This is a genomic window from Mycobacterium sp. SMC-8, from assembly GCF_025263565.1.
GTDB lineage: Bacteria > Actinomycetota > Actinomycetes > Mycobacteriales > Mycobacteriaceae > Mycobacterium.
Genome location: NZ_CP079865.1, coordinates 3,092,969 through 3,554,341, shown reverse-complemented (window position 1 = coordinate 3,554,341; position 461,373 = coordinate 3,092,969). Strand labels below are relative to the sequence as shown.

Genomic DNA, 461,373 nt, shown 5'->3' with positions numbered 1-461,373 from the left:
TCCTGGTCCCAGCCGACGCCCCCGGGGTTGAGGTCGGCGCCAAGGACAAGAAGATGGGCCAAGAGGGTGCATGGACCGCAGACGTCAGCTTCACCGACGTGCGAGTCCCCGACACCGCGCTGGTGGGCGGTAGTGAGGACATCGGCTACCGGGCAGCGATGACGTCGCTGGCTCGCGGCCGCGTGCACATCGCCGCACTGGCGGTCGGGACGGCGCAGCGCGCACTCGACGAATCCGTGGCCTACGCGGCCACGGCAACCCAGGGCGGGACCGCGATCGGCGAATTCCAGCTGGTCCAGGCGATGCTCGCCGACCAGCAGACCGGGGTGATGGCAGGCCGCGCCCTGGTGCGGGACACGGCGCGGCAATGGGTCACCGGGGCCGACCGACGGATCGCGCCGTCGGCGGCGAAGCTGTTCTGCACCGAGATGGCAGGCAAGGTCGCCGACCTCGCGGTGCAGATCCATGGCGGCAGCGGGTATATGCGGGAGGTGCCGGTCGAACGGATCTACCGCGACGTCCGACTGCTCCGACTCTATGAGGGCACGAGCGAGATCCAGCGGCTCATCATCGGCGGCGGACTGGTGAAGGGAGCCAGGGCGAGATGACCGGAAGCCGCGTGCAGGAGGTGCACATGGGGGGACGACTTGAGGGACGCGTCGCATTCGTCACCGGTGCGGCGCGCGGTCAGGGCCGTGCGCACGCTGTCCGCATGGCCAGGGAAGGCGCCGACATCATCGCCGTGGACATCGCCGGGCCGCTGCCGCCCTGTGTCCCTTACGATCACGCCACCCCCGAGGACCTCGCCGAGACGGTGACGCTTGTTGAGGCGACGGGTCGGCGCATCCTGGCCGCTGCGGTGGACACCCGTGACGGCGACGAACTCAGGGCGACCGTCGAGAAGGGTGTCGCCGAACTCGGCAGGCTGGACGTCATCGTCGCCAACGCCGGAGTCACCGCACCTCAGGCGTGGGACGAGATCAGCGCCGAGGATTTCCGCGACGTGATGGACATCAACGTGACCGGCACGTGGAACACGGTGATGGCCGGCGCGCAGAAGATCATCGACGGGGGTCGCGGCGGTTCGATCATCCTGATCAGCTCGGCGGCAGGAATCAAGTTGCAGCCGTTCATGATCCATTACACGGCGAGCAAGCATGCGGTGACCGGGATGGCCCGTGCGTTCGCCGCTGAACTGGGCAGACACTCGATCCGGGTCAACAGCGTGCACCCGGGTCCGGTCCTGACCGACATGGGGACCGGTGACATGGTCTCCGCACTCGGCAAGGCGATGGAGACCAACCCGCAACTGTCGAACATGATGACGCCGTTCCTGCCGACGTGGGCGGTCGAGCCCGAGGACATCGCCGACGCGGTGTGCTGGCTGGCCAGCGACGAGGCCAAATTCGTGACGGCGAGCGCGATCTCAGTCGACCAGGGATCCACGCACTACTGAGAGCGACCTGGTCAAGAACGTCACCTGATCGGTGACGGTCTTGTCGAACCAGTCGTTGCCGGGCCAGACGTCGAAGTGATCACACGGATAGTGGTGCACCCGGGCTCTGCCGTGTGTGGCCGTGGTGGCGACCGCCGCCGCGGGCACGTACTGGTCGAAGTCGGCGATCTGCACGAGCAGCGGGCAGCGCAACTTTTTGGCCGCCGCGTTGGTGCGCACGCCGATCACCTCCAGGCCGACCGAGCTGTCGATCTCGTTGCGCCACGTCGGACCCGCCAGCGCTGTGTAGCTCTCATAGGCACCGTTCAGCGCCAGGGCGCCGGGCTCGCCCACCGGCGAGACCAGCGGCATCATCGTCGGCGCGCCACCGCGGCGCACGGTGACCCTGCTCTTGACTCCGGTGAGGGTCCATCGCAGCGACGTCAGCAGGTCGCGCGATGCGGCGGCGGCGCGGCTGACCGCCAGCCCGCTGGTCAGCGGTGTCAGCGAGACGACGGCGCCGATGTCGTCGCGCTCGGCGGCCACCCGCAGCACGTGTCCGCCGGAGAACGACGCGCCCCACAGCCCGACCCGGGTGGGGTCCACTCCGTCGAGCTTCTTGGCGGCCTCGACTGCGGCATGGTAGTCGTCGATCTGCCTGCGCACCGAGAGCGATTGGCGCGGAACACCGCCCGAGGCGCCGAAGCCGCGGTAGTCGAACGCGAGAACATCGATGCCTGCCGCGGCGAACCGCTGCGCGAACGGCGCCAGCCCGGAATCCTTGGTCCCGCCGAACCCGTGCGCCATCACGACCACCCGCCGCAGCGCACCGCCGGACGGGAAATGCCATGCACTGCAGGCGTCGGCACCGCTGCGGAAGCTGACCTCGGATCTGGTCACCGGGCCACCGCCGCCACACGCTGGGCGCGCTTGATACCCGCCGGGATCTCTCGTTTGAGCAGATCGTGTTCGTAGACGAAGTAGTCGACCTGCTGCGTGTGGCGCGGCCGGTCGGTGCAGTGGCCCGCGTGCAGCTGTTGATCGGCGTCGATGGTCCGCTCCATCTCGTCCGTCGTCGGCAGCGCGTAGCGGCCGACGGCGTACGCGGCCAGCAGCCGGGATTGGCATTCGACGAACGGAAACAGGGTGGGCACCGCCTGGGCGAAGCCGATGAAGACCACGTCGTCGATACCCGGCTTGAACATCCGCTTGTAGAGCCGGATGTAGTTGCCGGGAGCGCTGATGAAACCGGGGTCGAAGAACGGGAAGGTGATGTTGTACCCGGTGGCGTAGATGATGACGTCGAAGTCGGCACTGGTGCCGTCCACGAAGTGGACCGTGTGTCCGTCGAGCCGTGCGACGTTCGGCTTCGGTGTCACGTCGCCCGACCCCAGCCGCAGCGGCAGTTCCACCGACTGGGTGGGATGGGCCTCGAACAGCTTGTGGTCGGCAGGCGGGAGCCCGTACATCGTCGGGTCGGTGCCCAGCATCGGCGCCACCAGTTGGACCGCCTTGCGCTGCCACGACAGCGGCAGATGCGGTGAGGTGCGCCAGAAGGTGTCGCCGGGGCGCCCGGCGATGTACTTCGGCACGATCCACGCAGAGGACCGCGTCGAGAGCGTCACCTCGTTGCGCAGTGCCTTCGAGGACAGCTCGACGGTGATGTCGGCGGCACTGTTGCCGATGCCGACCACGAGGATGCGCTGTCCCGTCAGCTGCAGCGGCGTCGACGGATCGATGTAGGAGTGAGAGTGGATCGACTCACCGGCGAAGGAGCCGGGGAACTCCGGCAGCCGGGGATCCCAGTGATGACCGTTGGCCACCACCAGCAGGTCGAAGGTCCGTTCGGCGCCGGCCTGGTCGAGGATCCGCCATCCGCCGGCGTCCTCCCTGGCCGCGTGCACCACACCATTCCCGAACTCGATGTGCTCGAGCAGCCCGAACGCGGCGGCGTACGCGTCGAGGTATTCCTTGACCTGGGAATGGTGGGGGAACGACGGGTAGTTCTCGGGCATCGGGAAGTCGCGGAAGGACAACCGGTGCTTGGAGGTGTCGATGTGCAGCGACCGGTAGGCGCTGCTGTGTCCGTTCGGATTGCCGAAGGCCCAGTTACCCCCGATGCGGTCGCTCGTCTCGAACGTCGTGTAGCCGACGCCGTAGTCCTTGAGCATCTTGCCCGCGGTCAACCCGCTGATGCCCGCACCTATCACCGCGACTCTGGGGGCTTCTCGCTGCACGTCACTCCTCACAGCACACGGCGGACCGCACGTTTTTGACGTACGTCAGATTATTCTGACGCTTGTCTATCACGGAGTCCGCCGTGGCGTGGCGGAGTCAGCCGATGAAACGCACGATGGATTCGGCGACCGCGGCCGGCTTGTCCGAGCCCTCGATCTCCACTGTCGTGCTCAGGGTGGCCTGCACCGCGTTGTCGAGTTGCTTGACCGCGGTGATTTCAGCCCGCGCACGCAGCTTCGCGCCGACCCGCACCGGGGTGATGAAACGGACCTTGTTGTATCCGTAGTTGATGGCCATCGCGACGTTGTCCACGGAGTAGAGCTGATGGGTGAAATGAGGCAACAGTGACAGCGTCAGCAGACCGTGGGCGATGGCTCCACCGAAGGGCCCGCTCGCCGCGCGTTCCGGATCGACGTGGATCCACTGGTGGTCCTCGGTGGCGTCAGCGAACAAGTTGACCCGGTCCTGGGTGATCTCAAGCCATTCGGTCGGGCCGAGCTGACTGCCTTCGGCGGCGACGAACTCGGCGAGATCCTTGAACTTCTTCACAGTTGTCTCCTTTGACCCGGGTGCCGACGGGAAACGACATCCGGTTGTGCCGCATGCGGGTTTACAGCACTCACAGTGCCATAGCACGACCACCCCGACCACAGCGCGGTCGGCGCCGGACGCCCGCGTTGTGGTTGGCAGCGATCATTCGCCGATGTTGCACAACCGCCGCTCAGCTAACAGATTGCATTCGCAACTTCGCTGCGGCGGCGACCCCCTTTTCACCGAGCGGTAACTTCCCGGTGAAACTGTGCCGGGCCGATTACGCGGACGGGCCCGCCAGTTAGCGGGCAGCGCCACGCATAACTGACCTGAGCGCTAAAAAGAGAGTTTGCGCAACTCCGCATGTCGGCAGCGTCTCGAATTGTCACGGTGACACCCCCTCGGCCTGTCAAATTCGTCTTGCCAGTGGGGGGTCTGGGGTATGTCTTGTGAGTGCGTTTTTATGTCCAGAATTCGAAAAGGAGAAAATATTTGCCCGCTAGCTAGAAATGGAGAGACCGGCGGCGACATACTTGGTGTCGCCGCATTAGCACCGACACCGGATCTGATAGTTGGCAGCCGGCGTCAGCGTTTTTCTGTATCGCCAACCCGCACCGATAGGAATAGCCATGTCAATTGCTTCTCTCGAATCCGTCCGCGCCGACGATTTCGAACTCGCGAGTAACCACAGCTGGTGGGACGCCGACGCGGAATGCACATTGGTGATGTCGCAGCCCCATCTCGACCCCGACCTGTGGATGGAGTACCTCCGCGGTGCGGAGCGCAGTTACCGCATGCACGGGGTCGAGCGCGCACTGGATGTGGACGAGATCAGCGACGGACACGACACCGCGGTCTTCTGGGCAGCGTTGGACGTGACCGGACGCGTGATCGGCGGCGTGCGCGCCAAAGGCCCGCTGACCGGGGCCGACGACTCACACGCGGTCGTGGAGTGGGACGGGCAGCCGGGTCTGGCCGCGGTGCGCAAGATGATCGACGACCGCGCCCCGTTCGGCATCCTCGAGATGAAGTCGGCATTCGTGACCGACGATCCGGCCCGCAACAAGGGCGTGACGCGTGCGCTGGCACGCAGTGGTTTCCACGCACTGGCGGCGATGGACCTCCAGTTCTGCATGGCCACCTCGGCGCCGCATGTGCTCGACAAGTGGCGCTCCTCGGGAGGAATAGTTGCGTCGATCCCCGCGACGCCCTACCCGGACCCCCGCTACCGCACCAAGATGATGTGGTGGGACCGCAGGACGTTCATCCGGCACGCGGAGCCCGCGCAGGTGTCGAAGATCCTCAACGAGATCAGGGCGATGGAGCGGTCGCGCGTCGTAACCGGCGGAATCGGATGGCCACGCGATAATGCGCTGTGAGCTTTGAGAGCTTCCGTGCGCAAACGGATGACGCCGAACCCGCCGGACAGCGCGATGCCGCAACCGCGGTGGTCCTCGATCCCGACGACACCGCCGACCAGGAGACCTTGCGGTCTCTGCGTCAGGACCCGGCGATCATCTTCCTCGATCGCAGCGCACAGCAGGCCGACACGCTGGCCCGGCTGCTGCCGGCGCCGGAACCGGAGCTGACCGCCGAACCCCGGCGGTGGGTGCACTATCCGTGGCGGCGCACCGTGATCGGGATGCTGGGTCCGCGTTCCTACGCCCGCGTGCGCTCCGACCGCAACCGCAACCTGATCACCGCACAGGAGCAGGAGGCGCTCGCCGCGTTGCGCATCGGTGTGGTGGGCCTGAGCGTGGGCCACGCGGTCGCTCACACGCTGGCGATGCAGGGGCTGTGCGGCGAGCTTCGTCTGGCTGACTTCGATGAACTCGAGCTGTCCAATCTGAACCGGGTTCCGGCCACGGTGTTCGACATCGGCGTGAACAAGGCCATCATCGCCGCCCGCAGGATCGCCGAGGTGGATCCGTATATCACTGTGCGGGTGATGGATTCGGGGCTGACGGCGGACACCGTCGCCGAATTCCTCGACGGCATCGACATCGTGGTCGAGGAGTGTGACTCGCTCGACGTGAAAGCGCTTGTCCGCGAAGCGGCACGCATCCGTCGGCAGCCGGTGTTGATGGCCACCAGCGACCGCGGCCTGATCGACGTCGAGAGATTCGATCTCGAACCGGAGCGACCGATCTTCCATGGGCTGCTCGGCGATGTCGACGCGTCGGCACTGGCCGGCCTCGACAGCCGGGACAAGATTCCGCACGTGCTGCGGATCATCGACGGCGCCAACCTGTCCTCGCGGGGTGCGGCCTCGCTGGTGGAGGTCGGCCAGAGCCTGTCGACCTGGCCTCAGCTCGTCGGCGATGTGCTCGTGGGTGCCGCGGCGGTCGCCGAGGCCGTGCGCAGAATCGGCCTCGGCGAGCCGCTCTCGTCGGGCCGGGTGCGTGTGGACACGGCAGCGGCCCTCGACGCTCTGACCGACCCGATGGACGCCGGGCCGCAACCCGAGTGGGAACCTCCGGCGCAGGACGACGAACAGATCCGGGACCCGGTGCAGGCGGTGGCCGTCGCGGCGAATCGTGCGCCGTCGGGAGGCAATGTGCAGCCCTGGCACATCGAGTCCGGTCACAACGTCGTCACGATCCGACTGGCCCCGGAATATCAGTCGACGATCGACGTCGGATTGCGCGGCAGCGCGGTGGCCGTCGGCGCCGCCGCGTTCAACGCCCGCGTCGCTGCCGCGGCGCACAAGATGATCGGTTCGGTGACCTACGTCGAGGGCGACGAACGTGCCCCACTGGCCGCCGTGATCGAACTCGTCGACGGCACCGACGACGATCTCGCGCCACTGTATCCGGCGCTCTCGGCGCGGGAGACCAACCGCAGACACGGAACGGGCGCGCCGGTGCCGCAGGAGGCGATGGACGCCCTGCACGCCGCGGCACGACGCGAGGGATCACGGCTGGAGGTTCTCGTCGATCGGGACGTGATCGACCGGATCGGCGTGCTGTTGGCCGAGACCGACCGCATTCGCTATCTGACGCCGCGCCTTCACGCCGACATGGCCTCGGAGCTGCGCTGGCCCGGCGACGATTTCCCAGATTCCGGAATCGATGTGCGGAGCCTGGAACTCGGCACGGCAGAGCTGGTCACCCTCGACATCCTGCGCCGTCCTGAGGTGATGTCGCTGCTGCACTCCTGGGATGCCGGAGCGGTGCTCGGCGCCGACACCCGGGTTCGTATCGCGAAAAGCTCCGCACTCGCGCTGATCATGACCGACGACCTGTCCCTGACCGGTTATGCCCGGGGTGGCTCCGCGGCCGAGTCCGTGTGGATCGCCGCTGCGCAGCACGGCCTTTCGGTGCAACCGATATCCCCGGCATTCCTCTATGCCCACCATCGCGACGAACTTGACGAGCTCTCACCGCTATTCGCACCCGAGCTCGCCGATCTGCAATCGCAGTTCCGTGGCCTGACGGGTGAGCGTCCCGGCGAGACCACCGTTCTGATCCTCAGACTCGCCTGTGCACCACCTGCATCGGTGCGCAGTCGGAGACGGCCCGTCACAAATACTGACGCGCCCGTATCCTGACTGCACGATGTCTGACAACGACACACTCCGCAGCCTCGACCTGGTGGTCACCTCGGTGGCCACCAAGTTGATGGCCGCCAACGCGGCGACCTCGGTCGAGGTGAGTCAGCGGGTACTGGCCGAACTCGTCGCCTATCTGGGTGTCGATGTCAGCTTTCTGCGCTACAACGACCACAAGATCGGTGCGTCACGGCTGATCGCGGAATGGCCGGTGCGCCCCGGAGTTCCCGACCCGGACCCGCTCGCGCTCGTCTATTTCGCCGACGCCGACCCGGTGTTCGCCCACTCCGAACACGGCAAGAAGCCGATGGTGTTCCGGCCCGAGCCGGCCACCGACGACTACCAGAAGCGCATCGAGGAGACCCGCGCCGTGCCGGCCACCTCGATGGCGGCGGCTCCCCTGGTCTCTGGTGAACTCACCACCGGTGTGCTCGGGTTCATCAAGTTCGGTGACCGCGAGTGGACCGCTGAGGAACTCAACGGGCTCGAAGCGATCGCGTCGCTGTTCGCTCAGGTCCAGGCGCGCGTGCAGGCCGAGGAGCAGCTCCGTTACCTGGCCGAACACGACGACCTGACCGGACTGCATAACCGCCGTGCGTTGCTCGCCCATCTCGACGAGCGCCTGGCAGTCGGCGCGCCAGGCCCGGTGTCAGCGCTGTTCTTCGACCTCGACCGTCTCAAGGCGATCAACGACTATCTCGGGCACACAGCAGGCGACTGGTTCATCCGGGTGCTGGCTGAGCGGCTGCGCCGGGGCGCGGACTGCCCGAACATGATCGCGCGGCTCGGCGGTGACGAATTCGTCCTCGTCCCCGGCGTACCGATGGACGCACAGGAGGCCGAAACCCTCGCGCACCGCCTGCAGTCGACGCTGCGGGAACGGGTCTCCATCGACGGCGAGATGCTCACGCGCACGGTGAGCATCGGTGTGGCTCAAGGTGTGCCGGGTCGTGACACCACATCGGATCTGCTCCGCAGGGCGGATCAGGCCGTGCTGACCGCCAAGAACTCGGGCGGCAACAAGATCGTCACCTTCACCGACGACATGTCGATGAAGAACGAGTTCGACAACGACATCGAGCTGCACCTGCAGAGCGTCATCGAAAACGGCGCGCTGCTGCTGCACTACCTGCCCGAGGTCGACATGCGGACCGGCGAGATCCTGGCCGCCGAGGCCCTGGTCCGCTGGCAGCATCCGACGCGTGGTCTGTTGTCCCCGGAGTCGTTCATCGGTGTCGCCGAGTCGATCAACCTCGCGGGCGAGCTGGGTCGCTGGGTGATGCGGGCGGCATGCGCGGATTTCGCGGCGTGGCGGGCCCGCGGCATCGGCCGGGACGCGGTGATGCGCATCAACGTCTCGCCGGTACAGCTGGTCACCGACGGCTTCGTGGACGCGGTCGCCGCGATCGTCGACGAGTTCGGACTCGACAAGGGATCCATCTGCCTGGAGATCACCGAGAGCGTCGTCGTCCAGGACATCGAGACCACGCGCGTCACCCTCAACGGTCTGCAGGAGGCCGGCGTGCGCATCGCGATCGACGACTTCGGCACCGGGTACAGCGCGCTGTCCCATCTGAAGTCGCTGCCGGTCGACACGCTCAAGATCGACAAGAGCTTCGTGCGCGAACTCGGTTCGGATCCGGGCGATCTGGCGATCGTGCGTGCGGTCATCGCGCTCGCCGAGGCGTTCGGCCTGGAACTGGTGGCCGAGGGCGTGGAGACGGAGGCCGCGGCGTTGACGCTGCTGCGCCACGGATGTCACCGGGCCCAGGGATTCTTACTGTCACGGCCGATTCCCGGCGCGGCAATGGAGACACTGCTGGCCAAGGGACGGATCCGGGTGAGCTTCGCCAAGTCCTAGTCGCTGACGTCCGAACCTGCGGTGTGCAGCGGAACCGCTTGAGCCACCGCGGGATCGGACGTCAGCAACTCCAGCCGTCCGAACCGGCTGGCTTCCTTACCGACCAGCGCGACCCGCAGCGCGACCCGTTCGGGCAGCCGCGGCGAGGCCGCCCCGCGGCCGGCGGCGCCGTCACCGCAGACCAGCACACCGTGGCGCGCCCGGACCGACAGGGCACCGTCGGCGGTGCGGAACACCGCTCCGGCCACCCGGCCGTCCTCGAACACCAACGCCTCGAAACCCTCGACGTGCTGCGCAGACACGCCACGGTCGTCGGCTTCATCGCTCAGCCAGCGGTGGACGGAACCGGCGGGGTCGTCGGGATCGGGTGTGGCGACGCCGAGCTCGGTGACCTTGAACATCTCGCCGTGCTGACCGGGCATCGTCGCCGAGGTCCAGTCCGTGACCTGGGTGTAGAGGTAGCCCGACGGCGACGGGATGCAGACCGCCGCCCAGTCACGCAGCCGCCACCCCTGAAACGGCGGCACGGTGCGCCCCCGCGTCGGCGCGGTCTCGGGCATCAGACGCACCGGCAGATCGGCGTCGCGCTGCCTCAGTGTGGCGAGGTCGAGGTCTTCGGTCAGCGCCGAGAAGTAATCGACGGTCGCCTCGTCGCCGACACGGGAGAAACGTCCGCGCAGCCCGAGTGGCTCGTCAGGCCGGCCGGGATCGGCAATGTCGGCGAGAAATACCTCGCCGTCGTGTTCCACCGTCGAAATGGCCACCGCCAAACCGGCCGAACCGGCTCCGACACACACCACGTCGACTTCGTGGTCCCAATCGTGCTCAATGCACAAAGTTATTCGCCTCAAATTTGCCATTGTCGAGTTTTATCGACCCGTTAAAGGCTAGAACATCGCGATATGGAGACCAAACGGATTTGGTTTCCCGGGTTGCCACAGCCGTGATGGGTCTTGAGGGGATTTGCCATCACAGGCTGTGGCAACGAACAAAAGCTACCATCCGGCGGTCGGTCACCTGCCGGTTCGGCGCTGTGGCGACCCCTCTGGCGGGCGTGATCGCGAACACAGTCATGGTCGCCACGCCCCCGATGCCCCCCCGGGGTACACCTCACTTAACTAACTAGGTTTACTGTGTCTCTGACGTCCGGCGGAGAGGAGACAGTGATGGACCTACAGTGGTCGCCGGTCGACCTGGCATTCCGCGACGAGGTGCGCGCATTCCTCGACGAGAGGCTCACGCCTGTGCTCCGTCGCGCGGGGCGCCTGATGACCAGCGTGTACGCCGATCACGACGCGAGCATGCAATGGCAGCAGATTCTGCACGAGCGCGGGTGGGCAGCGCCGGCGTGGCCCGTCGCCCACGGCGGGTGCGACTGGAGCCTGACCCAGCACTACATCTTCAGCCGGGAGTCCACACTCGCCGGCGCCCCGTCGCTCTCGCCGATGGGGATCAAGATGGTCGCCCACGCGATCATCAAGTTCGGAACCGACGAGCAAAAGAACTTCTTCTTGCCGCGCATACTGACCGGCGAGGTCTTCTTCTGCCAGGGGTACTCCGAGCCGGAGGCGGGTTCGGATCTGGCCGCGTTGTCGATGGCGGCCCGCGACGACGGTGATCACCTCGTATGCACCGGCAGCAAGATTTGGACCACTCACGCGCGGGAAGCCAACTGGATGTTCGCGCTGGTACGCACCACCCGATCGGACAAGAAGCAGCGCGGCATCACATTCCTGCTCGTCGACATGTCGACTCCCGGCATCGAGATCCGGCCGCTGGTGATGACCTCCGGTGAAGAGGTGCAGAACCAGGTGTTCTTCGACGAGGTGCGAGTGCCCAAGCGCAACGTCATCGGCCAGATCGACGACGGCTGGACGGTGGCCAAGTACCTGCTCGAATTCGAACGTGGCGGTGGCGCCACCGCACCGGCCCTACAGGTGATGGTCGAGGAGATCACCGTGGCGGCCGCCGATCAGCCCGGCCCGGCCGGAGGGCGGCTGCTCGACGACCCTGCTTTCGCGCGCAAGCTCGCCGAGGCGCGTATCCGGACCGAGGTGCTGGAGATCCTGGAGTACCAGGTGCTCGCGGTGGTGGCGCAAGGCGGCAACCCCGGCGCGAAGTCGTCGATGTTGAAGGTGCTGAGCACTGAGCTGAGCCAGGCGATCACCGAACTCGCCATGGAGGCTGCCGGACCGCGCGGGCGCGTCTACCAGCCGCATGGGACCTGCCCGGGCGGACCGATCGCCGAATTCGAGCCGCCCGCGGACGACTACATCAGCGGTGAACCGTGGCAGGCCGTGGCCCCGTTGCGGTACTTCAACGACCGGGCCGGCTCGATCTACGCCGGCAGCAATGAGATTCAGCGCAACATCCTCGCCAAGGCTGCATTGGGGCTCTAAATGGACTTCACACTCAACGACGAACAGGAACTGCTGCGAGGGAGCCTGGCTCGGTTTCTCGCCACCCGCTACGACCTCGAGAAGAGCCGTACCGCGGCCAAGACCGGCCCGGGTTGGCAACCCGAGATCTGGCGCGCCCTCGCCGAGGAGCTCGGCATCCTGGGCGCGGCGCTGCCGGAAGAGGCCGGCGGGATCGGCGGCGGCCCGGTCGAGATGATGCTCATCGCCGAAGCGCTGGGACACGCCCTGGTGATCGAACCCTATGTCGACACCGCCGTCGTCGCCGCCGGACTGCTGCAGCGCGCCGGTGGGGACACCGCAGCGGCACTCGTCGACCAGATCGTCTCCGGCGCCGCCGTGGTGTCGCTGGCCGCCACCGAACCGACCTCCGGCGAACGCTGGCAGGATGTCAGCACGACCGCCCGCCGTGACGGTGACGGCTGGATCCTGTTCGGCGCCAAGATCGTCTCGACCAGCACACCGCTGGCCGGTCACGTGCTGGTCACCGCCAGGACGGCCGGCGAGCGCACCGACACTGACGGCATCTCGCTGTTCCTCGTCGAACTCGGCTCCGCCGCAACAGGTATCGATCTGCACCACTACCGCACGGTCGACGACCGCCGAGCGTCCGACATCGTGCTGGACGACCTCCGGTTGCCGGCCACCGCGCTGTTGGGCCGGGAGGGCGGCGCGTGGCCGTCGCTCGCACTGGCCCGTGACGAGGGCGCCACCGCGGTCTGTGCGGAGGCGGTCGGCTGCATGCGCAAGGTGCTGGCCGACACCGTCGAATACTGCAAACAACGCCAACAGTTCGGGCAGCCCATCGGCAGTTTCCAGGTCCTCCAGCATCGGATGGTGGACATGTACATGGAGGTCGAACAGGCCGCTGCCGCAGCGTTGTTGGCGACTCTCAACCTCGACGCCGACGACGTCGCCCGGGCCAGGGCGGTGTCGGCGGCCAAGGTCACGGTGGGCCGCGCCGCCCGGTTCGTGGGACAGCAGGCCGTGCAGCTGCACGGCGGCATGGGCATGACCGAGGAGCTGGCGATCGGTCACTACTTCAAACGGCTCACCGCTGTGCAGTTCGAGTTCGGATCGACCGACCACCACGTCGCGCGCTACGCCGAGCTGACCTCGCGGTAGGCCGCCGGCCCGACCACCGGAACCAGGTCGGGCCCGCCGGGGCCGGCGAACGCACGACTACCGGAAGCGTTCTGCGCTCAGGACTTCCGGGCCACGATCACCGGTCCACGCGCCGACTGAACGACCTGAGATGCCACCGAGCCCAACAGCATCCCGGCGAAGCCGCCGCGGCCGTGACTTCCGACGACCAGGAGCTGGCCCTTCTCGGCTTCTTCCAGCAACCGTCGGGCCGGCTGGTCCCGGCACACTACGCGCCGGACGGTGACGTCGGGGTAGCGTTCCTGCCATCCGGCCAGCCGCTCGGCCAGCAGCATGTCCTCCTCGGGTTGCACCTCCGACCACCCGGCGCCCGGCAGTTCGTAACCGGCGTCGCTCCAGGTGTGCAACGCGACGAGTTCGACCCCGCGCCGTGACGCCTCGTCGAATGCGATCGCGGTGGCCCGCTCGGACGCCGGGGAACCGTCCACCCCGACCACCACCGGCGCCTGGGCGGGATGCGGGATCAGCGGGTCCTCGTCGTGGATCACCGCGACAGGGCAGTGCGCGTGCTGCACGAGACCGGTACTGACCGAACCCAGCAGCCGGCGTTCCCACTTGCCTTTGCCCCTGCAGCCGGCGACCAGCATGTCGGCCTCTTTGGCCACATCGACCAGTGCGGCGACGGGCTGACCCGACAGCACCACCTCACCGACGTCCACGGCGTCACCGGCCATGGCGGCTTCGGCGACCGAACGCGCATCGGCGAGAATCCGGCGCGCCTCCTCCTGCTCATCCTCCAGGTAGGCCATCGGCAGTGGAGCCTGGATCCACGACTGCATGGCAGCGCCGGGAAGGACATGCGCCAACGTCAACGGCACCCGGCGCATGGCGGCGTTGCGCGCAGCCCAGTCGACCGCGACGCGCGATGGTGCCGAGCCGTCGACCGCGACGACGATGCCGTTGAGTGCTACCGGGGTGGACATCAGGTGTGCCTCCTCCACTTAGGCCGACGGCGCCGGTGCCGTCTGACACCACGACGTTATCGTCACGGCTCGAGGTACGTCAGTGGAAAGCCGTCATCATGCGATGGGACCAAAGTCCTTCGCGGGAAATGCGCTCAGCTGACCGACGTCGGGGCATCGGCGATCTTCACCAGCGACACACGCGGGCGGGCCGGAACCTCGTCGGCCAGGAACCAGCGGAAGGCGAGGTTGCCGCGCGGATAATCCAGCGTGGTCAGCGCGTTCGGATGATCCGTCATCCCCCGGGACACCACAACGGTGACGGTTCCGTCGCTGTCGGGTACCGCTGTCGCACCGTTGACCGAGCTGCGCGCGTCGGGCACGCCGGGCACCGCCATGAACTGGTTCCACACCACCAGATTCCAGAATCGGCAGTTCGGAGGCCGATGGGTGATCACCAGCGCCTCGTCCTCAGCGAGGTCGAAGCTGCCGTAGGAGTAGCACGCGTCACGCGCCGACCAGCCGAAGTTCGCGTCGGGCACCTGGTAGGGATCGGCGAAATCATTGGCGGCCATTGCGGTTTCGTGGCCCAGCTGATGCTCGCCGGCATCTCTGACCCCTACCGTCAACGGAAGGATCGCGAACATGGTCCGCAGCCAGGCCGCGCTGGCTCGCAGCGCGGCCGCGGTTTCGGCCTCGCCGTGACAGAACGGGTCTGGCGGCTCAAGAGCCTCGATGTTCCAGGTGACGGGCCGGCCCACGAGCGGATCGGCTTGGTAGTCGCGTGTCATCAACACCGCGGCGTCGGGTTGGGGGCCGAAGTCGAAGGTGAAGTTGCCGTCGCCGTCGATGTCGAGGTCGTCGTCGCGCACGATCGCGACGATCCGGTCCGACCACGCTCCCGGCGCGGGCTCGTTGTAAGCGGTGACCGAAAAGTACACGCTGTCACCGCGATTGCCGCTGACTCGGTAGCGCCGCCCGGGATCCACGGGGCACATGTAGTAGATGGCGTCGGTGTTGTCCCCACCCCAGCGCCGGTCCGGGCGCAACGGTGAGTTCACCTCCAGCCACCGGGGGCGGCTGGGATCGGCGAACAGGTACGTGTCGAACGCGACCCCCAGGGTGGTCGCGATCATCCGGTAGCCGTCGGCGATGTGGCGATCGTCGGTGACGGCTTTCGGGCCGGTCATGAATGATTCGTCCAACTGCCGCAGGGTGTCCAGCAGTTCCCGCCACGCCGCCGTGGCCTCGTGGATGTCAGAGGTCATGCACTGATTCCTTTCGTGATCAGCTGCGCGGTCTGCTCGATCCACTCCGCGTCGACGTCGGTGCCGCGAGTGAGCAACGCCAGCAACGTCATTCCCGCGACGGCTTCGGCGAGTTTCGTGGCGGTGACGTCGCGGCGCACCTCGGACCGGTCGACGGCGGACTGCAGGAAGTCGTTCAGGCCGCGGACGAGGACGTCGGAGAATCGCTCCAGCAGCGCGGTGTGCAGCGTCGGATCGGAGGCCATCTCCCCCACCAGCCCGGGCAGCGCCGCGCGCGCGGCCGGAGTGCTCAACACCGCGAGCGTCCGCCTCAGCATCTCGCGCACGTCCCCGTCCAGCGATCCGGTGGCGGGAAGCTCAGTGGACGCATCGACCGGGAAGACGGCTTCGTGCACCAGGTGAGCCTTCCCCCGCCAGCGCCGGTAAATGGCCGGCTTGCTGGTGCCCGCGCGCGTCGCGATCGCGTCGAGGGACAGATCGGCGTAGGACGACTCACTGATCAGCTCCACGGTGGCGCGAAGCACCGCGTCGTCGATGCCGCGATCCCGGGGGCGTCCCACCTCTGTCATCATTACGATACTCACAGTAACATATTGCTTTGTGACGGACGCCACAGCGGATCTGGTCTATCTCGACGACCTCGCCGAACCGCGCTACAGCCCTGCGGCACAACAGCTTCGCGATATGATGGCGACGTTGGCCGCCGACTGCCCACTCGATGTGGAGGTGCTGCACCAGCGGGCCACGGAAGCCACGGGCCTGACCGACTTCGGCCCGGACGACTATCGCGACCGCCTGCAGCGTTACGTCAGCGAGCTGCGCGAGATCGATATGCACGCCCCGGGGATCGTGAATTTCCACGCGCAGCTCGTGCAGTGGCTCAAGAATCGGTTGCTGCTGACGGAGCTGCTCGCCCGACATCCCGAGATCGAGGACATCGAGCTGGCTGCCCCGGTGGTGATCGCCGGCCTGCCACGCTCGGGCACCACCCACCTGCACAACATGCTGGCCGCGGCGCCGACCTTCCGCAGCCTGCCGTACTGGGAGAGCGTCGAACCGTTCCCGCTGCCGTCCGAGACGGGGATAGAGCCCGATCCGCGGATCGCGCGGATGGACGTCGCAGTGCACACCATGGATGTGCTGATGCCACACTTCGCCCTGATGCACGAGATGACCACGGATCACGTGCACGAGGAGATCCAGCTGCTGGCCAACGACTTCTCGACGATGTTGATGGACACTCTGGCCCATGTGCCGCGCTGGACCGAGTGGTTCTGGAGCAGCGACCAGACGTCGTCGTACCGTTATCTGGTCACGCAGCTCAAGGCGCTGCAGTTCCTGCGCGGCGGACGGCGATGGGTGCTCAAGTCGCCCCAGCACCTGGGGCAGCTGCCGGTGCTCGAGGCGGTGATGCCCGGTGTCGTGGTGGTTTTCACCCATCGTGATCCGGTCCCGGTGGCGTTGTCGATGATCGCGATGGTGACCTACTCCGAGCGGATGCACCGCGACAGGGTCGACGTCACGGCGCTCGCCCATGCGTGGATCGACCGGCTGGAACGCCTGCTCGACACCTGCATTCGGGATCGAGATCTCATCCCGGCGGAGCGCTCAGTGGACATCGTGTTCGACCAGTTCATGGCTGATGAGATGGGCACCGCCGAGCGGGTGTACTCCGTGGCGGGGGAACTGCTCACCGACGATGCCCGCTCCGCGATCGCGCAATACCTGCAAGGTCACCGCCGCGGACGACACGGCCGGGTGCACACCTCGCCCGAGATGTTCGGCCTGGACCCCGACAGCCTCAGAGATCGGTTCGCGCCCTATCTGGGGCGGTTCCTGCTGACCTCGGAATAGCCTGGCAGTCGACGTATTACGCCGATTCCCCGGGTCTGCTCAGGGGTTCTGCGTCCGAGCGTCCCCGAGGTGGACCTCGGAATCCGAGCGCTGCAGATGCACGACCAGCGGCCGGTGGTCGGAGATGGGCACTCGCGGCGTCTCACACGCCGCTGCGAACAACCCGGGATCGTCGGTCAGCACGTGATCGAGCTGCTTGGAGGGATTGTCGGCGGGGAACGTGGGGGCCGCCGCCAACTGCCTCAGCCTCGACCACCGGCGCGCAGCGGCGGCCGACATGTTCAGATCCCCGGTCAGGATCCGCGGCCACGGCAGACCGCGGACGTCGCGCATCAGCCGGCGCAATTGGACGCGGTTCCATCCCGGCACGAACGACAGATGGGTGTTGACCACGGTCAGGTTCCCCAGCGGGGTGTCGAACTGTCCGATCACCGCCGCGCGCGGCTCCTCGTGGATGACCTGCACCCGCCCGGGCGCAGCGAGATACATCGGGAACCGGAACGGGATCCGGGGCAACCGGACGACCTGCCAGTTCAATGCCGGATAGCGCGACAGCAGCGCGACGCCGTAGGCAGCGGTACCGGGCTGCTCCTCTCCCGTCGCAGCCATCCAGGTCGCCCCCGGTGTGCCCGCGATCGCCGCCACGAACTGGTGACTCCGCGCGCCCATCGCCTCGGCGGCCAACGCCGTCAGATCGGCCGATCCGGAGCGCGCCTGAATCGAGTCCACCTCCTGCAGCGCCAGGATGTCGGCGTCGAGCCCGGCCACACATTCAGCGAAGCGGTCCAGGTCCACGCCGTCACCGAGGGTGCGGCCGTGCAGGATGTTGAACGTCACCAACTTCATGGGTACCCAACTACCCACCTGCGACGGAAACCAACGGTGATGCCTCCATGTCCCACGACGATCTGCGTGAGTCGCTGCGGCGGGCCGCCTCGGCGCTCAAGGCCGACGGTCCACCGTTCGCGCTGGCCGGCAGCTATGCGCTGTGGGTCCACGGCGGCCCCGAACCGACCCATGACGTCGATTTCGTCGTCACCGAACAGGACGTCGAGGCGGCCGCGGCAACCCTGTCCAAAGCCGGCTTCGACATCCGCAGACCGCCCGAGGACTGGCTGTTCAAGGCCGCCCTCGGCGTGGACGAACCCGCCCTGATCGACGTGCTCCACCACATCAACGGGGTGCCGGTCGACATCGAGCTGATCGACCGTGCGCGGGTGCAGGACGTGCTGGCGCTGTCCATACCGGTGCTGACACCGACCGCGGTGGTGACACAGAAGCTGCGGGCGCTCAACGAGCACCACTGCGATTTCGCCCGGCTGATCCCGTCAGTGCGCGCGGTCCGTGAACAACTCGACTGGCCCGCGCTGCGGCAGAACACCGCCGACAACCCGTTCGCCGTCGCGTTCCTGTTCTTGTGCGAAAATCTACGAATCACCGTCGACTGACGAACGGTGTTGCACCCGAGAGGTTTTCACCGTCGGTAGCTCCCGGTGACCGGGCGAGACGGCTCGCGGAGATGACCGCGGACCTGCTACGTTACGCGTGCTCTCCCTCCTGTAATGCGTCCTTCGGCGACGCCCGCACACTCGGTCGAGAGCGAGAAAGGGACAGCGTGGACGAAGTTCTGGCACGGGCCGCCATCTTCCAGGGGGTGGACCAGAGCGCGGTCGCCGTGTTGTGCAACCAGCTGCAGGAGGTGTCGTTCCCCCGCGGCCACCGGGTCTTCAACGAGGGCGAGTTGGGTGACCGGCTCTACATCATCACCTCGGGCAGGGTGAAGGTCGGCTGCGCGACCCCGGACGGCCGCGAGAGTCTGCTGACGCTGATGGGCCCGGCCGACATGTTCGGCGAACTCGCCATCTTCGATCCGGGGCCGAGGACGAGCTCGGTCACGACGCTGACCGCCGTGCGGGCGGTGACCATGGACCGGGAGGCGCTGCGATTCTGGATCGCCGAGCGCCCGGAGATCGCCGACCAGCTACTGCGCGTACTGGCTCGCCGGCTGCGCCGCACCAACGACACGCTGTGCGACCTGATCTTCACCGACGTCCCCGGCCGTGTCGCCAAGCAATTGCTCGACCTGGCCCGCCGCTTCGGCACCCAGCAGGACGGCGCGCTGCGCGTCGAGCACGGCCTCACCCAGGAGGAGATCGCGCAACTGGCCGGCTCGTCGCGCGAGACCATCAACAAGGCGCTGTCGGACTTCGCGCAGCGCGGCTGGATCGAACAGCGGGGTAAGTCGACCATCATCCACGACCCCGCCCGGCTGGCCCGCCGAGCGCAGCGCTGACCCGATCAGTCGCAGAGGCGGTCGGGGGCGGCTTCGAAACGTGCTGTGCTGGCGCGTCCCTGCGCCTTGGCGCGATACATCGCGGCGTCCGCATCCCGGAGCACATCCCCCAGGCTGCGCCGGTCGTCGTCGCTGATCGTGGTGATGCCGATGCTGGCGCCGACCCGAAGCTTCAGCGATCCGATGAGCATCTCCTCGGCGAGCACCTCGTGCAGACATTCGGCGATCGCGTCCACATCGGCCTCCTCGACCGGTCCCGTCAGCAGCACGACGAACTCGTCCCCACCGATTCGTGCCACCAGATCCTGGGGTCGCGTCGCCGAGCGCATCCGCTGGGCCACCCGGCGCAACACGTCGTCACCGATGGTGTGGCCGTGGTTGTCGTTGACCGACTTCAACCGGTCGAGGTCGATGAACAGCACCGCAGACAACCGGTCCGCGCCGGTCTGAGACATCGCCGCGGCGGCGTGGTCCAACGCGTGCCCGCGGTTCGGCAATCCGGTGAGCCAGTCGTGAGTGGCCTCGTGCAGAAGTCTCTCGCGGGCGTCGTAGTGCTCGGTGATATCGGTGAACGACATCAGAATCGGTGAGTTCTGCGGATCCTCGGGGTGCATCACGCGACCGTGACCGGTCACCCAGATCCGGGTGCCGTCGAGACGGTCGACGCCGACCACCTCCCCCCGCAGGCTCAGCCCGGTCTTCAGGATCCACTGCAGCGGATGAGAATCCGGGTCGAGCAGGCGTCCCTGGTGGTCATACATCGGCAGGTCCGCTCCATGGTTGCTGTGGTGCAGGCCGACGAGATCCTCGGCGCCGCTTCCGAGGATCCGGCGTGCTGCGGCGTTGGCGAACTGGAATCTGCCATCGCTGCCGACGATCACCACACCCTCGTGAAGGAGGTCGAGCACCGCGTGCAGTCGCTGCCCGCTGCGATCGGCGGCCACGACGGTGTCGCAGACGACGACGTAGCCGCCGCTGGTCCGGACCACCAGCACGCGCACCGCCAGCGGTGCCCCTTCAGCGTCGATGTGGGTGGTGACCACGCAACCGCTGCCTGAACGAACCAGTGCATCGGGATCGAGCGGGGCGCCGACCGCCCTCTCGACGGGCATCCCCACCACCTCGTCTGCGGACCTGCCGTAGAGGTCGTGGGCATCGGCGCTCCAGTCGGTGACGATGCCGTCGAGGGTGGTGGTGATGGTCGCCGCTGTGGGCTTGCGGTCGCCGGAGTCACCGGCGAGCACCATCGGCCGTGCCGGCATCGGGTCCCGGAAGATCACCTCGTACGTGGGATCGCCACGCTGCAGCCGCAACGCCGCCACCGCTTGGGCAGCCAACACGCTGCCGTCGACGCGCATGAGGGAATAGTCGCCGGGCCCAGAGACGTCGCCGTCCGCGCGCAAGTGGGCCAGGGCGGCGGTGACCGCGCCCAGCGACGCCGGAGCAATGAAGTCAGCTATCGGGCGATCGATGATCTCGACGGACGCTGTCGCGCCGAGCGCGCGCACCGCCACGGGGTTGACGTAGCGCACGATCTTGCCGTCGTGGATACACACCGGAACCAGGCTCCGATCGAGCAGTCGGTGATATTCGAATTCGGCCGCGGTGCAGTCTTCGCCGAAATCGTCCCGCGACGTCATCGGGTCGCTTCGACGCAGGTCGTCAAATCCGCCCCCTCCGAACGTGTCCCCTCGCCGATCAGTCGGTGCTGTCCCCTCGGCCACCTCCGCAATGCCTGAAAGGCAGGCTAGCAAGCTCGTCAGACATGGACGTGCAAACCGCATAACCTGACTTTTCGCGGCATGGCTGGGCGCCTCCATCAACGCGGGCGGCCTGCCGGTGATCACTCCGGCCCAGGGGTCGCCGCGCCGCCACGACGGCGCGCGCTGCCGGTGCCGCCGGGCTCCGGGCGCCAGGCCCGATAGCGAACCCCCTGCCGCACAGTCGGTTCGGCGAGCTGCGCCCGTGTGCACCGCATGCGGGTGCCGGAAACGACCGGCCACCACGCCAGAAGTGATGTGGGACACGGGAGCCGACGTGGCACCCATAAAGCCGGGCCGGTTGGCTAGTGTTCGCTTCGATCCGCAGCCGTGAGGTTGCCCGGCAGTCGAGGCCTTACCCGCTCGCACGATGACGCGTCGCTCATCGGCGGCGCATTCGGTGTTGCCAGTTAACTTTTTCACGATAGCCACTATGGAGGTAGGCCTTGTTGCACAGGGTAGCCTCAGCTAATCTCCAGCCAGCCTCATGGCTTTCCGTTACCCGTTATCCAGGAGTTACCGTGCAATTGGTCCGTCACGCCGGCTCAACCCCAGGCTTCTGGCCTGAGCTTTCCTCTTCTTCCCCCCGTCCAAATAGGTTGCTTGGTGCCGCTGTGGCAATTGCCGGGGCCTCGGTCATCGCCGTCAACCCGGTAGCGCCCACCCTGCCGGTGATACAGGACCGCGCCGTGGAGCTGTCCGGGTGGATCGATCCCATCGGCGTCATCGGTGAATCGCTGTCCACTACGGTGCAGAACCTGGGCAGCCAAGGCACCGGGATCCTGACCGAAGGACTTCCCGCGGCCTGGGACACCATCACGACCTCTTCGCTGTACAGCGAGATCGCCTCGGCGGTGTTCAACCCCTTCCCGGGTCTGGAGCGCTTCTTCGGCAACCTCTCGACCTATGCCGCCACTATCAACACCGGCCTGAAGGAGTCGGCCGAGGGCTCTAAGGAGCACTTCGACAAGCTTCCGGAGGCGTTGCAGACCGCCTGGGACTTCGTCCTGCAGGGACAGTTCACCCAGGCGTTCGCCACCATCACGAGCTGGAACATCTTCGGACTCGGTTACTTCGGCTGGCCGCTGGAGCCCATCTTCAAGATCCCGGGCGAGATCGCGCGGGACTTCGGCCTCAGAGCGGTCGGCGCGGTCCTGGACACACTGTTGGTCGGCAACAACGCGACGACGGGCTACGCCTACTCGCTGTTGAGCCCGCCCATCACGGCGATCTACCAGCTGACCGACATCATGAACGTGATCTCCGCGTCGATCTACGACCGCGACTGGGTCACCGCGATCAGCGAGGTCGTCAACGCGCCGGCAAAGGTGTTGAACGCGTTCCTCAACGGCTACCAGCCCAGCGTGGCCGCGGAATGGGAGTTCTTCCCCGGGCTGTTCAGCAAGGACGGACCGATCGACGCGTTCTTCGTTCAGCTGCCCAAGGCCATCGCCGCGGCGCTGGCCGGCCTGTCCGAGGATGACGAGGCTCAAAATCCCACGGCCGCCGATGAACTGGCCGCGGTATCGTCGACCGGGCTGGCCGGCGAGGACAAGCTGGTGACGTTGCCGATCAGCACCGGCACCGAAGACGGCGCGGCGACCGCTGGAGATGCCGCGGAAGAGGCCACTGAACCGACCGGTCCTGCCGACGAGATCGCTGCCGTCGGCGAGGAGGGCGACGAGGACGTGACCGTCACCGAACCGGCCGATGATGTCACCGGCGAGGAAACCGAAGAGCAACCGGACGCCGACGACGTGGCCGGCGAGGACGAGGACGGCGACGACGGCGACGAGCCGGCCGGCGAATCTGAGGAGGCCGCCGGCGACGACGCGGCCGGTGACTCCGACAGCGACTCATCGGCATCGGGCAGCGATTCCGGAAGCGAGTCCGGTAACCCCAAATCCGACTCTGGCGACAACTCCGGCTCTGGCGACAAGTCCGGCTCCGGCGACAAGTCCGGCAGCGACGAGTAGGGAGTTCGGCACCAGGGCACGGCCCCCTCATCACGAGGGGGCCGTTCCCGTCGACGACCCGGCGATGTGAGATCGCCGCGCACGACTGGGTCCGGAGTTTCCGCGCTCTGTCGGAGGGTAAGCCCTCGGCCATGTCGAGAGTTCGGACGCCCGATTCGTCTGTTGCGACTAGGAAGCCCAGCATTGCTCCGGCCCTGCTACTCGGCCTCGGGCTGGGTGGCTTCGTCGACGGCATCGTGTTGCACGAGATTCTGCAGTGGCATCACATGGTCAGCCATGTGGACGACTACCCGGTGGACACCCTGGCCGGACTCAAAGTCAACGTCCTGGCCGACGGGTTCTTCCATGTCGGTACCTGGGTGCTGGTGTGGGCGGGCACGCTGCAGACGCTGATCGCGTGGCGCAAAGGTCAATTGGCACCCACGTGGGCGTTCCACTTCGGGCTTCTGCTGGCCGGCTGGGGAATCTTCAACGTGGTCGAGGGTGTGATCGACCATCAGATCCTGGGCATCCATCACGTCAGAGACGACCTCGGCGCCCCCCTCCCGTGGGACATCGGATTCCTGATCTTCGGCGCGCTGCTCATCGCGACGGGCTGGGCGCTGTACCGACGCGGCGTCCACACGCTTGAGAGCCGTTCACACCGCGTCGACCACCAATGACCGGCGCCCTGGGTGAGGCGCGTTTTCCTGGCCGACAGGCAGTTCGACCTACACTCAACCCCGCAGAAGTCAGTGAGGACAACGAATGACCGAGCTCGCAGAAGACCGGTATGACGTCGTGGTCGGTGACGTCCACAACCACGAGGACGAAGCCGCTGACACCCGCAATGTCGTGGTCTCCCAAGGTAAGTCACTTGCCGAAGCCGAAGCCGACTTCGAATATCACGCCCGGCGTGTCCCTGCCGAGCACCGCTATGTGCAACTCCGGCACAGCGGAGAGGGCGGCGCCATCGTGAAGACGTATCCGGCCACGGGGTGACCGGCCATCGAGTCCGAAGATGCGCGGCGTCGGGGCTGCGGCTGTGACCGCGGCGGTGCGGCCGCCAGCATTCGGACATATTCACACGCCGGCAGAGCCAGCTCCGTTCCCCACACGACGTGTCAGTCGTCGCCCCGCGGCGGCGGGCTGACGGCGACCCCACCGGACCGGTGCTCCGGCCCCGCGTCCGGGTGCTCGGCGGGAACCCGCTCCCGGAAGCGAGCGGCCTCACTGCTGCCCTGCGGCCGCCGCTCAACGTCATCACCGCGATAGGGGCCGGGCTTGGGCCGAGGCTTCCCACCGGGGAAGGCCAGCCTGATCACTGTGCGCTGCACCGTGAACCATTGTCTGCCGAACCTGCCCGAGTTGTAGGGCAGCTCGTATCGCTGGCAGATGTCCTTGACCTTCGGTGCGATCTCGGCGTAGCGGCTGCTGGGCATGTCGGGGTAGAGGTGGTGCTCGACCTGGTATCCCAGGTTGCCGCTGATGAGGTGGAACAGCGGGCTGCCTTCGATGTTGGCGGCGCCGATCAGCTGGCGCACGTACCAGCCGCCGCGGGATTCGTCGGCGACCTCTTCTTCGCTGAAGGTATAGGTCTGGTCCGGGAAGTGACCGCAGAAGATGATCGCGTGCGCCCACACATTGCGGACCACGTTCGCCAGCGCGTCGGCGGCCAGTGTGCGCAGGTAGGTGCTTTCCACACCGGGTAGTACGCGGTCGAGAACCGTTGCCAACCCTGCGATCCGGCCGCTGCGTCCAGGAAGTTGCCGGAGCCGGCGTCCGACGCGGGACTGCTTGGGCTGATCTATCCGATCACCCAGCGCGAGCTTGGCCAGCCCGAAGGCTGCCGCGCTGATCAGAGGCCAGCCGATGTAGTCCTTGACGATCTGCTGGCGGGCCTTACCGGCGATGCCCTTGAAATCGGCTTTCAGGTCGGCCATCGTCTTCTGTCCACGCCACAGCGCCTCGACGTCGGTGTCGTGCAGGGCGACACCCCACTCGAAGAGAACCATGAGGAGAAAGTTGTACAGCGGTTGCCCCAGGTTGGCGCGCCGCCACTTCTGGTTGGGGTCGACGCGCATGATCTCATAGCCGAGGTCTTTGTCTTTGCCGCGGATGTTGGTGAATGTGTGATGGATGTAGTTGTGTGAGTGCTTCCACGCTTCCGCGCTCGACGCGGTATCCCAGTCCCATACCGACGAATGGATATCCGGGTCGTTCATCCAATCCCATTGACCGTGAAGGATATTGTGCCCGAGTTCCATGTTCTCGAGGATCTTGGCCATGCTCAGACACGCGGTGCCGAGCACCCACGCCGTCGGTGACCGGGACGCCAGTAATAGGACCCGGCCGGCCACCACGATCTGGCGCTGCACCGAGATGACCATCTTGATGTAGTTGCGGTCGCGTTCGCCGAGTTCGGCAAACACCTCGTCGTGAATGGCGTCGAACTCCTTGGCGAGCTTCTCCAACTCTTGTTCACTCAAGGGGGCGAGCGGACTCTCGATCGATGCTGTCATGTCAATCCTCCTGCGTCACAACTCAACTGCAATATCGCCTTCCGGGGCGTGAATACAGATCCGGATGTCCTGCCCGGTGGGTTCGGTCACTTCACCCGATCGCATGTCGCGTACCCGCCCCGACTTGAGCGTTCCGACGCAGGTGTGACAGATACCGATCCGGCACCCATAGGCAAGATTGAGGCCGGCCTGCTCCCCAGCCTCCAAGATCGGTGTGCCGCCGTCGCAGTCGACGGTGGTGTCGCTGTCCAGGAACGTCACTTCACCGCCCTCTCCGTCGCCGGCGTTGCCGCTGATCTTGGGTTGAAATCGCTCGTAATGCAGCCGGTCTGGATCACCGTGTTGCTCCCAGTGGTCGATGAGCCCGTCGAGGAGCGCACCCGGGCCCGAGCAGAATGCCTCGCGGTCACGCCAGTCGGGACACAACTCGTCGAGGTCGGCAGGTGACATGCGGCCACGCTCGGAGGTGAGCCGAAGGTCGAGCCGCATCGTGTCGTGACGGCGTTGGAGGTCTTCCAGCGCGGACAGGAACATCACCTCGTCACGAGTGCGGTCCGAGTGCAAGACCACGACGTCGTCGATCTCACCACGATGGTCAAGGCTGCGAAGCATGCTGATGATCGGGGTGATACCGCTGCCGGCGCTGATGAACAGCATCTTGGCCGGCAGCGGCTCCGGCAGGGTGAAGACGCCTTCGATCTCGCCGAGCCGCACCACCTCGCCGGGTTGGATCTTGTGCACCAGGTACGGCGACACGACGCCGGTGTCCACCTTCTTCGGGGTGACGCTGATCAGCCCGTCCTCCGGCTCGGGGTCCGACGTCAGCGAGTAGGCGCGCCAGTGGTAGCGGCCGTCTATGACGAGCCCGAGCCGGACGTACTGGCCGGGTTTGTGTCCCGGCCACTCGTAGCCCGGCCGGATCAGCACGCTGGCCGCCTCGCTGCCCTGGGGCTCGACACGCTCGACCTTCCCGCGCAGCTCCTTGGTCGTCCATAGCGGGTTGACCATCTCCAGATAGTCGTCCGGGCGCAGCGGACGGAACAGATGTCCGATCGCTCGTAGCAGCATGCGGCGCCCCCGCGGTACCGGTGGCCGTGCGCCACGCTCCGCCATTCCTCACCCCTTCACCTGCGGATTCCTGTGCAGTGATCGGCATCACATCAATGGTTAACCCTGTTGCTGCCTCCCCGGCCCTACTCGAAACCTGCGAAAGCGTGGAGCCGAAGAAATGCCGCCTACCAGCACCGCCCACCCGTGGCGATAGCCAGCGACCCTGACCAAATAGTGTTGCGAAAGAACACCTTTCGCCTGGTGACATCGGTTCCCCGAGTGTATTCACAGCGGCTGTGGTGCCCGTCGGCAAGTCGGGTGAAGCTGCACACTCACTCAAGGTCTCGGGTCGGAAGACAACCGGCGCAGACTGGACTGATGAGAATCGCCATCAGCGGTGCCGGTGTGGCCGGCCCGGCGCTGGCGTACTGGCTTCACCGCAGCGGCCACACCCCAACGCTGATCGAGAAGGCGCCGGCCCTTCGTACCGGCGGCTACATGATCGATTTCTGGGGACTCGGCTACCAGGTGGTCAAACGCATGGGTCTCGCGGACTCCGTGCGCGCCGCCGGTTACGACATCCAGTCGATCCGCAACGTCGGTCCCGACGGTGAGATCAATGCCGAGCTGGGCGTGGACATGGTGCGACGCGCGATCGGCGGGGACTTCACCAGCCTGCTGCGCGGCGACCTGTCCGCTGCCCTCTACGCCGCGACGGCCGGCACTGTCGAGACGATCTTCGGCGACATCATCACCGGCATCGACGAGGACGCCGACGGCGTGCGCCTGCACTTCGATCAGAGCCGGCCTCGGGATTACGACCTTCTCGTCGGCGCCGACGGGCTGCACTCCGCGGTGCGTCACCTGGCCTTCGGGCCGGAGGAAAACTATGCGCGCTACCTCGGAGCGAAGGTGGCCGCCTGCGAAGTCACCGGCTACCGACCCCGCGACGAACTCGTCTACGTCAACTACAGCACCCCCGGCCGTCAGGTGGCGCGAATCGCACTACGCGACGACCGCACCATGTTCTTGTTCGTGTTCCGGGACGATCGTGATGATTCGAGCACGTCTGCGCTCAGTCAGCTGCGCGAGCATTTCGGCGGAGCCGGGTGGGAATGCCCGCAGATTCTGTCCGCCATCGACGGCGTGGACGATCTGTACTTCGATGCCGTCAGCCAGATCCAAATGCCTCGCTGGTCCCGCGGGCGGGTGGTTCTGATCGGTGATGCGGCCGGATGTATCTCGCTGCTCGGCGGCGAGGGCACCGGTCTGGCGATCACCGAGGCCTACGTTCTGGCCGGGGAGCTCATGCGGGCGAGCGACGACCACCGCGTCGCGTTTGAAGCATATGAGCACCGGATGCGTCCCCTCATCGAGGCCAAACAGGCAGCGGCGCGCAGATTTCTCGGCTTCTTCGCCACCCGAACCCGACTCGGTCTGCGGTTCCGTGACATGTCGATGCGCGCACTCAAATGGCGACCGTTCGCGAAACTCGTCACGCGAGGGGTACGCGACGACGTCTCGTTACCCGACTACGAGCTGCGGTAGCGCTTCTGTCGGCGTCCGCCACAGCATGGTGATCCGAGGCTCACAGATGACGGTCACTATGGGCTTCGAGGCGGCAGATCGGCTTGATCGTCGGTGTTGCTCCGGTACCGGCGGAAGAACGTCAGGAAGTACGCCTGCATCACCGCGAAGATGAACGCCGTGCTGATGCCGAACAGCAGAACGCCGTTCACCGCCTCCAGTGCGCTGATCAAACGCAACCGCTCGGGCAACACCAGACCGGGGACGTCAAGCGAAACCATGGTGCCCAAGGAATAGACCGACGCATCGGTGAACGAGTCGAATGCTCCCAGCCACCGGTAGGCAGACGCCCAGAGCACACCCTCCAGACCGTGCAGGACCGCAAGCGTCAGCGCGACGACTGCGATGCTGCCGCTGACGATCAGAATCGCCCGTTTAGGGCCGAACGCGTTCTTCTCCAACCGGTTCCGGATCCGCGCCTCCAGACGGAATGCCATCACCACCACCCCGGTCGTGTGGATCGCAATGGTGAGCACGATGAGCGACAAACCCACGATCCAGCTCGCAAGGTCCACGCTAGCTCCTCGATCAGCAGCGTCAGAATTACTGCGTTGCAAGCAATTTACCGACGGCGGCGATGACGTCTGAACCGGTACGGCCCGCCTGAAGCGAGCGCTCCCGGAACGCTTCGACTCGGTCGAATCCCTGCGCAACCTGCCTCGTCGTTCGACGTCCTATTTGCAGCGGTCCAGAAAGTCGACCGCAGGCTTTTTGATGGCCTCCAGTTCAGCCCGCACCTGCGGATTGGCATCCAGGTACTGCTGCACCTGCGGCTGCATCTCTTCCCGCGATTGGCCTTTGAGAGTCGCGAAGAAATCGTTCACGGGCGGATGCGTGAACAGATAGGCGGAGACGGCCGCCGCGACCCCCGCCCGCACCCCGGCCCAATCCGCGGGCGAACAGTTCGGCGGGGCGGGTGGAGGTGGTGGCGGCGGCTGAGCGGCTGCCGAGATCCCGCCGAAAAACGTTGCGCCGAACAACATGACTGAGCTGACGGCTCCCAGTGCTGCCCGGCGGCCACAACGTTGTAATGGCAACGTCATCACAGCTCCTCCTTCAATGAATGAGTGAAATGCTCATCGCGGGAGGGCGGTCGGCTGAACCGGCATTGACGGCCGACGTGTCTTCCGCGAGACAGGGACGCAGCGCGACCGGGACGGGCATCGAGATCGCTGGGATAGAGCCCCACTGGGCTGATCCCGGCCTTGTGTAGCACTGTCGTCATCGCACGGCTACTTCCGCGATTCAGAGGGGGTGCGGCTTCCGGCACCCTGTGGGGCTCACGATATGTCCACCGACCTCAGCGTGTGCGCATATTCGCCATTGCGGGACTATTTGAAAAGTCACGCAAAGCATTTCGCGACACCGCCACCGGTTTCCCAGCCGCGCTGTGCTTTAGAAAGCGGCTTATGTGCTTCTGCGTCGATTCGCACACCGAAGGCAGCACACGCTCCTTAGAATCTCTTCGAGGCGAACGAGAGAAGACGTCCATGAAGCCTTGGGTACAACGCATCGCCGTGTCCGCCGTCGTTCTGACCACGTTGCCGCTGATCGAACTGTCCACTTCACCCGTCGGCCACGCTCAACCGCCACCGCCACCGTGTCCCCCGGGCATGTACTGGAACTTCACCACGCTCATCTGCGAATTCCCGCCACCGCCCCCGGTGTACATCGACCCGTGGCTGCCCGTCTACGTTCCGGACCTCGTCGACGTCGACCTCGACCTCGATGTCCCTGTCCCCGGGCCTCCTAGGCCACCTGGGCCACCCGGGCCACCAGGAGTCGGCGGGCCGGGACCACCTGGAGTAGGAGCCCCGGGACGGCCGGGAGCCGGACGTCCCGGACCTGCGCCGCGACCTCCCGCCCCGAGGCGCGGCGGTGGACGCCGTCGCTGACATCACTTTCCCGGGAAGGTGCCTGCGGTAGCGAACCGGATCGACCGCTAGTCCAGCTTACCCGGGTCTCCCGTCTTGCGAATCATCCTGTCCGCCAACCATTACCACTTCTGGGCGGTTCCGTCCGACGACGTGCCGGCCATGTGGGCGCGCGGTCGCCGACCTGCCGCGGGGCCGCTGCGGCCAAAGCAAGCAGCCGGCAGGCGAGTTCGCGAGTGTCTTGGATCGGTCGCCACAGAAGGCTGGAGTGTGTTCACCAGACCACCCGAACTGTCAGTGAAGTCGTGATGCTTGCGACGTCCGTTCTTGTCGGTGGTCGAATGTATGTTCGAAGTATGTCGGGGAGCGAGGTGCGGGCCGCGGTGAGCGGGTTGCGCCGCGCCTTCGATGAGGTGGCGGCCTGTGAGGTTGATTTGTTGACCCGACCGGATTTGGTGGCGGCCCTGGATGAGCTGGAAACCCTGTGGTGTCAGCTGCCCGCGGTGCGTCATCGGCTGCTGGCCCGGTTGCAGGCTGAGGCGACCCCGCGCCAGATGGGTGCGAAATCCTGGAAAGAGGTGCTTTCGGTGCGTTGGCGGCTCTCGACCGGTGAGGCGCATCGGCGGTTGAGCGAAGCGGCGGTGTTGGCGCCGCGCCAGTCGTTGACCGGCCCGGCCCTGCCGCCGGTGCTGCCGGCCACGGCGATCGCCCAAGCGCACGGGCTGATCAACGCCGAACACGTCGACGTGATCCGCCGATCGCTCAACAAGGTGCCGGGCTGGGTCGACACCGCCACCCGGGAGCGCATTGAGGTTGATCTGGTGCGTACTGCGGTCGGTAACGGCCCCAAGGAACTCAAGGACTGCGCGGAGCGGACGTTGTTTCTGCTCGATCAGGACGGCCCCGAACCCGATGAAACCGAACGCGCCCGCAAACGCGCGGTGTCGAGGTCGCCCCAGCGTGGGGATGCCATGGTGGATCTGCGCGCCACGCTGACTCCGGAGGCGTGGGCGGTGTGGGAGCCGATTTTCGCCCGGTTGGCCGCGCCGGGGATGTGTAATCCCGACGATCCCGAGCCGTGCACGTCGGGGACGCCGTCGCAGGCCCAGATCGACAACGATCAGCGCAGCCTGGCCCAGCGCCAGCATGATGCGCTGGTCGCAGCCGGGCGGATCGCCCTGATGAGCGGCCAGCTCGGGCAGCTCAACGGGCTGCCGGTGTCGGTGATCATCCGTACCACGGTGCAGGATTTGCAGTCCCGGGCCGGGGTCGGTGTCACCGGCGGGGGCACGGTGGTGCCCATCGCCGAAGTGATCCGCATGGCCGGGCACGCCAACCACTATCTGGCGGTGTTCGACCGGGCCACCGGCTCAGCAATGGATTTGTTCCGCGCCAAGCGCATCGCCTCCCCGGCACAGCGGATCATGCTGATCGCCCGTGACGGCGGGTGCACCAAACCTGGCTGCACCGTGGGCGCCTACGGCTCTCAGGTCCATCACGTGGTCGCCGACTGGGTCGATGGCGGGAACACCAACGTCGATGAACTCGGCCTGGCGTGCGGGCCGGATAACCGCAGCGTCGACCCCGACGGCGGTGGGTGGTCGACCCGGATGAACGCCCGCTGCGAGGTGGAATGGATCCCACCCCCGCAGCTGGACACCGGTCAGGCCCGGCTCAACTACTACCACCGACCCGAACGGCTGCTGCGACTCCCCGAGGATCCGCCACCGCAGAGCCAGAACACCAGTGCGCCAACCCAACCCGCCAACAGCGCGACGGTCGACGCCGAGCCGGGTCCGCCGACACCGGCCGATGACCCCGGCGAACCCGGCGGACCCGCACCACCCGACAACCAAGCGGCCTGACCGCCGCGAGGTTCGGTGACCCGTGACACAGGATGGCTCACCCGTCAGGTCAATGAGCCACACCGCCTCGCCGAAGGGCTATCTGGGCGCCGGATTGGTGACGCTTGGCGTTCTCGGCGTGCGCGTGTCACCTTCGCTCACCCGTAGGCGGGATACCGGTTCTCCCAGATGGCGAGTTGGTCTGTGCGGTGGCCGCGGGCGATTCCGATCTCGGGGCCGAGCAGCATCGTGGCCCCGCCGCTACCGTCGTAGCGTTCCCAGGGCTCTCCCCCGCGAATGAATTCCAGCCACAGGTCCTGCATGGCATCTGACATGTGGCGCGCCGCCTCGTCAGCACCGGCCAGGGCGGGCGCGGCGTCCAGGTTGCCGAAGACCAAGGGCAGGCACGAATCGTGACATGCCCCCAGTCCGGCACGTGGCGACGGCCATTGGAGTTCGTAGCGGAACACCGCGTGGCCGCGCTCGGCGTGTGCGCGGACGAACTGCTCGGTCGGCGCGGTGAAGTGATAGTCGGTGACCATCGCACTGGCGACGTCGCGTAGCCGGTGCTGGCCGGCGCGGTACGTTGCTACCACCGCTTCGGTGTCGTGACCATTCCCGGCGAGCGCGCGCGCCCTGTCCCCCACGTACTGCTCGGTGAAGACACCCTCTTCCAGGGCCGCGTCGAATACCCGCCACTCGTCGCGCGTCGTCCCTGCGAGAATCGGGATTGGCGGCATATCACGCGTCCGCGCGGCCATCAACGGATGCTCGCTGATGACGTCCCCGTCGATGCAGGGATGGAACGGGCCCTGCGGCGGCACGAATCCGCTGTCGATGCAGCGTTGCGCGGCAAGGATCTCCTCGAGGCCCGGCTCCTCGCTGCGCGTGAGCGCACCGGTCGACACGAGCTGCGCGACGACGGCCGCGGCGGCCTCCCTGGAGCGGACGCGTTCCAACCCGCCGCTCTGCAAAATTGCACGGTCGAAAAGGTCGCACCCTCCGGCGAGCAGGGCCGAAATCGCGATCGCACCGGAAGATTGGCCGGCCACCGTGACGGCGCCGGGATCACCTCCGAAGGCGCCGATCTGCTCGCGCACCCACTGCAGGGCATGCCTCTGGTCGCGCAGTGTCAGGTTGGTGGAGCCGACCCCGTGCAGTTCAGGCGCGTAGATCGAACCGAGCACACCGAGACGGAAGTTCATCGTCACGACCACGATGTCGCCGCGCCGGGCGAGTCGCGCACCGTCGATGAGCGGAGCGGATCCATGCCCCTGCGTCTGTCCGCCGCCGTGCAGGAACACCATCACAGGTCGGCGGTTGTCGTCGGCCGCGGGCATCCAGATGTTGAGCGTCAGGCAGTCCTCGCTCATGGCGAGACCACGCTTGGCCAGCCGCTCGGGCGAGATGTCTTGCGGGGGGATTGCCCCGAACGTGACGGCCTCTCGTACGCCTTCCCAGCTTGTCACGGGTTGCGTTGGGCGCCAACGACGCTCGCCGGTCGGCGGTGCGGCGTAAGGTACACCGCGAAAGACGACAACGTCTCCCCATGCGCCCGACCCAGTGGCGTCGCCACGCAGGGAACCGTACGAAGTATGCGCGACTGTGGTCATCGGCGCTCAGCGGGGGGAGCCGAGTTTGTCAGGGGAAATTGTCTGGCCATCTCACCGCTGAGCACCCGGCTCAGGAAGTCGCGGCCCTTAAAGCTCACCACCTCCACACGGAGCCCAGTGCGCGGGTCGCGCAGGAAGGCGACGCCGGCACCCGTGCGCTCCAACACCCAGCCGTCGTCCTGCAGCCGCGCGACGTCATCACGCCAGCGCTGGGCGTAGTAGCCGACGTGGTGCAGGCCGCCGAGCTTCGGTTCGGCGAAGATCGAGTCCGCGGCGGCGACGACCTCGATCAGCTCCAAGTACGGCGGACCGGAGGTGGAGAACGCGAGGCGCACGGTCTGGTCGTCGGCGGACCCGTCCGGACGGGTGAAGCCGCTGCGCATCTCGAACGGCGGAGCCCACGTGATCTGCATGCCGCCGGCGAGCGACTCCATACCCGTCAGCAGATCAGGAACGACGTGGCCGAGGTGGTAGACGTTGTCGAAGGACGACGCGGCAAGCATCTCGAGTCTCGGGTCCATGTCAGATCCTGTACCTGCGGCGGATGGCGTCGAAGCGTGCGTGCAGTTGGGTGGCCCGCTCTTCGGGCGTGACGTGCCGGGTGTCGTCCGGCAGGACGGTCTTCAACTCGTCAACGGTGACGACCGCGGTGTTGACCTCGGGCAATTGCCGGCTTCCGATGACGCGCATCGTCAGGTAGCCCTCGCTGAAGCGTTGGGTGTCGATCCAGTTGTGCACGCCAGGGTCGTTGTGCGCCAGCACCATTCGCACGCGGCCGTCGGAGTCGATCGCCGCTCTGCTCGGCGTGTAACTCACCGGCCGGTACAGGTAATCCATGCTGTTCCAGAACGCGCCCATATTGGTCAGCATCCAGAACTCGCCACCATCAGCGAACTCGAAGATCAACGCTTCGTCCGGCCCGAGACGCCACGGCATCGTGACGATGAGCCGGCCGCGACGCGCATCGCGTTGCTCGGCCGGGCCGGCAAAACGCGCACCGGGAAACACGTTCGGCTCGGACTCCCCGAACAGCGAGCCGATCCGCAGTTCGCGGTCCGGCCAGTCCGTCATCGCCCCGGTGAGGAAATCACCGGCCCAATCCATGGAAGCGATCAGGTCCTGCGGTGTCGGCACCGGACGCGGCTCATCCATGTCGATGCGCTCGATGCTGAACTGCGCCGAGCGCTCCGTCCACGAGTCGAAGCCTTGCCGCATGAACAGCTTGCGCGAACCCGGCGTGGTCGGCAGCCAATTCTGTTCTCGTCGTGGGCCACCGGCGTGAAGTACGAAGCTGCCGTCGGGCTCGGTGACCAGGTCGTCACCGGTGATGTTCGCCTCCGGGATGTCGCCGAAGGGCTCGTGCAAGTTCGGGTGATCGGCGCCGTAGTACACGTCCTTCTCGGGTCGCGGCCCCTGGACGGTGAAGTTGATGAAACGCGCCGTGCCCCGGTCACCGGCGATCCGGTAGGTCGAGGCGCCGTCGATCCATGCCTGCAGATAGACGAAGTCGGCGTTGTCGCCGCCGAGCTTGCGGGTCGGTCCGCAGAACGGGTGGATCACCGGATAGCGGGTGTTCTTGGTCTCCAGTGCGAGATCGTAGGCCTGGCCCAGGTTCTGCGTCAGGTAGCGGAACGCGTCCGCGCGCTGCAGGGCGTTCGGGGGTGAGGTGTCCTTGAAGGCGAGATCTCCGGCGGCCTTGAGCCGCTCGCAGAAATTGTGCCACGCCGTGCGCAGCGCCTCGTCGTCCTCGGTGTCGCCGAACGCCATCAGCGCCTCGTCTCGATGTCGATGCCGAATCGTTCTCGGTAGGTGGCGAATTCGTCGTGCAGCTGCTGCACGGGAACCGGCAGGACGTCGGTGGAGTAGGTGAACTTGCCGTACCGGTCGCTGCGGTTGGTGACGAGGTACTCGCGCATCGCCTTCTCGGCGTCGGCCGCGAACGGCACGCCGGCGAAATCGTAGAAGCCACCGATGGTGGTGACCGGGTCGGCGACGAAGTCGCGGTAGCGGACATGGTAGATGCGCGGGTCGTCCACGAGTGGGTCAGTGAGGTAGGCGTGGAAGTTGGCCCGCGACCCCTCGATCGTGTCCTTGGCGTACTGAGTCCAGTCCAGCGTCCCGGCCAGGCTCTCGTTGATCTGCCCGAAGGCCACGATCTGCGAGGCGAGCACCTGTACGGGGTCGCGGTGTACCCAGACGATGCGGGCGTCGGGATAAGTGTCGAAGAGCGCCCGCAGGCGTCGTCCGTGAAAGCCCTTGAGCACCCACCGTTTCGGCGTACGAGTGTACTGGATGTGCTGCAGCATCATGCGGTGCAACCCATACTGCGCGTGGGGGTCCTGCGGAAAGCTCTGGATCGTCACGGGAACCCGCCACCACGCGCTCGGGTTCATCGCGCGGAAGTCGAAGGCCCACGTGCGTTCACACTCGGGGAGTCCGGCGCCGAGCAGGTCGTTGTAGGGGTGGCTGACGAGCCACGGCGGGATGCGGTCGAGGATCTCGCGCCAGTCGGCGTCGGCTCGCGTCCGGCGCGGGTCGTCGACAGCGGCCGGGCCGGGCGGCGGCGAGGGGTACATGACCTCCCAGAACCGCAGCGCCCGCGAGTCCCCGTCCTGGGCGAGCAGAGCGTGCAGCAGCGTCGTCCCCGACCGCGGCTCCCCGGTGGCGAAGAGCGGGGCCGTGATTCGTTCCGCCGCGAGCGGCAGGTGCGCGCGGTCAGCCATGAAGCGCAGGCGGCTCGTCAGCAATCCGCTGATCGTGTGTGCGGCTGCCCGCACGCCGGCGTCGTCGAGTTCGGCGGTGTTGAGCCGGTCGACGGCCAAGGCCACGCGGGCAGGCAGGGTGTCGTCACCGAAGTCGGTGAGCGCGGTCGATTCTCGTGCGTCGGCGATGAGCACGTCCGCGTCCAAAGTTGTCATGGCGTGCTTCCTGTGAGCTGCAGCAGTAGGTCTTCGACCTCGCGGACTTTGCGTGCCGACTCGGCGGCGTAGGCCCGCCCCGCCATTGCGCTGTAGTCGAGCACCGACACGACCCGGGCCCCCGCCTCGCCGAACTCGGCGATCTGCGCGGCGACCTGCTTCGGCGTGCCATGCGGAACGACGGACAGGATCGCGGCCGGATCGACCCGCTCGAAGAGCCGGAGCAGTCGGTCGCGGGTCAGCATGCGCGGGTCGATGTCCTGGATGCCACGCCAGTGCTCCCCCATCGGGTGGCGGTGACCGGTGGCTGCCAGTGAGTCAGCCGTCAGTTGCAGCACCAGAGACTTCACCAGCGGGCGCCGCACGATCTCGCTCAGTTCGTCGGGCTCGCCGATGAGACAGACCACCATCTTCGCCGGTGTGATCGCCTGCGGGTCGCGTCCGGCTTGTTCTGCCGCCTCCCGGACGCGCGCCAGCTGATTGGCATAGGTCTCGGGCCCGGCGCTGCCCGTCGGCCACCAGCCGTCGCCGAATTCACCGACCAGTCGCAGCATGCGGGGGCCGTTGGCGCCGATCCAGATCGCTGGCGGGCCGGTGGGGTGCAGGTCGGTGTCCAGCCGGGCGTGCTGCAGTGTGAAGTGCTCTCCGGCGAAGTCGATCGGTCCGTCGGTGTCCCAAAGCAGCCGGATGAGCCCGAGCGCTTCGGCGAACCGGCTCACCGTGCTCCGGTGGTCAAAGCCGTACGGGGCCAGGTTTTCGCGCTCGCCGGCACCGAGTCCCAGGATGAACCGGCCGTCCGAGAGATGGCTCAGGGTCAGCGCCGACTGGGCCAGCATCACGGGGTGGCGGCGGACGGTGTCGAGGACGCTCGTCGCGAGCCGGGTGCGTGTCGTGCGGGCCGCGACGGCTCCGGCAAGAGCCAGGGTGTCCAGGTAGCGGTGCGGCGACGGTGACACCTCTGCAAGGTCGGTGAACTCGGGCGTCCAGATCGAGTCCGGCCAGAAGCTCACGAGGTGATCGGGCATCCAAATGGAGTGGTAGCGGCCATCATCGAGCGTGTCCAGCCCGCTGAGGTCGAGGGGCAGGGTCGTCCGGAAGAACGAGGCCAGCTCCAAGGGCATGCAGCGCAAGCTACCCGAGGATGACGGCTATGTCCCCGGATTGCTGTGCATCTGCTCAGCGTCGACCGAGGCTACTTCGCCAGGCGGAAATAAGGTTCAACCGTGCCGCTGAGCTTCATAACCATCGGATTCCCGCGACGATCCTTGGCGGTGGGCACTTCGACACGCACCCAACCCTCGGCCACGTCGTATTCGACGACGTTGGTCTTCTCGGCGCCGTTGAAGCGGATGCCGACGTCGCGCAGGAGCGCCTCTTCGCTATAGAAAGGGCTGTTCGGATCAATGGAAAGGCGAGTTGGCGGAACGTCGGTGATGTGGTCCTCGGACATGATGGCTTTCGTTAGATGCTGCGTCGGTTTCGGGGTTGAATCGCTGTGAACTTACCCGACGCTGACCGACGCGCCGATTGCCTGATTGCTCGTTCCGTGAAGTGGAGCTAAGGGGATTCGAACCCCTGACCCCCACACTGCCAGTGTGGTGCGCTACCAACTGCGCCATAGCCCCTTGTCGTGCTCATCGAAGTTACACCACGAGGGGTGGCCGCTCAAAATCGCTGGTCAGGGCACTTCGCCGCCGGCCTCCGGGCCGAGCGGACGCGCTTCGGTGTGCTCCGTTGACCGCCGGGGACGCGTTTCGGGGGCGAAGATCCACCCCACCGCCGCGATGCCGAGGATGACGCCGCTGATCAGGAATGACCAGCCGAACGACGTGTACTGGGCGATCAGACCCACCAGCAGCGAGCCGCCGATCGAGCCGAAGTCGGCCATCATCTGGAACGTCGCGACCGCCGTCCCGCCGCGTGACTTGTTGCCCACCACGTCGGCGACGGCTGCCTGCTGCGGGGAGACGAAGATCCCGGTGGCCGCGCCGGCGACGTAGGCCGCCACCAGGAACACCGGAAACGACGTGGTGAACCCGACCAGGGCGGTCGACACCGCGGCCAACGTCAGCCCGGCGATCAACAGCTTGCGCCGCCCGAGTCGGTCGGACAGGTACCCGCTCGGGATCACCACGGAGATGTTTCCCACCGCGAACGCCGTCAGCGCCAGACCGGCCGCACCGGGGCTGCGGCCCAGAACCTCCACGACGAACAGCGGCACCAGCGCGATGCGCAACCCGAACGACGCCCAGCCGGTCGCAAAGTTGGAGAACAACGCCGCACGGTAGGCGCGGTGTCGGAACACGGTCCGGAACGGCACGGGTTTCTCGGTGTCGTCGGCCGGCTGCCCGACCACCGCGGACTTCCGAAGGCTGACGAACACGACCGTCGCGGCGACCAACAGCGCGGCGCCGTAGATCAGGAACGGCGCCGACAAGCCGAACCCCGCGGTGAGACTGCCCAGGATCGGCCCACCCACCGAACCGACCATGAAGCCCGACGAGAACAGTCCCGCCACCCGGCCGCGGGCATCCGACGGTGAGATCCGGATCATCAGACCCAGCGACGACACGGTGAACATCGCCGAGCCCACCCCGCCGAGTGAGCGGAAAAGCAGCAACTGCCAATAGGTTTCGGCAAACGCACAGGCCGCGGTCGACAACGCCACGATCAGCAGGCCGCTGATGTAGACCCGCCGCTCCCCTAACCGCTGCACGAGCATGCCCGCCGGCGGTGCGCCCACCAGGCGCATCACGGCGAACGCCGTAATGACGAACGTCGCAGCGCTGATGCTCACCCCGAAGTGGCGGGCGTACTGCGGCAGTACCGGTGCGACCACGCCGTAGCCGAGCGCGACCACGAAGTTGGCGGCGACCAGTACCCAGACCTCGCGGGGCAACCGCTGTCTGCTCACGGGTTCCGGCTTGGAAGTCGCGTCCGCTGTGCCCGACCTGCTCCTCGCGTCCGCGGTGCCCTGACAGTCGCCCTCTGCGGGCGAGGTCACGAAATGACCGCCGCCACCACTTCGCGGGCAGCGTCCTGTACCTCAGCCAGATGCTCGGGCCCGCGGAACGATTCGGCGTAGATCTTGTACACGTCCTCGGTGCCGGACGGCCGCGCGGCGAACCAGGCGTTCTCGGTCGTCACTTTCAGCCCACCCAGCGGCGCGCCGTTGCCGGGCGCGGAGGTCAGCTTCGCGGTGATCGGCTCGCCCGCCAGCTCGGTCGCGCTCACCTGCTCCGGCGACAGCTTGCCCAGCCGGGCCCTCTGCTCCCGGTCGGCCGGGGCATCGATGCGGGCGTACGTGGGGGCGCCGTAGCGCTCGGCCAGCTCCGCGTAGCGCTGCGACGGCGTCGACCCGGTCACCGCGAGCATCTCCGAGGCCAGCAGCGCCGGGATGATGCCGTCCTTGTCGGTGGTCCACACCGAGCCGTCGCGGCGCAGGAACGACGCCCCGGCGCTCTCCTCACCGCCGAAACCGACGCTGCCGCCGATCAGCCCATCGACGAACCACTTGAAACCCACCGGCACCTCGACCAGTTTGCGGTCCAACCCGGCCACCACGCGGTCGATGATCGACGAGCTCACCGCGGTCTTGCCGACAGCCGTCTCGGCGGCCCACTCGGGGCGGTGCGTGAACAGGTAGTCGATGGCCACCGCGAGGTAGTGGTTCGGGTTGAGCAGGCCGCCGTCCGGGGTGACGATGCCGTGCCGGTCGGAGTCGGCATCGTTGCCGGTGGCGATCTGGTATGTCCCAGGGCTGCCGATCACCTTTTCAAGAAGCCCAGCCATCGCGTTCGGCGAGCTGCAGTCCATCCGGATCTTGCCGTCGGTGTCGAGGGTCATGAACCGCCAGGTTGCGTCGACCAGCGGGTTGACAACGGTCAGTTCCAGGTTGTGGCGTTCGGCGATCGCGCCCCAGTAGTCGACGCTGGCCCCGCCGAGCGGGTCGGCGCCGATGCGGATGCCCTCGGCGCTGATCGCGTGCAAGTCGACGACGTTGGGCAGATCGTCGACGTAGGCGTTGAGGTAGTCGTGCCGCTCGGCGGTGTTCAGCGCCCGGGCCAGCGGGACGCGCTTCACCGCCCGCAGCCCGTCGCGCAGGATCTCGTTGGCCCGCTTGGCGATGACACTGGTGGCGTCGGTGTCGGCGGGTCCGCCGTTGGGCGGGTTGTACTTGAATCCGCCGTCGCGCGGTGGGTTGTGCGACGGGGTCACCACGATCCCGTCGGCGAGATCGCCTTGACGGCCCTGGTTGAACGACAGGATCGCGTGACTGACGGCCGGAGTCGGGGTGTACCGGTCGGCCGAATCGATCATCGCGACAACGTCGTTGGCGGCCAGCACCTCCAGCGCCGACGTCCACGCCGGCTCCGACAGTGCATGGGTGTCACGGCCGATGAACAGCGGACCCGTCGTGCCCTGCGCGGCACGGTATTCCACGATCGCCTGCGTGGTGGCCAGGATGTGCGCCTCGTTGAACGCCCCGTCCAGGCTCGAGCCACGGTGCCCCGAGGTGCCGAAGGTGACCTGCTGGTCCACGTTCTCGGGGTCTGGAGCGACGGTGTAGTACGCCGTCACCACCGAAGCGATGTCGATGAGATCCTCGGGCTGCGCCGGACGACCGGCGCGGGGGTTGGCCGCCATGGGTCGATTCTGCTCCTTGGTGGCGCTGCGCACCGCCTCCGGGGCGGTATCCGTTCGCTCATGGCGCACGACCGGCGAGAACTGCCCGCCGGATTCGTGTCCGCCTACCGAGACGGGCGGCAGTGAGGGTAGCCTATCTTTATCTGACGAGGTAACCTCTGCCGCCATGACCACGTCACCACCGTCCGGCGTCAGCACCGCCCTCGAGGAGATCCTGCGCGACGACCTGAACGTCGACATCACCCGCGTCACGCGGGATTCGCGGCTCATCGACGACGTCGGCCTGGACTCGGTGGCGTTCGCGGTCGGCATGGTCGCGATCGAGGACAAACTCGGGGTCGTGCTCTCGGAAGAGGATCTGCTGACCTGCGACACCGTCGGCGATCTCGAGCGGGCCATCCTGTCGAAGACCCCCACAGCCCAGTGAGCGCGTTCGCCGCGGCGCTGTCGCGGGCGATGACGGCATCTCCCCGGGACCTGATGGTCCTCGACCGGGCCGCCGGACAGTGGAATCGCCACCCATGGGGGGAGGTGCACCTGCGCTCGGAGAACATCGCCGAACGGATCCTCGACGGACCCGACGGTGCCGTGGGTCTGGTCGGCGAGCCCACCGTCGAGTTCATCGCCGCGATTCAGGGGTCCTGGCTGGCCGGCCGCGCCCTGTCGATCCTGCCCGGACCGGTACGCGGCGCCGACGACCGGCAATGGGCCCGCGCCACCGCCGAGCGTTTCGCCGGCATCGGCGTCACACAGATCTTCACCCACGGCGCCTACCCGGACTTGTTGCGTGACAACGATTCCGGTCTGACCGTCCACGACGTGTCCGAGGTGGGGCACTCGAGACGGTCCACCACGCTGACGCTGCAGGCCGGTGCGGTCGGCACTGCGGCGGTGCTGCAAGGCACCGCCGGCTCCACCGGCACGCCGCGCACCGCGCTGCTCTCTCCCGACGCGGTCATGAACAACGTCACCGCGCTGCTGCAGCACACCGCGGTCGATCCGACCGTCGACATCGGCTTGACCTGGTTGCCGCTCTACCACGACATGGGGCTGACCTTCCTGCTCACCGGCCTGCTCTCCGGCGCCGAGATGTGGGTGGCTCCCACCGCGGCGTTCGCCGCCTCGCCGTTCCGGTGGCTGAGCTGGCTGTCCGAGAGTGGCGCAGCCCTCACTGCCGCACCGAATTTCGCGTATTCGGTGATCGGCAAGTACGCCCGCAGGGTTCCCGACGTCGACCTGAGCCGGCTCCGGTTCGCCATCAACGGTGGCGAACCGATCGATTGCGACGGCTTCCAGGTGTTCCTCGACGAACTCGCCCGTTTCGGTCTCGATCCGCGGGTTGCGGCGCCGTCGTACGGACTGGCCGAGTCGACGTGCGCGGTCACCGCCCCCGAGCCCGGCACCGGGCTGGTCGTCGAGGAGATCGTCGACCCGGTGACCGAAGCCGTGCGGCGCCACGCGGTGCTCGGCAGACCGATTCCCGGTATGGAACTGCGCATCTCGGAATCCGAGCACACCGGCCAGGCCGGCGACCACGCGATCGGCGAAGTCGAGATCCGCGGCACGTCGCTGATGACCGGCTACTTGGGTCAGGAGCCACTGACTCCCGGCGAGTGGTTCCGTACCGGAGATCTCGGCTACGTCACCGACGACGGGCTGGTCGTGTGCGGCCGGGTCAAGGAACTCATCACCATCGCCGGGCGCAACATCTTCCCCAGCGAGGTGGAACGGGTCGCCGCACAGGTCCGTGGGGTGCGCGACGGCGCCGTCGTCGCGGTCGGCACCGACGGCGACTCGGCTCGCCAGGGTCTGATCATCGCCGCGGAGTTCCGCGGTCCCGACGAGGCCGGCGCGAGAAGTGAAGTGGTGCAACGCGTCGCATCGCAGTGTGGGGTGGTTCCCGCCGACGTCGTATTCATGACGCCGGGCGCGCTGCCGCGGACATCCTCGGGCAAGCTGCGGCGCCTGGAAGTCAAACGAGATCTGGAGGCTGCCCGCGCATGACCGCGTCCACCGACATCGACGTCGACGGCTACCGCACTCTGCTCACCGACGTGTTCGGCGAGCAGGTCACCGCTTGGACGGCGGAAGCCGAAGCCTCGGAGCGTTTTCCGCGGAAGCTGATCGAACACCTCGGTGCTGCCGGGGTCTTCCGCAGTAAATGGGGCCCGGCCGGTGGCCATCACCCCGACGTCGCCAAGCTCAACGAGCTCGCTTTCCAACTCGGGCGACTGGGGTCCGCGGGTATCGGCGTCGGTGTGAGCCTGCATGATTCGGCGATCGCGGTGCTGCGCCGGTTCGGCAGGTCGGACCACCTCAAGGCGGTGTGCGAACAGGCGATCGACGGTGAGGCGGTGCTGTGCATCGGCGCCTCCGAGGAGTCCGGCGGCTCGGATTTGCAGATTGTCGAGACCGAAGTCCGTTCCGAACGTGACGGTTTCCACATCCGTGGCGTCAAGAAGTTCGTCTCGCTGTCCCCGATCGCCGACCACATCATCGTCGTCGCGCGCGGAGTGGACCACGATCCGTCCAGCAGGCACGGCAACGTCCTGGTGATCGCCGTACCGACCACGCAGGTCGAGGTACAGACCCCGTACCGCAAGGTGGGCGCCGGCCCGCTGGACACCGCCGCCGTGCACATCGACACCTGGGTGCCCGCCGACCATCTGGTGGCGCGGCCCGGCACCGGGTTGGCCGCCATCTCGTGGGGCCTTGCGCACGAACGTATGTCGATCGCCGGTCAGGTGGCCTCGTCATGCCAGCGCGTGCTGGGCGTGACCCATGCGCGCATGGTGCAACGGAGACAGTTCGGCGCGACGCTCTTCGAGCATCAGGCATTGCGCATGCGAATGGCAGACCTGCAGGCCCGCGTCGACCTGCTCCGCCACGGCCTCAACGGCATCGCCGCGCAGGGACGGCTGGATCTGCGCGCGGCCGCCGCCGTCAAGGTCACCGCGGCGCGCCTGGGCGAGGAGGTGCTTTCTGAGTGCATGCACATCTTCGGCGGTTCGGGTTACCTCGTCGACGAGACGCCGCTGGGCAGGTGGTGGCGTGACATGAAACTGGCGCGGGTCGGCGGCGGCACCGACGAGGTGCTGTGGGAGCTGGTGGCCGCGGCGATGAAGCCGGACTTCGACAGCTACGACGAGATGATCGGTGGCACAGTGACTTCCGACTAGGACGGGCGGTTGAGCGCGTACAGCGCCATTCGCCGGTTCGACATCTGGTGTTCGCCGAGGAAGTCACATCTGGCGTACTCGCACAGCCGGCGGGCGCCGACATTGCGGTGGTCGGGGTCGAACATGATGCGCCGGCACTGCGGTTCGATCTCGAACAGGCTGGCCGCCAGCCGGGGCAGCAAAATCGGCCCGAAGCCGCGGTTGACGATGTCCAGGTCGGCAATCGCGGCGTGCAGACCGAGGTCGTGCGGGTCGGCGTCATAGCGCGGGGCGATGGAATCCTTTGCGGCGCGGTACACCTCGATGTAACCGTGCGGTTCCCCCCTGAACATGCCGATGAGCGGACGCGAGTACCGGCCGGCCAGCTGGGCGCGCAGGTACCCGTGCCACCACTGCACCGGCCGGTCGTACTCCCACGCCTCGGCCAGATGCGGACGGTTCATCCACTCGGAGATCATCGCCGCGTCGGAGTCAGGGTCGACGAGCCGGACCTCGTACGGAGCGGCGAGACGCGGGATCGGCGGCGGCGGCACGACGCGCACCTCGTCGCTGATCTCGGTGAGCTCCCTGGGCAGGATCGGTAGAACGTCAGTCATCGTGACCGCAGAGCCTACCGGAGCAAGTGAGGGCAGGTTTACCTACATTCGGCGGCTACACCAGGAGTAGAACGCCGCCGGCGATCAGCGCGATCACCTTGACCAGCTCCAGTCCGACATACCCGTAGTGCGCCCGCGACCGCGGTCCCTCGGCACCGGCCAGCACCTGGTCGGAGCGGCGGGTCAACGCCGGCCGGACGAACACCATCTGCGCAGCCAGCATCACGGCCGCCACCGCCAGCAGGACGAGAGCCGCCGTCGGTCCGCCGGCGATGACTGTCGCGACCACGGCTGCTGCCGCCAGCACTCCCTCGCACACGTTGAGGGCGCGGAACACCAACCGCCCGATGCCGAGCCCGATCTGCAGGGTTACACCGGGTGCGCGGAATTTCAGCGGAGCTTCCAGGAACGAGATCGCCAGCACCATGCCGAGCCAGATGAACGTCGCTGCGATGGCGACATCGAGAGCACCATGCACGCAGCGAAGCCTAGATGAGATCGTGAGGTCATGAACGAGGACCGCGTTGCCGAGTTACAGCGGTGGGAGGACTCCGGCGCGGTGTGGCGGGTGCTGACCCGCACCGCTTCGGAGGTGACCGTTGCGTTGCTGCGCTGCGACGGCGGCGAGGAGGCCGGCCGGTTCACCAGCTCCGATCCGCGCCTGCTGGCGTTCCTCGGTGACCGCACCGGCAGCGAGGACTGATCTACGCCGCAGAGAGCGCTCTCCGTTCCCGACTGCGTGCCGAAATCGCATTCCGCGCGGCCGTTTCGCGGGATTCCCCGCGCTGGACGCGATCTCGGCGGACGTGTCCGCTCAGCGGACGTCGACGTAGTAGACGCTGCCTGTGGTGGTGTTCTGGAAAGTGCGGTCGTAGCGGTAGTCGCGGACTGTGGAGCGGATGTCACCGCCCTTGTGGATCCCGACCACACTGGCCTCACTGAGCGGGGCGTTCGACAGCCGGTTGACCACCACGCGGTGGCCCTGGGCTTCGAGCTGGCTGATCGTGGCATCGGCGTTTCCGCCCGAGGGGGCCGCGACCGCCGGGGCGGCCAGCCCGACGACAGCAGCGGACAGGCCGGCGGCGAAAGCGGTGGCGATGGTGAGGTTCTTCATGATGGTGTCCTTCCCGGTGGTGGGTCGGAGCCGTGGAGCGAATCGCGCGGTTTCGACTTCGGTGGTGGTTGATCTTGGTGGATCTGACTGGTTAAACCCGCCGCCGCGGGTGTTCATTTCGCCTGGCAGAAATTGAACGACGGGTGGCCGGAATCGATCGCCGAGACCGCGCACAGCGTGGGAAAACCCCCGGAAAAGCCGCGTGGAATGCGAGTTCGGCGCGATGCCAGGCCCCGCGGCGTTACCGTACGGGCAGGGTCTGCACGGAAGGACGCCGATGGTGGAAACGACGCCGCTCGCTCCCGTCACCCCGCTCGCTGCGCTCGCGCCCCTCGCGCGCCATGGCCGCTTCGTCGGCCGGGTCGGCGGGCTCGCCGTTGCCCTCGGCATCGGGATCGCGATCGCGAACGGTCCCGCCATCGCGACGGCCGACGACACGACCGCTGGCGCGCAATCGTCGTCCAGTTCCACGTCGGAGAACGACACCGCACGGACCGACACGAGCCGCGACCGAGCCGCCGACCGCGACGTCGACGGTGAGGATGTCGACGACCACCCCACCGACCAACACGACGTCGACGATCACGCTGCCGACGCTGGCGAACAAGACGCAGAAGAAGGCGACGCCGATCGTCAGAACGTCGAGCAAGACGTAGACGAAGACGACGAAGTAGCCGCGGCCGATGTTCCGGACGACACCGAGTCACCTCCCACCCGAACCACAGTCGCCGTCACGGCCGCCGAACCCGACGGCGGCGATGCCGCGGACGTGACCGGGGATCGCGACAACAGCCCCGAATCCGCGGCGGTGTGGACGTTGACCGGAGTCGCGCGGCGCGAGGCCGTCCCCGAGTCGACCGTGGCCCCGCTGCCGACCCCTGCCACCAGCCCGCTTGCCACCGAGCAACAACTGGCGGCCGAGCGCATCGCGTCCGAGACCGTCAAGACCTGGCCGGTTCGGCTGATGAAGTTCGTGCTGGGCGCCGGCTGGCTGGCGACCGCCACCCGCCAGTACGACCACATCGGCGGGCCGGACTGGGACAACATCGGCCAACTCGGCCGCTCCGTCGACGAGTACGCGATGGGCGCGGCGTTCCAGCAGCAACTGCTCAATCCGATGACGCCGACGGTCGTCACCCAGGTCGCGCCGCCGCACACCTGGTACGGCCGGGATGTGCCCGGTTCCCGCATCCTCTACGACAACCCCGACACGGTGTACCGCTTCATGGGGGTGAACATGACCTCCACGTACGTGATCAGGGGCCAGTTCGTCGGCGCGCAGCCGGCGGACACCAACTTCAGCGTGCTCACCGGACTGTCCGGCGTCACCGCGGACTACCTCAGCGGCCGCGACATCGACATCGCACCGGACGGCTCGTTCACCATCACCGTCAGCGGCGCCCCGGCCGCGGCGGGCCAGCGCAACCACCTCCAGCTGACCTCCGACACCACGCTGATCGCGGTCCGGAACACGTTGTCGGACTGGACCACTCAGTCGCCGATGACGCTGAGCATTGAACGGCTGTCCGGGCCGCGCAACAGCCTGTTCAGTCAACTCGGCGGCTTCGCGATCCCGGGGCTGGGGCCCCTGGTGACCAGGAGTCCCCTGCTGACCGCGCTGGTGTCCTTGATTCCACCGATGAAGGAGCCGCCGCGGATCCTGCGCGGCGCGTTCACCGCAGTGATCATGGCGCTCGGCCTGGGCATGGAGTCGAAGTACATCAAGGTCGCCACCACCGACCCGCAGACCGGTGAACGGATGGCGCCTAATGTGCTCAAAGACCCGTCCCGCAATGCGGAGTTCCTCGCCACGCAGCTGCAGAGCGCCGGGTACTTCCACTTGGCCGACGACCAGGCCCTGGTCGTCACTGTCACCCCGGGCAACGCGCGCTACTTCACCGTCCCGGTCACCAATCTGTGGACGATCACCGGCGATTACTGGAACGAACAGACCAGCCTCAACAACGCGCAGGCGCTGCCGAATCCGGACGGCGCCTACACCTTCGTGATCTCGCCCACCGATCCCGACGTGCACAACTGGGTCTCGACCGGCGGCCTGAACAAGGGCACGCTGTCGCTGCGGTTCCAAGACCTCGACCTGAACGCGGCGCCGACTCCGACGGTCGACGCCCAGGTTGTTGCCCTGCCGGACCTGCCCGCGGTGCTACCGCCGACCACGATCTACCTCAGCGCGGCACAGCGTCAGGAGCAGCTCGACATCCGGCGCGCTGCGTTCGACCGCCGTTTCGCCGTCGCCGACTGAACCGCTCAGTGCTTGGCTTTGCGCCCGAACGGCAACACGTGCATGACCGCTACGACGAGCGCGCCGACCACGAGGCCGATCACCGCTGACGCGGCGGTGTTGACCAGCCAGGCCAGTGCCGCCCCGACCCCGCCGACGTGGTGGACGTACTCCTCGGCGTGATGCACCAGGCTGTAGGGCCCGTGCCAGCCCAGTTCGTCTGTGCCGATGAGCAGGATGTGCCCGCCGACCCAGAGCATCGCCACGGTGCCGATCACCGACAGCGCCGACAGCAGCTTCGGCATCCCTGCGACCAGACCGCGGCCGACTTTCTGGGCGAACGCCGACGAACGTTCGGTCAGGCGCAGGCCGATGTCATCCATCTTCACGATGCCCGCGACGACCCCGTACACGACGGCGGTGATGGCCACGGCGACCACGAGCAGGATGACCAGGCGGGGCACGAACGGCTGGTCGGCGACCTCGTTCAGAGCGATCACCATGATCTCGGCCGACAGGATCAGGTCGGTGCGGATCGCGCCGGTCACCATGAACTTCTCGGCGTCCGCACCCAAGATGGCCGCGGGCGCTCCGTGCGTCTCGTGACCACGGATCATGCCCCAGACCTTCTCGGCGCCTTCGAAGCACAGGTAGGTGGCGCCCAGCATCAGGATCGGCGTCAGCAACCACGGCGCGAACTGACTCAACAGCAACGCCACCGGCAGGATGAAGAGGACCTTGTTGCGCAGCGATCCGATCGCGATGCGCTTGATGATCGGCAGCTCGCGCTCGGCGGCGATGCCGTGCACGTATTGCGGCGTGACCGCGGTGTCATCCACCACCACGCCGGCGGCCTTGGCCGTCGCCTTGCCCGCGGCGGCGCCGATGTCGTCGACGGAGGCCGCCGCCATCCGGGCCAGCGCGGCGACGTCGTCGAGAAGCGCGAACAAGCCTCCGCTCACCGGGTCCTCCTGCTCGCTACGGCGGTCATGGGCGAAGGTTACCCAACGCAGGCCCACTCAGCCCTGCGCGGTGGAAACACCCGCGCCGCGCCAGTGCCGAACCGGCCGGGATGCTCCAAAGACTCATGCGGTGACCTGCGGTTGAGTTAGTTTTAGGGACCGGTCGCCAACCGCACGGGCGGGAGCCGTCGGCGGCGGTCGACAGCTGGGGGTGCGCGATGGCGTCTTCGATCCGCCCGTGGGTGACCGCCGGGGTCGCCGTGTCCAGCGTGGCTGTGCTTGCGGTGGCGCCCCTGGAACCGACATCGACGTTCACCGACGTCCGGATCACCCACTCGGCGGTCGACCTGACCGCGGCGCCGAATCCGCTCGAGTTCTACCCGCAGGTGCTGATGCGCTCGCTGGCCAACGCCGGCGACCGGCTCGACGAATTCTTGGATGCGCCGTTGCCGATCGTCAGAGCGGTCGCCGAGAACCAGTACAACTCGCTCGCCGAGGTCGTGAACGCGATCGGCACCGGCGATGTCGTCGCGGTGGTTCGGGCCGTCGTCCGCGCCATCGCCGACCCTGTGATCAACCTGGCCAGGGTGGCCGGTTCGGGTGAGCCGTTCCGCACCGCGGCCAGCATGATCATCCGGCTGGCGCTGCCGATCGCCAGCGGCGTGATCGCCGCCGGGTCAGCGGCCGGCGACGTCGCCGAGGCGCTGCTGCACCTTGACGTCGTCGGCACATTGGGTGCCGTGACCAACATCCCGGGGCGCATCGCCGACGGGTTTCTCAACGGCCGGGTGGATGAAACCGAGGACTCGTCGTACGGCCTGCTGAGCCCGGTGGTGGAAGCTCCAGTCGTCGATCAGCTCACCGGACCGGTGGCGCACCTGGTCGATTCCCTGCAGGCGGTCGGCGAAACCCTGTCCGCACCCGCCGGCACGGGTAGCGGATCTGTCGGCATGGGTACCGGATCGGCCGGTACGGCTACCGGACCGGCCGAGCCGCCGGATCCCGGCGCCATCACCGTGCCGCTGCCCCGGCCCGAGACCCCGCCCGCCACCTCCCTGGCGCCGCAGCCTCCGCGCGCGTCCGCACCGTACGATCCAGCCCCCGCCGAAGACGACACCCCCACGGAGGAGAGCGAAAACCCGTCGGAGACCGTCGAGAACCCCGACGACGAAGTGACCGACGCGGACCCGTCGACGGCGGATCCCGGAACCGGGAACGCCGGCGGGCACGCGGGCCCGGCCGAACCGGGCACCACCGCGACTCCGCCCGACGAACCGGCCGACGACGCGCACGCGGGCGGTACCGGCGAATCGGCCGACGACTCAGGACCGAGCGGGACCGCCGACGCCGGGTAACGGGCACACCGGCACGTTTGGGCCCACCACGGCGGGGTAATGCCTCGCCCCATGAACGCTGAGTGGACACGGGTGCTCGCCGCGCCCGGCCGCGCGCCGGGTACCAGATATACCGACACCTCCAGAGCCGACCGGTGAGGAGCGAAACCCCCTCCCCCGCCGTCCTTTTCGACATAGACGGGACGCTGGTGGACTCGAACTATCTGCACGTGTACGCCTGGTTGCGCGCGTTCGACGCCGAGAATGTGCCCGCTGACGGTTGGCGCATCCACCGCTGCATCGGCATGGACGGCACCACACTGGTGCGCACCCTTGCCGGCGATGCGAGCCAGGACGTGGTCGACACCCTCAAGGACCGCCACAGCGAGTTCTACAAGGAGACAGCCGGGCTGCTGACTCCGCTTCCGGGTGCGCGTGATCTGCTCCGCCGGGTGGCACAGCTGGGCCTGCAGGTGGTGCTGGCCACCTCGGCTCCCGAAGACGAATTACGCATCTTGCGTGACGTTCTCGATTGTGACGACGTGGTGTCGGCGGTGACCTCGTCGCAGGACGTCGACACCGCCAAACCGAAACCCGACATCGTCCGGGTGGCGCTCGACCGTGCCGGGGTCACCGCCTCGGACGCGGTGTTCGTCGGCGACGCGGTGTGGGACTGCGAGGCCGCCAGACGTGCGTCGGTGCCCTCGATCGGGGTGCTCAGCGGCGGGGTGTCCCGTGGCGAACTGCTCGAGGCCGGGGCGAAGGACGTCTTCGAGGACGCCGGGGAGCTGCTCGCCCAACTCGACACCAGCATCATCGGCGAGCTGGCGCGCCGCGTCAGCCCGTGATCTCGGCCAACCGTCGCTGCGAGGCCTGACTGCGCACGCGTTGCGGCCACCAGAACCATCGCCCGAGCAGTGCGGCGACCGCCGGAGTCATGAACGAGCGCACGATGAGCGTGTCGAACAACAGCCCGAGCGCGATGGTGGTGCCCACCTGTGCCATCACCGTCAGGTCGCTGAACGCGAACGACGCCATCGTGAATGCGAAGACCAGGCCAGCTGAGGTGACCACCGATCCGGTGCCGGCCATCGCGCGGATGATGCCGGTTTTCAACCCTCCGGGAAGCTCCTCTTTGAACCGCGACACCAGCAGCAGGTTGTAGTCCGATCCGACGGCGAGCAGCAGGATCACCGCCATCGGCAATACCATCCAGTGCAACTCCAGCCCGATGATGTGCTGCCACAGAAGCACGGACAGGCCGAAAGACGCACCGAGGGAGACCAATACGGTGCCGACGATCACCGCCGCGGCCACCACACTCCGGGTGATGATCAGCATGATGGTGAAAATCAGTGTGACGGCGGCGATCCCGGCGATCAACAGGTCGTAGAACGCGCCGTCGCCCATGTCCTTGTAGGTGGCCGCGGTGCCGGCGAGGTACACCGTGGACCCTTCCAGAGGCGTGCCCTTGATGGCCTCCTTGGCCGCGGTCTTGATGGGCTGCACCCGCGAGGTTCCCTCGATCGTCGCAGGATCGCCCTCGTGGGCGATGATGAACCGCACCGACTTGCCGTCCGGGGAAATGAAATTCTCCATGCCGCGTGTGAAGTCGTCGTTGTCGAAGGCCTCCGGCGGCAGATAGAACGAGTCGTCGTTCATGGAGTCGTCGAAGGCTTCCCCCATCGCGTCGGCGTCCTCGGACTGCGACGCCATCTGGTCCTGAAGGCCCTTCTGGCTCTGATACATCGTCAGCATCATCGACTGCATGTTGCGCATCGACTCGATCTGACTGGGCAACAGTGCAATCAACTGCGGCATCAGCGCATCGAGGCGTTCCAGGTCGGGAACGAGTTCCTGGATGTCGTCGGTCAGCGGGTTGATGCCGTCGAGGGTGTCGAACACCGACCGCATCGCGTGGCAGACCGGGATGTTGTAGCAGTGCGGTTCCCAGTAGAAGTAATTACGGACCGGGCGGACGAAGTCGTCCAGATTGGCGAGGTAGTCCCGCACTTCGGCGATGTCGACAGCCGTCTTCTTGGTCTTGAGGACCATGTCGTGGGTGGTGGCCGACATCTGCGTCATCAGGCTCTGCATCTTCGTCATCGTGTCGACGTTGGTCTGCATCGCATCGGCCTGCACCAGCATGTCGGCCATCCGGTCCTGCATGTACTTCTCGTTGAGACGCTGCGTGGTCCCCCGCATGCTCATCTGGAACGGAATCGTCGTGTGCTTGATCGGTTTGCCATCGGGGCGGGTGATCGTCTGCACCCGCGCCACCCCGGGCACGCGGAAGATCGACTTGGCGATCTTGTCGATGACGAGGAAGTCCGCGGGGTTACGCAGGTCGTGGTCGCTTTCGACCATCAGCAGCTCGGGGTTCATCCGGGCGCTGCCGAAATGCCGGTCGGCGACGGCATAACCGACGTTGGCGGGAACATCGGAGGGCAGGTAATCGCGGGCGTCGTAATTGGTCTTGTAGCCCGGCAGCGTGACGAGGCCGACCAGCGCCAGCGTCAGCGTCGCGGCCAGCACCGGACCCGGCCAGCGCACCACCGACACCCCAATGCGCCGCCAACCGCGGGAGCTGATCGCCCGCTTGGGGTCGAACAGCCCGAAGCGGCTGCCGATCGCGACGACGGCGGGTCCCAGCGTCAGCGCCGCGAGCACAGCGACGAACGTGCCCACCGCGCAGGGCACCCCCATGGTCTGGAAGTACGGCAACCGGGTGAAGCTCAGGCACAACATCGCCCCGGCGATGGTCAGACCGGAGCCGAGCACGACGTGTGCGGTGCCGCGAAACATGGTGTAGTACGCCGTTTCCCGGTCCTCCCCCGCGTCGCGGGCCTCCTGATACCGTCCGATCGCGAAGATGGCGTAATCGGTCCCGGCGGCGATCACCATCAAAGTCAGCAGGCTCGTCGCGAACGTCGACAGGCCGATGATCTCGGCATCGGCCAGGAAGGCGACGATGCCCCGCGCCGCACCCAGTTCCGCGAACACCATGAACAGGATCAGGACCATGGTGGCCACCGATCGGAAGACGAGCACCAGCATGACGGCGATGACGCCGATGGTGATCATCGTGACCCGGAAGACGCTCTTGTCGCCGGCGTTGTGCTGGTCGGCGACCAGCGGCGCGCCACCGGTCACGTAGGCCTTGATTCCCGGCGGCGCCGATGTCTGCTCGACGATCTCGCGGACCGCGGCCACCGCCTCGTTGGCCCGCGGCTCGCCTTGGTTGCCTTGCAGGTATACCTGCACATAGGCCGCTTTGCCGTCGGTGCTCTGCGCGCCCGACGCGGTCAGCGGATCGCCCCAGAAGTCGGCGACGTGCTGGACGTTGGCGGTGTCGGCTTCCAGTTTGTCGACGAGGTCGTCGTAGTAGCGATGCGCCGCGTCGCCGAGTGGCTGTTCGCCTTCGAGCACGATCATCGCGCTGCTGTCGGAGTTGAACTCGTCGAAGTTCGCGCCGACGCGCTTCATGGACACCAGCGACGGCGCGTCGTTGGCGCTCATCCCGACGGTGTGTTCTTCACCGACCTTTTCCAGCGACGGGACCGCGACGTTCGTCAGGACGGTCAGCAGAATCCAGCCCACGAGGATGGGCAGCGCCAGGACACGGATGAGCCTGCCGATCCCGGACCGCCCGGCACCTGCCACTTGCCCCGCCCCCGATCCGGCCCGCCGCACGCGTGACACTTCGTGTGTCGCGTGTCATACGTCTAGCCCGTCAAACCATTGGCTGTCAACTGCACGTTGACAGCCGATTCACAGGTTGATCAGCGGGTTTGTGCGCAGTGAGCCGCGCGGTGGTCGGCGCTGTCAGAGACCGAGGCGCGCCGGCGCAGCACGCGATCGGACCGGCACGACCGGCCTAGGCTGGCCGGATGGGCAGCAGCGAGGAGCGTGCCGGCATCGAGCTGACCAATCTGGATCAACCGCTGACCGACGACGCCGGGGCCACCAAGCGCGACCTCGTCGACTACCTGGACGCGGTCGCCGATCACATCGTGCCTGTGCTCGCCGGCAGGCCGTTGACGGTGCTGCGGGCGCTGCGGGGCCGCGCCCCGTTCATGCAGAAGAACGTCCCCAAGTACACCCCGGAATGGCTACGCACGACGTCGATCTGGGCAGAGGCGTCGCAACGTCAGATCCGGTACGCGGTCTGCGACGACCGGCGCACGCTGCTGTGGTTGGCCAATCAGCGCGCCGTCGAATACCACCCGGCGCTGGGGCCGGCCGGCGACATCTACCGCCCCACACATCTGATCCTCGACCTGGACCCGCCGGACGGCGCCGACTTCGCCTCCGTGGTGACCGTCGCCCACCTGGTGCGGCAAGCCCTGACCGACTGCGGACTGGCAGGGGCGGTGAAGACCAGCGGCTCGCGCGGTCTGCACATCTTCGTCCCGATCGACGACAGCGCACCCGTCGACGACGTGGCGGCCGCGACGCGCGCCCTCGCCGCCCGCGCCGAGGCGCTGGACCCGGCCCTCGCCACCACCGCGTTCATCGTCGCCGACCGCGCGGGAAAGGTGTTTGTCGACGCGACCCGCGCGGGCGGCGCCACCGTCGCCGCGGCCTACAGTCCGCGGCTGCGTCCCGGCACACCGGTGTCGTTTCCGGTGGCGTGGTCGGATCTGGATCGGGTGCACCCCCGCGACTTCACGGTGCACACCGCTACCGGGCTCCTCGGCGGCGCCGACCCGTGGACGGCCGAGATGCCCGCGCCGCAACGGCTGCCCGGCGAGCTGATCGAGCACGGCCGGACCATCCCGGTCGCGCGCGTGGCCGCGATGCACGAAGGCAAGCGCCGCGCGGCGCGCCTGCGGGCGCAGTCCGACTCCGGGTCCGAGCAGAACGGCTAACCGTCGGCGGGTTTGACGATCGTCGCCTTGGTCAGGCCGCTGACCGTCAAGACCGGCAGCAGGATGGGGTTGACCACGAGCTCGATGGAGTCCACGTGCTCGAAGAGGACGTTGATGGCGCCGCTGTCGAGGTACTCCACGGCGCTCAGATCGACGAGCAGCCTGCGCCCCTTCCCGTCGACCGCGGCGCCGACGGCCTCGGAGAACGCCGCGATGTTGCTCATGTCCAGCTCGCCGGCGGCCGTCAGCACCACCGAACCGTCCTCCTGACGGTGGGTGTGCAGGGTCAGCGGGGTGGCCATCATGTGATCCTGGCGGTCATGCGGACAGTGGTGCCCGTGGTCTGGGAGTCGATGCTGACATCCTGCATCAAGGCCTCCATCAGTGCGATGCCCCTACCCCGGTGCAGGGCGGGGATCTCGGCAGGCGTCTTCCACGTCCCGGAATCGGTGACGGTCAGGTACACGGTGTCGGGCAGCGCGATGGCGCACAGCCGGACCCGGCCCGGAAGCTCGCGGTGACCGTGCTCGATGGCGTTGGCCAGCGCTTCGCCGACCGCGATCAGCACGTCCAGCGACTGCTCGTGGGACACCCCCACCGCGGACAGCCAGTCCCGCAGCGCGGTGCGGCTGGCGGCCAGTTCCCCGACGTCGGCGGGGAAGTCGAGATCCAGCGGCGCGGGCTGGCGGTAGAGCAGCAGCGCGACGTCGTCGCGGTAGCCGTCGGCGGGTGCCAGCCGGGACATGATCACGTTGGCCAGCTCGTCGAGCGCGGTGGCCCGGTTGTCCTGGACGACGTCCGTCGCGCGGGCGATCCCGTCGTCGATCGATTCCCGTCGGCGTTCGACCAGACCGTCGGTGTAGAGCAGCAGGGTGGACCGCGGCGGCATCGTCTCCCGCTCCTCGGTGCGGTGCGGCGGACTCTTGAGACCGAGCGGGGTCGCGCGGGCTCCTTCCAGCAGCCGGGTCGACCGGTCCGCGGTGACCAGGATTGGTGGCGGGTGACCCGCGCACGAGTACACCAGCTCACCGTTCTGCGGGTCGAGCACCGCGCAGAACGCGGTGGTGCAGCGCGCCCCGGGCAGCCGGGCCGCGAACCGGTCCAACCCTGACAGCGCCGCCGCCGGGCTCGGGTGTTCGAGCAGCAGGGCGCGGCAGGCGCTGCGCAGCTGACCCATGATCGTGGCGGCGGTGAGTCCGTGGCCGACGCAGTCACCGACGATCAGTCCGATGCGGCCGTCATCGAGGTTGACGACGTCGTACCAGTCGCCGCCGACCTGCAGCGGGCTGGTGGCCGGCTGATACCGGACGGCGAAGCCGCTGGACAGCGACGGCCCCAGGATCGCGTGCTGCAGGGCCAGCGCGGTCTCGCGCTGCTGGTCGATCTGATGGACGCGCTGCAGCCCCTGCCCGAGCCGGCCGGCCAGCACCGTGAGCAGCGTGTGATCCTCGGCGGTGAAGCGCCGCCGCTCGAACAGCTCGATGTAGATCACAAGCACGCCCTGCGGATGGCGCAACGCCACGCCGGCGGCGCCGGCGGTCGAGGTGTCCGGGTCGAGCAGCTGGTCGTCACGCAACGCGGTGATCACCGTGCGGGTGTGCGGGGGCAGGTCGTCCCAGCGCGCCGGCTCGCCGACACACACCAGGTGCGGATCCGCCGACTCAAAGTCGCGGTCCCCGGCGTCGGTCCAGGTGACCGCCAGCACCCGTCGAGCGCCCCACACCGCGGCGAACTCCTCGCTGGCGGCCAGCACCGCCTCGTCGAGGGTGTCGGATTGGGCGAGTTGCTCATTGAGCGAGGCCAGCGCGGTCTCGCGCTGCACGATGTAGTGCTCGGCACTGACGTCGCGCAGGGTTCCGACCACGACGTCACGCCCGGTCTCGGGATCCTCGGTGTGGGTGAACGTCATCGCCACCCACAGCCGGTGCCCGTCGCGATGGGTGACGGGCACCGCGCCGATGCTGCCGTGCCGGTCGGTCAGCAAGCTGTTGAAGGCGTCCTGCACGCGCCGGTACGCGTCGGGATCGTGCTCGGCAGACGGCCACCACGGGTACACGGGCCGGTACGGCAGGCCGGCCGAGTCGAAGCCGAGGATGTCGGTGAAGGCCGGGTTGATCTCGATCACCGCACCGTCCTCGTCGCAGACGAAAAAGGCCTCCTGCAACGAATCGACCAGCGCCGACCGCCAACGGGCGTGATATTCACGCAGCCGGGCGAGCTCGACGTTGGTGCGCACCCGCGCGAGCAGCTCGGCGGCCGCGAACGGCTTCACCAGGTAGTCGTCGGCGCCGGCGCGCAGGCCGTCGATCGACGCCTCCTGGCCGGCGCGCGCCGAAAGCAGCAGCACCGGCAGGGCCGCGGTGCGCCGGTCGGCGCGTAGCTCGGCGACCAGTCCTAGCCCGTCGAGGCGGGGCATCATCACATCGCTGATCACGAGATCGGGCGGGCTGGCCCGGATCGCCTCCAGGGCCTTGTGCCCGTCGACGACGGCCTCGACCCGGTATCCGTCCGAGCGCAAGAGCCGGCTCAGATATTCGCGCATGTCGGCGTTGTCGTCGGCGACCAGCACCCGCGCCTGCGCGGCGGCGGTGGCGGCCCCGAACGCCAGTCCCGTTCCGGCTCCGGCCGGCTCGCCCGCGGCGGGTTCACCCATGGCGGGGATCCACCGCAACGCCTCCTCGACGTAGGCGTTGGCGGCTCCCGCACCGCCGCGGGGGTGGCTCGCCGGCGCGATGGCATCGTCGGGTAGATGGGCGGCGCCGATGGGCAAGCGGATCGTGAACGTCGTTCCCCGCCCTTCGACGCTGTCGGCGGCGATCGTGCCGCCGTGCAGCGTGATGAGCTCCTTGACCAGGGCCAGCCCGATGCCGCTGCCCTCGTTGGACCGCGCCTTCGCGTTCTCGATGCGGTGGAAACGTTCGAACAGGCGCGGCATCTCCTCGGCGGGCACACCGGAGCCGGTGTCGGCCACGACCACCACCGCATCGCGCCCGTCTCTGCGCACCAGCACCGTCACACGTCCGTCGAAGGTGAACTTCAGCGCGTTCGACAGCAGGTTGAAGATCACCTTCTCCCACATGTCGCGATCGAGGTACACCGGCTCGTCGAGCGGTTCGCAGTCGACCTCGAAGACCAGGCCGGCGCGCTCCATCGCCGAACGGAACACGCTGGCCAGCTCGGCGGTCAGGGCGCCGAGGTCGACCGGTTGATAGAGCGCCTGGGTGCGACCCGCCTCGATCCGGGAGAAGTCCAACAGCGCGTTCACCAGCTTGGCGAGCCGTAATCCGTTGCGCCACACCACATCCAACTCTTGCCGGGTCTCCTCGTCGACACCGTCGGCCCGGCGCAGTTCCGAAACGGGGTCCAGGATCAGCGTCAGTGGGGTCCGGAACTCGTGGCTGATGTTGGAGAAGAAGGCGGTCTTGGCGCGGTCCAGTTCGGCCAGCTCCTCGGCCCGCCGCTGCTGGGCCCGGTAGCTGCGTGCCAAACCGATGCCGGCGGCGATGTGCGCCGCCACCAGGGTGACGAAGCCGCGGTAGGCCTCGTCCAGGAGCCGGTATCGGTTCAGTCCGGCGACCAGGAAGCCGCTCGGCGAACCGCCCTGATGCAACAGCGGCACCAGCAGGGCCTGGACCGGGGGTTTGCGCCAGTCCCCGGTCGGCAACGACGGGTAGGCGTCCTCGTCGAGGTCGACCAGCACCGATTCCCCCCGGGCCAGGGCGGCGAGCGGCCAGGGCCGATCGGTACCGGCTGCCAGTCGCTCGGGCACCGCGGGATGTCCCGCGGCGATACCGCTGGCGCCGGCCAGCCGTGCCGACCCTTCCTCGTCGAACAGGTAGGTCAGCGTGAAGGGCAGGTCGCGAAGATTCTGATCCAGCTGTCGGTCGACGAAGCGCAGGATCTCCTCCTCGGCGCGCACCAAGCTGGGGTCGGATCCGAGGTCGCGCAGCGTCGCCATTCGGCGCTCGCCGATCACCCGCACGGTGTCCTCGCTGACGACGCACAGCATGCCGACCACCCGGCCCTCGTCGTCGCGCAGCGGGCTGTAGGAGAACGTGTGGTAGGTCTCCTCGGTGTAGCCGGACCGCTGCAGGAACAACAGCAGCGCTGTGTCCCACGTCGCTTCGCCGGTCGAGAGCACCTTTTCGATGCGCGGACCGATGTCCTCCCAGATCTCGGCCCACACCTCGCGGGCGGGCCGGCCCAGTGCCCACGGGTACTTCCGGCCGAGGGTGTCGCGCCGGTAGGCGTCGTTGCAGAAGAACGTCAGGTCAGGTCCCCACGCCATCCACATCGGGAACCGCGACGTCAGCAGGATGCTCACCGCGGTCAACAAGCTCTGCGGCCACCGGTCCGGCGGACCGAGCGGCGTCGCCGCCCAATCGACCCGGGCGTGATCGCGGCCGACTTCCCCACCGTCGGCGAAAACGCTTGCCGGAGAGGGCCCGTCGGGCTGAGCGCCGCTCATCGCAGACCAGCGCTCAAAGTCCGGGCGTCCGCCGCCACGCCGCTGCGGCCGCACACGTCCTGCACGCTCTGTTGAGGATTCACGCGTCCGGCAACCTTCACTCGGACGGCTCGGACGAGCGCACGGCACGCGGCATTGCCGCATTATTCCACTGGATCGCCGTCCGCAAACACGTTCGGGGACGCCGTCAGGTGTGGGCGGTCGCGGTCTGGGGGCCGAACTCGTTGGACACCGGCACGACCACGTCGGCCGGGAACCCACCGCGGCGGGCATGCTCGCGAACGGCGTCCTCGTCGTCGGCCTCGTGGATGCAGTACACCTTGTCCCCCGCCACGTAGCTGGTGATCCATCGGTAGGGGACGCCGAGGGACTGCATGGCGGCGTTGGACTTCCGGGCGATCTCGGCGAGCTGCTCCTCGGTGAGCTCCGAGGCGCCGGGGATGTTCCGCTCGATGAGGAACCGTGACATGGTGCCCTCCTGACACTCGATGGATTTGCCCGTATCCAGGCCTGATCCACGGTGCGCCGCCGACGCCGTCCGCGTCATCGGGGAAACCTCCCCACCTGGCGCCGGCAACCGCCCCAGACCGGTCGTTTTCCCTGGTGGGACCGGTCGATTGCGGCTAGCATCGGTCCGTGACGCTCACCGAGCGCGAGCACGAACTCGATCAGCTCGCGGCCCGGGGCGCCGCGGCACGCACCGGGCGCGGAGGCGCGGTGCTGGTGTGCGGCGAATCCGGCGCCGGCAAGACGTCGTTCGTCGAAGCGTTCGTCGCGGATCTGCCCGCCGACACCCGGGTGCTCTGGGGCGCGTGCGACCCGCTGTCCACGCCCCGCCCCCTGGGCCCGCTGCGAGATGTCGCTTCGGGTTTCACCGCCGCGACGCGCAAGCACCTCGCCAACGGCGACCAGCCCTACGACATCTTCGTCGCGGTGTTCGAGGACCTGCATGCGCACCCGTCGGTGCTGGTGCTCGACGACCTGCAATGGGCCGACCAGGGCACGGTCGATCTACTGCGGTTCCTGCTCCGCCGCGCGGCGCAGTCGCATCTGCTCATCGTCGGCATCCTGCGCGACGACGAGGTCAGCGTCACCCACCCGCTGCGCGGCCTGCTCGGCGACGTCGCGCGTTCGCCGCACGGCCTGTCGCTGACACTGCCCGCACTGAGTCCGGCGGCCATCGCGGCGATGGTCGGCGACCGTGACGTCGACCCCGACCGACTGCACCAGATCACCGGCGGGAACGCATTTTTCGTGTGCGAGATGCTCGACCACGACGGGGTCGAGCTGCCCGTCACCGTGCGCGACGCGATCCTGGCCCGCACCGCGAACCTCGACACCGCGGCATGGGATCTGCTGCACCTGCTGACGTGCGCGCCCGGCGCGATCGGAGACCACCTGCTGATCGGGCTCGGCGTGACGTTGCCGGCGCTGCGTGCCCTCGACCAGGCGAAGTTGATCAGGCGCGACGCCCGGGGGGTCGCCTTCCGCCATGACCTGTGCCGGCGGGCCATCTCCGAGGTCATGCCGCCGGGCGCCGAGCCAGGTCTGCACCGCCGTTTCCTCGACGCACTGCGTGAGGCCTGCGACGAGGATCCGGCCGTGCTGACCCACCATGCGCTCGGCGCAGGCGACCGGGCCCTGATCACCGCCGCCGCCGCGCAGGCCGGGCGGACCGCGGCCAGGTCCGGCGCCCACGCCCAGGCGTGCGAGTTCTTCCAGATCGCGTTGGAGCGCGGCGGTCTGCTCGGCGACCGGGCCGAGGCCGAACTGCTCGAACAACTCGCCGACGAGTATTACCTGACCGACCGTCTCGACGACGCGATCGGCGCGTGCCGTCGCGCGATGCGGATCCGAACAGGCATGGACTCCCCCGTCGCGGTCAGCGCCAACCACCACTCACTGGCGGTGTACGAGTGGTACAACGGCAACCGCGCGGCCGCCGACCAACACGTCACCGACGCCATCGCCGTCCTCGATCAGGCTGTTCCACAACAGAATCCGAGCCGGGCATGTCAGCTCGGACACGGCTTCGCCATGCGCGCGTTCCTGGCCGTGCAGTCCAGCCGGGTGGACGCGGCGGCCGAGGCGCTGCGCCGCGCGAGGGAGCTTGCCGCCGAGGCCGGCGACCCCGCGCTTTCTGTGCGCGTGCGCCTCATCGGGTACTACTGCGACATCCTCGCCGGCCGGGTCGCCGTCCGCGACCGGTTGCTGGCCGAACTGGCGGCCGGTCCCCGCCACATCGACGAGACGTACTCGGGCGGCTACACCAACCTGACGTACTTCGACGTCGAACAACGCCGGCTCGATGCCGCGGCTGCACTGCTGGACACCAGCATCCCGCTGATGGTGGAACACGATCTCCCAATCTGCCGGATGGTGCAACTGGGTTCGCGGAGCCGACTGCACCTGCTGGTCGGCGACTGGGACGACGCGCTGGCCGACGCCCAGACCGTGCTCGGCAGTCCGAGCGCCCCGCTGGCGCGGACGTGGCCGCTGCTGATCCGCGGCCTGATCGCTTTACGCCGTGACGGTCACGACGGCGGGGCGATCGACGACGCGTGGGACCTCGCCTGCCGCTTCGGCGAAGTGGTGCGGATGCTGCCGGTCGCGTCGGCGCTGGCCGAACGGATGTGGCTGACCGGTGTGTCCGACGCACGTATCCCGGAATGCCAGGTGTTGATGAATGATTCGAGTACCGAGGGACTGGAGTGGTCTCGCGGCGAGCTGGCGATGTGGTTGAGCCGCATCGGTACACCGGTGTCCGTGACGGGGCGGGTCGCCGAACCGTTCCGGCTCCTGTCGGCCGGCCGGCACGACGAGGCCGCCGAGGCGTTCCACCGCCTGGCGATGCCGTATGACGCGGCGCTGGCGCTCGTCGACTCCGTAGAGCCTGCGGCCGCGCGCCGCGGGCTCGATGTGCTCGACCGGCTGGGCGCGGACGCGGTGGCCGGCAAGGTTCGTGCGGGGCTGCGGGCGGCCGGGGCGGGTACGGTGCCCGGCCCGCGGCGGGCTTCGACACTGTCCAACCCGGCCGGGCTCACCGCCCGACAGGTCGAGGTGCTGCGTCTGCTCGGCGACGGTCTGACCAATGCCGAACTGGCCGAACGGTTGTACCTGTCGATCAAGACCGTCGACCATCATGTCTCGGCGATCCTGACCAAGCTCCAGGTGGCCGGGCGCCGTGACGCGGTGCGCAGGGCGCGGGAGGTCGGCATCCTCACCTGAGGAGGTGGTGTGGTGGTGCGGTGGTGCCGGACGAACAGACGAAAAATGGGTGGTCGCTCCCGATGTCGGCAGGCCGTCGGCCCGCGACCGTTTGGGTAGCCGGTCGGTCAGCGGCCGCGGTACCCACCGACAGATTCGAGGACACCATGACCTCTGCTAACGCCGGCGTGGCGAGCGATCCCGACGCCGATCGTCAACTGAAAGCCAAACATCGTGCGCTGTGGGCATCGGGTGACTATCCCGCCGTAGCCGCGGACCTGATCCCCACCCTGGGCACGCGGCTGGTCGAGGCCTGCGGCATCGGCGCAGGGCAACGAGTGCTCGATGTCGCGGCGGGGTCGGGCAATGCGGCCATCCCGGCCGCTTCGGCCGGCGCCACCGTCGTCGCCTCAGACCTCACCCCGGAACTGTTCGACGCCGGGCGCGCGATCGCCGCCGACCGCGGCGTGCAGCTCGACTGGGTGGAGGCCGACGCCGAGGCTATGCCGTTCGCCGACAACGACTTCGACGTCGTGATGTCCTGCGTGGGCGCGATGTTCGCCCCGCATCATCAGGCGACCGCCGACGAACTGATCCGGGTCACCCGGCCCGGTGGAAACATCGGTCTGATCAACTGGACGCCCGAGGGTTTCATCGGCAATCTGTTCGCCACCATGAAGCCCTATGCTCCCCCGCCGCCGCCCGGGGCGAGCCCGGCACCGTTGTGGGGTAGCGAGGACCACGTCCGGGAGCTGTTCGGCGACAAGGTTTCCGACCTGACCATGCAGCGCCGGACGGTAGTGATGGATCACTGCGCGACGCCGCTGGAGTTCCGCGAGTACTGGAAGTCGCACTACGGCCCCACCATTGCGGCGTACCGGTTCAACGCACAGGATCCCGAACGGTTGGCCGCTCTCGACCGCGATTTCCTGGCCTTCCTGGAGAAGTGGAACGGCTCCACCGACCCGGGCAGCACCGCCTACGAGGCCGAGTACCTCCTGGTGACCGCGACCAAGCGCTGACACGGCGATTGCCACTCCGGTAGCCGATCTGTTGGACTCAGCGGTGTTCCGCGCCGTCGCGTGAACGCGGTCCGGAGAACCGCTCGCTGACGAAGTGCAGCACCACACCGGCCAGCAACAGCAGACCGGCGAGCAACCACACCTTGGCGCTCTGCTGAGTCATCAGAACGATGCACGAGCCGACGCCGAGCACCGGCACGAACGTCGCGGCCCGGAAGTGTTCGTGTTCAACATGATCCCGGCGCAACACCAGCACCGAGACGTTGGCCGCGAGGAACACGAACAGCAGGAGCAGCACCACGGTCTCGGCCAGCGTGGACAGGTCGCCGACCAACGTCAGGAGCATGGACGCCACCGTCGTCGCGATGATCGCGACCCACGGTGTGCGGCGGCGGGGCAGCACCCGGGACAGCACGTGCGGGAGCAGACCTTGCTCGGCCATCCCGAACGCCAGCCGGCTGGACATGATCATGGTCAGCAGCGCCCCATTGGCGACCGCGATCAACGCGATCAGGCTGAACAGCCAGTCCGGCACCCCGACTCCCGACGCCGACACCACGTCGAGCAGCGGGCCCGAGGACTGCGAGAGCTCGTCGGCGGGCAGCGCGATCGCGCTGGCCAGCCCGACGAGTGCATACACCACGCCCGCGGTGATCAGCGCGCCGAACAGTGCGGTCGGGTACACCCTGCGCGGGTTCTTGATCTCCTCGACGACGTTGGCGGAGGTCTCGAAGCCGACGAAGGAGTAGTACGCCAGGATTGCGCCGCCGAGGACGGCCAGGCCGGGTGAAACGCCGTCGGGAAACGCGCCGGCGCGGCTGATGTCGCCGTCGCCACGGCCCAGCATCACCGCCACCACCGCGATCACGATGACCAGACCCGTCAGCTCGATGGCCGTCATCACGACGTTGGTCTTCAGCGATTCGCTGATACCGCGTGCGTTGAGGCAGGCGACCAGGGCCAGGAAGACCAATGCGGCGGGGATCACGGGAACGTCGATGAACGTGGCGAGGTAGTCGCCGGAGAAGGCCAGCGCCAGCCCGGCGGCGCTGGTCACGCCCGCAGCCAGCATGCAGAACCCCACCAGGAAGGAGACGAGCGGTCGTCCGAAGGCTCGCTCGGCGAACACCGCCGCTCCGCCGGCACGCGGATACTTCGTCACCAGCTCGGCATAGGAGCCCGCGGTGAGCAACGCCAGTAGCATCGCGACCGTCAACGGCGCCCACAACACCCCGCCGACCTCGCCGGCCAACTCCCCCATCAGCGCGTAGACGCCGGCACCGAGCACGTCGCCGAGGATGAACAGGAACAGCAGCGGACCAGTGATCTTGCGCGCCAGCTTGGTCGGCGCGACGCTCGCCGCCGCGGTGTCAGACGACATGAATCGGCTCCCCCTTGTCGGTGATGCACCCCCTGACGGGCGTAGAGCCATGTACCCCGAACCGCGACATCGACACCACGACTCGGCCGAGGCGGCTGCCCAGGCAGTACAGCGCCGCATCGGCGAACTCCCAGCGCGGACCGCCGAAAGTCACCTGGGCGACCGCCGCGACCGACAGAATGGCCCGATGCGTTTCGGAAACTTCATGGCCCCGTTCCATCCCGTCGGACAGAACCCCACCCTCGCCCTGGAACGGGACCTCGACCTCATCGTGGCCATGGACCGCCTCGGCTTCCACGAAGCCTGGGTGGGTGAGCACCACTCGGCCGGCTTCGAGATCATCGCCTCCCCCGAGGTGTTCATCGGCGTCGCGGCCGAGCGCACGAGGCACATCAAGCTCGGTACCGGTGTCAGCTCGCTGCCCTACCACCACCCGCTGTTGCTCGCCGACCGCATGGTGCTTCTCGACCATCTGACCAGGGGCCGGGTGATGCTGGGTTGCGGACCCGGTCAGCTCACCTCGGATGCGCACATGCTCGGGATTCCTGCCGACGAGCAGCGGCCCCGGATGGAGCAGTGCCTGGACGCGATCATGCGACTGCTGCGGGGCGAGACCGTCACGATGCACACCGACGGCTTCACACTGCAGGATGCGCGCCTGCAACTGACGCCGTACAGCGAACCGTGTTTCGACGTGGCCGTTGCGGCGTCCTTCTCCCCCACCGGTCCACGCGGGGCCGGCCGGCACGGCGTCGGCATGCTCTCGATCGCGGCCACCGCCAAGCAGGGCATGGATCTGCTGGCCCAGCATTGGAGCACGTGGGAAGAGGTCGCGCGGGAGCACGGGCATGTGGCGGACCGGTCGAAGTGGCGGCTGGTCGGTCCCATGCACCTCGCCGAGACGCGCGAGCAGGCCGAGCGCGACGTCGAGTACGGCATCGCCGCGTTCTCGCAGTACTTCTCGCACATTCTGCCGGCAGGCCCGGTGCAGGGTGACACGCCCGCCGAGATCATCGCGAACAATCACGCGACCGGTTTCGCGGTGATCGGCACACCGGAGGATGCGATCGCCAAGATCGAGGAACTGGTCGAGGCGAGCAACGGCGGCTTCGGTGCGTTCCTGCTTTTCGACCACGACTGGGCGCCTCCCGCGGCGAAGCTGCACAGCTATGAACTGTTCGCGCAGTACGTGATCCCGCACTTCACCGGGCAGCTCGCCGCACCCGCCGCGTCCCGCGACTGGGTCACCGGCAGCGGCCGCACGTTCGTCGACCAGGCCGCCCACGCGATCGGCAAGGCGATCGAGGATCATGCCGCCGAACAGCAGGCCAGGCATTCTGCGGTGAATTGAACTGCCACCACACAACCGATGACTTCACCGTCCCGCGATCTGACCGGCACGCTGCATGAGTGCATGGACCGGTGGAGTCTCAGGCTCGACGGGCCGGTACGCGAAGGCACGGAATCTCTGGTGGCACCGGTCCGCACCGACGGCGATCTTCCCGCCGTGCTGAAGGTCAGGGCGCCGGACGCCCCGAGCGAGCACGAGCATCTCGTGCTGCGCCGCTGGGCGGGGCACGCAGCGGTGCGGCTGCTGCGCGCCGACCCTCCTCGGCGGGCCGTGCTACTGGAGAGGCTGCAACCACAGGCATTGACAGGTCGACCGGACACCGAGGCCTGTGAGGTCGTCGCCGGCCTCTACGCTCGCCTGCACGTGCCGCCGATGCCGCAGTTGCCGTCGCTGCGCGCGCGGGTGGCGCAGTGGATCGAGGTCGCGGGCGGGTTGCCGCGCAGCGCCCCTATTCCGCACCGCCTGGTGGAGCAGGCCACCGTCCTGGGTCGCGAATTGACCGTCGAGACAGACGATTCGGTGGTCCTGCACGGAGATCTGTATTCCGGCAACATTCTCGCCTCCGATCGCGAGCCCTGGCTGGCGATCTCGCCGCAGCCGCTGAACGGGGACCCCCACTACGAGTTGGCCCCGATGCTGTGGCACCGGTGGGACGAGCTGGCTCAGGATGCCCGGGACGGCGTGCGTCGCCGCTTCTACACCCTCGTCGAGGCTGCGGGGCTCGATGAGGACCGCGCCAGGGCCTGGACGCTGATCCGCGTGGTGTGCACCGTCACCCGTGCGCTGATGGGACACCGGCATCAAGCCGCGGATTTCACGACCAGGTATGTGGCGGTCGCCAAGGCGATTCAGGATTGACACCACCGACCGGAAAGATACTCGGACGCCGACCCGTCCCACCTTCTTCACGTTGTTACAGCCGTGAACGATGCGTCACAGCGGAGCGAAGCAGGCGTTGGCGTCTTCCCGCGGAATCGACGCGTCTTGGCTGGAGAACGTCCCGACCACCCCGGCGCCGGTCACCTGCACGCTGTCGGCGTGAATGCCCAGCGGGTAGTTGTCGTTGAGTTTCCTCGTCAGGTCGTCAAGCGCGCCCTGCACCACGTCCTTGGGGAACGGTCCGTCGACCGCGACCACCTCGAGGTTCAGGTCACCTTCTGTGACAACGGGTTTGGCGGTCACCATGGTGGCGCCCGCATCCAGGACGAGGGTCCCGGCGGCCGGGTCGGTGCGGACCCCGGTGATCAACTCACCCACCGCGGGCAGGTTCGCCACCGCGGTGTCCCTGATGCCGTCGGAGCGCCACGTCAGGGTCGCCGACAGGGAGCCGATCGTGCCTTTGGAGTCTGCGGAGTCCTGCAACCGCACGTCTTCGAGGGTGACGTCGGCGGTCATGCCGTCAGCGGACTGCACGCGGTCCCCCGCGGTGTGCACGGAGATGTTGGTGTAGCGCCCGGTGAGGTGCTGCCACAGGAACGGCGGATTCACCCCGTAGGAGATCCTCGCGCCGTCCTCCACCACGCATTCGGCGATGCCGACGAGCACGTCGTCCGCGCGGTGCCGCGCATACAGTTCGGCGCCGGCGAGGCCGCCTGCGAGCGCCGCCACCACGATGACGCCGAGCAGCAGCCCGCTGCGACGGGTGACCCCGGTGCGACGCCGCGGAGCGGGCTCGCCGGCATGTGGTGGCGTCGATTGCGGCGGCACCGGCCGGTCCGGCGGGGGCGCCGCCGGTCGCCGCATCCGCTCGGTGGGCGCGGTGTCGCGCATCGGCGGTCGCAGACGTTCCGTGCGCGCGTCGGGCGCACCGGGACGAGGCAGCCGCCGGGTCACCGGATCAGTCCCCGGGTGGGCCCGACCCCGCCGGTCGGGTGGCCGGGGAGGTTGCGGCGGCGTCGTCACCGGCGCAATTCTGCCGCACGACGCTACGTTGACCGCATGGATTCCGGACCGCCCCCGTTGATCAGCTCGGCGCCGCGACCGCATCCCGCGCGGTTGGACGCCGCCACCTATCCCGTCCACGGCGAGGCGGCGGCCCGGTTCGGTGACATGGACGCCAACGGGCACCTGAACAACGTGGCGCTGGAATCGCTGCACGAGAACACCAGGGCGACGTTCAACCGATGTGTCTACCCCGGGGCCTACGACCTGGCCACCCGGGCGCACCGCCTCGTGACGTCGACGATCGTCGTGCACTACCTGCGCGAGGCGCCGTGGCCGGCGGTGCTGCAGACCGCGATCGGCGTCGGGCATATCGGCCGCACCTCGTTCGTGGCGTCGAGCGCGCTGTTCCTCGACGGCGCCTGCATCAGCCTCTGCGACACGGTGCTGGTGCTGCTCGACGACACCGGCCCGACACCGATCCCGGATGACGTGCGTGCCGGCCTGGAGGCGTCACGGCTTGCAGCCAGCAGGTAGCGAGATCGACCGCCAACCACAATGACACCGGCCTACCTGCCGGGCAGAGTGGACTGCGCCAGCTTCGCCAGCCGAGGGAGACCACCGTGCCGACGTCCATCATCCCCAGCACCCACACCGCCTCCCTGCACGACGGTGAGATCGTCGAGGAGTCCGAGCTGGGCTCCATGCGCCGTGTCACCGCCGACAATCTGCCAATTCTGAACGGGCTGTCGATCAAGCGGGTGCTGCTCAACCCCGGGGCGATGCGCACCCCGCACTGGCACGCCAACGCCGACGAACTCACCTACTGCGTCTCGGGCACGGCGCTGGTGTCGATCCTCGACGACCACAGTCGCTTCGCGACCTTCGTAGTGACCGCCGGTCAGATGTTCCATGCCACATCGGGGTCGCTGCACCACATCGAGAACATCGGCGAGGACGTCGCCGAGTTCATCATCGCCTTCCGCCACGAACGGCCCGAAGATTTCGGCTTCGGCGCCACCCTCGGAGCCTTCTCCGACGCCGTGCTCGGCAACACCTACGACCTGCCTGCCTCCGACATGGCCAGGATCCGGCGCGACACCACCGATCACAAACTCGCCGCGCGCATCGGCGCACCCGACGTGCCCGCCTGCGCGTACTTCAGCGATCCGCACAAGTTCGACATCGAAGCGCAGACCCCGGGCCTGAACTACGTGACGGGAAACGCGCGGTTCGCACGGGACCAGTTCTGGCCGGCACTGAAGAACATGTCGATGTACTCGCTGCGGGTGGCCGAGGACGGGATGCGGGAACCGCACTGGCATCCGGTCACCGCCGAGATGGGTTACGTCAGGCACGGCAACGCCCGTATGACGGTGATGAATCCCGATGGCACACTGGACACTTGGACAATGGGTGCCGGCGACATGTACTTCATCCCACGCGCCTATCCGCACCACATCGAAAACACCGGCCCCGACCAATGGCACTTCCTGATCTTCTTCGATCAGCCGTTCCCGGCCGACATCGGTTACCGCGCATCGGCAAGCGCCTATTCCCGCGAAGTGCTGGCGGCGGCGTTCAACACACACCTCGACGACCTGCCGCGGTTCCCGTTCACCCCCGCCGATCCACTGATCGTGGGCCGCAGCAACCCCGTCGACTGACCGGACACACCGCAGCGTGAGGATGTCTGGGCGTGCCGACGGCCGGCATCTGTGTCACCATACGAACCGTGGGGTTGTCAGATCGTCTCAGTGGTATCGGACGTTCCGCACTCGCCGCGGGGGTCTGCTCATTCGTCACGCTTGTCCTTGCGCCGCAAGCCTTTGCCCAGCCCGCACCGCCCGCGCCGCCTGCTCTGCCGCCGCCTGGATGCCCGGACGTCGAGGTCGTCTTCGCCCGCGGCACCACCGAGGCGCCGGGCCTCGGCGTCATGGGCCAGGCGTTCGTCGACGACCTTGCGGCCCGGGTCGGTGACAAATCGGTCGGGGTGTACGCAGTCGACTATCCGGCCAGTCCTGACTTCCCCACCGCCATCGAGGGCATCACCGACGCCAGCACCCACGTGCAACGGGTGGCGATGGACTGCCCCGACACCAAACTGGTGCTCGCCGGTTACTCGCAGGGTGCGGCGGTGATGGGTTTTGTGACAACGGAATTGATTCCCGATGGCGTCTCGGTGTCGGAGGTTCCGGAGCCGATGCCGCCTGACATCGCCGACCACGTCGCGGCGGTCGCGCTGCTGGGGGCGCCGTCGGAACGGTTCATGGACGCGATCCAGCAGCCGCCGGTGACGATCGGCACGCTGTACGAACCCAAGACCATCGAACTGTGTGTGCCGAACGATTTCGTGTGCTCGACGGGCAACGACATCGGCGCGCATGCCCGCTACATCTCGGACGGTCTGGTGGTGCAGGCCGCCGATTTCGCCGCGAGCAAGCTGGCCGTTGCACAGGCAGAGACCGCGACGTCCGGAAACTGAGACCGTTCGGCCGGCCGTCGGTAAAACTGGGGCCATGACCGAATCCGTTGCCGCCCGCGTCGCGGTGTATCTCGACTTCGACAACATCGTCATCTCGCGGTACGACCAGGTCAACGGCCGCAACTCGTTTCAGAAGGACAAGGCCAAACCGCCCGCCGACGGGCCGGACAGGCTGGCTCGCGCGACCGTCGACGTCGGCGCCCTCATCGACTTCGCCTCGTCTTTCGGGACGCTGGTGCTCACGCGCGCCTACGCCGACTGGTCGGCCGACATCAACGCCGGCTACCGCGGCCAACTGGTCGGTCGCGCGGTCGACCTCGTCCAGTTGTTCCCGGCGGCGGCCTACGGGAAGAACGGTGCCGACATCCGGCTGGCCGTCGACGCGGTCGAGGACATGTTCCGCCTGCCCGACCTGACCCATGTCGTCATCGTCGCCGGCGACTCCGATTACATCGCGCTCGCCCAGCGGTGTAAACGCCTGGGCCGCTATGTCGTCGGCATCGGGGTTGCCGGCTCGTCGAGCCGCATGCTGGCCGCGGCATGCGACGAGTTCGTCACCTACGATGCGCTGCCCGGCATACCCACGCCCGAGCCGGCGGCAGTCGAAACGACGCCGGCACGGCGGAGACGGTCCGGAACTGCCAAGACCTCCGAGGAGCCTGAGACGCCGGATCCGCAGGCGGCGGCCACCGGGCTGCTGACCCGCGCGCTGCGGATCGGGCTGGAGAAGGACGATGTCGACTGGCTGCACAACTCGGCGGTCAAGGCGCAGATGAAACGCATGGATCCCTCGTTCAGTGAGAAGTCGCTGGGCTACCGCTCGTTCAGCGACTTCCTGCGCTCCAGATCCGACGTCGTGGAGCTGGACGAGAGTTCGACGACCAGGATGGTGCGACTGGCCGAGCCCCAGGCCCAGAACCCTGGGGCCCAGAACTAAAGAAAGCCGGACCTGAGACTCGGTGTCTCAGGTCCGGCTGTTCGTCCGGTGGAGCTGCCGGGAATTGAACCCGGGTCCTACGGCATTCCCTCAAGGCTTCTCCGTGCGCAGTTCGCTATGTCTCTACTCGGATCTCCTGATCACGCGAACAAGTCAGGATGACGATCCCAGTCGCTGTTTGATGTCCCCGCGGGTTCCGCGACCGAACCCGTGGGTGGGTCCCTCTAGATGACGCCAGGATCCGGGTCGAGGGCACTCCCGGTCTGACGGATTAGCTTCGCTTAGGCAGCGAGAGCGTAATCGCGCTGATTGGAATCGGCGCTTAATTGGTTACAACGACGCTTACGGTGGTCAGTTGTCTGCACCGGCACGCTTCCCTTGATTCGATGCGCGAAGTCGAAACCGTTCAGCCCCTCGCACACCCGCCGACCTTCGGCGGACACTTCATACTACCGGTGTCTGCAACACCGGCCGCCGGATATTTAATCCGTCTCTGTGCGGTCGCGCACCACGGCGGGCGAGAACTCCCGGTCTCGGCCCTCGACGTACATGTCGACCAGGTCCGCCATCGGCACCGGACGGCCGAACAGGTGTCCTTGAGCCAGCCTGCCGCCGGCGCGGTAGACCATCTCCGACTGCTCGGACGTCTCGATGCCCTCGGCGATCACCTCGAGCCCGAGGTCGCGACACAGTCGGATAACCGAGCGGTACAACGCCAAATCGCGCGCCGGATGGCCTCCCGAGACCAAGCTGCGGTCGAGCTTGACGATCTGCACCGGCAGGCAGTGCAGGTAGGTCAGCGAGTTGAAGCCCGCACCGAAGTCGTCCAGCGCGACCTTGACACCGAGTTCGCTCAGCCGGCTGATCTGCGCAGCCGCCCGGTCGAGGTCGACGATCGGCTCGGTCTCGGTGATCTCCAGCACCAGCCTGTTGCGCGGAATCTTGTGTCGTGTCAACGCCGCACGCACCTGCTGCTCGAAGCCGGGGTTTCCGAGCCGAGCCGCCCCGATGTTGACGTGGATGTCCAGGTCGAGCCCTGTACCCCTGACCTCCTGGCAGGCCAGGTCGAGCACCAGGGCGTCGAGGTCGGAGCCCAGTCCGGCAGCTTCGGCCACTGCGACGAACGTCTCCGGAGAGATGTCGATGCCGTTCGGCGCTGTCCATCTGGCCAGCGCTTCGACCGCCATCGGGCAGCCCTCGGGTAGCCGCACCACCGGCTGATAGACCAGGCGGAACCCGGGCGGGGGTCGGCCGGCGCTGCTGCGCAGCAGCGTCGGGAAGTCGACCATCACCCCCGAGGACGGCTGGTAGACCACGGCGGTGTCCTTGCCCAGCCGCTTTCCGGCGTACATCGAGATGTCCGCCTGCCGCAGCAGATCATCCGAAGTCTGCGGCACTCCGTCGGCTTCCGGCCGCACCAGCCCCATGCTGGCCCTGACCCGCAGCGAGGAGCCGTGTACCGGGAACGGGTCACGCAGCGCGATCCGCAGCCGCTCCGCCACGACCTCTAACTGCTCCGTTTCGCCGTGGATCAGGATGGCGAATTCGTCGCCGCCGATGCGGGCCAGGGTGTCTCCGTCGGACACGCACCGCTTCAACCGTTCCCCGACCGCGCAGAGCAGTTCGTCGCCCGCCGCGTGACCGAAACGGTCGTTGACTTCCTTGAAGTCGTCGATGTCGACGAAGATCAGCACGAAATCGCCGTGTGCCATGGCTTCGTCGAGCCGCCGGGCGAAGAGGATCCGGTTCGGCAGTCCGGTCAGCGCGTCGTGGTGGACCTGATAGGCCAACCCTCGCTGCGCCCAGTACAGCCGTTGGGTCAGCAGATTCTGGGCCCGCAACACGAGGATCTGCCGGACGGTGACCAGGGCGACCATCGCTACTGTCAGCCACACCACCAAGGAGCTCAGCTGCTGCCCGATCAGGACATGGAAGCCGAACATGATCGCGATGCCGAGGAATCCCAGGTAGGGCAGGATCAGCTGGGCCCAGTCGACGCCACGGCCGGTGCCGCTGTCACCGGAATCCGAGGTCTCCAGCATCGCCTGTGCGATGAACACCGGGCCGATGATCAGCCCGATACCGGCCCACAGGTCACCGCCCTCCACACCGACAGAGCGGAGGTAGGCGACCACCCGGTCGGAGGCGGCCATGGTCACCAGGCCGCCGGCCAGCAGCAGATAGTTCTTGCGGTACGGGCGACCAGGCTGGTAGAACATCGCGATCACCACCGCCCACGCCACCAGCAGCAATTCGGCGACCGTGAAGATGACCTCGATCGCCGGCACGCCGGATCGGGGCAGCGACGCGGTTGAGCTGGTGCCGAAGTCGCCCATCACCGCCAGGATCAGGAAGGAGACCCCGGCGATGACGCCGTCGAAGGCGTTGGTGATGAACGGATATCGCAGCGGACTGTCCGGGGGCCCGGTGACCCCGCCGCTGGAGCGGACCAGCAGGATGACCGCGCCCAGTGCGAGCACCGGCAGCGACAGATAGGCCACGCGCGCGATCATCGGCGCGGTACCGGCGCCGCTGCTCCACCACGAGATCTGGCCGAGCACCCAGGCCGCCAGCGCCGCCACGTAGAGCAGCCGCCAGGCCCGTGCCAGTCCGGTCATACGTCGCGCGACGACGAGCCCGCATACCGCGGCGCCCAGCGCGGTGCCAGTCTGCAGTACGAGCTCGCCTCGGCGGGCAGCCTCCTCGCCCCACAGCGCTGCGGCGTTCACCACCGCCAGCAGGGCGACCCCGATGTAGACCGGAAGTCGGATTCGCGACGGGCTGGCTGCCACCCCATCTCCTTCCCAGGGGGCGCCCCGCGGGGGGACGGCACTGAGGTCGACCGTAGCTAATTGGCCGCGATCATCGCGACCGAACCGAGCGCTAGCACCATGCCGAACGCCTGCCATCGGCTTACCCGCTCACGCAGCACCACGATCGCCAGCAGCACCGTCGCGGCCGGGTACAGCGCGATCAACACCCCCGCCAGCGACAACATCGACGACTGGAGTGCCAGCAACGTCGCGACGTTCGCGACGGTGTCGAGCGCACCGGCGAACACCGCCAGCCGCAGCGGCACACCCCGCTCCAGCACCAGGTTCGCGGTCATCGCGGCGGCGATCAGCACCACCGCGGCCGCCGCGAGCCGGCCGAGCACCAACGGCCACAGTTTGGCCTCAGTCGGGACCTGGTCCAAAACGACGAAATTCATCCCGAACGCCACCCCGGACCCGACCGTCAACCAGGCGACCTTCGCGGTGAAGCGGTGCGGCGTGGAGTCCCGGTCCTCGGCGCCGCGGCTGACCAGCACCACTGCGACCAACGCGAGCACCACCCCGACACCGGCGAGAGCGCTGGGCCGCTCTCCGAGAGTGAGGCCCACCAGCACCGGGATCCCGGCGACCAGGACCGCGGTCAGCGGAGACACCACCGCGATCGGGCCCGAGCCCAGCGCCGCGTAGAACCACCACACGCCGAAGGCCTGCACCAGCCCCGCCAACAACCCCCACCACACGGCCGGACCGCTGAGCTGCCCACCCATCGGGATGGCGACCAGCGCCAGCAATACCAGCGCCACCGGATACGAGACGAGGACCACCCGCAGTGCGGCCACCCGCCGCGAGGCGATGCCACCGACGAAATCGCTGACGCCGTAGCCGAACGCGGCGAGCAGCGCGGTGAGGATGCCGGTCAGGACGTGATGCCCTTGACGCGGCGCCCCAGTTCGCGGGTGACCTCACGTTGGGCGTCCCGCCGCGCCATGTCCTGGCGTTTGTCGTGAGCCTGTTTGCCGCGGGCCAGCGCCAGCTCGACCTTGACCTTGCCGCCGGTGAAGTACAGCGACAGCGGCACCAGGGTGAGGTTCCCGTCGCGGATCTTGCCGACCAGGTTGTCGATCTCCCTGCGGTGCAGCAGCAGCTTGCGGTTGCGCCGCGGGGCATGGTTGGTCCAGGTGCCGTGGTGATACTCCGGAATGTGCAGGTTGCGCAGCCAGATCTCGCCGTCGTCGACGGTGGCGAACGCGTCGGCCAGCGACGCCTGACCTTCGCGCAGGCTCTTGACCTCCGTGCCCATCAACGCGATGCCCGCCTCGAAGGTCTCCAGGATCGAATAGTTGTGCCGCGCCTTGCGATTGGTCGCGACGACCTGGTTGTTGCTGTCCTTGACGGCCTTGGTCTTCTTGGCCACCGCTACCGTCGCACGTAGAGCCGCAGTGTGACGTACGCCGTGATACCCGACATGGCGAGACCGAGGAACAGCATCCACGGAGCGCTGTAGTACAGGATGTCGGCATAGTCGACCTTGGCGATCAGGTTCGCTTGGTAGAACTGGTCGAGCGCGTTCTCCAGGAACAGCGCGCGCACCAGGATCAGCCCGACGATCGCGATGACCACACCGATGAACGCGGCGAGCATCGCTTCCACCAGGAACGGCAGCTGGGTATACCAGCGGGTGGCCCCGACCAGTCGCATGATGCCGATCTCGGTGCGCCTGGTGTAGGCCGCGACCTGGACCATGTTCGCGATCAGGAGCACCGCGCCGATCGCCTGCACCAGCGCCACCGCGAATGCCGCGTTACTGATGCCGTCGAGGACCGCGAAGAGCCGGTCGATCAGGTCCTTCTGGTTGAGCACGTTCTGCACTCCGGGCTGACCGCGGATCGCGTCGTCGAAGTCCTCGTGCTGCTCGGGGTCGTCGAGCTTCACCACGAACGACGCCGGGAACGCGTCGCGACCGGCGACGTCCTTGTACTGCGGGAACTTCCGGATCGCGTCGTCGTAGGCCTCGTCGCGGTTGAGGAACCGCACCGAGCGGACGTCGTCGCGGTCCTCGATGGTCTTCCGCAGCGCCTTGCACGGGTCCGCATCACACGTCGGGTCGTTGGCCGACACGTCGTTGGTGAGGAAGACCTGGCTCTCCACCCGGTCCAGATAGATCGCGCGGGACTGATCGGCGAGCCGGACGATCAGCATGCCACCACCGAACAGCCCGATCGAGATCGCGGTGGTGAGGATCATCGCGACCGTCATGGTCACGTTGCGGCGAAGCCCGGTCAGAACTTCGTTGACGAGAAAGCCGAAACGCACTAGCGATCCATTCCGTAGACGCCGCGCTGTTCGTCACGAATCAGCCGGCCGAGTTCGAGTTCGACGACACGTTGGCGCATCGAGTCGACGATGTGGTGGTCGTGGGTGGCCATCACCACCGTCGTGCCCGTGCGGTTGATGCGCTCGAGCAGGTCCATGATGTCCTTGCTGGTTTCCGGGTCGAGGTTGCCGGTGGGCTCGTCGGCGAGCAGCACCAGCGGCCGGTTGACGAACGCCCGCGCGATCGCGACCCGCTGCTGCTCACCTCCCGACAGTTCGGCGGGGAGTCGGTTGGCCTTGCCGGACAGCCCGACCATCTCGAGCACCTCGGGGACCACGCGGTTGATGGTGTCGGCACGCTTGCCGATCACCTCGAGCGCGAAGGCGACGTTCTCGAAGACGGTCTTCTGCTGCAGCAGCCGGAAGTCCTGGAACACGCACCCGATCACCTGCCGCAGACCGGGGATGTGACGTCCGGACAGCTTGTTCACGTGGAACTTCGAGACCCGGATGTCTCCCGAGGACGGGTGGTCCTCGGCGAGCAGCAGCCGCATGAACGTGGATTTGCCCGAACCCGACGGGCCGATGAGAAAGACGAACTCACCCTTGTCGATCTTCACCGACACGTTGTCGAGCGCCGGACGCGCCGACGACTTGTACTGCTTTGACACACGATCGAGGGTGATCATCACGGCACGCCAGTGTAGCGGGGTGGCCTGTCCCCGCCCCCGACCTAGGGCAGTGGCGGCACCGGCGGCGCCTGGCCGGGCGGGGTGATGGTGGTGGGCGGCACCGCCGACGGCGCCTGCGTGAACGTCTGCGGGCTCAGCGGCCCCGGGCCGTCGGGATCGATGACCGTCGTCGTCGGGCCGAACGGCACCACCGGGCCGATCGGACCCGGGGTGGTGGTGTCCGTCGGTTCCGGTGTGGGGGTCGGTGTCGGCGTCGTGGTCGTCGTCGTCGTGGTCGTCGTGGTGCGCGTCGTGAGTTCAGGTTCGCGGGGCGCGACGTTGGTGCGCGGCACCCAGGTGTAGTTCGGGTCGGGTACGAACCCGGGCGGGACCACCTGGTTGGCCGGCGCCGCCGGCGGCGACGGAGCGGGAGGCTCGAAGTTCTCGTACACCCAGTACAGCGCGATGAACGCGACGATCAGACCGAAGGTGGACAGCCGCATCCGCCGTCCGAACAGATAGGCGCGCGAATGGCGGTCGGGTCTGCGCCAGCTCTGCAGGGACGCCGGGAGCCTCATGACTTCTGCTCCGATCGCCCGGCAGTGGCGGCTTCACTGCCCACCGTGTCGCCGCTGGCACTGATATTGCTCACCGTCGGAGTGTGATCCTGCGTGGCGATCCCCGCGCCGGCCAGCGCCGCGATGATCAGGATCCGCAACCGGCGACCGACCTCGAACTGCTTGCCGGGCAGCGTCCGGGCGACCATGCGCAGATTCACCGTGTCGACCTGGATGCTCTCCACGCCCATCAGCTGGGGCGTGTCCAGCAGCAGCGCACGCAGCTCGGGGTCCTGCATCGCCCGCTCCCCGACGCGGTGCAGCACCTCGTTGACGCTGTTGAGGTCCACCGAGGTGGGCACCGGGATGTCGACCACCGCGCGCGCCCAGTCCTTGGACATGTTCAACGATTGGACGATGTTGCCGTTGGGGACGGTGAACACCTCCCCCTCGCTGGTACGCAGTTTGGTCACCCGGAGCGTGACCTCTTCGACGGTGCCCTGGGCCGGTTCGGGCGCGCCGACCACGTTCAGCTGCACCAGGTCGCCGAAGCCGTACTGACGTTCGGTGATGATGAAGAACCCGGCCAGCAGATCCTGCACCAGCTTCTGAGCGCCGAAGCCGAGAGCGGCGCCGATCACGGCCGCCGGTGCGACCAGTGACCCGACGGGTATCGCGAGGATGTCGGTGATCTGCACGGCCACCATCACGAACAGCAGCGCCACCGACACCCAGGAGATCACCGAGGCCACCGCCTGGCGGTGCTTGGCGCTCTCGGTGCGGACCAGCTGATCGCTCTCCCGGTACTGGGCGTCGATGCGGCGGGTGATGCGTTGTGCGGACCAGTTGATGAACCTGGCGGCCAGCAGGCCGCCGATCAACAGCAGCGCGATCGGCACACCCCGGGCCAGAATCCAGACACCGGTGTCGCCTTCCCAGAACCCGTGCCAGGTGCCGGAGAGGTCGAGGGCGAGGAGTCGATCAGTCGTCATCTTTTTGGTGACGCCAGCGGATGCCGGCCTCCAGGAAGCCGTCGATGTCTCCGTCGAGCACCGCGGCCGGGTTTCCGACCTCATACTCGGTGCGCAGGTCCTTGACCATCTGGTACGGGTGCAACACGTAGGAGCGCATCTGGTTGCCCCACGAGCTGCCGCCGTCGCCCTTGAGCGCGTCGAGCTCGGCCCGCTCGTCCTGACGTTTGCGCTCCAGCAGTTTGGCCTGCAGCACCCGCATCGCGGCGACCTTGTTCTGCAGCTGCGACTTCTCGTTCTGGCAGGTGACGACGATGCCGGTCGGCAGGTGTGTCAGCCGGACCGCCGAGTCGGTGGTGTTCACCGACTGTCCGCCCGGGCCGCTGGAGCGGTACACGTCGACGCGCAGGTCGGTCTCCGGGATGTCGATGTGGTCGGTGGTCTCGACCACCGGCAGCACCTCGACGTCGGCGAACGACGTCTGCCGGCGGCTCTGGTTGTCGAACGGGCTGATCCGCACCAGCCGGTGGGTGCCCTGCTCCACCGACAGGGTGCCGTAGGCGAACGGGGCGTGCACCGCGAAGGTGGCGCTCTTGATGCCGGCCTCTTCGGCGTAGGAGGTGTCGAACACCTCGACCGGATAGTTGCGCTGCTCGGCCCAGCGGATGTACATCCGCATCAGCATCTCGGCCCAGTCGGCGGCGTCCACGCCACCGGCGCCGGACCGGATCGTCACCACGGCCTCGCGTTCGTCGTACTCCCCGGACAGCAGGGTCCGGACCTCCATGGCCTCGATGTCCTCGCGGAGCTTCTTCAGTTCGGCGTCCGCCTCGACGGTGGCGTTGTCGGCGTCGCTGCCCTCCTCTTCGGAGGCGAGCTCGTAGAGCACCGGCAGATCCTCGAGACGGCTGCGCAGTTCCTCGACCCGGCGGAGTTCGTTCTGCGCGTGGGACAGATCGCTGGTCACCTTCTGCGCGCGGGTCTGGTCGTCCCACAGCTGGGGATCGGAGGCGTCCTTCTCCAGCTGTTCGATGCGCCCGCGAAGCCCGTCGACGTCGACGACACGCTCCACCGTGGTCAGGGTGGCGTCGAGGGCGGCGATGTCGGCTTGGCGGTCGGGATCCACGGAACAACAGGTTACTCACTCCCCCGCCGGCGGCGGTCGTCGCAGCCCGGCGGGCGATCGGCGACCGATTTCACCGCCACCATCCCGGAATGCCGTCCACGGAGATGCGCGCGATCTAGCATCGGGGTCGGAACCTCCGTCCGGCCACGTCGCGACAGCCCCTTGCGCGCGGCCGGGTAGCGACAGAAGGCAGCCCATATGCCCCCTTTGCGGCCCTACTACGTGGCCGTCGTCGGCGCCGGACCCTCCGGGTACTTCGCCGCGGCGTCCCTGCTCAAGTACGGCGGGTCCGGTGAGAACCGCGACGTCCGAGTCGACATGCTGGAAATGCTGCCGACGCCGTGGGGACTGGTGCGGTCCGGGGTCGCCCCGGACCACCCCAAAATCAAGTCGATCAGCGCCCAGTTCGAGAAGACGTCGCTGGACCCGCGATTCCGGTTCTTCGGAAACATCGTCGTCGGCGATCACGTGCACCCCGCTGAGCTGGCCGAGCGCTACGACGCGGTGATCTACGCGACCGGTGCGCAATCCGACCGCGCGCTCGGGATCCCCGGTGAGGACCTGCCCGGCAGCGTCGCCGCGGTGGACTTCGTCGGCTGGTACAACGCCCACCCCCATTTCGTGGAGATGACACCGGATGTGTCGGGTGGCCGTGCGGTGGTGGTGGGCAACGGCAACGTCGCTATCGACGTGGCCCGGATCCTGGTCAGTGACCCCGACCTGCTGGCCGAGACCGACATCGCCGATCACGCGCTGGAGTCGTTGCGACCCCGCGGTGTCGAAGAGGTGCTGATCATCGGCCGGCGCGGTCCGCTGCAGGCGCCTTTCACCACGCTGGAGCTGCGCGAGCTCGGGGACCTGGAAGCGCTCGGTGACGTCGACATCGTGATCGACCCCGACGATTTCGCCGACATCACCGACGAGGATCTCGAAGCCGCCGGGAAGACGGTGCGCAACAACATCAAGGTGCTGCGCGGATATGCCGAAGCGACACCGAAGGGTGCGCGGCGCCGGATCGTGTTCCGGTTCAAGACCTCACCGATCGAGATCAAGGGCGACGGCAGGGTGGAGTCGATCGTGCTGGGCCGCAACGAACTGATCAGCGGCCCCGACGGGCGGGTGACGGCAAAGGACACCGGCGAGCGCGAGGAGGTGCCGGCGCAGCTGGTGGTGCGGGCCGTCGGATACCGCGGGTTGCCGACGCCCGGTCTCCCGTTCGACGAGCGGGCGGGCACGATTCCGCACACCGACGGCCGGATCGACGGGAGCCGCAATGAATACGTGGTGGGCTGGATCAAACGCGGGCCCACCGGCGTCATCGGCAGCAACAAGAAGGACTCCGCCGACACCGTCGAGACGCTGCTGGCCGATCTGGCGGACGCCGAACTCGCGGAGTTCCAGCCCGATCACCTCGATACCGTGCAGCGCTGGCTGCTGGAGCGTCAGCCGAAGCTGGTGACCACCGATCACTGGAAGTTGATCGACGAGCACGAACGGACCGCGGGTCAGGGCTCGGGACGGCCGCGGGTCAAGCTGACCAGCGTCGAGGAGCTGCTCCGCATCGGGCACGGCTGACGTCGACGCGCGCGAGGCACGGGGCGGTGAGGAGTCGGCCCGGCCGAATCAGTGCGGCGGCGGTGGCGGATCGGTCGGCGGCAGCGGCTCTGGACGTGTCCCGAACGCCCACTTCTCCGGGTTGCCCGGCGAGTACATGACGTCGATCAGCTGACCCATGGTGGGCCAGTTGTCGACGTCGGACGTCATCCGCGTGTACACGGTGTACTCGTTGACCGTCGGGCCGTTGATCACCCCGGTGATCGTGACGAACTGCTCGCCCGTGACCCCGTCCGGGCGTGGGCTGACCCCGGTGACCAGCAGCGTGCCGGGCACCCAGTCGTTGCCGACGCCCCGCCGTCGCGCGAGCAAGGGTCTCGCCAGAAGCACCAGCGCACCGACCAGCAGCAGGATCATCGCGAATTCGAACACACGGCCATGGTAGGACGGCACCTATGAGCACCCTGGCGGACGACCTGACCCTGGCACTGCGACTGGCCGACGAAGCGGACGCGCTGACGATGCAGCGTTTCGGCGCCGTCGACCTGAAGGTTGAGACGAAACCGGACATGACGCCGGCCACCGACGCCGACCTGGATGCCGAGAAACTGCTGCGGTCCCGACTGGCCGAGGAGCGGCCGCAGGACTCCGTGTTCGGCGAGGAGTTCGGCGGGACAAAGGAGTTGCGCGGCAGGCAGTGGGTGGTCGACCCGATCGACGGCACGAAGAACTTCGTTCGCGGCGTGCCGGTGTGGTCGACGTTGATCGCGTTGCTCGTCGACGGCGTTCCGGTCGTCGGCGTGGTCAGCGCCCCCGCTCTGGGCCGCCGGTGGTGGGCCGCGGACGGCCAGGGCGCGTACACGTCGTTCGGCGGTCAGACCCGCAGCATCTCGGTGTCCGGCGTCGGCGAGCTCGACGCGGCCAGTGTGTCGTACTCCGATCTGACGACGGGCTGGGACGACAACCGCCCCCGGTTCGTCGAGTTCCTCGACGCGGTGTGGCGGGTACGCGGCTACGGCGACTTCTGGTCGTACTGCCTGGTCGCCGAGGGAGCGGTCGACGTCGCGGTGGAACCGGAGGTCAAGCTGTGGGATCTCGCGCCGCTGGACATCCTGGTGCGGGAGGCCGGCGGGCGGTTCACCGACCTGTCCGGCGCGACCGGTCCGCACGGCGGCAGCGCGCTGGCGACGAACGGACTTCTGCACGACGCGGTGCTGGCCGCCCTCACCGACTGAGGGCGCGCGGGCGTGTGAGATGCGCTACAGATCCACCGACCTTACTCAGCAGTCAGTTCCGATACCTTACTCTGGAGTCAGTTGCGCAATCGCGTATCTCCGATGATCAGACGAGGGCAGCTGACAATGACGAACACCCTGCCGACCAAACGCAACGGCCACGAAAGTGCCGTCGGACTTCAGAAGCACAAGCGGTCCATCACCGATGTCGGGTTGGCGCTGATCACCCCGATCATGGGCCAAGAGTTCCTGGACAAGTACAACCTGCGCGATCCGCTCAACCGGGGGCTGCGCTACGGGGTCAAACAGGCCTTCTCCGCCGCAGGCGCCTCGACCCGCCAGTTCAAGCGCATCCAGGGCCTCGGTAAGCCCGCGACCCGACTGGAGGCCAATCGACCCAGAGGCTCGGACTACTTCGACCTGACCCCCGACGACGACCAGAAGATGATCGTCGCGACCGTCGAGGAGTTCGCCGAGGAGATCCTGCGGCCCGCGGCGCACGACGCCGACGCCGCCGCCGGTTATCCACCGGACCTGATCTCCAGGGCCGCCGAGTTGGGCATCACGGCCATCAATGTGCCGGAGGATTTCGACGGCATCGCCGAGCACCGCTCGACGGTGACCAACGCGCTCGTCGCCGAGGCGCTGGCGTACGGCGACATGGGGCTGGCGCTGCCGATCCTGGCACCGGGCGGGGTCGCGTCGGCATTGACCCACTGGGGCAGCGCCGATCAGCAGGCGACCTACCTCAAGGAATTCGCCGGCGACAACGTGCCGCAGGCGTGCGTGGCAATCGCCGAACCGCACCCGCTGTTCGATCCGACGGCACTGAAGACCACCGCCGTCCGCACGCCGAGCGGGTACCGCCTCGACGGCGTGAAGAGCCTGGTGCCCGCTGCCGCCGACGCCGAGGTCTTCATCGTCGCCGCGCAGCTCAACGGCAAGCCGACCCTGTTCATCGTCGAGGCGTCGACGAAGGGTTTGACGGTGACGCCAGATCCGAGCATGGGCATCCGGGCCGCCGCGCTGGGCCGCGTCGAACTCAACAACGTGACCGTGCCGCTGAGCGCTCGGTTGGGCGAGCACGACGCGGAGGAGGCCGATTACGCGCACGCCTACTCCGAGGCGATCGCACTGTCGCGGCTCGGCTGGGCCGCACTGGCGGTCGGCACCTCGCACGCGGTGCTCGACTACGTCATCCCGTATGTCAAGGAGCGCACCGCATTCGGTGAGCCGATCGCGCACCGGCAGTCGGTGGCGTTCATGTGCGCCAACATCGCGATCGAGCTCGACGGCCTGCGCCTGATCACCTGGCGCGGGGCGTCGCGGGCCGAGCAAGGGTTGTCGTTCGCCCGCGAAGCCGCCCTGGCCAAGAAACTGGGCAGCGACAAGGCCATGCAGATCGGCCTCGACGGCGTCCAGTTGCTCGGCGGCCACGGCTACACCAAAGAACATCCGGTCGAACGCTGGTACCGCGATCTCCGGGCCATCGGCGTCGCCGAAGGCGTCGTCGTTCTCTGACCGAGTGTCCTCCAGGAAGGCTTGAACATCATGGCGATCAATCTGGAAATGCCGAAGAAGCTCCAGGCGGTCATCGAGAAGGGCCACCAGGGCGCCGCCGAGATGATCCGTCCCATCTCGCGCAAATACGACCTCAAGGAGCACGCGTACCCCGTCGAGCTCGACACCCTCGCCGATCTGTTCGAGGGCATCTCGGAGGCCAACACCATCTCGTTCGCGGGCACGGACGCGTTCGTAGGTGGCAGCGGCGACGACAAGAAGTCGAATATCAACGGCGCCAACATGTCTGCGTTGCTGAACGCACTGGAGATCTCCTGGGGCGACGTGGCGCTGCTGCTGTCGGTGCCGCGGCAGGGTCTGGGCAACGCGGCGATCTCGTCGGTCGCCACGCCGGAACAGCTGGAGCGCCTGGGCAAGGGCGTGTGGGCGGCCATGGCGATCACCGAACCGAGCTTCGGTTCGGATTCGGCCGCCGTGTCGACCACCGCGGTCCTCGACGGCGACGAGTACGTGATCAACGGCGAGAAGATCTTCGTCACCGCCGGCTCGCGCGCCTCCCACATCGTGGTGTGGGCGACGCTGGACAAGTCCAAGGGCCGTGCGGCGATCAAGTCGTTCATCGTGCCGCGCGAGCATCCCGGGGTGACCGTCGAGCGCCTGGAGCACAAGCTCGGTATCAAGGCCTCCGACACCGCGGTGATCCGCTTCGACAACGCCAGGATCCCGAAGGACAACCTGCTCGGCGACCCGGAGATCCACGTGGAGAAGGGTTTTGCCGGGGTCATGGAGACCTTCGACAACACTCGCCCCATCGTGGCGGCGATGGCCGTCGGCGTGGCCCGCGCCGCACTGGAGGATCTGCGCAAGATCCTCACCGACGCAGGCATCGAGATCTCCTACGACAAGCCCGCGCACGCACAGAGCGCCGCGGCCGCGGAGTTCCTCCGGATGGAGGCTGAGTGGGAGTCCGGCTACCTGTTGACCGTGCGGTCGGCATGGCAGGCCGACAACCGGATCCCCAACTCGAAGGAAGCCTCGATGGGCAAGGCCAAGGCCGCCCGGGTGGCCAGCGACATCACCCTCAAGGCCGTCGAAATGGCCGGCACCACAGGCTATTCCGAGCAGACGCTGCTGGAGAAGTGGGCGCGTGACTCAAAGATCCTCGATATCTTCGAGGGCACCCAGCAGATCCAGCAGCTGGTCGTGGCCAGACGTCTACTCGGGCTGACTTCGGCCGAGTTGAAGTAGGTCGCGCGCGAAGACGTCAGCCGCGCGCCGAACACCGCCCGTGGCCGCGAATCCGGCGGCGACTTCGCGTGCCCCGGCGGTCAGCGTCATCGCTTCGCGGACTTTGTCTCGCAGCCGCGGCGCCGACAGGCGGCGCCTGGGCAGCCGTGTCCCGCATCCGGCGACCTCGGCACGCCGGGCGACCTCGAACTGGTCTCGACCGAACGGCACCACGCACACCGGGATGCCGCGGGCCAACGCCCGTTGGGTGGCCCCCATGCCGCCGTGGGTGATCGCACACACCGCACGGTCGAGCACCGCCTCGTGGTCGACGAATGTCAGCACCGTCGCGTTCGGGCCGCCGGGGTGATCCTCCGGTCGGCCGGCGGGCACGGTGGCCACCACGTGGACCGACTCGTGGGCAAGCGCCGTAATGGCCGTCGACACGAGACCGGCGTCCGACTGTCGTTCCGTCGATGTCGTGACGAGCACGATCGGGCGGTCGATGGCAGCCAGCCAGTCCGGAGCGGGCGGCGATGATCCGGCGGGCACGCAGGGTCCGATCATGTGCACTTCGCCGCCCCAGTCGCCCGCATATTCGAAGGGTGTACCGCTGGCGACGAAGAGCAGCGGCGCGCGGCGCAGGAAGTCGTCCAGCGATGTCACCGGGCGCACCCCGAGATCGGAGCGGATCGTGTTGATGGCCCGTAGCGCCGGCCGTTCCAGCGGCGCACTCACCGCGGTCCGGATCAGGGCGTCACGCAATCGGCCCGTCACGCCGGGCAGTGGCCGCAGACCGAGCCCGAAGGGCGGCACACCGGGCACCGGCAATGCCGGTGTGAACGGCGAGAAGCAGGCCCACGCGACACCGACGGCCTCGGATACCGACAGCGCACCCCAGCAGTTCACATCGACGAGCACCGCATCAGGCCGCACCTCCTCCACGGCCGTCGTGTAGTCGGCGACCTCACAGGCTGCGCGCCGCGCGAAGGCGCCGATGGAGAGCTTCAGCGCTCCAATAGGATTGGAGGCTTGCCAGTCGTCCATCTGGATGTCCTCGATGCGCGGATCGATCGGGCCGGCCTCGAAACCACTCCGCCGCGCCAGGTCGACGCCGGCCGACAGGGTGCGGACGTGAATCGAGTGTCCGCGATCTGCCAGTTCGGACAGCAGCGCAGACATCGGGATCAGATGCCCGAGAGCCGGAGAGGTGTACGCGAGGATCGTGGCCATCAGCCGCTCGCCATCGCCGCCATACGGCGCGCCTCGTCGAGCCGTCCGTCGGCCGCGATGGTCTCGCACGCCACCAGATAGCTGCGGCACAGCGCGCGGTGATCCTGCGAAAGGCCGTGTGCGGCGGCCAACAATGCCCGCACCCGCAGCGTCCAGAGATCCATGGCCGCGGTGCCCGGGGTGTGCTCGGCCCAGAAGTCGAGCAGATCGTCGGCCTCCTGGAGATCGCCGGGCCGGCCGCGCGCGATCAGCAGTTCGCACAGTGCCTCTGCTGGACCGGGGTAATGGAACAACGCCGCGTCGCGCCTGTGCAACGCGACCCGCCCGCGGAGTACCTCGATGGCTTCCTCACCGCGACCTTGACGCGCCCACTCCAGCGCCAGCTGCGGCTCGATGAGGGCCATGGCGAAGTTCTGGATCTTGTCGGTGAGAATGCCGTTCCTCGCGCGATCCAGCAGTCCGACCGCCTCCCCGCGGCGGGCCGGGTCTGTGCAGAGCAGCAGGGTGCCATAGGTCCACTGGGCGGCGATGATCCCGAACCGGTCACCGAACGACTCTGCGCGTTCGAGCGCGTCGGACATCTCGTCGACGAGATCGCGGGCCACGTGCAGGCCCATCGCCGCCAAGATTCCCCAGTACAGCAGCACCGCCGAGAAGAGCACCGGCGGCATCGCACGCGCCAACTCGGTTGCACTCCACAGCATTTCGACGCCTTGGTCGTGATTCCCCCGGCACACCTCGGTCAGTCCTGCGATCGCGTGGGCGACGGCGCGATCCACCGAAGGACGGTCGAGGCGCAGGGCGAGGCTTTTGGCCGTGATCTTCAGGGTGGCGTCGAACTCGCAATTGGCCCAGCGGGCGAACGCCATCGCGGTGAGCAGAATCTCCAGTTCGGAAGCAGGTTCATCGACGAGATGATCGACCACCTCGGCCAGTTCTGCGGCGATCGGCATTGCCTCGGGTACACGGCTGCTGTTGACGATGAAGGCCATCACCCGGCCGGCCATCGCCAGTGCCAGCGGCCTGAGGTCACCGGTGTGCAGCACGAGTTCGCGGAGATCTCCGAAGCGTTGGTCGTTCTCGGCATCGGTCCCGGTGAACAGCTCGGTCGAGATCAGCATGGCGCGTGGCGCGGTGCGCAGCTCGAGCACACCGTCCTGATCGTCGGGCAGCCGGTCGGCCACGCGCAGCGCGCTATTCCACTGGACCCTCGCCGCGACGAGATCCCTTGGGCGCAGCCAATCGGCAGCCCGCAGATGCCACCGGCACGCGTCGGCGAACGCGCCGGCCGACTCCAGATGCGTGGCGATCAGCGCGGCGTTCTCCTCCACGCCGGCGGGGTCACGGCTCTCGATCGCCGCCGCCAACCGTCGGTGGGCCTGAACCCGGGTGGCGTTGAGTTGCGAATCATAGGCCACCGTGCGGATCAAAGTATGGCGGAAGCAATACCGTTGCCGGGGAACGAATTCCGTCTGGTCAATCAGTTCCGTCGCCACCAGCTCGGCCAGTCGGGTGGCGACCGGGCCGGTCACCAGTGTCGCGAGAGCGTCCGCATCGAACCGGGGTCCGATAACCGCCGCGGCGTTGAGCACGGACTTGGTCTCCGATGGCAGCCGATCGATGCGCGCTGCCAGCACGGCGTGCACCGTGGCCGGCACCCCGATGTCAGCCGGATCGCCGACCAACCGGTAGTGGCCGCGGCCGCCGGCGAGCACTCCCCGCCCGGCCAGGTCGCGGATGATTTCCTCGACAAAGAACGGGTTTCCGCCGGCAACCCTGGCAACCTGTTCGGCCAAAGCAGTAATGGACATGTCGCGACCGAGCAGGTTACACGCCAGGTCGGTCGCGGTCGCTTCGTCCAACGGGTGCAGCGCCACCGCCAGATCCGCAGCGCGATGGAGGTTTCCGTCAAACTCCGGCCGGTAGGTGGTGACGAACATCGCCGCCGTTCCCGGTAGCGCGGCCGTGAACTCGGCGAGGACTGCATCGCTGGCCGGATCGGCCCAGTGCGCGTCCTCCAGAATGAAGACTGTCGGCCCTGCTCGTGTTCTGAGAGCCTGCGCCATGATCGCGAGCAGCCGGTGCCGCCATCCGTCCACGCCCACCTGCGGCGGCGGTGAGGAGACGTCGGCGACACCCATGGCCTCGAACAGGATCTGGGCGTCCGTGGACGCGACGTCCTGCAAACGGGCGCCAGCCGCGGCGCGACGACGTGCGGGTTCTGCGCTCAGCCCCTCGACGGCGAACATCGCGCGCAGGAACCGCGACAGCGTGCGAAACGCGACGGGCCTCGCGTGGGCGTCACAGCGGGCGACGACCACGTCCACTCCCCGACGTGCGGCTTCGGTACCGAATTCGTCGACCAGCCGGCTCTTCCCCACCCCCGGCGCGCCGACGACGGCGACCACCGGGCTCGACCGCGAGTCGAGCGCTCGGTGCAGCTCGGCCAATTCGGCGGTGCGACCGAACAGCAGGCCCTCGTTGCGGCCGATCACCATCCGCTCGGGTTCGACGGCCAGCACCCGGCGCCCGGGAACCGGCCGGTCGGCTCCTTTGACGTCGACGTGCACGACCCGCCCCAACCGGACGGAGCGCTCGACGAGGGCGGCCGTGGTCAGCGAGCACAACACCGTACCCGCGCGGGCTGCGGATTCCATGCGCTGCGCCATGCCCACCGCATGGCCGACTGCGGTGTAACTCCTTGGGCCCGTGCCGATCTCGCCGACAATCACATCACCGGTGTTGAGTCCGACACGCAACTGCAGCGCCACACCGTCGCGTCGGTGTAGGTCATCGGCCAGTTGCCGGGCGACAGACTGGATCTCCAGCGCGGCGATGCAGGCCCGCAAGGCGTGGTCCTCGAGAGCTATCGGAGCACCGAACAGGGCCATCAGCCCGTCCCCGGTGAACTTGTCGATGGTGCCCTGATAGCGCTGCACCACCGCCGCGCAACGGTTGAAGAGATCGTCCATGATCTCTCTGAGACGCTCGGCGTCCAGTGCCGCGGCCAGCTTCATCGAGCCGACGACGTCGGCGAACAGCACGGTGACCTGCTTGTGCTCACCATTGATCCGCCGATTCTGGACCGGTGCACCGCACAGGTCGCAGAAGCGCGACCTCGCCCGCAGGTCGTTGCCACACGACCCGCAACACGCAGTGCTCTCAGTTACCGGGCTGGCCATCCCCTGCCGTCTCCGTGAAGGTATCGCTCATGATGGCGCATATCCTCACGCGGAGCGAGCGGATTGACTCCATGGCCCGCCGCGGACGCGGAGCCGGATCAGAACCCGTCGTGGACGACCACCCGTGTCCGTCCGGTCACTCCACCTCCGATAATCGCCTTCAGCACGTCAGCGACCTGACGGATCGGCACATCGCGGGTGAGGCGAGCCAGATGACGTGGTGTCAACTCCGATTCGATCTGCGCCCAGATCTCCCGGCGCTTCTCGATCGGCAGTAGCACGGAGTCGATTCCGGCCAGCGTCACCCCGCGCAGGATGAACGGCATCACCGTGGTCGGCAGGTCCGCGGATCCGGCCAGCCCGGAGATCGCGGCGACGCCGCCGTATCGCAACGTGCTGAGCGCGTAGGCCAACGTGGGCCCCCCGACGCAGTCGACGACGGCGGCCCAGTGCGCCTTCCCGAGGGCCCGGACCTTCTCGTCCGGGCCGGGAACGCGGTCGATCACCTCGGCGGCGCCGAGGTCACGCAGCAGGTCATGGGCGTCGGACTTGCCGGTGGATGCCACCACTTCGTAGCCCAGCCGGGCCAGCAGGTCCACGCTGACACTGCCGACTCCCCCCGTCGCACCGGTTACCAGCACCGGTCCGTCGGACGGGCCGATCCCGTGCGCGCGAACGGCGTTGACACTCATCGCCGCAGTGAATCCGGCGGTGCCGACGGCCGCGGCGTCGGCGGTGCTCAAGGACGACAGCTTGACCAGGTAGTCGGCCGGATAGCGGGCGGTCTGCGCATAGCCACCGTGCCGGCCCGTGCCGATGTCCTGACCGTGGGCGATCACGCGATCGCCCACGGCGAATTCCGGGGACGTGCTCGCGGTGACGGTGCCCGCGACGTCGATGCCCGGGATCAGCGGATACGAGCGGGCGACACCGCCTTTGGGCGTGACGGCCAGGGCGTCCTTGTAGTTGACGCTGGAGTACTCGACGTGGATGTCGACCTCCCCGTCGGGCAGGAAGGACTTGTCGACGACCTCGTGCCGTAGAACGATGCCGCCCTCGGCGTCCTGGTGCGCCACCATCGCGTTGATTTCCGTCATGACGGCCACAGTAACCAGTGGCCTCAGACCAACGAAGCCCCCGACCCATCCGGGCCGGGGGCTTCGTCACTGCGTTCTACGTCAGAGGAGGTGCGCCTGCAGGTCAGGCTTCATGGCCTGCAGCTCGCGGCCCCAGTACGCCCAGTTGTGCGTGCCGTTGGGCGGGAAGTTGAACACACCGTTCTTGCCGCCCGCGGCGATGTAGTTGTCGCGGAAGGTCTCGTTGGTACGGATGGTCAGGCCTTCGAGGAAGGTGGCGGGCAGGTCGCCGCCGCCGAGCTCGTTGGGCTGGCCGTTGCCGCAGTAGACCCAGATGCGGGTGTTGTTGGCGACCAGGGTCGGGATGTTGACCATTGGGTCGTTGCGCTTCCAGCCGCTGTTCGGGTCCTGGGTCTTGCCCCACATGTCGTCGGCCTTGAAGCCGCCGGCGTCACCCATCGAGATGTTGATCAGGAAGGGCCACCAGCCCTCGGAGGGGTTCAGGAAGCCGGACATCGAGCCCGCGTAGATGAACTGCTCCGGGTGCCAGGTCGCCAGGTTCAGCGCGGCTGAGCCGGCCATCGACAGACCGACCGCGGCGCTGCCGGTGGGCTTGACCGCGCGATTGGCCTGCAGCCACTGCGGGAGCTCCTGGGTCAGGAAGGTCTCCCACTTGTAGGTCACGGTCGGGCCCTTGTTACGGGCGGGCGCGTACCAGTCGGTGTAGAAGCTGGACTGGCCGCCGACTGGCATGACCACCGAGATACCACTGTCGAGGTACCACTCGAAGGCCTGGGTGTTGATGTCCCAGCCGTTGAAGTCCTCCTGAGCGCGCAGGCCGTCGAGCAGGTAGAGCGCTGGGGAGTTCTCGCCGCCGCTCTGGAACTGGATCTTGATGTCGCGTCCCATCGACGGAGACGGCACCATCAGATACTCGACCGGCAGACCTGGCCGGGAGAATGCTCCGGCGGTCGCCGACCCTCCGGTGAGGCCGACCAAAGCGGGCATCATCGCTGTCGCGATAGCCACGACACCGAACCGGCGCGCCCAGGGCCCACGAATCCTGTCAAGAAGTCTCATACCGTCAATCCATCCATCTTCCGGTACCGCGTTGCGCGGCCTGTCTGCGTTTTCCCAGTTCGACTTAGACGCCACCGACACCACAGCGATGTCTCCACCGCGCTGTCTCACCTCTCCGGAACTGCCAACGGGCGACGGAGTGGACCGAGAAAACTTCAGTTGTAGCGGTTGCAGTAAAGCATGTGACCACGACCTGAGAAAGTCCGGCCACGCCGAATAGCGCATGTTGGTGCGTGAAGGCGAATCTTACGACGGCGAAGATCACCGTCGCGACGTGGGGGAACACACCGCGCCGTCGAGCCAGGAAACGAATCTGCGGGGCGCACCCACCAACGGAGCGACGGCGATCACATTTCGGCGATTCACTAGGCTCCCCGGGATGGCGAAGCGCCGCGAAAGTGCAGGCAGGCTGACAGCCGAGGATTGGATACACGCCGGTTACGCGGTCCTCGCCGACGACGGGCGCGCAGCGCTCAAACTCGACCGTCTTTGCGCGCGCCTTGGCGTCACCAAGGGCAGCTTCTACTGGCATTTCCCCGACATGGCCGCATTCCGTGCCGCGCTGGTGCAGTCCTGGGCACAGCTGCACGATCGCGACCGCCGCGATTTCGATCAGCTGGGACACCTCGACCCTCGACAACGCCTCAACCAGATGATGACCTCGCTTTTGGGTGAGCGGCAGTGGGCACTGGAACGCGCGATGCGGGAGTGGGCCCGCACCGACCCCGTCGTCGCCGAGAGCGTGCAGCACGCTGACCGCCTGGTGGTCGCCGCGGTCCGGCAGGCGTTCCTCGACGCCGGGTTCGACAGCGACGAGGCCGACATGCGGGCGCAGGCCACCTTCGCGGCGGGTATCGGGTTTCTTCATCTGGCCGTCACGCCTCCGGAGTCGCGCACCGCGGCTCAGCGGGAGCGCTTCCTGGACCTGATGCTGTCCCGCTGACCCTTACATACCAAAAGGTATGGTAATTTCCGCGCATGCCTGGCGCCTCGACCGTCTCCCCTGACTTCATCGACCGGCTCGCCGCACGCGCGGCCGAAGCGGAGCGCCTGCGCACGTTGCCGGCCGACACCGTTGCCGACGCGACGGATTCCGGGTTTATCGACCTACTGGCGCCCGCGCGATTCGGCGGGATGCAGGCGCGGTTCCCGGACATCCTCGACCCGGTCCGCCGGATGGCCCACGGCTGCGCGTCGAGTGCGTGGACGCTGGGCTTCTATGCCCTGCACAACTGGATGCTCGCGTTGTTCGGCGAACAGGCACAGAGCGAGGCGTTTGCGACGCGTCCGTTCCTGGCCCCGGCGCCACTGGCACCGACCGGCCGCGGAGTCGGCTGCGACGGTGGGATGCGGCTGACCGGCCGCTGGTCATGGGCGACGGGTGTGATGCACGGCAACTGGATCATGGTGGGCGCGCTGTTCGCACGGGTGGCCGGCGACCCAGCCACGATCCATCCGGTACTGGCACTGCTCCCCATCCAGGACGTCCGCATCGAGGACGTCTGGCACACCGACGGCATGCGGGCCACCGGATCCCACGACGTGGTGATCGACGACGCCTTCGTACCGGCGCACCGACTCGTCGAGGTGTCCGACATCTATACCGGTACCGCCCCGGGGGCGGCTCTGCACGACGCCGACACGTATCGCTGGCCGATGGCGCCGGCGTTGGCGCTGCTGGCGGCGATGCCCGCGCTGGGCAGCGCCGAACGCGCCACCGAAATCTACGGCGAGCGCCTCTCACAGAGGTTCCTCGCCTACGAGGGCGTCACGCAGAAGGACAAGCCGGTGGCAGCCATGCATCTGGGCGAGGCGCACGTCCGACTTCGGGCGCTGAGAAGTTTGTTGGCCGACACCGTCGGCGAGATCGAAGCGATCGTGGCGGCGGGCGACCCGGTGGACCGACCGGTGCGCGGTCAGGCCAGGCTGGCGGCGGCACATATCGTGCACGAGTCGTGCGCGATCATCGGCACTCTGCTCGCCGCGTCCGGCGCCAGCGCCCACTTCCTCGACAATCCGCTGCAACGCATCAAACGGGATGTCGACGTGATCGTCGGCCATGTCATCTTCGATTACGACACCAGCCGCGAGCTTGCCGGTGCCCTCACAATGGGAGGGAAGATTCCGCGCACCGCGATGGTGTGAGCCCGGGGAGGTTTCGATGGTCGACACGCTGCGTGACCGCGTCACCAAGTTCTTCCAGAAGAACGTCGCCAATCGGGTCATGCGGCACATGCCGTTTCAAACGCTGTTGGAGACGACCGGGCGAAAATCCGGCCAGCCCCGCTCGACCCCGCTGGGCGGGCGCCGCATCAAGGACAGCTTCTGGTTCGTCTCCGAGTTCGGCGACAAGTCCGACTACATCCGCAACATCAAGGCCGATCCCAACGTCCGGGTGCGGCTCAACGGACGCTGGCATCGCGGCACGGCGCATCTGCTGCCCGAGGACGATGCCCGGGAGCGGATGCGCACACTGCCGCAGTACAACAATGTCGGCGTGCGCACCTTCGGAACCAATCTGCTCACCGTGCGGGTCGACCTCATCGATTGATCAGCGACAGCTTTCACGTCGCCAAATTCCACGGCCGGATTCGGTCACGTTCTTTGGTCGTCTTCGTCGTCTTCGTCGTCTTCGTCGTCTTCGTCGTCTTCGTTGTCTGCGAGTAGGTGGTGTTCGGGGTGGTGGTAGCCATTGATCAGCTGCGTGCGGCGCCGGCCTGTATCCAACCCTGGTGGTGGAATCCATTCGGTCTGGTTCTTGGCGTTTTTGGTGGTGGTCCAGCCGGTGTTCTCGATCATGCGGTTGTGCGGTCCGCAGGCCAGGGTGAGGTCGTCGATGTTGGTCTGGCCGTCGTTTTTCCAGTCCGCGGCCGCGTGGTGGACCTGGCACCAGTACCCCGGGACGGTGCAGCCGGGCCGGGTGCAGCCCCGGTCGCGGGCGTGCAGGACGATCCGCTGGGCGGCGTTGGCCAGCCGTTGGGCCCGGCCGAGGTAGAGGCTTTGACCGGTGTGTTCGTCGAAGACGTACAGGTAGTGGTGGGCGCGGGCGGCCATCCGGATCAGATCGGGCATCGGCAGCAGCGAGCCGCCGCCGGTGACCGCCACCCCGGCACGTCTTTCCAGCTCCTGCAAGCTGGTCGAGACGATCACGCTGACCGGTAACCCGTTGTGGCTGCCCAGCTGTCCGGATTCCAGGGTGCGGCGCAGCAGGGCTTTGAGGCCGTCGTGATTGCGCTGCCCTTCGGTGCGGGTATCCCGACGCGCCGCGGTCTCCGGCGCCTCATCATCGCCGGGCTGTTGGTCGGGCATGTTGGCCCCGGGGGCGGCCTCCTTGGCCAGGGTGGCCTCCAGGTAGGCGCCCAGTTCGGCGTCGAGGTAGCCGCTGATCTTGCGAAACCCGTCACGCTGCTGCTTGCCGACCTTGACCCACCGTTTCCGGGCCACCTCGTCGTCGGCGGGTTCGGGGCCGTCCTGATCGATCATCATCAATAACCGCCCCGCGGCCGCATCGAGCTCGTCAGGGCCCAGACCCGAGCCCAGGGCGGCCAGCTGGGCATCGGCGGCGGCGCGGGTGTCCACATCCACCCAGGCGGGCAGCTTCTGGTGAAACCTCGCGATCACCGTGATGTGCTCCTCATCCAGCAAGCCCTGGGCCTGGGCGGCGGCGGTGGCTTCCCACACCGGCGCAAGAGGCTGGCCCGTCATCGCCCGCCGCGGCCCCAGCATTTTGGCCCGTCGCAACCGCCGCCCCGCTTCGGCGCCACTGACCCGCAGCGCGGTGGTCAGCACGCCCTTCCACGACGATTCCCCGAGCCGGTGCGGCTCGGTCTCCTCGATCAACCGGGCCAACACCTTGTGCTCGAGGGCCGGCACGCTGCGCAGCACCGTGGTCAGCTCGGCCAGCAGCCCGACCAACTCGTGGTGCGAGAGCTCGTCGGCAGCTTTGGACAGCACACCGATCTGCTCGACGATCGCCCCCACCGCCTCCGACACCAACTCCATACATCGAACACTAGTGCGAACCACCGACAAGTCCAGCCGCCGATGCGACGGCTACGACCGCTGGAATCGGCAGAAATTCCACCGGAGGGGAACATCGCCGACACCCATTGACCACGCTTGGATCTAAAAGTAATGTCACTTTTACTTCTAGGCCGGGGAGATCGCGATGGAATCATTCGTCCACCTTCGAAAGGGCAAGACCCCCAAGCGGATTCATGCTGACCTCGACGGGCTCAAGGATGACGAGCTCGGTCGTGGCGGTTTCGTCGGCCGGACCGCCAACATGTACCGGCGGCACGACCCCACCGCCTACCGGAGCGTCGGCCCCCTCCGCCCCACCGACGTCCTGAGCAGTGAGCTCAAGCCCGGCGACGCCACCGATGCGCACGGCGGGCCGCTGTTGATGTTCTCCAATGCGGACTGCCAGGTGTTGCTGTCACGGCGCACCGAAGAGATGCCGTTCTTCGTCCGCTACGTCGACGGCGATCTGCTGTCCTTCGTCCATCGCGGATCCGGCTCCCTGGAAACCGAATTCGGGCCGCTGGACTACCGTCAGGGCGACTGGATCTACATTCCGAAGGCCTGCACGTGGCGGCAGCTGCCCGCCGAAGAGAGCACACTGCTGATGATCCAGGCGACCGACGAGTTCCGGGTGCCGCCCGCTGGCACTCTCGGCCGGCACTTCCCCTTCGACCCCGCGCAGGCGGTCATCCCCGAACCCCAGCCGATCGACGACGGCGTCGGCCCGCAGGTCGACGGAGAGTACGAAGTACGGCTGATCCACGACGGCGGGCCGACAAGCCTGTTCTACCAGCACAATCCGCTCGACGTCGAAGGTTGGCGCGGAGACAACTTTCCCTTCACCTTCAACATCGACGACTACACGGTCGTCACGTCCGAGAGCGTGCACCTGCCGCCCACAGTGCACCTGTTCATGCAGGCCACCGGGGTGTATGTGATGAACTTCCTGCCTAAACCCGCTGAGACGGTGCCCGGCACCGAACGCACGCCGTGGTACCACCGCAACGTGGACTACGACGAGATCGCGTTTTTCCACGACGGGTCCCTCTACGGCATCCCGATGCCTCCTGGCCTCGTGTCGCACGCACCGCAGGGTGTGCACCACGGGGCTCCGGAGAAGGCCCGCGAACGCGCGCGCCGCAAATTCGACGATTACGACCGGGTGGACTGGTCCGTCATCGCCATCGACACCCGACGGCGGTTGATCCCGTCGCCGGAGATCCTCGCCAACGATCTAGGGCAACACTGACGATGACGAAGCACGAATACGACCGTATCCCGTACCTGGTTGCCTACCAGAACAACTCGCGTGTCCGCGACGTCTACGGTGGCGTTGCCGAGCGGGTGGTGCTGGAAAGCTACCTGCTCAAGCCGAGAACGGTGGGAAGCGACACCGTGCTCGTGTTCATGCACCCGATCGGAGGGGGCGCGTACCTGCCGATGATCAACGCGCTCGCCCGCGCCGGCCATCACGTCATCTACTGCAACAGCAGATTCCGGGGCACCGACTCGGCGTTGCTGATGGAGAAGGTCGTCGAAGACCTCGGCGAGTGCATCAAGGACGCGAAGAACCGGCTCGGCTACTCCAAGGTGGTGCTCGCCGGGTGGAGCGGTGGCGGGTCCCTGTCGGCGTTCTACCAACAGCAGGCCCAGCACCCCACCGTGACGTCGAGCCCGTCGGGCGACGGTCCGGATCTGACCAAGCTCGGCCTCGTCCCGGCCGACGGCATCATGTTGCTCGCGGCGCACATCAGCAGACACGGCACCATGACCGAATGGCTGGACGCGTCGATTCTCGATGAATCGGACCCGACCAAGCGCGACCCCGAACTCGACCTGTACAACCCCGCCAACCCCAATCAGCCGCCGTACACGCCGGAGTTCTTGGAGCGCTACCGCGACGCCCAGGTCGCCCGGAACCGGCGGATCACCACCTGGGTGAAGGACAAGCTCGCCGAACTCAAGGCCGCCGGCCGACCCGATGACGAGTTCGCGTTCGTCGTCCACGGCACCATGGCCGATCCCCGCTGGCTGGACCCGACCGTCGATCCGAACGAACGGACCCCGGGAACCTGCTATCTGGGTGATCCTCAGGTGGTGAACATGAGCCCGGTGGGCCTGGCACGATTCTGCACGCTGCGCAGCTGGCTCTCGCAGTGGAGTTACGACGACGCGCACGGCGATGCCGTCAAGTGCGGTCCTGACATCGAGGTGCCCGCGCTGGTGATCGGAAACCTCGCCGACGACGCCTGCACTCCCAGCCACACACGCCGAATCTTCGAGGCGATCGGTCACCAGGACAAGGAGATGCACGAAATCGATGGAGCGAACCACTATTACGCCGGTCCGGATCAGCGGGACAAGCTCCGCGAGGCGGTCGGTATCGTCGCCGACTGGCTGGTTCGACACGACTTCGCGAGCGCCCGATGAGCACGGGTCCGCTCGACGGTATCCGGGTGCTTGAGGTCGGCACGCTGATCTCAGGCCCGTTCGCGGGACGCCTGCTCGGCGACATGGGTGCCGAGGTGATCAAGATCGAGCCGCCGGGTGCACCCGATCCGCTACGCACCTGGGGTCAGGCAGAGCTCGACGGGCATCACTTCTTCTGGACGGTGCACGCACGCAACAAGAAGGCCGTCACCCTGAATCTTCGCGTCCCGCAGGGTCGCGACCTATTCCTCGAACTGGTCGAGCGTTCCGACGTGATCGTCGAGAACTTCCGGCCCGGCACCCTGGAGAAATGGGGACTGGGTTATGACACTCTGCGTGACCGTCACCGCGGGATCATCCTGGTGCGAGTGTCGGGGTATGGGCAGACCGGCCCGGACGCGCACAAGGCCGGATACGCCTCGGTCGCCGAGGCCGCCAGCGGATTGCGGCACATGAACGGCTTCCCGGGCGGCCCTCCCCCGCGGTTGGCGCTGTCCCTGGGCGACAGCCTGGCCGGCATGTTCGCCGCGCAGGGCGCGCTTGCCGCGCTGTACCGCCGTTCCGTCACTGGCGACGGTCAGATCGTCGACGCGGCACTCACCGAATCATGTTTGGCGGTGCAGGAATCGACGATCCCCGACTATGACATCGGTGGAGTGGTGCGTGGCCCGTCGGGCACCAGGCTGGAAGGCATCGCTCCATCGAACATCTATCCGACCGCCGACGGTAGCTGGGTGGTGATCGCCGCCAACCAGGACACCGTTTTCCGGCGGTTGTGCGCCGCGATGGGCCAACCCGAACTCGCCACCGACGAGCGCTTCTCCAATCACGTTGCGCGCGGCCGCAATCAGGATGAGCTCGACGCGATCATCGCAGCGTGGGCCGCGCAGCGGCAGCCGGACGACATCATCTCCACCTTGTCCGACGCGGGCGTGATCAGCGGCCCGATCAACACCGTCGCCGAGGTGGTCCGGGACCCGCAACTACAGGCGCGCGGGATGATCGCCGACCACTGGGATGAGCGGATCGGGCGGAACATCAAGGGGCCAGGCGTGGTTCCGGTGTTGTCCGAGACGCCCGGCACGATCCGTTCTGCCGGATCGGCGCGGCCGGGCCAGCACAACGACCAAATCTACCGGGATCTACTCGGCAAGACCGACGCCGAGCTGGACGCTCTGAGAGCGGAGGGTGTGCTATGACCACGCCTACCCATGTCGACATCCGTGATGTGTCGATGCGCGACGGCCTGCAGATCGAGGATCCGATCCCGCTGTCGGCCAAGCTCGAACTCCTGGCGGCCATCGCGGCCACCGGCGTGCGGGAGATGGAGGCGACGGCGTTCGTGTCGCCGTCGAAGGTCCCCGCGCTGGCTGACGCCGCCGACCTCGCCGCCGAGCTGCACAACTTCCCCGGGATCGAGTTCTCCGCGTTGGTCGCCAGCCCGAACGGTGCGAGGCGGGCGATCGCCGCAGGTCTGCGCTCGATCGAATACGTGGTGTCGGCCGCCGACGGTCACAGCCGCGCCAACGTGGGGCGCTCCTCGGCGGAGGCCACGGCCCAGATCCCCGAGATCGTCGCGATCGCCCACGACAGCGAGGTGTCCGTCGAGGTCATCGTCGCGACTGCCTGGGACTGTCCGTTCGACGGGCCGACGCCGCCGCAGAGGGTCGTGGACATCGTGCGTGCGGCCGTCGACGCCGGTGTCGACCGCCTGGCCATCGCCGACACGATCGGCACCACGACACCGCGGCGGGTCAGTGATCTGATCGCGGTGGTCCGGCCGCTGATCGGCGACCTCCCGCTGGGCGCGCATTTCCACAACACCCGCGGCGCCGGCCTGGCCAGTGCGTACGCTGCGGTCGGCGCAGGCGTCACCAGGCTGGACGCCTCGGTGGGCGGCCTGGGCGGATGTCCGTTCGCCCCGGGGGCCAGCGGCAACATCGCGACCGAAGACTTGGTCTATCTGTTGCGGGACAGCGGCATTCACGTCGACGTGGATCTGGATGCAAGCATCGCCGCGGCCGGCGTGGCGCAGCGCGCGGTGGGCCACGACCTACCGAGCTCGCTGCTGCGCGCCGGCGACCGGATCCTGGGATAGCCGGCCGTGCCGCCGGAACCCGGTTCGCTCAGCGCCAAGGGCCGCCAGACCCGCGGCGCGATCGAACAGGCAGCCCGCAAGCTGTTCGCCGAGCGTGGCTTTCACGGCACCACGCTCACCGACATCACGTCGGCTGCCGGCAAGTCACCCGCGGTCTTCTACCGGTACTTCGCCGACAAGGAGGATCTGCTCGCTGCGCTGGCGCAGTCGTTCCTGCGCGATGTCGTCACTCCGTCCGGTCTGAGTGTTGCACTGCCCGAGTCGCCCGACGACGACGCGTTCTTCACCACGGTGGTCAGCGGGTACTGGACGATGTTCAAGCAGAACATCGGGATCATGATCGCCGTCGCGCAACTGGCCGCCACCCAGCCGCGCTTCGCGCTGGTGCAGAACGAGTTCCGGAGATTCGGCATCGACATCGTAGCGGCATCGGTGCTTCGCGCCCAAGAACAGGGATACGGTGGGGAACTGCACCCCGAGCACACGGCGGCGGCGATCGCGTTGCTGTTCGAGAACTTCACCACCGTGTTCGTCGGTGCATCCGGCCTGGGCATCGACATCGACGACGAGGAAGCGATCGCCACCCTCTCACGGATCTGGAAGAAGACGCTGTACGGATACTGACCACGACGACGTTCAAAGGAGAACTGTGGACTTCACCCTTCCGGACCACCTCCCCGGGCTGCTCGCCGAGATGGACGCGTTCATCGAGGCCGAGATCAAACCGCTGGAGCGCGAACACATCCAGTATTTCGACCAGCGACGCGAACATGCCCGCACCGATTGGGACAACGGCGGTGTGCCGCGTCGTGAGTGGGAGGATCTACTCGACGAGATGCGCCGGCGTGCCGACGCCGCGGGCTGGCTGCGTTTTGGGCTGCCGTCGCAGTTCGGGGGCCGGGACGGCAGCAACCTCGACATGGCGGTGATCCGGGAGCATCTGGCCCACAAGGGGCTGGGGTTGCACAACGACCTCCAGGACGAGTCCTCGATCGTCGGCAACTTCCCGCAGGTGATCATGATGGACCGCTTCGGCACCGACGAGCAGAAGCGGGAATGGACCGACGCACTGATCACCGGCAAGCGGTCGATGGCGTTCGGACTCACAGAACCCAATCACGGTTCGGATGCCACATGGCTGGAGACCACCGCCGTGCAAGACGGTGACATGTGGATCATCAACGGCGCCAAGCGCTTCAACACCGGGGTGCACCGTGCCACCCACGACCTGGTGTTCGCGAGGACCTCCGGTGAGGCGGGCCAGGCACGTGGCATCACCGCGTTCCTGGTGCCGACCGATGCGCCGGGATTCTCGGTTCCGTACTACTGGTGGACGTTCAACATGCCCACCGACCACGGCGAGGTGCTCCTGGAGAACGTGCGGGTGCCGTCGGACGCGGTGCTCGGCGAGGTGGATCGCGGGCTTGAGGTCGGGCAGACGTTCCTGCACGAGAACAGGATCCGCCAGGCCGCCAGCAGCCTGGGAGCGGCCCAGTACTGCATCGACCGCGCCGTCGCTTACGCCAACGACCGTAAGGTGTTCGGCAAGCCGCTCTCGACCCACCAGGCCGTGCAGTGGCCGCTCGTGGAGTTGCAGACCGAGGCGCAGATGGTGCGCCTGCTGGTGCGTTTCGCGGCGTCCGAACTCGACCGCAACCACCACATGGAGGTGTCGGACAAGGTGTCGATGGCCAACTACCGGGCCAACCGCCTGGTCTGCGAGGCCGCCGATCGCGCCATGCAGGTGTTCGGCGGTGTCGGCTACAGCAGGCACGAGCCGTTCGAGCACATCTATCGGCATCATCGCCGGTATCGGATTACCGAGGGGGCGGAGGAGATTCAGATCCGGCGGGTGGCGCAGAGGCTGTTCGGATTCGGGCGGCGATGAGCGCTTGCGCGAAGAGCAGAAGGCAGCGATGAGCGCTTGCGCGAAGAGCAGAAGGCAGCGATGAGCGCTTGCGCGAAGAGCAGAAGGCGGCGATGAGCGCTTGCGCGAAGAGCAGAAGGCAGCGATGAGCGCTTGCGCGAAGAGCAGAAGGCAGGCATGAGCGCCGATTTGGCCGCGGCTCTCGAAGAGGTGCTGCGGCCGGTGCTCGGCGACACGACCGTCGAGAATCTGCAACGGCTGACGGGTGGGGCGAGCCGGACGACGTGGAGTTTCACCACGCACGCGAGGAGCAGATCAGACACCGCGTACGTCGACGGTAATGCCCGGCCGCTGATCCTGCGTACAGGCGCCCGCGACAACATCCACGCCAGCATGGAGCTGGAGGCCAAGGTTCAGCAGCGCGCCGCCGCTGCCGGCGCCCCGGTGCCCCACATCCTCACCGCGGACAGTTCTTCGGAGGTCGTGGGTGATCCGTTCCTGATCTGTGATGCCATTCCCGGTGAGACGATCGTTAGGCGCATCTTCCGCGGCCTCGATCAGGAAGGACGCACTCGCTTGCTCGGACAGTGTGCGACAGCGCTTGCGGCGATTCATCGCGCCGACCCGGACGGTATTGGTTTGACCGCGCCCGACGAGCTCGCCGGGTGGCCAACACGTCTGGATGAGATCGGCGACACCACAGCGGCTTTCGAGTGGACATTCCGTCGGCTGGCTGACGCGCGTCCGGCCCCCTCACCGATGCGCCTGGTGCACGGCGATTTCCGGATGGGCAACGTAATCGTCGACGAGTCAGGCCTTGCCGCGGTGCTTGACTGGGAACTGACGCATATCGGGGAGATCTACGAAGACCTGGCGTGGTTCTGTATCCGCGCATGGCGGTTCGGCGCACCCGAGGAACTCGGAGCAGGCGGCCTGGGCAGCGTGGAGGCGTTCTTGCAGGCCTATGAGGCGGCGGCGGGTACCACGCTAGACCGCAAGGCTTTCCGGTGGTGGCTGACCGTGGCGACACTGCGGTGGGGCGTCATCTGCCGGCACCAGGCCGAACGCCACCTGTCCGGCGAGTCGCCGTCGGTCGAGCTGGCGGCGATCGGTCGCCGGGTCAGCGAAACCGAATGGGACCTGCTGGATCTGCTGTCAGGAGGAGGGCCGCGATGAGCGCTCGCGCGAAGAGCCGAGGGCCACGATGAGCGCTCGCGCGAAGAGCCGAGGGCCACGATGAGCGCTCGCGCGAAGAGCCGAGGGTCACGATGAGCGCTCGCGCGAAGAGCCGAGGGCCACGATGAGCCGACGTCCCACCGCTGCTGAGCTTGTCGCCGCCGTGGCCGACTTCCTCGACAACGACGTCCGCGCCCTCGAAGGTCAGGTCGGCTTCCATTCCCGCGTAGCGGCCAACGTGTTGCGCATCGTCGAGCGGGAGCTGCTCGACGAGGAGAGGGCAGCGGTACGGACCGCGATCGACGGTCTCGGCTTCCCCGACGAGCAGTCGCTGGCCGGTGCGATTCGGGACGGCAGACTCGACGACCGGGGCGACGAGGTGATGAAGTGCCTGCGCCTGATGGTGCGGCACCGGTTGTCGATCGACCACCCGGGGTATGCGGACGGGCGATGATCCCGTCCGTCTCGTCGATGACGCAGCTCATGGTCACCGAGGCCCCGACCCGTACGGCATCGCCCCCGACGGGGTCGGCGTGGTGTGGGTGACACTGGTGCACAGCGGCGTCGTCGTCCGCCTGACCGCTGACGGCGGTCAACAGCGCTTCAGGCCGCGTCGGGTACAGCCACGGCGAGGTCGCCGAGTTTGCCTGCCGGGCCCGGCCGGCCGGCCACCCCCGATCGCCGCCGGGCAGCGCGGTGCTGGTTTACCGAGTGGGCCGCGGGTCGCGTCGGACACCTGACCGCCGACGGTGTCATCAGCGAGTACGCCCTCCCGGTGGCCGCCTCCGAACCCCACGGGATCGCCGTCGTCCCGGACGGCACGGTGTGGGTCGCCGCCGGGGGCAGGTCGGTGGTCGGGCTGCGCTGACGCGGATCAGAGCCTGCGCACCCGCGCCAGCCACGCGGGTTCGTCGACGACGGTGCCGGTGGGCAGCCCCAGCGCCTCGGCGTGGAGATCCGTCACCATTCCTCGGTATCTCGTCTCGTCGAGCGCCTCGATCTCCCACCCCGCCTCGAAAGCGGCCCGGATGGTGTTGTCACTGACCTCGGGCCCGAATCCGCGGCCGGTGTCCGAGAGTGCGAGGACATGCACCACGGAGCCGGTCCGGGTCGCCGAGCGGAGGCTCCGCACGTAGGACGCGCGGTCTTCGTCGTCGAAGATGTGGAACAGCGCGCTGTCGATGATTGTGTCGTACTTCGGCTGCTCGGGGAGGTGCAGTGCGTCGGCCACGGCGAAGCGGGCGTTCACGCCGCGCGCCTCGGCGTTGCGCCGGGCCTGTTCGATCGCGGTGGGCGCACCATCCATCCCGACCACGTCGTAGCCCGCCTCGGTCAGCAGGATGGTGTGCTCGCCGGTACCACATCCGGCGTCGAGCACCCGGCCGGTGATCAGACCGGCCCGTTCCAACTCGATGACGGCCGGCTGCGGCTCGCCGATCACCCACGGCAGAGTCTGGTTCTTGTAGAACTCGTCGAAACGGGACAGTCTTGGGGTCAGATTCATGCCCGCCAGTGTTCAACCTGAACCGAAGTTGAGGTCAACACGATGCCCGTGACAGTCACCGCCGCCGTGGCCGACCGGCTTTTCGGCGCGATCGAGCACAGCGACATCACCACGGTGGCGAAGCTGTTCAGTCCGGGCATCGCGGTCTGGAAGAGTGGCGACACCCGGGACAACGACCATGCCCGTTCGGTGAAGATCATCCAGTGGTTCGTCGACGCCACCGTTGATCGCCGCTACGAGATCCTGGACCGCCAGCTGTTCGACGGAGGTTTCGTCCAGCAACACGTCCTGCATGCGCGTACCCCCGCCGGGACGACGATCGCGATGCGGGTGTGCATCGTGATCAAAGTGGACGCAGACGGAATGATCACCCGGGTCGACGAGTACTTCGACCCCGCCGAGATCGAGCCACTGCTGTCCACACCTCGTCGTGACCGCTGAAGCGGCGGCGTAGCAGCCCTTTTCGGTGTTCGGGCCTCGGCACCGGGACTGCGCGTTACCATCGCGCCCATGGCCGTGCCATCTCCGGAGCCATCACGGGCTCAGGACCCGCTGCGGATCCTCGTCTACAGCGACAACCCCAGGACCAGGGAACAGGTCAGGCTGGCGCTGGGTAAGCGCATCCACCCGGAGTTGCCCGAACTGACCTATCTCGACGTCGCCACGGGACCGATGGTGATCAGGCGGATGGACGAGGGTGGATTCGATCTGGTGATCCTCGACGGGGAGGCCGCCCCGGTCGGCGGGATGGGGATCGCCAAGCAGCTCAAGGACGAGATCAACGACTGCCCGCCGATCCTGGTGCTGACCGGGCGTCCTGATGACGCGTGGCTGGCCCGGTGGTCGCGGGCCGAGGCCGCGGTGCCACATCCGATCGATCCCATCCGGCTGGGCGACGCGGTGGTGTCGCTGCTACGCCCCGCGCTCTGACCGGATCCGCAGGAAAGGTCCTGGCGCAGTTACCTATTCGAGGCAGAGCGAGATCGCCGGACGACGCCACTAGCGATACTAACCAAAATGTATGGCGCGGATCCCAAACAAGGCTAGGCTGTGCGGTAGCTCACATCGACTGCCCCGAGGAGCTGCAACGCAGTATGGATCTGTACACGCCCATTCTGGTGCTTGGTGCGATCGCCGCTGTGTTCGCCGTCGGGTCGGTCGGGATCGCGCTGCTGATCGGGCCGCGACGTTACAACCAGGCCAAGCTCGAAGCCTACGAGTGCGGCATCGAACCGATGGATCCGATGGACCCTGCCGCGGCCGCGACGGGGCAGCGCTTCCCCATCCGCTACTACCTGACGGCGATGTTGTTCATCGTCTTCGACATCGAGATCGTCTTCCTTTACCCGTGGGCGGTCGCGTTCGACAGCCTCGGGCTGTTCGCCCTGGTGGAGATGCTGCTGTTCATGGTGATCGTGTTCGTCGCCTACGCCTACGTGTGGCGGCGGGGAGGCTTGCAATGGGATTAGAGGAACGGTTGCCCAGCGGAATCCTGCTCTCGACCGTCGAGAAGGTCGCCGGATACGTACGCAAGGGTTCGCTGTGGCCCGCGACTTTCGGGCTCGCCTGCTGTGCGATCGAGATGATGGCGACCGCGGGACCGCGTTTCGACATCTCCCGATTCGGCATGGAGAGGTTCTCGGCGACACCGAGGCAGGCCGATCTGATGATCGTCGCGGGCCGGGTCAGCCAGAAGATGGCGCCGGTGCTGCGTCAGATCTACGACCAGATGGCCGAACCGAAATGGGTGCTGGCCATGGGGGTGTGCGCCTCTTCCGGCGGAATGTTCAACAACTACGCGGTGGTGCAGGGGGTTGACCACGTGGTGCCTGTCGACATCTACCTGCCGGGGTGTCCGCCCCGGCCCGAGATGCTGCTGCACGCAATCCTCAAACTGCACGACAAGATTCAGCAGATGCCCCTCGGGGTGAACCGCGAGGAGGCGATCCGGGAGGCCGAGCAGGCTGCGCTGGCAGCGCCGCCGACGATCGAGCTGAAAGGCCTGCTGCGGTGATGAGGATGGTGCACCGGTGAGCGCTTCGGACGGCGACGTGCGCCCCGAGGTGATTGGGGTGCGCCGGGGCATGTTCGGCGCCGAGGGCTCCGGCGACACCTCGGGTTACGGCCGCCTGATCCGTCCGGTCGCGCTTCCGGGCGGCTCCCCGCGGCCGTACGGGGGGTATTTCGACGACATCGTCGACACGCTGGAAGCCGCACTGGGCGAAGAGACCTACGCCGAATCGATCGAGCGGGTGGTGGTCTACCGCGACGAGCTCACCGTCGAAGTGCACCGCGACCGGCTCGTCGAGGTGGCCCAGACCTTGCGCGACGACCCGGCACTGCGTTTCGAATTGTGCCTGGGCGTCAGCGGTGTGCATTATCCCGACGACGCGGGCCGCGAGCTCCATGCGGTCTATCCGCTGATGTCGATCACGCACAACCGGCGGATGCGCATCGAGGTGGCCGCTCCCGATGCCGACCCGCACATCCCCTCGTTGTTTCGTGTCTATCCGACCACCGACTGGCACGAACGTGAGACCTACGACTTCTTCGGCCTGATCTTCGACGGCCATCCATCGCTGACCAGGATCGAGATGCCGGACGACTGGGTGGGCCATCCGCAGCGGAAAGACTATCCACTGGGCGGCATTCCAGTCGAATACCACGGCGCCGAGATCCCGCCTCCCGACCAGCGGAGGGCATACAACTGATGACCACTTCGAAGCAACCGCCCGAACGGGTGGTGGTCGTCGGCGGCCAGGACTGGGATCAAGTCGTCACTGCGGCCAGGCAGAACGCGGCCGAGCACGCCGGTGAGCGCATTGTCGTCAACATGGGTCCGCAGCACCCGTCCACGCACGGTGTGCTGCGGTTGATCCTGGAGATCGAAGGCGAGACGATCGTCGAAGCCCGGTGCGGCATCGGGTATCTGCACACCGGTATCGAGAAAAACCTGGAGTTCCGGAACTGGACGCAGGGTGTCACGTTCGTGACCCGGATGGACTATCTGTCACCGTTTTTCAACGAGACCGTCTACTGCCTCGGCGTGGAAAAGCTACTCGGGGTCACCGACGACATCCCGGAACGGGCCTCGGTGATCCGCGTGATGATGATGGAGCTCAACCGGATCTCCAGTCATCTTGTCGCGCTGGCGACCGGTGGCATGGAGCTGGGCGCCATGACCGCGATGTTCCTCGGCTTCCGCGAACGCGAACTCATTCTCTCGGTGTTCGAGACGATCACCGGGCTGCGGATGAACAACGCCTACATCCGGCCGGGCGGGGTGGCCGCCGACCTGCCCGATGAGGCGCTCCCCCAGCTCCACGACCTGCTCAAGGTGCTGCCGGCGCGGCTTCGCGACATGGAGGACCTGCTCAACGAGAACTACATCTGGAAGGCCCGCACGCAGGGGGTGGGCTATCTCGACCTGACCGGGTGCATGGCGCTGGGCATCACCGGTCCCGTGCTGCGGTCCACCGGCCTACCCCACGACCTACGGAAGACCCAACCCTATTGCGGCTACGAGACTTACGAGTTCGACGTCATCACTGACGACCAGTGCGACTCCTATGGCCGGTATTTGATCCGAGTCAAGGAGATGCACCAGTCGATCAGGATCGTCGAGCAGTGCGTGGACCGTCTCGAGCCATTGTCCGGTGCGCCGGTGATGATCGCCGACAAGAAGCTGGCATGGCCTGCCGACCTGAAGGTCGGACCCGACGGTCTGGGGAATTCCCCCGAGCACATCGCCAAGATCATGGGTCACTCGATGGAGGGTCTGATCCACCACTTCAAGCTGGTGACCGAGGGGATCCGGGTGCCGGCCGGGCAGGTCTACGTCGCGGTCGAATCGCCGCGCGGCGAGCTTGGGGTGCACATGGTCTCCGACGGCGGGACACGCCCTTACCGGGTGCACTACCGGGATCCGTCGTTCACCAATCTCCAAGCCGTGGCGGCGATGTGTGAGGGAGGCATGGTCGCGGACGCGATCACGGCAGTGGCATCGATCGACCCGGTGATGGGCGGGGTGGACAGATGACCAACGTCTTTCTGGAGCTGGGCCAGCGGCCTGACGAGCCCGGTCCCCCGGTTCACGGGCCCACGAGGTATCCCGCCGAGGTGACCGCGAGGCTGGAGGCAGACGCGGCGACGATCGTGGCCCGCTACCCGCAGGCGAGGTCGGCGCTGCTGCCTCTTCTGCACCTGGTGCAATCCGAGGACGGCTACCTTACCCCGGCCGGAATTGCTTTCTGTGCAGCACAGTTGGGTCTCACGGACGCGGAGGTGACCGCGGTCGCGACGTTCTACTCGATGTACCGGCGCGAACCGACCGGCGATTACCTGGTGGGGGTCTGCACCAACACCCTCTGCGCGGTGATGGGCGGCGACGCGATCCTGGAGAGCCTGGAGACGCACCTGGGTGTCGCACCGGGCCAGACCACCGCGGACGGGGCGGTCACGCTGGAGCATGTCGAGTGCAACGCCGCCTGTGACTACGCCCCGGTGGTGATGGTGAACTGGGATTTCTTCGACAACCAGACCCCGGCCTCGGCCCGAGATCTCGTGGATGCGCTGCGCTCGGGTCGCCCACCGACGCCGTCGCGCAGCGGTTCGCTGTGCACCTTCCGGGAGACGGCGAGAATCCTTGCCGGGCTTGCCGGCCCGTGTGACGAGGTGGCACCGGGAGAGGTCGGTGCGGCGACACTGGCCGGGCTGCGGTTCGCCCGCAAGCACGGCATGTCGGCACCAGATGGCGGTGCGCCGTCGGACACCTCCGATTCCGGGCATGCCGCACCGTCGGCGGACGGGCAGGCCGAAGCCGCCGAGGCCGTGAAAGACCAACCGGCACCGGCACCGTCGGCCGACGTCCCGGCGCGGCCGTCGACACCGGAAACCGACCCGAAGGCGGCGGATCACCGATGAACACGCTGACCCCGGTGCTGAGCCGGTTCTGGGACGAGCCACAACCGTGGTCATTGGACACCTATCGCCGCCACGGCGGGTACCAGGCACTGGACCGGGCGCTGGCCATGACACCCGACGACGTGATCGCCACAGTGAAGGACTCCGGACTGCGGGGACGCGGAGGCGCGGGTTTCCCGACCGGGACGAAGTGGTCGTTCATTCCCCAGGGGAAGGAGGGCGCCGCCGCCAAGCCGCACTATCTGGTGATCAACGCCGATGAGTCCGAACCCGGCACCTGCAAGGACATTCCGCTGCTGCTGACCAGCCCGCATTTCCTGGTCGAGGGCGCGATCATCGCCGCATACGCGATCCGGGCCCATTACGCGTTCATCTACCTGCGCGGTGAGGTGGTGCCGGTGCTGCGGCGATTGCAGGCCGCGGTCGCCGAGGCCTACGCCGCGGGACATCTCGGCACCGACATCCACGGGTCCGGTTTCGATCTGGAGCTCATCGTGCACGCCGGGGCCGGCGCCTACATCTGCGGTGAGGAGACCGCACTGCTGGACTCACTGGAGGGCCGGCGCGGCCAGCCCCGGTTACGGCCGCCCTTCCCGGCCGTCGCAGGACTCTACGCATGCCCGACCGTGGTCAACAATGTCGAGTCGATCGCCAGCGTGCCGCCGATCATGCTCAACGGTGTCGACTGGTTCCGGTCCATGGGTTCGGAGAAGTCACCTGGTTTCACGCTGTACTCGTTGTCCGGTCACGTCACGACACCCGGTCAGTACGAGGCTCCGCTCGGTGTCACGTTGCGGCAGTTGCTCGAGTACGCCGGCGGGGTCCGCGCCGGGCACTCACTGAAGTTCTGGACGCCGGGCGGATCGTCGACACCGCTCCTGACCGCCGAACACCTGGATGTGCCCTTGGATTACGAGGGCATGGCCGGTGTCGGGTCCATGCTCGGCACCAAGGCGCTGCAGATCTTCGACGAGACCACCTGTGTGGTGCGGGCGGTGCGCCGGTGGACGCAGTTCTACGCGCACGAGTCGTGCGGCAAGTGCACCCCGTGCCGTGAGGGCACCTACTGGCTGGCGCAGATCTACGAGCGTCTCGAGACCGGTGCGGGCACCGAGGCGGATCTGGACAAACTGCTCGACATCTCCGACAACATCTTCGGGAAGTCGTTCTGCGCGCTGGGTGACGGGGCGGTGAGTCCGATCATGTCCTCGCTCAAGTATTTCCGCGGTGAGTACGAAGCGCACCTCGCCGCCGGCGGATGCCCGTTCGACCCGTACGCGTCGATGCTGGCCGCACCGGAAGGAGTGGGCGCATGACCCTCGCAGAGCACAGCCACGACGCGCCACCGGTGGAGATGGTGACCCTGACCATCGACGGCAACGAGGTCACGGTGCCCAAGGGCACGTTGGTGATCCGCGCCGCCGAGTTGATCGGGCTGCAGATCCCGCGCTTCTGCGACCATCCCCTGCTCGACCCGGTGGGTGCCTGCCGACAGTGCCTCGTCGAGGTGGAAGGACAACGCAAACCGTTGGCGTCGTGCACCACCACCGTGGCCCCCGAGATGGTGGTGCGCACCCAGTACACCTCAGAGGCCGCCGATAAAGCCCAGCACGGCGTGATGGAACTGCTGCTGATCAACCACCCGCTGGACTGTCCCGTCTGCGACAAGGGCGGCGAATGTCCGCTGCAGAACCAGGCGATGTCCAACGGCCGTGCCGAGACCCGATTCGAGGACGTCAAACGGACGTTTCCCAAGCCCATCAACATCTCGTCGCAGGTGCTGCTCGACCGGGAACGCTGCGTGCTGTGCGCCCGCTGCACACGCTTTTCCGATCAGATCGCCGGCGACCGGTTCATCGATCTGCTGGAACGCGGTGCGCGCCAACAGGTCGGGATCGCGCCGGGTGAACCGTTCCAGTCGTACTTCTCCGGCAACACCGTGCAGATCTGCCCGGTCGGTGCGCTGACCGGCGCCGCGTACCGGTTCCGGGCGCGGCCGTTCGACCTGGTGTCGAGCCCGAGCGTATGTGAGCACTGTGCGTCGGGATGCGCGCAGCGCACCGACCACCGCCGCGGCAAGGTGATGCGCCGCCTGGCCGGCGACGATCCCGAGGTGAACGAGGAATGGAACTGCGACAAGGGTCGGTGGGCGTTCACCTACACCACGGTGGGCGACCGCCTCACCACACCGCTGGTGCGTGACGGCGGCGCCCTGCGGCCGGCCTCGTGGTCGGAGGCGCTCAGCGTCGCCGGGGCCGGGTTGGCCGCGGCCGCAGGCAGCACCGGTGTGCTGGTCGGCGGCCGGGCCACCGTCGAGGACGCATACGCCTACGCCAAGTTCGCGCGAATGGTGTTGAACACCAACGACATCGACTTCAGGACCAGACCGCACAATGCGGAAGAGGCCGGCTTCCTCGCCGCGCATATCGCGGGCCTGCCCATGACCGTGACCTACGCCGATCTGGAGAAGGCGCCAGCGGTGCTGCTGGCGGGTCTGGAACCCGAAGAGGAGTCACCGATCGTCTCTCTGCGCCTGCGCAAGGCCGTCCGCAAACACGGACTGCAGGTGCTGTCGATCGCGCCGCTGGCCACCCGTGCCCTCGGCAAGCTGTCGGGCCGGCTGATCCGGTGCGCCCCGGGTTCCGAGGCGGCCGCTCTGGACGGGCTGGCCGGCGACGAACTGCTGTCGATGGCCGGTGCGCTGCTCCTGGTCGGAGAGCGCCTCGCCGTGTCCCCCGGCGCGCTGACGGCGGCGGCACGACTCGCCGAGAACACCGGGGCGCGCCTGGCGTGGATACCGCGGCGCGCCGGAGATCGCGGGGCGGTGGAGGCGGGCGCGCTGCCGAACCTGCTGCCGGGCGGTCGACCGGTCGGCGACCCCGCTGCCCGCCGGCAGGTTGCCGACGCATGGCACGTCGACGACCTCCCGGACGTCCCGGGCCGCGACACCTCGACGATCCTTGCCGGCGCCCGTGACGGCACGTTGGGCGCGTTGCTGCTCGGCGGCGTCGAACTCGACGACCTGCCCGATCCCGACGCCGCCCGCGCCGCGGTGGAGGCGGCCCCGTTCGTCGTCAGCCTGGAGTTGCGCCATAGCGATGTCACCGAACGTGCCGACGTGGTGTTCCCGGTCGCGCCCGTCGCCGAGAAGGCGGGCTCCTTCCTCGACTGGGAGGGCCGCAGTCGCGCGTTCGGACCGGCACTGCAGAGCAACGCGATCTCCGATCTGCGGGTGCTGAGCCTCCTGGCTGACGAGATCGGGGTCGACCTCGGCCTGGCAACCGCTGCGCAGGAACGGGTCCGCCTCGGGATGTGGTCGGGAAACCGCGCCGCCGCTCCGCAGGTTGATCCGTCGCCGCCACAACCGCAGCACGGTCAGGCCGTGCTGGCGGGCTGGCGGATGCTGCTCGACGACGGACGGCTGCAGGATGGTGAACCACACCTCGCCGGTACGGCGAGAGCGCCCGTGGCCTGCCTCTCGCCGGCCACGGCGGACGAGATCGGTGTCGCGGCCGGTGAACTCGTGTCCGTCAGCACCGCCCGCGGCGCGATCACGCTGCCGTTGACGGTGGCCGACATGGACGACCGTGTGGTCTGGGTGCCGCTGAACTCACCCGGCAGCCACGTGCACCGAAGCCTGGGTGTGACGACGGGAGCGCTGGTGTCGATCGGTCGCGCCCCGTCCGGCTGCGGCCAGAACGGCCAATCTGACCGGAGCCCGGCATGACCTACCCCGACCCCACACTGTTCGGGCACGATCCGTGGTGGCTGATGGTCGGTAAGGCAGTCGGCATCTTCGGGTTCCTGGTTCTGACCGTGCTCGCCGCGATCCTGATCGAGCGAAAGATCTTGGGACGCATGCAGATGCGCCTCGGTCCGAACCGCGTCGGTCCGCGTGGCCTGTTGCAGTCGCTGGCCGACGGCGTGAAGCTCGCGCTCAAAGAGGGACTTGTCCCCGCCGGGGTCGACAAGGGCATCTATCTGGCGGCCCCGGTGATCGCGGTGATCCCGGCATTCATGGCGTTCGCGGTGATCCCGCTCGGCGGCGAGGTGTCGGTGTTCGGCCACCGCACCGCACTGCAGTTGACGGATCTGCCGGTCGCAGTGCTCTACATCCTGGCGGTGACCTCGATCGGGGTGTACGGCATCGTGCTGGCCGGCTGGGCGTCGGGGTCGGTGTATCCGCTGCTGGGCGGGCTGCGCTCGACGGCGCAGGTGATCTCCTACGAGATCGCCATGGCGCTGTCGTTCGTCGCCGTGTTCATCTATGCGGGCACGATGTCGACCTCCGGCATCGTCGCGGCGCAGAACGACACGTGGTTCGTCGTCCTGCTGTTGCCGTCATTCCTGGTCTACCTGACTGCCATGGTCGGCGAGACCAACCGCGCACCTTTCGACCTTCCCGAAGCGGAGGGTGAACTCGTCGGCGGATTCCACACCGAGTACTCCTCGCTGAAGTTCGCGATGTTCATGCTGGCCGAATACGTGAACATGACGACGGTGTCCGCGCTGGCCACCACGCTGTTCCTCGGCGGCTGGCGGGCTCCGTTCCCGATCAGCCTCTGGGAGGGAGCCAACAGCGGCTGGTGGCCGGTGCTGTGGTTCACCGCCAAGGTGTGGCTGTTCCTGTTCTTCTTCATGTGGTTGCGCGCCACCCTCCCGCGGATGCGCTACGACCAGTTCATGGCGCTGGGGTGGAAGATCCTGATCCCGGTGTCGCTGGGCTGGATCGTCATCGTGGCGACCACCCGCGCACTGCTCGACCAGGGCGTGCAGACCTGGACCACCGCCCTGATCGGTGTTGCGGTCGTCGCGGCCCTGCCGCTGGTGCTGGTGGGCGGACGGCGAAGGCGCGCCACACGGAGTCGCCGTGAACCCGTCCCACCGGCCGGGGGCGGCGCCTACCCGGTGCCCCCGCTGCCCGCCAAGGACCGTCGCAAGGAGAGTGCGGATGCCTAAGTTCCTCGACGCGGTCGCAGGTTTCGGAGTCACCTTCGGCTCGATGTTTAAGAAACCGGTGACCGAGGAGTACCCGGAAAAGCCCGGTCCTGTTGCCAAGCGCTACCACGGCCGGCATCAACTCAACCGCTACCCCGACGGCCTGGAGAAGTGCATCGGGTGTGAGCTGTGCGCATGGGCCTGCCCGGCCGACGCGATCTTCGTCGAGGGCGCCGACAACACCGAAGACGAACGGTTCTCTCCCGGCGAGCGATATGGCCGGGTTTACCAGATCAACTATCTGCGGTGCATCGGATGCGGCTTGTGCATCGAGGCGTGCCCGACCCGGGCGCTGACGATGACCAACGACTACGAGATGGCCGACGACAACCGCACTGATCTGATCTACGGCAAGGACAAGCTGCTGGCCCCGCTGGAACCCGGCATGGAGCCTCCGCCACACCCGATGGCGCCCGGCAGCACCGACGACGACTACTACCTCGGCAACGTCGGGCCCGTCGCCCGGGACAGCAGTTGAGGAGCGGACATGGGTGAGGCGGTGCTGTTCTGGGTGCTTGCGGGCGTGTCGGTGGCCGGCGCGCTCGGCGTCGTCGCCGCGCGCAAGGCCGTGTACTCGGCGATCTCGCTGGCCACCACCATGATTGCGCTCGCTGTGCTGTACATCGCCCAGGGCGCACCCTTTCTCGGCGTGGTTCAGATCGTGGTGTACACCGGCGCGGTCATGATGCTCTTCCTGTTCGTGCTGATGCTCATCGGCGTGGACTCGGCAGAATCGTTGGTGGAGACGCTGCGCGGACAACGGGTCGCGGCCATCGCGGTCGGCCTGGGCTTCGGGGTGCTGCTGGTGGCCGGCATCGGCAACGTCGCTTCCACCGGTTTCGTCGGACTCGACGAGGCGAACGGCAACGGTAACGTCGAGGGTCTGGCGGCGCTGATCTTCACCCGGTACCTGTGGGCGTTCGAATTGACCGGCGCGCTGCTGATCACCGCGGCACTCGGCGCGATGGTGCTGACCCACCGGGAACGCTTCCAGCGGCGCAAGACTCAGCGCGAGTTGGCCATCGAACGTTTCGCGCCGGGCGCGCACCCGACGACACTGCCCAACCCCGGTGTATACGCCCGGCACAACGCCGTGGATGTTCCGGCCCGTCTGCCGGACGGGTCTGGGTCGGAACTGTCGGTAAGCGCCATCCTTCAGGTACGCCCGGTCCCGACCGATGAGCGCTTGCGCGAAGAGCATGTCACCGATGAGCGCTTGCGCGAAGAGCATGTCACCGATGAGCGCTTGCGCGAAGAGCATGTCACCGATGAGCGTTTCGTAAAGGACGAGACCCGATGAGTCCCGACCATTACCTGTATCTGTCCGCGCTGTTGTTTACCATCGGCGCGGCGGGAGTGCTGTTGCGGCGCAACGCCATCGTGATGTTCATGTGCGTCGAGTTGATGCTCAATGCCGCGAACCTCGCCTTCGTCGCGTTCGCCCGCCTCCACGGCCAACTCGACGGCCAGGTGGTCGCGTTCTTCACGATGGTGGTCGCCGCCTGCGAGGTCGTGATCGGGCTGGCGATCATCATGACCATCTTCCGGACCCGGCGCTCCGCCAGCGTCGACGCGGCCAACCTGCTGAAGCACTGATGAGCGCCTGCGCGAAGAAGAGAGAGCACTGATGAGCGCCTGCGCGAAGAAGAGAGAGCACCAGTGAGCGCCTGCGCGAAGAAGAGAGAGCACTGATGAGCGCCTGCGCGAACAAGAGAGAGCACTGATGAGCGCCTGCGCGAAGAAGAGAGAGCACTGAGGCACGGATGACGACACCAGTGTGGTTGCTGATCGCCCTGCCGCTGGCCGGTGCGGTGATCCTGCTGCTGACCGGCAGACGCTCGGACCGGTGGGGTCACCTGCTGGGCACCGCGGCCTCGGTCGCGTCTTTCGTCTGCGCGGCAGTGCTGTTCGCCGACATGCTCGGCCGTGACGGCGAGCAGCGGATGTCCCGCGAGACCCTGTTCAGCTGGGTGGCGGTCGGTGAGTTGCGGGTGGACTTCGGGCTGCAACTGGACCAGCTGTCCATGTGTTTCGCGCTGTTGATCACCGGTGTCGGATCGTTGATCCACATCTACTCGATCGGCTACATGAAAGGCGATCCCGGCCGGCGACGTTTCTTCGCTTACCTCAATCTGTTCGTCGCCGCGATGCTGTTGCTGGTGCTCGCGGACAACTACCTCGGCCTGTATATGGGTTGGGAGGGAGTGGGGCTCGCGTCGTATTTGTTGATCGGGTTCTGGTCGCACAAGCCGTCGGCGGCGACGGCGGCCAAGAAGGCGTTCGTCGTCAACCGGGTCGGCGACATCGGACTCGCCGTCGCAATGATGATCATGTTCAGCGCGGTCGGCGCCCTGTCGTTCACCGCGGTATTCGACGCCGCACCGCGACTCGGCGAGGGCACGTTGACCGCGATCGGCCTGGCACTGTTGCTGGCGGCGTGCGGAAAGTCGGCGCAGGTGCCGCTGCAGTCCTGGCTCGGTGACGCGATGGAGGGTCCGACGCCGGTGTCGGCGCTGATCCACGCGGCCACGATGGTGACCGCAGGGGTGTATCTGATCGTGCGTTCGGGCCCGGTCTTCGACCTCGCCCCGCACGCGCAGACTGCCGTCGTGGTGGTCGGCGCGGTCACCTTGCTGTTCGGCGCGGTGATCGGTTGCGCCAAGGACGACATCAAGAAGGCGCTGGCCGCGTCGACGATGAGCCAGATCGGCTACATGGTGCTGGCGGCCGGGCTGGGCCCGGCCGGCTACGCGTTCGCGATCATGCACCTGCTCACGCACGGCTTCTTCAAGGCGGGGCTGTTCCTCGGTGCGGGTTCGGTGATGCACGCGATGGACGACGAGGTGAACATGCGCCGCTATGGCGGACTCCGCAAGGCGCTGCCGATCACGTTCGTCACGTTCGGTCTGGGCTATCTGGCGATCATCGGCATTCCACCGCTGGCCGGGTTCTTCTCCAAGGACGGCATCATCGAGGTCGCGCTCGGCGCCGGCGGCATCAAGGGCGTACTTCTCGGTGGCGCAACGATTCTCGGTGCCGGGATCACCGCGTTCTACATGACCCGGGTGATGCTGATGACGTTCTTCGGCGAGAGGCGCTGGGCGAACGAGGCGACCGGGGAAGGACCGGGATTGCATCCCCATGAGGCGCCCGCGGTGATGACCTTGCCGATGATCGTGCTGGCGATCGGCTCGGTGACCGCCGGCGGCGCGCTGGCGGTCGGCGGCGCCCTGGAGCACTGGCTCGAACCGGTGGTCGGCTCCGGCGAGATCCACCATGTCATGCCGGTGTGGGTGGTGACCGTGATCGTGCTGTCGGTGGTGGCCGTGGGCGTCGCAGTCGCGTACCGGATGTACGGCGCCAAGGCCGTTCCCGGGCAGGTGCCTGCGGGCACGGCGCTCACGGTGGCGGCCCGCCAGGACCTCTATGGGGACGCGTTCAACGAAAAGGTGTTGATGCGGCCCGGGTGGACCTTCACCCGTGGCCTGGTTGAGCTCGACGACGACGCCGTCGATGGTGCGGCGAGCGGGCTTGCGGCCGGGGTTTCACGGTTCTCCTCGGGGCTGCGCCTGCTGCAGACCGGGTTCGCGCGGTCCTATGCGTTGTCCATGTTGGCCGGCGCGGTCCTCGTCGCCGCGACGATCCTGGCGGTGAATCTGTGGTGACGTCGCTTCCGTTGCTGACCGTGCTGTGGGCCGTGCCGATGGTGGGCGCGGTGCTGGTACTGGTATTGCCGGCCGCGGCGCGCTCCCTGGCGAAGTGGGTTGCGCTGGCGGTGTCGCTGATCGTGCTGGCCGTCGCGGCGGTGATCGCGGTCGGCTTCGACCCGGCCGGCGAGCAGTTCCAGTTCGTCGAGAACTACCGGTGGATACCGTCGTTCGGCACCGGCTACATCCTCGGCGTCGACGGCATCGCACTGGCTCTGGTGGTGCTGACCGCGGTGTTGCTTCCGCTGCTGATCGTCGCCGGATGGCACGACGCCGGCGACGAGCTGAGCTGGGGCGGCAGGTCGGTGCACATCTACTTCGCACTGACGCTGGCCGTCGACGGCATGGTGCTGATCTCGTTGGTGTCGCTGGACATCTTGCTGTTCTACGTGTTCTTCGAGGCGATGCTGATCCCGATGTACTTCCTCATCGGCGGCTTCGGCGGCCGGCAGCGGAGCAGAGCCGCGGTGAAGTTCCTGCTGTACAACCTGTTCGGCGGCCTGATCATGCTCGCCGCGGTGGTCGGCCTCTATGTCGCGACGGCGGGCAGCGACGCGTTCGAGGCGGGCACCTTCGACTTCCGCGCGATCGTCGCGGCGGTCGCGAGCGGTGAGTTCGTCGTCAACCCGGCGGTGATGCACCTGCTGTTCGGCGGGTTCATGTTCGCGTTCGCGGTCAAGGCGCCGCTGTGGCCCTTTCACCGCTGGCTGCCCGACGCGGCGGTGGAGGCGACCCCGGCCAGTGCGGTCCTGATGATGGCGATCATGGACAAGGTCGGCACGTTCGGGATGATCCGCTACTGCCTGCCGCTTTTCCCGGACTCGGCAACGTATTTCAGCCCAGTGATCATCACGCTGGCGGTGATCGGCATCGTCTACGGTGCGGTTGTGGCGATCGGTCAGACCGACGTCATGCGGCTGATCGCCTACTCCTCGATCTCCCACTTCGGATTCATCATCCTGGGCATCTTCGTGATGACCACCCAGGGGCAGTCCGGGTCCACGCTGTACATGGTCAACCACGGCATCTCCACCGCGGCGCTGTTCCTAATCGCCGGTTTCCTGGTGTCGCGCCGGGGATCCCGGCTCATCGACGCCTACGGCGGCGTGCAGAAGCTGGCGCCGGTGCTGGCGGGCACGTTCCTGATCGCCGGGCTCGCGACGTTGTCGCTGCCCGGGTTGGCGCCGTTCATCAGCGAGTTCCTGGTGCTGATCGGCACTTTCACGCGGTACCCGGTATTTGCTGTCCTGGCCGCGAGCGCACTTGTGCTTTCGGCGATCTACGTCTTGTGGATGTACCAGCGCATGATGACCGGCCCACCCCCGGCGGTGCTCGCCGAGGGTGAGCACAGGATCCGCGATCTGGTGCCGCGTGAGATCGCCGTGGTGGCACCGCTGATCGCGCTGCTGCTGGTGCTCGGGGTGTATCCGAAACCGGCACTCGACGTGATCAACCCTGCGGTAACGCACACGCTGACCACGATCGACCGACCCGACCCGACACCCCGGATGGCGGAAGGCCCGGCGCGATGAACATCCCGACCCCGACGGTCGAATACGGCCTGGTCTCCCCGATGCTGATCGTGCTTGCCGCAGCGGTGCTCGGCGTGCTGGCTGAAGCGCTGCTTCCGCGCCGACTGCGCTATCCCGCGCAGGTGGCGCTGAGCCTCGCCGGACTGGTCGCGGCGTTCGCCGCAGTTCTGCTCGTCGCGCAGGACCTGCCCGACGGAAACGGTTCTGAGGCGGTGATGGGTGCGATCGCCGTCGACAGGCCCGCACTGTTCCTGCAGGGCACCATCCTGCTCGTCGGAGTGTTGGGCATCCTGCTGATCGGTGAACGCCAGAAGGCGTCGGCCGGCAGTGAGTCCCGGGGGTTGGAAGCGTTCACACCACAGGCCTCCGCGGTCGCGGGCAGTGTCGCCGAGAAACTGGCCACCAGAGCGGGTGTGGTCCAGACCGAGGTTTTCCCGCTGACGATGTTCGCGGTGGGCGGCATGCTGTTGTTCCCCGCTGCCAACGATCTGTTGACGATGTTCATCGCGCTGGAGGTGTTGTCTCTTCCGCTGTACCTGCTGTGCGGGCTGGCTCGCCGGCGACGCCTGCTCTCGCAGGAGTCGTCGCTGAAGTACTTTCTGCTGGGCGCCTTCTCGTCGGCGTTCTTCCTGTACGGCGCGGCCATGCTGTACGGGTACGCCGGCACTCTGAACCTGCAGGGCATCGCCGATGCGGTGGCGTCTGGGTCCGGCAAGACGTCGCTGGCACTGCTCGGGGTCGCGTTGCTGCTGGTCGGCGTGTTGTTCAAGGTCGGTGCAGTGCCGTTCCATTCGTGGATCCCCGACGTGTACCAGGGGGCGCCTACCCCGATCACCGCGTTCATGGCGGCCGCGACCAAGATCGCGGCGTTCGGTGCGATGCTGCGACTGTTCTATGTCGCGGTGCCTGAGCTACGCGACGACTGGCGCCCGGTGCTGTGGGCGATCGCGATCCTGACGATGGTGGTGGGCACTGTCACCGCGGTCACCCAGAACGATGTCAAACGGATGCTCGCGTACTCGGCGGTCGCGCACAGCGGCTTCATCCTGACCGGTGTGATCGCCGGCAACGAAGCCGGGCTGTCGTCGACGTTGTTCTATCTGTTCGCCTACGGTTTTTCCACCGTGGGCGCATTCGCGGTGGTCGGTCTGGTCCGCGACGCCGACGGCGAAGAGGACAGCGCGTTGGAGCGCTGGGCCGGGCTGGGTAAGCGCTACCCGGTGGTCGGTATCGTTTTCGCGTTGTTCCTCTTGGCGTTCGCCGGGATCCCGTTGACGAGCGGGTTCGTCAGCAAGTTCGCGGTGTTCAAGGCCGCCGGCGAAGGCGGGGCGATACCGCTGGTGGTCGTCGGGGTGATCGCCAGCGCGATCGCCGCATACTTCTACGTACGGGTGATCGTGCTGATGTTCTTCACCGACCGCCCCGACGACGCGCCGGTCGCGGTGGTGCCCAGTGCGCTGACCACAGCGGTGGTGACCGTCACCGCGGCTGTGACGTTCGCGTTGGGCGCGCTGCCTCAGCCGTTGCTGGACCTGGCGAACTCGGCGGACCGGTTCTTCTGATACGAACGTAGCCATGACGTCTGAGCTGGTGTTGACCGCCGACCACGACGGCGTGCGGGTGCTCACCCTGAACCGCCCGGCTGCCCAGAACGCACTGAGCCGCGATCTGATCCGCGCCTCCTACGCGGCCCTGACGTCAGCGGACGCCGACGATACCGTGCGCGCGGTCGTGCTGACGGGCGCCGACCCGGCATTCTGCGCCGGGGTGGACCTCAAAGAGGCTGCGCGCGACGGACTTTCATACTTCTCCGAGTTCCGTTCGCAGAGCTGCATCGCGGCGGTGGCGCAGATGCGCACCCCGGTGGTGGGCGCGATCAACGGCGCGACGTTCACCGGTGGGCTGGAGATGGCGCTCGGGTGCGACTTCCTGATCGCCTCTGAGCGTGCGGTGTTCGCCGACACCCACGCGCGGGTCGGGATCCTGCCCGGCGGCGGGATGACGGCGCGGCTGCCGCACCTGGTCGGGGCGGCGATGGCGCGGCGGCTGTCGATGACCGGAGAGGTGGTCGACGCGGCACGCGCCGAACGCATCGGGCTGGTCACCGAAGTGGTGCCGCACGAGCATCTGCTCGGCCGGGCTGTCGAGCTGGCCGCGCAGATCGCGGAGGTGCCGGCGCCGACGATGCGCAGCCTCAAGGAGATCTACACGACGGGGGCTGCCGCGGTGACCGAGCCGGCGCTGGCGGCCGAGGAGAAGATCGCGTTCGCCCAGCACCGCGATTCGCAAGATCTCGAAGGCCTGGGCGACCGGTTCAGCGCGGTCACCCGGCGCAATAAGGACCAGATCAGCTCCCCCTGACCCGCTCTGCTCGAGGACCGGCTAAGTGACGATGCCGTGAAGCAGGATGTCGGTGGTTCTGTCCACCCACGACGGGTGGTCCAGGTCGTCCGGCGTCTGCAGCAGCGCCAGCAGCGTGGCGCCGCCGATGAGGTGGACAAGCCGGTCCGGGTCGACGCCGGGCCGGACCTCGCCGCGTTCGACGGCGCCGTGCAGCCGGGTGCGCACCGCACCGAACAGGTCGGTGAAGCGCGCCGCGACCCGACCGGTGAGCTCGGCGTCGGCCGACATGTCGGCGATCAGTCCGGGCAGCGCGGCCCGCACCACGGGGCTGGTGAAGACGTCGCGCGCAGCCTGGATCATCGCGCGCAGGTCCGCGGCGATGTCTCCGGGCGGGGTGTCGATCGCCGAGGGGGTCACCGGGAACGCGGCCTCGTGGACGAGCTCGGCCTTACTCGACCATCGCCGGTACAGGGCTGTTTTCGTTGTGCCGGCCCGCTCGGCGACGGCGGCCATCGTGACGTTCGAATAGCCGATTTCGACAAGTAGATCCGCGGTCGCGCGCAGTATGGCAGCGTCGATACGCGGATCTCGCGGGCGACCGGCGCCCGCGGTCTTGTCACCCGGCGACGGGTCTGCTTTCATATCGCTACCCACGGTATCGTATTAGAGCCCTGCCGTGACCGCGCCGTGGCGGGAAGGACGATGTCTGTGACCAGCGAACCAGCCGTCGACAACGTCGACCGACTCCAGCGTTCCAGCCGGGACATGTCGGATGTGCCTGCCGCACTGTCGCAGTGGCTGTCCACGCTGCTGCCCGGCACCACGCCGGAGATCACCGTGGAAAGCGGTGTCGATGCCAACGGGATGTCCTCCGAAACGATCTTGTTGCAGGGGCGGTGGCTGCAGGACGGGAAACCTGTCGAGCAGAACTGGGTCGCCAGGGTCGCACCCGCCGAAGCGGACATCCCCGTGTTCGAACACTACCGTCTCGACCATCAGCACGAGGTGATGAGACTGGTCGCCGAGTTGACCGACGTCGCGGTGCCGCCGGTGCGCTGGCTCGAACCCTCTGGCGACGTGCTGGGCCGGCCGTTCTTCCTGATGGACCGTGTCGAGGGCATCGTGCCTCCGGACGTGATGCCCTACACCTTCGGGGACAACTGGCTCTACGACGCCACCCCCGAACAACAGCGCAGTCTTCAGGACCGCACCGTCGAGGTGCTGGCCAAGCTGCACTCGATCCCCGATGCCCAGCAGAGATTCGGTTTCCTGCAGGACGTCGACCCGCCCGGCGACACCGCGCTGCACCGTCATTTCGGCTGGCTGAAAAGCTGGTACGAGTTCAGCGTCCCCGACATCGGCCGCTCACCGCTCGTCGACCACGCGCTGACGTGGCTGGAGAACCACTTCCCCGACGACGTCGCTGCTGCCGAACCTGTTCTGTGCTGGGGCGATTCACGCATCGGCAATGTCATGTACCGCGACTTCTCACCCGTCGCCGTCCTCGACTGGGAGATGGCCACCGTCGGCCCGCGCGAGCTCGACCTGGCCTGGATCAGCTTCGCGCACATGGTGTTCCAGGAGCTGACCAAGCTCGCCGGGCTACCCGGCATGCCCGACTTCCTGCGGGAGGACGACGTGCGGTCCACCTACCGGGAGCTCACCGGTGTGGAGGTCGGGGATCTGCGCTGGTTCCACGTCTACTCGGCGGTGGTGTGGTGTTGTGTGTTCATGCGCACCGGGGCCCGTCGTGTGCACTTCGGCGAGATCGACAAACCCGCCGACATCGAAACGCTGTTCTACCACGGATCCCTGCTCAAACGACTGATCGGAGAGGCCGGCTGATGCTCGGACCCATGGACGAATACCCGGTGCACCAGGTTCCTGCGCCGATCGCCTGGCCCGGGCCCTCGGACCGCAACTTCTATGACCGGTCGTACTTCAACGCCCACGACCGCACCGGCGACATCTTCGTGATCACCGGCATCGGCTACTACCCGAACCTCGGCGTGAAGGACGCGTTCGTCCTGGTCTCCCGCCGCGACAGCGGCACATACGGCGGAGGAGGCGACACCCAGACCGCGGTGCACCTGTCGGATGCCATCGACGCCGACCGGCTCAACCAGCGTGTCGGCAACTACCGCGTCGAGGTCGTCGAGCCGCTGCGCAAACTGCGGATCATCCTCGACGAAACCGAGGGAATCGCCGCCGATCTCACCTGGGAGGGGCTGTTCGACGTCGTGCAGGAGCAGCCGCACATCATGCGGCGCGGCAACCGGGTGACGTTGGATGCGCAGCGCTTCGCCCAGGTCGGCGCGTGGAGCGGTCAGCTCGCGATCGACGGTCAGGACATCACGGTCGACCCGTCCCGATGGATCGGCACCCGCGACCGGTCCTGGGGCATCCGGCCGGTCGGCGAAGCCGAACCGCCGGGCCGGCCCGATGACCCGCCGTTCGAGGGCATGTGGTGGCTGTACGTGCCGATGGCGTTCGACGACTTCGGCATCGTGATCATCATGCAGGAGGACCCGCACGGGTTCCGCTCGCTCAACGACTGCACCCGCATCTGGAAGGACGGCCGGGTTGAGCAGCTGGGCTGGCCGCGGGTCAAGATTCACTACCGCTCCGGCACCCGGATCCCCACCGGCGCCACGATCGAGGCGACCGCCCTGGACGGCAGCCCGGTGCATTTCGACGTCGAGTCGAGGCTGGCCGTGCCCATCCATGTCGGCGGCGGCTACGGCGGCGACTCCGACTGGCTGCACGGGATGTGGAAGGGCGAGAGTTTCATCGAGCGTCTGACGTACGACATGAACGACCCGGCGATCATCGGCCGGGCCGGCTTCGGCGTGATCGACCACGTCGGTCGGGCGGTGTGCCGGGACGCCGATGGCACCGAGCGGGAGGGCTGGGGTCTGTTCGAGCACGGCGCACTGGGCCGTCACGACCCCTCGGGATTCGCCGACTGGCTCACCGTCGCGCCGTAACGCCGGCCTCAGCCGACGTTGCCCTCCAGCAACTCGTCACGCGGAAGCTCGTCGGCCACGGGCGGTTCCGGCGCGGTACGCCCGAACACCATGGACTCCTCGATGCGGTCGAGCCTGTGGTCGATTGCGTCGAGGACGTAGTTGTGCCGCACGTTCCACGGCCGGTGCGTCCCGGACTTCGGCAGCACGTGCCCGGAGCGGTGCACGTAGCCCGCGTTGATGTTCCACGCTGGCTTCTCGGTCATCGGGGTCGCGCCCAGGTGCGGGTAGGCGTGCGTGTACCCGTGAGAATCCATGTAGGCCAACAGCTTCGCCACGGCACGGGCGGTCAGGTCGGCGCGTAACGTCCAGGACGCGTTGATGTAGCCCACGCACCAGGCCATATTGGGCACGTCTTCGAGCAGGTGCTCCTTGTAGACGAACCGGTCCGCCGGCTTGACCTCCACGCCGTCGACGCTGACCGTGATCCCGCCGAGGGCCTGCAACTGAATACCGGTGGCTGTGACGATCACGTCGGCGTCGATGCGGCCGCCCGACTGCAGCACGATGCCGGTGGCGTCGATGTGGTCGACCCGGTCGGTCACCACATCGGCGCGGCCGGCGGCGATGGCGTCGTAGAAATCACCGGACAGGATCAGGCACAGCCGCTGATCCCACGGGTCGTAGCTGGGGTTGAAGTGGGTGTCGACCGGATAGCCCTCGGGCAGGTAGTGCTTGGCGACGGCCCGGATCGCGCGGCGACTGAAGCGCGGCGCTTTCCGCGACACCGCGTACACGGCGACGATGAACAGCACGTTGTACAGCCAGGCCAGGCGGTAACCGAGCTTGCGGGGCGGTACCTTGCGCAGCAGGTTCACCACGGGATTGATCCGCTGCCCGGACAACAAATAGGTCGGTGACCGCTGCAGCATGGTCACGTGCCCGGCCTTTTTGGTCAGCGACGGGATCAGGCTGATCGCGGTGGCACCGCTGCCGATCACCGCGACCTTCTTGCCGGTGTAGTCCAGGTCCTCGGGCCAGTGCTGCGGATGTACCACCGTGCCGGAGAAGTTCTCCAACCCGGGGAAGTCGGGGCGGTAGGGATGGTCGTAGTCGTAATAGCCGGTGGCGAAGAACAGGAATCGGGCCCGGTAGGTGCGTGCCGCCCCGTCCTGCTCGGTCTGCACCGTCCAGGTGTCGGTCTCGGGATCCCAGTTCGCCGAGATCACCCGGGTGTCGAACCGGATGTGCCGGTCGATGCCGTGCTTGTGGGCGGTCTCGATGAGGTAGCTGCGGATGTCCTCACCGTCGGCGACGTTCTCCGGGCGGCTCCACGGCTCCCACGGGAACGACAGCGTGAAGATGTCGCTGTCCGAGCGGATCCCGGGGTAACGGTGCAGATCCCACGTCCCGCCGATGCGGGACCGTCGCTCCAGGATGGTGTACGTGCGCTGCGGGTTGCGCTCCTGGATCCGGTAGGCGGCGCCGATCCCCGAGATGCCTGCGCCGATGATCAGAACGTCAGAGAACTCCGTCTCCGGATCGAGCTTCTCCACCCGCAACCTCCTTTGGTCCGCGTCCGTACCACCCTAGGTGTCAGCGAGCGAGCGCGTCGACGATCTGGGCCAACGAATCCACCGCGATCGGCCCGGGCTGGTAGAGGCAGATGCGCTCGGACACCCCGGCGACCCGGTCGGCGATGTGCGCGGCGATCTCGGCCGGCGTGCCACACGCGGCGACGGTGTGCAGTACGTCGTCGTCGATCAGCCGGCCCATGTCGTCCCAGCGGCCCTGCTTGGACAGCGCGTGCAGTTCGGGCTGCAGATCGCCCCAGCCGTGCACGTCGAGCACCGGCCGGTACGCGGGCGTCGACCCGTAGAACGCCAGCAGGCGGCGGGCGGCGGCGTGGTCGGGATCCTGGTCGGCGACGGACACGATGATCTCGGGAACGATCTGCAGGTCGGCGCGGGCGCGGCCCGCCGCGGCCAGTCCGGCGTCGACGTGCGGCATCGTCACCTCGTGCAGGAAGCGCTTCGAGCCGAACGGCATCACGAGCAGTCCGTCGGCGACCTCGGACGTCATCCTCGTCATCTTCGGGCCCAGCGCGCCGACGAAGATCGGGATCGGCGCGAAGCTCGCCCGCGGGGTGAACGTCGGCGTCATCAGCGTGTGCCGGTAGAACTCGCCCTGGAAGTTCAGCCGCTCCCCCGTGCTCCACGCCGCGAAGATCGCCCGCAGCGCATCGACCAGTTCGCGCATCCGGGCCACCGGACGGTCGAACTGGGCGCCGAACCGCTTCTCGATCTGAGTCCGGATCTGGGTCCCCAGGCCCAGGGTGAACCGCCCGCCGGACAGCAGCTGGTGGTCGACGGCCTGATGCGCGAGGTGAATCGGGTTGCGGGGGAAGGCGATCGCGACGTTGGTCATCACATCGAGTCCGCCGACGGTGGCGGCCAGGGTCAGCGGGGTGAACACGTCGTGCGGTCCCTCGAAGGTGAAGACCCCGCTTGCCCCGGCGTCGCGCAGCGCGCGGGTCCGGTCCAGTGCGTCCAAGGGGCCGAACAACGCGGTCATCACCTGCACAACGGGCGAGCCTAGTGCGGTTCCGACGTGAAAATTGTCGTCACACGCGCGTTTTTACGCCGAAATCCCCAGATGCGGAGAGGATGGGGGCATGGCTGATGTGGTCGTGGTGGGGGCGGGGTTCGCCGGGCTGGCCGCCGCCCGGGAACTGGCGCATCTCGGCCACGAGGTCGTCATCGTCGAAGGACGCGACCGGGTGGGCGGACGGGCGTACACCGGCAGCATCGCCGGCGTGCCGGTGGACCTCGGCGCCACGTTCGTGGGGCCCACCCAGGACGCGGTGCTGGCGCTGGCGACCGAGCTGGGATGCGACCGGGTGCCCACGTACGGGCGGGGCAAGAACCTGATCCGCTGGCGCGGCTCGGTGCGCTCCTACCGCAGCACGATCCCGCGGTTGTCGATCATCGAGCTGCTGGACGTGTCCCGTATCCAGTGGCGTTTCGAACGGGTCTGCCGGAAGGTCTCCGTCGAGGCACCCTGGACCTCCACGGTCGCCGATGCACTCGACGCCGTGTCGCTGGACGAGTGGCTGCGTTCGCAGCGCGCCGGCGCCTCGACCCGCGATCTGATGGCGATCATGGCGCGGGTGACGTGGGGCGCCGAACCCGATGCGGTGTCCATGCTGCACGCGGTCCGCTACGTCAAGGCCGCGGGTGGACTGAACAGAATGCTCGACGTCGAAGGCGGCGCCCAGCAGGAGCGGTTCCCGGCCGGCGCCCAGCAGATCGCCGAGCGGATGGCCGACGAGCTCGGCGAGCGTGTGGCGCTCGGCTCCCCGGCCCGCCGCATCGTCCGGCACGCCGACCTCACACTGACCGTCAGCACCGAACGTGCCGATCACACGTGCGCCGCGGTCGTCGTCGCGATCCCTCCCGAGCACCGCGGCGGGATCGAATTCGTCCCGCCGTTACCCCCGGGCTACGACGACCTGGCCCGGCACTGGCCGCAGGGCCACCTCAGCAAGGCCTACGCGGCCTACCCGACCCCGTTCTGGCGCAGGGACGGTTTCTCCGGTGAGGCCCTGTCCGACGAGGGGCCGGTGTTCATCACGTTCGACTGCAGCCCCGGTGACGACGGCCCCGGCATCCTGCTCGGGTTCACCGACGCGCGCACGTTCGATCCGCTGCCGCCCGAGCAGCGCCGCGACGTCGCGCTGGCCGGCTTCACCGCACTGTTCGGCGACTCCGCCGCACATCCCATCGACTATCTCGACCATCGTTGGGGCGCAGAGCCTTTCGCACCAGGCGGACCGACCGCAGCGGTGCCGCCGGGGGCGTGGACGACGCACGGCCGGTGGTTGCGCGCCCCGGTCGACGGGATCTTCTGGGCGGGAACCGAGACCGCCGACCGGTGGACGGGTTTCCTCGACGGCGCGGTGCGGTCGGGGCTGCGTGCCGCCGGCGAGGCGCATCAGCTGCTGGCGCGCCGCTCCTGAACAGCTCCGGTCACCAATCCGATCAGCCAGCGCAGATGGTCGTTGACCTCGTCGGGCCGTTCCAGGATCGCGCAGTGCCCGCCAGGCAGCTCGACGAACCTCGCCAGGTTGGGCGCGGTGGCCGCGATCCGGCGGGCCGACGCCATCGGCAGCAGCCGATCCTTGGTGCTGCCGATCACCAGGGTCGGCACCGTGAGGTTCTTCAGCGCAATGTGTCGCGGCCCCAAGTGGTCGACGAGCACCCGCGCCCAGCCGCCACGCCCGGCCGGCGAGGTCGCGTTGAACAGCTCGTAGATGAAGTCGGCGACGGCGGGGTCGGCGTCGCGGCCCACCGCCAGCGACGCAACGAACCGCCGGTTGGGACGGTGGACGGCCCGGCTCAGCGGAAGTCCGCCGAACCTGCGCAGCACCTCCCCCGCGGCGCGCACCCTGACATCGGCGAGCGCGGGCGGCACCGGCAGCAGGTTGACGTTGCGCAGCAGGTCCCCGGTCGTGGTGTTGATCAGCGCGACGGCGGCGGCGCGTTCCTCGACGCGGTGCGGCAGCCGCTCGGACCATGACGAGATCGCGATACCGCCCATCGAATGCCCGGCGATCACCGCGCGCTCGCCCGGCGCCAGCGTGGCCTCCAGCACGGCATCGAGATCGCCGGCCAGGTAATCCAGGCTGTAGCCGCCGCGCCGCGGCGGGATCGCGCTGCGGCCGTGACCGCGGTGGTCGAACGCGATCACCCGGTGATCACGGGCCAGGTCGGCGATCTGACAGGCCCACACGCGCAGCGCGCACGTGATGCCGTGCGCAAGCACGATGGGGTAGCCGTCTTCGGGCCCGAAGACCTCGGCGTGCAGCCGCACACCGTCCCGGGACCGCACGTCGACGATGCGTCCCGGCGGCAGGGCCTGGGCCGGGGCGAACCCCCGCCCCCGCGATCGGGTGCTGCTCCGTCGTGCCATGCGCTGCTCCTGTGGGTTTCGGCGACTTTGCCGGTACGTGACTGTACCCCGCGCCAGACCGCCGGTGAGGCGCCGAACCGCGGGTGGGTTAAATGGTCTGCGACGACCATCAGGAAGGCCGGTAATGCGTGCGATACAGATAGCCGAACTCTCGGGCCCGCAAGCCGCCCGGCTCGTCGAGATCGACGAGCCCGCGGCCGACGACGCCACCGTGCTGGTGGATGTGCACGCCGCCGGCGTGGCTTTCCCCGACGCGCTGCAGTCCCGCGGGCTCTACCAGTACAAGCCGGCGATGCCCTACATCCCGGGCGCCGAGGTCGCCGGTGTGGTGCGCAGCGCGCCCGCCGACGCGCACGTGCGGCCCGGGGACCGCGTGGCCGGCCTGACGATGCTCTGCGGGGCGATGGCCGAAGTCGTTGCGCTGCAGCCGGAGCGGGTGTTCAAGCTGCCCGAATCACTGTCTTTCACGGACGGCGCGGGCATCTTGTTCAACGATCTGACGGTGCATTTCGCGTTGCGCACCCGCGGCCGTCTGCAGCCCGGCGACACCGTGCTGGTGCACGGCGCCGCCGGCGGCATCGGCACCTCGACGCTGCGTCTTGCGCCCGCGTTCGGCGCTTCGCGCACCATCGCGGTGGTCAGCACCGAGGACAAGGCGGAGGTGGCCCGCGCCGCCGGCGCGTCCGACGTCGTGCTCGCCGACGGGTTCAAGGACGCGGTCAAGGAGTTGACGGGTGGGCGCGGGGTGGACATGGTGGTCGACCCGGTCGGCGGCGACCGGTTCACCGACTCCCTGCGCTCGCTGGCCCAGGGCGGTCGACTGCTGGTGGTGGGGTTCACCGGCGGGGAGATTCCGACGGTGAAGGTGAACCGGCTGCTGCTCAACAACGTCGACGCGGTCGGGGTGGGCTGGGGCGCATGGACCATGACGCATCCCGGTTACCTGCAGGAGCAGTGGGCCGACCTGGAGCCGTTGCTGGCCTCGGGGGCGGTGCCGGCTCCCGACCCGGTGGTCTACCCGCTCGACCGCGCCGCCGAGGCGATCGCGTCGCTGGAGGAGCGCACCGCCAAGGGCAAGGTTGTGGTCGCGGTTCGATAGCGGAATGCCGCCGATATGGTGCGCGAGACTTTGCCCGCTGGGATGATGGGCCACGTGTCCGGCGCTGGGGAGCGATCAGTCGATGATCCGCGCGTTGCTGGTTTCCTGGCCTCGGCGTCAACTCAGCCGACCGGGCTCGTCATCGAGGGCGAGGCCGGGATCGGTAAGACCACCCTGTGGCTGCGCCAGCTTCGGCAGGCCGGCGAACATGGCTTCCGCGTGCTGACCGCCAGGGTCGGACAGGCGGAATCGGTGATGGCGTTCGCCGCGCTGGCCGACCTGCTCGGGGACGTCGAGGAGAACTACTTCACCCCGCTGCCCGCGCTGCAGCGGCTGGCGCTGGACCGGGTGCTACTGCGTGCCGGCGCCGACGGCCCGCCGACCGATCAGCGCACGGTGGCCGCCGGATTCGTGTCGGTGTTGCACGCGCTGGCCGAGGACTCGCCGGTGTTGCTCGCGATCGACGACGCGCAATGGCTGGACACCTCGAGTCGCGCGGCCGTGGAGTTCGCGGTCCGCCGCCTGCGCGGACCGTTCGGGGTGCTGGTGACCGAGCGGTGCGCACCCGGCGAGGGCGCGACCGCGGGCTGGTTGCGGCTGGACCGGCCCGACGGGTTGGACCGGATATTCGTGCGCCCGATGACCACCGGTGCGCTGCACGCGCTGATCTCCGAACGGCTGGGCCGCCCGCTGTCCCGGCCGTCGATGCTCCGCATCGCCGAGATCTCCGGCGGCAATCCGTTTTTCGCGCTCGAGCTGGCACATGCGATGGGTGACGGGCCGGCCACGGGCGAGCCGCCGCTTCCGGCGACGCTGGCGGAGGTGGTGCGGCGCCGCATCGGTCTGCTCGACGAACCGACCCGGTCGATGCTGCTCAGCGTCGCCTGTGTGGCCGACGCGACCGTGGAACTGCTGGGGCGGGCCCACGGCATCTCGGCAGCAGAGGTGACCGAACGGCTCGGACCGGCGGAGGCCTCGGGCATCGTCACCCTCGAGGGCAACCGGGTCCGGTTCACCCATCCGCTGCTGGCCAACGGGGTGTACACCGACGCCGGGCCGACGGCACGGCGCGCGATGCACCGCACGATGGGCGCGCTGGAATCCCAGCCCGAGTTGAAGGCCCGGCACCTGGCGCTCGCCTCGGCCAGCGGAGACGACGAGATCTTCGCCGCGCTCGACCAGGCCGCAGACTCCGCTCGGGCGCGCGGCGCACCGGCGGCGGCGGCCGAATTGGTCGATCTGGCTATCGGGCTCGGCGGCGACAACCCACTGCGCCGCATCAAGTCCGCCGAGAATCACTTTTTGGCCGGGGATACGGCCAAGGCCGCCGCCGCATTGGGAAGCGTCGACGCGATCGAGCCGCCGATCCTGCGGGCGTTGGCATCGAGCCTGCTGGCGACGGTGCGCATGTACGAGAACCAACATGCGGAAGCGGTTGCGCTGCTGCGCGGCGCGCTCGACGACGGGGCGGGCAACGTCGCGATCCTGGTGCAGGTGCTGTTGCGACTGTCGTTCGCGCTCAACAGCATCGGTGAGCTCGACGACGCCCGCCGGTATGTTCGCGACGCGGTCAAACTCGCCGAGGAACTCGGGGTACCGGGCATCACCAGCGCCGCCCTGGCGTGGTCGGTGCATGTGAACTTCCAGTGCGGCCACGGGCTCGACGAGGACGCGTTGCAGCGTGCCATGGACCTCTACGACAGCAGCCTGGACGTGCCGATCATCTTCCGGGCACCGTTCGTGCATGCGCTGGGGATGTCGTGGACCGGGCGCCTCGACCAGGCCCATGACGAACTGACGGCGGTGCGCGCGGTGTGCGTCGAGCGCGGGGCCGAGAGCGACATGATGGCCATCGCAGGGTTCTTGGCGATCAACCATCTGTGGCGAGGCCGGCTCGCCGACGCCCAGACCGAGGCCGCCGAGGCGGTCGAGCGCGCCCAGCAGCTCGGCGGGGACGACGTGCTGATCATCCCGATGACCGTGCGGGGTGCGTTGGCGGCCTACGCCGGGCAGGTGGACGACGCCCGCGCCGACGCCCGGTGGGTGCTCGGGGCTATCGCGAATCGGCAGGCCTCCCACATCGCCGACTGGCCGGGGATGACGTTGTGCTTTCTTGAGGAGTCTCTCGGCAATCACCGGGAAGCGCTGCAGGCGCTGGACGTGAAGTTCCTCGACACCGGCCGGACTCCGGCCACCGAGTTGATGTATGCGTGGCACCTGCCCGACGTCATCGAGGCGATGGTGGGAACGGGACGCCTCGACGACGCCGAGTTCCTCACCGCCGCACTGGAGCAGAACGGCATCGAGCACGACCGGCACTGGATGAAGGCGGTCGGCGCAAGGTGCCGCGCGATGCTGCTCGCAGCTCGCGGCGACGTGGTGGGGGCCGAACAGGTCGCACACCGCGCGATGGTCGAGCACGACCTTCTCCCGATGCCGTTCGAGCGGGCCCGCACCCAGCTTCTGCTCGGCCAGCTGCAGCGCCGGTTACGCCAGAAGCAGTCGGCGGCAACGAATCTGAACGCGGCGATGCAGACATTCGAGGAGCTGGGCACGCCGTTGTGGGCACGGCGGACACAGGCCGAGCTGGCCCGCGCGGTCGTCGCCCCGTCCGAGGATCTGAGTCAGTTGACGCCGTCCGAGCAGCGGGTCGCCGAGATGGCCGCGACCGGTGCGACCAACAAGGACATCGCGGCGGCGATGTTCATCAGCGCGAAGACCGTGGAGCACAACCTCACGAAGATCTACCGCAAACTGGGCATCAGCTCGCGCGCCGAACTGGGCAGGCGGATCGATCAGACCGGAACCGGCCCTCCCGGCGGGCTCAGGTGACCCATTCCGGCTGCTGGTCGACATTCACCGCGGAGAAATCCTTGTGCGCGAGACCGGCGATGGTGCCGCCGTCGACGACGAATTCGGCTCCGGTCGAATAGCTGGACTCATCGCCGGCCAGATACACCACGAGATTGCTGACCTCGTGCGGCTGGGCGATCCGGCCCAGCGCGGACTGGAAGATGTCCTCGGGCACCCAGTCGGCCATCGGGGTTTTGACCAAGCCGGGGTGCACCGAGTTCACCCGGATTCCGTACGGCCCCAACTCGAGGGCGACAGACTTGGTCAGGCCGCGGACGGCGAATTTGGTGGCGGTGTAGCCGTGGCAGCCTATGGTGCCGGCCATTCCCTCGATCGAGGAGATGTTGATGATCGAGCCCCGCCCGGCGCTCTTCATGATCGGTGTGACCGCCCGGATACCGAGGAACACGCCGGTGAGGTTGATGTCGAGGATGCGGTGCCATTCGGCGAGTTCGTAGTCCTCGACGGTGCCGATGTTCAAGATGCCGGCGTTGTTGACCAGGATGTCCAGGCTCCCGAACTCGGCGACCGCGGTGGCCACGGCCGCATCCCAGTCCTGCGGGCGGGTGACGTCGAGGTGCACGTAGCGGGCGACGTCGCCCAGCTCCTCGGCCACCTGCCCACCCTCGGCATCGAGGATGTCGCCACAGACGACCTTCGCACCGTGTGCGGCCATCACCCGGGCGTGCGAGGCGCCCATGCCTCTGGCCCCGCCGCTGATGAGCGCGACCTTGCCGGCAAGCCGTCCTGTCATGACTTCTCCTGTGCTCGAACTCATTTCAGTTCATAGTCGGCCGCGTCGGGCCGACTCGTCCATTTCCAGTAGTCGGCGATGCGCCACGCGAACAGCGTCGGCAGCTCCCCGGCGCTGTTCTTGTAGTAGCTGCTGACCGAGGGATGGGCGTAGACCATCGATTTCAACCGGTTCTGGCTGCGGCGGTCGTAATCGGTGCACACCTGCGCTTTGGGGGCGGCGCAGGCCGTGGCGGCGGCCAAGGTCATGTCGATGCAGCCGAGGATGTAGCGCATCTGACACTCGGAGTTGTAGATGATGCTGGCGCCGTTGACGGCGTTGGTGCCGGGACCGAACATGCAGTAGAAGTTCGGGAAGCCCGCCACCGTGACGCCGAGGTAGGCGAAGGCGGCGTCACCCCACACCTCGTTGAGCCCGAGCCCGCCGGTGCCGCGGATGTCGATCGGCCCGAGTTGATGGTTGACGTCGAATCCGGTGGCCCACACCAGCACATCGGCGCGACGGTGCATTCCGGTGACGTCGGTGACCCCGTCTGCGGTGATCTCGGCGATCCCGGCGGTGACCAGTTCGACGTCATTACGCTGCAGGGTGGTCAGCCAGGTGCCGTCATCCTGCAGGGTGCGCTTGCCCATCGGCGGATACATCGGGGTCACCTGGGCGAGAAGTTCCTCGTCGTCGGTGAAGGCCCGCATCCATGCGATGAACATGTCCCGGATCCCCTGATTGCCTGCGCTGACCGATAATCCACCGGTGTCCCAGTCCGGGTCGATCGTGATCTGCTCGTCGAGCGCGTCGGCGATCGGCCACCATGACACGAAGCGCAACCACCGGCCGTAGTACGGCAGGTGCCGGATCGCCCATCGAGCGGCGGCGCTGACGGCCTCGTGGTAGTGCACATTGGGCGCCATCCACTGCGGTGTGCGCTGATAGACGTCGACGTGCGCGGCGGTGCCGGCGATCGCCGGAACGAGCTGGAATCCGCTGGCGCCGGCGCCGATCACCGCGACGCGTTTGCCGGCCACCTCGATGGTGTCGTCCCAGTCCGCGGTGTGGCAGGACGGCCCGGTGAAGTCGTCGGCGCCCTTGATGTCCGGGATGACCGCGGTGCTGAACTGGCCGACGGCGCAGATCAGCCCACAGGCGGTCAGTTCCTCGACGGCGCCGTCGAGGTCGTCTCGGCCGCGTACCTGGACCTGCCAGCGGGCGGCCTGTTCGTCCCACACCGCGCCGGTGACCTCGGTGTCGAAGCGGATGTGTTCGGCGATGCCGTAGCGGTCGGTGACGTCGCGCAGGTACTGCAGGATCTCGGGTTGCGTGGCGTAGTGGTGCTCCCAGTGGTCGGTCGGCTCGAACGAGTACGTGTAGTACTGGCTGGCGATGTCGACCCGGCAGCCCGGATAACGATTCGCCAGCCAGGTTCCACCGACGCCGGATTGCCGCTCGACGATGGTGAACGGCACGCCGGCCTGTTTGAGCTTGATGCCGGCCAGCAGTCCCGCCTCTCCCGCACCGATCACGACGACCGGGAACCCCGCACGCTGCTCGGGGGTCGACACCGGCACGGGGCCGTTCTGGTCGGTATCGGTGACCCGCAGATCGGCGGCGATGTAGTCGACGAGTTCGTCGGTGACCTGGCCGGCGGAGATGACGTCGAGCATCACCCGCAGCTGATGCCTGTCAGGCACGAACGGTGCCGGGCACCCCCGGTCGCGGTAGTCGCGGGCGACATGAAATGCCTTGTCGCGCACCGTCTGTTTGTCCGATTCGGTCATCCCGCCCTGCAGGTCCATCGCGATGAGCATGAAGGGGCGCGGCAGTTCGTCGAGGATCCGCAGATCGCCGGTCATGTGCACCATCGACATCAGCAGTGCCGGCACGCTGGCGTCGTCGATCGCGGCGCGCAGCACCGCGTCGTCGTCATCGAAAGGAAGTCCGGTCAAGCGGGTCAGCTCGGGGCTGCGCACGTCCTCGGCAGTGAGATGCGGCACGGACCGACCATACGCGCGGCGGTCAGTGGATGGTCACGGTTTGGCGACTTCGACACGGGCCAGGAATTCGAGCACCGCGTCAGCGAACAGATCGTTGCGGTCCCCGGCCACCATGTGTCCGGCGCCGTCGACGTCGACGAAGGCGATCTGCGGGAAGCGCTCAAGAAATGCCTCGGCGCGCTCACGGCTGACCAGGTCGCTGACCTGACCGCGCACCAGCAGCATCGGCACCCCGTCGGACAGGATCGCGTCGACGGCCGTGTGCAGGCGGTCGGTGTCGGTGACCTCGAGCGGCGGTTTGGCCGCCGATCCGTCGATGAACTGCGGGTCCCAATGCCAATACCAGCGGTCTCCCCTGCGGCGCAGATTGTTTCGCAAGCCGTCGAGGTCCGACGGACGGGGCCGGTGCGGGTTGAACTCGGCGATCATGTCGGCGACCTCGTCGAGCGAGCCGAAGCCGTCGACCATCTTCTCGGCCATGAACGCGTGGATTCTCTGCGCGCCCGAGGGGTCCATGTCGGGCACGATGTCGACGAGGACGACCGCCGCGGCGATGCCACGCTCGAGCTCACCGGCGAGCAGCATCGAGGTCAGACCCCCGAGTGAGGCGCCCACCAGCACCGGGTGCGGCGGCAACCGGTGCAGGATCGCGGCCACGTCGGCGGCGAAGCTGGCCACCCGGTAGTCACCGTCGGGCGACCAGTCGGACTCGCCGTGGCCGCGCAGGTCGACGGTGACGGCCTGCCAGCCGCGGCGGGCCACCGCGGCAGCGGCCTTGCCCCACGACCGCCGGGTCTGACCGCCACCGTGCAGGAACACCACGGCACGCGCGCCGGGTTCCCCTAGCCGGTCGGCGACGATCCGGACGCCGCCGTGCCCGTCGGTGAGGAAGTGCTCCGGCGCAGAGGTCATGCCCGGATGGTAAGCGGACGTCTCCCGCTGACGACGGACGTCACCACACCACGGCGAGCGCCGCCGCAGCGAACGACAGCGCCCCGACCCCGTAGAACAGCGGGCGCGGCACCGCGTCGCCGGTGCGCTTCTGCCGGGCGCTGCCCATGCCGAGGAGCGCGCCCAGGATCACCAGGATCACCAGCTTGATCCCGATCTTCGGGTAGTTCAGGTCGATCCCGGCGGGCCATGGGGCGGCCAGTGCGAGACCGGTCACCAGCGAGACCAACAAGCCGTAGTCCATCACCCGGGTGGTGCGGAAGCGGCCCGCTGCGGCCTCGGTCACCCATGCCCCGAACGTGATGGCAAAGCCGACGATGTGCAGCAAAACAACTACAGAGCGTAGTACTTCCATGTCGCGAGGCTACCTCAGTCGTGGTGGCCCTACCGGGAAATCACATCGGCGGCGTGCCGGGGGGCACCCGGTAGCAGTTCGTCCCACCGATCCCGAGCACGTAGACCGTGTCGCACCGGATGAAACTGCCGTCGGGATCGGGCGGATAGTCGCACCGGCCGCCGCCGTTGCCGCCATACATGCCACTGGGCCCGGTACACGGTTGCGCAGACACCGGCACCGCAGACACCAGCACGGATGTGACCAACGCCGTCGCCGCACCCGCGGCCGTCAACACTTTCCCCGTTGTCATGACATCACTCCTTCCCCACCGCCCCGGTGAGGCGGCAGACCCGGAAGCCCGGCGATGCCCGAGGAGAACACGCACCGACCTCCGGTACATGTATCCATCGCGATTGTCCTCCCGCCGCCCGGTCGCGCACAGGCGTTTCACACGGTCAGGGCAAGCATTCGGTCGACTTGGACAGTTCGGCCTTCATGTTGCGGCCCATCATCTCCAGGGCCGCCCTGCCGAGCTTCCCGTCGATGTGCGCCACCGCATCGGGTGGCACCACGACGTCGTAGTGACGGACGTATCCGTCCAGGGCGGTGTAAAGGATGCACTGCTCGGTGACCTGTCCGGTGAGGATGATCCGGCGGGCACCGAGGCGGCTGAGCAGATAGTCCAGCGGGGTGGCATAGAACGCGCTGTGACGCACTTTGGTCAGGAAACGCGCGTGGGGCGCGGGCACCAGCGGGCGGACCAGCTCCGGGCGAGCGCCTTCGAGCGCCCCCTTGATGATGTCGATGTGGTTGGCCGTGAAGTCGCCGTAGTTGTCGTTGACGTAGATGAGGTCGACGCCGTCGTGTTCGGCGGCCCGGGCGACGAGTTCGGCGATCGGTTCGACCACGTCGGCGGCGCTGTCGGCCAACTGCTCGGCGTCGGGATGGTCGTAGGTGTTGAACATGTCGATCACCAGCAGCGCGGTATCACTCATGCCGTACTGATAACCGCACCGGCGCGGGTTGAATCCGGTCGACCAGCGCCGACATGGACATGTCCGGCGGCGCCGCTGTCCATCACGGCGATACGCGACCGCGCCCGCCGGTTCCTACGCTGACCCCATGACAGCGTCTCTGATCGGCGGCCCCGCACTCGCGCAGGTCCGCCGGGTGCACACCGAGATCCCCGGCCCCCGCTCCGTCGAACTCGCGCAGCGCCGCAGCGCCGCCCTTCCGGCCGGACTGACCAGCGGCGCCGGTGTCTACGTGGCTGCGGCCGGCGGCGGGGTGATCGTCGACGTGGACGGCAATTCGTTCATCGACCTCGGCAGCGGGATCGCGGTCACCACCGTCGGCAACTCGGCGCCGGCCGTCGTCGAGCGCGCCACGGCACAGCTGGCCGAGTACACCCACACCTGCTTTCTGGCCACCCCGTACGAGCCGTACATCGAGGTCGCCGAACGACTGAACCGGCTCACGCCGGGCCACCACCCCAAACGCACCGCGCTGTTCAACACCGGCAGCGAGGCCGTCGAGAACGCGGTCAAATACGCGCGCGCGGCGACCGGCCGGCAGGCGGTGGTGGTGTTCGACCACGCCTTCCACGGCCGCTCGCTGCTCACCATGACGATGACGGCGAAGAACCAGCCGTACAAGCACGGCTTCGGACCGTTCGCACCCGAGGTCTACCGGGCGCCGATGGCCTACCCGTTCCGCTGGCCGTCGGGTCCACAGAACTGCGCCGAGGAGGCCTTCGCACAGTTCGCCCAACTCGTCGACGCGCAGATCGGCGCGGACGCGGTGGCCTGCGTGGTGGTCGAACCGATTCAGGGCGAGGGAGGTTTCATCGTGCCCGCCGAGGGCTTCCTGCAGTCGGTGGCCGAGTTCTGCCGCGAGCGCGGCATCCTGTTGGTCGCCGACGAGGTACAGACCGGGATCGCGCGCACCGGCGCCTGGTTCGCCAGCGAACACGACGGACTGGTGCCGGATCTGATCACCACCGCCAAAGGGTTGGCCGGCGGGCTGCCGCTGGCCGCGGTCACCGGACGTGCCGACGTCATGGACGTCGCCCACGCCGGCGGGATCGGCGGGACCTACAGCGGCAATCCCGTCGCATGCGCGGCCGCACTGGGTGTGTTCGAGGAGATCGAGACCCGCGGACTGGTCGAGCGCGCCCGCGCCGTCGGCGACGCGATGACCGCGGCGCTGCGAAACATCGCCGCCACCACCGACGTCATCGGCGAGATCCGCGGTCGCGGCGCCATGATCGCCGCCGAGCTCGTGGTGCCCGGCAGCGGCGAGCCCAACCGCGACGCGGTGGCCGCGATCACCACGCACTGTCAGCGCAACGGCGTACTGACGTTGACCGCAGGCACTTTCGGCAACGTGCTGCGGTTCCTGCCGCCTCTGTCCATTCCCGACGAGCTGCTCACCGAGGCGTTCGACGTCCTCGCTGACGGATTCGCCGCCCTGTAGTCCCGACCAGGAGTTGACCCGATGACCACCATGACCGCACCGCGCACGAAGTCCGTCTACTCGCCGCTGGAATTGTTCGACACCGCCCGCTTGCTCGAACACGACGAACGTGAGATCGCGGCCACTGTAAGGAAATTCGTCGACACCGAACTGCGACCCAACATCGAGGGCTGGTTCGAGTCGGCCACGCTGCCCCGTGAGCTCGGCCGCCGCTTCGGCCAGCTCGGCGTGCTGGGCATGCATCTGCAGGGTTACGGCTGCGCCGGCACCAACGCCGTCGGCTACGGACTGGCCTGCCTGGAGCTGGAGGCCGGCGACAGCGGCTTCCGCAGCTTCGTCTCGGTGCAGGGCTCGCTGTCGATGTTCTCGATCTACCGCTACGGTTCCGAGGAGCAGAAGAACGAGTGGCTGCCGCGGCTGGCCTCGGGTGAGGCCATCGGGTGCTTCGGCCTGACCGAACCTGACTTCGGCTCCAATCCCGCCGGCATGCGCACCCGCGCCCGGCGTGACGGCGCCGGAGACAACGCAGACTGGGTGCTCAACGGCACCAAGATGTGGATCACCAACGGCAACCTGGCCGACGTCGCGACCGTGTGGGCGCAGACCGACGAAGGTGTCCGGGGTTTCCTGGTGCCCACCGACACACCAGGATTCACAGCGAACGCGATCCACCGCAAGCTCTCGCTGCGGGCGTCGGTGACCTCGGAGCTGGTGCTCGACAACGTCCGGCTACCCGCGTCGGCGCAGCTGCCGGAGGCTGTCGGGTTGAGCGCTCCGTTGTCCTGCCTGAACGAGGCCCGCTTCGGCATCGTGTTCGGTGCGCTCGGCGCCGCCCGCGACAGCCTGGAGACGACGATCGCCTACGCCCAGACCCGTGACGTCTTCGACAAACCCCTCGCCGGTTACCAGCTGACTCAGGAGAAACTGGCCAACATGAGCGTCGAACTGGGCAAGGGCATGCTGCTGGCCATCCACCTGGGCCGGATCAAGGACGCCGAGGGCGTGCGTCCGGAACAGATCAGCCTCGGCAAGCTCAACAACGTACGCGAGGCGCTGGCCATCGCACGTGAGTGCCGCACAGTGCTGGGCGGCAGCGGCATCACGCTGGAGTACTCGCCACTGCGCCACGCCAACAACCTGGAGTCCGTGCTGACCTACGAGGGCACCTCGGAAATGCACTTGTTGTCCATCGGCAAGGCGCTGACCGGCCACGCGGCATTCCGCTCATGACGGCATCGGTACGGCATCTGATCGGCGGCCACTGGATCGACGGAAGGGGTCAGTCGCTGCTGAGTGTGAACCCCGCCCGCCCGGATGTCGTCGTGGCCGAGGGCAGTTGCGCCGTGGCAGGCGATGTCGACACTGCGGTCGCCGCGGCGGCCGCGGCAAACACATCCTGGGCAGCGACGCCGCTGCACCAGCGGGGCGCGGTGCTGCTGGCCGCGGCGGACCTGGTCGAGCGCAACGCCGAACCGTGGGGGCTCGAGCTCGCCGTCGAGGAGGGCAAGACGCGGGTCGAAGGCGTCGGCGAAGTGCGCCGGGCCGCCCAGATCCTGCGCTATTACGGCAACGAGGGCGACCGGCAGGCCGGCGAGATCTTCGCCTCACCCCGCGCCGGTGAACAGATTCTCATCACCCGCAAGCCACTGGGCGTCGTCGGCGTCATCACCCCGTTCAACTTCCCGATCGCGATCCCGGCATGGAAGATCGCACCGGCGCTGGTCTACGGCAACACCGTGCTGTGGAAGCCGGCGAGTACCGTTCCGCTGCTGGCGATCCGACTCGCGGAGGCGCTCACCGACGCCGGCCTGCCGCCGGGTGTGCTCAACCTCCTGATCGGCGACTCGGACATCGGCGAAGCGTTGGTCGACCATCCCGGCCTGGACGGGATCACCTTCACCGGGTCCACCGTTGTGGGACGTCGGATCGCGGCCGCGGCCGCGGCCCGAGGTGTGCCGGCACAGGCGGAGATGGGCGGCAAGAACGCCGCCGTGGTGCTCGACGACGCCGACATCGACCTCGCGGTGGAGCAGGTGATGCTGGGCGCGTTCCGGTCCACCGGCCAGAAGTGCACGGCCACTTCGCGTCTGATCGTGACGGCCGGAATCGCCGACCGCTTCCGGGACGCGTTGCTCGCGCGCGCCCGGGAGCTGCGTGTGGGCGACCCTGTCGACGACGCGACACAGATGGGACCGGTGGTGAGCGCCGCGGCCCAGCAGTCCATCTCGGCCGGCGTCGACGCGGCTGTCGACCAGGGCGCCACGGTGCTCACCGGCGGCCGGCCCTATACCGAGGGCATGCTGGCCCATGGCTACTTCGTCGCGCCGACGATCCTCGAACTCGACGGCGCCCACGCCGACGTCTGGACCGACGAGCTGTTCGGGCCGGTGCTGGCCATCCGGCGCGCCGCCGACGCCGACGAGGCGTTCGCGCTGGCCGATGACAGCGAGTTCGGGCTCTCTGCAGCGGTTTTCACCCAGGACCTGACCCGCGCCCTGCAGGCCGTCGATCAGATCGATGTCGGGGTGCTGCACGTCAACTCGGAGTCGGCGGGCGCCGACCCCCATGTCCCGTTCGGCGGGGCGAAGAAGAGTGGGCTCGGCCCCAAGGAGCAGGGCCCGGCCGCGCGCGATTTCTTCACCCACACCACCACCGTGTATCTGCGTGGCGGCAGGGCAGGTTCGTGACCGGCGCCCTCGACGGCGTCGTCGTCGTCGACTTCAGCCGCGTGCTGGCCGGCCCGTACGCGACGATGATGCTGGGTGACTTCGGCGCCGAGGTCATCAAGGTGGAGCGGCCGGGCACCGGCGACGACACCAGGCAGTGGGGACCGCCCTACGATGCCTCCGGCGTGGCCACGTATTTCAACGCCGTCAACCGCAACAAGCGCTCCGTGGTGCTCGATCTGTCCTCCCCCGACGGGCAGCAGGCGGCCCGCGACCTGGTCGCCGGGGCGGACGTCGTCGTGGAGAATTTCCGGCCCGGCACCATGGAGAGACTCGGGCTGGGCTACCAGGATCTGCGTGCGATCCGCCCCGATGTGATTTATTGCGCCATCACCGGTTTCGGCCGCGGCGGCGGGGCGTCCCTGCCCGGGTATGACCTGCTGGTGCAGGCCGTCGGCGGCTTGATGAGCGTGACAGGCACCGGTGAGGACCCCACCAAGGCGGGCGTGGCGCTGGTCGACGTGTTGGCCGGGCTGCACGCGCTGAGCGGGATTCTGGCCGCGCTGGCCCACCGCGGCCGCACCGGTGAGGGGCAACGCGTGGACACCGATCTGTTCTCCGTTCTGTTGTCGTCGATGGTCAACCAGGCATCCGGCTTCCTGGGTGCCGGCGTGGTTCCGACCATGATGGGTAACCGGCATCCCAGCATCGCGCCGTATCAGACGTTCGACACCGCGGACCGTCCGATCGCGGTGGCCGTCGGCAACGACAAGCAGTTCACCGCGTTCAGCGCTGCGATCGGCATGCCCGAACTGGCCCGGGATGCGCGCTTCGTCACCAACCCGGACCGAGTGGCCCACCGGGATGTGTTGTGCACGTTGATCGAACCGGCCTTGAAGGCGCACGGCGCCGACCACTGGTACCACACGCTGACCAAGCTGGGCGTGCCGGCCGGCCCGATCAACGATCTGGCCGAGGCGTTCGCGTTCGCCGAGAGCCTGGGCATCGACGCGACGGTGCAGGTGCCGGGCAGCCCGGCGCCTCAGGTCGCCAACCCGATCACGATGTCTGCCACCCCGGTCACCTACCGCAGTGGACCGCCGGCGCTGGGGGCGGACGGCTCTGCAACAACTGCCGGGCCTTGACCGCCAGCCACAGCCGGGTGCGCGAATCCGCCGAGCTCAGATCGTCGCCGAGCAGCACGCGGATGCGCCGCATCCGATTGCGCATCGTGTGCCGGTGAATGCGCAGTTCGGCGGCTGCGGCCTCGGTCTGACCGTTGTGCCTCAGGTAGACCGCCAAGGTCCGGATCAGGTCGCCGTCCTGGCCCTCGAGGGAATCGAGATCACCTGAGAGCATCCGTAATTCGGATGGACTGCGTCCGTCGAGAAGGAATCCGAGTGGCCCGAGGTCGCCGAATGAGGTGAAACTGCCCGTGCCGGACTGTGCGGCCATGCGGGCCTGCTGCAGGCCGGCGCCGATGTCGGTGAGCGGCACCGGCCGGCTGGCTCCCCCGCCGGGTGACGGCACGAGTCCGGCGAGCACTGTGTCGATACGGTCCCGGCTTCCGTTGACGGGTAGGACGATCGCGATGTCGGCTCCGCTCGCGGTCATCAGGTAGGGGCCGGTCCCGGCGAGCGAGCGGCCCAGGCTGTCCTCGGCGGCCAGCACAGGTCCCACACCGTCGAGCACCACCACGGTCACCTCGTCGGCGGGGTCGAAGCCGAAGTACCGCAGCACGCCGTCGTCGACGGTGCCGTGCCCGGCCAGCAGCTCCCGCGTCACCGCCGAGCGCAGACGTTGTTCGGCATCGACCACACGGGCCGGCTTCTCCAACGCGAGGGAGATCAGCGAAACCGCGTGGGCGACGAGCAGGCGTTCGGTATCCGACAGCGGGGCGACGGTGCGCACCACGAGATGCCCGCGGACGGCCTGACCGGCGCGCAGCCTCTGGATGGTCAGCAGCGCGTCACCGTCGGACACCACGGCCGCGGCCCGGCAGCCGCCGCGTGTGGCCGACTCCGCCAGCGCCGAGATGAGCCGTTGGTCGCCGGTCCCGCCGGTGGCGAGCACACGTCCGTCCGCGCCGACCGCGACGACGACAGAGGACAGGCATTCGGCCAGCGTGCCGACCACGCCGGGGATACCTCCGCGCAGCGTCGCCCGCGCCAGCACCTCCTGCCGGTCGACGACGTGCTGTACGGCGCGGAGCTGGTCGGCCTTCACGGCGTCGATGACGACGCGGGCGATCGCGATGAACGGCGTCGACGCCGGCACCCGCAAGACCGGAACACCGTGTGCGTCTCCGGCAGCGAGCACACCGGAGGGAACCTCCGAGAGCGTGGTGCCGGTGTCCACCGCCAACGCCGAGACACCGGCCGCGGCCAGCCGCGCAACGTAGGCTGCCTGCGCCCCGGTGTCGACGCCGATGTTGATGCCGGTGGTCATCACGAGTTCACCGCCGCTCAGATACGGTGTCGGATCGGCCAACTCGATTGCATGGGCCCAGGCGATGTCGCGCGTGGCGCCTTGCCGGCCCGCGACCAGCATCAGGCCGAGATGGTCGACCTGACACAGGTTCCGTGCGGTGATCACCCCTGCGACGCCGCCGCGGCGGCACCGGTCAGTCGGGAGCGCTCCGCGGCCGTGGTGTCTCGGGAGCGCTCCGCGGCCGTGGTGTCTCGGGAGCGCTCCGCGGCCGTGACGAACGCGGCGAACAGCCGCATCCGGTCTTCTTCCGGCCCGTCGTCGTCCTCGGGGTGCCACTGCACGCCCAGGTAGAACTTGTCGGGATCCTCGACCCCCTCGGTGATGCCGTCGAGCGCACGGGCTGCGACCACGAGACCGCGGCCGAGCGTGTCCACCGCCTGATGGTGTCCGGATCGTCCGGTCACCCGCTCGGTGCCCAGGATCGACGCCAGCCGGGTGCCCGGCATGATGTCGATCGGTTCGTCGACGAACTCCGGTTCGCCCGGCGCGCCGTGATGCAGCGCGTAATCGACGATGTCACCGATGACGGTGCCACCGCGGGCGACGTTGAGCAATTGGGAGCCGCGGCAGATACCGAAGATCGGTCGACCAGCCGCCTCGGCCGCGGCGATCGCGGCGAACGCATCGCGGTCGGCACGTGCGTCCACCCCGTAGGACTTCGGGTGCTGCGCCGCCCCGCCGTAGCAGGACGCGTCGATGTCGCCACCGCCGAGCAGCAGCAGACCGTCGAAATTCGCAGCGGCAGCCGGGTTTTCCAGCGGGACAGTGGTGTCCCAGAGCTCGAAACCGGCACCGAGGTCGACGAGAGTGTTCAGCGCCACGCGGGTGAAGCGCCGGATCAGCGCGACGTCCTCGGCGCTGATTTCGGGGTAGTTCAGCGACGCGAGGACGCAGACGTGGGCGCGCGGCTTCTCCGGGGCGGGACGCTCCGGGGCGACATCCTGCGGGCGCACCCGGTCGACGGCGGTCATGTGCTGGAGTCCTTTCGTTTGCGGGCGCGGTCCACCAGATCGGCGAACAGGGCCGCGTCGGTGACGGAGTCGGCGTGGCGGTCCTCAGGGTGCCACTGGACCGCCACGATATCCGCGCGGCGGTGCTCGACGGCCTCGATGACACCATCGGCGGCCAGAGCGGAGACGGTCAAACCGGGGGCAAGCCGGTCGATGGCCTGGTGATGATAGGACGAGACGTCGATGGTCTGTACGCCCACGATCGCGTGCAGCCGCGATCCCCGTTTGACATGCACATGGTGAATCGCGTTGTGATGCAGGGTTTCTGTCTCGACAACGTGCTGGGTCAGGGTGCCGCCGAGGGCGACGTTGAGGACCTGCATGCCCCGGCAGATCGCCAGGGCGGGCATGTCGAGATCGATCACCGCCCGGGTGACGCCGAGGTCGAAGTCGTCCTGGAACGCCACCGCGCCCGTGGTCTCGGGTGCCGGTTCGGCCCCGTACCGGCTCGGTTCGACGTCGGCGCCGCCGGGCAGCAGCACCCCGTCGAAGCGCCTCAGCCGCCGCGGCAGCTCGGTCAGCGGGTCGGCGGCAGGCCCGTGCAGGATCACCGGTTCGCCACCGGCGGCCCACACCGCCTCGCAGATGGCCTCCGCGGCGAGAGTCGCCGAGAAGCGCAGAATCGGCACCTGCGCAGCCCGGCGTCCCACCACCGCCACCAACGGTCGGGTCACTCAGTCCCCTGCGAACGGGTAGTCGAGCGTCGGCAACCATTCCTCCCAGACTTTGCGCAGCCGCCCGGACTCGATGAGCCGGTCCAGCGCCCCGTCGAGCTCGGCAAGGGTGTCGGGACGGTCCTTGGCCACCGCGATGCCCCACCGGTTGCCGGTCGGCACCGTGAACGCCAGCTCGTAGTCGGGGTGGGTGGCACCCAGCGGGACGAAGACGACATCGTCGTCGACCACGGCGTCCACCTCGCCGGCCGACAGCGCGGCCAGCATGTCGGCATACACATCGTCTGACCCCGCACCGAACGCGACCGGCTCAGCCCCGGAGAACGTCTGGGCCAGCGCCATGTTGGTGCTGTTCTCGATCGCAGCGACCCTGCAGCCCACCAGGTCCTCCGGCGCGTGGATGCCGGAGCCGCGCCGAACCAGCACACCCTCGTGGAAGATCGCATACGGACGGGTGAAGTCGACCTGCTCCTGCCGCGCGGCCGTGATGCCCTGCCCGCACAGCACCGCGTCGGCGTCGCCGCGCTGCACCGCCGGGATCATGTCGACCCACGGCACCCTGACCCATTCGATCGGCCGGCCGAGTTCGGCCCCGAGGATCTCGGCGACGCCCGGTTCGTAACCTTTCCGTCCGGCTTCCGGGGTCCACAGCGAGAACAGCGGCGGCGCCTCGGCGTCGAGGCAGGCCAGCCTCAGCGCGTCCGAAGCCCCGGTCACGGTGCGTCATTCCAATACATCTCGCGCTCCCATTCGGTCACGTGTCCACAGAAACGAGCCCACTCATCGGCGTGGAAGTCGACGAGCAATGCTGACAACTCCGGTCCGAACGCCTGGTTCAGCACCTCGTCGGCGCGGAAGGCCCCGATCGCCTCACCGAGCGTCAGCGGCAGCGCCGGGAACCGGCCGTCGACGGGGGCGTCGTAGGACGAACCCTGGGTGGGCTGTCCGGGGTCGGTGGCATTCTTCATGCCGTCCTCGCACGCGGCGAGGATCACCGCATGCGACAGGTACGGGTTGACGGCGGCGTCGGGCAGCTTGTACTCGAGGCGGCCGACAGCCGAGAGCCGGACCGTGCAGGTCTTGTTGTCCAGACCCCAGTTGATCCGCGAGGGAGCGAATTGTCCGGCATCCCAGTACCGTTTGTACGAGTTCACCGTGGAGCCGTTGATCAGCATGGCACCCGCGGAGTGTGCCAGCAGCCCGCCGAGCGCGTGCCGTCCGAGTTCGGACAGATGCAGTTCGGTGATGCCGGGCTCGGCGAGCACGTTGACGTCGTCGCGCCACAGGCTGAAGTTGTGGTGGCATCCGTTGCCCATCATGCCGGTGGCCGGCTTGGGCATGAAACTGGCGTGGATGCCGAGTTCGCGGGCCACCTGTTTGCAGATCTGCCGGTAGGTGGTGAGCCGGTCCGCGGTGAGATCGGCGCGGTCGTACATGAAGTTGAGTTCGACCTGGAACTCGTCCTCGTAGTCGCCTTCGATCATGTCCAGTCCGAGCGCCTGGGCGTACTCGACGACCTTCTTCACGATCGGCCGATTCCGTTCGAGATGCTCGATGTGGTAGGCCGGGCTGGAGCCGGGGCGGAACTGGGCCTCCAGTCCGTCGCTCTGCCAGGTCATCTCGGGTTCGCAGCCGGTGCGCAGTTCCAGACCGGTCCGGTCGGTGAAGCCGGTGAGCATCCGGCGCAGCAGTCCTCTGGTGTCGCAGGCGAATTCGGCGCCGGCGCGGTCGGAGAGGTGATCCGGTTCGTAGAGGCGGCAGAACACGCGGGCGAAGCTGGTGTCCCACGGAAGCACCGCGAACGTGTCCAGGTCCGGGACGGCGGTGTATTCCGGAGCGTTGACCCCGCCGGCCAGGAGTATGCCCTCGCGGGTCCCTTGCAGGTTCGCGATCGCGGTCTGGTGCTGCTGCACGCCGCGGATCGCGAGACGCTCGAAATGCCGCGCAGGAGCGACCTTGCCGACCACCCGACCGGTGATGGTGATCGCCTGGAAGTACACGTACTCGACGCCGCGGTCGGCGATGGTGGACAGCGCGGCGGTGAGTTCCGGGCTGCCGGCGTTCGCCTCGCGGTGCAGGTCAAGGGGTGTGATGGTCATGGCCGCTCATTCCTTGATGGAGATGGCTTGCGCGGGGCAGACATCGGCGGCGTCTTCGACGTAGCTGCGCTGTGAATCGTCGGGATTTCCCTCGTATTCCAGGTTTCCGTCGTCGTTGAGCCAGAAGACCGCAGGTGCGGCGATGGCGCACTGGCCGTGGTCCTGACACTTGGCGAGATCTACGGTGACGTGCATTTCGGCGTTCCTTTCAGTGGGCGGGCGTGAAGCCGATGGGCAGCGTGATCGGACCGGTGTTGCCCGAGTCGGGCAACCAGGTCGCGCCGGGCAGTTCGTGCGGGTCGAGCAACCGGCGGGCCAGCAGCGGCAACGCCTCGCTCATGTCGGACCGGGCGACGAAATGTCCGAGGCAATGGTGGGCCCCACCTCCGAACCCGAAGTGCGGCTTGCGTTCTGCGGTGATATCGAAACCCGGTTCGAACACGCGGGGGTCGGTGCCGGCAGACTCACTGTAGAGGTGCACGGTGGTGCCTGCAGTCAGCGTGACGCCTTCGTATTCTAAGTCTTCCAGCACCTCGCGGGTGACCCATCGCACCGTCGGGTTGACCCGCATGACCTCCTCGACGGCCTTGCCGCCGAGATCGGGCCGTGCGGCCAGCAGTCGCCACTGGTCGGGGTGGGCCATGAAGGTCTGCATCGCCAGGCCGAGCTGATTCCTGGTGGTGTCGAAGCCACCGAAGATCAACAGCACCATGGCATCTCGCAGCTCGGTGTCACTGAGCCGGCCGTCCTCGGGCCGCGATGCATTGACCAGCGTGGTGACGAAGTCGTCGCGCGGGTTGACCCTCCGGTCGGCGATGAGCCCGTCGCAGTACTCGTAGAGCGTGCTCAGCGCGGCCTCGATCCTGGGCAGATCCTCGCGGATCGTGACCCCGAGAGCCAGGCCGATCGTGGCCGATTCGGTGGAGATGACCTTCCACTCACCCTCGGGGATGCCCAGCATGATCGCAATGACCCGGGCCGCATAGGGCTCGGCGAACTCACTGACGAACTCACAGCGATCGGGTTCGGCGAAACCGTCGATGAGTTCGGTGGCCAGCGCCTGGAAGCGCGGCACCAGGTTACCGATCAGCTTGTTGGAGAACGCGGGATTCATCAGGCGGCGCAGCCGGTGGTGCTCGTCGCCCTCCTTGTTGAGGATCCAGCTGGCGAACCAGTCCGCGAACGGCCCTTCGGTCACACCGTTGTGGGCCGGCCACGCAGCGCTGCCCTGCCGCAGCTTGGGATGCTTGAGCAGCCGGTTGACCTGCTCGTAGCGGAGCACCGCGAGACCGTATTCGGTGGTGGCGTACCAGCTGCGCTCCCGGGCGGCATGCACCTCGTCCGAGGTGATCGAAAACGCCGGATCGGACACCTCGAAGCTGGGAACGGAATTCAGAGTGGTCGACGTCATCAGTGCTACCTCCGCGAGTGCGACCGAATGGTCACTAAATACTCTAGAAGTAGATGCTTAATGTCAACGGGTTGACGAAGGTTTCTCGTTAAAAGTCGGTAACGCGGCGTTAAGCCTGCGAATCGGGCCCCGCGGCATCCGTTTCGGGCCACCCGATGGCGACGACCCAACCCGTCCCGAGTGGCATTTCCGCGACCTGGCGGAACCCTGCAGGATCCGCCGTCGTGCCGGCCACGGGCATCGCCGGCAACCGGGATCCGACCAACCAGCGAGACGTGTTGGCGGCGATGACGCGGCGCTCGGCGTTGACGACGACCGCGTCCTCATCGGTCTGGCGCAGCACCTCCACCAGTTTGCGCTCCACCTCGCCGACCACCAGATCGGCGCCCGCGACTCCGAGGAAAGTTCCGTCGGCGACAACAGGAATCGTGGCGGTGATCGTGTACATGTCGGATCCGCTGTAGTCGACGTAAGGCCCGTACGCGACGCGCGCCTGCCCTCGCTTGGCCAGCTGATACCAATCCATCTGCAGATAGTCGTAGACGTCGATGCTCGTCGGGTCGAAGTTGAGCCGCAGCCGTGCCACCCGGTCGTTGTTGCGTTGCCACCACGCCAGATAGCGCTCCAAACCGTCGACGACGAACGGTGCGGCGATGAACCCCATGCCCCACACGGCGAACTCGTCGCGCAATCGTTCGGCGAGGCGGCGCTGCAAGCCGCTGAAATGCGCCTCGGTGAGGGCGGCGCGCGGCGGGCGGCTCCGCACCACCTCGTCGGCGATCTCCCCGAGCATCTCGTACAGCGGCTCCAACGACCGCGATGCGTCCTCGGCCAGGCGGCGGGCCAGCGATGTCGAGGTCATGACCCTTCCCCCGTGGCGGTGAGGTCGAGGTTCACCTGGGTCAGCCGGGCGAGCTGACCCATCACATGGGCCTCGGCCAACCTGCGCGCTTCCTCGGCATTCTCGGCGGCCACCGCCGCGGCGATGGCGTGCTGCTCCTCGACGTGGGCGGCGACGTCGATCTGCTGCCCGACCGGCAGCCACACCAACCCGGCCGCCTCGGCCTGCAGGTTGGCCTCCCGTCGCGCCAACCGTGAGGACTGCGAGGCGATCGCGACCTGAATATGGAAACGACTGTCGGCACGGATGCGGTCGCCCAGGGTGGCCGCGGCGCCGAGCTGGTCGGTCAGCGCGAACAGCCGGCGCACCGCATAGGGCGCCGCGCGTTCTGCCGCGAGCCGGGCCGCCTGCCCGGATATCGCGGTGTGCTCGTCGAACAGATCCCGGATGTCCGAGGCGCTCATGGCCGCCAGCCGCGCCGTCAGCTTGTCCACCGGAGGCCCCGCCGGGCGCCGCACGAAGGATCCGCCGCTGCGCCCACGGCGGGTCTCGACCAGCTCCTGTTCACGCAGTGTCGCCAGGGCCTCTCGCACGGTCATCGGCGCCACCCCGAACTGGGCGGCCAGGTCGACCTCCACCGGAAGTCGTTCACCGTCGTCGAGCAGCCCTAGGTGGATGGCTTCGGTGATCCGCTGGACGATCTCGTCGGCACGGCCCACCGGCGCCTCGGCGGCAACGAGCGGCGACAACGACGACACCGGCGCTCCTTTCCCGCACATCCGGTAGGTCCGACGACGGAAACCTACCCGATTTTCGACAAATTCTTCCGTTCCTGTTGCCGGTTAAACAATAGGACTGTAGTTTTTCGCTCACTTGGATTCCTGCATACCCAACTCCCGGCAGAAAGCAGGCTCATGTCCACCACTCATCCGACTTCCGACGCCCGCGGCAACGATGCCGAGGGCTACTACGAGTTCCACGACGGGAGCGACGCTGCACACCTGCACGCGCTCGGCTACAAATCGGAGTTCAAACGGGACATGAGCCCGTGGGCGAACTTCTCACTCGGCTTCACCTACCTGTCCCCCGTCGTCGGCATCTACACCTTGTTCGCGTTCGCACTGGCCACCGGTGGCCCGCCGATGATCTGGAGTCTGCTGATCGTCGGAGTCGGGCAGCTGCTCGTCGCCCTGGTGTTCTCCGAGATCGTGGCGCAGTACCCGGTGGCCGGCGGGGTCTATCCCTGGGCACGACGCCTGTGGGGACGACGATATGCATGGATGACCGGCTGGGTGTACCTGGCGGCCCTTCTGGTCACCATCGCGTCGGTGACCTACGGCGCCGGGCCGTTCATCGCCGCCGCGTTCGGCATCGAAGCGACGGTGAACAACGTCATCGTGTTCTCGCTGCTGCTGCTCGCGCTGGCCACCGTGATCAACTTCATGGGTACGAAAGTGCTTGCCAAAGCGGCGATCATCGGATTCAGCGCCGAGATCATCGGGGCCCTCGTGGTCGGGGGGTGGCTGCTGATCGCGCACCGTGAACACAACATCGGGATCATTTTCGACAGCTTCGGCGCCGGTGGCGACGGCAACTACATGTGGGCGTTCGCCGCTGCCGCGTTGATCGGCCTGTACCAGTACTACGGCTTCGAGGCGTGCGGTGACGTGGCCGAGGAGGTGCCCGACCCGGGCCGGTTGATCCCGAAGGCGATGCGCCGCACCATCTATATCGGCGGAGCTGCAGCAACTTTCGTGTGCTTGGCGCTGGTCCTGTCGGTGGCCGACATCCCTGCCGTGATCGCCGGCGAGGACACCGATCCTGTCAGCACGGTGCTCACCGAAGCCTTCGGCCCGGTCGGCTCCAAGATCATCCTGGTGATCGTGCTGCTGTCGTTCCTGTCGTGCGCGATGAGCCTGCAGGCCGCCGCGAGCCGGCTCGCGTACTCGTACGGGCGCGACGAGATGATCATGGGAAGTTCTCTTCTGAAGAAGTTCTCGCCCACGCGCCACGTCCCGCCGTACGCGTTGTTGCTGGCTGCTGCGGTGCCTGCGCTGATCATCCTCGGATCCAAGTTCTCCACCGATGCGATCACCAAGATCATCAGCTTTGCCGCTCTGGGCATCTACATCGGCTTCCAGATGGTCGTCCTCGCCGCGCTGCGGGCCCGCCTGAAAGGCTGGGTGCCCAGCGGGAAGTACACCCTGGGCAAGTGGGGTGTGCCGGTCAACATCGCCGCGTTGGTCTACGGAGTGATCGCGATGGTCAACATGGCCTGGCCCCGCACCCCGGACGCCCCCTGGTACGACAACTGGATCGTGCCGCTGTCGGCCGCAGTCGTCATCGGAATCGGATTGATTTACATGACGATTCACCCGTTACACGGCAAGAGCACGGCACCGTACGCCGACGCCATCCCCACCAAGAAATAGGAGAAGGACTCCCCGTGACCGTCACGCAGCCGCCGTACCGGACACTGAACCCCGCCACCGGTGAAGTGCTGGCGACGTTCGACACCACGACCGACGCCGAGGTCGCCGCGGCGCTCACCGCGGCCGACCAGGCCTACCGGATATGGGGCGAGGAGCCGTTGCAGGTCCGGCTGGAGGTGGTGCGCAACGTCGGACGGCTGCTGCGGGAGCGCGCGACAGATCTGGGCGAGCTGGCACGCCTGGAGATGGGCAAGAAACTCGACGAGGGCACCGGTGAGGTGGAGTTCTCCGCGTCCATCTTCGAGTTCTACGCCGATCAGGGTGCGGCACTGCTGGCCGACCAGCCCATCCCGACCTTCTCGGGAGGCACCGCAATGGTCCGGCGCCGTCCGGTCGGTGTGCTGTTGGGGGTGATGCCGTGGAACTTCCCCGTCTACCAGGTGGCCCGCTTCGCCGCACCGAATCTGCTGTTGGGCAACACGCTTCTGCTCAAGCACGCCGAATCGGTTCCTCAGTGCGCGTTGGCGATCGCCGAATTGCTGCGTGACGCCGGCGTACCCGCCGGGGTGTACACCAACCTGTTCGCGACGTTCGATCAGGTCGAGGCGATCATCGGAGACGATCGCGTGCAGGGCGTCTCGGTGACCGGATCCGAGCGTGCCGGCGCCGCCGTCGCCGCCACCGCCGGACGGGCACTGAAGAAATGCCTGCTGGAGCTCGGTGGTTCCGACCCGTTCATCGTCCTCGACGGCGATGCAGGCGAACTGGCGCGCACCGCTTGGGATTTCCGCACCTACAATATGGGACAGGCCTGTAACTCCAACAAGCGCATGATCGTCCTCGACGACGTCTACGACGATTTTGTCGCCGAATTGACCTCGCTGGCAGCCGGCCTCACATCGACCGAGATTGCTCCGCTGTCCTCACGGGCGGCGGCGGAAACCGTCGCCGCTCAGGTCGCCGACGCCGTCGACAAAGGCGCCACGCTGCACGCCGGTGGTGTGCTCGGCCAGGCACCCACGGCGTTCTACACCCCTGCTGTGCTGACGGGCGTCACCCCCGACATGCGGGCCTACACGGAGGAGCTGTTCGGCCCGGTGGCGGTCATCTACCGCGTTCGTGACGACGACGAGGCCGTCGCGCTCGCGAACTCCTCCGCGTTCGGTCTCGGGGCGTCGGTGTTCAGTACCGATGTCGGCCGCGCCGAGAAGGTCGCCCGACGGCTCGAAGCCGGAATGGTCAACGTCAACACCCCGGCCGGGGAAGGGCCCGACATTCCGTTCGGCGGCGTCAAGCGTTCCGGCTTCGGACGTGAGCTGGGCGCACTGGGCATCGACGAGTTCGTCAACAAGCAGGTCTACGTGATCGCCGACTGACGCCTGAGTGCCCCGGGTGTCGGCGCCGCCTTCCGCTCCGGTGCCGGCGCCCCTAGATTCCTGGGCCGCCGAGCTGGTCATGCAGGAGATCGACGGCGCGTGCCGCGCTCTGGGCCGCGCCCTCCATCGTGGTGGGCCAGTCGTTGTGCGTCCAGTCCCCCGCCAGCACGAGATTCGGCAGCGCTGTGCGGTTTGTCGGCCGGATGGTGGACATCCCCACCCGCGACGAGAAAGTGGCCTTCGGCCACGGGACGACGGTCACGTCGAGCACGTCCGCCTCGCGGGCGGCCGGATAACTGCTCCGCAGCGCCCCGACGAGACGCTCGGCGACGTCGGCCTTCTTCAACCCCATCAACTCGTACGCGGCGCACGTGGTCAGCCCGTACAGATGGTTGCCGTCGGCGCGCGGCCCGTGCATCTTGTCCCGGTCGAACACCCATCCGATATCGCTGTCCAGCAGTGACTCCCACGGAGCCACCGTGCCCAGCGGCCGGTCCAGCAGCACATAGGTGCTCATGATCGGGATCGGCTCGAGCTTCTTTGCCGCCAGCCGCGCCTCCTCCGCATCCGGCACCTCGTCGAGCAGGGACCGCAGGTTCCACGACGGGACCGCGAGGATCACCGCGTCGGCGGTCACGGTGCCGCCGCCGGACAACCGCACGCCGGTCGCCACTCCCCCGCCGGTCGTCACCGCCGCGACGCGGGCACGGAGGCGGACATCGACGCCACGCTCGGCCATCACGCGCTGCGCTCCTCGCAGATAGAGCGTGTCCAGGTCGACCGTCGGATAGCCGATCCGCACGGCACCGGTGCCCGACCGACGTACCCGGTCGGACCCGGTACGCAGCAGCGCGGCGAAGGCGTGCGCCGACGCCAGGTGCGGAAGCTCGTTGAGCAGCCCGATCACCATGGAATTCAGCAGGATCCGGCGGACTTCGCCGGGGAAGCCCAACCGGTCGAACCACGCGTCGACGGTGATGTCGTCCAGCGAATCGTCGAACCGCAGGACATCGCGGACCAGGCGGGCCCAGGCCGGGGCCGCCCGCAGCAGCATCGCCATACTCAAGCCCCGCACCCGGCCGAGCATCAGGCGCCGCAGGTGCGCCACCCGCAGTCCGAACACCTCCGCATGACCGTCCGGATACCGCACGCCGAACTCGTCCGGGAACTGCAGAAGACCCTGCGCACCAATGGATTCCAGGTAGCGAAAGATGTTCTCGTAGGAGCCGGTCAGCACGTGCTGACCGTTCTCCACCGCATCCCCGTGGCCGGAGGTCAAGCCGATGGTCCGACCGCCCAGTGAGCCGTTGCCCTCCAACAGCGTGACCCGGTAGCCCCTCTCGGTCAGCCACACCGTGGACGCCAGCCCCGCCAGGCCGCCGCCCACGACCACGACGTGCTTGCGTGCGGAGGTGGTCGTCATGACGGTGATCGCAAAGGTCTTGCCGGCGGCGCCACGGCGGGTTACGTTACCCGACGTTGCGTATTTCGACGACGAGGAGACGGATCGGCATGCGTGCGGTGGTCGTCGACAGCAAGGGCACGGTGCACGTCGCCACCCGACCCGATCCGCCGCTGCCCGGCCCCGACGGCGCACTGGTCGAGGTGACCGCGACGGCCATCTGCGGCTCGGATCTGCATTTCCTGGAAGGGCATTACCCGATCGGCGATCCGGTGTCCATCGGGCACGAGGCGGTCGGGGTGGTCGTCGACACCGGACCCGCCGTCGCGAATTTCCGCCCCGGCGACCGGGTGCTGGTGTCATCGGTCGCTGGATGCGGCCGCTGTGCGGGGTGCCGGACGCTGGACCCGGTGGCGTGCGTGCAGGGTCCGCAGATCTTCGGGTCCGGCCTTCTCGGTGGAGCGCAGGCCGACCTGATGGCGGTACCGGCGGCGGACTTTCAGCTGCTCACGATCCCGGACGGGATCGACACCGAACAGGCGCTGCTGCTGACCGACAATCTGGCCACCGGATGGGCAGCCGCCAAACGCGCCGACATCCCGGTCGGCGGCACAGTGGTGGTGATCGGCGCGGGAGCGGTCGGTCAGTGCGCGCTGCGCAGCGCCTATGCGCTGGGTGCGGCAACGGTTTTCGTCGTGGACCCGGTTGCCGCCCGCCGGGACCGCGCCGCCGCGGCCGGGGCACGTGCGCTCGCTTCGCCTGCCGCTGCGGCGGTCCTGGAAGCCACCGCCGGATTGGGCGCCGATTCGGTGATCGACGCGGTCGGCACGGACACGTCGATCGACGACGCCCTGGCGTGCGTGCGCACCGGCGGCACGGTGTCGATCGTCGGGGTGCACGATCTGCAGCCGTATCCCCTGTCCGCACTGGCATGTCTGCTGCGCAGCCTCACGATCCGGCTGACCACCGCCCCGGTCCAGCAGACCTGGCCGGAACTGATCCCGTTGCTGCAGGCCGGCAGGCTCAGCATCGACGGGATCTTCACCGGCACAATGCCGCTGGCCGACGCCGCCCGGGCATACGAAGCGGCGTTCGCCCGGTCGGCCGAACACCTCAAGATCCAGCTCATCCCATGACGGCGAACAACCCCGCCGCGGCGAGGGTCTCGACGAAGAAGTAGAACCAGTTGGGGTAGAACGGGGTTCGGCCGTCCAGGGCGGACACCAGCCGCCCCGCCGCCATCCCCGCCAGTGCGGCAGCCACGGTGACGAGCACACCCGATCGCAGATCCGGTGTGGTGATCGCGACGATGAGCACCGCCGCGATCGCCAGACCGAATCCGCCGTACACCGCCCGCACCTCAGAGCGCGCCGCGCCCGATCCCAGCGCCACGCCGAACAGCGCGACCACCCGGGCCGGAGCGACGAGAGCGAGGACACCCATCCCTGCGAAGAACACCGCGGCGCCGGCCATGACCGTGATCGTCACGCTAACCTCCCATGCACTGGCTCAGGAGGACACCATGACAGCTGTCACGGCCGCGTCGCTTCCACAAACCTGCTATCCGGCGGTGTGGTTGTGGCCCGGGCAGGTGCTCTACGCCGGCCCCGCGCTGAACCTCGAGCCGCACTCGGGATCGGTGTGGTGCCTGGCGGTCGGTGTGGACGGCGCCGTCACCGTGACCGCCGACGGGCACCGGGTGGCGGCGCGCAGCGTGCTCATCCCACCCCGGCTGGTGCACCATCTCGACACGCACGGCGGGCGACTGGTGTCCTGCTACCTCGATCCGTCCTCAGGCCGCGCATCAGCGTGTGGCGACAGATGTCGCAGCACCACTGCCGCGCTCATGTCCGACCACGCTGACGAGGACGCGTTGAGGCAGATGCCCGAGGACGACGAATCCGCGCGACGCTGGCTTGATCTCGCGGCGCCGGCCTCACCGGCTGCGCCCGATCCGCGCATCGCCGAGACGATCCGGCGCATCGCTGCCGATCCCTGCGGCGGCCTGTCCTCGGGCCGACTCGCCGCAGCCATAGGCCTGTCCGAATCGCGGTTCCTGCATCTGTTCCGCCACCAGGCCGGCACCAGCCTGCGCCGCTACCGCATGTGGATGCGACTGCTGCGGGCAGGCGAGGCGGTGAGCGCCGGCAAGAGCCTGACCGATGCGGCCGCGGACGCGGGCTTCGCAAGCCCGTCCCATCTTTCGGACCGGTTCAAGTCCACCTTCGGCCTCACCGCGACCGACCTGTTGAGCAGCGGTGCCGTGCTGCGCGTCCTCCCCGACATACCACGAAGCCCCGGCGGGTAGCCGGGGCTTCGGGTCTGCGGAGTCCGGGGAGGTTACTCCGAGTCTGAGGAGTCCGACGATCCGGAACCGGATTCATCCGACGAGGAATCCGACGAGGCCTCCGTGGAGTCCCTGTCCTGATCCGCGTCGGCCGACTGCGAGGTGTCGGCGTCTTCCTGTGCTGCCGCGTCGGTCTCGTCCTCGACCGCGGCATCCCCATCGACGGTGCCGGTGACGTCGGCGTCGGTTTCGGCGACATCGGCGTCGTCGCCGTCGCGGACCACAGCCTCGCCGACCGTGTCCTCAACCACCTCGTCACCAACCGGCGCAGCGGCGCCCGACTCGGCCTGCGCGTCGCTGTCCGCGACCGCAGTGGTGACGGCCTCGACGGCCTTCTCCTCCACCTGGGGCTCGGCGACCGGTTCGGCGATCACCGCGGGAGCGGCGACCGGTTCGGCGACCGCTGCGGGAGCGGCGACGAACGTGCGCAACGCGGTGGCGCGGACGTCATTGCGGCTGTACGCCTTGTCGATCTTGGCCTTGAGCTCGGCTTCGCGAGCTGCCAGGCTCGGGAACATCTGCACCAGAGGCAGTTTCGCGGTCGGGACCAGATAGTTGGTGGTGGTGCCGCCCTTGGAGTTGACGTCCACGGTGATGTTCTCCGCAGGAACCTTGGACAGGTCGGCGAACATCATCGGAACATGCACGTAGATTCCACCGGCGATCGCGTTCAGCACCGCGAGCCCGTTCCACCAGCGATCCGGGAAGTCCGCCATACCGTCGTACTCGCCGGTGACCACGACGATGTCGTACTCGGTCTCGGGCGCCGGGCGGTAGGTGTAGTCGAAGCTCTTGTTGTACCGCGTCTGGTTGATCAGCTTCTGGCGGCTGGAATCGGCCACCAGGACGAAGGTGATCTGGTTCTTGTCGGGCGCCTCGGCGTCAGCGGCCAGTTGGCGGAGCACCTCGTTGACCACCAGGGAGCCGGCCGACAGCCCGACGACGGTGACCTTCTCGTCGTTGATGTAGTTGCCCTGGCCGTCCTTGGCGAGACGGTCGAGCGCCGCGTCGATCTGGGCATTGAGGTTGTTGACGCCGATGTTGATCGACGCACCGAGCGTGAGATCGTTCTTACCGGTGTACGGCGCCGCCTCGGCCGGCCAGTTCACACTCACACGCTGCTGATCTTTCAGTGCCCCCCCGAGCAACTGACTCATGACCGCGTCGTGCATCGACGACGTCGCGATACCGCCGATGACAAGAGCCGAGCTGGCGCCCCAGGCAGACGTGGCGGTGATGGCCGCCAACGCCAGCGAAGCAAACGCGGTGCCGCACGCTACAGATGCTTTGCGCACACCGATTTTCATGGAAACTCCCCGTTTGATGCAGTGATTCTGACTCGCCGATCCGGCGACGAGGAAAAGCATAAGGAGAGTTATATGTCCGCAGCCAGCAAAATCTTGACATTTCTAATGGTTGCAGCTGTAGCGAACGGTGTCGGCTTCGCCATGAACCCACTTGTCGGATCAAAGCCTCCGCGAGGGTGCCTACCTCTCGCAGCGCTACAACGATCTGAACAGGATATATGTCGCGCTTTCAACGCAATCTGACCGAACGAACCGCCCACCACCGCACCGTGAAAGTTGTCTCTGACCCTAAGAAGCTAATAAAAGTTAACGTCCCAAAGAATGCTTCTCAGCACACTCCAAGGCAACATCTTTCACTCCAGTAACGCGCCGGGTCGATGGGCCTCGCACGCCCGACGTCGGGACCGGTCGAGTCGGCCGGGCTGTGAAGTCGCGGAGCTCACACAGCAAACCGCTGGCAGTGTCGCCAACGCCGCGCCAGAACCGAGTTGCAGCAGGCCGTCGGCCGGGTCGTCCGCCGGGGAGATGCGCGTCCGGCGAATGGGGTGCCGGGGGAGTTCGACCGGCGTCGGCTATGGTCAGCGTGGCCGGTCGGCCCGACCGGCCCCGACGAGCAGGCAGGAAGCCGGTGTGAATCCGGCACGGTCCCGCCACTGTGACCGGGGAGCGAACCCCAGCTCGACCACGGCCGGCAGGCTGGAAGGTCGGGGTGCGCGCTGATCCGGGAGTCAGGATACTGCTCTCGCCGGCCCTCTCACTGGGACGTGGAGATCCCGGATGGAGCCGATGCAGTGCATTACCTTGTCCCCTCGCGGCGGCGCGGGTTGATCGTCTCGTGTGCCGTCCTTGTCATCGCAGCGTCGGCGGGCGGATGCGCATCCCCGCCGTCGCAGTCACCAGAAATGCTGCGGCATAACGGTTTCCCGGTGACCATCGACAATTGCGGTCAGCAGGTCATCGTCGCGGCGCCGCCGGAGCGCGCGGTCGGGTATTTCCAGCATCCGGCTGAGCTGATGCTCGCACTCGGCCTGCGGGACTCGATCGCCGCGACGGTCTACCCGGACAATCCCCCGCTGCCCCGCCATGATGAGGCGTACCGGTCGATTCCCGAACTTTCCGGCAAGGACGCGTCATTGGAGCAGATCCTCTCGGTGGCACCCGATTTCGTCTACGGCGGGTATGCCAGCGCCTTCGACGACGCGGCCGGGCGCTCCCGGCAGGCGTTCACCGACGCGGGGGTGAGTACCTATCTGAACCCGGAATACTGTGCTACCAAACCGATCACGATGGACGATGTGTACGCCGAAGTCCACACCATCGGGCGGATCTTCGGAGTGGAGGAGCGTGCCGGCGGACTCGTCGGCGAGATGCGGTCCAGCGTCGCGGCCACTCAGGAGCGGATCACCGGCGCCGAACCACTCACGGCGTTCGTGTACGACAGCGGTGAGGACGCGGCGTTCACCGCCGGCCGCAGGGGAATCGGCGATCAGATCATCACCCTCGCGGGTGCGAGCAACATCTTCGCCGACCTGGACGACACCTTCGCCGACGTGTCGTGGGAGCAGGTGCTTCAGCGCGATCCCGACGTGATCGTCATCTACGACTATCACGGCACCCCATCGGTGGAGCAGAAGAAGCGGTTCCTCACCAGCAAGCCCGAATTGGCTGCGGTGACCGCGATCCGGGAGGACCGCTTCGCCGTGCTGACCCTGCAGGACGCTGTGCTCGGAGTGCGAGCGCCGTTCGCGGTCGAGGCGCTGGCCCGCCAGCTGCATCCGGACCGGTTCCGGTGAGCACACCCACAGCGCTCGAGGACGGGACGAACGCGCCGCCGCGCGGGAGTCCGCGCCGTCCGCCGTATCCGCTCGTGCTGGCCGGGCTGTGCCTGCTACTCGTCGGCGCGGTCACCGCCGGCTTGGCGATCGGCTCGATCGCCATCCCTCCCGCCGATGTCGTCCGCAGTGTCGCGGCGACCGTGTTCCCCTCCGCGGCGGATACCGACGTGCCCGCGCACGTTCACACGGTGGTCACCCAGGTGCGCGCTCCAAGGGTGTTGCTGGGCGCGGTGGTCGGGGCCGGCCTAGCGGTGGTCGGGATGACGCTGCAGGCGCTTGTCCGCAATCCGCTGGCCGAGCCGTTCCTGCTGGGTGTGTCCTCGGGCGCGTCGGTGGGCGCGGTGGCGGTCATCGTCTCCGGCATCGGTGTCCTCGGCTGGCTGTCTCCATCGCTCGCCGCGTTCGCCGGATCGCTGGCCGCACTCGGCCTGGTCTACGGATTGTCCGGCGGCGCAGGGCAGATCACCACCACGCGGCTGATCCTCGCCGGCGTTGCGGTGTCCTACGCGCTGTCGGCGGTCACCAGTTTGATGCTTTTGACCGCCGACAGCGGCGACCGCGCCCGGCAGGTGCTCACCTGGTTGCTCGGCGGGTTGGGCAGCGCACGATGGGACACGCTGTGGCTGCCGCTGGCCGTGGTGGCAGCCGGCGTGATCCTGCTGCTGGCCCAGGCCCGGACCCTCAACGTGCTGCTGGCCGGAGAGGCCGCCGCGGCCACCATGGGCGTCGACACGCAACGCTTCCGGGCCCGGATGTTCGTTCTGACGTCGTTGGCGACCGGGGTGCTGGTCGCCGCCAGCGGTCCGATCGGATTTGTCGGGCTCATGCTCCCGCACGCGGTGCGACTGGTGGTCGGCAGCGACCACCGCCACGCGCTGCCTGCCGCCGCGCTGGCCGGGGCCGGCTTTCTGGTGCTGGCCGACATCGCCGCTCGCACTCTGGCCGCGCCGCAGGAGATCCCGGTCGGCGTCCTGACGGCCCTGTGCGGCGGCCCGTTCTTTCTCTGGCTGCTGTGGCGGGACGCGCGCCGCCGCGTCGCGGCGGTGCCCCGGTGAACTCGGCACGGGTCGAGATCGGCGCGCTCTGCGTCGACCGCGGCGGGCGTCGCGTCCTCAATGGTGTCGATGTGACCGCCCCACCGGGCACCGTCGTCGGTGTGGTGGGCCCCAACGGCTGCGGGAAGTCGACGCTGCTGCGCGCGCTGCTGGGCATCCTGCGACCGTCGTCGGGTTCGGTCACCGTGGACGGCGCCGACGTGGCGTCGATGACTCCACGGCAGCGGGCGCGCACGACGGCCGCCGTGCTGCAGGACGAAACCGGTGACTTCGACCTGCTGGTGCGCGATGTGGTCGCTATGGGCCGGGCGCCGCACAAGCGGATGTTCCAGGGCGACAACACTTCCGACGAGGCCGTCATCGCCGAGGCACTGGCGCTCGTCGACGCCTCGGCCCTGACCGACCGGAGCTTCGCGCTGCTGTCCGGCGGTGAGCGTCAACGCGTCCTGGTGGCACGTGCGCTGGCTCAGCGACCGCGGCTGCTGGTGATGGACGAACCGACCAATCACCTCGACGTCCGGCACCAATTCGACGTGCTGGCACTACCAGCCCGCCTCGGTGTGACGGCGGTGGTCGCCCTGCACGATCTCAACCTGGCCGCCCATTACTGCGACCATGTCGTGGTGCTGCGGAACGGAGCGCCGGTGTGCACGGGTCCGCCCGAAACCGTGCTCACCGCAACGCTGATCGCCGACGTGTGGGGCATCTCGGCCAGCGTCGGCTCGCACCCGCGGACCGGCCGTCCGCACGTCGCCTTCGATCCTTCACAATCGGCGGAGCAGCTCTTCACGGCGCCGTGACGAGACGATCCCACGCCATCGGCCGATTGACTTGCGGGGGCCTCGCCTCCCTCGCTGACCGCGATCGCCTTGAGGCCGGGAGCGGGCCCGTCTGAAACCGAAAGTGGCCCCCCGGACTCGCGCCGGAGGGCCACCTGTCGTGGAACCTGTCAGTTCATGTTCCAGGGCTCGCCGTAGGTGGTGACGCTGTCACCGGTCGACGAAATCAGGCGGGCGAACGGACGCAGCAGCACACCACCGGCAGCACCGGTCACCGTGCCGTGCGCGTTGGACACCGCCACCGAACCGCCCGGCCCGGCCACGTCCACCGAGAAGGTCGCGACCTCCTGGATACCCGGGCCGTTGCCCAGATCCGCCGAGATCGACACGCCCGGGAACAGCGGCGGGGTCACGATGCTGTCGCCGAAGCCCAAGAACGGGTCGTCTACCTGCGGGCCGAAGCCGAAGCCGTCGTAGGCGATGTTCGGGGTGGTGTAGCTGAAGTTGATGCCCACACCCAGCGACCACGGGAAGCCGACCTGGTAACCCAGCTCCAGCGTGCCCTCGAAGTCATCGGCGCCCTCGCCGGCCACGATGTAGGTCGCCTTGCCCGAGTGGAACCACTCCCGGGTCAGGCGGTTGCGGTCCAACGGAAACACGCCGTTGAGGAACGTGTCCCACTGCTGGATCGTCAACGTCCGGCCCTGACCGTCGACCAGGCTCAGCTCGTTGTCCAGCCCTGCGTGCGAAGTGCCAGTGCTCACGAACAACGCCGCGATGGACGCGACCATCGCGATCAGCACCCGACTGATTACCTTCATGATCGTCCTAAGGAAGTCGACGGCCGCCCGATGGGCGACCGTTGAGAGTTCATGCCTGGCTGACGGAGCGGCTTCTTGACTCCGGACCCGGTGTACCCAGAGATGTCCCTGGCTACGCCGAGTGTCTTATGCGGCTTTAAGCCGGACCTAACGTAAATCATGGGGAAGCGTCGCGCTGGACAAAGCAACCTTCAAGTACGGCAATCTCAGGTCATTCACAGCGTGTTCAACGAACAACAACGGATTCAGCTAACTCACAGCAGATCTGGAAAAAGGCTCTGACCAGTGCGGTCGCACCGTATCGGCAGACCGGCCCGGGCCTGGACCGCCAATGATGGCGAAATAATGACGGTTATGGATCCGAGAAGTCTGACGGAGGTGTCAAAACCGCTGCGGCTCAACTGGTTGCCAACGGAAGCAATCGGCGGGAGTGTCGGGCCGCGGTCACTACACCGTCGTCAGATCTGTGCCACGGGTCTCGCTGATCCACCACACCGCCAGAACCGTCACCAGACCGCATGCCGCGGCGAGCGCGACCAGCGGCTGCCGTGAGACCTCCACGGCGTGCAACGCCGCGAGTTGGTAGCCCATCGATGCGCCGGTATAGCGGACGGTCGTCCCGAACATCTCGGAGAACAGTGCGCCCAACGGCGCGTACATCATCGACTGGATGATTTGGGCCAGCACCATCGCGACGGTGAGCCACAGCTGCGACCGCGAATCCACCAGCGCGTAGAACGGCCACGCGTACCCGATGATGCCTACGGCCCCGCACACCATCACGAGCAGTCGGCCGACCCGGTCGGAGAACGCCGAGAAGACGGGGATGGCCACCAGCCCGGTCAGGGAGGTGAAGATCAACGCCGTCATGACGTCGGTGCGGTGGTACCCGATCGCGGTGGCGTAGCTGATCATGTAGGTGCTGATGAGCGCGGTCAGCGCGAACGGGCCGATGCCGGCCGCGCACGCGAGCACCAGCGTGCGCGGTGTGCGGAGTACTTCGAGGAGCGGCACCGCCGGGCCTTCGGCGGGCGCACGTCGTGCCGCTTCGAACACCGGGCTCTCGGTGATCGACAGGCGCACGTAGAGGCCGATCACCAGCAGCAGCACGCTGACAAGGAACGGGATGCGCCAGCCCCAGGACAGCAGGTCGCCGTCGGGCAGCAGGGTGATCACCGTGACCACTGCCACCGACAGCAGCGACCCGATGGGTGAGCCCATCTGCATCACGCCGTTCCAGAAGCCGCGGCGATGGGCCTCGGCGTGTTCGGTGACCATCAGCGTGGCGCCGCCCCATTCCCCTCCGATGGCGATGCCCTGGATCACCCGCAACGCCACCAACAGGATCGGGGCGGCCACGCCAACGGCGGCGTAGGTGGGCAGCAGGCCGATCAGGAAGCTCGCGGCGCCCATCAGCACCATCGTCAGCACCAGCATCGACTTACGTCCCAGCCGATCACCGAAGTGCCCGAACAGGATTCCGCCCACTGGCCGGGCAACGTAACCGGCGGCCAACGTCCCGAACGCCGCGATGGTGGCCACAGCCGGGTTCGAGTCCGGGAAGAACACCGTTCCGAACACCAGAGCGCTCATGGTGCCGTAGACCAGGAAGTCGTAGTACTCGATGGCGGTCCCCAGCAGGCTGGACAGCGCGACCCGGCGCAACAGCGTCTGGTCGGCTGCCAGTGTCTGCATGGTGAATCTCCCTGGCGGACAACGATTGAGGCGTTTTGCATCATTGTGCGTCCGGGCGCCGGGCCGGCAAGGGGGGCGTCCACTGACTGGAACGCCGGTGGCCGCACACGCGCCGATGGGGTGGAATCAGAGGATGACCGTCGACTACCAGGACAGCCTGCGTGAGATCAGCACCCCGTCGGGCGTGCTTCGTTATCACGAGGCCGGTGACGGACCCCCTCTCTTGCTGCTGCACGGGTCCGGACCGGGAGTGACGGGCTGGCGGAACTTCCGCGGCAACCTGGACGGGTTCGCGCGCCACTTCCGCTGCCTGGTGCTGGAGTTCCCCGGCTTCGGTGTCAGTGACGACTTCGGCGGACACCCGATGGTGGACGCGCAGGGTGCGGTCGTCACGTTCGCCGACGCACTCGGGCTGGACCGCGTCGACGTGATCGGCAACTCCATGGGTGGCGGGGTCGGCATCAATTTCGCCATCCGGCACCCCGACCGGGTGGGAAAGCTGGTGACCATCGGCGGGATCGGCACGAATGTCTTCAGCCCGGGCCCGAGCGAGGGCATCAGGTTGCTACAGGAGTTCACCGAGGACCCCACGCGGCAGCGGCTGATCGACTGGTTGCGGTCGATGGTCTACGACCCCGCCCTGGTGACCGAGGAGTTGATCGAGGAACGCTGGGCGCTGGCCACCGAACCCGAGACCCTCGCCGCCGCACGGCGCATGTACGGCAAGACCGCGTTCGCCGCGATGATGGAGATGATGCGCAAGGCCGACGCACCCATGCCGTGGGCGACGATGCACAAGGTGGCGGCCCCGACACTGCTGACCTGGGGGCGCGACGATCGGGTCAGTCCGCTCGACATGGCGCTGGTGCCGATGCGCACGATCCCGAACGCCGAGTTCCACGTGTTCCCTAACTGCGGGCACTGGGTGATGATCGAAGCCAAGGCCGCGTTCGAGCGGACGGTGCTCGGGTTCCTCAGCGCGACCGCATGATCCGGCGGTAACCCAGGAACCGCGCACCGTAGCGGGCCAGCTCCCGGGCCGGGACACGGGCCGGCCAGGCATCCGCCCGGAAGTAGGCATCGGACCCGCCGTCGACGAACACCACGCTGCCACAGAGGAAGTCCGCCGCGTCCGAGAGCATGAACACCATCCAGTCCGCGAGCCGGCCGGGCTCACCGAAGCCGCCGATCGGGACCGGGAACGCGCGGATGGCCTTGGCCTCGGCCGGGTTGGCGAGTTGCTCGGCCAGCAGCGGGGTCATGATCGCGCCGGGGGCCAGCGCATTGAGGCGGATGCCGGCACCGGCCCACTGCGGGCTGACGGCCTGCCGGCGCACCCACCGCGACACCGCGATCTTGGATGCCGCGTAGATCATCGGGGCTGAACGCTTGCCGAACCACCGCACCGCGCGCAGCGCCTTCGCCGTATCGCCGGCCAGCAGCGCCGATACGGCCCGGCGTGGCGCCAGCGGCGTCGTCGTCGTCGAGTTGCTGCCCACCACCACGACTTTCGCCGCGTCGCCACGGGCCAGCGCCGGCCGCAGAGCGGTCAGCAGGTCGACGACGCCGAAGTAGTTCACCTCGGCGATCAGGCGATCGCGGCCGGGCACCGGCCCCAGGCCGGCGGCCAGCACCGCGCCGTCGAGGACACCGTCACAGGCGGCCATAACGCCCTCGGCCGCGGACCGCCGCCCCTGGGCGGTCGACAGATCGGCCACCACCTCGAGCGGTTGCGGCATGGAGGCGAGCGCTGGGCGTTGATGTTCATGCCGGAATCGCGGGGATGCGATGTCCACCCCGATGACGGCATGCCCGGTGGCACGCAACCTCTCCGCGGTCTCGTTCCCCATGCCGGAGGCCGACCCGGTCACGACGTACGTTCCCATCGGCGCTGCCCTTCACTCGACCGACCAGAGAGTCACTTCGCCTGCTGCCGTGACGCTTTCGCGAATCGAGGCAGCGGAACCGCAATCGCTCTACGGCGGCGCCTCGATGAGGGTGAACCCCTTGTATCCGGCGTCGGCCACCTCGGCGCAGATGTCGAGGTAGACGCCGAAGCCGCCGATGAAGAGCATGAACACCCGCGGCTTGCCCGGTACGTTCGCACCCATGTACCAGGAGTTGGCACGCGGGAACAGCGTGGCGTCGGCGCGTCGGTTGCATTCGGCGATCCAGTTGTCCACCGCCTCGGTGGTCGCCTCGATCCCGGCCAGGTCATGCTCGTCGAGATACGCGATGGCGTCGGCGATCCAGTTGATGTGCGCCTCGGCGTGCAGCACCATGTTCGCCAACACCGCGGGCGCCCCGGGACCCGACACCAGAAACAGGTTCGGGAATCCGTCGACGCCCAGTCCGAGATAGGTGCGTGGACCGTCCGACCAGTCGTCGACCAGCGTCTGTCCCCGGCGCCCGACGATGTCGACCTTGGCCAGGGTTCCGGTCAGGGCGTCGAAACCGGTGGCCAGCACGATCGCATCCAGCTCGAAATGCGCGTCGGTGGTGTTGATGCCGGTGGCGTCGACGGTGGTGATCGGGGTCTCGCGGACACTGACCAGCTGCACGTTCGGCCGGTTGAAGGTCTGGAAGTAGTTGGTGTCGGTACAGATTCGTTTCGTGCCGATCGGGTGATCGTTCGGGATCAGAAGCCGCGCGACCTCCGGGTCGTCGATGACCGCCCGGATCTTCTGCTCGTAGAACTTGCGGGCTTCCTCATTGGCGTCCAGATCAATCATCTGATCAGAGAAGGTCTTGGAGAACAGCACTCCGCCGAGCTGCCAGCGCTTCTCGAACGCTTCGCGACGTTCCTCGGGTGTGGCCTCCATCGTCAGCTTCGGATGTGCCACGTGCGGTGATCCCCCGCCGCTGCGCCACGACATGCGGCGCCGCTCGTCGTACGTGGCTTTCGCATGCGCGACCTCGTCGGCGGTCAACGGCCGGTTACCCGCCGGCACACTGTAGTTCGGGGTGCGCTGGAAGACGACGAGATGCTCGGCCTGTTCGGCGATGATCGGGATGGACTGGATGCCTGACGATCCGGTGCCGATCACACCGACCCGCTTCCCGGTGAAGTCGACACCGTCGTGCGGCCAGTCGGCGGTGTGATAGATCTGCCCGCCGAACGTGCCCAGCCCGGCGATGTCGGGCGTCAACGGTGACGACAGGGGTCCGGTGGCCATCACCACGAACCTGGCCTCGACGACCTCACCACGGTCGGTGGTGACCACCCAATGCAGCGTCTTCTCGTCGAGGACGGCAGATTCCACCCGGGTGTCGAAGGTGATCCCGGAACGGAGGTCGAGCTTGTCGGCGACCCATTTGATGTAGTCCAGGATCTCGGCCTGGGTGGCGTACTTCTCGGTCCAGGTCCACTCCTGCTGCAGTTCATCGGAGAACGAGTAGCAGTAGTCGAGGCTTTCGACGTCGCAGCGCGCGCCCGGGTACCGGTTGAAATACCAGGTGCCGCCGACCTCCGGGGCGGCCTCGAACACCCGCACCGACCATCCCTGGGCCCGGAACCTGTGCAGGGCGTACAACCCGGCGAAACCCGCGCCGACCACGACGACGTCGACAGGACTCTCAGTACTCACACGGTGCACGCTAGGACCCCATCGGTCACCCACTCCGTACGTCTCCCGGTCAACGGGCACCGGGATTTCTTCCCGCCCACCGGTAGCCCGGCCACACCGCAGCGGCATCCTGGGCCAGGATGGTCGGCCGTGAACGACGTGTCCCGCACCGTGGCCCTGACCGTCACCGACGTCATCGTGGAGAGCCGGGATGCGAAGTCACTGGTTTTCGCGGTGCCCGGTGAGCACCGGGAACGGTTTGCCTACCGGCCGGGCCAGTTCCTGACGCTGCGCATCCCAGCGAGCTGACCGGTTCGGTGGCGCGCTGCTATTCGCTGGCCAGCTCACCACACACCGACGACGCCCCGAAGGTGACCGTCAAACGCACCGACGGCGGCTATGGATCGAACTGGTTGTGCGACAACGTCTCTGTCGGCGATGTCGTCGAATCTCTGCTGCCCTCCGGTGTTTTCACGCCGCAGCATCTCGACGGCCACTTCCTGCTATGGGCCGCGGGCAGCGGCATCACACCGGTCATGTCGATCCTGAAGTCGGTGCTCACCGCCGGGACCGGCCGGGTGGTGCTGTGCTACGCCAACCGGGACGAGGCCTCGGTGATCTTCGCCACCGAACTGCGCGAGCTCGCCGCTCGCTACGCCGGCCGGCTGACCGTCCTGCACTGGCTGGAATCCGTACAGGGACTGCCCACCCGCGCACAGCTGAGCATCTTCGCCGGGTTGTTCTCCGGCTACCAGTCCTTCATCTGCGGACCGGCCCCGTTCATGGCGGTGGTCAAGGAGACCCTCACCGAGGCCGGTGTCCCGCGCGACCACATCCATCTGGAGGTTTTCCAGTCCCTGGAGGGAGACCCGTTCGCCGACGTACCGGCCGCCGCCGTGACCGACGATGGCCGGGCCGTCGACGCCGAGGTCGCGATCGACGGCGACGTGCACCGGCTGCGCTGGCCTGAAGAACACACTCTGCTCGACACCATGCTGGCCGCCGGCATCGATGTCCCCTACTCGTGCCGCGAGGGGAACTGCGGATCGTGCGCTGCCACCGTCTCCGGCGGTCAGGTCGACCTCGGCAACGCGACGATCCTCGAACCCGAGGACATCGCCGAGGGGCTGTTCCTGGCCTGCCAGGCCCACCCGGTTTCCGACCCGGTGAGAATCGAGTTCTGAGCCGGGGAATCACTTCCGCTCACCGGGAAAAGGGCAACAGGCCACGGTCTGAGGCGGCACCATCAAATCCATGACACAACGGGTGATCGACCGCATCGCCGACCTGGCAGACCAGCTCCGCGAGCAGGCCGTGGAGGCCGAGACGATCGGCAAGCTCACCGATGACACGGTGAAGACGATGAAGCAGGTCGGGTCCATCCGGCTGCTGCAGCCCAAGCAGCACGGCGGCCTGGAGGTCCATCCGCGGGAGTTCGCCGAGACGGTGATGGCCACCGCCGCGCTGGATCCGTCCGCCGGCTGGATCAACGGCGTCGTCGGCGTGCATCCCTACCAGCTGGCCTACGCCGATCCCCGCGTCGGCCAGGAGATCTGGGCCGAGGATGTCGACACCTGGGTGGCTTCGCCCTACGCGCCCCAGGGCGTCGCGGTACCCACCGACGGCGGCTACATCTTCACCGGGCGGTGGCAGTTCAGTTCCGGCACCGATCACTGCGACTGGATCATCCTGGGTGCGATGGTCGGCGACGCGGACGGTAAGCCGCTGATGCCACCGCAGATGCTGCACATGATCCTGCCGCGCAAGGACTACGAGATCGTCGAGGACTCCTGGGACGTGGTCGGGTTGCGCGGCACCGGGTCCAAGGACGTCATCGTCGACGGCGCGTTCGTGCCCGACTACCGGACCATGGACGGCCTGAAAGTCATGGACGGCACCGCCCAGCGCGAGGCCGGGATGACCGAGCCGCTGTACCTGATGCCGTGGTCGACGATGTTCCCGCTGGGCATCTCCTCGGCCACCATCGGCATCGCCGAGGGCGCCTTGGCCGCCGCGCTGGACTATCAGCGTCAGCGCGTGAACTCCAGCAGCGTCGCGATCAAGGACGACCCCTATGTCATGTACGCGATCGGCGAAGCCGCCGCCGACATCAACGCCGCCCGCCAGGAACTGCTGGCCAACGCCGACCGCATCTACGACATGGTGGCCGCCGGTGAGGAGGTGTCCTTCCAGGACCGCGCCGCCGGACGGCGCACCCAGGTCCGCGCGGTATGGCGCGCCGTGTCCGCCGTCGACGAGATCTTCGCCCGCTGCGGCGGTAACGCCGCCCGCATGGACAAACCGCTGCAACGCTATTGGCGCGACGTCCATGTCGGCCAGGCCCACGCCATCCACGTCCCGGGCACCGTCTACCACGCCTCGGCACTGAGTTCGCTCGGAGTGGATCCGCAGGGACCCCTGCGGGCGATGATCTAGGGGTGGTCATGAGTCTGATCAAGAGCCTCGGCTATGTCACCGTGCAGGCCACCGACATGGCGCGGTGGCGGCACTTCGCCTTCGGCGTACTGGGTTTCGCGCAGGGCAGCGGACCCGATCCGGACGTCCTGTACCTGCGGATGGACGAACGGGCCGCGCGCATCATCGTCACCCCCGGCGACGTCGACAAGATCGCGACGGTCGGCTGGGAGGTCCGCGACCACGCCGCCCTCGAGGACGTCAAACGTGCCCTCGAAGGAGCCGGCACACCGTACAAGGAACTGTCCCTGGCCGAGGCCGACACCCGCAGGGTCGAAGAGGTCATCGCGTTCCAAGACCCGGCGGGCACCTCGCTGGAGGTGTTCCACGGCGCGGTTCTCGACCACAGCCCGGTAGTCACCCCGTTCGGTGCGAAGTTCGTGACCGGCGACCAGGGACTCGGACACGTCGTGCTGCCCGCGATGGACGTCAACGGGATGTTCGAGTTCTACACCGACGTCCTCGGATTCACATCCCGCGGGGCGTTCCGCGTCCCGGCGCCAACCGAATTCGGCCCGATCCGGGTCCGCTTCCTCGGCGTCAACCAGAGACACCACAGCCTGGCGCTGTGCCCGGCCGCCACGTTGCGCGACCCGGGCCTGATCCATCTCATGGTGGAGGTCGACACCCTCGACGCGGTCGGGCAGGCGCTCGACCGGGTGACCAGGGACGGCTTCCAGTTGTCCTCGACACTGGGCCGCCACACCAACGACAAGATGGTGTCGTTCTACGTGCGTGCGCCCGGCGACTGGGACATCGAGTTCGGCACCGAGGGCATGCGGGTCGACGAAACCTATTACACCGCCGAAGAGATCACCGCCGACAGCTACTGGGGCCACCAGTGGGTCGACGACCTGCCGGCGGCGATGCGTCCGTGAGCTCCGACGTCGTCCCCGTCCCGGAGTCGGAGATCGCCGCCTGGGACCACGAAGCCGACGTCGTCGTCGCCGGATACGGGGTGGCCGGCGCGGCAGCGGCGGTGGAGGCCGCACGCGCCGGTGCCGACGTGCTCGTCCTGGAACGGACGGGTTCCTGGGGCGGGGCCGCGTCGATGGCGGGGGGCTTCATCTACCTCGGCGGCGGCACCGCTCTGCAGAAGGCTTGCGGTTTCGACGATTCGGTCGACGACATGACCGCTTACCTCAACGCGGCCATGGGCCCGGGGGCTGACGAGAACCGCATCGCCGACTACTGCGCGGGTAGCGTCGCACACTTCGACTGGCTGGTCGGATGCGGTGTGCCGTTCAAGGCGGAGTTCTTCGGCGAGCCCGGGTGGGAACCGATGGGCGACCAGGGCCTGATGTACTCCGGCGGCGAGAACTCCTTCCCGTTCAACACCATCGCCGCACCTGCCCCGCGCGGCCATGTTCCGCAGATGTGGGGCAAGTTGCAGGGCGAGGCCAGCGCCGGCTACATGCTGATGAAGCCGCTCGTCGAGACGGCCGCCGCTGCCGGCGCGCGCGCCCTGTACGACGTTCGGGCCCAACGGCTTGTCGTCAGGGGTGACGGACGGGTGGTCGGGGTGGTGGCGCGTCGCTACGGCACCGAAATCGCCGTGCGGGCGCGCCGCGGAGTCGTGCTGGCGGCCGGCAGTTTCGCCTACAACGACGCGATGGTCGCCCAGTACGCCCCACGCATCGCCGGACGCCCGGCGGCATCGATCGAACAGCACAACGGCCGCGCCATCCAGATGGCTCAGGCGCTGGGCGCCGATCTGGCCCACATGGACGCCACCGAAGTCGCGATCTTCATCGACCCGCAGCAGCTCGTGCGCGGCATTCTGGTCAACGAACGCGGACAACGCTTCGTCGCCGAGGACACCTACCCCGGCCGGGTCGGACAGCTGACGCTGTATCACCAGAACAACACCGCCTACCTGATCCTCGACGGCGACGCCCAGGACGAGGCGATGGCCTCGCCGTCCCCGCAGCTGATGATGCGCCCACCGACCTGGGTCGCTGAGACCGTCGCCGACCTGGAAACCGAGATCGGGCTGCCACCCGGGTCGCTGCAGACCACCGTCGCCGCGTACAACGACGGGGCCGGCCGCGGCATGGACCCGCTGCTGCACAAAAAGGCGCAGTGGCTCAAGCCGATCGGCTCGCCGGTCGGGGCCGTCGATCTGCGCGACAGCACCGGCGGCTTCACCCTCGGCGGCCTGGCCACCACCCTCGACGCCGAGGTGCTCCACGTCAGCGGCGAGCCCATCCCCGGCTTGTTCGCCGCCGGCCGGTGCACCGCCGGATTGGCCGCATGGGGCTATGCCAGCGGCATATCGCTCGGCGACGGCAGCTTCTACGGGCGGCGCGCCGGCCGCAGCGCCGCCCGCCCCTGACTTCACGCCAGCCCCCGCTCTTTCTGAGCGCCCCTCAGCGGCCAGATTGCGCCCAGCGCGGCCTCCCGTCCACAAAGCCCTGGTGGAATGCGATTTCGAGGGCTCTTCGCCGTGCGCCCGGTGATATCCCGGCCATTCATGTGACAGCGAGCACATCGATGTGGTAGTCCTATATGACCAATAGGCATATGCCTATTAGGAGTATTACTTTCGGAGGATCCCGATGACCGTGACCGTCGACCGACCCGCACCCGCCGCGAAGGCCGCCCCGGAGACCCCGAGCGCGGTGATCGACCGGGTCTCTCTGGTGCTCGACGCGTTCGACGGCCCGGGCCGGCTGACGCTGGCGCAGATCGTGCGACGGACCGGCCTGCCCCGCTCGTCGGCGCACCGCATGCTGGAACGCCTGGTCCAGTTGCGCTGGCTGCGGCGCAACGGCCGTGATTACGAACTGGGAATGCGGCTGGTCGAACTCGGCTCGCTGGCTGTCCACCAGGACCGGCTGCACAAGGCCGCGATCCCGATGCTGCACGAACTTCACGCTGCCACCGGGCTTGTCGTCCACCTTGCGGTGCTCGACGGATCCGATGTCGTGTACATGGAGAAAGTCGGCAACCGGATGACCGCGGCCCTGCCGACCCGTGTGGGCGGCCGTCGGCCGGCCCACTGCGCCGCGGTCGGCAAGGCGATCCTCGCCTACACCCCCGAGAATGACATCGAGGTGTTCGACACCGATTTCCTGCCGCGGCTCACCAAGTACTCCATCTCGACGCATGCCCAGTTGCGCACCGACCTGGCGAAGGTGCGCTCCCACGGCGTCGCCTTCGACCGCGAGGAGTCGGTTCCGGGCTTCGGCTGCGTGGCCGCTCCGATCGGCGATCCGGGCCACGCGGCGGCCGCGGTGTCGGTGTGCGGTCCGATGAGTCACATGAAGTTCGACCAGCGCCTCGTCGCTCCAGTACGGATGGCGGCGATGCGAATCTGGCGCGCGGTCGACGGCGGTCCTACCCGCGTGGCACCCACGCTGCAGCAGATGCGCCCGCTGCGCGGCGGCCCGGTCCCCCGCCCCGGCCAGACCACCACGCCGCCGGCATGAGGCTCGATCCGCAGATCGCCGACATCATCGAAACCCTGGACTCGGGTTTTCCGCCCGTCCACACGATGACCGGCGAGCAGGCGCGCGCCGCGATCCGGTCCCGGTTCGTCCCCGCCGCACAACCCGAGCCCGTCGCCTCCGTCGAGGACGACACGATGCCGGGGCCGGCGGGGCCGGTCCCGGTGCGCATCTACCGCCCGCACACCGAAGTCGGAACACCTTTGCCTACATTGGTTTTCGCCCACGGCGGCGGTTGGGTGTTCTGCGATCTGGATAGTCACGACGGGTTGTGCCGAGCCTTCGCCAACGGCATGTCGGCTGTGGTGGTGTCAGTGCACTACCGTCGCGCCTCCGAAGAGGGCCAGTGGCCGGCCGCCGCCGAGGACGTCTATGCCGTCACCGCGTGGGTCGCCGAGCATATCGGCGCGTTCGGCGGCGACGGGTCGGCGGTGCTGGTCGGCGGCGACAGCGCCGGAGGCAACCTGGCCGCCGTCACCGCATTGATGGCCCGCGATCGGGGCGGGCCTACCTTGGCCGGGCAGGTTCTGCTCTATCCGGTCATCGCAGCCGATTTCGACAGCGAGTCCCACCGACTGTTCGGGCAGGGTTTCTACAACCCCCGGCCCGCTTTGCAGTGGTACTGGGACCAGTATGTGCCTTCGGCAGCCGACCGGATCGACCCGTACGCCTCACCGCTGCGCGCCGAGGACTTCACCGGCCTGCCGCCGGTCATCGCGGTGGTGGCAGGCCACGACCCGCTGCGTGACGAAGGGCTGGCCTATGTCGAGGCGCTGGAGGCAGCAGGAGTACCGACCGTGTGCCGGTACTTCGAGGGCGGAATCCACGGATTCATGACGATGCCTTCGTTGGACATCTGCCTGCGCGCCCGCACTCAGGTCTGTGCGGACGTCACCGACCTGGTGGGCAGCATCGGCTCTGCCGCGCCGTAGCGCTGGTCGGGATCCAGCACACAGTGCGTGCGGCCGAACACGGTGACCATGCACTTGTTGTTGTGAGTGCACCTGCTCCGCACGGCGGAGTCGGCGATCATCGTGTTCACCAGGTCCGGTTCGCGCAGCAGCGCCCGGCCCATGGCGACGAATCCGAACCCTTCCCGCATGCCGGTCTCGACGTGATCGCGGTTGGTGATGCCGCCGAGCAGGATCAATTTCGTGTTGCGCATGACCGGCACGAATTGCCGTGCCGCGGGCAGCATGTAGAGATCCCGGTACGGATAGCTGCCCATCACGGCCTTACCCATCAGCCGGACGCCGGGACGCAGCATCGGGGGCATCACCGTGGCGAATTCACGCACTGGCACGTCACCCCGGAACAGGTACATCGGCCGGTACACCGACGACCCCTGCGTCAGCTCCAGCGCGTCCAGCGTCGCATCGGCGTCGAGCAGTTGCGCGGTGCGCAGCGCCTCGTCGATCCAGATGCTGCCGGGCAACCCGTCGTCCATGTCGAGCTTGGCGATCACCGCGATGCGGTCGTCCACCACATCGCGTACCCGCTGCGCGATTTCCCGCACCAGCCGTGACCTGTTGTCGATGCTGCCGCCGTACTCGTCCTTGCGGCGGTTGATCAGTGGGCTCAGGAACGAGCTCGGCAGGTAGAGATGCCCGAAATGAAGCTCAACAGCGTCGAATCCGGCCTCCACGGCGACCAGCGCGGCCCGGCCGAATTGGTCGATGACTGCGGCGATCTCGTCTCGACGGATCTCCCGGCAGTAGGCGAACGAGGTCGGGTTGACGAAGCGGCTCGGCGCCACCGCGGTCACTCCCGTCAGCTTCCTCGGCGCCACCACGCCGGCATGGCCGAGCTGAGCGGAGATGCCGGCACCGGCGTCGTGCACCGCGTCGGTGAGCCTGCGCAGCCCGGGAAGCGCAGCCCGGTTCATCACGATCTGTCCGGGCGCACTGGCTCCCTGCGGCGAGACACAGCAGTACGCGACGGTCGTCATCCCGACCCCGCCCTCGGCGAAGCTGCGATGGAACGCGATCAGATCGTCGGTCACCATGCCGTCCGGCGAACGGCCCTCCGACGTGGCGGCTTTGACGATCCGGTTGCGCAGCCGCACCGGTCCGAGGCTGACAGGCGCGAACGGATCGGGGCTGAGATCGGTCATCCCGTAACCGTCGACCCCGCGGACCGGAGCGTCAACGGAGGTATCCCGATGGCCGGGATCGGCGCCGTCACAGCCGGGTGCGGACCCTAGTCTCGCTCGCATGGCCCCCACGTTCGAGGTCTTCGTCGTCGACCGGGTGGTGACCCGGCCAGGGTGTGCCCGCGAGTTCGTCGACACCTACCTCGGCGGGTACGCTCCGGGAGCCCGCGCGCGCGGCATGAGTCTGCGCGAAGTTCTTGTCTCGCCGCCGATCTGGTTCGACAGCGAACCCAACACCGTCACCATCACCTGGTCGCTGCCGAGCGCGCGGGCCTGGTGGGAGATGACGTGGCAGAGCAGGCCCGACCCGTCGCTGGGCGCGTGGTGGGACGGGGTTGCCCACCTCATCGTCGAACGGGAGCGCAGCGCTGCCGCGCGCTACGAGCACGTCGATGGGCTCTGCGATGTATAGCGTGACCCGCCTGGTCGACGTGGACGAGACCGACGGCCGCCGCGTGCTGGAGGCACTCCAACGCCTGGCCGAGCAGAGCGGAGCCGTACGACACCTTGTCGCGCCCACCCTTCCGGGCAGCCGCAACGGCGGCGACCTTCTCGTGCACCTGCGTTTCGACAGCGCCGAGGACTGGGCGTCAGTCGCCGACCGGTTCGACGCGGCACTGCACGACCCGGCGGTCACCCGGGTCAACGGAGTCGGCTATCACGGTCTGGCGCAGCGCGACCCGGACCGCGATCCCGGAAGCGTCTACCGGACGCTGTTGTTGCGCACCGCACCGGGCACCGACGCCGACACGTTGGCCCGGTTCGAGGCCGACCTGCGGCTGCTGCCCGGCTACGTCTTGACGATCAGCGCCTGGCAGCTGAGCCGGCCCGACCACACTGTCGGCGTATCGCCGTGGACTCACGTGTTCGAGCAGGAGTTCAGCGATGCTGACGGCATCATGGGCCCCTACCTGATGCATCCGATCCACTGGGCGGTCGTCGACCAGTGGTTCGATCCGGAGTGCCCGAAAGCGATTGTCCGGGACAGGGTCTGCCACAGCTTCTGCCTCGACAACGCTCGGGCGCTGCGCTGACGTCGCCGGCTGCTGCGGCACGGACGCCGGCTACAGGCCGGCGGACTGGATGTTCGGGTTCGCGGTGGCCGGCGGTTCGAGCGGCGGCAACTCCGTGGCGCCGTCCAGGCTGTGCACGGTCATCCGCGGCGACCATGGATAGTGCAGACTGAATGCCACCAGGCCGGTGCGCACCGCGGCCGGCAGGTGACACATCGCCAGCACGGTCTCGGCCAGATATTCCACCGGCTCGGTCGGGAAGGTGTCGGGGATCAGGCTCGCGGCGCCTGGGGTCCGGACGGCGCTGGACGGGCCGACGACGTTGACGGCGATGTTGGAGTCCAGCAGTTCGGCGGCCACTCCCTGGGTGAACCGGTGCAGCGCGGCCTTCATGGAGGCGTAGATCACGTCGCCGGACGACTTGTTGTACTCGCGGTAGGGCCGTGCGGGCGCCAGGCCGGTGACCGACCCGATGTTGACGATCCAACCCGCTCCTTGTCGGCGCATGTGTGGAACGGCCTTCTGGGTCAGTACGAACGGTGTGCGCACGTAGTGGTCGACGGTGCGGTCGAACGTTTCCATCGGCATCTCTTCGATGACGGAGTAGTCGGCGTAGCCGGCGTTGTTGACCAGGATGTCGATCCGGCCCGTGCGCTCGACGACCCGGTCGACCAGTCCGGCACGTGCGTCGGCGTCCTCGAGATCGCAGGCGAGCCCGAACGCCTTTCCGCCGGCTGCCTCGATCAGCGCGATCGTCTCGCCGATGGTGCCGGGCAGCTCCACCTGCTGCCCGGCGCGGGTCGACGGTGACGGCTGGTAGGACCTGGCGGTGACGGCCACCGTGGCGCCCTCGGCGGCGAGCCGCTGCGCGATGGCGCGTCCGATACCCCGGCTACTTCCGGTGACCAGAGCTGTTCTGCCGGACAACAATTCACTCACCGAAGCTCCAGATCCGCTTCATCGGGGGTGCGGTGGCTCTGCCACACGTCGATCAGCCGGAACGGGAACGCGGTGACGATGCGGCCGCCGCCCGAGCGGTAGTACGTGTGCGCTGTCGGGGTGTGACACCACACGGTCTGCGCCATCGCGTCGTCGATCTTGCGGACGTAGTCGGTGAACGCCTTCGAAGTGACCTCAAGGGTGGCGGCTCCCCGTTGCGCCATCAGCTGCAGGCATTCCATGACGTAGTGGACCATCACCTCGACGCCGAAGTTGTGGCCGGCGCCGTGGCCGGGACTGTAGTTGGGCGCCGACGAGATGAACATGTTGGGAAAGCCGGGGACGAGCCCGCCGCGGTAGGCCGCGGGACTGTCGCCCCAGACCTCGGTCAACCGCACGCCGTCGCGGCCGCGGATGTCGACCGTGGACAGGAAGTCGAGGTGGTAGCCGGTGGCGTAGATGATCACGTCGAGGTCGACCTGCCTGCCGTCCGCGGTGACGATACCGCGCTCGTTCACCTGTGCCGGCTCGGCGGCCTCGACGTCGACGTGTTCACGGGTCAGTGCCGCGTAATAGCCACCGGGGTCGCGAATGATTCGCTTACCGTATGGCGCGAAATCCGGGGTGACCTTTTTCGCGAGTTCGGAATCCTTGCCGAACATGCGGTCGATGTACTCCTGGCACAGGCGCAGCAGCACGTCGTTGGCCGGCGAGATCGACAGGTGGTCGGCAGCCCATTCCGGATCACGCACGATGACCGGATAGTTGTTGTCGGCGGTGCCCCAAAACGATTTCAGGCGAACCCAGTTGGCGTAGAACGGGATGTGGGCGTTCAGCCAGCGGCGATGTTCGGGGACGTCGTCTGTCAACCGCTTCCGCGGTGCCACCCAGTGCGGTTGGCGCTGGAACACCGTCAGGTGCTCGACGTCGTCCACACACGCGTCGACGATCTGCACCGCGGTGCACCCGGCGCCGATGATCGCGACCTTCTTGCCGCGCAGCGAGAGATCGGGATCCCACTCGGCGGAGTGGATGCTCACGCCGCGGAACGACTCCCGCCCGGCCAGATCTGGCCAGCGGGGTCGGTTGAGGTATCCGGCGGCCGGGATGACCACGTTGGCGTAGCTGATTTCTCGGGCGCCGTCCGCGGCCGCGGTGCGGATCTCCCACTGCGAGCGTCGGTCGTCCCACCACAGCGCCTCCACCTCGGTGCTGAACCGGATGTGGTCGCGCAGCGCGTTCCGGTCGGCCACCGACTGCAGGTACTGCTGGTACTCCGCGCCCTGCGGGTAGTAGCTCGACCAGTTGCCGTTGATGTCGCGAGACAGCGAGTAGTACGCCGACGGGGTGTCGACCCCGATGCCGGGGTAGACGGTGGTGTACCAGGTGCCGCCGACCTCGTCGTTACGGTCGATGATCTCGTAGTCGATCCCGGCGGCCGCGCATTCCAGCCCCGCCGCCATGCCGGCGATGCCGGCCCCGACGATCACGACCTTGAAGCCGTTGGGCAGCTTCGCGGTTCGGGGCAGCACCGGCTGGGAAGGGTGGAAGCCACCTTGTTCCAGCAACAGGCCGTGGTACTCCTCACCCACCTCGGTACCCAATGCCAGCGGGGCGACTCGCGCGAACAGAGCGGGATCGTCGAACGCCAGGCGGTCGGGCCGGCGCGGCCGGGTCAGCGCCGCGACCAGCTCATCGACGAGCACGTCAAGCGTGTCCGGGTCGGTGACGCCGACGTGCTCGGGCGGGTCCGGCTCGAACGAGAGCTTAGGCGCGTACCGATCGACCACGCTCAGGTCGCCGGTCAACTGCGCCAGCACCGCCACCAGGATTCCGGCGTCGGCACGGTGCAGGTTGGTCCGCATCTCGTCCGGGTCGAGCGTCCCGTCGTCGGCAGCCACGGTCACACCGGTCGTCATCGATCCTCCTCGGGTCCGGGGATCGAGTATGTGAGCGTCGGGACGGGTCCGCGGCGCCCTTGTCTACTGAGCGGGACGCAACTCGCCCGTCGCCGTGACCGGACACCTACAGTCCGGGCATGGATGATCTGCAGGCGGTGCCGGCCGGGGTGCGCAGCCACGCTCTCGGCGACATTCCGCGGCGTCCGGCGCGCAAGCATCCGGACAAACTCGCGATTGTCGACGGCGATGTCAGGCTGACGTTCGCCGAGTTCGAGCACCTGGTCGACCGTGCCACTGCGGCGTTGTCCGACAACGGTTTCGCGCCGGGCGACCGCCTGGCGCTGCTGGCGCACAACTGCTGGCAGTACGCGGTTCTGGCCTTCGCGACCGGGCGGGCCGGGGTGGTTCTCGTTCCGGTCAACTTCATGCTGACCGCCGAGGAGATCGCGTTCATCCTGGGGCACAGCCGGGCGGGTGGCTTCGTCGCCGAAGCGGACCTGGTGCCGACCGCGGAGGCGGCCATGCGTCTCGGCGGTGCGGTCCGATCCACGGCGGCGCTGGTCCTGCCGGGACAGAGTCTGCCTACGGGCTGGGAGGATTTCGCCGCGTGGATGCAGACCACGTCGCCGGCACCCGACCCCCTCATCGACGACGATCAGCTGATCCGGTTGATGTACACCAGCGGGACCGAGTCCCACCCCAAGGGCGCGATGCACTCCAGTCGCAGCCTGATGGGCAACTACATCAGTTCGATCATCGCCGGGTCGATGGAGGGCAGCGACGTCGAGGTCCACTCGCTGCCGCTCTATCACTGTGCGCAGCTCGACAATTTCCTGATCACCGACATCTACCTCGGTGCCACCAGCATCATCGTGCCGCGCCCCGATCCCGAAACCGTGCTCCGCAGCATCGAACGGTTCTGCGTGACAAACTATTTCGCTCCGCCGACGGTGTGGATTTCCCTGCTGCGCTCCCCTGTGTTCGACGAGGTGGACCTGTCCAGCCTGCGCAAGGGCTACTACGGCGCGTCGGCCATGCCTGTCGAGATCCTGGCCGAGATGCGTGAGCGGCTGCCTCATTTGCGGCTGTGGAACTTCTACGGTCAGACCGAGATGGCCCCGCTGGCCTCGGCGCTGGGCCCGGACGAACAGGACGCGCACGCGGGCTCGGCGGGTCGGCCGGTGGTCAACGTGCAGACCGCGATCCTCGATGACGACAACCTCGAGGTGGGTCCCGGCGTGGTGGGCGAGATCGCGCACCGCAGCCCGCATCTGATGCTGGGTTACCTCGATGACGAGGCCAAGACCGCAGAGTCGTTCCGCGGCGGCTGGTTTCACTCCGGTGATCTCGGCTACTACGACCAGCACGGTCTGCTGCACGTGGTCGACCGCAAGAAGGACATGATCAAGACCGGCGGCGAGAACGTGGCGAGCCGTGAGGTCGAGGAGGTCATCTACCGCCATCCGGCCGTGGAGGAGGTCGCCGTCTTCGGCATCGCCGATGCGGTGTGGGTGGAAGCGGTGGTGGCTGCGATCGTCGTTCGTCGCGGCGCCGATCTCGGTGAACGGGAGATCCTCGAGTACTGCCGCACGCATCTGGCGGGGTTCAAGACGCCGAAGCAGGTGTTCTTCGTCGACTCGCTGCCGAAGAACCCTAGCGGCAAGCTGCTCAAGCGCGTGCTGCGGGAACGCTTCGCCAACACCGAAATCAAAGCCTGAGCGCTCCGGCTGCGGGACGTGGGGACCGCCGCAAACGTGCCATGGCCCACAGTGACCGCTGGCCGGGAAGCCCCGGACCTGGCCGATTCCGGCGCCGCTACCGTACGAGAACAGATGCGGCCGTGTGCATCCGCAGGTGAACCGAGAGGACGTCAACCCGTGACTGTTGCGCCGTTCGAAGGTCGTATCGCCCGTTTCGACGAACCCGGCAGGCCATTCGAGATCGAAACGGTCGCGCTGCCCGATATCAATCCCGGCGAGATCCTGGTCAAGGTGACTCGGGCAAATATCTGCGGTTCCGATGTGCACGCCTGGCACGGGACCTTCGCCACCCGCGGGCTGGGCGGGCAGCTGCCGACCGTGCTCGGCCACGAAATGGTCGGCGTTGTCGCGGCTCTGGGCCAAGGAGTGACCTCTGACTCCAACGGGAAGGCGCTGACCGCAGGAACACGGGTGGTCTTTCCCTACTTCTTCTGCTGCCACGCCTGCCGTAACTGCCTGGCCGGGCGACGCAACGCGTGCCTGAACCTGACGATGGCCATGCTCGGCCGTGCCGACGAATCGCCCTACTTCGTCGGCGGGTATGCCGATTACTTCGTGCTTCCGGCGGGCGCGGTGGTCTACACGGTGCCTGATTCGGTGTCCGACGAGATCGCCGCCGGCGCGAACTGCGCACTGTCGCAGGTGATGTACGGGCTGGAGCGAGTCGACCAGCAGCTCGGCGAGTATGTGGTGGTGCAGGGCGCCGGCGCGTTGGGGCTCTACGCCGTCGCGGTGGCAAAGGCCCGCGGCGCGGCCAAGGTCATCGCGATTGACGGAGTGCCCGAACGGTTGGAGTTGGCCACCGCGTTCGGCGCCGACGCCGTCATCGACATCAGCGAGACCACCGACAAGGACCGGGCCAAGATCGTCCGGAAGCACACCGACGGGCAGGGCGCCGACGTCGTGGTGGAGGTGGTCGGCCACCCATCGGCGATCGACGAGGGTCTCAGGCTGCTCGGTCAGTTCGGCCGCTACGTCGAGATCGGCAACATCAACATCGGCAAGACGTTCGGGTTCGATCCCTCGCGGTTCGTGTTCGCCAACAAGACCATGGTCGGGGTGTCGCTCTACGAGCCGTCGGTGCTGTCCCGGGCGCTGGACTTCCTCGAGCGGTACCAACACCGGTTGCCGTTCGAGCGACTCGCGGCGGCCTGCTACTCGCTGGACGACATCAACGCCGCCTTCTCCGCCGCGGCCGACAAACGCGATGTCCGCGCCAGCATCGTGCCCTGACCCACCCACGGAAAGCACCATGCACAACCACGATTACGCCCGCACCGAACTCTTCATCGACGGCGCCTGGGTCTCCCCCGCCCGCGGCACCGGCCTCATCGAGGTCGTCGACCCGGCCACCGAACAGGTGCTGGGCACGGTCCCGGCGGGATCGGAGGACGACGTGGATGCCGCCGTCGCCGCGGCCCGACGGGCGTTCGACCCGCTGATCGGCGTCGCGGAGCGTCGCGCCCGTCTCGACGCGGTGATCACCGCGATGGACAAGCGCCTGCCTGCGATCGCCGAGACCATCACCAGCGAGATGGGTGCGCCGATCCGTATCGCCCAGTCGGTGCAGACCCAGGTGCCGCTGGCGGTGGCGCGGGCGTTCGCCGATGTGCTGGCGCGGTTCGAGTTCGAGGAGCGCATCGGTAACTCGCTGGTCGTCCGCGAACCGTACGGTGTGGTCGCGGCGATCACGCCGTGGAACTATCCGCTGTATCAGGTGGTCGCCAAGGTCATCCCGGCGATCGCGGCGGGGTGCACGGTCGTGCTCAAACCCTCCAACGAGGCGCCGCTGTCGGTGTTCGAGTTCGTCGACGCGCTTGCGGACGCCGGCCTGCCGCCCGGGGTGGTGAATCTGGTGTCGGGGCCGGGGCGGGTGATCGGGGAACGGATGGCGGCCCATGCCGACGTGGATTTCGTGTCGTTCACCGGATCGACCGGTGTCGGCAGCCGGGTGGGTGAACTGGCCGGCGGGACCGTCAAGAAGGTGGCCCTCGAGTTGGGCGGCAAGTCGGCGAACGTGATTCTCGACGGCGCCGACCTCGCGGCGGCGGTGAAGGTCGGCGTCGGCAACGCGTTTCTCAATGGGGGGCAGACATGCATGGCGTGGACCCGCATGCTCGTCCCACAGGACCGCTACGGCGAAGCGCTCGACCTGGTCGAGGCCGCGGTGTCGAAGTACACCGTCGGCGACCCGTGGGATCCCGGTACCCGGATCGGGCCGTCGGCATCTGAAAGTCAGTACCGGACCGTGCTCGGCTTCATCGAGCGTGCTCAGCGCGACGGCGCGCGGCTGCTCACAGGCGGCGCGGAGAAGATCGCCGACACCGGCTATTTCGTGGCACCCACGGTCTTCGCCGACGTCGACCCCGACTCCGAGTTAGGCCAGGAGGAGGTGTTCGGTCCCGTGCTGGCCGTCATCCCCTACCGTGACACCGACGACGCGCTGGCGATTGCCAACGGCACGCCCTACGGCCTGTCCGGGGCGGTGTGGGCAGCTGACGACGACACCGCCATCGCGTTCGCGCGCCAGGTGCAGACCGGTCAGCTCGACATCAACGGCGGAAAGTACAACCCGGCAGCGCCGTTCGGCGGCTTTAAGAAGTCCGGCATCGGCCGCGAGCTCGGCCGCATCGGGTTCGAGGAGTTCCTACAGGTGAAGTCCCTGCAACTGCCCTGAACCCGTCCCACCGAGAGCCTGGAGGCCTGTCATGTCGGTAACCACCGAGCCGCTCCGCATCACCACCAACGGGTCAGTGCAGACCTGGACCATCAACCGTCCCGAGCAGGGCAACGCGATCACCGGCAAAGACGTCATCGCCGCGTTCGAGGTCGCCGCCGAACAGGCCAACTCCGACAACGGATTGCGTGCCGTCATCCTCACCGCGGAGGGCAAGATCTTCTCCGCCGGCGGCAATGTCAAGGAGATGGCCGACGGCCAGGGCATGTTCGGTCTCGCGCCGATCGAGCAGCGCTACGCCTACGTCGACGGCATCCAACGCATACCCCGCGCCCTCGGCCGACTCGAGGTCCCGCTGATCGCGGCTGTCAACGGTGCCGCCATCGGGGCTGGCTGCGATGTGGCCTTGATGTGCGATATCCGGATTGCCTCCGAACGCGCCTCGTTCGCCGAGAGTTTCGTGCAACTGGGCCTGATCCCGGGCGATGGTGGCAGCTGGTTCCTGCAGCGCGCCATCGGTTACGAGCGGGCCGCCGAGATGACCTTCACCGGCGACCGCATCGACGCCGTCACCGCGCTCGACTGGGGTCTGGTGAGCCGCGTCGTCCCCCACGACGATCTCTTGACCGCCGCGAACGAGCTCGCCGAGCGCATCGCCAAGAATCCGCCGCACTCGCTGCGGATGGCCAAGCGGCTGCTGCAGGAGTCACGCACCGGCCTGCTGGAGTCGACGTTGGCGATGGCCGCGGCCATGCAGTCGCTGGCGCACGCCGACACCGAACACCACCAGCGCATTGCACGTTGGCGGAGCCAACCATGAGACACGAGTGGCGGAGCCAACCATGAGACACGAGTGGCGGAGCCAACCATGAGACACGAGTGGCGGAGCCAACCATGAGACACGAGTGGCGGAGCCAACCATGAGACACGAGCGGCGGCCAATTTGATGGCCCGATCACGACTGGTGCCGCCGGCGAGCACCGACCTCGCCGACACCGCAGCGTTGCGTGCCGAGGTCCGCGACTTCCTGGACGGGCAATTGTCCGCCGGCACTTTCGTCCCATCGGTCGACGCCTGGCTGTGCGCATGGGATGAGGCGTTCACCGCGGCGTTGGCCGCGCACGGCTACCTGGGCATGACGGTCCCCGAAGAGTATGGCGGCCATGGCCGTTCGTCTATCGAACGGTTCATCGTCACCGAGGAACTGCTGGCCGCCGGCGCCCCGGTGGCCGCGCACTGGATCGCCGATCGCCAGATCGTGCCGGCACTGCTCAAGAACGGCACCGAGGCCCAGAAGCGGGAGTTCCTGCCGAAGATCGCCGCCGGGGAGTGCTTCTTCGGTATCGGGATGAGCGAACCGGATTCGGGATCCGACCTCGCCAGCGTGCGTACCAAGGCCACTCCCGTCGACGGCGGCTGGTCGCTGTCGGGAACCAAGGTGTGGACCTCTGGAGCACACCGCGCGCACGCGTTCATCGTCCTGGCCCGGACCGCACCCGTTGACCCCACACATCGGCACGACGGCCTGAGTCAGTTCATCGTCCGCTTCGACGGTCCCGGCGTCGAGGTTCGGCCCATCGTGTCGATGAATGGCAGCCACCATTTCAATGAGGTGATCCTCGACGACGCGTTCGTCAGCGACGACATGGTGTTCGGCGAGATCGGTCAGGGTTGGCGACAGGTCACCTCGGAGCTCGGCTTCGAACGCAGCGGACCCGAGCGGCTGCTGTCCACGTTCCCGCTTCTGGCGGCCTCCGCGGAAAGCATGGCGCAACACCAGATGTCCTGCGACGACGGACTCGGGCGACTCGTTGCCAGAGTGGCCGGCCTGCACCACATGTCGACCGCGGTGGCTGAGGCGCTGGAACGCCACGAATCCGCCGATGTGCCCGCCGCGGTGGTGAAGCTGCTCGGCACCACCACCGAAGGCGACATCGCCGACTTCGCCGACCTGCGCGTCGGCGACGACACGGCCGCCGACCCTCGGTTGCGCGAGTTGGTCGCCGTCGCGGTCGATCAGCGGCCCGGCTTCACGCTGCGCGGCGGGACGACCGAGGTACTGCGCGGAGTCATCGCGCGGGGATTGGGGCTGCGATGACCGTCGATCCCGAACTGACCGCGATGATGGACGGCGTTCTCGCCGCCCACGGGGGGAAGCACCCGTCTACGGGCATGGTGACGCGCGATGCCGAACTGTGGCACGTCCTCGATGAATTGGGCCTCGTCCGGTTGACCGGCGCGCCGGACCATGGCGGCAGTGGAGCAGGATGGCCGGAGGCCGCCGAATTGATGTCGGCCGCGGTCAGGCACGCCGTGCGGGTGCCGCTGCCCGAACACGACCTGCTGGCCTGTTGGTTGCTCGAGGCGGCCGGCCGCCCGGTCGACAGCGCCCCGCGCACGGTGTGTGTGCTCGACGACTCCGGCACAGCCACCGGGGTCCCATGGGCGTCCACCGCCGAGCGGGTGGTGGTTGTCTGGTCCGGCAACGACGGGCGACACCTCCTTACCGATGCCGACGTCGCCGGGCTCCGAATCACTCCCGGTACCAACATGATCGGTGAGCCGCGCGACACCGTCACCGTGGACATCGCCGCCCTGGCACCCCACGCGGTCACGGTGGACCCCGGCCTCGTGGCACAGCTGCACCGTAAGTCGGCGCTGGTGCGGTCGATCCAGGTCTGCGCGGCGCTCGACGTCATCGTCGACGTCGTCATCGACCACAGCACCTCGCGAAGTCAGTTCGGCCGTCCCCTGTCGAAATTCCAAGCGGTTCAACATCTGGTCGCTGACCTCGCCGCCGAGGCGGCGTTGGCGCGGGCCGCCACCGAGGCCGCGGTGTCCACCGCCTTGGCCAGCGACTGGTCGGCACCCAATCTCGACTTCCTGGTGTCCGTCGCGCGCTCCTGCACCGGGCATGCGGCATCGGTGGTGGTGCGCAGCGCCCACCAGGCGCTCGGGGCGATCGGCACCACCATCGAACACCGGCTGCACCTCTACACCCGCGCGGCTCTGGCATGGCGTTCGGAGTACGGATCGGTGCGGCACTGGGACGAACAGGTAACGCGCAGCGCGGTGGCGGCCGGCGCGGCCGGGCTGTGGGCCCTCATCACCGACTGAGGTGTTCCGCTGACCGGGCGGCGCGGTGTCGCGGCGCACACCGTGACGGTTCACTCGTCACCATGACCAACGAGATCACGCTGCCGGAAGTCCAGGAGTTCATCGCCGCTTTCTGGTACCACTACGACCAGGGACAGTTCGATGTGCTCGCCGGCTGTGTCGCCGACGAGATGCACTACCTGAGCCGGTCGGACTCCGGTAACTGCCCGTTCGAGGAGCTTCTGGCCGCCGAGCTGCAGGGTGGCTCCGACACGCTGGCGTGGCTGAGCAAGCACCGCGACGAGAACCCGTATCCGCTGCGCCATCACGCCACCAACATCTTCCGCACCGGCAGCGACACCGGCCCGCACGGCACGGTCACCACGGCCCGCTTCTACTTGTATGTCAACCAGGTCACCAACAACGTGCCGTTCGACGTGTCCTCCGGCGTGGTCGATGTCGGCATCCGGCGCGACGGCGACCGCCTGGTGCTGACCTCGATGACCGTCATCCTCGACGCCGAGGACTCGGTTCCGTTCGTGGAGCACCGGGCGAAGACAGCCACCGCGACCGGCGCATGAGTCGGGCGCGGGACACCTTCGGCGGTGGCACCGCCGTCATCACGGGAGCCGGCGCCGGTATCGGCGCCGGGCTGGCCCGGCACGCTCACCGACTCGGGATGACAGTCGTGTTGACCGACGTGGACGGGCCGGCGGTGGAGTCGTTACGCGACGAACTCCGGGCCGACGGCGGCACTGCGCACGCCGAAGTCTGCGACGTCCGGGACGCCGACGCGATGGACGCACTCGCCGAACACGTCTACCGGGACGTCGGACCGGTGCGGCTTCTGGTCAACAACGCCGGTGTCGAGCAGTTCGGCTACCTGTGGGACACCCCGCTGGCCAACTGGAACAGGGTCATGGACATCAACGTCACCGGTGTCTTCCACGGGGTGCGCGCATTCCTGCCCCGGATGATCTCGGCAGGCGTCCCGGCCTGGGTGTGGAATCTGTCCTCGATCGGCGGGGTGGCGAGCATCCCGTTGCAGACGCCGTACATTGTCAGCAAGCATGCGGTGCTCGCCCTCACCGAATGTTTGCGGCTCGAAGTGGAATTGGCCGGCCACGGTGGCCTGATCCATGTGCAGGCGGTGCTGCCCGGCGCGGTGAAGTCGAACATTTTCGAAGCCGCCGGCGGCGTCGACCCCGCCGCCACGGGAACTGATGTCACCGCCGCCGAGTCCCAACGCGAGGCGATGCTCGACATCAAGGCTGCCGCAATGGATCCCGTTGAAGCCGCCGAGGTGGTATTCGAGCAGTCCGCCGACGGCGCGTTCTATCTGCTGACCCAACCGGAGTACGTCGCGTCGGCGATGGCCGAACGGGCCGGGGTGCTCACGTCGCTGACACCTCCCCAGCTACGCACGAAACGCCGTTTCGACCCGTCCAGGCACTGAGGGCCTTCACGATGCCCCACCGCCCGACACTCGATCCCGACGCCGCGGCCCGTGTCGCCGCTTTCGGCCCGCCGGTTCCGATTCGGGAACGGGGACTGCAGGCAGTCCGTGACGCACTCGAATCAGCGCCTCCCCCATCAGATATGCCGGCGATGGCCGAGATCTGCGATGCCGAGGTGACCGGACCAGGCGGCCTGGTCCCGGTACGGATCTACCGTCCCGACGACGCAGGTGATCCCGTCCCGGTGATCGTGCATCTGCACGGCGGCGGGTTGGTGATGGGTTCGAACCGTTCATTCGAGCCGATGGCCAGGGCACTCGCCGCGGCAAGCGGTGCTGCCGTCGTGGCCGTGGATTACCGGTTGGCGCCGGAGCATCCCCCACCGGCACAGTTCGAGGACGCATGGGCGGTGACCGACTGGGTGGCTGCCGAGGCGCAGCGACTCGGGTTCGACGGGCACAGGATCGTCGTCTCGGGCGACAGTGCCGGCGGCGGCCTGGCCGCGGCTATCACGCTGGCCGCGCGGGACGGCGGCGGCCCCAGACTGTTCGCACAGGTGCTGATGTACCCGGGAGTGGACCGCGACATGGCCGCCCCGTCGGTCGTGGCAAATCCCGAGGCCCCCATGCTGATTCACGACGACATCGTGTACCTGCACGAGCTCGCCGACATCGGTGCGGGGCCTCCCCACGACACCCGGCGAGTCCCCGCCTACGCCACCGATCTGTCCGGCCTACCGCAGGCGATCGTGGTCACCGCCGAACTCGATCCGATCACCGACTGGGGCGAACGCTACGCCGGAAGGCTCCGTGACGCCGGGGTGCAGACGACCCTCACCCGCTATCCGGGCATGTACCACGGCTTCCTGATGCGGTCGGAGGCCACCGCGCGCGGCCGCCTGGCGATGGCCGAGGTCGGGGCGTTGCTGCGCGCGAAGTTCACCAACGCACTGCCATTTCCGGACTGATCTCCGAGCGCCGACCAGTCTCCCAGTGGCCGGACATGTCCGGTTCTGACCGCGGTGCGGAAAACCACAATTGACCACAGCAACGGCGCACCACGCCGGATCTGAAGAAAAGGAGTACCGATGCTCACCGACGAACGGCGCAGGGAACTGTCTGACATCCTGCGCCCCGTGGCGCCGCCGCGCGAGGTCGACAATGTCTACACCGACGATCAGCGTCAGCGCCTGCTGGATGTCGTGCGCAAAGACGCACCGTGGAGCCTGATCATCGCCCAGCACTTCTCGTCCCCTGAAGAGTTGATGGCGACGATGAGCGGCCAGTTCCCCGAGGGTTTCACTCCGACCCTGGATCTGTTCCTAACGCCCACCTTCCGCGGTCACCTCGCCAACTACGGCACCGTCCTCTACCCCGAGTTGCACGACTGCTTCTACAACGCGCAGTTCCTGGAAGAGGCGAAATCCTATTGGGGTGCGGAGTACGCCAAGCCGCAGATGATGCTGTTCAACATCAACGGCCCGTGCTGCAACCGCGACCCCGGCCACCTGGACTCCCCGAGCTTCCGCGGCGTGCGCTATGAGAACGCACCGACGTGGCTGGTTAGCGTGATGGGCAAGTCCGGGCTGTTCGCCGACTACTTGATCAAGATGGCGCAGGTCATCACCTGGTTCTCCCACGATGAAGGCAGCGGGTTCACCTACTGGCCCGACGGCCCGCTCAAGGCGCCCAAGCGCGTGCAGCCCCCGGTGTACAACCGCGGGGTCGTGGTGCAGAACGAGATGATGATGCACCGCGGCGAGGCCAACGGACCACTGGAACAACAGGTTCCGGCCGGACTCTCGTTCGACACGGTGTTCGCCGGCGACCCCGACTCCGGTGATCACTGGGTCTTGCGCAACGGTGACGACGTGATCGCTCGCCACCACACCGACGAACTGCGGTTCCTGGTGCACTGGTCGGCCGAGGTCTTCTCCGACTACGACGAGCTGAAGAAGAACATGGACCACTCCGACGACCTAACGATCGACAAGGCGATCGACATGATGGTCGACGATCTGGCCAAGAAAGGCATCAAACTCGACCTCCCGAGCGCGCCGCTGCACGATCCGGCCTTCATCGGGGCGCTGAACGCCGCCTACGACCTCGGCGGCCCGGCCGCCTACCCCGAGGAAGCGCCACTGAGCGCGTTCGTCATGTCCTGAGCGCCGCTCCCTCGTACAGGCAGTGCACGGTTCGCCGCGCACAGAGCGGCTCGCCTTCTAGGAGCATCGCTATCCCGCCTACAGGTGACGGTGCGTGATCTCCGCGGCGGTGAGGCCCGCGCGACGCGGGGCGGTCAGGCCGCTTGGTTGTCGGGTGGTGCGGGTCCGCCGGGTTCGCCGGGGTCATCGGCCGGCCGCGGCGGACCCGAGTCGTCGTCGGCCGTCGCGCTGTCGGCGGGTTCGGTTGACCCACTGGTGTTCTGGCTCTGCGGTGGCGGGTCCTCGGGGGGTCGCAGCAGCCGTTCGGGTCGGTGGTAGTAGTTCAGCCGGGCCTGACCGGTGTCCAGGCCCGGGGGTGGAATCCATTCCACCTCGCAGCGGGCGTTCATCCGGGTCGACCAACCACCGCCGTCGGTGTCGACGCTGCGGTTATCCGGCCCACACGCCAGGCCGAGTTCATCGACGTTGGTGTTCCCGCCATCGACCCAGTCGGCGACCACGTGATGGACCTGAGAGCCATACGCCCCCACGGTGCAGCCAGGTTTGGTACACCCGCCGTCACGGGCGATCAGCATGATCCGCTGCGCCGGGGAGGCGATGCGCTTGGCGCGGAACAAATCCATTGCTGAGCCGGTGGCCCGGTCGAACACCGCCAGATAGTGGTTGGCGTGCCCGGCCATCCGGATCACCTCGGCGATCGGCACCACCGTGCCCCCGCCGGTGACACCGACCCCGGCCCGGGACTCCAAATCCTGCACCGTGGTACGGATGATCACCGACACCGGCAACCCGTTGAGTTGGCCGAGCTGGCCGCTCATCAGGGCGATCCGCCCGGCCGCGACCAGCGCATCATGCTGACGCTGGGCCAGGCTGCGCTGATCGTTGTCGATCTGGGCCTGCGACGGCGTCCCCGACGTACACGGCTCGGAATCGTCGGGATTACACATCCCCGGCGCGGCCAACCGGGCGAAAATCGGCTCCCACACCGCCCACGCCTCCGGAGTCAGCGTCGCGCGCAGATCCACCATGGCATCCCCACGCTGGGGCGACCTCGACACCCCGCGTTTGCGGGCACGTTCGGCGTCATCGGGTTCGGGGCCGTCCTGATCGAGCAGAAACAACGTCCGCTCCGCGCAGTCCTTGAGCTCCTTGGGGCCGTTACCCACCGCAGTACGCACCAGATCAACCTCGATACGCTCCCGGGTGGCGGTATCCACAAAACCGGGCAGTTTGGCCATGGTCTTGCCGATCACCTCGACATGCTCGGCGGTGATCAAACCATGGGCCTGGGCGGCCGCGGTGGCGGGCAGCACCGGCGGCAGCGACGGCCCGGTCACCGATTGGCGCGGCGCCAACACCGCCGCTTCGCTCAACCGCCGGTGCGCCTCGCCGGTCGAGAGCCGCCAACGCACCCGCAGCACCTCTTTCCAGGATTTCGCCCCCATCTGGCGCGGGGTGGCCTCGGCCTGCAACCGGGCCAGCAGCCGATGACGCACCGCGGGCAGCTGACACCACAGCGTTTCCAGCTCATCCAGGGCCGCCACCAAATCCGGTCGGGTCAACAAATCAACCTCACAGGCCGCCACCTCATCAAAAGCGCCACGTAACCCGCTCACCGCGGCCCGCACCTCGCTCCCCGACATACTTCGAACATACATTCGACCACCGACAAGAATTGGCCGCAGAACGGACTGCACTCCAACAGTGGGCACATTGATGGCGCCTTCGCACGGGATCTACTGTCCCGCTACGGGTTCCGAGTCCGCACCCCACCGTCATCAGGTACCACCGCTGGGACCCGCTGGAGAGCTGGATCTGATCCTTGATCGGACCGGCCACCCACCACGCAGCGGTGGCCGGCGTCCCCACCTCAGCGGTTTCGGGGCTGACGGCGAGACGACTAGGTGTCCGACAGGACTCGCAGAGTCCCCCGCAGCACCGCGGATTCGATAGATTCACGCAGGTCGATACATCCTGACAGGAAACGTCCAGCAGTCCGCATCGCAACTCGACGCTCTTCACAGAGCGCGAGTGAAGCGGCGTCCCACTGCACGCTGGTCTGCTCCCAACTGCTCTTGCGGACCAGCACCCGCGCCCCGCACGCCTCGCAGTCGACCGGCTGCATCGGTGCGTCGGCGAGCCGGTTGTCGGGGCGGACGCTCATTTGGTCAGGCCCACCAACCTCGGCAGCCGGCCCGCCGCCAGATTCGCCTCCACCTCTTTCATCCATGCCTCGCGCGGACGGGTGGTGTCGATCTCGAATTCGAAGCGGTCGACCATGTCCGGGGTCACGTCGGCAGCGTCGACGTAGAACTGCTCGTACCATCGGCGCAGCTGATACACCGGGCCGTCCTCCTCACACAGCAGCGGGTTGTCGATGCGCGCCTTTCGCCGCCAGATCGCGACGTCCTGCTCGAAACCCATCTTGACGAAATCGCCCAGCGCGACGGCCATCTGGGTCGCCGAGTCCTCCGGCAGCGCGTCCGACTTCTCCACCGTGATGCCGTACTGCAGCACAAAGGACTCGGCGTCGATCGGGTAGTGGCAGTTCAACAACACGGTGCGCTGGTCGCCGTGCTCATAGTGATAGGTCAAATCGTCGATCATGAAAGACGGCCCGTAGTACGACGCGACGGAGGTGGTGCCGAGGATCTTGGCCCCCTCTCCGCTGCCGAGGTCGGGGCGGGCATCACTGCGGTAGTACTGCGTGGCGACATGGCCCTCGAAGACGTTCTTGAACCCGGTGGGCAGCCCCCCGTGGATGTAGAAGAAGTGCGCCATGTCGACGACGTTGTCGATGATCTCGCGACAGTTCGTGTGCACCACCGTGGAGTACCAATGCCAGTCGGTCCACCCGTCGGTGCCGACACCTTCGATACGGGGAATCGTGACGTCGGCAGGCGGAGCCTTCTTCTCCGGGTCGTTCCAGACGAACAGCATGCCGTCCTGCTCCATGGTCGGCCACGTCGCGGTGCGCGCGAGCTTGGGCACGCGGCGGCTGTACGGGATCTGCTTGCAGCGTCCGTCACCGCCCCACCGCCAGTCGTGGAACGGGCACGCGATCTCGTTGCCCTTGACCTCTCCGTCGGACAGGTCCCCGCCCATGTGCCGGCAGTACGCGTCGAGCACGTTGATCGCGCCGTCCTCGCCGCGGAACACCACCAGCTTGGTGCCAAATCCGTTGACCGGGTGTGGCTTTCCGTCACCGAGATCCCGCGTCAGTCCCAGGCAGTGCCAACCGCGCGCATACCTGGTCGGCGCTGCCTGCGCCTCGATCTGCCGGACCTCTGTGGCACTGTCGGGCTGCAACGTAGTCATCGCCGGCCATCCTCACTGTGATCGCTTGCTTCTGGCGAAACTCCGTTGTAGCACCGGTGTTCACGGGTGAGCTGTCCGGTGTTCCACTGACCGGGCAACCCCGGCGACACGTGGGCCACCGCCTTCGAGAATCACCCGGTGACATCTCGGGAGAACTTCACCGTCGATCTGCTTGTCGTCGGATCCGGCACCGGCATGGCCGCCGCCCTGGCGGCACGAGAAGCCGGGCTTTCGGCGTTGATCGTGGAGAAGACGCCGTACGTGGGTGGATCGCTGGCCCGCTCGGGAGGCGCGTTCTGGATGCCCGGCAACCCGATCCTCACCGACGCCGGCTCCGGCGACACGGTCGAGTACGGCCGCACCTATGTCGGCACACTGGTCGGCGGCGACGCTCCGCTCGACCGGGCACACGCCTTCGTGGACCACGGTCCTGCGACCATCGACATGTTGCGCCGCACCACGCCGATGAAGTTCCAGTGGGCGAATGGCTATTCGGACTACCACCCCGAAAAGCCTGGCGGCAGCGCTGTCGGACGCACCTGCGAATGCCGGCCGTTCGACACCGCGGTGCTGGGCCCCGCACTGACCCGCCTGCGGCCCGGGGTGATGGAATCCGACTTCCCGATGCCGGTCACCGGCGCGGACTACCGTTGGCTGAACCTCATGGCCCGGATGCCGCGGAAGTCGTGGCCGCGCATCCTGCTGCGCGCGTTCCAGGGCATCGGCGGCCTGGCGCTGCGACGCCGCTACGCCGCCGGGGGTCAGGGCCTGGCGGCAGGCCTGTTCGCCGGTGTGCTCGACGCGCAGATCCCGGTGTGGACCGACTCGCCCGTCTCCGAACTGCTGGTCGACGGTGACCGGGTGACCGGCGCGGTGGTTGACCGCGACGGCACCGAAGTCCAGGTCACCGCCCGTCACGGTGTCGTCCTGGCCGCCGGGGGTTTCGACCATCTGATGAGCTGGCGGCACAAGTTCCAGTCCGAACGGCTGGGCGAGCATCTGAGCCTCGGTTCGGAGGGCAACACCGGCGACGGAATCCGCTTGGCCCAGGATCTCGGTGCGGGCACCGCGCTGATGGATCAGGCGTGGTGGTTCCCGGCATTCGCGCCGCTGCCCGACCGTGACCCGACCGTCATGCTGGCCGAGCGGTCCCTGCCGGGTTGCCTTCTGGTCGACCAGAACGGCCGGCGGTTCATCAACGAGGCGACGGACTATATGACGTTCGGGCAGGAGCTGCTCCGGCGTGAACAGTCAGGCGCCCCGGTCGAGACCATGTGGATGGTGTTCGACCAGCGGTACCGCAACAGTTATCTCATGGCCGCTGAACTGTTTCCGCGCATGCCGATTCCGCGGTCGTGGTATGACGCCGGTATCGCGCACCGCAGCGACGACCTCGCCGATCTGGCTGAGCGCATCGGCGTGCCACCAACGGTGTTCGCCGAGACGATGATCCGGTTCAACGATCTGGCCCGGGCGGGTGTGGACAGCGACTTCCAGCGCGGGGCCAGCGCTTACGACCGTTACTACGGCGACCCCACCATCGATCCCAATCCCAATCTGCGGCCGCTGGATTCGGGCCCGTACTACGCGGTCAAGGTCGTGCTCAGCGACCTGGGGACCTGCGGCGGCCTTCGGGCCGATGCCCGCGCCCGGGTGCTCCGCGAGGACGGTTCGCCGATCGACGGGCTGTATGCGATCGGCAACACCGCCGCCAACGCGTTCGGCAAGACCTATCCCGGTGCGGGCGCCACCATCGGGCAGGGTTTCGTGTTCGGCTACGTCGCCGCGCAACACGCCGCCGGCCGGCTCGTCTGAGTCAGTCCCCGGATTTCTCGGCGCCGGAGTCGGGCGAGTCCTCGGCGGCGATCCTGCGTTCGACCTCGTACCAGTATTCGCGCACCGGGAACTGGACGCCTTCCGGGCCGCCCTCGCCGAACGTTTCCTCGACGGCGTCGAGTTCCTTGATCATCTGCAGGGCCAGGTCCCGTTCGGCGGCGTAGTACTGCTCCGACCAGCGCAAGGCGAGGCGGGCGTAGGCCCAGGCAGGCTGCTCACCGGTCCAGCGCACCTCGGTGGCCGCCGCCTGCTGCAGCTGCTCGGCGTACGCGGCGTGCTCGGCGAGGATCTCCCGGAGCCGGCCCGGGTTCAGCAGATGCCCGAGCATCACCCGCAGCAACGGATTGTGTTTGAGTGTGGGCGGTTCCACGGAGTCCTCGTTGGCCCAGCGGGTGACCGCGGCCAGACCGCTCTCGGTGATTTTGTACATCCGACGGCTTCGGATGCCGGAGTCGACGCGCGAACTGAGCAGGCCGAGCCGCTCCAACCGCTTGAGCTCCGAATAGATCTGGCTGTAGGCCGGGCTGGAGTAGAAGAACCGGATCGCCCAGTTGATCCACTTCTTGATGTCGTAACCCGACAGCTCCTCACCGCCGGAGAGCATCCCGAGCAACGCCCAGCCGGTAGGCGAGACGCTCAGCCCTCCAGGCGCGTTGTCGTCATCCGTCACCGCCCAAGGCTAGCAACGCGCGGGAGTCCGCGTCGTGTCACTACCGCTGACCGGGAGAGCACATTGCGTCGGCGGTCGCAGCGGATGACAGTGATCCGACACCTGGTCGACTACACGAGGAGGGGTATGACCGTCGAGTTGACCGCGTCGCACCCGGGGCGTGCGGTACCGCCGCACACGTCCGAGATGCGTCGCGTCCTGGGGCACTTCTGCACCGGCATCGCCGTCATCACCGCCCATGACGGGGAGCGTGCGATCGGCTTCACCTGCCAGTCGGTCACCTCCGTCTCGCTGGAACCGCCCTACATCTCGTTCTGCCCGTCCCTGTCGTCGACGAGCTGGCCGCTGATCCGGCAGGTGGGCGCGGTGTGCGTGAACGTCCTCGCCGCAGACCAGCAGGACGTGTGCGCGCGGTTTGCGTCGCGCAGCGACGAGAAGTTCGCCGGGGTCGGCTGGCGTCCCGGCCGCAACGGCGCCCCGGCCCTCGACAGGGCGCTGGCGCGCATCGAGGCTGATGTCCAGGCCGAGCACATCGCCGGTGACCACTCCATCGTGGTGGCCGAGGTGACCGGCCTGTGGGCCCACGCCGAGCGCGGCCCTCTGCTGTTCTTCCGCGGCGGCTACGGCAGGTTCGGGGGTGCCCATGACTGAGGCTGCCCCGGGGTTCGAGGTCGAGTTCGATGTCGTCGTCGCCGGTTCCGGCGGCGGCGTCGCGGGCGCCTACACCGCCGCGCGCCAAGGGCTGTCGGTGCTGTTGGTCGAGGCCACCGACAAGTTCGGCGGCACCACCGCCTATTCGGGAGGCGGCGGGATGTGGTTCCCGTGCAACCCTGTGCTGCTGCGCGCCGGCACCGACGACACCCTCGACGATGCACTGACCTACTTCCACGCCGTGGTCGGGGACCGTACGCCGCGCGCCCTGCAGGACACCTACGTCCGCGGCGGGGCCGGATTCATCGAATACCTGGAGCAGGACCCGGCTTTCGACTTTACCGTGCTGCCCTGGCCCGATTACTACGGTTCGGCGCCGGGCGCACGCAATGACGGCTACCGGCACACCATCCCGGTCCCGCTACCCGACAGTGCGCTCGGCGAGTACGCCGGACTGGTGCGCGGACCGCTGGATACCGAGCGACTCGGCGCCCCGGCACCCGATCTGCTCGTCGGCGGACGCGCGCTCGTCGGCAGATTCCTCGCAGCGATGGCGCAGCTGCCCAACGTCACCTGCTGGCGCAGCGCGCCGCTGACCGAATTGATCACCGACGGTGAGGGTGTCGTCGGAGCCGTTGTCGAGCGTGAGGGCGTCACCGTTCGGGTCGGCGCCCGGCGCGGGGTGCTGCTGGCCGGCGGCGGTTTCGAGCAGAACTCCGCGATGCGCGCCCAGTACGGGGTGCCGGGAAGCGCGAACGACACCATGGGCGGTCCGGGCAGCACCGGGCTGGCCCACCGCGCCGCGATCGCGGTCGGCGCCGATCTGGATCTGATGGACCAGGCGTGGTGGTCTCCCGGGATGACGCATCCGGATGGACGCTCGGCGTTCGCGCTGTGGTTCACCGGAGGGATCTTCGTCAACCAGGACGGACGCCGCTTCGTCAACGAGTCGGCCCCCTATGACCGGCTCGGCCGCGAGTTGATCCGTCAGATAAACCAGGGCACAACACGTTTGCCGTTCTGGATGATCTACGACGATCGTGTGGGATCCGTCCCACCTGTTGGCGCGACCAACGTGTCGATGGTGGACGAGGCGCAGTACCGCGCTGCCGGGTTGTGGCACACCGCTGACACGATCGCCGGGCTCGCCGGGGCCATCGGGGTTCCGGCCGGCGAGCTGGAGGCGACCATCGAGCGGTTCAACAAGCTCGCCGCGGCCGGAGTCGACGAGGACTTCGGCCGCGGCGCCGAAGCCTATGACCGGGTGTTCACCCAGGGCGAGTGCCCGCTGGTCCCGATCGACACCCCGCCGTATCACGCGGCCACGTTCGGGTTGTCCGATCTGGGCACCAAGGGCGGTCTGCGCACGGACACCCGTGCCCGGGTGCTGCGCACCGACGGCGCACCGATCCCGGGGCTGTACGCGGCGGGCAACACCATGGCAGCGGTGTCCGGCACCACCTACCCCGGGGGTGGCAATCCCATTGGGGCCTCAATGTTGTTCAGCCATCTGGCGGCGCTGGACATGGCGTCGTGGCAGTGAGCTACCCGATCAGCGGCGAGGAAGCTCGACGCCTGGAGGACCTCTACGGTCCGCTGACGCGCTCACTGCGCAGGCTCATCGACGTGACGATCCGCAGCCAGGCCGATGATGCCGATGTGCAGCAGGCGCACACGCTGATCGAGCAGGCCGCGGAAGCGCTGAGCTCACGGCTGGACCCCGAACCTTTCGGAGTGCGGTCCACCACCGAGGGTGGAATCCTGACCTGGGGCAATGTCGCGATGGGTATACGCAACGCGATCGCGTTCCCGCTGCAGATCGAACACCACGAAAATGGCACGGCCACTGCAGATCTGCTACTCGAGTCGCCTTACGAAGGACCACCCGGGCATGTCCACGGCGGCGTGTGCGCCCTGATCCTCGACCACGTGCTCGGCGCCACCGCGCACCGGCCCGGCAAACCCGCCTTCACCGGCACCCTGAACCTGCGCTACGTGGCACCCACCCGACTCGGCAGGATCCGGGCCGAAGCCTGGATCGAAAGCGAAGCCGACAGCAAAACCATTGCTGCCGGCCACATCACAAACTCCGAAGGGGTCGTGACAGTGAAGGCAGAAGGCATTTTCATCAGACCGAAAGCGAAAGCATGAAAGTCGACTCACGAACCAAGGCCGCGTTTGCTGGGTGGTTCGCCACCGATGGCGACGGCGACACCCATCTCATCGGCGGTAAGTGCACAGTGTGCGCGACCTATGTGTTCCCGCCACGGGAAACCAACTGCCCCAACCCGGCCTGTGACAGCGACACTCTGGCTCAGGTGCCGTTGTCGCGGCGGGGCCGGTTGTGGAGCTACACCGAGAACCGGTATGCCCCGCCGCCGCCGTATCCGTCCCCGGATCCGTTCGAGCCCTTCGCCGTCGCGGCGGTCGAACTGGCCGCCGAAGGGCTGATCGTGTTGGGCAAGGTCGTCGAGGGCACCCTGGCCGCCGACCTGACAGTGGGCATGGAGATGGAACTGACCACGATGCCTTTGTATGTCGACGACGACGGGGTGCAACGCATCGTGCACGCCTGGAAAATCGCCGAGACAACCACGGAAGGTCAGGCCCGATGAGCCCGGAACCGGTCTACATCCTGGGTGCGGGAATGCACCCCTGGGGCAAATGGGGACGCGACTTCACCGAATACGGGGTCGTGGCCGCGCGCGCCGCCCTGGCCGAAGCCGGCTTGGACTGGCGCCAGATCCAACTCGTCGCCGGCGCCGACACCATCCGCAACGGCTACCCCGGCTTCGTCGCCGGGGCCACCTTCGCCCAGAAACTGGGCTGGAACGGCATCCCGATCACCTCCAGCTACGCCGCCTGCGCCTCGGGCTCGCAAGCCCTGCAGTCCGCGCGCGCCCACATTCTGGCCGGACTGTGCGAGGTCGCCCTGGTCATCGGCGCCGACACCACCCCCAAAGGGTTCTTCGCCCCCGTCGGCGGGGAACGCAAAAACGACCCCGACTGGCAACGCTTCCACCTGATCGGGGCCACCAACACCGTCTACTTCGCCCTGCTGGCCCGCCGCCGCATGGACCTCTACGGCGCCACCGTCGACGACTTCGCCCAGGTGAAAGTCAAAAACGCCCGCCACGGCCTGGCCAACCCCAACGCCCGCTACCGCAAAGAAGCCACCGTCGAGGATGTGCTGGCCTCCCCGGTGGTGTCCGACCCGCTGCGCCTGCTCGACATCTGCGCCACCAGCGACGGCGCCGCCGCCCTCATCGTGGCCTCCAAAGCCTTCACCGAAAAACACCTCGGCTCGGTGGCCGGTGTGCCCTCGGTGCGGGCAGTCAGCCTGCAGAGCCCGCAATACCCCCAACATCTGCCCGAACTGCCCGACATCGCCACCGACTCCACCGCGGTGGTGCCCGGACCCGAGCGGGTCTTCAAAGACCAGATCCTCGACGCCGCCTACGCCGAAGCCGGCATCGGACCCCAAGACCTGTCCCTGGCCGAGGTCTATGACCTGTCCACCGCCCTGGAACTGGACTGGTACGAACACCTCGGCCTATGCGCCAAAGGCGACGCCGAACACCTCCTACGCACCGGCGCCACCACCATCGGCGGACACATCCCGGTCAACCCCTCCGGCGGGCTGGCCTCCTTCGGCGAAGCCATCCCCGCCCAAGCCATCGCCCAAATCTGCGAACTGACCTGGCAACTCAAAGGCCAAGCCACCGGCCGCCAAGTCGAAGGCGCCACCGTCGGCATCACCGCCAACCAAGGCCTCTTCGGCCACGGCTCCTCAGTCATCCTCGCCACCTAAAACACCCCCACCCCAACCCGCGCGAGCGTGCGCACAATCGCCCAATCACCCGGCACGTCGCCCGCAGACACGCACGCTCGCGGCAATCACACGGGGTCGAATGCCGAGATCAGCCAGTTGGTTTCGACCTTGGTCACCGTCACCACCACGCTGCTGGCGGTCACCGCGGGCTCCGGCCGTTCACGGCTCACGGTCTCCTGGTTCAGAAAGACGAGCACCTTGGCCTGGTCGGGCTTCAGCTCCATCAGCGCCGAATCGACCACCCGCGCGGTGGCTTTCACTCCGCGCTCGCGCACCGCGGGTGCGACCACGTCAGCGGTGAACTTCCCGTAGTAGGTGGCGAATTCCCCGGTCATCAAGGCCTGGGCGGTGCTCAGATCGGTGTCGATGGTTTCAGGGGTGTACGACAGCAGCGACGCGGTTGCGTCGGACGCGGCCTCCACCACCTCCGCCTCTGCGGCGGGACCGGTCTGGCGGTCAACGCGGTACTGCGTGACGTAGAGCGTCGAAAGCACCACGGCCGAGGCGATCAGCAGGGTCATGACGACGGCCCAGCGCCACCGCGATGCCGACATACCAACGGTTCGCCTGGACGTCGCTTCGACCGTCACTGGAGGAACTCCACTTTCGACATCTTGATCCTGTCCCCGCCCCGCTGCAGGTTCACGGTCAACCGCCAGCTTCGCGGAGGCTCGGCGACACCGTCGGCGTTGGTCACCGTGGAGGTGGCAGCCACCAGCACCCGAGTCCGCCGTGGCCGACTGCACCGCCGCCGCGTTCGCGGTCGCCTTCGTGGTCACCTTCGCGTCGGCGGACAGCTTGACGAAATCATCGGCGCTGCTCTCGAATTCACTGCGGAACGGCTCCGTGGAGTTGTCGATGATGCGCTGCACTCCGGACTGCGGATCATTGAAGTCGATCGACATCAGGGTGACGACGACCTGTTTGGCCGCGGCGGCGAACTCGGCGCGGTTCTGCTGATCCCGGACGTGGTTGCGGTGCTCCGACACGATGTGCCAGCTGGCCACCGCCATCGCCAGCGAGCACAGCAGCGCCACCACCCCGGCCGGCACCCGCCACCGCGGTCCGCGTCCATCACCGGCGCCGGTCGACCGTGGCCCGCAGATGCGAGCACGCGCGGCTGCGGCGTGGGTCTCCGCCTCGACCGCCTCCGCCTCGGCCTCCTCGATCAGCAGCGCCACCTGCCCAGGGGTCAGATCGCCGAGGTTTTCCGATTCCTCGACGTGATTCACCCGTTGTGGTGCGTCGGGCTTCGACATCTGCACAATCCCTCCGTCGCCGACGTGGTGGCGACCTACGACGGCACCGTAGGACGCGGTGCCGCGTCACCGGGGTCGCCTTCCCACCCAGCGGGCGGCGTCACCGCCGTCCGTCGGCTACCAGTGCCGGACCGAGCAGAGCGCCCCGCACGGCCCGTGGCCGGTGGCGACGACGACGCCGTCCACAGCCAGTTCGCATCTGAACAGCGGCTCTCCGGGAAGCGGTCCGCTGGTCGCCGACACCATCGCCCACCGGTCCGGATCGGCCAGTGCCACGGTGAGCACCCACGGCTTCTGCGGACCGATGTCGACGCGTGCTCTCGGGCTGAAACGGTACGGGTTGTGGCTGTAGTCGGCCCACGTCGGCGGATCCGCATCGCGGTAGTAGATGTCGGCGGTAACCGGTTGTTCGGTGGTCACCGTGTAGGTGACCTGCCGTGGCCCCGGCGGGTAGGCCTGCGCAGACGGCACCGCCGCCGCGGCCGCGCAGAGAACGGCCGCACCGATAGCCAGCACCCTACCCGTCATCGCCGCGGCTCCACCTCGGAGCGCCGTTTCTCGACTGGCAACTCAGGAACAGTCCGTCGGGACTCTGGGCCACCCAGTTCTCGTAACCGGCACAGCTGCTGTCGAACTCCTTCACACCGGCCATCGACGGTGACCGGAAGTAGCGCGGCTCGAACCGACGCGGTGATCCGCAGAACACCAGCCGGCCCCACGAGGTGGTGCCGAACACGTAATGCGCGGTGTCCGCGCACGACGCCCCGAGGACGACGGCAGGTCTGATTCCGGGCGTACAGGACGGGTTGTCACAGGGCACCGGTTGGGCCGCCGCCGGTGCTGCGGTCAGCAGTCCGGCGGCCAGCACTGCCACAACACCGACGATTCCCCTGCGCACGTCTCACAGGATGACAGCGGCGCGGCGATGACGGATGCGGAGAGTCCGCTCAGCGGACACCCGGCCGTGGCCGGCCGGTTTCCGGTGTTACCGTCGTGCGCCGCCGACGCGCGCCCGTCGGCCGCGGTGAGGAGCAGGCCATGATCCGAGTACCGACGATGGTGAGCACTGTTGCGGCGGTGGCGATCTGCGGCGTCACGGGGAGTACGCCGACAGCCGCGGCCGACAACCCGGACTGGGGACTCAACGGCACCTACACCGCCACCTCCAACGGTGAGTGGGCGCGCAAGAACGAGGTCTTCTACGACCAGGCGAGTCTGCGCAGCACCTGGACGGTCCGCACGCAGTGCAGCTATCCCGGCGAGTGCACCGGGACCGTTGCCAGCGAATGGGGTCGGAGCGCACCGATATACCAGAAGAGCGGTGTCTGGTATGTCAAGCACACCGTGGAGAACTGGATCCCGTGTCCCGATGGCACATCGGCTCCCGGCCTTCAGGTGTTCCGGTTCAAGGCGATGAACGCCGAAGGTGCCATCGCCGACCCGACGTCGACCACCCTTGTCGGCGAGGACATCACCACCGGTGTGAGCGGCGCGTGCGGGGTGAACAAGCCGGTCTACATCAACATGCCGTTCAAGCTGGTCAAGGTCGGCTGAGCCGCCTCCCGCAGCAGCCGGTGCGGTCCAGCCGGTCAAACCGCCCTGGACGGGCAGTCCCGACCGGCTGATGAGAGCCGGCTCCCCCGACTCACCTGGGCAGCAGGTCCTCCCAGCTGTCCGGGGCGCTCGCAGCGAGATTCGACTGCGTGAACACCTGCCCGTCCGGGGCGGCGACCTGTCCGGTCTCGGGGTTGTAGGTGGCAACCGCGACCGGCGGGCCGTCGTCGGGTGCGACGGAACCGCTCGGCGTTACGGGCAACGCACCTCCGGTGGCCGGCGCGGGTGCTGGAGCCTCCGGGGCGGGCATCGGCGTGCCCTCCAGCGGTCCGAAGATCTGGTCGTTGAAGGTGACGCGGTCATCCGGGGGGACGCCCTGCGCGATCAACGCGGGATCAATCGGGTACGGGCCGAGCACGTGCTGGCGCATCGCCAACGGCTCGAACGGTTTGTCGCTCTCGCAGATCTCGACGGTCGGCGCCCGCTTGCCCGGCTGCTCCATGCACGGGAAATTCCGCGTGCCGCGCACACCGATCGGTGAATCCTGCGGCAGCTTGCAGTAGAGACCGTCCGGGGTGTCCACATCGGACAGATCGGCGGGCGAGCGCCGCGACGACGGCGGCAGGAAGCCCACCGCGCAGGCGGGTGGATCGCCCAGAGTCAGACTGAATTCCGACAGCGCCATGCCGGTCGGGTTGTTCAGCGACGAACCGTAGGACTGGGTCGCGGCCAGATACGGGGGCAACAACACCAGCAGTTGTTCCAGCGACGGATGATAGGCGACGCCGACCTGGCCGACGCTGGTCAGATTGGCCAGCAGCACAGGCAGAGTCGGCTTCACCTCCGTGAGCAACCGAGAGGCCTCGTCGGCTGCTGCCGGCCCGGTCCGCAGCAGGGTGCGCACCTGCGGGTCGTCGTCGGCGATCTGCCTGCTGATCCCGGCCAGACTGCGAGCCCACGTAGTGATCGCGTCGGCCTTTTCGGCCTGACCGTCGAGCAGCGGTCGACTGTCGTCGATCACGGTGCGAACCTGGTCGCCGGTGGCGTTAGCGTCGGCGGCCAGTCGGGCCGAGGAGTCGAACAGCGCGCCGAGCTCGTAACCGGTTCCGTTGAGCGCCTTGAACGATTCGTCGAGTAGGCCGCTCAGCGTGCCGGTCGGGATGCTGTCGACGAGGTCGCTCATCTGGTCGAGCATCGGGCCGACGGCCTGAGGAATCGAGGAACGGTCGGCGGTGATCACCGATCCGTCCTCCAAATACGGCCCGCCGTCGGTGCGCGGCTCCAGGTCGACGTATTGCTCACCGACCGCGGATACGCTGCGCACGTTGGCTTTCAGGTCGGCGGGGATCTTCGGTGCCGACTTCAGTGACATGGTGACCGTCGCACCGTCGCCGGTCGGACGGATGGCGGTGACCTTGCCGACCTCGATTCCGCGGTAGGTCACGTTGGAGAACTCGTACAGGCCACCGGTGGCCGGAAGGTGCAGGGTCACCGCGATGCGGCCGATTCCGAGCAGCATCGGGGCCTGTAGGTAGACGAACACCATCGCCCCCAGCCCCACCAGGGAGGCGATGGAGAAGATGATCAACTGGGTGCGGACGAACCGTGTCAGCATCAGTTGCCGCCTTCGGCAGGTTGCCCGCTCGCCGGGGGCGGCGGATCGATCAGTGGTGGCATTGTCGCCACCTCCGCCGGAACCGGGGTGATCGGCGCCTGGAGCGGGTCGAGTGTGTACGACGAGTACCACGGATCGCCGGGTGCGGGTACCAGGGAGGCGCCGGGCTCGCCCCAGCGGGTACCGAGGAAGATGCCGCTCTTCAAGCGGGGGATCGTGAAATCGAACACGATGAACTGATTCATGTAGTCGCCCCGGATGCCCCGGTCGATGAACTCCTGTGTGTACGGGTAGGTCGGCAGGAACGACAGCGCCGTCGCCAGATCGGGACCGACGTCGGCGAGAGCCCGTACCGCCGGCTCGAGATTGCGCAGATTGCGCACGATGTCGTCCTGGGTTTCGTCGATCAAATGTGTTGCGGTTCTGCTGAAGTCGCCGAGTTTGCGCATCGCGGTCACGATGCGGGGCTGTTGCCGGTTGAGGACGTCGAGAGCTTCCGGGATCCGTTTCAGCGCCGCGGTCAGCACCTCCCGCTGGCCGGCGAACGTGTCGGCCAGCCGGTGCAGCGCCGCGATCGTGGCGTTGATGCTGTCGCGCTGGTTGTCCAGGATGCCGATCACGTCGTTCATCCGGGTGAGCAGGTTACGGATCTGTTCCTGGCGTCCGTCGAGCGCGGCGCTGAAGTTGCCGATGATGTCACCGATCTGGGTGAGCCCACCGCCGTTGACAACCACCGACAGCGCCGACAACGTCTGCTCGGTCGACGGATACGTGGAGGTTCTGTTCAGCGGGATGTCGGCGCCCGGCCGCAGCCGGCCGGTCGGCTCCTCCCCGACGGGAGGATCGAGAGCCACGTGCATCGATCCGAGCAGACTGGTCTGCCCGACGGTGGCGACCGCGTTGGCAGGCACCACCACGTCGGGCTTCACCGACACGTCGATCTCGGCGTGCCAGTCGGTGAACGTCATCGTGCGCACCGCGCCGACGACGACGTCGTTCAGCATGACCGGTGAATTGGACTCCAGCGTGCCGACATTTTCGAGCGTGACGCGGTAGACGACCGCGTCCGGGCCGGTGCCGACGGTGCCCGGCAACGGAAGGGAGTTCAGCCCGTCAAAGGAGCATCCTGTCGCGGCCAGGGCCACGCAGCATGCCGTCGCCGCCCATCGACGCGCCTGCCGGCCGGAACGACGTGCCATCACGGGTTCCCTTCTGTCGGTGGCGCGGCCTCCGCGGGCAGCAGCATGTCGGCGATGTTGGTCGGGCCCGACGGCGCGGACGCCGGACCGGGTACGCCGGGCGGGATGGGCGCGCCGGGGTACAGCGCCGGCGACGGGTTGGCGGGCAATCCGTGCGGAGCAAAGGCGCCCGGCGGATGCGATGGATCCGTCCACCCCGGTGGCGGGGGAACATCACCGGCGCCGGTATAGGCGGACACGGCGGGCGGCACGTCGGCCGGCGCAGGCGCGGTCCTGCCGCCACCGGGCGCCAGACCGGGTTCGGAGTAGATCACGTTCTGCGGCGCGGGACCGAGATATGCGTTGAACGGCAGCGGAAGGTAGTTGAAGTTCATCAACCGCAACGCGGGTCCGAGGTACTGCGCGCACGCCTTGCCGGACTCCTCGGCGGTGACGTTCTCCACCGCGGCGATCGCCGAGCAGATCATCGTGACCGGGTTGGCGAAGTTGTTCATCGCGAACGAGCCTCGGGGTCCTCCGGTGTCGGGGTTGTAGATGTTGTAACCGTTGACGAGCGCGTTCGGGGCCGCGTGCAGGATGTTTTTGAGCACCATGCTGTCGTCGGCCAGCACTTGAGTCACCGCGGCGAGGCGCTGCACCTGTTCTGCGGTCTGGTTCCTCGAACCCTCGACGAACCGCCGGACCTCGCCGACGGCTTCGGACAGTGTGGTGATCGCGGAGTCCAGTTCGGAACGGCTGCCGTCGACCACGCCGCTGACGTCGGCCAAGCGGTCCTGGAACTGCACGATCTGAACGTTGCTGTCGCGCAGTGCGGTGACGAACGTCTGAAGGTGCGTGATGACCTCGACGATGTCGCCGCTGCCCTCACCCAGGATGCGCCCCACCCCCGAGAGCTGGGCGATGGTCTCGCGCAATTTGTCGCCGTTGCCGGCCATGGCGTCCGCGGTGGTGTCGATGAACCGTCCCAGTGAGGTCTGCGAGACTCCGCTGCGCGGACCGAGTTCGGTCGCCAGACGGGTCAGTTGCTCCTTGATCTCGTCCCACTCCACCGGGACCGCCGTGCGGTCCTGACTGATTTCGGCGCCGTCGGGCAGCGTCGGCCCACTGGTCTCCGGTGTCGCACCCCACGCCGGGGTCAGCTGGACGTAACGGGCGGACACCAGGTTGGGGGCCACGATGATGGCCTCGGCGTCTGCGGGGATCGGCACGTCGCGGTCGATGGCCAACATCATCTTGGCGCGGGTGCCCTGCGGCTCCACGGATGCGATGGTGCCCACTCGCACCCCGGCCACCCTGACCTCGTCGCCCGCGTAAATTGCTGTGGCTGAACGGAAGTACGCGACCACCGTGTAGGGGCTGAAGAAGTGCTGGTAGATGATCACCCCGGCGCCCGCCACAGCGAGCACGGCCAGTGCTGCCAGCAGCACCGCCCGCACCCACGCGCTCTGCTTGCCTGGTGCGCTCATCGCGACCCTCCGGGGATGCCGTTGTAGGGCCAAGGGAACTCGGCTCGCGGCCCGGCGCTGTCCGGCGGCTGACCGGCGTTCACGCCCCGGCGGAAGCCCAGTGCGTAGTCCAGGAACGGCTGGATCGCCAGGCCGGGCAACAGATTCGACGCGAACCCGTTGTAGAAGAAGCCGTTGTTCACGGCCTCGCCCTGGGTGACCTGGTATTTGGCGAGACCTTTCAGGGACGCCGTGATGTTGTCCCGGTTGCGCTCGAGCATCTCCGAGACCGTGTTCAGCTTCTCCAATGTCGGCGCCAGTTCCTGCTCGTTGTCGGCGACCATCCCGGACAGCTGTTGCGCCACCGCGGTGGTGCTGGACAGGAGGTTGACGATCGCGTACCGGCGTTCCTGCAGGACGGCGAGCAGATCGTTGGCGTTGAGCAGCAGCGTGTTGACCTGCACGCTGCGTTCGGAGAGGACCTCGGTGACGTCGGCGGCGGCGTCCAGCAGCGCGGACAGCGATTCGTTGCGGCTGTTCAGCGATCGCGACAGCCGGGACACCCCGTCGAAGGTGGGCGAAAGCTGCGGGGCGATGCGTTCGATGGTGTCGGACAACGTATCCAGTGACTGGTTGATCGCGGCCGTGTCGGTGGCCTCGGTGTTCGATGTGAACTCCCCCACCGCGTCGGTCAGCGAGTAGGGCGAACCGGTTCGGGTCAGCGGGATGATCCCCATCGAGCCGAGGCTCTCGCTGCCGGCCGGTGTGAGCACCAGCACCCGTTCGCCCAGCACTGTCGAGATACCGACGGTGGCGGTGGTGTCGCCGCCCACGCGCACCGCGCTCTCGACCGAGAAGGTGACCAGGGCTGTGCCGCGGGAGAGTTCGACATCGGAGACGGAGCCCACGGTCACTCCCGACACCTTCACCTGATTGCCGGCCGTCAGCCCGCCGGCCTCGGCGAAGACCGCCTGGTAGCGCACCGAGGTGGCCATCGCCCACAGTTGCTGGGGCTGCAGGCCGACCACGATCACCAGGGCGATCAGGACGGCGCCGAGGAAACCGGCTCGGACCAAGGAGGATCCGCGGTACTTCTGCATCAGGGCTCACCGCACCTTCCGGTGTTCTGGATGACCCACGGGAAGTGCGCGGTTCGCCCCTGCAGGTCGGTGACCCGGATCGAGACGCCGCAGATGTAGAGGTTCAGCCAGCTCCCGTAGGAGCCGAGCCGCACCAGCTTGCGGTAGTTCTGCGGGGTTTTCTGCAATGCGAGATCCAGTCGGGCCATATCGGTTTCGTTCGACAGCAAGGGCGCGAGGCGGTTCAACTCGTCGACTGTTCCGGCCAGCGGTGGCCTGGCCTCGGTCAGCAGCCCCGCCAGCGACGCGGTACCGGTGTCCAGCGCGGTGATGGCGTCACCGATCGGGTCACGATCCTGGGCCAGACCTGTGGCCAGCTGCTCGAGCCGATCGACGGCCGCGGAGAAGTTCTCGCCGTCGGCGGCGACGGTGGTGATGGTGTCGTTGAGCGTGTCGATGAGCCGTTCGACGGTCTGCCCATTGTCGGCCAGCGCGTTGGTGAACGACGCCGTCCTGCTGAACAGCGATTCCAGGTTGCCGCCCTGGCCTTGCAGGATCTGGATCAGGGAGCTGGTCAGGGTGTTGACGTCGTCGGGGTTCAGCCCCTGGATGACCGGTTTGAGGCCGCCCAGCAGCAGATCGAGATTCAGTGCCGGCTCGGTGCGCTCCACGCCGATGCGGGAGCCCGGCGGCTGGATCTTCGCCGAGCCGGGTTCGTCGAGGAGTTCCAGGTAGCGATCACCGACGAGGTTCAGATACCGCACCGCGATCTTCGTGCTTTCGGTGAGCCTGACGTTGTCGTCGGCGTCGAAATCGACGACGACGGAGCCGTCGCCCTGCAACGTGACGGCGTTGACCGTGCCGACGCGGATTCCGGCTGCCCGCACCGAATCTCCGCGTTCCAGGCTGGAGGAGTCGACGAGGACCGCCGAGTACTTGTTGGCCGATCCTGACCGGTACTCACCGAATATCACGAACAGTCCGACGGTCAGGAGCACCATAGTCATTCCGAACGCCGCGAATTTCGTCGCGGCCCTGCCCACGTCCGTCATCCTGGTTGTCCGATCTGTCCGCTGTTGCGGGGCGGCCCGTCGATCGGACCGAACAGAAGCTGCTTGAGGCCGTCGGAATTCAGCACGATGCCCTGGTTTCCGTATTGCGCGGGGTTGGCGTTGACATCGGTGATCACGAACGGTGGCCGTTTCTGAAAGCCCACCTTGGGCAGATCCGTGCACTGCGGACCACCCTTGGCGGCCACCTTGGGCAGGTTCTGCGGATAGCGGTAGCGCTCCTGCCCCAACACGATGGTCTGCAGCAGCAGGCCGCCGGGTACCGGCGTGCCGGGCGCCTTGGCCAGCTGCGCCGCCCCGCCCAGACCACAGTTGAGCGCCTGGTGGTATTCGTTCAGCAGGTCGGTGGTGGGGACCAGCAGTTCCATCACGGTGCTGATCGCTTCCCGGTTGCCTCCTACCACGTCCTGGCCGATGTCGGACAGTCCGATCACACTGACCAGCAGCGTGTCCAGGTTGTCCTGTTCCTCGACGATGGTTCGACCGATGGTGGTCGCGGCAGCGACGGTGTCGAGAAGTTCCTGCGCGACGTCGGCGTAGGTGCCGATGACCACGGGCGCCACCGCGAGCTCATGTTCCATGGCGGGCAGGCTCGGTTCGATCTTGGCCAGGAACGCTTCGAAGTCGGACATCGTCTGGCCGATCTGTTCGCCGCGCCCGCTCAACGCGGTGGCCAGTGCGCCGAGCGTCTGATTCAGTTCGGCAGGCTCGATCTTGGCCAGCACCGAGGACAACTGTTCGAACACCGTGTTGATCTCCACGGTGACGTGCTCGGCGTCCAGGACCTGTCCGGCCCGCAGCGGCTGCACCGAGGGATCGGCCGGCGGCACCAGTTCGACGTATTTGGAGCCGAACACCGTCGACGAGGCGATGTCCACCCGAACATCGGACGGGATGATGTCCATGTACGACGGGTCCATCGCCAGGTGGATCGCCGCCCGGCCGTCAGGCAGCGCTTCGATGGACTGCACTGAACCCACCTGCGCCCCATGCAGTTTCACCTTGGCGTCCGTGCCCATCACCAGGCCGGCCCGCTCCGACAGCACGGTCACGGGGACCGTGCTGAGGAAGCTGCCGCGGAACAGGCCCACCGCGACCGCGATCACCGCGGCCACAGCCAGCACGGTGGCCAGGCCGAGCAGCGGCCGTCTGGGGCGTGAATTCACCGACATCGTTGACGTCCCCGCTAACCCGACAGGTTGAAGTTGCCGTTGGCGCCGTAGATCGACAGCGACACCAGCAGCGTCACCGAGATCACGACGATCAGCGAGGTGCGGACGGCGTTACCGACCGCGACCCCCACCCCGGAGGGCCCGCCGCCGGCGAAGTAGCCGAAGTAGGTGTGCACCAACAGGATCGCCATCGCCATCAGGATCGCCTGTAGGAAGGACCACAACAGATCCTTCGGGTTCAAGAAGGTGGTGAAGTAGTGGTCGTACAGGCCCGCCGACTGGCCGAACAGCACCACGGTGGTGAGCTTGCTGGCTGCGAACGACAGGATCACCGCGATCGAGTACAGCGGGGCGATCGCGATCATCCCGGCGACGATGCGGGTGCTGACGAGATACTCGACGGGACGAATTCCCATCGTTTCCAGCGCGTCGATCTCCTCGTTGATGCGCATCGCGCCCAGCTGCGCGGTGACACCCGCACCGAACGTCGCGGCCAGTCCGATGCCGGCCACCACCGGAGCGGAGATCCGCACGTTGATGAACGCGGCCAGAAAGCCGGTCAGGGCTTCGATGCCGATGTCGCCCAGAGAGCTGTAGCCCTGCACCGCCAGGGTGCCGCCGGCGGCCAGGGTCAGGAACCCGACGATGACGACAGTGCCCCCAATCATGGCCAGAGTGCCTGCGCCCATGCTGATCTCGGCGATCAGACGGACGATCTCCCTGCGGTAGTGCACCGCTGCGTGCGGCACGCCGGCCAGAGCCCGGCCGTAGAACGCCGTGTGGTCCCCGATCCTGCCCAGAGTGTCGAGGGGTCGACCGACCTGATGGGCCAGCCGCGGGTGCAGTGCGCGTATCGCCGCCATACCGGCTGCCCTAGCCCGACGTCATCTGGATGCCGATCGCCGTGACGACGACGTTGACGACGAACAGCGCCATGAAGGCGTAGACCACGGTTTCATTGACCGCGTTCCCCACGGCTTTGGCGCCGCCGCTGCTGATGCTCAAACCGCGGTAGCAGGCCACCAGCCCGGCGATCAGCCCGAACAGCGCCGCCTTGACGCACGAGATGATGACCTCGGGCACCCCGGTGAGCAGCGTGATGCCCGCCGCGAACGCACCAGGGTTCACGCCCTGGACGAAGATCGAAAAGACGTAGCCGCCGACGATTCCGATGATCACCACCAGGCTGTTGAGCAGCAACGCGACCAGGCCGGAGGCCAACATCCGCGGGGTCACCAGCCGCTGCACCGGGTTGATACCCAGCACCTCCATCGCGTCGATCTCCTCGCGGATGGTGCGCGAACCCAGATCGGCGCACATCGCGGTCGCCCCGGCTCCGGCGACGATGAGCACCGTGACCATGGGTCCGACCTGTGTGACGGCGCCGAACGCGGCACCGGCACCGGACAGGTCGGCCGCGCCGAGTTCGCGCAACAGGATGTTCAGGGTGAAGCTGACCAGGACAGTGAACGGGATGGCGACCAGCAGTGTCGGGGCCAGGGACACCCCCGCCACGAACCAGGACTGGAGCAGAAACTCACCGGTCTGAAAAGGCCTGCGGAACAGGAACTTCACGGCGTCGGCAGACATCGACAGCAGCCCTCCGATGCCTTGCATCGGACCGGAGAATCCGCCCCCGAACGCCGGTAGCCCGGTGGACCAACGGTCCGCGGCCTTGTTCGCCATGTGCCGCCGAACCCTTCTTCGATACCGACTGAAACCTGCCGCGCTGCGACGAGACACACGTTGACAGCTGGGCGTGGCACGGGACACACCGCGTCCCATCCACCGGGAAGGGCCGGACGCGGGGCTGCGATCGCACGTGAACGTGGACGGCCGGTGTCACACTCAACAGCAACCGGATCGAAAACTGACAGGAGTTGTGCTTTGTCCACTACCTCGGCAGGGTCTTCACCCCTGATGCGTTACGCCGGCCGACGCGTGCTGATCACCGGAGGCGGTTCGGGCATCGGACAAGCCTGCGTGCTGCGTGTCCTCGCCGAAGGCGCACAGGTGGTGGCCGCCGACGTCAGCGCCGACGGGCTCGCCGACACCGTGGAGAAGGCCGGTGACACCGGCGGGAGCCTGTCGACGGTGCGGATGGACATCGGTGACGAGGCCTCGGTGTCCGCCGGGGTGGCCGACGCGGTCAGCACCTTGGGCGGGCTGGACACGCTGGTCAACGCCGCAGGCATCCTGCGGTCGGCGCATCTGGCGGACACCACGCTCGCCGATTTCGAGCAGGTGCTGCGCATCAACCTGGTCGGGACGTTCCTGGTGACCCGAGAGGCGATCGCGGCGCTGCACGAGGGCAACAGTCCTGCGGTGGTGAACTTCAGTTCCACCTCGGCACAGTTCGCCCATCCCTATATGGCCGCCTACGCCGCGTCCAAGGGCGGGGTGCTGGCGATGACCCACGCGTGGGCGTCGGAATTCGCCAAAGCCGGCATCCGGTTCAATTGCGTTCAACCGGGCTCGATCTCGTCCGGGATGACCGACGGCACCGGCGCCTCCCGCCAGAGCATCGGACCCGGTCTCCCGGAGGACGCCGACTACACGCTGTTCGGCAAGGTCGCGCCGATGCTGCCCCTGGACGGCGGCGCGATCTTCGCCGCCCCGGATGCCGTCGCCGGGGTGGTGGCGATGCTGGGCAGTAAGGACGCGTACTTCATCACCGGCACCGAGGTCCGAATCGACGGCGGCTCCCACATGTAGTCGTCGCGACTCGCCCCATCCACTCTCACGGAGCTCACTCATGCAGATGCGCACAATCGCCGGGACGGTCCTGCTGGCGGCGGGAACAGTCATGTCGCCCGCACCGGCCCAGGCCGCACCGTTCTTCGCCAACTATTCACTGAACATCCAGGGACGGTATGACTTTCACACCTGGACCTGGGCGGTGACCTACTGCATCCCCGATGCCGCGGGCTGCGCTCACATCAAGGCGATACCGATGCCGACCGCGAAGGCGTTCGAGTACAGCGGTGACGCACATCTGGCAGACGGCAGGTACACCCTGAGCGTGGATGTCCCCGACGGGCTTCGGTGCGGCAACGTGTATTACGGTCCGGTCATCCCGACCCGCGATGTGTACGAATGGGACGCCGCCACGTTGCAGGGGACGATGACGTCGTCGTTCGCGACAGGCTGCGACGGCGCGCCGGGCGGGGCGTTCACCTATCCGTTCGCGCTGGTGCGGCTCTGATCACCGGCAGATCCGGTACCTGCGGCCGCTGACCGGGACGCGACCGCCGCCCGCGCTGTGGTTCCCGATCCAGCCCTGCTTCAGGCCCTGTGAAGAATTCCTTGACACGGGTTGGCCGTGGCCGCCGGATGCGGCAGTGTCGACAAACATGCTGCCCGTGCTCGATCAGACCACCGCCGATTCCGACCCGGACGCGTTCCGCGTCGCGCTTCGGGAAGCAGCGCACTCATTCGGCTTCTTCTATCTGACCGGACACGGGGTGCCGCAGCGTCAGCTCACCGAGATCCTGGGGTTGGCCAGGCAGTTCTTCGGGCTGCCGCTGGAGGAGAAGAACCGCATCAGCCAACTGAAGAGCCCCCAGTTCCGCGGCTACTCACGGCTGGGCGGCGAACTGACCAACGGCCGGGTCGACTGGCGGGAGCAGATCGACATCGGTCCCGAACGACCGATCATTCCTGGCGCACAGGGCTATTGGAGGCTGCAGGGGCCCAATCTGTGGCCGCAGCGGCCTGCCGGCTTCCGGTCCGCGTTCGAACGGTGGGACAGTGCGCTGTCGGGCGTCGGCCTGCGCCTGCTCAGGCATTGGGCGGTGTCCCTGGGCGCTGCCGAAGATTTGTTCGACGACGCCTTCGCCGACCGACCCGCGACGTTGATCAAGGTGGTGCGCTACCCCGGCACCGAGGAGACCCCGCAGGGCGTCGGGGCGCACAAGGACTCCGGGGTCCTGACCCTGCTGCTGGTCGAACCCGGGTCCGCGGGGCTGCAGGTGGAGCTCCGACGCGGCGAGTGGCTGGACGTGCCGCCGCTGCCGGGGGCGTTCATCGTCAACATCGGTGAATTGCTGGAGGTCGCCACGGGCGGCTACCTACGCGCCACCCAGCATCGGGTGCTGTCCCCGCCGCCGGGCACCGACCGCGTCTCGATCCCCTACTTCCTCAATCCGGCGCTCGACGCGCTCGTCCCGATCATTACCCTGCCGGCGGAGTTGGCCGCGCTGTCGCGTGGCGTGGAGGCCGACCCTCACAATCCGATCTTCAACACCTACGGGGAGAACGCATGGAAGTCGCGCAACCGCGCGCATCCCGACGTGGCCGAGCTTCACCACGGGATCAGCTCCGCGCGTGCTGATCCTGGAGGCTGACCCTTTGCGGTCCCGCTGATTTCAACTCTGCCGGGTCCTGCGCCCCCGCCCTAGGCTTCCCGGGGTGTTCGATGTGCGCCGCTTGATCGTCCTGCAGGAGATCGCCCGCGCCGGTTCGCTGAGTGCGGCCGCGGTGTCGTTGAACTACACCACTTCCGCGGTTTCCCAACAGGTCACCGCGCTCGAACGCGACCTCGGCTGGAGGCTGGTGCACCGTGGACCGTCGGGCGCACGGCTCACCGAGGCGGGAGCCCGCCTGCTCGAGCACGTCCCGGCCATCCTCGGCGCGATCAACGCCGCCGAACGGGACCTGGCGGATCTGGCGTCGCCGCGGCGCGGCCTCGTGCGCATCGCGTCGTTCTCGAGCGCGGCGGCCGCCATCCTGCCGCCGGCGATCGCGCGAGTCCGCGCCCTGCTTCCCGGGGTGGAGGTCGAGTTGGTCGCTGTCGACCCCGAGGACGGCGTCGAACTGCTACGGACCGGCGGCGCGGATGCCGCGATGATCACCGAGGTCCCCGGCGACCGTCCGGAGTTCCCCGGGGTCAATACCGTCGGCGTCTATGACGACGAGTTCTACGCCGTACTTCCGCGCGCCCATCCCATGGCCGGGCGCGCGGAGGTGCCGATGACCGCGCTCGCCGCCGAGAGCTGGGTCCTCAGCTCACAGACAGGTGCCTGCCCGGACACGCGGGTGTTCCGAGACGCCTGCCGCGGTGCCGGTTCGAGCCTTCGGTAGCGTTCCGCGCCGAGGACTACGCCACGGTGCAGGGTTTCGTGGCGGCGGGGCTGGGCGTATCCCTGGTGCCGTCGCTCGCTGCCGCCCGGGTCCGCGACGACGTCGCCGTGCGAAGGCTGACCGGTCATCGGCCCGTACGCCGGATCTGCGTTGCCACCGCATCGGCACCGCGGCCGGCGAGCACTCTCGCCACAGTGGTCGGCAGCATCGCCGCCGCCGGCGCACGTCTGGCCGACGAAGCGGTCTACAGCATTGCTGCACACGTCTCCAGCGTCGCTTGAACCGTATCGACACCGAACATTCACGCTCCGTACGTTTTCCGCAGACATCAGACGAGGAGTCCCATCCCATGACCGTGACCGATACCATCTCCGCCGAGACCACCGTCCCGGTTCTGCAGTCCGTCGAGGCGGCACTCGGCGTGGCGACCGAGGTCGCTGCCGAGGTCGCTGCCGGGGCGGTGCAACGTGAACTCGACGGGGCGCTGCCCACCGAGTCGTTACGCCGGGTCGGGGAATCCGGACTTCTGGGCATTCTCGTTCCCGCGGCGTTCGGCGGGCCTGACCTGCCGCGGTCGACCGCGGTCGAGGTACTGCGCATCCTGTCGCGGGCAGACTCCGCGGTCGGGCAGTTGCTGTTGGCCCACTACGTCCTCAGCGCGGCGATCCGCGGTCTCGGCGACAACGCGCCCGCTCCCCATATCTACGCAGCGGTGCTGGCCGGGGCCCAGTTGGGCAACGCCACCGTGGAACGCGGGACACGGACCAGCGTGGAACGAAAAACCATCGTGCGCCGAGACGCCGGCCGCGGCTGGGTCCTCAACGGAGTGAAGTACTACGCGACGGGCTCGCTGGGCGCCCAGTGGATCGCCGTGGCGGCGCGCATCGACGGCACCGGTCACGGCGCGACGGTCTTCGTCCGGCCCACCGACCCCGGGGTGACGCTGAACCTCGACCGGTGGTCGGCGTTCGGGCAGCGCGGTACCGCCAGCGGTGAGGTCATCCTGGACAACGTCAACGTCGCCGCCGAGTACGTCATCGACGAGGGGCCCGACCCCGACCCGGTCACCGCGCCGCCGTCGGTGCTCGGTGCCTTCGACCAGGCGCTGCACACCGCGGTCGACGTCGGAATCGCCAGGGCGGCATTGGAAGACGGTGCGGCCTTCGTCGCCACCCGCAGCCGCCCGTGGTTCGAAGCCGGCGTCGACCGGGCGGCCGACGAACCGCACGTGGTGCGCCGTTTCGGTGAACTGACCGCCAGGCTGTACGCGCTGGAGGCCCTGCTCGCCCACGGCTCCGCGCTGGTCGACGACGCGCTGGCCGAGCCGGAACTGACCCGGGCCGCCGCAGCGAAGGCCTCTCTGCAGGTCGCGGCGGCCAAGGCGCTGACACAGGAGTTCGCCGTCGAGATCGCCGGCGGCGTCCTTGAACTCGCCGGCGCCTCGGCGACGGACGCCGGCTTCGCACTGGACCGGCACTGGCGCAACGTGCGCGTGCACAGTCTGCACGACCCGGCCCGCTGGAAATACGTCCACCTCGGCCGGCACACGCTCGACGGCACGCTTCCGCCGCGCCTGGGTCTGCTGCTCTGACACCGCCACCCGCAAAGGAACCTCGATGACCAGCTTCTATCTCACCGGCAGCATCAACGTCCCCACCACCGGGGCCGCCTTCGCGCTCGTCGGCGAGCGTCTTCAGCCCGGCGTGACCCGGGTACCCGACGGCGAGCCCGGCGACCGCGCCAACTGGGTCCTGGTACATGCGGCGCACTTCCTCGCCAACGACACGCTCGCCTCCGACGGCGAGCGTGCGCGCGTGCTGCCCGCAACCACCGTGGTATTCGGCGACATCGACTATCACTCGACGGCGATCGCTTCCTACCGCGAGTTCCGGGCCGAGCGCGACGCCGGTGTCCTCGCCGCCGACTCACGCTTCCTCGTCTCGATCGCCACACCCCTGAACGCGGTGAACTCGTTCGTGGAGTTCGACTCCCGGGTCGAGGTCGCGCTCGCCTACGAGCACGCACTGCGTCGCAGCGTCGACGCGATCCAGGACGCGATCCCCCACACCGACCTCGCCATTCAGTGGGACCTGCCGACCGAGCTGGCGACCGTCGAGGGCTGGTTCCCGAATCCCTACGGCGACAACGAGGCCATCTTCGAAGCCACCGCACGACTCGCGCACTGGGTGGCCGGGGAGGTCGACCTGACATTTCACCTCTGCTACGGAGACTCCAAGTTCGGCGCGTCCCCGTTCATGGGAGAGCCGCCGAACGACGCCGCGGCGGCGCGCGGCGGACGGCACATCCTGCCCCGCGACGCGTCGGCCATCGTCGCCCTGGCCAACGGGCTCTCCCGTCACATCACCCGGCCCATCAACGCGATTCAGGCCGCCACGGTCACTTCCTGGACCAGACGGGCACACTGGCGGCCGCTGGCCGACCTCGCCGTCGAACCTGACACGGAGTTCTACCTCGGTCTGGTGCACGCCGAGGACGGCGCCGAGGGCGCACGTAGTCGCGCCGCGATCGCGGCCGACTTCCTACCGGAATTCGGCTTGTCCACCGAGTGCGGTCTCGGCCGCCACTCCGCCGAACAACTCGAAGCCGTCCTGAGCACGTGGCGGGAACTGAGCGCCAGTTTCGAGCCGGTGCCGGCTATCTGAGAACCCGGCGCTCTGGGCGACCAGGGTCATCTCGACGGGACCGGCGGTCCCGCCCCCTGCTGCTCGGCGCGGCTAGTCCGTGCGCCCGGCGACCCCGGCCGTCCAGCTGCTGCAGGCGAACTTCCAGGGCTGCAAGGTCAGCCGACATTCTTGCTTCCCTTTCGTGGCTTCAGAGTTCTTCGACGAGCTCGCGTAACGATGCCAGCTGCTCACAGTAGTGATCGACCGAGGATGCGGCCACCGTGCACGTCACGCCCGTGGCGCCGACGCCGCGCAGGGTTCTGAGCCGCTTCAGGCATGCGGCGCGTGCCCCCGGATCGAGCGGACCGACAGGCAGGATCACGTCGAACCTGTCCGGAATATCTTGCGCAGCGAGCATTTCGGCAATCTCGACTGATCTCAGCCCGAAGGGCATCCACCCGTCGGCGAGTGTCACCGCGCGACGCAGCGAACGCCGGCTGCGGCCGCCCACCCAGATAGGCACCCGGGGTTGCACGGCGCTCGGCTCGACGACTATTGCCTCGTAGCGGTAGAACTCGCCGCGATAGGAGGGTTCGCGCACCGACAGTGACGAGCGCAGTGCGCGGATGGCGTCGTCGGCCCTGGCGCCGCGGTCCCCCCATGTCGCGCCGAGCATGTCGAATTCCGCACGCAGCGATCCGACGCCGACGCCGAGGACAAGCCGTCCGTCGCTGACCCGATCAAGGGTGCCATAGCGTTTCGCGATCTCCAGCGGGTGGTGATAGCCGAGGACGAGGACCGAGGTGGCCAGCCGGATGCGAGTGGTCCGGGCCGCCAGAAAGCCGAAGGTGGCCAACGGGTCCCAGTACACCGCGCCGCGGACCGCGGCGTCGTCGACAGGAACGGCGACGTGCTCCGAACAGGTCAGGTAGTCGAACCCCAGGCGGTCGGCGGTTTCGGCGATGCGGGCGACGTCCTCGATGTCGGCGGCCCGTTCCCAGGGACTGGCCGCCGCGGGTGTCTGCACCACAACAGGCGTCGAGAGTCCGATGAGCACTGCTCCGTTATAGCCGTGGCACACCGGGGAGCTCGCGGCGGGTCTCGCCCCCTGGATCACGATTATTGAGCGGAACAGCCACACCGGTCTTCATTGCGGGCGGTAACGCCGAACAAGCAGCGCGCGGCAGTGCGCCCGACCGGGCGGCCGTCGTGCTCGGCGCTCACGAGACGATCAAGCACCTCACGGGCCGATCGGCCCCGTGATCGAGTCACACCGTCTCGGGAAGCCTTGCTCCGGTGGCCATTTCGGCGAACTGGCGCATGAGCCGCAGCGCGGTCGCCCGGTCGAACTGGGGATCGCGCGCGACGATGCGGTACCCGAAATAGTCCTCCATCGCCATCAACGACATCGCGATGTCCACGGCCCCACCGGTCAACGTGAACGCCCCGGCCTCGGCACCGGCGTTCAACAGGTCCCGGTAGAGGCCGACCTGACGGTGGTAGATGCCCTGCACGTCGGCCCGCCGGTCGAGCTCGAAGCCCGCCGCCAGCACGGCGCGCCAGATAGCCCGCCACTCGGCGTCCTCGGGTCCGGTGGGCAGACCCCCCGCGATGGTCACCGCCAGCTGCGCGGGAGGATCTCCGGCCTCGGCGGCCAGTCGCAGCCGTTCATCGTAGAAGCGGACATCCGAGCGCAGCGCCAACTCCGCCAGCAGCGCCGGCATGTCCTTGAAGTAGTACCGCACCGCGTTGGTGGTCAGCCCCAGTTCGGCCGCCACGTCGGCGAGCTTGAGGGTGGCCAGATCGTGGCGTTCGATGAGCGCGATCGCCGCATCCATGATGTCGCCCCGCCGTTCCACCTGCCGATTCGGCCGCGCCATGCCGTGGTCACCTCCCCCGCTGCCGGATGTCAGTCGAACCTATTCTGCCGTTCCTCTTGCGTCCGGGATCACACGGGCGCATAGTTCTTTTCCAAATTGGAAAAGAACTTACCGGAACGAGCGTGATCAGTGCGTGCCAGAGACCTCGGCGTCGTCATCGGGGAACATCCCACCGGCCCGGCCAACGCCATCACCGACGTCGCAGGCGTGCGGGTCGGACACACCACCCTTGATGCCGACGGGCCCCCGGCTGTGCACACCGGGGTGACTGTCGTGGTCCCCCACGACGACATCTGGACCGAACCGGTGTTCGCCGGCTCGCACCGGCTCAACGGCAGCGGCGAGCTGACCGGACTGGAATGGATCCGCGAATCCGGCGAGCTCACCTCCGCCATCGGGCTCACCAACACCCACAGTGTCGGCGTGGTCCGCGACGAACTGGTGGCCGCCCAGGTGCGCGCCCGCGGCGAGGGCCTCTACTGGTCACTGCCGGTGGTCGGCGAGACCTACGACGGTCTGCTCAACGACATCAACGGGTTTCACGTCCGGCCCGAGCACGTGCGCTCCGCCCTCGACGCCGCCTCCTCCTCCGCGCCTGCCGAGGGCAACGTCGGCGGCGGCACCGGGATGATCTGCCACGGGTTCAAGGGCGGCATCGGCACCTCGTCGCGCGTCACCGACACCGCCGCCGGCCCGTACACGGTGGGCGTGCTCGTGCAGGCCAATCACGGCCGCCGCGAACGACTCCGGATCAACGGCGTCCCCGTCGGCGAACTGATCGGCCCGTCCGAGGTCCCGCTGCCGGACCTGCCGGCCCGGTACGAGCCCGGATCAGGCTCCATCATCGTCATCGTCGCCACCGACGCACCCCTGCTCCCCCACCAGTGCACCCGGCTGGCCCAGCGCGCGGCGCTGGCGGTGAGCCGTCTCGGCGGCACCGGGGAGCAGTACAGCGGCGATCTCATGCTGGCGTTCTCCACCGGCAACCGCGGTATCCCGCCCTATGCGTGGCACGAGGATCCGGCCGCCTCCCGGCCCGAGGTCACACTGCGAATGGTCGCTCCCCAGTTGATGACCCGGCTGTTTGATCTCACGATCGAAGCCACCGAGGAAGCCATCGTCAACGCGATGGTCGCCGCCACCACGATGACCGGCTGTCACGGCTTCACCGCCCACGCACTGGACCACGACCTGCTGCGGCAGGCGATGCGTATCAACACCCCTCAACCCCAGGAGATTTCGTGACCACTACACCTACCAGAACCGACGGGCGGCGCCTCACCGGGCACCTCGGACCCGTCGGCATCGTGTTCATGGTCGTCGCGGCGGCCGCGCCGCTGACGGTGATCGGCGGCAACATGCCGTTGGCGATGGGACTCGGCAACGGCGCGGGCGCGCCGATGGGGTTCGTGATCGCCGCGTTGGTGCTGCTGGTGTTCAGCGTCGGGTTCGTGACGATGACGCCGTATGTGCCCGAGGCCGGTGCGTTCTTCTCCTACGTCACCGTGGGTCTGGGAGAACGGATGGGCAAGGGTATCGCGGTGGTGGCACTGATCGCCTACACCGCCATCCAGATCGGCATCTACGGCTACATCGGATGGGCGATCAACGACACGGTGATCCACTACGGCGGACCCGTGATCCCTTGGCCTGTCTACTCGTTCGGTGTGCTGGCGATCGTCGCCGTGCTGGGTTACCGGCACATCGAGCTCAGCGCCAAGGTGCTTGGGGTGGCGCTGGCCCTCGAGATCGGCATCGTCGTGGTGCTCGACGCCGTGATGGTCGCCAATCCCGGCCCGGCCGGCGTCACGCTGGCCTCCTTCGATCCCGCCGTGTTCACCAGCGGAACCATCGGCATCGCGATCCTGTTCGCCCTCACCGGGTTCATCGGCTTCGAGTCGACCGCGGTGTTCCGTGACGAGGCTCGCGACCCGGAGCGCACCATTCCCCGCGCCACCTATGCCGCGGTCATCCTGATCGGCGCGTTCTACGCGATCACGGTGTGGGCGTTCGTCGTTGCGATCGGCCCGGATCAGGTGGGCGCGGTCGCGCAGCGCACCCTCGACGGAGAAGGCAACATGCTGCTGGACACCACCGGAGACATGCTGGGCACCGTCGGCCGCGACATCGTCAACGTCCTGTTGCTGACCAGCCTGTTCGCGTGTGTGCTGTCGTTCCACAACGTGATCGCCCGCTACCAGTTCGTGCTGGCCGGCAAGGGCCTGCTGCCGGCCCGGCTGGCCAAGGTGCACGACAACCATGAGTCGCCGTCGTTCTCGTCGGTGGTGCAGACCGTCACCGCCACCCTCATCATCGCGGTGTTGGCGATCCTCGGAATCGACCCGCTGGTCGGGGTTTTCGGGTCGATGGCCGGTGTCGCGACGGTCGGGATGGTCACCCTGATGCTCACCACGTCGATCGCCGTGCTGGTCTTCTTCCTGCGCCACCGCGACCGGGTGTCGGGCCGGGTCTGGACCACGCGGATCGCTCCGGCACTGGCGGTGGCCGGTCTGCTGGCCAGCCTGTGGCTGGTGTTGTCGAACTTCACGCTGGTCACCGGCGGCAGTGCGACATTGAGCACCGTCCTGGCCGCGGTTCCGTTCGCAGGCCTGATCGTCGGCTTCCTGGCCTGGCGACCCTCACGCTCGTTGTCGCCGGCGGAATGATCAGGTGACCTCATTGAGGCTGGCGGGCTCGATGCGTTGCCGCGCGTCGAGCACCATCAGCGCCACCGACAGCGAGGTCATCGATTCGGCATCGTCGAGGTCGACACCCAGGGTCTGTTCGATGGTCGCCAACCGCTTGTAGAGGGCCGGTCTGCTGATGTGCAGCCGCTGGGCCAGCGCTGCTTTGTTGCCCGCGAGGCCGAGGTATTCGCGGAGCACCTCGACGTCCGCGGCCGCCCCGCGGTCGAGCAGGGGTTTGAGTTCGGTCTCGGCGAACCGCTGCACGCGTGGATCGTCGCGCAGCAAGGCCATCAGGCCGCGCAACCGGACGTCGGAGGCGCGGAAGTACGGCCGCGCGCTGTCTCGCATCGCCAGCGCGACCTCAGCGACGTGGGCGGCCTCGGCCAGACCGCGGATGGCGTCGGTGACGTCGACTTCCGGTGTACCCACCGCGCACACCGAGCGAGCGATGCCGTCGACCCGGCGCAGCTCCTTGTGCAGCCGCGCGCCGAGCTCGGCGAGCGCCTTGTCCGGGCCGCCGCGCGCGGTGTTGACGGTGAGCAGTGCCGCGATCTCCCCGTCGCGGCGGCCGGCGAAGACACCGGTGTGGCCGGCGACGTTGACGGTGTGGGCGACGGCGTCGAGCAGCGAGATGTTGCGTCGTTGCGCAGCAAGCGGATCGGTGGACGTCCCGGTGCGCTCGACACGGACGACCACCGGGTGGTAGCGCGCCGCCTTGCGCAGCCCGAGGGCGTGCGCGCGTGCCGCGGCCTCCCGCTCGTCGGCCACCCGGCCGCCCAGCACGTCGTCGATCAGTCCGCTCTGCGCCTGCTGGCGAAGACCGGTGTTGTTCCGCTCGATCATGCGGTTGAGCGCCAGCGCCGCCGAGGCCCGTTCGAGCACCATCGTCGCCCGGGCCCGGTCGGCCGGTGTCATCGGTACGATCAGCCGACCCCACTCTTCGCCGCGCGGTCCGACCGCGGTGAGCACCCACTGCTCGGGACCTCCGCCGGCCGTTGGGCTGCGGCGCGACCGGCTCTCCCAGTCATCAAGCAGGGCCGCGGTTTTCGCGCCGCTGGCGGACACTGCGATGGCCTGGTGGGCAAGATCCTCCAGGACGACCGGCAGGTCGAGGATCCGGGCCGCCGCATCGACGATGCCCGCCACCGAGGCCCGCTTCATACTCAGCTCGGTGAACACTTCATGGACTCGCCGGTCGAACGCGACCTCGTCGTACTGTTCGGCGACGATGCGCCGGTGCACGACCTCGGTCACGTCGACGAACCTGATCTGCCGGTGCAGTACGACCAATGCGAGGTCGAGCTTCCCGGCCAGTGCCGTCAAGGATGCGGGAAGCGCCGGCATGCGGGCACCGAGTTCGACGACGACTCCCAACGCGCCGGCGTCGGCCAATCCCTGAAGGTAGCGTGTCGGTGTGCGGCCCAGACCGGCCCCGGTGGTCAGCACCAGCTCACCGCCCTGCAGCAGCGAGGACAGGTCGGCCACGCCGCCGACGTGCAGCCAACGGACCGGCTCGGACCATCGGCACCGGCTGAGGATCTCGGGAGATCCCCGCTGGACCACGGGCAGCTCGACGACTTCGCCCACCGTCACGGCCATTTACGCAGTGTAAGCGATCCCGCGGATATAGATACGACGTGTAAGGGTGCGAAGAGCCTCCGGAGGCCCACACTGGACACCATGACGACGACCATTGGGCATTGGGTTGATAACAAGATGTTTGCCGGCGAGTCCTCCGCGACGGCGCCGGTGACCAATCCGGCCACCGGTGTGGTGACCGGTCAGGTCGCGCTGGCCAGCGTCGCCGACGCCCAGCAGGTGATCGATGCGGCCGCCGCCGCGTTCCCGGCCTGGCGGGACACCTCGCTGGCCAAACGCACCCAGGTGCTGTTCGCCTTCCGGGAGCTGCTCAACGAGCGCAAGGGTGAACTGGCCGAGATCATCACCAGCGAGCACGGCAAGGTCGTCTCCGACGCCCTCGGCGAGGTCAGCCGCGGCCAGGAAGTCGTCGAGTTCGCCTGCGGCATCCCCCACCTGCTCAAGGGCGGCTACACCGAGAACGCCTCGACCAACGTCGACGTGCACTCCATCCGCCAACCCCTGGGCCCGGTCGCGATCATCTCCCCGTTCAACTTCCCCGCCATGGTGCCGATGTGGTTCTTCCCGATCGCCATCGCCGCCGGCAACACCGTGGTCCTCAAACCCAGCGAGAAAGACCCCAGCGCCGCGCTGTGGCTGGCCGAGCTGTGGAAACAAGCCGGCCTGCCCGCCGGGGTGTTCAACGTCCTGCAAGGCGACAAGACCGCCGTCGACGAACTGCTCACCAACCCCAAAATCAAATCTGTGAGCTTTGTCGGGTCCACCCCGATCGCCCAGTACGTCTACGCCACCGGCACCGCCGCCGGCAAGCGCGTCCAGGCCCTGGGCGGAGCCAAAAACCACGCCGTGATCCTGCCCGACGCCGACCTGGATCTGGCCGCCGACGCGATGGTCAACGCCGGCTTCGGCTCCGCCGGCGAACGCTGCATGGCCATCTCCGCCTGCGTGGCCGTCGGCCCCATCGCCGACGACCTGGTCGCCAAGATCACCGAACGCACCACCGGGCTCAAGATCGGCGACGGCACCCGCAACACCGACATGGGTCCGCTGGTCACCAAGGCCCACCGCGACAAAGTCGCCTCCTACATCGACGCCGGCGAAGCCGCCGGCGCCAAAGTCGTCGTCGACGGCCGCACCGTCCAGGCCGACGGTGATCAGGACGGGTTCTGGCTGGGCCCCACCCTGCTCGACAACGTCACCCCCGACATGAGCGTCTACACCGACGAGATCTTCGGCCCCGTCCTGTCGGTCGTGCGGGTGGACACCTACGACCAGGCCCTGGACCTGATCAACACCAACCCCTACGGCAACGGCACCGCGATCTTCACCAACGACGGCGGCGCAGCCCGACGCTTCCAAAACGAGGTCGAAGTCGGCATGGTCGGCATCAACGTGCCCATCCCCGTTCCCATGGCCTACTACAGCTTCGGCGGCTGGAAAGCCTCCCTGTTCGGCGACAGCCACGCCCACGGCACCGACGGCATCCAATTCTTCACCCGCCAAAAAGCCATCACCACCCGCTGGCTCGACCCCAGCTCGCGCTCCGGGGGCAGCATTGACCTCGGCTTCCCCGAAAACAGCTAACCCCCCCACCCCCACAGTCCGCGAGCGTGCGTGTCCGCAACCGACACGCCGCCCGCAGACCCAACTTCACGCACCCTCGCGCCGACGGCTTTCCACCTCCCCTGTTGCCAAAGGATCGATTGTGACCATCACTGAACAGCCCACCGACCTCACCTCGCTGCCCACCGGCGAGGACATCGATGCGGCCATCGCCCGCGGGCAGCGCGCCTACGAACTGGACCGCAAGCACGTGTTCCATTCGTGGTCGGCGCAGGCGCAGATCAACCCGATGACGGTGCTGGCCGCGCAGGGTTCCTACGTCTGGGACGGCGACGGCAACAAGCTGCTGGACTTCTCGTCGCAGCTGGTGAACACCAACATCGGCCATCAGCACCCGAAAGTCGTTGCCGCCATTGCCGAGCAGGCCGCGAAGCTGTGCACGATCGCCCCTCAGCACGTCAACGACGCGCGATCGGAAGCGGCCCGACTGGTCGCCGAGCGCACCCCGGGTGACCTGAACCGGATCTTCTTCACCAACGGCGGCGCGGACGCCGTCGAGCACGCGGTGCGGATGGCCCGGCTGCACACCGGCCGCTACAAGGTGCTCTCGCGCTACCGCTCCTATCACGGTGGCACCGAGACCGCGATCAACCTCACCGGTGACCCCCGCCGCTGGCCCAACGACCACGGCAACGCCGGGATCGTGCACTTCAACGGCCCGTTCCTGTACCGGTCGACGTTCCACGCCGAGACCGAGGAGCAGGAAAGCCAGCGCGCGCTGGAGTATCTCGACCGGTTGATCCAGATGGAAGGACCGTCGACGATCGCGGCGATCATCCTGGAGTCGGTTCCGGGCACCGCGGGCATCATGGTGCCCCCGCCCGGCTACATGGCCGGGGTCCGCGACATCTGTGACCGCTACGGCATCGTGTTCATCGCCGACGAGGTGATGGCCGGCTTCGGCCGTACCGGAACGTGGTTCGCCATCGAGAACTTCGACGTCGTGCCCGATCTGATCACCTTCGCCAAGGGCGTCACCTCCGGTTACATCCCGCTCGGCGGCGTCGCGATCAACGATGCGATCTACTCGACCTTCGCCGACCGGGCTTATCCGGGTGGCCTGACCTACTCCGGCCATCCGCTGGCGACCGCCTGCGCGGTCGCGACGATCAACGCGATGGAAGACGAAGGCATGGTGGCCAACGCTGCCCGCATCGGCGAGCAGGTGCTCGGACCGGGTCTGCGCGATCTCGCCGCCCGGCACCGCTCGGTCGGCGAAGTCCGCGGCCTCGGGGTCTTCTGGGCGATCGAGCTGGTCGCCGACCAGGCGACCCGCGAGCCGCTCGCTCCCTACGGCGGGTCCAGCCCGGCGATGGCGGCGGTGCTGGCGGCGTGCAAGTCGGGCGGCATGCTGCCGTTCGCGAACTTCAACCGCATCCATGCCGTGCCGCCGTGCAATGTCACCGACGACGAAGTGGCCGAAGGACTTCGGATCCTGGACGCCGCGCTGACCGTCGCCGACGAGTATGCCGTCTGAGTCACCCGTCCCGCACCTGACGTATTGGTGATCGCCCTTCCTCCACCCGTTGCCCGGGTGGCGGAGGGGCGATCTGCGTATCCGAGGACGTCAACCGGCACACAGGTATCCGCGTTCGACGATGGGCGCTGACGAGGGCCTGTCGGTGCCTCCCCTTGAACACTGCGACGAATTGATGTCGCCCAACCTGATCCGAGCGGTGACCGACGCGGACTGAGTGGCATCGACACGACGTGTGAGCGCGGTGTCCTCCAACGACAACGAGGACCGGCCACCGATGGTGGGCCGGTCCTCGTCGCGGATGGCTGCGATCAGGGCTGCGTCTGCCCCGGAATCCCCTCGTAGGCGATATCGCCGGTCTCCAGGTTCTTCTTGATCAGCTCGGACAACCCGTCGAGGAACTGCTGCCGCTCGGTCACCACGTGCTGGATCGCGACGTCGACGTTGTCCTTGGTGATGGCGGGCATGATGTACACCGGCTCGGTGTTGACTTCCTCGCCCTTCGCCAGCGCGTTGGCCACGGCAAGGCCGGCCGCCAGTTCGACGGTGCCGTTCTGCAGCGACGTCCCGATGAACTCACCGCTCTTGACGGCGTTGAGGCCGTCCTCGATGCCGTCGATACCCACGATCGGCGCGCCGGTGCGGCCGGACTCCTTGAGCGCCTGCAGCGCTCCCAGACCCATGTCGTCGTTCTCGGCGACCACACCGTCGATCTGGTTGCCGAAGCCGGAGATCCAGTTCTTCATCTTGTTGACGGCCTCATCGCGCTTCCAGTTCGCGGTGTCCATGGCCAGCACCTTGATATCCGGGTAGTTGGCCAGCACGTTGTTGATGCCCTTGGTGCGATCGATCTCACCGGACTGTCCCACCGGTCCCTGCAGGATCACGATGTTGCCGCGACCACCGAGCGCATCGGCCATCATCTGCATTTCCTGCTCACCGGCGGCCACATCGTCGGGCTGCACGTTACCGGCGACGTCCGGGCTGTTCAGCGCCGCGTTCACCGGCACCAACGGAATGCCCTTCTCCTTGGCGGTGGCCACCTGCGGGCCCAACGAATCCGCCTGCACCGGAACGACGATGATCGCGTCGACACCCTGGTTGATCATCGAGTCGACCTGGTTGGCCTGGGTGGAGACGTCCAGATTGGCCGAGTTCCAGATCAGTTCGATGTTGTTGTCCTTGGCGTAGGCCTCCATGCCTTCCTTGCCCGCGGTGATGAACGAACTCATGTCGTACACCGAGACACCGATGCGGGTGGTGTCATTGTTGGCCGTCGTGTCACCCGCGCCGCAGGCGGTCAGGCCGAGGCCGAGGGCGCCCACCGAGGCGATCGCCGCGATTCTGGTGGTCAGTCTCATGTCATTCTCTCTTTTCGATTGCAGTGATTCGAGGTTGAAAGGCCCTGCGACGGTCAGTGTTCGGTAGTCAGGTTCGCCTCCTGGATGACCACACGTCGACCGCGACCGCGGCGACGATCAACACGCCTTTGATGACGTCCTGCCAGTAGGCGGGGACCACGAGGATGTCGAGACCGTTGTTCAGCGTCATGATCATGAACAGCCCGAGCGTCGTGCCCCAGATACTGCCGCGACCACCCATCAGGCTGGCACCACCGATCACCACGGCGGCGATGGCGTCGAGTTCGTAACCGTGTCCGAGGTTGGGCGGTCCCGAGATGACGCGCGAAGCCAGCATCACGCCGGAGAGCCCGGCCAGCAGACCCGAGAACGCATACACGCTGAACAGCACGTTCTTGGCGTTGATGCCGGCGAGTTCGGCGGCGTTGCGGTTGCCGCCGACGGCGTACACCCGCATGCCGTAGGACGTGCGTTTCATGATGATGGCGAGCGAGACGATGCCGATGATCATCAGCAGCACCGGGATCTGCAGGCCCAGGATCTTGGTGTTCGCGATCGAGCCGAATTCGGCTGGCAGGCCGTTGATCGGTGCGCCGCCGCCGATGACGTAGGCCACGCCGGAGCCGGCCGTCAAGGTGCCCAGCGTCGCGATGAACGGTGGCACGTTGATGCGCGACACCAGAACTCCGTTGATGCAGCCAAATGCCAGACCGACGGCCATCGCCACCGTGACCGTCATCCAGACCTGCCCGGGGTTCGCCTTGGCCGTCGCCGCACCAGCCATCGCCGACACCGCGATCACGCTGCCCACCGACAGGTCGATGCCGCCGGTGAGGATCACCAGCGTCTGGCCCAGTGCGATCAACGCGAAGGGAGCGGCCGCGACCAGGATGGTCACGAGATTCTCGGGTGTCGCGAAACGCGCGCTGCGGTAGCTGAAGTAAGCGATCACCAGCAGCACCACGATCACCATCGAGTAGCGCAATGCAACGCCCGAGAACCATTGCCGCGAGAAGAGTTTCACCGGCTCGCCGGTGACCGGCGACGCCACCGTCGGGGCCTTGGACGGCCCGGGGGGCTGCTGGTCTGCGTCGACGTCGGTCGTCATGGTGCCTCCTGCTGCGTCGTGGTCTTGGTTCCGCCGTCCAGTGCCGTCGCCAGGCGGAACACCGATTCCTGCACTTCGGGATGATCGAGGGCATCACGGTCGAGCTCGCCGACCAGGGCGCCGCCCCGCATGACGAAGGCCCGGTGTGACAGGCCCACGATCTCGGGCATATCCGACGACGCCATCAGCACCGCCATCCCCTGGGCAGCGAATTCGGTTACTATACGGTAAATCTCACTGCGCGCACCGACGTCGACTCCTCGAGTGGGCTCATCCAGCAGCAGCACGTTCACATCGCCGGTGAGCCAGCGCGCGAGCACCACCTTCTGCTGGTTGCCGCCGGACAGCGTGCCGACCTCCTGTCCGAGCCCGCGGCTGCGCAGCCCCACCGACGACATCACATCCGACACCGCCTTGGTGCGGGCTTTACCGCGCAACCAGCCCGCAAGGGAGAACGACGACAACCGCGGCAAAGTCCCGTTGTCCAGCACGCTCATCGACAGCACGGCACCGGAGAGCTTGCGGTCTTCGGGCACGATGGCCATACCGGCGGTGATCGCCGCGGCGGGATGATTGCGTTTGACCACCTTGCCCCGCACGGTGATCACACCCGCAGTGCTGGTGCGGGCACCGAAGATCGCTTCCAGCAGTTCGGTTCGTCCGGCTCCGACAAGGCCTGCCAGCCCGACGATCTCACCCGCCTTCACCGTGAATGAGACGGGCCCGGTAGCACCTTCGACCTGAAGATCGCGCACCTCCAGTACCGGCTCGGTGCCCGGGGTCGGCCGGTCGGGGAACACCGCGTCGAGTTCCCGGCCGATCATCGCCGTGACGATCTCGTCGTCGGTGATGTCATCGATGCCCTTGTCGAGGATCAGCCCACCGTCACGCAGCACCACCACCCGGTCGGCGATGGCGCGGATCTCGGCCATCTTGTGGGTGGTGTAGACCATCGCGACGCCGTGCTCACGCAGGGTGCGCACCACTTTGTAGAGGCCTTCCACCTCGCGCTCGGAGATCGCCGATGTGGGTTCGTCGAGCATGACGACCCGGGCGCCGGTGCGGGCAGCCTTGACGATCTCGACGATCTGACGAAGGCCGACGGGCAGACTTCCCATCCGCGCCGACGGGTTGATCTCGAGGCCGAACACGCCCAGCGCGTCACGGGCCTCGTCGATCATCGCTCGCCGATTCAGGAATGGACCGATCTTGAGTTCCCTACCGACGTAGAGGTTCTCATAGACCGTCATGTCCTCGATCGAGGCCAATTCCTGCGGCACGATCGCCACCCCATGCCGGACCGCGTCCTTGGTGTTACCCGGGGTCAGGGTGGTTTCCCCCACCTGCACCACACCGTGATCGGCGGTGTACTGCCCGCTGATGATCTTCATCAGTGTCGACTTGCCGGCCCCGTTCTCACCGGCCAGCGCGGTGACGGTGCCGGGGTGCAGTTCCAGCTCGATACCTTTGAGCACCGGCACCCCACCGAAGCTCTTGTGAATGTCGGTGCAGCGCAACAGCGACTGCGTGACGGTACCCGATGCCGGGGCATGTGCAGCGTTCACGCGGGCACCACGATCGATTTGAGGCTGGCCGGATCGGAGTCGCTGTCGAGTGCGTCACCGACGTGCTCGAGGTCGTAGCGGCCTGTCACCATACCGTCCAGGTCGATGGCGCCACTGGCGACGAGATGAATTGCGGCGGGCCAAGTGTCGGTGTAACGGAACACCCCGGTCACGGTGATCTCATGGTTCGCGATGTGGCTGACCGGCAGCGCATATTCGTCGGCGCCCATGCCGACGAGCACCACGTGTCCGGCCGGCCCGACCGCCTTGATTCCGCTGACGACGGCGGCCGGCACGCCGGTGGCATCGACGAAGGCGTCGACCGGCTCGATCGCGGTGACGTCCACGATACCCCTGCCGATCATTCGACGAGGACAAGGACGACACATGACACCCAACACCGAACCGGTTGTGGACCTGGACTTTCCATTGAGCGACAAGGTTGCGGTGGTGACCGGCGGCGGCTCAGGCATCGGCGCGGCGATCGTCGCCGCATTCGCGGCGAAGGGCGCCCGGATAGCCGTCGTCGACCTCGACGGCGCGGCCGCCGCGGCACGGGCCGCCGAGGCCGGACCGGACAGTCGCGGATTCGCCTGCGACGTAGCCGATCCCACCTCCGTAACCGCCACGGTGAATTCCGTGGTCGACGCTTTCGGCCGCATCGACATTCTGGTCAACAGCGCCGGGGTCGTCATGCTCGCCCCCGCCGAAGATCTGCCGCTCGACGCCTGGGACAAGACCATCGACATCAACCTCAAGGGCACCTTCCTGATGTGTCAGGCCGCGGGCAGGCACATGCTCGCGGCGGGCCGCGGCGCGATCGTGAACACGGCGTCACAGGCGGCAACGGTCGCCCTTGATCAGCACGTCGCCTACTGCGCGTCGAAATTCGGTGTGGTCGGGGCGTCGAAGGTGCTGGCGGCCGAGTGGGGTCCCCGCGGCGTCCGCGTCAACACGATCTCACCGACAGTGGTGCTCACCGAACTCGGCCGCAAGGCCTGGGACGGACCGCGCGGCGACGAACTGAAGAAGCTCATCCCGATGGGCCGCTTCGCCTACCCCGACGAGATCGCGGCGGCCGCAGTGTATCTCGCCTCAGACGCGGCGGGCATGATCACCGGTGCCGACCTGCTCATCGACGGCGGCTACACCATCAAGTGAATTGACGGTGGGCGCACACCAGTCCAGTCGTGCGGCCGGAACCCCGCGCCGCCGCCAACTGCTCCCCCGTCCCCGCACGAACGCCATATGGGCAGGAAGTGCAGCTGCTGCGGCTGTGTTAGCGAGGGTTTCAAGATCGGCGATGACTACTTCCCTGCCAAAGCCGTTCAACCGGTGAACCGTGGCGGATACGACGAGGCCGAAGCCGACGGTATCAAGCACCGCTTCCGATATGAACAAGGATTCGGCGCGAACGCACCGCGGGCGTCCCGTGCATGGAGTTCGCCGCCGGTGTTCTACATGCGCTCGGCGGCAGCGTCAGTCATCTCTTTGACGGCTAGGAATTTGTTCCGCGGTCGCGTATACCGTTCGCCGCGAACACGTTCGGCCCGGTCGATCCGCTTCCATCCTTGCCAGTCAACGGGTTCTGCTCCGCGCTCCGCCATCAAGCTGTCGAGGGCGGTACGTTCTGGGCGGGGGGTATCCGGTAACACACCGGCGTTGAAGTCGGCGAGAAGCGCCGCGACGGTTTCGGCGGCGCACATCCGGTTTGAGCCGATGACTCCGCGTGGTCCGCGCTTGATCCATCCCGTGACGTAGACGCCCGGCAACGGAGCGCCGGCATCGTCCACGACGCGGCCGCCATCATTGGGCACGGTCGCTGTCGCGGCGTCGAACGGCAGGTTCGGAATCGGCCTGCCGGAGTATCCGATCGAGTGGAGCACCAGACCAGCAGCGAGGTCGTCGGTGACGCCGTCGCGCGATACGCGGACGCCCTCTGCACGGCCACTGCCCAGGACTTCGAGTGGGGTGGAGTGGAAACGGAAGACGATGGTCTTGTTACCGGGATGGTTGGGCGTCTCTGCATATTCGCGGCAGAGTTGCAGTTTGGTTTTGGTAATCATGTCGTCGCCATCTGAGGGATCCAAACTTGAGGGCGCACAGTCGATAGCGACGTCTACGCCGTCGAGGTGCGCGAGAGCGAGAAACTCGCCGACGGAGAATGCTGCATCGCGTGGGCCGCGCCGGCCGATGATGACGACTTCCTCGATACCGGACTGTGCGACGGCGTTGAAGGCATGCTCGGCGATATCGGTGGCGGCGAGGTGTTGCCGGTCGGCGAGCAGTACTCGTGCCATGTCAAGTGCGACGTTGCCGTTGCCGAGGATGACCGCACGCGAAGATTCGAGGTCGAATTGATGGTCAGCGTGATCGGGGTGGCCGTTGTACCAGCCGACGAAATTTGCCGCAGGGTGACTACCAGTCATGTCCGCGCCAGGTATGGCCAACGTCCTGCCCGAGGAGGCTCCAACAGCGTAGATCACGGCGTGGTGGTGTTGGAGCAATTCGTCATGACTAATGTGCTGGCCCACTTCGACATTGAAGTAGCATTGCGCGCGCGTCGATGCTAGGGCTCGATCGAAGAGGCCGACGACGGCCTTGGTGGCCTGGTGATCCGGGGCGACTCCGGCGCGGATGAGACCAAAAGGTGTGGGTAAACGCTCGAACATCGAGATTTCTACCCCGTCCACGGCGATGAGGTCGGCCGCGGCATAGCAGGCGGCCGGCCCCGTGCCCACGATCGCTACGCGAAGCGCTCCCGCAGCGACCGGGCTGTGCTGCTGCTCCACCCAGGGACCGTCAGTCTCTTCCTGATGTTGCTCGAAGTAGGCCGCATTGATGTCGGCGAAACGCGCCTGGCTGGGCGGCAGGTCGTCGACATAGTCGATGGCGCCGACAGGACACTCCTCCATGCACGCCCCGCAGTCGATGCATGCCTCTGGATCGATGTACAGCATCTCCGCGGCCGCCAGCGCTGCGCCCCCCGTGGGGCGGATGCAGTCGACCGGACACACGGGAACGCAACTGGCGTCCTTGCAGCAGTTCTGCGTGATCACGTACGCCACGGCGTGCTCCTGTCTTTCCTAGGACTGAATGCGCCTGCTGGCTTCGTCACCGGGTGTCGGCCAACCCCCAATGCCAGGCTGACCACTACTTGCGACGCCATAACTGGACACTTGTCTAGTGTAATAGGGTCTGTGATAGCTTTGCAAAAGAGGCTCGTGGCGCTGCTTCATCGCAGCTAGAGGGCTATGGTTGCCACCTTCGAGCTCACAGAACCAGCCAGCAGTCGAGATCAGCGATGACCGTACACACCCAAACAAATAGACAGGTGTCCAATGCAGCTCAGGGCGGTTCAATCGAAGGGAGCCGACGTTGGCTTCCCCTAGCGAGTTCCCCGGCCCCTGTAATCATGGCGATTGGCTGGGAAGTTCCAACCCCGCTGACGGTCAAGGTGCGGCTCTGCCCGAAGAGGCCTTGACCACCGACAGTCAGCGCACGCGACGATCACGGATTCTGGACGCCGCGGTCGAGATCGCGAGACGCGGTGGATACGACCGTGTGCACATGCGCGACATTGCCGAAGGGGCAGACGTCTCGCTCGCCACGGTCTATCAATACTTCCCGTCGAAAGTGCATTTGTTGACCATCGCGTTGTCGCGGGAGCTGCTGCGCTTCGACTCTTTTCTCCTCGATGACTTGCAGGGCGTCGAAGACCCCTTCGCGCGGTTGAGGCTTGTTGTATGGCGCCTCATCAACGGCATGGAGGAGTCCGACCGGGTGACCGAGGCACTGGCTCACGCATACGTGGCTTCACACGCCGCGGCTGCAGCGGAAGCCGATACGGTGCGCCGCCAGACCACTGAGCTGTTCGCCCATCAGATAAGTCGTTGTTCGCACGCCGATTTCGTGCCGATGAGCGTCACCGCCGAAGTGCTCGCCGATGTCTGGACCTCAGAGATTCTCGGCCTGGTGCAGGGACCCAGGACCTACGCGGACATACGCCGCCGCCTGAGCACAGTCATCGACCTGGTCGCCCGAGGGCGCAGCGCCGGTGCACACCAAGCAACCCCGATGGGCTTCGCCGACAGCGCCGCACCAATCGAGAGCAACGGTTCACATGACTGAGATGACAGCCGGCTTCGACACCAACGGGTACCTGGAGGCAATGCTGGGCGGATACCGCGCCCGTGTCGCCCCGGTCAATGTGAACCATCGCTACGTCGGCGCCCAATCTGTTCCCGAATCGACGGCAGCTTCGCGACGGGGGCCCCGCCCGAGGGGATGTGCAGCGCTGGCTCATCCTCACCCGAGCCGCCTGTACCCGGCGACCTCGTCAGTCGGTGTGGAAGATGACCGGAAGGTGTGTGGGGCCGCGAAGTGAACTGTTCGTCGACCAGGACGTGGGTCCGGCCGGCGAGATTCGGCTGACGCGGTTGACAAGCTCGCGCAACACGGCGTGGGCTTCCATGCGCGCGAGTGGAGCGCCGAGGCACATGTGGGCACCGTAGCCGAACGCCACGTGCATGCGGGGGTTGCGATCCACGCGATAGGTGTCGGGGTCGTCGAATACGAGGGGGTCGCGGTTGGCGGCTCCAAACGACAGCAGCACTCGTGAGCCGGACGGAATGGTTACCTCCCCCACCTCATACGGCGCCCGGGTGTAGCGGTAGAGGTTTTGAATGGGGCTGGTGTAGCGCAGCTGCTCCTCGATGGCCATGGGAATGAGCTCAGGTTGAGCGCGAATCCTGCTGTACTGATCGGGCTCTCGCGCCAGTGTGTCGATGAGGCCGCCGATCAGATTGGTGGTGGTCTCGTTGCCGGCAATGAGCAGCAGAATCGCGATGTAAAACAGTTGATCGTCGGTAAGGCTGCCGTCGGTGCTGTGCTCGAGCAGCCGCCCGAGGACGGTGTTCGATCCTTTGAGGTCGCCGGTGGCGAGGTGGTCGAGGAAGTAGCGGCGCAAAGCGGCGGCGGCACGAAGGGATCGGCCGGTGTTGAGGACACCTTTGATGGTGGGTGTGAAGTCGATCAGGCGCACGCTGTCTTCTGACCACCTGCGGAAGTCGCTGATGTCAGTGTCGGGGATGCCGAGGATGGCCGCGATCACGCGCAGGGGCATCGGAATCGCCAGTTGGGCTACCGCATCGCTTCCGGGCTGGGCGATCATTGTGTCGACGAGTTCGACAGCGAGCTCGTCGATGATGGTGCGCCAGCTGTCAAGAGCCTTCTTGGTGAAGGCCGGTTGAACCTGTTTGCGCAGACGGCTGTGCTGTTCACCGTCGGTGACGACGACGAGATCGGCGGCCATCCGGACTCTGGTGACGCCGACGCTGCTGGTCACCTGGTCGGTGTCGCGGAGGGCGGCGCGCACATCGTCGAGGCGGTGAAGTATCCAGGTGTGACGGCGCGGGCTGTAGTGCACCCGGCCGCCGCGGTGCAGCGCAGCGTAGGCCGTGAATGGCTGGGCCGCTGTGTGGGGGTCGAGCGGGTCGTAGTCGGTGTTGACCGCGCCGCACCATGCGCTGTAGCCGCGGCGTCGTTGTCTGATCGCGGCGGCGAGGTTGAGTTGGATTGCCGAGGTCAAGGGTTTGAGCATCGAGGTGGCGCCTTGTGCTGGGTTCGTCAGCGTCATGACGCGCGACCTTTCGACGATATGGATGGGGCACCGGAATCTGCGCTCTGCGGGCCGGCAGCGCGGAAGGCGTGGTCGAGAGCGAGACACTGCCGAGCGAAGAACGACTGAGCCACAGACGTTTTGGGGGCAATTGCGTCGAAGCCGTGAAACGCTCCGCTGATCACCTCAAGCGCAGCGGTGACGCCGGCGGCGCGCAATCGCTGTGCGTAGGCGACGCATTCTTCGTAGAAGAGATCCAACGACCCGACTCCGATCCACGCGGGCGCGACGCCGGCGAGATCCTCGTGACGGGCGGGTACCGCTTCGGCGGGGTCAGCCCCGGCGAGGTACGCGCGCCAGGAGAATCGGTTCGACGTCTGATTCCAGAAGCGGTACCGCGAGGCGAGAGGGTGCGGCGCGGCAGAGGAGCGGTCATCGAGCATCGGATAGGCGAGCAGTTGCAGTACCGGAGCGGAATCGTCGTGGTCGCGGAGACGGAGCGCAAGCGCGGCAGCCAATCCCGCTCCCGCGCTGAGACCACCGATCGCAATACGCTCCGGGTCAACGTCGGGAAGATGGGCAAGGCGATTCCACGCGGCGTGGCAGTCGATTACTGCGGCGGGGTAGGGATGTTCCGGTGCGAGGCGATAGTCGACCGAGGCCACCGTGATGCCCAACGCGTCGGCAAATGACCGGCAGAGCCGGTCGTCGAGATCGGCGCGGCCCATCACGTACCCGCCCCCGTGCATCCACAACAGTGCTGGGGCAGGCACGTCGTTGGCACTTCGGTAGATACGCATGGTGGCGGCGGCGTCCAGTCGCTCGATGCTGACACCGTCCCCGCGTGGCCTCCGCATAATCGTCAGTCGACGCATGATCTTGAGGGCTACGGTGTTGGGGATCGTGCCTCTCGGCGCCACGCGCGCAACGCCGCGCAGTTCCGGATGGATGACCCCCCGGTCGTCCTTCGTCACATCCGTCGAACGCCGAGACGGGGTCGCAATGCACAATCACACATACCGTCAGGCTGCGGGGTATAACGCTGCTGCGTCAATAAGCGAGGACCAGGATGAGAATGCCGTGTCCGACAGTCGGGGAGGGCCCGCTTCTCTTGGCAGCCACCCGAACTCGCGTTATTGTGAGAATTTCTGTGCTGAAGTTCTCACGTCGATAATTCAATGATCGGTGTGATCGTTCGCAGAAGGAGTCCGGTGACATGGTCCGGCAAGACTGGCTGGTCGGTACGGATCGCCGAGCGGAAGCCGTCGAACGAATCCACGCGGCCGCCGCAGAACTGATCTCGCGACACGGGTTCGAGGCTTTCAGCATCGATGCGCTCGCGGCCAAGGTGCACTGTTCACCGGCAACGATTTATCGCAATGTCGGTGGCAAGTCGGTCATCATGGAAGGCGTGGTGCGCCGTATGTCGGTGCGCATCGTCGAACGGGTGAAGACGGCAATCGACGGTCTGGAGGGAGCGGAGCGCGTCGAGAAGGCCATCCTCGTCGCGCTGGACCATATCCGCGCCGAACCGCTGGGCCCTCTGATCATGGGCACTATCCGGCCCCACCACGACACCGGATGGCTGACATCATCTCCGCTGGTCGTGGCACTCGCCGAAGAGATGATCGGTCGGAGCGACCCGATCGCGGCGCAGTGGCTCCTTCGTGCCACGCTCGCGCTGTGGTACTGGCCGGTCAAGAACCGCGACGACGAGCACGCCATCGTCGCGCGATTCATCGTTCCCTGCTTCGCCGCAGCGGAGTAATGGTTGGGTCCGGCTCATCGCTTTTTGCACGGTGAGACAAATGGAGGAGTTTTTCTCATCAATCCCGGCTGGTGGTCCCGGTGCGACCCTGTATCGCACATCGAAGGGGCGTCTTCAGGACTTGTCGACTTGCGCGAAGCGGATTGACCCCGTACCGCGGCGACTTCAAGCTGACCCTGTGTGCTCGACAGCGGTGTGCCTGCAACCTGTCGGCTCGGGCTGAGCAGTGGCCGCGCACCAGAGGTCTCGCAGACCGGGGCGGCTCCACGCCTCGGCAGTCAGACCGTTGACCGGGCTCATCTCCGTGCTGGCATTGGGCGTGGTGATCGCGTTGTGTGTCGGATTGTTTCGGGGCACGTTCACCGAAACAGTTCCGGTGACGGTGCTTTCGCCGCGCGCCGGCCTCGTGATGGATCCCGACGCCAAGGTCAAGATGCTCGGGGTGGAGGTGGGGCGCGTCGCGTCGATCAAGTCGAGCGCTCACGGCGACGCAGTACTTCAACTGGCGCTCGATCCCCGACAGCTGGCGACCATTCCGGACAATGTTGAGGTCGACATCGCCTCCACGACGGTCTTCGGCGCCAAATACGTTCAACTGATCCTTCCTGAAACTCCCTCGTCGCAACCACTGCGGCCGGGGCAGATCTTGGCCGCCCAACAGGTCACCGTCGAAATCAACACGCTGTTTCAGAGATTGACCTCGCTGCTGTCGTCCGTCGAGCCGGGAAAGCTCAACGCGACGCTGGCCGCAGTGTCCACCGCCCTCATTGGTCGCGGGGAACAGATCGGCCAGACCTTCGTGGACCTCGACACCCTGCTCGCACGCCTGGAACCGAGCCTGCCGACGCTTGAACACGAATTGTCAGTAGCGCCCTCAGTTGTCGGAGCCTACGCTGACGCAGCACCGGACCTCATGACGGTCGTGTCGACGACGACGCGAGTCGGCCGCACCCTGGTCGACCGGCAACGCGACCTCGACACCGTGCTCATGTCAGCAGTGGGTTTGGCCGATGTCGGTTCGGAGGTGGTGGGGGCCAATCAGCAGCCACTGACCGAGGTACTGGATTTGTTGGTGCCAACCACGGACCTGACGAATCGCTACCGCGAGGGAATCCATCCCGATCACTGAGAGCCCGCCGTCTCCGGTGCCCGGCGTGGTGGCCAGCCTGGGGTTCTCGTTCGGACTCGACCGCTACCGCTACCCGTCGAACCTGCCGAAGGTGGCTGCCACCGGCGGCCCCTACTGTGCCGATATCGGGCTGCCGGACATGCCGGCCGGATTCAAGCCGAAGTTCGTCCTCGGCGACATCGGCGCCAACCCCAATCAATACGGGAACCAGGGCATCATCCTGAATTCCGACGGGCTCAAGCAATTCCTGTTCGGACCACTGGACGGGCCCCCACGCAACACCGCTCAGATCGGGCAACCCGGATGACGCGATCGACAGGGACGCTGATCAAATTCGCGGCGTTTGCCACCGTCATGACGCTGCTCACCGCCGCGTTGTTCCTCGCCTTCAGCGAGTACCGCGGCGGTTCAGCCAACAGTTATTCAGCGGTGTTCACCGACTCGTCAAGCCTCAAAGAGGGCGATTCGGTCCGTGTGTCGGGCATCCGCGTGGGTGCGGTGTCGTCGATCTCGCTACAGCCCGACAAAACCGTCGTCGTGGAATTCGACGCCGACCGCGACGTGGTTCTGACCACGGCGACCAAAGTGGCGGTGCGTTATCTCAACCTCGTAGGTGACCGCTATCTGGAGCTTCTCGACTCCCCCGGACAGATGCAGATCCTTCCCCCGGGCGCCCAGATCCCGCGGGAGCGTACCGAACCCGCACTGGACCTCGATCTGCTCCTCGGTGGGCTCAAGCCGGTGATCCGCGGATTGAATCCGCAAGACGTCAACGCGTTGACTTCCTCGCTGATCCAGATCTTCCAAGGACAAGGCGGCACGCTCGAGTCCATCCTGTCGAAGACCTCATCCTTCTCAGAAACCATTGCCGACCGCCACGACGCCGTCGAGCGACTCATCGACAATCTCAACACCGTCGCCAAGGCGCTCGCCGACGACGGTCCTGCGTTCTCCGCGACGATCGACAAACTTCAGACGCTCGTCGCCGGCCTGGCCGCCGACCGCGACCCGATCGGTACGGCCATCGAAAAGCTGGATCGCGGCACCGCCTCGGTGGCTGACCTGCTCACCCATGCCCGGCCGCCGCTGAAGGGAACCGTCGACGAACTAAACCGTCTGGCACCGCTTCTCGACACGGACAAGGAACTGATCGACACAGCGCTTCAGAAGGCGCCCAACAATTACCGCAAGCTGGTGCGTCTGGGGGCATACGGCAGCTTCATCAACTACTACATCTGCGCGGTTCAGTTTCGGGCCAGTGACCTGCAGGGCCGCACCGTGGTCTTCCCGTGGATCAAGCAGGATACGGGGAGGTGCGCGGAGCCCTGATGCTGAAATACCGTGGAACGCAGCTCGTCCGCGCCGGGTTCATCGGTGTGGTGCTGGTGGTGTTGACGATCGCTGTGGGGCTCAACCCCGAACGTCTGCTCACCTGGGCCACCAGCGTGCGCTACCAGGCGCAGTTCACTCACGCCGGCGGGCTCGTTGCAGGCAATGAGGTCAAAATCTCCGGAGTCACGGTCGGGTCGGTGTCCGACATCGTGCTGCGGGACGGTGCAGCGCTCGTCACGTTCACCGTAAGGGGCAAGGTCGGTCTGGGCTCAGAAACCACCGCCCACATCCGCACCGGATCTCTCTTGGGCCAACGCGTCATGACCTTGGAGTCCAGCGGCACCTCGGCGCTGTCGCCCAACTCGGTCATTCCGGTGTCGCGCACCGGTTCTCCCTACTCGCTGACAGACGCCATCGGCGAGCTGACCAGCAACACCGCCGCTACTTATACGTCGACCCTCAACCAGTCACTGGACACCCTCTCGGCAACGCTTGACCAGATCGCTCCGCAGCTGGGACCCGCCTTCGACGCGATCGCGCGGCTGTCACGGTCGATCAACAGCCGCGACCAAACCCTCGCCGAGCTGCTGCGCCACACCAGCGCAGTCACCGATGTGCTGGCAGACCGCAGCCAAGCGCTCAATGCGCTCATCCTCAATGCCAACGATCTGGTTGGCGCCCTCACCGAGCGCCGTCAAGCCATCGTCGACCTGCTGGCCAACACCACCGCTGTGGCTCAACAAGTCTCAGGTCTGGTCGCCGACAACGAAGTTCAGCTAGCACCCACTCTGGAGAAGCTGAACTCGGTGGCAGCCATGCTGGAGAAGAATCGCGACAACATCGCCAAAGCGCTGCCGGGGCTGGCGAAGTATCAGGTGACACAGGGCGAAACCGTCGCCAACGGCTGGTACTACAACGCCTACATTCCCAACCTGGCGCTGCCCGAGGTGTTGCAGCCCTTCCTCGACTACGCGTTCGGATTCCGGCGCGGCACCGACCAGGGACAACCCCCCGACGACGCCGGTCCACGCGCAGAAATTCCGTTCCCCTACAACGGAATACCCCAGCCAGGAGACCTTTCGCCGCGATGAACCGACGACGACTGCTCACCCTCACCGCACTCGCGCTCGTAGCCGGCTTGGTCGGCGGCCCCGCCGTGCTCGTCCACCACACCTTCTTCGGCGCGCATACCCTCACCGCATACTTCACCAAAGCGATCGCCATCTACCCCGGTGACACCGTACAAGTCGCCGGTGTCACCGTTGGGCGCATCGACGCCATCGAGCCGGACGGAACCCGGACGAAGATGACGATGACCGTGGACCGCGACGTCCCGATTCCGGCCGACGCCCAGGCGATCATCGTCTCGCAGAACCTCGTCGCAGCACGTTATGTCGAGCTCACTCCGCCCTACGCTCCCGGAGACGGACCTCTGCTGCCCGACGGCGGGCAGATACCGATCAACCGCACCGCAGTGCCCGTGGAGTGGGACCAAGTCAAAGACCAACTGATGCGGCTGGCCACCGATCTGGGCCCCCGCGCCGACGCTCCACCGTCGATCTCGCGCTTCATCGACAGCGCCGCCACCGCACTGGAGGGCAACGGCCCCAAACTCCGCGAGGTCCTCACCCAACTCTCCGGCGTCACGCGGATACTCGCCGAAGGCAGCGGCAACATCGTCGACATCATCGCCAACCTGCAGACCTTCGTCACGGCACTGCGGGACAGCAACACTCAAATCGTGCAATTCCAAGACCGTTTCGCGACACTGACCAGTGTCCTGGACGAAAGCCGCTCCGACCTCGACGCCGCCGTCACCACCCTCTCCGAGGCCGTCACCGAAGTTCAGCGCTTCATCGCCGGCAGCCGCAACCAAACCTCCGAACAAGTTCAACGGCTGGCCAATGTCACCCAGAATCTCGTCGACCACCGCACCGATCTTGAGAACATTCTCCACGTCGCACCGAACGCCGTCGCCAACGCCTACAACATCTGGAACCCGGACTCCGGTGCCGTCAACGGCTCCTTCGTCTTCACCAACTTCTCCAACCCGGTGCAGTTCATCTGCGGGGCCATCGGCGCGGTGGAGAACACCACTGCCCCCGAGACCGCGAAACTGTGTGCCCAATACCTCGGCCCCGGCCTGGACCTGCTGAACTTCAACGGGCTGCCCTTCCCGGTCAACCCGTTCCTGGCGCCCTCCTACGCACCGGAAAACATGATCTACACCGATCCCAAACTCGCCCCCGGCGGTACCGGTCCCACCCCCACCGCGCCCGAACACCCACCGACCTTATCGGCCTATCCCCCGGCGAACCCCACCTCGCTCCCCGGATTACTGTTACCCGCCGCCTCACCCCCCCTCCCCCCGCCGGCACCTGCTCCCGCTGCGCCGTTGCTGCCTGCCGAAATCCCCGGCGCCGCAACACCCGTCGCCTCGGGAGCCGGAGGATGACCCTCCGCGGCCCCCTGGTGCGCGTGCTGACACCGGTCACCTTCGCCCTGACCGTTGCCGGCTGCGCTTTCGGTGGGGTGGACATCCCTGCCGCTTCCCGGAACACCCGGACGTGGACCCGACGCCGTCACCTACCACGTCGAAATCGGCAATGTCGGCACGCTGGAATCCAACGCGCCCGTCCTCGTCAACGACGTTGTCGTCGGAAGCGTCTCGACGATGCGCGTCAACAACTGGCACGCTGACGTCAAGGTCACGATCAACCCCGGCGTGGTCATCCCCGCCAACGCCGTCGCGACCGTCGGGCAGACGAGTCTGCTGGGCTCGATGCATCTGGCCCTCGATCCGCCCCCCCGGCGAGGTCCCGACCGGAAAACTGGCCCCCGGTACCACAATCGGCCTGAGTCGTGCATCGACGTACCCCTCGACCGAACAGACCCTCTCGGCCCTTTCTCTGCTGATCAATTCAGGCGGCCTCACCCAAATCGGCGACATCATCCACAACACCAACGCCATCCTCGACGGCCGCCAAACCCAGATCCGTGACGCGCTGACCCGCCTGGACACCTTCATCAGTGCCATGGATCGCCAACGCGACAACGTCGCGGCCACCATCGGCACACTCGACCGCCTCACCGGCATCCTCGCCGGCCAAACCGACACCATCACCGAGGCCCTGCGCGACATCCCGCCCGCCCTCGACGTCCTCGAGCAGGCACGTCCGCGCCTCACCGAGGCACTGACCAAGCTGGGCGCGTTCAGCGACGTGACCACGACGCTGATCAGCCAAAGCCAAGACGACCTCGTGACCAACCTGCGCAACCTGCAACCCACCCTGAAGGCCCTGGCCGACATCGGGCCCAAACTCGATGCCGCCCTGGCCCTGGCACCGACCTTTCCGTTCCCGCAGAACGTCATCGACCGCGGCGTACGCGGTGACTACCTCAACCTCTACGCTGTGGTCGACCTGACGTACCCCCGCCTCAAGCGCACCATCTTCCGTGGCACCCGCTTCGCCGACATCGACGCCGACCTCATTCCGGCCCCCGGGGATCCCTACTACCTCCAATACACCTACGACCCGCTCAACGCACCGCTGACCAAGACACTGCCCACCGGCGCCCCCGGATCCGGACAACCAGCGCCCACGGCCCCGCCAGTCCCCCCGGCGCCCTCGAATGGGGGCGGCTGATGTTGACCCGATTCGTTCGTATCCAGCTCGCGATCTTCACCCTCGCGTCGGTGGTCGGCATCGCGGTGATGGTGCTGAACTATCTCCAGCTGCCCACGCTGCTCGGCGTGGGTCGGATAACGGTGACCGTCGAGTTGCCCAACAGCGGTGGGCTCTACCGTTTCGCCAACGTCACCTATCGCGGCGTCAGCGTCGGCAAAGTCAGCGAGATAACTCTCGATCCGGGACCACCCCGGCACGCCAAAGCCGTTCTGTCGCTTGACGGCTCCACACAGATTCCGGCAGCACTGACCGCCGAGGTCCACAGCATCTCCGCCGTCGGTGAACAGTACGTCGACCTCGTCCCCCGCACCGACAACGGACCCTACCTGCGCGACGGCTCGACCATCGCGATGGCGAATACCACCGTCCCGCAACAGGTGGGCTCCGTCCTCGACCAGACCAGTGATCCGCCCCGGCGTGTCCGGAGAGTTCTTCTGTTGGGAAGGATGGGCACGTGGGAACGAAGTCATCGAAGCGGTATCCAGACGAGCTGAAGGCGCGAGCGGTGCAGATGGTGGCCGATCTGCGCAGCGACACGGTCTCGGAGTGGGAGGCGATGGGCCGGGTTGCTGATCTGCTGGGCGTCGGTACCGCCGAGACGGTGCGCAAATGGGTCCGCCAGGCCGAGATCGACGCCGGAGATCGGGCTGGGCAGACCAGCGAGGAATCCGAGGTCCTGCGCAAGCTGCGCCGGGAGAACGCCGAACTCAAGCGGGCCAACGCGATTTTGAAGGCGGCGTCGGTTTTCTTCGCTGCCGAGCTCGACCGGCCGTCTCAGTAGTCGTGGAGTTCATCAGCGCCCACCAGCACATGCGTGTGGGCGCTGATGGTCTCAAGTGGGGTGTCGAGTCGATGTGCGCCGTGCTCTCGGAGTTCGGCGTCGTGATCGCCCCGTCGACGTATTACGCCCACCGCGCCCGCCGTGGCCCCTCGAAGGCGGACTGGACTGATGCGCAGGTGATCGACGCCATCTGGCGGCTGCGCCGATCCAACAAGCTGTTCGCGGTTCTGGGTGCCCGTAAGACGTGGATTGTGTTGCGTACCAACGGACTCGATGTCTCACGGTGTGTTGTGGAGCGGGTCATGCGGGAGATGGGTTGGCGGGGTGCGTGCAAGCGCCGCCGGGTGCGCACCACCATTGCTGATCCGGCAGCAACGCGAGCTCCGGATCGGGTCGCGCGGCATTTCGTCGCCGGCGCGCCGGACCGTTTGTGGGTGGCCGATTTCACGTACTGCCGGACCCGTGCCGGCTGGGCCTACACAGCGTTCGTGACCGACGTCTACGCCCGCAAGATCGTAGGCTGGAAGGTGGCCACCGAGATGACCCAGAAGCTGGTGACCGATGCGATCAACCACGCCATAGATACCAGGAAGCGTTCTGGTGCAACATTTTTGGATGATCTGATCCATCACAGCGATGCGGGCTCTCAATATACGGCGGTAGCGTTCACTGAACACTTGGCCGCTGAAGGGATCCTGCCCTCAGTCGGATCGGTGGGCGATAGCTTCGACAACGCCTTGGCCGAATCGGTGAACAGCAGCTACAAGACCGAACTCATCGACCACCAGCCGCCGTATCCCGGTGCCGCCGACCTCTCGCTGGCAACCGCCGAATGGGTGGCTTTCTACAACCGGCAGCGACCGAATGGCTACTGCCAGGACCTGACTCCGGACCGGGCCGAAGCCCTCTATTACCATCGCCAACGGCACCCTCATACCGAGGAGGCACTCAGATAAGAGAACCTCCCGACATGCCGGGGTGGATCAGGATGAGGACAAGCGTCGAAATAGGAATGAAGTCGCCCAAGGTGGTGGACGCCGTTTCATCTGTTCAACTACGTTCCGGTTAACCGAGATTGCTACAGCTCGTGACAGCCGAGTGAGCTTGCACGACGTCCGTCCGAGCGTTCGCCTTGGGCCGTTCGAGAGAGTTTGGAAAGTGAATGATCGACGCAATGACGTTGGTAAGTGGGGGCGATAGATGAGTTGGAAAGCACTCAACTGGGCAATAAGTATCGAGGTCTCGACTCCGATCGAGCGTCTTATCCTCGTGCTGCTAGCGAACCGCGCAGACGAGAGCCTCTCCTGCTACCCGTCCCTCGGTACGCTCGTGTCGGAATCTCGTGCTGCGCGAAGCACGGTCCTAAAGGCGCTCAGCAAGCTGGAAGAGGCCGGGCTCGTTGTACGAGTTGCCCAGTACCACAAATCCGGAGCCAGACGCCCAAGTCATTACCATCTCAATCTTCCGGATGCGACGCACTCGCGCCCCAGTCTCGATGTCGGACTCCCCCAGTCCGCCAATGCGACCGGGCCCGTCCAATCTCCAGACCGGGAAGGTTCACCTCCCGGACCGCCGGAGGTCCAATTCACGGACCCCTTGAACCCTTCAAGAGAACCACCATCCGAACCATCATCGGCCTCCGTGCTGGAGTCTCTTCCCACGCCGTGGCAAATTAGCAGCAGCGAAGCGAGGAGACTGTCACCGGCAATCGAGGAGGCTTTTGCGGCGGGCTGGACATCGCAAACGTTGGTAGCCCACCTTTCATCCCGGCCTGAGGGAGTCCGTAATCCCGCTGCCGTTCTCGCGTCGCGTCTATCAGAGCTGCCAACCCCACCAACCTTTCCCATACGGCGAAAGACCCCGTGGTGCGGCGAGTGCGAAGACCCCGTGTCGCGCACGATCACAGTCACACAGTCAGACGGCACAGACGCAGCGGAGTTCTGCCCGCGATGCAGCCCTCAAAAACTGTCAGTGTCTACCGACAATTCGACCACGGGCGAGGGGAGGTGAATTCAAATGGAGTCAAACGTATTTGATCATCTGCCCCTGCTCCTCGCAGTCCCCCGTGCAGCCAAGATTCTGGGAATTAGTCGCGCTGCTGCTTACCGGCTCGCTGCATCTGGCGAGCTTCCAGTGCGCAGGCTGGGAGGACGCGTCTACATCGTCACTGCCGAGCTGCGTGAGTTGATCGCCTCGTGAAGGGAGCCGTCTATCAGCGAGGGCGGACATGGACATACCGTTTCCGAGCGCCTGAAAGAGATTCGTCCACCGGCGAATATCCCACGATCTCGAAGGGTGGATTTCCGACTGAGAAGGAAGCATGGAAGGCGTGTCGCGACGCCATGCGGGACGCCGATCAAGGTCGCGTCGTCCGCCCCTCTACCCGCACGGTTGCTCAATTCTTCGCAGAATGGTTCGTCGCCGTGGAGGCATCAATGGATGCCACAACGTGGCAGAACTGGAAGGACTACGCCAGAAGCTACGTTGTGCCGCACATCGGGGCAGAAAGGCTTCAGCAGCTCGATGAGCCACAGCTGCTGAAGCTGTACGCCAAACTCCTTACCGAAGGCCGGATCAAGCAAGACCGAAACTACGAGATGTATCGCTATTGGCTCAGCCATGCGGTCGACGGAGAATCGCCGGCGCCACGTGAAGTCGCTAATGCCTGTGGCACAACGATTCACGCCGCTCGTGCCGCTGTCCGTCGGTACAAATCAGGAATCGTACCAACAAGGGTGAATCCCGGACTAGCACCAAAGACCGTACGGAACATTCACTCCATGATCCACCGAGCGCTGGTCGATGCCGTCGCGTGGAAGTACAAGGCCGACAATCCAGCAGCGAATGTGAGGCCGCCGAAGCGTTCCCGGGCTCGGCGCACCATATGGAGCCCCGAGCACATACAGAAGTTCCTGCGGGCGGTAAGTCACGACCGCTTCGCCGCGCTCTTTCTACTAGAGCTCACCACCGGAATACGTCGTGGGCAAATCTGTGGCCTCAGATGGCACGACGTCGACCTGGACGCACGCGAGATTACCGTGCACGACAATCGAGTAGTCGTTGGCGGGCATGCGCGGGATAAGGCTGGCGGCAAGACCCGCAACGCAGATCAAACGATCGCGATAGACCGAGTTACCGCTGCGGCACTTGATAAGTGGCGTGAATTTCAGAACAAGGAACAGGCATTTTTCGGGACGGACTATCACCCCGGGAACTACGTCTTCACGTTCCAAGACGGCCGACCACCGCACCCCGACTCCATCCGTCAACGGTTCGACCGCTTGGCGGCCGGCGCCGGCCTCGAACGAATCACCTTCCACGATCTTCGGCACTCGTACGCGACCGCTGCTCTGAAGGCTGGCGTCAGCCCCAAGATCGTGAGCGAGCGCATTGGGCACGCAGACGTTGGATTCTTCCTGCAGACCTATGCGCATGTACTCACGAACGATGACCGAGAAGCCGCTGAGCAGGCGGCTGCGTTTCTGCTTGGGGACGGGTAACAACCGCCACTCGCCCTGGAATACGGGGCTGAAAACGTGCGAGACGCCGCGCCCGCGAGCTGCTGTGCGCGGGGTGCTGGAAGGTTCGAATCCTGCCGGGAGCATAGCCTCTACCAGCGGAAATATCCGAAATTCGGCACCGCTATCTATCCGCTACTTATCTCGTCGCCGCTGGCGGGCCAGCTCTCGATTGCTGCGACAGCAGACGCGGCAACCACCGTTGCAGGGGGCTGTATCGCGATGCGCTCTTAGTATCGGGCAGCAGCGCTCTTGGCTCCATACAGGAAAGTATCGAATCGTTTTTCGAGGTCAGAGTGCTGCGACGGCTTTCGGGCACTTCGCTCACACCACTCAGTCGGCTAACTTGGCTGCCAGTCGCCCGCCACAGAGTGCCGTGGGCGAGCCCTAGATCGGGTTGCGTAGGCATCATTAGAGATCAGCTGAGTCTCACCGTGGAATCCAGCTTTTCCTACATGCCGTTCAAGGATTCGCTGTCATGCCCCGTCGCAACCCCGCTTCCGCGTTGCCCGACCGGCACCTCATCGCCACCACGAAGGCCGCTGAATACCTGGACGTGTCTCCCGGCACGATCCGCCAGTACATCGCTGACGGCAAGCTGCGGTGCGTCAAGATCGGCAGGCTGATCAAAGTCGACGCCCGAGACCTAGAGGCACCGATATTCACGGTCGACAACTCATGATGCTTCGTAGTTGTCGGCGAACGCCAGGACGTGTGTGGCCAGCGGGCTGAACTGTAGTGTCCGCCTACGCCGTGTGAAACCAGGACCGGTCGACATTGCGTACATACCTCGCCTGCCCTCAAAACGGCCGATGAGTTCCTTGACTATCGCTACATCGCGGGCCACGTTCGGAAACAGCAGCTTGGTGATCTCGGTGTGCATCTCGTTCATGAGCGGCTGGATATTCTGGATCATTGTTTGCACACTGGGGTCAGAGTCCATGTCTTGCAGCTCTTTACGCTTCATCCACGGCTGATTCCATGACCTGTTCGTGTACTCAAGTAGGGCTTGACGGTCAACTTCGACGATGACCTCAGGCGGACCGTCCAAGCTGTCATTGATGCTGTATTTGAAGCCGTTGATATCCACATGCTGCAAGACATCGCCTTGCACCCTGAGCCAGCGGTAGTCGAAGGACGTCTTCTTCAGATCGCTGAACAACTTTCGGATCTTCCGAGTTTGAGCCGCGTATCGCCCGAAAGTCTCCTCTGCCCTCTTGATCGTTTGTTCCTCATGAATCTGTAGCGCGTTGGTGAACGAAATCAACGCAGACCGCATTTGGCGCCGACGTTCATCCATCGAGCCGGTATTGGTCAGCGACAGCCTGCGACTGTGTAGGTCAAGAACGATACCGGCCAGCACGTCGCAGAGTCGGGCGCATTCGTCTGAAACATGCAGGTACAGATCACCTTCCAGCATCTTCTCGAGGGCTCTGTGCGCGTCGGCATAGCGCTTGTGCTCAGCTTCAGTGAACGAACACACCTTCTCAAGAATTGGGGCATCGGATCGGCTCGGGTCCGAGTGAAGGAGCATGGCACCGTAGGGGTCCGCTTCGGCCTCTGCGTCCTCCTCATCCATTTCAGCCATCTGTTGTGCACCGGCGTCCAGCGCGGCGGTAAAAGCTGCCCCCGTCAACGCGATTCGCTGCCGAACCTGTTCGGCGGTCGGCATTACTTCGGCGAGCCAGCTTTCACCCTCCTGCCGGACACCGTTTAGAGCCCTAGCCAGGGATTGCTGCGCGACGGCACGCGTGACGCGGTCTCTGGCGTCTGGAGTTTCGTAGAAATCTCCAGTCGCTGAGTTCATCGCCTGCGCCAGCGTTCGCATTGATTCGACGATGATCAGCATTGCTGGACTTGTCGGAGATGGAGCGGTATCGGGCGACACACCGCCTTGATATGCCTCCATAGCGTTCTCGATGAAGTCGAACGGGTCGTCGTCACCTTCAATTTCATCCAGCGATGAGATGAACTGCGCTAGGTGGTCGAGCCAACGCCGAAGAACCTCAGCATCGCTGTTCCCGTCCCCGCTCAGTAGTGCCCGTCCTTCCTGCGTCACGTCCGCCATCGTAATTCGCCGGACTGACACATCGCGTACGGCTCCGTACATCGTTGTGGCGTCCCTTGCCACCTGCCCAGTTACCAAGCCCGGGTGCCTCACCCGACCACCTCCACGCAAAACACCAGCGAAGTTCTCCATCAGCGATTCTGTTGACGTTTCGTGTGTGGAGCTAGTAATCCCAGCGGAGGTCGTGCTTCGGGCGTCTCTCGAGCGGCCCTTCTGAGTGACATGGCATGACAGGATTCAACTGTGACGCTCGTACAAACTTTGCTCACGCCTACGGGAGTGCTTCAGGTGTCGGACAGGCAACTGACGTTTCCGAGTGGAGAGGCGTCCGAAAGCCCCGCAAACAAAGTTGTCATTTGGTGCGAACACATGGTTGTCGGCTTCAGTGGAATGGCATTCACGGACAGCGCTGGGCAATGCACGATCTCCGAGTGGATTGTGCGCAAATTGCGTGGCGCAAGAACGGTTGAAGACGCGGCCCAATCTCTGGTGTTAGGCGGGAATGAATTAATGGCCGGCAGGGACGATGACGAACTCCGTAAGCTCACAATGAAACTGGCCGGTGCTCCGCCAGGCATTAATCGCAATCTGCTCTATTGCATCTCTAACGTCGCGCATCCGGCGCAACCGGCGCAACCGGCGCAACCGGCGCAACGCTATTTCGACGTGAAGATCATGCATATACCCCTGCGCCAAGGCGAGTACCGCTATCACACGGCGGGCGTCCTCATCAATCCTGTATATCAACAGTCGTACGAGAAAGAGCTAGCTGGGATTCATTCAGACTTCGGCGCAAATCATGCTGCTAAGTCGATGATCGCCCTTCAACGAAGGGTTCGCGAAGCCGAACTTGCCGAGAAACTAGGTTCGCGGGTTGGCAGGGAAGCGATGGTTGTTTGGCTTCCCGCCGTGGCTGAATCCAAATCAGTCGTCTTTATTGCCACTGGGACTGAAAGTGCGGATATTGACGAACGTTGGGCGATGTATAGCTTCATCGATGCCTACACATTCTCGCAAGTCCGGTTTGAGCCCCACTTTGTGTGTGGCGACGCGGTGCGCATTGCCCATCTCAGCGGCTAGCCACTAACGGAGAGTCGCACCAGCGCAATGTTCTGATGTGTTGTCCGATTGTGCTGCTTCTCCGGCGGCACCACGGCAAGTCAGAGCGCGCATTCACGGCACAGCCCCTTCCGGGTGAGCATCCAACGGCGGATGCAAACGACACGGCGTTACGTCACGGCCCTTCGGCAGGCACGCGAACGCGGTCCACCTTTTACCGACCGGTGCAACGTGCCCCGTTTCGCACCGAATGGATAGCAGTGGCTACTGCGGCCTGTGCGATGTCCTAGCAGCACAGACTTGCCCAGACGTTCGGCTGGCTACCTATGCGCCAACTATCCGCACGCGGTGTTCGTTAGCATTTGACCGTGGGGAGAATTCGACGCCGCTGGGACAAGATCGAGACGGCTCTCGGTTTCAGTCACTGGACGTTGGCCGTGCTTGGTCTGATGTTTGTCGCCGGAGTCGTTCTATGCGTGTCACTTTGGCTCACAGACGTGGGAATCGGCTTCTCGCAGCCGCACATCATTACCCGCTACAACGGCGAGTGGCTGCGCAGCCACGCCTATATTCCAAACATTCTTGCGGGCATCACGGGATTCCTCGTTGGAGTACCGGTTGCATTGGTGGTCCTCCAAACTGTCCTCGGGCGGCGTGAGGACAATATCGAGCTGGCCAAAGCAAAGCGGATATCAGCAGCAGCTTGGAACGATTTCCTTAGTGCAGCACTCGAATACGCGTCCTCCGAACGACGGAGTGCTCTGCTAAACGATGCCCTCACCGACGTCTACCCCCTGTATGAAGAGATCTTCGCCAAACTCAGCGAATACCGTGGCGAAGAGCCCTTTGTTACTCCTACTCAGGAGCGGTACGACGAACTCATTTCGTACCTCAGAGCCAAGCAGCCCAAGTTCAAGTCCGAAATCGACTTAGTTACAAAGAAAGTCGGCAATGTCGCTTGCCAGGGTGATGGGACCACCTGATTGCCAGGGGGATGGGACCACCGTGGCGCGTTATCGAGGATGCTCGTCGGGTCCCTCTGGGTCAAGCTGACCGGGTCGGGTGCGTTGGCGGTAGGACGGTCCTTCGATGACCAGGGTGTGGGCCGCAGCGGTGAGTCGGTCGATGGCTGATTGGGCGAGCAGGGTGTCGGCGGTCATGGTCAGCCATTCGGCGGGTTCCCGGTTTGATGTCACGATGGTGGTCTTGGTTTGGTGGCGTTCGACGACGATTTCGTAGAAGTCGCTGGTTTCGGTGGCGTCGAGGGGTCGCAGCGCGAAGTCGTCGATGATGAGGACGTCGACGGCCGCCAGTCGGCGGATCTCGGCGTCGACGGTGTGGTCGAGTCGGGCGGCGCGTAGCCGGGTGAACAGTTTGTCGGATCGGGCGAACAGGACGGTGTGGCGGCGACGAATGGCCAAGTGCCCCAGTGCTGTTGCCAGATGTGTTTTGCCTACGCCCACGGGCCCGAGGATGATTGCGGACTGTCCGGCGTCGAGGAATCGTAGCGAGGTCAGGTCGCCGAGCAGGGTACGGTCGTAGCGCAGGTCCTGTTGTGCGGTCCAGGAGTCGAAGCGCATCGTCGGGTCGAGTCCGGCTTTGGCCGCCCGCAGGGCGGCTGATCGGGATTCGCGTCGGGATACTTCGTCGGCAAGAAGTGTTTCGAGGAATCCGATGTGGCTGAGTTTGTGCTGGCGGGCCAGTGCGGCCCGTTCGGGCAGGGTGTCGGCCAGGGCGCCGAGCTTGAGCGCTTTGAGCAGTCGGAGCAGGTCGGCGCCGACCGGGTCTGCGGCCACGCGGTTGGTAGTGGTCATATCAGCAGGTCTCCTCGGAGTCGGCATTGGCGATGACGGTCAATGATGTTGAGGTGGTGCCGAATTCGGATGGATCGCGCGAGAACCGGGTAGCGGTTTGGCCGACGGCCAGCGGCAGTGCCGGGATCGTGTTCTCGGTGGCGCGCTCGAGCATCGAGGCGATCTTGTTGACCGAGACGACGTCGAGATCCAGTGCCACCGAACATGCCTGCTCGACACGCTGCGCGCCGTAACGGCGCACCAGGCCCTGGAGTCGGTAGACGGTGCGCATCCGCGTCCACGGCAGCGGATCGTCGAGGATGCGTTCGGCGTAGATCCCGACGTTCGGGCCATAGGCGGCGCAGGTGGCGATCAGCGTCGTTAAGTCCCGCAGCGCGTAACCGACTTTGTGTTCGGGTAGATCAGCGCGGTCGGTACTGCGGCCTCCCGCAGGCTGACGAGGATGGACTTTGACCAGCACACCGCGGTGATAGAACTTCACCAGCTCACCGTCAGCACGCACGTCGAGGGTGTGCCCGATCCACTGCTCAGGAAGCGAGTAGAGGGCTTTGGCGACCTCGGCGTGGAAGTCGCGGTGCACCTTGACCGCTTTGAACACCGGCACGTCGTAGGCCCCCGGCACCGCCAGCAGCAGCGGTTGCTCCTCGGTGGTGAACACCTCCACCGGCCGTGCGCAGGTGGTGCCGTGGATGCGGGTCCCGGCAGTACGAAGACACCACACGGTGACAGCCTGCTGCGCCTGCTCAATACTGGCGAATGTTTCACCGTCCCAGAAGTTTCGGCGCACGTACTGCACCGCACGCTCCACTCGCGGTTTGTCCTTTGGGGAGCGCACCCGAGCCGGGTCGGTGAGGAACCCGACATGACCGGCGTAGTCGAGCCACCCCTGGGTGAATCGGGGATTGACCGCATCAGCGGCGGCGATCACCGGCTTGAGGTTGTCCGGGATCAGCACCGCGAACACCCCTCCGAAGAACTCCCACGCCGCCTGACATCCGGCGATCACCGCCACCAGGGTCTGCGAGTAGGTCAGCCACACGAACATGTGCCGGGAGTAGACGGCGGTGAAGATCAGCGCGTGCACCTTGCGGCGCCGCCCACCATCGGCGTCGGTGAGCATCCCGAGGTAGCCGAAATCGATCTGGCATTCCACCCCGGGATCCCCGTCGGCGACCCGCACCGTGGTGTCCTTGCGGCCGAAACCGCAACGCTCACCGGCGAATCGGTTCAACGTGCGATACGGCACCACGCACCCCTGACGGGCCAGCAGGGTCTCGATCTTGGTGATCGTCAACGGACGCTGCTCACCCTCGCCGGCCACCCACGCGGTGATCTGGTCCTCGAACCCCAGCAGCTGTTCCCACGCTGCGCCGTGGCCATCCGGGCGTACCGGGCGCACCGCGTCGGCGACAGCCCCGATCAACCCGTCATCGACGGCCTCAACGCCGTCGCTGCGGTGCAGACCAGCCGCTTGCGCAGCCTCGACGTAGCGGCGCACAGTTTTGCGGTCCACGCCGCAATGCGCGGCGATCGTGCGGTAGCCCGGTGCCGGTAGCCCGGCGACCCCCAGCCACACCCGCAGCACTTCCCTGATCTCGTTCACACTGACCTCCCGAAAAGCCATGCCCGCCGCCTCCGTGACTTCGACCGTCACGGCGATCAAACGAACAGATGAAGGGACCACCGACGCGACGCGCCGGTGGTCCCATAACTGGCAATCCAGGTGGTCCCATCACCCTGGCAAAATCAGCTCACACTGGTCCCATCCTCCTGGCAGACGACACGGCAATATCGATGAGCTGCAAAAGTTGTGGTCACGCGTGCTTTCGACTTGGTCTGTTGTGAATGTCTACGTACGCTCTCGCAGACTGGAGTTTGGCCTGCCGTGGTTCGATGACGACTCGAACGCATCACTGGTATCAGCACTATCGACGCCCGAAAGTCCGCTGACTGACTTCACACACGTTCATAACGGCTTCGGTACGAGACCCCCGGCCAGTATGGACATGGCGCAAGGCTGGCTCATCAGTTACCTGCACTGGGATAAGGACAAGGTAGACCGAACTCTGCAGTCGGACAACGAGGCTTTTGGCCACAAGGGTGTCAGCGACTACCGCGAACGTGCCCAACAGGCTGGGTTGTTCCTCAGCGGCCTTCAGTCGGTAATCAAAAAGATCGATGAACAGGGTTGGCCCGATTCCTCGCCCAAGGCCTAGGATCCGCTACGCGAGCGGAAGTATCGACCCCCTTCAAGCAGGTTCCGGTCGACCCTTCTCCGCCGCAGCTACCAGTTCGGCCAGCGCATTCGCGCTCAGGTTCGCAGCAACGATAACGTCCCTACCGTCTTGGCTGTGCTGATAGCGCAGAGCCGCCTCGACCGTTTTGTGCCCCAGACGCGCCGCGGACGTTCGTTCGCGCCACCACTTCACCGTCCGGCGACTCCCGAGTTCGGGCTCGCAACACTATGTCGGTGCTTGCCGCTACCGTCACCGGCCATGAGTGATGCGACACCATGCGAACACCATCAGGTCTACAACGAGACGTGGCGGTGCACAGAGTGCGGCGAGAAGATGATCTCTCGCCACGACGAACCCCAGTACCTCCTGGCGTGTTCGTCCCCGAACGCCCCGCGGTTCCTAGAGGGATACGAAGTGATCTACGACTGCGAACACTGCACCTCCGACCAGCCACCCCGTTGCGGCCAAACCCATCGCGGTGAGTATTTGAACGCTGCCGGCAAGTCACGTCGCGACTGACCTATATCGCCTCTCGGCATCTGCCGGTGCGAAATCTGGTAGTCACCAAGTCGCCTGCCCGCTACTTTGTTCCAATGACCGCGCCTGCGACGCGCCGCCCGTGACGCGGCCTGGCGCTTGCGCTGCAACTCAAGATCACGGACGCGCTGCCCATCCCCGACCCTAACCGCGAGACTGCAACTCCGGGTAAGCCGAGAGCGAGGGCGCGCTACGCCCGCACCTGCTCGCTCTCGTAATCACAGAGCACCTGCGCCGAACGGCGGGCGCGACGGCCGTGCGCATTGCGCGCCTTTGGCATTAACCTCACCCGTCCTGCGGGGGCGGATTATGAATGCCGGCCGTCGCCACAAACCGTCCACGTTCACAAATCCGTTCACAACGGCCATGAAAACGGCCCCCGGAGTGTCCTCTGAACCGTCCCGGGTTTCATGCACCCTCAGGTTTCTGTGATCCGGCCGGTCTACCGGTCACGAGTTGGGAATAGTAGCGGGCTTCGGCTTCGGCCGGCGGAATGCGTCCGAGGCGGTGCATCAGGCGCTGCTGGTTGTACCAGGCGACGTAGTCGGCGGTGATGTATTCGACGTCGCCCACGGTGTTCAGTGGGCCGCGGCGAAACGGGGAATCCGCCCGGACACATTCGTTCTTGTACAGGCCGATGGTCGTCTCAGCCAGCGCGTTGTCGAAGGCATCCCCAACACTGCCCACGGACGGGCGAATTCCCGAAAGGCTCAGTGTCTCACCGAATCTCACACTCGTGTACTGCGAGCCGGCGTCGCTGTGATGGATTGCGCCGTCGACGGGATGGCCTTGGCGGGCACGCAGTGCAGCGGCCTGACGCAGCGCGGATTCGACGAAGCGGGTGTGCTTGGACGTCGAGGCTTCCCAGCCCACGATCGACCCGGCGTAGGCGTCGATGACGAACGCGACGTAGACGAACACGCCGGTGACGAGCTTGACGTAGGTGAAGTCGGCCACGAGCAGCACGTTGGGTGCGGCCACCCCGAACTGGCGGTCCACCAGGTCCGGCGGTCGCACCGCCTCCGGGTCGGGGATCGTGGTGCGGACCCTCTTCTGGCGGCGCACGCCTTGCCAGCCGTTCTTGCGCATCAGGCGTTCCACGGTGGACTTGGCCACCGGGATGCCCTGACGCTGCAGATGGGCCCACATCTTCAGCGACCCGTACAGCGACTCGGGCCTGCGGCGTCCGTGCTCATCAGGCTCGTAGTAGCCGGCTAGGATCTCGGTGATCGTGGCGTCCCACAGGGCCCGTTTCGAGGGCGCCCGCACCGCCCAGGCATGAAATGTCCGCGGGGCGATCGGCACGGCGTGCTCGGTGAGCACGCGGCAGATCGGAGCGACCCCGAAACGGTCCCGGTGGGCGGCGATGAACTCGCAGACCGTAGCGGTCAGCGGCGGCTGCGCGGGTCGCTCTCCCGCACGAAGAAAGACGTTGCCGCCTTGAGGATTTCGATAGTCTGCTCCAGCTCGGCGTTACGCCGTTTCAACGCCCGGATCTCCGCAGCCGCCTCCGAAGAGACCCCGTCTCGATCACCGTCATCGACCTGTTGCTGGCGAATCCAATTACGCAGCGTCTCGGCGTTCATCCCCAACCGTTTGGACACCGCGGTAATCGCCGCCCACTCGCTCGGATAGTCCTCCCGGTGCTCGCGCACCAGACGGACCGCCTTCGCTCGGGTCTCCGGGTCGTACTTGCTCGGCATGACATGCACCTTCCCAAGGAAGGAGGTGCGCATCAAACGCGGGATGGTTCACTCCGAGGGCCGTTCTACCTAGTAGCGGGGACAGGATTCGAACCTGCGACCTCTGGGTTATGAGACAGAAATCTGGAGTTTCGGGGTATCCGCCATTTCCCATTTATGCTGCTCAGTGGGGGTGCACGATCCAGCGGGTTCCGCCGGATTGCACCCGTTTGGGCCCGTTTCGCAGAGTATTGTTCCCAAATTTGTTCCCAAATATCGGGTCCGCCACGGCCGGCTACTCGGGCAGGCCGATCGTCTTGACCGACAAATATTCGAGGAAGCCGTGCTCGCCGTTGCGGTAGCCCAGGCCGCTCTGCTTCGTCCCGCCGAACGGGCTCGTGACCCCGAAGTGGCTCTTGCCGTTGATGGTGACGTTGCCCGTGCGGACACGCGCCGCCACAGCGAGCGCCCGGTCGACGTCTCCGGAGGACACCTCGCCCGAGAGCCCGTAGATCGTGTTGTTGGCGATCTGCACAGCCTCCTCGTCGGTCTCGTACGGCGTCACTGTGAGCACGGGACCGAAGATCTCCTCCTGTGCGACCTGGGAATCAGGGTCGACGTCCGCGAGCAGCGTCGGTTGGGTGTAGTACCCGACGGGCAGGTTCTCGGGCACGCCTCCGCCAGTGACGAGGCGAGCACCAGAATCCAATCCCGACCGGATGAGACCGAAGACCTTATCCCGCTGTGCCGCGCTGATCTGAGGTCCCTGCATGATTCCTGGTGTCCACGGATCGCCGACCGGAAAGTTCGCCATGCTGGCGGCAAGAATCTCCACGCCTTCGTCGTAACGGCTGCGCGGCAACAGGATCCGGCTCGGAAGGATGCAACTCTGACCGGACATGACGCACGCCATCATCGCAGCGAGCGGTAGGGCCGAGTTGAAATCCGCGTCGTCGAGCACGATGTGGGCAGACTTGCCACCCAACTCCAGCAGCGTCTTCTTCACCGTTGCGGCGCCCGCAGCCAGGATTGCCCTGCCGGTGGCTGTGGACCCGGTGAATGTGATCATGTCGACCCGCGGATCGGCCGATAGCGCCGCACCCACCTCGTTGGCGTTGGAGGTGACGACGTTGAACACTCCGTCCGGAATGTCGGTGTGCTCAGCGATGATTCGGCCCAACTCGGTACCTGACCATGGCGTCAGCTGCGCAGGCTTGAGGACGACGGTGTTGCCCGCCATCAGCGCCGGAATGGTCTCGGCGATGTTGAGGTAGAACGGCACGTTCCACGGCGTGATCGCACCGACAACCCCGACGGCCTCATGGAACAGCTTGCGCCGCGCCGGGCCCAGATGTGTGTCATGTATTCCGGTGTCGACGACGTAATCGAAGTCGCGGCCGTGGTCGGCCCAGTATTTAACCTCGGCGATCGGCTCCTCGATCTGACTGCCGGTTACCGAGGTCGGGCAACCAACCTCAGTGATGAGCACGCGGCGCAGCCGCTCTTTGTCGCGTTCAAGAGCGTCGTGGAGCTGCATCAGACAGTGGTGACGGAACGCGACGTCGCGCGACCAATCGGTGGTATCGAAGGCGCGCCGCGCGGCACCCACGGCACGCGCCATGTCGGCTTCGGTTCCGTCGGAGACCTGTCCGGCCACTTCCTGACTGGCCGGGTGTTCGACGTCGAAGAGACCGCCCTGGCTCCCGGTGAGTTCGCCGTCGATGAGCATGCGCTGCTCGCCGGCCAGAACTCCCGCGTCTGTGGTGATTGTCATCGCTTCGTTCACCACCGCGCCGGTGCAGGGGTGTCGACTTTGAGCGGCCGCTCGTAGGACAGATCGGAACGGTCGCGCGTACCGAGCTGGTAGCCCTTCTCTGTGAAGAACGAAGACTGCAGCACCCGTGCGTCGGCGATGAACATCCCTTCGACCGTGGAACGGCGAACGGCGATGCGCCACTGCCCATCGCGCCGCTCCAGTCGGTCGATGTAGCGGCCGGTGATGAACTGCGCGCTCTTGGTGTCAGGGCCAATGAGCACCACGATGGCGTAGCTCTCGGCGTGTGCGGTGTCCCCGTCGATCTCGCAGGTGTGCGTAGTGATGTTGTGCGTGTGCACGCGCGAGGTTTCGGCGTGCGTCTGGTTCGCCCACTTCCCGTAGTCCGGGCCGTGATTCACGGCGTGGCCGTGCTCATCGACACCGTCGTCGTGATACGCCGAGGTGATGAGATCGACGTCGTGACGGTCGCAGCCGCGGGCGTGGCGGGCGATGCAGTCGAGAATCTCGGTGCGGTCCATCAGATAGCGGACGTCTTTTTCCAGTTCGTCCATTCGAGTGTCGGCGGTCATCGTCGTCCTGCCTGTCGCATCGGAAACCACTATACGAATGTACAGCACGGTTGATGATGTCAGAATACTGTTGACCTAACCGATGGGGAGACCATGGCGACATCTTCGCGGCGCGTCGGCGCCGAGACGTCCAAGACTCGGGACACGCTGTTGGACAGCGTCGAGACGCTGATGCTCGAGGAGGGCTACGCCAGCGTCACCTACCGCGCGCTCGCAGCCAAGGCCGGCGTCACTCCAAGCCTGGTGCAGTACTACTTCCCGAGCCTTGACGACATCTTCATCGGTGCGATCAGGCGCTACTCCGAGCGCTACCTGACGTATCTGACCGCGGCGTTGGAGAAGCGTCCCGATGATCCGCTGCGCGCCGTGTGGGAGTCGTCGTGGGAAGAGGCCACCGGAGCGTTCATCACCGAGTTCATGGCCTTGGGCAACCACCGCAAGTCCATTCGGAACGAGATCGCCGCAGTGACCGAAGGGGTACGCAAGATTCAACTCGACGCGCTCGTCGCCAAATACGGTGAAGATGCACGTCCGATCTGGGATCTGTCCCTCCCCGCACTGCAGCTGCTCATGTCGGGCTTGCCAAAGTTTCTGAACTTGGAGAAGGGAATCGGAGTCCGGTCCGCGCATGCGGAGGTCACCGACGCTTTCGAGGGCTATCTCGACGAGGTCGAGCCGCACAGACAGGTACCGAAAGAGCGCAAGCCGGCATCGCGGCCCCGCACCACCGCGCGCAAGGCTTAATCGCTGCGGTCACTGATCGGCGAACATCCCCCGGTATCCGAACGCGGGATGGCGCTCGCTGATATCGGCGGTTGACACTCCAAAGAGCTTCTCCCGCAGAGTTCCTGGCGCGTACTCCTTCTGCATGATGCCCTTGTCCTGCAACACAGGGACGAGGTGTTCGAAGAAGTCGTCGTAGCTCTCCGGCATCAGTGCGTTCATCACCTGGACGCCGTCCACCCCCGCACCTTGATACTCGAGCAGCCGCCCCGCAATGGTCTCCGGCGAACCGACCACCATCTGCGGTAAGGACAACGATGACAGGAAGTCCTTGATCGTCGGCTTCGAGCCGGCGGGCCAAGCGTTGATCAACGACAGGAAAGCCCCACGGATACCGGGGATTTCGTCGAGGATGTCCTCCAGCGGTGTTGCTGGGTCGTACTTGCCGAGATCCATGCCGCTGAGACTGGCGAAGTAGGCGGTCTGCGCCTCCTGGCTGCGAAATTCTTCCAACTCACCCCACTTGCGGTAGGCCTCTTCGTCGGTTGATCCGATGATGAACATCATGCCCTGGAGGAACAGAATGTCGCCGTCGCGGCGGCCACGCTCGCGGGCCAAACCGCGGACCGTATCAATCTGCTGCGCAATGGTTTCCAAGGTCATGGCCGACAAGAACATCAGCTCAGCGTGGCTGCTGGCGAAGTCCAGCCCGGCCGGCGATCCTCCGGCCTGGGCGAGTACCGGCGTTCGCTGCGGCGAGGGCTCCATCAGGTTGAACCCCTCGACGCTGTAGCGCTTGCCCTCGTGGTTGATGTCGTGCACCTTGGTTGGATCTGCGTAGACACCCGCGACCCGATCGTTGACGATCGCACCGACGTCCCACGACGCTTCCCACAACTTGTAGGTGACGTCGACATATTCGGCTGCCCAGGCATAGCGCTCCTCGTGAGAGGGACTGGTAGGGAGCCCGAGGTTGCGGAAGGCCTTCTCGTTGGCCGAGGTGACGATGTTCCAGCCGATGCGGCCGTTGCTCAGATGATCGAGCGTCGACGCGGCGCGCGCGAAGACGAATGGGTGATGTTGGATGACAGAACTCGTGTATAGAAAGCCGAGGTCGTTGGTCTGGTGCGCCATCGCCGGGATCACCATCGTGCAATCCCCGATCGGCACATTCATCGCTTGCTCGAAGACGACGTCGCGGGAGCCGTTGTACTCACCCTGCACACCCATGACGTCGGTGAAGAAGAAGGCGTCCACCTTGGCCTGTTCGGCCTTCTTCGCCAACTCCACCCACAGATCGAAGCCTTTGAATTCCCGGTTGCGCGCGCGAGGGTGACGCCAGATCCCGTGAAAGTTGTGGCCGATGGAATCCATCAGCAGCAGCGTGAAGATCAAGCGTTTGGACATACCGGCCCCTACCTAAGGATTTACCAATTCGCTGTACGACTGTAGAGCAGACTGTCCTCGATTATCGGAAATCGGCCCGGTCAATCGATGTCGCAGATCACACCGCCTGGGCAGGATCAGAAGAGCAGGTCGGCGAGGCCGGGAATCTCACGCGGCGGCGTCGAACGTTCGAGCGCATCAGAGGCGACTTCCCCATCCCACCGGTAGCGGACGCCGGCCTGATGCAACGCGGCGAGTGCGTGTTCTGACTTCGGATCTCCGAGGTTGAGCACGGAAGTGGTAGTCATACCTTCGACTTCCACGGTGCCCAAAGCCGATTCGAGAACCAAGGACACGTCGTCACCGATGCGTGGAGGCGCCGACAACCACGGTGCGCGGACTACACGCGCCGGGACAAGTCCCACATCGCCGGTGAAGACGTACCCCTCGTTATAGGAACCCCCGCCGTCCGACCGCGGCCTACACCATCATCGTCGTAGGCCCAGAAACTTGCCGAGTCGCGAATGTCGGGGCCGGGCGAATCGACGAAGAAGAGTTCACGGGTGGGATCAAGGCCACCACTGAGATCGACGGTCACTGACGGGGTTTCGATGCCGGAGTAGGCCAGGGCGCCCGCACGAACAGGCCGCCGTCGAGGTGAATCAGCTGACCGGTGATCACCGCGGCACGATCCGAGAGCAGGAAGACGACCGCTTCGCCGATCTCCTCGGCGGTAGGCGAACGACCGAGGCAATTCAGCGACGCCGCCGCAGCGCCGGCGTTACCTTCGAGCACGAACGGCAGGACAGCGTTGGCGCGGATGCCTTGCCGACCGTACTTGCCTGCCACAAATCGAGTGACGGCGTTCAGCCCCGCCTTGGAGACCTGATAGCCGAACCGCGTATCCCCGGCTACGACAGAGGCCGCCGAGGATGTGAACACGAACGAGCCACAGCCATTTTCGACCATGCCCGGCACGGTCCGCCGAGCGACACGCACCGCGGAATTGAAATTGACCTCCATCGAGGTGTCCCAGTCGTCGTCATCGACGTCGATGGACGCCTGGCGGTTGTCGTAATAGGCCGCGTTGAAGAACACCGTGTCGATCGCGCCGAACGCGGATCGCGTGGCGTCGAGGGCGGCGTCCACCTCGTCGTCACTGGTCACGTCGCAGCGCAGGGCAAGCGCTTCACCCCCGGAGTCGCGGATGGCAGACGCGATGTCTTCGGCGTTTTCTACCCGACGGGCCCCGACGGCGACGCGGGCACCTTCGCGGGCAGCGATGAGTGCCGTCGCCGCGCCGATCTGCGCACCCGTACCTGCAACGAAAAGCACTCGGCCGCTCAGCATTTGGTCAGTCATGGCCTAGTCCAGCTTCTCGGAAGGCACGTCGAAGAATTCTTGGTACCGCCGTGCGCGCTCCCGCCACTCCCCCTCGTCGAGCCCTGTCGCCGCAAAGGTGTACCGGTGTCCGCCGTGTTTGTCCTGAGGATGAGCGTCCAGGAAAGCTGCCGTCCGGGTGCGAACGTCATCGGTAAAGGGCATGTCGAACTGCTCGTAGATGCGCTGCACCGCGCCGAGTTGATCGCTCATGAAATCGCGGAAATTCAGGTCGACGACGCGGTCGGCGGCGACGGCGCCGTCCATGCGGGCTGTCACCGAGCGATCGAGACCGTCGATGATGCGCTCGGCCCATTCAGCGGCAATGGCAGTGGGATCGACCTCGTCGCTGGTGGTTGCCCGCAGCGTGGCGTACATCGAGGTGACCGAGGCGATGATGCGTAGCGGGTCGCGATGCGTCTGCACCAACTGCGCATCGCGGTACTCCGAGATGAGCTCATCAAGCGTCCAGATATGTCCCGGTGACTTGAGCACCCACCTCGACGCGGGGTGCCGAGACTGTAAATGCTGCAGGAATATTCGATGCCATTGATACGCCGGGCGATGATCGGCTTCGTCGAAGACCCATGTGGCTTACGACGGGATCCGATACTGGGTGGCGAAGACGATGCTGCGAAACGCCGACGTGGTGATGCACACGCACTCCTGGCCCAACTGCGCGCCCATCGGATGCATGCCGAACAGATCAGGCATCGCTTTGCCGACCGCAGCGAGGCGCGCATCGACGGCCGCAATGCGGGGGTCACTGTCGTAGGTGGCGGTCTCCGGGGGCGGGCATGGCCGTTCCACCTCCCAGGTCAGCGGCACCCGCGCGGCGGGATCCTACGCCATCAAGTCGTGCAGAATGCTCGTCCCGGTACGAGCTTGACCAACAATCACCACGGGTGGGACAACCTCACCCGTCGCAACATCGGGGTGCGCGCTGCGATGGGCCACCACCCCGGAGTCGGGCGGCCAGCAGGTACTTGAGCTCGCGGACAGCTGCCGAGCGTCCGACCTCATTGAGCGCGGCCTCCTCGTTGAGCGAGTCAACGAGGCGGCCGAACCCTCCTGCCAGTCATCATCACCGAAGTCGTCGAGTCCCGCGACGGCGATGGCCGCCTCGACGATCTGCCCGGGGTCGAGCACGCGCACCTTCGTGGCCATAGCCGCACTGTACACTCGTACAGCAGTTGGGAAAACACATTGAACTATCGGCCGCCGCCCCGACGTGTAAGGGTCACAGAATGGTCTCGCTGCGCCGTAAGTCATCACCCACCCATTCGGGCCCGGTCACGGGGGAACCGCTCGGGGACGCTGCGATACCCGCCTGGTTCTCCAGCTCCCTCGAACAACGACCTGAGCACCGCCACGTGACGGTGGACAATTCCCGTGTTCATCTGCGCGCGTGGGGCGATCGACGAAATCCTCCGCTCGTCCTCCTGCACGGCGGTGGGGCGCACTCGGGTTGGTGGGACCACATGGCGCCCTACTTCGCGGCCACTCACTACGTCATCGCCCCCGACCTGAGCGGACACGGCGACAGCGACCGCCGGCCGACCTACACGCTTGCATTATGGGCGCGCGAGGCGCTGGCGGTGGCCAATGACGCCGATCCCTCGGCGAGGCCGACCCTCGTAGGCCACAGCATGGGCGGCTGGGTGGCGGCCACCGCCGCAACGCTGTTCGGGAACAGTCTCAATGGCATCGTCATTGTCGACTCGCCACTTCGCGAGGATTCACCCGAGGAGCGGTTGCTCCGCAGCCTCAAGCCGGTCGGCCGCCCCTATGGCAGCCGCGAGGAGATTGTCGGCCGTTTCCGCCTGGTACCCAGCCAGCAGGTTGTACTGCCGTACATCGCGTCTCACATCGCCGGCGAATCAGTTCGAAGGGACATCGACGGCTGGCGCTGGAAGTTCGATTCGACGATCTTCACCGGCGGGGCGCTGACCGTGGCGCCGACCGACGAGTCGACGCTGGAGCACATCATGGAACGGATGGCCTGCCGGATGGCCTATCTGCGCTGCGAGCACGGCTCGGTACCCGCGGACATGGCAGATCGCATCCGCGCATTCCTCGAACTCCGAGGCCCCTTCGTCGAGATAGCGCACGCCGGACACCATCCCATGCTCGATCAGCCCATGGCCCTGGTCGCAACGGTGCGAACCCTGCTCGAGTTCTGGTCCATCACCTGACGTCGAACGAACTGAAGGCAGACCGCCATCGGCCAGGCTGTGCGGAGCCACGCTTCAACCCCGTGTTGGTGCACAGGGCTGTACGGGTGTCATGACCGCGGCAATCCCAAGACGCGTTGGGCGATGATGTTGCGCTGGATCTCGGAGGTTCCGCCCGCGATGGTGGCCCCGAAACTGCGCAGATACCGGGTGAACCAGCTGCTGGTGTAGCTCTCCAGATGGAAAGGCGAGAACGGGCTGGTCAGTTCCGGGTCGCACAAGCCTGACACGCCCGCGGTGGTCAGCGCCGCCTCGGCGGCGGCTTGAATTGCCTCAGAACCCAGCAGTTTGAGCACCGACATCGCCGACGGATCGTTGTCGCCCCGCGTTGCGCGTGACAACTCCGCGGAGCCCAGCAGCCGCAGGGCCCAGTCGTCCATGACCAGTTTGGCGTAGGCATCGCGGTCGACTTGCGATGCCGGGCGCCAGTCGTCGAGGAACTCCCGAAGCCTGTCGGCGTAGCTGAGCCACAACAGAGTTCGCTCGTGGCCTAGCGAGCCGTTCGCGATCTGCCAACCCTGGTTGATCTCACCGACGAGATTCTCGGCGGGCACCCGCACGCCGGTGAAGAAGACCTCGTTGAAGTCGACGTCGTCGAGCCCGCAGGCGGAGGCGAACGGTCGGCGCACGACACCCTCGAGGTCGGTCGGGATCATCAGGACGCTGATGCCCTTGTGCTTCGGAGCCTGTGGATCAGTGCGCACCAGAGTGAACAGCACATTGGCATCGTGCGCGCCGGACGTCCACACCTTCTGCCCGTCCACGATGAATGAGTTCCCCTCGCGGACAGCGCGGGTCCGCAGCGAAGCGAGGTCCGAGCCGGCTCCCGGTTCGCTCATACCCAGCGCGGCAACGATTTCCGCGCGCAGGATCGGAACAGCCCATTGTTGTTGCTGTTCGGGGGTTCCGAAGTGGATGAGCGAGGCAGCGATGATGCCGACGCCCTGGGGGTTGAACGTCTGATAAAGGCGCCTGCGCGAGAGGTCCTCGAAGTAGACGTACTGCTCGACGACTGTCGCATTGCGCCCGCCGAACTCCGGCGGGTAGCCGGGATGCAACCAGCCATGGTCGAAGAGAGTGCGCTGCCAATTCCGCGCCCACTCCGGAACGTGGGCGCTGGAGCGAGGGCGCTCCAGCGCAACCGCCTCAGCGGGTAGGTGCGCCGTCAGGAAATCAACGAACGCGGCACGGAACTTCTCGACCTCTGAATCGAATTCGAGCTGCATGACGCCTCACTCGCGAGTCAGCTGGGAAAGAAGCGCACGGGTGCGCTGCAGCGAAACGCGTCGGTCGTCGCGGTCGGCCCCGACTGCGACCGGCTGCGCCCACACGTCGGTGACTCCGACATCGACGAGGCGTTGCAAACCCGCGCGCACCTCCTCCTCGTCACCGACGATGGCGAGATCGGCAGCCGAGGAACCTCCCCCCTCATCGATGATTCGGCGATAATTGGCTTCGTTCTCGTAGCCGCCCGCCGTGGCCGCCACGGCTTCACGGGCCTCGCTGAGATCCGGATGAACAGCGACGGGCAACCCCGCGACGATGCGCGGCGAAGGACGACCAGCTGCGGCGGCGGCGGCGAAAAGGGTTGACCCGATGCGTTTCTCGATCGCTTTCGCCGAGGCCATCCACAGTACGACACCGTCAGTGTGCGTCCCGGCGACGTGGACCATGCGTGGTCCCAGCGCAGCCACGAGCACGGGGACAGAATGATCAACGGTGACCGCACGCCCGTGGGTATGCACCGACCAGTGTTTGCCGTCGAGGTCGACATCTTCACCGCGCAGGAGTGCGGTGACGATTCGCAGGTACTCCTCCGTGTTCGCAACGGGGTGGTCGTAGGGTAGACCGAGAACCCCACGGACCACCGATTCGTGTGAAGCACCGATGCCCAGCGTCAGTCCTGGCCGCCCCATGGCGTTGGACGCCGCGGCGACGCGATTGGCCTGTAATAGCGGATGACACGGATAGGTCTGCAGCACAGCGGTTCCGAGCTCAATAGACGACGTCGCCCGGCCGGCGATGGCCATGGCCACCAACGGATCGCCGGCGACGGCGCTGGCGTACCACAGCGCGCTGAACCCGTCAGCCTCTGCCTGTTGGGCCTGTACCACGATCTTGTCGACCGTTGTTGCACCGCCAGTCAATCCGATCCGCATGTCAGCGCATCGTGTGCGCGTACTGACGCGGCGGGTGCACGTCGAACATGTCGCGGTAGGACGGTGGGCGGCGGCCGCCTTCGTCTTCGATGCCGTATTTGACGGCGAGTTCTGCGCCGATCAACGTCTGGCCGCTGAGTTCCATCAGCTCAGGATCCTGGTAGAGCGCCCAGATGACGTGCCCGGTCAATTCCGGGGTTTCGGCGCTGTCGAGGATGTGCCCGAACTTGGCCGGGTTGCCCGCGATGATTCCTCGGACACGGTCGGTGAGCAGCGACCCCATCCAGATCGACACCGCGGCAACACCGAACTCACGGAAGTCGAAGGCCATGTCGGCAGCCATTTTGTCGGTGCCCGCCTTGGGTACACCGTAGGCCGGGCCGAAGGCGTAATGCACCGATCCAGAGGACGACGAAAAAGCCACCAGGCCCTTGCCGTTCGGAATCATCAACGGCGCGGCGAACACCGTCGCGACATAGCTGCTGCGCAGTCCCACGTCGAGAGTGTCGATCACGTTCAGGGGTTCTTCCCAGAACCTGGTGCGGCCCATCATCTCGTCCCGGATGATCGCGGCGTTGTTGACCAGGATGTCGACGCGCCCCTGCTCCTGCTTGATTCGGGCGAAGAGTTCCCTGACTTGTTCGTCATCGCTGTGGTCGACCCGCACGGCGATACCGGTTCCCCCGGCAGAGGTCACCAGATCGGCGGCTTCACCGATCGTGCCGGAACGGCTGGATTGCTCCGCCGACTCCGTCCGCCCGGTGACGTAGACGATGCAGCCATGGCTGCCCAGCGCGTGGGCGATGCCAAGTCCCGCGCCCCGGCTTGCTCCGGTGACGACGGCCACCGGTCTGTTGTCTGTCATGTTCAGTCCTGAGCTCCCGACACCGCTTTGGCACTCGCCGCGAAATCGGCGAAACTCGTCTCGGTCTTCTCGCGGTTGCTGAGCGCTCGGACCGACACATCGTGACCCTCTGCAGCTTTGCGCAAGGCGCCGACGGTGGCCTGCTCCCTCCGAATGTGGGTGAACGGCTCGAAGTGATAGAGCCGCATGGCGTTCTCGTGGGTGATTTTGTTGATCTCGTCGTCCGGGACGTCATAGGTGTCGAACACGGCCGAAAGTTCTTCGGGGGCACCGGGCCACATCGAATCGCTGTGTGGGTAATCCATTTCCCAGCAGATGTTGTCGACGCCGATCTCGTGGCGGTTCTTGACCCCGATTGGGTCCGAGATGAAACACGTCATGAAGTGCTCGCGGAAGACCTCCGAGGGCAGCTTGCCTCCGAAATCCTGGTGTGTCCACGTGGAGTGCATGTCATAGGTGCGGTCGACCCGGTCCAGGAAATACGGGATCCATCCGGTGCCGCCCTCGGATAACGCGATCTTCAGCGTGGGATAGGCCTTGATCGGCGCCGACCACAGCAGGTCGGCGGCGGCCTGCACGATGTTCATCGGCTGCAAGGTGATCATCACGTCCATCGGGGCGTCCGGCGCCGTGATGGCCAGCCTGCCCGACGACCCGATGTGGACGTTCATCACCGTTTCGGTGTCACACAGCGCCTCCCACAGGGGCTTCCAGTACTCCAGGTCATGGAACGACGGGTAGCCGAGCGTGGACGGGTTTTCGGTGAAGGTCAACGAATGCACGCCCTTCTCCGCCACCCGACGAACCTCCTGCGCGCACAGCACCGGATCCCAGATCGCCGGGATCGCCATGGGGATGAAGCGGCCGGGATGGCTGCCGCACCATTCGTCGATGTGCCAGTCGTTGTAGGCCTGGACCAACGCGAGCGAGAAGTCGGCATCTTCGGTGGCGAACAACCGAGCGGCGAACCCTGGGAACGACGGGAAGTTCATCGTCGCGAGGACTCCGCCGGCGTTCATGTCCTTCACGCGTTCGGCGGCGTCATAGCAACCCTTGCGAATCTCGTCGAGGCCTTGAGGTTCGAGTCCGTACTCTTCCTTCGGCCTGCCGGCCACCGCGTTGAGCGCGACGTTCGGGATGACGATGTCACGGAATTGCCAAGTGTCAGAACCATCCGGATTGTGTACGAGCCTCGGCGCCTCGTTGCGGTACTTCTCCGGGAGGTGATTCCTGAACATGTTCGGCGGCTCGATGATGTGATCGTCGACCGAGATCAGAATCATGTCGTCCTTGTGCACCGCAATCCTCTCGCATTCAGTCGGCGATCTTCGCCGACTCCTTCAGTTCGGTGATCGGCCGCGCCAGCCCCTGCTCCTGACAGATGACCTGCAGCTTCTTGACCGTCTCGTCCACACCAGGACCGAGTCGCTCTCCCGGGGTGAACGTGGCAGGTAGGTGGCGCATCCCCTGGATGACACCGATGCTGTCGTAATGCACGGTTCCTTCGGGAACGCAGCGATAGTCAGGCATCCGATCGAGCACAGCGGTAAGAATCGACTTGAACACGGTTCGCGCCACGTTGGATCCGATGCACCGGTGCACTCCCAGCCCGAAGCTGAAGTGGCGATTGCCTTTTCGATCGAGAACGACTTCATCAGGCTGTCCGAACACCGCCGGATCGCGGTTCGCCATGGCCCACGACAACCAGAGCCGTTGCCCCTCCTTCAGAGGTATCCCGTCAAGCTCCATGTCCTCGGCGATCGTGCGGGCATCGCCCGGCGCGGGGGTGAAGAAGCGCAGGAATTCCTCGGTGGCCGGGTTGAGCAGGGTGGCACGCTCGGCGCTCAGCCGAGTCCGTTCTTCGGGATGTTCTGCCAACCATTCCAGGGCATGCGCAGTCAGCGCGGTGGTGGTGTCGAAACCGCCGCCGATCAACAGGTTCAGCATGCCGATCAGCTCGATGTCGGGCGGTGCTTCGCCGTCAATGCGCAGCTTGGCCAGAGCGTCGATGATCCCGGGACGCGGTTGCTCTCGGATCTCGACGAGGTTGCTGAACAGGTCCATGCCCATCGCGACGTACAGCTCGCGGACCCGGGCGGCATCGGGAGAGTCGGGCGGGGTGTACACCGAGGCGTGCGCGGGCTCGTTGTAGATCGTCCACTTCTCCAGGTCCACGCCCAGCATCGCCAGCGTCAACACGGCGGGTACGACGTTCGCCAGGTCGTCGACGAAGTCGATCCGGCCGGTCTCGATGTGGTCGTCGAGGCATGCGCGCACGATCTCGTTGACGAACGGCTCCCACCGCTTGACCGCTGCCGGCGACAAGTAGGGGTTCAATGCCGTTCGGTAGTAACGGTGTTCGGGATCGTCCATCTCCAGCATTCCGCCCCGGAACCCCTCGTTGTCCACCATCCGGGGGATGGAAATGCCCTTGTAGCCACGTCGTTGGTTGTTGACGTCGTGGTCGTTGGAGACGTGCGGACACCGGGCCAGTTCGAAAACCTCGCTGCTGCCCGCGGCGACCCAATGCCCTTCATAGGTGTCGGTCCACGCAATCGGACATTTCTGGTGCATTTCGTGGGTGATGTCCAGGAAGCTGTCGCGGTAGTCCGCGGCGTGCCGATCGAAGTCGTAGCGTGGGAGCGCGAGAGGATCGGTGTGGTTTTCGTGAATCGCGCTCATGTCACTGCACCCGTCCGCGGCCGTGGGCTGCTCGTCCGGCGACCACCTGGTCGATCATGATTTCTATTGCCTGCTCCGGGCACGAGGTGGCCGCTTCGCGTACCTGGTCGCGGTACTCCTCGGGCACCTCTTCGGCGACGGCATGTGCATGACCGTCGACGTCGTCGAGTTCGAAGGACTCTGGCGCGATCATGGCGCATAGTGTGTGGCCCTGGCATCGCGTGGGATCGACCCGTACGCGCACTTCTCCTCCTGAGTTCCATTTTCGGAAAGTTCTGTGGTGGTGACCGTTTCGATCAGACGACCGCGCCGCCGTTGACTCCGATCACCTGACCGTTCACGTAGCCTGCGCCGTCCGAGCACAGGAACGAACACACGGCGGCCACGTCCTCACCCACACCGAGTCGCCTGGCCGGAATGGCCTGCACCAGGTGCTCCGTCGGCAGCAGCTTCCCCTCCTGCTGCTGCCGACGGAGCAGGGGTGAATCGATGACGAACGGCGGCACCGTGTTCGCGGTGATGCCCTTGCGCGCGTAATCCAGGGCGATCGTCTTGGTCATCGCAATAACGCCACCCTTGGTGGCTGAGTAGTGGCCCTGGCGGGGAGCGCCCTGCTGACCGGCAGCCGACGAGATCGTGACGATACGACCCCATTGCGCCGCCACCATGTCGGACAGCGCAGAGCGAACGCACAAAAAGGTTCCGGTCAGGTTCACCGCCAGGTAGCGGTTCCATTCGTCGAGTGTGATCTGGTCGAAGCGCGTGAAGCCGGCGATCGCGGCACTTGTCACCAGGATCTCGATGGGTCCGAAAGCATCTCGCGCAGTGCCGAACCCGCTCTCTACCGCCACCTCATCCGACACGTCGACACCGACGGCAAGCGCCTTGCCGCTGCCCGCGGTGATTTCGGCGGCGACTTTCTCGGCTCCCTCAGCGTTGACATCCATCACCGCGACGCGATGTCCGTCCTCCGCCAGCTTGATGCTGATCGCCCGGCCCAGCCCGGATCCGCCCCCGGTCACCACTGCTGTACGGCTCAACTCACACGCCTCCCTCGGTTGTGGCAGTCATCACCACGCTGTACGAATGTATAGCGTCGACAGACCGTAAGCAAGATGGTCAGACGCCTGCGGGACCCGGTGCTCCGTGCATGTAGAGCGTCTGCCCCGAGCAGAAGCTCGATGCATCGGACGCGAAAAAGAGCACCCCGTAGCCGATCTCGTCAGGCTCTCCGAGCCGACCCACTCCGTTCGACATGGACAGGGTCCGTTCATCGAGGCCGAGCTTCTCAGCCTCGTCCATCAGCGTTGCCGCGCGGACGGCGCCGCAGGCAATGGTGTTGACTCGGACTCCTTTGCGCGACCACGCGGCCGCCATCGACCCGGTCAGGTTGTTCACCGCAGCCTTCGCAGCGCCATACGGGGCTGCCTGAGGCATGGCGAGCAGGCTCGCCCCGGACGAGATGTTGACGATCGAGCCCTTGCCCTGCTCAAGCATCGGGACGGCAGCGGCCCGCGACAGGTGCCAGACGGCCTTGAAGTTGAGCGTCAGCACACGCTCGAACTCGTCTTCGGTCCACGCTTTGATCGGTTTCGTCTCGGCGCCGCCGGCATTGTTGACCAGGATGTCCACCCGCCCGAACTCGGCAAGGGTCGTGTCGATGAGCGCCTGGCACGCCGAGGCCGTCGTGACGTCGGTGGACACCGGCAGCGCACGATTTCCCATCGCAATCACCTCATCGGCGGTCTGCTCAAGCGGCTCGGAACGCCGGCCGGCCAGCACCACGTCGGCGCCGTGCTGCGCCAGAACCAGCGCCGCACCCCGTCCGATCCCCGTTCCTCCGCCGGTGATGACGGCAACCTTGCCTCCGACCTCGAACCGACTGCTCATATCGCTCCTCAGATTGTCCCGGCGGGCATGTCAACGCCTCGCAAAGGTTTGTACGATCGTATAGCACAAGACCCGCGTGTCGAAGCAAGATCGAATGGTTGCCCGTGGCCGGCAATTTCCTATACAGTCGTACAGCAATCGCGCAGCGCGCGATTCCTTACCGCTGACGAGGAGCCGACGTTGAGCGAGCTGTATTACGACCCTTGGGACTTCGACATCGACCTGGATCCCTACCCGACCTACAAGCGACTGCGCGACGAGCGCCCGGTGTACTACAACGAGAAGCATGACTTCTGGGGTGTGAGCCGCTACGCGGATGTCGACGCAGCCCTCAAAGACACCACCCGCCTCAGTTCGGCCAAGGGCGACATTCTCGAAGTCGTCATGACCGATCCGGTGATGCCTCCTGGCATCTTCATCAACGAGGATCCACCCCTGCACACGATCCATCGGGCCATCGTCTCCCGCGCTTTCACCCCCAAGAAGATGCGCGCGATCGAGGACAAGATCCGCGCGTTCTGCGTGGCCTGCCTGGATCCGCTCGTGGGTGGCGACCGTTTCGACTTCGTCGAAGACCTCGGCGCCGAACTGCCCATGCGCACCATCGGGATGCTCGCCGGAATCCCGGACGCCGAACAGCCGGCGGTGCGCGAGCACGCCAACGAGGTGCTGCGCAATGAAGCGGGCAAGCCCATGAGGATCAAAAAAGACAACTACTTCCGTGGCGACATGTTCGGCGAGTACGTCGAGTGGCGCGAGAAGAACCCCTCCGATGATCTGATCACCGAGTTGCTCAACGTCGAGTTCGAGGACGAGACGGGAACAACCCGCAAGCTCACCAAGCAGGAACTGGTCGTATTCCTCGCCGTCGTCGCCGGCGCGGGTGTCGAGACGACGGGTCGTCTTTTCGGCTGGATGGGCAAAGTGCTCGCCGAGCACCCCGATCAACGCAAGGAACTCGCCGAAGATCACAAACTGATTCCCACAGCCATCGAGGAACTTCTTCGGTACGAACCTCCCGGCCCCCACGTCGCCCGCTACATCGCCACCGACGACGTGACCTTCCAGGGACAAACCGTGCCTGCAGGAAAGCCCCTGCTGCTGATGCTGGCTTCGGCGAACCGCGACGAACGCCACTTCGACGACCCGGACAGGTTCGACATCCACCGAAAGCCGGGCGGACACCTGACCTTTGGACGCGGGGCACACTTCTGCGTGGGATCGCCGCTGGCACGCCTTGAGGGGCGGGTAGCCCTCGAAGAGGTACTCAAGCGCTGGCCCGAGTGGGAGATCGACATGTCAGGCGCCACCCGGTCACGAACCTCCACCGTGCGAGGCTGGGACACGATGCCCGCGGTGGTCAGCTGACGTGAGCACCACGAACACCCGGGTCGCGGTCGTCACCGGCGCCGCCCGCGGCCAGGGCCGAAGCCACGCCGTGGCTCTGGCCGCCGAAGGCGTGGACATCATCGCCATCGACCGCTGTGCCGACATCGATTCGATCCCCTACCCCTTGGCCACCAAGGAAGACCTGGACGAAACAGCTGATCTCGTTCGCGCGGCCGGCGCCAGAGTCAAGCCTGTGGTCGCCGATGTCCGTGACCTGGGCGCGCTGCAAGCCGGAATCGACTCGGGATGGGCGCAATTCGGCGATATCGACATCGTGGTCGCCAACGCGGGTGTGGTCGCCATGGGGGTGGCCGACACGCTCGACGAAGAAGTATTCGGCGACATCGTGGACGTCAATCTGCGCGGCGTCTGGAACACCATCGCTGCGACGGCACCGTCGATGATCCGCAACGGCGGTGGCGCCATGGTGTTGATCAGCTCGATGCAAGGACTCGTCGGGCGCGGTGGCGACGGAAGCGCAGCCACATTTGCCTACGCCGCGTCCAAACACGGCGTCGTAGGTCTGATGCGCTCGGCGACCTACGCCTACGCTGCGCACGGTATCCGAGTGAACTCCGTTCACCCTACCGGCGTGGCGACACCGATGATCTTCAACGAGCACATGGCTCGCATCTTCGAGGCCAATCCCAATTCCAGTGCGATGTCGGGCAATCTGCTTCCCGTACCGTTCGTCGAACCCGTCGACGTCACCAACGCGGTGATGTTCCTCGTCAGCGACAAGGCACGGCACATCACCGGTGTGGCGCTACCCGTCGACGCCGGCTTCGGAGCGATGTAGCCGATCCGGCAATGGCGGCACTGACGACGTGTCGACTCCATCCTCCACCTGAAGATCCCAGCTGTTGAAAGCCATCGCCAGACACGTGTAGGCGCCGACGATGAACGGCAGTTCCACCAATTGCCGCTCATCGAGGTGCTGACGGAGCCGGCTCCACGTGTCGTCGTCGATGCGATAGCGGTCCAAGAGCTGATCGGTGGCTGCGACGAGGTCACACTCCAACGGCGTCCACGAGGGGCTCGTCCCGTCGGCCACCGCGTTGACGTCGCCGGCGTCGAGGCCATAGTGGCTCGCCAGACGCACATGATGTACCCACTCGTAGCGCGCTCGGGTGCGCCATGCCACCCGAAGAAGCATCAGTTCGCGCGCGCGATGGCTGATGGCGGGCTGCTGCAGCAGGATGTTTCCGAAGCGGTTGAACGATCCCGCGAGCGCCGGATGATGCAGCATGGTGGCCAACACATTCGGCGCCGGCCGACGGGTTCGGAAGGCCCGCACCGCCTCTTCGGAAAACGCCTCACGAACGGCTTCGACAGCGGCGACGTCCCACTCATCCACGGGTATCGGGCGAAGGCGCGGCTCCGCCTGTGAGTCCTTCTCGGAGGCCATGAATAAACTGTACATCTGTACAACGCCAGTGCTACGTTCGAGTGATGTCGCTGTCCCCCGAATCTGCTGGCACCGCAGCGGGTCACGGTCGCCTTGCCGGACGCAAGATCATCGTCGTGGGCGCTGGATCTCGACCGTCCCCCGATCCGGAAGTCACCGTCGGCAACGGCCGTGCGATCGCCGTGCTCTGTGCGCGTGAGGGTGCCGCCGTAGCCTGCGTCGACATCAGCGAAGAAGCCGCCAAGCACACCGCGGAGCTATGCGTCGCCGAAGGCGGGAAGGCCGTCGCCATCGTCGCCGATGTACGCGAAGCGGCGGCCTGCGAACTCCTGGTCGACCAATCCCGCCAGGAACTGGGTGGCCTGGACGGCGTCGTCGCGAACGTCGGCTTCGGTGAGGGAAAAGGGCTGGAGGGCACAACCCCTGAGTTGTGGGACGAGATTTTCGCGGTCAACGTTCGGTCCCATTTCCTGGTGGCCCGCCAAGCGATGCCCGTGATGGACGACGGTGGCGCCTTTGTGTTCATCGGGTCGGCCGCCGGACTGAAGCCGGGTACTCGCCTCCCCGCCTACGACTCCTCCAAGGCCGCGCTGTTCGGTTTGACGCGTCACGTCGCACTCGAAGGCGCGCCACGACGCATCCGGGCCAACTATGTCATCCCTGGTCCTGTCGACACCCCCCTCGGGCGGGTGGGTGACAGCATGGTCGCCAGTCGGACAAAGATCCGTTGGCCGTTGGGCCGCCAGGCCAGCGCCTGGGACATCGCGTATGCGACCGTCTTCATGATGGGCCCCGAGTCTGCCTACATCACAGCGCAATCGCTCGTCGTCGACGGCGGCGTCACACAGTTCAGCTAGTTCCGCCCACCGGCACCAAACAAGGGGACGCAATTGCCGACATACGACTACATCATCGCTGGAGCAGGTTCGGCGGGGTGCGTGCTGGCAAATCGCTTGTCTGCCGACCCGGCGGTAAGCGTCTTACTGATCGAGGCCGGCGGCTCGAACAACAACATCATGCTCCGCATCCCCAAAGGCGGAGCGATGCTCGTAGAGAACGACAAGTACGCGTGGCGTTACGCGACAGCACCTTTCGGTCCCGCCAAGCGTCGTGAGTTCTGGGCTCGCGGCAAGGTGATCGGCGGCTCGAGTTCGATCAACGGCCTCGTGTACAACCGAGGCCAGCGCGCCGACTATGACGAGCTTGAGCGCCTCGGCAACAAGGGTTGGGGATGGGACGAGATGTTGCCCGTCTTCAAGGCGCTGGAAGACCACGACCTCGGCGCATCTCCCACCAGAGGAGTCGGCGGACCGGTCGGCATCTCGGTGACCAAGGACCCCGACCCGCTGTGCGAGGAACTGCTACAGGCCGGGGCCAATGCCGGCATGCCCATCGTGAGTGACATCAACGATGCCGATGGCCCCCGCGTCGGGTATTCGACTGCCACGATCAAGAATGCGCGACGAGTCAGCGCCGCGGACGCCTTCCTGACACCGGTACGACAGCGCCCGAATCTTACCGTGGTGACCGGGACCCTTGTACGCCGCGTCGTGGTCAAGAACGGTCGCGCCGTCGGCGTCGCGATCGCCGACAACAGAGGGAGCGCCGAGGTGCGCGCGCGCCGAAGTGTGATTCTGTCCCTCGGCGGCTTGAACACACCGCAGATTCTTCAGCTCTCGGGAATCGGACCGCGCGATGTGCTGAAGGCCGCCGGAGTCGAGGTGATTCTCGACCGCGTTAACGTCGGTATGCGTATGCGCGAACACCGCTGCATCGCCGTCAAGCTGCGACTGAAAGAAGATTTGGGCTACAACCGTTTCCTGTCCACGAAGTGGGGTCAGGCACGGGTGGGGTTGCGCTACCTCGCCACACACAAGGGACCATTGGCCGCCCCAGCCTTCGACATCGCGGGATTTGCCAAGACAAAGCCCGAGCTGGACCGAGTCGACATGCAATTTCTGATGGGGCCGTGGACGATTCCGACTTATCAGACCGGCGAGCCGATCGCCATTGAGCGCCAGCCAGGCGTCTCATGCCTGGGAATGGTCCTGCGGCCCACGTCGGAAGGCAGCATCACCATCACAGCGGCTGACGCGGGCGCACCACCGCTGATCGACCCGGGTTACCTGACCAGTGACTACGATCGCAAGACCATCGGTGATGTCGTCCGGACGATCCGCGGCATGTTCGAGCAGTCCCCGATCGCTGAACGCATCAGCCATGAAACCTTCCCTGGCATCGGTGTGCAGACCGACGAGGAGATCGTCGACGCCGCACTTGACGCCGGGTACTGCGGATACCACGCCATCGGCAGCTGTGCGATGGGACCGAGCGACGACGACGTCGTCGACAGCAAGCTGCGCGTTCGCGGCGTGGACAATCTTCGGGTGGTCGATGCCTCGGTGATGCCGACCATGCTGGCGGGCAATTTGAATGGTCCGATGATGGCAATGGCATGGCGGGCAGCGGATTTGATACTCGAAGACCTTTAAGGCGAAAGTTCCCATTCTTTAGCCTTCGCGCTCCAGACTTCCTCCACCCAATACGGCCGTGCACGGTGATCTCGGGCCGGCAACGCGACGAGTGCTGCAACGACGACTCCTCGCGCACCTACCACCCACAGGTACCGGTGCCGCCGGCATCAGACACCGATCCGCAGTTCGCTGCTATCAAGAACATCGAGCTGGGTGCGGGTGGCCGCGCAGCGTGGCTGATGCCCGAATGAGTGTGCCGCATCACTCCGTAATATTTAAGTGAGCCAAAGCACTGTACGAGTGTACAGCAGCGATGTACGCTTCGAAGCGATCACACCGCGCCAGCCCGGCGGAGTCCTTTGTCGTTCGGTCATTCGGCCAGAAGCACGCCTCCTCGCGGTGACGACCAAGCCGCCAAAAGGAGAACGAGTTCATGTCCGCGACTATCGAGCCCACGCACCCCACTGAGCCGCCTAACACCGACAGCAGCTGTCCTCTAACGCATCTCGTTGACATCGACGGCGCCTTCACCCCATCAGGTGGGCATATTTCAACCCGGGACGGCGCGGCACGGCATCACAAGGTCACCGAGTCGTGCGGCGGTTGGCTGCGTGCGGGCGTCGTCGCGTTCGGGCTCGGCGTCGCACTTACGGCCGGCGGTGGTATCGCTGCTGCGGAGACCCCGGACTCGGCCGGCGATTCGTCAGCGGGAACGACTTCTGAGTCTGCGACTTCCGCCTCGACGGGCGAACGGGCAAATCAAGAAGAATCCGACGACTCGAGCGATCCCAACGAACCCGACGACACTGACGTCGATTCCAATTTGAGCGACAACCAGCAGTCCGGCGATTCCGACGATTCAGACGACACCGAGTCCCATACGGTCGAACCCGAAGCGGAGGCTGTAGACGACTCCGATCGCGACCATGCGGGCGCCCGGAAGAGCGGGTCGACGGAGGCTCGGGCCGATGCCGAAGCCGACGTCGAACCCGAAGTGCATGACACACGAGGGACCGAAAGCACTGGCCCCGGCACTGTGCCTATCGCCTTGTCGCGTGCAATGTCTGCGCCCGAAGCGGCGATTCCACCTTCACACTCCCCGCAGACCGCTCTGCTCTTCAGCTCATATCTGACCATCGGTGGTCGCTGCGGACTCATCTGCAACGGCGCCGACGGCACCGCGGAGAATCCCAACGGCGGCAACGGCGGATGGCTCTTCGGTAGCGGCGGCGCCGGCTGGAACAGTACGGACGTCGGCGTAGCCGGGGGCAACGGCGGCCACGGCGGACTTCTTTTCGGCAACGGCGGACGCGGCGGCTCAGGAGGCTTGTCGGCAGTCGGAGGCGATGGCGGAAACGCCGGCCTTCTGGGCGGACGCGGCGGTGACGGCGGTGCAGGCGGCGCGGGTGGCGCAGGTTCGAGCGGCGTCAGCGAAAGCGACAGCGGACGTGGCAGCCAGGGGGACAACGGCGGGCACGGGGGCGCCGGTGGCAACGGCGCCTTCCTGTGGTTCGGCCAGGGCGGGAACGGCGGCGCCGGCGGCGCAGGCGGAACGGGGGGAACCGGTGCCCACGGAGTCGATGCCGCCATCGGCAGCGGAGTTGACGGCGGACCAGGGGGCGCAGGCGGCACAGGTGGCGCCGGCGGTGTCGGTGGTGCCGGCGGAAGCGGTTCCTTGCTCCTGGGCCAGGGTGGTGCCGGCGGCCACGGCGGAGCCGCGGGTGAAGGTGGTGCCGGCGGATATGGGGGCACCGGAGGGGCCATCGTAGGCACCAACGCCAATGGCGCGATCGCCGACAGTGACGCCGTCGGTGGTGCTGCTGGTGCCGGCGGTGCGCCGGGTCTGGCCGGTTACGGCGGCCGAGGCGGCTATGGCGGGCTACTGGGCCGCTCCGGTGCCGCCGGCGCCACGGGAGCCCCATCGTCGGCTGGCTCATCCGGCGGCGAGGGCGGTGCCGGAGGTTTGAATGGCCGGCTGCCGGCGTTCGATTTGACCACCGCAACCCAGGAGCAGCTCGCCCTGGCCGCGCAGATGAAGTACCTGGACTCCATTATCCGCCAACAGTTTCCGGCGATCTACATGAAGTACGAAACCGAGACCATGGGGCCGCTGAACGCCTACCTGTACAACGGCACGATCGGCACCGCGTTGTTCAATCTCAACAACGTCCTGTCACGGTCCACCATCAGCACCCGCCTCCGCGAAGTTGCGATCCTTTCGGTCGGCGGAAAGTGGGCCTCTGAGTTTGAACTGCACGCGCACATGATCTTCGGGCGTGCCATGGGTGTTCCCGAAGCAGCGATTCAATCGTTGGCACGCGGCCAGCAACCGGCAGGCCTTTCCGGATCCGATCTGATCGTGGCGCAGTTCGTGCAGGAGCTCGTTTCCACCTACCGTGTCAACGATGCGCTGTACGCGGACGCAGTGACAGCGCTGGGACAGGCCGGAGTTGTCGACATCGTCCACATCGCCGGCGCCTACATCGGGGTATCGATGCTGCTCAACGCCTTCGAAGTGCAGGCGCCCGAGGATGCGCCCGGTCAAAGCGTGCTGCCCACGCCCGGCGCACCAGGTAGCGGCGGCACCGGCGCGTCGCGGCTCCCCATCCTCGATCTCGCGTCCGCCACGGCTCAGCAGGTCGCCCTCGCTGAGCAGATCAAGTCCGGCAACCTGTACCCAGACGCAGATCAACTCGCCGGGCCACTCAACGCCTACCTCTACAATCCGGTCATCGGATCAGCGGTCTACAACCTCAACAACAGCATCAACTCCGCTCGTTTGAGCGCCTCTGTCAAGGAAGTCGCCAGCCTGTCCGTCGGTGGCCTTTGGGGCGCACAGTTCCAGATCGACACGCACTCGACCTCAGCACGTCAGGCCGGTGTCTCCGACGCAGCTATCACCGCGCTGGCAAGCGGCCAGACTCCTGTGGACCTGACGGGCGACGAGATGATCGCCGCACAATTCGTGCGTGAACTCCTCACCCGCTACCGAGTGGGTAACGACCTTTACCACGCAGCCGAGGCTGCTCTTGGGCGGGATGGCGTCGTGGACCTCGTCCACATTGCGAGCGCACAGGTCGGGGTTGCGATGCTGCTCAACGCATTTCAGATTCCGGCAAGCTCAGCAGCAGTATCGATGACGTAGCCGAACATCGACGATGCGACACCGCCCCGGCATCTGCCGGGGCGGTGTCGTCGGCTGTCGATTGCAGCCCCGTAAACTTTCAGTCGAAGAGATCCCACGACTGTGTTGTGCCGCCCATCGTCGCGGACGTTTCCGAAGGCTCTGTCGACGACCACTCCGAAGGTGTTGCAGAAGCGTCTTGGAAAGCGGGCGAGGGGGTTTCGTCGTCGATTGTCGGCATCCCTGTGGGATTGATGTCTGAGCTGTAGGGCAACTCGACGTCTTCGTGCTCCTCGACGCTGTCCTGGAAAATCGAGCTTCCATCTCCGTAGGCGATGTTGGAGTTCGATCCCGTCTGGACAACAGCGTTGTCGACATCGTTGCCATCCCCCAGCACAGCCCCGTCGCCGCTCAAGATGGCTCCAGACGTCGTACCGCTGACAGCGACGGCACCATCACCGGATGCGCTGTTCTGATCGCCCAGAACGAAATCACCGAAGGTGAAATCAGGACTGGCCAGTTCGGTGAAATTGTGGCTGCCCAACTGGGTGGTGTTGTCGTGCACTTCCGTGTCATTGTGACTGGCTTCGGTATCGATTGGGAGGCTGAGGAGACTTCCGTTGTCTGACAACGGTTCTGTAACGGCGAGATCCGGGGCGGAGTCCCCCGACAAGGGAATGATCGTGTCGACGCCGACGTGCTGGGCCACCGCGCGCTGTAGCTCGAGGGCGTGATCGCCTCCATTGAGGCCGATCTCGGGAAATGCCGTGGCAGCGACGGCCCCCAGCTGATTCACATCGGCGTCCTCCAAGCCAGCCGATGCGAGCGCCTGTCTCGGATCACTGGCGAACGCCCGCGCGAGAGCATCGTCGCGGAAAAGAGCGATGACGAAGTCGATCAAATTGGTCATGGTGACCTCCGTTCGGCGCAGGAATGCACAACCTCGATGTCGAGGTGGTGACGTAAGGGTTTATGGGAAGTTGTTGGGCAGGAACGCCCCTGATGAACGTCGCTGAGACCCGCCTCGCACGCGGGCAGGTGACACCACCCACGCTTAATCCGCCGCGGTGCGCACTACCGGCAAGAGAGCATTTCCCTCAAGCTCTACCTCGTTGGAGCGTAGGCTGCGCTGTACAACCGTACAAATCAGCCTGGAGGCGCCCTAGCGACAGGCGGCCATTTCACCGACATGTGGCGCACAGCCACACCGGTGCGTCGCAGCACGGCGTCAGGCCGCGCAATCTGCATCAACCGAGAAGTTGCAAAATACGGCGGTATCGCCGGGAAGACGACCGCCGCAGGTGCACCGCAGCGGTCGCCTGCCCGGATTGGCTCTACTTCTTGAAGACGGTGAAAACGGTGCCCGGCTGCAGGAAGAAGTCGGTCGCATTAGCGCAAATTGTTGCGCTCACCGGCGATCCGTCGTACTGCTTCGTCCCAGGGTCGGTCGCCGAGATGACACCCGACACGTTGGCCTTTACCGGATGATCTGCGGGGCAGTCCGGACTGGGCCCCAGCACCGTGTTCTGAATGTTGGTCAGTTGCACCGTGGAACCCGCCAGGAACCCCTGATCGAAGACAATGCGCTCCAAGCCCGGCGCCTCCCGTTGCGTATAGCCACCCGTGGTACCCCGGGCAGCCACACAGTTCTGCAGCGGGTGCGGCCAGGTCTGATTGGGACCCTTGAAGACGCTGCACTGGAACGCCACATTAGGCGGCACAGGTGGCTGCGCCGCAGCCGGCGCGCTGGTCAGCACCGCGGAACTTACGAGGCCCGCGGCAGCCAGGGCAGCGGCTGCGCCGCCAACTCGGGCGCGTCGATTCGAAGTCTGTGTCATGTCGGGTGTTCCTTTCCTCATCCCACTCAACCGTTGAGTGCCACCCCGGCCCGTGACGGCGATACCCCTCACCGCCCAGAGCCACACCAAATCCGTGTGATCCGGCCCTCAATAACTTGATTTTGTGAGGTGCATCGCGAACCGCGATGTGCTATACATCTGTACAGCATTCGCAAGGGAAATGCCAGCGCCAAACGCAAAACGGGGGTACGGCGTGTGATCCGACTCAACGGTATGGATGCGGTCTTGGTGTATGGCGAGGCACGGAACCTCCACACGCACACAATGAAGATCGCTGTTGTTCAAAGCAACAGCGGGAAGCCATTGACGTTCGAGGCGTTCCGCCAGTCACTGGAAGCCCGCCTTCACCAACTCGATCCGCTGCGATGGCGTCTCATCGAGACACCTTGGCGGTTGCACCACCCGATGTGGACTGAAGGCCCTGTCGATCTTGACTATCACCTCCGGCGGGTGACCGTGCCTGCCCCCGGTGGCCGTCGCGAACTGAACCGGGTGATCGGCGAGGTGGCGAGCACACCGCTGGACCGGACCCGGCCGTTGTGGGAGTTCTACTTCGCCGAGGGGTTGGCGGACCATCGGGTTGCGCTGATCGGCAAGGTGCATCATTCGCTGGCCGACGGCGTGGCCTCGGCGAATCTCATGGCTCGGTTCATGGGTCTCGTGCATGAACCGCCGAAAGTCGGCGTCGCAGTGTCTACGACGCCCGGCAAGGGCGCCATGTTGCGAACCGCGGCACGCGGTCACGTCAAACAGGTGTCGCTCATCCCGCGCCTCGTAACGGACGCAGCTAGCGGCCTGTCCAGGGTCCGACGGCGGGCACGCGACCGGGGCGAACGGCCTGACATGGCGAAGATGTTCGACCCTCCCCCGTGCTTCCTGAATCATGTTGTCTCCCCGAGGCGTACGTTCGCCAGTGCGACACTTCCTCTCGTTGACGTCAAGGCAACCGCCAAGCATCTCGACGTGACGTTCAACGACTTGGTTCTTGCAACCGTTTCCGGCGCGCTCCGCGAACTGCTGCTGCGATACGACGGCAGAGCTGACCGGCCGCTGCTGGCCAATGTGCCCGTCAGCACGGATAAGTCGATTGACCGCATCAGTGGCAACGAGCTCAGCGGGCTTCCCGTTTCGCTGCCAGTCCACGTCGACGAACCGACGAAGCGCGTTCGTCTCACCGCCGCAGCGACCAAGATCGCCAAGGACGACAACCAAGTTGTCGGCCCGGACCTTTACAGCAGGATCATGAGCTATCTTCCGACGGCGCTCGCGCCGGCTGCGTTCCGATGGCAAGCGACGCGGGCCGCGCACAACAGCGTCATGAACGTACCGATCTCCAACGTCCCCGGCCCTCGCGAGCGCGGCGAGATCGGTGGCCTACCCGTCACTGAGTTCTATTCCACGGGCGTCCTGTCGGCGGGTGTGGCCATCAACATCACGGTGTGGAGCTACGCCGATCAGCTCAACATTTCGGTACTTGCCGACGATGAAACCTTCCACGACGTCCACGAAGCCACAGACGCCATTGTGCATGCGTTCAGCGAACTGCGTTGTGCAGCAGGCTTGTCGGCGAGACTGAGCCCGCTCACTACAGCGATGGCCGCCGTCAGCGCATACCGCCAGACAGGGGATGCCGCCGATGACGTCAGACCGTAGGAAACAGGTGAGACTGGTGGCTGTAGATGCCGGAAGCAAAGCCGACGACGATGCATGCAAAACCACGAGATGGGATCCGGACTTCATCGAGAGGGTCAAGGACAAGGGCTGGCCAATTCTGAAGCGGTACTTCCGTGCCGAAATTCACGGCGTGGACGGCATACCTTCCACCGGCGGAGCGTTGCTTGTTTCCAACCACTCCGGGGGATCACTGACTCCAGACGTCGTTCTGTTCGGCTCCGCGTTCTATGACCAATTCGGTTACGAGCGGCCATTGTTTACCCTGGCACACAGCCAGGTCTTCATCGGGCCCTTCAAGCAGTTGCTGGGTCGACTCGGGGTCATCCACGCCTCCCGGGACAACGCCGCGAAGGCCTTGGCAGCGGGCGCTTTAGTGCTCGTATTCCCCGGCGGTGACTACGACGCCTACCGACCCACCCTGGGCGCCAACGTCATCGACTTCAATGGACGCACGGGTTATGTTCGGGCCGCGGTGGACGCCGGTGTGCCGATCGTGCCGATGGTGTCAATCGGCGGGCAAGAGACGCAACTGTTCCTGACGCGCGGCACAGGGCTGGCGAAGCGCCTGGGGCTCGGACGACTCAGAGTGGGAATCATGCCAATCAGCGTCGGATTTCCCTTCGGTGTCAGCGCCTTCATCCCGCCGAACGTTCCACTGCCGGCCAAGATTACGACGCGCGTATTGGAACCGATCGACGTCGTGGGCCTCTTTGGACAGGACCCCGACATCGACGTTGTCGACTCCCATGTGCGCTCGGTAATGCAGGACGCGATGAACGAGCTCGTCCGTCGACGACGCTTCCCTTTTTTGGTTGAAAGTTAGCTAACGAACGCCTCAAACTGATGACGCAAAGGTCCTGCGTCGAACCGGTTGGCTGCGGTGCGTGTGGACGATGGTGCCCGCGCGATCTTCGAGAGAGACTACGTCCGAAACAGTGTCAGTCTCGGGTACGCCGTCACTGTGCACAGCGCTCAGGGGTCTACCGCTGACTCAACCCACGCCATTCTTCGCGAGAACACCACACGTTCCTTGCTCTACGTAGCTATGACGCGCGGCCGTGAGGTAAACAACGTCTATCTCTGCGAACGTGCCAGCGAGTCTGAATACGGCAGATCACGAGACGATGCTGCCGCGCTTGTCCGTGGTACCGAAAAGCACTCGGCAACGATGCTTATGGCGATGGCGCTCCAGAATGACGACCGGCCGACTACCGCGCTCAATCTCGCCGCACAGAACTCCGCTGCTCGACCAACACATCGGGTCACCAAGCTTCTCGAACACACGGCCCAACGCCTTGCGGGCCTGCGCGAGAATTACCGACAACAGCAGACCATGAAGACGCATCCTCGATCTGTGCGCGAAAGGTCGCGCAGCCAATCGGTTGACAACGGTATCGAACTCTAGGGCGAGAATACGGATTCCGCGGAATTCGACGAGTCGCACACCGGAACTCCGTGGTCGGGCACCACCCTCACGTGTTCCGTACTAACACTCCAAACCCATCCTGCAGTGTCTACGGACCGCAGCGCTTCAACTATTAGGCAAGCTAATGTTCCCAAAAGTGTTCCTAAAGCCAATGAAAACGGCCCCCGGAGTTACCTCCGAGGGCCGTTTTACCTGGTAGCGGGGACAGGATTCGAACCTGCGACCTCTGGGTTATGAGCCCAGCGAGCTACCGAGCTGCTCCACCCCGCGATGGTGAACGCTACGTTACCGGGGCGGTTGCTTCGGCTCCAAATCGCCTGCTCAACGCCACTGTCGGCCTCCCGCGAGCGTGCGCTTTCTCCGGCTTTCTCACGGCGTGGCGGCCGCAGACACGCACGCTCGCGGCAAGGGGGCGTCTACCGGGGTGTGCGGATCACCTGGCCGGTGGCCAGGACACCGGCGGGGTCGTATCGGTCGGCGAGGGCAGCCAGCCAGTGCAGCGTGTCCTGGTTGTACACCCGCGCCGGGCGGGCCGGGTCATAGGACGGCGCGAAGTTCGGCATCTGCCCGCCGGTGGCCCACGGCGCCACAGCTGCCGTCACCGCGCGGGCGTGCTCGACCACCACGGCTGCGTTCTCCGGCATCGGTGCCCCGATCACCGCGAGCGAGAACGCCGCGTCGCGATGGCAGAACGCGCTGCGGTGCTGCGGCTCACGGGCCAGCGCTCCCCCGAGCAACCGCAACTCGACGAGCACCTGCGGGGAGCCCGAGCCGGGCCCCGCGACTGCCAGCAGCGCGTCGATCGCCTCGGCCGGCAACTCGGACAGCAGCGCCTGGTCCTCGTTGATGGGCATCGGGTCCACCGGGTCGGCGTGCACGGCCCCGATCGCCGCGTACGGCAGCACCCCGATGTTGTCCAGGATCGGGGTCGCGGCCGCCCGCATCGGCGCGAGCAGCCTCTCCGCATCGGCGAAATCACCGACGGCCGTGTATCGAACCGCGACCGTCATGCGACCGGCCAGCGGTGCGGGCACGCCCGGCAACGGCGGCAGCTGTTGCACCGCGATCGACGTGTTCACCGTCTCGGGCAGTCCGACACTCCACGCGCGCCAGGCGTGCAGCACCTCAGCCGTCGCGGCACCGTCGAAAAACACTGCGCCACCGTAGTACTCAGGAATAGGTAGCAGGTCCATCTCGACCGCGGTGACGATACCGAGGGTGGCCTTGCCGCCGCGCAGGCCCCAGAACAGATCCGCGTTCTCATCAGGGGTGGCGCGCAACAGCTGTCCCTCACCGGTCACCACGTCGAACGCCCGGACGTGATCCGACGACAGCCCCGCAGTGCGGACCAGCGGACCGATCCCACCGCCGGTCAGATACCCCACCACGCCGACCCCGGGCGCCGAACCGCACAGCGGCGCAAGGCCGTGCGGGGCCGCGACATCGATGACGTCCTGCCAGCGTGCCCCCGCCGCCACCCGCACCGTGCGATTGAGGACGTCGACCTCGCAGTGCTTCATCGCCGCCGTCAGCACCAGGATGGTGCCGGACCCCACCCCGACCGCGCCGTGGCCGGTCGCCTGCACCGTGACGGTGAACCCGTGCGTCGCGGCAAACCTGACCGTGCCGGCGACGTCCTCGGCCGAGGTCGCCAACACCACCGCGGCCGGGTCGACCGGTGCGGCCACGTTCCACGGCACGCATCGCTCGTAGCCCGGCTCGCCGGGCAGCGCCACATGGGTGGCGACCTGGTCGCGCAGGGTGCGCAGCGCCTCGTCGCGGCTCAGGTCGGTCGGTACGGTCATCGGAGTCCTTTCTCGGATGCTTCGTGTCGCGGACAAGCATCACCGAGCGGCCTTGGCGACCGCTTGGCCGAGAACACCAAGAAAAATCCAAGCGGAATTTACCGCGCGACCAGGGAGTTCGCCCGCGCTACGACGTCGCAAACGGCGCGCACTGCCGCAAATCGCGGCCTGTACGCGTTCTCACGCGCGCGCTGTCAGACCATCTCCGGCACCCGCAGATGTGCCAGCACCAGGTCGCAGTCGCAGGCGTCAAGCACCTCGGCCCCGGCCTCGCGCACCGCGGCCTTCTCGAGCGCGTCGATCGCGGCGTGGTTGTGCCGCAGCGCCTCGGCGCTGTCGAACGTCAGCGACGCGACACCGAATCCCGAATCGCGGTCGACCATCAGGCTGGCACTGCAGAAGCCGTCCATTTCCTCCAGCGCCGGGATGGTGGCCAGCCGGAAGCCATCGATGGCGCGTTCCGCGCCTTTGGGAGCGACGCGGGCCCACGTGACCCGCACGCAGGCGCCGGGTGCCGAGCGGTGGTCGCGGTGCAGCGCGGCGATCTCCCACTCGTCGACCGTGGGGCTGCCACCGAGGATCTCGGCGGCGCGGTTGCGGTACTCGTCGGCAACGCGCCGGCTGGCGTGCATCGCCGTCTCCGATTCCCACGCCGTGGTCACGATGCAGCGGCCCGACTGGCGGTCCACCAGCAGCGACAGACCGACGTAGCCGTCGAGTTCGGTCAGCGCGGGCCACACCGTGTCGTGGATATAGGTGATCCCGGCGTCGATCGCCGAGGACCGCGCGTGGACTGTTGAACTACGCGCATACATGTCTGCCTCCGTCGTCGTTGGCAGCGTCCCAGCGGCGCCGCCGGACCAACCCATCGTCCTCTCCGGCCTGCCTGAGGGCAATGGCCGCGGCAGCCGCGCGCTCGCGAAAGCGCCACCACGGTCGCGGATCCGGCGCGGGAACTACCGTGAAGGCGCTTTCGCGACAAACCGGGGCCGTTCAGCGCAGCCGCGACGCCGCGGCCGCCACCGCCGCCATGCCGACCTGGGCGGCCTCTGCCGCCAGCGCCGCGGCGGCTGCCGCCCGCCCGGGCGACGGGTCGGTCAGCTCGTACTCCAGCAGGCGGCAGCGCAGCAGCGCGGGGACGCCGGCGGTGCGCTCGGCGATGCCGCGGGCCACCGCCAGATCCTCGAGCGCGCCCGCCCTGTCGCCGCGCAACGCGCGCAGGCGTGCGGTCGCCAGCGCCACCGGCCCGGCCATCCCGACCTGTCCGATCACCGCAATCCGGTCGCGATACGGGTCCAGCTGGGCCAGAAGAGGTTCGGCGAACTCCCTCAGATCGTGGTCGGCGGCCAGATGTGCCAGCAGCGCATGATGGCCCAGCGTCGTCCAGATATGGGCCCGGTCGGTTTTCTGCGCCCACTGCCGCACGGTGGCCAGCGCTTCGGCACGGGCCTGCGGGCCGGTCAGCAAGGTCAGCACCCCGGTCCGGACCACGCCGACCATGCCCAGGCCGCCGGCCTGCCGAGCGTCCAAGTCGGTCCAGCTGGGGTCGACGGGTCCGCCGCGCTCGCGCAGCAGGGTCGCCCGCGCCAGCAGTCCGCTGCCCGCCTCGTACAGCTCGGTCTGCTCGTGCACGTGCGCCGCGATCGCATGGTGCCGTTCGGCTTCGGCGAAGTCTCCGTGCCACACCGCCAGCACCGCCTCCATCCACCGCAGCTGCGCGCGCAGCACCGGCAGCTGCAGCTCCTCGCTACCGGCGATACCGGCCTGCACATGGCGCCGGGTGCCCTCGACGTCGCCGAGGTTCATCGCCGCCATCGTCGCCACCGAATGCGCGATCACCGCGTCTTCGCGGGACCTGGTGTGCCTCAACGAGTTCAGATGTTCTGCCCACTCCAGTGACTGGGTGCTCAGTGTCGCCACCCCGGAGAAGGTGATCAGCCGGCCGGTCAGGACGTCGGCGATGACATCCGGATCGCCGGTGGCTTCGGCCAGTCGCTCGGCCCGGTCGAGCAGTTCGGGCGCGACCGTCGCGTCGGGGTGGTAGCAGTGCCCCACGGCCAGCGCTGAGAGCACCCGCGCTGCCGAGGCCGGATCGTCCTCCGACAGCGTCGCCGCCCGCGCCAGCAAGGTCAGCAGCTCTCCGGGGTCGTTTCCCGGTGCCAGCCAAGGCCATCCGCCGCTGGCCCGCAACAGCGCACTCGCCACGCGCCCGGCGCTCGCGGCCCGACCGGTGCGCAACGCCTCCCCCAGGTAACGCTGCACGCTGTCGAGCACCAACTGGCCGCGACCGGCCCGCGAATGCGCCTCCAGCAGTTCGACGGTCAGCCCGTCCCGCTGCGCGTCGTCGCGTTCGGACACCGGAAGACGATCGTAGGCGTCCAGTGCCGCCTGCCACCATCGCGCGGCGATATCCGAACTCCACTGCGCAGTGGCGTGTTCGGCCGCCACTCGGCAGGCCTGCACCACCGTGGCGGGCTCCGCCAGCGGTTGCGCGGCCACCAGGTGCTGCGCGCGCCAGGTCGGCGCATCCGGCAGGGCGCTGTCGGCGAGCACGTCGGCGACCTTGGCGTGCAGCCGCTGTCGACGCAGCGCCGGCATCCCGGTCAGCAACTGCTCGCGCAGCAGGCCGTGGGCGAACACGTACCCGTCACCGGTGTGGGAGGCGACGATGATCCGTTCGTCGGCGGCCTCGTCGAGATAGTCGGCAAGGGTGTCCAGATCCAGCGCCGTGGCCTGCGCCAGTAGCGGGACGGTGACGGAGTCGAGGACGTCGGCGATGACCGCGGCGGTGCGCAGCACCTGCATCACCGCCGGATCCAGCGCGGCCAGCCGGCGGTCCAGCACCGAGCGCACGGCGTGCGGAATCTCGCTGCCCGCGCGCTCTTCTCGGGGCAGGCGCGCATACTCGGAGACGAAGAACGGGTTGCCGCCGGTGCGGTCGGCGAGTTCAGCGGCCTCGGCGGCGGTGACGGCCTCCTCGGCGACCTCGTTGGCCAGCGTGGCGACGTCCTCCGACGACAGCGCCGGCACCTCGATGAGCCGATTGTCCTTGCCCCGTGCGACGGTGCTGAGCAATCGCGCGACCTCCGGCGTGTGCTCACCGTCGCGCACCGTGACGATCACCAGGATGGGGTGGTCGCGCAGGGCCCCTGCGATGTAGGCCAGACAGGCCGCCGAGGTGGTGTCGGACCACTGCACGTCATCGACGACGACGGCCAGCAGTCGCGGCGCGGATTCGAGCAGCCGCTGAATGCGTTCGTAGACGAGGAATCTCGCGGTGTCGGGGTCGGCATGCGGCGGGATCTCGAGCACCTCGTCGGCATCGGCCCCCAACGCCCGGACCAGGTGACGCATCGGCCACCACGGCGGGGTACCACGCTCGTCGGGGCAGTTGACCCACACCACGTCGCCGCCGTCGGCGTCGACGAGCCCGGCGATCTCCTCGGCGAGCCTCGTCTTGCCGATGCCCGGTGGACCCGACAGCACCAGCCAGCGCGCCGCCCCGGCGGTGACCCGGGCCAACATCTCCGCCGCCGTTGCCAATTCGCGGTCACGCCCCACCAACGGGGCGCGGTGCGGCGCGGCGTCGGCCACAACCGCCGGCGCCGTCGTCACCTCGGGCTGCGGCAGCGTCGTCGCGCCCGTCCACTCCGGCGAGCGAGGCCAGCCGGTGAGCTCGGGCGCCTGTCGCAGCACCGCGGTGTGCAGTTCCCGGAGCTCGGAGCCGGGGTCCAGGCCGAGTTCATCGGCGAGCAACCGCGCATGCCGGGCGTAGACCTCCAGCGCCTCGTGCGCGCGCCCGGCGCGGTAGAGCGCCAGCATGTGCAGCCGGCAGCCCCGGTCGGCGAGCGGATCGAGTTCGCGCAGCCGCAACACCTCGGTCAGCGCGGCCGGCACCTTGCCCAACGCCAGCAGCGCCGTCACCTTGCAGGTCACGCATTCGGTGCGCATCTCGGCGATACGGGCGGCGTCCTCGCGCACCCAGTCCGCGTCGGCCATGTCTTCGAGCAGCTCGCCCCGCACCAGGCTCAGCGCGGCATCGGCCTCGGACAGCGCCTCCTCCCACCGCTCCCCCTCGATGGCGGCGCTCGCGCGGGCGCACGTCGCGGCGAACACCGCGACGTCGACCTCGTCGGGGCCGACGTCGAGGTAATAGCCCGGCGGCTGACGCACGATGGGCGACGCCATCTGCGAATCGCGCAGCGCCCGGCGCAAATTCGAGATGTACACCTGCAGGCTGGCCGTCACGCTGGCCGGAAGGTCATCTCCCCATACCGCGTGAGCCAGCCGGTCGGTGGACACCACCCGACCCTGCGCCAGCAGCAGGGCGGCAAGCACCGCCCGCTGCTTGCGCGGACCGACATCGATCGGGCTCCCCCCGTGGACCACCTGCAGTGGCCCGAGCAACCGATAGCGCACCGGCGTCGATGGTCAGTTCGTCGACTGGTATTCGCTCACCGCGTCGTCGAGGCGTTCCAGCGCCTCGCCGAACTGCGCGAAGTCACCGCTGCGCTGGGCTTCCCGCAGCGCGTCCAGCGCCGCGTTGACATTCTGCAGCGCAGTGGCTTTCGCCGCGGACAGCTGGGTCGGACCGCTCGGCGGCACCGCCGCCGGCACCTCCGGCTGTTGCGGCGCCGGCGCCTGACCAGGACGGTTCGGCTGCGCCGCGGGCGGCTGCTGATTGTTGTTGGCCTGCGGCCTCTCGGACGCCTGCCCGGCGGGCGGTTCGGTCGCCGCCGGCCCGGTCGCGGTGGCGTCCGCCCCAGGGCCGAACAGGTCGGTCAGCGCGTCACGCACCGTCGGTCCGTAACCGATCTGGTCGTTGTACATCATCGCGACGCGAATCAGACGCGGGTACGACGACGCGGCGTCCGTGGAGCCCGGCGACGCGTACACCGGTGCGACATAGAGCAACCCGCCTTGCCCGATCGGCAGCGTGAGCAGGTTGCCCCACCGGATCCGGTTCTGGTTGTCGCGGCCGATGACACCGAGGTCCTGGCTGACCGCGGTGTCGGTGCTGATCGCGTTGAACGCCAGCTTCGGACCGTTGACCTGCCCGGGAATCGTCAGCACCGTGAGCTTGCCGTACGTCTCGGGATCCGAGCTGGCGCTGATGTAGGCCGCGAGGAAGTCGCGACGGAACCGGTTCATCGCACTGGTCAGCTGGAATGACGCCGAATTGCTGTTCTGCGCAATGTCTTTGGCGACGATGTAGTACGGCGGCTGGTAGCTGCTGGCCGTCGGGTTCGGGTCCAGCGGGACGTCCCAGAAGTCCGACGTCGAGAAGAACGTCACCGGGTCGTCGACGTGGTACTTGGCCAGCAGCGCGCGCTGCACCTTGAACAGGTCCTCGGGATAGCGCAGGTGCTCCTGCAGCTCCGGAGAGATCGCGCTCTTGGGTTGGACGGTGTCCGGGAACACCTTCATCCATGCCTGCAGCACCGGGTCCTGCTCATCCTGGGCGTACAGGGTCACGGTGCCGTCGTAGGCGTCGACGGTGGCCTTCACCGAGTTACGGATGTAGGACACCTGCTTGTCGGGCTGCAGCCGGTTCAGCGCCACCTCGTTGGAGTCGGTGGTCGCCGACGACAGCGACATCAGCTCCGAGTACGGGTAGTTGTCCAGCGTGGTGTAGCCGTCGACAATCCACACGATGCGCTCGTTGACGATCGCCGGATAGATGGCGGTGTCGGTGGTCAGCCACGGCGCCACCGCCTCCACCCGCTTGGCCGGATCGCGGTTGAACAGGATCTTGCTGTTCTCGTTGATCACGTTGGAGAACAGGAAGTTGCGTTCGGCGTACTTCGCGGCGAACACGCTCCGGGTCAGCCAGTTGCCGATCGGCACACCGCCGCTGCCGGTGTAGGTGTAGTTGCGGGTGGCGGTGTTGGTCTCGTAGTCGTACTCGCGCGGGGCGCCGTTCTCGCCGACGATCGCATAATCGGCGGCGGTGCCGGCGATCACCGGGCCGAAGTAGATACGCGGCTGGGCCAGCGGGGCCGGGCCGGGTGAGACCACCTCGCCGTTGGGGCCCACGACGCTGGCCAGGAACTCCGGGTAGCCGCCGTTCTGGTTGGGGTCGTTGGCGATTCCGCGCACCGTGTTGGCCGGCGAGGCGATGAACCCGTTGCCGTGGGTGTACACGGTGTGCCGGTTGATCCAATCGCGCTGGTTGTCGATCAGGCGGTCGGGGTTCAGCTCGCGCGCGGCGACCACGTAGTCGCGCAGGTTGCCACCCTCGTCGCGGTAACGGTCCATGTTCAGCTGGTCGGGGAAGTAGTAGAAGTTCTTGCCCTGCTGGAACTGGGTGAACGCCGGGCTGACGATGTTCGGGTCGAGCACCCGGATGTTCGACGTGGTGGCCCGGTCGGCGGCCACCTGTTGCGCGGTGGCGGCGGCGTTGCCCGGATAGTCGCGGTATTCCACCGCTTCGTCGGTCAGACCGTAGGCCTGCCTGGTCGCCGCGATGCTGCGGCTGATGTATTCACTTTCCTTCTGCGCGGCGTTGGGACGCACGCTGATCTGCTCGACGACCAACGGCCAGCCCGCGCCGACGATCAGTGACGACAACAGCAGCAGCACCACACCGATCGCCGGGATGCGCAGGTCGCGCAGCACGATCGCGGAGAACACCGCGGCCGCGCAGATCACCGCGATCGCCAGCAGGATCAACTTGGCCGGCAGCACCGCGTTGATGTCGGTGTAGCCGGCGCCGGTGAACGGTTTGCCGCTGCGGGTGTGGCTGAGCAGTTCATACCGGTCGAACCAGTAGGCGACCGCCTTGAGCAGCATCAGGATGCCGACCAGCGTGATCAGTTGGATGCGGGCAGCCCGGCTCAGCGCGCCGCTGCGGCCGGCCAGCCGGATACCGCCGAACAGGTAGTGGCCCAACAGGTTCGCGATGAACGCCAGGAACGTCGCAGCAAACAGGTAGGTCAGCACGAGCCGATAGAACGGAAGATCGAACGCGTAGAAGCCGAGGTCGATGCCGAACTGCGGGTCGGCGACGCCGAAGCTGCCGCCATGCAGGAACAGCTGCACCTGCTGCCAGTAGTTCTGGGCGATCAGGCCGGCGAGCAAGCCGATCACGACCGGCACGCCAACCCCGACCAGACGCAGCCGCGCCATCACCGCGGTGCGGTAGCGGGCGACCGGGTCGTTGGGGCCGGCGGTCGGCACGAACACCGGCCGGGTGCGGTAGGCCAGCGCCAGCGCCGCGAACACGACACCGCCGATGACCAACGCGGCAGCCAAGAAGATGACCAGCCTGGTCACGATCTGGGTGGTGAACACCGACCGGTAACCGAGCTCGCCGAACCACAACCAGTCGACATAGGTGTCGATGAGCCGTGGGCCCAGCAGCAACAACACCACGACGACAATCGCGATGGCGATCAGAACCCGGCTTCGTCGGGTCAGACTCGGCATTCTCGCCGCGGGCCGCATCCCCACTCGTTACTCCACTCTCGGAAATTCCCAGCAGATCTTCAGGTGTGACAACTTAGACATCACTCTACGCATCGGCCCTGTGCCCGTGATTCAGCAGCGGGGGGGTTCACCACCAGCGGAAAGCGTGCGCATCCCGTCGATCGCATGCTCCAGAGTGTCCACCTTGAGCAGCTCGATGCCGTCGGCGTCGGCGGTCTTGGCTTCGGCGCAGTTGTCGGCGGGCACCAGGAACGCGGTGGCCCCGGCGTCCCGGGCGGCGGCGATCTTGTGGGTGATGCCGCCGATGGAGCCGACCTTGCCGTCACCGCTGATGGTGCCGGTGCCCGCGACGAACTTGCCGCCGTTGACGTCGCCGGTGGTCAGCTTGTCCACCACGGCCAGGCTGAACATCAGTCCTGCTGACGGTCCGCCGATGTTGGCCAGATTGAAGTCGATGGCGAACGGCGCCCAGGGCGCGTCGAGCACGTTGACCCCGAGGAAGCCCTGGGCGCGTTCCGGGTGGGAACCCAGCGTGATCTCGGTGGTGCCCATCGGCGCATTCTTGCGGCGATAGTCGACGACGATGGTATCCCCCGGCTTGGTGTCCTTGAGCAGCTCCTGGAACTGCTCCAGCGTCGCCACCGGGATGTTGTTGACCCCGTCGATGGCGTCACCGGCCTGCAGCTTGCCCTTTGACGGGCCGTCCTCGTCGATGCTCTCCACGGTGACGGCCATCGGGTACTTCAGGTACTGCAACGCGGCGTACTCGGCGCTGTCCTCGGACTGGCGGAAGTCCTTGGTATTTGCCTCGTCGATCTCTTCCCTGGTCTTGTCCGGCGGATACACCAGCTCGCGCGGGACGAGTTGATCGCGACCCGAGGCCCAGAAGATCAGCGCCTGACCGAGGGTCAGACCGTCCCGCTGGGCCACCGTGGTCATGTTCAGGTGCCCGGAGGTCTTGTGAACGTCGGCGCCCTCGATCGCGACGACCTCCTTGCCGTCGACCTCCCCGAGCGTGTCGAAGGTCGGCCCCGGGCCGAGCGCGACGTAGGGCACGGTCACCAATGTCAGCAACACCCCGAAGATCAGGATGGGCACCAGCGCGACGACCAGCGTGGAAATCCGCCTGTTCACGCCGCCCACAGTAAAGGTCGGCGACCGCGGCCGGCCGCGAAGACCACCCCGGTTCACTCTCAGCGTGACCCGGCCACCCGCACGCTGGGTCCCGGGTGAGTACCGTTGAGGGCATGGCTGACCTGCCTTTCGGCTTCTCCGCCGGGGACGACCCCGACCGCGACAAACCCAAGAAGGACCCCAACTCGGGTGGGGACCCGTTCGGCGGCGCCTTCCCCGGCGGCGAGTTCGACATGTCGCAGCTGGGTCAGATCTTCTCCAAACTCGGCGAGATGTTCAGCGGGGCAGGCACGTCGATGGCGGGCGGCAAGTCCGCCGGCCCGGTCAACTACGACCTGGCCCGCCAGCTGGCGTCCAACTCGATCGGCTTCGTCGCGCCCGTGCCGGAACAGACCGCGTCCGCGATCGCCGACGCGGTGCGGCTTGCCGAGACCTGGCTCGACGGTGTCACCCCGCTGCCCGCGGGCACCGTCCGCACGGCGGCGTGGACACCGACCGACTGGATCGACAACACCATGGAGACCTGGAAGCGGCTGTGCGATCCGGTGGCCGAGCAGATCTCGACGGTGTGGGCGCAGGCCCTGCCCGAGGAGGCCAAGGCGATGGCCGGGCCGCTGCTGTCGATGATGTCGCAGATGGGCGGGATGGCGTTCGGCTCACAGCTCGGTCAGGCGCTGGGCACGCTGTCAAAGGAGGTGCTGACCTCCACCGACATCGGTCTTCCGTTGGGCCCCAAGGGAGTCGCCGCGCTGATGCCCGAGGCGGTGGAGTCGCTGGCCGAGGGACTGGAGCAGCCGCGCAGCGAGATCGTCACGTTCCTGGCCGCCCGGGAGGCGGCCCACCACCGGTTGTTCAGTCATGTGCCGTGGCTGTCCACCCAGCTGCTCAACGCCGTGGAGGCGTTCGCCAAGGGCACCAAGATCGACATGTCCGGGATCGAGGAGTTCGCCCGCGGCTTCAACCCGGCGTCGCTGACCGATCCGTCCGAAATGGAGCAGCTGCTCAACCAGGGCATCTTCGAGCCGAAGGCCACCCCGGAGCAGACCGCGGCGCTGGAACGGCTGGAGACCACCCTCGCGCTGATCGAGGGTTGGGTGCAGACCGTGGTGTCCGATGCGCTCGGCGACCGCATCCCCGGCACGTCGGCGCTGTCCGAGATGCTGCGCCGCCGGCGTGCGACCGGAGGGCCGGCGGAGCAGACGTTCGCCACCCTGGTCGGCCTGGAACTGCGTCCCCGCAAGATGCGCGAGGCCGCCGACCTGTGGCGCAAGCTCACCGAGGCCGTCGGCGCCGACGCCCGCGACAGTGTGTGGCAGCACCCCGACCTGCTGCCCAGTGCCGCCGACCTCGACGAGCCGGCCGCCTTTATCGACCAGATGATCGGCGGGGACACCAGTGACATCGACAGCGCGATCGAGCAGGCTTTCGGCGAGGCGCTTTCCGGGGGACAGGACGAGGGTCCCCGCGAAGAAACCGGCGACGGCGGACGTGACGAGGGGCACGACGACCCGAAGGCCTGACCCCTCAACCCGTCCGCCCATGGTCGAAGTCACAACCGTCACAAATTTCCACGCTCTGCAGGGAAAGTCCGAGTAGACCCCTGAAAAACGCGGATAGTTGTGGCTCTTGGGGCTGGTGTGCCCCTCCGACGAGGTGGGTGATCCGTAGCCCATGCGTTCTCGCCGGCTGGGCCAGGGCGACCTCGCGGGTGAGACCGGCCCTGTGGATAACTGCGCCCGCCGACGTCGCGCCATGACACTGTCAATGCATGACGCGGTACGCGCTGAGCACCGCCACCCCGGTGCTGTCCCGCCCAGACGGCACCGTGCAGGTCGGGTGGGATCCGCGGCGCGCGGTCATCGTGCACCCGCCCGCCGGGCTGTCCGCCGCGGTCCTGGCCGAATTGCTGCGGGCGCTGCAGGGTGCGGCGACCGCGCCGGAGCTGCAGAGGCTGGCCGCCGGTCGAGGCGTGGCCGAAACCGTCGTCGCGGGTCTTCTCAGCCATCTCGTCGACCGCGGCGTCGTCACCGCTGCCCCGGCCGACGCCCGCGCGGCCTCGGTGCGGGTGCACGGCGACGGCCCGTTGACCGATCTGCTCACCGCATCGCTTCGCTGCTCGAATGTGCGGGTCAGCCTCAGCAGCCGGACCCACGCCTCGACCACGCAGGCCGATCTGGTGGTGCTGGCCGACTACCTGGTCGCCGATCCGCGGGTCGTGCGTGAACTGCACGACGGGGGTGTGGCGCACCTGCCGGTGCGGGTGCGCGACGGCACCGGGCTGATCGGGCCGCTGGTGATTCCCGGCGCCACCAGCTGCCTGCGCTGCGCGGACCTGCACCGCAGTGACCGTGACGCCGCCTGGCCCGCCGTCGCCGCGCAGCTGTGCCGCACAGTCGGCAGCGCGGACCGGGCCACGTTGCTGGCCACCGCCGCGCTTGCGCTCCACGAGATCGACCACGTCATCCGCGCGGTGCGCGGTGAGCGCGCCGACAGCCCCGCGACCCTGGACACCACACTGGAGTTCGAGGTGACCAGTGGATCGGTGACTGCGCGTCGCTGGTCGCGGCATCCGGACTGCGCATGCTGACATCGCGCGTTGCCAAGTCGTTGGTCGAAGTTCAGCGCCGTCATGGATGATGGACCGGTGAGTGAGATCAAGCGCGGGCGCGCGGCGCGCAACGCGAAGTTGGCGTCGCTGCCCGTCGGTATGGCAGGACGTGCCGCGCTCGGCATCGGCAAGCGGTTGACCGGCAAGTCGAAAGACGAGGTCAACGCCGAGCTGATGGACAAGGCGGCGCAGCAACTGTTCACCGTGCTCGGCGAGCTCAAGGGTGGCGCGATGAAGGTCGGCCAGGCCCTGTCGGTGATGGAAGCCGCCATTCCCGAGCAGTACGGCAAGCCCTACCGGGAGGCACTGACCAAGCTGCAGCGCGAGGCGCCACCACTGCCGGCCGCCAAGGTGCACCGGGTTCTCGACCAGCAGCTGGGCACCAAGTGGCGGGAACGCTTCCAGTCCTTCGATGACAAGTCGGTGGCATCGGCCAGCATCGGCCAGGTGCACAAGGCCGTCTGGTCCGACGGCCGCGAGGTCGCGGTCAAGATTCAGTACCCCGGCGCCGACGAGGCGTTGCGCGCCGACCTCAAGACCATGCAGCGCATGGTCAGTGTGCTCAAGCAGCTTTCCCCCGGCGCCGACGTGCAGGGGGTGGTCGACGAGCTGATCGAACGTACCGAGATGGAGCTCGACTACCGACTGGAGGCCGACAACCAGCGCGCGTTCGCGAAGGCCTACGAGGGCGACCCACATTTCGTGGTGCCGCGCGTGGTCGCCAGCGCGCCGAAGGTCGTCATCCAGGAGTGGATCGAAGGCATCCCGCTGTCGCAGATCATCCGGGAGGGAACCCAGGAGCAGCGCGACCTGATGGCCACCCGGCTGTTCGAGTTCTGCGACGACGCACCGACGCGGCTCGAGATGGTGCACGGCGACGCCCACCCCGGGAACTTCATGCTGCTGCCCGATGACAAGATGGGCGTCATCGACTTCGGCGCCGTCGCCCCGATGCCCGGCGGCTGGCCCGTCGAGCTCGGCCAGATCCTGCGCTACGCGGTGGACAAGAACTACGACAAGTTGCTGCCCACCATGGAGAAGGCCGGCTTCATCCAGAAGGGTCAGCGGGTCTCCACCCGCGAGATCGACGACATGCTCAAGCAGTACGTCGAACCGCTGGAGGTGCCGGTGTTCCACTACACCCGGCGGTGGTTGCAGAAGATGACCGCCCTGGAGTTGGACAAAGCTGCCGGCCAGATCAAAACGGCCCGGCAGATGGACATCCCGCCGAAGCTGGCGATCCCGATGCGGGTGATCGCATCCATCGTCGCGATCTCCTGCCAGCTCGACGCGCACGTCGACACCCGGCGTATCGCCATGGAGAAGGTGCCCGGATTCGCCGACCCCGACGCGGTGTGAGCGCCGGGGCCGACTGAATCTCACGCGGCCACAGTTTCTTTGGCGTCCTTTCTTGGCCGTCCGCGGGGCCGCTTGCGCGCGATGACCGCACCCCGGTCGAGGATCTCACCACCCCAGACGCCCCACGGCTCCTGACGCTGCAGCGCAGCGTTGAGGCATTCGCGCCGGATCGGGCAGTCCGCACACAGCCCCTTGGCCCGTTCCAGATCCTGGGGATCCTCGGCGAACCACAGATCGGGGTCCTCGACATGACACGGCACCGTTAACTTCGTCTTCTCGCATGTCGGCGAAGACATGTCGCTCCTCTGCTTCCTGGTCGTTGGTGCTGTCTGTGCTGTGAACTTCTCGGGGATCTGCGACCAGAAACGACGAAGGCCACGGATCCGTGATTGCGGGTCCGTGGCCTGGTTGGCGGTTGGGGGCTTACCTAGAGGTAGCCCCCCACGGACGCAATCGCACCGGCGGCGGCGCGGCGCTTACGCGGCGCGGCGGCGACGGCTGCGGCGGTGATGGGATGAGCGGGACGTGCCCAGAACTGGGCAGGGAGGGTCCGCGACATGGCGGCAGCTACGCCGGCAACCGTGAAAACGTTGCTGTTCATGATGGGCACCCTCCTCTCGCACAAGGCCGTGGTCTGCGTGTTCTGAGGCTAGAGGTTAGCAGCAAAATCGCACAACACATTTTTGACCAGCGCTTTTGGCGCGATCTTTACGCTTTTTGGCGGCCTTTGACCAGTGCGAGGATGTCCGGCCCGTACTGCTCGAGCTTGCGGGCGCCGATACCGGGGATGGCCACCAACGCGGCGTCGTCGGACGGCAGCGATTCCGCGATCGCGATCAGGGTGTTGTCGGTGAACACGACGTACGCGGGCACACTCATCTCCTTGGAGACCCGCAGCCGCCAATCCTTCAGCTCGGCCAGCAGTTCCTCGTCGATGTCCGAAGGGCAGCTCTCGCACCGGCGCAACATGATCGCCGGCGGTGTGGTCAGCGGCGCGTTGCACACCCGGCAGCGCGGCGCCGGTCCACGAGGCTTCCGCGGCTTGCTGGGCCCGTCGTCCCGCTGGGACTGCGGCGCGATGCCGTTGAGGAACCGGGACGGCCGCCGCCCCTGCCGACCGCCCGGGTTGCGGGCCAGCGCCCAGCTCAGCGTCAAATGCACACGCGCCCTGGTGATTCCGACATAGAGGAGGCGACGCTCCTCCTCCACGGGCTCGCTGTCGGGGCCGTGGGCGAGCGCGTGGCTGATCGGCAGGGTGCCGTCGGCCAGCCCGACCAGATACACCGCGTCCCACTCAAGGCCCTTGGCGGCGTGCAGCGAGGCCAGGGTGACGCCCTGCACCACAGGTGGGTGGCGGGCGTCGGCGCGCTGCCGCAACTCGGTGAGGAGTCCCCGAAGATCCAGATGCGGACGTTGGGCCACCTCGTCGTCGACGAGCTCGGCGAGCGCGGTCAGGGCGTCCCAGCGGTCGCGGGCCTTGACGCCTGCGGGTGGCTCCGCTGTCAGGCCCAGCGGCTCCAGCGTGGCGCGCACCAGTTCGGGCAGCGGATCCTCGATGTGGCCGCGCTCGGCGACGCGCTGCAACGCCAGCAGGCCCTGCCGGATCTCCTGGCGGCTGAAAAACCCCTCACCGCCGCGCACCTGAAACGCGATGCCGGCCTCGGTGAGGGCCTCCTCGTAGACTTCTGACTGAGCGTTGATGCGGTAGAGCACGGCGATTTCCGAAGCGGCAGTACCGGATTCGATGAGCTTGCCGATGCTGCGGGCCACCGCGGTCGCTTCGGCGACCTCGTCGGGATACTCCTTGAACACCGGTTCGGGCCCCGGCGGGCGCTGGCCGATCAGGTGTAGCCGGCTGCCCGCCATCCGCCCGCGCGCGGCCGCGATCACCCGGTTGGCCAGCGAGACGACCTGCGGGGTGGAGCGGTAGTCGCGCTCCAGCCGCACCACCGCGGCCTCGGGGAACCGTCGCGAGAAGTCGAGCAGGTAGCGCGGTGAGGCGCCGGTGAACGAGTAGATGGTCTGGTTGGCGTCGCCGACGACCGTCAGGTCGTCGCGGCCGCCCAGCCAGGCGTCGAGCACGCGCTGCTGCAGCGGCGTGACGTCCTGGTACTCGTCGACGACGAAGCAGCGGTACCGGTCACGGAACTCCTGGGCCACCGCGCTGTCGTTCTCGATGGCGGCGGCGGTGTGCAACAGCAGGTCGTCAAAGTCCAGCAGCGCCATGCCTTCTCGGCGTGATTTGAGGGTCTCGTAGTTGGCATAGGCCGTCGCGACCTTCTCCGCGTCGAACGGGATGTCGCGGCCGACCTCGGCGACGGCCTGCGCGTAGGCCTCCGGAGTGATCAGTGACGCCTTGGCCCACTCGATCTCCCCGGCGAGGTCACGGACATTGTCGGTGCCGGTAGGGAGCCCGGTGCGGTTGGCGGCCTGGGCGACGACGGCGAACTTGCTGTCCATCAGCTGCCACTCGGTGTTGCCGACCACGCGCGGCCAGAAATACGACAGCTGGCGCCGGGCGGCGGCGTGAAACGTCTGCGCCTGCACCGCGCCGGTGCCTGCGCCCTCGTCAAGGGCGCGCAACCGGCCCCGCATCTCCCCGGCCGCGCGCTGGGTGAAGGTGACCGCCAGCACCTGACCGGGGGCGACGTGGCCGGCCGTCACCAGATGGGCGATGCGGCGGGTGATGGTGCGTGTCTTCCCGGTGCCCGCACCGGCGAGCACGCAGACCGGGCCCCGGGGCGCCAGCACCGCCTCGCGCTGTTCGGAGTCGAGGTCACCCAGCAGCCGGTCACGAGAGGCTGTCGAGGGCATGCCGACCATCATGTCAGCGTGCCCCGACAAGCGCGGACCTCGGGACGGGCATGTCGGGCGCGTCGGCTACGTTGATGGGCTTATGAGCGCTGACGAAGCCACCCTGACCATGTACACGACCACGTGGTGCGGCTACTGCTCGCGTCTGAAGATGGCGTTGAAGTCCGAGGGCATCAGCTGGACCGAGGTCGACATCGAGGCCGATCCCTCCGCCGCGGAGTTCGTCGGGTCGGTCAACGGAGGCAACCACGTCGTGCCGACGGTGAAGTTCACCGACGGCTCCACGCTGACCAATCCGAGCATCAAGCAGGTCAAAGCCAAGCTGGCCGGATAACTCGCAGGGCCCGGCTCCGGCGACGTCAGTCCAGCGCGGCCCAGGATTCGATGATCTCCCGCGCGATCGAGATCGACCCGGGCAGCAGTAGTTTCGAGGTGCTGCCCGAACTCCAGTCCCCCTGGTCGAGCGCCTCGCGGATCTCGGCACGGGTGAACCATGCGGCTTCGGCGATCTCGCCGTCGTTGAAGGAGAACGGTTGCTCGGGGTCACCGAGGGCGTGGAAACCGACCATCAGCGACCGCGGGAACGGCCACGGCTGAGACCCCAGGTACTCGACGTCGGTGACGGTCAGGCCGATCTCCTCGGCGATCTCACGCACCACGCAGGACTCGAACGACTCCCCCGCCTCGACGAAGCCGGCCAGAATCGAGAACAGCCGCGGCGGCCACACCGTCTGTCGGGCCAGCACCGCGCGGTCGTGCCCGTCGTGCACCAGGCAGATCACCGCGGGGTCGATGCGCGGGAACTCCTCGTGACCGGTGACCGCGTTGATCCGCGCCCAGCCGCTCTTGATCGGCGTGGTCGGGGCACCATCGACCGGGCTGAAGCGGGCATGGTCGTGCCAGTTCAGCAGCGCGGTCGCGGTGGCGACCAGTTGAGCGCTGACGTCGTCGAACACCTCGCCGGTGCGACGCAGGTCGAGCACTTCGAGCGGGGCGTCGGAGTCCTCCGGGGGTTCGAGCTCCGAGCGCAGCGCCCACACGTGGGTGCCGTCGCCGAGCTTGCCGAGAAACACGGCGTCCTCGGGCGGGGCGGCACCGGCGGACACGGCGCGATTCAGCACCGCGCGGCCGCCGGAGATCAACACCTGGTTACGCCGGTCTACCCGCAGCAAGAGCGCGTCGGGCCATCCGGCGACCGCGGCGTCGACATCGGTGCGCAACGTGTCGGCGCGGTCGGCGCCAACCCGGGACAGCAGCGGGACATTGCGTAGCCGGAAAGGTGTCATCGCTGCCTTCTGCTCTTCGCGCAAGCGCTCATCGCTGCCTTCTGCTCTTCACTCGACGGCTCCTCGCCCGAGGGCTCGTCGCGGCGCAAGCGCTCATCGCTGCCTTCTGCTCTTCGCGGCAAGCGCTCATCGCTCCTCGTCCGCGGACCTGATGTAGAGCAGCCTGTCTCCCGGCTCCAGAGCGTCGACCTCGGGGTCGTCGACCCGGATCAGCCTGTTGCCGCGGACCACACCGAGCACGATGTCGGGCAGATGGCGTGGCGAGCCACCGACCTCCTTCGGCGTGACCTCCCGTTCGGCGATCGCGAAACCGCGGTCGGGGGTGAGCAGATCCTCCATCATCTCGACGACGCTGGGGGTCTTTACCGCGATGCCGAGCAAACGGCCCGCCGTCTCGGAGGTGACGACGGTCGAGTCCGCCCCGGACTGCTTGAGTAGGTGTTCATTGTCGGTTTCGCGCACCGCGGCGATGATCTTGGCCTTCGGCGCGAGTTCGCGGGCGGTGAGGGTGACCAGGACAGCGGTGTCGTCCCGGTTGGCCGCGACGATGATGGTCCTGGCGTGCTGAGCGCCGGCCAGGCGCAGAACCTCGGAGTCGGTGGCACTGCCGCGAACGGTGACCAGGCCCGCGCTCTTGGCGCGTTCCAGGGCCGCGGTGTCCTCGTCGACCACCACGATGTCGCCGGGTGCGATCTCGTCGCCGACCATCGCCGCGGCGGCGGTGCGGCCCTTGGTGCCGTAGCCGACGATGATGATGTGGTTGCGCAATCTGCTCCTCCAGCGCTGGATTTGATAGACCTGACGCGATTGCGTGGTGAGGGTCTCGACGGTGGTGCCGATCAGCACGATCAGGAAAGCCACCCGCAGCGGCGTGATCACCAGGACGTTGACCAGGCGCGCCTCCGGGGTGATCGGGGTGATGTCGCCGTAACCCGTCGTCGACAGCGACACCGTCGCGTAGTACAGGCAGTCCAGGAAGGACAGTGGATTCTCTTGGCTGTCGCGGTACCCGTCGCGGTCGAGGTAGACGATCAGCACCGCGGCGAACAGCGCCCCCAGCGCGTAGATGACGCGTACGGTGATGCGCCGCGCCGGGCTCACCGTCTCGGTCGGGATCTGCACGCGGTCGGTGAGCGCGTGAACCGGAAGATCGGCCAGCGCCTGATCGAACCGGCGTACCCGCCGGCGTAGACGTCCCTTAGCCACGAGGGCCGGTCAAGGAGTGAGGCAGCCGCACCAGCACAATGTAATCATGACCACGTCTCCAACGGCACGGCAGCAGATCACGAAGTCCTCACGCGGCGCCCGAATGGGCGCCTGGCTGGTCGGCATGGGCATCCTGCATTTCGTCGCCCCGAAGCCCTTCGACTCGATCGTGCCCGCGGAACTCCCCGGCACACAGCGCTTCTACACTTACGCCTCCGGTGCCGCCGAGGTCGGTGTGGGCGCACTGCTGCTGGCGCCGAAGACCCGCAAGGCCGGCGCGCTGTCGGCGATCGCGTTGTTCGTCGGCGTGTTCCCCGGCAACGTGAACATGGTCCGGCTGTGGTTCAACGACCCGACCAAGTCACTGCCCATGCGGTTGGGTGCGATCGCCCGACTGCCGTTGCAGATCCCGATGATCACGCAGGCCTGGAAAATCTACCGCGACAGCTGAGCCACCTCCCCGTCCCGGGACCGGTCGGTCAGCAGCGCGATCAACTCGTCCTCGTCGGGCAGGTGGTCCGGGATGACCGTGCGTCCGGACCGCACATAATGGAACGCTGCGCGCACCGAGGACAGCGGGCAGTCATGCAGGCGTGCCCACGCCAACCGGTACACCGAGAGCTGAACAGCATTGTGCCGCAACTCCTCTTCGGTCGGCGGCAGCTCGCCGGTCTTCCAGTCCAGCACCGTGACCCCGCCGTCGTCGTCGGCGAAGACCGCGTCGATGCGGCCGCGGACCACCCGTGCGCCGATCATCATGTCGAACGGCACCTCCACATCGATCGGGGTGCGAGCAGCCCACGGTGACACCACGAACGCGTTCTGCAGCTCCTCCAGCTCGCCACGATCGTCACGGTCGGCGTCCACCGCGCCGGGCAGGTCATCGAGATCGAACAGCTTCTCGGCCTGGAAGTAGCGTTGCACCCAGTCGTGAAATGCGCTGCCCAGCAGGGCCTGTGCATCCGGGCGCCGGGGCAGCCGGCGCTGCAGACGTGCGGCGACCGCCTCCGGGTCGCGGCCGAGTTCGACCATCGCGCTGACCGACAACTGCTGCGGCAACGGACGCACCGGCCGCCGGGCGGCACGTTCGCGTTCGGCCAGCAGTGCGTCGACGTCGGCGGCCCATTCGTGGACATCGGGTGTCGGATCCGGTGGTGACTCGGCGGACATCGCCGAGGCGACCAGCTGCGCGCCCCGGTCGGTGTGCGCACGCCGACCGCCCAGCGGATCTTCCGGCCACACGGCCTCGACCACCCGGTCGCGCAGCGGGTTGGACTCACCGTCGGCGGGGGCGTCAGTCCAGATGTCGACGGTTCCACACGGAGTTCCGTCGGCGATCGACGCGTCGATGACGTCCTTGAGTTCGGTCAGGAACGTCGACGGACCTCTGGGCTTGGATTCGGTCGCACCCCAGTGATGGCCCGACACCAGCAGCGTGTCCTCGGCGCGGGTGATGGCCACGTACAGCAGGCGGCGCTCTTCGTCGGTGCGACGTTGGTCCAGGCTGCGCTTGTGGTCATAGATCTTGTCGGACAAGCCTTTCCGGTCGCTGACGTCGGAGGTGTCGAGCACCGGAACGCCGTGTTCTGACACCGCCGCGCAGTCACCGCGCAGCAGCGGGGGCAGGTCGGCGGCGTCGGTGAGCCAGGTGCGCGGGGAGGCGGTGGACGGGAAGATCCGAGCGGACAGGTGCGGCACGGCGACGAGCTGCCATTCCAGGCCCTTGGCGGCGTGCACGGTGAGGATCTGCACGCGGTCCGCTGACACCGTGACCTCGGCGGGCGCCAGACCGTTCTCCACCTGCTCGGCGGTGTCGAGATAGGCCAGCAGCGCCGACACCGTGGTGGCGCCCCGGGACGCGAAGTCGGCCACCACGTCGGCGAACGCGTCGAGGTGCTCGGTGCCCGACCATCCTGCCGAGACTGGTTGTGCGGCACGGACTTCGGTGTCGATACCGAGGACGCGGCGCACCTCGGCGAGTAGCTCGGGCAGCGGGCTGTCCAGATGGGCGCGCAGCGCGGTCAGTTCACGCCCCAGCGCGACGATCCTGGCGTGCCCCTGCGGGGAGTACGCCGCGGCCGGGCCCGGATCGCAGATCGCGTCGGCCAGGCACGCGGCGTCAGCGTCCGGACCGAGTTGCGCGACGATCCCGGCGGTCGTCGACACCGCATCGGGCGCGGGACCGCCCGCGTCGACGAGGGTGACCGCCCGCCGCCACAGCGCCGCGACGTCGCGGGCGCCCAGGCGCCACCGTGGCCCGGTCAATACCCGCACTGCCGCCGCCCCGGCGGTCGGGTCGGCCGCCAGCCGCAGCATGGCGACCACATCGGAGACCTCCGGCACCGCCAGGAGGCCCGCGAGGCCGACCACCTCCACGGCGACTCCCCGACGGGTCAGCGCATCGGCCATCGGTCCGGCGTCGACGTTGCGGCGCACCAGCACTGCGGCCGTCGGCGCCGCCCCACCGGAAGCGGAACCGGCGTGCCACCGCGACGCGATCTGCTCGGCGACCCACTCCCGTTCGGCCTCCACGTCGGTCAGCAGCGCACACCGCACGCTGCCGGGCTCGGCGCCCGGGCGCGGCTGCAGCGCGCGGACCGAAACCGACCGGCGCCGGGCTTCGACGGACACCTCGTTGGCAAGGTGCAGGACTTCGGGCGGGTTGCGCCAACTGGTGCGCAGCTCCAGCGTCGGCGCCGGGCTGCCGTCCGCCAGCGGGAAGTCGGTGGTGAACCGCGGCAGGTTGGTCGCCGAGGCTCCGCGCCAGCCGTAGATCGACTGGATCGGGTCCCCGACGGCGGTCAGCGCCAGCCCGTCGTCGGCACCGCCGCCGAACAACGAGGACAGCGCCACCCGCTGCGCATGCCCGGTGTCCTGGTACTCGTCGAGCAGGACCACGCGGTAGCGTTGCCGCAGCTGTTCGCCGACCTGCGGGCACTGCGCGGCCAACCGCGCGGCCGAGGCCATCTGCATCCCGAAATCCATCACCCGCTCCTGCCGCATCCGCTGGTGCAGCGCGTCGATGAGTGGGACGAGCATGGTGCGCTCGGTCTGGGTGGCGAGCATGCGGAGGAGCCACTGGCTGGGCCCGCGATCGCGCTGGTAACGGCCCGCGGGCAAGTGGTGCACCAATCGCTCCAGCTCGACATGGGTGTCGCGCAGCTGAGCAGTGTCGACGAGGTGTTCGGAAAGCTGCCCGGCCAACCGCAGCACCATGTCGGTGATCGAGGCCGGCGACTTCTCGGTGTCGAGGGCCGCCGGATGTTCACACACCACCCTGAACGCCAGCTGCCACAACTCGGTTTCGCCGAGCAGCCTGGTGTCGGGTTCGGCGGGGAGCAGCAGACCGAAGTCGCGGAGCAGATTCCCGGCGAATGCGTGGTAGGTGCTGATCGTGACGGGGTCGTCGGCGAGATCCGCACTGCCCGCCGGGAGCATCAGACCCGCCCCAGCCAGCCGGGCCAGCCGGGCACGGACCCGGCGCAGCAGCTGCCCGGCCGCCTTGCGGGTGAAGGTCAGACCGAGCACCTCCCCGGGCCGGGCGTACCCGTTGGCCACCAGCCACACCACCCGTGCGGCCATCGTCTCGGTCTTGCCCGCCCCGGCGCCGGCGATCACCACGAGTGGTCCCGGCGGGGCCGAGATCACGGCGGCCTGCTCGTCGGTGGGCTCGAAAAGACCCAGTGCTGTGGATAATTCGGCGGGACTGTACCGCGGACCCGTCATGCGTCCCTCCTGGTGTTCTGCGCCGGGCACATGGCGCGGACCGGGCAGTGCGCGCAGCCGTCGTTGATCCGGGCGGCGAACTCCGGCCCTTGCGTGGCTGCGGCTGCCTCGTGGACCTGGGCTTCCCACTCGCTGCGGCCGTCGGCGGTCAGCGCGTCCTGGTGGCGTTCGGTCGCGCCGCCACCGGTGGTCTTGCCGAGGTAGACCAGGCGTCCGCCTCCCGGTTCGTCACCGTCGGGCAGCAGGCCGGCCGCCACCGCCAGCTGGTACAGCGCCAATTGGGCGTGGCTCTGGGCGTCGTCCTTGCTCACCGGGCTCTTGCCGGTCTTGATGTCGATGACGACGAGCCGGCCTTCACTGTCGCGTTCCAGGCGGTCCAGTCGCCCGCGCACTCGCACGGCCGGCCGCTCGCCGTCGGCCTCGCCGACCTTCCCGTCGACCTCGACCTCGGTGCCGACCTCGGTGAGCTCCCCGCGGGTCTCCTCCCGCCACCGCAGAAAGGTACGCAGCATCTCCAGGTGCCGGGCCTGTTCGTTGTCGGCATACCATCGGGCATCGAAAGGAAGCTCGCCCCAGACCTTTTCGAGTCCATCGAGCAGCTGGGCCTCGGTGCGGCCCGCTTCGGAGATCAGGGCGTGCACCAGCGAGCCGAGGCTGGAGCGCACGTCACGGCCACGGGATCCGCCGTGGCGCTCCAGCAACCACCGCAACGGGCAGTCCGACAGCATCTGCAGTGTCGACGGCGACAGCGTCACCACGTGGTCGTCGCCCTCCCACAGCGGTTCGGCGCTGGACAGGTCGCGGGCTCCGTACCACGTCGCCGGATCCGCGCCATGCACCCCGGCCTCGGCCAGACGCGCCAGTTGCGCTGCGGCGCAGGCTCTTTCCATGTCATCAACCGCGTCCGGCGCTGCGCACACCACCGACCGCAAACGACCGACGACGGCCGACGGCGCCAGCACCCTCGGAGCGCTGATCGGCGGCGGCGGCTGAGGTGCCGGTTCAGTGGCCAGCGCGGCGATCTCATGGCAGAAGGAGGACGGCAGCATCGCAGCGTCCCCGCTGTCGCTGTCGACCGCCGTCACCAGCAGCCGGCCGCGGGCGCGGCCGATCGCTGCGATCAGTAGCCTGCGCTCCTCAGCCAGCAGCGGTGCCCGGCTCGACAGGGCGCGGTCCCCGGCGTCGACGACGCCGTCGATGACGTCCACCAGCTGCTGGGTGCCCAACACCCCGCCGCGCGGAGCGACGTTGGGCCACAAGCCTTCCTGCAGTCCAGCGAGCACCACGAACTCCCACTCCCGGTCCAACGCGGAGTGCGCGCTCAGCAGCGCGACCGCCTCCGGCGCCTGCTCGACGGACCGGGCCGGCGGCAGCGACAACGCGCCGATGTGATCGACCAAGCCGCGCAGCGACGCGCCGGCGGTCCGCGCGACGTACTGTTCGGCCACGTCGAACATCGCGGTGATGGCATCGAGGTCGCGATCGGCCTGAACCGCGGCCGGGCCGCCCCGTTCGCTGGCGGCCAGCCAGCGCCGTTGCAGGCCGCAACGGTGCCAGGCCTGCCAGAGGGTGTGGCGCGGGTCGCGTCCCTCGTCAGCGCTGCGCCGGGCGGCGGCCAGCACCCCGGCGACCCGCCGCAGTGCCCGCGCCTGCTCGTCGGGCAACGAGTTCTCGTCGCGGTGCAGAGCGTCGACCAGCAGATCACCGAACGCCCCGGGTGCGCCCGGGGCCGCCCGGCGCAGCGCCCGGCGCAGCTGCCGCAGCGAGACGGGGTCGACGCGCCCGATCGGTCCGGTGACCAGTGCCAGCGCCCGGTCACCGTCGAGGCCGTCGGCGGTGGCCTCCAGAACGGTCAGCAGTGCCCGCACCGCCGGCTGGTCGGCCAGCGGAGAATCGTTCTGCGGCAGGTCCACCGGCACGCCCGCTGCCGCCAGTGCGCGGCCCAGCGCGGCGCCCGTCCGCGGCACGGACCGGACGATCACCGCCATCTGTGACCACGGCACGCCGTCGACCAGGTGCGCCCGGCGCAGGGCGTCGGCGATCAGCGCCGACTCGGCGTGCTGGGATGCGGCGATGCGCACCGCGACCGAACCTGCCGCGTCCGTGCCGGTGAACTCCCGCACGGCGTCGGGACCGGGCAGTCGGCGCCCGACCGCGGCGATCAGCTCGGCGATCCGAGCCGCACTCCGGTAGGAGCGCGTCAGGGCCAGTGCGGGCCCGTCGCCGCGCAGCAGCGCGGGATCGGCGCCGCGGTAACCGAACACCGTCTGATGGGGATCGCCGGCGATCACGGTCAGCTCGGCGCCGGCGGAGAGCACCTCGACCAGGCGGGCGGCCTGGGGGTCGAGGTGCTGGGCGTCGTCGACCAGCAGCAGCTGCACCCGCGCCCGCTCGGCGACCAGCAGGTCGGCGTCGGTGGCGAACGCCTCCAGCGCCGCACCGACGAGTTCGGCGGCTCCCAGGGCCGGCACGGTGGCCTGCGGGGCGGCCATACCCACCGCCGCCCGCAGCAGCATGATCTGCTCGTAGGCCTGGGCGAACCGGCCCGCGGCCTGCCACTCCGGCCGGCCTGCGGACCGGCCGAGGCGTTGCAGCGCAAGCGGATCGACGCCGCGCTCGCTGCAGCGGGCCATCAGGTCGCGCAGTTCGGTGGCGAACCCGACGGTGCTCAGCGCCGGCCGCAGCCGCTCCGGCCACCGGACGGGTGACGCGTCGCCGTCCTCGAGGTCACCGGTCAGCAGCTCACGGATGATGCCGTCCTGCTCGGCGCTGGTGATCAGCCGCGGCGGCGGGCTGCCGTTGCGCTGGGCGGCCAGCCGCAACACCGCGAACGCGTAGGAGTGCACCGTGCGCACCAGCGGCTCGCGCACGGCGCTGCGTCCCCCGGCGCCGAGCAGGGCGGTGGTGATGGCCGCCCTGGCCTGCGTATTGAGCCGGGCCGAACCTGTCAGCAGCAGAACTGATTCCGGGTCCCGCCCGGCCTGGATGTGGGCCGCGGCGGTGTCCACCAGCAGCGTGCTCTTACCGGTGCCGGGCCCGCCCAGCACGCGGAATGTGCCCCGCACGTCCCGTCGACTGAGGACTTCGGCGGTGAGTTCGGCGTGCGGCGCGGACATGCACGCATCAGATCACGGGGGTCCGACAACACCGCTCGGATAGACCCCGGCCCCGTCGACCTGGCAGCATCTGCACGTGTGACCGATGTGTTGTGCACCTACCGTTTCGGATCGTCCGGCCCTGCCCGTGTGCTGGCGATCCACGGACTGACCGGCCACGGCAAACGCTGGGAGAGTCTGTTCACCAGGCATCTGCCCGACGTGCCGGCGATCGCACCGGATCTGCTGGGCCACGGCCGTTCGTCGTGGGATGCGCCGTGGACGATCGAGGCCAATGTCGCCGCGCTGGCCGCTCTGGTGGACGCCGAGGCCGACGGACAGGTGGTGGTGGTCGGTCACTCGTTCGGCGGGGCGATCGCGCTGAACCTCGCCGCGCAGCGCCCCGACCTGATCAAAGGCATCGTGCTGTTGGATCCCGCGGTGGCCCTGGACGGACGCTGGATGCGTGAGGTCGCTGACGAGATGTACCGCTCCCCCGATTACACCGACCGCGCGGAAGCCCGCGACGAGAAAGCCGGCGGGTCCTGGGGCGAGGTCGCCGAGGAGGAGCTGGACAGGGAACTCGACGAACACCTCGTCGACCAGCCCAACGGGCGGGTCGGGTGGCGCATCAGCATCCCGGCGATGCTCTGCTACTGGAGCGAGCTGACCCGCGCGGTGCCGCTGCCGCGGGACGGCACACCCACGACGCTGGTGCGCGCCCTGCACACCGACCCGCCCTACGCCGGTGACGAGCTGATCGCCGCGCTCGATGCCGGCCTCGGCTCGGATTTCACACTGCTGGAATGGGATTGCGATCACATGGTGCCGTTGGCCAAGCCGGCCGAGACCGCCGCGGTGATTCGCGACCACCTGGGCTGAGCATGGCGGCGATCACCGAGGAGCAGGTCGAGACGGTCCGCGGACTCGTCGCGTCGATACCCTCGGGCGCGGTCGCGACCTACGGTGACATCGCCGAAGCCGCCGGTCTGTCGAGCCCGCGGATCGTGGGCTGGATCATGCGGACCGACTCGTCGGATTTGCCGTGGCACCGGGTGATCTCGGCGTCCGGCCGACCTGCGGCGCACCTGGCCACCCGCCAACTGGAACGGCTGCGCGCCGAGGGGGTGCTCGCAGTGGACGGACGGGTGCAGCTCCGCGAGTACCGGCACGCGTTCTGATCACCGAGTGAGCGGTCACGGCTGCGATCGTGGGACGAATCGCAGCCAGGAATGCTATTCCGCGGGAGACGTGGCCCGGTCAGACTGCCAGCCGCACCAGCGCCGCGGTGCGGGCCAGACCGGGAAACGCCGCCGACGTCGACCGCGGGTGCAACGCATGCACCGCCAGCCGGAACATCAACGCGCGCAACAGCATCTGCGGCCACTCCGGCAGCGCCGACCACCGCTCGATCAACGCGTCGTCCGCTTCGCCCCAGGCCAGCGCATCCACCACGACCACACCGGCCGCCCAGGCCGGGGGCCGCCAGTACGGGGTGATGTCGGTGATGCCCGGCGCTGCGGTGCCAGCGAAAAGCACTGTGCCGTAGAGATCTCCGTGCACAAGCTGACTGGGGCTCTTGGTCGGCCGGCGTAGCGTCGCGAGCTGGTTGATCAACTCGATCGACTTCTGCCCGTCGGTGGTGGCCGGCGCCACCCGCGCGCCCGGCGGCAGTGAATGCAGCGGACGCTCTTCCCACGCCGCCCGGTCGGCGGCGGTGAACACGTCGACGTCACCCCACGGCGCGACGGGCGGCTGGGTCAGGAACCTGGGCCGCTCCAGCTTGGCGGTGGCCTCGTGCAACCGCACCGCGGCCGAGACCACTTCGTCGTGCCGCGGTTCGGGCGTCCCGGCCACGTAGGTGTCGGCGCGCCAGCCGGCGACCACGTACCGCCCGTCGGTCGACCGCACCGGACGGGCCAGCCGCACACCGTCGACGAACAACGTCTCGCGCACCTTGGCCGACCACGCGGCCCGCGCGTGGTCGGCGACCACCGAGAGCACCACCTCGCCGCAGCGCCAGCCGCCCTCCCAGCTGGATCCGAGCGGCGCAGGCTGCACTCCGGACAGCCCGAAGGCTGTGAGTACGTGCTCTGGCGGTCGCTCGGCGGTCACCGCCACAGCCTAATTGCCGCGAGCGCCAACCCAGCGTTAGTACATGACCATGTCGGGTTCGAGTTGCCTGCCCCAGGCCACGATCCCGCCCTGCACGTGCAGTGCGTCAGAGAATCCGGCCTTCTTCACGATGGCAAGCACCTCGGCCGAGCGGATCCCGGTCTTGCAGTAGAACACCGGCGTCCGGTCCACCTTCAGTTTCGCCAGCGCCTCGCCGGATTCGAACGCGCCCTTGGGAATCAGCTCGGCGCCCTGGATGTGGTTGATGTCCCACTCGACCGGTTCCCGGACGTCGATCAGCGCAAGCGGCTTGCCCGAATCGATCAGCTCACGGAGCTCGCGCGGGGTGATCGTCGACTCGGCTGCCGCCTCGGCCGCAGCGTCGGACACCACGCCGCAGAACTCCTCGTAGTCGATGAGCTCGGTGATCTTCGGGGTCGACGGATCCTTGCGGATCTTGATGGTGCGGTAGGTCATGTCGAGCGCGTCGTAGACCATCAGCCGGCCCAGCAGCGGTTCACCGATGCCGGTGATCAGCTTGATGGCCTCGGTGCCCATCACCGACGCGATCGACGAGCACAGGATGCCCAGCACGCCGCCCTCGGCGCACGACGGCACCATCCCCGGCGGCGGCGGCTCCGGGTACAGGTCGCGGTAATTCAGGCCAAGGTCGTCCGGGGCATCCTCCCAGAAAATCGAGACCTGCCCCTCGAAACGGTAGATCGATCCCCACACGTACGGCTTGCCGGCCAGCACGGCGGCATCGTTGACCAGATACCGCGTCGCGAAGTTGTCGGTGCCGTCGAGGATCAGGTCGTACTGGGAGAACAGGTCGACGGCGTTATCGGGCTCCAGTCGGAACTCGTGCAGGTTGACCTTCACCAGAGGGTTGATCTCGGCGATCGAGTCCTTGGCGCTCTGCGCCTTCGATCGGCCGATGTCGGAGACTCCGTGGATGATCTGGCGCTGCAGGTTGGATTCGTCGACGACGTCGAACTCGACGATGCCGATCGTGCCGACACCCGCGGCGGCCAGGTACAGCAGCGTGGGCGAACCCAGCCCGCCCGCGCCGATGACCAGCACGCGGGCGTTCTTCAACCGCTTCTGCCCGTCCAGCCCGAGGTCGGGAATGATGAGGTGGCGGCTATAGCGCGCGACCTCGTCGCGAGTGAGTTCAGCCGCTGGCTCGACCAGCGGCGGCAACGGTGAGGACACCGACTATCTCCTTGGTTGGCGGTATGACCCATCTCAGCAGGTAAGGGTTTCAACAGCAACGAGGGCCCGACGCTTCCCCGCTGCTCGCAGACGACAGGCGCAGCCGGGCGCGGCCGCGGTGATCAGGCGATCGGATACGGCCAGGGGTTGAACCGGCACGTCAGCCCGTCCGGGGTGACCGTGCCGGGGTCGAACTTGGCGGCGTCGCTGTTGTTGGTCGAAAACGTCTGCTGCATCATGATCGGCGCGAGCGCGCCGTTCTCGGTGCACTGTTCGTGGCGCTGGTAGCCGATGGCGTGGCCGACCTCATGGTTGACCACGTATTGGCGGTACGAGCCGATGTCGCCCTGGAACGGCACCGCGCCGCGCACCCACCGCGCCTCGTTGATGAACACCCGCGGCTGCCCTTCGAAGGCCGGGTTGTAGCAGGACGCTTCGAGTTGGATGTCGTAACCGCAGCCGTCGCGGATCGTCATCGGCGAGGTCAGCGACACCCGGAAATCGGGCACCACCCCGGAGGCGGCGTCGACGCGGGTGAACGCGAACTGCGGGTTGTGGGTCCAGCTCTTCGGGTTGGCCAGGGTCTCACTGACCATGCGGGCGAACCCCTCGTCACCGCCGAAACTCGTGGTGTCGAGCCCGTCTTCCACCTCGACGGTGTAGGTGAAGACCTTGGTGGTGCCCTGCCCCACCTGCGGGGTGGCGCCCGGCACGACGTGCCAGGTGCGGGCGCCTGCCGCGGTGAACGGCCCGCCGTCGGGCAGGATCCCGGTTGGCAGGTTGGCGTCGAACTGAGTCAGGCCTTTGGGCGGGGCGCCCACGATGGACGTGCTCGGGACGCCGATCGTGGGCGGTCCCTGCACCGGCCCTTCGTCGTCGACCGCCTGCGGAGCGCTGGTGCCGGTGATGGTCTGGTACACGACCACCGCGGTGAGCACGACGAGCAGCGGCAGCGCGTACGCCCGCCATCCGTACGTGGAGACGAACCGACCGAGCCAGGTCTGCTTGCGCCAGCGCTTGCGGTCGTCCCGGTTGGAGCGGACCCGGCCCGGCTGCTCGGCCAGCGGGTCACGCTGGGCACGTAAGGGCTCTCGCCACTGGTCGCGAAGCACCGGAACGCGACCGCCCTCGCGACGCCCCGGTCCGTAGGTCACCGGAACAGGATGACACAGCTCAGAGGACATCCCGTGCTGGCACGCCACCGGATCACCGCAAACGGCGGGACGGCGCGAACCGGCGACGTGACACCTGTCATGACACGTATGGTCGCCCGACGGTAGTAGTGTCAGTGCGAGCGAATTCAAGACGCCGGTCGCGCCGGCTGTAGATCTCGAGGTTCTGATGAGCGAACTGGCAAAGACGGCGCAGCGACGAGGGGGGCAGCCGGCAAACGGCACCAGCACCTCCGGCGCAGCCCGGCGTGGCAACCGTCTGCCGCGTGATGAACGCCGCGGCCAGTTGTTGATCGCGGCCAGCGAGGTGTTCGTCGACCGCGGCTACCACGCCGCAGGCATGGACGAGATCGCCGACCGCGCCGGCGTCAGCAAACCGGTGCTCTACCAACACTTCTCGTCGAAGGTGGAGCTCTACCTGGCGGTGTTGCAGCGCCATGTCGACAACCTGGTCTCCGGCGTGCGCCAGGCGCTGCGCACCACCACCGACAACCGGCAGCGCGTCCGCGCCGCCGTGCAGGCGTTCTTCGACTTCATCGAGCACGACAGCCAGGGCTACCGGCTGATCTTCGAGAATGACTACGTGACCGAGCCGCAGGTCGCCGCGCAGGTCAAGGTCGCCACCGAATCGTGCACCGACGCGGTGTTCGACCTGATCAGCCATGATTCCGGGCTGGAGCCGCACCGCGCGCGGATGATCGCCGTGGGGCTGGTCAGCATCAGCGTCGACTCGGCGCGCTACTGGCTCAACGCCGAGCGCCCTATCGACAAGGACGACGCCGTCGAGGGAACGGTCCAGTTCATCTGGGGTGGGCTCTCACACGTGCCGCTGACGCGGTCCTGATCCGGTTTCGGGCCGAAACTGCATCCGGGCCGGGGGTTTCTCGAACTTTCCCGACGCGGATGCGGTCTCGGCCCGCGACGATCAGCTCTTGGTGACCTCCGCGCCGACGACCCCGAACCCGACCCGACGGGAATCCGCCGCGCCGATCTCGACGTAGGCGATCCGTGCGGACTGCACGAGGAACCGGCGACCCTTCTCGTCGGTCAGACCCAGGACGCTCGGATCGCCGCTGAGCGCATCGGTGACCAACTTCTCCACCTCGGCCGGCGTCTGCGCGCTGGACAAAATCAGCTCGCGCGGGCTGTCGGTGACACCGATCTTGACCTCCACGGTGGAAACCCTTCTGTTCGTGTGCTCGTACTCCAAGGAGGCTAATGGACGTGGGCCCACAGAGGCGGTCCCGGGACCCGCGTACGCGACGAGCGAACGAACGCGCACGGTCATAACGCCGTAGCGATCCAACCGAGTCCCGAACGTGACCGCCTGCAGGGCCTCGTCAGCCCCATCTGTCACTTCTGCCTCAGTAGCATCGTGGCCGAAATCGGAAAAGACGACTGGGACAAGCTGAATGAACAGGCCATACACCGCTACTTCACCGTATTCCCTGACGCCGACCGAGCGGATCCGAAGCCCGCGGGGCAGTGGGCGATACGGCTCCTACGGGAGCCCTGGCGACGACGATCCGGACCGTTACGGGGACCTGGACACCGACGCACTGCCGCCGTTCCCCGGTGACGGCTACACCGAGGACTACGACCAGTACCTCGACGAGGAGCAGCTCGACCGCCGCTGGATGTGGATCGCCGGAGTGGCCGGGGCGATCCTGTTCGTCGCGGTGATCACCGCGAGCATGATCCTCGGCGGCGGTGACAGCGGCTCGGTGTCGGCGACGGTGGCCGCTCCGGTGCCGTCCAGCTCCGCATCGGAGCCCTCGTCCACGCCGTCACCCCGCGCCGCCGCGCCCGTGTCGCCGTCCCTGCCGGCCGAGACGGTCACCACGGTGACCCCCACTGCCGAGGCACCCACCCCGGCACCGGCCGCGCCCGCGCCGGTGCTGCCGGCCCCGCAGGCCGCACCGCCCCCACCGGCCGCGGCGGCGGGCACGGTGACCTACCGCATCACCGGCAACCGCCCGCTGCTCGATCTGGTCACCGTGATCTACACCGACGCGCAGGGTGCGTTGCAGACCGACGTGAACGTCGCGCTGCCGTGGTCGAAGACGGTGGTGCTGAACCCCGGGGTGACGCTGAGTTCGGTGACGGCGACGAGCATGTCCGGTCAGCTCAACTGCGCGATCATCGACGCGAACGGATCGTTGATCGCCGCGCAGAACAACAACTCGATCATCACCAACTGCACCCGCTGACACTCGATCGCCCGACATTGCATTCCAGCCGCCGAAGTTCGAGTGGCGACCTACCGGAATGCGATTTCGGCGGCAGAAGCGGATTTCAGGCCAGGCCGAGTTCCTCCATGCGGCTGGCGTGCGTCTTCTGCAGCCGATCGAAGAAATCGGTCATGTGGGACAGGCCGCCGCCGGACATCACCAGGTCGACGAGTTCGTCGTGGTCGGCCAGCACGAACTGGGCCTGTGTGATCGCCTCGCCGAGCAGGCGCCGCGACCACAGCGCCAGCCGGTGCCGTTGCCGATCGCTGGCCGTCACCGCGGCCCGTACCTCGGCCACCACGAACTGCGAATGGCCGGTCTCGGACAGCACGGACCGCACGACGTCGGCCACCTCGGCGGGCATCACGTCGGCGATCTCCAGGTAGAAGTCGGCGGCCATCGCATCGCCGACGTAGGTCTTGACCAGTGCCTCCAGCCACGTGCTGGGGGTGGTCAGGCGGTGGTAATTCTCCAGAGCGGACGCGTACCTGGTCATGGCCGGGACGACGTCGACGCCGCGGCGCTCCAGCGCGTCGCGCAGCACCTCGTAGTGGTTCATCTCGGCCGCCGCGATGCTGGCCATGTTGATCCGCCCGCTCAGGTTCGGCGCCATCCGCGCCTCCTCGGTCAGGCGGTAGAACGCCGCGACCTCACCGTAGGCGAGCAGCGCGAACAGTTCGTTGATGCCCGGATGCTCCGTGGTCACGGGCGAACCGTTCGAGACCACCGGTTCGCTCGCCTGGGCGGATGAAGCGGCCGCTGACGGCGTCGAAGACATGGCCCAACTCTAGACTCCGGGCCCGGCGATGCCGCTTCTGCGGGATCGACCGGTTACCATGGAGTCGGTGTCGGCGCTCGAGCCGACTGATCGAACCAGGTCACGCCGGCCGTTTTGGCCGCAGACACCTTGGAAATGTGCGTGCACGCGGCGGCCCGCCTCCTCAGCGCAGGGCCCGGCGAAGTTCTCTTCACAACTCGTGCGCGCGTGGAACGCATGAGGAATAAGTGAAAGGCTCCGTTTCCTGCATGACACCTGTAACTACACATCCGAATCCCACATTCGCCGAGCTCGGAGTACGTGACGAGATCGTCCGCGCGCTGGCCGACAACGGTATCGAGCACGCCTTCGCGATCCAGGAGCTGACGCTGCCGCTCGCACTGGCCGGCGACGATCTGATCGGCCAGGCCCGCACCGGCATGGGCAAGACCTTCGCGTTCGGCGTGCCCCTGCTGCACCGGATCACCACCGACACCGCTCGCCCGCTCACCGGCGCGCCGCGCGCCCTGATCGTCGTCCCGACCCGCGAGCTCTGCATCCAGGTCTACGAAGACCTGGTCGGAGCGTCGAAGTATCTGATGGCCGACGACACCCGCAAGCTCACGGTCACCGCGATCTACGGCGGCCGCCCCTACGAACCCCAGATCGAAGCACTGCAGAAGGGTGTCGACGTCGTCGTCGGCACGCCCGGCCGGCTGCTCGACCTGGCCCAGCAGGGGCACCTGCAGCTCGGCGGCCTGTCCGTGCTCGTCCTCGACGAAGCCGACGAGATGCTCGACCTGGGCTTCCTGCCCGACATCGAGCGAATCCTCAAGCAGATCCCGGCGCAGCGGCAGGCGATGTTGTTCTCAGCCACCATGCCGGACCCGATCATCACGCTGGCCCGCACCTTCATGACGCAGCCGACGCACATCCGCGCCGAGGCCCCGCACTCCGCCGCCACCCACGACACCACCGAGCAGTTCGCCTACCGAGCGCACGCACTCGACAAGGTCGAGATGGTCGCCCGCATCCTGCAGGCCGAGGGCCGCGGGGCGACGATGATCTTCACCCGCACCAAGCGCACCGCCCAGAAGGTCGCCGACGAGCTCGCCGAGCGGGGCTTCAAGGTCGGTGCGGTACACGGTGACCTCGGCCAGGGCGCGCGCGAGAAGGCGCTCAAGGCGTTCCGCACGGGCGAGGTCGACGTGCTCGTCGCCACCGACGTGGCCGCGCGCGGCATCGACATCGACGACATCACGCACGTCATCAACTTCCAGATCCCCGAGGACGAGCAGTCCTACGTGCACCGGATCGGCCGCACCGGCCGGGCGGGCAAGACCGGCATCGCGGTCACCCTAGTCGACTGGGACGAGCTACCCCGGTGGGAGATGATCGACAAGGCCCTCGGCCTGGACACCCCCGAGCCGGCCGAGACCTACTCGAGCTCGCCGCACCTCTACGAAGAGCTCAAGATCCCGGCCGACGCCGGCGGATCGATCGCCAGGCCGAAGCGCACCGCCGACAAGGAACCGCGCGAACCGCGCGAACGCGCCGAGAAGCCGGCCCGCAACCGCACCCGGCGCCGGACCCGCGGCGGTAAACCGGTCAGCGGACATCCTGAGGGCGCTGCCGAGCAGACCGCTCCCGACGGGGAGAACCAAGGCGCCGAGGCCGGCGAGGGCGGCGCACGCCCCGCCCGTCGCCGGCGTCGACGCCGGCCCGGCAAAGCCGCGACCGCGGGCACCGGCACCACCAACTGACCCACTGCGTTGGTCAGACCCGAGCGCCGCACCCGGGGAGACCTGCTGGCGGCGACGGCCATCGTGGTGGTCATCGTCGTCGTCGGGGTCTTCGTATGGTGGACCAGTGATGCCAGGGCCACCCGGAGCCAACCCGCCGAACAGCCGGTCGTGAGCCTGAAACCGGCTGCGGCCGTTCCTGATTCGCTCGAACAGCGGTGGACGGCCCGCAGCGCCAAGACCACCGCACCGGTCGTCGTCGGCGGCGCCGTCGTCACCGGCGAGGGCACGGCGATCCAGGGCCGCGACCCGGCAACCGGGGCCACGCTGTGGAGCTACTCGCGCGACCGCGAGCTGTGCGGCGTCACCTGGGTCTACAACTACGCCGTCGCGGTCTATCCCGACGTCCGCGGCTGCGGACAGGTGAGCACCGTCGACGCCAAGACGGGCCGGCGCGGCCCCGCGCGCAGCAGCTACGCCGACCCGCACGTGACCCTGTCCGGCGACGGCACCACGGTTCTGTCGGCGGGACAGACGCGGCTGGAGATGTGGCGCTCCGACATGGTCCGGATGCTCAGCTACGGCGCGCTCGACGCCCCGATCAAACCGGGCGTGCCGGCCTCACCGCTGTGCCGGTTCGTCTCCGCGGCGGCCGGCTCCAGCGCGGTGTCGGTGCTGGAGTCCTGCGAGGGTCAGGACGATCTGCGGCTGACACTGCTGCGTCCGTCCGACGAGGAGGACACCCCCGAGCTCAAGTACGTCCAGCAGAAGGGTGTCGCCGACGGCACCGGAGCCCGCGTGGTGGCGGTGACGGACACCGCGACCGCGCTGTACGTGCCCACCCCGGCTCCGCGCCTGGACATCATCGACGACACCGGCGCGGTGATCGACAGCACCGTCGTCGACGGCGAACCCTCCCCCGATGCCAACGCGTCTCGGGCCGGCGATCTGATCACCTGGTGGACCGGCGATGCGCTGATGGTGTTTTCCGCCGACACGCTGGAGTACAAGTACACCGTCGCCGCGGCGGGTGAGCACGCACCGGTGGGACCCGCGACGGTGATGGCCGGCCGGCTGCTGGTACCGGTCACCACGGGCTACGACGTGTTCGATCCGATGACCGGCACCGGCGACCGGCACATCCCGCTGCGGCGGCCGCCGGTCGAGGGGCCCGTCGTGCCCGCAGTGGCGGGATCCACGCTGCTGGAACAGCGCGGCGGTGAACTGGTGGCGTTGAGTTAAACCTCGGGGGTGAAGGTGGCCAGTTCCTTGCCGCTCTTCCAATGCTTGAGCAGCGCCGTCGCGAACTCCCGGTAGGCCATCGCGCCTTTGTTCTTGCGGCCGGTGAGCACCGACGAACCCGAGGCGCTGGCCTCGGCGAAGCGCACCGTGCGCGGAATCGGCGGCGCCAGCACCGGCAGGTTGTAGCGGTCGACGACGTCGAAGAGCACGTCCCGACTGTGCGTCGTGCGCGCGTCGTAGAGCGTGGGCAGCGCGCCGAGCAGCTTCAGGTCGGGGTTGGTGATGGCCTGCACATCCGACACCGTGCGCAGGAACTGCCCCACACCGCGGTGCGCGAGGGTCTCACACTGCAGCGGCACGACGACCTCGTCGGCGGCGGTCAGACCGTTGAGGGTCAGCACGCCCAGCGACGGCGGGCAGTCGATGAGCACGACATCGAAATTCGCGCTGATCTTGTCCAGCGCCCGCTTGAGCGCATGTTCCCGCCCCGCCCGCATCAATAGCATCGCCTCGGCGCCTGCCAGATCGATGTTGGCGGGCAGCAACGTCATGCCCTCCGGAGTTTCGACCAACGCCGCGTCCGGTTCGACGTCTCCGAGCAGCACTTCATGTACCGAGACCGGCAGCTTGTCCGGGTCGTGGCCGAGCGAGAACGTCAGCGATCCCTGCGGATCGAGGTCCACGAGCAACACACTCTTGCCCAGTTCGACCAGCGCCGCCCCCAACGACGCCACCGTCGTCGTCTTGGCGACCCCGCCCTTCTGGTTGGCGACCGCAAGTACCCGCGTCACAGTGCCCATCCTGACATGGTTGATCCTCCCCTGTTCATCTTCACCCGCGCATTGCCGTCGAAACGGCGACGTACGGCAGAATCGGTCGTTGTGGGCCTCCTGCAGCACCGGCTGATCCTGCTCCGCCATGGCGAAACCGAATGGTCGAAATCGGGCAAGCATACGAGCCAGACCGAACTCGAGCTCAGTGAGCATGGCCGGACGCAGGCGCTCGCCGCAGCAGACACGCTCAAGCAGTTGCAGTTGTTTGATCCGTACGTGGTGACCAGCCCCCGGGTGCGCGCCCGGGTGACCGCCGAACTGGCGGGTCTCACGGCCGACGAGGTCAACGACCTGATCGCCGAATGGGATTACGGCGACTACGAGGGCACCACCACCGCGGACATCCGCAAGACGGTGCCGAACTGGCTGGTGTGGACGCATGGCTGCCCGGGTGGGGAGACCTCAGCCGAGGTCTGCGCGCGTGCCGATCGCGCGATCGAGCTGGCGCTGCAGCACATCCAATCGCGGGATGTGGTGTTCGTCGGCCACGGTCACTTCTCCCGCGCGGTGATCACCCGGTGGATCGAACAACCGGTCTACGAGGGCGTCCGGTTCGCGATGCCCGCCGCCTCGATCGCGGTGTGCGGCTTCGAGCACGGGGTGCGTCAGCTCAGCGCACTGGCCCAGACCGGTTTCCCCCACCCGGCCGTGTCGACGTGACCCGCGAACCCGCGTTCGTCCTGGCCGGTCCCGACTGTGCCGTCGTCGGCGACGGTGTGCACACCGCGTTCCCCCACATTGCCGACGCCCGGGCCGCGCTGGCCTCGCACAGCGCGCCGATCATTTTGGGCGCCTTGCCATTTGACCTCAGCCGGCCCGCGGCGCTGATACGGCCTCAGTCGGTGCGGTTCACCGACGTGCCGCCGGCGTGGCCGTCCCGCGACCATGTGTCGGCGGAGATCACCGCCACCACGCCGGGCGCCGACGAACATCGCCGCCGCATCGGTGCGGCGCTGACCCGGCTGCGTGATCCCGACGATGCGCTGCAGAAGGTCGTGCTGGCGCGCGCACTGCACCTGACTGCCGACGGCAGGCTCGACGCCCGGACCGTGCTCAACCGGCTCGCCGCCAACGACGCGCAGGCCACCAAGTATCTGGTCGACCTGTCGGCTGCCGGTGAGGGGTACTCCGGGGCCGCGCTGGTGGGGGCGAGCCCGGAACTGCTGGTGGCCCGCCAAGGGCAGCAGGTGATCTGCCGGCCGTTCGCGGGTTCGGCGCCCCGGTCGGCCGATCCAGACACCGATGCCGCCAACGGAGCGGCGCTGGCAGCTTCGGAGAAAAACCGTCACGAGCACCAATTGGTCGTCGACGCGCTGCGCTCGGCGCTGGAGCCGTTGTGCACCGACCTGCAGATCGCCGACCGGCCGCAACTCAGCAAGACCGCCGCGGTCTGGCACCTGTTCACCCCCATGTCCGGAAGGCTACGCGAAAAGTCCACCACGGCACTGGATCTCGCTGTCGCTTTGCATCCCACTCCTGCGGTGGGCGGATCCCCGACCGACCGGGCGATCGCGTTGATCAACGAGATCGAAGGCGACCGCGGCTTCTACGCCGGTGCGGTGGGCTGGTGTGATCGCCGCGGTGACGGCCGCTGGGTGGTCTCGATCAGGTGCGCTCACCTGTCCGCCGACCGGCGCTCGGCCGTCGCGCACTCCGGAGGCGGCATCGTCGCCGAATCCGATCCCGACGACGAAGTCGACGAGACCACAACGAAGTTCCGCACCATTCTGGCGGCTCTGGGGGCGCGACAATGAGCGAGACCATCCGCGCGGTGCGCGCCGGGGACGAAACCGAGCTCACCGCGATGATCCACGAGCTCGCCGAGTTCGAACACGCCGCCCACGAGTGCACCGTGACCGAAAGTCAGTTGCGTGACGCACTTTTCGGACCGGATCCCACGCTGTATGCACACCTCGTCGAGGTCGACGGGCAGGCGGCCGCGGCCGCGTTGTGGTTCCGCAACTTCTCGACCTGGGACGGCGTAGCGGGGATCTACCTGGAAGACCTGTTCGTGCGTCCGCAATTCCGCAGGCGCGGCTTGGCACGCAAGCTGCTCGCCACCCTGGCCCGTGAATGCGTCGAGCGCGGTTATTCGCGGCTGAGCTGGGCGGTGCTGGACTGGAACGTCAACGCGATCGCGCTGTACGACAGCGTCGGCGGCGAACAGCAGAGCGAGTGGACCACCTACCGGGTGTCGGGTCCACGCCTGTCGGAATTGGCCTCCGAGCTGGGGTCGGAGTCCGACTGAGTCAGCCAGTGCAGGCCGGTCGGGCTGAAGAGCAGAGCCAGCACCGCGATCGCCGCGCCGGCCACCACCACGGCGTAGCGCAGCTGGCCCGAGCTGTAGACGTACCAGGCCACGCCGAGCAGCACGAGGTTGGCGAACACCGCGATGCCCCGGCCCCAGCGCCTGCCGGTCCACAGCGCCGCGCCCGCCGCCGTCACCCCGGAGCCCATGATCGCGAACCAGCCCGCGGTGCCGTAGCCGCTGATCGCAACCTCGTGATGCCCGGCGGCCTCCCGCACCACCAGCACGACGGCCATCACGATCCCGAGAACGCCCTCCAGCGCAGCGATTCCACCGGCGATGCGCACCGCCCGGGGCGCCACCGTGCCCCCGGGGCGGGGCGTCACCGTCCGAGCCTGTCCGCGAGGTAGCGCACCGCCATCTCGTAGCCGAGCGGACCCGCGCCGGCGACGACCATGTCGGCCACTGCGGACACGTACGAATGATGCCGGAACGGTTCGCGCGCATGGATATTGCTCAGATGGACCTCGGCGACGGGCAGCCCCACCGAGCGCAGAGCATCGGCGATCGCCACCGAGGTGTGGCTGTACGCGGCCGGGTTGATCACGATGCCGGAGCAGTCGGCGCGGGCGGCGTGGATTTCGTCGACGAGCACACCCTCGTGGTTGCTCTGCACCGCGCGAAGCTTCAGGCCCACCTCCTGTGCCACCTGGGCGGCCCTCGCCTCGATCTCGGCCAGTGTCGTCGAGCCGTACACCTCGGGCTGCCGGGTGCCCAGCAGGTTCAGATTCGGCCCGTTCACGAGTAGCAATCGGCGTTCGGTCACCGTTGTACGGTACCGGCGCCGCCACCTCCGGGCGCTAGGCTCAGGCCCCGTGCGTGCCGTGCTGATCGTGAACCCGAATGCCACATCGACGACGCCGGCCGGCCGTGACCTGTTGGCCCACGCGCTGGAGAGCCGCGTCCGCCTGACCGTCGTTCACACCGATCACCGCGGCCACGCCGTCGAGATCGCCCAGCAGGCCGCTCGCGACGGCGTCGATGTGCTGATCGTGCACGGCGGCGACGGCACGGTGAACGAGGTGGTCAACGGCGTTCTCGGGCAGTGCGGACCGGGCGCCGGCGGGCCTGCCGTCGGGGTGGTGCCTGGCGGCTCGGCCAACGTGTTCGCCCGCGCGCTGGGCATCAGCCCCGACCCGATCGAGGCCACCAATCAACTCGTCGACCTGCTCGGCGACTACCGGCGCAATGGGTCCTGGCGCCGTATCGGGCTGATGGACTGCCAGGAGCGCTGGGCGGTCTTCACCGCGGGTATGGGCGTCGATGGCGACGTGGTGGCCGCGGTCGAGGCTCAACGGGCCAAGGGCCGCAAGGTGACCGCCTCCCGCTACATCCGGGTGGCGATCCGCGAGGTGCTGGCCAGCGCACGCAAGGAGCCGTCGCTGACGCTGCACCTGCCCGGCACCGAACCCATTCCGGGCGTCCATTTCGCGTTCGTGTCGAACTCCAGCCCGTGGACCTACGCCAACGCCCGGCCCGTGTGGACCAACCCGGACACCACGTTCGAAACGGGGCTGGGGGTGTTCGCGACCACGAGCATGAACGTGTGGTCCAACCTCGGCCTGGTGCGGCAGATGGTGTCGCGTAAACCGAAGCTGGCGGCCAGGCATCTGGTTCGTGACGACGACCTGCCGTGGCTGGAGGTGACGAGCGACACCCCGGTCGCGTGCCAGATCGACGGGGATCACATCGGGACGCGCGACAAGATGCGGTTCACCTCGGTGCCCGACGCCCTTCAGGCGGTCGCACCGCTGCCGAAAATGGGTCGATAAGCACCCCTGAGCTGCACGGATAGTCGGTGTGACGAAATTTGCGCGGATGAATTAGGGCGCAGATGGATAGAGCGTAGTACAACGGAGTGAGGGATCGGTTAGCGGTCCTCGGTAGTGAGATAGCCCACGAGTTAACGAAGTTCTATTGACATCTGTTCAGCCTGTGAAAGCATCGGATGCAACAGCGCAGAAACATTTGGTGCGCTTGCGTTAACAGCCGAAGTAAAGCGCGTGCGCTCTGCTGCGCACACATGACATTGACGAGGAGTTTGATCTTATGGATTGGCGCCACAAGGCGGTCTGTCGCGACGAAGATCCGGAGCTGTTCTTCCCGGTCGGAAACAGCGGCCCGGCGCTTGCCCAGATCGCTGACGCGAAGCTCGTCTGCAACCGCTGCCCGGTCACCGCGGATTGCCTGAGCTGGGCTTTGGAGTCCGGACAGGACGCCGGCGTGTGGGGCGGCATGAGCGAGGACGAGCGTCGTGCGCTCAAGCGTCGCAACGCCAGGACGAAGGCCCGCACCGGGGTCTGACCTTTTCCTGCATACGCAGCGACGGCCCCGACGACAGTCGGGGCCGTAACTTTGTGTAATGCCTTGAATTAAAATCAGCAATTAACAGAAATGGCACAGCGCGTCAGTATTGGCTGACTCTGACCCGTCTGCCGATCGGCACTCGCAAAATCACATCGGTGCCTCCGGCGCTCGTGTTGTGCATACCGAGGGAACCGTCGAGCTCGGCCGCGACCAGTGTGCGCACGATCTGCAGGCCCAGCCGATCCGACTTCTCCAGGCTGAACCCGTCGGGCAGTCCCCGCCCGTCGTCGTGGACCACGACGTCGAGCCAGCGGGCCGAACGCTGCGCCCGGATCGTTACGCAGCCCTGCGGCGCCGCCGGATCGAAGGCGTGCTCGATCGCGTTCTGCACCAGTTCGGTGATGACCATGATCAACGCGGTCGCGCGGTCCGCGTCCAGCACGCCGAGGTCGCCCACGCGGTTGATCCGAATCGGGGAATCCACTGCCGCAACGTCATTCATGATCGGCAGGATGCGGTCGATCACCTCGTCGAGGTTGACCTCCTCGTCGACCGACATCGACAGCGCGTCGTGCACCAGCGCGATCGACGAGACTCGTCGCACCGATTCCATCAGTGCCTCACGGCCTTCGGGATTGTTCGTCCGGCGCGCCTGAAGCCGCAGCAGCGCCGCGACGGTCTGCAGATTGTTTTTCACCCGGTGATGGATCTCACGGATCGTCGCGTCCTTCGAGAGCAGCGCGCGGTCGCGGCGCTTGACCTCGGTGACATCGCGGATGAGCACCGCCGCGCCCATACCCACCCCGTGCGCCTCCAGTGGCAACGTGCGCAGCAAAACGGTGGCGCCCCCGGCGTCGACCTCCATCCGCATGCTGGAGCCGCCGGCGAGCGAATCACGGACGTGATTGGCGAGCTCCTGCGCCTCGAACGGGTCCGAGATCAGGGGACGGGTGACGCTGACGAGGTCGTGACCGTCCAGTTCGGCGGTCAGCCCCATCCGGTGGTAGGCCGAGATCGCGTTCGGGCTGGCGAAGGTGACCACACCGGCTTCGTCCAGCCGGATGAAGCCGTCACCGACGCGGGGGCTGGAGCGCGACATCGCGAGGTCGCCGACGTTGGGGAAGGTGCCTTCGGACAGCATCTGCAGCAGATCGCCGGCACAGGCGACGTACGCGGCCTCCAGCGGGCTGACCTGGCGCGGGGCCAACGAGGTCTGGTGGGTCAGCACCGCGACGACGTCGCTGCCGTGGCGCACCGGCACGGCCTCGACGTTCAGGCCCGGCGAGCCGTACTGGCCGTCGATGGTGACGCGTCCGATGTCGCCGGAGCGGAACGCCGCGGCCACGATCGGGATGTCCTCGGGCTCGGCCAGCGTGCCCACCGCGTCGGCCAGCAGCACCGTCGGGGCGGTGTTCGGCCGCACCTGCGCGACACACACCAATCTGTCGTCGTCGCGCCGCACCCACATCAGGTAGTCGGCGAAGGACATGTCGGCGAGCAGCTGCCACTCACCGACCACCGCGTGGAGGTGGTCCACGGCATTGCCGGGCAGCACGGTGTGCTCGGCGAGCAGGTCACCGAGTGTGGACATGGCTTACGACGGTTGTGCGGTGCAGAAGATCCGTCCTCGTCAGGGCGCTAGCTGATGACGGCGATGAGGTCACCGGCCTGGATGACGTCGCCGACGGACACGCTGACCTTGCTGACGGTGCCGGCGACCTCGGCGAGCACCGGGATCTCCATTTTCATCGACTCGAGCAGCACCAGGGTGTCGCCTTCGCCGATCTGATCGCCTTCGTGAACCACGACCTCCAGCACGCTGGCCACGATTTCCGCGCGAACATCCTCGGCCATCTTCACCCCACTCATTTCCACTGGTGCTTGACCGGTCTATCGAACCACACCGCTGCGACCCATGTCGCCGGTCACAGCCCGCGGCGAAATTGGTGTCGGCAAAGCATGCGACAATAGGGTCAACGCACACCGCTGCGCGGCGTGACACCCGATAACCACCTGGAGGTACACCATGGCCAAGCGTGGCCGAAAGAAGCGCGACCGCAAGCACTCGAAGGCCAACCACGGCAAGCGCCCCAACGCAGGCTCGAAGTCCGTAGGCCGCTGACTTCCGCGGAAACACAACCGCCCGGCACTCGTGAAGAGGCCGGGCGGATTTGTGTCCGCGGCAGGTCTAGCCGCGACGGATGATCGTGGTCTGACTGATCTGGATTCGCAGGCGTTCCCGCAAACCCTCCGGGGCCCGCTCACCGCCGCACTTGACGGCGATCAGCTTCTTGATCTTCTCCTCGATGCCGTAATGGCGCAGGCACGCCGGGCATTCTTCGAGGTGCTGGCGGAGCTTGTCTCGCGTTTCGACCGTGCACTCCCCGTCGAGCAGCGTCCAGACTTCGGCGATCACCGCGGCGCATTCCGGATGCTCCGGGTCGACCGGGCCGATCGGTGGCTTCCAGCGCTCCTGGGTGTTCTCAGCGTCGCTCACGAGGTCACCTCCTCCGGCGTACCGGAGCGCTCACCCCGGATGAAGCCGCGGTCGCGGGCCACGCCGGCGAGCAGTTCACGCAGTTGACGTCGGCCGCGGTGCAGCCTCGACATCACCGTTCCGATCGGCGTGTCCATGATCTCGGCGATCTCCTTGTACGGGAAGCCTTCGACGTCGGCGTAGTACACCGCCATCCTGAACTCCTCGGGCAGAGCCTGCAGAGCTTCCTTGATCTCGTTGTCGGGCAGCGTCTCGAGCGCTTCCACCTCCGCTGACCGCAACCCCGTCGAGGAGTGCTCGGCGTTGGCCGCCAGCTGCCAGTCGGTGATCTCCTCGGTCGGATACTCCGCCGGCTGGCGCTGTTTCTTGCGGTAGCTGTTGATGTAGGTGTTGGTCAGGATCCGGTACAGCCACGCCTTGAGGTTGGTGCCCTCACGGAATGAGCGGAACCCGGAGTAGGCCTTGACCATCGTCTCCTGCAGCAGATCCTCGGCATCGGCGGGATTGCGCGTCATCCGCAACGCGCCGCCGTAGAGCTGGTCGAGCAGCGGGATCGCGTCGCGCTCGAATCGCGCGGTCAGCTCGGCGTCGGTCTCCTCCCGGACCTGGGTGTCAACGTCGAGGGTCGCCTCCGCGGCCGACCCGCTGGTGTCAGTCATCCTGGGGAACACCGTCCCTTCTGTAGCGGCGCCGCCGATCACGTCCAGTAAATGCACCGAACCCGATGGGGCCTCCATGGCCAACAATGCCACCATCAATCCCCTTCTGCCGATCCTAAAGGTTGACTCCGACGACAGCCGCTGACCGGGGCTGACGCCCGTCCAGAGCTGTCGTGAACAACACCGGCCACCGGGGCGCTTGTTCCCGCCCCGCCCTACGCTGTGCCGGTGGCACGTGCAGCGACACCGGCGATCGCGGCCCTCGTGGCTGCGGGTATTCCCCACGACGTTCTTCAGTACCGGCACGATTCCCGCAACGACTCGTTCGGTGAGGAGGCGGTGGCCGAACTCGCGCAGGCCGGCGGTATCGACCCCTCGCAGATCCTCAAGACGCTGGTCGTGGCGCTGCCGAAAGGGCTGGGTGTCGCGGTGCTGCCGGTGCCGTCGAAGCTGTCGCTGAAGGCGGCCGCCGCCGCGCTCGGCGCGGCGAAGGCGACGATGGCCGACCCGGCCGACGCCCAGCGCTCATCCGGCTACGTGGTGGGCGGCATCTCCCCCATCGGCCAGCGTCGGGCGCTGCCCACCGTGGTCGATTCGTCGGCACTGCACTGGGACAGGGTGCTGTGCAGCGCCGGGAAACGGGGGTGGGACATCTCGCTGGATCCGCACGATCTGGTGCGCCTGACCAATGCCGTCACCGCCGACATCTGTGCGCTCTAGGGTGGGCCCATGTCTCTAGCCGGCAAAACCATGTTCATTTCGGGCGCCAGCCGCGGCATCGGTCTGGCAATCGCCAAACGGGTGGCCGCCGACGGCGCCAACATCGCGCTGGTCGCCAAGACCGCCGAGCCGCATCCGAAGCTGCCCGGCACGGTCTACACCGCGGCCAAGGAGATCGAGGAGGTCGGCGGGCAGGCGTTGCCGATCGTCGGAGATGTGCGCGACGGGGATTCGGTGGCAGCCGCGGTGGCCGAGACCGTCGAGCAGTTCGGCGGCATCGATATCTGCGTCAACAACGCCTCGGCGATCAACCTGGGCTCCATCGAGGAAGTCCCGCTCAAACGCTTCGATCTGATGAACGGCATCCAGGTGCGCGGCACCTACGCGGTGTCGCAGGCCTGCATCCCGCACATGAAGGGCCGCGACAACCCGCACATCCTGACGCTGTCCCCGCCGGTTCTCCTCGAGCCGAAATGGCTCAAGCCCACGCCGTACATGATGGCGAAGTTCGGGATGACCTTGTGCGCGTTGGGAATCGCCGAGGAGATGCGGGAGGCGGGCATCGCGTCGAACACGTTGTGGCCGCGCACGATGGTGGCCACCGCGGCTGTGCAGAATCTCCTCGGCGGAGACGAGTCGATGGCGCGTGCACGCAAGCCCGAGGTGTATTCGGACGCGGCGTACGTGATCCTGACCAAGCCGTCGAGCTACACCGGCAACACCTTGTTGTGCGAGGACGTGCTGCTGGAGTCCGGGGTCACCGACCTGTCGGTGTACGACTGCGTGCCGGGATCCGATCTCGGCGTGGATTTCTGGGTCGAGTCGGCCAACCCGCCGGGCTACACGGGCCCGTAGCGTTCGCGAGAGCGCCACCACGGTAGCGCCGCGCGCCTGATCACTACCGTGAAGGCACTTTCGCGAGAGCGCACGGCACACACCGCGCCAGCCGAGGCCGTGGCAGGCTGACCCCATGGTCTCCTCGACAATCTGGTCCGCCGGACGCTACGACGCGGTGGGTGACCGCATAGCCTCGATCGCCGAGCAGGTCGTCGACGCAGCGCACCGACGCCGTTCCCTGCGCGACTGCGCGGTGGTCGACCTCGCCTGCGGCACCGGCAGTGCCGCGCTGGCTGCGGCCGCCCGCGGTGCACAGGTCACCGGTGTCGACTACACCCCGGAACTGCTGACCATCGCCGGGCGACGCGACGGCGCCGAATCGGTCACCTGGCGCACCGGCGACGCGTCCGACACGGGGCTGCCGGCCGGGGCGTTCGACGCGGCGGTGTCGAACATGGGCATCATCTTCGTCGACCCCGCCGCGCAGGTCACCGAGATCATCCGCCTTCTCAAACCCAGGGGCGTTCTTGCCTTTTCGGCGTGGGTGCGCGCCACCAGCAATCCGTTCTTCGACCCCGTCGTCGCGGTGCTGGGCCCGCCGGCGTCGTCCGGCTTCTCCCCCGATCAATGGGGCGACACCGACCTGTTGACCGCCCGACTGGCGCCGCATTTCGATGACATCGACATTCTGCGCGGCCGGCACCGGTGGGAGTTCGAGTCGCTGGACGCGGCAATGCACTTCCTGCGCGCGGAGTCTCCGGTGCACGTGGAGACCTTCCGCCGCGCCGACCCCGCCCAGCAGGACAGGCTGGCGACGGAGTTCGAGAACACCTTGCAGCGGCACGTCGAGGCGTCCGGCGCGGTGGCCTTCGAAGCCCCCTATGTGGTGGTCACCGCGACGGTGCGTGCGTGAGTTCTCACTGCGCCTGATAGAGGATGCCGCGTCCGATCGCCTCGTGGACCACCGGCAGTGCCGCTGTGGCCAGCGCGTCGGCGTCCACGCCGTGAAAACGGGCCAGCAGATCGATCAGCGTGCCCAGCGGGACCTCGCCGCGGCAGCCGGCGAACAGCGCGCGCGAAACCTCGTCGACGCCGATCACCGCGCCCGGACCGCCCGGGCGGCGTACCGCGGCGCCGACCACCTGCCAGCCGTCGGGCCCGGGCAGGGACTGCTCTTCAAGGAACACCGGCGCGGTGGACAGCCGGGCGGCGAGCAGTTGCTCGTCACCGGTGTCGTGCAGGTACTCGCGGCGGGCCAGGAACGCCTCGACCTCGGGGCCCGTCAGCGCCTCGTCGGCGCCGGTGATCTCTTCGAAAACCTGGTCGGGACTTCGGGTTTCGCCGACGCGGGGAGCGCGGAGGGTGATCATGCCCATGCCGACCCCGGCGACGCCCTCGGCGTCGAACCAGTCCAGCCACTGCCCGCCCCGGCGCGCCGCGTCCTCGGGCGGCTCACCGGCATCCGACGTCCACAGCGAGACGTAGCTGAGGGGATCCGCGAACTCGCGCTGCACCACCCAGGCGTGCAACCCGGTCCCGGCCAGCCAGGAACCCACGCGGTCGCGCCAGGCTCCCTCCTCCTGGCCGCGGCGCACGATCCAGTTCGCCATGATCTGGGCGGTGCCGCCAGGCTCCAGATGGTCAGCGACCTGCTCGATGAGGTTCTGGCACAGCGCATCTCCGGCCATCCCCGAGTCGCGGTAGATGTAGTCGAGCGTTCCGGCGCCGACCACGAACGGCGGGTTGGACACGATCAGGTCGAAACGTTCACCGGCCACCGGCTCGAACATGCTGCCGCACCGCAGATCCCAGGACATGCCGTTGAGGCGTGCGGTGGCCGCCGCGAGCGCCAGCGCCCGCGGGTTGGTGTCGGTGGCGACGATGTCTTCGCAGTGCGCGTCGAGGTGCAGCGCCTGGATCCCGCATCCGGTGCCCAGATCCAGCGCGCGACGTACCGGAGAGCGCACGACGGCGTGGGCCAGCGACACCGACGCCCCGCCGATGCCCAGGACGTGGTCGTGACGGACAGGACCCGACCGCAGCGCGGAATCCTGGTCGGAGACCACCAGGAAGTCGCGCGCGCCGTCGCTGTGCGGCCGGATGTCGAGCACGGCGCGCACCGTGTCCGGGCCGGCGGGTTCGACGACGCCGTTGTCGATGAGCGCGTCGACGCCCGCGCCGGGCAGCGCCTGCCCGACCCGGTCCCTGGACTCGGCGGTGCCCAGCAGGAACAGCCGGACCAACGTGGCCAGCGGACGGTCGCCCGGTTCGGCGCGGTCGGTCGCGCGCAGCGCCGACCACCACAGTCCGCGGCTGAACGCCGCCGAGGCGTCGGCTCCGAGCAGTTCGGCCACCCCGTCGGTGGTGTACTCGGCGGCCCGCAGATCGGCGGCCAGCGTGTCGACCACGCCGGAGGCGTGCAGCGGGTGGCTCAAAGCAGCGTGCCCTGCTCGGCCTGCGGCTCGACCGGCTCGATGAGTTCCGGGCCGTTGTTGCGCACGCTGTTCACCAGCTTCGACACCTCACGGATCTCGATACGGTCGAGGTCGCCGTGGCCGCGCAGCAGGCCCTCGTCTATCGGGGCGTCCGGGTCCAGCCAGCGGTCCCAATCGCGCTCGCTGACGGTCAGCGGCATCCGGTCATGGATGTCGGCCAGCGGCCCGGCGGCGTCGGTGGTGATGATCGTGCAGCTCAGCAAAGGTTTGGTGTCCTTGCCGGCGTCCTTGGGGCGCCACGTCGACCACAACCCCGCCATGAACAGCGGTTCACCGTCGCCGGCGTACATGAAAAACGGTGTCTTGGCGCCCTTGTCGCCGCGCCATTCGTACCAGCCGTCCATCGGCACCAGGCACCGCTTGGCCTTGGCCGAGCTGCGGAACGCCGGCGAGGAGGTCACCTTGTCGGAGCGGGCGTTGATCAGCAGGGGTCCGCTCTTGGTGTCCGGGCCGCCGTCGTCGGTGGCCTTCGCCCACGGCGGCACCAGGCCCCAGCGCATCAGCCGCACCCGCCGGGTCGCCTCGTCGTCGGGGTCGGTGTGGCGTTTGACGACGGTCGCGACCGTGGTCGTCGGCGCCACGTTGTAGTTGGGGCCCGGCGCGTCCTTGCGCTCTGCCGTCGCCTCGTCGATGGCCTTGATCTTCTCGGCCAGCAGCGCCGGATCGGTCGTCACCGCGAATCGTCCGCACATGGTCTCCATGGTTCCAGACCCGGAGAATCCGGCGCGACGGGCGACGTCCAGGGTGCTTTCACGCCCCGGGTCCGCGACAGGGAACAATGAACCCGTGACTACCTGGCCGGCACCGTCGACAGCTACGCCCATCCATGCGACCGTCACCGTGCCGGGCTCGAAATCACAGACCAACCGGGCGCTGGTGCTGGCCGCGCTGGCGGTGCCCCAGGGGGTGTCGACGGTCAGCGGAGCGCTACGCAGCCGGGACACCGACCTGATGATCGCGGCCCTGCAGGGGCTCGGGGTGTCCGTTGAGTCCGACGACAGCGACGCCACCGAGCTGACCCTCGGCGGGGCGTTGGCTCCCGAGGCCGAGGCACGCATCGACTGCGGTCTGGCCGGGACGGTGCTGCGGTTCGTCCCGCCGGTCGCGGCGCTGACCACCGAGGACGTCACGTTCGACGGCGACGAGCAGGCCCGCTCGCGCCCGATCGCCCCGTTGCTGGACGGGTTGCGCGGGCTGGGGGTGTCCGTCGACGGTGACGGTCTGCCGTTCACGGTGCGCGGCCAGGGATCGGTACGCGGCGGCACAGTCGAGATCGACGCGTCGGGATCGTCGCAGTTCGTGTCGGGGCTGCTGTTGTCCGGCGCCGCGTTCACCGAGGGTCTGACCGTCGTGCACACCGGCGGCGCGGTGCCGTCCGCTCCGCACATCGCGATGACGGTGGCGATGCTGCGCGACGCCGGCGTCGAGGTCGACGACAGCGCCACCGACCGCTGGCAGGTGGCGCCGGGCCCGATCGCGGCCCGGCACTGGGTCGTCGAACCCGACCTGTCCAACGCGGTCCCCTTCCTGGCTGCCGCCGTGATCAGCGGGGGCACAGTGCGGATCATGGGCTGGCCGACGGCCAGCACACAGCCCGCCGATACCATCCTGTCGCTGCTTACCGGCCTGGGAGCCCATGTGCGGCAAGGTGATTCCTACCTGGAGGTGCAGGGCGCGACGGCTTATGACGGCATCGACGTCGACCTGCGCGACGTCGGTGAGCTCGCCCCGTCGGTTGCGGCGATGGCGGCGCTGGCCACCCCCGGCTCGGTGTCACGGCTGCGCGGCATCGCGCATCTGCGCGGGCACGAAACCGACCGATTGGCAGCGCTGAGCGCCGAGCTGAACCGCGTCGGCGGGCAATGTGAGGAGACCGAGGACGGCCTCGTGATCACCGCCCGGCAGATGCACGGCGGCGTGTGGCGGTCCTATGCCGACCATCGGATGGCGACCGCCGGAGCGATCGTGGGCCTGCGGGTGCCGGGCATCGAGGTCGAGGACATCGGCACCACCGCCAAGACGCTGCCGGACTTTCCGCAGCTGTGGGCCGACATGCTGGCCGGTCAGACCGACCTTCAGACCGGCGCCGCGCACGCGCGGAGGAAATAAAAGCCTTTGAGCAAGCGCGAATACGACGAGTCCGATGTCCGGATCCGACCCGGACGCGGCACTCGCCCGCGCACCAAGACCCGCCCCGAACACGCCGACGCCGAGCGGGCCATGGTGGTGACCGTCGACCGGGGCCGCTGGGGCTGCGTCCTCGACGGCGACCCTGCGCGCCGGGTGACGGCGATGCGGGCCCGCGAGCTGGGCCGCACACCGATCGTGGTCGGCGACGATGTCGACGTGGTGGGCGACCTGTCAGGCCGCGCCGACACCCTGGCCCGCATCGTGCGTCGCGGTGAACGCCGAACAGTGTTGCGGCGCACCGCAGATGACACCGATCCGACCGAGCGGGTGGTGGTCGCCAACGCCGATCAGCTGCTGATCGTGGTGGCGCTGGCCGATCCGCCGCCCCGCACGGGTTTGGTCGAACGCACGCTGATCGCCGCGTACGCCGGCGGACTGACGCCGATCCTGTGTCTGACCAAGACCGACCTCGCACCGGCAGCGCCGTTCGCCGAACAGTTCCGCGACCTCGATCTGACCATCACCACCGCCGGGCGCGACGACCCTTTGGATGCGGTCGGCGCCCTGCTGGCCGGCAAGGTCACCGCGCTGCTGGGCCATTCCGGGGTCGGTAAGTCGACGCTGGTGAATCGCCTTGTGCCCGAAGCGGAACGGGCGATCGGCACGGTCACCGACGTGGGCAAGGGCCGGCACACCTCGACGCAGTCGGTGGCGTTGCCGCTGAAGGCGGGCGGATGGGTGATCGACACCCCGGGCATCCGGTCGTTCGGTTTGGCCCACATCGCGCCCGACGACGTCGTGCTGGCGTTCTCCGATCTGGCCGACGCGATCGACGACTGTCCGCGGGGCTGCGGGCACATGGGGCCGCCCGCAGACCCTGAGTGCGCGCTGGACGGGCTGACCGGCGCGGCCGAGGCCCGGGTGCACGCAGCCCGCCGGCTGCTGGCTGCGCTGCGGGAAGGGTGAAGGCGGCCGGGATGTTGGTTCCCGTGGATGGTTTGCAGGGCCTGCCCGCCGGGCACGCTGTCGGCGAATGAGGAGGAGTGACTTTGAGCAACGTACCTACGATTGAATTGAACGACGGTGCCACGATTCCGCAGCTCGGCTTCGGCGTCTACCAGGTGCCGCCGGACGAGACGGCCGCCGCGGTGCGGTCGGCCCTCGAGGTCGGTTACCGCCATATCGACACCGCCGAGATGTATCAGAACGAGCAGGGCGTCGGTCAGGGCATCCGTGACGCCGGCATCGACCGCTCCGAGGTGTTCGTCACCAGCAAGCTGAACAACGGCTTCCACAGGCCCGACGACGCCCGCCGCGCGTTCGACGGCACGCTGGAGGCACTCGGCTCCGACTATGTCGACCTGTTCCTGATCCACTGGCCGCTGCCCACCCTGTACGACGGTGACTACGTGTCGACGTGGAAGACACTGGAGGAGTTCAAGAATGACGGCCGGGCGCGCAGTATCGGCGTGTCGAACTTTCAGGTCGCGCACCTGCAGCGGCTCGCCGACGAGACCGGCACCGTGCCGGCGGTGAACCAGATCGAGGTGCACCCGTACTTCGCCAACGACGAGGTGCGCGCCTACGGCCGGCAACACGGCATCGCGACCGAGGCATGGTCCCCGATCGCGCAGGGCAAGGTGCTCGACGATCCCGTCGTCACCCGCATCGCCGACGCGACAGGCAAGACGCCGGCCCAGGTGGTGCTGCGTTGGCACATCCAGCGCGGCGATATCGTGTTTCCGAAATCGGTCACGCTACAACGCATCAAGGACAACTTCGCGCTGTTCGACTTCGAACTCGGCGACGACGACGTCGCCGCGATCTCCGCACTCGACCGGGGCGAGTCCGGCCGCATCGGACCGAACCCGGACACGTTCGACTACGTCCCCGACTGACAGCGTGGCACGACACAGAATCGCCCGCTGTCGGCTGGGCGGTTTCTAGGAGTCGTCGCAACACTGCTGGTTAATGGGTCTGTAGTAGATCACGCAAACGCTCGGCTGGGGTATCCCAGTCGAGCGTTTTGCGTGGTCGGCCGTTGAGTTGCTGGGCGACGTGTTCGAGGTCCTCAGGCCCATAGATACTCAGGTCGGTACCTTTGGGAAAGTACTGGCGAAGCAGGCCGTTGGTGTTTTCGTTGGTGCCGCGCTGCCAGGGACTGGCCGGGTCGCAGAAGTACACCTGCATGTCGGTGGCCATCGTGAACTGCTTGTGTCCAGCCATCTCGGCGCCCTGGTCCCAGGTCAGCGATCCCCGCAGATGTTCGGGCAGTGTCTTCATGGTGGCGATCAGGCCGTCGCGCACAGACTCCGCGTCGTGGCCGCCGGATAGGTGCACCAGCATGGTGTAGCGGGTGGTGCGTTCGACGAGGGTGGCGATGGCGGTCCTGTTGAGTTCCCCGGTGATGAGGTCGCCTTCCCAGTGCCCGGGCACGGCGCGGTCCTCGATTTCGGCGGGTCGATCAGAGATCATGATCATCGGGTCAACGAACCGTTGGTAGCGCTGTCCGGCCCTGCGGCGTGGTTTGCGGCGGGTTCTGCCAGACCGAAGCGCTTGGGCCACTTCCTTTTTGAGGCCTCCGCGGGCCTGGAAATAGAGTGCTTGATAGATCGTTTCGTGGCTCACCCGCATACTCTCGTCGTCCGGAAAATCCTTGACCAGACGATGCGAGATCTCCTCAGGGGACCACCGGTTGCTCAAACCGTCGGTGACCACCTGCCGCAGTTTCTGGTTGCTCACCAGTTTGGACTGCTTCGGACGGGCCCGAGCTGCCGCGGCGGCCGTCTCGGCCTGATACGGCAGATATAAGCCCGCGACACGGTGGGCAGCGACCTCACGAGAGACCGTCGATTTATCTCGACCGATCTTGTCAGCGATGGCTGTGTAACTCAGGCCGGCGGTCAGGCCGTCGGCGATGAGCAGCCGATCAGCGAGCTGCAAATACCTACTGAGGGATGCCTGTTCAGATGCAGGATGTTGGTCGGCAGCAGTGGATTTCACCGGTTGTATGTACCGCGTCCCGCTGGCGTAATCGACGACCGTGCCATCGGAATACACCCGCGTGTTGCCGATCTGGCGGATACCGGCACGCCAATCCCGGGCGGTGCGCTCATTGACCCCGACCTCTCGGGCGGCCCGCGCCGACGACCAGCCCGTCTCGAGCAATTCGTGAAACCGGGCCCGCTCAGCGGGCTTGCCCGCGCGTGCGCGGTGCTGGGTCGACCAAGCCCGCCTCCACGAGCATCCGGCGGGCCGTGGAGTGCGCCACTCCGACAGCTTTGGCCGCCGCATTCACCGAGCCAGTCGCTGTGAATACCGCTGCCACCCGCGCAGGGTCCACGCCGGTGACATCCGGACGCGGCGAGCCCATCGGCCGGCCGGTGGCCCTCAAGATGGCATACGCCCGCTGCCGCGACACCCCCAACGACTCCGCCGCTTCCCGCACTGGCACGCCCGCATCGACGAGCTTTGCCAGCTGATCACCAAATCGAACACAGTCCTCCGAAAACGACACGGTCGCCGCAACCTCTCAGATTGAGAGCGTTGCGACGACCGTGTGAACCCAAGCTGACAGCGGGCGATTCTGTGTCTGCAAGCAGACTCAGGCAGCCAGGTCCCGCGGCTTGACCGCGGCCTTCACGGCGGCCTTCTCGCGCCGGCGCCGGCGCACCGCGGCGATCGCCGACTTCAGCCCCCGCCGCTCGGACGGATCCAGGTCGGCGAACATCCGCTCGCTGCGCGTCTCGGGGGCGTCGTCGGCGGTGTCGCGCAGGAACCGGTCCGGCAGCGACAGTTTCGCGATCGTGCGCCACGACTTGCCGTACTGCACCAGGAAAGAGCCGGTGGTGTAGGGCAGGTCGTACTTCTCGCAGAGCTCGCGCACCCGCAGCGAGATCTCGTGGAGCCGGTTGCTGGGCAGATCCGGGTACAGGTGATGCTCGATCTGGTAGCACAGGTTGCCGCTCATGAACCGCAGCACGGGGCCGTTGTCGAAGTTGGCGCTGCCGAGCATCTGCCGCAGGTACCACTGGCCGCGGCTCTCACCGATCATGTCGGTCTTGGTGAATTTCTCTGCGCCGTCGGGGAAATGGCCGCAGAAGATCACCGCGTTGGACCAGATGTTGCGGATCACGTTGGCGACCGCGTTGGCCGTCAGCGTCGACTTGAACGTCGCGCCGGGTGACAGCGACGTCACCGCGGGGAACGCCACGTAGTCCTTGAACACCTGCTGGCCGGCCTTGACCCCGAACTCACGGACCCGCACCAGCGTGGCCCGGCGATCGTCGCGGCCCTTGGAGATCTTGCCGAGCTCCAGGTGCTGCAGACCCACGCCCCACTCGAACCCGACGGCGAGCAGGGTGTTGAAGAACAGGTTGAGCATGTTCATCGGCCGCCACCGCTGATCGCGGGTCACGCGGATGACGCCGTAGCCCACGTCGTCGTCCATGCCGAGGATGTTCGTGTACTTGTGGTGCATGAAGTTGTGGGTGAAGCGCCAGTGCTTGGAGGCGCCGCTCATGTCCCATTCCCATGAGGAGGAATGGATCTCGGGATCGTTCATCCAATCCCACTGACCGTGCATGACGTTGTGGCCGATCTCCATGTTCTCGATGATCTTGGCCACGCCCAAGGTCGCGGTGCCGGCCCACCAGAACCGGCGCTTGGAGCTGCCCGCCAGCATCAGCCGGCCGGCCACCTCCAGCGCACGCTGGGCGGCGATGGTGCGGCGGATGTAACGCGCATCCCGCTCGCCTCGGGAGTCCTCGATGTCCTGGCGGATGGCGTCCAGTTCGCGTCCGAGATTCTCGATGTCGGTCTCGGTCAGGTGCGTGAACTCTGGTACGTCGGTGATGGCCATTATCAGCCCTCCTCTCGTCTACCTACGCTACCGTAACCTACGTCGTCGTAGGTTACTAGTCAGTAAATGTCAGACGTCGAGCACACAATCACCCGATGCGGCCGACACGCACGTCTGCACCCGGGTTCCCGGCTCGTGCTCCACCCCGGTGCGCAGGTCGCGCACATGGCCGTCCAGCAGACCCACCACGCACGACTGGCAGATGCCCATGCGGCAGCCGAACGGCATCTGGATCCCGGCGGCCTCACCCGCGTCCATCAGTGAGGTTGCACCGTCGACGGTGGCGGTCTTGCCCGACCGGGAGAATTCGACGGTGCCGCCGCTGCCGTGCGCGGCCCGGGTGACGGCGAAGCGCTCCAGGTGCAGACGGTCGGCGATCCCGGCCGCCCCCCAGGTCCGCTCGGCGGCTTCGAGCATGGCCTCGGGTCCGCACGCCCACGTCTGGCGTTCCCGCCAATCGGGCACCACCTCGTCCAGGCGGGCCAGGTCCAGCCGACCCACGGTGCGGGTGGGCCGCAGTTGCAGCCGGTAACCGTCGTGCCGGGCGGCCAGCGCGGACAGTTCGGCGCCGAACATCACGTCGTCCTCGGTGGGCGCCGAGTGCACGTGTGCCACGTCGGTGATCTGCTCACGCCGCGCGAGCGTGCGCAGCATCGACATCACCGGGGTGATGCCCGACCCTGCGGTCAGGAACAGCACCGAGTCGGGCGCCGGATTCGGCATGACGAAGTTGCCTTGCGGCGCAGCCAGTCTGACGATCGTTCCGGGCGCGACGCCGCCGACCAGGTGTGTCGACAGAAAGCCCTCGGGCATCGCCTTGACCGTGATGGTGATGGTGCGCGAGCCCTTGCTGGTGATGGGACTGCTGGTCAGAGAGTAGGACCGCCAGCGCCAACGGCCGTCGACCAGCAGTCCGATACCGATGTATTGACCCGCCTCGTAGTCGAACGAGAACCCCCATCCCGGCTTGATGACCAGGGTGGCCGAGTCGACGGTTTCGCGGCGCACCTCGAGCACGCGTCCGCGCAGTTCCCTGGCCGACCACAGCGGGTTGGCCAGTTGCAGGTAGTCGTCGGGCAGCAACGGTGTGGTGATCCGGCCTGCGATGGTGCGCAGCAGATGCCAGCCGGGCCGTTCCTTGGCGCCGGCGATCGTCGGCCGCACCGTGTCGGCGACCTTCGCGGTGTTCTTGATGGTGTTCTTGGCCATGGGCTCCTACCCGGCTTGCTGTGGCTGTCGATGGCGTACCCACCGGAGCGACGCGTGAACCTACGGTACCGTAACTTACGGCACCGTATCCAGCCTCAGAGCAGCTCGAGCAGGAACGGAAACTCCTGGGGCGCGTACCACGCCAGGTCGTGGTCCTGGGCGTCGCCGACGGTCAGCTCGGCGTCCTCGTCCCCGAGATCGGCGGCGTCGATGACCTCCGTCGCGGCCAGCACGGCGGCCTCGGCCGCCGCTGTGTCGACGTAGCCGGCGATCACCCGGTCGAGCGGGACGGCCCCGGAGATGCGGACCACGGCGTCGTCGAGGTCGGGCCGCGCGGTGACGGCGTCGTCGTCGAGGTCGGCTTCGACCACCACCCGCCGCGGCGGCAGACCACCGGTGCCCGCGTCGTCGAGGATGCGCAGCGACGCCAGCGCCGCCTCACGCAAGGCGACATCGGCCAGTTCGTCCTCGTCCCCCTCGGCATAGGCCTCCCGCAACGCCGGCGTCACCGCGAACGCGGTCCCGTTGACGGGCCGCAGGGATTCGTCGGCGACCAGGCGTTGCAGCATGGCCAGTGTTGCCGGGACGTAGACGCGCACGACCTGAAGGGTAGCCGCCCGGTCGCGCTCACCTGCTCAGCGCGACGCGCTCGGCTCGTCGTCGTCGGTGTCGGCGTGCGGGTCCTTCTGCACGGCGAGCACGAAGTCGTCGCCGTGCGCGGTGACCCCGGCGATCACCGCGCTGTTCACGGCCTCGACGGCGTATTCGCGCCGCACGATCATCGGGTCGCGACGCAGATCCTTGAGCAGCGACACCGCCAGCCCGACCATCACCAGCACAAACGGCAGCGCCGCGATGATCGTGATGGTCTGCAGGCCGGTCAGTGCGTCCTCGCCGCCGACGAGCAGCATCACCGCGGCGACGGCGCCGGTGGCCACACCCCAGAACACGACGGTGCCGCGGCTGGGTCTGATGGTGCCCTTCTGCGACAGCGAGCCCATCACGATCGACGCGGCGTCGGCGCCGGAGACGAAGAAGATCGCCACCAGGATCATGACCACCACGCTGGCGACCGTCGCGATCGGATACTGGTCGAGCAGTGTGAACAACTGCTCCTCCACGCCGCCCTCGCCGGCCAGATCGGTGCCGCTCTGTTGCACGTTGATCGCCGAACCGCCGAACACCACGAACCAGACCAGTGACACCAGGCTCGGCACCACCAGTACGCCGGCGACGAACTGACGGATGGTGCGGCCCCGCGAGATGCGGGCGATGAACATGCCGACGAACGGTGTCCACGACACCCACCACGCCCAGTAGAAGATCGTCCACGACTGCAGCCAGGCGTTGACGTCGGGACCCTCGGCGCCGGTGCGCGCCGACATCATGCTCAGGTCGGCGAAGTAGCTACCCAGCGTGGTCGGCAACAGGTTGAGAATGAAAACCGTAGGGCCGACCACGAACACGAAGAAGGCCAGCGCGATCGCCATCACCATGTTGATGTTGGACAGCCACTGGATGCCGCGCGCCACCCCGGAGACCGCCGACAGCACGAAACACAGTGTCAGCACCGTGATGATGACGACCAGGATCGTGTTTCCGGTCTCTCCGATGCCGCCGACGATCTGCAGACCGCTACGAATCTGCAGGGCACCCAAGCCCAGCGAGGCCGCCGAACCGAACAGCGTGGCGAAGATCGCCAGCATGTCGATGACCTTGCCCCACGCGCCGTTGGCCCGGGGGCCGAGCAGCGGTTCGAACGCGGCACTGATCAGCTGCAGACGCCCCTTGCGGTACACGCCGTAGGCAATCGCCAGACCCACCACGGCGTAGATCGCCCACGGGTGCAGACTCCAGTGGAACAGCGTGGTGGCCATCGCGTTCTGCACGGCCTCGGGGTTGCCTGCCGGACCGGTACCGGGCGGCGGGGTCGTGAAATGCGACAACGGTTCGGCGACCCCGAAGAACATCAACCCGATGCCCATGCCCGCGCTGAACATCATCGCGACCCACGAGATCCCCTTGAACTCCGGCGGTTCGTCGTCGCGGCCCAGCGGGATCGTGCCGTACCGGCCGAGCGCCAGGTACAGCACGAACACCACGAAGCCGGTGCTGGTGAGCACGAACAGCCAGCCGGTGTTGTTCATCACCCAGGTCAGCGCCGCGCTCGAGACGCCGGCCAGCGTCTCGGTGCTCAGGAAACCCCACGTCAGGAAGCTGAGCGCGATGACGGCGGTGACACCGAACACCACCCAGTCGATGCCGCGACTGCGGGTGATCCGCTCCTCCTCGACCGGGATGTCGAGCACCGGGTGACGGCCGGAGTCGGCGTCCCCCTCGGAAGAAGGAACAACGGTCGCCTGGTGCTCGGAAAAGTCAGCCATCGCCGACCATTCGACCCTTGTGGCGCTGCCCAGTCAATCCCGGGCCCGCTACGACATGGTCACCGCGCGGCTTCCACCAGCTCGTCGAGGCTCTCGCGGAGCAGGCTGGGCAGCATGTCGACGTCGCTCATCGCGTCGCGGTCGGCGTTGATGCCGAAGTACAGCATCCCGTTGTAGGACGTGACGCCGATCGCCAGTGTCTGGTTGTGCAGCAACGGCGGAACAGCGTAGGACTCCAGCAGTTTCGTGCCGGCGATGTACATCTGGTTCTGGGCGCCGGGAGCATTCGTGATGAGTAGATTGAACAGCCGCGCCGAGAAGCTCGTCGCGACACGAATGCCCATGGCGTGCAACGTCGGTGGCGCGAAGCCCGACAGCGTGATGATGGTGCGGGCGTCGACGAGGGCCGGCGCGGTCGGATGCGTTTCGGTGGCGTGCGCGATCTGGGACAGCCTGACCACCGGATTCCCTTCTCCCACAGGAAGATCCACCAGAAACGGCGCTACCTCGCCGATCGCCTGGCCGGGACCGGCGGAGTCGATCTCGGCGTCGGGGTACACCGGCATCGGCGCCATCGCGCGCACCGTGGTCGACGCGCGCACCGGTTCCCCGCGCGACAGCAGCCAGTTGCGCAGCGCGCCGGCGACCATCGCGAGCACCACGTCGTTGACGTCGCAGTCGTAGCGGGCCCTCACGGCGCGGAACTCGTCGAGGCTGCCCGAGGCCACTGAGAAGCGCCGGTTGCGGGACACGGTGGTGTTCAGCGGGCTGCTCGGCGCGGCGCCGCGGGCGACGGTGCGCGCCACGTCCGCGGCGCGACGCCCGAGGTCGACGAGATGGCTGGTGTTGGTGACGGCCTCGGTCATCATCGAGCGGACGGCGGCGGCCTGCGCAGTGGGTCGCATGATCCACTCACCGAGCGCGCCCATCAGCAGCTGCCGGTCACCGGGTTCGCGGCCGGGGATCCAGATGTCCTCACCGAACTCCGGCGGCTTCTGGGTGCGGTCGGCGATCACGTGCCCGATCTCCAGCGCGGTCATGCCGTTGACGAGCGCCTGATGCGACTTCGTGTAGATGGCCAGCCGGTTCTTGGCCAGGCCCTCGACCAGGTACATCTCCCACAGTGGCCGGGTCTTGTCCAGCGGGCGGGACCCGAGCCGGGCCACCAGTTCGTGCAGCTGGGCGTCGCTGCCCGGCGACGGCAGCGCCGAGCGCCGGACGTGGTAGGTGATGTCGAAGTCACGGTCGTCGATCCACACCGGCCGGGCCAGTCCGAGGGTTACCTCGCGCACCTTCTGCCGGTAGCGAGGGATCTGCGGTAGCCGCTGCTCGACGGTGGCCAGCAGTGTCTCGTAGCTCAGCCCGTTGCGGGGCCTGCGCAGGATCTGCAGCGACCCGACGTACATCGGCGTCGCCGAGTTCTCCAGGCGGAAGAAGGACGCGTCCGACGCCGACAACCTCGTCACCATGTGCGGCGCTGCCTCCCCATTCGCCTCGTCGCTGTACGGACCCTGCCACGGTATCGGCATTCCCCCGGGCAGCCCACCACATGTGCACATCAGGTGCTCGATGGGGTCCGGCAGCCGTGCGAACATGGAGCGGTCTGCAACTCTCCGGCAGATCGACCACCGCGATCACTGGAGAGCCCGCATGTCCGCACCCCGCAACCTGTCCGAACTCGCGCAGCCGCCGTCGGCGTGGAGAACCTCGCCGGTCGTCGATTACGAACCCCGCCCACGGCCGTTGGCCCGCCCGGCGCCGCCGTGCCCGGTCCCGTCCGGGGCAGCCCTGCACCGGGCGCCGCAACGACCGGTGCGCACCCGCCGTCCGCCGCCACTTTCCCACGAGCCGCCGCCGCCGCGGTCGGCCGTGCTGTTCGCCGAGACCGCGTTGCGCCGGGTCATCGAGGTCATCGACCGGCGCCGGCCCGTGGCGCAGCTGCGTCCGCTGATGCCGCCGGTGCTCGTCGACTGCGTCATCGCCCGCGCCGCGGCGCCGCGGACGGGCAGCGCGACGCTGCGACGGGTGCGGGTCCGCTCCGTCGGCAGCGACGGGGAGGTCACCGCCGCGGAGGTGTTCGCGTCGTTCACCCGCAGCGGCCGCGTACACGCCGTCGCGGGACGGATCATCCGCCACGACAACAGCTGGCGCCTGGTGGCGCTGCAGATCGGATGAGTCAGCGGCGCTTGGCGTGCCGGCCGCTCTTCTGCTGCTGGCGGGCGGCCTCGCGCCGTTCCTTGCGGCTGCCGCCGGTCGACGGAGCGCCGCCTGAGCGCTTGACCTCGACGCCGCCGTCCTCGGACGGACCCGAGTAGGTCAGCGGCTGGGCCTTCTCGTCGAGCCCCTTGGCGCGTAGGCCGGCCGCGGGGGCGGGCCGCTCCTTGGTGGCCACGCCGCCCTGCTGGGCCGCGGCGGCGGCGAACTCGGCGAGGCCGGACGGGGTGGGCTGGGCGGCCACCGCCGGCGCGGCTGGGGCCCGCTCGACCTGCACGTTGAACAGGAAGCCGACCGACTCCTCCTTCATGCCGTCGAGCATCGCGACGAACATGTCGTAGCCCTCACGGGCGTATTCGACCTCAGGCCGCTGCTGGGCCAGCCCGCGCAGGCCGATGCCCTCGCGCAGGTAGTCCATCTCGTAGAGATGCTCGCGCCATTTGCGGTCTAGCACGTTGAGCAGCACGTTGCGCTCCAGCTGACGCATCGCGCCTTCGCCGGCGATCTCCTCGATCTCACGCTCACGCTCGGCGTAGGCCCGCTCGGCGTCGGCGATCAGCGCGTCGAGAAGCTCCTCGCGGGTCAGCTCGCCGGGCTCGCCGACGGCGTCGGAGTCGATCAGGTCGTGGTGGTCGATGCTCACCGGGTAGAGCTGCTTGAGCCCTTCCCACAGCTTCTCCAGGTCCCAGTCCTCGGAGTAACCCTCGGCGGTGGCGCCGTCGACGTAGGCGGTGATCACGTCGACCAGGATCTTGTGGGCCTGCTCGGCGAGGTTCTCGCCTTCCAGGATGCGGCGGCGCTCGGCGTAGATCACCTTGCGCTGCTGGTTCATCACCTCGTCGTACTTCAGCACTTCCTTGCGGATGTCGAAGTTCTGCTGCTCGACCTGGGTCTGGGCGCTCTTGATCGCGCGCGAGACCATCTTGGCCTCGATCGGCACGTCGTCGGGCAGGTTCAGCCGGGTCAGCAACGTCTCCAGGGTGGCGCCATTGAAGCGGCGCATCAGCTCGTCGGCCAGCGACAGGTAGAAGCGGGACTCACCGGGGTCGCCCTGGCGGCCGGAGCGACCGCGCAGCTGGTTGTCGATGCGGCGCGACTCGTGCCGTTCGGTGCCGAGCACGTAGAGCCCGCCGACGGCGATGACGTCCTTGGCTTCTTCGGCCACCTCCTCCTTGACCGCGGGCAGCTCCTCGTGCCAGGCCTGCTCGTACTCGTCGGGCGTCTCGACCGGATCGAGGCCGCGCTGACGCAGCCGCCGGTCGAGCAGGTAGTCGACGTTGCCGCCGAGCACGATGTCGGTGCCGCGGCCGGCCATGTTGGTGGCGACCGTGATCGCGCCGAGCCGGCCGGCCTCGGCGATGATGCCGGCCTCCTGCTCGTGGTACTTCGCGTTGAGCACGTTGTGCGGGATGCGCCGCTTCTCGAACTGCCGGGACAGGAACTCGGAGCGTTCCACGCTGGTGGTGCCGATCAGGACCGGCTGGCCCTTCTCGTAGCGCTCGGTCACGTCGTCGACGACGGCGATGAACTTGGCTTCCTCGGTCTTGTAGATGAGGTCGGACTGGTCGGAGCGGATCATCGGCCGGTTGGTCGGGATCGGCACCACGCCGAGCTTGTAGATCTCGTGCAGCTCGGCGGCCTCGGTCTCGGCGGTGCCGGTCATGCCGGCCAGCTTGTCGTAGAGGCGGAAGTAGTTCTGCAGCGTGATGGTCGCGACGGTCTGGTTCTCGGCCTTGATCTCGACGTGTTCCTTGGCCTCGATCGCCTGGTGCAGGCCCTCGTTGTAGCGCCGGCCGATCAGCACGCGGCCGGTGAAGTCGTCGACGATGAGAACCTCGCCGTTGCGGACGATGTAGTGCTTGTCGCGCTCGAACAGCTCCTTGGCCTTGATGGCGTTGTTGAGGTAGCTGATCAGGGGCGAGTTGGCGGCCTCGTAGAGGTTCTCGATGCCCAGCTGGTCCTCAACGAACTCGACGCCGAGCTCGTTGATGCCGACCACCCGCTTCTTGATGTCCACCTCGTAGTGGACGTCCTTCTCCATCAGCGGGGCCAGCCGGGCGAACTCGGTGTACCAGTTCGAGCCGCCGTCGGCGGGGCCGGAGATGATCAGCGGGGTGCGGGCCTCGTCGATCAGGATGGAGTCGACCTCGTCGACGATCGCGAAGTTGTGGCCGCGCTGGACGCAGTCCTCGAGCCGCAGCGCCATGTTGTCGCGCAGGTAGTCGAAGCCGAACTCGTTGTTTGTGCCGTAGGTGATGTCGGCGTTGTAGGCCGCCCGGCGCTGATCCGGGGTCATCTGGGACAGGATCACGCCGACCTCGAGGCCGAGGAAGCGGTGCACGCGGCCCATCTGCTCGGCGTCGCGCTTGGCGAGGTAGTCGTTGACCGTGACGATGTGCATGCCCTTGCCGGACAGCGCGTTCAGATAGGCCGGCAGCACCGCGGTCAGCGTCTTGCCTTCACCGGTCTTCATCTCGGCGACGTTGCCGAAGTGCAGCGCGGCGCCGCCCATCACCTGGACGTCGAAGTGCCGCTGGTTGAGCACCCGCCAGGCCGCCTCGCGGGCCACGGCGAACGCCTCGGGCAGCAGGTCGTCGAGGTCCTCCTTGCCGTCGGCCAGCCGCCGGCGAAACTCGTCGGTCTTGGCCCGCAGCTCGGCGTCGGAGAGCTTCTCGATGTCGTCGGACAGGGTGTTGACATAGTCAGCCACCCCCTTGAGGCGCTTGACCATGCGGCCTTCGCCGATACGGAGCAACTTCGACAGCACGCTGAATACCTTTTTCCTCGCCGGATGCGTTACGCGAATAGACGGACACCATCGTAGGTGACGCGCCGAAAATGCTGGTCGCGCGTCTCCGCCGCGACGTGCCGGATCCTCGTGGCCGCCTCACAGCCGCGGTGGGGCGCACACGGAAATCCCCCGGGATCCGACACATCGGGCCCCGGGGGATTCCGGTTGCTCAGGAGGGTACGGCGAGCTTGATCAAGCCGTAGTCGAACGCGTGGCGCCGGTAGACCACGCAGGGCCGGTCGCTCTCCTTGTCATGGAAGAGGAAGAAGTCGTGGCCCACGAGTTCCATCTCGTAGAGCGCGTCGTCGACGGTCATCGGGGTGGCCGGATGTTCCTTGACACGCACGATCCGCCCGGGTTCGTGGTCGTCGGCGGTGTCGGCGAGTCCGGCATCGGGGGTCGCGCCATCTTGGGTGGGCGGCGCGAACACCTGCTCGAGGTGGTCAGGTGAACAGGCCTCGTGCAGCGACCGCGGGGTTTTGTCCCCGTAGTGGATCTTGCGACGGTCCTTGCTCTTGCGCAGCCTGCTCTCAAGTTTGCTCACCGCCGCTTCCAGGGCGGCGTAGAAGCTGTCTGCGCACGCTTCACCGCGCACCACCGGGCCGCGCCCCCGCGCGGTGATCTCAACGTGCTGACAGTTCTTGCGCTGCCGGCGGTTCTTCTCGTGATAAAGCTCGACTCCGAAGAGGTAAATGGTGCGGTCGAATCTCTCAAGACGGGCCAGTTTTTCGGCGACATAGGCGCGGAAATGATCGGGCACTTCGACGTTGCGCCCAGTCACCACCACCTCGGCGTTCGGAGTCGCGTCAGACGACCCCGCCGCGTCGTCGGGGTCCATCAAAATCGTGCTGTCGGCGTCCACGGAAATTCTTGACATACTTGGCAACTCGATTTCCTCTCGCGATCGCACGCCCCGTGCGTGCCCAACTGAACAGACGTGGCACCGACGGGGCTTTCTGGTCTCGCCACTCGCCGGTGCAAGGTGTCGACTACTCACCTCCTACCGCTGGCGCGATACCGGCGTCTCGCTACTGAGCGCCGCCGTGAAATGTTCACGGATGGTTGGTGCCGACGGTAGTCGCTGTTCACCGGACGTGCCACTAAATCGTCCTTCTGTTCTCAGTTCTTCACGCCGGATTGATCCTCGGGTAATCAGGCGCGGGAGGTCACGCGTTCGCCAGCGCGAGCACAGCAACGACGTCGGCCCCGATGGTTTGCAGGACGCGGACCGATTCGGCGGCGGTGGCGCCCGTGGTGATCACGTCGTCGACCACCACCACGGGGTCGGCGACGGGCCCGCGCACACGCACCCGCCCGGCGACGTTGCGCTGCCGCGCCGCCGGCGACAGCCCGACGGAGTCGCGGGTGAACGCCCTGAAGCGCAGGACCGGAGCGACCGTCACCCCGGGCAGGCCCGCCGCGGCGTCGCGGGCGATGCAGGTCACGGGGTCACCGCCGCGGCGCCGGGCCGCCGTGCGGCGCGTGGGCGCCGGCACCAGGGTCAGCGGCACGTCGAGCAGCCCCCAAACCAGCAAATGCGCGAGCGCGTCGGACAGTGCCGCGGCGAGCGGGTGCCGCAGGTCGGCGCGGCCGCGCTCCTTGAGCGCGACGATGGCCTTTCGCCGCGGGCCGGCGTAGCGGCCCAGCGACAGCACCGGCACGCCGGGGTCGATCCGCGGGGTGACCAGGTGCGGTTCGTCGGACCGGACCGCGAGGTCGTCGGCGCAGTTTCGGCACCACGCGGTGCCATCGGTGTCGCATCCGCCGCACTGGAGCGGAAGCACCAGATCGAGCACGGGCCCAGTGTCGGCCCGACGTCCGACAACTCCGGCCCCGTTTGTCGCGGAATAGCATTCCTGGCTGCGAACAAGGCAGCTTTCACAACCACCACTTCTCACTCGCGACCGGGCATGCCTTGCTACTCAGCGATGATCGAGTCTCCCGGCACCCGCAGGGCGACTGGCTGCAGCGGCTTCTCGGCCGGACCGTTGACCACCTCGCCGTCCAGACCGAACCTGCTGCCGTGGCAGGGGCAGTTGATCGTCCCCTCAGCCACCTCGTCGACCAGGCATCCGTTGTGGGTGCACACCGCCGAGAACGCCTTGTACTCGCCGGCGGCCGGCTGGGTCACCACGATCTCACCGACGATCACGCCGGCGCCCACAGGCACATCGGCGGTCGAGGTCAGGGGCTTGCCCGCCGGCGACGCCCCCGACGCCGGAGCCGTCTCCGATACCGACTCCGGTCCCGATCCCGATTCCGATTTCGATCCACCCGAACACGCGGCCACTGCAGCCGCCGCCAAGCCGATCCCCGCACCGGCGAGCACTGTCTTGCGCGGAACTTCCATCGCCATACCGAACCTCTCCGTAGAGCTGGCCGCCGGAGGGCTGTTCCGGCAGCACGTTCAGTGTCAGCCCGGCAGCACCGGCACCGCACCCGCTGACATCAGCGGCCGCACCTCGTTCCATGCCGGGTCCTCGGCGGCCGAGCCCGACAGCAGCAGCACGCCGCGCCCGTCGGCGACATACACCGCCGACGGGCCGGCGGCGACCGTGCGGACCGGCATCAGCAGGTTGCGGCTCGGACCGTCGGAGTTGACCCCGTCGAGGTTGACGTAGGACACCGGGTTCTGCGGGACGGTGCGGGTGACGACGATGTCGTCACCGGTGCGCCAGGACAGCGACACCGCGGTCTCCCCCAGCCCGTAGCCGAGCCGTCGTGGGTAGGTCAGCGCGTAGTTCCCGCCGGCGGTCTGCTCGACCCCGGCCAGGACGATCTTGCCCTCGATCACCATGGCCGCGCGGGTGCCGTCGCGGGAGAGCTGCAGTTCGGCGATGGCGCCCGGGAACCGGGTGACGACAGCGCTGACGTCGACCGGGATCCGGGCGGGCTGTCCGGAGGCGTCCTGGATGACGCGGACGACGTTGTTGCCGTCCACGACGACCCAGACCGCGTCGTCGAGCGACCAGCTGGGCCGGCTCAGGCTGCGGCCGTCCATGGCCTGGGTGGCGTTGCCGCCCAGCGGCCCCACCCACAGCGACGACGCCATGTCAGGTGCGCCGGGGCGCAGCGTGACGATGGAGGCGACCTCTTGGCCGGAGCGCGACAGCGCCGCGGCCGTCTGCCCCGGCATCTGTCCGAACGGTCCGGGGACGCGCGGAGCACGCTGACCGTCGATCCGCACCAGCGACCCTCCGACGAGCCCGTGCAGGCCTGCCGCCGCGCCGTCGGCGGCGCCGGGGTCGGTCGCCGCGACGTCGGCGGTGTCCCAGCCTTCGGCGAAGCGGTCGTCGAGGGCGGCACCGTCGGCGTTGATCACGTACGGGCCGTTGATGCCCGACCGGGCCAGCGTCCAGATCAGTTGCGCGGCAAGCAGTTGCCTGCTGTGCGGGTCCGTCGTCGACAGATTCTCCAGATCGATGCGGGCCCCGCCGTAGCCTCGGCCGATGCCGGTCTTGCCACCGTCGGCGCGGGTCACCGGCCCGCGCAACCGCATCGGCGGGCCGAGCAGGTTGCGCACCGTCTTGTCCATCTCGGGGCGCGGGCCGGTGACGAGCTTGCTCACCAATTCGGTGGCCAGCTGGTCGGGTTCGGACACCGCGACATAGCGAGGGTCGGGCACGACGGTCTTGCCGGTGGGGTCGGCGAAGTACAGCGTGTGCCGCTTGTAGGTGGCCTGGAACTGCTGCCAGTCCAGGAACACTCCGTTGGGCAGCCGGTCGATTCGCCACCCGCCCGAGGTCTTGACCAGTTCGATCGGGCCCGGATCGGGCAGCGCGCCGGCGCCGGTCTCGAAGACACCCATGTCCGACAGCGAGCCGAGGATGTCGGCGCGCATCGTGACCTGGACCCGGTCCGGCGAGCGAGTTTCGACGAACACGACGTTGTCGATCAGCAGCGCGCTGCCGGCGTCGTCCCAAGTGGCCGACGCCGATTCGGTGAGGAACTGCCGGGCGGCCAGGTGCCGGTTGGCGGGATCGGCGGTGGCCTTGAGGAATTCGCGCAGCAGCACGTCCGGGTCCATGCCGGGGGTGGGTTTAGGCAGGCTGGGCGGCGCCGGCCGGTCGACGGTCCCGATTGCCTGCGGCGACGACGAGCTCGGCACCCCGGCACAGCCGGTCAACATCACCATGAACGCGCAAAGCCACAGCGCGGCAACGCGTCTCACACGCTCTCCCCTGCCGTCTCGCGCACCCGGCGGCTGGATCCGCCGGACACTTCGATCGGCTTGACCGGCAGCGGGCTGCTGGTCACCTTGTGGCCGCGCACCAGCGGCAGCGTCAGTCGGAAGCAAGCGCCCTTGCCCAGTTCACCCCAGGCTTCCAGCCTGCCCTGGTGTAGCCGGGCGTCCTCGATGCTGATGGCCAGCCCCAGGCCGGTGCCGCCGGAGCGGCGCACGCGGGACGGGTCGGCGCGCCAGAACCTGCTGAACACCAGCTTCTCCTCACCGGGGCGCAGCCCGACGCCGAAGTCACGGACGGTGACCGCGACCGTGTCCACGTCGGCGGCCATCCGGATCTGGACGGGTTTGTGCTCGGCATGGTCGATGGCGTTGGCGATCAGGTTGCGCAGGATCCGCTCGACCCGGCGCGGGTCGACTTCGGCGATCACCTCGTCGGTGGGAAGGTCGACGTTCATCTCGACGTCGGCATGCTCGGCCAGGTGCCCGACGTTGTCCAGGGCGTTCTGCACGATGGAGCGCAGGTCGACGGCCTCGACGGCCAGTTCGGCGACGCCGGCGTCGTGGCGCGAGATCTCCAGCAGGTCGTTGAGCAGAGACTCGAACCGATCCAGCTCGTTGACCATCAGCTCGGTGGAGCGGCGCAGGGCCGGGTCGAGGTCTTCGGCGTGGTCGTGGATCAAGTCGGCGGCCATGCGCACGGTGGTCAGCGGTGTCCGCAGCTCGTGGCTGACGTCGGAGGTGAAGCGGCGCTGCAGGTTCCCGAACTCTTCGAGCTGGGTGATCTGGCGGTGCAGGCTCTCGGCCATGTCGTTGAACGACACCGCCAGCCGGGCCATGTCGTCCTCGCCGCGCACCGGCATGCGTTCGGTCAGATGTCCCTCGGCGAAGCGTTCGGCGATCCGCGACGCCGACCGCACCGGCAGCACGATCTGGCGGGCGACCAGCAGGGCGATCGCGGCGAGCAGACCGAGCAGCACGATGCCGCCGGTGGCCATGGTGCCGCGCACCAGAGCGATCGTGGAGTCCTCGTTGTTGAGCGGGAAGATCAGGTACAGCTCGAGGTTGGTCACCGGTGACGAGGTCGGGCTGCCGATGATCAATGCGGGCCCGGAGAAGCCGTCGATGTGCACGGTGGCGTACTGGTAGCTGACCTGTCCGGCTTTGACGAAGTCGCGCAGGGTGTCGGGGATCTGGTTGACCGGGCCGGCGGCGGTGGCTGCGCGGGGACCGTCGCCGGGCACGACGAGCACCGCGTCGAACGTCCCGGCAAGGCCGGCGCCCGCGTCGGCCTTGCGGTCGATCAGCGTGTTGCGCGCCAACTGCAGGCTGCTGTCCAACGACCGGGTCTCCTCACCACCGACGATGCCGCTGACGGTGGTGCGGGCGCGTTCGATCTCCTCGGTGGCGGCGCCGACCTTGACTTCGAGGATGCGGTCGGTGATCTGGCTGGTCAGGACGAAGCCGAGGACCAGGATGACGGCCAGCGACAATCCGAGGGTCAGCGTGACCACGCGAAGTTGCAGAGACCGCCGCCACACCGTGCTCAGCGCGCGGCCCAGCACACCCAGTCCGCGGATCAGCGGGGCCGACCGACGGTGGATGCGCCGCCGGGACCCGAAGATCACGGCGACCGCCGGGCGGGCCGTCTGATCACGCCGACGGCGGGCCGTCTGATCACGCCGACGGCGGGCCGTCTGATCACGCCGACGGCGGGCCGTCTGATCACGCCGACGGCGGGCCGTCTGATCACGGAGGTCCGGCCTTGTATCCCACTCCTCGAACGGTCAGCACCACCTGCGGGTTCTCCGGGTCTTTCTCGACCTTGGCCCGCAGCCGCTGGACATGCACGTTCACCAAACGGGTGTCGGCGGGGTGGCGGTAACCCCACACCTGTTCGAGCAGCACATCACGAGTAAACACCTGGCGTGGTTTCCGTGCCAGCGCCACCAGCAGGTCGAACTCCAGCGGCGTCAGTGAGATCTGTTCGCCCTGCCGGGTCACCTTGTGGGCGGGCACGTCGATGTCGATGTCGGCGATCGAGAGCATCTCGGCCGGCTCGTCCTCGTTGCGGCGCAGCCGCGCGCGCACGCGGGCCACCAGCTCCTTGGGCTTGAACGGCTTCATCACATAGTCGTCGGCGCCGGACTCCAGGCCGAGCACCACGTCGACGGTGTCGGTCTTGGCGGTCAGCATGACGATCGGCACGCCGGAATCCGCGCGCAGCACACGGCACACGTCGATGCCGTTCATGCCGGGCAGCATGAGATCCAGCAGCACCAGATCGGGACGCAGTTCGCGCACCGCGGTCAGCGCCTGGGTGCCGTCGCCGATGACGGCGGTGTCGAATCCCTCCCCCCGCAGCACGATGGTGAGCATCTCGGCGAGCGAAGGGTCGTCGTCGACTACCAGGATCCTTTGCCTCATGGTGTCCATGGTGTCACCAGATGGCGATAAAGCGCCGCTACCACGCGGGGTGTTTTGCGAGTTGAGCGCGGTTCGCGGCGTGAGCCTCAGTCGACCGCTTCGAGCACGTCGCGCTGCTCGGCGACGGACTGCAACACCTCGTAGCCGATCTGGCGAACGCTGGCGACGACCGGGCTGGTGCAGAGCCGGGCCGAGGTCGTCCCACCGACCACCCAGCCCAGCGTCGCGCTGCGGGACAGCGCGCGCCGCGCGGCCCGGGCTTCCCGGTCTTCCGTCGGGGCCATCGCGAGCACGAGCTGCTTGCGCGAGTACTGCGCGCCGGCGGCGTCCTGGATGACGGGATTGGTCCACCAGTGCTCGAACGGAATACGGGAACCGCTGAAGATCTGGTCACCGCTGCGGGTGCGGATCGGCGCCGGCGGGTACATCGCGAGCTTCGGGACGTACTCCTCGGCGCCGTGGTGGCGGCTGCGGATCCGCATCAGGGTGAGCCCGGCGAGCGCGCAGGTCGTCTTCTGGTTAGGCACACCGGCGGTGTCCACCCAGGTCAGCGTGTCACGCAATCCGTAGAGCGCGTCCGATCCGTCGGTGCGATACAGCAGCGCCCGCAGGTGACCGGCCAACGGTTTCACCTCGGTGTGCCGGCCCTGATCGAAGCGCTGATTCGCCGACCTGACGCAGGCGAGCAGCTGATCCAGTGTTTGCAGCGATACGGTCTGGACACGCGATTGAACGAGCAACGATTCCCCCTGAGCACAACTGTCACCGTGGCGACTTCCCCGGAACTGGAGCCTATCCGCTCAGGCACGAGTTCGCTCCGTTACCGCAACCCTCAGCGCGACGACAGCCGCGCGGCGAGTGCTGCGGCGTCGACCTCCGGGGGCACCACCACCCACGGCCCACCCCAGTCCGCGGCGGCGAGTTCGGCATAGACCGCGCCGGTGCGCCGCTGCAGCCCGTCGTCACGCTCGTAGGCGTCGCGCGCCCGGTCGGCTTCCTCGGCGGCCCGGTTCACCGCCCGCTGCGCCGCGAGCTCGGTCGGAACATCAAGCAGCACTTGCCAATCGGATTTCGGCAGACCCAGCCGCCCGTATTCGAGGTCGCGCACCCAGGCGACCACCTCGCCGTCGGCGCCCTGATGCAGACGGGCCGCGCTGTAGGCCGCGTTGGACGCCACGTAGCGGTCCAGGATCACCACGTCGTAGGTGGTCCGGAGCTGTTCGATCTCGTCGCGTGCGCCCGCACGGTCCATGGCGAACAGCACGGCCATCGCGTACACGGAGTCGGCGAGGTCCCCGTGCCGGCCGTGCAGCGCCTCGGCCGCGACGTCGGCATGCACTGAGACGCCGTACCGCGGGAACGCCAGGCTCGTCACGGACAGCCCGCCGGATTCGAACGCCGCGCGCAGACCGTTGGTCAGGGTGCGTTTGCCGGCGCCGTCGACTCCCTCGATCACGATGAGCACCCGGCGAGCCTAATCGAGCTTTTCGGACATGTGGCGGGCAAACATTGACGGCGATCGGATCCCCGCCCATAGTTCTACAAGTGCGGGGTGGTCAGGGAGGCGGCAAAGGCGCGGGTTTGGCTGTCGCAGCGGGTGTCGGCGCGGCGGTGTTCTTCGGAGTGGGCTGCGGGGTGGCCGCGGCCGACGATTCCGCGGGCATCGATTCGTCGGAGCAACGCGAGACCGGTCCGACCCGGGAAGACTCCGCATCCGGGGTCGGCGACGAGTCCGCTGACGCCGGTTCCGAGGCGCCGGCCGCCGCCGACGAGGACGTTCCCGAAGAGGTCACCGATGAAGAAGTCGCCGGGGAAGCGCCCTCCGGCGAGCTGACCGACGATGGCGAGGCGGCTGAGGACGACGCGCCCGAAGTCGTCGACGATGGCAACACGGCGGTGGACGACGCGCCCGAAGTCGTCGACCATGGCAACACGGCGGTCGACATCGACGACGAGCCTGCGCCGTCGCCGGCCCCCGTCGCCGCCGCGCAGTTGTTCGGCGCGACGGCCGCATCGCGCCGCGAATTCGACGCGGGACCGTCCGAGTCGGGGCCGTCGGTCGCGACGACGGCGGTCAGGACGACCGCCGTCGATGCGGCGGCGCAGAACGAGATCGTCTACACCGATGAGCCGACGTTCTTCGACCGGATCGTGGTCGCGAGCCTTTACGTCCTGCGCGGGATCTCCAGCTTCATCGGCGTCGACTTCTACGGGCTGATCGGCAAGGCACTGGAGAGCCGGAATCCGCCATGGTTCGTCAAGGGCGGCCTCAACGTCCGTCGCACCGAGTTCGAGGCGGCCGACGACCCGGAGGGTGCGGTGTGGGATGTGTGGGAGTTCCACCCGCCGAACCCGACCGGCAAGACGGTGGTCGCCGTGCACGGCGGAGGGTTCATCGTGGAGCCGCTTGTCACCCACTGGCTCGCGTACGCCAACATGGCGCGCGAGACCGGCGCGACGGTAGTCGTGCCGATGTACCCGCTCGGGACGACGAAAGCCGGGACCGCGGTCAAGGTTGTTCCGGCCATGGCGCAGTTCCTCTCCGGCCAGATCGACACCCACGGCGCGGAAAACGTCAGCATCTACGCCGATTCCGCCGGTCCGTCGCTGGCGATGGCGGCGGTGCGCGAACTCATCCTCGACGGAAAGCCGGTGCCGGCCAGCATGGTGCTGCTGTCCTTCACCCCCGACGGTTCACTCTCCAATCCGGACATCTACGAGGTCGACGACCCGATCATCGACGTGCGGAACCTCGACTTCTACACCCGCGAGAACCACTGGGGCGATGGTCTCGATCCACGGGACCCGCTGCTCAGCCCATTGTTCTTCGAAGACGAAGTGCTCGCTGCGCTTCCCCCATCGACGATCTATGTGGGCGAACTGGAATACGCCCTGCCCGACACACTGCTGCTGCACGAGAAGTGGTCAGCCGCAGGCGGTGTGGCGTCGACCGTCATCGGCACGGGGCAGTTCCACGACTGGGCGCTCGGCGGGCTTTCCTTCAACTCGGCGGGGCCCAAGGTACGCCCCGACATCTACCGTCAACTCGGCCTCAATGATGTTGCGCCAGGTCCGAAGACGATCACCACCGCACCACCGTCGTTCGGCGACAACTTCGTCGTCGGACTGCTGCGGACCCTGCGATGGATCAACGAGGAGACCGGCATCAAGATCCTCAGCGGTGTGGCCGGCGCCTCCACCAGCACCACTCCCCCATGGCTGTTGACGCTCGGACTCAAGGTGACCGAACGTCAGTACAACGGGTGGACGGTGTGGGAGTTGGCTTCCCCCAAGCCGTCCGGTGAATTCGTGGTGGCGTTGCACGGCGGCGGGTTCGAGGCCGAGGCCACCGTCCTGCATTGGTCGGATTACGCGCAGATGGCCCGCGAAACCGGGGCGACGGTACTGGTGCCGATCTATCCGATGGCGCCGCCGAAGAGCACCGGCACCGCCGAGACGCTGGTGCCGCCGATGGCCGACTACCTGAAGATCCTGATCGACACCCACGGGGTGGACAACGTCAGCCTCTACGGCGACTCCTCGGGAGGCTCGTATGCGGTGCTTGCGGTGCAGGAGATGTTGCGCCGCTGCCGAATCGAGGTGACGTGCGTGCCCGCCGAGGCGCAGCCGTCGCGCATGGTGCTGGTCTCCCCGGCGCTGCACCTGACGTTGCGCGGGCCGGAGATCGACGCGATCGACGACCCGATCCTGCCGCGCCGCGAGCCCGGCGAGGGGCCGCGCTGGAACGGCGACTGGGATCTCGACGATCCCCGCGTCAACCCGATCTCGGGAGCGGATCTGACCGGTCTGCCGCCGACCACGGTGTACATCGGCACGATCGAGAAGCTGTTGCCGGGCGTTCTGGCGTTCCGCGACAAGGTGCTGTCGCAGGACCCCGACGCCGACCTGACGGTGATCATCGGCGACGGGCAGATGCACGGATGGGCGCTCGGCGGCATCGTGGTCAACTCGCAGGCTCCCGTGTGGCGGGCCAACGTCTACCGGCAGCTGGGGCTGCTGTCCACAGATTCGGCGCGGTACATGACGCTGCAGGTCGCCTAATCGTCGAAGGCGCTGAGCACCAGCTGGTTTCGTGACCGGTCGAGGTGGGCTTCCCACGCCTGCATCGCTCACTTGGCGGAGCTGGCCACACTCGACTGCAGCACCACGGTGTTCACTGGCGGGTCGAGGAACACTCGGGTGCTCCTGCGCGGACCGCCGAAGAAGATGTTCAACTCCACGCCGGTAAGGAACGGTCCGGGCGGCAGTGCGGGTTCGAGGACCTTCTGCACCGCCGGCCGGTTGCCGACGTCCTCGGCGTCGTACTTCCCGACCAACCCCGTCATGGTTTCGGGCGTGACCTGCACGACGGCGTCGATCCACGTCAGTGACAGGCGGGTCGGCTCGGTGGCGCCGCTGTTGTCCCATCGGATCCACGACGCCGACACCGGCGCGCCGAGGGCTGGGAACGTCGTGGCCAGCTCCTCGGTGTCGTGCCGCACTTCCGGGGCGGACCGTGTCGAGGTGACCTCGGGCTCGGCGGCCTCCTCGGCGGGCTGGCCCTGACATGCCGCCAGGGCCAGCACAACGCCGAGGGTCACCGCGCTCAGCAGTCGTGCCACGTCAGTAGCGGTAGTGCTCCGGCTTGTACGGGCCCTCGACGTCGACACCGATGTACTCGGCCTGCTCCTTGGTGAGCTTGGTCAGCGTGCCACCGAGTGCCTCGACGTGGATGCGCGCGACCTTCTCGTCGAGGTGCTTGGCCAGGCGGTAGACCTCGTTGTCGTACTCGTCGTTCTTGGTCCACAGCTCGATCTGGGCGATCACCTGGTTCGAGAAGCTGTTGCTCATCACGAACGACGGGTGGCCGGTGGCGTTGCCCAGGTTGAGCAGCCGGCCCTCGGACAGCACGATGATCGAGTTGCCGTTGTCGAAGACCCACTGGTCGACCTGCGGCTTGATGTTGATCCGGGTGGCGCCCGAACGCTCCAGCGCGGCCATGTCGATCTCGTTGTCGAAGTGGCCGATGTTGCCGAGGATGGCCTGGTTCTTCATCGCCTTCATGTGGTCGAGGGTGATGATGTCCTTGTTGCCGGTGGAGGTGATGACGATGTCGGCCTCGCTGATGCCCTGCTCGACGGTGACGACGTCGAAGCCGTCCATCAGGGCCTGCAGCGCGTTGATCGGGTCGATCTCGGTGACCGCGACGCGGGCACCCTGGCCGGCCAGCGACTCGGCGCAGCCCTTGCCCACGTCGCCGTAGCCGCAGATCAGGACCTTCTTACCGCCGATGAGCACGTCGGTGCCGCGGTTGATGCCGTCGATCAGCGAGTGCCGGGTGCCGTACTTGTTGTCGAACTTGCTCTTGGTGACCGAGTCGTTGACGTTGATCGCCGGGAAGGCCAGTTCGCCGGCGGCGGCGAACTGGTACAGGCGCAGCACGCCGGTGGTGGTCTCCTCGGTGACGCCCTTGACCGACTCGGCGATCTTGGTCCACTTGTCCTTGTCGGTCTCGAACCGCTCGCGCAGCAGGTTCAGGAACACCTTGTACTCGGCAGAGGCTTCAATGTCATCGTCCTCAAGGGTTGGCACGACGCCGGCCTTCTCGAACTGGGCGCCGCGCAGCACCAGCATGGTGGCGTCGCCGCCGTCGTCGAGAATCATGTTCGCCGGCTCGCCCTCCCAGGTGAGCATCTGCTCGGCGGCCCACCAGTACTCCTCGAGCGTCTCGCCCTTCCAGGCGAAGACCGGGGTGCCCTTGGGCTCCTCGGGGGTGCCGTGCGGGCCGACGACGACGGCGGCGGCGGCGTGGTCCTGGGTGGAGAAGATGTTGCAGCTCGCCCATCGCACTTCAGCGCCGAGCGAGGTCAGCGTCTCGATCAGTACGGCGGTCTGCACGGTCATGTGTAGCGAGCCGGAGATCCGTGCCCCCTTGAGCGGCTGGACCTCGGCGTACTCCTGGCGAAGCGCCATCAGGCCGGGCATCTCGTGCTCGGCGAGGCGGATCTCTTTGCGCCCGAAATCTGCCAGCGACAGGTCGGCGACCTTGTAGTCGATCCCGTTGCGGACATCGGCGGTCAGAGCAGTCATGTAGAGCCCCTTTTGTGTTTCGTCAATTGCCTGTGAGCGCACGGGCGCGCGCGCAGCGGCGGCACCCATGCGAACAACCCCGGCCTGCGGGCTCGCGGGACAGGCGCTTCGGCGCTCTGCCGGCCAGGGGCGTCTATGACACCGTAGCGCCTCGGGTCCGTTGCCTGGTCATGGCCGTCCGTGACGACGCACTCTCCGGGCGCGACGACCCACATCCCGCTCCGCAGGGTTGCCGGGTCACGACCACGCATTTCAGGGCTCGACGACCCCGTATCGCTCGGCGAACGGCGTCATCAGCCGGGCCAGGTCGCGGGCGACGTCGTGGTCGGATTCCGGGGGCATCGAGATGTAGCTCATCGCCAGCCGGACGATGGCCCTGGCCAGCACCCCGGCGTCTTCGGAGCTGCTGCGCACCCAGCTGGTCATGAACGATTCCGCCAGCCGCGACGAGCAGTGGTTGATGATCGGCGCGCTGTCGGTGGTGATCAGTTGCAGCAGGTCGGGCTTCGAAGTCCCGGTGAGCAGCGAGATCACCAGCGGGTCGGCGGCCGACTCGGCGAAGAAGTCGCGGAAGCCCTGCAGGAACGCGGCGTAGACGTCGCCCACGTTATTGCCGATGGCGCCGTGGATCTGGTCGACGAGCCGGTCGGCCAGCCGCATCGCGTACCCCTGGGCCAGGCCCTGCCGCGAGCCGAACTCGTTGTAGATGGTCTGCCGGCTGATGCCGGCGGCCTTGGCGACGTCGGAGAGCGTGATGTGGGACCAGTCGCGGGTGAGCAGCAGCTCGCGCATTCCGTCGAGGATCGAGTCCCGCAGCAGCACCCGCGAGGCCTCGGCATAGGTGACGCGCTTGTCGGCGGGGCTGCTCACACGCGCGACAATAACGGTTCCCGCCGTCATGCTCTGCCGCCCTCTCCGCGAGCGTGCGTGTCTGCGGCGCTGCGCACGGCGCGGCGCTGACGAATCCGCACGCTCGCGGAGGATGACGGCGCGTTCACGGCCGGGCGACCTCGACCATGTCGAAATCCGACTTCGCCGCGCCGCAGTCCGGGCAGCTCCAGTCGTCGGGGATGTCGTCCCAGCGGGTGCCCGGGGCGATGCCGTCCTCGGGCCAACCCTTGGCCTCGTCGTACTCGAATCCGCATTGCACGCACACGAACAGCTTGTAGTCCATGGCTCTTCCTCTCGCTATCGCTTTCTCGATGTTGTTCACACCGGTTCGAAATCAACCTTCTCGCGCACCGCGCAGTCGGGGCAGCACCATTCGTCGGGCACTTCGTCCCAGCGGGTGCCCGCCGGAAACCCCTCGCGCGGTTCACCTTTGGCCTCGTCGTAGACGTAGTCGCAGCCGGGGCAGCGGTAGACGCTCACGCCTGGTACCGCTGCTCGTCGCCGGCGCCGTACCGGGCCAGCACCTTGTCCCGCACCCGTGGATGGATGTTCACCCGGGTGATGTCGCCGTCGTAGTGGGCGAGCACACGGTGGTCCATCACTCTGCGCCACAACGGCGGGAAGTACGTCAGACCGATCATCGACGCGTACCCGCTGGGCAGGTTGGGGGCGCCGTCCATGCTGCGCAGCGTCTGGTAGCGACGGGTCGGGTTGGCGTGATGGTCGCTGTGCCGCTGCAGGTGGTACAGGAACAGGTTGGTGACGATGTGGTCGGAGTTCCAGCTGTGCGACGGCACGCAGCGCTCGTAACGGCCGCTCGCGGTCTTCTGCCGGAGCAGTCCGTAGTGCTCCAGGTAGTTCACGGTCTCCAGCAGCGTGAACCCGAACACCGCCGAGATCAGGATGTAGGGAATTAGCGCCCAGCCGAACACCGCGATCAGCACGCCGTAGAAAACCAGCGACATCGCCCACGCATTGAGCACGTCGTTGGACCAGTGCCACGTGCTCTTGCCGGTGCGTTCCAGGCGCTTGGCCTCCAGCTCCCACGACGACTTCAGGCTGCCGAACACGCTGCGCGGCAAGAACTCCCAGAACGTCTCACCGAACCGAGCCGACGCGGGGTCCTCGGGGGTGGCGACGCGGACGTGATGGCCGCGGTTGTGCTCGATGTAGAAGTGGCCGTAGAACGTCTGCGCGAGCGTGATCTTGGCCAGCCAACGCTCCAAAGAGTCCTTCTTGTGGCCCATTTCGTGCGCGGTGTTGATACCGACACCACCCAGCAGACCGACCGACAGCGCCAGACCGATCTTGGCGAACCAGCTCAGCCCGCCGTCGAAGCCCAGCCAGCTCAGGTCCGACGCGGTGAACAGATACGCGCCGAAGATCACGCTGGCGTACTGGAACGGGATGTAGATGTAGGTGCAGTAGCGGTAGTACTTGTCGTTCTCCAGCCGCTCCATCACCTCGTCGGGCGGGTTCTGGCCGTCCGGCCCGAAGAAGCGGTCGAGTACCGGCAGCAGCATGTAGAGCAGGATCGGGCCGATCCACAGGGGCACCTGCGCGGCGGTGTGCCAGCCCATCTGGTTCAGCGCCCAGATCAGCGGGACCATCACGAACAACGCCGTCGGGGCGATCAGCCCCATCAGCCACAGGTAGCGCTTTTTGTCGCGCCACTGCTCCACATCGACTTCAGACACCTCTGGTGCGGTCACCCGTTGCCTCCTTGCTGTGAGTGCGGTCACCCTTCGAGGTTGACTATAGAGCCACTTTTGTCGTCTGTCTAGACACAGACCCACACTTTGTAAAGCAGTCCCTCCAGGCGCGAGCGTGCGAGTCTGCAGCGCGACACGCCGTTCCGAGGCGAACGAAGCGCACGCTCGTGGGTGGGCGGGGACTGCAGTCGTGCCGCAAAGCGGGTGCCAATCGCACACACATCGATGCCAGAGCTGCACGGCGCGGCCTGGTGTTCTCTGCCGCCGCGACGCCGCGAGCGTGCGCCGACTAGCGCGACACGCCGGTCAGCACCCCGCAGACACGCACCGTCGCGATGACGGTGCCAACAGTGATGCGAATGCCGAGACCTCGGTCAGTTCGTCAGGTTGCGCTTCCCGAGCAGCGAATGCCTGCGCCCGTAGAGGAAGTACACGACCACGCCGATGGCCATCCAGATCAGGAAGCGGATCCACGTCAGCCCGGTCAGGTTCAGCATCAACCAGACGCACGCGATGATCGACAGGATCGGCAGCAGCGGCACCCACGGCGTGCGGAACCCGCGCTTGAGGTCCGGCCGCGAGCGCCGCAACACGATCACGCCGGCCGACACCAGCACGAACGCGAACAGCGTGCCGATGTTGACCATCTCCTCCAGCTTGCCGATCGGGAAGACGGTCGCCGTCACCGCGACGACCGCGCCCACGATGAGCGTGATCCGCACCGGCGTGCCGTGCTCGCCGGTCTTGGCCAGCTGACGCGGCAGCAGCCCGTCACGCGACATGGCGAACAGCACCCGGGTCTGCCCGAGCACCAGCACGATGACCACGGTCGTCAATCCGGCCAGCGCGCCGATCGAGATCACCTTGGCGGCCCAGTCCACGCCGTTCAGCGAGAACGCGGTGGCCAGGTTCTGGGTTTCGGCCTCACGCAGATCGCGGTAGCTGACCATTCCGGTCAACACCACTGCGACCGCGACGTAGAGCACGGTGACGATCCCCAGGGAGGCGAGGATGCCGCGCGGGACGTCGCGCTGGGGCATCTTGGTCTCTTCGGCGGTGGTGGCCACGATGTCGAAGCCGATGAACGCGAAGAACACGATTGATGCGCCGGCCAGCACGCCGTACCAGCCGTAGTGGCTGCCCTCGGCGCCGGTCAGCAGCGAGAACAGCGACTGCTCGGTCCCCGAACCGCCCTCGCCGCCGGCTTCGGGTGACGGCACGAACGGGCTGAAGTTCTCCGCCTTGATGTAGAACGCGCCGACGATCACCACCAGCAGCACCACCGACACCTTGACCGCGGTGATGGCCAGGCTGACGCCGGCCGACAGTTTGGTGCCCATCGCCAGGATCATCGTGACGAGCGCGATGATCACCAGCGCTCCCCAATCCAGTTCGAAACCAGCCACTTCCGTGGTTCCGCCGGAGAAGTTGAAGACCGTGCCCAGATAGCTGGACCATCCCTTGGCGACGACGGCGGCCGCGACGGCGAACTCCAGGATCAAGTCCCAGCCGATGATCCACGCGACGAACTCCCCGAACGTCGCATAGGAGAACGTGTAGGCGCTGCCCGCGACCGGCACCGTGGACGCGAACTCGGCGTAGCACAGCGCGGCGAGCCCGCACGCGATCGCGGCGAAGATGAACGACAGCGAGATCGCCGGACCGGTGATGTTGGCCGCCGTGGACGCGGTGATGGTGAAGATGCCGGCGCCGATCACCACCGACACCCCGAAGACGGTCAGATCCCACCAGGTCAGCTCCTTGCGGAGCTTGGTGTCCGGTTCGTCGGTGTCGGCGATCGACTGCTCCACCGACTTGGTCCGCCGTCTGCTGACCGTTTGCGAGTCCGACTCCTGCACCATCGATCGTCCTTCTTTCGTCATCGCTTCAGCGGAATCTACCCATTACCGTGAATTTCAATGACTCAGACCGCCAAACACGCGATCGTGATCGGGGCAAGCCTCGGCGGACTGTGTTCGGCGCGGGTGCTCTCCGAGGCCTTCGACCGTGTCACCGTGTACGAACGCGACTCGCTGCCGGATGTACCGGCGCACCGGCAGGCGGTGCCGCAGAGCCGTCACGTGCATCTGTTGATGGCCCGCGGCGCGCAGGAGTTCGAGTCGCTGTTCCCGGGGTTGCTCGCCGACATGGTCGCTGGGGGGTGCCGATCTTGGAGAACCGGCCTGATTGCATCCACTTCGGCGCGGCCGGCCACGTGCTCGGCACCCAGCACCGCCTGCAGGACGAGTTCACCGCCTATGTGCCGAGCCGGGCACACCTGGAGTGGCAGATCCGGCGGCGCACCGCGGCGATCGCCAACGTGACCGTCTGCAACGGCGGTGTCGACGAACCGGTGTTCGACGGATGCCGGGTCACCGGGGTGCGACTGGCCGGCGGCGAGACGGTCGACGCCGATCTCGTCATCGACGCCACCGGCCGCGGTACGCGCCTTCCGGTCTGGTTGCAGCAGTGGGGTTTCGACCGCCCGCCTGAAGACACGGTGGACGTCGGGATCAGCTACGCCACGCATCAGTTGCGTATCCCCGACGGCCTGATCGCCGAGAAGGTGGTGGTGGCCGGCGCGTCCCGCGATCAGCCGCGTGGCCTGGGCATGCTGTTCTACGAGGACGGGACCTGGGGTCTGACCACGTTCGGAGTCGCGAAGGTGCAGCCGCCCAACGACTTCGACGGGATGTGCGCTCTGGCCGACGAGGTGCTGCCCGCGCATCTCAGTGGTGCGGTGCGCCGCGGCGAACCGCTGGGCGAGGTGGCGGTGCACAAGTATCCGACCAGCCGGTGGCGCCGCTACGACAAGCTGGACCGGTTCCCCGCGGGCATCCTGCCGTTCGGTGACGCGGTGGCGAGCTTCAATCCGACGTTCGGCCAGGGGATGACGATGACGTCGTTGCAGGCCGGTCACCTACGCCGCGCGCTGCCGGCGCCGGACCCGCGGCGCGCCTTTTTCACCGCGACGGCCAAGACCACCTATCCGGTGTGGACGATGAACGCCATCGGGGATCTGACCATGCACGGCGCGCACGGGCCGATGCCGTGGTGGTATCGTCCCGTGGGCGGTCTCTTCGATCAGTTCCTCGGTGCGGCCGAGACGGATCCCGTTCTGGCCGAATGGTTTCTGCGTCGATTCAGCCTGCTCGACAGCCTCTACATGGTGCCGTCGCCGCGGCTGATCGGGCGCACCATCGCGCACAACATGCGGTTGTGGACGGCCCAGCAGCGGGCTAGATCCCGACGGTCGTCCGGAACAGCCAGGTGGGCTCGTGGGCGCACAGCCTGATCGGCCCGTCGTCGGCTGACACCCACGCGGCCGCGCCCTTCTTCAGCACCACGGCGTTCGACTTGGCGTGTACCGTGACCGCCCCTTCGGTGCACAGCAGGATCTGCGGTCCTTCGTGGCGGTTGGGCGCGTCGACCTCGTGCCCCAACTCGTCGTCCAGGCGCAGCACCGACACCGAGAACTCGGGCGCCGGTGTCGGGTAGACGATCTCGGCTCCGTCGCGGTGGGTCTCGCGCTCGACGAGCACGTCCTCGGCCGGGGTGAAGTCCAGCACCCGTAACAGCTCGGGCACGTCGACGTGTTTGGGGGTCAGGCCTCCGCGAAGCACGTTGTCGGAGTTGGCCATCACCTCGACACCGATGCCGTGCAGGTAGGCGTGCAGGTTGCCGGCGGGCAGGTACAGCGCCTCCCCCGGCGCCAGTGACAGCCGGTTCAGCAGCATCGACGCCAGCACCCCCGCGTCCCCGGGGTAGCGCTCCCCGAGCTCCAGAACGGTTCTGGCTTCACGGGCGAACTCCGTTGCCCCGGAACGCACATAGCTGATCGCTCCGTCGATCACCGCGGGCACCAGCACGTCCAGGTCGGGCTGCGGGAAGGTGATCCAGGTGGTGAACAGCGCCCGCAGGCCGTCCTCGTCGCGCTGACCGTGCAGCAGGCTGACGAACGGGTCGAGGTCGGCCACCCCGAGCGCCTGCATCAGCTTCACCGATTGCGCGGCGGGGCGGAAGCCGGCCAGCGCCTCGAATTGGCTGAGCGCGACGATGATCTCGGGTTTGTGGCTGCGGTCGCGGTAGTTGCGGTTGGGCGCCGAGATCGGGATGCCCAGCCGCTCCTCCCGGGCAAACCCCTCGACGGCCTGCTCGGTGCTGGGGTGCGCCTGCAGCGACAGCGGCTCGTCCGCGGCGAGCACCTTCACCAGGAATGGCAACGTGTCCCCGAACCGGCCGCGCACCGCGGCGCCGAGCTCCCCTTCCGGATCGGCGCGCAGCGCGTCGAGCAGAGACCGGTCTCCGTCGTCGGTCTGCAGGTAGGCGGGGTCTCCCGGGTGCGCGCCGAACCACAGTTCGGCCTCGGGATGCGCCGTCGGACTGGGCGCGCCGACGAATTCGGCGATTGCGGTTCGCGAACCCCATGCGTAGGTCCGCACCGCGCCTTTGAGCAGATGCACTCGTCTCAACCTCGAACCAGCCGCTGGTAGACCGCCGCCATCTCGAAGCGGACTGCCAACAGCGCCAATTGTTGTTCGGGACTCGTGGATCCGGGCATCGTGGCTGAGCCCGGCTCGCTGTCCCCCCCTGTTGCCGCGACGTCGGGCACGTCGTCGGCGTTGACGACGTGAACGTCGTCGAACCCCCTCAGCCGCGCTGACAGCGCCGGACGTTCGGCGTCGGTGGTCAGCACGAATGTACAGGTACGTTGCGAGGCCGGTCCGTCGATCTCCTCGTCGTGGAAGATCGACACCTCCCGACCGCCGGTCCGGCCCCACCCGGATCCGATGGCGGCCAACGCACCGCTCAACTCCACCGCGGCCACGCTCTGATGCCCGACGCTCAGCATCACCGCGGAGGCGTGGCGGGCCAGCGCCACCGTCGCCGCGGAGTCACCGGCGAACACGACCTCGCGGTCGACCATCCGGGAGGTCAGACTCTTGGCCGGATTGGTGAAAACCTCACGGCCGGCGCTGTTTCGGAATGCTTCGGCGTCGAGCTCGTCGGCGAGTGCGCCGAGGTCGATCGAGAAGCCCGGGATGGTCACCTGCAGCGCGGCCAGCCCGGCGGCCAGATACCGGGAGAAGGTGAAGTCGTCGGGAATCGGGAGCCGGGGCGGCAGCGCCACCGAACGTCCCGCGGTCGCGTCCCGCAGCGGTCCCTCATAAGGCGCCACCACGATCACCCGGGTGCCACGCCGCACCGCGGTCGCGGCCGCCGACGCCAGCACCGGGTCGCCGGGATCGTCGCCGGCGACGATCAGCACGTCGAGGGCGCCGATCCAGGGCGGCGCCTCAGAGGCGATGACCAGCGGTGCGCCGACCGACCCACCGAGCAGCGCGGCGAGCAGTGAGCCCGCGATCTCGGCGTTGCCGCGGCCGGCGACCCACACGATCGTGCGCGGCGGCGAGTCGGAGCGCACCGCCTCGAGGTCGCCCTCCTCGAGCGCGGCGGCGGTGGCGCGCACCTGCGCACCGGCCATCGACGCCGCCCGCAGCAATCCCACCCGATCCGCGGCCAGCAGAGCCTCGGCGTCGTCGAGATCGACGCCGGCAGCCGAGAGCGGGCTCGCGTTCACGTCGAATCCTCTGCGCCCGAGGTGATGTAGCTGGCGATCTCGTCGACGAGCTCGGTGACCTCCTCGGTGCTGCGGGCTTCGACGTTGAGCCGCAGCAACGGCTCCGTGTTCGACATCCGCAGGTTGAACCAACGGCCGTCGCCGAGATCGACGGTGACTCCGTCGAGGTGATCGAGAGCGTGAACGCGGTTGCCGAATGCCTGCAGCATTGCGTCGACGACCGCGGGTGCGTCGGCAACGGTGTAGTTGATCTCGCCGGATGCCTCGTAACGCTGGTAGTCGGCCATCATCTCCGACAGCGGGCGGTCCTGTTCCCCGAGCGCGGCGAGCACGTGCAGCGCGGCCAGCATGCCGGAGTCGGCGCCCCAGAAGTCGCGGAAGTAGTAGTGCGCGGAGTGTTCGCCACCGAAGATCGCGCCTGTCTCGGCCATCAGGCCCTTGATGTAGGAGTGGCCGACCCGGGACCGCACCGGGGTGCCGCCGCGCTCGGCCACCAGCTCGGGCACGGCGCGGGAGGTGATCAGGTTGTGGATGATCGTCGCGCCGATCTCGCGCTGCAGCTCGCGGGCGGCCACCAGCGCGGTGACCGCCGACGGCGACACGGCCCGCCCGGTCTCGTCGACGACGAAGCACCGGTCGGCGTCGCCGTCGAACGCCAGCCCGATATCGGCTCCGGTGTCGCGCACGTACTGCTGCAGATCGACCAGGTTGGCCGGGTCCAGCGGGTTGGCCTCGTGATTGGGGAAAGTGCCGTCGAGGTCGAAGTACAGCGGCGAGACCTTCACCGACGAAATCGGGCCCAGCACCGCCGGAGTGGTGTGGCCGGCCATACCGTTGCCGGCGTCGACGGCCACGTGCAGCGGGCGCGCCGCGGCGATGTCGACGAGCGACCGCAGGAACTCGCCGTAGTCGGCGAGCACGTCACGGTCGGACACGGCGCCCCGGGGACCGTCATGTGCTGGCACCCCGGCGATCACCTCGTCGCTGATCGTGGTCAGACCGGTGTCCTTGCCGACGGGCTTGGCGCCGGCGCGGCACAGCTTGATGCCGTTGTAGGCGGCGGGGTTGTGGCTGGCGGTGAACATCGCGCCCGGGCAGTCCAGCAGACCCGACGCGAAGTACAACTGGTCGGTCGAGGCCAGGCCGATGCGCACGACGCCGAGGCCCTGCGCGGTGACGCCGTCGGCGAAGGCCTCGGCCAGCGCCGGGGAGCTGTCCCGCATGTCGTGACCGATGACGATCTGTGTCGCCGGTCGGGTGTCGCCGTCACGGACCAGCCGCGCGAACGCCGCCCCCACGTCGCGCACGAAACTCTCGTCGATTTCCTCGCCCACGAGTCCACGCACGTCATAGGCCTTGATGACGCGTTGCACCGCCGCGGCGGGACGAGACATGGAGCTCCTTGGGACGAAGAGACTGGTAGTGATCAGCCTAGCCGTCGCGGGCGTTCCTCACGGCGACTCACCCACGGATGAATCGCCCTCGCGGTAGGGCCTAGTCCGTTGGATCCGGCAGTACGCGCAGGTGGCCGCGCCGGCGTCCGTTGGTCTCGGGGCGCCGGGCAGGCGGGGCCATCAGCGCGCCCCCGTGCACACCGCTGACCGGGTCGCTGAACCCGTGGGTGAAGCCCGCGGCGGGCGCGGTCGCCTCACGGCCTTCTCGGACCGCGTCTGCCAACGCCACCAGATCGTCGTCGTCGGGATGCGACGGCAGCGGCCCGGCATGACGGACCAGCTCCCAGCCACGGGGCGCGGTGATCCGGCCGGCATGCAGGACGCACAGATCCCACGAGTGCGGTTCGGACACGGTGGCCAGCGGGCCGACGACAGCAGTCGAGTCCGAATAGACGAAGGTGAGCGTCGCGACCGCATAGTGCGGGCACCCAGGCCGGCAGCAGCGACGGGGAACATTCACAGCGGAAGGTTATCCTGCGACGTCGTCCGGGTTGCGGCGGACACGCGCAGCCGCCGGGCGGCCGAAGCCCAACCGTTACGATCTTTTTCGTGACGAGGCGCCTTCATCGCGGGTCGCGGCGGGGCCGGGAGATGCGCGGGCCGTTGCTACCCCCGACCGTTCCGGGGTGGCGCAGCCGCGCCGAACGCTTCGACATGGCGGTGCTGGAGGCATACGAGCCGATCGAGCGGCGCTGGCATGACCGGGTGTCGACGCTCGACGTGGCGGTCGACGAGATCCCGCGCATCGCGCCCAAAGACCCTGACAGTGTGCAGTGGCCACCGGAGGTGGTCGCCGACGGCCCGATCGCACTGGCCCGGCTGATCCCTGCGGGGGTGGACGTCCGAGGTAACTCCACTCGCGCCCGAATTGTGTTGTTCCGCAAGCCGATCGAGCGTCGGGCTAAAGACACCGACGAGCTGACCGAGCTGCTGCATGAATTGCTGGTGGCGCAGGTCGCCACCTACCTGGGGGTGGAACCGTCCGTCATCGACCCGACCCTGGACGACGGCTGACGGCGGGTGAACGCGCGGGGCGCGCTCGAAGATCAGATGATGCCGCGCTTGAGGCGCCGGCGCTCACGCTCGGACAGACCGCCCCAGATACCGAAGCGCTCGTCGTTGGCCAGTGCGTACTCCAGGCACGCGTCCTTGACCTCGCAGCCCTGGCAGATGCGCTTGGCTTCGCGGGTGGAGCCGCCCTTCTCCGGGAAGAACGCCTCGGGATCGGTCTGGGCGCACAGGGCGCGCTCCTGCCACTGATCCTCTTCAGGCAGCTCGGAGTCTTCGCTGAAGAAATCCGAATGATCGGGCACCAGACTCAGCTGCGGCCGCCCGTTGGCTCCGCTCGGTGTCGGTCCGGTCTGGATGTGCGGCGCACTTCCCACCGAGCCGAGGAGCCTGTTGTCGAACCGAATCAAATCACCGAAATCGGCCTGTTCAAATGCCATGTTCCCCTCCTCCACAGGTCTCGTAGATCCGTATATGCCGGCCCCACTGCCGAACGTGCGGCCATCCCAATTCGAACAAGTGATCGAATCTCGGTCTGCGACACCGGAACCGGCCGGAGAACCGCGAAATGACACTGGTGTGATTACACACGCGTTAGCTGCCCCGGTCAAGCGCTAGAACAGGAATTCATACCATTCCGTGACTTGTTTACGGCGCGTCGCGCTGTGGCGTGTCTATCACGTTCCGCCCGAGGCGCAGTTCGCGGCTCTGACGGCCTAGTCTCGATCGTTGTGAAGGTCACGGTTCTGGTCGGTGGCGTCGGTGGTGCACGGTTCTTGCTCGGCGTCCAACATCTATTGGGGTTGGGGCAGTTCGGCACTCACGATACCAATGAGCATGAAGTGACTGCTGTGGTGAATGTCGGCGACGACGCGTGGATGTTCGGCGTGCGCATCTGCCCGGATCTCGACACGTGCATGTACACCCTCGGCGGCGGCATCGACCCCGAGCGGGGCTGGGGCCACAAGAACGAAACCTGGAACGCCAAGGAAGAACTCGCCGCCTACGGCGTGCAGCCGGATTGGTTCGGCCTCGGCGACCGCGACCTGGCCACCCACCTGGTGCGCAGCCAGATGCTGCGGGCCGGCTACCCGCTCTCCGACGTCACCCGGGCCCTGTGCCGGCGGTGGTCGCCGGGTGCGCTGTTGATGCCCGCCAGCGACGACCGCAGCGAAACCCATGTCGTGGTCACCGATCCCGGGCCCGGCGATTCGGCCGGCGAGAAGCGCGCCATCCACTTTCAGGAGTGGTGGGTGCGCTACCGCGCCCAGATCCCCACCGAGAGCTTCGCATTCGTCGGTTCCGACAAGGCCACGGCCGCGCCCGGTGTCACCGAGGCGATCGAGAACGCCGACATCGTGCTGATCGCGCCGTCGAACCCGGTGGTCAGCGTCGGCGCCATCCTCGCGATCGGCGGCATCCGCGGCGCGCTGCGCTCGACCAAGGCGCCGGTGATCGGCTACTCCCCCATCATCGCCGGGAAGCCGTTGCGCGGCATGGCCGACGCGTGCCTGAACGTGATCGGGGTGCCCAGCACCTCTGAGGCCGTCGGCAATCACTTCGGTGCCCGTTCCTCGACGGGCATCCTGGACGGCTGGCTGGTGCACACCGGCGACCCCGCGTCGGTCGACGGCGTGCAGGTGCGGTCGGTTCCGCTGCTGATGACCGATCCGGCCGCAACCGCCGAGATGGTCCGCGCCGGAATCGAACTGGCCGGGGTGTCCTGGTGAACGACCACGGCACGTCGGCACGGGTGGAACTGCTGCCGGTACCGGGGCTTCCGGAGTTCCGGCCCGGGGACGATCTGGCCGGGGCCATCGCCGGGGCCGCGCCGTGGCTGCAGGACGACGATGTGCTCGTCGTCACCAGCAAGGTGCTGTCCAAGACCGAGGGCCGGATGGTCGCCGCCCCGTCGGACCCCCAGGAGCGGGATGCGCTGCGCCGCAAACTGATCGACGACGAGGCGGTGCGGGTTCTGGCCCGCAAGGGGCGCACGCTGATCACCGAGAACGCCCTCGGTCTGGTGCAGGCCGCCGCCGGTGTGGACGGCTCCAACGTCGACTCCAACGAATTGGCCCTGCTGCCCGTCGATCCCGACGGCAGCGCTGCGGCGTTGGTGGCGGCGCTGCACGAGCGGCTCGGAGTGCAGGTCGGCGTCGTCGTCACCGACACCATGGGGCGGGCGTGGCGCACCGGACAGACCGACGTCGCGATCGGCGCCGCGGGGCTGGAGGTGCTGCACGCCTATGCCGGGGAACACGATCAGCACGGCAACGAGCTGATCGTCACCGAGATCGCGGTCGCCGACGAGATCGCCGCCGCCGCGGATCTGGTCAAGGGCAAGCTGACCGGTGTGCCGGTCGCGGTCGTGCGGGGGCTGACGCTGCGCGACGACGGGTCCTCGGCGCGCAAGCTGGTGCGTGCCGGCGAGGAGGACCTGTTCTGGCTGGGCACCGAGGAGGCGCTGGCGCTGGGTCGCTCGCAGGCGCAGTTGCTGCGCCGCTCGGTGCGATCGTTCAGCGATCAGCCGGTGCCCGGGGAACTGATCGAGGCCTCCGTCGCGGAGGCGCTGACGGCACCGGCGCCTCATCACACGCGGCCGGTGCGCTTTGTGTGGGTGCGCGACGCCACGGCGCGGGAGCGGCTGCTCGACAACATGAAGGAGCGCTGGCGCGCCGATCTGCTCGGCGACGGCCGTGACCCGGACGCTGTCGCGCGTCGGGTCGGTCGCGGGCAGATCCTCTACGACGCGCCGGAGTTGGTGATTCCGTTCATGGTTCCCGACGGCGCGCACACCTACCCCGATGCGCGGCGCACCGCGGCCGAACACACGATGTTCACCGTCGCGGCCGGTGCGGCGGTGCAGGGTCTGCTGGTCGCGCTGGCTGCGCGGTCGGTGGGCAGCTGCTGGATCGGGTCGACGATCTTCGCCCCCGACCTGGTGCGCGCCGATCTGGACCTGCCCGACGATTGGGAACCGTTGGGCGCCATCGCCATCGGCTATCCCGTCGAGCCGTTGACGCCACGCCCGCCGGTGTCCACCGATACGCTGCTGGTGCGCCGATGAGCCTGCATCAGTCGACTGTCGATGTGCTGACCGCGTGGAATCCGCCTGACCACGCTCAGGACTCGCTGCGGCATGCGGTGCTGGCGTTCTTGGCGGCGCGGGCCGACGGTTGCCTGCGGGAGTGCGTGCCGGGGCACGTGACGGGCTCGGCGCTGGTGATCGACCACAGCGGACGGCACGCGCTGCTGACGCTGCACCCGCGGATCGGGCGGTGGTTGCAGCTCGGTGGTCACTGCGAGCCCGACGACCAGACGATCGTCGCGGCGGCGCTGCGCGAGGCGACCGAGGAGTCCGGTATCGACGGGTTGACCATCGCGCCGGAACCCGCTGCGCTGCATGTGCATCCGGTGACATGCTCGCTGGGCGTGCCGACGCGTCACCTCGACGTGCAGTTCGTGGTGCGCGCACCCGCGGGAGCGCAGCCGGTGCGCAGCGACGAGTCGCTGGACCTGAGGTGGTGGCCGCTGGAGGCGCTGCCGCAAGACTGCGACTTCGGCCTCACCCAGCTCGCCGCCGCCGCGGCAGCAGCCTCGCCCCCGTTCCCCGAGCATCTCGCGAAACCGCCACCACGGTAGTCACGACGCCCGCGTCGCTACCGTGGAGGCGGTTTCGCGAAGGGCCCACGCCCGGCGAACGCGTGCCATGATCTCCGCAGGCTTGTCCTCTTTGATGACCTTGATGTAGAGCCAGCCTTGAGCGTGGATCAATCGAAGACGTTTCTCATCCCGGACGTATTGCACCCTGTCCTCTTGATGATGGGCACCGTCGTACTCGACGGCGATTTTCTCGACCTCCCAGCCCATATCGAGGCGAATGGTAGGCACTCCCCACTCGTCCACCAGCGGAATCTGTGTCTCAGGTCGCGGGAACCCCTGCATCAACAGCAACCGCAGCCATGTCTCTTTCGGAGATTCCGCGCCGCCGTCCATCAGCTCGAGGGCTTTGCGCAACGTTTTCATCCCCCGCGCGCCGCTGTAGCGATCGACCAAAGGCTTGACCATTTCCGGCGTCAAACCTGTCGCGTTGGCGAGAGCATCCAGGTGCGCGACGGCCCTGTTCAGCGGCAGATGCCTACCGAGATCGAATGCCGTGCGCGCAACGGTGGCGAGGTTGAGGGCACCGGATTCATCGATTTCGTCCCAGTCGATTCGTTCGTTGCGCGCGATGATTCCGGCCGGCCGGCGTCTGCAGTCGTAGACCAGTTCGACCGGCGCGTCGTTACTCACCCACCGTGCTCCGTGAAGTGCCGCCGCTGCCCTGCCGGTGACGATGCCGCGTCGTCCCGACCACAGCCACGCACCCATGGCGTCGTCTGTCAGGCTTTTCGCCTGCGCCCGCTGCACATACACGTCGGGATAGAGCCGACGATATCCGTATCTGAGCTGACCCGGTGTGACCAGACCGGCCGCAATTGCTTCGGTGCCGAGGATGACATTGCCCATGGGCCGAACTTGCGCGACGCCACCGACAATTGGCGCCCGCGCGACTGAGTTATCCACAGGCGCGTCGCGAAACCGCCACCACGGTAGCGTGCGCGGCCCGCGAGCTACCGTGGTGGCGCTTTCGCGAAAACCCGAGCGCGCGGCACACAGCGCGGCGGCCAACTTCAGATGTCAGTGGAGAAGCGGATGCCGCCGTCGGGAATCGAGATGCCCGGCCACACCCGCGCGCCGCGCAGCAGCTCGCAGCGTGCGCCGATGTCCGCGCCGTCGCCGATCACGCCGTCGCGGATCAACGCCCGCGGCCCGATGTGCGCACCGAAGCCGATGATCGACCGCTCGATCACCGCTCCCGCACCGACTTTCACGCCGTCGAAGATCACCGCCCCGTCGAGCCGGGCACCGCCGGCGACCTCCGCGCCGCGCCCGACCACCGTGCCGCCGATCAACAGCGCTCCCGGGGCCACCGAAGCACCGTCGTGCACAAGGCTTTCCCCCCGATGGCCCTTCAGCGCGGGTGAGGGCGCGATCCCGCGCACCAGGTCCGCCGAGCCGCGCACAAAATCCTCCGGCGTGCCCATGTCACGCCAGTAGCTGGCGTCGACGTAGCCGCACACCCGCAGCCCGTCCGACAGCAGCTGCGGGAAGGTCTCCCGTTCCACCGACAGCGCACGGCCTTTCGGGATCGCCTCGATCACCGGCCGCTTGAACACGTAGCAGCCCGCGTTGATCTGGTCGGTCGGCGGATCCTGGGTCTTCTCCAGAAAAGCCGTCACCACACCGTCGGAATCGGTTGGCACACAACCGAACGCGCGCGGGTCACCGACGCGCACCAGGTGCAGCGTGACGTCCGCGTCGCGGGAGGCGTGCGAATCCAGCAGCGCGCCGAGGTCGCACCCCGACAGCACGTCGCCGTTGAACACCACCGCGGTGTCGTAACGCAGCTTCGACGCGACGTTGGCGATGCCGCCACCGGTTCCCAGCGGTTCGTCCTCGACCACGTAGTCGATCTGCAGACCGAGCTTGGACCCGTCGCCGAACTCCGATTCGAACACGCCTGCCTTGTACGACGTGCCCATCACCACGTGCTCAATGCCGGCGTCGGCGATCCGCGACAGCAGGTGGGTCAGGAATGGCAGCCCCGCGGTGGGCAGCATCGGCTTGGGCGCCGACAACGTCAGCGGGCGCAGGCGTGTGCCCATGCCACCGACCAGCACGACCGCATCAACCTCGGCAGGATTGACCATCAGCGACGCCCTTTCTCGTATCCCCGTTCACGACCCACGAGACTTCCGGCGAGAATTGCGCACGACCAGGCTCGCCCGCGCCCCCAACGCCCCCCGAAAAGCCCAGCGTAGCGGCGCTTGCCACCACTTCGGGTACCGATCGGCGAGAAAAGTGTAGGTGCTGACGTGATGGGCGGCCAGGTTGCGGGCGGGATCACGGCCGGTGGCGTGCCCCTTGGCGTGCAGCACCTCCGCCGACGGCACGTACACGTTCTGCCAGCCCGCCCGGCCCAGCCGGTCTCCGAGGTCGACGTCTTCCATGTACATGAAGTAGCGCTCGTCGAAGCCGTTGATCTCCGCAAACGCCGAACTGCGCAGCAGCAGACACGATCCCGACAGCCAGCCGACGGCCCGTTCACTGGGCTCTGCGTGGTCCTGACGGTAAGCCGCGGTCCACGGATTGGACGGCCACACCGGTCCGACGACGGCGTGCATGCCGCCTCGGATCACCGACGGCAGGTGCCGCGCCGACGGATACACCGCGCCGTCGGGGTCGCGGATCAACGGGCCCAGACTCCCGGCCCGCGGCCGGCGCGCGGCGGCCTCCAGCAGCGCGTCGATGCTGTGCGGTCCCCACTGCACGTCGGGGTTGGCGACGATGAAGAGATCCGAGCACGAGGTCAGCCCGTACTCGGCGACGGCGCGGTTGACCGCGGTGCCGTACCCGAGGTTGGCGCCGGTCCGGTACAGCTTGACGTTCGGGTAGCGCTCGACGGCCTCTTCGGGGGTGCCGTCGGTCGAGCCGTTGTCGGCCATGATCACCGTCACCGGCCGGTCGGTGGCATGGGTCAGCGTGGCCAGGAACCGGTCCAGGTGCGGGCCGGGCGAGTACGTCACCGTCACGACAAAGAGTTCGTCGCTCACGCACGCACCACCGGTTCCACGGCGTAGAGAGTAACTACCGGGCCAGCGCCGCGGCCAACGCGTCGCGCCAGGGCCGCAGCGGAGTCAGTCCGGCCGCGGCCGACTTCACCGCGGACAGCGCCGAGTAGGCCGGGCGCGGAGCAGGGCGGGGATGCTGGTCGCTGCTGACCGGCCGCACCCGCGACGGATCCGCACCGAGCCCGGCGAAGACGGCCTGGGCCTGCTCGAAGCGGCTGGCCGCGCCGGCGTTCGCGGCGTGCAGCACCGGCGCCCGGATCGCGCCGTCGGCGATCTGCAGCAGCGCCTCGCACAGGTCCCCCACGTAGGTCGGGGACCCGATCTGGTCGGCGACGACGTCGACGGTGCCGTCGCCCAGGGCCGCCCGGCGCATCACCGCCGCGAAATCCGGGCCGTCGGCGCCTTCGTAGATCCAGGCGGTGCGGACCACGTGCGCGTCGGGAAGCGCGGCCAGTACCTGCTGTTCACCGGCGAGCTTGGTGCGTCCGTACACCGACAGCGGGCCGGTCGCGTCGTCGACGTCGTAGGGGCGGGGTGCTGAGCCACCGAAATCGCCGCTGAACACGTAGTCGGTGGACAGGTGGATCAGCGACGCCCCGACCTGGGCACAGGCCCGCGCGACGTTCCCGGCGCCGACGGCGTTGACGGCGTGGGCGCGCTCGGGTTCGGCCTCGGCGGCGTCGACGTTGGTGAACGCCGCGCAGTTGACGACGACATCGCCGGTCGCGATGACACGCTCGGCGGCGGCTGCGTCGGTGATGTCCCATTCGGCGGATGTGAGCGCCGCCACCTCGCGGCCGGCCCGGCGCGCCTGACCTGCCAACACGCGCCCGACCAGGCCGCCGGCTCCGGAGATCACGATTCGGGCGCTCACGTCACGAGTTTGGCACGCCGGTTCCAGCTGCGCGGAATGCGGCCCGCTCGCCAGTAGCCTGGACAAATGCCTGCTGCTCACCTCATCCGTGCCATATCCGTGGCCGTGGCAGTCATCGTCGTCATCGGCACCGGCGTCGCGTGGGGCAAGATCCGCTCGTTCGAGTCGGGCATCAACCACATCAATCCCGTCGCGCTCGGCGACGGCGGCGAGGACGGTGCGATCGACATCCTGCTCGTCGGCTCCGACAGCCGCACCGACGCGCACGGCAACCCGTTGAGCGACGAGGAACGCGCCATGCTGCGCGCCGGCGACGAGGTATCCACCAACACCGACACGATCATCCTGATCCGCATTCCGAACAACGGGAAGTCCGCGACGGCGATCTCGATCCCGCGCGACTCCTATGTCGAGTCCCCCGGCATCGGGAAGATGAAGATCAACGGCGTGTACGGCTCGGTGCACCTGGAGCAGATGAAGGAGCTCGTCGAGGAGCAGGGCGTGGATCCGAGCGTCGCCGAGCCGGAGGCCACCGCGGCCGGGCGTGAGCAGCTGATCAAGACGGTCGCGAACCTGACCGGCGTCACCGTCGACCACTACGCCGAGATCGGGCTGCTGGGCTTCGCGTTGATCACCGATGCGCTCGGTGGCGTCAACGTCTGCCTCAACGCGCCTGTCTGGGAACCACTTTCGGGTGCCGACTTCCCCGCCGGTTGGCAGAAGCTCAACGGTGCGCAGGCCCTGAGCTTCGTGCGTCAGCGCCACGACCTGCCGCGCGGCGACCTGGATCGGGTGGCACGACAGCAAGCGGTGATGGCGTCGATGGCACACGAGGTGATCTCGTCGAAGACGCTGTCGAGCCCGACCACGCTGAACAACCTGCAGGATGCGGTGCAGCGCTCGGTGGTGCTCTCCGACGGCTGGGACATCATGGATTTCGTCGAGCAGCTGCAGAAGCTGGCCGGCGGCAACGTCGCGTTCGCGACCATCCCGATCATCGAAGAGGCGGGCTGGAGCGACGACGGCATGCAAAGCGTGGTCCGCGTCGACCCGTCCGCGGTCAAGGAATTCGTGACGAGCCTGCTGCACGACCAGGACGAGGGCAAGACCGAGGAGCTGACCTACAGCAACGACAAGACCACCGTCGAGGTCCTCAACGACACCGACATCAACGGTCTGGCGGCGGCGGTGGCACATGTGTTGTCCGGCAAGGGCTTCCAAGAGGGGCAGGTCGGCAACAACGAGGGCGCGCGGGTGTCCCGGACCGAGGTGCAGGCCGCCGAGATCGACGATCTCGGCGCGCAGGCAGTCGCAAAGGATCTGGGCGGGTTGCCGGTGGCGCAGAACGCCGATGTGCCGCCGGGCACGGTACGGGTGGTGCTGTCGGACGACTACACCGGTCCCGGCGCCGGCCTGGACGGCAGCGACGTGACGCTGATGAGCGGCGACCCGTCGGCTTCGGGGATGCTGACCGGCGCGGGCGAGGCGGTGCCGGCGCCGTCGCCGATCCTGACGGCCGGTTCCAGCGACCCGGCGTGCGTCAACTGACATGACGAATCTCGGCTCCGCGATTCTGGATCCGCTGATGGCCGCCAACCCGGCCGGTCCGCGAATCACCTATTACGACGACGCGACCGGCGAACGCATCGAACTCTCCACCGCGACGCTGGCCAATTGGGCGGCCAAGACCGCAAACCTGCTGCGCGACGAGCTCGGTGCGGCGCCGGGCAGTCGGGTTGCAGTGCTGCTGCCCGCGCACTGGCAGACCACGGCGGTGCTGTTCGGCATCTGGTGGATCGGCGCCGAAGTGGTGTTGAGCGGAGACGCCGACCTCGCGCTGTGCACGGCCGACCGGATCGAAGACGCGGACGCCTGCGTCGGCATGGGCGAGGTGGCGGTGTTGTCGCTGGACCCGTTCGGCAAGCCGGTGCCGGATTTGCCGGTCGGCCTGACCGACTATGCGACGGCGGTGCGGGTGCACGGCGATCAGATCGTGCCGGAACGCAGCCCCGGCGCCGCCCTGGAGGGACGGTCGGCGGATGACGTGCTGGCCGCGGCGCGTGCGTCGGCGCAGGCGCAGGGGCTCACCGGGGACGACCGGGTGCTGTCGGCGGCCCAGTGGCAGACCGCCGACGACATCGTCGAGCGGTTACTTGCGTTGTACGTCGTCGGCGCGTCGCTGGTGTTGGTGGCAAACCCGGATGCCACGCAGATGGAGCGCAGGCGTGCAACCGAGAAGGCGACCCGCATCAGTCTGTGACCATATCGTTTCCGTAGCCTCACGCCGTTCACATAATGCGCCCGCATACTTTGTGATGCCGGACGAGCACCGTTTTGGCTAAGTCGGGCCCTTTCAGCCAGCAGAGGAGCCTTAGCGCGAGGAGGCTGCCGATGTTGTCGACCACCGCTGCGATCGCAGTCATCGTCGTGCTGGGCGCCTGGCATCTGTACAACCGGCGGCACGCGGGCTGGCAGGCCAGCGCCGACGGCCGCTTCTTCGTCCGCTGCGGCTACCCCCTGGTCGCCGTCGCCGCCTACTGGCTCACCATCGCGCCCACCGCCACCGCGTGGGAATGGGCGATGGGCAACGCGTGGGCCCTCGCGGCCGCGATGTCGTTCGTCACAGGGTTCAACGCGCTCAACCGCGCCACCGCGGAGCACGCGCGGATGGCGGTGGCGATGGAGACCATTGAGCCCGCCACCGGCCGTCTTTGCTTCTGAAAATACAACAGCCGCCACATCAGCCTCTCTGATCGAAATCTGACGCAGAGGTGCCGTTATAGCGAACCATTCGCCCTATCAATAATGCGCTCGCGCTCATTACCGGTTGTTGACGAGCACGTAACCCTGACCTTATCGTTTGTAGTCACCAGGCTGTTCTCGACTTCGCGTGCCTTGTCAATGTGCGCCGGCCGCCTTCAGATCTGGCAAATTCGGTCAGCAGGAGGCCACCCATGGAGTCGACCATCACCGCAGTGGCGATCGTCGTGGCGTTGTCGGCGTGGCATCTGCACAACCGGCGCCACCCCGGATGGCTCGCCAGCTCGACGGGCCGGTGCTATGTCATCAGCGGCTATCTGCTGGTCACCATCGCCGCATATTGGCTGGTCAGTGCGCCGACTGCCACCGCATGGGAGTGGGCGTTCGGGAACCTGTGGGCCTTGGGCGCCATGGTCGCGTTCGTGGCGGGCTTCGATGCGCTGAACCGGGCGACGGCCGAGCACGCCGCGCGGTCGCAAACGCTGGAGGCGGTCGACCCGGCCGAAACCGCACTTCCGCGGTAACGGCTCGCCCCGTTTCGCGGCGCTTCTGCCCTGCGCGTATTCGCTATCCGGGTAGAGAGAGAGTAGCTAACCCGATTACCAATTGGCAGCGCTTCCGGACTCTTTGCCGGAGCGCACTAGGCGGCTCACGCGCTACCGGAATTTATCCACCAGAGCCGGGGTTCTCTGTAGGGATTTTCTTGTCTAATGCGTAACTCAAAGGATGATTCGCGAACTCCTACGTTCACGTCAGTTATTTAGCTCGTCTCGTGGTCTACTTCGCGCATGAATTTCAGTAGCTGGGCGGCCACGGTCGTCGCGTCCCCCGCAATCGCCGCAGGAATCCTGATGGTCGCCCCCGCTGTCGCGCAGGCGGCACCCGACGAGACGGGATCAAGCAGCAGCGAAAGCACGTCCGCTTCCGGCACGCAGGAGACGTCGCCGCGTTCCACGCACGGCACGGACGACGACCGCGCAAATCGCTCTGCCGATGGCGACGACGGTGCCGGCGCTGACGCGGACGCAGGAGTCGACGACGCCGATCTGGACACCGGGGACTCGGATACCAAGGATCCAGACGCCGAAGCCAGCGAGGATGCCGGATCCGCCGAGGACTCCGCGGCTGGCGAGGATTCCGCGGCTGGCGAGGATTCCGCGAAGACCAACGATGCCGACGACGAGCCCCTGCCCGGTCCGCACTACGTGCCCTCCAGTGTTCGGCAGTTCAACTCCGAGGCGCTGGTCTCGGTCACCGCCCTCGACGATGAGGACGACGCCGACGATCCTCAAGACGCCGAGGATCCCGACGACGACGATGACGACGACACCGTTGCCCTTGCCATCGATCAACTCGCGCAGGCGCGCGAAGAGCTGCGCTCGGCGACGTGGGGCGACGGCAACATCTTCGCCGGCCTGGCCGCCATGCTGCCGCAGATGCTGATGGGCGGCGCCCAGACCAATCTGGAGCGCTGGGTGGAGAATCACTCTCGCCTGCAGGCGCAATTCGTCGCCACGTTGAACAACCCGTTCGCGAACGCGATCATCCGGATGCGGCTGGAGAACAGCATGTATCGGCCGATCCGCGCGCAGGACCAGATGGAGCTCGCCGAGAAGCTGATGCCGATCGTCGGCTGGTTCGGGCCTCGCGAGGCGGTCCTCAACGTCAACGATCTGGTGCACGATGCCCGCGACAACGGACTGGTCTACCAGATCCTGGATCTCACAATGCAATACAACGGCCAGAAGGTCCGCACCGAGCCGGTCATCTACATCTCGGTCAACGGTGGAGAGCGGGTCCCGGTCCTTCTCGACAGCGGCTCGAACGGCCTGGTGATCGATCCACGCAACGTCGGCTATGAGGGCATCGGTGAACCCTCCGGCCCGCAAGGTTACGCCAGCTACGGCGACGGCAGCGTCAAGTCCTATTACCACCCGTACCAGACGACTATTCAGGTCGGCGACGACATCGATTCGGCCGAGACCGAGGTGCTCATCATCGATCTGGAGTCCGTGTATGACTTCACGGAGTACAACGGCGACTACGTGGGCGTGCTCGGCATCGGGCCCAAGGCCGGCCCGGGATCGGTCAACGTCCTGGCCGCGCTTCCCGGCCTGCTCGGCCGGGGCGTGCTGATCGACGAGCGTCGACGCCGAGTCATCCTGGGACCCAACCCTTACGTAGCGCGCGTGTCCCTGGAGGGCACACCGAACACCCCGGTCAAACTCCAGGTCGGCGACAATGACGCGGTCGATGTCGACGGGTGGATCGACTCGGGCGGGATCCTCGGCAACATCCCCAGCCGCGCAGTGGGTGGAGCGTCGAATATCCCGGTGGGAACGCTGATCTCGGTGTACACCGAGGACGGCGAGACGCTGCTGTACTCCTACCGGACCACCAGGGCGAACACCCCCGGGATCGTCGAGGACGACGATGAAGTGGAGTTCAACACCGGCTACGTCCCGTTCAGCTTGACCTCCATCTACTTCGACTTCAGCGGCGACGGCACGACGGTGTTCAACTACCGGTGATCCCGCGGTGCGGGCACGGGGCTACCCTCGACGCCGTGCCCGCAGCTGACCGTTCCGCACTCGATGTCGACCGACTCCGTGCCGCCGTTTCGGATACCGCGTGGCGGCGCGTCGATGTGGTCGAGGAGACCGGCTCCACCAACGCCGATCTGATTGCCCGCGCGGCGGCCGGCGAGGACATCGCCGGGGTGGCGCTCTTCGCTGAGTTGCAGACCGCCGGACGGGGACGTCACGGCCGCAGCTGGTCGGCGCCGGCGCGCTCGCAGATCTCCGTGTCCGTCGGCGTGGACACCACGGGCATCGCACCCGACCGGTGGGGTTGGCTGCCCCTGCTGACCGGACTGGCGGTCGCCCGTGCAGTGCGGGCCGGGTTCGGTGTTGACGCAGGGGTGAAGTGGCCCAACGACATTCTGGTCGGAGACGGAAAGCTGGCGGGGATCCTGGCCGAGGTGTCCACGCCGGTGGTCGTGATCGGTCTCGGGTTGAACGTGAGTCTGGTCGCCGACGAGCTGCCCGATCCGAAGGCGGTGTCGCTGACGATGCTGGGCTACGACGTCGACCGGACCGCGCTCGCGGTAGCGGTGCTCCAGGAGCTTGACACGCAGTTGCGGCGCTGGCGCAGCGCCGATGCCACGTTGGCGGCGGACTACCGCGACGTCAGCACGACCATCGGCACCCGGGTCCGGGCAGTGCTGCCGGGCAACTCCGAAATCCTTGGTGTGGCAACGGGTATCGACGAGGCGGGCCGGCTGCTGATCGACGACGCCGGCACGACGGTGACGGTATCGGCCGCAGACATCACGCACCTGCGCCCAGCGGAGTGAGCGGCGCGGAGTGAGCCCGGCGGAGCGCGAAGCCGCGATCAACGTGCTCACGCAGGTCGACGTCGAATAGCCGTGACCCTTAGCCGCTACAAACAGTTCGCGAGACCGCCTTCACGGTAGCTCCGACGTGCGGAGCACTACCGTGAAGGCGCTCTCGCGAGGCGGCACCTCAGATACCAACGCTGGCGCTACCCCCGCGAAATAGCGTTCCTGGCTGCGATCGCTCAGAAGTCGCGACCAGGAACGCTATTCCGCGGCAAGCTCACTTGAGCAGGGCGCGGCTCATCACCACGCGTTGAATCTGGTTGGTGCCCTCGTAGATCTGGGTGATCTTGGCGTCGCGCATCATCCGCTCGACCGGGAAGTCCACCGTGTAGCCGGCGCCGCCGAACAGCTGCACCGCATCGGTGGTCACCTCCATCGCGACATCCGACGCCAGGCACTTCGACGCCGCGGAGATGAAGCCGAGGTTGCCCTCGCCGCGTTCGGCACGCGCCGCGGCCGAGTACACCATCAGCCGAGCGGCCTCGACCTTCATCGCCATGTCGGCGAGCATGAACTGCACCGCCTGGAATTCGCTGATCGACTTGCCGAACTGCTTGCGGTCCTTCACGTAGTCGAGCGCCGCGTCGAGCGCGCCCTGCGCGATGCCGACGGCCTGCGCACCGATGGTCGGGCGGGTGTGGTCCAGCGTCGCAAGCGCGGTCTTGAAGCCGGTGCCGGGTTCACCGATGATCCGGTCGCCGGGGATGCGGCAGTTCTCGAAGTACAGTTCGGTGGTCGGCGACCCCTTGATGCCGAGCTTTCGCTCCTTGGGTCCGATCGTGAATCCCTCGTCGTCGATGTGGACCATGAACGCCGAGATGCCGTTGGCACCCTTGTCGGGGTCGGTCACCGCCATCACGGTGTACCAGGACGACTCGCCACCATTGGTGATCCACGCCTTGGCGCCGTTGAGGATCCAGTCGTCGCCGTCGGCCTTGGCGCGGGTGCGCATTCCGGCGGCGTCGCTGCCGGCCTCACGCTCGGACAGCGCGTAGGACGCCATCGCCTCGCCCGAGGCGATCGACGGCAGCACCTTCTTCTTCAGCTCGTCGGAACCGCGCAGGATCAATCCCATGGTGCCGAGCTTGTTGACCGCCGGGATCAGCGACGCCGACGCGTCCACCCGGGCGACCTCCTCGATGACGATGCACGCCGCCACCGAGTCAGCGCCCTGCCCGCCGAACTCCTCGGGGACGTGCACCGCGTTGAATCCCGATGCGACGAGCGCGTCGAGCGCCTCCTGCGGAAAGCGCGCGTTCTCGTCGACGTCGGCGGCGTGCGGAGCGATCTCCTTCTCCGCCAGCGCCCGGATCGCCGAGCGCAGCTCTTGGTGTTCCTCCGGCAACTGGAACAGATCGAACGACGGGTCTCCGGCCCAACTAGCCATCATCATCTCCTTGCTACTCGCCAGTAACTTTAGCGTGCTCGCGCGTCGGGGCGAAGTCGCCTCTCAGGTAAAGCTCAGCCCGGGGATTGGTTCGCTCTCAGTGTCGGTGGGTACTTTCGTCGACATGCAGGTGTACATCGAGGGCCCCGCCTTCCGCCGTACCGCGCATTGTGAGTGTGGTTGGAACGCTACTCCGCGCTGGCTGCGTGCTTCCGCCGTCGTCGACGCGGGCATGCACGCGGCGCAGACGGGCCATGTTCACGCCGGCTCGCCGGTCCAGGTGGCCGAGCCGGCTGTGGTGCTGCGGGCGTCGTAAAACGACCCCCGAACATCGCTCTGTGAGCGATGTCACGCCCTTCGCCCAGACTGCGGGTAGCGCGCCTTTTTGCGCCCAATTCCCGCGTGGAATGCGATTTCGGCGGACGTTCCCCGAGCTGACCCGTTGCTTCGAATCACCTCACAAGCTGCTGTGTCGCCCCGATTTCCGAACTAACCGGGAGAGCGGACGGCGTTCAGACCCGCATGACCGATACCTCATTTCTCGCTCCGACCGAACCGATCCGCTCCCGATTCCCGGGTGCCCCGCACATCGCGGGGACGGCGACGGCGTTCACCGCGCGCCGCTACGCCCAGGACGAGGTGGTCGAAGCGCTCAGCGAGTTCACCGACCCGAAGTTCACCCGCTTCGCCCGCACCAGCGGCGTCGAGCACCGCAACCTGGCCCTGCCGCTGCACCGCTACCCCACCCTGACCGGGTTCACCGAGGCCAACACCGCCTACCTGGAGGTGGCCGCCGAGCTCGGTGAGCAGGCCGTCGCCCGAGCGCTGGCCGACGCCCACCTCGACCCGACCGAGGTCGACGCGATCGTCACCGTCTCGAGCACTGGGATCGCCGTCCCCACCGTCGACGCACGCATCGCCGCCCGGCTGGGCCTGCGGCCCGACGTCAAACGAATTCCGATCTTCGGGCTGGGCTGCGTCGCCGGCGCCGCGGGCCTGGCCCGGGCGCACGACTATCTGCGCGGCTACCCCGACCACGTGGCGGTGCTGCTGTCGGTCGAGCTGTGCTCACTGACGTTGCAGCGCAACGACACCTCCATCCCGGCACTGATCGGGCTCTGCCTGTTCGGCGACGGCGCCGCCGCCGTGGTTTCCGCTGGCGCACAACGCAGTCCGTCGACGCCGGAGCCGGGTCCACGGATCGTGGCCACCCGCAGCCGGTTGTTACCCGACACCGTCGACGTGATGGGCTGGAACGTCGGCTCGACCGGCTTCCAGCTGGTGATGTCGCGCGAGGTTCCGGCGATGGCGCAGAACCACCTCGCCGGTGAGGTGGACGAGTTCCTCGCCGAGCACGGCCTGACCGCGGCCGACATCGCCACGTGGGTGTGCCATCACGGCGGACCGAAGGTCCTCGACGCGATCGACGACGCGGTCCGGCCGCCGCAGAACGCGTTGCGGCACAGCTGGAACTCCATGCGCGAGCACGGCAACATCTCCTCGGCGTCGGTGCTCGACGTGCTGGCCCGCACCCTGCAGACGCCGCCGCCGCGCGGCTCGTTCGGCGTGATGCTGGCGATGGGACCGGGCTTCAGTTTCGAACTTCTGCTGCTGAGCTGGTAGCCGACGATGATCTACACCCTGTTCATCCTGCTGATCGGCGCCGAACGGCTCATCGAGCTGGTCGTCGCACGGCGCAACGCGCGCTGGTCCTTTGCCCAGGGCGGCAAGGAGTTCGGCCGTGGCCACTATCCCGCCATGGTGAGCATGCATGCGCTGCTTCTGGTTTCGTGCCTCGTCGAGGTCGCCACCCAGCGCCGGCCGTTTCTTCCGTGGCTGGGCTGGCCGATGGTGGCGCTGGTGGTGGCGAGCACGGCGACGCGGTGGTGGTGCGTCGCGACGCTGGGCAGGCACTGGAATCCACGGCTGATCGTGATCCCCGGTGCCCCGCTGGTGCGCCGGGGCCCGTACCGGTTTCTGCACCACCCCAACTACACCGCGGTGGCGGTGGAGGTCGCCGCGCTGCCGCTGGTGCATTCGGCGTGGTGGACGGCCGTGGTGTTCAGCCTCGCCAACGCCGCGATCCTGAGGGTGCGCATCACCTCCGAGAACCACGCCCTCGGCTACTCCTGACCCCCACCCCGCCGAAATCGCATTCCACGCGGCCAAAACTCAACTTGACGCGCGTGGAATGCGATTTCGGCGGAGGAGAACCCTAGTCCCCCAGCAGCTTCTGCCGCAGTGCCTCATCCTTCTGCAACACCATCTGCTCCAGCGACGCCTGAAACGCCGCCATGCGTTCGCGCAGCCCGACATCCGAGGCCCCGAGGATCCGCACCGCCAACAGCCCGGCATTGCGGGCCCCGCCGATCGACACCGTCGCCACCGGCACCCCGGCCGGCATCTGAACGATCGACAGCAGCGAGTCCATCCCGTCCAGGCGTGCCAAGGGCACCGGCACCCCGATCACCGGCAGCGGTGTCGCCGAGGCGACCATGCCCGGCAGGTGCGCCGCACCGCCGGCGCCGGCGATGATCACCTCAAGGCCCCGCCCGGCCGCGTCGGCCGCGTAGGTCAGCATGCGGCCCGGCGTGCGGTGCGCCGAGACCACGCCGACCTCGAACGGCACCTCGAAATCGGCCAGCGCCGTAGCTGCTTCGGACATCACGGGCCAGTCGCTGTCGCTGCCCATGATCAAGCCCACCCGTGGAGAGCTCATGCGTGAGGATCCCATCCGTCGGTCCACTCTGCGTGCGACAACCAGTGTGCCGCCCGCTCGGCACGCTCTCGCAGGGACTCCACCGGCTCGGTGCCGCCGACGATGTTGACGTGCCCGATCTTGCGGCCGGGCCGCTCCTCCTTGCCGTAGAGATGCACCTTCGCGTCGGGCATCCGCGCGAACAGGTGGTGCACGCGCTCGTCCATCGACATCGCCGGTGTCTGCGGAGCTCCCAGCACGTTGCCCATCACAGTCGGCGCCAGCGCCGCGGTGTCGCCCAGCGGGTAGTCGAGCACCGCGCGCAGATGCTGCTCGAACTGCGAGGTGCGCGCGCCGTCCATGGTCCAGTGTCCGGAGTTGTGCGGCCGCATCGCGAGCTCGTTGACCATCAGCTCCCCGGACACGGTCTCGAACAACTCGACGGCCAGCACCCCGACGACCCCGAGCGCCGACGCTATCGACAACGCCAATTCCGAAGCGGCAGAGCCCAATTCCTCGGAGAGTCCGGGCGCCGGGGCCAACACGGTCACACAGATGCCGTCGCGCTGCACGGTCTCGACCACCGGCCACGCCGCGCCCTGCCCGAACGGTGAGCGGGCCACCAACGCGGCCAGCTCGCGGCGCATCTGCACCCGCTCCTCGATCATCACCGGGACGCCGTCGGCCAGATACTGCGCGACGACCTCCCGAACCTCGCTCACCGACGCCGGCATGATCACCCCGCGCCCGTCGTATCCGCCGCGCACGGTCTTGATGACGATGGGCCCGCCCACCTCGTCGGCGAACGCCACCGCGTCCTCGACCGAGGACACCGCGGAGAAGCGCGGCACCGGGGCGCCGAGCTCGGAGAGCCGCCGGCGCATCAGCAGCTTGTCCTGCGCGTGCACCAGCGCCGACGGCGGCGGCAGCACGTTCACCCCGTCGGCCACCAACTTCTCCAGCAGGTCCGGGGGCACGTGTTCGTGGTCGAACGTGAACGCGGTGGCCCCCTCGGCGACGCGCTGCAGCGCGGCGAGGTCGGTGTGCGAGCCGAGGACGACGTCGGGGGTGACCTGGGCCGCGGATTCATCGCTGCGGACCGCCAGCACACGCAGCGTCTGACCGAGCGCGATTGCGGCCTGGGCCGTCATCCGGGCGAGTTGGCCGCCGCCGATCATTGCTACGACGGGTGGAGAAGCGGAAGTTCGTGACACGGCGTATATGTTGTCATGACCGGCGCCACAGCATTGACCTGCGGTTACGCCGCGATGCGGCATCTGGGCAGCCGCTTACGTAAACTGGCTCCTTGTGTCCTTTGCCGATGCGACGATCCGCCGCCTTCCGGGGCCGATCCGTCCCTACGCCGAACGGCACCACGAGCTGATCAAGTTTGCCATCGTCGGTGCGACCACGTTCGTCATCGATTCGGCGATCTTCTTCACGCTGAAGTTGACGATCCTGGAGCCCAAGCCGGTGACGGCGAAGATCATCGCCGGCATCGTCGCGGTGATCGCTTCTTACATCCTGAACCGCGAATGGAGTTTCCGCGACCGGGGCGGCCGGGAGCGTCATCACGAGGCGCTGCTGTTCTTCGGGGTCAGCGGCGTGGGCGTGCTGTTGAGCATGGCCCCGCTGTGGATCTCCAGCTACGTGTTCATGCTGCGCGCGCCGATGGTGTCGCTGATGACGGAGAACATCGCCGACTTCGTGTCGGCCTACATCATCGGCAACCTGCTGCAGATGGCGTTCCGGTTCTGGGCGTTCCGCCGCTACGTGTTCCCCGACGAGTTCGCCCGCAACCCGGAGAAGGCGCTGGAGTCCACGCTGACCGGCGGCGGCCTGGCCGAGGCGCTCGAAGATGAGTACGAGCTGCGCCACCCCGAGCATCCCGACACCGCCGGCAACGTCACCCCGATGCGGCCCAGCCGTCGCCGCTGGATGCAGCGTCAGGTGGATCCGTCCGAGCCCCGGGTGTCGAAGACCTCGTAGTCCGGCGCGGCCGGGACGACAATTCAGACATAGCCTCAACTTGTGCCGGGTCAACACCACCGCTCCCAAGCGCTGCCGTGGGCCCTGGTCCCGGGTGGCGCGGTCGGCGCGCTGATCAGATATGCCGCCGCGGACACGTGGCCGCAACCGCATCAGCTGCTGGTGTCGACGACGCTCACGGTCGGGGTGGCGTTCACCGTCGCGACCTTCGTGGTGGCCCGCGGTGCGACCGGGCCGGTGCTGAGTTTCGTGCTGGGTGTGTGCGCCGGCGCGGCCAGTCTGAGCGCCTACGCGGTGCTGACGGTCAGCCAGCCGGCGCTGTTGTCGATCGCGTTTCTGACCCTGACCCCGGCCGCCGCGCTCGGCGGACTGCTGCTGGGCCTGCTGGCCAGGCGGGCGGTGACGCGGTGACGTGGGTGCTGGTCGCGCTCGGCGGCGCCGCGGGCACCGCGTTGGCGCTGGTCGGGCGGCGCAGGCCGCTGGCGGTGACGGCGGTGGTGTGCGCGTTGCTGGGGGCGTTCGGCGTCCAGGAGCGGTCCGAGGCGTTGACCGCGCTGGTCGGTGTCGGGGTGCTCGGCTCGGCGGCGAGCATGGTCATGGTGAGCCTGGCGCGGCCGCTGTGGCTGGGCGGGGACGCGATCGCGGCGACGGCGTGGCGGGTCACCCGTCGGTTGGCGGTGCACTGCGCGGTCGGGGCGACGTTCGCGTTGGCCGGGTACCTGGCGCTGCGGGCCGGTACGACGTTGTACGTGAAGTTGCGTTAACAGCCGATCAGTTCGGCTTTCACCCATCCGCCGTACTGGTAGAGGTAGGTGTACTGCCACTGCGCCACCGAGAACGGATACTCGCGGGGCACGTCGCGCATGATCACGCTGCGCGTCGGCGTGGTGAAGCACTGGTCGAAGATGCGTCGGGCGCGCGGCAGGTGGTAGCGCCAGCTGACGACGACGATCTTGTGCCAGCCGTAGGCGTCGGCGAGGTCGCGGGCCATGCGCGCTTCGCCGCGGGTGGTGGCCGGCGCGGGCTTTCGGCAAATCACTTGGATGTCGGTGCGCGGCGCGCAGGCTTTGCGCATCACCTTGTCTTTGGCGTGGTACGGGTTCGACAGCAGCACGGTCGGCGCATAGCCCTGCTCGGCCAGTCGCAGCCCGTAGGCCTCGCGGCCGTCGTGTTCCCCGCCGAGCACCACGATCGCGTCGGCGCGCGCCAGCGGATCGCGTGGTGCATGCGCGAACAGCAACGTGCCGCTGGCGCCGTTGAAGACCAGCAGCAGCACCAGCGCGGCCGTCGCTGCGGGAATCAGCAGGTGCCGACGCCGGATCACGCGCACCACCCCCGAAGATCAGCTGACCCCACCATCTCCGGACATTGTGCCGAACTCTTCGCCGGCCGGCGTGGGCTGCGGCGACCGGCCTGTCGGTTTTCAGCCGCGGGCGGCCATGGAGGGGGGTACGGCCGCCCGCGGTTGTCCTGGGTGGGTGATCGCGCAAATCAAGCGCCTGGGTCCGCTCACCGCACACCTCGATCGCTCATGCCGGCATTTGTCGACACCGTGGGCACGGGATGCCGGCGAAACACCGCGCACCTTCGAGACCGGCTGCCTGACAAGTGCATACCTCAGCTGTATCGACAATCCCATGAACACGCCCGGCTAGTCGCCTCCGCGTGCTGCCGACCAGACTTCCCGGCACACCGTGCATGCAGCTTACGCGCGAACGGACGTCGGAAACCGGCCGACGGCGGCCGGTGCCGCCGTCGGGGTCCTGGTCGCGGCGCTGTTGCTACGCATGCTGTCTGACGGCGTCAGCGTGCTGGCGTTCACGGCGTGGATGAGCCCCTTCGGGCTGATGGGGCGTGTCGCACCGTATGCCGACAACGACCCGATGCCGTTGGTGGCGCTCGCCGCCTACGCCGTGGCGGTGACCGCCGCTGCGGTGGCAGCCGCCCACCGCCGTGACCTCGGCGCCGGATGGATCGGCCCCCGCAGCCGTCGGGCGCCGCGAATGTGGCTGCTCGGTTCGGTTTTGGCGTTCACCAGTCGCCGGGCCGTGCGGCCGGTGGTCGGCTGGGCGGTCGGAATCGGCGTCTACTTCCTCATCTTGGGTGCGCTGATCGCGTCGATCCTCGACTTCTTCGACCAGAATCCCCGGTTCGCCGAGTTGGCGTCCGCGGCCGGTTTCGCCGGCTTGCACACCGCCTCCGGCTTCGCCGCGGCGTTGTTCAGTCTGCTCGCGATACCCACCGGCCTCTATGCGGCGACCCGGTTGGCCGCGTGGGTGGCCGACGAGCGTGCACAACGCTGGACTCCGGTGCTGGCCGGACCAGTCTCCCGAACGTCGGTCCTCGGCTGCGAGATCCTGGTGACCGCGGTCGGCGTCGTGACGCTGCATCTAGGTAGTGTCTGTTAATTGCGGACGCGGTGATAGATGATGATCGCAGCTAGGGTGACGCCCCCGAGGTAGCTCAGCGCGTATTTGTCGTATCGGGTGGCGATACCTCGCCAGTGCTTGAAGCGGTTGAAGGATCGCTCGACGGTGTTGCGGTGCTTATAGATTCGCCCGGAGAACGCCGGTGGCCGTCCGCCTTTGCTTCCCCGGCTCTTTCGGCGGGCGATCTGGTCGCTGCGCTCGGGAATGGTGTGGGCGATTTTGAGCTGGCGCAGTCGGGCTCGGGTCGAGTCATGGGAGTACGCCTTATCGGCGAGTAGCCGAAACTTTGGGCCCTGATGGGCAGTCAGCAGTGGCCACAGCATCGGGTTGTCGCCGGCTTGCCCCGGCGACAGTGCCATGGTGACCGCGCTGCAGCGTTGATCGGCCAGCGCGTGGATCTTCGTTGTCAGCCCGCCGCGTGAACGGCCGATGGCATGGTCATCGGGCTCATCGGGGTGTTTGTTGTAATTCGACAGATCCCCCTGTGTGGCGACCAGGGCGGGCACCAGCGGCATGCTGATGTACACGCACGCTGGTCGAATCCACCGCCAGCAGCAGTTCGACCAGCTCAGCGTCAGCGTCATCGACATCGATGTCACGGGAGATCGCTGCGAAGATCTGCGCGTAGGTGCCGTCGGTGGACCACCGCAGGTGACGTTCAGCCACCGACTGCCAGGCGCCGAACTGCGCGGGCAGATCGCGCCACGGAGATCCAGTCCGGTAACGCCAGATAATTCCTTCCAGCGTCACCCGATGATCGTTCCACGGCCGCCCGCGCCGTCGACCCGAAGGCAGTACCGGCTCAATCACCGACCACAAGTCATCAGAAATCACATCAGTCCGTAACACTTAAACAGCATCAGGCACAACATCGTTCACATTAAGCAGACACGCCCTAGCCCGGATTTTTCGCGGAAGTTTGCGTTCGATGGGGTGTAGATACGCGAAAGTGCCTGTCCTGCAAGGAATAATTGGACTTCTCTAGGGTTCAATCGTTCCAGCGGGAAGGCACCTCGCAGGTGAAGAATATCGCGGCCGCATCGAGGGTCAAAGTGTCCGCCGACGGCCAGGGCGTCGTGTCGCATGCCGGGATGGCGATGTTGCGGGAACTCGCCGACCGAACCGGGCTATCGACGCAGGTCACTGCCGCGTTGGCCGACACCTACCGCGGCCCGTGGGTGTACGCGCCCGGCGAGGTGTTCGCCGATCTGGCCGCCGCGGTCGCCGACGGCGCAGACTGCATCGACGCCGTGGGCCAACTCTGCGGCGACCGTGAACACGCCTTCGGCGCGAAAGCCTCCACGACCACCATGTGGCGGCTGGTGGATCAGCGCATCGACGCCGCCCACCTGCCTGCCGTGCGAGCAGCCCGGTCCGCGGCGCGAGCAGCAGCGTGGGCTGCCGGCGCCGCCCCAACTGCCGGCGAGTGGCTGCACATCGACATCGACGCCACCCTGGTCATCGATCACTCCGACAACAAGCACGGCGCCACGCCGACGTGGAAGAAGACCTTCGGCCATCACCCGCTGCTGGCGTTTCTGGATCGCTCCGAGATCGCCGGCGGCGAAGCCCTGGCCGGGCTGCTGCGCACCGGCAACGCCGGCTCCAACACCGCCTCCGACCACATCATCGTCCTGGCGCAGGCGCTGGCAGCGTTGCCGCCACGATGGCGACCCGACCCCAGTGCTGGCGATGATCCCGACCAGCCGAGAGTTCTGGTGCGCTGCGACACCGCCGGAGCCACCCACAAATTCGCCGACGCCTGCCGCGATCAGGGGGTGGGATTCTCCTTCGGCTATCCCGTCGATACCCGCGTCCAAGATGCCGTCGACACCCTCAACCTCGCCGACGGCTGGTACCCAGCAGTCGACACCGAAGGCGGGATCCGCGACGGCGCCTGGGTCGCCGAGGCCACCACCTTGGTCAACCTGGACTCCTGGCCGCCTGGGACACGGTTGATCCTGCGTAAAGAACGCCCCCACCCCGGTGCACAACTGCGGTTCACCGACGCCGACGGCATGCGCGTCACCGCGTTCATCACCGACACCGAACCCGGCATTGTCCCTGGACAGGTCGCGGGCCTGGAGTTACGGCATCGCCAACATGCTCGCGTCGAGGACCGCATCCGCGATCTCAAAGCCGCCGGACTGCGGAATCTGCCGTGCCACGGTTTCTGGCCCAACGCCGCCTGGCTCGAAATCGTCCTGGCCGCAGCCGACCTGGTCACCTGGTGCCGACTTCTGGGATTCCGTGAGCACACCGGTCTGGCTCGCGCCGAGATCGCCACCTTCCGCTACCGGGTCCTGCACGTGGCCGCCCGGATCACCCGCGGCGCCCGCCGAACCCGACTACGTATCGACGCCACCTGGCGCTGGGCCGCCCAGATCGCGGCCGCCTGGCAAGCCATCCGCACCGCCTTCCGATGACCGAAGCCCCCTGACCCACCGACCACGAAAGACCCACCGGCACTGGGAAAGCCCGCACCACCCGGCGACACGGGACCACCCCGCCATACCCAGAACCACACAACCGGATTCGCGACGCAATCGCATCTCAACGCACGACTGCCATCACCCTCGACGAAAAATCCGGGCTAGTCGCCGCGGTGGCGATGAGCATCGGAGCGACGTTGACCGGAGCGCGGTTGGGCCTACTCGTCTCCGTCGCCGGTACGTTGAACACCGTGCCGGTGGCCTGGCTGGCGCTCGGCGCTGCGGTGTTAGCGGTCGGCTGGGCGCCGGGTGCGGTGACTGCGGTCGGTGCGGTGCCCGTGGTCGGCGGATTCCTGCTCAACGTCATCGCCGACAGCATCGGCGCCCCGTCGTGGGTGTCGACCTTCTCACCGTTCGTCCACATCGCCGCCACCCCGGCCGAACCACCCGACTGGTGGTTTCTCGCAACATTTGTGGTGATCGCCGGGTTGATGACTCTGGCCGGTGTCGCCGGATTTCAACGCCGGGACATCGCCGCCTGATCGTCGTCAGAGATTCCTCGCCACGAGCCCGCTTGATACCACCAGAACCCGGCAGTCGGCGGATCCACCGCGCGGTGTCGGTCAAACGTCTGACTCGTCGCGGAATCGACGGGCAACCGGACGTGAAGGTGCGAAGCTAGCTAACAAAACGAACTGAGGGGGAATCGTGGGGGCATCGGCGGGGGTTTCCGGTTCTGCGAGGCGGCGCAAGACTCGCGGACGTCATCGCGCGAAGCGCAATGGCCAGCACATATCCACATGGCTGGGCGCTGGTGCTGTCACGTTGGGAGTGGGTGCGGCACTGGCCGCGGCCCCCGGTGTTGCGCAGGCCGACGCCGGCTCGGAGTCATCGACCAACGCCTCTGCATCGTCGGCGAATGACTCGCAGTCATCCTCACGGGCTTCGGACGCCTCTCAGCGCGAGGCTGCCGACACAAGGCAGCGGACACTGCATCCGGCGCGAACCGATGACTCCGCCGACTCGGACGCAGAATCCGACACCGACTTCTCCGAGCGTGGCAGCGAGGAGAACGGCGTCGAGTCGAAAGCTACTCGCGTCGAAGACAACTCGGCCACCCAGGACAGTGACGACGACGGGGACGAGGCGGACCTGGATCCGGTCACCGGCGTGGCCGGCACCGACATCAGCAGCGTCGACGAAGGGGCCCACCGTTCGGCCCCTCCCCCGCAGCCGCCGCAAGCTGCACCGGCCGCGATCGAGTTCACGACGGCGGCCGTGGGCACCGCAGTAGCCGACGATGCGCCATCCACAGGCGATGCCCCGCTGAATGCGCTCGTCCCCGTCTCCGTGCTGTCTTCCGCGCTTCCTCCCAACCCGTCCGCCAAAGCCGACAGGGCGGCACCCACCGCGGAAACGCCGGCGAGCCCGCCGGATCAGTCCGCGCCCGATCACTTCGTGATGGCGGCAGCAGTGCCACCGTTCGAGGCCCCGAAAGTCGCCATCGTCGACAGCTACCAACTCACCGGTACGGCTGGCGGCACGACGACAAGTCCCGGCGGCCGATACGTGTACGTCGCAACAGGCAACGCCATTGACATCGTCGACACTCAATCCGACAAGGTCATCCGACTTTCGGTTCCTGACGAGGTCGACGACGTCGCGGCGGCCGGCAATTACATCGTGACGGTGAACTACCGGCCGAACCGGCCGAACGGGATGAGCGGCACCATGACCGTCATCGACGCCGGCACGCGGAAGGTCCTGAGGACCTTCCCGGTGTCGGTGGGCAATTATCTGGCCAATGTCACTCTCAGCTCCGACGGCCGCACGGCGTACGTCTTCTCGCACAACGGGAAGATGGGTGTCGTCGATACGCGCACGGGCACCCTGAAGCGGACGGTCGACGTGGGCGCGTACCTGCATGACGCCACCGCTGTCGAGGTACACGGGAACCGGGCCTACATCGCGCGGGACGATTCCCCCACCGGCAAGTCGCTTTCGGTGGTGAATCTGTCCACCGGTGCGGTCACCGAGGTGCCGCTGCCCGGGTCGTCGCGCGCAGTGGCCATCAGCCGCGATGGCAAGCAGGTGTACGTCGCAACGAGTAGCTCAGCTCTTGGCACCGATGCGGCGATAGCCATCATCAACGCGACCAACAACACCATCGTGACCACGATCCGAGGATCGGCCGATCCTCAGGCGCTCGGGATGGTCGACATTGTTGTCGGCGCGAGTGGCAGGTATATCTACACGACGTCATATACCGCCGGTGGTTATCTGATGTCGGTGATCGATGCCCGCAGTCACGCCATCGTCGATCGGGTCGATTTCGAGGGACGACCGTCCGAGATGACCCTCAGTCGCGACGGACGCTTCATCTACCTCGCCGACAGCAAGAGCAACGGCGCCGCCACCCTGTATGCCGTCAGCACGACCGTCGGCGATCCGAACTTCGAGGACACATGGCGGGGTCTCGCCACGGTGGGTGCGATCGTCCAGGTCCTCGACCGGATGGTCGAGAAGCTGAACAGCTTTCCGACGGTATGGCGGTTCGATGGCTTGCTGCGCTTCAAGGCGCTGAATGACGGCGTGACATCGATCATGGAAGGCGTCACAAGAGGGGATCTGCCACGGATCGTCACAGGTATCGCCGACGTCGTGACCGCAATCCTGCCGAAGCCGGCCGCCGCCGCGATCGAGATCGGCAAGGCCATCATCTCGATCGTCTTGCCTTTGAGTAACGAGGAATCCGAGAAATTCCTCAACTTCCGGGCACAGTGCATGTTCCACAAGAATGCCGACCAAATGAGCCCGTCGGAAGCGAAACGCTTCACCGACCGGTACGGCGGGGTGAGCGCAATCTGGAACATCCCGTTCGACTACGCCAGATACAACGTGGGCGGTTGGTTCGGCTCACCCTCCTGCTGACTCGAGGTCGGCCGAGGCCGACCGTCGGAGCCCGGGTCAGCTTGGGGACTCCTCGGTGCCGAGGGTGTCGAAAACCTCGTGGTAGAGCAGCGAATGGACGTGCTCGACGCGCGGGATGTCCTGGAATTCCAGCGGGTCCTGGGCGGCGGATTCGATGATCAGCGTGCCGGTGCGGAAGATCCGGTCGACAAGGCCGTGCCGGAACTCGACGCTGTTGATCCGCGCCAGCGGGATGTCGATGCCGGAGCGGGTGATCAGCCCGTGGCGGTACATCACCCGGCGGTCGGTGATGACGAAGTGGGTGGTCCACCAGTTCAGGAACGGCCACATCGACAGCCACCCGATGAGAATCAGCCAGATCGCTGCGATGACGGCGAACACGATGTTCTTCGCGTTCGACTCCCAGTCGAGGGTGTTGACGTAGCCGGCCACGAACGCGGCGGCCGCCGACGCAACGATCAGGACGAGCGCGGGGATGGTCAACCGCCCCCAGTGCGGGTGGCGATGCAGGACGACGTGTTCGTCCTTGGCCAGCACGTTCTCCGGGTAACCCACGGCAGCACTGTACTGGGGTTCGGCGAACTCGGCGGCCTTTCGTGTGGCTACCCCGGGATCGGTGGTGGACGGCGTAAGTTCTCCCTCGTGGATTGCAGGTGCGGGCATGAGTTGCCCTGTGTCAAGCCGCCCTGGGTTGATCCTGGTTGATCAGCTTTTGGAGGGCCCTGTGTTGGGTGGGATCGTAGGCGACTTCGTCGTGCCAGCAGTGCCAGAGGATGTAGAGCCAGGCGCGGGCGAGGATGCGCACGGCGTGGGGGTGGTCGTGTCCGCGGGCTCGGGCGCGGTTGTAGAGATCGGCAGCCCAGGGGTTGGCTCGACGACTGTCACCGGCGAAATCGCATACGGCGTCGCGGAGTTGTTTGTCTGCAGCCCAGCGGAATCCGACGTGTTTGACTTTCCCGGACTGGCGGGTGGAGGGGGCGACTCCGGCCAGGCACGCCAGCGATTCGGGGGTGGGGAACCGTGCGCGGCAGTCGCCCATTTCGGCGAGCAGTCGGGCGGCACGGAAGGTGCCCGAGCGGGGCAGGCTGGTGAAGATATGAGCATCGGCGTGAGCGTCGAGTTGCTCGGCGATGCTCTGGTCGAGGGTTTTGATCTGGGCGCTCACAGTGCTCAACACCTCGACGAAGGTCGCGGTGATGGTGGCACCGTCGATACCGGTGGCGCCGCGAGGCGCGGCGGTGAGTCGTCGGTGCAGTTCACTGGCGTGGGTGCGGCCGCTGTAGCCAACGCTGGCCAGCCAGTTGGCCATCCGGGTGACCGAGAGCCAGTCGGCGCGGTCCTGGCAGTCAAAGCGGGCCAAAAAGGCCAGGCTGATCGGCGAGTCGATATCGGCGAACAGCCCGATCGCGCCGGGAAAGACGATCATCAGATGAGCCCGCAGCTGGTTGGCGATCGCCACGCGGTGAGCGACCAGATTTTTGCGGGCTCGACAGGTCTGACGCAGGGCGACGGTGGCCGGGCTGTCGGGCTGCAGGGGCCGCAGCCGGGTCCGGTCGGTGCGCAAGGTGTCGGCCAGGACGAACGCGTCGAAGCGGTCGTCTTTGTTGCCGGCCGATCCGTAGCGCCCGCGCAGGTTCTTCACCTGGTTGGGACTGATCACCACGACGGTGATCCCGGCCTCGAGCAGGGCATCTACAACCGGACCGTCGGGGCGTTCGATGGCGACTTCTCCGACACCGACGCGCTGCAGTGTGGTGAGCAGATCACGCAGCCCAACGGCGTGGTGACCGATCGTTTTGCGGGTGATCTCGCGGCCTTTGGCATCGACGATCGAGACCGCGTGATCATCGCGGGCCCAGTCGATTCCACAGGTGAGCCCATTGGTGGGTTCCGTTGGCAGGGTATTTCGGGCAGACTTCATGACAGCCTCCTCGCTGCTAAGCCCAGTGGGGAGGCACCCTTATGTGCAGGTTCCGGGGCACGACTGCCGGTTCGCTCACTGAGCGGCGCTCGGTGGCGCATAGCCCTGTCGACGGTCAACGCGCCCCGGGTAACCACTGGCCTCCGCAGAACTCATGCTGGACATCGAATGTGTCGAGCGAGCAGGGCGATAGATCAGCGGCACCTCGGGTGCATCGGCAATCCATCCAAGATCACCGACACAAGGATGGTGCACCAGTGAGCGCTCCGCTCACGAGCACTTTCGCCCCGGCTCGGATTGCGGAATGTGCGAGTGCCTGCGATTTCGGCCCGACATCGCCCGTTGGCTCGCGTCGCTCTTTAAGCGCTAGTTCCAGCAAAAATCGCACCTCCGCAATCCCCTTGCTCTAGGCCATGATCGACCTCCCCATCTCCTTTCTGGTGAACTCGAAAACCAACCGGGGTCAGCTTGCTGTAGCGAGATCCACGGCATACGAGCGGCTTACGCGGCCGATGGCATACGACTTTGCTATATGCGAGCTGCCAACCTGAGTAGACTCGGCCGGCGCCGGGTTGGCGAATGGGGTATTAGCTGCCATAATCATGACTCCATGACGCGAGCGAAAATTGATGGGGGGGTCGCCCGCGATGAAAAACAGGGTTTGCCAAGCGTGTGGCGTGGTTATCGTTGCAGGCATCGGGCTGGCTATGAGCACCGGCCACGCGGCCGCCGGAGCCGAATCGTCGGCCGTTGAATCCTCGATCGGCAGTACGGCCTCGAACGCGGCCGGCACATCGACAGTTCCTGAAGCATCTCCGGCCGACCACGGTGGGGCCGAAGACGATCCCGACGGCGAAGCCGAGGATGAACCCGATACCGACGTCGCGGATGACACCGGCATCGACGACGTCGACACGGATAACGGCGTCGATGACGAGTCAGATGCCGGCTGGGCCGACGGTGCGGATCCCGACATCACCGAGGGCGAGGCGAGCGATGCCGACCACGGCGCTGACGCGGACGGCGGCAAGTCCTCCCCCGTCGTCGACAGCAGCGCCTCGGACACGTTCCAGCCGCCCACCCATGCGGACGGCACTCACACCGGGGACGCCGGAACCGAACAGATCGCGGCGCCGGAAGCGAGCGACGTCGACGACCTCACTGCTGAGCTGCCGGAGGCTTCCGGCGTCGGTGGCGCCGTCTCCACTGCCGAGCCGACTGCACAACTCGATGACCACGTGCCGCACACCAACATCACTCAACTCACTGCTGAGGACGCTGCCGCCCCGATGAACAAGACCGTCGGGTTCATGACCAAACTGCTTGGCGCGCTGGGGATCACAGACGAACGTCGCCACGCCGACTCGCCCATCGCGTTGGCGCTGCTGGCGTGCGCCCGTCGGCTCGACGCAGCGGCCGCCTCGACGGGGTCCACGATGGTGTGGCAGACCACGTCCCAAACGGGCACCACGATCAACGTCAGAGATTTCGGCGCGGTCGGTGATGGCGTCACCGATGACTCGGCTGCCATCAAGGCCGCCGAGGCGGCCCTGACTTCCAGTGCGCGCCTGTACTTTCCGGAGGGACAATACCGGTTCGCCCAGCAGCACCCGGCCGGCAACGCCGCGATCCTGCTCAAGGGACTGTCGAATGTCACCGTGGAGTTCGGCCCCGGCGCCAAGCTGCTCATGGACAATCTGGCAACCAACGGGCACGGCACCAGCCACGGCCTGCGTGTCGAAGGCGCGGCATCTCACGTGGCCATCCTCAACCCGACCATCGAGTGGGTCACCCGGCCGTCGGCGCGCAGCTTGGGAGACGGAATCTCCATACTCGGGTGGCCGTCCGATACCGCACCGCCGCCGGTATGGACCGGCTCCACCGGCAAGGTCGAGTACGTCTCCATCGTCAACGCACGCATCGTGAACACGCCGCAGTCCGGGGTCGTGGTGATGGGCGCCTCCGACGTGACGGTGACGAACATGACCGCCATCGGAACCCTGGCTGACGGACTGCATTTCAATGCGAGCCGGCGGGCGACGGTCAACGGCCTGGTCGCACAGAACACCGGCGACGACGGCCTCGCATTCGTCACCTACTACCACGAAAGCCAGCCGTGGACGTACGGCCCGACCGACGGCCCGTTCAACCTCGGCGTCCTCGGCGAATGGAACAACGGCGGCTCGGTAGCAAGCGACATCACGGTCACCGGCGGTCGCGCCAACGGGTTCCGCGTGCAGGGCGGATACGACATCACCATCAGCGATGTCACCGTCACCGACAAGGAGTTCGGTTTCCATGTCAACTCGGCCAAGGCATCCCACGTTGGCGACTGGACGAGTCTGGCGTCGCGCGATATTCGGATCTCCGACGTCACGATCGTCGACGTCCAAACCGGCGTGGTCCTGGCGACGAACAACATCGACGGCACTGAAGACGCCAAATGGTGGAACTTCTCCGGCGTGGTCATCAGTGACGTGACGATCCACGGGGCAAAGAACTGGTCGTTGGCGGTGGAGACACCGGCCGCGATGACGAGCAAATTCGCCGGCGTCACGTTGCGAAACATCTACGCCGAGACCGCCGGCGACGACGATGGACCGAATCTCGGCGGCAACGGCGGAATCCTGCTGGCATCGCTGCAGAACGCGGTGATCGACGGCCTCCGCCTGGTCTCCGCTCATAAGGCCGACATCAACCTGTTGGGGGCGGCGCAGATGCGCAGCCACCTTAGCGCCGCCGACCTCCCCTCGTCGAATCTGACGATTGACGGTATGAGCCTCGAGGGACCTGGCCGGATTCTGATCCAGGACATCGCCGGGGTGCAGTTTGGCGACGTGTCGTCGTCGGGTGCCGACAGCGCGGCCGTCGAGCTCTTCCGCGTCAAAGACGCGTCCTTCACCACGATCACCGCGCACCTGCCCGCGCGGGGCGCCGGCGGAGGGTATGGGGTGCGACTGCTGCAGGTGTTCGACGTCGACATCACCGAGACCGTTGTCACAATGGACGATCACGTCGGAAGCACCTGGTGGGCAGTGGAACTCGGTGGCGGCAATCCGCAGGACGGCATTGCCGGCAGCAACGTCTACGTCGGCACCATCACCTATGTCAGCGATCGCGACGCCACCGACTCACACATCGTGGTTCAGGGCGGTCCTTACGGACCGCAGAACTGGTCCCTCCACGCCTCCTGGTGGCATGGGGGCGAAGCGCAGCCGCAGTGGCGCTCAGCGACCTACGGCGACGTGAGCCCGGTCTGACCTCCTCAGTTCCGTAGCAGACCGCTCTCGTGGTAGCCGATGTCGGTGTTGACCTGCCACGGGTCGACGTTCTCGCCGAAGCACTGGGCGACGCTGCGCAGCGCACTGAGCATGGCGTGGTCCTGATTGTCGTAATGGTGCATTCCGTTGCGCCCTATCGGATACAGCGACGGATGCTGCCGCCGCAGGTATTCGCGGATCCGCACGACGCTGCGGTCGCGGGCCGGGTCGTAGATCGGGTAGGCGAACTGCGAACGCACGATCATCACCTTCTCGATGCCGGCGTCCCCGACGCCGAGTGCGCGCAAATCCTTCTGGACCAGATCGGTCAGGTGCGCGTCGTCGGCGTTCCACAGATCGCCGCCGGGGGCGATGAAGTATTCGAAGCCGAGGAAGGTACCGGCGAAGTCGGCCGGGGTCAGATCGGCCGACCAGCGGCGGTAGTTCTGGATGCGGCCGGCGTGGAAGTTCTTGCCGGGGGTGTACACCCAGTTGAACGGGATGTCGTGGTGCTGCCTGAGCGCGACGGCGACGGTGATCAGCGACCGGTGCCGCAGCGCGGCGGCGACGGCGCGAATGTGCTTGGGCGGTGCGGGTTCCAGCGCGTCGATGAGCAGCCGCAGCGGCATGCTGGAGAACACGGTGTCGCCGGTTGCGGTGTCCCCGTTGGCCAGTCGCACGGTCCAGCTGGCTCCGTCGTGGCGGAGCCCGGTGACCGGGGCGTTGAGCACCGGGGCGGCGCCGTTGGCGGTCAGTGCCGCCGCGGCTGCCTCCCAGAGCTGGCCGGGCCCGAGCCGGGGGTAGCGGAAGACGTCCTGCGAGGCGGGATCCGAGTCGTGGCCGCGCCGCCAGCCGATCGGCTTGATGCGCTGGTTGGCCCAGTCGCTGGTCAGCTCTTCGGGTTCGGTGAGCCAGGTCTTGCGGACGTAGCCGTCGAAGAACATCTCATACCAGTGGCGACCGAATTCCCCGATGCCCCATTGTCGGAAGTTCTCCGACGGGCGGTCGTTGATGCGGAAGTTGCGCCGCAGCCTTGACCACAGCAGGCTGCTCAGGCCGCGGGCGCCGCGCCGATACCCCATCTGGGTCAACAGGTCTCGTCCGAGCAGTGGGTACCGGACGTAGTGCCCGCTGACCAGCATCGCCGAGCGCCGGCCGACTGCGAGCCACTCATCGTGGGGCAGCAGCGATTTCCACAGATCGAGGATGTCCTCGTTGCGGGTGAAGAACCGGTGCCCGCCGGGGTCGATGCGCCAGTCGCCGTCGGTCGGGGTGCGCGCGAGCCCACCGAGGTGGGCCGACGTTTCGTAGAGCCGCGGGGTGACTCCCCTGTTGACCAGTTCCAGCCCGGCGGTGAGCCCGGCGGGCCCGGCGCCGATGATGATCGGATTCGTGGTCGCCATCGCCGGTTACTTTCCGCGCCGTTGCGGGAACTGCCGGTACTCGTCGACGAGGTCGTCGATGTGGTGCGCGGTCAGTTCGTTGAGCGGGGTGTCGAGGAACCGCAGCTGGGCGTACTGGCTCTGCAGCGGCAGGAATCCGCTGAGCAGCGGCTCGGCGGTGGTGCGGATGACGAGGTCGACCTCACCGATGGAGAACGCCTCGGTGATGTCACAGCCTTCGCGGACGGCGCGCTGATGGGCGGCACGTAGCTCCTCGGCGGCGTCGTAGGCGAGCAGGATGTTGATGCGGAAGGCGTCGCCGGTCATGGCGGTTTCGGCGGCGCGCGCCGCCGCGGCCAGTTCAGGTGGCAACAGGGTGAGGTCGCCGTGGATGTGGACGCCGACGACGGCGGGATCGAAGTGTTTCGGCAGCAGCGCGGCGAAGAAGAACGCCGACGCGGCGTACACGCCGTCCAGCTCATGCCCGGGCCGCCCCAAGTTGGCCCGGCTGAGGTTGTAGACGGTGACGGTCTGCACGAGGTTGCGTTGCAGTACGAGCAGGATTTCGACAACCTTCTGCGCGCCGAGCCGGTACGCGTCGGCCAGCGTCGCGCCGTTCGCGTCGGCCCACCGCCGCAGACCGTCCGGTATCAACCCCACGTGCGCGGGTTTCATGGCGACAAACTCCCCCCAAACTGCTGATCACCCCGCAGCAAAGGTAACTGAACTTACAACCGTCCGCGACGGTTTCGAGAACCAGGCCCGCCGCAGGCCAACTCACGGTCAGGCATCAGCCCAAACGCGTGGCCGGCTAACCCGGACGCCATCCCGGTACCAGGCGCCTGAACGGGCTACCGCAGCAAACAACAACGGCGATGCCCGCGCTTTCCGTATTGCGAAATACTCGGCGGCAAAAGCATGTTTCCGGCACAGGAACCGAAGTGCCGCCGAGGTGAAGTTTGCCGAACCCGGGGGATCGTGCGGAATTCCGATCATCGCGGCCGCGTCGGTGCGCTCGCTGTGGCGCTGGCGATCGGAACGGCGTTGTTGTCGATTCCTGTTGTCGCAGTAGCAGATCCCGGTACGTGGCAGAGGCCGTCAGCTGACCGTACGACACCGGATGCGCCCGACGCGACGTCGAACGCCGCCACGGCCCACGACGTTGCGTAGAACACCGGGTGCGGTGACATCAGCGAAGAGCAGAACGCTGACGATGCATCCTGGGTGCGGTGGATGCGGAGGTCGACGATCAAGAGGCCGCGGAGACACCTGAAGACAGCGTCGTCGTACTGACCAGGACGACGACACCACAGCTAACGATGTCCAAGAACCTGTGACAACTACCGCACCGCAGTCAACAGAGGGGCCGAGCACCGAGATCGCGGACGCAGACCGAGATTTCTCCGACGACGAACTCGTCGGAGCCGGAACCGGATCTGGCTGCCGCCGAGACCACCGACACCGCGGCCGGTGGCGCCGAGGAAGCGCCGGCCGCCGGTCACGGCGGGCCGGCTGACTCTCGCCACGTCGGCCGCCTACGCCGGGTGGCACACAGAAAGCCGGCTCAGTCCTCGGTAGGACGCAACACGGCGAGCACGGTCAACAGCATGATTCTCAAATCCAGCCGCACCGACCAGTTCTCGATGTAGTAATTGTCGAACTCCGCGCGGTCGGCGATGGAGGTCTGGCCGCGCAGGCCGTGCACCTGCGCCCAGCCGGTGATGCCGGCCCTCACCCGGTGCCGTTCGCCGTAGCGCCGGATCTGCATCTCGAACAATTCGACGAATTCCGGGCGTTCGGGGCGAGGGCCTACCAGACTCATGTCGCCGCGCAGCACGTTGACCAACTGCGGCAGTTCGTCCAGCGATGTCTTGCGCATGATCTTGCCGATCCAGGTGCGCCGGTCCTCACCTTCCACTCCACCCGGCGCGGCGCCGTCCCTCAGCGTGAACGCGGCGGCGGTGGGATCGGCCGGGCGCATGCTGCGGAACTTCAGGCACTGAAACACCTTGCCGTCGCGGCCTACCCGATCCTGGCCGAAGAAGATCGGGCCCGGAGAGCTGAGTTTGACCAGCATCGCGAGAGTCAGGAACAGCGGCGAGATGAGCAGCAGCCCGAAGGCGGCGACCACCCGGTCTGAGGCGTGTTTGACCGCGAAGTGCCACCCCTTGGGGTCGGTGTGGCTCAGGATCATCAACGGGATACCGCCGAGGTGTTCGATGAAGGAGCCGACGCTGACGGCATCCATCACCCGCGGCACCACGCGCACCTGCAGACCGAGTCCCTGCGCCGCTTTCACCGCGCGGGTCAACTCCTCCTCGGGCAGCGCGCTCGGTGCCACGATCAGCTCTTCGGCGCGGGTGGCGCGCGCCGCGATGTCGACGCTGTCAGGTGGGCCGAAATACGGCACGTCGAGCAGTTCGGCATCCGTCGGACGCTGCCCGTCGAGCACGCCGACCGGGCGCAGACCGTAATCGGCCACCTGCCGCATGCGGGTGATGAGCTGGTGGGCGATCGGCCCGGAACCGATGATCAGCGCCGGAGCCGCCGTGTGGTACTTGCGGCGGTAGTACCGCTGAACCATCGCCCGCACCAGGCGCAGCAACGGCGCGAGAACGGCGGCGAACACCCATATCTTGACGAATAATTCGCTGGGGCGAACGTACGCACCCGCCGGCTCGTTGGCCGCCAACGGTGGCACCAACACGATCACGAGCGCCATCGCGGTCAACGTCGACACCGCGACCGACGTCTCGATCGGTTCGAAGTCGTCGAAAAAGCTCCTGTTGAGGTTCCGTCGATAGAGCGACCGTGACGCGAGCACGATGAGCAGCAGCGGAACGAACACCCACGAGTACAGCGCGATGTTGCGTGCGGTCACATCGCCGTCGACCGCCCACTGCCCCAGCAGCACCGCGCACGACGCAGCCAGGATGTCGAGCCCCACCGTGAGTACCGAGTACCACGGGTCTGTGCGCAGCCGCATCACCCATCCGGACAGCTCGGAGGGTTCGTGCCGTACGGCCTCTTCCGACACATCCGGCCGCGGAGCGGCAGCCCCGTCAGCGCGCTCACGACTCGCAGTCTTCACGCCTGGTTGCACGTGTTCAGTCCCCCGAAAAAGCGATCCGTTGAACCCCACTCTAAGTGTGCTGAGGAGTAGACGCAGTGAATTCGAACGCGTGGCATCCGACTTTGCCAATGTGGGAATCACAGCAATAGGATGAAACGTTGCTGTGACCCTGCGAATCAGCGGTGTCGGTCGGGTTCGGGAGCGAACGCCCGCTCGGCGACGATCTGCGCGAGGTCGGTCATGATCTGCACATGGCCAGTGCCCCACAGGCGTGGCCTGTTGTCGAACACGCACAGTGTGCCGATCGCGTGTCCGGCGCGGTCGGCCAGCGGAATCCCCAGGTAGGCGATCACGGCACCGGCTTGCACCACCGGATGGTGCTTGAACACAGGATCCGTCCTTGCATCCTCGAGGATCAGCGGCACGTTGTTTGCCACGGCGTACTGACACACCGAGTCTTCGAGCGGCGTCTGCCTTTCCTCGGCGGCCACGCCGCCCATCCCGACCGAGCTCTTGAAAAATTGCCGGTCCACGTCGATCAAAGACACCGCGGCGAACGGCGCGTCCAGCGCGTCGGCTGCAGCGCGAGTGATTCGGTCGTAGGTCGCCTCGGGCGGCGAGTCGAGCAGCCCGGTGTCATACAGCGCCCGCAGCCGCTCCGGGTCGTGCACGGCGGCCGAGACATCCGGCATCGCGTCCGACGCGAACACGCCTGCCTGGGAGAGGCGCACCAACAGATCCTTGGTCACCGGGTCCTCGGCGCGCGTCAGGTCGGCCACCATCTGCGCCCCCACGGCGCGGGCGACGTAGGCGTCGACGTCTTCCCCGGCTTCCCGCGCACACCGCTCGAGCATGCGATTGAGGGAATCGTCGAACCTGGACAGAAACGTGCTCACACACCGACGGTAACGGACTGTGACGCCCTGCACATATCGACGGGCCCGTTAATCCTCCTTTCTGGGGCGGGCCCGTAACCTTGGTTGCACCGCTGAGGATCAGGAGGAGCCTGTGGTCGAAGCCCGAACCCAGGGCAAACACGGCGTGGACGTGTTGTTCGACGCCCGGCATGTCCGCCAGAGCGGCATCGGCACCTACATCCGCACGCAGCTTCCGACACTCGAAGAAGCCGCAGACCGGCACGGAGTCTCGTTGGCGGTTCTGGCAGATCCGGACACCGCGCCCGATCTAGGGCCCCGCACCGAGCTGGTCCACGCGGAACCTGCGTCGGCGGCGATGTATTCGGCGGCGGAACAGAGGGTCTGGCGGCGGGCGTTCGCGGCGACGCGGCCTCGCGCGGTGTGGCTGCCCCACTATCCGTATCCGCTGGCGAGGATGCTGGCGGGCAACCGCCGGATGCTCACCTACGTGACCGTGCACGACATCATTCATCTGCTGCCCGAGGACATCAGCGGACAGAACCGCGCCCGCCGCGCGTACGCCCGCGCGATGCTGCGCGCCGATGCGCGCTCGTGCCGGCGCATCTTCACCCCGTCGGAAGCGACCGCCGTGACCCTGAGAGGGATCGAGAGGTCTGCTCGGACGCTCGTGACCCCTATTCCGGTGGACGACATCTGGTTTCAACCCGCCGACCCGGCCCTGTCGCCTGTGACGGGCCCGTATGTGCTGTATGTCGGAAACACCAAGCGGCACAAGAATCTCCCGCTTGTGCTGGAGGCGTTCTCCACACTGGCCGACGTCCTGCCGCACAAGCTGGTGATCGCGGGGGGTGGCGCGTCGCTGCGCACCGCCGACGACCGGGTCCGCCGGCTGGCCGAGGACATGGGTGAGCGCGTGGTCGTGATGGGGCAACTGGACTTCGTGGTGCTGCGGGCGCTGGTGGCCTCGGCCCAGCTGCTGGTGATGCCATCACTGTATGAAGGCGCCGGACTGCCGCCGCTGGAGGCGATGGCGTCCGGCACCGCCGTGGTGGCCTCGAACATTCCGGCCGTCCGCGAAACCTGCGGTGCCGGCGCCGAATTCTTCGACCCGCACGATGCCGGCGCGCTGGCCGCGCTGATCCACACCTACTGTTCTGACGACGCGGCCCGGGCTGATCTCGCCCAGCGCGGGTTGGCCTACGTCAAAGCACGCCAGCAGCAGATCCGCCCGGCCGCGGCAGCCGATGCCATCTGTGCCGACCTCACCGCCGGCCCGCCGTGAGGATTTCCCGACGCACATTTCTGATCAGCGCCGCAGCGGCCGGCGCTGCCGGCGTGGCGCTGCCCGACCACCGACAGCGGCACGCCGTCCTCGACGTGCGGGAGTTCGGCGCCAAGGGTGACGGCGTCACCGACGACTCCCGGGCCATCCAGGCTGCCGCCGCCGCCCTGCGGCCCCACAGCACGCTGCACTTCCCCCGCGGCACCTACCGATTCGCACAGCACCGGACTCGGCGCGACGCGGCGATCGTCGTCGCCGGCGTCTCTGACGTCGCGGTCGTGTTCGATCCCGGCGCCGAGCTTCTGATGGACAACCTGGACCCGACCGGGGCCGGTGCCGGTCACGCCGTGTTGGTGCACGGACCGGCTTCACGGATCCTGTTGCACCACGTCAGGATTCGGTGGGCGCACGACGCGCGGCGGTCGCTCGGCGACGGTATCCGCGTGGTGGGCGGCCCCGTGGTCGAAGGATCGAGCTTCGCCACGGCGCCGCGCGGGTGGCCGGGTCCCGTCAACGGGGTCACCCTGACCGACTGCGTGGTGCAGGGCAGCCCGCAAGCCGGGGTCATCATGATGGGAGCTGCTGCCATCGCCGTCACCGGGCTGCGGGTCACCGGCACCAGGGCCGACGGCCTGCATTTCAACGCGTGCCGACAGGCCAGGATCGAGGACTACCGCGCCGCGGACACCGGCGATGACGGGCTGGCGCTCGTCACGTACTACGCCGACGAACCGCTGTTCGACACCGACTCGTCGACGTTCGCGTTCCCGGCCCTGACGGATTGGTCCAATACCGATTTCACGATCGACGGCGCCCATGTCACCGGCGGCAGGGCCAACGGCGTCCGGATCGCCGGCGTCCACCGCGCCACGCTCACCGGGCTGGCTGTCCACGGGGCGCGCGCCGGCGCGGCCGTGATGGTCGACTCCGCCGAACCGGGCGCCGACGCCGGCTGGGATTACGTCGCCAGCCGTGGGGTGCGCCTGGCCTATATCACGGCGACCGACTGCAACATGGGGCTTCACCTGCTGGCCCGGCCGGGGCCTTCCGGTGATCCCCGCTTCACCGAGTTCGATGTGACCGTCGACGACGTGCGAATCGAGCGGTGTGAGAACTGGTCAGTGCGGGCCGAGTCACTGACCGACCGGAGGGTCAGCGGGCTGCGCCTGCGCAACTGTCGCATTTCTTCGGCGTCCACGACCGGCGGCAACGGCGGGGTCGGCATCGGCAACGCCCGCGACATTTCCCTGGCCGACGTCTCGATCCAGCACACCGAACCGGTGACGGCGTTCGACACCGTGAATGCCGGCGGCTTGACTGTCGACCGTCTCAGCGTGAAGCAGCCTTAGCGGCAGGCGGTCCCAGCCTCGACGCCACCACTGCGCCCGCAGCGGTGAGTAACAGCAGGAAGATCACGATGCCGTAGATCAGGATCTGCACGCGCCATACTTCCAGGAAGCAGTATCCGACCACCCCCGCGGACGCGGCGATCACGGGACTCAGGCTGAAGATCCGGGCGAACGCGTAGCCGGCGACGCCGTAGGCCAGGATCGTGTACAGCCAGCCCCAGGCGCCGTACTCGGCGTAGGTGTCGGCGAACACCGAATTGGTGAAGAAGTTCCCGGCGAAGGTCACCGAATAGCCGTACACCGACGCCTGTTTCCAGCTGTCGTCCTTGGCGATCTTGTTGAACTGCAGAAACGTGGGTTGCACGGCCGCCAGAGATTCCGCCGCGCCGCCAGGGTTCTCCCAGGCGCCCCGGCCCACCGCGTCGGCCATACCCAGTGAAACCTGCGCCGGTACAGCCAGATACGCCCCGGATTGGTACACGTTCATCTCGATCGGGTTCGAGATCCCGGCCTCGCGGTAGTAGTTGGCGTTGCGGACGTAGTTGAGTACCGTGAGCAGACCGAACCCGGTGGCCGCGATCAGTGCGACCGCGATCAGTGCCCGCACCGGTGATCCGGTGCCCGGTTCGCGGTGTACCCGTCCGCGCACCCACGCCGCCAGGTACACCGCACACGCCATCAACAGCGACAGCCGGGATGCGATCATCGCGTTGGCGAACAGCAGCAGCACCCCGGCCACCATGTAGGGCCAGCCGATCACCTTCTTGCGCCACAGGTACACCGCAAGCGGCGCGGCGAGAATCGTGGCGTAGCGCAGGGTTTGGGGACCCGCGAAACCGGACAGGGCATTGCTGAAGTCGTTGGCGGTCTGCTCGCTGAGCGACGCGATGATCGCCGGAACACCGCCGACCTTCCAGAACGAATACAGCACCCCGACCGCGCCGGCGGCCAGGATCAAGAAGAAGTAGCGTCGTTCGAAGCCCGCAGTGTTGGTGCGGTCGGCTCCGGTCAGCGGTCGGGACCGGTGGGTGCCCCACCAGTAGCCGACCATCGACACCATCACGATCGCGAAGTACCACAGCACCAGCAGCGCGATGCCGCGCCCGCTCACCGCGGCGGGGGCCGAGAATCCGGTCAGCGCCTCGGACGCGGTCTGGGCCGTCCCGAGTTTCTGCCGTGCGACCAGTCCGAACCATGCCAAGAACGACATGGCGACCGGGGCCAACAGCAAGGTCGCGGGGGTGAACCATGCCGGGGCGCGGGAGGACGTGTTGCCGTGTCGCACAAGGAAGGTGTCGGCGGGCGCGGTGAGGGTCATCAGCGGGACCGTTCCCCTTGCCGGCGCAGTCCGAAGGAGTCGGCATAGTCGGGTGCGCCCTTGACCGCGGCGAAGTGGTAGACGACGGCGGTGATCATCTCGGCCACGACGAACGCGGCGAAGATCGCCTCGGTGGATCGCCACAGCAGCAGGAAGCCGACGCTGATCACCAGGTAGACGACGGTGCTGGCGCCACGAATCCAGAACACCAGCACCGTTTTCCCGGCTTTGCGCAGCGCGGCGAACGGGACCGTGGAGACGAGCATGACGGCCTTCCACAGCGCGGCCAACAGCAGGGCCGCTACCCCAACGGCGTCCCATGCCGGGCCGAACACCAGGCTGCCGAAGCCGCCGAATGCCGCGGCCAGCACCGCAACCATACCGACGACGAAAACGACGACGAAGGGGCGGAGTTCGCCGCGATGCCCGTGGGCGAGTAACCGGTATCTGCCATAGGCCAGGATCGGTTCGACCGCGCCGGCGACGGTGGAGATGACGCGGAAGGTCACCGACGCGGCAGGCCCGACCATCACGAGTAGCAGTGAGGTGATGGCCGGTTGGACGGCGCCGACAACCGCGGTCTCCGCGGTCACCCACCCGGACCTGCGGACGTCGGGCGGAAAGCCCATGTTCGGCATGCTTTTTCGCGGTTGATACCGCACCAGGACGGCGAGGAACGCGCCGACGGCGAGCACCTGCACCGCGTGCGGGTTGTGCTCGGTGGCCATCCACAGCGCGATCACGCTGGCCACGACCAGCAGCGTCGCGCCGAAACCCTCGCGCTTCCACTCGCCTGTCACCACGCCGATCGACCGCGACATCAACAGACCGGTCATCACCCCGATGGAACTGCCCATCAGTACCGCCGACGAGGCAACCGCGGGGCCGATCACCAGAGGCGCTGCGGCGCACAGCGCGAGCACCACCACCCACCCTGGCAGGCCGGGGTCGCCTTCGGCGTCGGGGGTGGCGAGCCGGCCCTCGACGACGAACGCGTTGACCAGTTGCGCGACGTAGACCCCGACGGCCAGCGACAGCGCGAGGAAACCCTGGGTTTCGATGGGCGCGATCCGGGCGTAGATGGCGATGAAGATCGCTGGGAAGACGTTCAGCGCAAGACCGGCGGCCACCTGGACGGCGGTCTGCAGATGCTTGCTGTCAGCCATCGCGGCGGGCCGCCAGCGTCTCTGCCACCACCTCGGACATGTTGCGGCGGAACGTCTCCGGTGAGAACGTCTCGGCGTGCCGTCTGATCCGGACCGGGTCGTAGCCGCTGGTGTCGAATGTCGCGAAGGTCTCGGCGAAGCGCTCGACCACCTCGGCGTCGTCGGCACCGGTGACGAACGTTCCGGTGACGCCGTCAACGACGCTGTCGAGCGCGCCGCCGACGCCGAGCGCGATCACCGGTGTGCCGCAGGCCATCGCCTCGACCGGGGTGATGCCGAAGTCCTCCTCTCCCGGCATGACCATCGCCCTGGCACCGCGGTAGAGGTCGCGGAACTTCTCGCCGGAGACCCGGCCCAGGAAAACGACGTCTCCGCCTTCGGCGAGCTTCTGGCATTTGGCCGCGTCGCGGCCGGCGCCGGCGACCACCAGCTTCACCCCGGCCCGCACGGCGGCCCTGATCGCGACGTCGGGGCGCTTGTAGGACACCAGCCGGCCGGGCAGCAGAAAGTAGTCACCGCGGGTCTGGCCGGGATCGGGCCGGTAGAAGTCGACGTCGACGGGCGGATGGACCACCTGCGACTCGCGGTTCCAGTGGTCTTTGATCCGTTGAGCCACCGCGGTGCTGTTGGCCACGATGGTGGTCATCTTCGGCGCGGCGGCCAGTTCGGTCCTGATCGCCAGCCCCGACAGCGCGTCCAGGGCAAGGCGGCCGGGCAGTGACGACGCCTCCTCGGCGCGCATCGCCTTGTCCCACGCCCAGCGCGCCGGCGAGTGGACGTACACGATCGTCGGCCTGGGCACGGCAGCATGCACCGCCGCGGCGGCGGCGAAGTGGTGGCTGATGATCACCGCGTCCGCCGAGCCGAAGTCCCGGCGCCGCAACCACGCCGGCACCAGCGGCAGCAGCGGCGCATAGCTGCGGTAGCGCGCCGCCCGGTAAGCCGAAGACAACGCGCCGGTCTGCACCTGGGCCGAGAATGACGCGTCGACGCGCCGGTCGACGATCGGGATGGTGACCGGCGCGTCGGGCCACTGCCGGGACAGTTCGGCGACGACGTTTTCCGAGCCGGCGATCTCGGTCAGCCGCTCATGGACGAGCGCGACTCTCACTGCGCGCTCCCCCCGCGTCGGCGCCTCAGCCAGCGGGCCGACGGTCGCCGCACGGTGAACGCAGCGAACGTGGGTGCGGTGGCAGCAGCGATCGCCGAGCGCAGCATCAGCACCTGCGCTGTGGTGTCGCCTTCGATCTGAGCAACGGCGACGACGGTGGTGGCGCCGGCGATGACGGCAGGGGTCAGCGACGGGTCGCCGACCGCGCCGCCGTGCACGATGCGGGTGGTGACCGGCTCCGTCGAGGACGGCGCGGCGTGCAGTCCTGAGATGCTCGCCGCGGCCGGCGTGCTCTCGGCGGCCGCGAACTCCAACAGCGTCGCCACCACCGATGACCCTGACGTCGGCGATGCGCCGAGCACGAGGATGACCTCATTTGATCCAGAGGCCAGGCACTGGGAGTACAGCGCGCGGGCAAGGCGGATCTGGTCGTCGGTCCAGGCCTCGCGTGGTGGCAGGTCGAGATCGATGGCCGGCAGCAGCACCCCGTCGACGCTTCCGGTCAGCGTTTTCACCACCGAGCCGCGCCCCGCACGGCGTCGTCGGGCGAGCAGTAGCGCGATCGCACATGAACCACCGACCAGCGCACCCAGGATGGCGCCGATCAGCCACTGCGCGGAACTGGGATGGTTCGGTGTCGGTGGCTGCACCACCAGCAACTCGCTCGCCGCGGCGGCCTGCAGTTCGACGCTCTCGCGCACGCGCTGGATCTCGAGCGCCCGTGTCGGGTCGGTGTCATTGCGCTGCCACTCCGACAACGTGGGCAAGATGGAGCGCAGCTGCGCGTCGACGCGCTGGTCGAGCTCTTGGCCGTACAGGTCGATGGCCGCCTGCACGGTCCTGATGGCGTCGTCGCGGGAGCTGCTGCTGTAGCTGACCGTGACCATGGCCGACTCACTGGCCTGCGCGACCATGAGTTCGGCGGGCTCGTCCATCGCCATCTTCCTGGCAACAGCCTGACTGAAGCCCTCCCCGGTCATGTAGGCGATCTCGCCGGAGACGAAAGTCGCTGTGTTGTCCTGGTTGTCGGGGGTGACCTGGCTGGCCCCGCCGGCGATCGCGGTCAGGTCGGCCGGGTTCTGCAGCCGCAGAAACGCCGTGGCGGTGGTGTCAGAGGTCAGGGCACCGAAGGCGAGCCCGCCGATGAGCGCCCCAGCGCACAGTCCGACGAGCGCACCCAGGGTCAGCTTGGTCATCACGACCCGGGTTTCCACTGCGGAGATCAGCGCGGTCGCGGACGCCGGCACTTTCGACACGTTGTCAGACAACTCTGTGGCGCTCCGTCCCTGAACCTGTTGCGGTCATCCATGGTAGATAGCCGTGGGCGATTTGCCGGCCGGACGCCTCGATTCGCGGGTCGGCGCGGCTAAGATCGTTGCGGATCAATATGTAGGGCTGTTCACACACTTGTCGCCGCACTGCGATTTCAGCAAAGGAATGATTGCCCGCCCCGGTAGAAGTTGGGTTTGATTGTATGGCACGCGGGTTTGCGGTTGACTGGTTTGCGCGGGGCGCGTTCTGCACCGCAGTACCCGGTTTTGCCGGTATCGTCCGACGCCGGGAATGAGATTCTCGAAGCCCAACCACCGGAAACTGGAGCGGCAGTGTCTCTTGCGGTCGATCGTGCCATCACTACCGTCGGGGACGAGGCCACGATGCAACCCGGATCAGGATCACCGAAGAGCCACAACATCATTGGTCGCGCGCTGGGCGCCCTGCTGTCGGCCCTGCTGGTGATGGCGTTCGCCGCCCCCGGCGTCGCCGGCGCCGAACCGCTCAACGCCGACCCGACCGGCAACGGCGAGGTGCTGCTGCCATGGACGGCGCTGGGGCTTCCCCCCGACGTCACACTGGTCGGCGCCAACGTCAACCAGGATTTCACGCTCCCGGTGCAGTCGGGTTTCACGCCGCGACGGCTGCGCGGGCTGATCCACGCGCCGGTGGATTTCGGTGCGGGATTCGTCGAGATCACCGATCGCAGAGGCACCGTTCTGGGGACAGTGGACCTTCCCGCGGTGACGCCGGCCCAGGCCGTGGTGCCGTTCGACGTCGACATCTCGGCGGCGCAGATCAGCGATTCGACGCTGGGGCTGTCGTTCACCGCACGGGAGGCCGCGCTTCCCCCCGAGCAACGGTGCGGGCTCGGCGAGCGGGTTGTCCTCAGCGATCTCAGCGCCCTGTTCGCCGGGGCCGAACCAGCGCCCACCACGATCGCGACATTCTTTCCGCCGGTGCTGCAGCGGCTCACCATCTACGCACCGATCGATGCCGACGACGCCGAACAGCAGGCGGTGCTGGCGCTGACCTCCGCTGTCGCCCGCATGTACCGGCCGCAGACACCGGCGCTCACAGTCGTCAGCCAGCCCCGTGGCGCGACGCCCCCGGCGTCACCTCAGTTCACCCGCTCTGTGGTGGTCGAGAACGGCGACGCCGGACTCGAAGTGGTCAACCCCGACAGGACCGACGTGTTCCTCATGGTGACCGGCCGCGGCGAGGAACTCACCAACCAGGCCGCGCTGGTCGCCGACCGCTTGCAGTCGCTGGCGCAGGCCCCGTCCGCGCGCGTGGACCAGGTCGGCGCAGCCGAGAGCGCCGACCCGGACGAGATGACGTTCCGTCAGTTGGGCATCAGCGGCGAACGGGAGGTGCTGAGGACCGCCGATCTGACCGTCGGAGTGGACCGTTCGGCATTGGGAGACGGTCGCGTCGAAAGCCTGCAGGTCCATCTGCTGGCCACCCACACCCCGGTCGCGGACATGGACTCGGCCAGCGCGATGGTCAGCGTGAACGGCCAAGCGGTACACAGCGTTGCGCTGGACCGCACCGGTCGGCTGGACACCGTCTTCGACGTTCCCGGCGAACTGCTCAGACAGCGCATCAATTTCGAGTTCGGTCTGACGTTCAGCCCGCGTCAGCTGTGCAGCCCGACCATCGCTCCGATGAGGTTCCAGCTCGACCCGGCGTCGACGCTGACGATGCGTCGCGGTGGCCCCGCCCCAGGTGGCTTCGGTGCGGTGCCGTCGGAGTTCAGCCCCGAGTTTCTGGTCGCCCTCGACGGCGGCAGCCCGAATCAGCTGAACTACGCGGCCCGGGTGGTGGCCGACATCGCCCAGCGGACCGGAACGGCGTTGACGCCGCGCGTCGTTGACGTGAAGGCCGCGGCCGACGCCGGTACCGGGGCGCTGATCGTGGCGAATTCGGCGGCGGTCCAGGCGACGTCGCTACGCCCGCCGATCGGCGGCGAGGGCTCGACTGTGCAGGTGGATGTGAGCAGGGAGCTGCGCGCCGACATCGCCAACGGGTTGGCGTCGATCCAGGTGTTCGCCGACACGCCCCGGGACAGGACGGTCGTGCTGGTCACGACGACGGGTGCGTGGTCGCTGGTAGAGCCGCTGTTCGGCTACATCGACCGGCAGCCCGACGGCTGGTCGAGCCTGGATGGGGACGTGATCGCCGCCGGGGCCGCGGGTGAGGTTACGAACCTGGCCGGAACCACTGATGTGGCACCATCTGTCGCTGAGAAGCAGACCACCGTCAGCGTCGCGTGGGCTGCCATCGGCGCCGGAATCGTGGTCGTCGCCCTCGGATTGAGCGCCGCCCTGTGGTGGCGGCGTCGCAGCACAGCCGCGCCGGCCGACCCGCAACCCTAGCGGTCAGCGCCACCGTAGGGCGGCCGGCCAACATCCGCTCGGTGGCAACCAGGCGACGTCGCCGAGGATCTGCCGGTGGCCGACACCCCAGACCTTCGATTTGGGTCGTAGACCCCCAGCGCGCCAACGGTACCGCCGTCAGGGTCGCTGACATACCGGATGGGCGGCGACGGAGCTGTCGATGCGCGTTGACCCGCCGTCCCACGCGCGGCTGTTCAATCAGTCGTCGAAGTGTGCGAGCGTAACGGTCGCCCTTCAGCGGTGATCAGAATTCGCCGGTAATACACCAATGCTGCACAAAGGCGAGGTAGTTCACGGTGCCGGCGACGGGTGTGCGTGTGCCACTGGGCAATCCGATCGTCAGTAGGCGCCCGAGTGGCTGAGCATCGCCCTGACCGTCTTGAGGGCGATCAGCAGGTCGGAAATCATCGACCAGTTCTCAACGTAGAACAGGTCGAGGCGCACCGAATCCTCCCAGGACAGGTCGGAGCGTCCGCTGACCTGCCACAGGCCGGTGATGCCGGGGCGGACCAGGAGGCGCTTCATGGCGTGCTCGTCGTAGGTCTTCACCTCACGCGCCAGCGGCGGGCGCGGGCCGACGACGCTCATGTCCCGTTTGAGGACGTTGATGAACTGCGGCAGCTCGTCGATGCTGTACTTGCGCAGCAGGCGCCCGACCGGCGTGACGCGGGGATCCTGGCGGATCTTGAACAGCACCCCGCCCTCGCTCTCGTTGAGCGCGGCGAGTTTGTCGACCATCTGGTCGGCGCCGTCGACCATGGTGCGGAACTTGATCATCTGGAACGGCTTGCCGTCCAGACCGATTCGCTCCTGGCGGTAGAAGACCGGGCCCCGGCTGGTCAGCTTCACCGCGGCGGCGACGACCAGCAGGATGGGCAGCCCGAGCAGCAGCACGGTGCCGGAGAACACGATGTCGAAGAAGCGCTTCTGAAAACGCTTGGCGCCGTTATACTGCGGCTTCTCGACGTGGATCAGCGGCAGGCCAGCGACGGGCCGCATCTGCAGCCGCGGGCCGGCGATGTCGACGACCCCGGGCGAGACGAGCAGGTCGATGTCGAGCTTCTCCAGCTCCCACGACAGATCGCGGATGCCGCGGCCGTCGAGACGCTCGGTCGCGGTGACGGCCACGGCGTGGCTGCCGGTGATGCGGACGGCATCGACGACGTCGGATTCGTCACCGAAGGTGGGCACCGCTCCGACACCGGGCACGTCGACCTTGGGACGGTGCATGGGGCCGGGGATGCAGGCACCGACCACCTGGTACTCCGAGCCCGGCTCGCGGGCAAGGGACTTGGTGAGGTCGCGGACGGCGGACGGGCTCCCGACCACCAGCACACGGGTGATGCAGCTGCCGTTCTTCAGGCGGGCGCGGATGACGACGCGGCGAGCGATCCAGCGGCCCAGCGCCAGAAACAGCAGGCCGGCGGGCAGCGCGATGACCAGGTAACCACGCGCGATTTCCAGCTTGAACAGCATGGACACGATCGCGACGCCGCCGAACACGGACAGCGTCGCCAGCCAAACGCGGCGGTACTCCTCAGCGCCGGACCCGATAACCCGGGGCGAGCGGGAGCGATTGATCGACAAAGCGGCGATCCACAGGACGGCGATCCCGATGGAAACGACCGTGTAGTCGACGCCCCGGTACGCGGCTACGGATTCTGCTGATGCACCGAAGCGCAACCACTGAGCGAGGCCCACGGCCAGTGCTACGCCGAGCGTGTCCATCGCCATTAGGCATAGCGAATAGGTGTGTTGCCACGTCGGAATCTTGTTTGGAATCGGAACGATGTTTGCTGGAGCAACCAGCTGATCGTTTACCGCCGTCATTCATCCCCCCACATCATGTCCCCCTTGCGCTGGAACTTTATCCCACGCTCGACGCGCATCTCAAGCCATCGGCATGTTCGCTCAGCAATTTACACTGGCGTCACGCTTAGCGAGGCGCAGTTACCTTAGCGTTCGCGCACGCTTGGCCTCTGTGCTTCTGGTGCGCCGAATCAATCCACGATGCTGCGTCGCGCAGCCCAGCGCGGTGCCGCGGAGCAGTAGATGATCAGTGCAGGTGTGTCTCAAAGCAATGCGCCGCCCACGACGTCGTCTGCCTCACCTAAGGGCGGCACAGCCTGACTACTGGGAGAAGAAGCTCGGCTATATGCGTTCCCACCATCCGAAAAACTTCTGATCGTTGGCCGATAGGATCCTCAACATCGAGTGCCTGGTCGGCCTCCAGTTGAGGTCGCAAAGAAGCCAACTCTGCGATGGTGGAAGCATCATGCCGGTCAACAAGCCGCGACGCCTCAGCCAATGTGAATGTTCTGTTGAGCTTACTCGGGACTAATTCGAGAACGATGTCCCGATGCGCGCGGGTCATCGTCAGGATGAGGTCGACGGGCCGGGCGATCTTGGCGGTCAACTGCCGAGCCGCGAAACCTGCGGTATCCGCTCCGAATTCCTCAAGAACTGCAGCGGCTTGTTCATGAACTCGGTGTCCGATAACAGCGTGCGTTCCTGCGCTTGACGCAGTCAGACCCCTTATCCCATTCTCGGCGGCATACCTAATTGCGAGCCGTTCCGCAGTCGGTGAACGGCAGATGTTCCCAGTACAAACAAACAGAATATGCAGTGGAGTCCCGAATCTTCTCGACTATGCGTTTCTCGGCCAGCTCAACACTAGCGAAGAGACCGGCAACATAACGAGGTACCGGTGGAGGGGGACTGCCCCGAGTTCAGTCGACTCGCGGGGTGTGAATTTCAGGCCGCGGTTGCGACTGGTGTGTGGAGCAGTTCGAACTCTATCGGGGTGAGCCTGCCGAGTGCGCGTTGCCGGCGACGTCGGTGGTAGGTCCGCTCGATCCAGATCACAATCGCCAGGCGCAGTTCGGCGCGGGTTGACCATCGCTTTCGGTCGAACACGTTGCGTTGCAGCAGGGCGAAGAACGACTCCATGGCGGTATGGTCACCGCATGCGCCGACACGGCCCATTGATCCGTGTAATCCGTTGTGCGACAGAGCGTGGACGAACTTCGGTGACCGGAAATTGAGTGGGTTCAATCGGTCGAAGCAACACCCTGACATTTGACCTGAGTTGGGTCACTTTGGTCAGTTTTGTAGGGTGGCGGTGTCTTGAGCTGCGGTGATGTCTCCGCTTAGTGCCCCTGCTAGGCACTAATTTGGGTCAGTAGGCTGCCTGGATGGTGTGGATTCGGCGGGTGCGCACGGCCTCGGGCGCGACCGCGGTCCAGATCGCCGAATCCGTCGATGGCCGCCGCCGGATCGTGCGCCATGTGGGCTCTGCGCGTGATGACGCCGAGCTGGGTCTGCTGCTCGAGGAGGCCCGCCGGCTGTTGGCCGATGACACCCAAGGCGAGTTGGATCTGGGGATCACGCCGAAAGCCGTTCGGGCCCATATGGTTCCACCGCCAGCTGGCATGCTGTTCACCGAGGATGCTGGAGAATCCGCAGTACGGGAGTTGGTGGTGCGGCCGCGGGTGCTCAAGAGCTGCAGCGGGCTGCTGTATGACGCCCTGGCGCAGGTGTATGCCAGCCTGGGGTTCGACGACGCGGTCGGCGATGAGGTCTTCCGTGACCTGGTCATCGCCCGGGTGGTCGAGCCGACCAGCCTGCTCGACGCCGATCGGGTCCTCGCCGAGCTGGGACGTACCTCAGCGTCACTGTCGACCCGCAAGCGCACCCTGCGCCGTGCCCGCGGTGGTGGTTACCGCGACCAGATCGCCGCAGCGTGTTTCGCCCACGCCCGCACCGCCGGTGATGTCAGCCTGGTGCTTTACGACGTCACGACCCTGTATTTCGAGGCCGACAAGGAAGACGACCTACGCCGCGTGGGGTACTCCAAGGAACGCCGAGTGGACCCGCAGATCGTGGTCGGGCTGCTGGTCGATCGGTGCGGATTCCCTTGGAAATCGGCTGTTTCGAAGGAAACAAGGCCGAAACTCTGACGATCGTGCCGATCGTGAAGGCATTCCAAGCCCGCCACGAGATCACCGACATTGTCGTCGTCGCTGATGCGGGCATGCTGGCCAGCGGCAATCTGCGCGAACTTGATGAGGCAGGGTTGCGGTTCATCGTCGGATCGAGGGTTACCAAAGCGCCCAACGATCTGGCCTCGCACTTCCATTGGCACGGCGACTTCTTCACCGATGGCCAGATCATCGACACCATCACCCCACGCGATCGACGCGGCACCGCGACCAAGACCAGCGACCCCAAGCGCAAAGCCGAGCCCGTCTGGGATCCGGCGACCCACACCAAGTCCTGGCGGGCGGTGTGGGCGTACTCGACCAAACGCGCGGTGCGCGACACCAAGACGCTCAACCTGCAGGAGAACAAGGCCCGCGCGGTCGTCGCCGGCGAGAAAGCCGCGCGGGTACCGCGGTTCATCAAGAACTGCAACGGTTCCCAAGAATTTGACGAGGCGTCGTTGCAGCGCGCCCGCCGCTTGGTCGGGCTCAAGGGCTACGTCACCAACATCGACGCCGCACTGATGCCCGCGACCGAAGTGGTCGCCAGCTACCACGACCTCTGGCACGTCGAGGCGTCCTTCCGGATGTCCAAATCCGACCTCGCTGCCCGGCCCATGTTCGCCCGCACCCGCGACGCCATCGAAGCCCACCTGACCATCGTGTTCACCGCCCTGGCCGTCAGCCGCGAAGTCCAGACCCGCACCGGCCTGTCACTGCGCCGATTCCTACGCACCCTCAAACCCCTGCGATCAGCCACCATCGACCTCAACGGCGTCATCGCCACCTACCCGCCAGCCCTAAACACCGAGGTCAACGCAATCCTCAACGCACTGAACGCCGAGAATTCAAGGCACTAAGCCAAATGACCCTGAGGGGGACCCGTTTGGTGGTCCAGTCGCTATGCGACTTTCGGTTGATGGGTCGCGGCCCACTGTAGGGCAAACTCGGTTGGGGTGCGGTCACCGTGGGCGGAGTGGGGCCGATTGGAGTTGTAATCGGCTCGCCAGTCCTCGATGATCACGCGGGCTTCCAGCAGCGAATCGAAGCGCCACAGGTTGAGCAGTTCGTCACGCAGTCGGCCGTTGAATGATTCGATCCACGCGTTCTGCCACGGCGAGCCGGGATCGATGAAAAGTGAACCGGCACTGTTGAATCGGCACCAATCAGACACGGCATGCGCGACGAACTCAGGCCCGTTGTCGAACCGCACGTAATGTGGTGCCCCGTGCGTGAGCGCCAGACGGTCCAGGACATCGACGACCCCGTCAGCGTTGATGGACCGATCCACCTCGATGGCGAGGGCTTCGCGGGTGAACTCGTCGATGACGTTGAGCATCTTAAGGGTGCGCCCATCGGAGGTGGTGTCGAACTGAAAGTCCATCGCCCAGATCACATTCGGACGGATCGGGGACATCGCACCCACGGCGACGCCGATCCCGGTCAGCCGCTTCTTGCGGCGCCGCTGCGGCACCCGCAGACCCTCCTCACGCCACAGCCGGCGGATACGCTTGTTGTTGGCCTTCCAGCCGGCTCGCCGCGCCATCTTCGCGGCCCGGCGCCACCCCCAGCGCGGACGGTCAACCGAGAACCGGCGCAGCCACGCCCGCAGCTCAGCCTCCTCGGTGGTCACCGGCGCCGGTGCCAGTCGCATCGTGGAGCGGTGCAAGCCGACGACCGAGCAGGCGCGGCGCTCCGACACCCCGAACCGCTCACGCAGCGCTATGACGGCGCTGCGCTTGCGGTTCGGGGTCAGAAGTTTCCCGACGAGATCTCCTTGAGCATGTCGATATCGAGGGCCTGGTTGGCGACCAGCTTCTTGAGCCGGGCGTTCTCGGCTTCGAGCTCCTTGAGTCGTTTGGCCTCGTTGGCCTTCATGCCGCCGTACTGGGCCACCCAGCGATGCCAGGTCGACTCGGTGATCTCCAGGTGCCGGCACACCTCGGCCAGCTCCTGGCCGGTCCCCAGGAGCTTGTTGCCCTCGGCGAGCTTGCGGATGATCTGATCCGGGGTGTGCCGCCGGCGCTTGTTCGTTGCCATGTCGTCGTTGATTCTTCCTGCCCGAACACTCGGGCAACAGAGTCCCACAACGACTGGACCACTACAGGGGGCTCACCTCAACCCAACTCGGGTCATAGGTCAGGAGTCAACCAAACTGGGGGCAGTCCCGAGCGTGCCGGCAGTTGCGCATATCGCGCCAGCGTTCCGCTCGTGCATAGAATCACTAGTTCCCGTGTTGGGGTGGTTGATGCCGGCGCTAGCTGGGCCTCGACAACATTGTGATACCTAAACGCCGTCTGTAGCGGCGGCCGCTAGCCAGTGCTGAACAAGAAGTTTCGGAGACTCGCTGAGCAACGCAAGCGGAGAGACCATCCCCAACACACGGTGGTCAAATTCCGGGAGAACCTCCGTCACGGTGCCACGGAGTACCGACATGCGTCCACGATAACCCTCGAGGACGGTACGCATCACAGGCGGCGGAAGAGTCGGGTGAAATTCGACATGCAGAAGCACGAGGCCTACGGTTCGCTGATCGATGACCTCCGGAACGATGATCACAGTTCTTGAGTCACTCTGCCCAACAGCCGCAAGAACCTCCTGCTGTTCTGCGACGAGCATCTTCGTACCGCGTAGCTGATGATCCCGATCTGTGCGAGACGGGACATGGATCGCAACGCCAGCGCGGCGAACAACAGCAATGTGCGAATCACATACCGCGTAGTGCGTCGCACCTATCACAGCAGCGACAGCCGGATCCAGCGCTGCAACAGTTCTCAGCGTGTTGTACTGCAGAGTCCGTGACGATGCACCGTTCGCGAGGAGTGCCTTCACCAAGGGCACATCCAGGATTGCCTCATCGCTTCTACTGGTGCCTACAGTAACCGTCTTGGCTTGATGACGAATGGTGTCGATAGTCCGCGAAACCTGGTCGATGCCGGCGGTCAACGCTGCGGCAAGCTCATTAACGATCGCATCAGGACCGGCGAACTGCGACATCAGCGTTGACTCAGACCTCGACGCTATCGCACGCAACCCGACTGCGATCCGCGCACTAACACTTGCGGTCATCGAGCTGTCGTAAGCTCCAGCTCGGAGCCGGCTGTCGAATTCAGTTGCAATTGGCCGTAACTCAGATCCGAGTGTGCCCAGAATGGCGAGTGGATCACCGTCGGCCGCGCCTATAGCTCGTTCGATCGCAATTCGTGCCAGTTTTAGCGGAAAACACTGATCATCGATCGCTAAGGCTGCGTAATAACCGAAAAGGTGACCGGCCATGGCGGATAGGATAAAAGCCAGTTGGGAATGCGTTTTCGGGACTCGGATAATGCCCGCTGCCCCATCATATTCACCATCAGTTTGATCAGTTATCACGATTGGGACACTGTTGTGCGAAGCGAATATCCGAACTTCTTTCAACAGGTCATCTGCCGCAGCTCCCCGCAAGCCAGCCGCGCACACCAGGATGAGCGGCTCGGCGGATAGATCTATGTGCTTCTTGTCTGAGAATTCGTCGCAGGATATAGATCTGTAAGTGAGTTCTGAGAGCTTTATTCGCAGCTCTTCTGCCGCAATTCTATTCAAGGCCGATCCCACAACCGCCCAGTACGGCCGTTTTGGCGCGTAATTTCGGGCGAGTTCGGCGATCTGATGCTCAGAGCTCAAGAATTCCCTCATCGCCTCGGGAAGCTCAGTCAGCTGAGATAGCAAATCTGACTCCGATTTGTCGTCATGATCACCTGCGCACCGCGCCAATGCATACGCAAGTAATATCCCCGCCGCGATCTGACTGTAAAACGCTTTCGTGGAGGCAACTGATACTTCGACGTCGCGGCCGTCAGCGGTGTACATGACGCCATCAGCCATCTTCGCCAAGTCGCTACCTCGGCGATTGACGATCGCAATGACCGTTCCGCCACGCCCTCTGATGAGGTCGACCGCCCTATTCGTGTCCGTTGTCGTCCCGGACTGACTCACAGCCACCACGAGGGTGCCGATCATCGACCTTTCCAGATGGAACCCAGAAAATTCAGTCGCGGTAGAAGCGATAACTTCTACAGAGCCTTGGGCGAAAGCCGCCTTGATAGCCGCGGCAACCGCCCGCCCGGCGACCGCTGCCGTACCCTGGCCTATAACGACAATCCGCCGGAAGAACCCTGCCTTTAAGCGAGAACGCAGCTCCGACGACAAAACATCGTCGGATAGGTGAGCTTGCAGTACGCCATCTACCGCGTTGATACGTCCACGCAACGTTTTCTGTAAGGAAAGCGGCGCCTCAAAGAGTTCCTTCTTCAAGAAGTGCGGATACCCTTGTCGGTCAATGTCGCGCGTAGTGATAGACGTGCACGAGACGTCCCTTGAAGTGAATTCACGTGGAGACCCATCGTAATTCAGCCGTCGGGCCGCATAAAGATTGCCAGCCTCACTACTTTCGACTACGACAAGTTCGCCTTCGCTACCGTCAAGCCGAAAATACTGATCGCAATGTTCGACCAATCCATACAGTTCCGACCCAATTATGGTCATGTCTTCGGAGCTTCCGACCAAAAGCGCCTGGCCGCTCCCCCGTTGGGCCAAAACAAGTTTGGATGGGTCGCTGGCACAATTCATGGCTATGGCCACTGAGCCCGTAAATTCACGCACCGTACCTAGGACTGCGTCCTCTAATGTTGCCCCGTCAATCATGCGTCGGGCTGCCAGAACAGGGATCACCTTGGCATCAGTCGTGATTTCTCGGGCGATCCTGGCCCCAGCATGGTCGATTAGTTGGCGATAATTGTCCACATCGCCGTTCAACACCGCGGTCATATAACTCGAATCAAACCCCGGAGAGAATGTTACTTCGTCGCTATTGACTGGGTGCGCATTCGCCTCGTTGACCATTCCGACGCTCGCCCATCGGGTATGGCCCAACACGACAAGCTGGGCCGTTGGGGCCTCAAGCGCCTCACGGAGCAGGACGTCGTCACGTATCGCCTTACGCAGCACCGCACAGTTATCGCCCAGGCGTCCGATCTCTGCAGCGTGCTTATAGACGATGCTCAATTGTCCCGCAGGCGTCCGAACAGCACCCGATTGAAACAGAGGATGCCGTCGGCCTTCGATCTGCGACGCGATCCGAGGATTCGCCATATCCAGCTGATGGCCCGTGACGAATAAATGGATACCTGCCGAGTCACGGCCCCGAAGTTCGAGTTTACTCAAAGATGAAAGCGTTATTGCGATCGCGGCGTAAGCGTAGGTTGCGGATTCACCAGTACTTTCCGCCGCCAAATCAGCAACATCCGCCGCTAGAGCGAGACGATCCCTGGCGATCCCCCACCAGGCGTCCTTTAGCGCGATGATGGCGGCGTTGACCCGTTCCAAGCTGTCTTTCGACGGCGCCCGGTGGTTGAGCCTTTCGTCGAGCTGCGCCAAAACGGCCTCGAACTCGATTGACCACTGCTGAATCTGTGCGGCAACTGTGGCCTGAAAGCGCAAAGCTTTAAGCCCAGCTATACCACTTAGATCAGCGTTAATACTTTTCAGCGAAACGACAATGTCTTTGATCTCCGAGACGCTCGGCTCCGCCCCAACCGAGCGCAGGCTTTCGCGAGCCAAATGCAACCGCTCGACCAACTCCGTCCCATCAGGAGGTTGCCGAACACCTTTCCTATACATAACCGCAGCAATGCCGCACATGTGATAGCCCCCACTTTCGGTAGATAAGCTCCCGCATTACATAAGTTTATTGAATGTACTCCTGACCGGGCAAACCCGTCTGAGACAACAAGATTATCTTCTTTCTGAGCCATATGGCTTCTACTGTGCCGCGGGGTTAAAACAGTATTCGAATAAGCCTCTCGCCTGACCACCTGCGCTTGAAGATGGTAAGCACCAGCTCACAACCGCGATCAGGCCACCCCGATGCTGTCCACCTGACATTCATCTGATCGCTCGGGTGCTCCAAATCCGCGGCTTCGGTTACCCCGACTCGGCGTGTGCAACATTCTGCGGCTGCCTTGACGTTTAGATAGGAAGGGAGCCGCACTCGTAGAGCCGGGTGGGATCCCGCACGATTTCTTCCCAGCAGGTTTTGATACCGAAGGGTTATTCATTCGTGATCTGGGTGCGGCGGCTTCCGCGCTACTAGGCCGTACCCTAGTGGTGAAACGGCGCCGCTAATGGCCGCGAATTTCCTACCAACCGCCGTCCGGTAGATCGCCAGTGCTATACGAGAGATGCCTGCTGCGATTGGCCGGAGGCCGGCCGCCGCAAAAAGCTTGCTCCACATGTCAGCCATAATTTCTAGCCACCCACCCAGCACGCTTAACTCAACCACTTCGAGGCCAGCTGCCATCGTGAGGTATTCGAGCGCATGTGAAGTGTATCTGTAGTAGTCGTGAGGCTGTTCGTGCAGTCGGTACGTGAACGGGACATTCATCAAGAGATGGCCCCCGGGTCGAAGAATCCGGGCAATCTCCAACAGCAAGCCGGCCGGCTCACGGATGTGCTCAAGCACATCCGACAACAGCACCGTGTCAACGGACGCGGAATCGATCGCCGTCAGAGGTTGGTTCAGGTCGAGTGCGATATCCAAGAGGGGGTTGGGATGCTCGGAACTCTCCCAATCCACTAGAAGCACCGAATCGCTGTACCTCTTGTAAGCACCGAGCAATGGAGCCTTCCCGCAACCGAGATCAGCAAGATCGCCGCGCGCCCACTCTGGGATGGCTCGTGTGTAGAACTCAGCGACGAGGCTTGCGATTACTCTCGACGAGGCCAACAACTCTCGCTGATCAGTGGACGGCCGGATCTCGCTACTAGTGATCGAATACTTGGACGGCTGCCACCTCTCCGCATGCTGCAAGCGCCACTCCTATCGTGATCAACGCTCTGTGGCGTCCTGCGTGATGAATTGGCCCGCTGGCAATCCGAGCCCGGACAACATACTGCGATGAGAGACTACGCTGCCTCATGTCTGAGAAACACGCAACTGGAAGGCACTCCCAATTCAGCCGACTAAGCTTCGACACGCGCGGCGCAACCTTGCGTTTCCGTGCGCGGTCGCTTAGGGCGTGTGCCGCACTAGAGGCGGGGCCGGCGGCGCGTCGAGCTAGACCCGGCACCGCTGAATCCAAGACGCCGCAATGCCTCGACCGGTTGCCTGCAAGACGATCCCCTCACGACTATCCGGCACTGGCAATTTGAACCACGCCAGCCTAACCGCCCCCTCCCCGCATGCTTGAATGTGCCCACCAAACACACGCTGAATGCCAAGAGAGTTGGCTACCTCACGACGAATCGCCAGCGGTTAGGCCCCCAGCGCATGGTTAACAACCATGGGGCAAATCTTGTAGCCGAGTCGACGGCAACCAGATTCGTCAAATCGGTTCCCCCGTACAAATTACCTATCTAGCAGTCAGTTTGGCCGATCGCGTGTGTTGCAGCAACTGTCGACACCGGGCTTTGAAGTTGCGCTGGCGGATTGCAGAATCCGCGTTCCACGCTTCGGCAGCGACGCGCAACCGTATGGCCATAATCCGTTCAGTGCGTTACCAAGCTATGCGCGTACTGCAGTTAACGTCCTCCGCATCGGGCCGAAGCCAACCCCCGCAGGCGGTTTCGTCACGCAAATCCGCGTGGGCGCAACACAACGAAGACGCAAATCACGTTGGTCCTTCAGATGGAGACGAGTGCGTGAGACGCAGCAGACGGCAGCGGCAGCACTTAAGGCCTTTCGAATCAAGGTACGATCAGGCCCAATGTCGCGCGGAGCCGTTCCACACCTTGTCTCAAGGCACGAACTATCGCCGAGTGGTGACGAAGATGACTGAAATACACAGGATGGGGGATCTCTTGGAAGACGCAGCCGCACTTGGACCTATAGCCCAGGAACTGCTTCAGCGCATCGACCGCCGGGAGGTGACAGTCGGGGTCATTGGACTCGGATACGTGGGGCTTCCTTTGGCGATCGCCTTCGCCGAACAGGGAATAACCGCCTTAGGTTACGACATCGATGCCGACAAGATCGATACGCTAGCCAGCGGAGAATCATATTTGAAGACTGTGAAGGCCTCGGCCATCAGCGATGCTCTGGAAGCAGAAACATTCCTGCCCGTCAACGACATATCCCAGTTAAACGGTGCTGATGCGATCTTGATCTGCGTACCCACCCCCCTAAGCAGGCACCGAGAACCGGATCTATCGTACGTGGACAACACGGTCGCTAGCCTGGTTCCTCATGTCAGACAGGGGCAGGCGCTAGTCCTCGTTTCTACAACTTATCCTGGAACCACGGATGAAGTCGTTCGCCCGCACCTAGCCGACTCTGGCCTGACGGTAGGCGAAGATATTTTCCTTATCTATGCGCCGGAGCGCGAGGATCCCGGTAATCAACAGTACGACACAGCGTCGACTCCCAAAGTAGTGGGCGGCGAGAATGCTGATGCACTAGCTATAGGATGTGCCCTCTTCGGCCTTGTGATTCAACAGGTCGTCCCGGTGAGTTCACTTGCAACGGCAGAAGCCGTCAAGCTGACAGAGAACATCTTCCGATCGGTGAATATCGCCCTCGTAAATGAGCTCAAAATACTCTACAACCGGATGGGTATCGACGTCTGGGAAGTCATTGACGCCGCGAAAACAAAACCTTTTGGGTATATGCCATTCTATCCCGGACCCGGCCTTGGTGGACACTGCATCCCTATTGACCCTTTCTACTTGACTTGGAAAGCACGCGAGTTTGGGATGACTACTCATTTTATCGAGCTCGCGGGTCAAATAAACAACAACATGCCCGAGTACGTCTTGCAGCGCCTTTCGGAGGCCCTCGATGCAAATTTCCAGATCGGATTGAACGGAGCTCGAATACTGCTTGTCGGAGTATCTTACAAGAAAAATATCGATGACACGCGCGAAAGTCCAACCTTTGCAATTTTGGAGTTGTTACAGCAACGCGGCGCAGAGGTAGACTATCTCGATCCGTACGTCAGCGAAATTCCCAAGCTGCGCAAGTATCCTCAGCTTGAGAAAATGCGTTCAAAAGATCTCGCCGAGATCAAAGGCGTATATGATGCGGCCGTTATATGTACCGATCATGACAACATGGATTATGAGCACCTGGCTACTCACTGCAACATACTTGTCGATACGCGAAACGCCCTACGGAATCTTGACGCTACGAAATTCAAGGTTGTGAAGGCCTGATAAAACGCGCAGGTAAGACGAACGATATGCGTGCTCATAAACACTCTGCCCGTCCGCACAGAGTTATGGCGGTTGCGTCAGCAGGAGGACATTGGGTTCAGTTGTTCCGCCTTCGTCCCGCCTGGGACGGTTGCGAGGTCACGTACCTAACGACCAATAGGGACTATCGAGGCCAAGTGATCGCCGACGCTAAAGATCGCGGCCAACCACCCCCTAGATTCATCGTCGCCATCGCCGCGAACCAGTGGCAAAAGCTGCGTCTCGCTCGCCAGGCCGTCCAAGTTGGCTTGGCACTCTTACGAGTCCGACCCCATGCAGTTATCACGACCGGAGCCTCCCCAGGGTTCTTTGCAATTTACATGGGCCGACTGCTTGGCGCTCGAACCGTTTGGGTCGATAGCATTGCCAACGCGCAGGAGTTGTCCTTGTCTGGCAGGCGAGTGGGCCGCTACTGTGGCCTGTGGCTTACTCAGTGGGAACATTTGGCGAGGAATAACGACGATGCTTATAGCCACCCAACATTCCGTGGGTCAACTTTATGATTTTTTTGACCGTGGGTAGTGAACTGCCTTTCGACCGCTTGGTAGCGGCAACAGATCACTGGTGCGAGGCGCGTCAACGTCACGATGTGTTCGGACAAATCGCTGATCCAGGCGCTGACGGCTACCGGCCGGCCAACTTCCAGTGGAGTCCGTTTCTATCGCCTCAAGACTACGAACAGCGCTGCAAAGAGGCAGATCTAATTATTGGCCACGCGGGTATGGGCTCAATCATTACGGCGATGACTTATATGAAGCCAATAGTAATAATGCCGCGCAGACTCGCAAACAAAGAAACTAGAAATGATCACCAGGTCGCTACCGCTGAACGACTAGGCGTCCGCAATGGTGTTTTTGTAGCCCGTGACGAATTTGAGTTACCGATCGTACTTGACGCTGCTTTATCGGACGATGTTGCCCATAAGCGCCAAGAACCCTTGGGGCCGTACGCAGAACCCAGCTTGATAGCCGCGATCCGCAGCTTTGCTTTGCTGACTGATCGTGTCGGCATCCGTCGATCACTGTTACGTGTAATAGACTAACGACTTTCAAATTTGTGCGTCGGCACAGTACGTTTCGACGCTAGCAGTTAGGCGGATCGGCACCGAGGTACTGCCCGCATGACCAGCCCACGCAACACTTCGAGAAGTACCGAGTCAAGCAAACGCGTTCACGACCCTTGCGTGACAGGACGAAGAAATCGTTTGCAGCTGTCGTACCGTTAGCGGCCTCCGACACATAAACTGCCGCGTGGGAGATTCTGAAATTCGTTTTTACAGCCGCGGCTTATGTCAACTATCGCCACCTGATGACCGATGTGAATGCAGCAGAGCAATCCACCATGCCGCCACCGATATTAATGCAGCGAGGGCTGACGCCGTCGCAGCGCCCACTGCGCCAAAGGCAGCCGCGCCAGCCAACAATGCGCCTGACTGAAACGCGGACGCGAACAGTCGGACTCGAACCACGAGTCCAGCTGAACCTCGAAGCCTCATGACTTGGACGAGGACCTGGGCGATCGAAATAAACAGAAATGCAGCGATGAGTGCCGGAGCTGCGGATTGGCCCGAATACCAGCTGGAACCAAGGAGGAATTCCCCGACTTGATATGGGATCAAAACCACCGCCACTGCATAGAGTCCGCACAGGGTGGCGAAGACGCTCCAAACTACGGGGGCCGGTCTCGGCAATACCCGGTCGTGAGAAAGCGACAGACGGATGCGGGGTATTAAGTACACAATCATCGCCGAATAAGCAACATTGAGTGGCCCGGTAATTACATAACCCGCACGAAGTCCCCCGGCCACGGCCAAACTTGCCACCAAAGGAATGAGTGCAGTTGCAGCTTGACCGATGCCGCTGGCCGCGACAAAATCTGCTGCATATTGAGCGCCAGCGGTTCTTCGGTCCGCAATCCAACTCCGGGCTCCATTCATCCTCGGCCTCACCTGGGGCCATCGCAGCATCGCGACGATGATCCCGAAACCGGCGCCCAGCCCCCAGCCGAGGATAGCCGCTGGTATGGGAGGTATACCAAGCAATCCGACCGCAGGTGCGCCAAGTAGCGCCCCACACAGCCAGATAAGGTCCACCGTCAGTGCGCGGTCGTGAAGTTCATCGGTGAATGCTGTATAGCGAATCGTATCCGCCAGTACCGCGACCGGTGTGACTATTACGAAACTCCATGGTATCCATCGTGCGTCTGCCGGCGCTATCACGCCGGAGCTGGCGAGCAGGATGATGCCTGAAGCTAAACCGGCGATGAGCGCAGCGGTGCTACTAAATGACCGCCAGTCGCCGGCGCGGTCAAGTTCAGCGCGCCCTGTTATTAAGTTAACTTCTCCAACAAATGATCGGCTAAGCCCCAACAGAACAAAGAAGATAGCGTAGGTAACAGCAAAAATACCAAATTGATTTACGGACGAATCTCGCGCAGCATAAACCGAGAGGACCAAAGTGATTAGGCTGGATACAGCTTGGTCGGCCCCTAGGCCGATTAGCTGCCGCTTCATGGCTCCAGACCGGCAACCAGTGAGGCCCACGCATTCACGACCGAAAGATCGTTGAACTCCTTGTTGCGATTGCGCTCCGCCATGGAGAATTCGTACGTGCCGCTTACTGCCCGGCGTATTGCCGCGGCAAAGCTCTCCGACGTGGAGTCCGCTCGCTCGCCGCAAACGAATCGGGGAACCATCTCGTTCATTGCGGGCAAGTCTAAGACCACAATAGGACGATATCGTGCCGCCGCCTCGACCATTGTGTAGCCAAAGGTCTCAGCGAGGGACGGGTGAACAACTACTTTTGCAGTGTTCATTAAACGGTCAGCGTCCGGAACATACCCCAGTAGGCTCACCCTCTTGCCTAAGCTCAGTTCCTGGATTAAGGCAAGAAGTTGGTCGTGCTGTTTGCCATTGCCGGCTATTCGCAACTGGTAATTACCGGGCAGATGCTGCATGGCCCGAATGGCCAACTTCCAATTCTTGCGCGGCGTCAGAGAACCTATGCCTACCATCTCCACGGACTGCTGGTCGCCACCCGTATCAGCATTGATTGCGCCATCCGCGGTACGGGCTGCCATATTGGGTATGACAGTAAGATTCCTTAACGGCCACACAACTTGCGCAACAAAGTCTTTATTCGATTGACTTACGCAAACTACCCGCTCCAGCCGAAATGCTAACAATCGCACGGCAGTAGCAGCCAATGTTACCCGCCATTCGTGGCGCACGCGCCACGGTAAGAAAGTGTGCTCCCACAAGGTCAGCTTAAAGCGTGAAAGCACGGTTGCGATTGCTAGGGCTGCGAATGCCCAGGATCCCACCGCGACGATTACGGCACCCGCCTCTGCCCTCGTTCTGGCTATGCATCGGAGGCGCTTAATGGCGAGGAGTCGGCCCACCCATCCAGAACGAAATTCCAATGCCGTTATCGCGTAGGGGGCGCCCTTCGGTGAGGGTCCGGAGATAAGGACTAGTTCAATTTGATCGGGAGGTAGGTTTTCCAGCAAAGACTCCAGCGCCTTTTCCATACCCAATCGTGGATGGATGCAATCTGCCACAAAGACGATCGGTTTTGATAGCCGCATAGACTCGCGAGACTACACGATGATGAACTGAAGTCCCGCTTCACCACGAGTGGCCGAGCCACTCTTCCTAAGACCGATCTCACGTGTAAAGAACTCAAGTTGCAGGGCTGGGCGGTCACGCCCGTCATATGGAAGCATAAACTTGGCTCCATCAGGCCGCGCTTTCCCTCCCACGTCGACACGAATACGATCCTGTGGACAATCCAGGAGTTGCATAGCCCGGGTATGAGCAGCGGCATGCCGCTGCAGGTGGCAGACGTCCTCCGACGGAGTCCGTATGTTTGCTGACGTCTGTCAGGCGGAAGTGTAGTGCTCGAAAGGTGGATGCGCCGCACGGCCCAAAGACCCCACACGATCTCGCCCAGTCGCTTTGCCTAGAGAGTTCCGCCGCGCTATAGCCTAGCAACGACATGGCGGTCCTAGGTAGCCCGGCCAACGCGAAGTACTCTGCGTGGCCGCACTCTTGGTGCCATCCCGCCCGCCGTCCTATACAGTGCCGCATTGAGGGCCTTCCTCGGCGTTGCCGGTTGTCGCCGAGAATGCACACGCGCGCCATGACGGCGGCATCAGTAACTGTTGCGCTGTCGCCACAATAGTTAAAGTGTCGTAGATCGGTTTTCGCTATTCGAATGGGCCAGCCCCTTAGCGATCCTGTGTAGGCTCGAAATTCGAGGGGGGACTGTGATAGTTGCCGTCGTCGTCGCACTTCTGACGGTGTTTGCGAACATGCTCGTCACGCACCGCGTAAGACTCATCGGGGTGGCACTGCTAGTCACTCCGCAGCTATACCTGCCGGGAGTGCCCGTCGAACTCGCTACTGTCGCTGTGCTCTGGACACTAAGTACGTGCATCTTTGGTCTGGCAGCCCGCGGGCGACCGACAGCAGCAAGCCCACTCGTCGGCATCATGACCCTGTTTCTATTCCTGATAACGGTGTCACTGCTTTGGGCAACACCGTCCGGGGTTGACAATGGTGTGGCAACCACAGTTCGCGGTGCTCTGTTCTTGCTGTGGCTCCGAGAAGTGATCGTCGTGGCGAAGGAAGACCCGGGGTTTCTCAACACTGTAGTGTTGTGGACCGTCCCAGGGGTCGCCGTCCAATCTGTGCTCTCAATCATTTTCCGAATAGATCCCGGCGTTGAATTTCTTTTCCTCAACTCTAAACTGGCCACCTACTTAGTGGGACCGCAAGCTTCAGATCTCTACGCCGACATAACAAACAATGTGTGGTATCCGTTCAAATCTGGTGGGTTCTTTGTGAACGGTAATGTTGCATCCCTGTTTGGCGGTGTCGCCGCCCTTCTCTTCATCGTGGCGGCACGCCGCAGCGGCCGCCACTGGCCCTACGCCGTTGCAATTCTCGCGCTCACCGGATCGATCTATACCGGCTCGAAGACAGCGATTCTTGTTACCGTAGGTTGTGCGCTGGTCATCCTGCTGCTACCGCATATGCTCCGCGGCTGGGCCGTGCTCGCGGCAATCCCTATCGCGATTCTTGCGCCATTAACCGCCTCGCTAGCGATCGAACTACTGCAAAAAGCCGCGCCGAACTTCTTTGCACTGTCTGAAAGGAGTCTCGATGATAGGGGCACGATGTGGTCTGGTGCCGCAACTCTCTTCAAAGAGTCGCCACTAGCAGGTCTTGGTTTCGGCGGCTGGTCAGAGCAGATGACCAGGTTCACTTCGCGGCCCGACATGCCGCCGCATAATTTAATTATCGCCACGTGGGCAAACTCTGGGACGATCGCCGCAATAGTAGCTGTCGTCTTCATAGCGGCTGCGATAGCTTTCGGCCTTCGAGTGGCAGCGGCGCAGCCGACTGTTCACGAACGCCGTACAGCCATATTGGCGCTTTGCGCGGTCACATGGGTATTCCTTCACGGCATGGCAGACAACACGACCGTCTATGGAGAGCAGCGGTCTATGATCCTCTTCGCGTTAGCAATCGGTTATCTGTATGCCATGACGCCTAATATGCACCGCAGGCAGCACAGTGCTGATATTGAGGGAAACAGCCTTTCCGCCGATCAGAGACCTCAATCCGCAAGCCGCGGGTAGCATGCCGAGTACCCAGAGCCAGAATACGGGCCGCATTCCCCTTCGGTCTGTCGATGCAGTTGTGCTACGGAAAGATTTCCTAGGCGGTCTATGAACGAAGATAACGCTCGCTGTCGACTAAAAATTACCGTCGGCAAATGCTGATATATCGACCGTCGACGCGGTCGTTCGTTAGCACGCCGATCCGTTCTCGTCGCCGTGGACCTGACGCCACCACTTTCGAATGCGCGTAAGCTGCGGCGCCGTGCCGAAATTCCAGCAGGCGACGCTTAGCATCGACGATCGACCGTTCCTGCCGACCGACCACTCTCAGGTGACAGCGACCGACTGCTGGCAATTAATGCACACGGTGTCACCCGTTGCCGACACCAGCTGGCTGTCGAGCAGAAGCTTACTCACCTACAACGGTTGAGTTTTCGAGACCTTATTCGGCCGCTTATTCTCGGCTCTGCCAACCCGGAACACCGCGCCGTTGAGTCGAATTCGCTGCGCAACATCCTGCTCCTTTTTCGGCCGGAGCGGGCGCGGTGACGATACCAATATTTCTCACTCTCACCAGTTCCACGGGTATTGGCATGCCTAAAGTTCGATTGAGACCAGGCCCGAAATCCGAGCCTGCAGAGTGGTTGGCATCAGACGCCACCGATGGGAAAGTGACGTGGAGTATCGGCTCCGGTCGAAAAGTGAGCAGGTAGTTATCTGAGCAGGCTGCTCAGGGATCAACCGGAGCCGACAGTGCAGATCGATGAAATTCCATTAGTCTTTGAAGATCTGAATTCACGTACCGCATGCGAGCCGCGGTGAAGACTTAACGCTCTGTACTGGACAGAGGTGGGATGGTACAGCGCCACGATAGGGTAAGTCCCCTGGCGTGGTGGAGTTTCGGGGGCCGGTGACGGCGGTGCTGGGTGTGTCGTTGCCGGTGTTGGGGTGGGCCATCGCGTAGTGGTCAGTGAGTTACCGACCAAAGTGACTCACGCAAAGGACACACGACGCGATGACCCAGGATCATTCTGCCCTGCTTGCCCAACTAGATGCACTGAAGTCCGCCGATGCGGGCGCGGTGTTCGCCGAGCTGATCCGAGCCGGGCTGCAGCAACTGATCGAGGCCGAAGCCACCGCCACCATCGGCGCCGGCCGCTACCAGCGCACCGACGGACGCACCGTGCACCGCAACGGGCACCGACCCAAGACCATCTCGACGACCTCCGGTGACGTCGAGGTGCAGATCCCCAAGCTGCGGTCCGGATCGTTCTTCCCGTCGCTGCTGGAGCGGCGCCGCCGCATCGACAAGGCCTTGCATGCGGTGATCATGGAGGCCTACGTGCACGGGGTGTCCACCCGCAGCGTCGATGACCTGGTGGCTGCGATGGGCGTGGAGACCGGGGTCTCCAAGTCGGAGGTCTCACGGATCTGCGCCGGCCTGGACAAAGAGATCGAGGCGTTTCGCACCCGCAGCCTGGCCCACACGACGTTTCCGTACGTCTTCTGCGATGCGACGTTCTGCAAAGTCCGTATCGGAGCGCACGTGGTCTCTCAAGCCCTCGTAGTGGCCACGGGGGTGTCCATCGATGGCACCCGGGAGGTGTTGGGTACCGCAGTCGGTGACAGTGAATCCTACGAGTTCTGGCGGGAGTTCCTGGCATCGTTGAAGGCCCGCGGCCTCAGTGGCGTGCACCTGGTGATCTCCGACGCCCATGCTGGTCTCAAAGCTGCTGTGGCTCAACAGTTCACAAACTCATCATGGCAGCGGTGCCGAGTGCACTTCATGCGCAACCTGCACACCGCGGTCGCGGCCAAACACGCCCCGGCGGTCACCGCGGCGGTCAAGACCATCTTCGCCCACACCGACCCCGCCGAGGTGGGCGCCCAGTGGGATCGGGTCGCCGACACCTTGGCGGCCAGCTTCCCGAAGGTGGCCGCGATGATGGCCGAGGCCAAGACCGACGTGCTGGCCTTCACCGCGTTCCCGAAGGCGCACTGGCAAAAGATCTGGTCGAACAATCCCAGATCGGTTAACCGGCCCTCCCACGACACGACTGTGGATGCGGCGTGAGGTTCGAGGCCGCGGGTCATGTGTGGCGCATGCTGGCGGGGCCGAGAGGGGTAGGCGATGACTGTTCGGGTGCGCACCAGCAGTGACGGCTATGTGATCGATGGCCCGTGGGAGGGGTGCGCAGCGGCAAACGCATTCCTGGTGCATCTGGCCGGACGCGGGTTCAGTGCGGCGACGGTGCGGGCGTATGCGTTCGATGTGCTCAATCTGGCTCGGTTCCTGCTGGACCGTGATCTCGCGGTGGCGGCGGTGACGCCGGTGGAGGTGTTCGAGTGGATCGACTGGCAGGATGTGCGCCGTGACCACCGGCGCAGCCCGGCGAGAAGGAATGGCGGGAGCGCGGCGGCATCGACGGTCAACCGGCGGGTCTCGGCGGTGCGGGCGTTCTTCGAGTACCTGGTGATGACCGGGACGCGCTCCGAGAACCCGGTGCCCTCACCGCGGCGCGGGCAGGGGCTGAGACCGGTGGCGCGGGGACTGCTCGGGCATCTGGGCCCGGGTCGGCCTCGGGCCGGAGGCCGGCTGGTGCGGCAACCGCGGTTACTGCCCGAGTCTCTCGATGCCAATGCAGTCGAGCGGTTCGTGGCGTCGTTGCGAACCCACCGGGATCGGGCGATGGTGTGGGCGATGCTCTTTGGGGGCCTGCGCAGCGCCGAGGTGCGGTCCTTGCGGTTGGCCGACATCGACTTCGGTCGACGGCGGGTGCGGGTGCGGGTGCTTGGTAAAGGCTCGAAGGAGCGGGTGGTACCGGTCGATGCAGCATTCTTCACCGAACTGTCGGCCTATCTGCGCCTCGAACGCCCACCAGGGTTGACGACCGAGGAGTGTTTCGTGGTGCTGCGCGGACCCTCCGCGGGGGCCCCGGTGTTGACCGTCCCTCTGTGTGACGACCACGGCGGGGGTGATCGTCATTGAAGTTGTCGAAATCCCGGGTCGGGGACGGCGGTCGTCTGCATCATCAGCGTGCCCACGAACGGACCCCGCGCTGGTCTGCTCGCGCAGAGTCCATTTCGGCTCCGGCGCGATGCCGAATCCCGAGATCGTCACAATCGGTGACGGCGGACGCGTCGATTCTGCGGTCGCCCAACACGAACTGACCCCTATCCCGGTTCCCGGGTGATAGGTAAGGCTGGTGGATCATGGACTGGCTCTGCGGTGATCGTCGCGCGCACCGGCGAACTGGCCGAGAAACTGCTCGCCGCCGGCGAACTCCGCTGCCCGCGGTGCCGCGACGGCCAGCTGACTTCTTGGGGCTACGGCAGGCGGCGCTCCGTGCGCGATCACGACGGGACCACGATCACGGTGCGCCCCCGCCGCACGCGATGCCGGTCCTGCTCGTCAACGCATATCGTGATGCCCGCCGCTCTGCAGCCACGCCATGCCGACACCACCGCAGTGATTGGAACAGCATTGCTGCACAAAGCAAATGGACTCGGACACCGGCGTATCGCGGCGACCATGGGGCGGCCGGTGTCCACCGTGCGCCGCTGGCTTCGCCGACTACCGCCAGAGCACCTGGACCGTCTCGCACGCGACGGGACCGAGCAGCTGCTCGCCCTGGACCCCGACACGTTCACCGCGCTGCGCTACCGAGGGAACATGTTGCACCACGCGCTGTCGCTGTTGTCGGCAGCGGCCTACTGGGACCGCCGCCGCTACGCCCTCGGTGAGCCGCCGTGGACCCTGATCGGGATGTACACCCGCGGCCGCCTTCTGGCGCCACCCGGCTGACCCTCCGACGTCCCCGCGCTGCCGCCGGGGGCGTCATCACCATGCCTGCCGACAGTCGTCACCATGACGACCACCGCGTCGCCGCGACGATTACCCCGTCACAATGCAGACCGACCCCCGAAATCACGTCTGCATCCACAGTGACGCCATCGTCTGCATCCTGAGCGACGGCCAACACCCCGGTCACCGAGGCCGGACTGCGGTCACTGTTTCGGCGGCACCGAGACCTGTCTGGTGCGACGAGGGTACGTCCACACCGGCTGCGCCATACCTACGGCACCGAACTCGCCTCTGCTGGAATCGATCTGATGGCGCTGCGGGAGTTGATGGGCCACGTGTCCCCGGAAACCACCGCCGGATATGTGCACCTGTCGGTCGAGCAACTCGCCGCCGAATACGGTGCGGCTCGCGCCAGCCTTGCCGGGACACGACGATGACCACCCAGACGCTCGCATCGATGGACCTGCTGGCTGACCCGGATGCGGTGCTGGACGACTATCTCGAACACGTTGCCAGCCTTGGTCTCAGTAGCAGGTCGGTGCGTGGCCGCACCCGCGGCGCGAGCACCTTCCTGACCGAGCACCCGGATCTGCGGGACTGGATGACCAGACCGGCGGTCGAGCGGTTGGCCGATCTGCGCAACAACGGGGCCTGGCCACTGCTGTGTCATGTCATTGGCCGGGGCGAGTTGCGCCTCGACCTCGAACTCGCGGCCGTCAAGAACCTCACTGGTCTGGGACGAGCCGTCGAGGACCGTGACCCGGGCGGATTCGCCGCCGTGCGCACCGCCGGGCTGGCCTTGGGCTGGACACCACAGTGGATCGAGACGGTCTTGGGTGAATGTCTGGCGGTGCTGCTCGCCTGGCACGGCGGACTCGTCGACGATGTCGACAACGGCACGGTCGACAAGTTCGACACCGCGCTGGCTGCCACACAATCGATTCCGGCATCGTCGAGGCGCGCCTACCGCAACCGGATAGCCGGGTTGCGGCAGATGCTTTTTCAGGCTCGCATCGTCGATACACCACCACGGCGGCGGCGTTGGGCCCGCAGCTACGCCCAACGCTTCGCCGACGTGGCGATGACTGACCTGATCCGGGAGACGCTGCTGCGTTATGTCACCGTCCGGGCATCGGTGCTGCGTCCGAAATCCGTCGAATCGTTGATCAACGATTTGCTGCCGTTCGCGGACTATCTCACCACCACTCATCCCGAGCTCACCTCGTTCGGGGATCTGGATCGCAGTCACATCGAGGGTTTCCTGGTCTGGAATCGCGCCCGCACCTGGCGTGGACAACGCGCCGCCGCCGGCGCCGGACGCACCATCTCCAAGGCCGTGATCCAATCGACGGTACTGAGCGTGCGCAACCTACTCGACGACATCACCGAATGGGGCTGGGAGCAGGCACCGCCGCGTCGTCTGGTCTTCGCCGTCGATATCCCGAAACTCGATCAACCCCTGCCGCAGGCCCTACCACCTGATATCGACGCCGCGGTGATGAACGCGGTTGCCCAGCTGGAGGATACGTTCGCCCGCGTCGGGCTGACAGTGCTTCGCGGGGCAGGGCTGCGGATCGGGGAGCTGCTCGACCTCGAACTCGGCAGCGTCGTCGACTACGGACCCGCCGGCACCTGGTTGAAAGTTCCGTTGGGCAAGCTCGCCACCGAACGCATGGTTCCGCTCTCGGCCAACACCATTGCCGCATTGGACCAGTGGACCAGCAGACGTGGTGTTTGCCGCCCACTGCCGCATCCCCGTACCGGAGCGCCTACCGATTTCCTGTTCGTTGCGCACGGCCGCCGTCTCGGACAGACGCGGTTACGCAATGGCCTGCTCGCCGCCATCGAGTCCTGCGGGCTGCGCGGGACCGGCGGCGCACCGCTGGTGGTAACCCCGCATCAGCTACGCCACACATGGGCCACCGAGCTCGCGAACGCAGGCATGAGCCTGCAGGCCTTGATGGCACTGCTCGGACATGTCACCCCGCAGATGACTTTGCGTTACGCCACCTTGGCCTCACCGACGCTGCGCGATGCCTATGACCAGGCCATGGGAAAGATGCGACGACAGTTCACTCTCACTCCGGTCGGCAAACCCATCGTCCCCGATGCGGTCAGCTGGCTCGGTAGTGAGATGCTCAAAACACGTGTCGCCCACGGCTACTGCGCCCGCCACCACAGTGCCGGCGCCTGCCCCTATGCCAACATCTGCGAAACCTGCGACAACTTCGTCACCGGCCCCGAGTTCCGAGGCGCACTCGAAGCGCAACGCACCGACATCCAGACTCTCGAAGCAGATGCCCGCGCCCGTGGCTGGCTCGACGAAGCCGCCCGTCACCACCGTGTCGCCGAGGCGTTGACCGACCACCTGCACCGCCTCGACCGCTGACCAATCGACCACCGAGAGTTGATCCGACCCCGAGGGCCGGTTAATCGAGCGGCTCAACAAGGAGATCAAGCGCCGCGCCGACGTCGTGGAGATCTTCCCCAACCCGGCGGCGTTCCTGCGGCTGGCCACCGCGGTGGTCATCGAATCCCACGACGAATGGCAAGTCACCCGCCGCTATCTCTCCGATGTCTCCATGGACGAACTACGGGCCGTCATCGCCGCCAAACACGCCGCGGCAGCACTTGCCAAACAACACCAAATCACCTAGCGTTCAACACGACTCGTTGATCGCGACGCGTGAACCACGCCAGATCCGAAGTCCACCACTCCCCGGGACGCTATCCCACGATAGGCACCGGTCACACTGCGAGGCTCCTATTCGCTAGTCGCGCACTGGGCTGGGAGTCGCCGCGCGCGTCCCTGCACAGTCGAGCCACCTCTGCTTCACTTTCGTCGACGCCTTCCGCTGCCTGGCACACCTGCGGTGAACTTTGAATCCGTGCTGTAAGTGCCAGGCTGTGGACTTGGGCTGACGTTCGCTCGACCTAAACCAGCGCCACCGCCGGCGGGTTGCTTTGAATCCGACTCACCGTAGGTGCCGTAATAACCGTACGAGCTATATGCCCCTCCTCCGCGTGCTGGCACCATCGTAAACACCGCACCCAATAGAGGAGCACCTACGTTCTCCAGACTGCTAACCGCATGAGTTAGTTGTTCGCGCTTGGTCTGCCCGTAGCGCGCCATCAAGAGCACGCCGTCCGCACCTGCCGCCAAGACTGCGGCGTCGGTTACAGCGAGCAGCGGCGTCGAATCGACAATTACGTAGTCAAATTTTTCGCGCAGTTCTGCAAGAAGCTTCCGGGCCGCTTGCGAACCGAGTAATTCACTCGGATTCGGCGGGACAGCGCCTGCTGCAAGTACCGTTAATCCAGAATAGCGAGTCTTTTGAAGAGCCTCACCGAGAGTGGCCGCGCCGCTCAGCACGGTGCTGAATCCTACTGCGCCAATTAAATCCAGGTACTTATGGATCATTGCGCGGCGCAGATCTCCATCGACGAGCACAACAGTGTGGTCCGCCTCCGCAAGCGCAAGCGCAACATTAATTGCAGTCGTCGATTTCCCCTCATGAGGCATTGAGCTAGTGAACACAATCACGCGTGGGGGATTGTCAACCGCTAAAAACTGCAAGTTAGTTCGGAGTTTACGAAACGCTTCGGAGATTGGGGAATTCACGTTCTCGAAAGAAATCGCAGTATTCTTGCGTCGCTCTTTGTCCATCGGAATACTGCCGACCAAACTGGTGCCAGAAATCTCCTCGAAGTCGGCCCGGGTCTTTACTGTGTTATCGAGGAAATCGCGAACGACAGCAAGTCCCATTCCGAGCAATACACCTAGCGCAAATCCGATTGCAAGATTGCGGGAAGTTTTTGGGATGACTGGACTTTCGGGGATCGATGCGCGCTGCTCAACCACCACTCGCGAGTCCGGGCTCGCCCCGTCTTCTGGCGTCTCCAATTCGCGAACCATTGCAACGAACTCATCGGACAGGGTATTCGCGATGTCGCGCGCACGCACCGGCGACTCGTCCAAAACTTCGACGTCTATAAGAACGGTATCAACCTTTGAACCAGCTCTCACCTTCGATTGCAACTCATCGGCCTTCATATCTAGCCCTAGTTTGTCAATCGTGCGCTGAGCAAGTGTCTCACCCATTATTAACTGGGAGTACGACACGACGCGTTCCTTCGAGAAGCGGTTGCCCTGATATGCGTCGGACAGAGAGGAACCGGCCGTAGTCGACACAAAAAGCCTCGTCGAAGCCGCGTACTCCGGCGTTGTCAGGAAAGTGTATGCAACTGCTCCGAGAGTCACGGCGACTACGGTTGCACATACGGTGATCCAACGCGTACGAAGTACCTTTATGAAGTCTTGTAGGCTCAACGCCTTCCCTCCCCTGCCCAAACTGTACTAATTGCCCTCAATCTGGCTTCAGGGCAATAGAAGAATCCTGACTGCAAAATCAGGCGATACGCGCCATGCACTATTTCGAGCACTCAGGGACCGATACTACGGGAGTCAATGGATCGACCAAGGGCTGAACGTCGAAGCGGGGAGACCCCGCAGATGCCGGCTCCGACAAACGGAAAACAAGCTCACCCGATTGCTTCGGAGGTATTAGCACCTGTACCTCATAAGTCGGATGCCCTCGTTCCACGCCCTGCGTGAATGGAATTCGCTCGCCATTCGCGAGAACGCTCACCACAGATGAGTTCGTGGTCGCGAACAGTCGGACAGACGACACCATCGTTCCTGGAGGCACCTCAAACGGGACATTAGCGATCAGTCCTTCCGTCCCTGCCACGTATAGGGGTAGAGGCGCATCTGCGGGAGCGGTGTTCTTCATGCGTACCGTGACGGTCGACATTCTGGTCTGACCATCACAGCCGTCGGCTACATATTCCACGCTGCGCTCAAGGTAGTAGTCCATCTTGTTACCGCCGAGGTTGTTGATCACCACGTTGGCATACGGCGCAGGATCATCAGGCACGATGTGGGCGAGCGGGGTCTGCTCAAGCAGCGCCTGTTCTTCGGGCACGGCGCTCCATACCGCAATCCGTCGTTCTCCCACCGCTTTGCCCAGGGCGTCTAGCAGCGCCCTAGGTGACTCCACGGGACCAGTCACCTTCTGTACAACAAGGTTGGCGATATCCTGCAGGTAATTCTTTCGCGCCACCTGGTCTGTGGGGAAGCGGATGTAGGCAGTCGATTCCGTCAGTTCGACAACATTGTCCTTAGTGATCACCTCACCGTCGGGCATTGTCACGGAACCGACCGCACTAAGCACATAGCTCAGGGCGATCGGATCAATCGCGATGACGCCGTCCACGTTCATCCCGGTCTTCTGCGCCCACATCGACTTCCAGATCTGCGCCGCGTGCGGGAAGTGTGGACTAAGGTTGCTGTTGCGGAAGTCTGTTTTTGGATTGGTGAACCCGTACTGCTGGTTGAACTCCGGACCGAGATCGACGGTCGCGACCGCATCCGTGAGCTCAGTGTTCTTGCCGAGGTCATCTACCGTTGGTGCACCATTCTCGAATCTCAGGACTCCGAAACCACCGAGCAGGCCTCCGGTCCCGCGAGCTTCCGCGTTTGTCTGAAACCCCATGAAGTAGGTGCGCGGACCGTCAGCACCCATCATGGACGGCAGTAGCCTCGCCGCGAGCGTTGTGTTCTCCAGCAAGCCGGCGAGTTGTGCTGTCTGTTCCTGCAATTGGGCCCGCGCGTCGCTCAGGAGAGACAAGTACCCAGGATCAGAAATCTCGCGCGCCTGGGCGTCGAGCCGGCCCGCATCCTCTGAGAGCTTCGCCAGCTGAGGTTCTTCGGCACGCAGCGACTGCACATCGACCCGGCCGTCGGCATACAACTTGTCTGGCGAGATCGAGACACCCACGTCAGTGGACGGCTTCAACACGTCAGCGGCGAGACCGAGCACCACATCCGAGATCTGTTGGCCCGTCTTGAAGGGGCCACCCAGCCACGGAATCACTGATGCGATGTTCCACGGCACCGAGTGCGTCGCGTCGCGCGCGTCCTGCGCATGTGCCTGCGCTTGCTCAGCGAACCGGGACGCCTCGTCCGTGTCACCTTGCAGCAGGGCATCTTTAGCGTCCTCGGCGGTGGCACGCGCCTGTTCCAGGCTGTCCTTGGCGTCGAAAGAGCGCACGCCCAACCAGGCGCCAAAGGCAATGACGACGATAAGCAGTGCCAGAGCGGTCCACACCGCCCCGTGCCGGTCATGCAGCCAGTGCGGCCGGCGCTCGTCTTCGTCTGTTGACAGGTCGTCGTCGCCGTCCGGCCCATCGCCGGACGGACGTCGGGAGAACTTATTCACTCAGAAGGATTCCCGTGGTCGGTGGATCTCGTCACTTGGCCTGAACACGCAGATGGGACTGCCACAAAGGGCAGTCCCATCTGACTAACCGCATGTACGAGGATCAGCAGCCCCGGCTGACCGAACCCTTGACCGAGAAGTAGGGCCCGATGGAGACGGTGAGGCCGAAGATGCAGGCATCGAAGTTGAGCTGACCGAGCCAGCCGAACCACCGCTTGACGAAGCCCGGGATCAACGCCGCGGTGTTGAACTCGAGGATCGTGGTTTTCGGCGGGGCGTCCGGCCGTGCAGGACCGAACCAGACCCAACCACCCTGCTGGGCAATCGAAGCGGCGCCCAGCACGGGCGCGGCTGCGATGTTGGCCAGCTCCGTCATCGCCGGCGCCGTCGGCGCGGGCAACGCAATGTCCGCGTTCGCGGCGACAGCCGGCGTCAGAGCAGCTGCCGCGGCAACCGCCGTGGCCGCCGTGGCCACCTGGAACTTGGTGCTTACGTTAGACAATTTCGCGGCCACAGTAGCCATGTCCCCCTCATTTCACTCCGGTTGAGTTAGCTGAGAATATGTCAGACTCCGCAAGCCCTGTCAACCGAAACGCGCATTCTTCCGAGAACCTGTGTTGCGACGCTGAAAACAGCCGATTACCAGGGCTTCTCGGCGCTTGGTTATCCCGCTCGGGCCCGGTGTCTTCGGCGGCTTTTCCGGCTCAAATTCGGGCTCCCCCAGGAGAGCCGTAGCATGTTTGCTGGCGATGCGCTTCTCTGGCTTTTTCTCAGGATCGGGCATTCGCGGGTGAAATTCCGACGGTGGCTAGAAGTGCACGATGGTCACTACCCGGCAGCGAGACACTTCGGAGGGAGTGCACGTTTGCGTGCCGCGTCAGCACATGGTCAATCGTGATCAGCGGCGGGGTCGCGCCCTTCGAAGGGAAGGTGGGCGCGTAGCCGGCGCCTGACTGGACAACACCGTCCCGGTATCCGTTGGCGAGGAGGTCGCGGAACTGTCGCATGTCCGGCGTGCTGTTGAAATCGCCTGATGCGATTACCGCTCCGGACTCGACTGCGTCGGCCAGACCTTTCAGCCGCGATTTCGTGGCGACGATGCCGTTGCGCCAGCTCTCGAACGACGCCATCGGCGAAGTGACGTGGATGCTCGCCACGGCGACGTCGGATCGCACACCTGGAATCTGCGCCCGTGCCGCGACCATGCTGGAGTTCCAGAATCGTGTGGGCGACAGCGGGATCAACGGGTGCCGGCTCCAGATCCCGTTCCCGCTCGCCTTCGGAGCAGGAAACAGAAGGGAATAAGGGAACTCCTCATTGATGCCGGCGTGGTGGAATCTGCCCACCGCTTCAGGCGTCAACTCCGTCACCGTGACGACATCCGCACTACTGCGGGCCAATTCGACGAACGCGCTTGGGTCCGCCCGTCCGTAGCGCAGATTCGATGACAACACCCGCACCTGGACGTCCCCGCCGGCCGAGGCTGCGCTGACGCTGGAGCTTCCGCCGTAGTACCAACGCACTTGAATTCCGAGCGATACCGCAAGCACGATCACCGCCACCACCGACAGAATCACTCGGCGAGACAACACCGCCAGCACAAGCCCGAACATGGCCACCACCACGCTGTAGGGCGCCGCCACCGCAATCACCAGCATGAACGTGTTCGTCAGCGGTAACGCGCGAATCACCACGGTCAGGATCGAGAATCCGAGGGCGGCAAGAACCGCCACCACCGTCGCACGTCGTCGCCATGTTGACGCGCGGTGCCGTCCGGAAAGAATGAGGTGAGTCCTCCCCTGTGCCGCCCCCGCGGTTGTCCGCAGGCTACCAATGCGCGGCGGGCCTCGCCGGGCACGAGAGGTCGGGTGAGGGCCGCCGAGCTCCTTTTCTAAGGGACTAGTAAGGGCCACCCGCGACACCGCCGATCGGCGCGGTTAGCATCGGGAGCTATGACCAGCGTGAGCGAATCCCCGGCGACGCCAGCCGCCTCCCACGAGATCGACATCCACACCACCGCCGGGAAGCTGGCTGACCTGCGTAAACGCGCCGAGGAGGCCCTGCATCCGGTCGGCGAGGCCGCCGTGGACAAGGTGCACGCCAAAGGCAAGCTGACAGCCCGTGAGCGCATCCTGGCGCTGCTCGACGAGGGCTCGTTCGTCGAGCTCGACGCGCTGGCCAAGCACCGCAGCAAGAACTTCGGCCTGGAGAAGAACCGTCCCACCGGGGACGGTGTGGTGACCGGCTACGGCACCATCGACGGCCGCGACGTGTGCGTGTTCAGCCAGGACGCCACCGTGTTCGGCGGCAGCCTCGGCGAGGTCTACGGCGAGAAGATCGTCAAGGTCCAGGAGCTGGCCATCAAGACCGGCCGCCCGCTGATCGGCATCAACGACGGCGCCGGCGCCCGCATCCAGGAGGGCGTGGTCTCCCTGGGCCTCTACAGCCGCATCTTCCACAACAACATCAAGGCCTCCGGCGTCATCCCGCAGATCTCGCTGATCATGGGCGCGGCGGCCGGCGGGCACGTCTACTCCCCCGCCCTGACCGACTTCGTCATCATGGTCGACCAGACCAGCCAGATGTTCATCACCGGCCCCGACGTCATCAAGACCGTCACCGGCGAGGACGTCACCATGGAAGAGCTCGGCGGCGCCCACACCCACATGTCCAAGTCGGGCACCGTGCACTACGTCGCTTCCGGCGAGCAGGACGCCCTGGACTACGTCCGCGACCTGCTGTCCTACCTGCCGCCCAACAACTACGCCGAGCCGCCGCGCTACCCGTCCCCGCAGGCCGACGCGCCGATCGAGGAGAGCCTCACCGACGAGGACCTCGAGCTCGACACGCTGATCCCGGACTCGCCGAACCAGCCCTACGACATGCACGAGGTCATCACCCGCATCCTCGACGACGACGAGTTCCTCGAGGTGCAGGCCGGCTACGCGGGCAACATCGTGGTCGGCTTCGGCCGCGTCGACGGCCGCCCGGTCGGCATCGTGGCCAACCAGCCCACCCAGTTCGCCGGCTGCCTGGACATCAACGCCTCGGAGAAGGCCGCCCGCTTCATCCGCACCTGCGACTGCTTCAACATCCCGATCGTGCTGCTGGTCGACGTGCCCGGCTTCCTGCCCGGCACCGACCAGGAGTACAACGGCATCATCCGCCGCGGCGCCAAGCTGCTCTACGCCTACGGTGAGGCCACTGTGGCCAAGGTCACCGTGATCACCCGCAAGTCCTATGGTGGCGCCTACTGCGTGATGGGCTCCA

401 protein-coding genes, 2 tRNA genes, 1 other RNA gene, 14 pseudogenes and 1 riboswitch (2 of these 419 only partly in view) are annotated in these 461,373 nt (G+C 66.9%); of the genes and pseudogenes, 207 read left to right on the top strand and 211 right to left on the bottom strand.

The window, feature by feature from the left end; translation table 11 throughout:
• Both KXD97_RS17175 and KXD97_RS17170 read left to right on the top strand, forming a co-directional pair.
• Positions 1-608, top strand: partial view of an acyl-CoA dehydrogenase family protein gene (locus KXD97_RS17175; protein ID WP_260751238.1) — the 3' portion only. It extends 571 nt beyond the left edge of the window; 608 of the gene's 1,179 nt are visible here — the last part of the coding sequence; the start codon falls outside the window, past its left edge; it ends in the stop codon at positions 606-608.
• Positions 609-634: 26 nt separating this feature from the next.
• On the top strand, positions 635-1,456 hold the full coding sequence (locus KXD97_RS17170) for a mycofactocin-coupled SDR family oxidoreductase (protein ID WP_260758018.1): 822 nt from the start codon (positions 635-637) through the stop codon (positions 1,454-1,456).
• On the opposite strand, the gene KXD97_RS17165 is transcribed toward KXD97_RS17170, so the two are convergent.
• The 3 genes from KXD97_RS17165 to KXD97_RS17155 form a co-directional block, all read right to left on the bottom strand.
• Complete coding sequence (locus tag KXD97_RS17165) at positions 1,427-2,335, bottom strand: alpha/beta hydrolase (RefSeq protein ID WP_260751237.1); 909 nt, start codon at positions 2,333-2,335, stop codon at positions 1,427-1,429. The two genes, KXD97_RS17170 and KXD97_RS17165, sit on opposite strands and share 30 nt — an antisense overlap.
• Complete coding sequence (locus KXD97_RS17160) at positions 2,332-3,672, bottom strand: NAD(P)/FAD-dependent oxidoreductase (protein ID WP_260751236.1); 1,341 nt, start codon at positions 3,670-3,672, stop codon at positions 2,332-2,334. Before KXD97_RS17160 ends, KXD97_RS17165 begins: the two co-directional genes overlap by 4 nt.
• Positions 3,673-3,769: 97 nt before the next feature.
• Positions 3,770-4,222, bottom strand: coding sequence for a MaoC family dehydratase (locus tag KXD97_RS17155; RefSeq protein WP_260751235.1), 453 nt, complete (start codon positions 4,220-4,222; stop codon positions 3,770-3,772).
• A gap of 611 nt (positions 4,223-4,833) precedes the next feature.
• Here KXD97_RS17155 and KXD97_RS17150 point away from each other — a divergent pair.
• Genes KXD97_RS17150 through KXD97_RS17140 form a run of 3 tightly spaced genes read left to right on the top strand, consistent with a single transcriptional unit; the run spans position 4,834 to position 9,615 of the window.
• The gene (locus KXD97_RS17150) at positions 4,834-5,583 is read left to right on the top strand and encodes a hypothetical protein (protein WP_260751234.1); all 750 of its coding nucleotides are present in this window, start codon (positions 4,834-4,836) and stop codon (positions 5,581-5,583) included.
• Positions 5,580-7,754: an Rv1355c family protein gene (locus KXD97_RS17145; protein ID WP_260751233.1), complete on the top strand. Its 2,175-nt coding sequence runs from the start codon at positions 5,580-5,582 to the stop codon at positions 7,752-7,754. The genes KXD97_RS17150 and KXD97_RS17145 overlap by 4 nt, the downstream gene beginning before the upstream one ends.
• A gap of 7 nt (positions 7,755-7,761) precedes the next feature.
• Positions 7,762-9,615, top strand: coding sequence for a bifunctional diguanylate cyclase/phosphodiesterase (locus tag KXD97_RS17140; protein ID WP_260751232.1), 1,854 nt, complete (start codon positions 7,762-7,764; stop codon positions 9,613-9,615).
• On the opposite strand, the gene KXD97_RS17135 is transcribed toward KXD97_RS17140, so the two are convergent.
• Entirely contained in the window at positions 9,612-10,379 is a 768-nt protein-coding gene (locus tag KXD97_RS17135; RefSeq protein WP_260751231.1) for a hypothetical protein, read from the bottom strand. The two genes, KXD97_RS17140 and KXD97_RS17135, sit on opposite strands and share 4 nt — an antisense overlap.
• 402 nt (positions 10,380-10,781) lie before the next feature.
• Here KXD97_RS17135 and KXD97_RS17130 point away from each other — a divergent pair, with 402 nt between their 5' ends.
• Together KXD97_RS17130 and KXD97_RS17125 are read left to right on the top strand one after the other, a co-directional pair.
• Complete coding sequence (locus KXD97_RS17130; RefSeq protein ID WP_260751230.1) at positions 10,782-12,014, top strand: acyl-CoA dehydrogenase family protein; 1,233 nt, start codon at positions 10,782-10,784, stop codon at positions 12,012-12,014.
• The gene (locus KXD97_RS17125) at positions 12,015-13,157 is read left to right on the top strand and encodes an acyl-CoA dehydrogenase family protein (protein WP_260751229.1); all 1,143 of its coding nucleotides are present in this window, start codon (positions 12,015-12,017) and stop codon (positions 13,155-13,157) included. It abuts the gene before it with no gap.
• A gap of 77 nt (positions 13,158-13,234) precedes the next feature.
• Here KXD97_RS17125 and KXD97_RS17120 read toward each other — a convergent pair whose 3' ends face one another.
• The 3 genes from KXD97_RS17120 to KXD97_RS17110 form a co-directional block, all read right to left on the bottom strand.
• Complete coding sequence (locus KXD97_RS17120) at positions 13,235-14,119, bottom strand: universal stress protein (RefSeq protein WP_260751228.1); 885 nt, start codon at positions 14,117-14,119, stop codon at positions 13,235-13,237.
• A gap of 134 nt (positions 14,120-14,253) precedes the next feature.
• Positions 14,254-15,366 carry a DUF1214 domain-containing protein gene (locus tag KXD97_RS17115; RefSeq protein WP_260751227.1) on the bottom strand — a complete coding sequence of 371 codons (1,113 nt, stop codon included), beginning with the start codon at positions 15,364-15,366 and terminating at the stop codon, positions 14,254-14,256.
• Entirely contained in the window at positions 15,363-15,938 is a 576-nt protein-coding gene (locus KXD97_RS17110; RefSeq protein ID WP_260758017.1) for a TetR/AcrR family transcriptional regulator, read from the bottom strand. The genes KXD97_RS17115 and KXD97_RS17110 overlap by 4 nt, the downstream gene beginning before the upstream one ends.
• Positions 15,939-16,050: 112 nt before the next feature.
• Between KXD97_RS17110 and KXD97_RS17105 the strand changes: the two genes are divergently transcribed.
• Positions 16,051-17,220, top strand: coding sequence for a sulfotransferase family protein (locus tag KXD97_RS17105; protein WP_396885447.1), 1,170 nt, complete (start codon positions 16,051-16,053; stop codon positions 17,218-17,220).
• 39 nt (positions 17,221-17,259) lie between these two features.
• Here the strand turns inward: KXD97_RS17105 and KXD97_RS17100 are convergent, their stop codons facing one another.
• A complete protein-coding gene (locus KXD97_RS17100; protein ID WP_260751225.1) occupies positions 17,260-18,066 on the bottom strand; it encodes an endonuclease/exonuclease/phosphatase family protein in 807 nt (268 codons plus the stop codon).
• Positions 18,067-18,113: 47 nt separating this feature from the next.
• On the opposite strand from KXD97_RS17100, the gene KXD97_RS17095 reads away from it, so the two are divergent.
• Positions 18,114-18,668: a nucleotidyltransferase gene (locus tag KXD97_RS17095; protein ID WP_260751224.1), complete on the top strand. Its 555-nt coding sequence runs from the start codon at positions 18,114-18,116 to the stop codon at positions 18,666-18,668.
• 167 nt (positions 18,669-18,835) lie between these two features.
• The gene (locus KXD97_RS17090; protein WP_260751223.1) at positions 18,836-19,513 is read left to right on the top strand and encodes a Crp/Fnr family transcriptional regulator; all 678 of its coding nucleotides are present in this window, start codon (positions 18,836-18,838) and stop codon (positions 19,511-19,513) included.
• 5 nt (positions 19,514-19,518) lie between these two features.
• On the opposite strand, the gene KXD97_RS17085 is transcribed toward KXD97_RS17090, so the two are convergent.
• Positions 19,519-21,153: a diguanylate cyclase domain-containing protein gene (locus tag KXD97_RS17085; RefSeq protein ID WP_260751222.1), complete on the bottom strand. Its 1,635-nt coding sequence runs from the start codon at positions 21,151-21,153 to the stop codon at positions 19,519-19,521.
• A gap of 734 nt (positions 21,154-21,887) precedes the next feature.
• On the opposite strand from KXD97_RS17085, the gene KXD97_RS17080 reads away from it, so the two are divergent.
• The 3 genes from KXD97_RS17080 (at position 21,888) to KXD97_RS17070 (ending at position 24,230) form a co-directional block, all read left to right on the top strand.
• Positions 21,888-23,249: a hypothetical protein gene (locus KXD97_RS17080; RefSeq protein WP_260751221.1), complete on the top strand. Its 1,362-nt coding sequence runs from the start codon at positions 21,888-21,890 to the stop codon at positions 23,247-23,249.
• 131 nt (positions 23,250-23,380) lie between these two features.
• Positions 23,381-23,911, top strand: a complete 531-nt coding sequence (locus KXD97_RS17075) for a DUF2243 domain-containing protein (RefSeq protein ID WP_260751220.1) — start codon at positions 23,381-23,383, stop codon at positions 23,909-23,911.
• Between the two features lie 85 nt (positions 23,912-23,996).
• On the top strand, positions 23,997-24,230 hold the full coding sequence (locus tag KXD97_RS17070) for a hypothetical protein (RefSeq protein ID WP_260751219.1): 234 nt from the start codon (positions 23,997-23,999) through the stop codon (positions 24,228-24,230).
• A 122-nt stretch (positions 24,231-24,352) separates the two neighbouring features.
• Here KXD97_RS17070 and KXD97_RS17065 read toward each other — a convergent pair whose 3' ends face one another.
• Both KXD97_RS17065 and KXD97_RS17060 read right to left on the bottom strand, forming a co-directional pair.
• A complete protein-coding gene (locus tag KXD97_RS17065; protein ID WP_260751218.1) occupies positions 24,353-25,750 on the bottom strand; it encodes an acyl-CoA desaturase in 1,398 nt (465 codons plus the stop codon).
• A 15-nt stretch (positions 25,751-25,765) separates the two neighbouring features.
• A complete protein-coding gene (locus KXD97_RS17060; protein ID WP_260751217.1) occupies positions 25,766-26,863 on the bottom strand; it encodes a ferredoxin reductase in 1,098 nt (365 codons plus the stop codon).
• A gap of 315 nt (positions 26,864-27,178) precedes the next feature.
• Here KXD97_RS17060 and KXD97_RS17055 point away from each other — a divergent pair, with 315 nt between their 5' ends.
• Positions 27,179-28,348, top strand: a complete 1,170-nt coding sequence (locus tag KXD97_RS17055; RefSeq protein ID WP_260751216.1) for an FAD-binding domain — start codon at positions 27,179-27,181, stop codon at positions 28,346-28,348.
• A gap of 56 nt (positions 28,349-28,404) precedes the next feature.
• Here KXD97_RS17055 and KXD97_RS17050 read toward each other — a convergent pair whose 3' ends face one another.
• Complete coding sequence (locus tag KXD97_RS17050) at positions 28,405-28,902, bottom strand: hypothetical protein (RefSeq protein ID WP_260751215.1); 498 nt, start codon at positions 28,900-28,902, stop codon at positions 28,405-28,407.
• Between the two features lie 159 nt (positions 28,903-29,061).
• Complete coding sequence (locus KXD97_RS17045) at positions 29,062-29,430, bottom strand: heme-binding protein (RefSeq protein ID WP_260751214.1); 369 nt, start codon at positions 29,428-29,430, stop codon at positions 29,062-29,064.
• A gap of 1,172 nt (positions 29,431-30,602) precedes the next feature.
• Here KXD97_RS17045 and KXD97_RS17040 point away from each other — a divergent pair.
• Complete coding sequence (locus KXD97_RS17040; RefSeq protein WP_260751213.1) at positions 30,603-32,126, top strand: HNH endonuclease signature motif containing protein; 1,524 nt, start codon at positions 30,603-30,605, stop codon at positions 32,124-32,126.
• A 137-nt stretch (positions 32,127-32,263) separates the two neighbouring features.
• Here KXD97_RS17040 and KXD97_RS17035 read toward each other — a convergent pair whose 3' ends face one another.
• From KXD97_RS17035 to pgm, 9 genes are all read right to left on the bottom strand, one after another.
• Positions 32,264-33,718 carry a carboxylesterase/lipase family protein gene (locus tag KXD97_RS17035; protein WP_260751212.1) on the bottom strand — a complete coding sequence of 485 codons (1,455 nt, stop codon included), beginning with the start codon at positions 33,716-33,718 and terminating at the stop codon, positions 32,264-32,266.
• Complete coding sequence (locus KXD97_RS17030; RefSeq protein ID WP_260751211.1) at positions 33,715-34,239, bottom strand: VOC family protein; 525 nt, start codon at positions 34,237-34,239, stop codon at positions 33,715-33,717. The genes KXD97_RS17035 and KXD97_RS17030 overlap by 4 nt, the downstream gene beginning before the upstream one ends.
• Before the next feature lies 1 nt (position 34,240).
• Positions 34,241-35,485, bottom strand: a complete 1,245-nt coding sequence (locus KXD97_RS17025) for a hypothetical protein (RefSeq protein ID WP_260751210.1) — start codon at positions 35,483-35,485, stop codon at positions 34,241-34,243.
• The gene (locus KXD97_RS17020) at positions 35,485-36,636 is read right to left on the bottom strand and encodes a sulfotransferase (protein ID WP_260751209.1); all 1,152 of its coding nucleotides are present in this window, start codon (positions 36,634-36,636) and stop codon (positions 35,485-35,487) included. Before KXD97_RS17020 ends, KXD97_RS17025 begins: the two co-directional genes overlap by 1 nt.
• Entirely contained in the window at positions 36,633-37,757 is a 1,125-nt protein-coding gene (locus KXD97_RS17015; protein WP_260751208.1) for an LLM class flavin-dependent oxidoreductase, read from the bottom strand. Before KXD97_RS17015 ends, KXD97_RS17020 begins: the two co-directional genes overlap by 4 nt.
• A gap of 71 nt (positions 37,758-37,828) precedes the next feature.
• Positions 37,829-38,086, bottom strand: a complete 258-nt coding sequence (locus KXD97_RS17010; RefSeq protein ID WP_260751207.1) for a DUF3297 family protein — start codon at positions 38,084-38,086, stop codon at positions 37,829-37,831.
• Positions 38,087-38,188: 102 nt separating this feature from the next.
• Positions 38,189-38,261, bottom strand: a tRNA-Ala gene (locus KXD97_RS17005).
• Between the two features lie 53 nt (positions 38,262-38,314).
• On the bottom strand, positions 38,315-39,640 hold the full coding sequence (locus KXD97_RS17000) for an MFS transporter (RefSeq protein WP_396884243.1): 1,326 nt from the start codon (positions 39,638-39,640) through the stop codon (positions 38,315-38,317).
• On the bottom strand, positions 39,637-41,283 hold the full coding sequence (pgm, locus tag KXD97_RS16995; RefSeq protein WP_260751205.1) for a phosphoglucomutase (alpha-D-glucose-1,6-bisphosphate-dependent): 1,647 nt from the start codon (positions 41,281-41,283) through the stop codon (positions 39,637-39,639). The genes KXD97_RS17000 and pgm overlap by 4 nt, the downstream gene beginning before the upstream one ends.
• Before the next feature lie 166 nt (positions 41,284-41,449).
• Between pgm and KXD97_RS16990 the strand changes: the two genes are divergently transcribed.
• From KXD97_RS16990 to mbtN, 3 genes are read left to right on the top strand one after another with little or no spacing between them, the layout of a single operon-like run.
• A complete protein-coding gene (locus KXD97_RS16990) occupies positions 41,450-41,710 on the top strand; it encodes an acyl carrier protein (RefSeq protein ID WP_260751204.1) in 261 nt (86 codons plus the stop codon).
• A complete protein-coding gene (gene mbtM / locus KXD97_RS16985; RefSeq protein WP_260751203.1) occupies positions 41,707-43,287 on the top strand; it encodes a long-chain-fatty acid--ACP ligase MbtM in 1,581 nt (526 codons plus the stop codon). The genes KXD97_RS16990 and mbtM overlap by 4 nt, the downstream gene beginning before the upstream one ends.
• Positions 43,284-44,462, top strand: a complete 1,179-nt coding sequence (gene mbtN, locus KXD97_RS16980) for a mycobactin biosynthesis acyl-ACP dehydrogenase MbtN (protein WP_260751202.1) — start codon at positions 43,284-43,286, stop codon at positions 44,460-44,462. The genes mbtM and mbtN overlap by 4 nt, the downstream gene beginning before the upstream one ends.
• Here the strand turns inward: mbtN and KXD97_RS16975 are convergent.
• Together KXD97_RS16975 and KXD97_RS16970 are read right to left on the bottom strand one after the other, a co-directional pair.
• Positions 44,459-45,058, bottom strand: coding sequence for a GNAT family N-acetyltransferase (locus KXD97_RS16975; protein ID WP_260751201.1), 600 nt, complete (start codon positions 45,056-45,058; stop codon positions 44,459-44,461). The genes mbtN and KXD97_RS16975 overlap by 4 nt on opposite strands.
• A gap of 55 nt (positions 45,059-45,113) precedes the next feature.
• Entirely contained in the window at positions 45,114-45,485 is a 372-nt protein-coding gene (locus KXD97_RS16970) for a hypothetical protein (protein WP_260758016.1), read from the bottom strand.
• An 81-nt stretch (positions 45,486-45,566) separates the two neighbouring features.
• Between KXD97_RS16970 and KXD97_RS16965 the strand changes: the two genes are divergently transcribed.
• Positions 45,567-45,761 carry a hypothetical protein gene (locus KXD97_RS16965; RefSeq protein ID WP_260751200.1) on the top strand — a complete coding sequence of 65 codons (195 nt, stop codon included), beginning with the start codon at positions 45,567-45,569 and terminating at the stop codon, positions 45,759-45,761.
• Positions 45,762-45,872: 111 nt separating this feature from the next.
• On the opposite strand, the gene KXD97_RS16960 is transcribed toward KXD97_RS16965, so the two are convergent.
• Positions 45,873-46,172, bottom strand: a complete 300-nt coding sequence (locus KXD97_RS16960; protein WP_260751199.1) for a hypothetical protein — start codon at positions 46,170-46,172, stop codon at positions 45,873-45,875.
• Between the two features lie 277 nt (positions 46,173-46,449).
• Here KXD97_RS16960 and KXD97_RS16955 point away from each other — a divergent pair, with 277 nt between their 5' ends.
• Positions 46,450-48,435 (top strand): DUF1214 domain-containing protein, encoded by a 1,986-nt coding sequence (locus KXD97_RS16955; RefSeq protein ID WP_260751198.1) that lies wholly within the window; start codon positions 46,450-46,452, stop codon positions 48,433-48,435.
• A gap of 5 nt (positions 48,436-48,440) precedes the next feature.
• Here KXD97_RS16955 and KXD97_RS16950 read toward each other — a convergent pair whose 3' ends face one another.
• On the bottom strand, positions 48,441-49,376 hold the full coding sequence (locus tag KXD97_RS16950; protein WP_260751197.1) for a DUF808 domain-containing protein: 936 nt from the start codon (positions 49,374-49,376) through the stop codon (positions 48,441-48,443).
• 218 nt (positions 49,377-49,594) lie between these two features.
• On the opposite strand from KXD97_RS16950, the gene KXD97_RS16945 reads away from it, so the two are divergent.
• Entirely contained in the window at positions 49,595-50,731 is a 1,137-nt protein-coding gene (locus KXD97_RS16945) for a hypothetical protein (protein WP_260751196.1), read from the top strand.
• A 134-nt stretch (positions 50,732-50,865) separates the two neighbouring features.
• A complete protein-coding gene (locus KXD97_RS16940; protein ID WP_260751195.1) occupies positions 50,866-51,558 on the top strand; it encodes an HAD family hydrolase in 693 nt (230 codons plus the stop codon).
• On the opposite strand, the gene KXD97_RS16935 is transcribed toward KXD97_RS16940, so the two are convergent.
• Positions 51,548-54,373 (bottom strand): RND family transporter, encoded by a 2,826-nt coding sequence (locus KXD97_RS16935; protein WP_260751194.1) that lies wholly within the window; start codon positions 54,371-54,373, stop codon positions 51,548-51,550. The two genes, KXD97_RS16940 and KXD97_RS16935, sit on opposite strands and share 11 nt — an antisense overlap.
• A gap of 227 nt (positions 54,374-54,600) precedes the next feature.
• On the opposite strand from KXD97_RS16935, the gene KXD97_RS16930 reads away from it, so the two are divergent.
• On the top strand, positions 54,601-55,581 hold the full coding sequence (locus KXD97_RS16930; RefSeq protein ID WP_260751193.1) for a DNA polymerase domain-containing protein: 981 nt from the start codon (positions 54,601-54,603) through the stop codon (positions 55,579-55,581).
• On the opposite strand, the gene KXD97_RS16925 is transcribed toward KXD97_RS16930, so the two are convergent.
• From KXD97_RS16925 to KXD97_RS16915, 3 genes are all read right to left on the bottom strand, one after another.
• The gene (locus tag KXD97_RS16925) at positions 55,578-55,883 is read right to left on the bottom strand and encodes an STAS domain-containing protein (protein ID WP_260751192.1); all 306 of its coding nucleotides are present in this window, start codon (positions 55,881-55,883) and stop codon (positions 55,578-55,580) included. The genes KXD97_RS16930 and KXD97_RS16925 overlap by 4 nt on opposite strands.
• Positions 55,883-60,049: a SpoIIE family protein phosphatase gene (locus KXD97_RS16920; protein ID WP_260751191.1), complete on the bottom strand. Its 4,167-nt coding sequence runs from the start codon at positions 60,047-60,049 to the stop codon at positions 55,883-55,885. Before KXD97_RS16920 ends, KXD97_RS16925 begins: the two co-directional genes overlap by 1 nt.
• A 187-nt stretch (positions 60,050-60,236) precedes the next feature.
• Entirely contained in the window at positions 60,237-60,596 is a 360-nt protein-coding gene (locus tag KXD97_RS16915; RefSeq protein ID WP_260751190.1) for a DUF4242 domain-containing protein, read from the bottom strand.
• Positions 60,597-60,685: 89 nt separating this feature from the next.
• On the opposite strand from KXD97_RS16915, the gene KXD97_RS16910 reads away from it, so the two are divergent.
• Positions 60,686-63,277 carry an AAA family ATPase gene (locus tag KXD97_RS16910; protein ID WP_260751189.1) on the top strand — a complete coding sequence of 864 codons (2,592 nt, stop codon included), beginning with the start codon at positions 60,686-60,688 and terminating at the stop codon, positions 63,275-63,277.
• Between the two features lie 146 nt (positions 63,278-63,423).
• Positions 63,424-64,278 carry a class I SAM-dependent methyltransferase gene (locus tag KXD97_RS16905; RefSeq protein WP_260751188.1) on the top strand — a complete coding sequence of 285 codons (855 nt, stop codon included), beginning with the start codon at positions 63,424-63,426 and terminating at the stop codon, positions 64,276-64,278.
• 37 nt (positions 64,279-64,315) lie between these two features.
• On the opposite strand, the gene KXD97_RS16900 is transcribed toward KXD97_RS16905, so the two are convergent.
• Together KXD97_RS16900 and KXD97_RS16895 are read right to left on the bottom strand one after the other, a co-directional pair.
• A complete protein-coding gene (locus KXD97_RS16900; protein WP_260751187.1) occupies positions 64,316-65,659 on the bottom strand; it encodes an APC family permease in 1,344 nt (447 codons plus the stop codon).
• Entirely contained in the window at positions 65,649-65,813 is a 165-nt protein-coding gene (locus tag KXD97_RS16895) for a hypothetical protein (RefSeq protein WP_260751186.1), read from the bottom strand. Before KXD97_RS16895 ends, KXD97_RS16900 begins: the two co-directional genes overlap by 11 nt.
• Before the next feature lie 33 nt (positions 65,814-65,846).
• Between KXD97_RS16895 and KXD97_RS16890 the strand changes: the two genes are divergently transcribed.
• A complete protein-coding gene (locus KXD97_RS16890; protein WP_260751185.1) occupies positions 65,847-67,010 on the top strand; it encodes an LLM class flavin-dependent oxidoreductase in 1,164 nt (387 codons plus the stop codon).
• Positions 67,011-67,028: 18 nt separating this feature from the next.
• Positions 67,029-67,868: an aminoglycoside phosphotransferase family protein gene (locus KXD97_RS16885; protein ID WP_260751184.1), complete on the top strand. Its 840-nt coding sequence runs from the start codon at positions 67,029-67,031 to the stop codon at positions 67,866-67,868.
• A gap of 75 nt (positions 67,869-67,943) precedes the next feature.
• Here the strand turns inward: KXD97_RS16885 and KXD97_RS16880 are convergent, their stop codons facing one another.
• Positions 67,944-68,912, bottom strand: coding sequence for a DUF2993 domain-containing protein (locus KXD97_RS16880; RefSeq protein ID WP_260751183.1), 969 nt, complete (start codon positions 68,910-68,912; stop codon positions 67,944-67,946).
• Positions 68,913-68,948: 36 nt separating this feature from the next.
• Between KXD97_RS16880 and KXD97_RS16875 the strand changes: the two genes are divergently transcribed.
• The 4 genes from KXD97_RS16875 to KXD97_RS16860 all read left to right on the top strand — a co-directional run bounded on the left by KXD97_RS16875 (position 68,949) and on the right by KXD97_RS16860 (position 72,313).
• A complete protein-coding gene (locus KXD97_RS16875) occupies positions 68,949-69,428 on the top strand; it encodes a thioesterase family protein (protein WP_260751182.1) in 480 nt (159 codons plus the stop codon).
• 86 nt (positions 69,429-69,514) lie between these two features.
• Positions 69,515-70,558, top strand: a complete 1,044-nt coding sequence (locus KXD97_RS16870; RefSeq protein WP_260751181.1) for a cupin domain-containing protein — start codon at positions 69,515-69,517, stop codon at positions 70,556-70,558.
• 68 nt (positions 70,559-70,626) lie between these two features.
• The gene (locus KXD97_RS16865) at positions 70,627-71,376 is read left to right on the top strand and encodes a cutinase family protein (RefSeq protein ID WP_313901305.1); all 750 of its coding nucleotides are present in this window, start codon (positions 70,627-70,629) and stop codon (positions 71,374-71,376) included.
• A gap of 34 nt (positions 71,377-71,410) precedes the next feature.
• Positions 71,411-72,313, top strand: a complete 903-nt coding sequence (locus KXD97_RS16860) for an NYN domain-containing protein (protein ID WP_260751180.1) — start codon at positions 71,411-71,413, stop codon at positions 72,311-72,313.
• A 46-nt stretch (positions 72,314-72,359) separates the two neighbouring features.
• On the opposite strand, the gene ssrA is transcribed toward KXD97_RS16860, so the two are convergent.
• From ssrA to prfB, 9 genes are all read right to left on the bottom strand, one after another.
• Positions 72,360-72,727, bottom strand: a transfer-messenger RNA (tmRNA) gene (gene ssrA, locus KXD97_RS16855).
• 68 nt (positions 72,728-72,795) lie between these two features.
• Positions 72,796-75,105, bottom strand: a complete 2,310-nt coding sequence (locus tag KXD97_RS16850; RefSeq protein WP_260751179.1) for a bifunctional diguanylate cyclase/phosphodiesterase — start codon at positions 75,103-75,105, stop codon at positions 72,796-72,798.
• A gap of 56 nt (positions 75,106-75,161) precedes the next feature.
• Positions 75,162-76,007, bottom strand: coding sequence for an EamA family transporter (locus KXD97_RS16845; RefSeq protein ID WP_396885445.1), 846 nt, complete (start codon positions 76,005-76,007; stop codon positions 75,162-75,164).
• A complete protein-coding gene (smpB, locus tag KXD97_RS16840) occupies positions 76,004-76,501 on the bottom strand; it encodes an SsrA-binding protein SmpB (RefSeq protein ID WP_260751178.1) in 498 nt (165 codons plus the stop codon). The genes KXD97_RS16845 and smpB overlap by 4 nt, the downstream gene beginning before the upstream one ends.
• A gap of 2 nt (positions 76,502-76,503) precedes the next feature.
• Positions 76,504-77,400, bottom strand: coding sequence for a permease-like cell division protein FtsX (gene ftsX / locus KXD97_RS16835; RefSeq protein ID WP_260751177.1), 897 nt, complete (start codon positions 77,398-77,400; stop codon positions 76,504-76,506).
• Complete coding sequence (gene ftsE / locus KXD97_RS16830) at positions 77,400-78,089, bottom strand: cell division ATP-binding protein FtsE (RefSeq protein WP_260758013.1); 690 nt, start codon at positions 78,087-78,089, stop codon at positions 77,400-77,402. Before ftsE ends, ftsX begins: the two co-directional genes overlap by 1 nt.
• Positions 78,090-78,133: 44 nt before the next feature.
• Entirely contained in the window at positions 78,134-78,649 is a 516-nt protein-coding gene (locus tag KXD97_RS16825) for a hypothetical protein (RefSeq protein ID WP_260751176.1), read from the bottom strand.
• Positions 78,646-79,620: a mechanosensitive ion channel family protein gene (locus tag KXD97_RS16820; RefSeq protein ID WP_260751175.1), complete on the bottom strand. Its 975-nt coding sequence runs from the start codon at positions 79,618-79,620 to the stop codon at positions 78,646-78,648. Before KXD97_RS16820 ends, KXD97_RS16825 begins: the two co-directional genes overlap by 4 nt.
• Positions 79,610-80,725 (bottom strand): peptide chain release factor 2, encoded by a 1,116-nt coding sequence (prfB, locus tag KXD97_RS16815; protein ID WP_260751174.1) that lies wholly within the window; start codon positions 80,723-80,725, stop codon positions 79,610-79,612. Before prfB ends, KXD97_RS16820 begins: the two co-directional genes overlap by 11 nt.
• A gap of 198 nt (positions 80,726-80,923) precedes the next feature.
• Between prfB and KXD97_RS16810 the strand changes: the two genes are divergently transcribed.
• Positions 80,924-82,300 (top strand): FAD-dependent oxidoreductase, encoded by a 1,377-nt coding sequence (locus KXD97_RS16810; RefSeq protein ID WP_313901304.1) that lies wholly within the window; start codon positions 80,924-80,926, stop codon positions 82,298-82,300.
• A 48-nt stretch (positions 82,301-82,348) separates the two neighbouring features.
• On the opposite strand, the gene KXD97_RS16805 is transcribed toward KXD97_RS16810, so the two are convergent.
• Positions 82,349-82,711 (bottom strand): hypothetical protein, encoded by a 363-nt coding sequence (locus KXD97_RS16805; protein ID WP_260751173.1) that lies wholly within the window; start codon positions 82,709-82,711, stop codon positions 82,349-82,351.
• Positions 82,712-82,734: 23 nt separating this feature from the next.
• On the opposite strand from KXD97_RS16805, the gene hisN reads away from it, so the two are divergent.
• From hisN to KXD97_RS16790, 3 genes are all read left to right on the top strand, one after another.
• Positions 82,735-83,514 (top strand): histidinol-phosphatase, encoded by a 780-nt coding sequence (hisN, locus tag KXD97_RS16800; protein WP_260751172.1) that lies wholly within the window; start codon positions 82,735-82,737, stop codon positions 83,512-83,514.
• A gap of 126 nt (positions 83,515-83,640) precedes the next feature.
• Complete coding sequence (locus KXD97_RS16795; protein ID WP_260751171.1) at positions 83,641-85,035, top strand: acyl-CoA dehydrogenase family protein; 1,395 nt, start codon at positions 83,641-83,643, stop codon at positions 85,033-85,035.
• 30 nt (positions 85,036-85,065) lie between these two features.
• On the top strand, positions 85,066-86,283 hold the full coding sequence (locus KXD97_RS16790) for an acyl-CoA dehydrogenase family protein (protein WP_260751170.1): 1,218 nt from the start codon (positions 85,066-85,068) through the stop codon (positions 86,281-86,283).
• Here the strand turns inward: KXD97_RS16790 and KXD97_RS16785 are convergent.
• The 4 genes from KXD97_RS16785 to KXD97_RS16770 all read right to left on the bottom strand — a co-directional run bounded on the left by KXD97_RS16785 (position 86,251) and on the right by KXD97_RS16770 (position 92,833).
• Positions 86,251-87,495 (bottom strand): glycosyltransferase, encoded by a 1,245-nt coding sequence (locus tag KXD97_RS16785; protein ID WP_260751169.1) that lies wholly within the window; start codon positions 87,493-87,495, stop codon positions 86,251-86,253. The two genes, KXD97_RS16790 and KXD97_RS16785, sit on opposite strands and share 33 nt — an antisense overlap.
• A complete protein-coding gene (locus KXD97_RS16780; RefSeq protein WP_396884226.1) occupies positions 87,495-90,677 on the bottom strand; it encodes an adenylate/guanylate cyclase domain-containing protein in 3,183 nt (1,060 codons plus the stop codon). Before KXD97_RS16780 ends, KXD97_RS16785 begins: the two co-directional genes overlap by 1 nt.
• 98 nt (positions 90,678-90,775) lie before the next feature.
• Positions 90,776-91,774, bottom strand: a complete 999-nt coding sequence (locus tag KXD97_RS16775; protein ID WP_260751167.1) for an MDR family oxidoreductase — start codon at positions 91,772-91,774, stop codon at positions 90,776-90,778.
• 81 nt (positions 91,775-91,855) lie between these two features.
• Positions 91,856-92,833, bottom strand: a complete 978-nt coding sequence (locus KXD97_RS16770; protein ID WP_260751166.1) for an esterase family protein — start codon at positions 92,831-92,833, stop codon at positions 91,856-91,858.
• 379 nt (positions 92,834-93,212) lie between these two features.
• Between KXD97_RS16770 and KXD97_RS16765 the strand changes: the two genes are divergently transcribed.
• From KXD97_RS16765 to KXD97_RS16755, 3 genes are read left to right on the top strand one after another with little or no spacing between them, the layout of a single operon-like run.
• Positions 93,213-93,776 carry a TetR/AcrR family transcriptional regulator gene (locus KXD97_RS16765; RefSeq protein WP_260751165.1) on the top strand — a complete coding sequence of 188 codons (564 nt, stop codon included), beginning with the start codon at positions 93,213-93,215 and terminating at the stop codon, positions 93,774-93,776.
• A 35-nt stretch (positions 93,777-93,811) separates the two neighbouring features.
• Positions 93,812-94,978 carry an acyl-CoA dehydrogenase family protein gene (locus tag KXD97_RS16760; RefSeq protein ID WP_260751164.1) on the top strand — a complete coding sequence of 389 codons (1,167 nt, stop codon included), beginning with the start codon at positions 93,812-93,814 and terminating at the stop codon, positions 94,976-94,978.
• 16 nt (positions 94,979-94,994) lie between these two features.
• Positions 94,995-95,384, top strand: a complete 390-nt coding sequence (locus KXD97_RS16755) for a nitroreductase family deazaflavin-dependent oxidoreductase (RefSeq protein ID WP_260751163.1) — start codon at positions 94,995-94,997, stop codon at positions 95,382-95,384.
• 44 nt (positions 95,385-95,428) lie between these two features.
• Here the strand turns inward: KXD97_RS16755 and KXD97_RS16750 are convergent, their stop codons facing one another.
• On the bottom strand, positions 95,429-96,835 hold the full coding sequence (locus KXD97_RS16750; RefSeq protein WP_260751162.1) for an HNH endonuclease signature motif containing protein: 1,407 nt from the start codon (positions 96,833-96,835) through the stop codon (positions 95,429-95,431).
• 166 nt (positions 96,836-97,001) lie between these two features.
• Here KXD97_RS16750 and KXD97_RS16745 point away from each other — a divergent pair, with 166 nt between their 5' ends.
• The 9 genes from KXD97_RS16745 (at position 97,002) to KXD97_RS16705 (ending at position 105,295) form a co-directional block, all read left to right on the top strand.
• Positions 97,002-98,105 (top strand): homogentisate 1,2-dioxygenase, encoded by a 1,104-nt coding sequence (locus tag KXD97_RS16745; RefSeq protein ID WP_260751161.1) that lies wholly within the window; start codon positions 97,002-97,004, stop codon positions 98,103-98,105.
• A gap of 2 nt (positions 98,106-98,107) precedes the next feature.
• Positions 98,108-99,286 carry an alpha/beta fold hydrolase gene (locus KXD97_RS16740; RefSeq protein WP_260751160.1) on the top strand — a complete coding sequence of 393 codons (1,179 nt, stop codon included), beginning with the start codon at positions 98,108-98,110 and terminating at the stop codon, positions 99,284-99,286.
• A complete protein-coding gene (locus tag KXD97_RS16735; protein WP_260751159.1) occupies positions 99,283-100,485 on the top strand; it encodes a CaiB/BaiF CoA-transferase family protein in 1,203 nt (400 codons plus the stop codon). Before KXD97_RS16740 ends, KXD97_RS16735 begins: the two co-directional genes overlap by 4 nt.
• Positions 100,482-101,384, top strand: coding sequence for a hydroxymethylglutaryl-CoA lyase (locus KXD97_RS16730; protein ID WP_260751158.1), 903 nt, complete (start codon positions 100,482-100,484; stop codon positions 101,382-101,384). Before KXD97_RS16735 ends, KXD97_RS16730 begins: the two co-directional genes overlap by 4 nt.
• Before the next feature lie 6 nt (positions 101,385-101,390).
• Positions 101,391-102,008 (top strand): TetR/AcrR family transcriptional regulator, encoded by a 618-nt coding sequence (locus tag KXD97_RS16725; RefSeq protein ID WP_260751157.1) that lies wholly within the window; start codon positions 101,391-101,393, stop codon positions 102,006-102,008.
• Between the two features lie 25 nt (positions 102,009-102,033).
• On the top strand, positions 102,034-103,272 hold the full coding sequence (locus KXD97_RS16720; RefSeq protein WP_260751155.1) for an acyl-CoA dehydrogenase family protein: 1,239 nt from the start codon (positions 102,034-102,036) through the stop codon (positions 103,270-103,272).
• 156 nt (positions 103,273-103,428) lie between these two features.
• A complete protein-coding gene (locus KXD97_RS16715) occupies positions 103,429-104,427 on the top strand; it encodes a phosphotransferase family protein (protein WP_260751154.1) in 999 nt (332 codons plus the stop codon).
• 124 nt (positions 104,428-104,551) lie between these two features.
• Complete coding sequence (locus tag KXD97_RS16710; RefSeq protein ID WP_260751152.1) at positions 104,552-104,881, top strand: DUF6285 domain-containing protein; 330 nt, start codon at positions 104,552-104,554, stop codon at positions 104,879-104,881.
• A gap of 189 nt (positions 104,882-105,070) precedes the next feature.
• Positions 105,071-105,295, top strand: a complete 225-nt coding sequence (locus KXD97_RS16705) for a hypothetical protein (RefSeq protein WP_260751151.1) — start codon at positions 105,071-105,073, stop codon at positions 105,293-105,295.
• 6 nt (positions 105,296-105,301) lie between these two features.
• Here the strand turns inward: KXD97_RS16705 and KXD97_RS16700 are convergent, their stop codons facing one another.
• Positions 105,302-105,931, bottom strand: a complete 630-nt coding sequence (locus KXD97_RS16700; RefSeq protein ID WP_260751150.1) for a class I SAM-dependent methyltransferase — start codon at positions 105,929-105,931, stop codon at positions 105,302-105,304.
• Between the two features lie 42 nt (positions 105,932-105,973).
• Here KXD97_RS16700 and KXD97_RS16695 point away from each other — a divergent pair, with 42 nt between their 5' ends.
• The 17 genes from KXD97_RS16695 to KXD97_RS16615 all read left to right on the top strand — a co-directional run bounded on the left by KXD97_RS16695 (position 105,974) and on the right by KXD97_RS16615 (position 123,452).
• Positions 105,974-106,372 carry a nuclear transport factor 2 family protein gene (locus tag KXD97_RS16695; RefSeq protein ID WP_260751149.1) on the top strand — a complete coding sequence of 133 codons (399 nt, stop codon included), beginning with the start codon at positions 105,974-105,976 and terminating at the stop codon, positions 106,370-106,372.
• A gap of 69 nt (positions 106,373-106,441) precedes the next feature.
• Positions 106,442-106,861, top strand: coding sequence for a hypothetical protein (locus KXD97_RS16690; protein ID WP_260751146.1), 420 nt, complete (start codon positions 106,442-106,444; stop codon positions 106,859-106,861).
• Between the two features lie 164 nt (positions 106,862-107,025).
• Positions 107,026-107,400 (top strand): NADH-quinone oxidoreductase subunit A, encoded by a 375-nt coding sequence (locus KXD97_RS16685; protein ID WP_260751145.1) that lies wholly within the window; start codon positions 107,026-107,028, stop codon positions 107,398-107,400.
• Positions 107,391-107,945 (top strand): NADH-quinone oxidoreductase subunit B family protein, encoded by a 555-nt coding sequence (locus tag KXD97_RS16680; RefSeq protein WP_260751144.1) that lies wholly within the window; start codon positions 107,391-107,393, stop codon positions 107,943-107,945. The genes KXD97_RS16685 and KXD97_RS16680 overlap by 10 nt, the downstream gene beginning before the upstream one ends.
• Positions 107,946-108,015: 70 nt before the next feature.
• Positions 108,016-108,642, top strand: coding sequence for an NADH-quinone oxidoreductase subunit C (locus KXD97_RS16675; protein ID WP_260758011.1), 627 nt, complete (start codon positions 108,016-108,018; stop codon positions 108,640-108,642).
• Entirely contained in the window at positions 108,642-109,970 is a 1,329-nt protein-coding gene (gene nuoD / locus KXD97_RS16670; protein ID WP_260751143.1) for an NADH dehydrogenase (quinone) subunit D, read from the top strand. The genes KXD97_RS16675 and nuoD overlap by 1 nt, the downstream gene beginning before the upstream one ends.
• Positions 109,967-110,854: an NADH-quinone oxidoreductase subunit NuoE gene (gene nuoE, locus KXD97_RS16665; RefSeq protein ID WP_260751142.1), complete on the top strand. Its 888-nt coding sequence runs from the start codon at positions 109,967-109,969 to the stop codon at positions 110,852-110,854. The genes nuoD and nuoE overlap by 4 nt, the downstream gene beginning before the upstream one ends.
• A complete protein-coding gene (nuoF, locus tag KXD97_RS16660) occupies positions 110,851-112,170 on the top strand; it encodes an NADH-quinone oxidoreductase subunit NuoF (protein WP_260751141.1) in 1,320 nt (439 codons plus the stop codon). Before nuoE ends, nuoF begins: the two co-directional genes overlap by 4 nt.
• Positions 112,167-114,581, top strand: a complete 2,415-nt coding sequence (locus KXD97_RS16655) for an NADH-quinone oxidoreductase subunit G (protein ID WP_260751140.1) — start codon at positions 112,167-112,169, stop codon at positions 114,579-114,581. The genes nuoF and KXD97_RS16655 overlap by 4 nt, the downstream gene beginning before the upstream one ends.
• The gene (gene nuoH, locus KXD97_RS16650; protein ID WP_260751139.1) at positions 114,578-115,813 is read left to right on the top strand and encodes an NADH-quinone oxidoreductase subunit NuoH; all 1,236 of its coding nucleotides are present in this window, start codon (positions 114,578-114,580) and stop codon (positions 115,811-115,813) included. The genes KXD97_RS16655 and nuoH overlap by 4 nt, the downstream gene beginning before the upstream one ends.
• On the top strand, positions 115,806-116,330 hold the full coding sequence (gene nuoI, locus KXD97_RS16645) for an NADH-quinone oxidoreductase subunit NuoI (protein ID WP_260751137.1): 525 nt from the start codon (positions 115,806-115,808) through the stop codon (positions 116,328-116,330). The genes nuoH and nuoI overlap by 8 nt, the downstream gene beginning before the upstream one ends.
• Positions 116,331-116,339: 9 nt before the next feature.
• A complete protein-coding gene (locus KXD97_RS16640) occupies positions 116,340-117,152 on the top strand; it encodes an NADH-quinone oxidoreductase subunit J (protein ID WP_260751136.1) in 813 nt (270 codons plus the stop codon).
• The gene (nuoK, locus tag KXD97_RS16635) at positions 117,149-117,448 is read left to right on the top strand and encodes an NADH-quinone oxidoreductase subunit NuoK (protein WP_260751135.1); all 300 of its coding nucleotides are present in this window, start codon (positions 117,149-117,151) and stop codon (positions 117,446-117,448) included. Before KXD97_RS16640 ends, nuoK begins: the two co-directional genes overlap by 4 nt.
• 167 nt (positions 117,449-117,615) lie before the next feature.
• Positions 117,616-119,517: an NADH-quinone oxidoreductase subunit L gene (gene nuoL / locus KXD97_RS16630; RefSeq protein WP_260751133.1), complete on the top strand. Its 1,902-nt coding sequence runs from the start codon at positions 117,616-117,618 to the stop codon at positions 119,515-119,517.
• A complete protein-coding gene (locus KXD97_RS16625) occupies positions 119,514-121,091 on the top strand; it encodes an NADH-quinone oxidoreductase subunit M (RefSeq protein WP_396884212.1) in 1,578 nt (525 codons plus the stop codon). The genes nuoL and KXD97_RS16625 overlap by 4 nt, the downstream gene beginning before the upstream one ends.
• Positions 121,088-122,653, top strand: a complete 1,566-nt coding sequence (gene nuoN / locus KXD97_RS16620; RefSeq protein ID WP_260751131.1) for an NADH-quinone oxidoreductase subunit NuoN — start codon at positions 121,088-121,090, stop codon at positions 122,651-122,653. The genes KXD97_RS16625 and nuoN overlap by 4 nt, the downstream gene beginning before the upstream one ends.
• Positions 122,654-122,666: 13 nt before the next feature.
• Complete coding sequence (locus KXD97_RS16615; protein ID WP_260751130.1) at positions 122,667-123,452, top strand: enoyl-CoA hydratase; 786 nt, start codon at positions 122,667-122,669, stop codon at positions 123,450-123,452.
• A 21-nt stretch (positions 123,453-123,473) separates the two neighbouring features.
• Here the strand turns inward: KXD97_RS16615 and KXD97_RS16610 are convergent, their stop codons facing one another.
• Positions 123,474-124,076, bottom strand: coding sequence for a TetR/AcrR family transcriptional regulator (locus tag KXD97_RS16610; protein WP_260751129.1), 603 nt, complete (start codon positions 124,074-124,076; stop codon positions 123,474-123,476).
• 66 nt (positions 124,077-124,142) lie between these two features.
• Here KXD97_RS16610 and KXD97_RS16605 point away from each other — a divergent pair, with 66 nt between their 5' ends.
• Together KXD97_RS16605 and KXD97_RS16600 are read left to right on the top strand one after the other, a co-directional pair.
• Entirely contained in the window at positions 124,143-125,279 is a 1,137-nt protein-coding gene (locus KXD97_RS16605; protein ID WP_260751128.1) for a phosphotransferase family protein, read from the top strand.
• Positions 125,279-126,421 carry a hypothetical protein gene (locus KXD97_RS16600; protein WP_260751127.1) on the top strand — a complete coding sequence of 381 codons (1,143 nt, stop codon included), beginning with the start codon at positions 125,279-125,281 and terminating at the stop codon, positions 126,419-126,421. Before KXD97_RS16605 ends, KXD97_RS16600 begins: the two co-directional genes overlap by 1 nt.
• A gap of 8 nt (positions 126,422-126,429) precedes the next feature.
• Here the strand turns inward: KXD97_RS16600 and KXD97_RS16595 are convergent, their stop codons facing one another.
• Together KXD97_RS16595 and KXD97_RS16590 are read right to left on the bottom strand one after the other, a co-directional pair.
• Entirely contained in the window at positions 126,430-127,956 is a 1,527-nt protein-coding gene (locus KXD97_RS16595; protein ID WP_260751126.1) for an NAD(P)/FAD-dependent oxidoreductase, read from the bottom strand.
• A gap of 40 nt (positions 127,957-127,996) precedes the next feature.
• The gene (locus KXD97_RS16590) at positions 127,997-128,974 is read right to left on the bottom strand and encodes a TIGR03617 family F420-dependent LLM class oxidoreductase (RefSeq protein WP_260758010.1); all 978 of its coding nucleotides are present in this window, start codon (positions 128,972-128,974) and stop codon (positions 127,997-127,999) included.
• Positions 128,975-129,074: 100 nt separating this feature from the next.
• On the opposite strand from KXD97_RS16590, the gene KXD97_RS16585 reads away from it, so the two are divergent.
• Positions 129,075-130,418 carry a flavin monoamine oxidase family protein gene (locus tag KXD97_RS16585; protein WP_260751125.1) on the top strand — a complete coding sequence of 448 codons (1,344 nt, stop codon included), beginning with the start codon at positions 129,075-129,077 and terminating at the stop codon, positions 130,416-130,418.
• Here KXD97_RS16585 and KXD97_RS16580 read toward each other — a convergent pair.
• Positions 130,394-131,371 (bottom strand): alpha/beta fold hydrolase, encoded by a 978-nt coding sequence (locus KXD97_RS16580; protein WP_260751124.1) that lies wholly within the window; start codon positions 131,369-131,371, stop codon positions 130,394-130,396. The two genes, KXD97_RS16585 and KXD97_RS16580, sit on opposite strands and share 25 nt — an antisense overlap.
• A gap of 124 nt (positions 131,372-131,495) precedes the next feature.
• Between KXD97_RS16580 and KXD97_RS16575 the strand changes: the two genes are divergently transcribed.
• Both KXD97_RS16575 and KXD97_RS16570 read left to right on the top strand, forming a co-directional pair.
• Complete coding sequence (locus KXD97_RS16575) at positions 131,496-132,470, top strand: NADPH:quinone oxidoreductase family protein (protein WP_260751122.1); 975 nt, start codon at positions 131,496-131,498, stop codon at positions 132,468-132,470.
• 45 nt (positions 132,471-132,515) lie between these two features.
• Positions 132,516-135,302: a LuxR family transcriptional regulator gene (locus tag KXD97_RS16570; protein WP_260758009.1), complete on the top strand. Its 2,787-nt coding sequence runs from the start codon at positions 132,516-132,518 to the stop codon at positions 135,300-135,302.
• On the opposite strand, the gene KXD97_RS16565 is transcribed toward KXD97_RS16570, so the two are convergent.
• The 6 genes from KXD97_RS16565 to KXD97_RS16540 all read right to left on the bottom strand — a co-directional run bounded on the left by KXD97_RS16565 (position 135,295) and on the right by KXD97_RS16540 (position 140,348).
• Positions 135,295-136,077: a glucose 1-dehydrogenase gene (locus tag KXD97_RS16565; protein WP_260751120.1), complete on the bottom strand. Its 783-nt coding sequence runs from the start codon at positions 136,075-136,077 to the stop codon at positions 135,295-135,297. The genes KXD97_RS16570 and KXD97_RS16565 overlap by 8 nt on opposite strands.
• Positions 136,078-136,097: 20 nt before the next feature.
• Complete coding sequence (locus KXD97_RS16560; RefSeq protein WP_260751119.1) at positions 136,098-138,065, bottom strand: NAD(P)/FAD-dependent oxidoreductase; 1,968 nt, start codon at positions 138,063-138,065, stop codon at positions 136,098-136,100.
• 33 nt (positions 138,066-138,098) lie between these two features.
• Positions 138,099-138,977 carry an alpha/beta fold hydrolase gene (locus KXD97_RS16555; protein WP_260751118.1) on the bottom strand — a complete coding sequence of 293 codons (879 nt, stop codon included), beginning with the start codon at positions 138,975-138,977 and terminating at the stop codon, positions 138,099-138,101.
• Positions 138,978-139,017: 40 nt separating this feature from the next.
• Complete coding sequence (locus KXD97_RS16550; protein WP_260751116.1) at positions 139,018-139,371, bottom strand: Fe-S protein; 354 nt, start codon at positions 139,369-139,371, stop codon at positions 139,018-139,020.
• Positions 139,372-139,411: 40 nt separating this feature from the next.
• Entirely contained in the window at positions 139,412-139,663 is a 252-nt protein-coding gene (locus tag KXD97_RS16545; protein ID WP_313901303.1) for a hypothetical protein, read from the bottom strand.
• A gap of 145 nt (positions 139,664-139,808) precedes the next feature.
• On the bottom strand, positions 139,809-140,348 hold the full coding sequence (locus KXD97_RS16540; RefSeq protein WP_260751114.1) for a cysteine hydrolase family protein: 540 nt from the start codon (positions 140,346-140,348) through the stop codon (positions 139,809-139,811).
• 127 nt (positions 140,349-140,475) lie between these two features.
• On the opposite strand from KXD97_RS16540, the gene gabT reads away from it, so the two are divergent.
• The 4 genes from gabT to KXD97_RS16520 are packed head-to-tail and all read left to right on the top strand — an operon-like array spanning position 140,476 to position 145,639.
• Positions 140,476-141,828: a 4-aminobutyrate--2-oxoglutarate transaminase gene (gene gabT, locus KXD97_RS16535; protein ID WP_260751113.1), complete on the top strand. Its 1,353-nt coding sequence runs from the start codon at positions 140,476-140,478 to the stop codon at positions 141,826-141,828.
• 21 nt (positions 141,829-141,849) lie between these two features.
• Positions 141,850-143,058 (top strand): acyl-CoA dehydrogenase family protein, encoded by a 1,209-nt coding sequence (locus KXD97_RS16530; protein ID WP_396884203.1) that lies wholly within the window; start codon positions 141,850-141,852, stop codon positions 143,056-143,058.
• Positions 143,055-144,515 carry an aldehyde dehydrogenase family protein gene (locus tag KXD97_RS16525; protein WP_260751112.1) on the top strand — a complete coding sequence of 487 codons (1,461 nt, stop codon included), beginning with the start codon at positions 143,055-143,057 and terminating at the stop codon, positions 144,513-144,515. The genes KXD97_RS16530 and KXD97_RS16525 overlap by 4 nt, the downstream gene beginning before the upstream one ends.
• Positions 144,512-145,639 carry a CaiB/BaiF CoA-transferase family protein gene (locus KXD97_RS16520; protein ID WP_260751111.1) on the top strand — a complete coding sequence of 376 codons (1,128 nt, stop codon included), beginning with the start codon at positions 144,512-144,514 and terminating at the stop codon, positions 145,637-145,639. The genes KXD97_RS16525 and KXD97_RS16520 overlap by 4 nt, the downstream gene beginning before the upstream one ends.
• Here KXD97_RS16520 and KXD97_RS16515 read toward each other — a convergent pair.
• From KXD97_RS16515 to KXD97_RS16475, 9 genes are all read right to left on the bottom strand, one after another.
• Positions 145,575-147,089, bottom strand: coding sequence for a PucR family transcriptional regulator (locus KXD97_RS16515; protein WP_396884200.1), 1,515 nt, complete (start codon positions 147,087-147,089; stop codon positions 145,575-145,577). The two genes, KXD97_RS16520 and KXD97_RS16515, sit on opposite strands and share 65 nt — an antisense overlap.
• Positions 147,086-147,955 (bottom strand): gamma-glutamyl-gamma-aminobutyrate hydrolase family protein, encoded by an 870-nt coding sequence (locus KXD97_RS16510; protein WP_260751110.1) that lies wholly within the window; start codon positions 147,953-147,955, stop codon positions 147,086-147,088. The genes KXD97_RS16515 and KXD97_RS16510 overlap by 4 nt, the downstream gene beginning before the upstream one ends.
• Complete coding sequence (locus KXD97_RS16505) at positions 147,952-148,668, bottom strand: gamma-glutamyl-gamma-aminobutyrate hydrolase family protein (protein ID WP_260751109.1); 717 nt, start codon at positions 148,666-148,668, stop codon at positions 147,952-147,954. Before KXD97_RS16505 ends, KXD97_RS16510 begins: the two co-directional genes overlap by 4 nt.
• Positions 148,669-149,385: an ABC transporter substrate-binding protein gene (locus KXD97_RS16500; RefSeq protein WP_260751108.1), complete on the bottom strand. Its 717-nt coding sequence runs from the start codon at positions 149,383-149,385 to the stop codon at positions 148,669-148,671.
• Complete coding sequence (locus tag KXD97_RS16495; protein ID WP_260751106.1) at positions 149,382-150,767, bottom strand: glutamine synthetase family protein; 1,386 nt, start codon at positions 150,765-150,767, stop codon at positions 149,382-149,384. Before KXD97_RS16495 ends, KXD97_RS16500 begins: the two co-directional genes overlap by 4 nt.
• Positions 150,768-150,773: 6 nt before the next feature.
• Entirely contained in the window at positions 150,774-150,962 is a 189-nt protein-coding gene (locus KXD97_RS16490; RefSeq protein ID WP_260751105.1) for a ferredoxin, read from the bottom strand.
• 13 nt (positions 150,963-150,975) lie between these two features.
• Positions 150,976-152,178, bottom strand: coding sequence for a cytochrome P450 (locus tag KXD97_RS16485; protein ID WP_260751104.1), 1,203 nt, complete (start codon positions 152,176-152,178; stop codon positions 150,976-150,978).
• 109 nt (positions 152,179-152,287) lie between these two features.
• Positions 152,288-153,040, bottom strand: coding sequence for a hypothetical protein (locus KXD97_RS16480; protein WP_260751103.1), 753 nt, complete (start codon positions 153,038-153,040; stop codon positions 152,288-152,290).
• Complete coding sequence (locus KXD97_RS16475) at positions 153,037-153,777, bottom strand: FadR/GntR family transcriptional regulator (RefSeq protein WP_260751102.1); 741 nt, start codon at positions 153,775-153,777, stop codon at positions 153,037-153,039. The genes KXD97_RS16480 and KXD97_RS16475 overlap by 4 nt, the downstream gene beginning before the upstream one ends.
• Positions 153,778-153,933: 156 nt before the next feature.
• On the opposite strand from KXD97_RS16475, the gene KXD97_RS16470 reads away from it, so the two are divergent.
• Positions 153,934-155,451 (top strand): APC family permease, encoded by a 1,518-nt coding sequence (locus KXD97_RS16470; RefSeq protein WP_260751101.1) that lies wholly within the window; start codon positions 153,934-153,936, stop codon positions 155,449-155,451.
• Between the two features lie 14 nt (positions 155,452-155,465).
• Entirely contained in the window at positions 155,466-156,827 is a 1,362-nt protein-coding gene (locus tag KXD97_RS16465; RefSeq protein WP_260751100.1) for an aldehyde dehydrogenase family protein, read from the top strand.
• A gap of 52 nt (positions 156,828-156,879) precedes the next feature.
• Here KXD97_RS16465 and hpnE read toward each other — a convergent pair whose 3' ends face one another.
• The gene (gene hpnE, locus KXD97_RS16460; protein ID WP_260751099.1) at positions 156,880-158,250 is read right to left on the bottom strand and encodes a hydroxysqualene dehydroxylase HpnE; all 1,371 of its coding nucleotides are present in this window, start codon (positions 158,248-158,250) and stop codon (positions 156,880-156,882) included.
• 89 nt (positions 158,251-158,339) lie between these two features.
• Between hpnE and KXD97_RS16455 the strand changes: the two genes are divergently transcribed.
• Complete coding sequence (locus tag KXD97_RS16455; protein WP_260751098.1) at positions 158,340-159,365, top strand: alcohol dehydrogenase catalytic domain-containing protein; 1,026 nt, start codon at positions 158,340-158,342, stop codon at positions 159,363-159,365.
• On the opposite strand, the gene KXD97_RS16450 is transcribed toward KXD97_RS16455, so the two are convergent.
• A complete protein-coding gene (locus KXD97_RS16450) occupies positions 159,355-159,717 on the bottom strand; it encodes a DUF4345 domain-containing protein (RefSeq protein ID WP_260751097.1) in 363 nt (120 codons plus the stop codon). The two genes, KXD97_RS16455 and KXD97_RS16450, sit on opposite strands and share 11 nt — an antisense overlap.
• Before the next feature lie 34 nt (positions 159,718-159,751).
• Between KXD97_RS16450 and KXD97_RS16445 the strand changes: the two genes are divergently transcribed.
• A complete protein-coding gene (locus KXD97_RS16445) occupies positions 159,752-160,537 on the top strand; it encodes an AraC family transcriptional regulator (protein ID WP_260751095.1) in 786 nt (261 codons plus the stop codon).
• Between the two features lie 32 nt (positions 160,538-160,569).
• On the opposite strand, the gene KXD97_RS16440 is transcribed toward KXD97_RS16445, so the two are convergent.
• Positions 160,570-161,883 (bottom strand): PE-PPE domain-containing protein, encoded by a 1,314-nt coding sequence (locus KXD97_RS16440; protein WP_260751094.1) that lies wholly within the window; start codon positions 161,881-161,883, stop codon positions 160,570-160,572.
• A 618-nt stretch (positions 161,884-162,501) separates the two neighbouring features.
• Positions 162,502-162,622: riboswitch (cobalamin riboswitch) on the top strand.
• Between the two features lie 187 nt (positions 162,623-162,809).
• Here KXD97_RS16440 and KXD97_RS16435 point away from each other — a divergent pair.
• The 3 genes from KXD97_RS16435 (at position 162,810) to KXD97_RS16425 (ending at position 165,573) form a co-directional block, all read left to right on the top strand.
• A complete protein-coding gene (locus tag KXD97_RS16435) occupies positions 162,810-163,676 on the top strand; it encodes an ABC transporter substrate-binding protein (protein WP_260751093.1) in 867 nt (288 codons plus the stop codon).
• Positions 163,677-163,750: 74 nt separating this feature from the next.
• Positions 163,751-164,773 (top strand): iron ABC transporter permease, encoded by a 1,023-nt coding sequence (locus KXD97_RS16430; RefSeq protein WP_260758005.1) that lies wholly within the window; start codon positions 163,751-163,753, stop codon positions 164,771-164,773.
• Complete coding sequence (locus KXD97_RS16425) at positions 164,770-165,573, top strand: ABC transporter ATP-binding protein (protein ID WP_260751092.1); 804 nt, start codon at positions 164,770-164,772, stop codon at positions 165,571-165,573. Before KXD97_RS16430 ends, KXD97_RS16425 begins: the two co-directional genes overlap by 4 nt.
• Positions 165,574-165,722: 149 nt before the next feature.
• On the opposite strand, the gene KXD97_RS16420 is transcribed toward KXD97_RS16425, so the two are convergent.
• Positions 165,723-166,373 (bottom strand): MspA family porin, encoded by a 651-nt coding sequence (locus KXD97_RS16420; RefSeq protein WP_260751091.1) that lies wholly within the window; start codon positions 166,371-166,373, stop codon positions 165,723-165,725.
• A gap of 447 nt (positions 166,374-166,820) precedes the next feature.
• Positions 166,821-168,068, bottom strand: a complete 1,248-nt coding sequence (locus tag KXD97_RS16415; protein WP_260751090.1) for an MFS transporter — start codon at positions 168,066-168,068, stop codon at positions 166,821-166,823.
• Positions 168,069-168,201: 133 nt separating this feature from the next.
• On the opposite strand from KXD97_RS16415, the gene KXD97_RS16410 reads away from it, so the two are divergent.
• The gene (locus KXD97_RS16410) at positions 168,202-169,059 is read left to right on the top strand and encodes an alpha/beta fold hydrolase (RefSeq protein WP_260751089.1); all 858 of its coding nucleotides are present in this window, start codon (positions 168,202-168,204) and stop codon (positions 169,057-169,059) included.
• On the opposite strand, the gene KXD97_RS16405 is transcribed toward KXD97_RS16410, so the two are convergent.
• A complete protein-coding gene (locus tag KXD97_RS16405; RefSeq protein WP_260751086.1) occupies positions 169,043-169,954 on the bottom strand; it encodes an SDR family oxidoreductase in 912 nt (303 codons plus the stop codon). The genes KXD97_RS16410 and KXD97_RS16405 overlap by 17 nt on opposite strands.
• 90 nt (positions 169,955-170,044) lie before the next feature.
• Positions 170,045-171,625 carry a flavin-containing monooxygenase gene (locus KXD97_RS16400; RefSeq protein WP_396885441.1) on the bottom strand — a complete coding sequence of 527 codons (1,581 nt, stop codon included), beginning with the start codon at positions 171,623-171,625 and terminating at the stop codon, positions 170,045-170,047.
• Between the two features lie 168 nt (positions 171,626-171,793).
• On the opposite strand from KXD97_RS16400, the pseudogene KXD97_RS16395 reads away from it, so the two are divergent.
• From KXD97_RS16395 to KXD97_RS16370, 6 genes and pseudogenes are all read left to right on the top strand, one after another.
• Positions 171,794-172,818 (top strand): annotated as a pseudogene (locus KXD97_RS16395) (2Fe-2S iron-sulfur cluster-binding protein).
• A 70-nt stretch (positions 172,819-172,888) separates the two neighbouring features.
• On the top strand, positions 172,889-174,070 hold the full coding sequence (locus tag KXD97_RS16390) for an acyl-CoA dehydrogenase family protein (RefSeq protein ID WP_260751083.1): 1,182 nt from the start codon (positions 172,889-172,891) through the stop codon (positions 174,068-174,070).
• A gap of 8 nt (positions 174,071-174,078) precedes the next feature.
• On the top strand, positions 174,079-174,987 hold the full coding sequence (bphC, locus tag KXD97_RS16385) for a biphenyl-2,3-diol 1,2-dioxygenase (RefSeq protein WP_260751082.1): 909 nt from the start codon (positions 174,079-174,081) through the stop codon (positions 174,985-174,987).
• The gene (locus KXD97_RS16380; RefSeq protein ID WP_260751081.1) at positions 174,984-176,444 is read left to right on the top strand and encodes an FAD-dependent oxidoreductase; all 1,461 of its coding nucleotides are present in this window, start codon (positions 174,984-174,986) and stop codon (positions 176,442-176,444) included. Before bphC ends, KXD97_RS16380 begins: the two co-directional genes overlap by 4 nt.
• Before the next feature lie 223 nt (positions 176,445-176,667).
• Positions 176,668-177,540, top strand: a complete 873-nt coding sequence (locus KXD97_RS16375) for an IclR family transcriptional regulator (RefSeq protein ID WP_260751080.1) — start codon at positions 176,668-176,670, stop codon at positions 177,538-177,540.
• Positions 177,537-178,490, top strand: a complete 954-nt coding sequence (locus tag KXD97_RS16370) for an alpha/beta hydrolase (protein ID WP_260751079.1) — start codon at positions 177,537-177,539, stop codon at positions 178,488-178,490. Before KXD97_RS16375 ends, KXD97_RS16370 begins: the two co-directional genes overlap by 4 nt.
• Here KXD97_RS16370 and KXD97_RS16365 read toward each other — a convergent pair.
• Positions 178,433-179,671: an NADH:flavin oxidoreductase gene (locus KXD97_RS16365; RefSeq protein ID WP_260751078.1), complete on the bottom strand. Its 1,239-nt coding sequence runs from the start codon at positions 179,669-179,671 to the stop codon at positions 178,433-178,435. The two genes, KXD97_RS16370 and KXD97_RS16365, sit on opposite strands and share 58 nt — an antisense overlap.
• 100 nt (positions 179,672-179,771) lie before the next feature.
• Between KXD97_RS16365 and KXD97_RS16360 the strand changes: the two genes are divergently transcribed.
• Positions 179,772-180,122 (top strand): hypothetical protein, encoded by a 351-nt coding sequence (locus KXD97_RS16360; RefSeq protein ID WP_260751077.1) that lies wholly within the window; start codon positions 179,772-179,774, stop codon positions 180,120-180,122.
• Positions 180,115-180,744 (top strand): Dabb family protein, encoded by a 630-nt coding sequence (locus KXD97_RS16355; RefSeq protein WP_260758004.1) that lies wholly within the window; start codon positions 180,115-180,117, stop codon positions 180,742-180,744. The genes KXD97_RS16360 and KXD97_RS16355 overlap by 8 nt, the downstream gene beginning before the upstream one ends.
• 30 nt (positions 180,745-180,774) lie before the next feature.
• On the opposite strand, the gene KXD97_RS16350 is transcribed toward KXD97_RS16355, so the two are convergent.
• Both KXD97_RS16350 and KXD97_RS16345 read right to left on the bottom strand, forming a co-directional pair.
• Positions 180,775-181,662, bottom strand: a complete 888-nt coding sequence (locus KXD97_RS16350; RefSeq protein WP_260751076.1) for an SDR family NAD(P)-dependent oxidoreductase — start codon at positions 181,660-181,662, stop codon at positions 180,775-180,777.
• On the bottom strand, positions 181,659-183,581 hold the full coding sequence (locus KXD97_RS16345) for an NAD(P)/FAD-dependent oxidoreductase (protein WP_260751075.1): 1,923 nt from the start codon (positions 183,579-183,581) through the stop codon (positions 181,659-181,661). Before KXD97_RS16345 ends, KXD97_RS16350 begins: the two co-directional genes overlap by 4 nt.
• A 119-nt stretch (positions 183,582-183,700) precedes the next feature.
• Here KXD97_RS16345 and KXD97_RS16340 point away from each other — a divergent pair, with 119 nt between their 5' ends.
• The 10 genes from KXD97_RS16340 to KXD97_RS16295 all read left to right on the top strand — a co-directional run bounded on the left by KXD97_RS16340 (position 183,701) and on the right by KXD97_RS16295 (position 194,717).
• On the top strand, positions 183,701-185,281 hold the full coding sequence (locus tag KXD97_RS16340; RefSeq protein WP_260751074.1) for an acyl-CoA synthetase: 1,581 nt from the start codon (positions 183,701-183,703) through the stop codon (positions 185,279-185,281).
• A 114-nt stretch (positions 185,282-185,395) separates the two neighbouring features.
• A complete protein-coding gene (locus KXD97_RS16335) occupies positions 185,396-186,556 on the top strand; it encodes a zinc-binding dehydrogenase (RefSeq protein ID WP_396885438.1) in 1,161 nt (386 codons plus the stop codon).
• Between the two features lie 19 nt (positions 186,557-186,575).
• Positions 186,576-188,000: an aldehyde dehydrogenase family protein gene (locus KXD97_RS16330; RefSeq protein WP_260751072.1), complete on the top strand. Its 1,425-nt coding sequence runs from the start codon at positions 186,576-186,578 to the stop codon at positions 187,998-188,000.
• A 31-nt stretch (positions 188,001-188,031) separates the two neighbouring features.
• Positions 188,032-188,820, top strand: a complete 789-nt coding sequence (locus KXD97_RS16325; RefSeq protein WP_260751071.1) for a crotonase/enoyl-CoA hydratase family protein — start codon at positions 188,032-188,034, stop codon at positions 188,818-188,820.
• A gap of 126 nt (positions 188,821-188,946) precedes the next feature.
• On the top strand, positions 188,947-190,098 hold the full coding sequence (locus KXD97_RS16320; protein ID WP_260751070.1) for an acyl-CoA dehydrogenase family protein: 1,152 nt from the start codon (positions 188,947-188,949) through the stop codon (positions 190,096-190,098).
• The gene (locus KXD97_RS16315; RefSeq protein ID WP_260751069.1) at positions 190,095-191,117 is read left to right on the top strand and encodes an acyl-CoA dehydrogenase family protein; all 1,023 of its coding nucleotides are present in this window, start codon (positions 190,095-190,097) and stop codon (positions 191,115-191,117) included. Before KXD97_RS16320 ends, KXD97_RS16315 begins: the two co-directional genes overlap by 4 nt.
• 62 nt (positions 191,118-191,179) lie before the next feature.
• Positions 191,180-191,677, top strand: coding sequence for a polyketide cyclase (locus KXD97_RS16310; RefSeq protein ID WP_260751067.1), 498 nt, complete (start codon positions 191,180-191,182; stop codon positions 191,675-191,677).
• Positions 191,674-192,552, top strand: coding sequence for an SDR family NAD(P)-dependent oxidoreductase (locus KXD97_RS16305; RefSeq protein ID WP_260751066.1), 879 nt, complete (start codon positions 191,674-191,676; stop codon positions 192,550-192,552). Before KXD97_RS16310 ends, KXD97_RS16305 begins: the two co-directional genes overlap by 4 nt.
• 11 nt (positions 192,553-192,563) lie before the next feature.
• Entirely contained in the window at positions 192,564-193,520 is a 957-nt protein-coding gene (locus KXD97_RS16300) for an alpha/beta hydrolase (RefSeq protein WP_260751065.1), read from the top strand.
• Positions 193,521-193,640: 120 nt separating this feature from the next.
• Positions 193,641-194,717, top strand: a complete 1,077-nt coding sequence (locus KXD97_RS16295) for a hypothetical protein (protein WP_260751063.1) — start codon at positions 193,641-193,643, stop codon at positions 194,715-194,717.
• Positions 194,718-194,851: 134 nt separating this feature from the next.
• Here KXD97_RS16295 and KXD97_RS16290 read toward each other — a convergent pair whose 3' ends face one another.
• The 3 genes from KXD97_RS16290 to KXD97_RS16280 all read right to left on the bottom strand — a co-directional run bounded on the left by KXD97_RS16290 (position 194,852) and on the right by KXD97_RS16280 (position 198,035).
• A complete protein-coding gene (locus KXD97_RS16290; protein ID WP_260751062.1) occupies positions 194,852-196,375 on the bottom strand; it encodes an HNH endonuclease signature motif containing protein in 1,524 nt (507 codons plus the stop codon).
• A gap of 242 nt (positions 196,376-196,617) precedes the next feature.
• Complete coding sequence (locus KXD97_RS16285) at positions 196,618-196,881, bottom strand: hypothetical protein (protein ID WP_260751061.1); 264 nt, start codon at positions 196,879-196,881, stop codon at positions 196,618-196,620.
• Positions 196,878-198,035 carry a 3-ketosteroid-9-alpha-hydroxylase subunit A gene (locus KXD97_RS16280; protein WP_260751060.1) on the bottom strand — a complete coding sequence of 386 codons (1,158 nt, stop codon included), beginning with the start codon at positions 198,033-198,035 and terminating at the stop codon, positions 196,878-196,880. Before KXD97_RS16280 ends, KXD97_RS16285 begins: the two co-directional genes overlap by 4 nt.
• Positions 198,036-198,173: 138 nt before the next feature.
• Here KXD97_RS16280 and KXD97_RS16275 point away from each other — a divergent pair, with 138 nt between their 5' ends.
• Positions 198,174-199,850, top strand: a complete 1,677-nt coding sequence (locus KXD97_RS16275) for a 3-ketosteroid-delta-1-dehydrogenase (protein WP_260751059.1) — start codon at positions 198,174-198,176, stop codon at positions 199,848-199,850.
• Between the two features lies 1 nt (position 199,851).
• On the opposite strand, the gene KXD97_RS16270 is transcribed toward KXD97_RS16275, so the two are convergent.
• The gene (locus KXD97_RS16270; RefSeq protein WP_396885436.1) at positions 199,852-200,475 is read right to left on the bottom strand and encodes a PadR family transcriptional regulator; all 624 of its coding nucleotides are present in this window, start codon (positions 200,473-200,475) and stop codon (positions 199,852-199,854) included.
• A gap of 192 nt (positions 200,476-200,667) precedes the next feature.
• Between KXD97_RS16270 and KXD97_RS16265 the strand changes: the two genes are divergently transcribed.
• The 5 genes from KXD97_RS16265 to KXD97_RS16245 are packed head-to-tail and all read left to right on the top strand — an operon-like array spanning position 200,668 to position 205,003.
• Positions 200,668-201,192, top strand: a complete 525-nt coding sequence (locus KXD97_RS16265) for a flavin reductase family protein (RefSeq protein ID WP_260751057.1) — start codon at positions 200,668-200,670, stop codon at positions 201,190-201,192.
• Positions 201,185-202,735 (top strand): FAD-binding protein, encoded by a 1,551-nt coding sequence (locus KXD97_RS16260; protein WP_260751056.1) that lies wholly within the window; start codon positions 201,185-201,187, stop codon positions 202,733-202,735. The genes KXD97_RS16265 and KXD97_RS16260 overlap by 8 nt, the downstream gene beginning before the upstream one ends.
• Positions 202,732-203,343 (top strand): PaaI family thioesterase, encoded by a 612-nt coding sequence (locus tag KXD97_RS16255; protein WP_260751055.1) that lies wholly within the window; start codon positions 202,732-202,734, stop codon positions 203,341-203,343. Before KXD97_RS16260 ends, KXD97_RS16255 begins: the two co-directional genes overlap by 4 nt.
• Positions 203,340-203,807, top strand: coding sequence for a Zn-ribbon domain-containing OB-fold protein (locus KXD97_RS16250; RefSeq protein WP_260751054.1), 468 nt, complete (start codon positions 203,340-203,342; stop codon positions 203,805-203,807). The genes KXD97_RS16255 and KXD97_RS16250 overlap by 4 nt, the downstream gene beginning before the upstream one ends.
• Positions 203,804-205,003: a lipid-transfer protein gene (locus KXD97_RS16245; RefSeq protein WP_260751053.1), complete on the top strand. Its 1,200-nt coding sequence runs from the start codon at positions 203,804-203,806 to the stop codon at positions 205,001-205,003. Before KXD97_RS16250 ends, KXD97_RS16245 begins: the two co-directional genes overlap by 4 nt.
• Positions 205,004-205,089: 86 nt before the next feature.
• Here the strand turns inward: KXD97_RS16245 and KXD97_RS33310 are convergent, their stop codons facing one another.
• The 3 genes from KXD97_RS33310 to KXD97_RS16230 form a co-directional block, all read right to left on the bottom strand.
• Positions 205,090-205,578 (bottom strand): hypothetical protein, encoded by a 489-nt coding sequence (locus KXD97_RS33310; RefSeq protein WP_260758003.1) that lies wholly within the window; start codon positions 205,576-205,578, stop codon positions 205,090-205,092.
• Between the two features lie 822 nt (positions 205,579-206,400).
• Positions 206,401-206,811 (bottom strand): hypothetical protein, encoded by a 411-nt coding sequence (locus tag KXD97_RS16235; protein ID WP_260751052.1) that lies wholly within the window; start codon positions 206,809-206,811, stop codon positions 206,401-206,403.
• A complete protein-coding gene (locus KXD97_RS16230; protein WP_260758002.1) occupies positions 206,801-207,157 on the bottom strand; it encodes a hypothetical protein in 357 nt (118 codons plus the stop codon). Before KXD97_RS16230 ends, KXD97_RS16235 begins: the two co-directional genes overlap by 11 nt.
• Before the next feature lie 164 nt (positions 207,158-207,321).
• Here KXD97_RS16230 and KXD97_RS16225 point away from each other — a divergent pair, with 164 nt between their 5' ends.
• Entirely contained in the window at positions 207,322-207,837 is a 516-nt protein-coding gene (locus tag KXD97_RS16225; RefSeq protein WP_260751050.1) for a hypothetical protein, read from the top strand.
• 91 nt (positions 207,838-207,928) lie between these two features.
• Here the strand turns inward: KXD97_RS16225 and KXD97_RS16220 are convergent, their stop codons facing one another.
• From KXD97_RS16220 to KXD97_RS16185, 8 genes are read right to left on the bottom strand one after another with little or no spacing between them, the layout of a single operon-like run.
• Positions 207,929-209,452 carry an MCE family protein gene (locus KXD97_RS16220; RefSeq protein WP_260751048.1) on the bottom strand — a complete coding sequence of 508 codons (1,524 nt, stop codon included), beginning with the start codon at positions 209,450-209,452 and terminating at the stop codon, positions 207,929-207,931.
• Positions 209,452-210,651, bottom strand: coding sequence for an MCE family protein (locus tag KXD97_RS16215; RefSeq protein WP_260751047.1), 1,200 nt, complete (start codon positions 210,649-210,651; stop codon positions 209,452-209,454). The genes KXD97_RS16220 and KXD97_RS16215 overlap by 1 nt, the downstream gene beginning before the upstream one ends.
• A complete protein-coding gene (locus tag KXD97_RS16210) occupies positions 210,651-212,117 on the bottom strand; it encodes an MCE family protein (protein WP_260751046.1) in 1,467 nt (488 codons plus the stop codon). Before KXD97_RS16210 ends, KXD97_RS16215 begins: the two co-directional genes overlap by 1 nt.
• Positions 212,114-213,196: an MCE family protein gene (locus KXD97_RS16205; RefSeq protein ID WP_260751044.1), complete on the bottom strand. Its 1,083-nt coding sequence runs from the start codon at positions 213,194-213,196 to the stop codon at positions 212,114-212,116. Before KXD97_RS16205 ends, KXD97_RS16210 begins: the two co-directional genes overlap by 4 nt.
• On the bottom strand, positions 213,196-214,227 hold the full coding sequence (locus KXD97_RS16200) for an MCE family protein (RefSeq protein WP_260751042.1): 1,032 nt from the start codon (positions 214,225-214,227) through the stop codon (positions 213,196-213,198). Before KXD97_RS16200 ends, KXD97_RS16205 begins: the two co-directional genes overlap by 1 nt.
• Entirely contained in the window at positions 214,224-215,417 is a 1,194-nt protein-coding gene (locus KXD97_RS16195) for an MCE family protein (protein ID WP_260751040.1), read from the bottom strand. The genes KXD97_RS16200 and KXD97_RS16195 overlap by 4 nt, the downstream gene beginning before the upstream one ends.
• A gap of 14 nt (positions 215,418-215,431) precedes the next feature.
• Entirely contained in the window at positions 215,432-216,280 is an 849-nt protein-coding gene (locus tag KXD97_RS16190) for an ABC transporter permease (protein WP_260751039.1), read from the bottom strand.
• 10 nt (positions 216,281-216,290) lie between these two features.
• Positions 216,291-217,103 carry an ABC transporter permease gene (locus KXD97_RS16185; protein WP_260751038.1) on the bottom strand — a complete coding sequence of 271 codons (813 nt, stop codon included), beginning with the start codon at positions 217,101-217,103 and terminating at the stop codon, positions 216,291-216,293.
• 234 nt (positions 217,104-217,337) lie between these two features.
• On the opposite strand from KXD97_RS16185, the gene KXD97_RS16180 reads away from it, so the two are divergent.
• From KXD97_RS16180 to KXD97_RS16150, 6 genes and pseudogenes are all read left to right on the top strand, one after another.
• Positions 217,338-218,132 carry an SDR family NAD(P)-dependent oxidoreductase gene (locus tag KXD97_RS16180; RefSeq protein ID WP_260751037.1) on the top strand — a complete coding sequence of 265 codons (795 nt, stop codon included), beginning with the start codon at positions 217,338-217,340 and terminating at the stop codon, positions 218,130-218,132.
• 40 nt (positions 218,133-218,172) lie between these two features.
• On the top strand, positions 218,173-218,622 hold the full coding sequence (locus tag KXD97_RS16175) for a hypothetical protein (RefSeq protein WP_260751036.1): 450 nt from the start codon (positions 218,173-218,175) through the stop codon (positions 218,620-218,622).
• Between the two features lie 148 nt (positions 218,623-218,770).
• Positions 218,771-219,763, top strand: a complete 993-nt coding sequence (locus KXD97_RS16170) for an isopenicillin N synthase family oxygenase (protein ID WP_260758001.1) — start codon at positions 218,771-218,773, stop codon at positions 219,761-219,763.
• A gap of 64 nt (positions 219,764-219,827) precedes the next feature.
• Positions 219,828-220,780 (top strand): annotated as a pseudogene (locus KXD97_RS16165) (LysR family transcriptional regulator).
• A 68-nt stretch (positions 220,781-220,848) separates the two neighbouring features.
• Complete coding sequence (locus tag KXD97_RS16155) at positions 220,849-222,090, top strand: acyl-CoA dehydrogenase family protein (RefSeq protein WP_260751034.1); 1,242 nt, start codon at positions 220,849-220,851, stop codon at positions 222,088-222,090.
• A gap of 25 nt (positions 222,091-222,115) precedes the next feature.
• Positions 222,116-223,162: a hypothetical protein gene (locus KXD97_RS16150; protein ID WP_260751033.1), complete on the top strand. Its 1,047-nt coding sequence runs from the start codon at positions 222,116-222,118 to the stop codon at positions 223,160-223,162.
• Positions 223,163-223,331: 169 nt separating this feature from the next.
• Here the strand turns inward: KXD97_RS16150 and KXD97_RS16145 are convergent, their stop codons facing one another.
• Positions 223,332-224,180, bottom strand: a complete 849-nt coding sequence (locus KXD97_RS16145; protein WP_260751032.1) for a TIGR03619 family F420-dependent LLM class oxidoreductase — start codon at positions 224,178-224,180, stop codon at positions 223,332-223,334.
• 83 nt (positions 224,181-224,263) lie between these two features.
• On the opposite strand from KXD97_RS16145, the pseudogene KXD97_RS16140 reads away from it, so the two are divergent.
• A pseudogene (locus KXD97_RS16140) lies at positions 224,264-224,386 on the top strand (short-chain dehydrogenase); the annotation flags it as partial.
• 5 nt (positions 224,387-224,391) lie between these two features.
• Here KXD97_RS16140 and KXD97_RS16135 read toward each other — a convergent pair.
• Positions 224,392-225,003, bottom strand: coding sequence for a TetR/AcrR family transcriptional regulator (locus tag KXD97_RS16135; RefSeq protein ID WP_260751031.1), 612 nt, complete (start codon positions 225,001-225,003; stop codon positions 224,392-224,394).
• Positions 225,004-225,132: 129 nt separating this feature from the next.
• On the opposite strand from KXD97_RS16135, the gene KXD97_RS16130 reads away from it, so the two are divergent.
• Complete coding sequence (locus KXD97_RS16130; RefSeq protein WP_260751030.1) at positions 225,133-226,248, top strand: P1 family peptidase; 1,116 nt, start codon at positions 225,133-225,135, stop codon at positions 226,246-226,248.
• Between the two features lie 68 nt (positions 226,249-226,316).
• Entirely contained in the window at positions 226,317-227,669 is a 1,353-nt protein-coding gene (locus KXD97_RS16125) for an APC family permease (protein WP_260757999.1), read from the top strand.
• Here KXD97_RS16125 and KXD97_RS16120 read toward each other — a convergent pair whose 3' ends face one another.
• Positions 227,670-229,289 (bottom strand): PucR family transcriptional regulator, encoded by a 1,620-nt coding sequence (locus tag KXD97_RS16120; protein ID WP_260751029.1) that lies wholly within the window; start codon positions 229,287-229,289, stop codon positions 227,670-227,672.
• Positions 229,290-229,370: 81 nt separating this feature from the next.
• Here KXD97_RS16120 and KXD97_RS16115 point away from each other — a divergent pair, with 81 nt between their 5' ends.
• Together KXD97_RS16115 and KXD97_RS16110 are read left to right on the top strand one after the other, a co-directional pair.
• Complete coding sequence (locus KXD97_RS16115; RefSeq protein WP_260751028.1) at positions 229,371-230,873, top strand: CoA-acylating methylmalonate-semialdehyde dehydrogenase; 1,503 nt, start codon at positions 229,371-229,373, stop codon at positions 230,871-230,873.
• A 121-nt stretch (positions 230,874-230,994) separates the two neighbouring features.
• On the top strand, positions 230,995-232,389 hold the full coding sequence (locus tag KXD97_RS16110; RefSeq protein WP_260751027.1) for an aspartate aminotransferase family protein: 1,395 nt from the start codon (positions 230,995-230,997) through the stop codon (positions 232,387-232,389).
• Positions 232,390-232,700: 311 nt separating this feature from the next.
• On the opposite strand, the gene KXD97_RS16105 is transcribed toward KXD97_RS16110, so the two are convergent.
• The 4 genes and pseudogenes from KXD97_RS16105 to KXD97_RS16090 form a co-directional block, all read right to left on the bottom strand.
• Entirely contained in the window at positions 232,701-233,750 is a 1,050-nt protein-coding gene (locus KXD97_RS16105; protein WP_260751026.1) for a substrate-binding domain-containing protein, read from the bottom strand.
• 67 nt (positions 233,751-233,817) lie between these two features.
• Positions 233,818-234,858, bottom strand: coding sequence for an ABC transporter permease (locus KXD97_RS16100; RefSeq protein WP_260751025.1), 1,041 nt, complete (start codon positions 234,856-234,858; stop codon positions 233,818-233,820).
• On the bottom strand, positions 234,855-236,423 hold the full coding sequence (locus KXD97_RS16095) for a sugar ABC transporter ATP-binding protein (protein ID WP_260751024.1): 1,569 nt from the start codon (positions 236,421-236,423) through the stop codon (positions 234,855-234,857). The genes KXD97_RS16100 and KXD97_RS16095 overlap by 4 nt, the downstream gene beginning before the upstream one ends.
• Positions 236,420-236,770: pseudogene (locus KXD97_RS16090) on the bottom strand (zinc-binding dehydrogenase); the annotation flags it as partial. The gene KXD97_RS16095 and the pseudogene KXD97_RS16090, both read right to left, overlap by 4 nt.
• A gap of 40 nt (positions 236,771-236,810) precedes the next feature.
• Between KXD97_RS16090 and KXD97_RS16085 the strand changes: the two are divergent.
• Positions 236,811-237,584, top strand: a complete 774-nt coding sequence (locus tag KXD97_RS16085; protein ID WP_260751023.1) for an SDR family oxidoreductase — start codon at positions 236,811-236,813, stop codon at positions 237,582-237,584.
• A 296-nt stretch (positions 237,585-237,880) separates the two neighbouring features.
• On the opposite strand, the gene KXD97_RS16075 is transcribed toward KXD97_RS16085, so the two are convergent.
• Positions 237,881-239,491, bottom strand: a complete 1,611-nt coding sequence (locus tag KXD97_RS16075; protein WP_260751022.1) for an FAD-dependent oxidoreductase — start codon at positions 239,489-239,491, stop codon at positions 237,881-237,883.
• Positions 239,492-239,801: 310 nt separating this feature from the next.
• On the opposite strand from KXD97_RS16075, the gene KXD97_RS16070 reads away from it, so the two are divergent.
• The gene (locus KXD97_RS16070) at positions 239,802-240,554 is read left to right on the top strand and encodes a TetR/AcrR family transcriptional regulator (protein ID WP_396884170.1); all 753 of its coding nucleotides are present in this window, start codon (positions 239,802-239,804) and stop codon (positions 240,552-240,554) included.
• A gap of 208 nt (positions 240,555-240,762) precedes the next feature.
• On the opposite strand, the gene KXD97_RS16065 is transcribed toward KXD97_RS16070, so the two are convergent.
• Positions 240,763-242,061, bottom strand: a complete 1,299-nt coding sequence (locus tag KXD97_RS16065) for a cytochrome P450 (RefSeq protein WP_260751019.1) — start codon at positions 242,059-242,061, stop codon at positions 240,763-240,765.
• On the bottom strand, positions 242,058-243,017 hold the full coding sequence (locus tag KXD97_RS16060; protein ID WP_260751018.1) for an alpha/beta hydrolase: 960 nt from the start codon (positions 243,015-243,017) through the stop codon (positions 242,058-242,060). The genes KXD97_RS16065 and KXD97_RS16060 overlap by 4 nt, the downstream gene beginning before the upstream one ends.
• A 242-nt stretch (positions 243,018-243,259) precedes the next feature.
• On the opposite strand from KXD97_RS16060, the gene KXD97_RS16055 reads away from it, so the two are divergent.
• The 12 genes and pseudogenes from KXD97_RS16055 (at position 243,260) to KXD97_RS16000 (ending at position 254,942) form a co-directional block, all read left to right on the top strand.
• The gene (locus KXD97_RS16055; RefSeq protein ID WP_260751017.1) at positions 243,260-243,811 is read left to right on the top strand and encodes a TetR/AcrR family transcriptional regulator; all 552 of its coding nucleotides are present in this window, start codon (positions 243,260-243,262) and stop codon (positions 243,809-243,811) included.
• Positions 243,812-244,037: 226 nt separating this feature from the next.
• Positions 244,038-245,247: pseudogene (locus tag KXD97_RS16050) on the top strand (MCE family protein).
• A complete protein-coding gene (locus tag KXD97_RS16045; RefSeq protein ID WP_260751015.1) occupies positions 245,244-246,269 on the top strand; it encodes an MCE family protein in 1,026 nt (341 codons plus the stop codon). Before KXD97_RS16050 ends, KXD97_RS16045 begins: the two are co-directional and overlap by 4 nt.
• Entirely contained in the window at positions 246,269-247,363 is a 1,095-nt protein-coding gene (locus KXD97_RS16040) for an MCE family protein (protein WP_260751014.1), read from the top strand. The genes KXD97_RS16045 and KXD97_RS16040 overlap by 1 nt, the downstream gene beginning before the upstream one ends.
• Complete coding sequence (locus KXD97_RS16035) at positions 247,360-248,727, top strand: MCE family protein (protein WP_260751013.1); 1,368 nt, start codon at positions 247,360-247,362, stop codon at positions 248,725-248,727. Before KXD97_RS16040 ends, KXD97_RS16035 begins: the two co-directional genes overlap by 4 nt.
• 14 nt (positions 248,728-248,741) lie before the next feature.
• A pseudogene (locus KXD97_RS16030) lies at positions 248,742-249,919 on the top strand (MCE family protein).
• Positions 249,919-250,365, top strand: a pseudogene (locus KXD97_RS16025) (MlaD family protein); the annotation flags it as partial. The pseudogenes KXD97_RS16030 and KXD97_RS16025, both read left to right, overlap by 1 nt.
• A gap of 107 nt (positions 250,366-250,472) precedes the next feature.
• A protein-coding gene (locus KXD97_RS16020; RefSeq protein ID WP_260757937.1) for an IS3 family transposase occupies positions 250,473-251,698 on the top strand; the annotation gives its coding sequence in 2 pieces (ribosomal slippage) (positions 250,473-250,704 and positions 250,704-251,698; 1,227 coding nt in all).
• Positions 251,699-251,942: 244 nt separating this feature from the next.
• The gene (locus KXD97_RS16015) at positions 251,943-252,752 is read left to right on the top strand and encodes a helix-turn-helix domain-containing protein (RefSeq protein WP_260757812.1); all 810 of its coding nucleotides are present in this window, start codon (positions 251,943-251,945) and stop codon (positions 252,750-252,752) included.
• A gap of 6 nt (positions 252,753-252,758) precedes the next feature.
• Complete coding sequence (locus KXD97_RS16010) at positions 252,759-252,941, top strand: helix-turn-helix domain-containing protein (RefSeq protein WP_260757811.1); 183 nt, start codon at positions 252,759-252,761, stop codon at positions 252,939-252,941.
• On the top strand, positions 252,938-254,242 hold the full coding sequence (locus tag KXD97_RS16005) for a site-specific integrase (RefSeq protein WP_260757810.1): 1,305 nt from the start codon (positions 252,938-252,940) through the stop codon (positions 254,240-254,242). The genes KXD97_RS16010 and KXD97_RS16005 overlap by 4 nt, the downstream gene beginning before the upstream one ends.
• Positions 254,243-254,738: 496 nt before the next feature.
• A complete protein-coding gene (locus tag KXD97_RS16000; RefSeq protein WP_260757809.1) occupies positions 254,739-254,942 on the top strand; it encodes a helix-turn-helix domain-containing protein in 204 nt (67 codons plus the stop codon).
• On the opposite strand, the gene KXD97_RS15995 is transcribed toward KXD97_RS16000, so the two are convergent.
• Positions 254,937-256,319: a hypothetical protein gene (locus tag KXD97_RS15995; RefSeq protein WP_260757808.1), complete on the bottom strand. Its 1,383-nt coding sequence runs from the start codon at positions 256,317-256,319 to the stop codon at positions 254,937-254,939. The genes KXD97_RS16000 and KXD97_RS15995 overlap by 6 nt on opposite strands.
• 252 nt (positions 256,320-256,571) lie before the next feature.
• Here KXD97_RS15995 and KXD97_RS15990 point away from each other — a divergent pair, with 252 nt between their 5' ends.
• The gene (locus KXD97_RS15990) at positions 256,572-257,408 is read left to right on the top strand and encodes a hypothetical protein (RefSeq protein WP_260757807.1); all 837 of its coding nucleotides are present in this window, start codon (positions 256,572-256,574) and stop codon (positions 257,406-257,408) included.
• Between the two features lie 347 nt (positions 257,409-257,755).
• On the top strand, positions 257,756-258,370 hold the full coding sequence (locus tag KXD97_RS15985; protein WP_260757806.1) for a hypothetical protein: 615 nt from the start codon (positions 257,756-257,758) through the stop codon (positions 258,368-258,370).
• Between the two features lie 30 nt (positions 258,371-258,400).
• On the opposite strand, the gene istB is transcribed toward KXD97_RS15985, so the two are convergent.
• Complete coding sequence (gene istB, locus KXD97_RS15980; protein WP_070351813.1) at positions 258,401-259,201, bottom strand: IS21-like element helper ATPase IstB; 801 nt, start codon at positions 259,199-259,201, stop codon at positions 258,401-258,403.
• Between the two features lies 1 nt (position 259,202).
• Positions 259,203-260,825, bottom strand: a complete 1,623-nt coding sequence (gene istA / locus KXD97_RS15975; RefSeq protein ID WP_260753010.1) for an IS21 family transposase — start codon at positions 260,823-260,825, stop codon at positions 259,203-259,205.
• Between the two features lie 382 nt (positions 260,826-261,207).
• On the opposite strand from istA, the gene KXD97_RS15970 reads away from it, so the two are divergent.
• The gene (locus KXD97_RS15970; RefSeq protein WP_260757805.1) at positions 261,208-261,417 is read left to right on the top strand and encodes a hypothetical protein; all 210 of its coding nucleotides are present in this window, start codon (positions 261,208-261,210) and stop codon (positions 261,415-261,417) included.
• Positions 261,418-262,383: 966 nt separating this feature from the next.
• Here the strand turns inward: KXD97_RS15970 and KXD97_RS15965 are convergent.
• The 3 genes from KXD97_RS15965 to KXD97_RS15955 form a co-directional block, all read right to left on the bottom strand.
• Positions 262,384-263,678, bottom strand: a protein-coding gene (locus tag KXD97_RS15965; RefSeq protein WP_260757804.1) for an IS3-like element ISMysp3 family transposase whose coding sequence is annotated in 2 segments (ribosomal slippage) — positions 262,384-263,405 and positions 263,405-263,678 — 1,296 coding nt in all. Because the reading frame shifts where the segments join, the coding sequence is not laid out codon by codon here.
• Between the two features lie 274 nt (positions 263,679-263,952).
• On the bottom strand, positions 263,953-265,431 hold the full coding sequence (locus KXD97_RS15960) for an aldehyde dehydrogenase family protein (protein WP_260757803.1): 1,479 nt from the start codon (positions 265,429-265,431) through the stop codon (positions 263,953-263,955).
• Between the two features lie 8 nt (positions 265,432-265,439).
• Complete coding sequence (locus tag KXD97_RS15955; RefSeq protein WP_260757802.1) at positions 265,440-266,003, bottom strand: nuclear transport factor 2 family protein; 564 nt, start codon at positions 266,001-266,003, stop codon at positions 265,440-265,442.
• A 93-nt stretch (positions 266,004-266,096) separates the two neighbouring features.
• Here KXD97_RS15955 and KXD97_RS15950 point away from each other — a divergent pair, with 93 nt between their 5' ends.
• Entirely contained in the window at positions 266,097-266,747 is a 651-nt protein-coding gene (locus KXD97_RS15950) for a TetR/AcrR family transcriptional regulator (RefSeq protein WP_260757801.1), read from the top strand.
• A gap of 9 nt (positions 266,748-266,756) precedes the next feature.
• On the opposite strand, the gene KXD97_RS15945 is transcribed toward KXD97_RS15950, so the two are convergent.
• The 6 genes from KXD97_RS15945 to KXD97_RS15920 form a co-directional block, all read right to left on the bottom strand.
• Positions 266,757-268,121, bottom strand: a complete 1,365-nt coding sequence (locus KXD97_RS15945; protein ID WP_260757800.1) for an LLM class flavin-dependent oxidoreductase — start codon at positions 268,119-268,121, stop codon at positions 266,757-266,759.
• 128 nt (positions 268,122-268,249) lie between these two features.
• Complete coding sequence (locus KXD97_RS33305) at positions 268,250-268,420, bottom strand: hypothetical protein (protein ID WP_260757799.1); 171 nt, start codon at positions 268,418-268,420, stop codon at positions 268,250-268,252.
• Positions 268,421-268,706: 286 nt separating this feature from the next.
• Positions 268,707-269,474, bottom strand: a complete 768-nt coding sequence (locus tag KXD97_RS15935) for an SDR family NAD(P)-dependent oxidoreductase (protein WP_260757798.1) — start codon at positions 269,472-269,474, stop codon at positions 268,707-268,709.
• Between the two features lie 3 nt (positions 269,475-269,477).
• Entirely contained in the window at positions 269,478-270,032 is a 555-nt protein-coding gene (locus KXD97_RS15930; RefSeq protein WP_396885434.1) for a sulfotransferase family protein, read from the bottom strand.
• Positions 270,033-270,086: 54 nt separating this feature from the next.
• The gene (locus tag KXD97_RS15925) at positions 270,087-270,320 is read right to left on the bottom strand and encodes a hypothetical protein (protein WP_260757796.1); all 234 of its coding nucleotides are present in this window, start codon (positions 270,318-270,320) and stop codon (positions 270,087-270,089) included.
• Between the two features lie 15 nt (positions 270,321-270,335).
• Entirely contained in the window at positions 270,336-270,659 is a 324-nt protein-coding gene (locus tag KXD97_RS15920; protein WP_260757795.1) for a hypothetical protein, read from the bottom strand.
• Positions 270,660-270,865: 206 nt separating this feature from the next.
• Here KXD97_RS15920 and KXD97_RS15915 point away from each other — a divergent pair, with 206 nt between their 5' ends.
• A complete protein-coding gene (locus KXD97_RS15915; RefSeq protein WP_396885322.1) occupies positions 270,866-271,687 on the top strand; it encodes an alpha/beta fold hydrolase in 822 nt (273 codons plus the stop codon).
• An 89-nt stretch (positions 271,688-271,776) separates the two neighbouring features.
• Here KXD97_RS15915 and KXD97_RS15910 read toward each other — a convergent pair whose 3' ends face one another.
• The 8 genes from KXD97_RS15910 to KXD97_RS15875 all read right to left on the bottom strand — a co-directional run bounded on the left by KXD97_RS15910 (position 271,777) and on the right by KXD97_RS15875 (position 279,322).
• Positions 271,777-272,952 (bottom strand): acyl-CoA dehydrogenase family protein, encoded by a 1,176-nt coding sequence (locus KXD97_RS15910; protein WP_260757793.1) that lies wholly within the window; start codon positions 272,950-272,952, stop codon positions 271,777-271,779.
• A 6-nt stretch (positions 272,953-272,958) separates the two neighbouring features.
• Entirely contained in the window at positions 272,959-273,885 is a 927-nt protein-coding gene (locus KXD97_RS15905; RefSeq protein WP_260757792.1) for a TIGR03564 family F420-dependent LLM class oxidoreductase, read from the bottom strand.
• Between the two features lies 1 nt (position 273,886).
• Complete coding sequence (locus KXD97_RS15900; RefSeq protein ID WP_260757791.1) at positions 273,887-274,750, bottom strand: SDR family NAD(P)-dependent oxidoreductase; 864 nt, start codon at positions 274,748-274,750, stop codon at positions 273,887-273,889.
• Positions 274,751-274,752: 2 nt separating this feature from the next.
• The gene (locus KXD97_RS15895) at positions 274,753-276,048 is read right to left on the bottom strand and encodes an amidohydrolase family protein (protein WP_260757790.1); all 1,296 of its coding nucleotides are present in this window, start codon (positions 276,046-276,048) and stop codon (positions 274,753-274,755) included.
• A gap of 16 nt (positions 276,049-276,064) precedes the next feature.
• Positions 276,065-277,432: a cytochrome P450 gene (locus KXD97_RS15890; RefSeq protein ID WP_260757789.1), complete on the bottom strand. Its 1,368-nt coding sequence runs from the start codon at positions 277,430-277,432 to the stop codon at positions 276,065-276,067.
• Between the two features lies 1 nt (position 277,433).
• Positions 277,434-277,676: a ferredoxin gene (locus KXD97_RS15885; RefSeq protein ID WP_260757788.1), complete on the bottom strand. Its 243-nt coding sequence runs from the start codon at positions 277,674-277,676 to the stop codon at positions 277,434-277,436.
• Positions 277,677-277,728: 52 nt separating this feature from the next.
• Entirely contained in the window at positions 277,729-278,472 is a 744-nt protein-coding gene (locus KXD97_RS15880; protein WP_260757787.1) for an SDR family NAD(P)-dependent oxidoreductase, read from the bottom strand.
• 79 nt (positions 278,473-278,551) lie between these two features.
• On the bottom strand, positions 278,552-279,322 hold the full coding sequence (locus KXD97_RS15875) for an SDR family NAD(P)-dependent oxidoreductase (RefSeq protein ID WP_260757786.1): 771 nt from the start codon (positions 279,320-279,322) through the stop codon (positions 278,552-278,554).
• A gap of 180 nt (positions 279,323-279,502) precedes the next feature.
• On the opposite strand from KXD97_RS15875, the gene KXD97_RS15870 reads away from it, so the two are divergent.
• Together KXD97_RS15870 and KXD97_RS15865 are read left to right on the top strand one after the other, a co-directional pair.
• Positions 279,503-280,690, top strand: coding sequence for a cytochrome P450 (locus KXD97_RS15870; RefSeq protein WP_260757785.1), 1,188 nt, complete (start codon positions 279,503-279,505; stop codon positions 280,688-280,690).
• A gap of 1 nt (position 280,691) precedes the next feature.
• Positions 280,692-281,510 (top strand): mycofactocin-coupled SDR family oxidoreductase, encoded by an 819-nt coding sequence (locus KXD97_RS15865; RefSeq protein WP_260757784.1) that lies wholly within the window; start codon positions 280,692-280,694, stop codon positions 281,508-281,510.
• On the opposite strand, the gene KXD97_RS15860 is transcribed toward KXD97_RS15865, so the two are convergent.
• Positions 281,478-282,119 carry a carboxymuconolactone decarboxylase family protein gene (locus tag KXD97_RS15860; protein WP_260757783.1) on the bottom strand — a complete coding sequence of 214 codons (642 nt, stop codon included), beginning with the start codon at positions 282,117-282,119 and terminating at the stop codon, positions 281,478-281,480. The genes KXD97_RS15865 and KXD97_RS15860 overlap by 33 nt on opposite strands.
• 44 nt (positions 282,120-282,163) lie before the next feature.
• On the opposite strand from KXD97_RS15860, the gene KXD97_RS15855 reads away from it, so the two are divergent.
• The 4 genes from KXD97_RS15855 to KXD97_RS33125 all read left to right on the top strand — a co-directional run bounded on the left by KXD97_RS15855 (position 282,164) and on the right by KXD97_RS33125 (position 287,738).
• A complete protein-coding gene (locus KXD97_RS15855; RefSeq protein ID WP_260757782.1) occupies positions 282,164-282,976 on the top strand; it encodes an SDR family NAD(P)-dependent oxidoreductase in 813 nt (270 codons plus the stop codon).
• Positions 282,977-283,009: 33 nt separating this feature from the next.
• Positions 283,010-284,611, top strand: coding sequence for a GMC family oxidoreductase (locus tag KXD97_RS15850; protein ID WP_260757781.1), 1,602 nt, complete (start codon positions 283,010-283,012; stop codon positions 284,609-284,611).
• A gap of 65 nt (positions 284,612-284,676) precedes the next feature.
• Entirely contained in the window at positions 284,677-284,844 is a 168-nt protein-coding gene (locus tag KXD97_RS15845; protein WP_260757780.1) for a hypothetical protein, read from the top strand.
• Between the two features lie 182 nt (positions 284,845-285,026).
• Positions 285,027-287,738, top strand: coding sequence for a carboxymuconolactone decarboxylase family protein (locus KXD97_RS33125; protein WP_313901378.1), 2,712 nt, complete (start codon positions 285,027-285,029; stop codon positions 287,736-287,738).
• 79 nt (positions 287,739-287,817) lie between these two features.
• Here the strand turns inward: KXD97_RS33125 and KXD97_RS15835 are convergent, their stop codons facing one another.
• Together KXD97_RS15835 and KXD97_RS15830 are read right to left on the bottom strand one after the other, a co-directional pair.
• Positions 287,818-288,627 (bottom strand): IniB N-terminal domain-containing protein, encoded by an 810-nt coding sequence (locus KXD97_RS15835; RefSeq protein ID WP_260757779.1) that lies wholly within the window; start codon positions 288,625-288,627, stop codon positions 287,818-287,820.
• A 424-nt stretch (positions 288,628-289,051) separates the two neighbouring features.
• Positions 289,052-289,555, bottom strand: coding sequence for a hypothetical protein (locus KXD97_RS15830; RefSeq protein WP_260757778.1), 504 nt, complete (start codon positions 289,553-289,555; stop codon positions 289,052-289,054).
• A gap of 216 nt (positions 289,556-289,771) precedes the next feature.
• Between KXD97_RS15830 and KXD97_RS15825 the strand changes: the two genes are divergently transcribed.
• The 3 genes from KXD97_RS15825 (at position 289,772) to KXD97_RS15810 (ending at position 292,655) form a co-directional block, all read left to right on the top strand.
• Entirely contained in the window at positions 289,772-291,229 is a 1,458-nt protein-coding gene (locus KXD97_RS15825; protein WP_260757777.1) for a wax ester/triacylglycerol synthase family O-acyltransferase, read from the top strand.
• Positions 291,230-291,245: 16 nt separating this feature from the next.
• Entirely contained in the window at positions 291,246-292,073 is an 828-nt protein-coding gene (locus KXD97_RS15820) for a lysophospholipid acyltransferase family protein (RefSeq protein ID WP_260757776.1), read from the top strand.
• 222 nt (positions 292,074-292,295) lie between these two features.
• Positions 292,296-292,655, top strand: a complete 360-nt coding sequence (locus KXD97_RS15810; protein ID WP_260758303.1) for a hypothetical protein — start codon at positions 292,296-292,298, stop codon at positions 292,653-292,655.
• Between the two features lie 214 nt (positions 292,656-292,869).
• Here KXD97_RS15810 and KXD97_RS15805 read toward each other — a convergent pair.
• The 6 genes from KXD97_RS15805 to KXD97_RS15780 all read right to left on the bottom strand — a co-directional run bounded on the left by KXD97_RS15805 (position 292,870) and on the right by KXD97_RS15780 (position 303,043).
• Positions 292,870-292,946: transfer RNA gene (locus tag KXD97_RS15805), tRNA-Met, on the bottom strand.
• Positions 292,947-293,092: 146 nt separating this feature from the next.
• On the bottom strand, positions 293,093-294,481 hold the full coding sequence (locus KXD97_RS15800) for an FAD-binding oxidoreductase (RefSeq protein WP_260757775.1): 1,389 nt from the start codon (positions 294,479-294,481) through the stop codon (positions 293,093-293,095).
• A 194-nt stretch (positions 294,482-294,675) separates the two neighbouring features.
• Positions 294,676-295,296: a hypothetical protein gene (locus KXD97_RS15795; protein WP_260757774.1), complete on the bottom strand. Its 621-nt coding sequence runs from the start codon at positions 295,294-295,296 to the stop codon at positions 294,676-294,678.
• Positions 295,297-295,474: 178 nt separating this feature from the next.
• Positions 295,475-298,900 carry a BTAD domain-containing putative transcriptional regulator gene (locus KXD97_RS15790; RefSeq protein ID WP_260757773.1) on the bottom strand — a complete coding sequence of 1,142 codons (3,426 nt, stop codon included), beginning with the start codon at positions 298,898-298,900 and terminating at the stop codon, positions 295,475-295,477.
• 12 nt (positions 298,901-298,912) lie between these two features.
• The gene (locus tag KXD97_RS15785; protein ID WP_260757772.1) at positions 298,913-301,933 is read right to left on the bottom strand and encodes a UPF0182 family protein; all 3,021 of its coding nucleotides are present in this window, start codon (positions 301,931-301,933) and stop codon (positions 298,913-298,915) included.
• Positions 301,934-302,020: 87 nt separating this feature from the next.
• The gene (locus tag KXD97_RS15780; RefSeq protein WP_260757771.1) at positions 302,021-303,043 is read right to left on the bottom strand and encodes a PDZ domain-containing protein; all 1,023 of its coding nucleotides are present in this window, start codon (positions 303,041-303,043) and stop codon (positions 302,021-302,023) included.
• Positions 303,044-303,156: 113 nt separating this feature from the next.
• Here KXD97_RS15780 and KXD97_RS15775 point away from each other — a divergent pair, with 113 nt between their 5' ends.
• The 3 genes from KXD97_RS15775 to KXD97_RS15765 all read left to right on the top strand — a co-directional run bounded on the left by KXD97_RS15775 (position 303,157) and on the right by KXD97_RS15765 (position 307,010).
• The gene (locus KXD97_RS15775; RefSeq protein ID WP_260757770.1) at positions 303,157-304,563 is read left to right on the top strand and encodes a zinc-dependent metalloprotease; all 1,407 of its coding nucleotides are present in this window, start codon (positions 303,157-303,159) and stop codon (positions 304,561-304,563) included.
• Between the two features lie 248 nt (positions 304,564-304,811).
• Positions 304,812-305,630 (top strand): cyclodehydratase, encoded by an 819-nt coding sequence (locus KXD97_RS15770; protein WP_260757769.1) that lies wholly within the window; start codon positions 304,812-304,814, stop codon positions 305,628-305,630.
• 42 nt (positions 305,631-305,672) lie between these two features.
• Complete coding sequence (locus KXD97_RS15765) at positions 305,673-307,010, top strand: AarF/ABC1/UbiB kinase family protein (protein ID WP_260757768.1); 1,338 nt, start codon at positions 305,673-305,675, stop codon at positions 307,008-307,010.
• 20 nt (positions 307,011-307,030) lie between these two features.
• Here KXD97_RS15765 and KXD97_RS15760 read toward each other — a convergent pair whose 3' ends face one another.
• From KXD97_RS15760 to KXD97_RS15750, 3 genes are all read right to left on the bottom strand, one after another.
• On the bottom strand, positions 307,031-307,306 hold the full coding sequence (locus tag KXD97_RS15760; RefSeq protein WP_260757767.1) for a WhiB family transcriptional regulator: 276 nt from the start codon (positions 307,304-307,306) through the stop codon (positions 307,031-307,033).
• A 131-nt stretch (positions 307,307-307,437) separates the two neighbouring features.
• On the bottom strand, positions 307,438-307,611 hold the full coding sequence (locus KXD97_RS15755; protein WP_260757766.1) for a hypothetical protein: 174 nt from the start codon (positions 307,609-307,611) through the stop codon (positions 307,438-307,440).
• 107 nt (positions 307,612-307,718) lie between these two features.
• Complete coding sequence (locus KXD97_RS15750; RefSeq protein WP_260757765.1) at positions 307,719-309,824, bottom strand: ATP-dependent DNA helicase UvrD2; 2,106 nt, start codon at positions 309,822-309,824, stop codon at positions 307,719-307,721.
• Between the two features lie 82 nt (positions 309,825-309,906).
• Between KXD97_RS15750 and mrx1 the strand changes: the two genes are divergently transcribed.
• Positions 309,907-310,158: a mycoredoxin Mrx1 gene (gene mrx1, locus KXD97_RS15745; RefSeq protein ID WP_260757764.1), complete on the top strand. Its 252-nt coding sequence runs from the start codon at positions 309,907-309,909 to the stop codon at positions 310,156-310,158.
• A 25-nt stretch (positions 310,159-310,183) separates the two neighbouring features.
• Here mrx1 and nudC read toward each other — a convergent pair whose 3' ends face one another.
• A complete protein-coding gene (nudC, locus tag KXD97_RS15740) occupies positions 310,184-311,110 on the bottom strand; it encodes an NAD(+) diphosphatase (RefSeq protein ID WP_260757763.1) in 927 nt (308 codons plus the stop codon).
• A gap of 126 nt (positions 311,111-311,236) precedes the next feature.
• The gene (locus KXD97_RS15735; RefSeq protein WP_260757762.1) at positions 311,237-312,316 is read right to left on the bottom strand and encodes a TrkA family potassium uptake protein; all 1,080 of its coding nucleotides are present in this window, start codon (positions 312,314-312,316) and stop codon (positions 311,237-311,239) included.
• Between the two features lie 46 nt (positions 312,317-312,362).
• Between KXD97_RS15735 and KXD97_RS15730 the strand changes: the two genes are divergently transcribed.
• Positions 312,363-312,767 carry a hypothetical protein gene (locus tag KXD97_RS15730; RefSeq protein WP_260757761.1) on the top strand — a complete coding sequence of 135 codons (405 nt, stop codon included), beginning with the start codon at positions 312,363-312,365 and terminating at the stop codon, positions 312,765-312,767.
• On the opposite strand, the gene KXD97_RS15725 is transcribed toward KXD97_RS15730, so the two are convergent.
• Both KXD97_RS15725 and KXD97_RS15720 read right to left on the bottom strand, forming a co-directional pair.
• A complete protein-coding gene (locus KXD97_RS15725; protein WP_260757760.1) occupies positions 312,752-316,042 on the bottom strand; it encodes an ATP-dependent DNA helicase in 3,291 nt (1,096 codons plus the stop codon). The genes KXD97_RS15730 and KXD97_RS15725 overlap by 16 nt on opposite strands.
• Positions 316,039-319,158, bottom strand: coding sequence for an ATP-dependent DNA helicase (locus tag KXD97_RS15720; protein WP_260757759.1), 3,120 nt, complete (start codon positions 319,156-319,158; stop codon positions 316,039-316,041). The genes KXD97_RS15725 and KXD97_RS15720 overlap by 4 nt, the downstream gene beginning before the upstream one ends.
• Positions 319,159-319,236: 78 nt before the next feature.
• Here KXD97_RS15720 and KXD97_RS15715 point away from each other — a divergent pair, with 78 nt between their 5' ends.
• On the top strand, positions 319,237-320,019 hold the full coding sequence (locus KXD97_RS15715; protein ID WP_260757758.1) for an alpha/beta fold hydrolase: 783 nt from the start codon (positions 319,237-319,239) through the stop codon (positions 320,017-320,019).
• A 2-nt stretch (positions 320,020-320,021) separates the two neighbouring features.
• Complete coding sequence (locus KXD97_RS15710) at positions 320,022-320,318, top strand: MGMT family protein (RefSeq protein ID WP_260757757.1); 297 nt, start codon at positions 320,022-320,024, stop codon at positions 320,316-320,318.
• 79 nt (positions 320,319-320,397) lie between these two features.
• Here KXD97_RS15710 and KXD97_RS15705 read toward each other — a convergent pair whose 3' ends face one another.
• The 3 genes from KXD97_RS15705 to KXD97_RS15695 all read right to left on the bottom strand — a co-directional run bounded on the left by KXD97_RS15705 (position 320,398) and on the right by KXD97_RS15695 (position 323,621).
• Positions 320,398-321,252 carry a TIGR02569 family protein gene (locus KXD97_RS15705; protein ID WP_260757756.1) on the bottom strand — a complete coding sequence of 285 codons (855 nt, stop codon included), beginning with the start codon at positions 321,250-321,252 and terminating at the stop codon, positions 320,398-320,400.
• 36 nt (positions 321,253-321,288) lie between these two features.
• Positions 321,289-322,467 carry an adenylyltransferase/sulfurtransferase MoeZ gene (moeZ, locus tag KXD97_RS15700; protein WP_260757755.1) on the bottom strand — a complete coding sequence of 393 codons (1,179 nt, stop codon included), beginning with the start codon at positions 322,465-322,467 and terminating at the stop codon, positions 321,289-321,291.
• A gap of 122 nt (positions 322,468-322,589) precedes the next feature.
• Complete coding sequence (locus tag KXD97_RS15695) at positions 322,590-323,621, bottom strand: DUF3152 domain-containing protein (protein WP_396885308.1); 1,032 nt, start codon at positions 323,619-323,621, stop codon at positions 322,590-322,592.
• Between the two features lie 187 nt (positions 323,622-323,808).
• Between KXD97_RS15695 and KXD97_RS15690 the strand changes: the two genes are divergently transcribed.
• Positions 323,809-324,483 carry a TetR/AcrR family transcriptional regulator gene (locus KXD97_RS15690; protein ID WP_260757754.1) on the top strand — a complete coding sequence of 225 codons (675 nt, stop codon included), beginning with the start codon at positions 323,809-323,811 and terminating at the stop codon, positions 324,481-324,483.
• Between the two features lie 81 nt (positions 324,484-324,564).
• Here KXD97_RS15690 and KXD97_RS15685 read toward each other — a convergent pair whose 3' ends face one another.
• Positions 324,565-324,813: a DUF3107 domain-containing protein gene (locus KXD97_RS15685; RefSeq protein ID WP_260757753.1), complete on the bottom strand. Its 249-nt coding sequence runs from the start codon at positions 324,811-324,813 to the stop codon at positions 324,565-324,567.
• 238 nt (positions 324,814-325,051) lie between these two features.
• On the opposite strand from KXD97_RS15685, the gene KXD97_RS15680 reads away from it, so the two are divergent.
• Positions 325,052-325,849, top strand: a complete 798-nt coding sequence (locus KXD97_RS15680; protein ID WP_260757752.1) for a hypothetical protein — start codon at positions 325,052-325,054, stop codon at positions 325,847-325,849.
• Between the two features lie 85 nt (positions 325,850-325,934).
• Here the strand turns inward: KXD97_RS15680 and KXD97_RS15675 are convergent, their stop codons facing one another.
• Positions 325,935-326,648, bottom strand: coding sequence for a ferritin-like domain-containing protein (locus tag KXD97_RS15675; protein ID WP_260757751.1), 714 nt, complete (start codon positions 326,646-326,648; stop codon positions 325,935-325,937).
• Between the two features lie 248 nt (positions 326,649-326,896).
• Between KXD97_RS15675 and KXD97_RS15670 the strand changes: the two genes are divergently transcribed.
• On the top strand, positions 326,897-328,390 hold the full coding sequence (locus KXD97_RS15670) for a DEAD/DEAH box helicase (RefSeq protein WP_260757750.1): 1,494 nt from the start codon (positions 326,897-326,899) through the stop codon (positions 328,388-328,390).
• A gap of 9 nt (positions 328,391-328,399) precedes the next feature.
• On the top strand, positions 328,400-329,611 hold the full coding sequence (locus KXD97_RS15665) for a hypothetical protein (RefSeq protein WP_260757749.1): 1,212 nt from the start codon (positions 328,400-328,402) through the stop codon (positions 329,609-329,611).
• Here KXD97_RS15665 and KXD97_RS15660 read toward each other — a convergent pair.
• Positions 329,608-330,411 (bottom strand): ParA family protein, encoded by an 804-nt coding sequence (locus tag KXD97_RS15660; RefSeq protein ID WP_260757748.1) that lies wholly within the window; start codon positions 330,409-330,411, stop codon positions 329,608-329,610. The genes KXD97_RS15665 and KXD97_RS15660 overlap by 4 nt on opposite strands.
• An 81-nt stretch (positions 330,412-330,492) precedes the next feature.
• Here KXD97_RS15660 and KXD97_RS15655 point away from each other — a divergent pair, with 81 nt between their 5' ends.
• From KXD97_RS15655 to KXD97_RS15645, 3 genes are read left to right on the top strand one after another with little or no spacing between them, the layout of a single operon-like run.
• A complete protein-coding gene (locus KXD97_RS15655) occupies positions 330,493-331,104 on the top strand; it encodes an acid phosphatase (protein ID WP_260757747.1) in 612 nt (203 codons plus the stop codon).
• A complete protein-coding gene (locus KXD97_RS15650; RefSeq protein ID WP_260757746.1) occupies positions 331,101-332,198 on the top strand; it encodes an isochorismate synthase MenF in 1,098 nt (365 codons plus the stop codon). The genes KXD97_RS15655 and KXD97_RS15650 overlap by 4 nt, the downstream gene beginning before the upstream one ends.
• The gene (locus tag KXD97_RS15645) at positions 332,195-332,692 is read left to right on the top strand and encodes a GNAT family N-acetyltransferase (protein WP_260757745.1); all 498 of its coding nucleotides are present in this window, start codon (positions 332,195-332,197) and stop codon (positions 332,690-332,692) included. The genes KXD97_RS15650 and KXD97_RS15645 overlap by 4 nt, the downstream gene beginning before the upstream one ends.
• Here the strand turns inward: KXD97_RS15645 and KXD97_RS15640 are convergent.
• Together KXD97_RS15640 and aroQ are read right to left on the bottom strand one after the other, a co-directional pair.
• Complete coding sequence (locus KXD97_RS15640) at positions 332,629-333,078, bottom strand: hypothetical protein (protein WP_396885302.1); 450 nt, start codon at positions 333,076-333,078, stop codon at positions 332,629-332,631. The genes KXD97_RS15645 and KXD97_RS15640 overlap by 64 nt on opposite strands.
• A complete protein-coding gene (gene aroQ, locus KXD97_RS15635; protein WP_260757744.1) occupies positions 333,075-333,518 on the bottom strand; it encodes a type II 3-dehydroquinate dehydratase in 444 nt (147 codons plus the stop codon). Before aroQ ends, KXD97_RS15640 begins: the two co-directional genes overlap by 4 nt.
• A gap of 49 nt (positions 333,519-333,567) precedes the next feature.
• Here aroQ and KXD97_RS15630 point away from each other — a divergent pair, with 49 nt between their 5' ends.
• Entirely contained in the window at positions 333,568-334,524 is a 957-nt protein-coding gene (locus tag KXD97_RS15630) for a diacylglycerol kinase family protein (RefSeq protein ID WP_260757743.1), read from the top strand.
• Positions 334,525-334,801: 277 nt separating this feature from the next.
• Positions 334,802-335,056, top strand: a complete 255-nt coding sequence (gene whiB1, locus KXD97_RS15625) for a transcriptional regulator WhiB1 (protein WP_260757742.1) — start codon at positions 334,802-334,804, stop codon at positions 335,054-335,056.
• Positions 335,057-335,159: 103 nt separating this feature from the next.
• Here whiB1 and KXD97_RS15620 read toward each other — a convergent pair whose 3' ends face one another.
• Both KXD97_RS15620 and KXD97_RS15615 read right to left on the bottom strand, forming a co-directional pair.
• Entirely contained in the window at positions 335,160-336,650 is a 1,491-nt protein-coding gene (locus tag KXD97_RS15620) for a sensor histidine kinase (RefSeq protein ID WP_260757741.1), read from the bottom strand.
• Positions 336,651-336,697: 47 nt separating this feature from the next.
• Positions 336,698-336,913 carry a biotin/lipoyl-binding carrier protein gene (locus KXD97_RS15615; RefSeq protein WP_006245864.1) on the bottom strand — a complete coding sequence of 72 codons (216 nt, stop codon included), beginning with the start codon at positions 336,911-336,913 and terminating at the stop codon, positions 336,698-336,700.
• A 172-nt stretch (positions 336,914-337,085) separates the two neighbouring features.
• On the opposite strand from KXD97_RS15615, the gene KXD97_RS33300 reads away from it, so the two are divergent.
• Positions 337,086-337,181 carry a 50S ribosomal protein bL37 gene (locus tag KXD97_RS33300; protein ID WP_006245863.1) on the top strand — a complete coding sequence of 32 codons (96 nt, stop codon included), beginning with the start codon at positions 337,086-337,088 and terminating at the stop codon, positions 337,179-337,181.
• A gap of 66 nt (positions 337,182-337,247) precedes the next feature.
• On the opposite strand, the gene rsrA is transcribed toward KXD97_RS33300, so the two are convergent.
• Entirely contained in the window at positions 337,248-337,514 is a 267-nt protein-coding gene (gene rsrA / locus KXD97_RS15610; protein ID WP_260757996.1) for a mycothiol system anti-sigma-R factor, read from the bottom strand.
• A gap of 38 nt (positions 337,515-337,552) precedes the next feature.
• Positions 337,553-338,215: a sigma-70 family RNA polymerase sigma factor gene (locus KXD97_RS15605; RefSeq protein ID WP_260757740.1), complete on the bottom strand. Its 663-nt coding sequence runs from the start codon at positions 338,213-338,215 to the stop codon at positions 337,553-337,555.
• 228 nt (positions 338,216-338,443) lie between these two features.
• Between KXD97_RS15605 and ybaK the strand changes: the two genes are divergently transcribed.
• From ybaK to KXD97_RS15590, 3 genes are all read left to right on the top strand, one after another.
• A complete protein-coding gene (ybaK, locus tag KXD97_RS15600; RefSeq protein WP_260757739.1) occupies positions 338,444-338,935 on the top strand; it encodes a Cys-tRNA(Pro) deacylase in 492 nt (163 codons plus the stop codon).
• 9 nt (positions 338,936-338,944) lie between these two features.
• A complete protein-coding gene (locus tag KXD97_RS15595) occupies positions 338,945-339,790 on the top strand; it encodes an NAD(P)-dependent oxidoreductase (RefSeq protein WP_260757738.1) in 846 nt (281 codons plus the stop codon).
• Between the two features lie 115 nt (positions 339,791-339,905).
• Positions 339,906-340,685 carry a class I SAM-dependent methyltransferase gene (locus KXD97_RS15590; RefSeq protein ID WP_260757737.1) on the top strand — a complete coding sequence of 260 codons (780 nt, stop codon included), beginning with the start codon at positions 339,906-339,908 and terminating at the stop codon, positions 340,683-340,685.
• A gap of 4 nt (positions 340,686-340,689) precedes the next feature.
• Here the strand turns inward: KXD97_RS15590 and KXD97_RS15585 are convergent, their stop codons facing one another.
• A complete protein-coding gene (locus tag KXD97_RS15585; protein WP_260757736.1) occupies positions 340,690-342,207 on the bottom strand; it encodes a methyltransferase in 1,518 nt (505 codons plus the stop codon).
• Entirely contained in the window at positions 342,204-342,959 is a 756-nt protein-coding gene (locus KXD97_RS15580; protein ID WP_260757735.1) for an SOS response-associated peptidase, read from the bottom strand. The genes KXD97_RS15585 and KXD97_RS15580 overlap by 4 nt, the downstream gene beginning before the upstream one ends.
• Before the next feature lie 94 nt (positions 342,960-343,053).
• Here KXD97_RS15580 and aroA point away from each other — a divergent pair, with 94 nt between their 5' ends.
• From aroA to KXD97_RS15565, 3 genes are all read left to right on the top strand, one after another.
• A complete protein-coding gene (gene aroA / locus KXD97_RS15575) occupies positions 343,054-344,376 on the top strand; it encodes a 3-phosphoshikimate 1-carboxyvinyltransferase (protein WP_260757734.1) in 1,323 nt (440 codons plus the stop codon).
• A gap of 6 nt (positions 344,377-344,382) precedes the next feature.
• The gene (gene rsgA / locus KXD97_RS15570) at positions 344,383-345,363 is read left to right on the top strand and encodes a ribosome small subunit-dependent GTPase A (RefSeq protein WP_260757733.1); all 981 of its coding nucleotides are present in this window, start codon (positions 344,383-344,385) and stop codon (positions 345,361-345,363) included.
• Between the two features lie 83 nt (positions 345,364-345,446).
• Positions 345,447-346,295, top strand: coding sequence for an aldo/keto reductase (locus tag KXD97_RS15565; RefSeq protein WP_260757732.1), 849 nt, complete (start codon positions 345,447-345,449; stop codon positions 346,293-346,295).
• Positions 346,296-346,365: 70 nt separating this feature from the next.
• On the opposite strand, the gene KXD97_RS15560 is transcribed toward KXD97_RS15565, so the two are convergent.
• The 6 genes from KXD97_RS15560 to KXD97_RS15535 all read right to left on the bottom strand — a co-directional run bounded on the left by KXD97_RS15560 (position 346,366) and on the right by KXD97_RS15535 (position 354,320).
• Complete coding sequence (locus KXD97_RS15560; RefSeq protein WP_260757995.1) at positions 346,366-347,400, bottom strand: IS30 family transposase; 1,035 nt, start codon at positions 347,398-347,400, stop codon at positions 346,366-346,368.
• 601 nt (positions 347,401-348,001) lie between these two features.
• Positions 348,002-349,258: a fatty acid desaturase gene (locus KXD97_RS15555; protein ID WP_260757731.1), complete on the bottom strand. Its 1,257-nt coding sequence runs from the start codon at positions 349,256-349,258 to the stop codon at positions 348,002-348,004.
• Positions 349,259-349,327: 69 nt separating this feature from the next.
• The gene (locus KXD97_RS15550) at positions 349,328-350,467 is read right to left on the bottom strand and encodes a ferredoxin reductase (RefSeq protein ID WP_260757730.1); all 1,140 of its coding nucleotides are present in this window, start codon (positions 350,465-350,467) and stop codon (positions 349,328-349,330) included.
• A 95-nt stretch (positions 350,468-350,562) separates the two neighbouring features.
• Positions 350,563-351,066, bottom strand: a complete 504-nt coding sequence (locus KXD97_RS15545; protein ID WP_396885296.1) for a DUF6912 family protein — start codon at positions 351,064-351,066, stop codon at positions 350,563-350,565.
• A gap of 36 nt (positions 351,067-351,102) precedes the next feature.
• Entirely contained in the window at positions 351,103-352,851 is a 1,749-nt protein-coding gene (locus KXD97_RS15540) for a BCCT family transporter (RefSeq protein ID WP_260757729.1), read from the bottom strand.
• 59 nt (positions 352,852-352,910) lie between these two features.
• Positions 352,911-354,320, bottom strand: coding sequence for a wax ester/triacylglycerol synthase family O-acyltransferase (locus KXD97_RS15535; RefSeq protein WP_260757993.1), 1,410 nt, complete (start codon positions 354,318-354,320; stop codon positions 352,911-352,913).
• A gap of 181 nt (positions 354,321-354,501) precedes the next feature.
• Between KXD97_RS15535 and KXD97_RS15530 the strand changes: the two genes are divergently transcribed.
• Complete coding sequence (locus KXD97_RS15530; protein WP_260757728.1) at positions 354,502-355,026, top strand: Rv3235 family protein; 525 nt, start codon at positions 354,502-354,504, stop codon at positions 355,024-355,026.
• Position 355,027: 1 nt separating this feature from the next.
• On the opposite strand, the gene secA is transcribed toward KXD97_RS15530, so the two are convergent.
• From secA to KXD97_RS15485, 9 genes are all read right to left on the bottom strand, one after another.
• On the bottom strand, positions 355,028-357,832 hold the full coding sequence (gene secA / locus KXD97_RS15525; protein WP_260757727.1) for a preprotein translocase subunit SecA: 2,805 nt from the start codon (positions 357,830-357,832) through the stop codon (positions 355,028-355,030).
• A 193-nt stretch (positions 357,833-358,025) separates the two neighbouring features.
• Positions 358,026-358,694 (bottom strand): ribosome hibernation-promoting factor, HPF/YfiA family, encoded by a 669-nt coding sequence (gene hpf, locus KXD97_RS15520; RefSeq protein ID WP_396885430.1) that lies wholly within the window; start codon positions 358,692-358,694, stop codon positions 358,026-358,028.
• Between the two features lie 328 nt (positions 358,695-359,022).
• Positions 359,023-359,652: a ComF family protein gene (locus KXD97_RS15515; RefSeq protein ID WP_260757725.1), complete on the bottom strand. Its 630-nt coding sequence runs from the start codon at positions 359,650-359,652 to the stop codon at positions 359,023-359,025.
• Between the two features lie 122 nt (positions 359,653-359,774).
• A complete protein-coding gene (locus KXD97_RS15510) occupies positions 359,775-360,212 on the bottom strand; it encodes a ubiquinol-cytochrome c reductase iron-sulfur subunit (RefSeq protein WP_260757724.1) in 438 nt (145 codons plus the stop codon).
• Between the two features lie 57 nt (positions 360,213-360,269).
• Positions 360,270-362,009, bottom strand: coding sequence for an MtrAB system accessory lipoprotein LpqB (gene lpqB / locus KXD97_RS15505; RefSeq protein ID WP_396885428.1), 1,740 nt, complete (start codon positions 362,007-362,009; stop codon positions 360,270-360,272).
• A gap of 14 nt (positions 362,010-362,023) precedes the next feature.
• Entirely contained in the window at positions 362,024-363,667 is a 1,644-nt protein-coding gene (mtrB, locus tag KXD97_RS15500; RefSeq protein ID WP_260757723.1) for an MtrAB system histidine kinase MtrB, read from the bottom strand.
• Positions 363,668-363,788: 121 nt separating this feature from the next.
• Positions 363,789-364,475 (bottom strand): two-component system response regulator MtrA, encoded by a 687-nt coding sequence (mtrA, locus tag KXD97_RS15495; RefSeq protein ID WP_011778995.1) that lies wholly within the window; start codon positions 364,473-364,475, stop codon positions 363,789-363,791.
• Positions 364,476-364,552: 77 nt separating this feature from the next.
• The gene (locus KXD97_RS15490) at positions 364,553-365,206 is read right to left on the bottom strand and encodes a hypothetical protein (protein WP_260757722.1); all 654 of its coding nucleotides are present in this window, start codon (positions 365,204-365,206) and stop codon (positions 364,553-364,555) included.
• Between the two features lie 92 nt (positions 365,207-365,298).
• Positions 365,299-365,931 (bottom strand): dTMP kinase, encoded by a 633-nt coding sequence (locus KXD97_RS15485; RefSeq protein ID WP_260757721.1) that lies wholly within the window; start codon positions 365,929-365,931, stop codon positions 365,299-365,301.
• Between the two features lie 116 nt (positions 365,932-366,047).
• Here KXD97_RS15485 and KXD97_RS15480 point away from each other — a divergent pair, with 116 nt between their 5' ends.
• Positions 366,048-368,528, top strand: a complete 2,481-nt coding sequence (locus KXD97_RS15480) for an alpha/beta hydrolase fold domain-containing protein (protein ID WP_260757720.1) — start codon at positions 366,048-366,050, stop codon at positions 368,526-368,528.
• Between the two features lie 68 nt (positions 368,529-368,596).
• Here the strand turns inward: KXD97_RS15480 and KXD97_RS15475 are convergent, their stop codons facing one another.
• The 7 genes from KXD97_RS15475 to KXD97_RS15445 form a co-directional block, all read right to left on the bottom strand.
• Entirely contained in the window at positions 368,597-369,088 is a 492-nt protein-coding gene (locus KXD97_RS15475) for a hypothetical protein (RefSeq protein WP_260757719.1), read from the bottom strand.
• A 1-nt stretch (position 369,089) separates the two neighbouring features.
• A complete protein-coding gene (gene ahcY / locus KXD97_RS15470) occupies positions 369,090-370,556 on the bottom strand; it encodes an adenosylhomocysteinase (RefSeq protein ID WP_260757718.1) in 1,467 nt (488 codons plus the stop codon).
• Positions 370,557-370,808: 252 nt separating this feature from the next.
• Complete coding sequence (locus KXD97_RS15465) at positions 370,809-371,456, bottom strand: TetR family transcriptional regulator (protein ID WP_260757717.1); 648 nt, start codon at positions 371,454-371,456, stop codon at positions 370,809-370,811.
• A 94-nt stretch (positions 371,457-371,550) separates the two neighbouring features.
• A complete protein-coding gene (locus tag KXD97_RS15460; protein WP_003929438.1) occupies positions 371,551-371,730 on the bottom strand; it encodes a rubredoxin in 180 nt (59 codons plus the stop codon).
• 35 nt (positions 371,731-371,765) lie between these two features.
• Complete coding sequence (locus tag KXD97_RS15455) at positions 371,766-371,927, bottom strand: rubredoxin (RefSeq protein ID WP_260757716.1); 162 nt, start codon at positions 371,925-371,927, stop codon at positions 371,766-371,768.
• The gene (locus tag KXD97_RS15450) at positions 371,924-373,090 is read right to left on the bottom strand and encodes an alkane 1-monooxygenase (protein ID WP_260757991.1); all 1,167 of its coding nucleotides are present in this window, start codon (positions 373,088-373,090) and stop codon (positions 371,924-371,926) included. The genes KXD97_RS15455 and KXD97_RS15450 overlap by 4 nt, the downstream gene beginning before the upstream one ends.
• A gap of 443 nt (positions 373,091-373,533) precedes the next feature.
• Positions 373,534-375,021 (bottom strand): APC family permease, encoded by a 1,488-nt coding sequence (locus KXD97_RS15445; RefSeq protein WP_260757715.1) that lies wholly within the window; start codon positions 375,019-375,021, stop codon positions 373,534-373,536.
• Between the two features lie 57 nt (positions 375,022-375,078).
• On the opposite strand from KXD97_RS15445, the pseudogene KXD97_RS15440 reads away from it, so the two are divergent.
• Positions 375,079-376,454: pseudogene (locus KXD97_RS15440) on the top strand (FAD-dependent oxidoreductase).
• Here KXD97_RS15440 and manA read toward each other — a convergent pair.
• The 4 genes from manA to KXD97_RS15420 all read right to left on the bottom strand — a co-directional run bounded on the left by manA (position 376,399) and on the right by KXD97_RS15420 (position 380,654).
• Positions 376,399-377,622, bottom strand: coding sequence for a mannose-6-phosphate isomerase, class I (gene manA, locus KXD97_RS15435; RefSeq protein WP_260757714.1), 1,224 nt, complete (start codon positions 377,620-377,622; stop codon positions 376,399-376,401). The pseudogene KXD97_RS15440 and the gene manA sit on opposite strands and share 56 nt — an antisense overlap.
• Before the next feature lie 5 nt (positions 377,623-377,627).
• On the bottom strand, positions 377,628-378,740 hold the full coding sequence (locus tag KXD97_RS15430; protein ID WP_260757713.1) for a TobH protein: 1,113 nt from the start codon (positions 378,738-378,740) through the stop codon (positions 377,628-377,630).
• Positions 378,737-380,134 (bottom strand): phosphomannomutase/phosphoglucomutase, encoded by a 1,398-nt coding sequence (locus KXD97_RS15425; RefSeq protein WP_260757712.1) that lies wholly within the window; start codon positions 380,132-380,134, stop codon positions 378,737-378,739. The genes KXD97_RS15430 and KXD97_RS15425 overlap by 4 nt, the downstream gene beginning before the upstream one ends.
• Before the next feature lie 100 nt (positions 380,135-380,234).
• On the bottom strand, positions 380,235-380,654 hold the full coding sequence (locus tag KXD97_RS15420) for a DUF3499 domain-containing protein (protein WP_260757711.1): 420 nt from the start codon (positions 380,652-380,654) through the stop codon (positions 380,235-380,237).
• 131 nt (positions 380,655-380,785) lie between these two features.
• Between KXD97_RS15420 and KXD97_RS15415 the strand changes: the two genes are divergently transcribed.
• Positions 380,786-381,208, top strand: coding sequence for a metallopeptidase family protein (locus tag KXD97_RS15415; RefSeq protein ID WP_260757990.1), 423 nt, complete (start codon positions 380,786-380,788; stop codon positions 381,206-381,208).
• 32 nt (positions 381,209-381,240) lie between these two features.
• Here KXD97_RS15415 and KXD97_RS15410 read toward each other — a convergent pair whose 3' ends face one another.
• Positions 381,241-381,510: a WhiB family transcriptional regulator gene (locus tag KXD97_RS15410; protein WP_260757989.1), complete on the bottom strand. Its 270-nt coding sequence runs from the start codon at positions 381,508-381,510 to the stop codon at positions 381,241-381,243.
• A 423-nt stretch (positions 381,511-381,933) separates the two neighbouring features.
• Here KXD97_RS15410 and cofD point away from each other — a divergent pair, with 423 nt between their 5' ends.
• From cofD to KXD97_RS15395, 3 genes are read left to right on the top strand one after another with little or no spacing between them, the layout of a single operon-like run.
• Positions 381,934-382,932: a 2-phospho-L-lactate transferase gene (cofD, locus tag KXD97_RS15405; RefSeq protein ID WP_260757710.1), complete on the top strand. Its 999-nt coding sequence runs from the start codon at positions 381,934-381,936 to the stop codon at positions 382,930-382,932.
• Positions 382,929-384,269: a coenzyme F420-0:L-glutamate ligase gene (locus tag KXD97_RS15400; RefSeq protein ID WP_260757709.1), complete on the top strand. Its 1,341-nt coding sequence runs from the start codon at positions 382,929-382,931 to the stop codon at positions 384,267-384,269. The genes cofD and KXD97_RS15400 overlap by 4 nt, the downstream gene beginning before the upstream one ends.
• On the top strand, positions 384,266-384,844 hold the full coding sequence (locus KXD97_RS15395; RefSeq protein WP_260757708.1) for an NUDIX hydrolase: 579 nt from the start codon (positions 384,266-384,268) through the stop codon (positions 384,842-384,844). Before KXD97_RS15400 ends, KXD97_RS15395 begins: the two co-directional genes overlap by 4 nt.
• Here the strand turns inward: KXD97_RS15395 and KXD97_RS15390 are convergent, their stop codons facing one another.
• The 4 genes from KXD97_RS15390 to rfbD all read right to left on the bottom strand — a co-directional run bounded on the left by KXD97_RS15390 (position 384,845) and on the right by rfbD (position 388,750).
• Positions 384,845-385,711: a hypothetical protein gene (locus KXD97_RS15390; RefSeq protein ID WP_260757988.1), complete on the bottom strand. Its 867-nt coding sequence runs from the start codon at positions 385,709-385,711 to the stop codon at positions 384,845-384,847.
• A 164-nt stretch (positions 385,712-385,875) separates the two neighbouring features.
• On the bottom strand, positions 385,876-386,955 hold the full coding sequence (locus KXD97_RS15385; protein WP_260757707.1) for an NDP-sugar synthase: 1,080 nt from the start codon (positions 386,953-386,955) through the stop codon (positions 385,876-385,878).
• 27 nt (positions 386,956-386,982) lie between these two features.
• The gene (locus KXD97_RS15380) at positions 386,983-387,858 is read right to left on the bottom strand and encodes a glycosyltransferase family 2 protein (protein WP_260757706.1); all 876 of its coding nucleotides are present in this window, start codon (positions 387,856-387,858) and stop codon (positions 386,983-386,985) included.
• A 34-nt stretch (positions 387,859-387,892) separates the two neighbouring features.
• On the bottom strand, positions 387,893-388,750 hold the full coding sequence (rfbD, locus tag KXD97_RS15375) for a dTDP-4-dehydrorhamnose reductase (RefSeq protein ID WP_260757705.1): 858 nt from the start codon (positions 388,748-388,750) through the stop codon (positions 387,893-387,895).
• 66 nt (positions 388,751-388,816) lie between these two features.
• On the opposite strand from rfbD, the gene KXD97_RS15370 reads away from it, so the two are divergent.
• From KXD97_RS15370 to KXD97_RS15345, 6 genes are all read left to right on the top strand, one after another.
• Entirely contained in the window at positions 388,817-390,298 is a 1,482-nt protein-coding gene (locus KXD97_RS15370; protein ID WP_260757704.1) for an LCP family protein, read from the top strand.
• Between the two features lies 1 nt (position 390,299).
• On the top strand, positions 390,300-391,010 hold the full coding sequence (locus KXD97_RS15365; protein WP_260757703.1) for a TIGR03089 family protein: 711 nt from the start codon (positions 390,300-390,302) through the stop codon (positions 391,008-391,010).
• A 131-nt stretch (positions 391,011-391,141) separates the two neighbouring features.
• A complete protein-coding gene (locus KXD97_RS15360; protein ID WP_260757702.1) occupies positions 391,142-391,471 on the top strand; it encodes a hypothetical protein in 330 nt (109 codons plus the stop codon).
• Between the two features lie 233 nt (positions 391,472-391,704).
• A complete protein-coding gene (locus tag KXD97_RS15355; RefSeq protein WP_260757701.1) occupies positions 391,705-392,034 on the top strand; it encodes a hypothetical protein in 330 nt (109 codons plus the stop codon).
• A 264-nt stretch (positions 392,035-392,298) separates the two neighbouring features.
• Positions 392,299-394,041: a PecA family PE domain-processing aspartic protease gene (locus KXD97_RS15350; RefSeq protein WP_260757700.1), complete on the top strand. Its 1,743-nt coding sequence runs from the start codon at positions 392,299-392,301 to the stop codon at positions 394,039-394,041.
• Positions 394,042-394,076: 35 nt separating this feature from the next.
• Positions 394,077-394,865 carry a biotin--[acetyl-CoA-carboxylase] ligase gene (locus tag KXD97_RS15345; RefSeq protein ID WP_260757699.1) on the top strand — a complete coding sequence of 263 codons (789 nt, stop codon included), beginning with the start codon at positions 394,077-394,079 and terminating at the stop codon, positions 394,863-394,865.
• A gap of 262 nt (positions 394,866-395,127) precedes the next feature.
• Here the strand turns inward: KXD97_RS15345 and KXD97_RS15340 are convergent, their stop codons facing one another.
• A complete protein-coding gene (locus KXD97_RS15340) occupies positions 395,128-396,297 on the bottom strand; it encodes an acyl-CoA dehydrogenase (protein WP_260757698.1) in 1,170 nt (389 codons plus the stop codon).
• Positions 396,298-396,421: 124 nt separating this feature from the next.
• On the opposite strand from KXD97_RS15340, the gene KXD97_RS15335 reads away from it, so the two are divergent.
• The 3 genes from KXD97_RS15335 to KXD97_RS15325 all read left to right on the top strand — a co-directional run bounded on the left by KXD97_RS15335 (position 396,422) and on the right by KXD97_RS15325 (position 398,430).
• On the top strand, positions 396,422-396,613 hold the full coding sequence (locus tag KXD97_RS15335; protein WP_260757697.1) for a hypothetical protein: 192 nt from the start codon (positions 396,422-396,424) through the stop codon (positions 396,611-396,613).
• Between the two features lie 206 nt (positions 396,614-396,819).
• Positions 396,820-397,920 carry a type III polyketide synthase gene (locus tag KXD97_RS15330; protein ID WP_260757696.1) on the top strand — a complete coding sequence of 367 codons (1,101 nt, stop codon included), beginning with the start codon at positions 396,820-396,822 and terminating at the stop codon, positions 397,918-397,920.
• 9 nt (positions 397,921-397,929) lie between these two features.
• Positions 397,930-398,430: an isoprenylcysteine carboxyl methyltransferase family protein gene (locus KXD97_RS15325; protein WP_260757987.1), complete on the top strand. Its 501-nt coding sequence runs from the start codon at positions 397,930-397,932 to the stop codon at positions 398,428-398,430.
• An 82-nt stretch (positions 398,431-398,512) separates the two neighbouring features.
• On the opposite strand, the gene purE is transcribed toward KXD97_RS15325, so the two are convergent.
• Together purE and KXD97_RS15315 are read right to left on the bottom strand one after the other, a co-directional pair.
• On the bottom strand, positions 398,513-399,016 hold the full coding sequence (gene purE, locus KXD97_RS15320; RefSeq protein WP_260757695.1) for a 5-(carboxyamino)imidazole ribonucleotide mutase: 504 nt from the start codon (positions 399,014-399,016) through the stop codon (positions 398,513-398,515).
• Positions 399,013-400,173, bottom strand: a complete 1,161-nt coding sequence (locus KXD97_RS15315; protein WP_260757986.1) for a 5-(carboxyamino)imidazole ribonucleotide synthase — start codon at positions 400,171-400,173, stop codon at positions 399,013-399,015. The genes purE and KXD97_RS15315 overlap by 4 nt, the downstream gene beginning before the upstream one ends.
• A gap of 130 nt (positions 400,174-400,303) precedes the next feature.
• Between KXD97_RS15315 and KXD97_RS15310 the strand changes: the two genes are divergently transcribed.
• The 3 genes from KXD97_RS15310 to KXD97_RS15300 are packed head-to-tail and all read left to right on the top strand — an operon-like array spanning position 400,304 to position 401,748.
• Positions 400,304-400,984, top strand: a complete 681-nt coding sequence (locus KXD97_RS15310; protein WP_260757694.1) for a GtrA family protein — start codon at positions 400,304-400,306, stop codon at positions 400,982-400,984.
• Positions 400,985-401,026: 42 nt separating this feature from the next.
• Positions 401,027-401,395, top strand: coding sequence for a chromosome condensation protein CrcB (locus tag KXD97_RS15305; protein WP_260757693.1), 369 nt, complete (start codon positions 401,027-401,029; stop codon positions 401,393-401,395).
• The gene (locus KXD97_RS15300; protein ID WP_260757692.1) at positions 401,392-401,748 is read left to right on the top strand and encodes a hypothetical protein; all 357 of its coding nucleotides are present in this window, start codon (positions 401,392-401,394) and stop codon (positions 401,746-401,748) included. Before KXD97_RS15305 ends, KXD97_RS15300 begins: the two co-directional genes overlap by 4 nt.
• Here KXD97_RS15300 and KXD97_RS15295 read toward each other — a convergent pair.
• On the bottom strand, positions 401,745-402,305 hold the full coding sequence (locus KXD97_RS15295; protein WP_396885424.1) for a YdcF family protein: 561 nt from the start codon (positions 402,303-402,305) through the stop codon (positions 401,745-401,747). The genes KXD97_RS15300 and KXD97_RS15295 overlap by 4 nt on opposite strands.
• 373 nt (positions 402,306-402,678) lie before the next feature.
• Here KXD97_RS15295 and KXD97_RS15290 point away from each other — a divergent pair, with 373 nt between their 5' ends.
• Complete coding sequence (locus KXD97_RS15290) at positions 402,679-403,392, top strand: hypothetical protein (RefSeq protein WP_260757691.1); 714 nt, start codon at positions 402,679-402,681, stop codon at positions 403,390-403,392.
• Here KXD97_RS15290 and KXD97_RS15285 read toward each other — a convergent pair.
• Positions 403,389-404,262, bottom strand: a pseudogene (locus tag KXD97_RS15285) (IS5 family transposase). The gene KXD97_RS15290 and the pseudogene KXD97_RS15285 overlap by 4 nt on opposite strands.
• Before the next feature lie 170 nt (positions 404,263-404,432).
• Between KXD97_RS15285 and KXD97_RS15280 the strand changes: the two are divergent.
• The 3 genes from KXD97_RS15280 to KXD97_RS15270 all read left to right on the top strand — a co-directional run bounded on the left by KXD97_RS15280 (position 404,433) and on the right by KXD97_RS15270 (position 408,776).
• Positions 404,433-405,839: an IS1380 family transposase gene (locus tag KXD97_RS15280; RefSeq protein WP_260757690.1), complete on the top strand. Its 1,407-nt coding sequence runs from the start codon at positions 404,433-404,435 to the stop codon at positions 405,837-405,839.
• A gap of 185 nt (positions 405,840-406,024) precedes the next feature.
• Positions 406,025-406,387: a hypothetical protein gene (locus KXD97_RS15275; protein WP_260757689.1), complete on the top strand. Its 363-nt coding sequence runs from the start codon at positions 406,025-406,027 to the stop codon at positions 406,385-406,387.
• Between the two features lie 628 nt (positions 406,388-407,015).
• Positions 407,016-408,776, top strand: a complete 1,761-nt coding sequence (locus tag KXD97_RS15270; RefSeq protein WP_260757688.1) for a YncE family protein — start codon at positions 407,016-407,018, stop codon at positions 408,774-408,776.
• Between the two features lie 36 nt (positions 408,777-408,812).
• Here KXD97_RS15270 and KXD97_RS15265 read toward each other — a convergent pair whose 3' ends face one another.
• Together KXD97_RS15265 and KXD97_RS15260 are read right to left on the bottom strand one after the other, a co-directional pair.
• A complete protein-coding gene (locus tag KXD97_RS15265; protein ID WP_260757984.1) occupies positions 408,813-409,331 on the bottom strand; it encodes a PH domain-containing protein in 519 nt (172 codons plus the stop codon).
• Positions 409,332-409,452: 121 nt separating this feature from the next.
• Positions 409,453-410,697 carry an IS110 family transposase gene (locus KXD97_RS15260; RefSeq protein WP_260751312.1) on the bottom strand — a complete coding sequence of 415 codons (1,245 nt, stop codon included), beginning with the start codon at positions 410,695-410,697 and terminating at the stop codon, positions 409,453-409,455.
• Positions 410,698-411,404: 707 nt separating this feature from the next.
• Here KXD97_RS15260 and KXD97_RS15255 point away from each other — a divergent pair.
• Positions 411,405-413,957: a glycosyl hydrolase family 28-related protein gene (locus tag KXD97_RS15255; protein ID WP_260757687.1), complete on the top strand. Its 2,553-nt coding sequence runs from the start codon at positions 411,405-411,407 to the stop codon at positions 413,955-413,957.
• A gap of 5 nt (positions 413,958-413,962) precedes the next feature.
• Here KXD97_RS15255 and KXD97_RS15250 read toward each other — a convergent pair whose 3' ends face one another.
• From KXD97_RS15250 to KXD97_RS15235, 4 genes are all read right to left on the bottom strand, one after another.
• Positions 413,963-415,360: an NAD(P)/FAD-dependent oxidoreductase gene (locus KXD97_RS15250; protein WP_260757686.1), complete on the bottom strand. Its 1,398-nt coding sequence runs from the start codon at positions 415,358-415,360 to the stop codon at positions 413,963-413,965.
• A 6-nt stretch (positions 415,361-415,366) separates the two neighbouring features.
• Positions 415,367-416,014 carry an undecaprenyl diphosphate synthase family protein gene (locus KXD97_RS15245; protein ID WP_260757685.1) on the bottom strand — a complete coding sequence of 216 codons (648 nt, stop codon included), beginning with the start codon at positions 416,012-416,014 and terminating at the stop codon, positions 415,367-415,369.
• 889 nt (positions 416,015-416,903) lie between these two features.
• The gene (locus tag KXD97_RS15240; RefSeq protein WP_396885422.1) at positions 416,904-418,325 is read right to left on the bottom strand and encodes a sugar transferase; all 1,422 of its coding nucleotides are present in this window, start codon (positions 418,323-418,325) and stop codon (positions 416,904-416,906) included.
• Between the two features lie 263 nt (positions 418,326-418,588).
• Positions 418,589-419,296 carry a GAF domain-containing protein gene (locus KXD97_RS15235; protein ID WP_396885419.1) on the bottom strand — a complete coding sequence of 236 codons (708 nt, stop codon included), beginning with the start codon at positions 419,294-419,296 and terminating at the stop codon, positions 418,589-418,591.
• Positions 419,297-419,420: 124 nt separating this feature from the next.
• Between KXD97_RS15235 and KXD97_RS15230 the strand changes: the two genes are divergently transcribed.
• Positions 419,421-420,572 (top strand): glycosyltransferase family 1 protein, encoded by a 1,152-nt coding sequence (locus KXD97_RS15230; RefSeq protein WP_260757682.1) that lies wholly within the window; start codon positions 419,421-419,423, stop codon positions 420,570-420,572.
• Positions 420,569-421,921, top strand: coding sequence for a glycosyl hydrolase family 28-related protein (locus KXD97_RS15225; RefSeq protein ID WP_260757681.1), 1,353 nt, complete (start codon positions 420,569-420,571; stop codon positions 421,919-421,921). Before KXD97_RS15230 ends, KXD97_RS15225 begins: the two co-directional genes overlap by 4 nt.
• Here KXD97_RS15225 and KXD97_RS15220 read toward each other — a convergent pair.
• Genes KXD97_RS15220 through KXD97_RS15205 form a run of 4 tightly spaced genes read right to left on the bottom strand, consistent with a single transcriptional unit; the run spans position 421,902 to position 426,763 of the window.
• Positions 421,902-423,239: an O-antigen polymerase gene (locus tag KXD97_RS15220; protein ID WP_260757680.1), complete on the bottom strand. Its 1,338-nt coding sequence runs from the start codon at positions 423,237-423,239 to the stop codon at positions 421,902-421,904. The two genes, KXD97_RS15225 and KXD97_RS15220, sit on opposite strands and share 20 nt — an antisense overlap.
• Positions 423,239-424,405: a hypothetical protein gene (locus KXD97_RS15215; protein ID WP_260757679.1), complete on the bottom strand. Its 1,167-nt coding sequence runs from the start codon at positions 424,403-424,405 to the stop codon at positions 423,239-423,241. Before KXD97_RS15215 ends, KXD97_RS15220 begins: the two co-directional genes overlap by 1 nt.
• Positions 424,398-425,516, bottom strand: coding sequence for a glycosyltransferase (locus KXD97_RS15210; protein ID WP_260757678.1), 1,119 nt, complete (start codon positions 425,514-425,516; stop codon positions 424,398-424,400). Before KXD97_RS15210 ends, KXD97_RS15215 begins: the two co-directional genes overlap by 8 nt.
• The gene (locus tag KXD97_RS15205; RefSeq protein ID WP_260757677.1) at positions 425,513-426,763 is read right to left on the bottom strand and encodes a hypothetical protein; all 1,251 of its coding nucleotides are present in this window, start codon (positions 426,761-426,763) and stop codon (positions 425,513-425,515) included. Before KXD97_RS15205 ends, KXD97_RS15210 begins: the two co-directional genes overlap by 4 nt.
• Positions 426,764-427,171: 408 nt before the next feature.
• Here KXD97_RS15205 and KXD97_RS15200 point away from each other — a divergent pair, with 408 nt between their 5' ends.
• On the top strand, positions 427,172-429,166 hold the full coding sequence (locus tag KXD97_RS15200) for a cellulose biosynthesis cyclic di-GMP-binding regulatory protein BcsB (RefSeq protein ID WP_260757676.1): 1,995 nt from the start codon (positions 427,172-427,174) through the stop codon (positions 429,164-429,166).
• A 360-nt stretch (positions 429,167-429,526) separates the two neighbouring features.
• On the opposite strand, the gene KXD97_RS15195 is transcribed toward KXD97_RS15200, so the two are convergent.
• From KXD97_RS15195 to KXD97_RS15185, 3 genes and pseudogenes are all read right to left on the bottom strand, one after another.
• Positions 429,527-431,017, bottom strand: a complete 1,491-nt coding sequence (locus KXD97_RS15195; protein WP_260757675.1) for a sugar transferase — start codon at positions 431,015-431,017, stop codon at positions 429,527-429,529.
• Positions 431,018-431,297: 280 nt separating this feature from the next.
• Positions 431,298-431,750 (bottom strand): protein-tyrosine-phosphatase, encoded by a 453-nt coding sequence (locus tag KXD97_RS15190; protein WP_260757983.1) that lies wholly within the window; start codon positions 431,748-431,750, stop codon positions 431,298-431,300.
• 191 nt (positions 431,751-431,941) lie between these two features.
• A pseudogene (locus tag KXD97_RS15185) lies at positions 431,942-432,226 on the bottom strand (IS3 family transposase); the annotation flags it as partial.
• Positions 432,227-432,381: 155 nt separating this feature from the next.
• On the opposite strand from KXD97_RS15185, the pseudogene KXD97_RS15180 reads away from it, so the two are divergent.
• Positions 432,382-434,027 (top strand): annotated as a pseudogene (locus KXD97_RS15180) (IS1634 family transposase).
• 41 nt (positions 434,028-434,068) lie between these two features.
• Here the strand turns inward: KXD97_RS15180 and KXD97_RS15175 are convergent.
• The 3 genes from KXD97_RS15175 to KXD97_RS15165 all read right to left on the bottom strand — a co-directional run bounded on the left by KXD97_RS15175 (position 434,069) and on the right by KXD97_RS15165 (position 440,014).
• A protein-coding gene (locus KXD97_RS15175; RefSeq protein WP_260757674.1) for an IS3 family transposase occupies positions 434,069-435,207 on the bottom strand; the annotation gives its coding sequence in 2 pieces (ribosomal slippage) (positions 434,069-434,937 and positions 434,937-435,207; 1,140 coding nt in all).
• Between the two features lie 246 nt (positions 435,208-435,453).
• Positions 435,454-438,783, bottom strand: coding sequence for an SIS domain-containing protein (locus KXD97_RS15170; RefSeq protein ID WP_260757673.1), 3,330 nt, complete (start codon positions 438,781-438,783; stop codon positions 435,454-435,456).
• 475 nt (positions 438,784-439,258) lie between these two features.
• Positions 439,259-440,014 (bottom strand): class I SAM-dependent methyltransferase, encoded by a 756-nt coding sequence (locus KXD97_RS15165; protein ID WP_260757672.1) that lies wholly within the window; start codon positions 440,012-440,014, stop codon positions 439,259-439,261.
• Positions 440,015-440,973: 959 nt separating this feature from the next.
• Here KXD97_RS15165 and KXD97_RS15160 point away from each other — a divergent pair.
• The gene (locus KXD97_RS15160; RefSeq protein ID WP_260757671.1) at positions 440,974-442,353 is read left to right on the top strand and encodes a nucleotide sugar dehydrogenase; all 1,380 of its coding nucleotides are present in this window, start codon (positions 440,974-440,976) and stop codon (positions 442,351-442,353) included.
• A 538-nt stretch (positions 442,354-442,891) separates the two neighbouring features.
• Positions 442,892-443,434, top strand: a complete 543-nt coding sequence (locus tag KXD97_RS15155; protein ID WP_260757670.1) for a glycosyltransferase — start codon at positions 442,892-442,894, stop codon at positions 443,432-443,434.
• 249 nt (positions 443,435-443,683) lie between these two features.
• Here KXD97_RS15155 and KXD97_RS15150 read toward each other — a convergent pair whose 3' ends face one another.
• Positions 443,684-444,904, bottom strand: a complete 1,221-nt coding sequence (locus KXD97_RS15150; RefSeq protein ID WP_260757669.1) for a hypothetical protein — start codon at positions 444,902-444,904, stop codon at positions 443,684-443,686.
• Positions 444,901-445,920, bottom strand: coding sequence for a glycosyltransferase family 4 protein (locus tag KXD97_RS33295; protein WP_396885416.1), 1,020 nt, complete (start codon positions 445,918-445,920; stop codon positions 444,901-444,903). The genes KXD97_RS15150 and KXD97_RS33295 overlap by 4 nt, the downstream gene beginning before the upstream one ends.
• A gap of 855 nt (positions 445,921-446,775) precedes the next feature.
• Here KXD97_RS33295 and KXD97_RS15140 point away from each other — a divergent pair.
• The 8 genes and pseudogenes from KXD97_RS15140 to KXD97_RS15105 all read left to right on the top strand — a co-directional run.
• Positions 446,776-448,035, top strand: a complete 1,260-nt coding sequence (locus KXD97_RS15140; RefSeq protein ID WP_260757667.1) for an O-antigen ligase — start codon at positions 446,776-446,778, stop codon at positions 448,033-448,035.
• A 244-nt stretch (positions 448,036-448,279) separates the two neighbouring features.
• A complete protein-coding gene (locus KXD97_RS15135) occupies positions 448,280-448,447 on the top strand; it encodes a hypothetical protein (protein ID WP_260757666.1) in 168 nt (55 codons plus the stop codon).
• A gap of 585 nt (positions 448,448-449,032) precedes the next feature.
• A pseudogene (locus KXD97_RS15130) lies at positions 449,033-450,043 on the top strand (IS256 family transposase); the annotation flags it as partial.
• Between the two features lie 105 nt (positions 450,044-450,148).
• On the top strand, positions 450,149-451,006 hold the full coding sequence (locus KXD97_RS15125; RefSeq protein ID WP_260757665.1) for a site-specific integrase: 858 nt from the start codon (positions 450,149-450,151) through the stop codon (positions 451,004-451,006).
• 240 nt (positions 451,007-451,246) lie between these two features.
• The gene (locus tag KXD97_RS15120) at positions 451,247-451,822 is read left to right on the top strand and encodes a DUF6431 domain-containing protein (RefSeq protein ID WP_260751629.1); all 576 of its coding nucleotides are present in this window, start codon (positions 451,247-451,249) and stop codon (positions 451,820-451,822) included.
• A 167-nt stretch (positions 451,823-451,989) separates the two neighbouring features.
• Positions 451,990-452,259: pseudogene (locus tag KXD97_RS15115) on the top strand (tyrosine-type recombinase/integrase); the annotation flags it as partial.
• Positions 452,256-454,211 carry a tyrosine-type recombinase/integrase gene (locus tag KXD97_RS15110; RefSeq protein ID WP_260751333.1) on the top strand — a complete coding sequence of 652 codons (1,956 nt, stop codon included), beginning with the start codon at positions 452,256-452,258 and terminating at the stop codon, positions 454,209-454,211. The pseudogene KXD97_RS15115 and the gene KXD97_RS15110, both read left to right, overlap by 4 nt.
• A gap of 43 nt (positions 454,212-454,254) precedes the next feature.
• Positions 454,255-454,479: pseudogene (locus tag KXD97_RS15105) on the top strand (transposase); the annotation flags it as partial.
• Positions 454,480-454,655: 176 nt separating this feature from the next.
• Here the strand turns inward: KXD97_RS15105 and KXD97_RS15100 are convergent.
• The 4 genes from KXD97_RS15100 to KXD97_RS15085 all read right to left on the bottom strand — a co-directional run bounded on the left by KXD97_RS15100 (position 454,656) and on the right by KXD97_RS15085 (position 460,025).
• Positions 454,656-456,152 carry a polysaccharide biosynthesis tyrosine autokinase gene (locus KXD97_RS15100; RefSeq protein ID WP_260757664.1) on the bottom strand — a complete coding sequence of 499 codons (1,497 nt, stop codon included), beginning with the start codon at positions 456,150-456,152 and terminating at the stop codon, positions 454,656-454,658.
• 100 nt (positions 456,153-456,252) lie between these two features.
• Entirely contained in the window at positions 456,253-458,103 is a 1,851-nt protein-coding gene (locus tag KXD97_RS15095; protein ID WP_260757663.1) for a DUF4012 domain-containing protein, read from the bottom strand.
• A gap of 103 nt (positions 458,104-458,206) precedes the next feature.
• A complete protein-coding gene (locus tag KXD97_RS15090; RefSeq protein ID WP_260757662.1) occupies positions 458,207-458,626 on the bottom strand; it encodes a hypothetical protein in 420 nt (139 codons plus the stop codon).
• 247 nt (positions 458,627-458,873) lie between these two features.
• Positions 458,874-460,025: an endonuclease/exonuclease/phosphatase family protein gene (locus tag KXD97_RS15085; RefSeq protein ID WP_260757661.1), complete on the bottom strand. Its 1,152-nt coding sequence runs from the start codon at positions 460,023-460,025 to the stop codon at positions 458,874-458,876.
• 30 nt (positions 460,026-460,055) lie between these two features.
• On the opposite strand from KXD97_RS15085, the gene KXD97_RS15080 reads away from it, so the two are divergent.
• A protein-coding gene (locus KXD97_RS15080) for an acyl-CoA carboxylase subunit beta (RefSeq protein ID WP_260757660.1) crosses the window boundary here: on the top strand, positions 460,056-461,373 show its 5' portion. 323 nt of this gene lie beyond the right edge of the window; only the first 1,318 of its 1,641 coding nucleotides appear in the window; its start codon is at positions 460,056-460,058; its stop codon lies beyond the right edge, outside the window.

Excerpts from the sequence above, each read along its gene's own strand:
- KXD97_RS17170 (WP_260758018.1), top strand. The coding sequence starts at position 635 with ATGGGGGGACGACTTGAGGGACGCGTCGCATTCGTCACCGGTGCGGCG.
- KXD97_RS17150 (WP_260751234.1), top strand. The coding sequence starts at position 4,834 with ATGTCAATTGCTTCTCTCGAATCCGTCCGCGCCGACGATTTCGAACTC.
- KXD97_RS17140 (WP_260751232.1), top strand. The coding sequence starts at position 7,762 with ATGTCTGACAACGACACACTCCGCAGCCTCGACCTGGTGGTCACCTCG.
- KXD97_RS17130 (WP_260751230.1), top strand. The coding sequence starts at position 10,782 with ATGGACCTACAGTGGTCGCCGGTCGACCTGGCATTCCGCGACGAGGTG.
- KXD97_RS17125 (WP_260751229.1), top strand. The coding sequence starts at position 12,015 with ATGGACTTCACACTCAACGACGAACAGGAACTGCTGCGAGGGAGCCTG.
- KXD97_RS17120 (WP_260751228.1), bottom strand. The coding sequence starts at position 14,119 with ATGTCCACCCCGGTAGCACTCAACGGCATCGTCGTCGCGGTCGACGGC.
- KXD97_RS17115 (WP_260751227.1), bottom strand. The coding sequence starts at position 15,366 with ATGACCTCTGACATCCACGAGGCCACGGCGGCGTGGCGGGAACTGCTG.
- KXD97_RS17110 (WP_260758017.1), bottom strand. The coding sequence starts at position 15,938 with ATGATGACAGAGGTGGGACGCCCCCGGGATCGCGGCATCGACGACGCG.
- KXD97_RS17105 (WP_396885447.1), top strand. The coding sequence starts at position 16,051 with ATGATGGCGACGTTGGCCGCCGACTGCCCACTCGATGTGGAGGTGCTG.
- KXD97_RS17100 (WP_260751225.1), bottom strand. The coding sequence starts at position 18,066 with ATGAAGTTGGTGACGTTCAACATCCTGCACGGCCGCACCCTCGGTGAC.
- KXD97_RS17095 (WP_260751224.1), top strand. The coding sequence starts at position 18,114 with ATGTCCCACGACGATCTGCGTGAGTCGCTGCGGCGGGCCGCCTCGGCG.
- KXD97_RS17085 (WP_260751222.1), bottom strand. The coding sequence starts at position 21,153 with ATGACGTCGCGGGACGATTTCGGCGAAGACTGCACCGCGGCCGAATTC.
- KXD97_RS17075 (WP_260751220.1), top strand. The coding sequence starts at position 23,381 with ATGTCGAGAGTTCGGACGCCCGATTCGTCTGTTGCGACTAGGAAGCCC.
- KXD97_RS17070 (WP_260751219.1), top strand. The coding sequence starts at position 23,997 with ATGACCGAGCTCGCAGAAGACCGGTATGACGTCGTGGTCGGTGACGTC.
- KXD97_RS17065 (WP_260751218.1), bottom strand. The coding sequence starts at position 25,750 with ATGACAGCATCGATCGAGAGTCCGCTCGCCCCCTTGAGTGAACAAGAG.
- KXD97_RS17060 (WP_260751217.1), bottom strand. The coding sequence starts at position 26,863 with ATGGCGGAGCGTGGCGCACGGCCACCGGTACCGCGGGGGCGCCGCATG.
- KXD97_RS17055 (WP_260751216.1), top strand. The coding sequence starts at position 27,179 with ATGAGAATCGCCATCAGCGGTGCCGGTGTGGCCGGCCCGGCGCTGGCG.
- KXD97_RS17045 (WP_260751214.1), bottom strand. The coding sequence starts at position 29,430 with ATGACGTTGCCATTACAACGTTGTGGCCGCCGGGCAGCACTGGGAGCC.
- KXD97_RS17040 (WP_260751213.1), top strand. The coding sequence starts at position 30,603 with ATGTATGTTCGAAGTATGTCGGGGAGCGAGGTGCGGGCCGCGGTGAGC.
- KXD97_RS17035 (WP_260751212.1), bottom strand. The coding sequence starts at position 33,718 with ATGACCACAGTCGCGCATACTTCGTACGGTTCCCTGCGTGGCGACGCC.
- KXD97_RS17030 (WP_260751211.1), bottom strand. The coding sequence starts at position 34,239 with ATGGACCCGAGACTCGAGATGCTTGCCGCGTCGTCCTTCGACAACGTC.
- KXD97_RS17025 (WP_260751210.1), bottom strand. The coding sequence starts at position 35,485 with ATGGCGTTCGGCGACACCGAGGACGACGAGGCGCTGCGCACGGCGTGG.
- KXD97_RS17020 (WP_260751209.1), bottom strand. The coding sequence starts at position 36,636 with ATGACAACTTTGGACGCGGACGTGCTCATCGCCGACGCACGAGAATCG.
- KXD97_RS17015 (WP_260751208.1), bottom strand. The coding sequence starts at position 37,757 with ATGCCCTTGGAGCTGGCCTCGTTCTTCCGGACGACCCTGCCCCTCGAC.
- KXD97_RS17010 (WP_260751207.1), bottom strand. The coding sequence starts at position 38,086 with ATGTCCGAGGACCACATCACCGACGTTCCGCCAACTCGCCTTTCCATT.
- pgm (WP_260751205.1), bottom strand. The coding sequence starts at position 41,283 with ATGGCGGCCAACCCCCGCGCCGGTCGTCCGGCGCAGCCCGAGGATCTC.
- KXD97_RS16990 (WP_260751204.1), top strand. The coding sequence starts at position 41,450 with ATGACCACGTCACCACCGTCCGGCGTCAGCACCGCCCTCGAGGAGATC.
- mbtN (WP_260751202.1), top strand. The coding sequence starts at position 43,284 with ATGACCGCGTCCACCGACATCGACGTCGACGGCTACCGCACTCTGCTC.
- KXD97_RS16975 (WP_260751201.1), bottom strand. The coding sequence starts at position 45,058 with ATGACTGACGTTCTACCGATCCTGCCCAGGGAGCTCACCGAGATCAGC.
- KXD97_RS16970 (WP_260758016.1), bottom strand. The coding sequence starts at position 45,485 with ATGGTGCTGGCGATCTCGTTCCTGGAAGCTCCGCTGAAATTCCGCGCA.
- KXD97_RS16965 (WP_260751200.1), top strand. The coding sequence starts at position 45,567 with ATGAACGAGGACCGCGTTGCCGAGTTACAGCGGTGGGAGGACTCCGGC.
- KXD97_RS16960 (WP_260751199.1), bottom strand. The coding sequence starts at position 46,172 with ATGAAGAACCTCACCATCGCCACCGCTTTCGCCGCCGGCCTGTCCGCT.
- KXD97_RS16955 (WP_260751198.1), top strand. The coding sequence starts at position 46,450 with ATGGTGGAAACGACGCCGCTCGCTCCCGTCACCCCGCTCGCTGCGCTC.
- KXD97_RS16945 (WP_260751196.1), top strand. The coding sequence starts at position 49,595 with ATGGCGTCTTCGATCCGCCCGTGGGTGACCGCCGGGGTCGCCGTGTCC.
- KXD97_RS16930 (WP_260751193.1), top strand. The coding sequence starts at position 54,601 with ATGGGCAGCAGCGAGGAGCGTGCCGGCATCGAGCTGACCAATCTGGAT.
- KXD97_RS16925 (WP_260751192.1), bottom strand. The coding sequence starts at position 55,883 with ATGGCCACCCCGCTGACCCTGCACACCCACCGTCAGGAGGACGGTTCG.
- KXD97_RS16920 (WP_260751191.1), bottom strand. The coding sequence starts at position 60,049 with ATGAGCGGCGCTCAGCCCGACGGGCCCTCTCCGGCAAGCGTTTTCGCC.
- KXD97_RS16915 (WP_260751190.1), bottom strand. The coding sequence starts at position 60,596 with ATGACGCGGACGGCGTCGGCGGCGCACCGTGGATCAGGCCTGGATACG.
- KXD97_RS16905 (WP_260751188.1), top strand. The coding sequence starts at position 63,424 with ATGACCTCTGCTAACGCCGGCGTGGCGAGCGATCCCGACGCCGATCGT.
- KXD97_RS16900 (WP_260751187.1), bottom strand. The coding sequence starts at position 65,659 with ATGTCGTCTGACACCGCGGCGGCGAGCGTCGCGCCGACCAAGCTGGCG.
- KXD97_RS16890 (WP_260751185.1), top strand. The coding sequence starts at position 65,847 with ATGCGTTTCGGAAACTTCATGGCCCCGTTCCATCCCGTCGGACAGAAC.
- KXD97_RS16885 (WP_260751184.1), top strand. The coding sequence starts at position 67,029 with ATGACTTCACCGTCCCGCGATCTGACCGGCACGCTGCATGAGTGCATG.
- KXD97_RS16875 (WP_260751182.1), top strand. The coding sequence starts at position 68,949 with ATGGATTCCGGACCGCCCCCGTTGATCAGCTCGGCGCCGCGACCGCAT.
- KXD97_RS16860 (WP_260751180.1), top strand. The coding sequence starts at position 71,411 with ATGACCGAATCCGTTGCCGCCCGCGTCGCGGTGTATCTCGACTTCGAC.
- ftsE (WP_260758013.1), bottom strand. The coding sequence starts at position 78,089 with ATGATCACCCTCGATCGTGTGTCAAAGCAGTACAAGTCGTCGGCGCGT.
- KXD97_RS16825 (WP_260751176.1), bottom strand. The coding sequence starts at position 78,649 with ATGAGGCTCCCGGCGTCCCTGCAGAGCTGGCGCAGACCCGACCGCCAT.
- KXD97_RS16820 (WP_260751175.1), bottom strand. The coding sequence starts at position 79,620 with ATGACGACTGATCGACTCCTCGCCCTCGACCTCTCCGGCACCTGGCAC.
- KXD97_RS16810 (WP_313901304.1), top strand. The coding sequence starts at position 80,924 with ATGCCCCCTTTGCGGCCCTACTACGTGGCCGTCGTCGGCGCCGGACCC.
- hisN (WP_260751172.1), top strand. The coding sequence starts at position 82,735 with ATGAGCACCCTGGCGGACGACCTGACCCTGGCACTGCGACTGGCCGAC.
- KXD97_RS16795 (WP_260751171.1), top strand. The coding sequence starts at position 83,641 with ATGACGAACACCCTGCCGACCAAACGCAACGGCCACGAAAGTGCCGTC.
- KXD97_RS16790 (WP_260751170.1), top strand. The coding sequence starts at position 85,066 with ATGGCGATCAATCTGGAAATGCCGAAGAAGCTCCAGGCGGTCATCGAG.
- KXD97_RS16785 (WP_260751169.1), bottom strand. The coding sequence starts at position 87,495 with ATGGCCACGATCCTCGCGTACACCTCTCCGGCTCTCGGGCATCTGATC.
- KXD97_RS16780 (WP_396884226.1), bottom strand. The coding sequence starts at position 90,677 with ATGGCCAGCCCGGTAACTGAGAGCACTGCGTGTTGCGGGTCGTGTGGC.
- KXD97_RS16775 (WP_260751167.1), bottom strand. The coding sequence starts at position 91,774 with ATGACGGAAATCAACGCGATGGTGGCGCACCAGGACGCCGAGGGCGGC.
- KXD97_RS16770 (WP_260751166.1), bottom strand. The coding sequence starts at position 92,833 with ATGAGACTTCTTGACAGGATTCGTGGGCCCTGGGCGCGCCGGTTCGGT.
- KXD97_RS16765 (WP_260751165.1), top strand. The coding sequence starts at position 93,213 with ATGGCGAAGCGCCGCGAAAGTGCAGGCAGGCTGACAGCCGAGGATTGG.
- KXD97_RS16760 (WP_260751164.1), top strand. The coding sequence starts at position 93,812 with ATGCCTGGCGCCTCGACCGTCTCCCCTGACTTCATCGACCGGCTCGCC.
- KXD97_RS16755 (WP_260751163.1), top strand. The coding sequence starts at position 94,995 with ATGGTCGACACGCTGCGTGACCGCGTCACCAAGTTCTTCCAGAAGAAC.
- KXD97_RS16750 (WP_260751162.1), bottom strand. The coding sequence starts at position 96,835 with ATGGAGTTGGTGTCGGAGGCGGTGGGGGCGATCGTCGAGCAGATCGGT.
- KXD97_RS16745 (WP_260751161.1), top strand. The coding sequence starts at position 97,002 with ATGGAATCATTCGTCCACCTTCGAAAGGGCAAGACCCCCAAGCGGATT.
- KXD97_RS16740 (WP_260751160.1), top strand. The coding sequence starts at position 98,108 with ATGACGAAGCACGAATACGACCGTATCCCGTACCTGGTTGCCTACCAG.
- KXD97_RS16735 (WP_260751159.1), top strand. The coding sequence starts at position 99,283 with ATGAGCACGGGTCCGCTCGACGGTATCCGGGTGCTTGAGGTCGGCACG.
- KXD97_RS16730 (WP_260751158.1), top strand. The coding sequence starts at position 100,482 with ATGACCACGCCTACCCATGTCGACATCCGTGATGTGTCGATGCGCGAC.
- KXD97_RS16715 (WP_260751154.1), top strand. The coding sequence starts at position 103,429 with ATGAGCGCCGATTTGGCCGCGGCTCTCGAAGAGGTGCTGCGGCCGGTG.
- KXD97_RS16710 (WP_260751152.1), top strand. The coding sequence starts at position 104,552 with ATGAGCCGACGTCCCACCGCTGCTGAGCTTGTCGCCGCCGTGGCCGAC.
- KXD97_RS16700 (WP_260751150.1), bottom strand. The coding sequence starts at position 105,931 with ATGAATCTGACCCCAAGACTGTCCCGTTTCGACGAGTTCTACAAGAAC.
- KXD97_RS16695 (WP_260751149.1), top strand. The coding sequence starts at position 105,974 with ATGCCCGTGACAGTCACCGCCGCCGTGGCCGACCGGCTTTTCGGCGCG.
- KXD97_RS16690 (WP_260751146.1), top strand. The coding sequence starts at position 106,442 with ATGGCCGTGCCATCTCCGGAGCCATCACGGGCTCAGGACCCGCTGCGG.
- KXD97_RS16685 (WP_260751145.1), top strand. The coding sequence starts at position 107,026 with ATGGATCTGTACACGCCCATTCTGGTGCTTGGTGCGATCGCCGCTGTG.
- KXD97_RS16680 (WP_260751144.1), top strand. The coding sequence starts at position 107,391 with ATGGGATTAGAGGAACGGTTGCCCAGCGGAATCCTGCTCTCGACCGTC.
- KXD97_RS16675 (WP_260758011.1), top strand. The coding sequence starts at position 108,016 with ATGTTCGGCGCCGAGGGCTCCGGCGACACCTCGGGTTACGGCCGCCTG.
- nuoD (WP_260751143.1), top strand. The coding sequence starts at position 108,642 with ATGACCACTTCGAAGCAACCGCCCGAACGGGTGGTGGTCGTCGGCGGC.
- nuoE (WP_260751142.1), top strand. The coding sequence starts at position 109,967 with ATGACCAACGTCTTTCTGGAGCTGGGCCAGCGGCCTGACGAGCCCGGT.
- nuoF (WP_260751141.1), top strand. The coding sequence starts at position 110,851 with ATGAACACGCTGACCCCGGTGCTGAGCCGGTTCTGGGACGAGCCACAA.
- KXD97_RS16655 (WP_260751140.1), top strand. The coding sequence starts at position 112,167 with ATGACCCTCGCAGAGCACAGCCACGACGCGCCACCGGTGGAGATGGTG.
- nuoH (WP_260751139.1), top strand. The coding sequence starts at position 114,578 with ATGACCTACCCCGACCCCACACTGTTCGGGCACGATCCGTGGTGGCTG.
- nuoI (WP_260751137.1), top strand. The coding sequence starts at position 115,806 with ATGCCTAAGTTCCTCGACGCGGTCGCAGGTTTCGGAGTCACCTTCGGC.
- KXD97_RS16640 (WP_260751136.1), top strand. The coding sequence starts at position 116,340 with ATGGGTGAGGCGGTGCTGTTCTGGGTGCTTGCGGGCGTGTCGGTGGCC.
- nuoK (WP_260751135.1), top strand. The coding sequence starts at position 117,149 with ATGAGTCCCGACCATTACCTGTATCTGTCCGCGCTGTTGTTTACCATC.
- nuoL (WP_260751133.1), top strand. The coding sequence starts at position 117,616 with ATGACGACACCAGTGTGGTTGCTGATCGCCCTGCCGCTGGCCGGTGCG.
- nuoN (WP_260751131.1), top strand. The coding sequence starts at position 121,088 with ATGAACATCCCGACCCCGACGGTCGAATACGGCCTGGTCTCCCCGATG.
- KXD97_RS16615 (WP_260751130.1), top strand. The coding sequence starts at position 122,667 with ATGACGTCTGAGCTGGTGTTGACCGCCGACCACGACGGCGTGCGGGTG.
- KXD97_RS16610 (WP_260751129.1), bottom strand. The coding sequence starts at position 124,076 with ATGAAAGCAGACCCGTCGCCGGGTGACAAGACCGCGGGCGCCGGTCGC.
- KXD97_RS16600 (WP_260751127.1), top strand. The coding sequence starts at position 125,279 with ATGCTCGGACCCATGGACGAATACCCGGTGCACCAGGTTCCTGCGCCG.
- KXD97_RS16590 (WP_260758010.1), bottom strand. The coding sequence starts at position 128,974 with ATGACCGCGTTGTTCGGCCCCTTGGACGCACTGGACCGGACCCGCGCG.
- KXD97_RS16585 (WP_260751125.1), top strand. The coding sequence starts at position 129,075 with ATGGCTGATGTGGTCGTGGTGGGGGCGGGGTTCGCCGGGCTGGCCGCC.
- KXD97_RS16580 (WP_260751124.1), bottom strand. The coding sequence starts at position 131,371 with ATGGCACGACGGAGCAGCACCCGATCGCGGGGGCGGGGGTTCGCCCCG.
- KXD97_RS16575 (WP_260751122.1), top strand. The coding sequence starts at position 131,496 with ATGCGTGCGATACAGATAGCCGAACTCTCGGGCCCGCAAGCCGCCCGG.
- KXD97_RS16570 (WP_260758009.1), top strand. The coding sequence starts at position 132,516 with ATGGGCCACGTGTCCGGCGCTGGGGAGCGATCAGTCGATGATCCGCGC.
- KXD97_RS16565 (WP_260751120.1), bottom strand. The coding sequence starts at position 136,077 with ATGACAGGACGGCTTGCCGGCAAGGTCGCGCTCATCAGCGGCGGGGCC.
- KXD97_RS16555 (WP_260751118.1), bottom strand. The coding sequence starts at position 138,977 with ATGACCTCTGCGCCGGAGCACTTCCTCACCGACGGGCACGGCGGCGTC.
- KXD97_RS16550 (WP_260751116.1), bottom strand. The coding sequence starts at position 139,371 with ATGGAAGTACTACGCTCTGTAGTTGTTTTGCTGCACATCGTCGGCTTT.
- KXD97_RS16545 (WP_313901303.1), bottom strand. The coding sequence starts at position 139,663 with ATGACAACGGGGAAAGTGTTGACGGCCGCGGGTGCGGCGACGGCGTTG.
- KXD97_RS16540 (WP_260751114.1), bottom strand. The coding sequence starts at position 140,348 with ATGAGTGATACCGCGCTGCTGGTGATCGACATGTTCAACACCTACGAC.
- gabT (WP_260751113.1), top strand. The coding sequence starts at position 140,476 with ATGACAGCGTCTCTGATCGGCGGCCCCGCACTCGCGCAGGTCCGCCGG.
- KXD97_RS16530 (WP_396884203.1), top strand. The coding sequence starts at position 141,850 with ATGACCACCATGACCGCACCGCGCACGAAGTCCGTCTACTCGCCGCTG.
- KXD97_RS16525 (WP_260751112.1), top strand. The coding sequence starts at position 143,055 with ATGACGGCATCGGTACGGCATCTGATCGGCGGCCACTGGATCGACGGA.
- KXD97_RS16510 (WP_260751110.1), bottom strand. The coding sequence starts at position 147,955 with ATGACCGCCGTCGACCGGGTGCGCCCGCAGGATGTCGCCCCGGAGCGT.
- KXD97_RS16495 (WP_260751106.1), bottom strand. The coding sequence starts at position 150,767 with ATGACCATCACACCCCTTGACCTGCACCGCGAGGCGAACGCCGGCAGC.
- KXD97_RS16490 (WP_260751105.1), bottom strand. The coding sequence starts at position 150,962 with ATGCACGTCACCGTAGATCTCGCCAAGTGTCAGGACCACGGCCAGTGC.
- KXD97_RS16485 (WP_260751104.1), bottom strand. The coding sequence starts at position 152,178 with ATGACGTCGACCACTCTGAATTCCGTTCCCAGCTTCGAGGTGTCCGAT.
- KXD97_RS16480 (WP_260751103.1), bottom strand. The coding sequence starts at position 153,040 with ATGACCTCGACATCGCTGGCCCGCCGCCTGGCCGAGGACGCATCGCGG.
- KXD97_RS16470 (WP_260751101.1), top strand. The coding sequence starts at position 153,934 with ATGTCCACCACTCATCCGACTTCCGACGCCCGCGGCAACGATGCCGAG.
- hpnE (WP_260751099.1), bottom strand. The coding sequence starts at position 158,250 with ATGACGACCACCTCCGCACGCAAGCACGTCGTGGTCGTGGGCGGCGGC.
- KXD97_RS16455 (WP_260751098.1), top strand. The coding sequence starts at position 158,340 with ATGCGTGCGGTGGTCGTCGACAGCAAGGGCACGGTGCACGTCGCCACC.
- KXD97_RS16445 (WP_260751095.1), top strand. The coding sequence starts at position 159,752 with ATGACAGCTGTCACGGCCGCGTCGCTTCCACAAACCTGCTATCCGGCG.
- KXD97_RS16440 (WP_260751094.1), bottom strand. The coding sequence starts at position 161,883 with ATGAAAATCGGTGTGCGCAAAGCATCTGTAGCGTGCGGCACCGCGTTT.
- KXD97_RS16420 (WP_260751091.1), bottom strand. The coding sequence starts at position 166,373 with ATGAAGGTAATCAGTCGGGTGCTGATCGCGATGGTCGCGTCCATCGCG.
- KXD97_RS16415 (WP_260751090.1), bottom strand. The coding sequence starts at position 168,068 with ATGCAGACACTGGCAGCCGACCAGACGCTGTTGCGCCGGGTCGCGCTG.
- KXD97_RS16410 (WP_260751089.1), top strand. The coding sequence starts at position 168,202 with ATGACCGTCGACTACCAGGACAGCCTGCGTGAGATCAGCACCCCGTCG.
- KXD97_RS16405 (WP_260751086.1), bottom strand. The coding sequence starts at position 169,954 with ATGGGAACGTACGTCGTGACCGGGTCGGCCTCCGGCATGGGGAACGAG.
- KXD97_RS16390 (WP_260751083.1), top strand. The coding sequence starts at position 172,889 with ATGACACAACGGGTGATCGACCGCATCGCCGACCTGGCAGACCAGCTC.
- bphC (WP_260751082.1), top strand. The coding sequence starts at position 174,079 with ATGAGTCTGATCAAGAGCCTCGGCTATGTCACCGTGCAGGCCACCGAC.
- KXD97_RS16375 (WP_260751080.1), top strand. The coding sequence starts at position 176,668 with ATGACCGTGACCGTCGACCGACCCGCACCCGCCGCGAAGGCCGCCCCG.
- KXD97_RS16370 (WP_260751079.1), top strand. The coding sequence starts at position 177,537 with ATGAGGCTCGATCCGCAGATCGCCGACATCATCGAAACCCTGGACTCG.
- KXD97_RS16365 (WP_260751078.1), bottom strand. The coding sequence starts at position 179,671 with ATGACCGATCTCAGCCCCGATCCGTTCGCGCCTGTCAGCCTCGGACCG.
- KXD97_RS16360 (WP_260751077.1), top strand. The coding sequence starts at position 179,772 with ATGGCCCCCACGTTCGAGGTCTTCGTCGTCGACCGGGTGGTGACCCGG.
- KXD97_RS16355 (WP_260758004.1), top strand. The coding sequence starts at position 180,115 with ATGTATAGCGTGACCCGCCTGGTCGACGTGGACGAGACCGACGGCCGC.
- KXD97_RS16345 (WP_260751075.1), bottom strand. The coding sequence starts at position 183,581 with ATGACGACCGGTGTGACCGTGGCTGCCGACGACGGGACGCTCGACCCG.
- KXD97_RS16340 (WP_260751074.1), top strand. The coding sequence starts at position 183,701 with ATGGATGATCTGCAGGCGGTGCCGGCCGGGGTGCGCAGCCACGCTCTC.
- KXD97_RS16335 (WP_396885438.1), top strand. The coding sequence starts at position 185,396 with ATGCGGCCGTGTGCATCCGCAGGTGAACCGAGAGGACGTCAACCCGTG.
- KXD97_RS16330 (WP_260751072.1), top strand. The coding sequence starts at position 186,576 with ATGCACAACCACGATTACGCCCGCACCGAACTCTTCATCGACGGCGCC.
- KXD97_RS16325 (WP_260751071.1), top strand. The coding sequence starts at position 188,032 with ATGTCGGTAACCACCGAGCCGCTCCGCATCACCACCAACGGGTCAGTG.
- KXD97_RS16320 (WP_260751070.1), top strand. The coding sequence starts at position 188,947 with ATGGCCCGATCACGACTGGTGCCGCCGGCGAGCACCGACCTCGCCGAC.
- KXD97_RS16315 (WP_260751069.1), top strand. The coding sequence starts at position 190,095 with ATGACCGTCGATCCCGAACTGACCGCGATGATGGACGGCGTTCTCGCC.
- KXD97_RS16310 (WP_260751067.1), top strand. The coding sequence starts at position 191,180 with ATGACCAACGAGATCACGCTGCCGGAAGTCCAGGAGTTCATCGCCGCT.
- KXD97_RS16305 (WP_260751066.1), top strand. The coding sequence starts at position 191,674 with ATGAGTCGGGCGCGGGACACCTTCGGCGGTGGCACCGCCGTCATCACG.
- KXD97_RS16300 (WP_260751065.1), top strand. The coding sequence starts at position 192,564 with ATGCCCCACCGCCCGACACTCGATCCCGACGCCGCGGCCCGTGTCGCC.
- KXD97_RS16295 (WP_260751063.1), top strand. The coding sequence starts at position 193,641 with ATGCTCACCGACGAACGGCGCAGGGAACTGTCTGACATCCTGCGCCCC.
- KXD97_RS16290 (WP_260751062.1), bottom strand. The coding sequence starts at position 196,375 with ATGTATGTTCGAAGTATGTCGGGGAGCGAGGTGCGGGCCGCGGTGAGC.
- KXD97_RS16285 (WP_260751061.1), bottom strand. The coding sequence starts at position 196,881 with ATGAGCGTCCGCCCCGACAACCGGCTCGCCGACGCACCGATGCAGCCG.
- KXD97_RS16280 (WP_260751060.1), bottom strand. The coding sequence starts at position 198,035 with ATGACTACGTTGCAGCCCGACAGTGCCACAGAGGTCCGGCAGATCGAG.
- KXD97_RS16270 (WP_396885436.1), bottom strand. The coding sequence starts at position 200,475 with ATGCTCTCCGGCGGTGAGGAGCTGTCGGGTTACGACATCAAGAAGTGG.
- KXD97_RS16265 (WP_260751057.1), top strand. The coding sequence starts at position 200,668 with ATGACCGTCGAGTTGACCGCGTCGCACCCGGGGCGTGCGGTACCGCCG.
- KXD97_RS16260 (WP_260751056.1), top strand. The coding sequence starts at position 201,185 with ATGACTGAGGCTGCCCCGGGGTTCGAGGTCGAGTTCGATGTCGTCGTC.
- KXD97_RS16250 (WP_260751054.1), top strand. The coding sequence starts at position 203,340 with ATGAAAGTCGACTCACGAACCAAGGCCGCGTTTGCTGGGTGGTTCGCC.
- KXD97_RS16245 (WP_260751053.1), top strand. The coding sequence starts at position 203,804 with ATGAGCCCGGAACCGGTCTACATCCTGGGTGCGGGAATGCACCCCTGG.
- KXD97_RS33310 (WP_260758003.1), bottom strand. The coding sequence starts at position 205,578 with ATGTCGGCATCGCGGTGGCGCTGGGCCGTCGTCATGACCCTGCTGATC.
- KXD97_RS16235 (WP_260751052.1), bottom strand. The coding sequence starts at position 206,811 with ATGACGGGTAGGGTGCTGGCTATCGGTGCGGCCGTTCTCTGCGCGGCC.
- KXD97_RS16225 (WP_260751050.1), top strand. The coding sequence starts at position 207,322 with ATGATCCGAGTACCGACGATGGTGAGCACTGTTGCGGCGGTGGCGATC.
- KXD97_RS16220 (WP_260751048.1), bottom strand. The coding sequence starts at position 209,452 with ATGCTGACACGGTTCGTCCGCACCCAGTTGATCATCTTCTCCATCGCC.
- KXD97_RS16215 (WP_260751047.1), bottom strand. The coding sequence starts at position 210,651 with ATGGCACGTCGTTCCGGCCGGCAGGCGCGTCGATGGGCGGCGACGGCA.
- KXD97_RS16210 (WP_260751046.1), bottom strand. The coding sequence starts at position 212,117 with ATGAGCGCACCAGGCAAGCAGAGCGCGTGGGTGCGGGCGGTGCTGCTG.
- KXD97_RS16205 (WP_260751044.1), bottom strand. The coding sequence starts at position 213,196 with ATGCAGAAGTACCGCGGATCCTCCTTGGTCCGAGCCGGTTTCCTCGGC.
- KXD97_RS16200 (WP_260751042.1), bottom strand. The coding sequence starts at position 214,227 with ATGACGGACGTGGGCAGGGCCGCGACGAAATTCGCGGCGTTCGGAATG.
- KXD97_RS16195 (WP_260751040.1), bottom strand. The coding sequence starts at position 215,417 with ATGTCGGTGAATTCACGCCCCAGACGGCCGCTGCTCGGCCTGGCCACC.
- KXD97_RS16190 (WP_260751039.1), bottom strand. The coding sequence starts at position 216,280 with ATGGCGGCGATACGCGCACTGCACCCGCGGCTGGCCCATCAGGTCGGT.
- KXD97_RS16185 (WP_260751038.1), bottom strand. The coding sequence starts at position 217,103 with ATGGCGAACAAGGCCGCGGACCGTTGGTCCACCGGGCTACCGGCGTTC.
- KXD97_RS16180 (WP_260751037.1), top strand. The coding sequence starts at position 217,338 with ATGCGTTACGCCGGCCGACGCGTGCTGATCACCGGAGGCGGTTCGGGC.
- KXD97_RS16175 (WP_260751036.1), top strand. The coding sequence starts at position 218,173 with ATGCAGATGCGCACAATCGCCGGGACGGTCCTGCTGGCGGCGGGAACA.
- KXD97_RS16170 (WP_260758001.1), top strand. The coding sequence starts at position 218,771 with ATGCTGCCCGTGCTCGATCAGACCACCGCCGATTCCGACCCGGACGCG.
- KXD97_RS16155 (WP_260751034.1), top strand. The coding sequence starts at position 220,849 with ATGACCGTGACCGATACCATCTCCGCCGAGACCACCGTCCCGGTTCTG.
- KXD97_RS16150 (WP_260751033.1), top strand. The coding sequence starts at position 222,116 with ATGACCAGCTTCTATCTCACCGGCAGCATCAACGTCCCCACCACCGGG.
- KXD97_RS16135 (WP_260751031.1), bottom strand. The coding sequence starts at position 225,003 with ATGGCGCGGCCGAATCGGCAGGTGGAACGGCGGGGCGACATCATGGAT.
- KXD97_RS16125 (WP_260757999.1), top strand. The coding sequence starts at position 226,317 with ATGGTCGTCGCGGCGGCCGCGCCGCTGACGGTGATCGGCGGCAACATG.
- KXD97_RS16120 (WP_260751029.1), bottom strand. The coding sequence starts at position 229,289 with ATGGCCGTGACGGTGGGCGAAGTCGTCGAGCTGCCCGTGGTCCAGCGG.
- KXD97_RS16115 (WP_260751028.1), top strand. The coding sequence starts at position 229,371 with ATGACGACGACCATTGGGCATTGGGTTGATAACAAGATGTTTGCCGGC.
- KXD97_RS16105 (WP_260751026.1), bottom strand. The coding sequence starts at position 233,750 with ATGAGACTGACCACCAGAATCGCGGCGATCGCCTCGGTGGGCGCCCTC.
- KXD97_RS16100 (WP_260751025.1), bottom strand. The coding sequence starts at position 234,858 with ATGACGACCGACGTCGACGCAGACCAGCAGCCCCCCGGGCCGTCCAAG.
- KXD97_RS16085 (WP_260751023.1), top strand. The coding sequence starts at position 236,811 with ATGACACCCAACACCGAACCGGTTGTGGACCTGGACTTTCCATTGAGC.
- KXD97_RS16065 (WP_260751019.1), bottom strand. The coding sequence starts at position 242,061 with ATGACGCTGACGAACCCAGCACAAGGCGCCACCTCGATGCTCAAACCC.
- KXD97_RS16055 (WP_260751017.1), top strand. The coding sequence starts at position 243,260 with ATGGTCCGGCAAGACTGGCTGGTCGGTACGGATCGCCGAGCGGAAGCC.
- KXD97_RS16045 (WP_260751015.1), top strand. The coding sequence starts at position 245,244 with ATGACGCGATCGACAGGGACGCTGATCAAATTCGCGGCGTTTGCCACC.
- KXD97_RS16040 (WP_260751014.1), top strand. The coding sequence starts at position 246,269 with ATGCTGAAATACCGTGGAACGCAGCTCGTCCGCGCCGGGTTCATCGGT.
- KXD97_RS16035 (WP_260751013.1), top strand. The coding sequence starts at position 247,360 with ATGAACCGACGACGACTGCTCACCCTCACCGCACTCGCGCTCGTAGCC.
- KXD97_RS16015 (WP_260757812.1), top strand. The coding sequence starts at position 251,943 with ATGAGTTGGAAAGCACTCAACTGGGCAATAAGTATCGAGGTCTCGACT.
- KXD97_RS16010 (WP_260757811.1), top strand. The coding sequence starts at position 252,759 with ATGGAGTCAAACGTATTTGATCATCTGCCCCTGCTCCTCGCAGTCCCC.
- KXD97_RS16000 (WP_260757809.1), top strand. The coding sequence starts at position 254,739 with ATGCCCCGTCGCAACCCCGCTTCCGCGTTGCCCGACCGGCACCTCATC.
- istB (WP_070351813.1), bottom strand. The coding sequence starts at position 259,201 with ATGACCACTACCAACCGCGTGGCCGCAGACCCGGTCGGCGCCGACCTG.
- istA (WP_260753010.1), bottom strand. The coding sequence starts at position 260,825 with ATGGCTTTTCGGGAGGTCAGTGTGAACGAGATCAGGGAAGTGCTGCGG.
- KXD97_RS15970 (WP_260757805.1), top strand. The coding sequence starts at position 261,208 with ATGGCGCAAGGCTGGCTCATCAGTTACCTGCACTGGGATAAGGACAAG.
- KXD97_RS15960 (WP_260757803.1), bottom strand. The coding sequence starts at position 265,431 with ATGACAATCACCACAGACGCGGGAGTTCTGGCCGGCGAGCAGCGCATG.
- KXD97_RS15955 (WP_260757802.1), bottom strand. The coding sequence starts at position 266,003 with ATGACCGCCGACACTCGAATGGACGAACTGGAAAAAGACGTCCGCTAT.
- KXD97_RS15950 (WP_260757801.1), top strand. The coding sequence starts at position 266,097 with ATGGCGACATCTTCGCGGCGCGTCGGCGCCGAGACGTCCAAGACTCGG.
- KXD97_RS33305 (WP_260757799.1), bottom strand. The coding sequence starts at position 268,420 with ATGACTACCACTTCCGTGCTCAACCTCGGAGATCCGAAGTCAGAACAC.
- KXD97_RS15935 (WP_260757798.1), bottom strand. The coding sequence starts at position 269,474 with ATGACTGACCAAATGCTGAGCGGCCGAGTGCTTTTCGTTGCAGGTACG.
- KXD97_RS15920 (WP_260757795.1), bottom strand. The coding sequence starts at position 270,659 with ATGGCCACGAAGGTGCGCGTGCTCGACCCCGGGCAGATCGTCGAGGCG.
- KXD97_RS15910 (WP_260757793.1), bottom strand. The coding sequence starts at position 272,952 with ATGCAGCTCGAATTCGATTCAGAGGTCGAGAAGTTCCGTGCCGCGTTC.
- KXD97_RS15905 (WP_260757792.1), bottom strand. The coding sequence starts at position 273,885 with ATGCGGATCGGATTGACTGGCGGTGCAACAACGGTCGACAAGATCGTG.
- KXD97_RS15900 (WP_260757791.1), bottom strand. The coding sequence starts at position 274,750 with ATGACAGACAACAGACCGGTGGCCGTCGTCACCGGAGCAAGCCGGGGC.
- KXD97_RS15890 (WP_260757789.1), bottom strand. The coding sequence starts at position 277,432 with ATGAGCGCGATTCACGAAAACCACACCGATCCTCTCGCGCTCCCACGC.
- KXD97_RS15875 (WP_260757786.1), bottom strand. The coding sequence starts at position 279,322 with ATGAGCAGTCGGTTCGAGGTCGGAGGCAAGGTTGCCGTCATCACCGGC.
- KXD97_RS15860 (WP_260757783.1), bottom strand. The coding sequence starts at position 282,119 with ATGGCCTCCGAGAAGGACTCACAGGCGGAGCCGCGCCTTCGCCCGATA.
- KXD97_RS15855 (WP_260757782.1), top strand. The coding sequence starts at position 282,164 with ATGTCGCTGTCCCCCGAATCTGCTGGCACCGCAGCGGGTCACGGTCGC.
- KXD97_RS33125 (WP_313901378.1), top strand. The coding sequence starts at position 285,027 with ATGTCCGCGACTATCGAGCCCACGCACCCCACTGAGCCGCCTAACACC.
- KXD97_RS15835 (WP_260757779.1), bottom strand. The coding sequence starts at position 288,627 with ATGACCAATTTGATCGACTTCGTCATCGCTCTTTTCCGCGACGATGCT.
- KXD97_RS15830 (WP_260757778.1), bottom strand. The coding sequence starts at position 289,555 with ATGACACAGACTTCGAATCGACGCGCCCGAGTTGGCGGCGCAGCCGCT.
- KXD97_RS15810 (WP_260758303.1), top strand. The coding sequence starts at position 292,296 with ATGACGCGCGGCCGTGAGGTAAACAACGTCTATCTCTGCGAACGTGCC.
- KXD97_RS15800 (WP_260757775.1), bottom strand. The coding sequence starts at position 294,481 with ATGACCGTACCGACCGACCTGAGCCGCGACGAGGCGCTGCGCACCCTG.
- KXD97_RS15795 (WP_260757774.1), bottom strand. The coding sequence starts at position 295,296 with ATGTATGCGCGTAGTTCAACAGTCCACGCGCGGTCCTCGGCGATCGAC.
- KXD97_RS15775 (WP_260757770.1), top strand. The coding sequence starts at position 303,157 with ATGGCTGACCTGCCTTTCGGCTTCTCCGCCGGGGACGACCCCGACCGC.
- KXD97_RS15770 (WP_260757769.1), top strand. The coding sequence starts at position 304,812 with ATGACGCGGTACGCGCTGAGCACCGCCACCCCGGTGCTGTCCCGCCCA.
- KXD97_RS15765 (WP_260757768.1), top strand. The coding sequence starts at position 305,673 with ATGGATGATGGACCGGTGAGTGAGATCAAGCGCGGGCGCGCGGCGCGC.
- KXD97_RS15760 (WP_260757767.1), bottom strand. The coding sequence starts at position 307,306 with ATGTCTTCGCCGACATGCGAGAAGACGAAGTTAACGGTGCCGTGTCAT.
- KXD97_RS15755 (WP_260757766.1), bottom strand. The coding sequence starts at position 307,611 with ATGAACAGCAACGTTTTCACGGTTGCCGGCGTAGCTGCCGCCATGTCG.
- KXD97_RS15750 (WP_260757765.1), bottom strand. The coding sequence starts at position 309,824 with ATGCCCTCGACAGCCTCTCGTGACCGGCTGCTGGGTGACCTCGACTCC.
- mrx1 (WP_260757764.1), top strand. The coding sequence starts at position 309,907 with ATGAGCGCTGACGAAGCCACCCTGACCATGTACACGACCACGTGGTGC.
- nudC (WP_260757763.1), bottom strand. The coding sequence starts at position 311,110 with ATGACACCTTTCCGGCTACGCAATGTCCCGCTGCTGTCCCGGGTTGGC.
- KXD97_RS15730 (WP_260757761.1), top strand. The coding sequence starts at position 312,363 with ATGACCACGTCTCCAACGGCACGGCAGCAGATCACGAAGTCCTCACGC.
- KXD97_RS15725 (WP_260757760.1), bottom strand. The coding sequence starts at position 316,042 with ATGACGGGTCCGCGGTACAGTCCCGCCGAATTATCCACAGCACTGGGT.
- KXD97_RS15720 (WP_260757759.1), bottom strand. The coding sequence starts at position 319,158 with ATGTCCGCGCCGCACGCCGAACTCACCGCCGAAGTCCTCAGTCGACGG.
- KXD97_RS15710 (WP_260757757.1), top strand. The coding sequence starts at position 320,022 with ATGGCGGCGATCACCGAGGAGCAGGTCGAGACGGTCCGCGGACTCGTC.
- KXD97_RS15690 (WP_260757754.1), top strand. The coding sequence starts at position 323,809 with ATGAGCGAACTGGCAAAGACGGCGCAGCGACGAGGGGGGCAGCCGGCA.
- KXD97_RS15680 (WP_260757752.1), top strand. The coding sequence starts at position 325,052 with ATGAACAGGCCATACACCGCTACTTCACCGTATTCCCTGACGCCGACC.
- KXD97_RS15675 (WP_260757751.1), bottom strand. The coding sequence starts at position 326,648 with ATGTCTTCGACGCCGTCAGCGGCCGCTTCATCCGCCCAGGCGAGCGAA.
- KXD97_RS15670 (WP_260757750.1), top strand. The coding sequence starts at position 326,897 with ATGACACCTGTAACTACACATCCGAATCCCACATTCGCCGAGCTCGGA.
- KXD97_RS15660 (WP_260757748.1), bottom strand. The coding sequence starts at position 330,411 with ATGGGCACTGTGACGCGGGTACTTGCGGTCGCCAACCAGAAGGGCGGG.
- KXD97_RS15645 (WP_260757745.1), top strand. The coding sequence starts at position 332,195 with ATGAGCGAGACCATCCGCGCGGTGCGCGCCGGGGACGAAACCGAGCTC.
- whiB1 (WP_260757742.1), top strand. The coding sequence starts at position 334,802 with ATGGATTGGCGCCACAAGGCGGTCTGTCGCGACGAAGATCCGGAGCTG.
- KXD97_RS15620 (WP_260757741.1), bottom strand. The coding sequence starts at position 336,650 with ATGTCCACACTCGGTGACCTGCTCGCCGAGCACACCGTGCTGCCCGGC.
- KXD97_RS15615 (WP_006245864.1), bottom strand. The coding sequence starts at position 336,913 with ATGGCCGAGGATGTTCGCGCGGAAATCGTGGCCAGCGTGCTGGAGGTC.
- KXD97_RS33300 (WP_006245863.1), top strand. The coding sequence starts at position 337,086 with ATGGCCAAGCGTGGCCGAAAGAAGCGCGACCGCAAGCACTCGAAGGCC.
- KXD97_RS15605 (WP_260757740.1), bottom strand. The coding sequence starts at position 338,215 with ATGACTGACACCAGCGGGTCGGCCGCGGAGGCGACCCTCGACGTTGAC.
- KXD97_RS15595 (WP_260757738.1), top strand. The coding sequence starts at position 338,945 with ATGTCTCTAGCCGGCAAAACCATGTTCATTTCGGGCGCCAGCCGCGGC.
- KXD97_RS15590 (WP_260757737.1), top strand. The coding sequence starts at position 339,906 with ATGGTCTCCTCGACAATCTGGTCCGCCGGACGCTACGACGCGGTGGGT.
- KXD97_RS15580 (WP_260757735.1), bottom strand. The coding sequence starts at position 342,959 with ATGTGCGGACGATTCGCGGTGACGACCGATCCGGCGCTGCTGGCCGAG.
- KXD97_RS15555 (WP_260757731.1), bottom strand. The coding sequence starts at position 349,258 with ATGGCCATCACCGACGTACCAGAGTTCACGCACCTGACCGAGACCGAC.
- KXD97_RS15550 (WP_260757730.1), bottom strand. The coding sequence starts at position 350,467 with ATGGCCAAGAACACCATCAAGAACACCGCGAAGGTCGCCGACACGGTG.
- KXD97_RS15540 (WP_260757729.1), bottom strand. The coding sequence starts at position 352,851 with ATGGCTGACTTTTCCGAGCACCAGGCGACCGTTGTTCCTTCTTCCGAG.
- KXD97_RS15535 (WP_260757993.1), bottom strand. The coding sequence starts at position 354,320 with ATGGTGACGAGGTTGTCGGCGTCGGACGCGTCCTTCTTCCGCCTGGAG.
- KXD97_RS15530 (WP_260757728.1), top strand. The coding sequence starts at position 354,502 with ATGTCCGCACCCCGCAACCTGTCCGAACTCGCGCAGCCGCCGTCGGCG.
- hpf (WP_396885430.1), bottom strand. The coding sequence starts at position 358,694 with ATGGACCCCGACGACGCGGCGGGGTCGTCTGACGCGACTCCGAACGCC.
- KXD97_RS15510 (WP_260757724.1), bottom strand. The coding sequence starts at position 360,212 with ATGGCGATGGAAGTTCCGCGCAAGACAGTGCTCGCCGGTGCGGGGATC.
- mtrA (WP_011778995.1), bottom strand. The coding sequence starts at position 364,475 with ATGGACACCATGAGGCAAAGGATCCTGGTAGTCGACGACGACCCTTCG.
- ahcY (WP_260757718.1), bottom strand. The coding sequence starts at position 370,556 with ATGACTGCTCTGACCGCCGATGTCCGCAACGGGATCGACTACAAGGTC.
- KXD97_RS15465 (WP_260757717.1), bottom strand. The coding sequence starts at position 371,456 with ATGACGGCGGGAACCGTTATTGTCGCGCGTGTGAGCAGCCCCGCCGAC.
- KXD97_RS15460 (WP_003929438.1), bottom strand. The coding sequence starts at position 371,730 with ATGGACTACAAGCTGTTCGTGTGCGTGCAATGCGGATTCGAGTACGAC.
- KXD97_RS15450 (WP_260757991.1), bottom strand. The coding sequence starts at position 373,090 with ATGGGGCTGATCGCCCCGACGGCGTTGTTCGTGATGGTCCCGCTGATC.
- KXD97_RS15445 (WP_260757715.1), bottom strand. The coding sequence starts at position 375,021 with ATGGTGCAGGAGTCGGACTCGCAAACGGTCAGCAGACGGCGGACCAAG.
- KXD97_RS15425 (WP_260757712.1), bottom strand. The coding sequence starts at position 380,134 with ATGTCTCGTCCCGCCGCGGCGGTGCAACGCGTCATCAAGGCCTATGAC.
- KXD97_RS15415 (WP_260757990.1), top strand. The coding sequence starts at position 380,786 with ATGCGCGGGCCGTTGCTACCCCCGACCGTTCCGGGGTGGCGCAGCCGC.
- KXD97_RS15395 (WP_260757708.1), top strand. The coding sequence starts at position 384,266 with ATGAGCCTGCATCAGTCGACTGTCGATGTGCTGACCGCGTGGAATCCG.
- KXD97_RS15390 (WP_260757988.1), bottom strand. The coding sequence starts at position 385,711 with ATGGGCAATGTCATCCTCGGCACCGAAGCAATTGCGGCCGGTCTGGTC.
- KXD97_RS15385 (WP_260757707.1), bottom strand. The coding sequence starts at position 386,955 with ATGGTCAATCCTGCCGAGGTTGATGCGGTCGTGCTGGTCGGTGGCATG.
- KXD97_RS15370 (WP_260757704.1), top strand. The coding sequence starts at position 388,817 with ATGCCTGCTGCTCACCTCATCCGTGCCATATCCGTGGCCGTGGCAGTC.
- KXD97_RS15365 (WP_260757703.1), top strand. The coding sequence starts at position 390,300 with ATGACGAATCTCGGCTCCGCGATTCTGGATCCGCTGATGGCCGCCAAC.
- KXD97_RS15360 (WP_260757702.1), top strand. The coding sequence starts at position 391,142 with ATGTTGTCGACCACCGCTGCGATCGCAGTCATCGTCGTGCTGGGCGCC.
- KXD97_RS15355 (WP_260757701.1), top strand. The coding sequence starts at position 391,705 with ATGGAGTCGACCATCACCGCAGTGGCGATCGTCGTGGCGTTGTCGGCG.
- KXD97_RS15350 (WP_260757700.1), top strand. The coding sequence starts at position 392,299 with ATGAATTTCAGTAGCTGGGCGGCCACGGTCGTCGCGTCCCCCGCAATC.
- KXD97_RS15340 (WP_260757698.1), bottom strand. The coding sequence starts at position 396,297 with ATGGCTAGTTGGGCCGGAGACCCGTCGTTCGATCTGTTCCAGTTGCCG.
- KXD97_RS15335 (WP_260757697.1), top strand. The coding sequence starts at position 396,422 with ATGCAGGTGTACATCGAGGGCCCCGCCTTCCGCCGTACCGCGCATTGT.
- KXD97_RS15330 (WP_260757696.1), top strand. The coding sequence starts at position 396,820 with ATGACCGATACCTCATTTCTCGCTCCGACCGAACCGATCCGCTCCCGA.
- purE (WP_260757695.1), bottom strand. The coding sequence starts at position 399,016 with ATGAGCTCTCCACGGGTGGGCTTGATCATGGGCAGCGACAGCGACTGG.
- KXD97_RS15315 (WP_260757986.1), bottom strand. The coding sequence starts at position 400,173 with ATGATCGGCGGCGGCCAACTCGCCCGGATGACGGCCCAGGCCGCAATC.
- KXD97_RS15275 (WP_260757689.1), top strand. The coding sequence starts at position 406,025 with ATGAGCATCGGAGCGACGTTGACCGGAGCGCGGTTGGGCCTACTCGTC.
- KXD97_RS15260 (WP_260751312.1), bottom strand. The coding sequence starts at position 410,697 with ATGAAGTCTGCCCGAAATACCCTGCCAACGGAACCCACCAATGGGCTC.
- KXD97_RS15255 (WP_260757687.1), top strand. The coding sequence starts at position 411,405 with ATGAGCACCGGCCACGCGGCCGCCGGAGCCGAATCGTCGGCCGTTGAA.
- KXD97_RS15250 (WP_260757686.1), bottom strand. The coding sequence starts at position 415,360 with ATGGCGACCACGAATCCGATCATCATCGGCGCCGGGCCCGCCGGGCTC.
- KXD97_RS15245 (WP_260757685.1), bottom strand. The coding sequence starts at position 416,014 with ATGAAACCCGCGCACGTGGGGTTGATACCGGACGGTCTGCGGCGGTGG.
- KXD97_RS15240 (WP_396885422.1), bottom strand. The coding sequence starts at position 418,325 with ATGCGGCTGCGCACAGACCCGTGGTACTCGGTACTCACGGTGGGGCTC.
- KXD97_RS15220 (WP_260757680.1), bottom strand. The coding sequence starts at position 423,239 with ATGACCCTCACCGCGCCCGCCGACACCTTCCTTGTGCGACACGGCAAC.
- KXD97_RS15215 (WP_260757679.1), bottom strand. The coding sequence starts at position 424,405 with ATGGCTGACAGCAAGCATCTGCAGACCGCCGTCCAGGTGGCCGCCGGT.
- KXD97_RS15200 (WP_260757676.1), top strand. The coding sequence starts at position 427,172 with ATGCAACCCGGATCAGGATCACCGAAGAGCCACAACATCATTGGTCGC.
- KXD97_RS15195 (WP_260757675.1), bottom strand. The coding sequence starts at position 431,017 with ATGACGGCGGTAAACGATCAGCTGGTTGCTCCAGCAAACATCGTTCCG.
- KXD97_RS15160 (WP_260757671.1), top strand. The coding sequence starts at position 440,974 with ATGACTGAAATACACAGGATGGGGGATCTCTTGGAAGACGCAGCCGCA.
- KXD97_RS15155 (WP_260757670.1), top strand. The coding sequence starts at position 442,892 with ATGATTTTTTTGACCGTGGGTAGTGAACTGCCTTTCGACCGCTTGGTA.
- KXD97_RS15150 (WP_260757669.1), bottom strand. The coding sequence starts at position 444,904 with ATGAAGCGGCAGCTAATCGGCCTAGGGGCCGACCAAGCTGTATCCAGC.
- KXD97_RS33295 (WP_396885416.1), bottom strand. The coding sequence starts at position 445,920 with ATGGAAAAGGCGCTGGAGTCTTTGCTGGAAAACCTACCTCCCGATCAA.
- KXD97_RS15125 (WP_260757665.1), top strand. The coding sequence starts at position 450,149 with ATGACTGTTCGGGTGCGCACCAGCAGTGACGGCTATGTGATCGATGGC.
- KXD97_RS15110 (WP_260751333.1), top strand. The coding sequence starts at position 452,256 with ATGACCACCCAGACGCTCGCATCGATGGACCTGCTGGCTGACCCGGAT.
- KXD97_RS15090 (WP_260757662.1), bottom strand. The coding sequence starts at position 458,626 with ATGGCTACTGTGGCCGCGAAATTGTCTAACGTAAGCACCAAGTTCCAG.